Genomic DNA, 461,373 nt, shown 5'->3' on the forward strand with positions numbered 1-461,373 from the left:
TGTTGTTTTTCCGGAGCCATTCAGGCCAAGCAACGCCCAGTGTTCACCGTCATTCACTTGCCAGCTTACATCGTTCAGCAGGGTAAGTGGTCCCCTTTTCCAAGTGACATGCTGTACATCAATAATCATGCGTTATTCCTTCCTTCTGTTATCCTCAATTCTCCTAGGTGTATTGTAGTCACAAAATCAGTGAGGTTTCAACGGTTATCACGCTGTTCTTGGTTGGTCCTTGCGCAGAAATACAGCACACACACCAAGCAGTGGCAAAAACGAACATAACTTGATAACAAACGCAATGCTGGTCACGTCAATTAAGGAACCTAACACAACCGAGCCAAGTCCAGCCATTCCGAACGACAGGCCAAAAAACAATCCGGATACCGTTCCAATATGACGAGGAAGCAATTCCTGTGCATAAACAATGATGACGCTGAAGCCGGACATCAAGATTAGTCCAATCATTCCGCATAATACCATGGACAAGACCGGTCCTGCATAAGGTAGCAACAGGGAAAACGGTGCAGTGCCTGCAATGGAGAACCAGATCATCGGTTTGCGTCCGTAGCGGTCAGCGAGTGGACCGCCGAGCAAGGTTCCGACCATGCCTGCAAATTGCAAAATAAACAGACAGATCTGTGCCTGGGAGAGAGGCAAGTCATATGCATCGGCATAATAGAAGGCGTAGTAACCGGTCATGCCTGCAATATATACGAATTTGGAGAATAACAGCAGGATGAGAATTCCCATTGTAAAAGCGATGAATCCCCTGCTCACAGGCCGAGCTACTGGCTCTGCGCCACTTGATTTTAGAGGGCGTTGCTGACGAATGTGAGTCTCGGCAAGCTTGTCTCTGTACCAACGACTGACCAAAGACTGAATGAAGATGCCGATAAGGGCAAAGCCCATCAGCCATAGAAAACTACGCTGCCCATGTGGCAGCAGGATGAAGGCGACCAGTAATGGAGCAATGGCCTGTCCTGTGTTGCCTCCCACCTGGAAGATTGACTGCGCCATTCCTCGTCCACGGCCGGCTGCCATATGAGCCACGCGTGAGGATTCGGGGTGGAGGATGGATGAGCCTATGCCAATCAATGCTGCCGCAACAAGCAACATCCATAACTCGGAAGACAAGGCTAAGCCGAGAACACCGATCAGGGAGAATAACATGCCTCCGGGAAGCAGGATCGGCATGGGCTTACGGTCTGACATATAACCGACCAGTGGCTGAAGGACAGATGCGGTAATATTCAGGGTGAAGGCAATCCAGCCCATCTGGGCGAAGCTGAGCTGCATGGTCTGCTGGAATAACGGGAAAGCAGACGGAACGACTGTCTGCATCGCATCATTCAGCAGATGGGCGAAGCTGACTCCGGCAAGTGCCCAATTGGCGGAGGAGTTGATTTGCATTTTGCTTAAAGTGGCCTGAGCCATGGGAGATCACCTCGAATTATTTTTTTCTATGATAAAAGATGGGGGAAGATCATGTCTTTGTGAAAAGTGCTTGGAAAGTGAGCACGATTTGCTATAATGTCAGCAGGTGAGCAAACGATGGAATTAAACATGACGCTAAATGGGTTGGAATTATGGAAAGCTACCGGAGGGTTTGCGAATGAGCCGCATGTACATGACGACTGGTATCAGCTAACGCTGCCGGTCAGAGGCCAATGTCATCTGGTACAGGAACGGCATGCATACCCGCTAAAAGCAGGCATAGGGATTATTGCTCATCCCCAGACTGAGCATTATTTTGAGATAGGGTCGGATTCGGCTGTCATTGTGATCAAGTTCCGTAAACCGCCATTAGGCAGTTTCGAAGATGCGGGGTTAGGTGGGGCACGAGCTGAGTTTCGACCTACCCAGACATTTGATCCTGCGGAGATCAGCAGTCTGTTTCGAGGCTGGAATTCCATTTTGTTAGATGATGTGCCCGAAATGCTGCAAGTGCAGGAAACAGAACTGGCGGTTGAGAGGTATCTAAGGCGTATGTTGACGGGGCAGGAAAATGGAACAAGGACTGTAAATCCCGGTACATTCATGGACCCTCATCTCCAACGAGTGCTGGATTACATTCACAGTGCCTACACAGGTCCAATGGATATTGATTCGATGGCGATGGTCGCGCATCAGAGCCGGTATCATTTTATGCGTTCTTTCAAGGCTCTTACGGGAACAACACCGTATCAATATTTGCTGAATTTGCGCGTAGAAGAAGCGTCCAGGAGGCTTCGCCATACAACGGATTCAGTGACCACAATCAGTTATGAACTGGGATTTTCCAGCGTCAGTCAGTTTTACAGAGCCTTTCAGCGAGTGTATGTTATGACACCGATGGAATATCGGAATCACATTTAGATTTTAACGGGCAGTCTCGCGTATGCGAGACTGTATTTTAGTACGTTACAGCATGTCACTGATTTTTGTTGTTGCCAAACATTGAAGACTTTGCTAAGATGGGAAAAAGTTTATGTAAGCGTATACATTTAGATTAAAATTACAACGTTGTAATTATGGTTATGGCAAGTATTTAAAAGAAATAAATACGGTGTAAGGAGGACTATTTCAAATTAGTTATCTCGTTATTACGCAGAATGATATAGGTTGTTACAAAATGTGAATGAGATGAATAACAAATACGTCAGTGGAATGACAGTTCCTTTTTATTCAAAAATTCAAACGTTGTAATTATGTAGCGAAGGGGAGTGTTTCACGTTGAAAAAACGCATGTCCACGCTGTTCAGCCTGATCAGACGGGATAAGTATTTGCTACTGATGTTTTCGCCTATCTTTCTGTATTACCTCATCTTCATGTACCTTCCGATGCCTGGCGTGTTATTGGCATTTCGTAATTTCTTGCCGGGGCAGGGCATGCTCAGCGGGGAATGGGTGGGACTGCGCTGGTTCGAACAGTTTGTGAATTCCATTTACTTCTGGCGACTGCTGCGTAACACATTTTTGCTCGCCTTCCTGCCACTCCTGTTTGGTTTCTCCATTCCGATTTTATTCGCTGTTTGCATCGTGGAGATCAAGAACCGCACATTCAAGCGATTTGCCCAGACGGTTACGTACCTTCCTCACTTCATCTCCACTGTTGTTGTAGCTGGCATGATTATTAACTTCCTGTCACCAACAGACGGTATTGTGAACACCCTCATCGCGAGTCTTGGCATGGAAAAAGTGAACTTCATGATGGATGCGAGCTGGTTCCGTACCATCTTCACAAGTTCCGACATCTGGCAGAGCTTTGGCTTCAGCTCCATCATCTACATTGCAGCCATTATGGGGATCGACCCCGAGATGTATGATTCCGGCAAAATTGACGGCGTCAACAAATTCCAGGAGCTATGGCACCTCACCCTTCCCAGTATCAAACCAACCATTGTCATTCTTCTGCTTCTGTCGCTTGGCGGCATTATGAGTGTAGGTTTCGAGAAAGTATATCTGCTCTACAACGGAGCCACCTACGAAACGGCAGATGTCCTGTCCACCTATGTATACCGGATGGGGATTGAGGGCCAGAATTACGGCTTCGCCACAGCGGTTGGCCTGTTCAACTCCGTGATCACCTTTGTCCTAGTGTTTGCTGCCAATTCCATGACCCGCCGCCTGACCAAGATGTCACTCTGGTAAGACTATAACCCGGACCAAAGGAGACCTGTATGCAAAAATCGAGAAGTGATCGTTTGTTCTACGGATGTGTCTACCTGCTGACCATACTGGCGGTTGTTATCACGTTGTATCCCTTTCTGTACGTCATTAGCATTTCATTCAGCTCGGTGGATGCCATCGACAAACAAAAAGTTGTATTGTGGCCCGTTGGGTTTACCCTGTCAGGTTACCAAATGGTACTGCAATACAAGGAGTTATGGGTTTCGTTCTACAACACCCTCTGGTACACCGTGGTAGGCACACTATTGAACATTGTGGCAACATGTCTTGCCGCGTTTCCATTATCCAGACAGCAGTTTTTCTTACGTCGCAAGCTGAATTTCTTCATCGCCTTCACCATGTATTTCTCGGGTGGACTCATTCCGGTTTACATGCTGATCACCTCGCTTGGACTGTACAACACTCGCTGGGTTATGGTGCTGCCTGTGCTGGTGATTACGTTTAACGTCATGATCTGCCGCTCAGCTTTCGAAGGCATTCCAAATGAAATTTTCGAAAGTGCCAGTATAGACGGGGCCAACGAGATGACGATGCTGTATCGTCTGGCGGTTCCGATCATCAAGCCAACACTGGCTGTGCTCACGCTGTACTATGCGGTATTCCACTGGAACAACTTTTTCACGGCCCTATTATATCTGGGCAAACAGGATATGCAGCCCTTACAGATGTTCCTGCGAAGGGTGCTGATCATGGCTTCGCCGGAAGTGATGCAGAAGATGGGCGGTACGATGACATCTGGTGCGTTGGCGGTCTCCTCCCTTCAGGTTCGTTATGTATCCATTGTGGTCAGCATTCTACCTATTGTTACGATCTACCCGTTTATCCAACGGTACTTCGTTAAGGGGATCACCCTCGGAGCCGTGAAAGGATAGCTTTTATTGCTTAAGTGTCATGTCATTCAAGGGAGTTCAAAATGGTTCATACCAAGGAGGAATGATGGATGAGATTTAAAGGGGCAGGAAGAAAAAGTGTAATCGCAGCGATACTGGCAATCAGCCTGGCAGGATGTAGCGGCGGAACAGGGGCGGGAACTGATGCGGGGAGCACCCCGTCCAGTTCGGAGCCAGCCTTCAATTATACCGGAGCAGGGCCGGTGACGGATCAACAAGATGCCAAGCTGTCTATTCTCGGCACCAACGCTTGGACGACCAATGTGGACTTGTCCACCGCAGCTATCGTTAAGAAAATTGAGAGCAACGCCGGTGTAACGGTGGATTGGGATCTGATTCCGCCGCAGAACTATGCGGATGCCGTAAATCCGAGACTGGCTGCTGGTACCGGCTTGCCCGATATCGTGTACCTGCCGGATCAGGATCAGCTGATGAAGTACATTAACAGCGGTCTATTCATTCCGATTAATGAACTGGTAGAGAAGTACGGCGTGAATCTCAAAAAAATATATGAAAAGTCGCCTTCGGTCAAAGCCAGTTTAACAACGCCAGATGGTAAAATGTATTATATCCCGCAGCAGACGTTAACCCGAAACTACATGCCTGTATTTATGGTCAATGTGCGCTGGCTTGATAAGCTGGGATTAAGCGAGCCGACCACGCTGGATGAATTTACGGCGATGCTGCGCAAATTCAAGACAGATGACCCGAACGGCAACGGAAAAGCCGATGAGATTCCGCTGTCCATGGAAGCAAAATTTGTGTCAATGGCCTTTGGCCCCGCGTTTGGACTTGACCTGTCCAACCAGTTCTATGCAGACGATCAGGGCAAAGTACATTTCAGCTATTATGAGCCTACCTATAAGGAGTACTTGACCTATCTGAACGGACTGTACAAGGAAGGTCTGCTTGGGGTTGATTATGCGAGTACCACGAGTGATCAGGTCACGTCGCGCATCTCTCAGGATGTGACGGGAGCAACGTTTAATTTTAGCTGGTATATGTCGATGGTCTACAGTCCGTTGTTCAAGGATTACAATCCAGAAGAGCCAATCATCAAAGGCATTTTACCACTGAAAGGACCGCATGGGGATCAGTTCTATGTAGGACGTACACCAGTGAGTGGCATCTTTGGCATTACACGTGATAGTAAAAATCCGGAACTTGCTTTCCGCTTCCTGGATTATGCCGTAAGTGAGGAAGCACAGACGTATTATACGTGGGGCATCAAGGATGACACGTATACAGAAGAGAACGGCGTGAAGACATTTACGGACAAAGGCAAGGACAATGAATACATTCAGAAGCTCGGCATTGGTCCGGTGAATCTGCCGAACATTCAATCCACCGATTCTGCTGATTCCGTCGTAGCCCCTTGGCATGCAAAGATGGATAAAGAACTGGAGCCGTATGTGCGCGAACCGTTCCCGTTTGTCTATGCCCTGCCGGATGAAGCGAGCGTGGAAAGCATGGCGATGCCTGACATCACCACATATGTGGAAGAGATGAACTTTAAGTTTATTAGCGGGGACGCCAGTCTGGACCAGTTTGACAGTTATATTGAGACGTTGAAGAAGATGAATATAGAGCAGGTTATTGCGGGCAGACAGGCACAATATGATCGTTATAAATCTGCACAGAAATAAGAAATAGGGTTTTAGGCGTATGAGAGGTGTTGATTGATTTTGATAACTATTAAAGACATTGCCAAACTGGCGGGGGTGAGCTATAGCACGGTATCAAAGGCGCTGAATGATGATCCCCGAATCAAACCGGCAACAAAGCAGAAGGTGCTTGCGGTCGCGGAGAAACATCAATATCGGAAAAACATGCTGGCCCGGCAGCTCTCCACCGGCAGAAGCAACATCATCGGTTTTGTGCTGGATGAGCTGAGCAATCCGTTATTTTCGAACATCTCTGGCCGTCTGCATACCGAGCTGAAGAAGCGGGGATATCAGATGATCCTGGTTGTGGCGGATGATGGCGTGGATGTCTTCAGCCAGCTGCGTGTGGACGGATGTATTCTATGGGACTATGCACTGGACAATCGCGAGATGTTCTGGAAAAAGTTTGCAACACTCAACATGCCATGTTTTGTGCTGGGTACTGATGAAGCGCCGAACTCTCCTTACATCAAGATTGATCGCAAAGAAGGGCTGTTCAAAGCAGTGGAGCATCTGAAATCGCTGGGTCACAGCCGAATCGGATTCATCGGCAACTCCCAGCATATTAAACTGGAGGGATACCGGGAAGCGTTGCAGCGTACGGGTCTGGATTTTAACGAAGACCATGTGCTGCCAGCGCATTCCTCTTGGGAAGACGGGTATTTTGCCATACGTAATCATGCGTTTGGGGCGGATTCGCCGACAGCTTTTATTGGACTGAACAACCTGGTCACCCGAGGTGCACTACGGGCTTTACTTGAGGCAGGTTACAGTGTTCCACGCGATATCTCGTTAATCGGGTATGATGATCTGCCGGATATGCAATATGCGGAAGTGGCCTTGACTACAATTGGCCCGCCTCTGGATGAACTGGCCGTGCAGGCAGCAGAGCTGATTGTATCGTTAATCCGTGATGAACAGGTCGATGTTCCGGTAGTCATTCAGCCTAAGCTGAATCTTCGCAATTCAACGGCAGTTAATCATACATGTATTAGGTGAGTACAACATTCAAGGAGGAATTGCTTATGCAGGTACAGACACAGTTATCCTGGTCTGAGCGAATTGCAGCAACGATCATCCAGCAATGTGACGGGGACGGTTATCATGCGTTCCCTTCGGGACGATGGGCATACGTGGAAGGCATGACCTTGATGGCGATGGCACGAACCGGGCAGTATTATGGCAAACAAGAGTATGTTGATTTTATGAAAAAACATATGGACCTGTATATCCAGCCGGATGGCTCTATTGGCACCTATACTTTGGAAGAATATAATCTGGATCAGATTAATCAGGGAAAAAACCTGTTTGCATTACTGGATGGTGCTGAAGATCAGCGTTACGCAGAAGCGGCGCATCTCCTGGCAGCACAGCTCGCAGGGCAACCCCGAACATCAGAAGGCGGTTTCTGGCATAAAAAAATCTATCCATTCCAGATGTGGCTGGACGGCCTGTATATGTCATCTCCCTTTCTGTCCGAGTATGCGAAGACATTTCATCACCCCGAGTTATGGGATGAAGTTGCACATCAGATTCTGCTGATCGAACGCCAGACCCGTGATCCACGGACCGGGCTGCTCTATCATGGCTGGGATGAATCGAAGGAGCAGGTCTGGGCAGATTCATCGACAGGGTGCTCGCCACACTTCTGGAGCCGGGCGATGGGCTGGTATGCCATGGCGATTGTGGACAGCGTGGAGCATTTCCCCGTGAATCATCCAAAGCGCGGAACCATCATCGGTATCTTCGAACGGATGTGTCATGCTTTGGTACGCGTGCAGGAGCAGGAAAGCGGGTTATGGTTCCAAGTGCTGGATCAGGGCTTCCGCAAAGGCAACTATCTGGAAGCATCCGGGTCAAGCATGTTTGTATATGCACTTGCGAAGGGTGTGCGACTAAGGTATCTGGAGCCGCATTTCAGAGAGGCGGCGGAGAAAGGATGGCAGGGACTGTCCTCCAGATTGGTGGAGGAGACGGCTGACGGCGTTCGGTTAAACGGGATCTGTCATGGTGCAGGACTAAGCCTGGATCGGGATGGCACGTACAACTACTATGTAAGCGAAGCGGTTGTAAGCGATTCCTTTATGGGGGTGGCCCCACTTCTGCTGGCAGCGCTGGAAATGGAGCGATTGCCATGACGCAACAGAGATTGCCAAATACGGCATTGGAATCATCGGCTCCCTGTCTGACTGTTGATTCAGACGGGACAGGGGATTATGTGACGATCCAGGCTGCGGTTGATGCGCTGCCGGAGAATGGCATCGGAAACGTCCCGATTCGCGTGAAGGCCGGTGTGTATCATGAGAAGCTGCATATGGAGAAGCCGGGCATCCACCTGATTGGTGAGGGGGCGGAGCAGACTATCATTACGTATGATGATCATGCACTCAAGAAGTTCCCGGATGGGTCGCCATATCATACGTTTCATTCCTATACGGCTTTCATTGGTGCTGATGATTTCACGGCAGAGGGGATTTCCTTCGTAAATGCTGCTGGGCCGGGCAAGCAGGTTGGTCAGGCGCTGGCCGTTTATGTGGATGGAGACCGGGCGGTCTTTCGCCGCTGTCGTTTGATCGGTCACCAGGATACGATCTTCACCGGCCCGCTGCCTGAGCAGCCCATGGATCGCAGTTATTTTGGCGGGCCACGCGATGGTGCCGAGCGGCGTAAACTGCGGCAGTATTTCGAGGACTGTTACATCGAAGGTGATATCGATTTTATTTTTGGTTCGGCTACGGTGGTGTTTAAGGGCTGCGAGATCTTTACGAAGAATCGCCTGACTGAAGCGGAGGCTGCAGATGGACAAGTGAACGGCTGGATTACCGCAGCCTCTACGCCGGAGGATGTGCGTTACGGCTATGTGTTTCTGGACTGTGATCTGACCAGCAATGCTCCGCCGCAGTCGGTGTATCTGGGCAGACCGTGGCGTCATCATGCCAAAGTCTGTTTTCTGAACTGCTGGATCGGCGCTCATGTGAAGCGGGAGGGATGGCACAACTGGAACAAGACAGATGCAGAGCAGACCGTTCAGTATGCGGAATACAACAGCGCCGGGCCTGGTGCCGGATGTGCTGCTGATCGTGTGCCTTGGGCCAAAATACTGACCGAACAGGAAGCGGCCGAGTACGCTGTACCTCTGATTCTGTCCGGCGTGGATGGATGGCAGCCTTTTGAAAGGAGAGGGGAGTAGCGGCGGTAAGATACGCCCTCTTCTCTGCGCAATATCTAACACAGGTTTTCTTTCAAGTCTCCTAAGGAGTTGAAAGAAAACCTTTTTTGTGCGCTATATTACATTTTTCGCCCCCAATAGAACTATTTTATCCCTTATCTCTTTTGCATTTTACTGATTAAATACAGGGTGAGGATCTGTAAATTCCCTGTAAAATTTGGATGGTGCCTGCAAAAAAGAACACGAGAGGGAAGGTCCATTTTGGTAAGGGAAGGGAGTGAAGTGACACGCAACATCAGATGGCTGAATGGGGCTGGCTCTAATCGATCACAGATCAGATGCAGGTGGACAATTGAAGTTTTGTTTGCAAGGTGAACGTATCCTTAGTACAGGAGGGATTTTGCTTGAATCAAGCTGTTCGATTCCGCCCGGTCATTACATTTGCTTTGGTATTTCTTCTACTTATTACGTGGTTTGCACCGAGAGCCGATGCCGCCGCCCAGTGGCAGGCAGGCACCGCATACAAGAAAGGAGACCTCGTAACATATCAAAATAAAGATTATGAGTGTATTCAGGAACACACAGCTTTGACCGGATGGGAGCCCTCTGTTGTGCCCGCGTTGTGGAAATACGTCGGGGAAGGTTCGGGAGGGGAAACGCCAACGCCAGATACGGCACCACCTTCTGTTCCTGCGGGTCTGACTTCATCCTCCATCACGAACACCTCTGTGAGTCTTTCCTGGAATGCATCCACGGATAATGTGGGCGTAGCGGGGTATGAGATGTATCGGAACGGCGTTCTTGTGACAAGTACTTCAACTACAACAGCTGTAGTCACTGGACTGACAGCTAGCACGACTTATGCTTTTACGGTAAAAGCCAAAGATGCCGCAGGCAATATATCGGCTGCGAGCACCTCCCTCAGTGTGACAACTTCCAATGGATCTTCCAATCCTGGGCCAACCGGCGGCAAATGGCTGATCGGCTACTGGCACAACTTCGATAATGGTTCAACGAATATCAGACTTCGTAACGTATCAACAGCCTATGACGTCATTAATGTTTCCTTTGCCGAACCGATTTCACATGGTAGCGGAACGCTTGCTTTTACTCCATACAATGCAACGGTAGCCGAATTCAAATCCGATATTGCCTATCTGCAAAGCCAGGGGAAAAAAGTACTGCTTTCCATGGGGGGAGCCAACGGTACCATTGAGCTCACCGACGCGACCAAGAGACAGCAATTCGAAGATTCGTTAAAATCAATCATTTCCACGTATGGTTTCAATGGTCTAGATATCGATCTGGAAGGAAGCTCCTTGTCTCTGAATGCAGGGGATAGCGATTTCCGTAGTCCAACTACACCGAAAATTGTTAACCTCATCCAAGGCGTGAAAGCGGTTAAGTCACACTTCGGCGCCAATTTCATCCTGACGGCTGCGCCGGAGACGGCCTATGTACAGGGTGGATATCTGAGCTACGGCGGCCCTTGGGGAGCTTACCTGCCAGTCATCCATGCCTTGCGTAATGACCTGACCCTGCTTCATGTACAGCACTATAACACGGGCTCCATGGTAGGGCTGGATGGGCGCTCTTATGCCCAAGGAACAGCTGATTTCCATGTGGCCATGGCGGAGATGCTGCTTCAAGGCTTTCATGTAGGCGGTAGCACAGGCCCTTTCTTTAGTCCCTTGCGACCGGATCAGATTGCCATCGGTGTGCCGGCTTCCCAACAGGCTGCTGGAGGTGGTTATACAACGCCAGCCGATCTGCAAAAGGCACTGAATTATTTGATCAAAGGTGTGTCATACGGCGGTTCCTATACTTTGCTCCAGCCTGCGGGCTATGCGGGGATAAAAGGGATTATGACCTGGTCAATCAACTGGGACGCATATACAAATAACCAGTTTTCGAGCGCACATCGTCCGTTCCTGAACGGGCTGAGTACGCAAACGACAAAGGAGGTTGTGTATTAGATGATACATTTAAATAAACACACTGCTTTCAAGAAAACCGCAAGGTTTCTCTTGGGTCTATCCCTGCTCTTATCCGTCATTATTCCTTCTTTTGTGCTCCAACCCGCTACGGCAGCAGCTGCAGATTCTTATAAAATTGTTGGTTACTACCCGTCATGGGCTGCGTATGGGAGAAACTATAATGTAACGGATATCGACCCAACCAAAGTCACGCATATCAACTATGCGTTTGCCGATATTTGCTGGAATGGTATTCATGGAAATCCGGACCCTTCGGGCCCTAATCCGGTGACCTGGACGTGTCAGAATGAGAAGAGCCAGACAATCAATGTACCAAATGGCACGATCGTGCTTGGCGATCCATGGATTGATACCGGCAAGACATTTGCAGGGGATACGTGGGATCAGCCCATTGCAGGCAATATCAATCAGCTTAACAAGCTGAAACAGATCAATCCTAATCTGAAGACAATCATCTCCGTGGGAGGATGGACATGGTCCAACCGCTTCTCTGATGTAGCTGCGACTGCTGCAACGCGAGAGGTTTTTGCAAACTCTGCCGTCGACTTCCTGCGGAAATACAATTTTGACGGGGTAGATCTGGACTGGGAGTACCCGGTATCAGGCGGACTTGATGGTAACAGCAAACGTCCTGAGGATAAGCAGAATTACACACTGCTTCTGAGCAAAATCCGTGAGAAACTGGATGCTGCCGGAGCTGTGGACGGCAAGAAGTATCTGCTTACGATTGCAAGCGGTGCATCGACGACCTATGCTGCGAATACAGAGCTTGCCAATATAGCTGCCATCGTCGACTGGATTAATATTATGACATACGATTTTAACGGGGCCTGGCAAACAGTCAGTGCGCATAACGCGCCGTTGAACTATGACCCTGCGGCTTCGGCTGCTGGGGTGCCAGATGCCAATACATTTAATGTGGCTGCCGGAGCACAAGGGCATCTGAATGCTGGGGTACCGGCCGCCAAACTTGTGCTTGGTGTTCCATTCTACGGCCGCGGCTGGGATGGATGCGCACAGGCGGGCAATGGCCAGTATCAGACCTGCGCGGGAGGTTCTTCCGTTGGAACTTGGGAAGCAGGCTCCTTTGATTTTTATGATCTGGAGACCAACTACATTAACAAAAACGGGTATACGCGTTACTGGAATGACACGGCCAAGGTGCCATATCTCTATAATGCGACCAACAAGCGCTTTATTAGCTATGACGATGCGGAGTCTATTGGATATAAAACCGCTTATATCAAGAGCAAGGGACTCGGCGGAGCGATGTTCTGGGAGCTTAGCGGTGACCGGAACAAAACACTCCAAAATAAACTGAAAGCCGACCTGCCTACCGGAGGTACAGTGCCTCCAGCAGATACGACGGCGCCAAGCGTACCCGGTAATGCCCGCTCGACAGGTGTGACGGCCAACTCAGTGACGCTCGCGTGGAATGCTTCAACGGATAATGTAGGGGTTACCGGTTATAACGTCTATCATGGCAGTAATCTTGCAACATCCGTCACAGGAACGACAGCAATGATCAGTGGACTTACTGCAGGTACTTCTTATACTTTCACGATCAAAGCAAAAGATGCCGCAGGCAATCTGTCTGCAGCCAGTAATATTGTAACCGTGAGCACTACGACTCAGCCGGGAGGGGATACGCAAGCGCCAACTGCACCAACCAATCTGGCTTCAACGGCGCAAACAACATCCAGCATAACGCTGAGCTGGGCGGCATCCACGGATAACGTGGGTGTAACGGGTTATGATGTGTACAATGGAACGGCTCTGGCGACATCAGTGACCGGAACGACAGCAACGATCAGCGGGCTTGCAGCGGATACCTCGTATACATTTACGGTAAAAGCAAAGGATGCGGCGGGTAATGTTTCTGCTGCGAGCAATGCGGTGACCGTGAAAACAACAGCAGGAACGACAAATCCGGGCGTTTCCGCCTGGCAGGCGAATACAGCCTATACTGTAGGACAGCTGGTCACCTATAGCGGTAAGACGTATAAATGTTTGCAATCCCACACATCCTTGTCTGGGTGGGAACCATCCAATGTCCCTGCATTGTGGCAGGTTCAATAGTTAAAAAATGGATTACCACATTTTGAATTGAAACGTGCAGTGTTAGCGAGGCTTGGTTATAGGGAAGAGAACATAACGAAAAACCACCGGCCCTGGTCCGGTGGTTTTTCGTTATGCTATGTCAAACAAAGCAGGCTCCAAAAAGGCTATTCATTAGAAATCGAAGTTGTCCGGATCAGGACCAACGCGCACATCTTCGTTCAGAGCACTGATCTGATCCATCTCTTCATTTGAAAGTTCAAAGTCGAAGATGGAGGAATTCTCAATAATCCGCTGTTCCTTGGTGGACTTCGGAATGGTAATGACTCCATTTTGCAGATCCCAACGCAGGATGACTTGTGCAACCGATTTGCCTTTGTCTGAAGCAATCCCCGTGAGCACTGGGTTGTCCAACAGCTGACCTTGCATCAAAGGCGACCAAGCTTCAAGCTGGATACCATGCTTCTCACAGAAAGCCTTAAGCTCAACCTGAGTCAGGCGAGGGTGGTATTCCACCTGGTTGACCATCGGTTTCACTTTGGCATCCTGCATCAGGTCTTCGAGATGATGAATCTGGAAGTTGCTTACGCCAATAGCTTTAATGCGACCAGCCGCGTACAGTTCCTCGATTGCTTTCCAGGCTGCTTTGTATTTGCCGGCCTTAGGCCAGTGAATCAGATACAGGTCTAGGTATTCCAGTCCCAGTTTGTTCAACGTGGTATCAAAAGCGGCAAGTGTCTCTTCATATCCAAGGTCTGCATTCCATACTTTAGATGTAACAAACAGTTCTTCGCGTTTCAGGTTGTTTTCTTGCAAAGCTTCGGCAATCGCTTGACCAACACCAGCTTCATTGCCGTATATTGCAGCAGTATCAATGCTGCGGTATCCATGTTTAATCGCATTTTTCACGGCTTCAATCAGTTCAGATCCTTCTTCTACCTTAAATACACCAAGTCCGAACCAAGGCATAGAAACACCGTTATGCAGAGTTACTGTGGATTGTAAATGTTGTGCGGTTTGAGCTGTTGTCATGAGATTTCCTCCTTAAAGTGTGTAAAAATCAGTCATAGTAAGCTGAATTTTTGTTGTTTTATCATACAAAATTAAATCATAGTAGATCAAATTGGGTTCAACGTATTATAGTATAATAAAATACCATGTGAAACCGGTTCCCCTCGAAGGCTGGAACTGATATATATAAGAGTGAGACCCATGGTCGGAATGGAAATTAGAACGAAGCTTTCTCCATTTCGACTGATGCATGTTGATCCTTGCTTTCCAGCGTTTTAGCCCATGCGGTCAGGATTACAGCTACGAGAACCATCAAGGCTCCGACCCATGTCGTGTGAATCAAACCGATGGAATCATTGATGACTCCACCCAAATAGGCACCTATAGCAATTCCCGCATTAAATGCGGCGATGTTAAAGGCTGAGGCTACATCCTTGGCCTGTGGTGCATATCGTTCAGCCAAGGTTACAACGTACATCTGAAGACCAGGCACATTCATGAAGGCGAGCAGGCCCATACCCATAATGGTGAGCAGTGCTGCCAACTTAAACGGGACGGTGAAGTACATTACGCCGAGAATGATGGTCTGAATGATGAACATGTAGAAGAGCGCCTTGAGCGGGTTGCGATTGGCTGCTCTGCCGCCGATGATGTTGCCAACAGCGATGGCGATTCCGTACAACAATAGGATGAATGCTACCGTTTTCTCGGAATAACCGCTAATATCATGCAACAACGGGGACAGATACGTAAAGACAACAAATGTTCCTCCGTACCCAACAGCAGTGATGGCAAAAGCAAGCAGCAAGCGTCCACCTGTAACGAGCTTCAGCTGATCCCGAAATGCCGTCCGTGTTCCGCGTTTCAACGTGGATGGTACGAGTATCAGGTTCCCGATCATCGCAACGATGCCAACCACAACAATCAGGATAAAGGCAGCGCGCCAGCCCCAATGTTGGCCGATGAGTGTACCGAGAGGTACACCGGTTACTGTGGCAATGGTAAGACCAGAGAACATGATGGCAATAGCACTCGCCCTACGGTTGGCAGGCACCAGATCGGCTGCAATCGTGGAGCCGATGGACATGAACACCCCGTGTGCCAGTGCGGACACTACTCGTGCAATGAGTAACATGGTGATGCCCGTCGATAGTGCAGCCATCGTGTTACCCGCAATGAAGACAATCATGATGGCAAGCAGTAGCGTTTTGCGTGATATGGTAGACGTCAGTGAGGTCAGAACAGGAGCCCCAAAGGTAACGCCTAATGCATATAAAGTAACGGTCAGTCCCGCTGAAGTTACGGAAATGCCCAGGTCATCTGCAATGAGGGGCAGTAGCCCAACGCTGATAAATTCTGTGGTACCGATTGCGAATGCACTAATAGCCAGTGCTAGCAGTGCCCACGTGCTGCGTTTTGAATCTTGTAACATTTCTTGCCCCACTCCCCAGAATGTAGATTTACGTACCGGCAAATGCTATTATGAGTTATTCGGTATAGATTGAATAGTACGTACTTTTTAGTACCCTACGTACTTTTTGGTGCCTATACAGCATGCGACGGATGTAATTCAATTCATCAGGGAGGAAGCAAGTTATGGTTAGAAAAAAATATAACATCTCGGTTGAAGCTACCTTAGAGGTGATCGGTGGCAAGTGGAAATGCGTCATTCTCTGTCATCTGACACATGGGAAAAGACGAACCAGTGATCTCAAGCGTATTATGCCCGCAATTACACAAAAAATGTTAACACAGCAACTGAGAGAGCTTGAAAACGACGGGATCGTAAACCGAATCGTATATAATCAGGTCCCTCCCAAAGTAGAATACGAATTGAGTGATTACGGGAGAAGTCTTGAACCGATTCTCAATGCGCTCTGTAACTGGGGAGATCAACATATTGTGAAGGAATACGGAGACAAATCAGCAGTTCTGGAAGATAATGGACTCAATGATTTTAACTCTGACAATAGGGAGCTGGTGCAACCGTGAACTATGAGATTTTATATGATGGTGCTTTTGCGATGCTCAAGGTACATTTGCAGCGGGGAGAGCGGTTCAAGGCCGAGAGTGGTGCGATGGTATCCATGACTCCTACGGTTGAACTAAAGGGTTCAGCAGAAGGTGGGATGTTTGCCGGGTTCGGTCGGATGCTGAGCGGGGAGAAGTTTTTCTTTCAGGAACTGACGGCTGCGGGCGGGTCGGCAGAGATTCTGCTCTCACCTTCAAGCATGGGCGATGTAGAAGCTGTTGAATTGGACGGTTCCTATTCACTCTATGTGCAGAAAGACGGATTTCTGGCAGGAACCGAGGGCATTCAGGTGAATACCAAAATGCAAAACCTGAAAAAAGGTCTCTTTTCGGGAGAAGGTTTCTTCATTATTGAGATCAGCGGACGTGGGACTGTATTTCTGTCTTCCTATGGTGCCATCCATGCGATTAATCTGGCAGCAGGTGAGGAAATGATCGTGGATAACGCCCATTTGGTGGCATGGCCTCATTATGTAGATTACCGTATTGAGAAAGCTTCACAGGGCTGGTTATCCAGTGTAACAAGTGGAGAAGGACTGGTATGTCGGTTCCGGGGAGAAGGAACTATTCTTATACAGAGCCGCAATCCGCAAGGATTCGGACAATGGGTGAAGCAGTTTATCCCTGCGCGCTAATTATTTTTTTGAGAAAGAACACACAGAGTTGCAACGGATATGTTTCCATCATCGTTATATGAATAATGGATTTACTTCATTGACTGACGGGTATATATTCTGTTGCATAAGGTCGCACATCATGGAGGTATGAGATGACAAGCTCACGGTATAAAAACGCACAAGAAAGTCCGGGATATCTGTTATGGCAGGTTACAGCCATGTGGCAAAAGGAAGTACGCAGGGTGCTGGAGCCCCTCGAACTGACACAACCTCAATTTGTATTATTGCACGCCTGTTTATGGCTCAATGAACACGATGAGGAAGGCAAGGGAGTTACTCAGGTTCAAATTGCTCAGTTTGCCAAGGTGGATGTTAACGTGACTTCTCAGGTTCTACGTGCGCTTGAAAAAAGGGGATTAATTACCCGCGCTCGTCATCAGACAGATACGCGTGCCAATATTATCACAACAACGGAAGAAGGAACCCGATTGGCTGTGGAGGGAATCCATCTGGTCGAGGAATCGGACAAGGCATTTTTCGAAACTTTGGATGAACGTAAGGGAGAGTATTTGGAGATCATGCAGGAGTTTCTTCGCCAAAAAACAGAGAGTTGATCCGTAATGTATCTTTTTTTAATGTATTAAACTACAGAATGTAGTGGAACTGGAAAATTTTCTGATTATTAATAATTATAACACCTCTGTAAAATACAAATAGACCTCCTGACTTCATCTTGTCGGGAGGTCTATTTGGGTTGCTCAATCGATTCGATAGGACGCAAACGGCTCGCGGCGACGGAAAGAGTCACTGATCTGGTCCAGATCAGCCAACAGCTCATCGGGCAGTGACATGTCCAGACTAGCCAGATTATGTTCCAGCTGTTCGGTGCGTGTAGCCCCGACAATCACTGTGGATACAGCTGGACGAGTCAGCAGCCATGCAAGTGACAGCACACTCGGGGAGCAACCATATGAGGCAGCTTTAGCACTCACTTGTTCACTCAGTTGGATATTATGCTCCAGCAGGAAACGGTTGAAGGACGGATCGGTGTCTGCTCTGGAACCAGAAGGCACACGGGTCTGTCCGTTATATTTACCGGTCAGAATACCACCTGCCAACGGGAAATACGGGATAATGCCTACACCCTGATCGAGACACATCGGCACCAGTTCCAACTCAGGCGTACGGTCTGCCAGGGAGTAGCTGGTTTGGGTGGAGATGTAGCGCACATAACCTTTCTGTTCACTGATGCCTAAAGCTTTCATCAGCTCCCAAGCTGCGTAGTTGGAGGCTCCGATGTAACGGACTTTGCCGGAAGTGACCATATCATCCAATGTGCGCAGTGTCTCATCCAGCGGTGTATGCGGATCAAAAGTATGGATCTGGTACAGATCGACATAATCCGTTTGCAGGCGCCGCAGGCTATGTTCCAGCTCTTGTTGCAGATGGTAGCGGGAGGAACCCCGCCCATGAGGGCCATCATGCCGGGGTAATCCGGCCTTGGTAGCAAGCACCGCGTTTTCCCGTCGACCTGTGAGAGCCTGTCCAATAATGCGTTCCGATTCCGTGCCTGCGTAGATATTGGCGGTATCGATAAAGTTGATGCCCTGATCCATCGCTGCATGAATAATGCGGGTAGAAGCTGCTTCATCCGCGCGTTTGCCAAACGCATTTGTGCCAAGCCCCAGTGCCGACACACGTAAACCACTATTGCCCAAACGTCGATATTCCATCATTCATCGCTCCCTTTATGCTTGTTTATGTATAGCAGATTATAACGTAATCTATTGAAAACGTGTTATTAATATAGTTAAATGATTCTAAGAACCCGTTATTAAAGGAGATATGATGGAAAACAGTGCCGCACATTTAACAAGACGGAAGCCGAAGAAACCGAAGAAGAAATGGAAGAAGCCATTAATCATCACCCTAAGTGTGCTGCTTGTGTTGGGAGGACTCGGATTTATCTATCAAAAGCAACTCGTCGTGTTTGCCTTTAATTTGTTCGCTTCAGCTACGGTGAAGGAAGCCTTGGATGACTCCTTTGTACCAGCTGGTGATAAGGATGCCCCTGTTGTGGAACATACGGACCCGTTCTCGCTCTTGCTGCTAGGGATTGACCAACGCGATAACGAACCAAGCCGTTCGGATACCATCATCTATTCCGTCGTGCGTCCAGAAGACAATAAAGTGCTGCTGCTGTCCATTCCACGTGATTCCTATACCGAGATTGTCGGCCGGGATGTGAAGTCAAAGATCAACTCAGCATATGCCCACGGTGAAGCCAAGATGGCGATGGATACAGTGGAGAATCTGCTGGGGAACAAAGTGGATTTCTATGCCGCAATTAATTTTAACGGGCTCAAGGATATTGTTGATGCGGTGGGCGGCGTTGAACTGCCGATCAAAAAGAATATTGAGAACAAATCAAAAGCGCATGAGAAGCTGTTTGTTGAAGCGAATAAACCGATCTATAACGGCGAAGAAGCGCTTGGATATGTGCGTTACCGGGAAGATTCCGATTTCAATCGGACGATGCGTCACCGGATTTTCTTAAGTGCCTTCATGAATCGTGCGCTGGAAGTCAAAAATCTGACCAAGATCCCGGACGTAATCCAGATTGCCGGATCGAATTTTACAACCAACATGACCTCGGAATTTATCGTGAAATTCGCCGAGTCCTTATATATGAAAGATAGCATACCAACGATCAGCAATTACATGCTGAAGGGGGAGGGTGCAACGCGCAGTGGCACATGGTACTATGATCTGTCGGAGGACGATCTGCAATATGTGCGTGGTATGATCGCCAGTTGGCTGGACCCGGATGCAACCGAGATAATTGAGCCCGAGTCAGCGGACCAATCAGAGACGAGTGATGCGGCATAAGCATCCATTCTTGTGCAAAACTCATATGAATATAAGTCGGGAGAAGCGGTTGCTTCCCGGCTTTTTTGCGTTTGAGATCCTGCGGATGAAATATTGCACAGATATATCTAATGTTTAAACCTCTTTTTATGGCATACATATAGTAAAATATAGGGAAAAGATTAAACATCAACCAACGGAGGAAACTCATGAAGGAGTTTAAGGATCGGCTTCAACAGGTTCAGGAGCAACAAAAGCAACTGGCGAAGGAGTATCACGCCTTGCTCCAGGAATACCAGTCCGATGACCTGATCGTTCAGAATGAACAGTTACAGGAACAGTATGAAGCTCACACACTCAAGCTGCAACAGCTCGAACTTCGCTCGCGCAAGATGGAAGAAGAGAATGCACGTCTTCGCATGGCGTTATCGGAACAGATGCTGGATGAGAAGCTGAATCTGATCCGGGTATCGCGGGAGAAGATGGCGACCTATTTTCAAGGGAAAACAGCAGTACATAATGATCGAATTGCATTCCATGAACATCGAACCAAATCCAATCTAAACGCGCTGTACAACCAGGCCGCACAGGAGTTGCAAGAGAATTCCGATGAGGTGAAGGAGAGGATTGCTTACCTTGCGGCAGAGGTGAATGAGCGTATTGAATCGCACAGACGAGCCGTACGGGATAGAGAAGAGGCTCTGCGTGGACACATGGAACGTGGATATGAGCATATGGCGGAGGAAGGGTTGAGCGAAGAGACTATTCAACGTCGGATCAAGCAGAATCGCATGGAGATGAAGATTGGACTCAGCTGGATCAACAAAGTAGCCATCTTGCTCCTCATTCTGGGCGTTGGAGCAGCGTTCCAATATTCGTACTCGACCTGGTTCAATGACGAGATGAAGAGCGGGGCCTTTTTCCTGCTCGGTGCACTGATGCTCGCCGGAGGAGAGTGGCTGTTCCGCCGCAAAAGGCAGACGTTTGCGATGGGGTTGCTCGGCGGTGGGATATCCGTGTTGTTTGGCTCCGTCTTCTATAGTTACTTTTTACTGCATATTATCGGGTTATATACGGGACTTGCCCTGTCTGTATTAGTATCGGCAATCTCCGTATTGTTATCCTTGAGATACCAATCGAAGACCATCTGTTCACTAGGTTTGGTGGGCGGATATCTTCCGTTATTCTCCTACATGTTCTCGTTCGGGCTTGAGGGCCCTGCTGTCTATGTAGCCATGATCTATCTGCTGCTCTTAAACGGCATTATTGTGTTCATTTCGTTTGGCAAACGGTGGCCGGTGGTGCACTATATCAGTTTCCTGTTCAACACACCATCCATGCTCATCTTATTATGGCTATCGCCAAGTGAGAAGATTGGCATGTTGTATTCCATTGTGACGTTTGCATTATATCTGGGCATTACACTGGCATATCCGTTCAAACACCGAATGAAGTTAACCTGGTGGGATTTCGCTCTACTCGCCATGAATACGAGCATTAGTTGTCTGATGTTATATGTGTTATTCGATGTGGCGGGTTGGAATGATGCTCAGGGTTTGCTGGCGTTGATCTTCTGCGTGGTGTATCTGGGCCTCGCACGATTCGTCCAGCGCCATATGGCTCAGGAGAAACAGACGATATTACTCTTCTATGTCACTTCCCTGACCTTTGCCATTCTGATTATTCCGTTCCAATTCGGGGCCAAATGGTTATCGATGGGTTGGTTAATCGAAGGGGTTCTGTTGGTTACGCTAGGACATCTGAAACGGCTCAAGTCGGTGGAACGTGCCGGATGGGGCATCGTTCTTCTATGTCTAATCACTTTTGTGTACTACGATCTGCTGGCGCTATTCTTCATCGGGGAACGTTCTTACTTCATGTTAAAATACTCCAGTATCACGCTGGGAACTGTGCTTATTACACTTTATTATGCCTGGGCAGTTCACAGCAACTCATCTTCCAGAGAGAGATTCAAATACAGCCCGCTGGAGCTTGGCTTCCTGAACGGATTCAAGTATGTGACACTTGCCAATCTGTGGTTATACGTGCTGTATGAATCGAATGAATTGTATGTCAGAGCTGTCGATGGGACGTTCCTGTTATACATGTTTTACAAGTTACTCATGTTCGCAGCGCTTACGATTGCATTGGCGTATGGACTAGGCAAAGTGAAGCTGTTGCGCGACCGATTCGTGCAGGTGTACACCACCTTCCTGAATGCCGTTGGCTGCTGTATTGCACTGGCTGTAACCTTAACCATGCCAGCGCTTCAGCCGGAAGTTCAGCAGCATACGGTGGCGGAGATTGTAGGTTTGCTGGTGTTAATTATCTTTAACGTAGGGGTATTCTTTGCAGGAAGGGATCTGCTAATTGCAGGCATCCGCGGGCAGTTCAAGAGCATTGAATGGTACCCGGTTATCGCAGGGGTATATCTGCTGAGTGTCATCACCGTATTCCTGACGGTCCAGTTCCAGTGGGGTGATGTGGGGCTGATGTTCAGCCTGATCTATCTGCTGCTGGCGATTCTCTATATTGCCTATGGATTCCGTAGAAAATATGTCATGATTCGGCGTTTGGGCCTAGGACTAACGTTGTTTGCTACGGGTAAGATGGTGTTCTATGATGTGGGGATGCTCACCTCGGGCAGCAAAATATTTGCCTATTTTAGCTTTGGTGTGCTGCTGCTTGGCATCTCTTACCTGTATCAGAAGGTGTCGAGTCGTATGGAGGAAATACAGTCGAGAGAGACAGCGAAGCCTGACGACAAACCGAATGTGCCGGAGGAAGACCAAGATTGATTTGGGTTTTGAACGATCAAAGTAGCACTTGCGATTAATTATATGGGGAGGGATTCGAAGTGGGATTCGATCTGAATATCATGCTTTGGCAACTGTTATGGCTTGCTGGCCCTGTAGCTCTTATCGTGTATGCGTGGAGGAAATTCGGCGTTAGGAAGAAGCGGCGTTGAGGGGAATGATCGGAGCTGCTACTTCCTATCGCAGGCACAAGTCATGATCTGTCTGATAGACCATCTTGCGTAATAAAGTTTCTCTCCATCCAAACGAGGCTCTATGATTTTGCCTCCTTACCAATCGCTCGCTTCTTACGGACCGAAGGCAAATAATCCGTATCTTATCAAAGACAAGTAAGTATTCTAAAACAAGACCGACCTGCAAAACTGCGGGTCGGTCTTGTTTTAGAAATTATATATAGTCGATTATTCGAAACGAATCTCATCTATCCAGATTGTACTATTGCCTCCATGCCAGAACGACATCGACAGTTGTCCTGGGCTGCGGAGATCTACACCGTTTGCTGCCAAATCAATTTCAACATCTTTGAAATGGGTTGTTACCGTATCCCCGCTGAAAGCTGACAGTGTTCGGGTCAATCCACCGATCGAGAGCTGAATATGATCTTGTTCACCGCCATTTGCACCTTTCATGCGGATCACCATCTTAGAGTAATTCTCGATGTTCTGGTTGATATCAGAACCAAACCATCCGTTGTTGTTATACTGAAGCTTCAAAGCCCCTGATTCAATGCCGCCGGCATCGTTAACAAACTCGTTTGCACCTGACCATTTGCTGAGATCATTGGCTCCCGGCCATCTCTGCGAGTTATCAAAGTTATCCAGCAGTAAGACATTCTTCCCACCGCTGTAGCCTCCATCATAAGGAGTTTGGGCTAAACTATACGAAAGCGTATTGTCAGACTTCAAGCTATTGAAAGGCCCAATGTTCTGATTAGCGGGTTCCATCCCGATGCCCACTTTACCGATCGGTGTCCTGCCGCCTGTATAATAGTTAGAATTGGCAAATCTAGCGCTTGGCTTATAGCCATAAGGGTCAATAATGGTAAGCGCCAAGGTATAAGTTTCCGCCGGCAAGTTGGAAGGAATCGTAAATGCACCGGAAACTTGCTGTACCGCAGGCTTTTGAATATATTGATGCGTAGAGCTGTCCCAATTGTCACCCGGCATCCAATTCCGAATGTCCACGTTGTTGAATATGCCCTTCCAGGCAACCGTACGATCGCTTCTCAGCAAGCTGGCTTCTACTGGCCAGTTATAATAGAACGGAGCTGATCCGTTGTTCAAGACTTGAAAGGATACATTCATTTTTTCGCCAGGTTGCACGCTGCCGGAAAATGTCGCCTGATTGATGACGAATCGATATCCAAGTTCCTTCTGCATTAATGTAGCACCCTTCGAGACGGCGGAATCCAGGGCATCATACTGATCAATCCATCCCAGACTGGTTGTATGCGTCTTTTTAATCCAATCGATAACGTAATTCCGATGGATTGGATCGCTTAATGTATCATTTGGTGAGTCACCGGGCTGGATATGCTTCTGTCCCCAATCGTAGGCAACCTCTCCGCCGTTGACTTGCGTTCTCCAGGTATCTCTTTTAACAATGCCTTCCCCACTTTCTAGATCATCGATTAATGCGAACGAGTCCCGTAGAAATCCGAAGTCATAATTTTGGAACGTATCGGGATACCGCACCTGAACTTTCTTGTTTTGAAAAGCTTGCGTAGCAGCATCCCCTAGTGCTGTCTCGAAGCTGAGCGGAATCCGGTCGGTCCCGTCAGCTAATTGATCTGGATAAATATGATGCTCACCCCAATTGCCCCACAATCCGAGCTCGACATAAGCAACTCGGGGATCATCATCCCATGCTTGGCCAAGCTTTTGAATAAACGCGACAAGACGATCTTTCAGTATATCCGTTGTCCATCGCGCAGCCACGTCGTCACTAGGAACACCTTGGGGCCAAAACTCTCCTTCGTTTGGATACACAATGAAAACGCGAGGGATCACCTTTCTATTCTGGCTTTCGATGCCTGCCCAAGTTGTATTGCTCCAATCTTTGATTCTCTGAACGGAGTCCGAAGCAGCGTTCTCCAAGTTCGTGTATTTGATATATTGCTTAATTACAGTCCCGTATTCATGATCCGAAAACTTGGTGTCATTCATATACCGAGTAGGTCTAAATCCCTTAAGGGGATTTTTGAAAGCCTCTTGTGTTTCTGTCAGAGTAACTGTGATCGGGCCAGCAGTTGCTGACGCCATATCAGGAAACCGTACTACTGATGGATCTCCTGCTAATAGTCCGAAAAACAATAAAACGGTAATTGCTTTAAGAATTATCTTTGACATTTTTCCTTTCAACAATGATTCCTCCCATAAAAAATTGATATATTAATTTTTGCTAGTGGCAAACTAAGTTCTAAAAAACATCAGTCCTCCGAAATAGCTTGTACAGTATGTATCGGTCTTTTGTCTGAGGACAAGAACATTGTTCCTTAAAAGACAACAACATTGTTTCATTGCCTCCTAATGCTTCCTATACCTTTCTCTTGGTTTGAGATCGCTATCTCTATCGAAGCGCAGGTGTCCATATCATGTATTGCATGTAGAGTAGTCTCTAGAAATCTTATTTCGAAGCTCCCTTTAAGACGGTCGTATTTTTTTCATCATATAAGGTTTATCTTCTGTATTATATATTTTGAGAGCACCTAACATAAACCATTGTATTCGTATTTGAAATAATCTGTATCTCGGGCTCGATGTTGCTAAGTATAATTTGTTTATAATTAGATGAGTCGATAAAATCTTTCGGATCATTTCCTTTAATTTCTTTGCCCGCTGGTCGATCTTTGACCCCACTTTGTCGACCCTTGCCATAAACAAGCAATAAGTGAACCATATATAAGCCTATCTTTAAGAGGCGAAACTCAGCTATGCTGAAACAGCCATTCTCCGGTTGAATACCGGGAAACGGTCGTAGCTTAGTTTACAAATATCTACTCATTGGAATAGTGATCACGATAGAAATAAATGAAAACTTTAAACAGAGGAGTTAGTGGTGACACTGTCCTTTTCCAGCGCTCTACTTGAGCGCGATCTTCTTCAAGCTTTCGGTGACTGACCAAAACCAGACAGCTTGGCCGAATGTCGTTACCCGGTAGCGCGTTAGGGTATTTTCAACGTAATTGGCAGGACGACGATAGCCATAGCGTCCCTGATGTTCATCATACATGGAGTCTATACGGAGTTTCAGGTCTTCGGAGCCGAGGATATCAATCAGCTTAATCTCGTTCCCCTCATTGTCCGTCCAATCGGATCGTACAGAAACACATCATTGCGTTTTTTTCAATGTGCGTAAGTGCATCAGTCTTTGAATTGTGAGCAACACGGGCTTTTAATATTGCAGGATTTCTTAAGTATACCAAGGCCTAAATGCTCTCCATCAAATAATTCTCCAGACGAGATTTTGTTGCCGTATGCGGCATATAGATCATGATTTTCTTATCCGGGTCATTGGGAAATTGAAGGGTAATATGTTCAAACTCCATTGCACCAAGAGTAGGATGACAAAGCTTCTTATAACCGTCAAGAGTGCTGGACGCCTCATGATGCTGCCACATCCTTACGAAATCGGTACTTTCTCTCTTAAGATCGTCGATTAACCTCTTGAATGAAACATCCTGAAGATAGCGGGCTCTCGATGTGCGGAACTCGGCAACGATTCTCTGCGAGACGTATTCCCAATTCTCTAAGCCTTCTCTCCAAACAGGGTCAGTGAATTGTCGCCACATCAAATTGTAATCATGTGGCGGAGACGGCTCGGAAATGGTAAAAACAGCTTCCGCCGCTCTATTCCAAGCTAGAAAATCCAACTTTCTTCCGATCACATAGGCCGGATTAGGGTTGAGTTCGTCCAGCATCATCTGGACGGATGGGCTGATTATCTCTTCTTCACCATTCAATTGAGGCGGCAGCGACTCTCCTGAGAGCAGAAAGAGATGGCGTCGCTCATTGGGCGTTAACTTGAGCGCCGAAGCTAGACTCTCCAGCACACTCACTGAAGGGCTGCTATCACGTCCTTGCTCAAGCCGCGTATACCATGAAGGGCCTATGCTGGCGAGTTGAGCGACTTCTTCACGGCGTAAACCTCGTGTCCGGCGACGACTGCCGGTTGGCAGTCCGACATCACGCGGAGAGATAGACGATCTTAAATTTCGCAAAAAACTACCTAGGGCTAACCGGCGTTCACTATCATTCAACTGGAATCCTCCTTATCCTATCACTTCGAAACCTACCATAAAGCGGGTTCTCGTCCTGAGTTGATAGCCAAAGTATACTCAAGGTGATTAATGATATCAATATGCCTAAGGCAAAGGAGAATCAACATGGAAAATATTTCAGGACAATTGTTAATGGACAAAGTGGTAATGGTTACTGGCGCCGGACGGGGGATCGGAGCTGCAGCAGCAAAACTATTTGCCGAGGAAGGAGCTTCCGTGATGCTCGTCTCGCGAACGGAATCAGAGCTGCGTACAGTCAGAGATGAAATCACGGCAACTGGCGGAAATGCAGATTATTTTACAGCCGATTTGTCGGATGCAAGCAGTGTCGAAGAAGCTGTCAAGGCCACAGTGAGACGGTATGGCCGCCTTAATGCCGCTTTCAACAACGCAGGCATCGTAGTTACGGTGGCCTCGTTGGTCGATGAAAAAGAAGAAGATTTTGACCTGATACAATCTGTGAACTATAAAGGAGTCTGGTTGTCCATGAAAGCCCAGATTAAGGCTATGTTGGAGACCTCGGGATCAGGCGCTATTGTTAATAGCAGCAGTGTAGGCAGCTTAAAGGGAAACCCGGGCTTGGGGGCGTATGGAGCCGCCAAACGTGGGGTTAACAGCCTAACTCAAACGGCTGCCATTGAGTACGGACCGGCGGGCATTCGAGTCAATGCAATTGCCCCTGGCACGACGATGACGGATATGATTCAGCAATGGGTTGCCATTAACCCTAAAATTATTGAGCAAATCAGCGCCAAGACGCCCCTTCGGCGTCCTGCCGAACCGATTGAAGTCGCTAATGCTGCGGCCTGGCTGCTTAGCGATCAAGCTTCCTTTATTACAGGGGTAATCCTGCCAGTAGACGGCGGTCTGAGCGCATAAAAGTTGCCCGTCCCCTTTACAATGAGCCTATATCTTTCCTTCATCCGGCGTCCCGAATGGAGTTCATACAAAGAAGCTGCGGTGGTATCAGGTACCGCAGCCTTTTATGAGCTTGGCAGCTGCGTTCAAGAAACAGGATGAGGCCGAAAAAATTGATGATCTACTCTTTGAAGACGAATCCATGATTCGCTTCTATCCTATCTATTTCTGCGATATCCCCAATCTCCGTTGTACCATCCCAAAGGATCATTGAAGAAGCTTCATCGTTATGCATGAGTCAAGTATATAATTTTGCTCATTTACAATAACGGAACCTGCCTATTAATTGAACAAAGGCAGCCAATATGTGATGGGCTACCTCCATGATTTTATTGAGCTATCGTTTCCCGTTAGTTCAATATTCTGACCCATTAATTAAGTTATTCACCTTAAAAATCTTTCGGCTTTTCCCCAATTAAGCCCAACAAAAACATTGTGAAAAAGCGAACCCTTTATATGTTTTCGATAGACAAGAAGGAATTGTCAGATTAAGGTCCATGTAGGTGGTTAGTATTCGCTGTGTGAATTTTTTTTGATTCGTTAAGGAGAATTCCTGCAATTCTTTTGCAAACTCATTGCTTACGTTTTCTCTCCCGCCAAGCGCTTCTTGTAATTGGTACCCTGCCATATATAGCTCATCTGTTATTTCTTCATCAACTCGTTGATGTTCAGCTATATAGGTCGAAATCCAGTCACGCACTAGTGACGAGGTATCTTTATTATTATCCTTAGCAACCTGTTGGAAACTCTCTTTCATGTATTTTGATATTCGTATTTGTAAATTCGTTGTCAATACATTGTAATTACGATGATTAAAGCACTATTATCCTGCTTCATATGATTTGTTACTCCACTAATCTGCCCGTTAGCTTAATGAAACAGATAAAATATTCTAATCGACATCGATTCCATGTTCCCAATATTTTCAGCAATGGAACTGAGTTCTTGGATTCAGAAAGCGAATTGTGCTTTTATCTCGCCACATAATTTCTGTCATGATAGTATTTAGATAACATTCTAATCAGAAATGACACAATGTTCTTGTCCCGTGACATCTTTCCATAATTGTTCATTAGTTTCAAATTGAAGAATATACCAAAATAAACCAATCGTAAATTTACGAATGGCTTTAGCATGGACCTTATGGCTATCTCATCATAGAAACGCATATGGCTTCAGGAAAATGAATTCTCGCAATGGTGCTTCTCTCTCTTAATTGTCTTACCAATATATTTTACATTCGTTTTCATCTAATCCAAACTCCTTTCAACCAGCATTTAGAGAGCATATCAAAAAATATCTTATGATAATTCCCTCAATTCCGTGATAGATATAACTATCGCCGTCTGGCAACTCGCTACGCTAAATTAGTGTGTAAGTTCAAGGGTTTGTTGATTCTGGATCCATTATAGTGTGGCTTTCCTGAGTTTGAAGACACGCCCTAGCCTAATATGACATTCGTGAAACGTTTTGCGCAGAGATCACGTTATAATAGAGTAGACTTAGGGTTGGATCTTCATTTGTAACCATGAGGTTTCGGAAGCCGATGTGCCTTTCAGTGATTCTCCGCCATCATCGTTCATACGGGAGAGCACGGTTAATGTCATGGACAGGGCAAAGGCGAGCAGCACGTATATGAAAATGTTTTTTTTGTTCATTGGAAGGTACCTCTCTTGTTGAATGAGCTAAAGTAGACATCCGGCCGTCATGAGAAAAAAAGCACAACGTCTGGTATAGTAGAGTAAGTAGAACCGAACATAAATCGTCCCTGTATACCACTATATTGAACTATAGCGGTGCAAACAATGGAACAAATCTGATGAATTTATCATTATTGTTACAAAGTGTTTATAGAGATCGAGTGAGTGATCATTGAAGGTGGGAGAATAACATGCGGGAGACGGCAAAAATCGTCATTCGTACGCCAGGACAGGAAAGTGACGGCTCATTCGCTTATGTAAGTCAGGGTCGCTCCATTACGGTGGGACGTTACACAGGCGGTAGTGAATTGGACTTGTCTGTTTATAATCAGATGATATCGAAGCGGCATTGCCGCATTCATTATGATGTACAGCAACAGTTATGGATCGAAGATCTGGATAGCAAAAATGGAACCGAACTGAACGGGCAGCGCCTCGTTCCCTATGAGAAATATCCGTTTAGCGAGGGCGATAGCCTGACGTTGGTCAACGGACTGATCCAGCTTCGCACGGAAGGCGATCTTGGAGAGACGAGGGAATATCGGGTGTCGGATCTGTTTGGTGAGGGTGTACGGTTACAGGATCACCTGCAAACGGTGCAGATCGGTGAAGTGGAGATTCCGCTGTCCAAGAAGGAATACCAGCTGTTCAAGTTGCTGTATAGTCAACTGGACCACTTTGTGACAAGGGAACAAATTGTGGCTCAGGTGTGGCCGGAGCGTAGTATGCTGGAGAGTGAAGCGGTAGGGATCGACGAGATTAACTCGCTAATCTATCGGACGAATCGCAAGCTGGGTGTACATTTTACCATCAAGTCCGTTTATAAAAAGGGTGTATATATGAAGTCTCATGTGCCGGAATGAATGAGTGATAACAAAGGGATGAGTTCATGTTCATCATTTACCTGATTCCATGGCTTATTGCCGTGGTGACATTGATATGTGTCATATCCATCGTACTTGTCAGTTGGAAAAACGGGATTTCCCCGATGCCCACATCCAGCCGTGTCAGGCAGGTGGTCATTCAAGAGGTAAACCGTATTCCGGGGTACGGGGATGTGCTCGAAGCCGGCTCCGGATGGGGTACACTGGGGTTGGATGTTGTAAGGCACTGTCCTGGCAAAAGGCTAACGGGTATTGAGAATTCGATCATTCCCTTATGGTCTTCCCAACTGATTGCCTATTTCAGTGTTCGCTTACGTCGAGCCAAGGGAAACAAGCACTCTCTCAAGGGCAGGCTGCGCTTCATGCGCGGAGACATCTACACCAGTTCCTACGAACATGCGGATTGTGTGATCTGTTATCTGTTCCCGGGAGCCATGACTAAGCTTCTGGACAAGTTCAGTCGAGAGCTTCCGCCGGGTGCCAAGGTGATTAGCGTCTGTTTTGCGCTGCCGGGTAAGGAACCGCTAAGCACCATTACATGCCGTGATGCCTTGCGCACCAAGGTGTATGTGTATTCCTTTTAAAGAAAAGAACAGGAAAGTGATCACCAGGTTTGCTCAGCTGGAGTGTTGTAAACCTTCGACCATAACGTTAATGGATGAAAGAGTGTGCTCCATATCATAGTAATGCAGATACCACGTAAGAACGAGGATGCGAAAAAGGCCCCGAACTCACTATGAAGTGATTCGGAGCCTTTTTGTCTTGCCTTTGAGTTAGGGCAAGAAATTGCTTGATTATTGCTTACCGCACGTATTACTTTGCAGAATCGGTAGTGCCTGTGCTGTCGGATGTTGTGCCGGATTGCGATCTGTTTCTGCCACCTCCGAATCCGCCTTGTCCACCGCCACCAGGACCGCCCATACCTGTATTGGCTGTAGTTACACCAGATTCATTCACCCAAGTTACATTACTGGTCGATTGGAAGGCAACCACTTGAGTTCCACCACTATAGGTACCGTCTGTGTAGAGTCCATCCACGGCTTTACCTGTAGATGTACCACCGGAGTGGATCACGTAGGAACCATCTTTCGCAAGATCCGGTGAGCTGACAACCACGGTTTGATAATCTTTTGCTGGTGCAAACGTCAGAATGTTGTTGCCTTCGCTATCTTGTACATGTACAAGTGTTCCAGCTTTTTGCGTTGCAGGGAATGTCATCACAATGGTATTTTGCGTAGACGCATCGGATGTTCCTTGTGCCATGCCCGAGCTTCCGGCAGCCACCAGGTATCCACCACTGATTTCAAATGTGCCGTCATAATCCAATGCTCCGTTGCCGCTATTCGTCGGTCCGTTCACAATAACCGTCCCGCCAGTCATGTTAATGGAACCATTGGAATCCAGTCCGTCACCACCTGCGTTCACCGTGAGTGTACCGCCGTTAATGTGGAACTCGTTATTGCTTGCTGCTGCACCACCCATACCGCCCGGTCCACGTCCTTGCTGAGTAGTAGCCGTACCTTGGGATGCCTGATCGGTAGTTGATGTTGTACCTGTCGTTTCGGTTACAGAGATGTTGGATGTCGTGGCTGCATCGGTTGCTGTAGTCGCGCTATCTGTACTTGCCGCTGTATTCGTAGCTGTTTCCGTCTCGCCACCTGCAGCATTTACGCCATCATCGGATGCCGTTACATCCACATCCCCATCGTTCAGGGTTATGATTGCACCTTCAAGTCCTTCATAGCTCTTCGCAATCGTGATGGTTCCGCCGTTAATCGTCAGGGCCTGATCGGCATGGATGCCGTCATCACCGGATTCGATGTTGAATGTTCCATCGTTGACTGTCACGTTATTGTTGCTGTGCAGGGAATCGTCCATGGAATCAATGGTATACGTACCGCCATTAACCGTAAGATCTGTACCTGCTTTGATTGCTTTGGCACTTGTGGACTCCGTTGCTGTTGTTGCAGTATCCGCATCAGCATTGTTATCCGTTGTTGTTGTTGTTGCATTGGCAGAGCTGGATGTTGCTGCGCCGTTCGTATTAGCACCTGCATTTGTACCGCTGTTATTAGGCATCTCTGGCATATTCGCAGGAGGTTCGCCATCTGGTGGTGTGCCCATATCGGTCGGAGGTGTGCCGCCACCCCATCCACCGCCACCACCGCCAAACGGACCTTCTTCTACTTTGGCTGGTGCATTGGCGCTACCGCCGCCCGTTACAATGTTGTATGTGCCGCCATCCGTAACAAGTGCGGTTTCGGCTTGAATACCGTCGTTGCCACTTTGGATATCGAAGGTACCTCCAGCGATAGCAACGTAACCTTTGGTGGTATCTGTGTCATTGGTTGATTTAATGGCGTCACCTTCGGCTTCAATGGTAATCGTACCCGCTTGGATGGCGACCATATCTTTACCTTTGATGCCGTCATCGGCTGCTTTGACGCTGATGCTACCACTAATGATTTTCAGATCATCCTTGCTCGTAATACCTTCATTATAGTTACCTGTGACGGTCAATTGACCTGCACCGTTGAATGTAAGATCTGCTTTGCTGAAGATTGCAGCATCGGGTTCGTCTGTCGTAGCATCGGCGTACACATATGTTTTACCATCGGAAACGGTATTCTTAGTTCCTTTTTCGAGTGTAATCACCGCTTTACCGGCCTTCTGAATGTAGATCGCGGCACTGTCATTATCATGGATTGTGGCTCCGTTTAATACGAGATGCACGGTTCCCTTATCGGCAACGTTAACCACGATCTGGCCATCCGTTAGCTCACCGCTAAGTACATAAGTACCTGCTTCGGAGATGGTTACCGAACCATTCGCTGCTTTGGCACCCGAACCAGTTACCGTTGCTGTTGTTCCGTTCAGTTTAATCGTTGTGGAATCTGCCTCACTCCAACTAATGTTGGTATCGTCAGCATCCAGAGAGACCAGATCCGCGTATTTTACTGAAGTTTGCTCGCTGACGGAAACCGTTTTGGTTGTTCCTGTCGTTGACGTTGCGGCATTGGCCGTTGTGCTTGTGGTTGCTGGTGAACTGCATGCTGCGAGTAGGCTGGTAATCATGGCGATGGACCAAAGTTTGCTACCTGTTATCATGTTTTTCTTCATATTAGATCGTTCCCTTCGAATTAAAATTAATATTCCGTTGTTGGACTCATGGTTAATGAGATATCCAGGTTGCCGTTCCGTGTGCGGATCGCATCGAGGAATTCCTTTTGGCTAACACTTTCGTGAATGGTTACACTGTAGACCAGCTCATACAGACTGCCGAGTTCAGTGGTTCTGATTTTTTTCAGATCAAAAGGTACGTTGAATTTATGGAACACTTCATTAAGAGCTTCTTCATAACTCAAGTTCTCAGGGATGGTGACTTTCAGCGTTTTCAGCTGACTTTTCTTGCCGCCGAAGTTGAAGCGACTCAGAACAAACATCAGTACACACAGGATAATGGTGAACAATACCGCGTATCCAAAAGCGCCTACACCGCAGGCAAGACCGGAAGCCATCGTGAACAATACGTAAGCAATGTCTTTTGAATCACCAGGGGCACTTCGGAATCGGATGATCGAGAAGGCACCTGCCAAGCTGAAAGCTCGTGCGATGTTGCTGCCAATGAGCAGGATGATGATGGCGACAATGACGGGCAGGACGACCATCGTTAAGGTGAAGCTCTGGGAGTATGTGCTTTGGTTAGTCTTCATGTAGGTAAGGCTGATGACCAATCCCAGAATGATGGCAAGACCAATGGTGATGACTGCGTTGTTAAACGTTAGGTTGGTATCGGTTAGGGCTGAACTGAACAGTGAATCAAGCATATAGGACACGCTCTCTTTCTATAATCGTTTTATCTTGTTCTATGGATGGGTTGAAATCGGTACCTGGTACAAGAATGCGCTCTGTCTGGTAATTCAGGTTGGTTGTTCTCGCGAGATGTCTGAACTCGTTGCCGTATTTAGAGAATCCGGTACGGTACAGTCCATGTTCGGAGAGCAGTTGTGACAACCACATCGGAACGGTTTTCTCGGCTTTCACTTCCATCAGCCATCGACCGTCCTTCACCAGCGGTTCACCGTAATCTCCCTGTTCCAGCTTTAGATCGTATCTGCGGCTGCGGATGTTGGTGTCAAAGGTAATGCGGAGATCGCGGCTGTTCTTGTCGAAGAGTGCTTTGCGCTCATACGCCAGATACACTTTCGGTTCCAGATCGTATACCCGAAGGAAATATTTGATCTCCTCGACAACTTGTTTGTTCATGTAATCCGCAAGCTCCGGTGCCTCTCCCGAACGGACGAATTCGTAAGCTTCATCCAGCTTCAAGGCTGTTCTGCGCTTGTTCACCAGGCCAAATACTTTCTTTTTGATCTCCAGATACACTTTGGCATTCTCTTCAGGTATTCCATAAGCCCGCAGTCTCAGCTTCTCCTTGTATTTTGGTTTGGAGAGACTGGCGCGGATCAGCGAATCCTGCGGAGTGTCGAAGTACAGGTTGCTGATGGAGTAGTACTCATGTTTCTTGTTGTAGGCATCCAGCTCCATGTATTTCAGCAGGTCATTGTAGAAATGTGCGTACTGTTCATCCGTCAGAAGATACTTGCTCTCATATCGGTTGAATACTTCAATAGCCATGTGGGACTCAGTCCTTTCGTTTGTGGGTTGTATGTTTTGTTGCATCGTGTATTGCTTCCATGTCTGTATCTTAGAGCCCCAACCTTGAATGAATCTTAAATGGTTTTACATTGCGTTAACATTTTTTTACCTTCCTATAATAGTGCGCATACACAAAATGAATTAAGATTGATTCAAGGTTTAATTGATAGAATAAGAACATATAAAACAAGCCCATTGAGAGAAATAATTCAAGCAGAGGAATGAATAGATGATGAGAATATTAATTGCGGAAGATGAGGTTCATTTGGCAGAGGCTGTATCGCAGATTTTGAAAAAAAACAACTACTCCGTGGACATGGTCCACGACGGCAGATCAGGATTGGATTATGCGCAGAGCGGCATCTACGACCTGTTACTACTCGACATCATGATGCCGGAGATGGACGGGATCACCGTCCTGAAGAAACTTCGCAGTGAAGGCAATCATACGCCTGTCATTCTGCTTACTGCGAAAGGTGAACTATCGGACAAAGTTACAGGCCTTGATTATGGTGCTGATGATTATATTGCCAAGCCTTTCGCTACAGAGGAATTGCTGGCCCGGATTCGTGCAGCCTTACGACGGAAGGGTGAAGTGGTTCCCGAGGATGGACTGAAGTTTGGCGACATTGAGCTGAATACAACTCAGTTGAAGCTGAGCGTTCAGGGTAAGGAGATCAAGCTGAATCTGAAGGAGAATGAACTGCTGGAGCTGTTGATTGCCCGCAAACAGGCAATTACCTCCAAAGAGCAGATTATTGAAAAGTTATGGGGCTTTGATTCGGAAGTGGAATATAACAATGTGGAGGTCTACATCTCGTTTTTACGCAAAAAGTTAACCTTCCTGAACTCTGCTGTCCGCATTAACACGATTCGGGGTGTGGGGTATGTACTTGAGGTGACGTCCTGATGTTCAAGAAACTCCGAAATCGATTCCTGATCGTGAATCTGGTGTCCATCTCCATTATGATGCTGGTGGCATTTGCGACGATCTATACGATTACGTACCAGAATGTGCAACGTGAGACGAATATGGAGTTGTACAAAGTGTCGGATTTCTACCACAGTCCTTATAATTCATCCAAGATGCCGCGCGGGGAAGGGCAGGGTTCCGGTACAGCTGGTAGTACAGGCTCAGGTTCCGGTTCAGATTCCTTGCCCTCCGAAGCCATGGGTGGTGATAATGGAGGACCGGGAGGGGATCCCAACTCACCTCCGGCACGTTCGGTGTCGTTCATGATCAAGACGGATGACCAGTGGAAGATTACGAATACGCATTCCCGCTTTGATATGGAAGATACGTTCTACACCGAGGCACTGCAAAAGGTTGACCAAGATAAAGTTGGTGATTCGGGACGGCAGACTGGACAATTTGCGCTGGATGGAACGGACTGGGCCTATGTGGTTGATCCGAGCGGTGATGGGCATATGATTGTCTTCATTGATGTGACGGCACAACAAGGTATTCTTACGAATCTGATCTATACATTTGCAGTTGTCGGACTGGTTATGCTGATTGTGATCTACTTCTTGAGCCGTTATTTTGCGAATCGTTCCATTGCACCAGTCAGAGAAGCGTTTGAGAAGCAAAAACAATTCATCGGAGATGCTTCACATGAGCTAAAGACACCGCTGGCGATCATCAATACCAATGCCGACGTGTTGCTCACGAATCAAGAGGATACCATAGCGAACCAGGCGAAATGGCTTCACTATATCAAGTCGGAGACCGAGCGCATGACCGGACTTACGAATGATCTGCTCTATCTGACACAGATGGACGACTCGCGCTCCACGATGATTCATGCGAAGTTTAATATGAGCGATGCGGTAGAAAGTATTATTTTGCCGATGGAGGCCGTTATTTTTGAGAAAAACATCTCTCTCGATTACAACATTGAGCCGAATCTTACGGTTCATGGGAACAGTGAGCAGATCAAACAGGTCATTCTGATCCTGCTCGATAATGCGGTGAAGTATTCCGGTACAAAAGGCGCCGTAAACGTCACCCTCCAGAAACAGAATAATGATGTCGTGCTGGCCGTATCCAATACAGGTGAAGGCATTGCAGCGGAACATCTGGATCGGATCTTTGATCGATTCTATCGTACGGATTCTTCAAGAGCCCGCAAACATGGTGGGCATGGTCTGGGGCTGGCGATTGCTCGTTCCATTGTGGATCAGCACAAAGGAGAGGTGTATGCTCGAAGCGTGATTGGAGAGGGCGCTACATTTTACGTGCGGTTGTCGTAGGGGTGGAGTGATGAGCCAGCGTATGAAAAAATGCTACCTACGTTTCGGCTCAACACTAATCCTTCGCTCCCGCTCTATAATTGTTCTTCAGGCATAAGTTCTGCCTGTAATGGGTTAACCTATGCTACAATGGCAACAGTATGTATGAATCAAGGAGATGACTGAACGTGGCAGAAGCAAACGCAATTAATGAACAAGAAATGATGCAATATATTGCAGATAAAACGAAGGCAAGCCAGGCGAACATCGCTCTTGTGCTGAAGCATGAGCAAGCGTACATCAACAAGGCGCATGAGAATGCCAAAGGCAACGATGTGGATATTGATGGCGATGATCTGGCTGACTATATTCTTAGCCGTAAAGATGTGAAGTTGGATGAGTTGACCGTGGAAAGCATCCTGGATGCGGAGATGGACTACTTGATGGACAAGGGTCACGCGGGATACGTCGATTAAGTTAAATGTGGGCAAAATCTAACGAATCTCACACGCGCTATTCGGGTATTTCTCGCTCGGTCGAGAATTTAACGAATCTGAGAAGCGTTATTCTCTGGATTTTAGGACTTTTCGGTGCAATGGCAGCATTTCCGCGGAATTAGCGTGTCTGAGATTCGTTAGTTCGGGAAATAAGCTCTATTAGCCGATATAAGGTGCCCTAGGTTCGTTAGAGTGATCACAAGGTGCAACGAGGCGTTAAATGGCGTTTCAAAAGTAAAATCTCACAGATGCAGCCTAATGCATGGCAAGTGTTGTACTATAAAAAAGACCTCAACTCCACAATACTGTGGTGTTGAGGCCTTTTTAGATTGTAGCGACCAGGCATTCCTTCGGGAACACCTGTCGGTATAACTTTTCTAAGGATGGACTTGAAGTTCTATCGACCCAATCCCTATCAATCCCACCGTTTATAGCTTCTTATTGACCCACCATACCGCCATCTACAGTGTAGAGGGAAGCTGTTACATAGGATGCTTCTTCGGACAACAGGAAGTTCATCACCGCAGCGACTTCTTCTGGTTCACCGTAACGGCCCATTGGAATGCTGGACACGGTTGCTGATTGATAATCTTCCACGTTACCGGAATTCGCCTCGATCTGGCGCATCATACGTGTGTTGATTGTACCTGGCAATACAGCGTTAACCCGGATATTATAAGGTGCCAATTCATTCGCAGCGGTACGCGTGAGACCAACCACGGCATGTTTGGACATAATATATGGAGATACAGCAGGTGCACCCATCAGACCCGCGAGGGAAGAGGTATTGAGAATCGCACCGGATTTTTGTTTTTTCATCACTGGAATGACATTTTGCAGACCCAGGAATACTCCACGAATGTTGACGTTATATACGGTGTCGAGTGCTTCAACGCTCAGGTCTTCGATCAGCCCTGTTGGACCTTCAATTCCGGCATTGTTGGCAAAATAATCGATTCGGCCAAAAGCATCCAATGCTTTTTGCACATAGTTTTTCACGTCTGCTTCTTGGGATACGTTCGCTTTTACGGCGATGACGTGCTCTTTGTCGAGGTTCAGATCAATAATCGTCTGCTGGATGGCTTCTTCATTCAGGTCCACCAGAACCAAATTGATTTTGCGCTCAGCAAGGCGGCGTGCCAATTCTTTACCAATGCCTCCGGCTGCTCCTGTAATAACGGCTGTATGTGTATAAGATGTACTCATGATATATCCGCTCCTTATTCATTATTGGCAGGTATTTCTCAAAAAAAGTTTCAACCTGTCGTCTATCTTTCCTGTCTCAATGTTAAGATATACATAGCAATGTGACAATAATCATTGACATCGCATATGTCAGCTATCGGACAGAGGTGTAAGCGGTGTTCATTTATATTACAATAATGAACAAAGGAGGCGAAAATGTTGATCATTGAACATCCTCAGGACCGGAGAGCACGAAGAACGCAGGATGCGATCATCGCTGCGGCGGTTTCTTTGATATTAGAAAAGGGCGCAGACGCTTTAACCATTCGGGACATTACGGAGCGGGCGGATTACAACCGCGGAACCTTTTATTTACATTTTCCCGGCAAACCGGAGTTGTTGCAGTTCATTCTGGATGATTTCATGCAGGGAGTGGGGCGAGCTTATGCAGAACCATACGCACAGCTCAAAGAAGTGGACATGACTGTATTGCTGCCATCCACGATGCCTGTATTCGAATATATTGAAGCCCATCAGGATATCTTTCGTGCATTAATAACAATGCATTCAGATATGAGCTCCCGGCTGTGCAATATGTTTAGAACGTATCTAACCGAAGATTTTGTATTGGTGACCGAGGATAGTGAGTGGACGATTAATTACGACATCATGTTAAGTTATCTGGTATCTGCAACGGTAGGCGTAATCATGCATTGGGCAGAGATTGGATTCAAATATTCTGCGCATTATATGGGAGAGCAGCTTACGGCGCTGATTAACATCAAACCGACCCGTCTGCTGATTGAACCAGGGCAGAAGGGTCGGACTATTCACGAGCGTATGCTGTTGGATTAAAGTACCGGATTATCCGGTCATGGAGGCGTTCGCGGCCTGTTGCATCTGAAGCAGTTGTTCGCGGATCAGGACGGACTCGCCGATCATGATTAATGCCGGATTATTCACTTGATGCGACTTGGCGAGGGAGTGGAGTTCGGCAAGTGTGCCGGTAATAATCCGTTCCTCCGAAGTGGTTCCCCGCTCGATTAAAGCTGCGGGTGTGCTTCCACTTTTGCCATGGTGAAGCAATGCATGTTGAATCTGGGGCAGTTGGCTAATGCCCATGTAGATGACCAGTGTATCCACACTATGGGCGAGCAGGTCCCAGCGGACCGGAGATACACTTCCATCACTGCCGGTTCCCGTGACACATGCGAAGGATGAAGCAACCCCGCGATGGGTTAACGGAATAAGGGATGAAGCGGATGTACCTACAGCTGAAGTGATGCCAGGAATGATCTCAAATGCAATCCCTGCTTCAGCCAGCACAAGCGCTTCTTCACCACCACGGCCAAAGATAAACGGATCGCCACCCTTGAGTCGTACAACTTGTTTGCCTTCCGCTGCATGTGCAGCAAGCATCCGTCCAATCATCTCCTGACTCATGGAGTGAAGGCCTGGAGCCTTGCCGCAGTAGATGCGGAGTGCTCCTTCGCGAGCCTCAGCGAGCAATTGATCATTCACAAGCCGATCATACATAATGACATCTGCGGACTGAATACGTTTCAGGGCTTTTACCGTAATCAGATCCGGATCTCCAGGACCAGCGCCAACAATACTAACCAGGCCCCGGCTCATGACCGTGTCCCAAGTTTCGATGCGGCATCGGAACTTGCCACTCCTGAACGACCACCCTGAATGGTTGCCAGTTTGGACGAGAGCTTCACTGGATTTCCCCAGTGGTGGGCCGCATACAGACCGAAGCCGGTAAATACGGCTCCGCCAATGAGGTTACCCACCAATACCGGGATCTGATTCCACAGCCACCAGTCAGCGAAGCTCACCTGTGCACCGAGCATCATGCCTGCTGGGATGACAAACATATTTACCACAGCATGCTCAAATCCCTGAGCAAAAAATATGGTAATGGGCAGCCACATCGCTACGATTTTGCCCAGTGTAGAAGTGGACGTCATTGCCATCACCGCCCCGAGTGTGACCATCCAGTTACATAGAATGGCTTTGATGGTGACCAGTACAATGCCAGCCCCGCCCAAGTGCTGATATCCCAGTGTCTTGGCTTCACTGGTCTGGATCAGCGTTTGAATTAGAGGGTTGCTCATATCCGTACCTATCTTCGTAATGGTCAGGCCGTATAAGAGAGCATAGAATGCACATCCGATCAGATGACCGGTAATCACCCAGAAATAATTTCGGAGCATATCCGTCCATGTAATTCTGCGTTTCATCATTGCGAGTGGAAGCATCGCAAAGTTTCCTGTCACCAATTCGAGACCCAGCAGAATAATGATGACAAATCCAGCCGGGAATATCAGTGCACCTGTCAAACCAACGGAAGTTTGAGATACAGCGGTATATGCCAGTGTCGTTGCAAAGGCAAGGATAGCCCCCGCCAGAAAACCGCGGATCAGCATCTGTACCCGGTTCATTCTGGCTTTGCTCTCACCAGCTTCGACCATCGATTGCAGCACTTCTGCAGGTTTAACAAAATCCATAGCGCACGCCTCCTTGATGTCAGGGTATCTCTAGCCTTTAACCCGCAATTGTGATGAAGATTTCTCCGCTGTTGCCGTCCACTTCTGTTTTGTAGGTGTTCAAGCAGCCTTCGTCCGGCTCATGTACCTTACCGTTACGCAGATCAATCTTCCAATCATGCAAAGGACAATGAACCGCTGTCCCGCATACCATGCCCTCCGACAGCTTGCCGCCCTTGTGAGGGCAGCGATTCTCGATGGCGTGCAGACTTCCGTCGCTCAGCTTGAAGACTGCAATTTCGGTATCCTGTATCAGGAAGGTCCGTGCTCCCTTTTCATCAATATCTGCAAGGTGTCCAATCCGGAATTTGTTCATCGCTGTTCCTCCTCTTCTAGTGGGTTACCGGCTCGGCACCGGACAGTGGGGTGAAGTTTTTACGCAATTTCTCGTCTTGAATGATTTCTTTCCAAGGATCAACCGTGTGACCCAGTGTAACTTCCAGACGTTCGACCAGAGCGAGACGTACATCCCGATCAGCTAATGCTTCCTTCACATGATCCAGACCTACCCGTTCAATCCATGCCGCTGTTCTCTCATTCCATTTTGCATTCTCTCTATAATATTGCAGGTAAGAGTAAGTCCACTCTTCCACTTCCGCATCGGTCTTCACCGTACAGAGCAACTCGGCTGCACGGACCTTGACTCCGGCGTTACCACCAACATGAATCTCCCAAGCGCCATCAATGGCGACAACACCCAGATCCTTGATGGTCGCTTCAGCACAGTTCCGCGGACATCCGGAGACAGCGAGTTTCACTTTGGCCGGAGCCACCATTTTGTCGAGTTTTTTCTCCAGACGAATACCCATCTCAATGGAATCCTGTGTGCCGAATCGGCAGAACGTATTACCTACACAAGTCTTCACCGTACGAAGCGCCTTGCCATAACCAAAACCGGAAGGCATATCGAGTTCCTCCCAGATCTTCGGCAGGTTCTCCTTCTGTACACCGAGCAGATCGAGTCGTTGTCCACCCGTGAATTTCACCAACGGCACATCGTATTTCTCTGCGACAGTTGCAATCTTGATCAATTCCGCTGGAGAAGTAACACCACCATAGATCCGTGGAATAACGGAGTAGGTACCGTCCTTTTGGATGTTGGCATGATAGCGTTCATTGGTGAATTTGGATACACGCTCGTCTGTGTATTCAGCCGGCCAGATCATACCGAGATAATAATTGAGGGAAGGACGACACTTGGAGCAGCCTTCCGGTTCATTCCAACCGAGAACATTCATGACTTCCTTAACGCTTTTGAGTCCCATCTCCTTGATCTGTGCAACAATCTCATCCCGATCATAGGATGTGCAGGCACAGATGCCTTCTTTGGTCTGTTCGCCTACATTATCACCGGCATAATACGTGAGCAGGTTTTCGATAATCGGTTTACATCCACCGCAAGAAGCGGAGGCTTTGGTACAGGATTTGATTGCACCGAGTGTATTACAGCCTTTATTCAGAACGGCGTCCCCGATGGAAGATTTAGTAACACCGTTACACCCACAGACGATCTCTTCATCCGGCATACTCGCCATGCGTTCTGCGACAGATGGGCCCGAGCCTGAACCACCGGAAGGTATGCCGAGCAAAATTTCTTTCTCCCGACCACTGATGTTCTCACCACTCTTAATGAGGGAAAATAGAGAAGCGCCGTCTGTGGTATCCCCGAACAATACAGCTCCGATCAGCTGTCCGTCTTTGATTACCATCTTTTTGTACACGCCATCGACGTCATCCTGAATACGAATGCTGCGAGTGTCTGCAGCGTCTTTGAACTGTCCGGCAGAGAATACGTCAACACCGGATACTTTCAGCTTGGTAGAAGTGACTGAACCTTCGTATCCTTCGGTTGCCGCGCCAGCCAAGCGTTTTGCGAGCACCATACCTTGTTCATATAATGGAGCAACCAGTCCGTAGGCAATACCGCGGTGTTCTGCACATTCGCCAACGGCAGAGATGCCAGGAATGCTGGTATGCATATAATCATCTACAATGACTCCACGATTCACATCGAGGCCGGTATTGCGAGCCAGTTCAATCTGCGGACGAATCCCGACAGCCATGACAACCAAATCGGCTTCAAGCACCGTTTGATCAGTGAAACGTATGGCTTTTACTCGATGTTTGCCTGTGATTTCTTCGGTATGTTTGTTCAAAAGGAACTTCATGCCCTGATCTTCAAGCTCACGCTGGAGCATCAGGCCTGCCGGCAAATCCAGGTTCCGGTCCATCAGATGACCGTTAATATGGATGACCGTGACGTCCATGCCCAGATTAAGCAGTCCCCGCGCTGCTTCAAGTCCTAGCAATCCACCTCCAATGACGGCAGCTTTACGATACTTTTGTGATGCTGCCATCATGGTCTCGCAGTCTTTAATATCTCGGAATCCGATCACACCTTCTTTATTAGCGCCGGGAAGCGGGAGGATGAACGCCTGTGAACCGGTTGCCATAATCAGCTCATCGTAGGCTGCGCGTACACCATTTTGAGATACAACTTCCTTGCGCTTGGTATCGATCTGAACGACTGGGTCACCCGGGTACACCCGAATGCCGTTATCTTCGTACCAGCTCCACTCATTGATTACGATATCTTCGATGGATGTTCCGCCAGCCAGTACGGAAGATAACATGATTCGGTTGTAGTTGGGATGCGGCTCTGCGCCGAAGACTGTAATTTCATAAGCGTGCGGAGCAAGCTTAAGGATATGTTCGATTGTGCGGATTCCCGCCATGCCATTACCGACCAGCACCAGTTTTTTCGTTGTACTCATTATGATTAGCCCCCTTAGGTCCATTCTGCAAATTGCCTCAAAACCTTGTCTCTAAAATCGAAAAAGCCTGTTATGCCTCGGAGGAATGCGCATATACATACGCATCCCTTGCTCCGAGATTGCAAAACAGGCTTCATTGCCGTTTCAACCAGCTACGCCGTTGTAACTGTGATCGATTCAAATATGGAGTTGTTATGGCTTAACTATAAAAGATCGATCTACTCATGTCAAGATAGTTAACATAAAAAAGTATTTGAAATTTAAAGTTAATTATGTTTACATGAGTTTATTGGAATATCGAATGGACGACGAAGTTTTACGAGTATATCTTCTTAGTTTAAAGGCTTTTAGATAACGTTAGCACGCTGGATACGATAAATACTGTAGAAAAGGTGCCATGTATAGTGTTTCACCCTTTTTTATTGCAACATGATGAGGCATGAAAAGATCATTCTAATGTTAAAAATAAGACGCATAATCGTCACTACTTAATTTTTGTTAGGTAATGTAACATGTTTATCACTTTCGTGTATTAACGTCTTAAATGATGTGGACTCTGATTATACGCAATAGGGAGGGATTGATCCATCATGCGATCTTTATTGGTCATCCGTGTTCAACCAACGATAGCTGCCTCATCCGATGCAATCCCTCTGACACCGGAGAGGCTGCTGGGAGCAAATGGGTACCATGTACAGGTGGCGGGCAGTGAGGCGGAAGCGGTGAAGTTAGCTCGTGCGGCCGAAGCGTCCATTTTGCATCTGTCGCTGGCTGATGTGGAGTACTGGGTGAACTGCCTGGGAAAGGGGAAGTCGGATTCACCGCTGCTTTGGTGGTGCGCGCCAGATACAGCCTCTTCCTCCGCAGAATCCTGCGAGGTCGAAACTTCATTTGATGGAATACTTACACCGTCCATGACTGGGCCCGAGATTCACTGGACTCTTCACTTTGCAGCCCGGCGCTACATGGAACGCAAACAGTGGGAGCAGGAACGGAAGCAGTTACAATCCAGGCTGGAGGATCGGAAGTGGATTGATATGGCGAAGGCTATCCTTAGTGATCTGAAGCAGATCTCGGAGGCCGAAGCCTATGACCTGTTACGCAAGAAAGCGATGGATGAACGCAAACGGATGGTCGATGTAGCCACAGCGATTGTGAAGGCCCATCAACTGCTCCAGTCTTAATTGGAAGGAGGATTCTCCATGGATATGTCTCAGATACTCCGAGAGGTCGGACGTGGGAAACGAGGCTCGCGTGATCTGAATTATACAGAGGCACTGACGGTTGCAGAGAAAATCCTGAAACAGGAGGTTTCCCCTGCCCAGACGGCTGCGTTTCTAATGGCTGAACGTATGAAAATGGAAAACGTCGAGGAACTGGAAGCTTTTGTTCATGCTTGTCGTAACAGTGCGGAACGTTTCTCCATATTTCAGGATGGATTGGACTGCGCGGGTCCTTATGATGGACGGACAAAGTCGTTCATGGCCACGTTTCCGGTTGCATTTGTACTCGCGGCAGCCGGGTTGCCGGTGACTTTACATGGGAGTGACCCTTTACCACCCAAATGGGGAGTTACGCTGTCGGTTCTGTTAAAGGAAGCAGGAATTGATACACGTAAAATGGATCGGGAAGATGCCCGGAGCGCTGCATTGCGTTCGGGTGTCATGTACGTGTCCTCCGAGGATTGGTGCGCACCTCTTCGTAAGCTTCGTCCGTTACGGGAAGAGTTGGGTTTTCGAACGGTGTTTAACACAGCAGAGAAACTGATTGATTATAACCATTCACCGTATTTGGTGTTTGGTGTATTTCATAATACCTTTCTGGATCGGATTGCGAAGTTGCTCACCCGGTTTAACTATCGTCGTGCTTATGTTGTACAGGGGATGGAAGGTTCTGAGGATCTGTATATTGATCGGCCAACCCGCGTATACGCCGTGGAAGACGGCGATATGAAGCTGGAATTGGTTGATCCTGCAGCCTATGAACTGGATATGCCCGTGCCGGAACTGGTCTGGACGGCTGCGAAGCAGCTTGAAGTGGCGGAAAGTGTGTTAAGCGGTGATGGTCATATTGCTTTTGTGAATCAGGTCTTGTTAAATGGAGGTTTCCGCTTGTACGCGGCGGGGCGTGTCAATTCCATCGAAGAGGGCATATACACTTGTCAGGGATTACTGGAGAGTGGTGCAGCGTATCGCATCTATCAGCAGTGGTGTGTCTCCATGGGTGGTGAACTGCCGGATAGCAGAGCGGTGTCCATCTATCCGGCATCGTCCAGATAATGTAATGCTGGTGTTCAATCTTGTTATGGTTTAGCGTGTTTTTATTCCCAAGGATAAGTAACGGTCAGGAAGTCAGCGAATTTCTTGCTCTCTTCCCGCCGTTGTTTCCGCATGGCCGCCCGATCCGGAGCGGTCTCGTATAGTTTCTTCTCTTCTTCCGTCTCCGGAATTATGCGAGGTACGATCAGTTTGCGATTATTTTCGTCCAGGGCCACAAAGGTCAGAAATGCAGTCGCTGCAATTTTCTTCTCTCCGGTCTTCAGATCCTCTCGAATCACTTTCACAAAAATCTCCATGGAACTTCGTCCTGTCCAGGACGCGAACGATTCAAGCGTAACCGAATCCGTTGGATTAATCGGGTACAGGAAATCGACAGAGTCGGTTGAAGCCGTTACGGTATTGACCCGGCATAGCTTCGAAGCGGCGATGGATGCAATATCATCGATGTAGGACATCAGCTTGCCGCCGAATAGCGTATTATGATTGTTGACATCGGTTGGGAACACCCGTGCCGTCTTGAAACAACGTGTTTCGCGTACATATTTTTTCTCCACCTGATCCATCTCCGTTGGTTTCGGTATCTCTCTCATGTTTTTTCCTCCTGACAGTATGGCTGCTGTGACATGTCATTTCAGGTGTTGAAGGGTCTACTTCGGATCTATATAAGTTCAACTAAAGATTATTTACACTGGCCACTCCGATGATAGAATAACTCTCCGATCGCTGTTATCCCCAGATTTTTATGATTCCTTTTTATAAAGAAAAAATCCGGGGATAGCGTCTGCTTCCGATGTAGCTTTCTTTCAGAAAGCTTTGAGGCGACCACTCCGTTTCTTCAAGTTATTTCTATCCTCTACGTTCTGTGTAAATGTTTAGTTTGACTTATATAGCATCCCTTAGTATAAGTGTTGGTCGGATTCGTAGTTCATTGAAGTTGGACTGCAAAAAAACCGCCAGGCGCGGACCGGCGCGCTGGCGGTTTACTGCTGTATATTAAGCCTTGGGTTTGAAAATGCCGGACGGTTTGCCGATCGGCAAGAACGCATAACCGAAGTGAGCGTTCAGTACCGAAGCACCTGTACCATACAGGGACACAATTCCGATAGCCATTTCAGCGTATGCTGCAATGGTGTGGAAAATGTGAGGAGCTACGCCGAAAGCGTCAAAGGTCAAGCCAAGGAACAGGAAGTCAATCAGAATGAAGATGATAAGCAATACTTTATTCGCTTCAATAGCACCGATCGTCATGAACAGGGTGAATACGAGGTATCCGGCAAAAGCAAATCCGAGCTGCTTGCCATCGGCCTGTTCAGCGAGCGTGGAGCCAAATACGCCCATTTTGATCATCCAGTTGGCAGCCATGGCAAACCAGAAGAATGCGTACGCGCCAAAAGCTGTTGTGCCAAAGGTATTGTTGCGTTTGGAATCTTGAATACATGCGAATAGCTGGGCAAAAGCACCCAGGAAGATCGCCCAAGGAATAGCGTAGCTAAGTCCATCTGTAATGCCAAGCTTTTGGGAAGAAGCGACCAGGGTTACGATAGCCAACCCAAATAATCCCATTGCGCTGGGATCGGCGTTAACAATTTTGACTTTTGTCTGTGAATCGGTCTGCATGGTGATGATAAGCCTCCAATAATATCAAATCAGGATCAATGGCCGTCGTTGGCCGTCCTCTAAATTACATCATTTGTATCCGCCGGGTCCGGACACACACATCGCCCTATTGTACCTGAATGACCCCATTATGGAAAGGGATTTTATTACCTTTTGAACCAATGGACTTTTTGTTTTTTCAATATACACATTTACGACACAATCCGTTCTGGCGGTGAATGATGAGGCCAGACGCTAGAATAAAGCCCTCGACAATACCACTAAAATTGCGCCATATCAGCCATTTTCGGATAAGCTCTTGTGTGATAAAATAATCTTTATCAAAAAATGGAGAAGAATACAAAACATCCTTGTCTCCTATGCCATATGTTAATCCACCTATAGATTGACAGGAAAAACTAAAATGGTTCACAGAATAAGGAGGTATCAGGGGTCATGGTTATGAGTTTGGATTTGAAAAATAAAATAGAGAAGGCCAGACATAACCTTCATATGCTGGTAGAGCATAACAAGGGTGGTCTTGGGCATCCCGATGTGATTCGGCAGTCTATGGCATTGGACGAATTGATTAATGAGTATAACCGAATTAGCCGAAACCATTCACGGGCCTGAACCCAAAGCGATTTTACTTTTATACACGGAACAAATTACATAGATTGTAACGCTTGATCGTACAGACGGGCATGAATATAGCCGGTATGGACAGCCTCAGTGGAAGAGGCGGTATCCTACCGGCGTAATATTCATGCCCGTTTGTTTTTGCATCGTATCCATCATGCATCTGTTTAATGCAGCAGTCGTTTGGCTTCCAAATATAGGACCTGCACAAACTTTTTTGTATTAATGCGTGTCTGGGACAAAGAAGGCTCCACATTGTTTTGCAGCTCCAGCATTTTCTTGCGAATTTCGGTAAAATCGAAAAATTTGGATGCATAGTTCTCGAACTTGGGATGTGTATAATCTGTTAATCCCAGAGAAACCACATGGCTCAGAGTCTGGAAGATGGCCCTGCGAACACGTTGTTCCGATGCCTTGATCTCCTTGTTCACCTCTGCGAGAGAGGCGTCTTCTCCCAGTTTACGTATCGCTACATTCTGGAAGATGTCTTTGAGGGATGGGAACGTATAGGGGGACAGCTTATGTTCATCTGTCTCTACCTGCTCCAGATATTCCAGCATGTCCAGTAGATCCCTGCTGCCCGCTTCGCCGATCATGCCCATCTCGGACAGCAGGAAATGTCCTGCTGTCGTAATTGTTTTGTCCGGAACCGGAGCCGCAGCACGTTCGGTAGAATTCAAACCGGACAATCCCTGCAATGTCCGTTGGATATCTGCGATGGATTGTTGCATCCGAAGCCTTTCGCTCACCAGCCGCAGAACAGATAGAATCTCCAATCGGTTAATCGGCTTCGTAATATAATACTCAATGCCTAGTGAATAGGCTTCTCCGATCATATTTTTCGACTCGATCTGGGAGATCATGACGATCTTGCCCTCGAACCTTCCTTCAAGCGCTCGCACAGTCTGAATCCCGTCTCGTTGGGGCATCAGCAGATCAATCAGCAGTACATCCACCTTATGCAGTTCCAACAGTTCCGCGTGAATATGTGCTCCGTCCTCAGCTTCCCCGGCAATATCGCCCAGGCCTTCATCCTCAATAATATCCATCAACATGGAACGAACGCCAGGATCATCATCCACGATAAAATAACGCATGTCAGTCATTCCCTTTCTCTGCGAATGGTGTGATTGATAAATCTATGGTAAAGGCGGTTAACGCCGCGATGAACTCTCGTTCCAGTGTAATCGTTCCTTTCCTTCTTGCATAGAACCTGACATGTCAGGTTAAATGACAATGATAGGGCGATCAAAGCCCGTTTTTAAAATAAATGTAGGAATTGCATGTAGGTATTTGTCGATTTCCGTAGATGCCCTTGTAGTATAAGTAACATCCCGAAGTCTGGGGCTAGTGTTGTGCAGAATGGTACAAACTTTTCGCGTAACCATCTCTGTGCTTGAAATACACCATAAAAAGGGGCATACCGATGGAGCAAACAATACAAGATATTGTCGTCATTTTCAATGATTTTCTATGGTCCAAAGTGTTAATTATATTATTGGTAGTATGTGGTATATACTTCACCGCCAAGACCCGATTCATGCAATTCCGCATGATTGGAGATATGGTAAAGGTGCTTCGAGAGCCAAAAAGCAAGGAACCAGGCAAAATTTCACCTTTTCAGGCGTTCTGTATTAGTATGGCGGCCCGTGTAGGTACAGGGAATATTACTGGTATTGCACTGGCTATCGCACTGGGTGGACCTGGGGCTATATTCTGGATGTGGATCATTGCAATTATCGGTTCAGCCTCCAGTTTTGTGGAGAGTACGTTGGCTCAGATCTATAAAGTGAAGGATAAGGGCGGATTCCGCGGCGGTCCTGCATATTATATGGAACGTGGGTTGGGCAAACGCTGGATGGGGATTTTATTTGCCATTCTCATTACGCTTTCATTTGGTTTGGTCTTTAATGCGGTGCAGTCTAACACGATTACTGTTGCATTTGAGAACTCATTTGGCACGGATCGGTTAACGGTGGGTATCATTATGGCTGTGATATTTGCAGGAATTATCATGGGCGGTGTCAAACGGATTGCAAAAGCATCGGAATACATCGTTGTTGTACTGGCTGTATTGTACATTGGGGTAGCGGCTTTTGTGGTGCTGGCGAATATTACCCAGCTTCCGGCCATGATTGCGTTGATCGTCAAAAATGCCTTCGGCATCGAACAGGTTGCCGGCGGAACGTTGGGCGCTGCACTGATGAACGGTGTGAAACGCGGATTGTTCTCCAATGAGGCGGGAATGGGTAGCGCCCCGAATGCTGCTGCAACGGCGGATACAACACATCCGGTGAAACAGGGGCTTATTCAGGCGTTTGGCGTGCTGACAGATACGTTAGTGATATGTACAAGCACAGCCATGATTATTTTGTTATCCGGAGTATACAAAGGTTCCGATCTGGGTGGCATTGAATTAACTCAGGCTGCATTAAGTGTGCATATTGGTTCATGGGCATCGGGATTCCTGGCGGTTATGGTGTTCCTGTTTGCCTTCAGTACACTAATCGGAAATTATTACTATGGAGAAACCAACATTGAGTTTATCAAATCCAACAAAGTTTGGCTGTGGGTATACCGCATTTGCGTTATCGCGATGGTGGTGTTTGGTGCGGTAGCCAAAGTGCAGCTGGTATGGGATTTGGCAGACTTGTTCATGGGGCTCATGGTTGTTGTGAATTTGATTGCTATTCTGACGCTGTCCAAGGTGACTTTTGAAGCGTTGAAGGACTACAAGAAACAGAAAGCTGAAGGACGTGACCCGATCTTTACGCGGGACCGCATTCATATTCCGGGTGAAGTGGAATGCTGGCAGTCGGAAGAAGAAGTTATTGGAGATAAATCAATACATGTAGCCAATTAAGATTTTATCTGAACGTAGTTGGTTATATACAAATGGACACAACAAACAACAGGACTTGGATTATCCATCATGGGCAACCCGAGTCCTGTTTGTTGCATATAAAATGTATCTTTGTACTAGCCAAAGTTCATCAAAAGATATATTTTGATTACTTTTTAACCGAATAACTGATCAGTTGTTCGGATAGAGTTTTCATTCGTTCCCCTGTTTCATTAAGTTGCTCAATCACATCCGTAAAGGATGCTACAAGCGTTGCTTGTTCCTGTGAAGAGGCTGCAATCTGGGAGACTTCAACTTCCATCTGTTTGATGACCTGTTGCACATCTCTCAGACTGGTATCGATATCACTTGTAGCTTGTTTGGCATCCACAGAGAGTTTGCGTACTTCGGAAGCAACCACACCGAAGCCGGCACCGGCTTCACCAACGCGAGCGGCTTCAATAGCGGCATTCAGGCCAAGCAAGTTGGTTTGTTCAGAGATTTCACGAATGAACCCGGCTACTTTGTTGATTTGGGAAGAGTTCTGAACAGCAAGTCTTGTGTTCTGCAAGATCTGCTCACTGGTTGCTTGCAATTCTTCCGCATGAGCAGCGACATGCTGCACCATATCAACGAGGTTACCATTGATGGTTTGATTTTCTTGTATAATGTCTTCAAGTTGATTCTGGTTAGATTGGTCGTAAGATACACAGAAAACAGCAACAACTTTCTGGTGATCATCAAAGATCGGAATGTTCAGAATATCCAGTTCGATACCATAAACGTCCTTGGAGAGAGTAGCGAGGGTAGCTTCTCTTCCGTTTTTTAAGATGGCAAAGTTTTGATACGATTCCAAGAGAGGCATTCCTTTTTCAAAACCAAGGTCAAACTTGTCGGTGGTAATAACCTCCAATACCTTTTCGTGATCATATACAGTTAAACTAGCTGGTTCTCTAAGGATCAGGCTGATATAAGGCATTACTTTAAGCAGGGCATCTACAACGTTCATGGAAGAGGACCATCCTTTCAATATTTGAATGTATTATTTTTAACGATCTATGGAATCTCTATCTTTCATCGGATAGAAATGGATTTTCGTGAACGGCATTTTGCATGAAAGAATGAACATTTTATGATTAAATTTTAAAATATTTCCCAGTTGAAATGATTTACTGGATATAAGTGTTAGTTGTAACTATTTTTATATCAAGATATTTGTACGAATGTATATCAATTATGGGACATATGTCCTTTTACATACGTTATATACGACAACGGAGGGGAAGTCGGAATGAAAGAAATCATGGACTTTGGACTTGTGCGGCAACTTGCCCGTGAGAATGGGTTGGATCAGGTGCTGGACGAGCCTGCACTCGCTGAGTTGCGACTACTTGAGGCTGCGAAGGGCGAGATGATATGTGCCAAAGGTGAACGACCCGAGCGATTGTATTTTCTCGTGCAGGGCAAGCTCAAGATCTATACCACCCTGCCTAACGGCAAGTCTCTGTTGCTTCGTTTCAGTACACCACTTGCGCTTGTGGGAGATTTGGAACTGGTGAATGGCAAGGAGGCTATGAATACGGTAGAGTCTGTGAGCAAAAGCCTGTTGCTGGGTATCAGCTACCGCGCTCTCCAGAATACCTATGCAGAGAACCCTAAGTTTCTCCACTTTATGTTGAGTCAAGTTACGCACAAATTGTATACCTTTTCCAACCTGTCGAGTCTGAATATGTTATATCCGGTCGAGAGCCGATTTGCCAGCTATCTGTTGTCCACAATGGGCCAGGACGAGTCTTCTTCGGAAGAGATCCAGACCTCCAAGCTCACCGAACTGGCCGATATGCTGGGCACCAGCTATAGACATCTTAATAGAGTTGTTCAAGATCTGTGTAATCGAGATATTATTCGCAAAGTGCAGCGGAAGCTAGTGATCTGTGATCTGGAACAGTTGCGTGTCATCGCAGGAGGCAATATATATGAGTGATGGTATTTTAAAATAAAGACCAAGCCTGCATATCTATGCGACATGACGCGACACAATAAAATACAATACGGCACAACAAAGAGCACCCTCCCGAATATACCAAGGGGTACTCTTCTTGCACTGCACTTCAAGTGGATTAGATATCTCCGTGTTGTTCGAACAATTGAGCGATTTCTACAATAACACGGGTGGCCTTCACCATATTGTCTACCGATACATATTCGAATTTGCCGTGGTAGTTCTCACCACCAGTGAAGATATTTGGTGTTGGCATGCCCATATAGGATAGCTGAGAACCATCTGTTCCTCCACGGATGGGGCGAATAACAGGTTCGATGTCCAGTCGGGTCATGGCTTCATGGGCAATGTCGACGATCTGGCGTACGGGTTCAATTTTCTCGCGCATGTTATAGTACTGGTCATTCAATTCAACCTTGATGCTTTTCTCTCCATGCTTGGTCTTCAGTTCGTTTGCGATATGGAGCAGATTTGTTTTGCGCTCTTCAAACTTCTCCCGGTTGAAATCACGGATGATGTAGCTCATTTTCGTCAGCTCAACGTCACCCTCCAGAGACAACAGATGATAGAACCCATCATAACCGTCCGTGAATTCAGGAGCTTCCTCTACAGGCAGGCGTCGATTCAATTCCATCGCAATTTTCAGAGAGTTCACCATCTTATCCTTCGCTGTTCCGGGATGCACATTGGTGCCTCGTACGGTAATTTTGGCAGCTGCTGCGTTAAAGCTCTCGTATTCCAGCTCGCCAAGCGGTCCGCCATCGACCGTGTAAGCATATTTGGCTCCAAAAGCAGCTACATCGAACTTGTGTGGTCCACGGCCGATCTCTTCATCCGGGGTAAAAGCAACCCGAATCTTACCGTGTTTCACTTCCGGGTGTTCAATCAGATAGGCCATCGCGGTCATAATCTCGGCAATACCTGCCTTATTATCTGCACCAAGCAACGTTGTACCGTCGGTTGTGATCAGGGTGTGGCCTTTGTACTCGTGCAGTTCCGGGAAATCCTTGTTGGACAGTACTACATCCAGCTCCGAGTTCAGCACAATGTCAGCACCATCATAGTTATCGATAACCTGTGGTTTGACATTTTTGCCAGTAAAGTCGGTCGCTGTGTCAAGGTGAGCCAGGAAACCAATTACAGGAACATCCTTGTCGGTATTGGATGGCAGTGTAGCCATGACATAACCATTCTCATCCATCGTCACATCTTGCAGACCAATGGAGGTACATTCTTCAACGAGCAGTTTGCCCAAGGCCAGTTGGCCGGGTGTGGAAGGGCATGTCTCGCTATTTTCATCGGATTGGGTATCCATCTGAACATAAGTACTCAGTCTTTGAATTAATATATCTTTCATATATAACCTCTCCCTAGCTTGGATTTAATTCTTTTCGGGTATAGTATTTCCTATGGTTCTCTACGGTTATCATATCATGTTTTGCAGTCATTTCCAGAATGGGGCAGATCCGAAATATGTGAGGATGACTAGGTATCAAAAAGGGTACCAAGGCACAAAAATGTACGTACTTGTGTTTCTATACGTCAGGTTCATAATAAATGATGAAGAAAGGATGTGTTCAAGACATGCCATTTATCACGGTTAAGGTACTGGAAGGCAAGACGACTGAGCAGAAACGTCAGTTGATTGAACGTATGACTCAGGTGGCTTGTGAGACATTGGATGTTGATCCGAGCAAAGTCTTTATCTTCATTGAGGATTTGGAGAAGGACAATTACGGCAAGAACGGAAAACTGTTTTCGGACTTAGACAAATAAGTAAGGCTTCATATATATCATGATCATGGAACAGGAGATGTAACATCAATGACTGAACAATTATTTTCCCCTTATCAATTCAAGAGCCTGCAATTAAATAACCGTGTCGTCATGGCACCAATGTGCCAATATTCTGTCACTGCGAAGGACGGCATTCCGAACGATTGGCATCAGGTTCACTATGTGAGCCGTGCGGTTGGAGGAACAGGACTGATTGTAATCGAGATGACCGATGTAGATCCGGATGGACGTATTACGGATAATGACTTGGGTATATGGTCAGATGAGCATGTGCCTGCCTTCACCAAACTTGTAGATGGAATTCATGCCTACGGCTCCAAAGTAGCTATTCAGATCGCACATGCGGGACGAAAAGCAGAGGATGCTCCGCAGCCTGTTGCCCCATCGGTAGTTACATTCCCGGGAGAAAAGTACAAGGAGCCTCGTGCATTAAGCACGGAAGAGGTAGAAGCCATGGTGCAGAAATTCGCAGACGGTGTTCGCCGCGCAGTACAGGCTGGAGTAGATACCATTGAGCTGCATGGCGCACATGGATACCTGATCCACCAGTTCCATTCCCCGCTGATGAACCATCGTGAGGATGTATATGGGCAGGATCTGTCCCGTTTTGGCGTTGAAGTCATTCGTGCAGTGAAAAAAGAAATGCCAACAGATATGCCGCTGATTTTGCGGATTTCGGCCGTAGAATATGCAGATGGTGGATACGACATCGACCACACCATCAATATCGCTCGTGCCTACCAAGACGCAGGCGTGGACATGTTCCATATCAGTTCAGGTGGCGAAGGACCTTCGGGACAGCGGAAACCGGGTAACTATCCGGGGTATCAGGTACCATTTGCCCGTCGTTTCCGTGAAGAACTGAGCGTTCCTGTAATCGCAGTGGGTATGCTGGAGGATGCAGCATTGGCTCAGGCGGTTATTGGCAACGGCGATGCGGATCTGGTCGCGGTTGGTAGAGGCATGCTGCGTGACCCGTACTGGGCGAACCATGCGGCTCTGGAACTGGGTGTCAGCAAGGATCAAGCCGCCATTGCGGAGCAATATTCTCGTGGATATTAATTTGCTCTAAATTTATATAGTAAAAAAGGCCACAGCATGGGTTAAACAACCTCATGCTGTGGCCTGATTTTGGATGGCTACGCTCTTCGAGTCGCTTCATAGACGAATTTTTGATTCGACTGTGTAGGTGGCTGATCCGGGTTAAAGTCTGCATATACCTTGATGTGGGAGAACCCAATGTTTTCGAGAATTAGGCGTAACTCTTCTATGCCGTACCAGCGCAAGGTAAGCTGTTGCAGCTCCGTAGCAACAAGAGAACCCTGATGCCATTGTTCGTAGCGGATCAGACTCACTTTGTACTGTTGAAGAAGGTTCACTTCAATGGTTTTCACTTCTACTGTGATTGTATCACCATCGGGTAATGAAACAGTTGATGTTTCTACAGAAGAGGGTTGTGTCACATCGGGCAGAAACAGATCAAACACGAGCCTACCGCCAGGTTCTAAATGCTGAAATAGACTACGCAATGCGTTAATCGACGCCTGTCTGTCTTGGATGAGGAGCAGAGAACCTCCGGGAATGATAATTGCCTCGTATCGATATGGAAGGTCAAGCTTCTCCAGATCGGAAACGAACAGTTCAGGCATGGGTAATGCCCGCTCCGTACAACGAGAACGGCAAGAGTCAATCATATCCATTGAATAATCAATTCCATCCACCTTCAAGCCTGCTTCAAGCAAAGGAATGAGCACTCGGCCTGATCCCGACATGGCTTCAAGGATACGTCCTTTGCAGCGCTGAAGATAATGGCGATAGAATTCAATGTCTCCTCCCAAGGAGTGTCCCACAGGTTTCGTGAGATCATAAACGGCAGTGCATAATGGACCATAATAACTGAATGACATAGTATAGGTGTCCCCCACATGTAAATGTATTAAAATGAAAACGTGGAAGGGGAATGAGCAGGATTATCCCTTCCGGCAACGGTTGGAATTGGATTTTTCAGAGCAGACTATCATAGGAATCACGCACCTTTTATGGAATATATTCCAATTATAGGGTGGGGATAAAGCGGAGGTCAACTTCTATTCGGGTAGTCATACGAAATGAAATGTATAAGGAGGTGATTCGAATGGATTCATCATCAAGTTCATCAAGTGCACTGCCAGATATCCGGCAGGAACTGGTACTCCATGCACCTGTAGAGAAAGTGTGGGAGATGGTCTCGACCGAGCAGGGGCTGAAAACCTGGTTCATGCCAGGCAATCTGGAACCCGTGGAAGGTCACGAGTTTGTATTGGAAGCAGGACCTTTCGGTCAATCCCCATGTCAGGTAACGGAAGTTCTGCCGCTGCACAAGCTGTCATTCCGCTGGGGTAAAGACTGGACGTTGACGTTCCAACTGAATGAACAACCGGAAGGTACGGATTTCACACTGATTCACAGCGGCTGGGATGCAGACAAACTAACTGAGTTTGGACAGGCACACGCCATCGTACGCGAACGTATGGAGCAGGGATGGGCCGGAATCGTTCAGAAGCTTGCCCAAGTTGTTAAATAAATCTTCATTCAATCAACTCCAGGCCATTTCGCCCGTTCATTCCGGTGAAATTCGGCCTGGGGTTTCTTGGTGTACCAAGAGCTGGCGAAAACAGATAGAAATCCTTCAAATTATAACGAATTTGACCGATTATGATACGGAAACTATTTCCGTGAGCACCAGAAACGTGTAACATGAATTATAGTGATAAATCGACAAAATTAGACGTCTCTCGCCATTGTGGATGGAAGGAATACATAGATGAGAAAACACTGGATTATGCTGACCATAAGCTTCATATGTATTGTCATTGTTCCATTGGGTTGGATCGCCCAGACGTTAATTAGCGAGCGGATTAACCCTCAGGCTACAGATGGAAAAATTGACCTGACCCAATGGGACTTTGATCGCAAGGGTGCAGCGTCTCTAAAGGGTGTCTGGGATTTCTACCCTGGGCAGTTGCTGAGCCCGGCAGATATTGAAGCAAGTGTATCCGGTCGCAAGCCATTACCGGCTTCGTCTGGCACTCAGGTTCCTGCCCGATGGAACAAATCTTTGGGTCAGGCGCATGGGTATGGAACCTATCATTTGCAAGTCCAGCTTACCCCCCGGACGATGAAAAATGATTATGGTATACGCACACAGAATATACGCATGGCCCACCGGGTATTTATCGATGGTAAAGAGATTGGCGGCAAAGGCCTGCCAGGAAAGACCAAGGCAACAGATGTACAATTAAATCTGCCCTTTACAGGATTCACATCCATTGAGGGCAATACGGCTGACATTATCATTCAAGTATCAAATTATAGTTATTCTTCCGGGGGCATTGTAGCGCCCATTTTGTTTGGAGACGAGCATAGTATTCTGAAAAGTCAGCAACAAGATTGGCTCAAGGATCTGATGGCCTTATTCGGTTTTATCTTGCCAGCCGCCTTTTTTCTACTTCTGTTCAGATTACGACGTACGGAGAAGGAACTTCGTTTTCTCGGACTATTCAGCCTTTCTGGTGCGGTATACGCTCTTACACATGGGGAGAAGTTACTGGGTACGTTTGTACCATTCCTGACCAATAATGAGATACTTCGGATTCAGCTCCTTAGTTCAGCCTTTGCCTATTACTTTTTGCTTCGATATATGGATGCCCGTGTGCCAGGAGCAGTTCATCAGTGGTTTGTTCGTCTGGCTGTCGTGCTAATCATTACTCAGACCATTGTGGGTATTACGCTCCCTCCGACACTTTTCTCGTCTCTTGAGCTTCCCATGTTGCTGATCTCGCTTGTTGTCATGTTCTATACGCTGCGAGCCATGTTCTATTGGTTGAAAGGACGACCGAATGATAGCCACTTTGCACTCGTGAGTATGATGAGCATACTCATGGTTGTTGTGTTATATACGCTTGGTGCGTTCACTACCCTAGATACAGCGTTCTTTGCACTGATTGAACTTTTATTATTTGTATTTGCCCAGATGATTGTGACCGCAATCCGCTTTGCACAATCATTCCGAGACGTGGAAGCCCTGTCGGAGCGTTTGCTTGCCATCGACAGCCTGAAGGACGAGTTCATGGCGAATACGTCTCATGAGTTACGAACGCCCCTGCATGGCATCATTAATATTGCGCAATCCATGCTAGAAGGGGCGGCCGGAGCAGTCACGCCCAAGCAAGCCAAAAATCTGTCCATGATTACTTCAACCGGCAAGCGCCTTTCACTGCTGGTTAACGATATTTTGGATTTTGCCAAATTAAAAAATAGTGAGATCGAGTTAAAACGGGTAGCTGTTGATCTGGAATCCGTTGCTCGTACTGTGGTTGAAGTCTCGGGTTTCACGTTTGAGGACAAGCCGGTTATATTGATTCAACAATGGCCCCAGTCCTTGCCACTTGTTGAGGCAGACGAAGATCGCCTAAGACAAGTTCTATATAACTTGCTGGGTAACGCCTATAAGTATACGGAGCAGGGTGAGATTCGATTGTACGCCAGCGTTGAAGGGGATTGGGTGAAGGTATCGGTCGCTGATACAGGGGTAGGCATTGCCTTGGACAAACAGGAGGATATTTTCCAGGCGTATGAGCAGAGTAACGGCACGATTGAGCGATTGAATCATGGAACCGGACTGGGTCTGAGTATTACGCGAAAACTCGTTGAACTTGGCGGTGGTGAGATCTGGGTTGAATCGAAGCCGGGGCAAGGTTCGACCTTTCATTTCACCCTGCCTGTTATGAAGATGCCATTGCTGCAAACTCATTCGAAACCAGCTGCCGCCCGATATGTTGCTGCACAGGGGTCAGGGGCGAAGGAGCTTGTGACAAGAGAGTCAGATGAGCAGGATGATCTTACGGAAGCGGAGCATACGATTCTGATTGTAGACGATGACCCCGTGAATCGACAGGTATTGCTTAACCTATTGTCGACGGAGCGGTATCGTGTGATTGCAGCGGACAGCGGGTCCACTGCGTTGAAACTCCGTGAGGAGTTCCCGTCCATTGATCTTGTTATTACGGACTGGATGATGCCTAAGATGTCCGGGCTTGAGTTATGTCGCAAACTGCGCGAGCACAGTTCCTTGTCTGAGTTACCGATTCTGATGCTGACCGCCCGCGGGTTACCTGAGGATATCAAACACGGATTCCAGGCGGGAGCCAATGACTTCCTGAGCAAACCGGTGGATGCCGGTGAATTGCGTGCCCGGGTTCGGACGTTAATTGAGATGCGGAGTTCTGTGCAGGAGGCTATTCGGACCGAAATGGCCTTTTTGCAGGCCCAGATCAAGCCACACTTTCTATATAATGCACTCAATGTTATTATCGCAACCTGTGCAGTGAATCCGGACAAAGCAACCGATCTGCTGATTGAATTGAGTCATTACCTGCGCGGAAGTTTTGACTTTCAGAACAGGGAGCAGCTTGTTCCTTTGACCAAAGAGCTGGAATTGGTGGAGTCTTATGTGCATCTGGAACAGGCGAGATTTGAGGAAAGACTGGTTGTTGAGTATGAGGTGGAATCGGACGTGCATCTATATCTGCCACCTCTCAGTATTCAGCCACTTGTGGAGAATGCCATTCGCCACGGCGTGATGGAGCGGGCAGCCGGCGGGACAGTTCATCTTAGGATTTTCCAAGAGAGCGAGCATGTAGTCGTACAGGTTCAAGACGATGGTGTAGGTATCCCTCCTGAGCGTATGGCTCAGGTCAAGTCTGGGCGCACCGAAGGTCCGGGAGGTGTTGGGCTGCAAAATATAAACCGTCGCCTAATGTCTCTCTATGGTCAGGGACTGGAGATTCATAGCCATGTGGGCAAAGGCACGCAGATCCGATTCCGTATCCCTGTTCAAAAGGTAGATTATTCCAATTAGTGTGCCGAGTGAAGCAATTATGGTTAACAGACTAGGGGGTGTCTGAAAACTCCGAAACGCTCTAATAAGCGGATGCCGATAAAATCGGTATTCCTATTGAATCTCTCATGGCAGGAGGCTGAAAGAACGGTGAGAGCCATTGTGATCGATGATGAGAAGCCAGCGCAGCTTCATCTGGAGCGACTACTACGAACGGACGGACGAATTACACCCGTGCAATGTTTTTCAACAGCTCGTGATGGTCTTCATTTTCTGGCAAAGGAACGTGTAGATGTTGTATTTTTGGACATTGGAATGCCGGAGATGAATGGCCTGGAAGCGGCTGAATATATACAGCAATTGGATCAGAGTATTCGTATTATCTTTGTTACGGCTTATGCGGATCATGCAGTGGAAGCATTTGAGCTGCATGCACTGGATTATGTACTGAAACCGGTAAGCTCCGCCCGATTGGCCAAAACCATTGATCGAATTGCGGGCATAATGTCGCATAAATCCCAAGTTGCAGCCACCGCCGAGGTACAGGCATCGGAATCTGTATCTGTGGAGTTGGATATTGAAGTTCCGGGGCTGCTGACGTTCAAACATCTGGATATCTATAGAAGCCTTGACCAGGGTGCCGAGAAACATAAGTGGCGCACAACCAAAGCGCAGGAACTATTTGCTTTTTTGTTTCATCACAGGGAAGAATGGGTAAGCAAGGAGATTCTGCTGGATAAACTATGGGGTGATGTTTCCCAGGAAAAGGGATTAACCCATCTACATACTTCCGTGTACCAGATTCGAAAGCTGTTTAAGGAATGGAACATGACAGGCAAGCTGGAGTACAATATGAACCGTTATCGTCTGTTATCAGGCAATCTGGTAAGTGATGTGGATCAATTTGAAAAATCCATGGTTTACCACGTCATCACATCAGACAATGTCGATGACTTGAGGCATATGATACCGCTTTATCGTGGCGATTATCTGGAAGAGCATGATTATCGTTGGGCACAGGCCAAAGCAAGGGAACTCAGACGCAAGTATACAGGGCTGGTTATGGATATCGCGAGATGGGACATGGAGCATGGTCGTGGCAAGGAAGTGATTGAGCAATTAACGATATTGCAGGAACGGGAGCCTTATTCGGAAGAAATCTGCCGACTCATGATGGAAGTGTATGCATCCATGGATGATCAGCAAGGCATATTTCGTTTATATCATTCATTTAAATTGACATTGAATGAGGATCTGGGACATCAGCCGGAACCGGACACAAGCAGGTTATATCAGAACCTGACGGACCAATAAACGCATGTAACGTAAGTTCAGACAGGAGGGTGAGGCGTGAAGCTATTCATACACCGCAAAGACTTGCGTACGGATGATCTGGCCGCATTTGATTATTTGCGGGAACACCAAGAAGAGAGTGTGCATGTTCTCATCTATGATCCATTCCTCCTGCGGCAAGGCCGAGAGAAGGAACACAGCGGTGTGAATTTCAGGCAGCATGCAGCGGAATTAGGCAGACAGTATTTTGAAGCCAAACGAAAACTGCATGTTGCTTACGGCAAACCGGCTGAAGTGGTTGAATTCATCCTGAACGAATTCAAAGGTGAGATTAACGAGATTGTGGTTCATCGGGACATGACGCCATATGCAATCGAGCGGGATAGGGCCATACGCAAAGTTAGTGAGGCACGCGAGGTTACGTTCACACAACTGACGGATCATCTGCTGATGGATTTGAATGGATTTTCCAATTTTACAGGCAAGTCGGAGCCTTATAAAGTATTTGCGGCTTTTCATCGGCGTTGGGTGGAATTCATGAATGAACATCCCAACCCTCCTTCGGCAACAACGGTTGCAGAGTTGAAGGTGAGTGATCGTCAGATTGAATGGCCGGATGCAATGCAGGTACCTTTGGAGTTGCTGGAGGGCAGTGGTTCGAATGACGATGATCCGCATCTGCTGTTGGATCAATTTTTGTCGGATCGAATTGCTGAATATGGGGATCATCGGGATGAATATGAGGCCTATGAAACAAGCCATCTCAGTTCTTACGTAGCTGTGGGGGCTGTATCCATTCGCAAAATGTATGATGCGGCGAGTCGCACGGCTGAGGCTGGGGAATGGATCAGGCAATTGTGCTTCCGTGACTTCTATCTGTATCGAGCGGTCTATGAGAGTCACTATTTTACATATGAAAAGGTGTACGATCTCTCGGCTCTCCATGATGATCACTTTGAACAGTGGTGCAAGGCGGAGACTGGCATTCCGATTATTGATGCAGCGATGACGGAACTGAATGAAACCGGACATATGCCAAACCGGCTGCGGATTCTCACGGCGATGTTTCTCACCAAAAACCTGCAATGCCCATTCACCTTGGGCGAAGCTTATTTCAGGCGCAAGCTGCGTGACTATGATAACATTCAAAACCGTGGTAACTGGTTATGGTGTGCCTCGCTTGGTGAGAATGCGGCTCCGTATTTTCGTGTGAATAATCCGGTAACGCAATCCGAGAAATATGATCCGCAAGGTGATTATATTCGCAAGTGGTTGCCTGAATTGAAGGATCTGCATAGCAAGGACATCCATCAGCCGCGCAAGGATGCCATTGTGGATCTGAAGGCATCGAGACAGGCAGCGATTGACGTGTATAAACAGATTCTGGCGAGTCGTGGGAAGTAGACTCAGTCAGGGGCGTGATCATGTCCCAACCCAAATTTACCATTCTCATCCGGTTGATCCAATATTCATTTGGTTGAGAGCAGGATGTTCCACAGACCGCGTACTCGCGGTCTTTTTTACATATATAGACATGAAAATAGTGTGAAATGTGTTGAAAATTTAGGAATTGTTAAGAAAATGGACTATCCATCTTAAGCATTATGGCTTTTAATAGATAGAGAGCTTTATTGTATTAAGTCATATCTGACATATTGACGAACACATTAAGGAGAAACGTAAACATGAGTGAAACACTGAAAAGAGAGCGAATTCCAGAGCTGAATCTGGTGCGTGCCCTGGCAATTATCGGCGTACTCAGCGTGCATTCTACGTCCTACGCGACGGTGGACATGACGGGCTCAGGCTACTACTGGCTGTACAACTTTATTAATATCTTTATGAAATATGGTACGCCAACCTTTATTTTTATGAGCAGTTTCGTATTGTTCTATAACTATTATTCCCGTCCGTTGGATAAGAAACTCGTAAGTAACTTCTACAAGAAAAGATTTGTGTATATTTTGCTCCCGTATTTCCTGTTTTCATTAATGTATTTTGTGTTGCTGCATTTCACGCATTATCAGGGCCGACCTTTCGGCGAATCGGCAGTAAGTTTTATCACGAAATTGTTTACAGGTAAGGCCTATACACATCTGTACTTTGTTTTTATTAACATGCAATTTTATCTGTTATTCCCATTGGTGTTATGGTTGCTTAAGAAATATCCTTCTGTGGTGAAATGGTCTGTTCCGATTGGGCTATTGATTCAATGGGCATTCATCGTAAGTAATAAATATGGATTCCAGGTACCCAACAAGGGAAGCTGGGCGTTCTCATACTTTTCCTATTTCATGCTGGGTGCTTTTATCGGGGTATATTTCCCTAAAATCAAGCAATGGTTTGTCATCAGTCGGGCCAATGCAACCAAAGGACGCGTAGCTTCATGGATTCTGCTCTGGGCGGTATGGATCATTGCTGGGCTTGGCCATGTGTATATCTATTACCTGCTGCGTCTGAAGATCGCAACGTATAACACACTGTGGTATGAATTCTTCTGGAATGTGCATACCTTTGCTTGTGCGCTGGTGCTTATCCAGATTGCCTATCTGCTCTATCGCAAAGGGCCTTCACTCATCGTCAAGCCGCTGAATCGGCTTGGGGCATTGTCCTTTGGCATCTATCTGATTCATCCATTCTTCCTGTTGGTGTATCGGAATTATCCACCTCAAACAGGAGTATCGTGGTTAGTGCATCTATGGTATGCCGGAGGATTCGGTGTAGCTCTAATCGCTTCGTGGATCGTCGTTGGATTGACGGCAAGGTTTGTTCCATATGCATGGGTCATCTTTGGCAATCTGCCAAAACCCAAACCACGTCTGGTCCCACAACAGAACTCGGGCCAACTGGACGTTTGATAAGATGTATTTCCAACACAGGAATAATAAACCGTTTCTTGGTCGACCTTAGGGGAGAGCAGGAAGCGGTTTTTTGATGTATGCAGATATGTGTAATATGGGGAACGAGTGTTTCTTTTTCATGTAAGAGGGGTAATCATAAGGCGGAACGATAATACATTATGGATAACAGGATTAAGGTGAATATAATGACAACATGCGAAAAATGCGGGAGACCGATGCAGGATATATTGGAATATGTGGAACACATTCTTCACGAATGCAGTGAACAGACACAGGAGTACAACTCGAAAGATTATCAGGCCTATAGCCATGAGGGTGTTCACGAGCAGATGTGATACAATAGAAAGAAACCGGATTCATACGGAACCGAGGTGACAACATGGAGACGGGTCCAGCCCCTTTCCGGCAAGGAAAGACGGAACAAGAAGCGCGACTGAGCAAAACGTGTATGTATTGCGGACAACAGCGGCCGATGTCCGAATTCCGGCGCAGAACCGGAAAGCGGGCAGGCCCCGGAGCCAGGCGTGGAGCCTGTCGCAGCTGTCGCCAGCTTGGTGGACAGGCTGACCATGAGTCAGGTTCAAGCGTGAGCGGACGAACGAATGAACGGATCGAGCATCAACGGGATGGCTTGGAGACACGTGCTGTTACTGCCAGACCCTCTGCATCTGCGAGAAATGAGGCAGGTCGTACCTCCCATGGTATGGAGCAGGGATCTGCTACGGTGTCTGAGTCTGAAAGAAGTCAACCTTCAGTAGAATCGTCATCTTCGAATGACGATGAACATGCTGACTTGGTGACTTCCTCACCCTCTTCTTCGGGTATTCGCAAGAAGAGAAGAAGACGGAGGAAGAGCAAGCGTTCAGAGAGCATAACGGGCAATGAGCTGAGAGAGACGAGTCTGGAGCATGATGGTTTGGCGGGTGAGGTAGGAGATGAGCCACAGCCAGGTGAGCATTGGCGTGGGGAAGAAGGGCATTCGCAGGGCCATGCCGCTGCGAATGAAAAGGGCAGTGCACAGCGGGCTGGCGCGCGAGCAGCCGCTGCAGTGCAGGCCGCCGAGCAAGCTGCGGCGGCCCAACAAGCTCTGCTGCCGGCTGAGCCGCAAGGCCCAGCAGCAGAGCCAATGGCTGCGGATCAACCGACCGCAGCCAAACGCAAGCGCAAGCGGCGCCGCAAGCGTGCTGCCGCGCTCGCGCCCGGCGCAGGGCAGGCCCGCAGCGTAGCTGCTGAGGCCCATGCGCCGGCACTGAGCGACCGTGGCGATGCCACCACGGTCGCTGCACCTACGGCGGCGGAGGCACAGCCTGCCGCCGCCGGGCGCGAGCCCGGGCAAGCGCCGGGGGCTGCTGCGGAGGCAGGGCCTCCTGCGCCCGTGCGCCAGCCTGGCTCGCCAGGGTCCAAGCCGCGCCAGGCGCGGGAGCGTGCGCCCAAGGCGAGCGGCGAAGACGCTGCCCGCGGTGCATCCGGGCAGCGACCCGCGCATGCCAGCCGCAGCCACGGGGCTGGCACGGATGGCCGTCCCCGCCGCCAGACCCCGTCGGCCCCGGTAGCCATCGACCCGGAAGATCCGGCTTCGCTCCGGACCAACCGGCAAGGCATGGTACGGATGAGGGGCAAGACGGACAAGGGCAGACGTTGGCATCAGGAAGTGGACATGGAGCTTGCGGTCACGCTGGTGAAGGAAAAAGCCGCTGTGGTGGTCAATCGGTACACGATTCGCCGATTGTTCAGCAACAAGGATTTCAAGCGGTATATTTTAACCCGGGATCACTACACCTGTTACTTCTGTGGATCGTATGGAGATACGATTGACCATCTGCTGCCGCGTGCCAAAGGTGGACATACCACTCCGCTCAACTGTGTCTGCGCCTGTAATCTGTGCAACCAGTCCAAAGCAGCGATGGATGCAGAAGAGTTCATGCGTTCCGGTATTCCCGAATGGAATGCTGCCCATCAGGCAGAATTGATTGAACTGGCCATGCAGGAAGCGCAGCTGGAAGAAGGATAAATGCCCCCGAAGATGGAATCGGGGTTTCGATATGAAGAGCACACCAAGACCACAGAGGTCGAGGTGTGCTTTTTTGATTTAATTTTGATTTGGATGGGGAGTGAGATTGCAGTGCAATAATTTCTTCAAATTGACAACGGTGTTCATCGAAGATGTACGTTATACTGGGAGGGAGTTGCTTAAGAAGCTTCATCATCCATATGAATGATGAAATGTATAGTGAACATCAAACCTGAGAACTTAGACTGTATAGATTGGATGGATGCAGATGACCCCGGCAGCATTAGACATTATGTCATATATTACGGAAGAAAATATTCGTTTCTGGCTGGAGAAGTTTCGCTCCCTGGGCCCGTTACCGGGAATTTTGCTTACGTTTATGAAATCATTTGTACCGCCACTTCCAACGCTGTTGATTGTGGGCGTAAACGGTGCGGTATATGGTCTGTGGGCAGGATTTATATATTCATGGATCGGCATGGTGCTCGGTTGTACCGTTACATTCCTGATCGTACGGGAGATTGGGAAATCTGCTTTTGTAGAGCGATGGGCACGCAAACCTCGTGTGCAACGCAGCATGGTATGGATTCGAAGGAATGCATTCAGTTATGTTTTTCTGCTGAGTATCTTCCCGGTAGGTCCGTTTGTCATTATTAATGTGGCGGCAGGTATCGCACGAATGCGATTGTTATCCTTCCTGCTTGCGGTGGGCTGTGGTAAAGCGATCATGATCTTCTCAGTTACGTATATCGGTTCCAATGTGGAACAATTTCTGGAGCACCCAATACGCTGGGTAGGCGTATTGCTGTTTATTGCGGTATCCCTGTGGGCAAGCCGCAAACTGGAGCGACACTTTACCCGGTCATCGTCAGATGGAGAAGATCTGCATGATCTGAATCAACCAACTGGCAAATCGATTTCCTCATAAATGTAAGAACTATCAGTGCGCAGAATCGATTCTGACAATATTGACGTTGGCAGGAAGGAGGATCAGCATGATTGAGGATATATTTGGATTCAGCCGAATGTTAAATCGCATGAATGAACATGAACTTCGTACATTGCTGCGTGTGCTCTACATGAAATCAGAACTCGTGGTCAAACGGCAGGAAAAACAAAGCGAAAAAATGGATTTTGCGGGCACGATGCAATCCCTGTTTCGGGATCTGGATATATCTCTTGATCTGGGGCAGCTGGAGCAACAGGCTTTGGGTGAGGTCGACAAGCCAAATGAAATTCATATTACGTTTGGAGAATCACCTCTGAGTAGTCTGAAAATGGGAATGAGTACATTACCTGATCAGGAAAAACGGTACTTTTTCTCCATGGACGATAATTATGCGGTAGGGCCGTTAGGTGATCTGACCCGGCGTGTAGACTTGCAACGCAGGCATCTCTGGCTGACCGAACGATTGTGTCTCAATGACCGTCAGGCATACGCCCTGCATGAACTGGACTCGTTGTCTGAACTCAACACCAGACTACAGTCTATAGATGATAGGACTTCAATCATCATCTGGTATGCGAATAATTCACATGAGAATACAGGACTGCTCTATGCCATGCATTTATTGCGGAGCAGCGAGAGTCCTATATATCTTATTGAAACGAGTGGCTTATATCAGCAATTATTCAATAGACCTGACATTCAATACGATGTGCTCCATACAGGCGAGATTCTTCCGGAAAAGCTTCTGGCGATGTGGCACGTTTGCTCTGAGCAAGAGCCACTGTCCAAGCAAGAGCGCCGCCAACTGGAGCAGGATTGGCTGGAACTTTCGGTACAGCCTGGGCTATTACGTATGATGGAGAATGGCGTGATTCGGAGCTTAACTGAAGATGCTTTGGACGAGTACATTATGCAGAAGGTGAGGGAACTGACACCGAACTGGGAGCCAGGCAAGTATATCCGAGCAGCTCGTATTGTGGGTGAAGTGATTGGTACAAGTAGCCAGCATATAAGTGATGCGTTCGTGGAGTACCGTCTACGACAACTGGTGCTGCAAGGCCAACTTGAGATGGATGGAAAGCCACTTGCAATGAGGTATTACAGTATTCGGCTTGCCGAGCGCTGAAAGGGACTAAGGCTGAAACGCACAGATAGAAAAACAAGCGACGAGATCGCAAAGTTTGAAATAAGACGGAAGATTTGAGCAGTTCCTTGCACAGACAGGAATATGATCACGAAGTTTCTCTGTTACCAGCTATTCAGATTTAACACTTAAATAGACTGTTCCACCGGTGAGTAACTCCTACTTGTCGGGGGAACAGTCTATTTTTCATGCTTGATTACTGGAACGACTTCTCCTATGCATTGTCCAATAACATTCGTCTTTATGATCTTCATTTGTATTATGATTTCTTTCCATTCCAGATTTCTAGTAGCGGTCCGTGCTGCCCATAGACCGGATCGGTATCCGGGATCGGAACCTCTCGGATCTCCTGAAGAGCCTTGGCACGATCGTCTTCCTCACCTGTGCGTGTGTTGTAACTCATACCGCCCGGATAAGCACCGGCAATACGAAAATCCGTGCTGGACTCCAGACGTTTATGCCCTGTTCCAGCGGGAAGCACGACAACGTCGCCTGTTTGAAGGTAAACTTTCTGACCGTTTTCTCCCCCTAAAATCAGTTCCACGAATCCACTCACCACAGCAAGAGCCTCATGAGCATTACTATGATAATGATGATAATTGAACACACCATTCAGCCAGCTATTGCCCCATCCATTACGGTTCAGCAACGATTCTGCGTGAAGGGCCTCTTCAGCCCATACGTTCTTATACAAAAGCACAGGCAGGGTCGGATGATTGGGAATTACACCGTCATCCTGAAGGAATAACGTCTCTATGTCCTTTTTCCGTTCATTCATCTCACATCACCTCACTTTAAATTACCCTATAACCTCAAGGACGAACAAAAAATAAACATGTATCATCGCAAGATCGCACTCAGCTCATAAGTTCTACGAAAAGTGAAACGCGCAGTTTCATTATCGATATGGCAAGATACGCAGTTCCAGCAGTATAAAATGAACAAAAAAAGCCAGGGAAGGGTGTATTGAGTAACACCTTCCTTGGCTTTTTTGCGCCTCCGTCTCATTTTCAGTTTTCCTCCGAATACGGACGGTTAGGCTATTTTAAAACGATCTATTGCACGAAATCTTCGTGCTTTCTGAGTTTTACATCAAAAGGATCTAATGATGATCTTTTTTAATGTCGGCAATTTTATCCTGTACAGCACCTTTGGCTTTGTCTTTTTTACCCTCAGCCTGAAGGGATCTGTTGTTGGTTGCATTACCGATCTGATCCTTCACTTCGCCTTTGGCCTTGTTTACGCCTGCTTTGATTTTATCGCCAGTTGAATTACTCATATCGAACATCTCCTTCGTTTCTGGTGTAGTCCTTATTAACCGGGATGTCCGCATTCTAAACGCAATGGCTTTGTTCCAAGTTTTGCATTCGTGACGCAAGAGGTTCATACTTGAAATAGAAAAGATGTCTCAATGATGGAATAAGGCTGAGCCCAACGCTGCATAATAACGACAGTGACCAATTTCGTTGCATGAAAATTGTGATATTGGAAAACAATTCCTGAACATTTGGATAAACGAATCCTTCCTTGTGTACATATCGCACATCTGGTCATATGTGATCTTGTCTTAATACCACATGTGGTAGGAATACGGATCTTGGACAGGAGGATCGGCGGCGTTAGCTTGCCTGAATGGGTTGACAAAAAAATCGATTTTGTTACAATGTTCACAATATCTTCACAAGTGTAAAAAATTTCTTTTTCATGTTCATGTGTAAGAGGTGTAATATAAGGGTATAGAGTTCGGTTTCGGCCTGCTTGTCGTTTTGTGCGTCAACACATGTTGTCCGCAATAGATCCAAGATACAATGCATGATATGGGAGTGGCCCTGAGCTACGCTCATCCTATTGTGTGAAATTTGGTACATTTAGATGTATTCGATGTATTTTGTGGTTCGGCTCTGCTTGACAGGCATCATGAAAGTCGCGGACTTCTATCCCAAAGTAAAGGAGGACTTTCTCTTATGTCACAATCGCCTACTCAACAAGAGGTGCCAGTTACAGAAGGTGCCAACGTTTCCGAGCGCCAGTCCTTGGACGTTCTGGATCAACTGATGAAGCCTGAGGTACAGGAGTCTTTAACCGTTCTGGTGGAGAACCTGCCTAAATTGGCTGAAATGGTTACTGCTATGACAAAAGCTTATGACTTTGCACAAAGTGTAGCAACAGACAAAGTTCTGATCAGCGACACAATGAGCGCAATGGGCGAGTTCGCTAAGCCTGTTGTAGACAAAGCTAAAGGTGTAGCTTCTGCTGCCATCGAAGCCAATGACCGTGCGCAAACAGAGCAAACTTCAGTTGGCTTGTTCGCTATGCTGAAAATGCTCAAAGATCCAAACGTACAACAATCGCTTCGTTTTGCTCAATCTTTCTTGAGCATCCTGAACGAGCGTCAACAACCGAAACGTTAAGACTTAGAAGAACGGAGGATGGATATGTCGAAGCAAATTTTGATCTTGGGTGGAGGATACGGCGGTCTGTTGACTGCATTGACTGCGCGTCAATACTTGTCTCCGGAAGAAGCGACAATTACTGTCGTTAACCGTTACCCTACACACCAAATTATCACGGAACTGCACCGTCTTGCAGCAGGAAGCATTGCTGAACAAGCTGTTGCTCTTCCACTTGAAAAATTGCTGCGTGGCAAAAACGTGAACTTGAAAATCGATACGGTGGATACAATCAAGCCGGACGAGAAGAAAGTTCTGATGACCAGCGGCTCCACATACTCTTACGATGCGCTTGTCGTTGCCTTGGGCAGCGAAACGGCATTCTTCGGAATTCCGGGATTGCAAGAGTACAGCTTCACGCTCAAATCGGTTAGCGATGCAAACCGTATTCGTGCACACGTTGAAGCTCGTCTTGATGCTTACAAACAGTCCGGCAACAAAGCAGACGCTACGTTTGTTATTGGTGGCGGCGGCTTGACAGGTATTGAGCTTGTTGGCGAATTCGCTGACCTGCTTCCTGCAGTATGTCAAGAAAAAGGGATCGATTTCAAAGAAGTATCCCTGTACACGGTTGAAGCAGGTCCTTCCATCCTGGCAGGTTTCCCGCCAGAGCTGGTTGAGCGTGCTAAATCGAGTCTTGAGAAACGTGGCGTTAACTTCATCGTTGGCGTAGCGATTACCGAGATGAAAGAAAACGAAGTTCTGCTGAAAGACGGCAGCTCGATCCCTACGAATACACTCGTATGGACAGGTGGCGTACAAGGCAACGCTGTTGTTGCTAACAGCGGAATTGAAGTGGATCGTGGCCGTGCGAAAGTTACGGAAGTTCTGCAATCTACTTCTCACAAAGACGTGTTTGTTGCTGGTGACAGCGCAGTGGTCTTCCCTAGCGAAGGTGCTCGCCCATACCCTCCAACAGCACAATTGGCTTGGCAAATGGGTGAGACTATTGGTCACAACTTGGGCGTTATGTTCAAAGGTGGCGCAATGGAATCCTTCACACCAGTATTCTCCGGTACGCTGGGAAGTCTGGGTCGTAAAGATGCTGTCGGCATGATCGGTGGCAACCAGACTCGTCTGAAAGGTCTGCCTGCAACCATGATGAAAGAAGCAAGTAACATCCGTTACCTGGCTCATATTCACGGTTTGTTCGCACTGGCTTACTAATCTTAATGCCATTCAAGGGCGCCCTTTGGGCGTCCTTTTTGGTTGTCACCATTACAAAGGAAAACAGATATTCAGATGGGAAAAAGGTACGGCAAAAGTGGTCGATGTGAGGTCGCGTATAAAGTACCTAGGGGATATGGCATATTAATGGGACAACGGAAGAATTCACATTTCATAAATGTACTGAACGGGCATAGACATGAAGCCGGCGCTTAGAAGCGCCGGCTTTCGTTTAAATTATAGGATGAGCATCTTTAAATAAAAGGAACGGGGAGCCGCATCAAGCCATCCGTTCAACTGAGAGGAGAAATGACGTATGAACGTTTTAGTTATAGGAGCAAATGGACAAATCGGTAAGTTTGTGGTGGAGCAGCTGGCACAGGAAGGCAAACATAAAGTAACGGCTATGATCCGCAAACCGGAGCAGGCGGATGCACTGAAGGAACTCGGTGCAGATGTGGTGATCGGTGACCTGGAGGGTAGTGTAGAGGATTTGGCTGAGGCAATGAAGGATCATAATGCCATTGTGTTTACGGCGGGTTCTGGCGGATCTACCGGTCAGGACAAAACACTGCTTATTGATCTCGACGGTGCGGTGAAAACGATGGAAGCCGCAGAGCAGCAAGGAATCTCCAGATATATTTTGGTCAGTGCGTATGGCGCAGATCAACGGGAGAAATGGTCAGAGTCCATCAAGCCTTATTACGTGGCGAAACATTACGCGGATCGTGTGTTGTTTGCAAGTGATCTCAATTACACGATTATACGTCCAGGTGGTCTGAAGAATGAACCGGGCACAGGCAAGATTGCAGTTGGAACCGATCTGGAGCCAGGAAGCATCCCGCGTGAAGATGTGGCCCGTGTCATCGTGGCTTCTTTGCAGGAAGAGAAGACGTACCGGATGGCCTTTGATCTGATTGCCGGGGAGCATCCGGTTGAAGATGCTTTGGGCAAATTGTAGATGTTATTGTAAGATAACGGGAGAATGAAATGATGGGGATGAGGGGGAGCGCTGCATGAACGAAGCCGTGCTGGTCATAGAGGATGAGCCCAAAATAGCACGTCTGCTGGAACTGGAACTACAGTATGAGGGATATCAGGTAGGCAAGGCAGGCAGTGGAACAGAAGGATTGGAGAAGTATGCAGACGGACAATGGGATCTGATTCTGCTGGATGTGATGTTGCCTGGTCTGAGTGGAATTGAAGTGTTGCGGCGAGTTCGGGCCAAAGATGCTACGGTTCCGATCATTATGCTCACTGCCAAAGATTCTGTAGAAGACAAAGTATCCGGCCTGGATCTCGGAGCCAATGACTACATCACCAAACCGTTCCAGATTGAAGAGCTACTTGCGAGAGTTCGGGCTGCATTGCGGCTTAGTGCAGTGGCGTCTGTTGTTTCTTCCGCTTCTTCTACACCTGCTGATACAGGGACTGACTCTTCTGGGCATCAGGCTGAAGCTGAGGCAGGCTGGTTGACGGCTGCCGGGTTGAAACTAAATGAAGGAACGCGAGAGGTATCCCGAGATGGTGTGGCCATTGAGCTTACTCCACGTGAGTTCGACCTGCTCGTGTATCTGCTTCAGAATCAACGTCAGGTGCTCAGTCGTGACCAGATTGTGCAGGCCGTGTGGGGATACGATTATTATGGAGATACCAATGTGGTGGATGTGTACATCCGTTATGTGCGCAAAAAGGTGGATAACGTATTCACACCACCCTTAATACATACCGTACGGGGCGTAGGATACGTCCTGAAGGAACAGTTATGAGCCTGCGCAGTAAAATCTACGGATATTCGTCTGTATTATTTGCTGTGCTGTTAATCGCGGTGAACCTTTCGGTCTACATCGTGTTTGAACGAATGTCGATTGATAACGAGGTTAATCGGGTGGAAGCGGAAGCGGAGTCTATTGTCAAAGGAGTGCGTCAGTCTGCCGGCTCCATTCCGCCGGACGACTTGTTGCGGGCCTATGCGCCTGTGAACGGCATGCTTCGGATCGTTAATGAAGACGGCACCAGTTCCCCGGTGACAACAACAGCAGCTTCCGAGCAGCTGAGCAAGCTGCCTTATAAGTACGAAAGTGAGAAGAAATCGGAGTATACCCAAGTTGAGCAGATTGGTTATGTGTGGGTATCAGTCCCGGTCATCTGGCCTGATGGCGAGGTGGTGAATGTACAGGTCACTGAGAGTATTGCAGAGACGGAGAATCGTCTGTCTGTACTTCGGACTGTGCTTGTGGCGGTCACGATTATTGCTCTCATTCCAGCCATTATCTCCAGCCGGATTCTGGCGAACCGGATGACCAGACCGATTCAGCAGATGACACGCACGATGACTGACATACAGTCCAGCGGCCAATTCAAGCGTCTTCCACTGGAGGAAGGATCGAAGGATGAGCTGAAAACAATGGGACAGACGTTCAACCGGATGATGGACCTGCTCGAATCCAACTTTGAACGACAGGAGCGATTTGTATCCGATGCATCTCATGAGCTCAAAACACCGCTGACCATTATTGAGAGCTACGCCAGTCTGCTACAGCGGCGAGGAAAAGAACGGCCCGAGGTATTTGATGAAGCGGTGGAGGCGATTCTGTCCGAATCGGTTCGTATGCGGGAGATGACCGAACAGCTGCTACTGCTCGCGAAGCAGCCAGAGCAGTGGAATGTACAGTTGGAGCGTGTGGATATCACAAGACTGGCTACAGACTCCACACGTGCGTTTCGCGAAGCCTATCACCGCGAAGTCCGGTGTGAAGATCCAGGTTCAATCTGGGCGATCAGCGATGAGAGCAAGCTGAAGCAACTATTGTTTATTTTGCTGGATAATGCCCGGAAGTATAGTGAGGATGCAATTGAAGTCAGGCTGGAAGCAAAGGGGCAAGAGTGCCGTATTCGAATTGTGGATACCGGGATTGGCATGCGGGAGGACGAGCTGGAGAAGGTATTTGACCGATTCTACCGGGTTGATCCGGCCAGGACACGCAGCTTAGGTGCAAGCGGTTCAGGTCTGGGATTGTCACTTGCCAAAGAGCTTGCAGGGGCAGTTGGAGCACGGATCGAACTGACCAGCACCGAGGGTGAAGGCACCGAGGCTTCGATTATTTTGCCTTTATCGGTTCAGAACGGGCCGCTCTCATGAAATTCTCATTCTTCTCTTATATACTGATAAGCATCAGATCAACTGGGGATGATAAGAGAGTGCATAGGGGGAAACGTGATGACAGAACATGAGCGGCGACCACCGGAGATGAAACGGCATGAACAAGGGAACATTGGATGGGCGAAATCGCGAAGGTCACTCTGGTGGGGTGCAGGGCTTCTCGTTGTGCTGATTGTGGCAGCTGTTGTGTGGTGGAAGCCGTGGCAATCGACGGGTGCGGTACTTACGGCAGATGCGGCGGCCCAATCCGTACTGGATCAATATCCAGGAGAGATTGTGAATTCCACGTTGAAGGACGGGACGTATATCATGCAGCTCCGTTCGGAGACCGGCCTATATGATGTGCAAGTGGATGCCGTTACAGCTGCTGTGAATTCCATTAAACGGCTGGAGTCGAACCCGCAAGCGGAAGAGAAGACGTTATGGAGCCGCGAGCAGATCAAGACGGCGTTGTTAAAACAACAAACAGATAACCAATTGGTCTCGCTTGAACTTGTGGAGCAGCAAGGAAGTCCGGTATACACCGCGGTAGTGAAGGCAAAGGATAACAGCCGTGAAGAACTCACGATTGATCCATACACGGGAGAGACGATAGCTTCCAAAACAATAGCAGCCCCGACAACTGAACCAACCAAGGATGATCCCAAACCTCAGTTTCTGAGCGAGAAACAAGCCAAGCAGAAGGCACTTGCGGAGGTTCCGGGGGAAGTGGACGACATCGAACTGCGTGGAACTAACAGCGGGAATCCATATTATCTGGTTGAAATTGATTTGGAGGATGGCCGGGAGGCTATTGTGCAAGTGAATGCCATCTCAGGAGCAATTCGTTCGGTGACTTGGGATGAGGACGATGATTAACATTTGTACAGGAATCCATTGAATATAGAGTTACACCTTGTTGGATAGATGATTCCTAATGTTGGGGTCATCTTTTTCATTTCTTTTAGATTACATACATAATAAACACTCATTAAATGAGCATTTTCTTCATTTTCTCATCAAATTCTAATCTAACTCTCGCTGATCTCTCATTCCTACAGGTTATTCTATAAATGTAGACGAGAACGAAACAACAACAACAACGAGGAGATGGATGATGATGATGAACAAACATAAACTTTGGATTGGTAGCTTGTCAGCAGCAGTATTACTTGGTGGATCGGCCGTAGCGGCTAGCGGTAATGTGAACGGACAATCGGTGCAAACTACACCAACGTCAACAACACAATCTGCAACACAGAATCAGAACAGCACAGGTAAAATGCTGAATGCATCTCAAGCGAAAGCGTTGGCGTTAAAAGCAGCCGATGGTAAAGTGGATGACGTGGATCTGGAGCGTAGAAACGGCCAAACGTTCTATGAAGTTGAGATCGACAGAAAAGGAACCAATGATGTTGTCGTTCGTCTGGATGCTTATACAGGCAAAATCCTTGCGGTCGTGAATGATGAAGACTACGATGACGACGACGATTATAAAGGTACTGTATCAGGCAACACGTCTAATAACTCTGCTTCCAAGCAGGTCAAATTGACGGCATCCCAAGCTTCAAACATTGCGTTGAAACAAGTTACGGGTGGTAAAGTAACCAAAGTCGAGCTGGATCATGATGATGGTCGCTATGTGTATGAGATCGAGCTGAGAACCGCTCAAGGTGAAGCAGATGTAGATATCGATGCCAACACAGGTAAAGTGTTATCGTTTGACCAGGATTTTGACGACCAAGATTAAGCAATAAGGGCGAGTATACGCCGATAAAACATCATATAAAAACCTGCCTATGAACAGCCGCACACAGCTAGAGATCGTTACATCATGGAGGGGCAGGGCAGGCATAGCAGAGGACGCTTCGGGGGAAGCGTCTTTTTGTTGTTGATCGAGAGAGCGGAGTATAAAATTGTACATCTTCCGCCGGATTGTTCACTATTCGAGCAGGAACGTGGCGGATACAATCGGAATCAGGGAGGTGAACGCCAGCCAGTATTGCCAAGAATTCTAATGCTAAAATGCATCATCGATCGGAGGCAGATGAGACATATCGATTTTAATTTTATGTAAGCGCTTCATAAAAAACATGGAGGTGCATTACGATATGGCTATGAACGATGGATGGTTGAAAAAGAATACACATTCACGTCGCTTTACCCGTCGCTTGAGTTATCTGCTTGCTTTGGTTTTGGCGCTGCAATCAATAGGTATGCTGCTTGCACCCGGACCGAATGCTTCAGCTGCTCCACTTAGTGTAACGAACGGGATACAGTTCAAGGATACCAATGGCAATGTCGTTCATGCTCATGGGGGCGGGATGATTAAGGCAAATGGGTATTATTACTGGTTTGGGGAGAATCGTAATACGAATGGAACGTTCAAGGCGGTATCGGTGTATCGTTCATCGGATCTGAAGAACTGGGAGTATCGCAATGATGTGCTCACCAGCAGTTCGGCAGCCGAGTTAAATATCTCTAACATTGAACGCCCAAAGGTCATCTACAACAGTGCTACTGGCAAATATGTGCTGTGGATGCACAAGGAGAATGGTCTGGATTATGGCGAGGCCCGAGTGGCGGTAGCTACTTCGAATACGGTTGATGGCAACTACACGTATGTGGGCAGTTATCGTCCACTTGGGTATGATTCCAGAGACATGACGGTATACAACGATAACGGAACCGCTTATCTGATCTCTGCGACCCGAGTGAATGCAGATCTGAATATATATAAGCTGACCCCGGATTTTCTGGGTGTGGAATCCCTCGTCACAACACTGTGGCCCGGACAATATCGTGAAGCACCTGCCCTATTCAAAAAAGACGACGTCTACTTCCTGATCACCTCTGGTGCGACCGGCTGGAATCCAAATCAGGCCAAATATGCGACAGCCTCCAGCATTACAGGCTCATGGAGCGGCCTTAGCAATTTTGGAGACAGTACAACGTATGGTTCCCAATCTACCTATGTCGTTCCAGTAGAAGGTTCACAGACTACATCCTATCTCTACATGGGTGATCGCTGGGCTGGTGCATGGAGCGGACCTGTGCAGGATTCCAAGTATGTCTGGCTGCCACTTTCATTCCCGAGTGCAACCAGTCTGGCGATGAACTGGGCCAGCAGTATTACGATTGATACAGCAACAGGGACCGTGACCGGAGTGAGTACACCGGATGTCTGGGACCCGAATGCTTCATATCAGCTGATTAGCCGTAAAAGCAATAAATTACTAAATGTCATCGGGGGTTCTTCCGCCAACGGTGCGGATCTGGAGCAGCGAGCAGATGGGGAGATGACAAGTCAACAGTGGCAGATTACCGATGCGGGTGGCGGTTATGTCAAAATCATCAACCGTTCCAGTGGCAAGCTAATCGGTGTGGAGAATGGTTCCACAAACGACGGGGCTGTCATTGAACAGTGGAATGATGGTGGCTGGGCCAGCCAGCAATGGCAGCTCGTCCATGTAGGTGGTGGTTATTATAAACTGAAGAACCGCAGTACAGGCAAAGTATTGGATATCTCCAGTCAATCCCTGGCAGATGGGGCTGCGGCCATCCAGTGGACGGATAATGGCGGCACGAATCAGCATTTTCAGATTGTTAAGGTGCAGTAAGACGTTTTAAGTATTATAAAATAAGATTCAACATAAAGTGGAAGCCCTTGTCTCTTACCATAAGGTGGGACAGGGGCTTTGTGATGTGTTCACGCTTGTTACGTGATGCTTTTACTCAAAGGGGATATCCAGACGTTGGCTGATATCGTGACCTATTGCCGATCATTACCATCCCAAACTGTGGTAAACTAGTAGAATTATAGAAAAAGATAGAGACAGGAGCTGGATAACGAAGTGAGTGAACAACAAGTGCTATCCATTGAAAGCTTGCGTATGAGATACAACGGACGTTATGTGTTGAATGGCATCGATCTGGAAGTAAATCGCGGTGAGATGATTGGATATATTGGTCCAAACGGGGCTGGCAAAAGTACAACGGTTAAGATTTTACTCGGGCTGGTTGAAGGATATGTAGGCACGGTGCGAATCTTTGGTAAAGATATTGCGGATGGCGATGTAGAGTATAAACGCAGAATCGGCTATGTTCCGGAGGTGGCGGAATTGTACGAACAATTAACGCCTGCGGAGTATCTGACTTTTACGGGAGAGTTATACGGTATGTCCTATGAGGATGCGGATTACAAAGCCAAGCTATTGATGGATTGTTTTGGAATGGAAAAATCATATCATTCCCGCATTGCCTCCTTTTCCAAAGGTATGCGTCAGAAAGTGCTGTTAATCTCTGCGCTGCTGCATGACCCGGATCTGTTGTTCCTGGATGAACCGCTCAGCGGATTGGATGCCAATAGTGTGATGGTGGTCAAAGAGATTTTGTCACAATTGTCAGCCAAAGGCACAACGATCTTCTATTCGTCACACATCATGGATGTGGTGGAGAAGATCAGCAGTCGAATTGTACTGATCGCTGAAGGACGCGTAGTGGCAGACGGTACGTTCAAGCAGCTCCAACAGCAATCCATGGAAGGCTCGCTGGAGGAAGTATTCAATCAATTAACGGGCTTTAATGAACATAAAGCCATTGCTGAGCGTTTTGTATCCATTGTGCAGGAGGTGTACTGATATGGAGGAATCCTCCGACTTCCGCACGCTCAAGATTCTGGATCGCTTTCGGCCAATCATCGCCAGAACAGGGGCGGATTATGATGTACTGCGCCTGATCTTGCGAGTGAAGTTCCAGATGGATCAACGCAGAGTACCTACTATTTTATCCAACAATTCAGGAAAAAAGGAGCGCAAGGAAGGTAATCAGTTTCTTCGATCCTTATGGTTGTATGGATTAATGGGACTGATGATGGTTCCCTTCATCGTCTGGGATACGGGGCATTTCATGCTTCAGATGGGACTTGTGTTTGGCATATTAATGTTTATGATCATGACGTCCATGATCTCGGATTTTTCCTCTGTGCTGCTGGACATCCGGGATCGCAATATCATCATGACCAAGCCCGTTAATGGGCGAACGGTGGGGATGGCCCGAGCCATCCATGCAGGTGTTTATCTGCTGCTGCTGACGGGTTCGTTAACCGGCATACCGTTAATTGCCGCGTTGGTGACTCATGGGATCGGATTCTTTCTGATCTTCCTTGTGGAACTGATTCTGATCAATATGCTAATTCTGGTGACAACGTCTCTGATCTATCTGTTCATGATGAAGTTTCTGGATGGTGAGAAGCTGAAGGATATGATCAACATGGTACAGATTCTGCTTTCCGTGGGGATTGCGATCGGTTATCAGCTGGTCATCCGTTCGTTCAGCATTATTGACTTTGGTATGGTATTTACCCCGGCATGGTGGCAGTTGCTGTTACCTCCGTTATGGTATGCGGCAGCATATGAATGGTTATTTGCAGGGGGCGGGAATGTGTGGATCTATACGTTCACAACACTGGCAGTCTTGGTTCCTGTGGTGAGTATGATCGTATATGTGAAGCTTATGCCTTCCTTTGAATTGTATTTGGAAAAAATGGCACATTCGGGTCAGTCCTCCGGACGTAGACGTGGAAGATGGGATCGGTTGATCTCCAAGGTGGTCAGTCGTTCCAGAGAGGAACAGGCTTGCTTTCGTCTGTCAGCCAGTATGATGCGTAATGAACGGGAATTCAAGCTGAAGGTGTATCCATCGCTTGGTTTATCATTTGTTTTACCTTATGTATTCTGGTTTACCGAATTGCAGTCTTCTAGTTGGGCGGAGTTTAGACAAAGTTCGTTTGTATACACCTTTTACATCGTGCTGATGTTGGTTGTAACGGTGGTGGTCATGCTGAAGTTTTCGGGACAATATAAGGCATTCTGGACTTTTCGCGCTGCACCGATGGCAAATGATAGCGCGTTATATAAAGGCGCTCTGAAGGCGTTCTTGTGCAACATGTTCCTGCCTATATTTCTGGCAAATGCCGTTTTGTTCACCTGGACATTTGGATTACGGATACTGCCGGATATTGCCATTATTATGATGACGGCTACAGCGCTTGTCCCACTGGCAGGCAAATTGTTGCTGCGTAAGCCGCCGTTCTCCCAATCCTTCAGTATGGCGCAGCAAAGTGATGGCTGGTATGTATTCGCCGCCCTCCCTGTGCTTGCCATGTTATGGGGAGTCCATGTCTTTTTCCGTTCGGTGGCAGGGGGCGTATGGATCTATGGCGCGCTACTGATCGTAGCGAATGTGCTGCTGTGGACGCTGTTGTTTCGAGAGAAGAAAACAGCGAAGAAGGGGTCGGTTGCAGTTTAAGGATTGAGTAGTAGAGAGTAAGAGCGCTAAACGATAAGAGAGGGTAAAAGAGCTAACTTAGACGCTGATGTCGAGGTTAGCTCTTTTTGATAGGTGATACTACCCCATAGATACTATCCCAAAGAAACCTTCTCCGCAGCGCTAACGAACCTGAGACAACCTATTCAGGGTCAAAATCTGAAATATAAATTCTAACGAACCTCAGGAACGCTATCCTTCGGAAAAGTAGCTATTTAGCTTGAAAAAGAACCAATTCAGGCACAATAACGTGTCTGAGATTCGTTAGGTTTTAGATCCATGCTAAATGGGACAAATAGCGTGTATCAGGTTCGGTAGAATGAAGTAAAGCAGTGGAGGTTCCCCAGAAGGGAGAACCCTATTTTTTATGGCCTGATCGGAGGATGGATTCCGCTAGCCGATCGGCTGCATCGGCTGTGGAGATCGCAGATTGCGCAGCTTCTGCGTATACCTTGCTCAGCGTGCCTGCAATCCCCGCCACCTTTTGGCGGATCAGGTCAGGCCCGGCGCCTTCCAACTCGTAGGCGGTGGAGATGATTCCGCCTGCGTTGAGCACATAATCAGGCGCGTACAGGATACCGCGCGCCTGCATGCGGCCTGCAACCAGCTGTCGTTCACTCAGCTGGTTGTTGGCCGCCCCGGCAACGATGGAGCAGCGCAGCTCCTCCACCGTTGCCGGGGTCAGTACGCCCCCTAGGGCACAGGGGGCGAAGACCTTGCAGTCAGCGGCGTGGATATGGGCCGGATCGGCCGAGATGGCGCCGCTGAACTGCACAAGGGCACGTTGTACACGCTCCGGTACAACGTCTGCCACAATGAGCCGTGCCCCGGCTGCATGCAGGTAACGGCACAGGGCATACCCGACCTTGCCCAGTCCCTGGACGGCAACGGGAATGCCCTGCAAAGATGCAATGCCTTGCTGGCGCAGCGAGGTCACAATGCCGATGTGTACGCCATAGGCGGTCATCTCGGCAGTGAAGTCATCCTGCGCCCCAAGCGAACCCGTGGTGTCCGTCACATGTGCGGTCTCCAGTCGGATCTGGTCCATGTCTGTCGCCGTAGTACCCAGATCAAGACCTGTCACGTACCGTCCGTTCAGCCGCTCCAGACAACGTCCCAGTGCGCGAAAGCGCTGCGCCCGCTTGGATACGTCCGTATCCAGAATTTTATCTTGTGGATGCGTACCCTCATCAGCGGCGACTTTCCGTTCAGCTGCAGCGCCCTTTTGCTGCTCTACCCCTAGATCTCCAGCGACCTGCTCACCACTTTGAGATCCGCAACCATTCTCATCCGGTTTTGCATTCTTCACAAAAGGCACATTCCATATGACCACTTTCCCGCCACCATACGGCAGTCCGGAGATTGCATTTTTGTACGTCATGCCTTTGGCAAGTTTCATGGCGTCCCGAACAGCTTCTTCCTCGGACGCATACGTCCAGTAGCGGCATCCGCCGAGCGCAGGTCCAAGGACCGTATTATGAATGGCAATGACCGCCCTCAATCCACTATCTGCATCATGGCAAAAAATGAGTTCCTCCATGCCTTCCCGCTCCATCTCCTGCCATAGCTGCATGACGGCACCCCCTTTTGTTTTGACCCATCCATCCTGGTTTTGACCTGATATCCTGTGCCAGCGTGCTTGGCTTTATGATGATACAGCATATTCAAAGACCCCCGTTTTCGACCCTGGGACCTCCGCCGGGTTGATAATCGGTACAAACGGTTTTATAATGGCAGTTCCGGTATGCCAGAGAGCAGAAAATGCCTACGGATTTACATCCAAGCGTTTAGAACGAGGGTATAACGTCCAATGATGGAGATAGAGCGAACATACAGGAAGCATAGATGATACGAAATCGTCGAGGATATGCAGCAAAGGGCCAATTCCGTTGTGAGGGCCAGGAAAGAGGGATTGTGATTGTTTAAAATATTGGTATTTATCTTTTTGATCCAGATTGTGTACGTATCCGCTTATACACTCCGGATGATTCTGACACTCAAAGGCCAGAAATACATCGCCGCACTGATTAGCATGGGTGAGATTGTGATCTATGTGCTCGGTCTGAATCTGGTGCTCCAATACCTGACTCAGCCTTCGGCCCTGATCGTGTACGCCGTGGGTTATGGACTTGGAGTGTTGCTCGGTGCGTGGATTGAAGAGAAGATCGCGCTCGGTTACGTTACCGTTAAAGTCATCTGTAACCAGATGGGCAACAACGTCGCGAATGCCCTGCGAGATAAAGGATATGGTGTTACTGCATGGGTGGGTAGTGGACGTGACGGGGATCGGCTTGTGATGGAGATTCTGGCAAAACGTAAAAACCAGAAATTGCTCTACCAGACGATTCTCGATCTGGACCCCAAAGCATTTGTTATTACCGTGGAACCCAAACAGTTCCATGGCGGCTTCTGGACACGTTCCATTAAAAAGTAGAATTGAGCAGGTCTGCAGCAGATGCAGTCCTGCTTTTTTGGTTTCATTTTATCCGACGCCTTCATGTTGCCACGATATATCCCTGAAACCTTACTCCCCAAGTTAACTCTGTACGATTCAAGGTTGCTTACAGTACAATTCCTTGTTGTACCAGCCATTCCCGTCTACATGTGAGATAGGGATTATTGTTGTAATCGCTTTCAACATTTACATTGATAACATGTCCTTCGTAACACGGCATGGCAGCGATGGACGAATGTCATCATCATATATTGGGAGGAATGGAATCGATGAAAACTAAATTTCGAAGTTTATGCAGCACAGCCTTGGCTCTAACGTTGGGGTTAACTTTATTGTCCGGCCAGGCAAGTGTGCAGGCAGCGGGTAACGCAGACTACAATCTTACAGGCTTCTCCCAAGGGAACGCGGGCGGCGGCATCATTAGCGAATCAAACACAGCAACGTATAAGAAAGTGTATAATGCGACCGATCTGGCATTGGCGCTGAAAAAGAACTCCGGTGTCAAAGTTGTTGAGATCATGAACGATCTGAATCTGGGATGGAATGAAATTCCGAGCGCAGCGCAGACTTCTCCTTTTGCCAAGCATAATGATGCGTTGACGCATCCCGTATTAAAACAGACCGGTGTCAGCAAGCTCACGATTGACGGTTTCAATGGACTCACGATTTTCTCCGCCAATGGTTCCAAGATCAAACACGCTGCGATCAGCGTGAAACGAAGCTCAAATGTCATCATCCGCAACCTGGAATTTGATGAGTTATGGGAATGGGATGAATCCACCAAAGGTGATTACGACAAGAACGATTGGGACTACATCACCCTGGAGGAGAACAGCAACGTATGGATTGATCACTGCACATTCAATAAAGCTTATGACGGACTCGTCGATTCGAAAAAAGGAACCAGCGGCGTGACCATTTCCTGGTCCCTCTTCAAAGGGGATGACGGCAGCTCGAACAGCTGGGTTACCCAGCAGATTAACGAATTGGAAGCAAATAAGGCTTCCTATCCCATGTACAACTACCTGCGCAGCAGTGCTGTAGGTCTCAGCAAAGCCGATATTATCGCCATCTCGGGGCCACAAAAGAAAGGACATCTGGTCGGTTCGACCAGCCTGGAATCAGCTAACGCCAACCTGTCCATGACCCTGCACCATAATCTGTACAAAGATATTCAGGATCGGATGCCGCGCCTGCGTGGAGGCAACGCACATGCATACAACATCGTGATGGATTCGACAGGGGCACGTGCCGCTAAAGCCAAAATTACAACGGCGATGGCAACAGCGATTGCGTCCAAAGGTTATAAGTTCGATATCATTGGCAATGGGGCAATCTCCACAGAGAGCGGAGCCGTATTAGTTGAGAAATCAGTCATCAAGGACGTTCTGTATCCTGTTCGCAACAATCAGACCGATCCGGCAGACCCAACCTATACCGGCAAAATCAGAGTGACCGATACCATGTATTCTTTGGATGGCAGCTCATTCCGTGGCAGCAGTGATACGTCTGGCAGTCCACTGGCGCCAATCCCGGCCGTGGTGAAATCGTTCTCCTGGAACGGCTTCTCTACACTTCCTTACAGCTATACCACGGATGATCCATCTACGTTGAATGCACGCCTCACGGCTTCCAATGGCGCGGGTTCGGGTAAATTGACCTGGTCCAAGGACAATTGGTTGAAGACAAGTTACTGATATCAGAGTAACCTGTTGCTTTTACGTTCTTCAAATAAGGAAAAGAGTGCTCCTGCAGCTACGATAGCCGGGAGTGCTCTTTTTATATGAATCAGCTCCATAAACAGTTTGGCGGGCCGCTTGAAAAGTGACTCCTTGTTAGGGTGGATCATCTCCAGCTACAGCATGTGTTAGTCTCCCCGATGATCGTTGTATATCAATATTCATCTTCATTACCTTTGTGAGTAATTTATGACAAATTAACCATTTATACAAGTACGACTTGTAATTTTACTTACCGGTAAATATAATTTATTAGAATTGATCAATAAGGATGGTGAAGCAGCTTGGATGTATGGATATATTCCGCACTTACTCTTGTTTATTTGATACTTGTTATTCGGATGACCGTCGCTTTGACCCAGAGGAAGCAATGGCTGGCGTATTCTAGTTTTCAGTTATTCGTAGCGTTCAGCTTGGCGTATGATAATGGAATTATTGCTCTAGGTAATATAATAGGTGAAGGGGAACCGCTAATGGTTCTCAGTAGCCTTCGATTTTGGCTACATGCCTTTGCTACCCCTACCCTTGTTCTTGTTAGCTACCATATCTTGCATAGCTCAGGTGCCAAGTTTGCCAATAGAAGTATAACGAGTGTGGTGGCATGGCTGATAACTTTATGTTTGGTTATCTACCAGATTGTAGGTTTTACTTTATCCGAGGTTAAAAATCTCAAGGTTATAGAAGAGTATGGAGTACTGAGATATATGGCAGAAGGTCATGGAGGTCCGCCGATGATGGTGATCATCGTGGGGATTGTACTCTTATTTGTTAGCCTGGTCGTTCTTTTCAAACATAAATGGGTTTGGCTGTTTGTTGGAACTGCCTTGTTGTTTGTAGGGCAGTTAATCTCCCTGCCAGTGGAAACCGGTACTTTAACCAATGTGTATGAGCTGATCCTCATCCTCTCGATTTGGAGAACGACTACATTTTTGAAGGATTCAACAGATCATCGCCGTCGTTAAGCTCCAATGCATCAGAAAAGACTGGCCAGTAAGATAAAGGCCAGTCATCTGTGCTTGTTTATTTCATTTTTTAATTCAAATATCCATAGTATCTGATGAGGCAGACACAGCACTCACCGAGTCACGATAGATGATGTTGCCTTTCACATGTACACGGCCGAAGCTGCGGTTGGGGTTGTCGACCTTTTTGAGCATCGAATGGACCGCCGTCCGCGCCATCTGTTCCACATCCACTTCAACGGTTGTCAGCTTGGGATCGGAGAGCATGGCATAGATATCATTATCAAAGCCAACAACAGAGCATTGGCCAGGCACCTGAATATCCATGGAAGTCAGTTTTTGAACCAGTAGATGAGCGACCTGATCACAGTTGCATACAAAAGCGGTTGGCAGCTGTTCCGGCAGATCAATCTCAATAAATGTACCCCGTTCATCCCGATCATTTAGAACCAGATCTGGATTCATCGGCAAGCGATGTTCCAGCAAGGATTTGTAATACCCAAGGAATCGGTCCTGGATACTGCTCGTGGAATACAGGTTCCCTACATAAGCAATGTTACGGTGGCCCTGCTGAACCAGATAGTTCGTTAGCTCATAGGCAGCGTAGAAGTTATCGGTAACGACGGAATCGATGTCCGAATGTTCATCGTAGAAGTCGAGAAACATTTTGGGAACTTCCATCGATCGCACCAGTTCAATATACTCTTTGCTGATCTGTCCAAGCACGATGAAACCATCGACCTTGTTATCGCTGTATAGCTTGGGTAGCGTTAATTCTTCCTCATCCTCCACATTCAGAATGTGCAGAATACCGTAGTAACCCTGTTCCTCCAGATGTTTGGTGATGCGCTGGAACACGCGTACATAGAACGACTGCGTAGGCCCGGTAAAACGCTCCGGGATAATTACGCCAATATTATGGGTTAAGCCTTCCTTCATGGAACGGGCAGCGGCGTTATACCGATAGCCCATTTCAACAGCAAGCACTTTAATTTTTTCCTTTAATTCGCCACTCACGCCATCTTTATCATTCAATGCTTTCGAGACGGTCACACTGCTGACCCCGAGCCTGTCGGCGATATCCCGCATGGTGATATTGTTCTTCAGTATGGTCGCCTCCTTCAAGCCGGTATAGGCACAATGTGCTGTCATTATGATGAGTGTTTTCTCCGCACATAATAACAATCCATATCAGTATACATCGTTACCCACTTGGAATAAAGCAATTCTGGCTGTTGTTTCGCTATTTTCAGCATATTTCAGGCTTGCTTGAAAGGTTGTTATAGCGATGTTATGTCAATTGTTTCTGTAAAAGCTTCTCATTCTGTTCAATCAGCTGACCCCGCTGGCTGGCACAGTCCAGGGAACGATACGGATCATCCGGTGTATTGAACGTATAATCGACCAGTTTCTCCAGAGTCGTTGTTGCTACATGACAGCGGGTATCACTGGATGCGTAATAGATAAAGACTTCTTCTTTCTCATTGACCACAGCACCATTGCAGAAAATAACATTGGATACATCGCCTACACGCTCATCGTCATAAGGGGCAATGAAGTGGCCGCCCGGCTTGGCGATAATACGCGCCGGATCATTCAGATCCGTAGCGAAGGTGTATAACACATAACGCAGGCCTGCCGCGGTGTTCCGAACCCCGTGAGCAATGTGAATCCAGCCACGATCCGTCTTGAGCGGAGCAGGGCCCTGACCGTTTTTGACCTCATATACCGTATGATATTGCCGTTCGTCGATAATCGTCTCTTCATGAATGACCGGGTTCAAGATATCCTCACACAGACCGAAGGCGATTCCGCCGCCGCTGCCTGTTGAGATGAATCCGTCCTGTGGACGGGTGTAGAAGGCATATTTTCCATCCACGAACTCCGGGTGCAACACGACATTGCGCTGTTGAGGGGAATTCGTTGTGATGTTGGGCAACCGTTCCCAGCTTGTGAGATCTCGTGTCCGAACCAGTCCGGCCTGTGCCACTGCGCTGGACGTGTCAAATGCAGGAGCCTCCGGGTCTTTGCGTTCCGAGCAATAGATGCCATAGATCCAGCCATCCTCATGCTGAACAAGGCGCATATCATACTGATTGGTTTCATCCGCATCAATATCTTCCCAGACTAATGGTTTACCTGTAAAACGGAATCCGTCGATGCCATTGTCACTCTCGGCGAGCGCAAAGATCGATTTGCGATCCAATCCTTCGGTACGAATGACCATGACGTATTTGCCATTGAAATAGATGGCTCCCGGATTCAGCGTCGCATTAATGCCCAGACGCTCCATGAAATGCGGGTTGGTCGTCTCATTCAGATCGAATCTCCAATGCAGCGGTACATGATGGCGAGTGATTACCGGATATTGATACCGATCATATATGCCGTTGTAGAAGGAAGAATTGATCTCATTGGGACGAGTTAGCAACTGCTCCTGTTTCTCCAGTAACTCCTTATATTTCGGGTGTATCATTCTGATCCCATCCTCTCAATTAGTTCAATACAAAAACGGCTATTGTGATACGGGCATTTCCACGGTCCGGCAATTTCGCTCTGATCCGGTGTTCCGTTCCCATCAACCGACCAGTACCATTCCCCACCAGCGCGCTGATCAATGATGTTTTCTTTTGTATAGGTCCATAAGCGCTCGACTCTCTCCAGAAACAATGGATCACCTGTACGCTGATATGCATTATAGAAGCCCACCATGGCCTCGGCCTGAACCCACCAAATTCGCTTATCATCGATATGTTCACCTTCTTGTTCATTTAACAGGGAACCATCCGCATTCACGGCCACATTGGAGATGTTATAGGCGATATCCGTTACCATCGCTGCATACTGCGGATGTTGTTCTATCCCCAGAACTTTCAGTGCTTCGTCGATCAGCCAGCTGGCCTCAATGTCATGTCCGAACGAGCGCAGATCGATGATGGATTCCCACTGTTTGTTGAAAAAAACCCCGAGAAACTTGGTGTCTTGGTCATACACCTGTTCATATAGAATCCCAAGCAGGCGTTCCAGCGCTGCCTTCACTTGTTGATCCGGCCACACTCGATAGAGTGTGGTGTAGGCCTCCAGCACATGGATATGCGTATTCATTGTGTAATCCGCAATCACCCCATTTTCGCTCAGCATTTCATTGGGCTGTTCCTTCCATGTGCGATCAAATTGTTCTTTGTACGCAGGTAGTTCGGCATCCAGACCTTTGTCCTCGATTAGTGCAAAAAGCGTTTTCGCAAGTTCCAATGCAGAAGCATCCCCGGTAGCACGATAGTACTCACTGAGTGAATACACTCCGAATGATTGCGTATACACATGTTTGCTCGTGTCCAGCGCTTCCCCTGTGTAATCTACCATCCAGTACATACCGCCATATTCGATATCCATCACATGATCAGCGAGAAAACGATATGCGTGCGCCGCGTGATCGCGCCATCTTTCGTTTCCGGTAACCCGATAGGCTGCTGCAAAAGACCATAATTGCCGTGCCGTGGCAATCCCGCCTTTGGGTGCCTGCGGATTCACCTGAAGATCATTGCCAACCCAGCCGTAGAATCCACCGTGGGTTGTATCTTTAAGGTTGGACCAGAAGGGTAAAATCTGCTTCTCCCAATGCGTCTTAATCTCAGATTGAAGTTCGGTTGTTTTTGTATTCATAAGTGAGCGCTCCTTCAAAATAGTGCATCAATCTAATTAAATTAAGTTAACGGTAACTTTATTAGTCCATATTAGTGCTCTGAAAAACAGATGTCAACGAAATGCATCGCAATTTTTCTTGTTAAGTTATAATTAATTTAATTGACAGGTAAGCGTTACCATAATAGAATTCATTTTGTAACCTTAACGATAACTTAATTAAATTAAGAGAGGGGTCGAAACAATTGAGAAAAAACAAAGGTTGGATGATGTTGCTGACGATGCTGCTCATCACTTCGCTACTTGCTGCATGTTCATCCGGAGGTGGATCTTCGCAGGCAGGGGAGGAGATCAGTACAGATCCGGCAGATATCAAAGGTGAAATAACCGTTCTGACGCAACGTACAGATATTGTGGATACCGTGTTCAAAGACTACGCAGCAGAATTCAACAAGGAATATCCCGATGTGAAAGTAAATTTCCAGGCACTGGCCGACTACGAAGGACAAGTGAAAATCCGTATGAGCACCAAAGATTACGGTGACGTATTGATGATCCCGACCAGTGTTCCGATCGCAGATATCCCGGACTTTTTCGAGCCGCTTGGCACGTACGATGAATTGAAAGACAAATACACTGCCATTGAAGAACGTATGGTGGATGGTCAGGTATACGGTATCCCTACCGTGATCACATTCTCAGGAATCATTTATAACAAACAGGTCTTCAAAGACGCAGGCATTATGGAAGTTCCAAAAACACCGGAGCAATTCCAGGCTGCGCTTCAGTTGATCAAAGACAATACAGATGCGGTTCCGCTCTACACCAACTATGCATCTGGCTGGGCATTAACCCAATGGGAATCGGATCTGCCAACCGTTGCAGGCAGTGTGGATTACGTTAACGTGGACCAACCGAACACAGATGAGAACTTTGTGCCTGGTCAGCCACACTATGAACTATATAAAGTGCTCTATGATGCAGCCAAGAACAATCTAATCGAGAAAGATCCAACGACAACCGACTGGGAAAGTTCCAAGGCTGATCTTGCCAAAGGCAAAATTGCCACGATGGCACTTGGCTCTTGGGCCATCACACAGATTCAAGGTATGACGGATACACCGGACGACATCGGATTCCTTCCTTTCCCAACCAACGCAAGTGAGGTTGTGGTTCCGCTCTCCGCAGACTATAACATCGGCATGAACGTGAACAGTGAGAACAAACCTGCTGCCAAAGCCTGGATTGACTGGTTCTTGGCGAAGTCGAACTACGCAGTTGAACAAGGCGGCGGTATGGATGCAGACAAGAATGCTGAATTGCCACCCATTTTGGATCAATATAAAGACGTTCAATTCTCGACACTTACACCTGCCAAAGAAGGTCAGGAAGGTCTCGTTGACAAGATCGATAACGAAGGTGAAATCGGCCTCTGGCAGCCTGATTTCAAGAAACGCATTATCGAAGCAGGTATTGGGAACCGCAAGGAATCGTATGACGACATCATGAAGGACCTGAACGACAAGTGGGTCAAAGCACGGGCAGAACTCACGAAATAATTAGAATAGCGTGAGTGGATCAGGCGATGAATGGACTGCGGGGGTATAGGAATCCATTTATGAATGGAGCATGGAGCATGTGGTATTTGAAAGTATGATGCCAGATGCTCTTCCCCCGGCAGTTATTCCGCAGGAATTCCATTGGACGGGAGTCTTTCGATATATAGGCGGGTGAACCGCTTGGAGGTGTGGAGAGCATGAAGTACTTAAAGGTTTCGAATTGGGGTTACTCAGCGCAACGCATATTTATCATCTGTGCCTTCTCAATTATTCCGCTGGCGTTGCTGTTCACGTTTGCATACTTGCCTGTCATCAACATGTTCAAATACAGTTTCACCGATTGGAACGGATACAGTAAAAGGTTCGATTATGTTGGGTTTGAGAACTATACGCGCATATTCAGTGATCCCGAATACTTCAAAGTATTTATTGTCAGCTTGTATTACTTCGTGGCTACGTTCTTACAGATGGGCTTGGCGCTTTACTTTGCCACCATTCTGAGTTTCAAAGTTCGAGGCAAAAACTTCTTCAAAGGCATACTGTTTTTCCCTTATTTGCTGAATGGGGTAGCCATCGGTTTTATCTTCCTCTTTTTCTTCAAACCGGACGGCACACTCGATATGCTCATGCATGCTGTCGGGCTGGGACAATACACGCAGCTCTGGCTCGGTAATCCCAATATTATCAACGTGTCACTCGCAGGTGCCTCAGTATGGAGATACATGGGCTTCAACTTTATCATTTTCCTGGGTGCAATCTCCTCCATTCCGAAGAATGTGTATGAAGCATCCGATATTGATGGTGCCAATCGCTGGCAGCAATTCCGCCACATCATCCTGCCAAGCATTACACGCATCCTGCAGCTCAACCTGATCTTGGCGATTAGCGGCGCAATTAGTGCGTTCGATATTCCATATATCATGACTGATGGTTCCAACGGCAGTATGACATTTGTAATCCAGACGGTTCATTTGGCGTTTAAATACGGCAAGCTGGGACTGGCATCCGCCATGGCTGTGGTGCTGCTCTTGATCGTTATTCTCGTTACGCTTGTGCAGCGCGTCACCATGAAAGGGGAGGAATAAACGTGACACAACTCAAATACACCCTTGCGAGCGTGGTTAAATATGCTTCCCTGGTGCTTGCGGCGTTTATCGCGCTTTTGCCCATCGTGGTCATCCTGTTTGCATCTCTCAAAACGAATGCGGAATACGCTACCAGCAGTCCGCTTGCCCCGCCAGCTAACTGGCTGAACTTTGCGAATTATACGAAGGCTTTTGTGGATGGCAACATGCTGGTCGGTTTTAAAAATACAATTATTATCCTAATCATCTCCATTATAGGTGCAACGTTAACGGGTTCCATGATCGCGTATGTACTGGATCGGTTCAAATTCAAGGGCAAGAAAATCATGGTCGCGGCATTCCTGCTCGCTACGCTGATTCCAAGTGTTACGACACAGGTCGCCACATTCCAGATCATCAACGCGCTCGACCTGTTTAACACACGCTGGGCGGCCATCGTGATGTACCTGGGTACAGATATCATCGCGGTTTATATCTTCCTACAGTTCCTGGGCTCTATCTCAAGTGCACTGGATGAATCCGCCATGCTGGACGGCGCGTCGTACTTCACGATCTACTGGAAAATCATTCTGCCACTGCTGAAACCGGCCATTGTAACGGTCATTATTGTGAAGGGCGTGAACATCTATAACGACTTCTACACACCGTTCCTGTACATGCCAAAGACCGATCTACAGGTCATATCCACCGCCTTGTTCAAATTCAAGGGACCGTTTGGATCGCAGTGGGAAGTCATCAGCGCCGGCATCATGATCGCCATTATTCCAACCATGATCATCTTCCTGTTGTTACAGAAGTACATCTACAACGGCTTCGCGCAAGGCTCAGTTAAATAAAAAAAACGAAAGGCTATATGAAATGCATATGAGAATGTACAGGAACGAAGAGGACAAAAAAAAGCTGGAGAAACGGAGGGGGCGCTAAAAGCTTTCTGAAAGAAAGCTCGCTCCGTAAGCATACGCTATAACCGGATTTTTCCCTTTTATAAGGGGATCAAAAAAAATCTGGGGATAACGGCGATCGGAAGGTTGTTCTGTCATCAAAGTGGTCAAGTGCAATTTTAAGTATTCATTTCATAAAGCCTAACCGAAGGGAGAATGAAAAATGTCAGTTGCTGAAATGAAAAACGTACACATTGTTGGGGACGCTTTGCCGAATATGCCATGGGAAGCCAAACCGGAGGGAACGGAAGGCCCGGTATGGAGACATTCGGCGAACCCGGTGGTTCCGCGTAATCCGGTCAAAGGCATTGCCCGCATTTTCAACAGTGCCGTTGTACCGTATGAAGGCAAATTCATTGGGGTATTCCGCGCCGAAACTGTTAATGGCCGTCCTCACCTTCACATGGGGGCGAGTGAAGACGGTCTGGAGTGGACAATTGAAGAGGAACGCATTGCATTTGTAGATGAGAATGGCGATCCGTTTATGCCGAACTATGCGTACGATCCACGTTTGGTCAAAGTCGAGGACACGTATTACATCATCTGGTGTACAGACTTCTACGGCGCAGCACTGGGCCTGGCCAAAACAGATGACTTCAAAACATTTGTCCGCCTCGAAAATCCAATGCTGCCATTCAACCGTAATGGCGTATTGTTCCCGCGCAAAATCAAGGATAACTATGTGATGTTGTCCAGACCAAGTGACAGTGGACATACCCCATTCGGAGACATTTTCCTGAGTGAAAGCCCGGATCTTGTGTACTGGGGCAAACATCGTCATGTGATGAGCAAGGGCGGCCAAGGCTGGTGGCAATCGGTCAAAATTGGCGGCGGGCCCGCTCCGATCGAAACGTCCGAAGGCTGGCTGATGTTCTACCACGGCGTAACGGGAACCTGTAATGGTTTTGTCTATAGCATGGGTGCGGTCATTCTGGATCTCGATGAGCCGTCCAAAGTAAAATACCGTTCTTCTAACTTCGTACTGACACCGGAAAAATGGTATGAAGAACAAGGCTTCGTTGATAACGTCATCTTCCCGTGTGCAACTCTGCATGATGCTGATACCGGACGTATCGCTATCTATTACGGCGCTGCCGATACGTATGTGGGCGTGGCGTACACGACCATCGAAGAAATCGTGAACTATGTGATCGAGACGGATGAAGTCATCGCCGGAGACCATGAAGAGGGCAAGCTGTAATGCATATGGAGTATATCAAGGGATTTACTTTTGGCTGGATGAGTGGCAGGGGGGACTTCCGTAAGCCGGAAGCCAAAGAATCTTTGCGCCTGATGGCAGAACGTACAGGCAGTTCTCATGTTATTTTTGCACTGGCGGCACATCAGGATCATCCGCAGGCGGTAGAGGTCAAGTATCGGGGTACACATCTGGTAGAGGATGATGAACTGGTGGACATGATGCGTTATGCCCGTACACTCGGGCTGCGTGTCATTCTGAAACCAACCGTCAATTGTACCGATGGCACATGGCGTGCACATATTAACTTTTTTGATATCGATGTGCCGTGTGAGCCAAAGTGGAAGGATTGGTTCCGCAGCTATACGGCATTTCAGAAGCATTATGCAGCGATTGCAGAGCAGGAAAAGTGTGAGATGTTCATTGTAGGTTGTGAGATGGTGCAATCCGAGCGTCGGGATGAAGAGTGGCGCGAGGTGATCGCCAGTGTGCGTGAAGTGTACACAGGACTGGTGTCGTACAACACGGATAAATATCAGGAAGGTCATGTGAAATGGTGGGATGCCGTTGACGTGATCTCTTCCAGTGGGTATTATCCCATCGGAGATTGGGAGGCACAGCTGGATCGTATTGAACAGGTGATTGCTCCCTATGGCAAACCCTTTTTCTTTGCGGAAGCAGGTTGTCCCAGCCGCAGTGGATCGGCCCAGGTTCCAAACGATTGGGGACTGGAAGGCGAAGTGAATACGGAGGAACAAGAGCGGTTCTATGAAGCGATGTTCCGGCATGTCAGTCAGCGTGACTGGGTACGTGGATTCGGTCTGTGGGATTGGAGCGCACATCTACACGCGGAGAAGGAGGCGCTGACCGATGATGGATATGGAGTTTACGGAAAGCCAGCGGAGCAGGTGATTCGTCGGTTCTATGAGGGCATCGCTGTAGAAGTTTAAATGAGAAACAAGAAGGCGTATGAAGATGGATTTCAGTAATATATCTGCATATGTACTTTCGTGATTTCCATGCTGTGAGTGAGGAATAGCAGATTATTGTTGAACTTATTTTTGCAGTTGTGATTCACATTCAGGTCAAGAAGCCTTTCCTCCTACAGGAAGGGCTTTTTTGGCTATTTTAATAACAACACATATCATGTCGAATTTTGTTGACAAAAGGAGGGCTCCTGCCTATTCTTAATGGATGAATATGATAATCATTATCATAAAATAGAGAAAAGGGGTTCAACATTCATGTCTGTACAACATCGCAAATCTTCGGCCCTCACGTTGGCAACTATGCTCTTGTTGTTATTCGTTATTGTGGGTTGTAGCAATACAGGAAGTGGAGATGAATCCTCATCTGCTGCTTCGGATCAAACATCTACGAAGTCGATTACGATGTCATGGCCACGTGATATCGGTACAATGAATCCGCATACGTATAATCCTTCGCAATTATTTGCCCAATCCATGCTCTATGAGCCGCTGATCAGTTACCAGAAGGACGGAAAACTGGAACCTGCTCTGGCAGAATCATGGACCATCTCCGATGACGGCAAAGTATATACATTCAAGCTTCGCCAAGGTGTGAAATTCTCAGATGGTACACCATTTAATGCTGAGATTGTGAAAAAGAACTTTGATGCTGTAATGAAAAATAAAGATACACATAGCTGGCTGGGCATTGTAGGTGTGCTCGACAAGACGGAGGTTGTGGACGATCAGACTTTCCGGTTGACACTCACAGAGCCGTATTATCCTGTTCTTCAGGACTTGTCGGTGGTTCGTCCTTTCCGCTTCCTGGGTGAAGCCGGATTCCCGGATGACGGAGATACATCCCAAGGTATCAAAGAGCCGGTTGGAACAGGCCCGTGGATGCTGGCTGAATACAAGCAGGACGAATATGCCGTCTTCAAGCGCAATCCGAACTATTGGGGAACAGCACCGAAGGTAGATCAGATTACGGTCAAAATCATTCCTGACGGTGAAACCCGTGTACTCGCTTTTGAAAAAGGTGATCTCGACCTGATCTATGGTGAAGGTGTGATCAGTCTGGATGCGTTCCAACAGCTGCGTGACAACGATGAATATGTGACCCAATTGTCTGATCCGGTGGGTACTCGCAGCTTGCTGCTGAACTCTTCCAATCCAAAGCTGTCCGATGTCAGAGTGCGGATGGCGCTCCAGCAAGGGTTTAACAAACAGGCGATGGTGGAAGGTGTCACTTCCGGTTTGGAAGAACCAGCTGATACCGTATTGTCCAAAAACTATCCGTACACCAATGTAGACCTGGAACCGATCACGTATGACGTGGAGAAATCCAAAGCTTTACTGGATGAAGCAGGCTGGAAGCTGCCAGTAGGTGGTACAGTTCGTGAGAAAGACGGTCAGCAGCTTGATTTCGAGATGATTTTTGACAAGACGGACCCGATTCAGAAAGCGATGGCTGAGACCATTCAGGCGGAATGGAGCGAGCTTGGGGTTAAAGTAAATCTCACTGGGCTGGAACTTACGGTTCAGATCAAACGTTTGAAAGCCAATGATTTCGACTTGTATTTCTGGTACAACTATGGCGCTCCATATGATCCACATTCCTTCATTAACGTTGTGGCAAGCCCTGGATTCGGGATTTCCGAGACCTTGAGTGCGTTGCCGATGAAAAAGGAACTGGACGATCAGGTGCATGCAGCACTGTCATCCACAGACGAGACGAAACGCCAGGAGTTATATGGCTCTATCCTGAAAACACTTCAGGAGCAATCGGCGATCGTACCCATCTCTTATATTAAGAAAACGGCTGTATATCAGAAGAAAATCTCCAACTTTATTTTCCCGGCAAACCGTGATGAAAATCCGTTTGTAGGCATTGAATTGGGCAATCAATAGGTCGTAATTACTTTAATTTGGGAAGTGGTAAGGCCTTGGCAAGGTCATGTAGCTTAATAAAAGGAGGAACGTTTGGTGATCAGTTATATCGGTAAACGAATGATCGCGATCATTCCTATCGTTTTTATCGCTACACTTGTTACCTTTGCGCTTATTCATATCTCACCGGTTGATCCGGCCGAGGCTTATCTGACAGCGGCTCATATCTATCCAACACCAGAGCTGCTTGCGCAAAAGCGGCATGAATTCGGTCTGGATCAGCCTTTGTTAACCCAATATGCGCATACGATCCAGAAGATTGCCAAGCTCGACTTCGGTACTTCGTATCTCACCAACAAACCCGTATGGGATGAAGTGAAACTAAGGCTTCCCGCTACGGCTGAACTAGCCTTCTGGAGCATGTTGTTATCGGTTTTGGTGAGTATTCCATTGGGAATACTGGCGGCGGTGTACAAGAATAGCTGGATTGACATGGTCAGCCGTGCGATTTCCTATTTTGGCGCGTCGATCCCGCAATTCTGGCTCGGTTACCTGCTGATCTTCTTTTTCTCGGTGAAGCTGGACTGGCTGCCTGTGGAGGGCCGTGGCTCGTGGGAGAATCTGGTTCTGCCTACGATTACACTCTCCTTGATTCTTATTGCGGTCTACACCCGATTGTTACGTTCCAGTGTACTGGAGCAATTGCAGGAGACATATGTAAAGTATGCAAGAACACGCGGGATTCGCGAAAGAGTGATTATGCTCAAGCATGTCCTGAAAATCGCCATATCGCCCCTTATTACGGGGATGGGGATGAGTATGGGCAAGCTGCTCACAGGCACCATTATTGTAGAGCAGGTGTTTTCTTGGCCTGGGTTCGGGCGTTATTTTGTCGATGCGATATTTAACCGGGATATTCCCGTGATTCAATGTTATGTCTTCCTGGCGGCATGCCTGTTCATCGTATGCAATCTGCTCGTTGATCTGGTGCAGCTCGTTATGGACCCACGGATTTCAGCGAAAGGACGGGCAGAACATTGATAAACAAATGGCGTGCGGTATTTAAAGGACAGAGAGCCATCCAGATCTGCTCGGTGATTATATTGCTTTTCTTCGTGATCGCGTTATTAGCTCCATGGATTGCTCCTCATGACCCTGTGAAGGTGAATCTGTTGCAGAAGCTGGCGAGTCCATCGCTTGAGCATTGGCTGGGAACGGATCATCTGGGACGCGACAATCTCACTAGACTGATGTATGGAGCGCGGGTGTCGCTTGGATTTGCTACCCTGATCTTCCTGTCATCTTTGCTCATTGGTGTCATTGTAGGTTCAATCTCCGGTTACCTTGGTGGCTGGGTGGACAGTCTGCTGATGCGCTTGTGTGAAGGCATTATGGCGTTTCCGAATCTGGTGCTGGTGCTCGGTATTGTGGGGATCTTTGGTCCAGGTCTGATGCAGGTGCTTCTGGCCCTCATGATGGTACAGTGGGTGTATTATGCACGTATCTGTCGGAATATGGTCGTTAGTCTGAAAGAACGGAACTTCATCGCAGCGGCGCGGATTAGCGGCTCCTCTTCGTGGACGATTATCCGCAGACATATCATTCCTAACGTGCAGCGTCCCATTGTTGTGATGGGCACGCTGGAGATGGGCTGGGCGATTATGGATATATCTGCTCTATCCTTCCTGGGACTCGGTATTCAACCACCGAATGCAGAATGGGGCGCTATGATTCATGAAGGGACAGGTTATATTCGCAGTCATCCGGAGTTGATGATCTACCCGGGGGCATTGATTCTGCTCGTAGTCATTACGTTCAACATTTTGGGAGAAGCGTTATCCGAGCGTTATGGCATTGCAAAAAGGTAGTGGTTCGGAATCGAAGGCATATGAGGGGTGAACGTAACGATGGATGATGCAGCGAAGGTACTCGAAGTTCGTGGTCTGCAAGTGAATCTAAGAACAGCGGAGGGTTCAGTCCCGTTACTGGAGCCCATTGATTTTGAATTAAAAAAAGGTCGTGTCTTCGGTCTCGTCGGTGAGAGTGGCAGTGGTAAGACCGTTACATGTAACGCGTTGCTCCATCTGCTTGATCCGTGCAGGATGGAAGTGTCGGGCAGCATCCACCTGAATGGACGGGAGCTTGGCTCGTTGTCAGGTGAGGAGATGCGGCGCATCCGCGGCAAGGAAATCGGATTTATTATGCAGAATCCGATGAATGCTTTTACACCCGTATATACGATTGGGTCTCAATTCATTGAAACCTTGCGTACGCATACGGGAATGTCCAAAGTAGCGGCCCGAGAGCGGGCTATTGCTGCGTTGGCAGATATGAACCTGCCCGAACCAGCTAAACTGATGAAGCGATATCCCTTCCAACTGAGTGGCGGTATGTTGCAGCGTGTGATGATCGCCATATCGATGTGCCTGCGACCGGCTTTGGTTATTGCTGATGAACCAACGACGGCACTGGATGTCGTAAATCAGTTCAAGGTGCTTCAGGAATTGGATCGGCTACGTACCGAATACGGCACATCCATCTTGCTCATCTCCCACGATCTGGGTGTGATCTCGCAAATGGCAGATGAAGTGGCGGTTATGCAGAAGGGACGGATTGTGGAGCAGGCAGATGTGTACCAACTGTTCGATCACCCGCAGCATGAGTATACGCGGATGTTGTTAAATGCCAGACCCAGTATGTCTTTGGGACGATAGGACGATAGCGACTAATAAAGAGTGGAATCGTTAGTCAATGTATGTGTAGAGCGGTATGAACTATGTTTGAAGCGTGTAGGTGTAGGGGGGGAATGGACATGGTAATGTGTAATTTCGTCTTCTTCCGAGATTGCTTCTGCCAAGTACAAGAGAGGAGGATGACCTGATGCTTCAGGTACGTGGAGTAAGCCATAGCTACGGCAAACGTAATTGGCTGGATCGTTCGGGAGCGCGTCCTTCTGTGCTGGCAGACATCTCGCTTACGATTGAAAAGGGTGTGTGTCTGGGACTCCTGGGTACGAGCGGGGCAGGTAAAAGTACCTTGGGTAGAATCATTCTTGGGCTGGAGAAGCCTAGCCAGGGTCAGGTTTTGTTTCAGGGTCAGGATATCTACCGATCCAGCAAACCCGTGCTCAAGGGATTACGGCGTGAACTGCAAGTCGTGTTCCAGGACTGTTATTCGGCTGTGAATCCACTCATGACTGCCGCGCAGATCATCGGTGAGCCACTAGATAATTACGAGCGATTGTCGGGAAAAGAACAACTTCGTGTGATTGGACAACTGCTTGAGCAGGTTGGACTTACACCTGAGGATGGGAGCAAGCTTCCGCACCAGTTCAGCGGTGGGCAATTACAGCGAGTTAACATCGCAAGAGCTATCGCCCTCAAGCCAAAGTTAATCGTACTGGACGAATCAATCAGCAGCCTGGATATGGTGCACCAGACACAAATCCTATCCTTGCTGGCGGAGCTCAGAGCGTCGTACGGGTTGTCGTACCTCTTTATCACGCATGACATCCGTGCCGCCATGACGATCTGTGACCGCATTGCGGTAATGGATCAGGGCAGGATTGTCTATAGCGGTGATGCGGGGGATTCGGTGATGAAGTCGGATCATCCGGCTGTGCAGCAGCTGGTTACAGCTATTTTGCCTGAGCATCCATCAGGTCGTATTTCGTTTAGGTAATGTGCGTTGTTTGTATTGTTGTAGATGGCTGTTCATTGGGGCGCTAACCATGGTTGTTTCCATTGCATTACTGATGCGAAGTCGACTTTCCAGAGGCGGGCGATTGGCGTATCAAGCTGACCTGTCGTGCGGATTTGTCTCTCTAAGCAGGTCGCTAACGAACCGAGTGAGTGTTAAATAGCGATTTAGCGTGGAATGCAAAATGTAACGAACCTCAGTGAAGTTATTCCGGTGCAAACTAGTTTAAAACCGCCAAATGATACACAGATCGAGGAAATAACGCGTCTACGATTCGTTAAACCTCAGACTTATCGGAAATGGCGCTAATAACGTGTTTACGGTTCGTTAGATCATAATGAATACTAAAAGGGTTGTCCCCTACGTCTTGTTCAAGACGTAGGGGACAACCCTTTTTTTGTAACTGGGAATAGGCACATTTCTGCTTTCTGTTATAAGTTAAACTAAAATTACAATTGCGCCACTTGCGGATTACAGGACTACCTTCAAATTGCGCGTATCCACAGATTTTTGATTTAACTTAAAACGTGAAAATCTGGAGAGAAGTATATACTTCCCATGAGGGTTTCTTGCAGAAATCTTTACCCCATCTTCCGCCCAAGCTGCTCAATCTTATCAAGCCAATTCTTTCTCTGTTCATCTGACTTTTTACCAACTTGATCTACAGGTGTTATCCGCACAGGTTTGATGCCAGTCAGTGCAAATGTGGAGATTTTCATCATTTTATGTGCGGGCTCACCCTGGAACCATTTGAAATACCAGCTTGGGCCATCCATGGTAGTGATCATACGGGCGGTGCGGCCTTTGAGAAGTTGATCCGGGAATGGTTTTCCTTTTTGATACTTGAAGGCGTAACCTGGCATAAAGATTCGGTCAACGAAACCTTTCAGCAGGGCAGGTGGTCCTCCCCACCAGATTGGGAATACCCATACAAGATGCTCAGCCCACTTAATCGCTTCTTGAGCTTGTAGCAAATCCGGTTCGAGCGGAAGTTTATTACGATATCCTCCTTCTAGATTCATGTTGAATGTCAGCTCGTTCAGGGTAATCATGCGAACATCAGCACCCGCCTGAACCGCACCTTTACGGTAAGCCTCGGCGATTGCACCGTTGTAACTGGGAGAGACGGGATTGCCTTGAATAATTAATATTTTTTTCATGGAAGATGACACGTCCTGACTATTTTAGTTAATGAACACTAACCTCATGTGCAAAAAGAAAAGGTCACGTATGACCCGGTAATCCATTCGTATATCCTGATGGGATGTTAACGATTCTCTTTAGAAGTTATTCAACAAGTCCGCTTTTGTTTACGAATCATGCCTAGGCGGCATCATCCGCATCGGAATATGGGATTTAGCCGAAATAAGCCGATGTTTACGAAGGTTGTTTCCTTCGGAAACAATGTAGTTGCTCACGTCGTTTTCCCTACGCTCCGCTAATCCATTTCTAGCTTCATCCCATCTACATTGTTACTCCTGGGGTACCTGCCCTAACATCGATGCAAGTCTGTGAACCGTTTCCCCCGTATAAGGTACCAACAGCTCCGGTAGTTCACCTTGCATACTGGAGACCGCCATACGTGTAATTGCACCGATCACCAGAACGGCTGTGAGCCGTGAATCCTGCTGAGGCAGTTCACCCCGCATCATTCCCTGATCGATCAGATCCATTAACGCATCCAATGGTTGACGGTAATCCTCGCTACTTCCGGCTTCAATGAATATTTCGTGATTCTGTGAAATCAGCAGCAGCCCGTAGGGATCTTCATCATGCAGATGGAGAACCTCGGTAACCAGTTGCTTGAAGCGTTCCAACACGGGACCTTCCTGTCGAACATACCCGTCAATCAGTGCAGTATAGTCGACACAGTATTGGGTGAAGGCTTCCAGGGCAACGGCATCTTTGTTTTTAAAATGTTTGTAGATCGCCGCATCGGTTACTCCGGCGGCGTCACCGATCTCTTTGACGGATATGCCGTCAACGCCTTTGGTTGCGAACAAGCGCATCGCCGCTTGTAGGATATCTTTCTTTTTGCTATCCACATGAGATTTGTTCTTCATGATTGTATAGTAAGTGATTACTAACCAAAATGCAATAAGCAATTTTGAAACTCTGAATTGAGACACTGAATAAGCGCTTACGACCAAAGCTTGCAGGCTTGTGAGCGGCAACGTATGATGAATAGAAATCAACATCGGAGCAGTAGGAAGAACGAAATGGATGGTGGGAAGTGTGAATGAAGAGTTGGATGCATACAGCTGGGTGACGCCCGAAGGGATGCTGAATGATCAATATATAACAAGCCGCGAACAGTTGTATAAAGGAATGAACGGACGATATGTGGAGCGATTCACTGTTCCTAGCGGTGAAAGTTATATTTTCAAACCGTTGACGAATCCTGTACAGCATGGACGGGAACGATGGATGTACGAGCGTGTGATGTCTGGCTTACCACCAATCTATCCGCAACTCATTGCAGCGTCGGATCTTACCATTGCTCCAGCACAGAGCTGGATGATCTACGAGGATCTGGGGCAACTGGTGCATGATTCGCAAGAAGCGACGATGCTCGGCGCAGCGGCACGTATGGCAGCATGGCATGCATTGCCTGTTACGGATTGGAGTGAGCTGCCTCGCGTGGGCCAGAAACCGTCCATTCGCACAATGTTGGATGAGTTGCAAATGCATAGGCAATCTACCGATGAACTGTTATCCAGATTGAATATGCAGCTATCCGCATCCGATTGGGACAAGATCTCCAGGTTGATCCTCACGGCAGAGGAAGAACTTCCAACCGTTTTGTGTCACGGAGACCTGCATCCAGGTAACATGGCGGAGGTGGACGGCAGTCTGGTCATCTTGGACTGGGAGCATGCCCATCTGAATACGCCACTGTGGGATATATATCATCTAGTTGATCTCTCGCATCCGCTGTTTCCCAGAACAGTCACGCCTGTATTGCGAGAGCGGGTCATGGATGTTTACTTGGACAAGCTGGGGAGCCTGGGCGTGCAGATTGAACGGGTTTCTTTTGCAGAATGGTACGACGCCTATGCTATTGTATTCTCACTCTGGATGTTTCGTTTGATTGACGGTGACCTGAGAAGTGAGGAATGTGTGTGGCCGAAGGAACAGTTGCGTAACCAGTGGCATGAGACGGCAGTGACGCTGGAACAGTGCATGAAGCACTTGGGTGAGGAATAGAAATGAGGGGTGAGAAGCTTGCGTAAAGTCGGACTTGTTATGCGTAAAATTCAATTCACGGAAGCACAGGGGCCACGCGTATTTGCGGATCGGCTGAAGCAGATTGGTCTGGAGCTGGGCGTGGATATTGTGTTCATCTCGCCGGAGCGTCATGTCAGCGGATACGACTGGTTGCCGGGTTATGAGCATGAGAAAGGTGACCTGGTGAACTACGATATCGTGCTGGACCAGATTCATAGTCAAAATATAGAGCATGTTATCTACACCGTATCCGGGTTTACGTTTTTGAAGATGTTCTTACCAAAGAGTGTATTGTTTCCGCATAGTTTCCCCGATCCTGCGCTAACGGGATATGAGATGATGAAGCCATTTTATACGATGGTGGATAAAGCAATTGTACAGACGGAGTTTTTAAAAACAGAACTGGGTCGCAATTTCGGTGTACATGACGTGAACGTTATTCCGATTGGCTTTAGCGAAGAGCTGGCGAACCGGCACTATGATCCGAGTCAGGTTGTGCATAATCGGGTGCTCTGGATCGGTCGGGATGAGGCGAACCGTCGTCCAGATCTAGTTTTGGAATACGCTCGGCAGAACCCGGACAAGGAAGTATATATGGTGTTTGGCGGTGTACGCTATAAGGAAACCATGAAGAAGTACGACATTCCTTCCAACGTGAAGCTGAAGTTTGCGCTCACGCAGGATGAGATATTTACGTTGATGAATTCATCCAAGGTATATTGGAGCTGTTCGGCCTTTGATACGTTTGCGATGCCGCTGACGGAAGCGATGGCGATGGGCAAAATGGTCGTGAAGCCGGAGCATGCCTGCTACGGTCACATTCGATCCACGCATGCCTTTGCAGGCAATGAGGATAACTGGTTTGAACTGGTGAACATGGCTGCGGCTGCGCCGCGCAGTGTGTCAGAAGACAACCGGGAGTATGCATTTGGTGCTTTTTCACGCACGAAGATGAAAGAAGGGTACCGGAACTTTTTCTCAGATTGGTTGAAGTAACGTAAGGTCTGTAACAAAGGGCTTGATCCATCCAGCAACAGGAGGGGAACCTTATGGAAGTGCTGATCTTGTGGACATTGGGAATGTGGGCAGTGCAGCTGCTGATTGAATGGTTTATCTACCGGTTACAAGGACGCCGAATGACGTGGGTACAATATATATTGCCATGTGTGGCCTTGCTCGGCGGTGCCGTTGTAATCATGATCAGCATCGATATTGGCGGGTGGAACGGCATCGGATATGCCCTGCTTGGCGCATCACTGGGTACCTCGGGAATGTTAACACTTATTACGGTGGCGATCAGGGATGTGGTGCTTCGGCGACGGGGCAGGAAATAGATCGAGCAGTAAAGCTACTGTACAGTATGATTGAATTGGGCGAAGGGATGGTTGCGGAAACGCATTCGTCTGTGATATATTGACATTAATTATGACATGGGAGGTGAAGACAGGTGAATCACGAGATGCTTAACAACCGTATTAGCCAGCTGCCGATTGCTATGGCTGGCATTGTTCATACTTTTCTGACCAACGGGAGAAGTCTGTCCAATTTTGAATATACGGAAGTTAACATTTGCGAGAAGATGCCTGCCTTGACCTCATTCGGACGATAAGCGATATTGCTTGAATTCTGAAGGGCCGCGGAGCTAACCTCCTGCGGCTCTTTTTGTGTTGCGGTCAGGATCTTCCATACCATAGGAGGAACCTTATTATGATGATGATTAGCGCGCAACAACTGACTCAATACCACGGAGCACATCTGGTGCTGGACGGCATTACGTTTGAAATTATGGAAGGTGACAAGGTCGCCCTGATCGGCCGCAACGGGAGCGGCAAAACCACACTTATGCGCCTGATGGCAAGACTTAACAAGCCGGATGAAGGGCAATTGATGATAAAGAAAGATACACGAATGGGATATGTGGCTCAGGTTCCAGAAGGATTGGATGACCATACCGTACTGGATGTACTGAGTCTTGGATTCAAGGAGCTTATGATATGTCGCACGCAAATGAAGGAAATGGAGCAACAGATGTCCGATCCGGCATGTGCAGCAGACCCTAATCAATTGGAGCGCCTGCTGAAACGCTACGCTGCACTGCAAGACCAGTTCGAGCGTGAGGGTGGATACGAAATGGATGCCCGGATCGATCAGGTGGCGGACGGTTTGGATATCGTCAAGGCACACTATGGTTGGCGCTTTGGTTCCCTGTCTGGTGGGGAGCAGACTCGGGTGGTGCTGGCTTCACAGCTAATCGTAAGACCCGACCTGTTATTGCTGGATGAGCCGACAAACCATCTTGATCTGGAGCGGGTTGAGTGGCTGGAAGGATTTTTACGAGAATATCCCGGCACCATTGTCCTGATCTCGCATGATCGCTATTTTTTGGATCGGGTCGTGAATCGAACACTGGAGCTGGAGGATGGAGAAGCGGAAACATCTGCTGGCGGTTATACGGAATATATGAAAGTGAAGGAACAACGGCTGTTGCAGCAATTCGAGGAGTTCAAGGAGCAGCAGAAGGTTATCAAAAAAATGAAGGAAACGATCCGCCAGTTAGAGGAGTGGGGCCGGGTTGGTGGGAATGAAAAGTTCTTCAGACGGGCGGCTTCTATGCGTAAAGCCATCGAGCGGATGGAACAGGTGAAGCGTCCTGTACTGGAGCGCCGAAATGCCGAGTTCGATGTGCGTCCTACGGATCGAACGGGTAAACGGGTAGCAGTATTGGAACAGGTCGAGAAGAGCTATGGCGAGCGTGAAATCCTGCGCGGAATCTCGGGTCTGCTGGAATATGGAGATAAAATTGCACTCATTGGCCGCAATGGTTCCGGCAAGACGACCCTGTTCAAGTTGTTGCTTGGTGACGAGCAGCCCAATGCGGGCAAGCTGGAGTGGGGGGCGCGTGTGGATGTCGGGTATCTGGCTCAACAGGAGGAACCTACGAATCCAAAACTGAACGTACTTGAATACTTCCGTCTGGAAGCAGGCGTGGAAGAGGGAGAGGCTCGCGGAATTCTGGCACGATATTTGTTCTATGGAGCGGATGTATTCCGCTCTGTCGGGCAATTATCTGGCGGGGAATGGACGCGTCTGCGGCTAGCTCTTCTGGTGCAACGTAAACCCAATGTACTGTTGCTCGATGAGCCAACCAACCATCTGGATATCGCATCCAGAGAAGCGCTGGAAGAGTCCTTGGTTGATTTTGAAGGAACTGTACTTGCCATCTCGCATGATCGGTACTTCGTCAATCGCCTCGCTTCCCGTGTCTGGGAACTGGAGGACGGTCAGATGACCGCTTATCTGGGAGACTATGAGGCGTATCGTGAGAAGAAGCTTGATATGCAAGCTCGTGCGGCGGCGACAACTCAGGCTGCAGCAGGAGGGGGAGTTTCTTCTCGTGGGAACGCCAAGTCAGAGATGAAGTCAGGTTTAACGTCTGCGCCCGGCGGGACTGCCAGATCAGGGAAGAAATCAGGAGTAACCTCGACATTGAACGGTTCAACTGTTGTAGCTGCCGATGGAAGTCAAGATCATGCAGCTTCTACTGTATCAGGTAAGGCGTTGACTCCTTCGGCAGTAGCTGCATCGAATCATAGAAGTGGCAGTGGCAACCAACAATCTGCGGAGAAGCTGGAACAGACGTTGGCTCGTCTTGAGGCACAGATTCAGGTGCTGGATCAACAGCTGGAAACGGTGCAGAACAATCCGCTTGAACTGGAACAAATTTGGAATGATCGCGAGCAATTGTCCGCTGAATATAATGATGTATTGGCACAGTGGGCTGAGTTATAAGTCCGAATGGCATGAGCATAAGATGGAACAAACGAGGTCGGAGAATTTTCTCCGGCCTTTTTGAACTGGATTGCGTACCAAAAGTAGAAAACAGTATGTTATTTCCTGCTTCGTTAATCGGAGAACGAAGGTAGCCAACATGTACTTTATTACATGTCATGGTGAATAGAATCAATTTCATAAATCACTAAAAATGGAGTTTTGTAACTAGACATAGACAAATTAAACCATTTTGATCTATGTCTAGCCTTGATTTGAAGCAGCTAAAGGTACTATGAAATTGATTCATTAGTGTAACTTTTCACCTCCACATGCGTTAAATACGTTTGTATGAATTGAAACGGCTCACCTAAGAGCTCGCAAAAAGGGAGGTTATCGGTATCTATTATTCATTGACGTATCGGAGTTGGTCGGATGATCGACAGGCGGAGACGGGGGTGCTGGAACAGATTTCAGTCACACGAGATGAACTGTTCATGCGCAAACTGGTGGATGCCACCTTGGTGAAAAACAAACTCTGGGCGCATCTGTCCAATGAATGCCAGGATGGGCGGGAACATGCAGTATATGTAACGGCGTATGAGCAACAGATGCCGGATGTGTACGGTGCGGCGATTGCGGACGCTGCGCTGGCAATGTGCAAAATGTCTTCCATGTACAGCCCAGAGTATATGCTGTGGAATGGAAGTTCGTTTCAGGAGTTGGAGCTCACAGCGTCATCCACCTATACGATGGAGCTTGCCGAGCAACTGCTGGACCATTACATGGTTCGCGGTGGCAAGACGTATGAGTTCCTGTATTCCGTGCTAGATGCGGATCGCAAGAAAGTGTTGTTTTATATGAAAGAGGTGGATCTGTGATGAGTGACCAAGAGCGGGGGCAAGCATCGAAACCCGGGTCAAAAGCGAAACTGGTTGCTTTCTCCCTGATGCTGGCGGTTCCTGCCGTGTTATCCGGTTGTGGCAGCAACAATGATGAATGTGACCCGGAGTATGATACCGGATGTGAATATGATTCCAGCAGTGGGCACTATTACTACGGTGGGTCGTCGTATCGAAGCAACAAGGACAGTAACAGCTCCTATAGCAAATCCAAGTCCAAATCAAGCGGCTTCGGTAGCTTCTTCCGCAGTTCGGGAGGATAACCGGATGAGGCAAGTGGTTCAACTGCCGTTTAGTCACGAAGAGGTATTTCAGGGTGAAGCGGAACAACAGATTCCATATCATCGAATGTACGGAAAGCAATATTGTGTGCCTGCATTAACGGTCTATTCTCCCTCGGAGGTAGAGGAGCTGCGTATTGCAGCTGAGGCGGTAGACGGCATTTACTGTAAAGTGATGCGATTTATCCAGCAATATATGCCGGATTCCTTTTTGGAGCATCAGCTGGGTATCCATCCCGGGCTTATTCCGGCGGCGCGTATGGAGATGGTAACTGGAGGCATTACCCGTCAGGACTGGATTATCGGAGAAGCTGGCCCGAAGTGTATTGAAAATAATACGGACACGCCTACGGGTATACCGGAGGCTGCTGCATTGGAAAACATCCTGGTCGGTCTTGCTGAGGACGCTACGCTAACTGCACCATCTGCCGAGATGGATACACGTATTCGGGAGTGTTTCACGATGTGGCTCGAATTCTATGCAAACCAAGGATTGAAGGGTCCGGTGACATTCACTTCTTTTGGCGAACATGTCGAAGATCGTACAAATACGGAATACCTGATGAAACGCTGTCAGGAAGCTGGATACGAAGTTTTCTACGCTCCACTTGAGGAACTGGAGATTGTTCCTGGGGAGGCGCTTTACCATCAGGGTCGGGAGATCAACCTGTTATACCGTCTCTATCCACTGGAGTATCTGATCGATGATCGGGATGAGACGACAGGGGTGGATATTGGTGCTGCACTGCTTGAACTTGTACGTGAAGGACGACTGGGCCTGATGAATCCTGTTCAGCATGTACTGATGCAGAGCAAAGGTTTCATGGCGGCAATCTGGTCGCTCTACGAGCGGAACGAGCAAACCCCGGAATATTGCGGGTTTACCCTCTTTGATGAAGCAGAGATGGACGTGATTTCCCGATATCTGCTGCCAACCTATTTTTCGGCTGAGCCTTTTGAGCTAAACGCCATACCATATGTAGCCAAAAGCTATTGGGGGCGCGAAGGCAGAGGAACTCTTTTGCTGGATGGAGGAACGGACAATGCCTTTGGAAAGCAGGATATGGAGCATCCTCTTAACGAGGCGCTGGAATCCAATCTTGCATCTGGGGCAACGGACGAGGATGAAGAAATTACAGCGTATTACGAAAACCAACCCAAAATCTATCAACAGCTGGTTCCGATGTAACAGGCCTTGATCGAGACGGAAGATGGAGCATACAGCGGTTATCTGCTTACAGGGGTGTTTGTTATTGGTGGGCGTTTGGCTGGGATACTACCACGGGTCGGGGAGAAAGTAACCGGAGATATGGCCTATTATTGCGCGGCTACGGTTCGTGAACGGATGAATGATGAGGAGGAGAAGGAATGGAAAACTTGGGATTAAATCTCGTGAATGTGGCGGTGGGTGTAGGCATTCTGCTGGTGGTATTGGTGTGTGGATATTTCGCTTTTAGCAAATTGACCCGGTATAACGATAGTGAGGAAATCGCGAAAGATAACGAGGCGGCAGGCATGTACATGGGCAGCAAATTGCTGGGACTGTGTATTATTGTGGGGATGGTATCTTTCTCGACGCATTCGTGGTTGGATATGCTGCTGTGGTCGGCGTTTGGAATTATTGTGCTGTGCCTGGTCTATATTATATTTGATTTCCTGATTCCGAAGATGCGGGTATGTGACGAAATTGCACGAGGCAATATGGCGGTAGCGCAACTGCTGCGTTCGATTATCATCGGCGTTCCCATCGTCATTGGTACGTTTTTGATGTAAAATAAGACATAGTGTTTTATAGAGTTTACTATCAAATGGAAGAAGGAGCGCGGCATCATGAGAAGAGTCATCATCGATACAGATACAGCAGGAGACGATACGATTGCGATCCTGACGGCATTGCATCACTTTCAGGTGGAAGGCATCACGATTACGGGCGGTAACGTACAATTCGACCAAGAGGTTGAAAATGCCCTGTACACGGTACAGGTTGCTGGACATGGCGGCAAGGTGCCTGTGTATAAAGGATGCGAGCGTCCGTTAATGGCCTACGGTAAAGCTCAGCACCGTACAGTGGAAGACGTGCATGGCGATGATGGCATGGGCGGCGCGCATTTCCCGAAGGCGGATCAGCGTCCCGAGAGCGGGCATGCGGTTGATTTTATCATTGAGAAGGTGCATGCACATCCAGGTGAAATTGAACTTCTGGCGATTGCCCCGCTGACTAATATTGCAATGGCGATCCAGAAGGACCCAACGATTATTCCGGAGATTGCTCACCTGTACATCATGGGCGGAACGAATAATGCACTGGGCAATATCACACCGGCAGCGGAATATAACTTCTACGTGGACCCGGAAGCGGCGAAAATTGTACTGCATGCAGGCATTCCGATTACGATGGTTGGCTGGGAGATGTGTACGCAATATTCAGTGATGGACGATGACGATCATGCAGAGATTGCAGCTCTCGGTACATCTGGTGCTGATTTCTTCACCGCAATCAACAAAGTGGTTATGCAGTTCAACAAGTCGGTACATAAGCTGAATGGCACCACTCATCCTGATACGTTGCTGATGGCTGTTGCAGCAGATGAATCCATCATGACCAAGTCGGGTCAATATTATGTGGATGTGGAAGCGGCAGGAGAACTGACACGCGGATACAGTGTGGTTGATATTAACGGACGTTTTGGCAAAGAGCCGAATGTACGTGTCTGTGAAGCCATTGATCGGTCCAAATTCAAATCCATGCTGCTGGATGTTCTATCAGCGATCCAATAAACGCAGGAATTTAACTGCAGGAAAAAGAAGAAAATCCGTGCCTATCCCAGGTACGGATTTTTTACTGCCTATTTTAATCTAGCTTTACTGCAACAAAAACGAGCGGATACCTGTCGTGACCAGATTATGGTCTTCCTCATCAGGCAAACCCGATACTGTAATGGTGCCGACCTGTCCCTCATTTTTCAGAATCAGCGGGAAAGCGCCACCAGCCAGTACATATTCAGATGTAGGCAGATTGAAGTCTTGCTCAAGTGTCTGATTTTCGTTTCTCAGGCGCAGAGCCGTGTGCCAAGAGCTGGACGAGAAATGATTCACCACGTTGTTCTTGCGGCGAATCCAGTCTTCGTTGTCGGGATGAGTGCCTTCCATCGCATGCAAAAAGAGACGATGTCCCTTCAGGGTTATGTCGATGGTCACGGCTTGGGAACGACGCTTCGCTTCTTCAACCAGATGCAGGCCAAGGTTAAGTGCCATTTCAGAATTAAATGTGCCAAATACCAAGTCCTTTTCTTCCTGTTGCATTTCCTTTAATTTCTCTGTCATGGTCAGGTTCAAATTACAGACATCCCCTTTACGTATATGATTGATGTCTACATTCGACATGAATGGGTATAGTACCTTCCAAATGCGGACTGAACGATGTCAGTGGACGTTATTTGCGTGATTGAAGACGGCTCATTTGGAGACCGTACATCGGCTGTGTTAAAGTGAAAGGAACCTAATACACTAAAAACTCTTAAAGTTAAAATAAGTTATCGCTAAGTAGGCAGGAGGAGAAGCACGATGCTGTTTTATTTTGTAGCACTGCTGGTGACTTTGGTGGACCAGGGAACCAAGATTGCAGTGAGGATGTATATGGAAGTTGGCGACGTGATGAGACTGGGTAACTCAGGCATGCAGTTACAGCATTATGAGAACAGTGGAATGGCGGGCAGCATGTTTCAGGGGAATGCGCGTCTGTTCGGTGTGATTGCTGTTCTGTTCATAGCGGGCATGCTGTATTATCGGAGTAAGGGTGAGATTCGCGGTTTCTGGATGCAAGCTGGCGCGGGTTTTATGGTCGGCGGGGCGTTGGGAAATGCGATCGATCGATTTATCTATGCCCGGGTAACGGATTTCCTCGTGTTTCCGTCAGGACGCGGGATTTTGAATCTCGCTGATGTCGCAATTAACATCGGTGTGGTCATGATCATCATCGGCATGTTGATTCGTGCATATCAGAGTTATCGGGCCAAGCGTTTACGTAATGCTTTGCCGAAGGTTGAGCGTTCTTAATAGGTTGGATAAAAGCGTTACAGTGGCTGAATATAAGCTTATTAAATGAGGGACATTGGATATCATCCAGTGTCCTTTTTGTTATGCCTGATTCAGGTCATGGGAAGAACTGCCGTGATTCATTTTTACCGAAACCGTTTTAGAAATAATAAAGGCCTATATCATCCATTCAGATTGAAGTTAGTTTGGAAGTATTAACCAAATGGTTATTTCACCATCTGAATGGGTAAATTCTTACGTATAAAGCTGAGGGAGGTACAACATGAGAACAACGCTTACCAAGGCTCTCGGGACAATGTTGCTGTGTGGAATGATGGCTGTACTTTTATCTTCCTGTACCAGTGGAGATAGCGCGAATGGCAAAGTGCAGATTGAGTTTTTCCAGAACAAGCCTGAAGCCAAAACAACCTTTGATGAATTGATCAAAACGTTCAACGCGGAGCATGACGATATCCAGGTGACACAGGTGAATCCGCCTGATGCGGAGACGGTATTGAAGACGCGGGTCGTCAAAAATGATATCCCGGATATTATGGCCATGGGGGCAACGGATACGTATTCGATCCTGGCCCAGAGTGATATTTTTACCGATCTGAAGGGCAGCTCATTACTCCAGACGATTGATCCGAACTACATACAAATGCTGAAGGATCTCACAGGCATGGACGAAGTGACAGGTATTCCTTACGCGACTAATGCAAACGGCATCATGTACAACAAAACGCTGTTTAAGGAAATGGGATTGGACGTGCCCAAGACGTGGGATGAACTCATTGCGACCGCCCAGAAGATTAAGGATGCAGGCGAGACTCCATTTTACTTCACATACAAGGATGACTGGCAGACGAGCCTGCCCTTCAATGCACTGGCCTCCAATTTGGTCGGTATTGATTTCTACCAGGAGCGGCGCGATAACAAAGTGACGTTCAAGGAGAAATACCGCGAGGTAGCTGAGAAGCAACTGGAACTCATGAAATACGGTCACGGCGATAACTTTGGTAAAGCCTATTCGGACGGTAACCGCGCTTTTGCTAACGGTGAAGCCTTTATGTACATCCAGGGAACCTGGGCCATCTCGGAGATTCGCAAAGCGAACCCAAATGTTGACATTGGTTTCTTCCCATTCCCAACAGGCAACGATGCAAGCGAGATCAAGCTGGTGAACGGGATCGACTCCCTGTTTACCATTGCGGCGGACACGCCTAATCGCGAGCAGGCGGAGACGTTTATTGCGTTTCTATTAGAGCCTGAAAATATCGGAAGATACATTGACGAACAGACGCTGTTCTCTGCGGTAGAAGGCGTGAAGCAGGATGATCCTGCCGTACAGGAATTGATGCCATATATCGAGCAGGGCAAGGTTATTGACTTTCCCGATCACTATATTCCGGCTGCGGTGCAGCTGAATTCCATCGTACAGTCCTTTTTGCAGAACCAAAACATCGACAACTATCTAGATACACTCGACAAAGAATGGGACAAGGTTGCCAATCGGCGCTAGGCCTTGTCTGAAGGAGGATGGAATATGAACAAGCGTATCGCACCTTATTACTGGATGACGGTTCCGGCGGTTGTATTGTTCTTTGTATTTATGACACTGCCGGCCCTCCAGGGCATCTATTATTCATTTACGAATTATAACGGATTCGGGAAAGAGTATGATTTTGTTGGTTTCAAAAACTATTTCAACTTGTTCCAGGATGACAATGTAGGCAACGCCTACTGGTTTACGTTCAAGTTCGCGATCGTGGTGACGATCCTGACCAATATTCTGAGCTTACTCATTGCACTCGGGCTGAATGCCAAGATTAAGTTCCGTAACTTTTTCCGCGGCATCTACTTCCTGCCCAATATTCTGAGTGTACTGATCGTAGGTTACATATTTAACTACCTGTTCTCCAACGTATTCCCGATCTGGGGACAAAATCTGGGCATCAACGCGCTATCCACCAACATTCTCGGCAGCGAGAGTCTGGCTTGGATTGGTATCGTCATTGTTGCAGTATGGCAATCAGTGGCCCTGAATACGATTCTATATTTGGCTGGTCTGCAAACGATACCAACGACACTATACGAGGCATCCAACCTCGACGGTGCAGGCAAATGGCGTGAATTCTGGAGTATTACATTCCCGCTTATTGCACCCTTCTTCACCATTAATATGGTGCTGGCGATGAAAAATTCACTTATGGTCTTCGACCAAATCGTAGCCTTGACCAACGGTGGTCCCGGACGGGCGACGCAGTCCATCTCCCACTTGATCTACACCGGTGGATTTGAGGGCGGCGAATATGCATATCAATCTGCGAACTCGGTTATTTACTTCATCGTTATTGCGGTGATTTCAATTCTGCAAATCCGGTTCCTGCAAAGAAGGGAGATGGATCTGTAATGAGAAGCCGTACACGAATCAATTGGCCCGTTATGCTGCTCGTTGTGTTGGGTACCCTGTTTATCCTGTTCCCATTGTATATGACCGTTACGATAGCTTTGAAAAATCCGGAACAGATGGCCCAATCGGTCTTTGCCATTCCGACCACACTTCATTGGGAGAATTTTGCGAGGGCCATCGACATGACAAACTTCTTCCAATCGTTCCGTAACAGTGCAATCGTTACCGCATCCACCGTGCTTTTGACGTTGCTCAGCAACTCGATGGTGGCCTATGCGATTGCGCGTAATATGGAGAAACGCAAGTTTTTCAAAGGACTCTATTATTACTTCGTCAGCGCGATGTTCATTCCATTTCCAATCATCATGCTGCCGATTGTTAAGCTGACCGCATCGCTGGAGATGACAAATCTGGTAGGTCTGATTCTGTTGCACACGGTCTATGGTCTGGCATTCAACGTATTTGTGTACGTGGGATACATCCGTTCCATTCCGGTAGCGCTGGAGGAAGCGGCGTTTGTGGATGGGGCGACAACCTGGGGCACATTCTGGAAAATCATTTTCCCGCTCATGGCACCCATCAGTGCCACGGTTGGTATTCTGACTTGCCTGTCCACGTACAACGACTTCTTGCTGCCACTCATTATTATCAGTGATCCGGGACAGTACACGCTGCCGCTGGTACAGTATGTATTCCAGGGACAGTTTAATACCGAGTTTAACCTTGCGTTTGCATCCTACTTGCTCGCGTTGCTGCCGATGATTATCATCTACTTGTTTGCGCAGAAGTGGATTATCAACGGGGTTACCCAAGGGTCTGTGAAATAACTGAAGATGTGTAGGGAAGAAAAAGATAGATGTAAAAGGAATGGACGTATGTGAAGGGATATGAACAAAGAGAGGTGGACTTTAAAAGTCCCCTCTCTTTTTTTGATCCTTGTCATTTAACGTTTGGGAACTCTTCGGGAGGATTGATTAACCTGTAAAACTATGCTATTTTTTAGTCGTTAGTTTAATCGGTAAACAAAGACTAGAAGAGAAGAAGATTAAGTTTTAATTATGCAAGCGCTTTAACGAGAAAAACTGAATACGTAGATAAATCCGGCATCGTTTGTACCCAGTCTTCAAGAGCACGGGCGTAAGGTGGTGGGTTCTTTTACATGCCAAAAAGAGAGGAGAATGGGGAAGTTGCACGGAAAAAAAGGACATTTTAACTCACTTCGGAATCAGATCTTCATTGGTTTTGTTATGGTGATGCTTATTGTTCTGCTGCTCGCAGGCATATCGGCCTATGATCGGGTTGCTGCCCTGTTGAAAAGCAATGCGGAGAAACATATTCACCAAACCGCTGTCCAAGCCAGTGGCAGATTGGATGCACTCATTGCACAAGTGAATTCGCTGACCGCCCAGGTGGCGGATGAATCATACGTGCAGCGTCTGCTCAGCGATGAGAAGCAAGGCAACCCGGCCACCTTTAATCAGCGCCAAGCTCTCTTGCAGATTGCAGGCAGTTATCAGTCTTTCATCAACGGCGCGCAGAGTATGGAGATATACACTACGGGTTATAACCGCATCTTTCCGATGGATGACCGATCCCTCGATCTCAGAGTGGAGCGCAACTGGATCAACCTGGCGGATGAAGGAAAAGGCAGACTGGTATGGGCAGGCGCTGACCCTGAAGATCCGGGTGTGCTCCTGGCTATTCGGCGGATTAACCTGCTGGATCATTCTTTTGAACATGGAGGCTATGTGGTGGTGCGGATGCAGCGCAGTTTTTTTCAACTCAATGATTCGAATGGGACAGATGGTTCGCAGGACTCTATCATGCTCATGGATGGGGCAGGCGAAGTGGTGACTTCCGATCTGGAGATTAATCTCGATCCCAAAGCCATATTGGACAGCGGATCAGTCGTCCAGAACGGGGAGGAATCCTATATCGTCGTAAGGCAAAAATCGGAGTTAACGGGCTGGACACTTGCTGTCCTGACCCCGCTGCGGGAGACAACGGAAGGTGTATCCATCCTGAGGACAGCGCTGCTCGTCTCGGGAATAATTGGTGTTGTTCTGTTCCTTATCATGTCCTTCTTTCTGTCCACGATGATTACACGTCCACTCATACGGCTGATGCGGGCCATGCGCAGTGCACAGCCGGGAGCAATGAGACCTAATCTAATGGTCAGCTCTACGATGGAGATCAATGAACTTAACAACGTATATAACCAGATGGTCTACAGGCAGAATGAATTGACCCGTGTGGTTCATGAGAAGGAAGTCATGCAGTCCCGGGCTGAGCTGAAGGCGTTGCAATCTCAGATTAATCCCCATTTTCTATTCAACACGCTGGAAGCGTTCTATTGGTCCCTTGAGGAAAAGGGAGACGAGGAGATGGCACGTATGGTTGTGGCGATGTCCCGATTATTTCGCTACATCATCTCCAGTTCGCATCAGGATGAATGGGTTACGATTGCCGACGAGCTGGAACACGCCGAGCGTTATCTTCAAATTATGCAGATGCGGTTGGGAGAGAGAATGCAATGGGAGATTCAGCTGAGTGATACGGTGCGTAAGGTCGCAATACCGAAACTTCTTATACAGCCCTTAGTTGAAAATGCGATTCTTCATGGGGTTGAAAGTAAACTGGGCCCGGGAAAGATAAGCGTCCATGTGGATGCTTCGACCGAGAAAAATCTGGTTCGCATTGAGGTTTGGGATGATGGTCCCGGTATGGATGAATTACGGCTTCAATCTGTCATTCATGCTTTACATGGCGGGCCCGCTGTATCTAACAAGGGTACAGGCGTAGGTCTAATCAACGTACATCGGCGACTGATGCTTTACTTTGGCAGCCAACTTGGCGAACGTTGCAGGCTTTTCATAACAAGTAAGGTGGGGGAAGGGACCGTCATTTGCTTTGAGATTCCCATGGGGACGGAGGGTGCATATGATTCATGACAAAACAATTCTTATCGTGGATGATGAGCCACGTACAAGAGAGGGTATTCGCAAAACATTGGAAGGATGGTCAGCAGGACGAAATCACATTCAGACTGCAGAAAATGGCGTCGAGGCTGTGGAATGGCTCAAGAAAAAGCCAGCAGATCTGTTAATAACGGATGTTCGCATGCCGGAATTCTCTGGCTTGTCTCTGATTGAAGCCATTCAGCACTTTTCGAACAAGCCTGTTGTCCTGATTATGTCGGGACATGCCGATTTTCAGTATGCCCAGCAGGCCATTAAGTTGGGTGTTGTGGAGTATATGTTGAAACCGATTGATAAGGAACAATTGCTGCAGACCGTCGAAAAAGCCTTGAAGTTTAGCGAACAACAGCGACGTATTCAAACGATGCAGGAAATGGTTGACCCTAAGTTGCTGGATGTTAAAGAGCGCGGGGAGCAGAGGCTCAATAGCCAGATCAGTGAAGCTTTGACCTATGTGGATGCTCATCTGGGTGAACATGTGACCATGCGTGAAATCGCTGATCTACTCCATCTCAACTCCAGTTACTTCAGCGTATTGTTCAAGGAACAGATCGGCATCAATTTTAGTGAATACCTTACCCGCAAACGCATTCAGCGCGCGAAGGAGTTGCTTGTGCAGACAACGATGCCAATCTCGGAGATTGCTGAACAGGTGGGTTATCAGACGGATAAGTATTTCATCACGGTATTTAAAAGTCTTGAGGGGCTTAGTCCAAGCAAATATCGGCATTCCCTATCTGAACGAAATAACAAATAACCTCAAAAAAGTGGAGTTTTTCCAAATTGTTCTGGTCTTATAGAGGCAATAGGCCCGTGCTACAATTTGGTTAAAGCGGTTACATTAACCGAAAAAACCAAGGGGGTTGGAATAATGAGCAAAAAGACGATGGCCATTCTTCTGTCATGGACGCTGGTTCTCGCCGTAATTTTATCCGGATGTAACAGTTCAAGTGCGGATGAAGAGGGTGAAACAGGCAGCAACGGCACAGATGGGAAAGTAACCCTCAAATTCATGCACCTCTGGCCAGCAGGCAGCTCCGCACAGCAAAACAAACTGGTCAACGATATCATCAAGCAGTATCAGACGGATCATCCGAATGTAACCATTAAGCAGGAAGTGCTGGAGAATGAACAATACAAGAACAAATTGAAAATTCTGTCGGCATCCAATGAACTTCCCGATGTTGGTGTAACTTGGGCTGCTGGATTTCTGGAGCCTTATGTGAAGGGAAACCTGTTCGCGCCGGTCGATGATCTGCTGAGCGACTCGCTGGGCGAGAAATTCATAGCCGGAACAACAGAAGCTTATGCGATAGACGGCAAAACATATGCGCTACCAATCGAGTTGAATATCTCCCCCATTTATTATAACAAAGCCATTTTTGCGAAATATAACTTGCAGCCGCCAGCAACGTACGATGAATTCCTGAGTGTGCTAAAGACACTGACAGAGAACGGTGAGGTTCCGATCGCACTGGGCAATAAAGACCGCTGGACGGGCTCGCTCTGGTATATGTATCTGGCGAATCGGTTAGGTGGAGATGCATTGGAAAAGGCCATCAATGGCTCCGGCAAGTTTGACGATCCTGCGCTGACTCAAGCTGCTGCCGAGGTACAAAAGCTGGTGGATATGAATGCTTTCAACAAAGGCTTCAACGGGTTGTCTAACGATGAGGGAAAATCCGAATTCATGAACGAAAAAGCTGCCATGTATCTGATGGGCACCTGGGAACTGCCAAACTTCACGACTAACCCGGACATCCCGCAGGAATTTAAGGACAAGATCGGATTTTTCAAATTCCCAACAATGGAAGATGGCAAGAGCGATATTAACAGCTGGGTAGGTGGTCCAGGCGTAGGGTTGTTCGTGGCCCAGAACTCCAAAGTGAAGGAAGAAGCGCAGAAGTTTGTGCAATACTTTGTGGAAAAATGGGGTGAAAGTTCGGTAACTGAGGCAGGCGTCATCCCGGCAACCAAAGTAGATACAGCTGCAGTACAGCTGCCACAGCTCTATATTGACCTGCTCAACGAATTGAATCAGGCCAGCAGCCTTACACTCTTTGCAGATGTACAGATGAAACCGGCAGCCGCTCAGGCACATCTGGACATGATCCAGGCGTTGTTTGGCAAAGCGGTAACACCGGAGGACTTTGTGAAGAATCATCAGGCTGCAATTGATAAAGGCAATTGACGTACACACGTTTGAACGCTTGAAGGGAGGATAATGTGATGGACAAAGTCATGTCCAACCGTCTCGTTGCTGCGTTGTACGTGCTTCCTGCACTGCTTCTGCTGCTGGTCTTGGTCTACATCCCGATCGTGCTCACCGGGTATTATGGGTTGATGCAATGGGACGGGATCGGTGCAATGACCTTTATTGGATTGGATAATTACGCCAGACTGCTTCAAGACGGGACATTCTGGCAGAGTGCGAACCATACTTTTTTGCTTGCTTTGTTCTCTGCGCTGAGTCTGATCGGTTATCTGATGATTGCTTTGGTGCTGTCAGGCAAGATCAAGGGTGCCAATCTGTTCCGCAAAATATACCTGATCCCGATGCTGCTGTCTTCGGTCGCGATCGCCCAGTTATGGCTGAAGATCTATCATCCCAGCAATGGTGTACTGAACACCTTTCTGGAAGCGATCGGCTTCAGCAATACGCCAGCTTGGCTGGCGGAGCCATCCCTGGTGCTGTATGCACTGTTCGTACCGATTCTATGGCAGTATGCAGGCTTCTATATTTTGATCTATTATGCGGCCCTCAAAAATATTCCGGAATCTCTGGTGGAAGCAGCCCGGATTGATGGGGCAAGTCCTTGGCAGATCGCTTTTCGAATCAAGCTGCCCCTTATTACAGAAGTCATCAAGGTGACTGTGGTACTGGCAGTGGTGGGCTCGCTCAAGTATTTTGACCTCATCTACGTGATGACCGATGGCGGACCAAATGGCTCCAGCGAAGTGATGGCCTCCTATATGTATCGTCAGGCGTTCCGTAGCTTCGACTTTGGTTACGGCAGTGCTGTAGGGTTCTTCCTGCTCTTGATCTGTCTGCTTGTTACCTGGCTGCTTCGTAAAGCGACAGCATCCAAAGATACGATCCAGTATTCCTGACGTAAGTGAAATGAAAGGAGGTCCATCCCGGTGAAGACGGATACGGCCGTTAGATTGCCAACTTACCCGGGGACAAGCCGAGGTTCGGCATGGTTAAGGAGATTCGGATATGTTCTGCTGTATTTCCTCTTGTCCCTGGTAGCTTTGCTGCAAATTTTACCTTTGGTATGGCTGCTGTTATTCTCGCTTAAAAATAATCAGGAAGTATTCGACATGGCGCCTTTTTCCCTTCCTGCTACTCCGCGTTGGGAAAACTATGTCAAGGTATGGACAGAGGGAAATATCAGCTTGTACTTCTTCAACAGTGTATGGATTACGGTGGTCTCGGTGGTGGTCACCGTGCTGTTTGCCAGTCTGGTGACCTTTGCCATTACACGTATGCGCTGGAAGGGTCGTTCGCTGGTGCTGGGGCTATTCATGGTAGGTCTGATGATCCCTGTACACTCCACGTTGATCCCGCTGTTCAGCTTGTTCCTGAAGCTTCATCTCACAGATCATCCTTTGTCAGTCATCTTGTCTTATATTGCCTTTAATATGCCAATTACCATTATGATTCTACTCGGATTCTACTACGCGCTTCCCCGGGAAGTGGAAGAAGCCGCAGTTATGGATGGCTGCTCCGTGCATCGGATTTTCTTTCGGATTGTGCTGCCGATGACGTCTTCGGTCATTTCCACAACGGCGATCATCAACATGATCTATAACTGGAATGAATTCATCTTTGTTAATACGTTCATCAGTACAGATTCGTACAAAACCCTGACTGTTGGGGTACAGAACTTTATCGGTCAATATACAACGGATTGGGGAGCCATTGGTGCAACGCTAATGATTAGCATTATGCCAATCCTGATTGCTTTTCTCATCTTGAGTAATCGAATCGTGGAGGGAATTGCTGCGGGTTCTGTTAAAGGTTAAAAGGCTAAAGGTCTAAGGTCCTTCCATTACTTGCTTAAAAGCGAGTTGGGAAGGGCCTTTTTTGTCTTCTAAAACCTCTGGCAGGCGTACGGAAGTGGGGCTTTATGAAAGTAGTGAAAATACCTATTTATGGAATTACAAAAAACTTTCAACTATTTTCGCAAAACTACTGCATTTTCAAACCACCTGTGCTAACATACCCTAAGAATTAAAGCCCACATGGGAAAGGTGAGAAAATGACAGCAATATCCTCAACCAAAGAGTCCCTTCGTTCTGATGCCAAGGATCTGAATCTGATTCGACTTACATGGCCTATTTTCCTGGAACTCTTCTTATTTATGTTGATGGGGAGCGTGGATACGCTCATGCTCAGCTCGGTATCCGATAATGCGGTCTCCGGCGTTGGAGCAGCCAATCAGATTATTTCTATCGCTATCCTTGTATTGGAAGTCATTGGACATGGTGCTGCGATTGTAGTAGCACAATATATCGGATCGAAAAAGTTAAGTGAAGCAGCACAGGTTACGGGTAATGCGATTACACTGAATCTTATTGTAGGTCTGGTCCTGAGCGGAATCTTCCTTCTGTTCGGAGGACAAATGTTAACACTTCTGAATATTCAAGGCGAAATTTATGATTTTGCCCGTTCGTATATAAATATCGTTGGTGGCGGTATCTTCCTCCAGGCACTCATTAATGCGCTGGCTGCGACGATTCGTACACATGGATACACCAAAGAAACGATGTATGTTGCTGTATTCATGAACGTGATTCACGTTGTTGGTAACTATGCATTGATCTTTGGACACTTCGGCCTGCCGAAGCTTGGGGTGGAAGGGGCAGCGATCTCCACGGTGGGAAGCCGTTTTATCTGCCTGCTGATCTTCTTCTGGTTGTTGTATCGTGTGAGCGAGGTACGGGTGGATTTCGAATACTACATTAAGTTGTCCAAGAAATTCATTGGCAAAATTCTGCGGATTGGCATTCCGTCTGCGATGGAATCCATGGTATATCATTCCTGCCAGCTCGTGTTCACGCTGTATGTGACCTATCTGGGCGCAGAAGCTATGGCAACCAAGCAGTATGCGGGTAACATCTCCAGCTATATTTACTTGTTCAGCATGGCGATTGGTATGGGGACATCGATCATTGTAGGCCGGCTTGTGGGTGCGCGGCGCAAAGACGATGCGTACAAACGTGTTTTTGACAGTGTAAAATGGGCCCTTCTGGCCACGGTTATTATTGATGTAATCATTATTCTATTCCGTGTGCCGCTGATGAGCATATTTACGGATAATCCGGAAATTATCAAGCTGGGGGCTCAAGTGATTCTGCTCAGTCTTTTGCTCGAAACCGGGCGTACCTGCAATATTGTGATCATTGGTTCCCTGCGTGCGGCAGGGGATGCAAAGTTCCCGGTATACATGGGTCTGATCTCCATGGTCTGCATGAGTCTGCCACTGGGATATCTGCTCATATTCAAGCTTCATCTGGGGCTCGCTGGTGTGTGGCTTGCCATTGCGGCGGATGAGTGGACCCGCGCGGTCATTATGTACTTCCGCTGGAAGAGTAGAGCTTGGGAGAAACATGAACTGGTGGAGCATGATGACGAAGAGGTTGGTGCACAGCCGGTACCAGCTGTCTGACGAAGAATGTTGTGCAAAGATATAAATGAACCTGCTGTAGATCAATGAAGTGGCTCTACAGTAGCCACAGGGCAGCAGTTTCCCAGAAGAGTCAATTACGGAAAGGATTCAATCCGTGATTGACTCTTTTTGCATCTCCGGCAGAGGTAAGCAGAAATAAAGATAGCAAAAATGATCAAAACGGCGGTTACACCATTCACGTATAGTAAGGATATGGAAGGGGGCTTTACCCCAGTTGAGCCGTTACCGTGCAATGATTCAGCAAAGTTTGTTCTATATTGAGACTCATCTGCATGAGCAGATTGGACTGGAAGAAGTGGCGTCTGAGGCGTTGTTGTCGCCGTATCACTACCATCGAATTTTCCGTAATGAGGTGGGCATGACCGTGGTGGATTATATCCGAAACCGTCGGATGAGTCTGGCGTCTACGACACTGCGAACCACAGATGCGGGCATTCTGGACATTTCCCTAGCATGTGGTTTTGAGAGTCAGGAAGCCTTCACCCGCGCATTTCGCAAATTATATGGCATGCCACCAGGACGTTTTCGCAAATTATTCGATCTGAAATTATTCGAAGGAAGAACCAGAGGAGGAGAATTACAGATGAATCAGACGTCAACAATTACAGGTTGGATGTTAACCGGGAGTCATCCGCAGAATTATGAGATGGGCATTGATCCGGCCGAAGTGCATCAGGGAAAAGCATCAGGATATTTGAAGGCCGTTACGCCGATGGAGCCTAACGAGTTCGCAACAATGATGCAACAGTTCAGAGCGGACAAGTATGTGGGTAAGCGGATGAAGTTATCGGGATTCGTGAAGACCGAGCATGTGGATGCGTTCTGCGGATTATGGATGCGTGTGGATAATAACGTGCATGATGTACTTCAATTTGATAACATGCATGATCGGCCAATTACGGGTACGCAGCCATGGAATCAGTATAGTATTGTGCTTGATGTACCGGAGGGCAGTGCGGTCATTTCGTTTGGGGTTATTTTGAACGGTAAAGGAAAAGTGTGGGTCGACAGCTTCCGCTTCGAGGAGGTTGATCCGAACACACCGCTGACACATATGGAGACAGAGTACGAGATGTCGGACGAGCCGCTCAATCTGTCATTTGAGGAGTAGATGCAATTTAAGTGCAGATCCATTATCAAGCTGAGGCTATATGGGAATTATGATATAATGCTGGTGAGAATGGAGCTGATGCTGAGTGACGGAATTACTCGATCCACGAGTAGATTTTGTGTTCAAACGCATTTTTGGAAGTGAGCAAAACAAAGATGTTTTGTTAGCTTTTCTGAACAGCACGTTTATAGAGACCGGCGAATCTCCTCTTACGGAGATCACTGTGGTTAACACGTATACAGATAAGGATAGTCCAGAGGATAAACAATCCATTCTGGATATTAAAGCAAAGACGTTAGAAGGCAAACTAATTAACATTGAAATGCAGCTGTTTAACCCGTATAACATGGAGAAAAGGACGTTGTTTTATTGGAGTGAGATGTACTTTCATCAGATAAAAAAGGGTGAAAACTATAGTCTACTCAAAAAATGCGTGACTATTAATATACTCAACTACTCCTGTCTGGATAATGAGCGATATCACAATGTTTTTCATTTACGAGAAGATCATACAGGTATTGGTTTGACGGATGATATCGAAATACATGTGATGGAACTAACCAAATTGGATGAGTATTCTGTTCCGATGGAAAAAGGCGGACTCGTGAATTGGTTATTATTCCTTAAAGGAATAGATACATCAAACTGGGAGGTGCTGGCCATGAATGAACCGATGTTGAAAAAGGCGATGGATACGCTGGAATTTCTGAGTCAGGATGCGTCCACCAGAATGGCCTACGATGCTCGGATGAAAGCATTGAGTGACGAAAAATCAATGATTGAAGGCGCACGAGCTGAAGGTGCAGCCAAGGGTAAGTTGGAAGGTAAGAGAGAAATGGCCCGTGAATTACTTACACTTGGTGTAGATCTCTCTGCTATAGTTAAAGCATCAGGACTCTCCGAAGATGAAATTAAGAAGTTATTGCCTAAGCAGTAACATAAATTAGGAATCTATAGACCAAGGGCTAATCCAATCACGGGTTGGCTCTTTTTGTCGTCATTGGGGTATAAAGAAAGTAGAGCCAAGTCCAAGCTGAGAGGATGAAAGCTTTTCATACAAATTGCAAACTCATCCATAGCTAAATCGCACGGACCTTGCTAACATAAATAAAAAAGAACTGAATATTTACACGAAAACGAAGAGTGCAGAACCAGTCTGAAGAAACGAAGTTCAAAGCTTTCTGTCAGAAAGCTACTTCGGAAGCATATGCTACGCCCTTATCACCGGATTTCCCCTTTGGAAGAAGGGGATTATAGAAATCTGGGGTTAACAGCGATCAGAAGACGGTACTGCACTTGAAGTTATCTCGTGTAACGTAGAGGATGAATCCCATGAATAAAAAAGTGCTCGTGGTGGATGACGAATCAAGCATCGTCAGTGCCATTGCTTACGCGCTGCGGCGCGAAGGATATGAAGTAGATACTGCGAGTGACGGCGAAGAGGCCTTGGTCAAGGTCGCATCGTTTCATCCGCAGGTCATGATTTTGGACGTCATGATGCCAAGGCTTGATGGATACGGGGTATGCCGCAGGCTGGAGGACCGCGAGGATATCGGCATTATTTTGCTGACCGTCAAAAATGATATCGTGGACAAAATCGTTGGCCTGGAAATGGGCGCCGATGATTATATGACCAAACCATTCGAGATCCGTGAACTGCTCGCAAGGGTGAAAGCGCTCATGCGCCGTGTCGAGAAAAGCAGTCCACCACCTGACGATTCGAAGAATCAGGCCATCGTGAATGGCACACTGCGTATTCATGTTGCTCACCGCACGGTGACCGTGAATGAGGAGAAGCTGGATCTGACACCAAAAGAGTTCGACCTGCTGACCATTCTCATGTCCAATCCCGAGCGTGTGTACACACGAGACGATCTGCTGGATCGGGTGTGGGGCATGGAGTATGCGGGTGGTACACGAACCGTAGACATTCACATCCAGCGCTTGCGTAAAAAAATTGGAGATACGGATCAGCAAAAATTACAGACTGTATACGGGATTGGCTACAAAGCATCTGCACCTGAAACAGGCGGGGCCATATGAGAGTCAGCATCAAGCTGAAGTTCAGTGTTTTTCTGGCAGCCTTGCTTATCCTAACGGTGGTTGTGCTTAGTTCACTGGTTCTGCGCGGTATTGAACGCAATCAGCAGTCACAAATTGAAGGTATTTTATCACAGCAGACACGGCTGGTGAATCTGAATGTGCGACAGTCCTACTACACGGAGTCCGTTCATCTGGAACAGGACGTTTTTTTACAACAAAACGGCCGTAGGCTTGCACAGGAACTGGCCAACTCTACCGGATTGCCGATAGCGCTCTATGATATGAAAGGCCAGCAAGTCGGCTCATCGATCAGCTCTGGGGAGAGTGCGATTGTTCAGGATACACTCAACTATGCACTGCAAAATAAAATTGCCTATCATGAACAAGGGGATACCTTGCTCTATGCCGCACCACTGGACGGTCCGGACGGACAGATGGGTGCCGTATGGATGCAATATCAGGTCCAAAGCTACCATGAATTCTATACTCGCATCCTTCAATTGTTCATATGGGCAGGAATTACCGTTGTTGCGCTGAGCTTCATATTAGGTTATCTGTTCTACAATCGGTTTGCCGTTGCGATTACCCGGCTGAAAAAGTCCGCAGATTCCATTCGCGAAGGGAATTACATTACGGAGTCTCCTTTAAAGCGCAAGGATGAGTTGGGGGAGCTGGGGCAGGGCATTTATTATATGAGTACATCCATTCAGCAAAATATCACAGCCATGCATGCGGAGCAGCAGAAGCTGCAACTGGCGATTGAGAAACTTCAGGCGCTGGAACAGCAGCAGAAACAATATATCGGTAACATTAGCCATGAGTTCAAGACACCGCTGACATCGATCAAAGCTTATGTGGAGCTGCTCGACATGTATAAGGATGATCCGCAACTGCTTGATGATGCCACAAGTAACATTGGCAAAGAAACGGAGCGGCTGTACGAGATGGTCGAGAAAGTACTACATTTATCTGCTCTGGAGAAGTATGACTTCGAGAACCAGGCCGAAGATGTAGAGGTGAGCGCTCTGCTGGAGGATGCCTGTGGCCGGATGCGTGGGAAAGCGGAGAAGTTTGCGCTGAACATGGAACTGGATCTTGAACCGGCGGTGATCCGCAGCGATCGGGAGAGTCTTATGCATATTTTCATCAATATGCTGGATAATGCTATCAAATATAACGTCCCGGATGGTGTGATTCGGGTGAAGAACGAACTGCGGATGCAGGATCATCAAGCGGTCATTCGCATCTATAACTCGGGTACGCCGATTCCGGCAGAGGCGCGGGAGAAGATTTTTGAACCCTTTTACACCGTGAACAAAGACAGAGCCAGAAAAACCGGCGGAACCGGACTGGGTCTATCTCTCGTGAAGCAGTTTGTTGAAAAACAGGGCGGTACAATCACCCTGCTGTCGGGCGATCCAGAAGATGGGGAAGGTGTGACGTTCCAGCTCATGTTCCCTTTGGCTGATTCAAGTTTACAAGTTCGAAACAAGTCTGAATAACTTTGGAAGTATGCGATGTGTATGCTTGGTCTATAGCAAGAGAAACCAGGGGGGACCATCATGAATTGGAAACAAGCAGCTATGGGCACGTTCGGAGCCATTGCCCTGTTAACGACAGCGGCATGTGGGGGAATAACGGAGCCGGGGGGCAACGCACAAGGTGGGAAAACGGGCACCGACATTACAGTAAAAGATAATACCAACACGTCCGTGTACCAGAGCTTCAAGCTGGAGAAAATTGATAAATTGCCGAATATGCGCGGGATCGCATGGCTAAGTGACGACTGGATTGTATCCGACAAGGAGAACAAGTCCCTGAAACCCGTCACGATTGAAGGCCAGGAAAGATACCCGCATAACTTATATATGTATGATCTAACCAAAGGCACAGACACGCCGCTTAAGGAAAGTGAAGTCAGTCTGGGTGCACCGCTGGTGTCACAGGATGGTAAGTACCTGTTCTATCGGGAGCCGGAGGAAAATACGGGCAAAGGCTACTTCCTGAATCTGCATAACGGGGAGACAACCCCTGCGGGCAAGGAGGATGGATTTATCCAAGAGGGCGCGTGGCTGGATAATGAACATGTCGTTTTCCCTAATATGAAGGGTGATCTGATCTCGGCAAGTGTGGACGGTACAACAAAGGTACTGGTGGAAACAGGTAATTTCAATGTACGGAGTATCAAGGTGTCAGGCAGTATGCTCTATTATATTACGGGCGAGGACGGCCAACTGAATGCATACGATGTGAAGACGGGTGAAGTAAAACAGGTGCTGAAAAGTGTGGAGTGGGTCGTCCCTTCCAATGATGGAACCAGGCTTGCGATTGTGAAAAGAACAGCGGATACCAAACGGGCGCTGGTGCTCACCGATCTGGAAGGCAATGAAAAGGCCACGCTTGCCAGAGGCACACAGATCTTCGGCACAAGTTGGTCGGGTGATGATTCCAAGATTGCATACACCATCAACTCCGAGAATGACAATGAGAAAGGGCTGTTCGTCTCCAACACGGAGTCGGCAGAACAGTTCCAGATCTCGGCGGATATGGACAACGCTTCTGACCCACTCGCCTGGAGCCCGGAAGGCAATAAAATCCTGTTATCGCAGGCGGTATTGGAGAATGAATCGTATCACTTTGTAACCTCGGTCATTACGATCTCGGAATAGGGTGAATGGTGCAGAAAGATATGTTCCATATCTTTCATGCCTTTCTATACATTTATATTGACTAAGCTGTTCCGCTTCCGATAAACTAGAATGCAGGAATAAAAGTCGAATGTCAGGCAGCAGTTCGAGACGATGTTTCGGGCGGCTGTTTATTTTCTTTTTACAAGTAAGGGTGCAACGTAGTCGTCTTGCCGGATGACCGGCTAATAACAACATGGAATAGGAACAGGTGATATACATGTGTAACAGCGCGTACCGCGTGCTTTTATATTATAAGTTCGTGAAGATTGAAGACCCTGAGACGTTTACACAAGAGCATCTGCAATACTGCAAGGACCTGGGTGTGAAAGGCCGTATTCTGATCGCATCCGAAGGCATCAACGGTACCGTATCTGGTACGCCTGAACAGACGGAACAGTACATGAAAGATATGCTGGCTAATCCGCTATTCAGCGACATGGTGTTCAAGATTGATGATGTCGAGGAGCATGCGTTCAAAAAAATCTTTGTTCGTCACAAAGCAGAGCTGGTAACCTTCCGTGTGGAAGATGAACTTGACCCAAATGTGACTAGCGGCAAACGCCTTTCGCCGAAAGAGTTCCATGAACATCTACAACGTGATGACGTTATCGTTATTGATGGTCGAAATGATTATGAATACGAAATTGGTCACTTCCGCGGGGCTATTCGTCCAGATGTGGAGTCGTTCCGTGAGTTTCCGGAGTGGATCCGCGAGAACCTGGGTGACATGAAGGACAAAACGATTATTACCTACTGCACTGGCGGCATTCGCTGCGAGAAGCTGACCGGGTTCATGATCAATGAAGGATTCCAGGATGTGGCTCAATTGGACGGCGGTATTGTCACGTACGGTAAAGATCCGGAAGTACAAGGCCATCTGTTCGATGGCAAGTGTTACGTATTTGACGAGCGGATCTCTGTACCGATTAACCGGACAGAAGAGGATATTGTCATTGCCAGCTGTTATCACTGTGGAACGACACATGACCGATATATTAATTGTCCAACCTGCAACCTGCAGCATGTAAGCTGTGAGGATTGCGAAGAGACGCATAACCGCTTTTGCTCGGATGCCTGCCGGGAGGCAGCACCGGTACACGCATAAGCAGGAGAGCAGGTGCTGATCGTGAAGCGCGAAGAGGAACGAACAACGCGTGAACAGATTTTGTTCATGCTGAAGCAGCAAGGTACATTGACCGCGAGGGAAATGACAGCTGATCTGGGTCTGACCGGCATGGCCATTCGCCGTCATCTGACGGCACTGGAGCAGGACGGCTGGATCGAGGTTCGGGAGGCCCGGGCTACGGCCGGACGCCCGTCCTCGGTGTACCAATTGACGGTACGCGGGGACAGCTTTTTTCCAAAATCATATTCCTCCCTTACGCTGGAACTGCTTGAAGAATTGTCTGACTCTGCCGGTAGCGGCGTGGTGGATGCATTGTTCGAGAGTCGCCGGGACAAACTGCTTCGCAGCGGATTGCCACAGATGGAGGGCCAGGATCTGGCCGGACGGGTGGAGGAACTCGCGCGAATCCAGAATGCCAACGGATATATGGCGGATGCGTCCAGAGATGCAGATGGAACCTACGTCATTACGGAAATGAACTGCCCGATTGTGCAAGTCGCGAGTGTCTACAAGCAGGCTTGCCGCTGTGAACTGGAACTGTTTCGCTCGCTACTTCAAGCTGAGGTGGAGCGTACCGAATGTTACGCCGATGGCGGCAAAAGGTGCAAGTATGAGATTCGCGAAGCGTCGGGGAATTAGTTGAATAAGACAAGAGAGACTGTTTCGATTCGTCGAAATAGTCTCTTTTTTTGAATAAAAATGACGTAAAAACGTTATTTTTATGGTGAGATGCGTGATATAATTTGAAATAACATCCAGATGTTTTATACATAACTCAATATTAGATGGGAGGCGTTAATGATGCACGAACCCGAACCGGCTTTGAAAAAGGCCATGAATCTATTGAAGGAACTGAGCGAGGATGAAGAGTTCCGCCAACAATATGAAGCACGTCAAAAGTTTTTACGGGATCAAGTATCCATGATGGAAGGCGCACGAGAAGAGGGTCTCAAGAAAGGCATGGAGGAAGGAATTCAAAAAGGAATCGAAGAAGGTGAAGCTGAGAGTAAGCGGAAAATCGCAATGAATATGCTCAATTTAGGTCTTGATCAAGAGACCATTGTCAAAGCGACGGGACTAACCTCTGCTGAAGTGAAAGCAATCCAGCAAGAAAAATAAGCTATATATACTAGGCAACTCGCAAAACTTGCGGGTTGCTTTTTTTTGTTATGTAATGTTTTCTATCACAACCATACGATGAAAGTAAATTGGAAGCGGTTCAACCATTGACGGATATCGGGACGCCCCTTAATATTAGGGGAACAATAAAACACCAACACGGGTCATGACTTCAGTCGCATGAGAAAAGTCTATATTTGTCTGCTTTTGTCGATCAAAGCAACAATGCGTTGAAGCGTTCGTTTTGTCCCGCCCTATCGTGTCAATGGAATCTCGATAAGGGTAACTACATTTTATAAGATGGAGAGGGGTTCTCACACATGAAAAAGAAATTTTGGATGTCACTGATGATGGTTGCTTCAATGATCGTTGCAGCAGGTTGCGGAAATAACAGCGGTACAGGCTCGGAATCCGAAGGATCAGGGACTACAACAGGTGGAGGCAGCGAGGAAAAATCATATCAGATTGCCATCTCGCAGATTGTTGAACATCCATCTCTGGATGCTACACGTGAAGGATTCATCGCAGCCCTGAAGGAAGCAGGCATTGAAGAGAACAAGAACCTCAAAATCGATTACAATAATGCGCAAGGTGATTCGACGAACAACTTGTCCATTGCACAGAAAATCTCGGGTGATTCCAAAAATGATCTTGTACTCGGAATTGCAACACCATCTGCGCTGGCTCTGGCTCAACAAGTGAAGGACAAGCCATTGTTGTTCGCAGCAGTGACAGACCCACTGGGTGCCAAACTGGTGACCGATATGGATAAGCCGAGCGGCAATGTTACAGGTGCATCCGACACGAATCCGGAGGCTATCGTACAATTGGCTGACTTTATCGCTAAAAATCTGCCGGATGTGAAAACGGTAGGCTTGGTCATTAACGAAGGTGAACCAAATGCGGTGGTTATGGCAGATAACGCTGAAAAGGCGCTGGCAACACATAATATCAAGCTGGTGAAAGCACCAGTTACGAATACATCTGAAGTAAAACAGGCAACGGATTCTCTGGTTGGAAAAGTAGATGCCTTCTACATCACGCTTGATAACTCTGTCGTGAGTGCGGTTGATACGATCATCCAAACGGCCAACAGTAATAAAATTCCGTTCTTCTCCAGTGATCGGGATACCGTTGAAAAAGGAGCTTTCGCAACCGTTGGCTTCAAATATTATGACCATGGATATCAGGTGGGTGAGATGGCTGCGGACATTCTGAAAAATGGTACGAAACCGGGTGATATGAAAGTCACCGTTCCGGACAAACTGGATCTGATCCTGAACCTGAAAGCGGCTGAAGCCCAAGGTATCACGGTTACGGATGAGATGAAAGCGGAAGTAAAAGACCAGGAAAACAACATTATTCAATAGAATCAATTCATAAATTTAATGAGTTATGAGATTGATTCAATAATCTGACCGGAGTGTAATCCGGCAGTATGGATGCGAGGCGGACGTGCAACGGGTTCGCCTCATTCTTTTCGATAGACAGGGAGGAAGTAGTGTGAGTATAAGCTGGAATTCAATTGAAGGGGCGATCGAGCTGGGGCTTTTATATGCACTGATGGCACTTGGTGTATATATTACGTTCCGCATACTCGATTTTCCTGACCTTACCGTAGACGGAAGTTTTACAACAGGAGGCGCAATCGCGGCGGTTATGATCTCCAATGACTTCTCTCCTTGGCTCGCCTGTTTGGCGGCAATGGCTGGCGGCATGGTGGCTGGGGCTTGTACAGGTCTGCTTCATACCAAAGGCAAAATCAACGGATTATTATCCGGGATTTTGATGATGATCGCGCTCTACTCCATTAATATGCGTATTCTTGGCGCACCGAATAAATCCATTATGGGTATGGATAATCCATTCTCAGGTGAGCATGTCATGGTGTTAATTATCATCGTGGTGCTGGTGTTTAAAATCATGCTCGATCTGTTCATGAAAACAGATGTTGGACTGGCACTCCGCGCGACAGGTGATAACAAACGCATGATTCGCAGCTTTGGTGCAAATACGGATGTGACTACCATTGTAGGTGTCAGCTTATCCAATGGATTGGTTGCCCTGTCTGGTGCATTCATTGCACAGCAATCAGGTTTTGCAGACATCACGATGGGCATCGGTATGATCGTTATTGGACTGGCTTCCGTCATTATCGGTGAGGCCATTCTTGGAGCAAGAACGGTATTCTGGGCTACACTTGCAGCGATCGTTGGTTCAATCATTTACCGGATTGTGGTCGCGCTTGCCCTTCAAGTGGAATGGTTTGATACATCTGATCTGAAGTTGATCACCGCGGTGATCGTCATTATTGCTCTTGTATTCCCAACGATGCAGCGCTCCATGAAGCAGCGAAGTCTGGCTCGCAAACGAACGGAAGAGTTGATGCGATCCGGGGGTCATCAGGCGAAGGGAGGTATGTGATCATGCTGGAGATTACGCAAGTAACCAAGCTGTTCAACCCAGGTACAACGGATGAGAAGACCGCGCTGGTCGGTGTGAATCTGACAATGAATCCGGGAGACTTTGTGACGGTGATTGGCAGTAACGGAGCGGGTAAATCCACGCTGATGAACATCATTTCGGGTGTGATGAAGCCGGACATGGGTGATGTGCTGATCAATGACCGCTCCATTAAAAACCTGCCGGAGCATAAACGTAGCAGCTGGATTGGCCGGGTATTTCAGGACCCGATGGCAGGAACAGCACCACATATGTCCATTGAAGAAAACATGGCGATGGCATACAAACGTGGTAAAGGACGCGGACTGGGCTTCGGAGTTACCCGTGCCAGACGGGAGATTTTTAACACGCAACTGGAGAAGCTGGGAATTGGACTGGAAAAGCGGCCGAATGCAAAAGTGGGTCTCTTGTCTGGCGGGGAGCGCCAGGCACTTAGCCTGTTAATGGCTACGTTTACCCAGCCGCAAATTTTGCTATTGGATGAGCATACGGCAGCCCTTGACCCATCACGTGCCGAACTGATCACGGAACTAACGGAGACACTTGTGCGTGAGATGAGACTGACTACATTGATGGTGACGCACAATATGGAGCAGGCCATTCGTCTGGGTAACCGTCTGATCATGATGGACAAAGGCCGAATTATTCTGGATGTCAGCGAAGAGCGCAAGCGTACGTTGACTGTCCCTGAGTTGCTTGGTGAATTCGAACGGATTAGCGGCAAAAAAATGGCAGATGATCGTGTCGTGCTGGGTTAAGACAAGGGAACACTTGTTGGAAGAACAGATATACGTACCGTAACCCACAATCTAAGCCATCTATAAGATAGACGATAAAAACCTTTTGCGTTCTCGCAAAGGGTTTTTATGGTATGTTGAACACGTTGAAAAAATGGAATGAATCTATACGATTTCGGATCAGCGAATTATACATAGTAGGAGGAACCAGGCATGTCTTTGCAATTGGATGAAGGGACATATACGGTAACACGGCGAACGGAATCCATTCGTCTACTCGCCAAGGAATTTGCACTGCTGCATTTCCTGTATGAAAACAAGGAAAAAGCCTTCACCCGCAGCCAACTGTTGGACCGGGTATGGCCTTTGGAATATCCGGTTGAACGCACTGTGGACGATCATATCTATCGCCTGCGCAAGAAATTGAAACGCTGGGATGAGATCCGTCTGGATACAGTACGGGGCTACGGATATCGACTTGCTGTGCATGAGAACAAGTCCGCTCTACCCGCGAGTCCATCTACTCAAGACCCAGAAATGCAGGAAGCCATTCACGGATTACTTCGTAAATATCACTTGTTTGGGCAGGGAAACGCCATACAGACCTTAGTCCAACAGCAGGAAACACTCGGTATTCAGATTGTCCCGTATTATCAGTTGTATATCCGTTTTATACAGGGAGATCTGGAATGGCTGATTACAACAAAGGAAATTCCCTTTGAGGAGCGTCTATACTGGCTACTGATTTTCGTGCACCCCCTGATCGAGCCAGCGGATAGTATACAGCTGTATGAGAAAGCTTTGAATTCAGCTGCATTGTCTGCCGATCAGCTTCGCGAACTCCGCATTCTGAACATCGTTGAAGTCTATGTAGAGGTGGGCCAATATCAACGGGCGAAAGAGCAGCTGGAAGAAACATATCGTGTAATAGATACAGATGAGCTCAAGAATTTCAGACTGCCTGTAGCACTTGCAGCGTTGTATGTGGAACTGTGGGGTGGTAGCGGTGAAGCTGTTGAGGCCCAGATGGCAGTTCTGCGGTCAGGATTGAAGGATGCCCCGTATCTGCGGGAGATTGGACGTTTTCAGGTGATGGAAGGATTATGGTTACTTCGGCAGGGACGGATTCGTGAGGCAGAGTTAAGAATGGATGACGGTCTGGATGTATTGAAAATGTCGCTGAACGCACCGTTATATCTGAATGCTGCATATCAGATTCTCCTATTCCTGGGTCATCATCGAATCGAAGGTAGAATTCGCAGTAAGTATCGTCAAGTGTATGTAGAGATCGGCAAAAGTTACGGTGTACCCGCATATGGACAACAAATTGTAGATGAAATACGTAACTTTTTATCTCCTACCTCCCCATCCTCTGATCTTCCTCTGATATAACTCCTTTATGATTACAGCCAAGGAACATACAGGCCACAAGCGGCTGTAATCAAGGGAGGAAGTACATGTATGACCGTCATTTCAAATGAACCCACATCCAATGAATCCACCGAATCACCCGCCTCATCTGCGGAATCTTCCAAAAGCTTATTGACCAACCTCCGGTTTGTCCGCATGTTTATCGCATACTCGCTGGCTACGTTTGGAGATTGGTTCGATGCACTTGCCATCCAGGTGATGGTGGCCTACCGCTGGGGTGCTGATCCACTGATCATTGCACTTATTCCTGTATGTATGGCCGTCCCAGGCATACTGCTGGGCTCCTTTGCAGGTGCCCTGGCTGATCGACTGCACAAAGTAAAGATCATGATCCTGTGTGATGTAATCACCGTGGGATTAACCGTTGCTATTTTATTCGCACCAAGCCCGATATGGTTGCTTCCACTGCTTGCCCTGCGGGCCATGATGGGAGTTTTTCACGTTCCAGCTCAGCAGGCGTTAACCCGCCAGGTGGTGGCAGAGGAGCATCTGTTTCAGGCATCGTCCCTAAACGGTTTTGTGAGCCAGTGTTCGAAAGTGGCGGGACCACTTCTGGGTGCAGTCATTTTGGCCTTCTTTTCACCACAAATCTGTATTGTCATTAATGCCTGTACCCGCCTGTTGTCAGGTGCGGTATTATGGCCCTTGCGGCATTTGGTGGAGAAGTCGGAGTCCGTTGAATCAGACGGAAGTGCTGCTAGTGAACAGGATGGATCGGAGTCTTTGTTCTCCCAGTGGAAGCAAGGCTGGCGTTTTATAAAGAGCAGTCGCACCGTGCTGAGTACGATTCTGTTCGGCTGTTTTGGACTCATGGCCATTCTCATGATTGATTATCAGTTTACGACCCTGTTTCGGGAGATCAAGCCAGGTAATGAATCACTACTCGGCTGGTTGGGATCGTCGGCAGGAGCCGGGGCAGTCGTCACCATTTTGTTGTTAAATCGCTTGCCGAGAATTGGGTATGGGTGGGGACTGGGTGGAGGATATCTGTTCGTGGGTGCCGGAATCGCTGCGCTGGGGTGGATCGGCCCACAAACACCTGAAATTTGGGTCATTATCTGGGGCCTCTGTATCGGGCTGGGCAATGGACTCTTTATGGTAACACTGAATTATTTGTTACAAAAGGAAACCCCTCCTGCCTATGTAGGGCGCGTCTTTGGCATTCAAAATTCACTATCCAGTGTTGTACTGGTTGTAGCTCCACTTGCAGGTGGAGCGCTCATTCGAGTTGCGGGGCCGAGCCCTACCTTTCAATATATCGGTCTCGCTACGCTGGTAATTGGTCTTGCCGGCATACTGCTACAACGTATCTTATGGGAGAGGAAACAGCCTCTCATAACGGAAGCCAAAGAGAACATTCCGCAGGAATCGGCCTGATTGTTTTGACCGGACAATATTTTAATCATCATTACATCTACAATAAAACGAACAGCCGCTTTCAGTATTCATCCGAAGGCGGCTGTTTGCACATTGCATTGTTATGCATGTTTGAACGAATCACACTTCCCACCAAGCAAAATAAGCAGTGGAGGCCATCAGCCCACCAACCGAAAGTGATCCGCTGACAGAGAGGTTAATCGCTTGACCCGGAGGAACCACGTAACGGCCAAATTCATTGGACAGAAACGGCCCTGCTTGAAGGGGCATAGCCATCAATGGGGTCGCTCCTGAAGGCGCAGCAGCAGAGAATCGTACGATGGCTACGCTGGTATTGCTGCTGGAAAGATTGCTGTTCACCGATGTTAGTGTGCTGGGAGAGCTTAGCGTTCCATTCGCGGTCAGACTCATGGAACCGCTGAAGGAAGATAACAGATTGAGTGAGACCGTAATTCCACCAGAGAGCCGCGATACGTACAGGGTTTTCCCGCTCCCTGCGGGATTGGCCAATTGTACGGTGGCGATAACCGTTCCTCCCAGCAATCCCAGTGTGGTGGAGTTGGTGGAACCTGCGTTGTACAGATTGCCCGTACTGCCAGCATTATTCTCTGGAGGTGCAACAATGCCGGGAGAGGTATATGTGTTGGTATTTGACGTATAGACGGGCTGGCTTAACGGGTTGAATACATTATTGTTTGGCACTGTATACACCACCTTCTTCTACTATGATCCAACTCAGAATTCCCACCAGAACAGGTTAATGGCTCCCGTCTGACTCCCTGTGCCTACACTAATGGATAAAGTTTGTCCCGGTGGAACAATAATCGATCCGTTCAAATCCAGTGAATACATACCTGCGGTAAGCGGAATACTTGCGATGCTCGTGAAGGTTCCCCCAAGAGTACCGGTGTTTTGCCTCGTTGTGACTACACTGGCGTTGGTGTTTCCAAGTAGCGTATTGACGGGCACAGGTGTGCTCCCGGCAGTCACCGTTCCTCCCGAATAGATAACAAGTGTGGCTGCTGCTGTTGTGCCTCCCGTGAGGCTGGATATGCGTAATGTTCTGCCACTACCGGCTCCATTCAGGATCTGTAGAAGAAGGTTTTGGCTGGCAGGAATTGCGGTATTGTTGGTCGTTAAGGCAAAAAAACTGCCTGCAGCAGCTGCACCACTGTCTGGTGACGCTTCAATTCCAGGTGCAGAGAAGGTATTGGTCAGTTGAGTAAACAGAGGACCATTCGATTGGTTGAATATATTGTAGTTGGTGATCTCATCCACCTCCCATAGACCAGATTAACTTATGCACAACTCCGTTAGATCCGCATGTCATTGTACTTGCAGTGTATGTGAAAAGAAGAAAAATGGATTGGGGACTGAGCCGTATATCTGGAAATAACGGCAGATGCCGTGCCCGTATTTCGAATCCGGGCATACGATGCGTAAGCACATTTTTTAAGGGGAAATCGAGATGAGTCGAACAGCAAAGCGAAGCAAGAAGAGAACGAAGCAACCAACTAAATATGATAGCCGTCGTCGCTCCCGTCATTCCTGCCGCGCTAAATTGCTGAAACCCCCTTGTTCCCGGATCACTCGTCCCCGGTTCAAGCAGGGTGCTTCCTCACGTACGAAACTCCCTGGTGCTATTCATTGTTTTACAGAGCATACGTATGTCGGAGCCGAGACCAGTAGCAGCATACACTCACTCCCGGCACAAGACACCTCATCACTCAGCATGTATACCTATGGCGTTGTGAATCGGGGCAAACATCCGGCTCTTGTACAGATCCAGATCAGCCCCAATGCCGTAGACTATGCTGTGGACAGCCAGGAGGTGGTCGCGGGAGGCCAGACCAAAGCGCTGGTACCATTGCGGTTTTTGCATTATACCCGGCTTGCAATTCGATCCGTTGAACCGGATCAACCGACCCGGCTCGATGTTTACTTTCAGGCACAGCGTATGCCGTAAGGGAGTATGATCACACAGATTTGACCAGGGAGGAGGACGAGACACATGCCTAACTTTACAACGTTTAATACGAATCCGGATAATCTGAGGACGTTGATCTTCGGCCAAGATAGTACAGGCACAGCCCAGCCCGTCAGAACCGATACGAGCGGGAACGTGGTTGGCATCATTTTGGACGGAACCATCAGTAACATCTCCGGTTTGACTACCGTTACGATTAATGCCGGAACCATTACGAACATTCTAAACGGAACGATCACAAGTGTACTTGGAGCGACCATCACGGCAGGTACGATCAACAGTGTGCTTGGAGCCACAGTGACCGCAGGTACGTTGACGAACTTGCTGAATGGTACGATCACAAGTGTATTAGGAGCGACGATCACGGCCGGAACGATTACAAGTGTACTCGGGGCAACGGTAACAGCAGGAACACTCACGAACTTGCTGAATGGTACCATCACAAGTGTACTTGGGGCGACGATCACAGCCGGAACGATTACCAGTGTGCTCGGAGCTACGGTAACGGCGGGAACGCTGACCAACTTGCTGAATGGTACGATTACAAGTGTACTTGGAGCGACGATCACAGCCGGAACGATTACCAGTGTGCTCGGAGCCACGGTGACAGCAGGAACGCTGACGAACTTGCTGAATGGTACGATCACCAGTGTATTGGGAGCAACGATTACAGCCGGAACCATCACCAGCGTCCTTGGAGCGACCATCACAGCGGGTACCATCACAGGTATACTCGGAGCAACGATTACCGCAGGTACGATCACCAGTGTACTTGGAGCCACCATCACCGCAGGAACACTGACGAACCTGTTGAACGGAACCATTACCAGTGTACTCGGTGCAACGGTAACAGCGGGTACGTTGACGAACTTACTGAATGGTACGATCACAAGTGTATTGGGAGCAACGATTACCGCAGGAACACTGACAAACTTATTGAACGGAACCATTACAAGCGTACTTGGCGCAACGGTAACTGCGGGGACGTTGACAAACCTGCTAAATGGTACAATCACCAGCGTGCTAGGTGCTACAATTACCGCGGGAACACTTAGCAGTGTGACGTCGATTTCACAGAAGAGTTTCCAGGAGTCCCAACTCATAAGCACCCCGACCGCAAACACCTTCACAGCGCTCCCAGCGGTTACGACCAGTGTATTTGGCACGTATTCTTTCTTTGTATATAACCGGGGGCCGGGTGTAAATCGGGTAGATGCTCTTGTTGAGATCAGCGCCAACGGAACGAACTGGTACACAGATGTAACGACGGTAACGGGCATTTTGTCCGGGTCAGTCGATGTATTGGTTCCGCAACGTTTTCTCAAATATACACGTCTATCCTACCGCTCCAGCCTAGTTGGTGCACCAAGTACGATTGATGTGTTCTTCAATGGACAAGGCACATAACCCATTCATTTGTCATATAGGTACATGGAGTTCCTTTGGTGGACTGCATGTACTTTTTTTGTATTGGAGGTGGTTATGTTTGCAGAACCGTTTACTTGGAATTCATATGATTGTGCAAAATGAAGAACATCACCTGCCCCGCTGTCTCGACAGCTTGAAGCATATCAGCACGGAATGTTTTATCACCGATACTGGCTCATCTGACCGTACACCCGAGATCGCCAGAACGTATGGAGCAACGGTGTTGCACGCCTGTTGGGAAGATGACTTTGCCCATGCACGAAATATCAGCCTGCCTCTGGCGAGCACGGAATGGGTCCTGTGTTTGGATGCCGATGAGTACGTTATGCAGGGATTGGAAGAACTGCTGAATTATTTACCTAAAGTCCATAAAAGCATTTCGAGATTACGTATTATCATAGAGAATCGATATGGTGAAGGGATAGAAGAGAACGTTATCTCTCAGCCAGTGAGATTATTCCGTGCTCATCAGGGATATCGATACAAGGGGCGTATTCATGAGCAATTGGTTCGTAGTGGCCCAAGCGAGCTTGCCCAGGAAGAGGCCGGTGATATGAATAAGAGCGAGACCTATACAGATGAACAAAGCCAATTGATCGAGACTGAACTGCTTGCTCCATTATGTCTGATTCATGATGGATATCTGGCTTCAACGATTGCGCAAGAGCATAAGCCAAGACGTAATTTGAAACTGATTGAGCGGGAACTCGCAGATGAGCCTGCACAGCCTTTTCACCTGTACAATCTGGGAGTAACGTATTGCCAGCTTGGTCAGGTCGAACAGGCAATTGAAGCGTTCAGTGAATCATTGCGCCTGACAGAGTTGCTCGCACCATATCGACCTACACTGGTTAGAGATTATGCAAAGACCCTTGTGGGATCGGAACATTACGACGAGGCGCATGCAATTCTGGCTGTGGAAAGACAGCGTTATCCATCTTACGCTGATCTGCACCTGTTGTATGGGGAGACGTTGGAGCTGAAAGGTTTGGAGGAGCGTGCATATCAATCGTATGCCCGAGCAACGGACTGCCGGGAGGGAATGGACCGTGTTGGACACAGTGATGGCGGTAGCACGTTAGACGCGTCATATGTAACGGAAGCGGGTTCTAACAGTTACAGAGCCTATACCGCCATGGCAAGACTTGCACAGAAACGGGGATTCTTTAAAGAGTCTGCACATCTGTACGGGCTTGCACTGGACAGCATGTTCACATATGCTCCGGCATGGGCCGGGTTGGCAGACGTGCTGCAACAATCGGGAGAAACGGATGAGAACATAGCAGAAACATTACTTTCCAGATGTAGAGGGATCGAAAAGTTGGGTCACAATGATTCGATTTGTGGTGAAATTCCCCATTCATATGCTGTGACATATGAGGATCATCTGGTGAAGGTGATTTATGTTCTAACAGGCTGTGGAGCATATGAACAGGCATTGAAAATGCTGAATACAGATGCGTTTATTGCTCGTATCCATGTAGCGGATCGAATACATTGGATGTTGTGTGCGAATAGGGTTTCCGAAGCGCTGCAACTGGCAGAAGAACACTGGAGTGCAGGGTGTGTAAATGAAGTCAATCTGCTGGCTGAGCACAGAATGGATTGGGCACTGGCTTGTTGGACCAACGGATTACGATTATCCGAGGCGTTCCTGGAAACTACGCTTCCACAAGAAAAGAACGTTTGGAAGGTCATGGATCGACTGCTGAATCAGTTAACCAAAGAGCCGCTAAGCATGAAACCTGCTTCACAAGAACAAAAGCTTATGCAATGGGGTCCGCAGGCAGAAATGGTAGCAGAGAAGGTTGTGCAGCAAGCCGTAAAGACAGGACAGCTAACACTTGCTGAGCAACTGCATGAGCTGCGGGCAATAATGATGTGTGACCATTGGGGAACGGCTGTAACTTTACGACGGGAGTTTGCAAGTCTGCTGTATCGTCACGGGTATACCATGGTAGCCGCGAACATCCTGATTCAGTGCATGACCGAGAGTGAGCTGGATGCTGAAGGGTTATTCTGGCTGGGCGAAACATTGGTTGCCAAAGGTTACCATGATCAGGCATTGTCTCTGTTCGAGCAGGCTCTGGAGCGGGAGCCTGATATGCGGCAGGCCCGAGCTGGAGCCGCTGTATGTTACTTGCAATTGGCAATGGAGGCGATTCGGCAGGAATTGGTTCGTTCTCCGTCTTCAGGGGTACTCGCTGCACAACATAATGCACTGGAACAAAAGCTGCGAACGGCCGAAGGCATCCCATGGCGTACGCTTTTCCATGCAAAGGAAAGGAGGAATCAGCTTGCGAGCGGAACGAATTTCCCTATGCATGATCGTGAAGGATGAGGAAGAGTTGCTTCCTCATTGTCTTGCCAGTGTCCAGGGAGCGGTGGACGAAATTATTGTGGTGGACACCGGTTCATCGGACCGCAGCCCGGAGATTGCGCAGCAATATGGAGCGGTGGTTGTGCGATTTGAGTGGTGCGAAGATTTTGCCGCAGCACGGAATGCTGGCCTGGAGCGCGCTTCCGGCGACTGGATTCTCTTTCTTGATGCGGACGAGGCGCTCGATAGGGCTGCGCGGGAGCAGATCAGGAGCTGGACGTCGGTCAGCGGATGTGACGGATTGTTTTTAAACATTCATAACTATACAGGTACGGGTCAGCAGGGGGTTACCGTGAATCCGGTTTTGCGTCTCTTCCGTAATGCTCTGGAGCATCGGTTCGAAGGCCGAATTCATGAGCAGATTGCGGCGGCGATTTGCCGTAGGAATTCAGAGGCGGCTTTTCATGTGACGGACATGGTCATCCATCATTATGGGTATCAGACGGCGATTGTGGAGCGCAAAGATAAGGTGAACCGTAATGTTCGCCTGCTGCAACAGGCAGTGGAGGAAGAACCGGATCAGCCGTTCCATCACTATAATCTGGGTGTCGAGTATCTGCGTGTGGGGGAAGCGGAGCGGGCCTTGGAGACGTTTGGTGTGGCTCGGATGGGGATTGATCCTGCGGTGACCAGTTACGCGCATTTGCTGTTCAAATATGAAGTTCGTTGTCTCCAGCATCTGAATCGCTGGCAGGAGGCATTAGATCGCATTGATGCTGCGCTTGAACTCTTTCCAGAGTACACGGATCTGATGCACCATCGCGGGGTATGTGCAGACGCATTGGGTGATGCAGATCGGGCAGAATATTCGCTCCGTGAAGCTGTTCGCATGGGACCACCTCCACCCATATATCATACGGAAGAAGGCATCGGCACCTATCAGACGTGGTATACGTTAGGGCGATTGCTGGAAGGAAGGGCAGATCTGGAGGGTGCGGTAGATGCTTATGTGGAAGCGGTGCGTGCCAAATCGAGTCTGTTACCGCCGCTCTATCGGATATTCCGAATTATGCGAGTCTCCGGGCAGGAACATCAGATTCCAGCGCTGGTGAGGGAGCGCTTTGCACTCAGTTCGGAAGAGGCTACACACAAAGTATTGGGCATTCTGGAGCAATCTCGTTGTTATGAGGCGGCTTTGCAATTGTTATCGGTTATATCCTCACAACCTTCCGCAGAGATGAGGGAGCGTTTATCTGTGGCGGAGGCGATGCTCAAAATCCAACAGGGAAGATGGAACAAGGCGCGTCTGAAACTGGAACCTGTGCAGCGGAAAAAAGGGCTGCTCGCGATCTCGTCTGCTCGATGGCTCGAACGTTTGGAATGGATAGAAGGGAAGGAAGTCAACGGAGATGATCCATTGGCCTTGTGGTTGAAGCGTAGCTCGCAGCTAGGTGCAGTAACGAATGAGGAATCTGCTGTGCAGACAGGGAGAACGGTTGGTCTGAGAGCGACAAAGAAGAAGGATATGAACTCCAGCATGGACGTAACGGTTGCGGGAGCAGAGTATGATGGATGGCAGGCTCTTGGACTGATGATGGAAGGATGTGTACAGTCAGGGAGATGGAAAGAGCTCCATAGCCTGATTCAGATGTGTCGACAGCAATTGGCGGGAGAAGGGTTATCGGTGGGAGAGAGCGTTCGAGTGAAAGAGAAGGAGAAAGAGATGGAAGGGAAAAAGGAAAACGGGAAGGTGAGTGACATTGAGTCGTTCCCTGGGGCTTCGGATACCCTGACGGGAACAAGCTGGCTGGTGAAAGGATTGGTCAGTGCTGCGGATCATCATCTGGAGGTGTTCGCTCAGCATGCAGATGGACAGCGGCACCGTTGTTGGCCTGTCGTTCAGCATATTCGGCTGGAGTTGCCGGGAGCGGACGGATTTGAGAGCTGAGAGGGGATCAGGCAGGTCCGGGAGTTCAACTTAATTCAGCGGGCTAATGGGTGGGGCTGAACTCCGTTGGTGAGGGGTGGTGATGAATATGGGCATAGGGATTAGTTTGTGTATGATCGTGAAGGATGAAGCAGGGTCACTCCAGCGGTGCTTGAATGCAGTCAGGAATGTGGTGGATGAGATCATCGTTGTGGACACAGGCTCGGTAGACGATACAACTGAAATTGCGCGTCTCCATGGTGCCGTTGTAATTCGTACGGAATGGAACGGAGATTTCAGTGAAGCCCGTAATCTGTCGCTGGCCGCTGCTACGAAACCGTGGATTCTGGTGCTTGATGCGGATGAGGTATGGGTACAGACCCCTCAGATGAAGACAGAACTCATGCGGTTGTTAGCGGCAAGTAGGGATGACGTGTGGGGATACTGGATACAGGTCACAAGTCTGCTGGGTGTGTCCGGTGAAGAGCATGTGACGGATGCGGTGTGTCGTTTGTTCCGAAATGATCCCCGAATTGCTTTTCAGGGCAGAATTCATGAAGAGATTGCTTCTTCCATCATGGCACTGGCTCCGCAAGGTGTGCTTCATTCTGGACTTGAAGTCATTCATTACGGATATCTGGAGCAGGTGATTACCGCCAAAAATAAAGGTGCACGGAACATGCAGTTGATCCGTTTCGCGTTGAATCAGGAGGGAGATCAACCGGAGTTGTTATATGCTCTGGCGGCAGAATGGTTTCAGCAAGCGAAGTATGATGAAGCACTCCGGTTGTTGCAGCCATTATTGGCACAGCTTACGCCGGAGTGTGGATATCACTCGGATCTGGTGCTGAAAACGGCTTACGCCTGGCGAGAGATTGGCAGTCCAGAACGGGCGCTTGCTGTGGTGGAAGCATGGGCGCCCGTGTATGAGGATTTCCCGGATTTGTTGGAGCTTGGTGCTGTACTAGAACTGGATCAAGGGAGAGAGGATGTGGCCTTGAACTGGTTAAAACAGGCTAAATCAGCTGCTTCTACAGCCAGCAGGTATACATCAGTCTCTGGTGCTGGGACCTATCGCAGCCTGACGCTGGAAGGCATGGCGCATGAGAGGGCTGGCCGCTGGGCAGAGGCAGAAGCCGCATACACGGCGGCGCTGGGCATGCAACCCGGCAGCTTGCCTGCATGGCAGCGGCTGTTGTTGCTGGCCGCAGCCACAGGGCGGCAGCATGCCATCGCCAGCGTCACCGCTCGGGTAAGCTTGCCGCCTGCGGCATGGCAAGCGTTGATCCCGGCCGCGCTTGCCGCGCATCGGCCGGATTGGCTGCTTCGCCATGCGGCGGCGCTTGTTGGCCCGCTGCGGGCACAGCCGCTGGCCGCCGGGCTTGCGCTGGCCCAGCTGGGCGAGGACGCCGCGGCTCGGGCGGCTTTGCAGCCCTGGGCGGCGCATGCGCCGCACGGGCGAGAGGCGGCCCTGGCGCTGTGGGCGCTGGGCCACAAGCAGCCCGGCAGGCGCAACGCCCGAGCGGCGGCTCGCCATGCGGCAGCGCTGCCCGCCGCGGCCCACGCCGCCGAGGCGCTGCTGCAGCGCGGGGCCTTGGAAGGCAGCAGCACCTTGGCGTGCAGCAGCGGCCTGGCGGGCAACCCGCCCCGCGGCGCAACGCCCAGCGGCCCGGCCGCGCCTGCGCCGGGCGGCGTGCTCGCGGCTGCGCAAGCGCTTGCCGGCGTAGGCGCCTGGGCCGCATGGCTGCGCCTGCTGCAAGCCCTGCCGCCCAGCGGCGCGCTGGCGTTGCTTGCAGCGCTTCCGCCTGCGGCACGCTGCGGGCTGCTGCGCGCACCCGCGAGCGTCCGCGAAGGGCTGCTGGCGCTATGCGGCACGCCTGACGGCGCGCAGCAGCCCCACGCGGACGAAGTGCCCGCCTCGGAGCGCACCGCTCACGCAGTCCTCGCGGGCACGCTCGCGCTGCTCGCCGGGCGGCAGAACCTGGCGCGTGAATGGGCCGAATCGGCCCAAGTCACTGCGCGGCAATCTGCCGCCACAGGTCGCCCGGCGACGACAATCCCGCCGGGCCTGCAAACTCTGCTGCGCCTGACAGCACCCGGCGCAGCCTCTGCTGATGAATACACCAACCAGTGCAACATGTTACTGGTACACCTATAATTTCCTGTAATCTGTAATCTGTAATCTGTAATCACTAATCACTAATCTCTGATTTCTAGTCTCTAGTCCTCAACCCCTGTATATCCCCACATATTCCCGCAATAGCTCATCCAATTGAAATTGCAAAAGCAACGGAGCTACCGGTAATCGGAGCATTGCCCGAACCGTGTATTGTTCCGTTGCTAATGGGTCGAGCCCTTAAGCCCTCAACAATCCCCTCTGCATTTAACTCAACGTAACCCAATTCGTCTCAACCTTTGCATATCACCGCTCGAAAACAGCGGATCGGCGTGCCATACATGTCAGACCAGATGGCATCGTCCGGCTCCTCCACATTCAGCTTATCTTCAATGGTTAATCCGGTGACAGCCATGATTGTCTCCAGCAGATCAGGGCGCATCTCGGGTACATCGAAGGTGGCGATCAACTGTCCGTTTGGCTTCAGTACCCGGGCGAATTCCCGAAACGCCCGCAGCATTGTGCCTGTATCCAGATGCTCAAGTACAGAGATACAGAACACCCGATCAAACTTACCCGACTCGTACGGAAGCTGTGCCAGATTAGCCTGTGCACGGTGCAATCGGACGAGAGTTGATTCCGGCAGATCCTGAGCGGCTTGCTCGCTAAAATCAGAAACAATATCCAGCCTGATCGCCTCTTCAGACAAAATACGTTCATCCCAGTCACAGGCGTGAACCTCGCGGCAGTGTTCGGCGAGCCAGAATTTGAACGGATGGGAGATGCCGCAGGCTGCATCAAGGACGACATCATCTGGACGCGCAAACCGCCGGGCCCATTCATATTCGTAGGGACGGCTCCACCATGCCGGATGCAGGGGGAAGACCAATGTGTCCGTTTTAGGGTCACTTTGCCTAATGTATCTTGATTCCATGAATTCCGTTGCCTTGGGCGTATCCATCATCCCCGAATTCCCTCCTTTAATCCTGTCTCTGCCAAAAAAGATTCCAACACCGTGCTCCACCGGCTCCGCCACCTGGCCAGATCATAGGACAGTGCAGTCTCTCGCGCATAGATTCCCAGTCGTTCTCGCTCGGCCCGATCCTGTACAAGACGTACGAGTGCGGCGGTTAGTTCCTGCTCGCCAGGAGGTACCAGTAGCCCATTAAAACCATCCTGAATCAGATCATTCAATCCGCCAACATTGGAGGCAATTACCGGAAGTCCACAGCTCATCGCTTCCAGACACGCATAGGAGGTGCCTTCCGAGAACACAGTTGGGATCACAGCGATATCTGCCTGATGGTAGGCCTCCCGAATATCCCGGAAATCATACGTGCGCTGGTTAATTCGCTCCGCATGTGGATGAGTACGATGCCAGTAACGAAAGACTCTCCCGACCGTGCTGCCTTCGACCAGTTCCCCGGCAAATTCAATCTCCAGATCCGGAAAGGCTCCAAGTAGTTTATCTGCCGCCAGCATCATTGGAATAATACCCCGTTCCATGCTGATGCGGCGTGGATAGATAATGCGAATTGGGCGGGGAGAGGTTATACGGGCATCCACAGTTTTCTTTTCAACCTGTCCCTGAATCGGACCATTAACCTGATACTCAGCATCTGCTTCTACTAGAATCTCCGTAGCCCAATCCGTTGAATTCCGGTGATTATGAGCAAACCTATACGTTTCGCCATCTGCCTCGACTTCTTCCAGTTTCGATAACTGTAAATGGAAATCTACCGTTTCTTTCCCCTCTGGTTCTTGATCGCTATCTGTATCCCCACCTCCATCTCTGTTAGCCTTACCACTGTTCGCTCCAGCACCACTAGTTCCATCCTTGCCTTCTACAGCTTGCACCCCTGATATAACTGCACCAACATTTTCTTCATGACTCGCCAGATCATTCTTCCATGCGACAAGCCATTCGTCTTCCTGTTCTTGCTCGAAGGTCCGCGTTGGCGGGGCTGGTGTGAAATAGGACGTATCCACTGCATTGGGAATCAGGACAACCTGTCTTGGATCGGTATAGGTGCACGCAGCTCGGCAAAAGGTCTGGAAATGAGAATCCACGGATACAATGCGCACGAGTCCATCCAGAGCCAGTTGAATATGTTCCGCGACTTGTTGTTTGGTCTCCAGTGGCAGTCCGGGACGATCCCAGTTAATGCCGTGACAGATGCCAAGACTGCCGGGTTTGTAGGTGATGGGTTGCCACAGACAGCTGGCATAGATCACTGGGCCGCGCGCTGCGGCTGCCATCCGATCAAAGGCTTCCGGTACATTATCCATGTCGTACGAATAACCGAATACGTCAATCTGCTCCGTCCGAGTTTGGAATGCTTCAAAATAAGAGAGCTGATGAACCTCGGGAATATGCCCGAGTCCACGGATGACACTGCACAGATCCAGAATGTAGCGTTCCAGTCCACCCCCAAATACACGACCGAATTCCCGGTTGTACCCGTCGGTGAAACTATGCGTCAGAATACTCACCACGCCCATCTCACGGTCCCTCCTTCCAGGGAATCAGCCGAGGTTCCGGATCGAGAATAGACTCGTAATGTGCAAGATTGCCCCACTCACCGCCAGGATCAATGCGCTTGTAACGCAAATATTTACGAACCCGGTCCTCCAGACTGCCGGCCCAGCCGAGATGCTGAACCTTCAGTTCCGTACTGACCCCAGGCAATACAGTGCAGGACAAGGGAAGACGGGGAACGTGATGATTCTGTTGTGGATAAAAATAAGGATATCCAGGCATATACCGTACAAGTGAAGCGGTATGCCGTTTGTGCAGAGACCAGAGATCATCTTCCCGGTAGTGGGTCCGGCCACCCCACATATCGTAGAAACGGAATGCAAACCAGTCCGCATACTCCTGATTAATCAGAGTGCGTATGGCTTTCTTGGCCTCTGAGCTGTACAGCTCATCCGCATCAACCGAGAGCAACCAATCGGGACATGTTCCCGCAGCCGCTTGCCATAAGGTGTTGCGAAGGCGCCATTCCTCGGCGAACAGTGGTTTCTCCAATACCTCCAGACGGACCACCTTTGGATAGGCTTTGCATATGTCCGGTGTTCCGTCTGTGCTGGCATCGTCCACAATCACGATCTCATCCACGAACTCACTCAGATCATGCAATACCTCTTCAAGGTATCGGCCACGTTCATTGCGAACCTGGAGCATGGCGGTCAGCTTGTTGCCTTTGCTTTTGCGAACCCGACGAATGGATAAGGGCTCTTTGAATACACTTGTTTCCTCTTGTGTTATAGCAGCATTCTGTTCTGCCTGACCTTGTGAATCACCCCAGTGATGCACTTGGCTTCGGATGTCCTGTGTTGGTTGTGCATGATCCGGGGTGCGATCGCCATTTCCCAATGCGTCTGTATGTGTTCGATCGACTGTTTCGGTTGGTGTGTAAGTGGTTTCGGTTCGGATATCCCTGTGCACCATTGGCCCATTCAACTGTTGTCTACGCTTCTTCGGGTCCAGCATCATGGCACCTCCCCAAGCAATTGCTGTACAGCATGATCCAACAGCTCCAGCTCCACAATCCGGGCCAGCGCATCTTCATCCTCCAGTGCTGTCTCAAGGAAATGTCGGACTGCCCCGTGTCGTTCCCCTCGCAGTGCCAGCGCACTACCGGATAATTGCTGATAATCCCGGCGACTGGCATCATCCTGAATATCGACTGCATGCACCAGAGCCAGTGCTTCTTCCACACGTCCAGTCTCCTGGTAGATGCGGAATTTCCAATGTCTCGCCGTTTCTCCGCCAAGTTCGTCCAGGATACGCAGGGCGTTTCCGTAATCATCGTTCATACGGAGTAGTTCCGCTCGTACAAGTTGATCTTCTCCTGCCTCAAGCCAGCGACATAACTGTTCATAATGATGCCGTTCTTGTTCATCTGCTGCACTAATGCCGTACACCCGCAGGGCGTCCTCCAACTGTCCAGCCCGGGCATGAATGGCAGACAGGAATCGATAATGTGAGGTTACACAATCACTTCGACCGTTCATGACCGCATGGGTAAAGGCCTCTTGCAACGAATGGACGGCCCGCGGATCTTCAAGCAAGTACTCATAGGCTGCCAGCAAAAAGGATATCGTCTCATGTGCACCTGCTTTGGCACGGAGCTGACGGTAGAAGTCGGCACGTACACTGCATTGAAGCAGCGTGACGCTATCTGGAGTGCCTGACAGGATCTGCCGCAGCGCATGCAAGAAGAGCAGTTCGTAGTCCCGGAGAGCGACTTCGAGATCATCCTTTTGCATCGTACCCGCAGGTGCAGGGTCTTCACCGCCCAGCCAGATAGCGCGTGCACCTTGGAAAAGCAGCTTCATATAACGTGTTTCGGAGGATGTGCCGACCAGATCGGCGATGCCGACCAGTTTGGAAATACTACTCTCCCATAGGGGAGATTCTGCTTCGTTTCCAGCAGGCTCAGGGAGCAGGGCAATACATAGCTCAGGCTCCAGTGAAGCCGCAGCCATTAGCCAGTAGGGATGGGCGACTACGGCCACGGTGCGAGGTTCCAGCAATAGCTGCTCGGCTTCAGGGAGGGAGATGACGGTAATGACCGAAGGTACATCTTCTGTTTGTGTCAGGCTGCTGACATAGTAGACCTCTCCCTCGATCGACAGCAGTGCAGCAATATCGGGATAGGGAAAGGATGACCAGCCTCCTTTGCGAGGGAAGAGAACATACCGGACAGGGGGCTGTCTTGTACTGGCCTTATCCAGGCTGGCTTCGGTGTCTTCACCTGGTAGTGGCGCAGGTTTTTCCATGAATAGTTCACCTCACCTTGACTGTAATATGGAGCGTCATTCGCTCTGCATGTGCTTCATGCTTTCACTTCATATGTAAAGCCCTCACGGTACTTCGCATGATATGCCTGAGACTAACATATGGGCATTCCGTCCTAAACATGAGTATCTTCCATGAATAGATGCAGTTGGCAAGCTGTGATAGAGCTTCCCTACGCTCCAATACTCCATTTATAGCTTCATTCACCTTCTCGGTACTGAAAACCAGATTTTTTGAACACGCACTACAATAGGCTGAATTTTATCTTTTGTGTGACCGAGGTCACTTATTTTTGCTATAACACGTAGATTGTGATAATTCAAGCAGATTCGTCAGGTCGCCGCGCAAGTAGGTTTATCCGGCGGGGAAAGGCAACGGATCGCTCTGGCCCGGCTACTGCTTCGGGAGACGCCTGTTATTATATTGGATGAACCAACCGTAGGGCTTGATCCGATGACCGAACGCGAACTGATGCGGACCATCCTGGACAGCTTGCAAGGCAAGATGATGATCTGGGTCACCGATCACCTGATTGGTGCGGAACAGATGGACGAACTTATTTTTATGGAAAATGGAAAGATTGCCATGCAGGGTTCTCACGAACAATTGCTGGCTGGGGAAGAGCGATATTGCCGTCTCATTGAACTTGATCGGCCAGGATGGACAGGTCGGCAGCAACAAGAACAACCGTTGCCACCGGTAGCCTCGAGATAAGTGTGAGCCTTGAGCGCTGAATCATAACACATAACAAAGAGACGAGCCAAGAAATCTTGGACTCGTCTCTTTTTACATTCCGATATGACCGCTTATATTACGGATACTTACATCTCTACCAGCATCAATATAATGGAAGACAGACAGAGGCAGGTACTAACCAGATAGAGGACAGCAACAACCTGTTTGTGATTCAATCCAGCACGTAGCAACCGATAATGGGCTTGACTTGCATCGGCCTGATAGATCGCTTTACCTTGAATGAAACGTTTGATAACGACAAAGATGTTGTCGAAGATCGGTACACCCAGCGCCAGAATCGGAATGAAGATGGACAACATGGTTGCTTGTTTGAATGCACCATCCAGAGCGATAACCGCCAGAATGAAGCCAAGGAACGTAGCGCCTGCATCACCCATGAACACTTTGGCAGGAGCTTTGTTGTACTTCAGATAACCGATGGTTACACCGACCAGAATGATCGACATGAGTGCGGAATCAGTTTGACCTTTGGCAAGGGCCACGATGAACAGGGTAATTGCCGAGATGGCCGATAATCCGCCAGCCAGTCCGTCCATGCCGTCCGAGAAGTTGATGACTGTTGTCACCCCGAAGATCCACAGGATCGTGAGAATGAATTGCAGCCAGATTGGAAGCATGACATATTCCGCGTTGAAGGGATTCACGAATCCGGTAAACGCAATGCCAGAAGCAAATACGAGTACTGCCGCAGAGACCTGTACGAGCATTTTGGGCAGGGCAGGAAAATCTTTGCCTTTTGTTTTGTACCAGTCGTCGACGGTACCAATCGTTAGCAAAAGCATACCACCAGCGACCAGAGCCGCTGTTTCCCATGTGATTTCTTTCGTCAGAGCAATGTATGTCAGGAAAAATCCAGTAAATATCGCGTAACTCGCCGTGAGCGGGATAGGCTGCCTGTGTAGCTTACGCTCCACATCTTCCCGGGGCTTGTCCACAAAATCGAGCCGGTGAGCCAATCGACCAAGCGGCGGAATAAGCAGAACCACGACAGCAAAAGACACTATAAAAGCCAGTATGTATACCATAAACTCGCTTGTTTCACTCCCATCTACCAATTTCCCCTTATTATACGAGTTAAACAGGAAATCTGTCGATGTCATTATTGTAACCAGACGTACGCAAAGGTGAGCAAAAGTTCAGGTTTTATTGTATTTGAGGAAGATAGGAGCCGAAATAATGTTTTACGGCTTCTGCATGATAGCCATCATCACCTTGCCAGGTTGCTGCAAAGACAAAATCGCTGGAACCACCTTTGCGTTTTCTCGGTTTATCTCCAGGAGCCAGTATGCCGGCTGCCGCCCAGATTTCCAGCAGGGCATCGCGCTCCTGTTTGCTGGAAGGGAAGAGATCCTTCCACTTTTTCTCAAGTGAGCGAGCACTGTCTTTGGGGTCTTCCGTCTGAGCTGCTTCAAGCAGGTTGACCAGGATGGCTTGGTCTTCAGGAGTTACTTCATAGTTTGCATCCTTGTCCTGTAACAGTAATTCCAAATCCATCAGGCAATAGATAAGCCAGCCATGACGCACGCCGCCCCACTTGATCCGTTCAAAGTTCAGGACGTTTAAGTCGACGTTGGAATATTCCTTGTCTGACTGCAAACGCAGGAAGTTACAATCCCCACAGGCACTGGTGTTAGGGTGAAGGGAAGGGCGTTCCGCATAGGTGTGTAAAGGCATGTTCGATGTTAAAGCCCAGCTGGATAATGCGCTGCGTAGATAGACTTTTTTGGTGGACAGACTATGTAGAAATGCCGAAATCACCCGTTCTTTAAACGAGTCATCCTGATGCATGTCGTACAGACGCTGGACAATCTCGTCATGCGTGATCGTGAGTGGATCAAACATAACACCTTTGCTTTTGGCATATTCAAATTCCTCCCCGGAGAAGGGTAGAGAGGTTGTTTTCCAGCCACCACCGCCCCAGAAGGTGCTCAGCAGTATCTTTGCTGCCTTTTTGTCCATATGGTTAGCCTCCTTTATGGGAATTGCAATTATGATCATTGTGATGCTTCTATCTATAAGATTGAACTAAAGAGTAATTAGCCTTGCCACTTCGATGACAGAACAACCTTCCGATCGCTGTTATCCCCCGAATTTTCGATTCACTTTTAAAAGGTGAAATTCTGGTGATAAAGGCGAACGCTCCGCTTCTTCAGGTTATTTCTGCCCTCTACGTTCTTGTCTAAAGGGTTAGTTCAATTTATCTGGGGCCTGTGTTACGTATTCCGCGGTTGTATTCAGAATCATGTTGACGAGACCTGGAAAACGTACGTCTAATTCTTCCTTTCGTAGGGAGTAGAAGTGCTGTTTACCTTCAATGCGCGGCTGGATCACGCCAGCTTCACGTAAAATTTTGATGTGATGGGACAACGTGGATTTGGAAATATGGTCTACTTCGAAGGCGGAACAGTTTTTCTCGCCAGAACTGGCCAGACAATGTGCAATTTTCATGCGGATCGGATCACCCAATGCATTGCAGACCGTGGTCAGCTTCAGTTCCGAAGCCATAGGTATCGTTGGAGTTCTCATATCTATGACGTTAGCATATTCTGACACACCTTTCAATGTTTGAAAAATTTCGAACTATCTCTTGCGGGGAGTATAAGAAGTATGATACATTTCTTTTCAGTTAGTTCGAAAATATTCGAACTGTAAGATTGGAAAACGGCTTTTTATTCTAGGAGGAATATGAATGAGTACTGTAAATACCACTACACTGTTAAACAACTATTTCCGTTTATTTGATGCTTCACGCGCAGACGAGCGCGCCATGCAGGACTTATTGTCCCTGTTTACACCGGATGCAGAGATTGTGCTTAACGGCACCAGCAGATCAGGGTTTGATGGTTTTATGAAGGCTTTTTACGAATACAATAAGGATGTAAAACATATGTGGGACGCGTGGGTGCAACAGCCTGACGGCAGCTACCAAACTAACTGGGCGGTATGTGGACAAGCGGCAGACGGAACGGTATATGCCAAGGCAGGCATTGATATCGCGCGTGTAAATGATGCAGGGCAGATTGTGTACCTGGAGAACGTACAGGCCGACCAGAATGCGTTCAGCAAGTATAATCAGTAATTAAAATCTAGGATTTCGACATCCAATTGGCATTATGGAGACCTAGCGTGATGACCGAAGAAATGTTAAATTCAGTTGAGTTTCTGACCGAGTTTTCGCCAGAGAATCAGGAACTGGAAAAGAGATTCTTCTATTTTAGGACGGTTGCTGTGGCGGCCCCTGGATACTTTAATAGAACATAAAGGGAAGCTTCAAGTATGATGAGAGATAAATTCGATCCATTCTAAATAGAGTTTATATAGTCTGTGCATGAAAAAAAAGCCCATTCCCATATGGATATAACCATGGCGGGGTGGGCCTCTTTAACTTACGGCATCTCGTATTAATTCTAACGAACTGTACACACGCTATTGGAAGGTATTTAGAAAAAGTGATTTTCTAACGAACCACAGACACGTTAATAGGCTAAATTTTCAGTTCTTGTGTAGGTTTTTGCCCATGAAAGCCGATATAAGGTGTCTAAGGTTCGTTAGATTTTGAAAACATGCTATAAACCTCATATAAGACGTCTATGATTCGTTAGACCATTCCATGTTCAACGTTTTGACCCTCCAACGTGTAACATCCCACGCCTTCCCTACCCCTGCATCGTCTTATTCTGAAAAGCAGCGATATCCGCATACTCTTCTTCAAACTTACGGGAGATGCGGATGAAGATCGGCAGCAGTTCCCGGTAGACGCGGACACTGTCCGGGTCAGGCTGGTGCCGGTGCGTTGATCCGATCATGCCGGAGACAGCGCTCAGGGAATCGATGCGGCCAAGAGCATACAAGCCCAGTACAGCTGCGCCGAGGCAGGAGCTTTCAATACTTTCGGGGATGATGACATCCTGATCGAAAATATCGGCCATCATCTGGCGCCACAACTCAGAGCGGGCGAAGCCGCCTGTCGCCTGAATTTTTTTCGGACGGCCAATCTTTTCTTCGATTGCCAGCATGACCGTGTACAGGTTAAACAACACACCTTCGAGCGCGGCGCGAATCATATGTTCTTTCTTATGATGCAGCGTCAGGCCGAAAAACGAACCCCGTGCATTGGGATTCCAGAGCGGAGCCCGCTCACCTGTCATATACGGATGGAACAAGAGACCTTCCGAACCCGGAGGTACGTTTTCTGCGACACGAGTGAGCACTTCATATGGATCGATGCCAAGTCGTTTCGCAGTCTCCACCTCGGAAGCTGCAAACTCGTCCCGAATCCAGCGGAAAATAACACCGCCATTGTTCACCGGTCCGCCAATGACCCAGGCATCCTCCGTGAGCGCATAACAGAAGAAGCGTCCTTTGGGATCGGTCACCGGTTTATCTACGACTGTACGAATCGCTCCACTGGTACCAATGGTCACGGCCACGACGCCCGGATCAATGGCGTTCACGCCCAGATTGGAGAGCACACCATCACTTGCACCGATGACAAACGGTGTGGTTACCGCAATGCCCATCTCCTTGGCGTACTCCGGGTGCAATCCATGTTTCAGCACATGTGTGGTTGGGACCAATCGGGACAAGTGTTCCGGCGTGATGCCCGCCACATGCAGCGCTTCTGCATCCCAGTCGAGTTTCTCCAGATTCATGAGTCCGGTGGCGGAGGCCATGGAGTGATCAATGACGTATTCAGAAAATAATTTATAGAAGACATATTCTTTCATTGATATGAATTTGTGCGTCTGTCTGAACAATTCAGGCTGATCCCGGGTGAGCCACATGATCTTGGTGAGAGGGGACATCGGATGAATCGGCGTACCTGTTCTCAGATAGATTTCGTGACCATTCATCTCCGATTTGAGTACTTCCGTCCACTCGGCACTGCGATTATCTGCCCATGTCATGGCCCGCATTAGCGGTGTGCCGTGTTGATCGACAGGCAGAATGCTGTGCATGGCCGAACTGAAGGATACAAACAGGATATCCTCTGGCTTCACTCCCGCTTTGGACGTGGCCTGTTTAACGGATTCGATGACTGCTTTGAAAATATCTTCCGCATCCTGCTCCGCAATCGCAGGTGTGGGGGTGTGCAGCGGATAATCGGCACTGCCTTGAGCCACAATGGTTCCGTTCTGTTCGAACAAGACGGCCTTGGTGGAGGTCGTGCCGATATCTACACCGATCATATAGGGTGAAGAAGCCATTTTGTCATCCCTCTTTCTTGAATATATAAGTGAATGAATGCTGTTACACGTTAACACTTCGGGTACAGAAAGCCTTCTGATCGCGTAAATGCGAAGCATATGCTTTCGAAGTAGCTTTTCTCTGGAAAGCTTTTAACTCCATTTCTTCAGGCCCTTTCTGTCCCCTTCGTGCACGTGGTGCTATTCATCCAACTTATATGGCATCTGTTAATTCATCTATAGATAAGAATATCAGACTTGAGGGATGGATCAAAATGCCACAATCTTAGTCCTTCACTGCTCCTGCCGCAATATCCGAAATAAACTGACGGCTGATGAACAGGAACATAATGATAAGCGGAATAACGGCGAGCAATGTACCCGCGATAACCATGGCATAGTCTGTATTGTACAGTCCGTTTAATTGAGACAACGCAATCTGCAACGTGTATTTGCGTTCATCCGTCAGGACGATCAAAGGCCACAGATAATCATTCCATACGCCGATAAAGGTGAACGCGCCGAGGAAAGCAAAGGCAGGTCGCAAAATCGGCAACGCCACGTTCCAATAAAGTCGGAAGAAATTACAGCCGTCGATCCGGCCTGCATCCAGCAGATCGTTCGGAATCGACTCCGTGGCATACTGGCGAATCCAGAAGATACCGAAGGCGTTCACCATGCCCGGAATAATAAGGGCTTTGAAGGAACCGACCCAGCCGAACGTTGCCATCAGCACGAAGGAAGGCACCAGCGACAGCTGGGAAGGTACCATCATGGTTGCGAGCAGCAAGATGAAGAGCCACTTTTTTCCGGGAAACTCAAACTTCGCAAACGCAAACCCCGCCAGTGAGTCAAAAAACAGTACAAGAATGGTCACAAGGCCTGACACAAACAACGTATTCAGAAAGGCGCCCCAGAAGTCAATCTGCTGCAACACCCGCGTGATATTATTCCACAGTTCGCCCCCGAACCAGAGCTGGGGTGGAAACTTGTAGATATCGGACGTTGTCCGGGTAGACATTACAATCAGCCAATAGAACGGGAACATGGATATGAGCATGCCCCCGATAAGACCGGTATACAACACCAGCGATTTGAGGTGTTTGGTCGCCATGTGCGCTCCCCCTTATCACATCAGGATGATTTGCCTTGAACAAGCTTCCAGTTCACAATCGAGAACAGGGCGATAATGAGGAACATGCCCCAACCAACGGCAGCGCCATATCCGAAGTAATTGTTAATGAAGGATTCACGGTAGAGGTACAATACAATCGTCATGCCTGCTGCACCTGCGCCACCATCATTACCTACCAATACTTGAGGCTCAGTGAACAGCTGCATACCGCCAATCGTTGATGTAATGACCGTAAACAGGATCACAGGACGCAGCATCGGAATTGTAATTCGGAAAAAGGACTGTATCGCTGATGCGCCATCAATCTTGGCCGCTTCGTATAATGTCTGCGGAATACTTTGAAGTCCGGCCAGATAGATGACGGCGTTATATCCGGTCCAGCGCCAGACTACCATGGAGGAGATTGCGACTTTAATGCCCCATGGTGCATTAAGCCACTCCACAACCGGTAGCCCAACCGACTGCAACAGATAGTTGAGAAAGCCATAATTGTTGGCAAATAAAGCACCGAAGATAATGGCTACCGCCACGATGGACGTGACGTTTGGCAGGAAATAACCGACCCGAAACAGGGTGCGGAACTTCACAAATGGTGCATGTAGCAGAAAGGCAATAATCAGGGCGAAGAAGAGCATCGGAATCGTCGAATAGATCCAGATCATGAACGTGTTACCCACGGCTTGCCAGAACTCGGCATCGGTCAGCATGTATTTGAAATTGTTGAATCCGTTGTACGTCATGACACCGATGCCATCCCATTTATGAAAAGCCAGATAGAGTGAGAATCCGATCGGGAACAGGCCAAACACCGCAAACAGAATATAAAACGGCGATATCGCAACATAAAGTGCACGATGTTCCCACATTCTCGCCCATAGTGACTTCTGCCGATCCAGATCAGGTCTTGCATTTCCGGGATCGGGAGTAAGACGAGGTTCAGTTACAGCCATATGAATTCCTCCTTTGCGGATAACGAAACCACACGTTCTTCAGGTTAACGCTGCAATTCCCGCTCGACGCGGTGTACCGTATCTGTCCAGACCTGCTGTGGATCGGCATTTTGCTTCGCGACATCATTCAGCCGCCGGGTGATAATGTTGTGTACGGATGGGTATCGTTCGCCAAAGAAAGCATCCGGCACCTCCTGTGCCGATTCGGCAAATACAGGCCCTGTCGCCTGTCCACCGAAGAAAGGTTCTTCTTCTTTCATGGCAGGATCATCAAACACACCTGGTGCAGAAGGGAAAAGGTTCAATGTCTGGTATTGTTCCAGTTGATTTTCGGGACTTTGCAGCCAGCGAACCAGTTCAAAGGCTTCCTGAGGATGTTCACTCGACTTCAGGATAGACAGGAATGATCCTCCGTTGTTGCCATCTCCCTCTGGTGCCCGAGCGACCCGCCATTTCCCGGAGGTGTCCGGAGCGGCTTCCTGAAGCACTTGTTTCATCCAGACGGCACCTACAAAAGAGGCGATTTCGCCATTATTCATCGCGGCGTTCCAGCTTGGAGTCCAGCCATCTGCATTGGCTAGCAGTCCCTTCTCTTTGAAAGCAACGGCCGTATCCCAGCTCTTGCCCACAATAGGGGAATCCATGCCGATAAAGGACCCGTCCGGCCGGAAATAACGCTCCGCAGACTGCGATATGACTTGATTGTAAACGGTTGCAATATTGTCGGTTAGAAAAACCTTGCCTCCGAATTTTTCCTTGAGCTTTTCTCCGGCAGCAGCATATGCATCCCAGCTGTTGATCTGGCGTGTAACATCTTCGGGATCAGATGGCAATCCGGCTTCCTTGAACAGATCTTCTCGGTAGAAGAGGGCTGTTGGGCCCGTATCCATCGGGAAACCGATCATCTGTCCGCTTGGCGTAACACCTTGCTTCCATTTCCACGGCAGATATTGGTCTTCAATATCTCCTGCACCGAGATCATACAGATTATAGAAACGGTCCTCACTTGGGAATAGCTCCATGATCCAGTCGTTCAATGCTACAATGTCTGGTTCACCTGAGCGTGCAGCGAGTGTTGTTTTGAGTTTTGCTTTGAAATCACCGCCGATTTTCTGAGCTGTCAGTTCGATATTGGGGAACTTTTCCTTAGCCCTGGCAATCAACTTATCATCGATGGAACGATTCCAGTACCATAATGTAAGCGCTACCTTTTTGTTGTTCGCTGAATCGTCCTGTCCGGGCCAGATGGAGCATCCGCTTATGAGCAGGACGCAGACCATCAGTATGGCTGTCCAGCATGTTCTTTTCCGGCGGATCATGTGTATTACCCCCTCATCATTAAGTTCGAGGCATGAAGTGCTTTGGACTACAACATTAGTGTATGAGCAGTTTATAAACTCATACCCAATATTCCTGAAATGAAACACATATTTGTGTCGGTTGCGTAACATAAATTGGGTAGTTACTTTAAAAATAAAAGTTACTTGACACATTATAATTTTTATTCTAAACTAACTTACATAAAGTAACTAATGATGATGAGAATAATATAGATACGTACTATATAACGTCCAAGTGATCCATTTTCGCTTTGGATGCGAATCAATCAACATACAAGTTGGCCTAAACAGGAGGAACGACAATGATCAATTCACATATTATTCAACTGCTTGCCCCCAAAATTCAGACTTTTCCGAGTGGAAAAGAGTTCATATACCTGGTGGGACCAATCAAGCTACCGGTTAACCTCGATGGGGAGACCAAGACATTCCAGTGGTACAGCTGGATGAAATCGGACAAAGCGATGGAGAGCGGCAAGTTAATCGAATCCCTTGCTGAGGCTGAACTAGCAGAGCGTCAACAATCCAGTGTTCTGGTGTATGGTGACTTTGCTGAAGCACAAGAAGCGCTGATCCGGATGCATAGCATCTGTCATACAGGCGACATCTTTGGCAGCAAACGTTGTGATTGTGGCTTCCAATTGGAGCAATCCATGAAAATGATCGCCGCTCATGGAGCGGGTGCACTGTTCTATCTTGCGAACCATGAGGGACGTGGCATTGGTCTGTTCAGCAAAGCCATGGCATACATTTTGCAAGAAGAAGGTCTGGATACAGTAGATGCGAACTTGCAGCTCGGATTCACAGACGATGCCCGCAATTATGACGATGCGATTGCCGTATTGCGTGCGCTTCGCTCCGCACCGGTTACATTGATCACCAACAATCCACGGAAGCTGGCTGCCTTGCAGGAAGCGGGATTAAATGTGGGTGGACGTGTGCCACTATGGGGAGATCGCTCTGCTTTCAACGAGAAGTATCTGCAAACGAAAGTGAATCGTTCCGGTCACTTGGCAGAAAGTGATGGTTGGGCTGGGGCAGAGACGCTGCTTCCACATGCGCAGGCTTAATCATTATTTATAGACTTATACGATTAGCTGATTAAGCCGTTGTTGTACTCTCTGTTATGGAGAAGTACAGCAGCGGCTTTTTGGTATGGATGACAGGGTAGCGATCAGGTTTTTCTGATTCATGGAATGGCTTGCCGTTCCCACAGTGCGGATTATACAATATAGTCATCTGATGAATGCGGGAGGAACCAAGGTGCCATTTGAGGGACAACGTATATTGCCGGCTGCAAAGAGCATGAAGCAGTTTGAAGCGATGATTGAAGGCCCTTATACCTATGGGGTGATGCTGGAAACCCATATTGCACAGCTTCAGAGTGTAATGGACGAGGCGCGGCGATATGACAAAAAGATACTTTTGCATGCAGATTTGGTTCAGGGTTTAAAAAACGATGAGTATGCGGCAGAGTATCTGTGTCAGCACATTCGCCCGGCAGGACTGATCTCTACGCGAGCGAGTGTCATTCAGAAGGCAAAGCAGAAAGGCATTACAGCGATTCAACGTATTTTTCTGCTGGATACCCATGCACTGGAGAAAAGTTATCTGTTGCTGGCCAAAACCCAACCTGATTATATTGAAGTATTACCTGGCGTCATTCCGCATATTATTGCGGAAGTATCTGTGCGTACAGGGATACCCATTATTGCAGGGGGATTGATCCGTTCACCGGAAGAGGTTGAACTTGCGCTTGGCGTCGGGGCTACGGCAGTGACCACATCCAACGTAGATCTGATCCGACATTTCGAGAAATCGCTTACACCTTAAAAAGAACCCACAACAGGAGGTTGGCTGTATGGAAAAATATATATTGGCTCTGGATCAGGGAACAACAAGCTCCCGAGCTATTCTGTTTAACCGTGGCGGAGAGATCGTGCACATTGCACAGCAGGAATTCCCTCAGTATTTCCCCAAACCGGGGTGGGTAGAACAGAATGCCAACGAAATCTGGAGCTCCATTCTTGCCGTGATGGCTTCATGTCTGGCAGAGAGCGGAATTAAGCCTGTCCAGATTGCCGGAATTGGAATAACGAATCAACGTGAGACCGTTGTGGTATGGGACAAAGAAACAGGCAGACCCATCTATAATGCAGTGGTATGGCAATCCAGACAGACCGCAGATATCTGTGAAGAACTGAAGACACAGGGTCTCGGGGACCTTTTCCGCCGTAAAACAGGATTGCTGATCGATCCCTACTTCTCGGGAACAAAGGTGAAGTGGATTCTGGATCATGTCCCTGGTGCCCGGGAGCGGGCAGAGAAGGGTGAACTGCTGTTTGGCACGATTGATAGCTGGCTGATCTGGAAACTGAGCGGGGGTACACATGTCACGGATATATCCAATGCCTCACGTACCCTGATCTATAACATCTATGATCTGCAATGGGATGACGAATTGTTGGATATCCTCGACATTCCCAAGACTATGCTGCCAGAAGTACGAGGTTCATCCGAGGTGTATGCACACACAACAGACTATCATTTCTTCGGTCATCGGATTCCGATTGCGGGAGCAGCAGGAGATCAACAGGCAGCGATGTTTGGTCAGGGCTGTTACACCAAGGGCAGTATGAAAAATACATATGGTACCGGTTGTTTCATGCTTATGAATACGGGAGAGAACCCGGTACAATCCAATCATGGACTGATTACAACGATTGCCTGGGGGATGAATGGCAAGGTTGAATATGCGCTCGAAGGCAGCATTTTTGTTGCAGGTTCAGCGGTTCAGTGGCTGCGTGACGGATTAAGGATGCTTCGCTCTTCAAAAGATAGCGAGGATTACGCCTCACGTGTGCCTTCGACAGACGGCGTTTATATGGTACCTGCATTTGTGGGACTGGGCAGTCCGTATTGGGATAGTGAGGTTAAGGGTGCGGTGTTTGGCCTGACCCGAGGCACGACAAAGGAACACTTTATCCGTGCTACGCTTGAGGCGTTGGCGTATCAGACCAAAGATGTACTGGGGGCAATGGAATCCGACTCGGGTATTCCCGTGCATGCTCTGCGTGTGGATGGCGGGGCGGCGGCCAATGATTTTCTCATGCAGTTCCAGAGTGATATTCTGGGCATTCCTGTCGAACGCCCAACCGTGAATGAAACGACTGCATTGGGTGCGGCTTATCTGGCAGGATTGGCGGTTGGATATTGGACGAGTGCGGATGAATTGACGGATCATGAAAATACGGAGCGTGTCTTCCAGCCTGTTATGGCTGAGCAACAACGAACAGAACTATATACAGGCTGGAAGCGTGCAGTGAATGCAGCAATGGCTTTTAAATAAAAGAAATGAGATGAATATTTCTTGGTGTGGGTATTTGTACTTTTTAACTAAACATATGTTATAAATGATATTTACTGGTGGAAAATGATTCATGATTTACAGGGTTATTCTTCCTGGAGAAGGCAAAATATATACCCACTATAAGGAAAAAAATAAGGTTAGTGGATTCATTTGAAATTCCATCCTTTGGCAGAACAACTTTTTGAATTTTTTTTGAATAATGTGTCATTTCAGGACTTCACGCCGTCAAAAATCTGTGATAGGATAAAGGCACAAGTTAAAAAAATGATGTCTGGAGATCGGGAGGGACCACGTGCCGCTCAGCAATTGCTGAGCGAATGACGTGGTCCTTTTTTTGTTTTTTTACGGAAAAATTGAGAAAATCAATAGGAGGTTCAAGAATGACAGAAACGTTCTCGTCAGCACACCGGACCGAATATTTGCAAAGCATGGCGAATGCACATTTTGACGTATTAATTATTGGTGGTGGGATTACAGGCGCAGGGATTGCACTGGATGCGGCATCCCGTGGATTGAAGACAGCGCTTGTAGAAATGCAGGATTTTGCAGCAGGTACATCCAGTCGTTCGACCAAGCTTGTCCATGGTGGATTACGTTATTTGAAGCAATATGAAGTGAAGATGGTTGCTGAGGTAGGACGGGAGCGGGCTGTAGTTTATGAAAATGGGCCACATGTGACAACACCGGAACCGATGTTGTTACCGATCTATACGGCTGGCACGTTCGGCCGCTTCAGCACATCCATTGGACTGATGGTGTATGATCGGCTTGCCGGGGTGAAGCGCAGTGAACGGCGCCAAATGTTGAATGCTGGAGCGGTGTCAGATAGAGAACCTTTATTACGCAAACAGGGGTTGTTGGGTGGTGGACTCTATGTGGAGTATCGGACTGATGATGCCAGGCTCACCATAGAAGTTATGAAAGAAGCTGTCAAACGTGGGGCACAGGCAGTGAACTACGTCAAGGCGAAAGGTTTCCTGAAGGAGAATGGCAAGATTACAGGTATTGAAGCCGTGGATCAGATCGACGGTCAGGCATATATGCTGAAAGCAAGCAAGGTGATCAACGCTTCCGGTCCCTGGGTGGATGGGTTACGGGAATTGGATGGTTCACGCCAGGGGAAAACACTTCAGATGACCAAAGGCATTCATTTGGTCTTTGATGGTGAACGATTCCCATTAAGACAGGCCGTCTATTTTGATACACCAGATGGTCGAATGGTATTTGCTGTCCCACGTGATGGCAAAACCTATGTAGGAACAACCGACACTGTATATCAGGATGATCCTGCACACCCGCAAATTTCCGACTCGGATCGCGATTATGTGATTGATGCAGTTAATGGCATGTTTCCAGATGTACACATTGGTACCGGGGACGTGGAATCCGGATGGGCGGGTGTACGTCCACTAATTCATGAGGAAGGCAAGAATCCTTCCGAAATATCACGTAAAGATGAAGTCTGGGTATCCGAATCCAATCTGATTACGATTGCTGGGGGCAAGTTAACCGGATACCGTAAAATGGCCGAGATGGTTGTTGATCTGGTCGCACGCCAGATGGAGCAGGAGAGTGGGCATTCCATAGGCCCTTGCGTAACGATGAAGATGCCGATTTCCGGCGGTGATGTAGGGGGATCGGCTGGATTTATATCGTATGCGGAGCACAAGATCAAGGACGGTGTTGCCCTCGGGCTTGCCCGACCTGCTGCGGAGCGGCTGGTTCGCACGTATGGTTCTAATGTGGAGGCACTGTATGAGCGAATGCCCGATCCACGCACCAAGTCCGAGCTTCATGGCATGCCACAGGAGCTATTGCTGATGCTGCGTTACGCAATTGATGAAGAGATGGCTGTAACCCCGTCTGACTTTTTGGTACGAAGAACAGGTGATTTATTCTTCCGTATTGATGAAGTTCGTCGCTATAAGGCAGCAGTTATCTCGTATATGGCAGGTTGTTTGAACTGGTCTGAAGAGGAAGTGGTTAAACATACACAGGAACTGGATCAGCTGTTGCTGGAAGCATCCGGCAAAATCTAAGGCAGGATTTCAAGATCGAGAGTCGAATGGAACATGTAAGCGTGTAACATAGAGAGGGGATTACATCCATGACATTACAGATCGGAATCATTGGAACAGGCTGGTTCAGTAAGGTACACGCGGATATTCTCGCACGGATGGAAGGTGTTCGTGTTGCGAGTGTCTGTGGAACATCGCTCGAAAAGGCAGAGGCTATGGCCTCCGTTTATGATGCTGTTGGTTACGGGGAACTTGAACATATGCTGGAGGGTGAGAAGCTGGATGCGGTGTATATCTGTGTGCCTCCGATGTCTCACGGATCGATTGAGTCCGAATTAATCCGCCGCGGTATTCCATTCCTGGTGGAGAAACCGTTGAGTACTGGAATGGACGTTCCACGTCAGGTGTTGGATCAGTTGCAAAAGAGCGGATTGTTAACCTCTGTAGGATACCATTTCCGTTATCAGGAGGCCGCGCAGGTCCTGCAGCAATCAATGAAAGAACAGACGGTCGGCATGGCTCTTGGCCGCTGGATGGGCGGAATGCCAGGGGTCGCCTGGTGGCGGCGTCAGGACGGTTCAGGAGGGCAATTCGTAGAGCAGACTACACATATTGTAGACTTGCTTCGGTATTGTGCAGGAGAAGTTACGGAGGTATATGCTGTAGCAGCTCAGCGAAGCATGCATGAGAAGCATGAGCATGTGACCGTAGCCGATGTGGCGAATGTGACGCTTAAGCTGGAAAGTGGAGCGATTGCCAGTATCGCCAATACATGTCTGTTGCCAGACGGAGAGGGCGGCGCAGGACTCCAGTTCTACACGGATGCAGGTGTGTGGGATTGGACGCCGGAACGTTTGCTTCTGCCAAGTGCCGCAAAACATGCGATGGCAGGTCTGGAGATTCCGGCAGGACATAATCCATACGAGCGTGAGAATGAAGCGTTCATTCACGCCCTGCGTACGGGAGACCGTTCACGGATTCTGTCCGATTATGCGGATGCCTGTCGTACACAGGAGATTACTACGGCGGCCTTGGCATCGGCAGATTCCGGTCTGCCTGTACAGCTTCAGCCTTCAAAACATCTCTCTCATTAAAAGGTTGAAGGTAATATAAATACGCCTGAATCAGGGAATGATCCGCAGATCAGCCTGATTCAGGCGTATTTGTGTTGAGTAGAGATTATTAAGTAGCAATTCAACTACTCGGATTTCTGCTGTTTCAACCAGTCGGATGACCAACTGTAGATCTGATCAATGACAGGTTCAATGGCTCTGCCTTTCGGTGTCAATTCATACTCTACACGGGGAGGTATCTCGGGAAACATGTGTCGGGTTACGATACCTTCCGTCTCCATTTCCTTCAATCGCTCCGATAAAAGTCGTCCACTGATCGCCATCTCTGCTTCAAGCTCCGTAAACCGCTTGGGTCCGGACAACAGTTGGTACATGATTAACAGTACCCACTTCTTGCCTATGATGTCTATGGCTTGAGTGATCATACAGGGACTTGGTGATTTTACTTTTTTCAGCTTCAACGTGTTCACCTCGATTCATAATGATTTTCTTCAAAGTTGTATATGAAAGGACATGATTTCTGCCGCTTTAAGAATATAGGACATCCAAGTAAATGAGGGTTACTACAAAATATACTGTAACATACCTTTTGTATGTATTATACATCATACAGTGAAAAATTACTTGAAGAAATTATATTATTATTATATACTAACTTCACAAAAGTAAGTTAGTGATAAATAATACGTATAATATGAACGCGTACTATTCTGAAAATTAAACTGGGCTGAACGGTTGAAAACAGAGTGACCTTTGGGAACTTTTACATAGATTCTTTTTTTTACAATGTGCAGCAAAAATAATCATTACATAGTAGGAACATATAATTTGTTACAGGAGGATCTACATATGAACAAAATTTTGGGTTACGTTTTTCTGGTTGTGTTAGCAGGTGTGTTTGTCATGACGGGGTTTAACAAGATTAGTGGAGCAGACATGATGATTCAGACATTCGAAAGTTTCTCTTATCCGACATGGACCATGTATCTGCTGGGTGCCGCGGAGTTGCTTAGTGCAGTAGGTTTGCTGATTCCACGTACTCGCATCCTGGCTTCTGGCATACTGACATTCATTCTGATTGGGGCCGTGGGAAGTCATCTGATCTATGCACAATACGCTGCTGTTCCGTTCCCGGCTGTGTTGTTGGTAGCTAACATCATTGTTCTGGTGGTAGGCATGCGCAGATTGGAAGCGGAAGAAGAAGGCCAGATGGACGCGATTCAGGCGTAAGTTAAAGATAAGAGGGAACGTTATTGGGCTGTTCATCGTGGAAAAGGTATTCCTGTCAAAAGGAATGTAAGCGCGGATGCCTATGCAGAAGATGACCACTGCCAGTGAGCGGTGGTCATCTTTTTTTATGTAAGACTTCGCGTGGCACGTGTAACGATTCGCTGCGTATGTTGGGTATCCGACTGCTGAGTCCAAGTGGCACAGACCTGCCGCACCCACTCTGGATTCGTCTTGCTGGCGTCATTCAGCCAGTTACTTACCGAATCCTGCACATACTTATGGGCATCGGATTTCACCGCGTCAAGCAAGGGAAGGGCCATGGCCGGATTTTCTTTTAACTCCTGAATATGCTTGGCCCAGACGCCACGAGGTCTGATTGATTCTATAGCAAAGCGACGGATCAGTGGATCAGGGTCAACGCTCCATGGGATTAAATGTTGCAAGGCTGAGGATAATTCGGCAGAAATGGACTCCCGTACAGCCATCCAGGCGATTTCTCTCACACCAAAGTGATGATCTGCTGCAAAGGGCCGAATATGCTCCAACTTTTCAGTCAGGTTCAGACCGGAATCCAGCCCAATGATATAAGCCGCCCAGCAGCGAACACTGTCTGAACGATGCTCTGCAATGGAACGAAAGAGATTCGTTTGTTCATTCATTGTTAGACGATTCAACAGATTAAGCCATTGCAAGGCTATGGCCGGGATGATTTTCATTATCCGCTGCTCATCCATCTGTGTTAACTGCTCTGTAATTGCTCGGGTTTCGGCATCCAATCCCCATTCATGGGTAACCTTCTGAAAAAGAGAAACATGATCTACAGCCAGCCATTCGGTCAAATTGACCGATTCGATATGTCCTGCTTGTAGCCAATTGCGGATATGCTCAGGGATTTCCGTTGCTTTACGGGCACCTTTGCGAAGAAAAATGTCTTCAGGGATAAATAGATCTGGCTTAGCATTCAACAGTATATTCCTCCTTGGTTGTATAGCGTCATGCGTTATACAATACAACTGGCTGGAGAAAAGGGATGTAAGGCATCTTACAAGTGGGCAGTGATTTTCCGGAGGTTAGCGATTTCGTCACGATGAAGGGAGACTGATTTGAATCCGGTGCGAATACGGCCGGCTCGTGCTAACTCTTGCATGACAATCGTAACCGATTCCCGTGTGGCTCCCGCCATCCAGGCAATCTCCTGATGGGTAAGCCCGAGTTGAATCCGGCAGTACTCATCTTCTTCGATCCATCCCATCTGTTCAGCCAGCCGGAAGAGATTATGTATCACCTTTTCATGCAGGTTTCCGAGTGCGAGCGTCTGTGTCAACTCGCTCATTCGTTTGATCCGCTCGCTTAGTACGTTCATCAGCCTCATCATAAATTCCGGATGTTCAATCAGAAACTGTTCAAAACGTTGTTTGTTCATCAGGCAAATATCACACTCCTCCATCGTTTCGATACAAACGGCGCGTGTTCCGAGTGAGATTCCGTTCATTTCTCCAAACACGTTACCTTCCGTCAAAATATCGAGAGTGAACTGCTTGCCCTCCGGATTTAATGTATATAAACGAACCTTTCCCCGTTTTACAAAATAGAAACCTTCTGTAAACGTATCGGGTGTCTGGATCTGTCTGTTTTTGGGTATGGTCGTAATACAAGTCATCCCATCCATTTCAATCAGGTCTGCCTCGGATAAGGAGGACATGAGGTCGAATTGTGATAAATACAGAATTTTATCCATAGAACTCCTTTCCATTACAATATGAATATAAAAAAAAGAAGAACCCACGAAAAACAACGGGTTCTCTTGCAGCGGGACTTCCTGATCGGAAGGTCTTCTGACTATAAATGATCAAATGCCATTTTGATTATAGTAACTTTTTTAATTGAGAGACGCGTCCTTGGCTGATGCCAAGCTTTTCCGCAATTTGCTGTTGAGCCAAACCGGGATTCTGTTCAACAATTTCTTTCATCTGTTGCAGCATACGTGCCGTCTTTGGCCGCAGGTCCGGGTATTCTTGGTTGTCAGCTGTGGTCCCTTCTTCCCTAGCGGGAGATGAGACTGGGGCGGATTTGGAAGCAGGACGCTCCACGGGTGCAGGAGCCTGTTTGTTCTGAGGTACGAACCAGTTGGGAGAGTCATCCGGGTGTTTTAATTGAATTGCACAAGTCCGGCAGATGAATTGTTCTTTGAAATACATTTCCGTATCTACATCACCGCAAAAAATACATAATGTTGATTTGTACTTTCTTAAAATCAACTCTTTCCCTTCAATGAAAAACTCAAGCGGATCGCCGATATGGATTTCCATCGTATCCCGCATTTCTTTGGGAAGGACAATTCGTCCAAGACGGTCCAGAGATCTCTTCATTCCGGTTCTTTTCATCGCATCTCCCCCGCAATATTCACAATTAAAAACCTGTCCTTATTGTAAGGAAGAAAGGGCTTTAATACAACAATAATATTTCAAAAAAGTGGGATAATGCCATCTATTATGGAAAAATAAGTTTGGAAAGGACGGGTGCAACGGCTAAAGTGAACAATGCAGCGAGCACCATGGAGATGCTGGAGATGGTACCGGTCAGGGAACTCAGTTCAAACGCCTTGGATGTTCCTGTGCCATGGGCACCGGTTCCAAACAGTGTGCCTCGTGCAATCTCCCCATCGATGCGCAGCATTTTGACAATCGAAGGTCCCATAATCACCCCTAGCAAACCGGTCATAATAACAAAAACAGCTGTCACTGCGGGAATGCCACCGATGGTAGCCGAAACGTTCATGGCAATTGGGGTGGTAATCGATCTTGGGATCAGACTATGAATGAGACCGGAATCCAGGCGCAACCATTTGGCGAGCAGGGCAGAAGAAAGTACGGCAACGACCGAGCCGGTCATGACACTGAAGACAATCTCGGAAATATGTTTTTTGAGTACATGGAAAAAGGTATAGAGCGGTACGGCAAAAGCCACCGTGGCCGGTTGGAGAAGCAGACTCAGCCATTTGCCGCCACTGCTATACGTGGCATAATCCGTTCCGGTTGCGAGCAATATGCCAACAACAAGCAGCGGCGTAATGAGCAACGGAGACAGATATACTTTAGGCAGATTGCGATACATTCGTTTGGCGACCGCATAGATGCCGACGGTTAACAGCAGGCAGAGAAATCCAATCATCCGGTGTGACGCTCCTTTCGTTTCGCGATTCGTGTAGCAACCAGGCCTGTGCAGGACATGACCAGAAATGTACTAAGTAGTACGATGAATAAAATCTGCAGTCCGTCATGCTCCAGCATGGGCATATAGTTCATAATGCCAACGGCTGACGGGATAAAAAATAACAATAGTTCACCGAGCAACCAGGCAGCTCCAACTTCAATCCAACGCAGCTTCACGACACGAGTCTGAAGCAGAATGAATAACACAACCATACCGAGTATGGAACCCGGTACAGGAAGATGGAGAGTACGGGCCAACAGGTCCATGAGCAGTGAAAAAACCATTAAGAGCGCAACCTGTGCAATACCAAGGCCCCATTTTTTCACTTCAATCCCTCCTTATATAATCAACGTAATCCTTTGAGTTATTATGAAAATGAATGGAAACGTTACTTGATATCACAAATTTTACATGGCATTCTTTCATGAGTAAAATGCATATTAAGAATGTTTACTATTCCATTTATCTATGAGAGGTGGGAATCAACCGATGGATATCCGCCATTTGCAATATTTTCTGGAAGTTGCCCGGCAGCAGAGCTTCACTAAAGCCGCCGAAGTTCTGTATATCACCCAACCTACGATCAGCAAGACGGTCAAGAGTCTTGAAGAGGAATTGGGTATCACTTTACTGGACCGTTATGGGAAGAAAGTTGAACTAACCGACGCGGGCCATGTGTTTTTTCGTCAGGCACTAGAGATTGAAAAATCGTTCCGCAGTCTGTCATCCGAATTGGACGATCTGATGAACTTGAAGAAAGGCCATCTGCGGATTGGCTTGCCGCCGATGGTGGGGTCCAGCTTTTTTCCCATGATCATTGGTGAATTTCACAAAGCCTACCCGCAGGTGACCATTCAGTTGTTTGAGGATGGCGCCAAAAAAGTGGAGGCCGATGTGATCAGTGGTGCACTGGATATTGGCGTTGCCGTACTGCCAACCGTGGATGAGCTGTTGGATCATTTTGTGTTTGTGAAAGAAAAGCTGAATCTGCTCGTACACCCTTCACATCCACTTGCTGGAAAAGAATCGGTCGCGCTGCATGAACTGGAAAACGACGCCTTTGTGCTGTTTCGGGAGGATTTTGCGTTGCATGACCGGATTATTGTGGCCTGTCAGCATGCTGGGTTCCAGCCCCGTGTGGTATATGAGAGCTCCCAGTGGGATCTACTCAGCGCGATGGTTGCCGCCAATCTGGGAGTAGCCTTGCTACCGGAGACGATCTGTCGTGAGGTGGACCATATGCGTGTGCGTATCATACCTGTGGTGGAACCGGTTATTCCATGGCAGCTCGGCATGATCTGGCGGAAGGACCGCTATCTGTCTTTTGCCACGAGAGAGTGGATCGGATTCACACAGTCAATGCTGGGTGAGTAAGGAAGAGATCGGAAGGTTGTTCTGTCATTGTAATGCTCCGTGTAAATACTCTTTTGTTGACCCCGGATCGTTGTTACAATGGAAGCATAATCATGATGGAGGTGTACGAACATGAAACTGCGGGTATCCGCTGTACAATACCAATTGCACACAATCAGCTCGTTTGAGCAGTTCGCCGCTCAGGCTGAGCATTACATACGGACAGCGAGCGAATATGGAACCGAATTTGTGCTGTTCCCGGAATTTTTCACAACGCAGTTAATGTCCATTGGGGACAAACAAGGCAATGCACTGACAATTGAGGATTTGCCAAACTTTACGGAACAATATGAACAACTGTTCACTTCACTCGCTGCCAAGTACGGCATGCACGTCATCGGGGGAACCCACGTCATTCGCCGTGAAGGAAAGTTGTATAATACAGCCCATATGTTCTACCCGGATGGTCGCATCGCTCGCCAGGACAAGATTCACATTACACCAACCGAAGTCCAGGAATGGAACATGGCTCCCGGAGAGGGACTTGAGGTGTTCGACACGGACAAAGGCCGTATTGCGATGCTGACCTGTTACGATATTGAATTCCCGGAAATTGTACGGATGGCCAAAGCCAAAGGCGCAGACGTAATTTTCTGTCCTTCCTGCACGGACGATCGTCATGGATTCTACCGTGTGCGTTATACGAGTCATGCCCGCGCGGTGGAGAATCAGGTGTATGTTGTGCTTACCGGAACAGTGGGTAACCTGCCGACCGTTGACTTCATGCGTGCCAACTATGGACAGGCTGCCATTATTACGCCGAATGATATCCCATTCCCCCCACGTGGCATTCTGGCCGAGGGTGAGATTAACAACGATATGATTGTGACCGCCGATCTGGATCTGGACTTGCTGTATGAGGTGCGTGAAAGTGGATCGGTAACGACTTGGCGTGACCGCCGTACTGATCTGTATACCGATTGGGAGTAGCGAGTTGCTCTTAAAACCGAACGAAACAGAGCAGGAAATTCATTTTGTCAGTGGAAAGGGGTGACCCGGCAACATGTATACCAAAGAAATGCTGATCACCGACCCGGAGCGAAATGGTAAAAGGGTAAAGGCAGTCGTCCGCAATTATGTTACTGCCGACTTTGAGGAACTCATTCGCATTCAGGCGGAGAGTTTCCCTCCTCCTTATCCGGAAGAGCTGCTCTGGAGTCACGAGCAGCTCACCAGTCATGTGCAGCATTACCCGGAGGGTGCCATCTGTATTGAAGTCGATGGAGAATTGGCTGGCTCAATGACTTCGCTACGGATGCAGTGGGACCCTGCACATCCGGCAAGTCATACCTGGGCCGAAGTAACGGATGACGGCTATATTCGTAACCACCAGCCGGATGGCAACACGCTGTATATTGTTGATCTCTGTGTTCGTCCAAAGTACCGCAAATGGGGATTGGCTCAGCTTATGATGCAGGCAATGTACCACCTTGTCATCGCTCAAGGGATGGATCGGTTACTAGGTGCTGGTAGAATGCCGGGTTATCATCTGGTTGCAGACCAACTGTCTGCGCAGGAATATCTGGATCAGGTAGCAGCGGGAGAGAGGCGTGACCCGGTGATATCGTTCCTGCTTCGCTGTGGCCGCATGCCTGTTGGTGTGACCGCAGACTATCTGGACGATGAGGAATCCTGTAATTATGCTGCCCTGATGGAGTGGCAGAATCCGTTCAAATAAAGAAATATTAAATGAAATACATTATCAATCGAGGGGGTATTTATTCATGGAATTCACGCGCATTACATCCATTAAAGATCCATTGTTTGCCCAAATGCACAAGTTGATGCAGGAGATTTTCCCGCGGGAAGAAGTGCTGGACTTCCCCCTGTGGGAAGAACCGCTGGAAGATCCGGGTATTCGGGTGTTCGTGGCTGTACATGAGGGACAGGTTGTTGGAGCGACGGAGTACCGTTATTACGAGGACTGGAATGTAGCCATGACGGACTTTACGATTATTGGGCGCGAAGGACTGGGGATCGGCAGTTTCCTGGCGAATCACCGCAAGCGTGATCTGCAAAAGCTGGCTGCAGCAAACGGGAAAGAATTGTTCGGTATGTTTGCCGAAATCTATAACCCTTATCTGAGTCAGGATCACGAGTTTGGCGGCATCAAGCCGATGGACCCGTATGTGCGTCGCGAAGTATTGTCCCATCTGGGGTACCAGCGTCTGGACTTCCCATATGTTCATCCATCTTGGCAAGGTGACGGTGAAGCAGTTGGCGGATTGGATCTGTGCTTTATGCCAGGCGATGAGTCGCTTGGTGAACTGCCAGCCAGTCTGGTGGCTGATTTTCTGAATCGATATTATGCGGTGCTACCAAATAAACCACAAGAATGGCTTGCCATGGTAGAGCAATTGACTGCTCGCAAGTCGGTTGCGCTACTGCCGTTGTAAACGGAAGCGGGGGTGTCACAGAGAATGGCGTTGTAATGTCCTAAGCCACACAATAAAACCAGAAAAGGCCCGTTAATCAGACCGTGATCGGTTCTGTTTAATGGGCTTTTTCGGTTTCATTAAGGAGATTGGATGTAGATATAAAATGATTGCTAAGCTTGCGTTTGGAGCAAGGCACGAAGCGAGTCCTAACGAATCTGAGGCGCCTTATTCAGGGATTTGAAGCATCCGCCGAAATCTAAGGAACCTGAGACACGCTATCTCCGAATAAACAGCCGTTTGCAGCGTATTTTCAGGGAATTTTGGGAAATAACGTGTCTGATGTTCTTTACAATGTATAAAGAGGACCTAAAGGTCAAATAAGACGTCCTGAGTTCCTTAGAAAATCGTCTACCCATTCGCCAGGATCCGGCCGGCAAGCTGGGACCTCAAGAGGGGGCTTCGAAACTTTATTTTCTGTATGCTGATATCTATCATCATATAGCTTGCCTAATTTTGAAGACATACTTTAGATTATTATTCATTGTTAATGAAGCCTATTTAACCGTACATTTAACGATTGATTTTTATTTCGCGCCCTTTCGGTCCGGTAACTGGCTTAAATAACTGTTGGACAAGTGTGCAAGATCCAATGCCCGATCATACTGTTCCTTTGTTATAAACCGTGAAGAAGACAGCCCACTGTTATTGGGTGTGGCTATAGCTGGAGATTCCTCATCTCCCGAAATCTTCGTCGTCTCGTCTGAAGGAACATTCATCTGCTGTTGCTCAGCATCCTGTCTGCCCGCATCAGCTAGGGAATAATGCGTCCCATCCCCGTATCCTTTTGCCGGAATGAAGAGAGAAGCATCGTTTAGCACCGACCCGGAAGGGAGGTAATAACGTTCGGGTAGCAGATTTCCGCCTTCGTGCAGCAAATCCTGACCAAAGTGTAATTGATCCTCCAGTGATACCCCGGTGAGTCCGGCAATCGTTGGTAGAATGTCTACCTGGCCTCCGATTTGTTCCAGCTGTACACCCGGGGTAACGCCCGGGGCCGAGATAATGAGTGGGATATTAATCATATCTGCTGATGTGTATTCCCGACCATACAACTCTTTCATAAGGACTTTGTCATCCCGATCCAGTGAGTAGATAGGAAGCCCCAGGTGATCCCCGTACAAGACGAACAAGCTATTTTCCCATAATCCCCGTTCTTTCAATCCAGCAATCAACTGTCCAACTGCCTCATCCGCATAATGCTGTGATATCAAATAATCACCGGGCAACGTATCCTTGTAACGCTCTGGCAGCGTCAGCTTCACCTTGTTTTTAGGCAAAGTGTACGGGTGGTGCGCTGACATGGAGATGATATGGGCATAGAAGGGATTCCCCGAAGACTGCATGGATTCCAGCTTATCCAGTGTTTTGGAATACAGTACTTCATCCGAGGCCGAAAAGGCGATAGAGTCCTGCGTGCCGAAATAATCAATATCATAATACTGGTCGAATCCAAGTGCCATGTATAACTGATCCCTGTTCCAGAAACGAACATCATTTGTATGGAATGTGGCTGTCTGATATCCGTTTGCTGACATCAACTTGGGTAGACTCGGCAGAGCTTTATCCGCATATACAGTTGTTGCTGCCCCGTTCGGCGGGGTGTAGAACGATGTGTTCACAACAAATTCTGCATCCGATGTATTGCCCTGTCCCACTTGCTGATAAAAGTTCGGAAAATACAGGCTCTGTCTAGCCAATTGATTCAGATTAGGCGTAATCTCTTGTCCATCTACCTCTAATCCAATCAGGAAGTTCTGGAACGATTCCAACTGGAGCATAATCACATTGCGTCCGCTCGCAGCACCCTGCTCCACAATCGCAGGAAGTTCGGTCGTTTGTTTCAGTTGGTCGATGTCAGTCTGATCAATGTGAGCGATGGGCACAGGTTTATCAGGTCGATCCAGTATGGTATACGCCTCGTAACCGAGGATGCCCATCTGTTCTGCTTGTGTAAGCTCACTCATGCTGGCCCGATTGGGATAGATGTTGAGCATGCACAGGATCATGGAAAGGGTCAGTATGACCGAGGCAACCCGTCTTCTGGCACGGCGTTCAAGCGGAACGCGGTTCGGACGTTCTGTACTCCCGAGCTTGATCCGACGACGAATGAGTATCCCTCCAATAATCAGAACGTCTGCAAAAATAAACAAATAATAGGGATCAAGCAAAGAGAACATGCTGCTCTTGACCGAGGTCACCTGATTCACCTGTGCCAACGCATGATAGTTAACGATTACGCCATAGTATTTGTAGTACATGATGGCTGCAAAGAATATCCCCGAGAGCAGCAAATTCATGGCAAGGTATATCCACATTCGCCGCTTGGCAGCAAACCACTCAATTAGACAGAAGCCGATCCAGATGAGCGGCAATTCGGTCAGCAGTGGTTTCCAGACAGGGATGTCATCGAAGATAACAATCCAGGCCAGTGAACTTTTGATCATCATAATAATGGTAAAGAATATAAACGGTCCGCTTAGAAATCGGGTGAGTGAACTGCGTGACAAGGTACCGCCTTCCCTTCCGAAGTTTCATATAACAAGTATTATCCTATCTCAGCATGGCTGTGTCAAAAATGAGAGCCTTCTACAATTGACGGCAAAAAACCTCTTCCATGCAGGAAGAGGTTTGAAAAAACATGGGCTACTGCGATAAAAGCCAGATGCGACCAAATTTTGTTATTCTATAGTGTACGTTGTGACGTAAGAAGGTCTGGGGAACATGGTGGGCTTCTGTGCAGTCAGCCCTTCGCTTGTACTGCGGTTACGGTGAGCGTGACTATAAGCTTGGGATTCCTGCCAGCCTTTGAAATGTTCTTCCGACTGCCAGAGTGTAAGTACGACATATGTGTCATCCTTCAGAGGACGAAGCACACGAATACCGACAAAGCCAGGCTCGTCTTCTACCTTGCGGGCACGATTCTTAAACCGTTCTTCGAAGTCGTTACGACCATCCTCTGTGACAGGGATATTGTTGAGAACAGCGTAACCACCGCCAGTCCAGGAGCCTGCTGCATCGAAAGCTTCATATGCGGCTACTTTATCATCAGACTCAATATTCATCAGGCGTTCTGCGGATTCAATAGCCAGACGCACGTGCTCTTCGCTTCGCAAAGTCAGATGCGGGTATGCAGCAAGTGCATCCGGAATCGGTGAAGGAACCAAATAGATATACATAGAAGCTGCCTCCTCATTAAGTACATTCTATTTCAAGATAGCATATGGAAATCAGCGAGTCCAATCGGTTCACATGTATCGGAAAGGTGGACTAATTCCGAGCTGAGTAGTATAGGTTTGCCGCAATAGAAGATAAACAATGAATGACAAACACTGCAGTAATAATGAAAAAGGAAAGCGATATTCCGTCTAGCATAACTACGAGGATCCAGGCCAGAGCAAGACTGATAGTGGTCGCATTCCAGGAGAAGGCTTTTGCTCTCGTGATACAATAGAGGTACCGCTCATCCAATCCGTTGTGCTTTCTTGCAATCAACCTTGTGAAAAAAATAATGAGTATTGCAAATAACAAACCAGCTACAATTCCACCGATCCCGATCATCCGATTCAGTAATTCAGAACTCAATATTCTCATCTCCTTCAAAAATAAATAATTCCTCGATCTGACATCCAAATAATTGGGCAAGCTTGTGAGCAAGAACAAGAGAAGGTTTGTACTTTCCGGATTCCAACGATATGATGGTCTGCCTGGAGACCTTAAGCTGTTGAGACAGTTCTTCCTGTGTGATGTGCATATGTATTCGTTTGTCTCTGATTAGATTTTGCAAGTATATCCTCCCATAAGTAAAGTTCGCTTTACGTAAAGTTAACTTTACTTATGCGACGATGGAATGTCAATCTCTCTTTATGATATTTTCCACTTCTTAGAGGTGGTGCTGTGTCCAAAAGCATTTTTCATGATAAAGTATAGTCACTACAAACAGAACGGGTGATCGTATGACAACAACAATTCGGATATCGGTTAGACCTTTGGTGGAGTATGTGTACCGCAGTGGTAGCATACGTCCAGGGTTCCGGACCAATGCATCGATGCAGGAGGGAACTCGAATCCACCAGCGGGTACAGAAGGAGTACACGGAAGAGGATCTGAAAGAGATTGTGCTCGAAGCTGAGATTCAACATGGGGATCTGACCTATGTGGTGGAGGGACGATGTGATGGCCTGATCCGGTTGGAGGGTCAGTTGACGGTGGATGAGATCAAATCAACTGCGGGCAATCTGGATGATCTGGGAGAAGGTCTTCCCGTACACTGGGCGCAGGCCATGATGTATGCCTACATGTACGCTGTTCAGCATGATGAACCACGTATGCAAGTACAGCTGACGTATGTGCATTCGGTGACTCATGAAGAAAGACGGTTTCGCCGAATGGCAGAACGACAGGAACTGGAGCAGTTTGCGGCAGAAGTGATTGCCGGTTATGCGCCGTATGCAGAGATGATCGCTGCATATGAAGAAAAGCGAGATATCAGTGTGAAAGAGCTGCCGTTTCCTTTTCGCAAATACAGGGAGGGACAGCGGAAGCTGGCAGGAGCCGTATACAAGACAATCCGTGAGGGTCAGGGATTGATGGCCAAAGCACCAACAGGCATTGGTAAAACGATGTCGGTACTTTTCCCCACGGTCAAAGCGATTGGCGAAGGCGAAGCGAGCCGATTGTTCTATCTGACCGCGAGGACGACGACACGGGTGGCGGCAGAAGAAGCTTTTGCCCGGATGCAATCGGAAGGATTGAAGATGCATGTGATCAGTCTGACCGCGAAGGACAAGATTTGTTTTAAAGAAGAGGAAGCTTGTGATACGGGGCAGTGCGGCATGTGTGAAGGGTATTATGACCGTATTAACGGTGCTGTGCTGGACATGCTGGAACATGAGACGTTGATGACACGTCCGGTCATCGAGCAGTATGCGCGCAAACATCGGGTGTGTCCGTTTGAGTTTTCACTGGATGCGGCGTATGCAGCCGATGCGGTGATCTGCGATTATAACTATATTTTCGATCCACGGATCTCTCTGAAAAGAATGTTGGAGGAGCAGAAACGCAAGACGGTGTTACTGGTGGACGAGGCTCATAATCTGGTCGATCGTGGCCGAATGATGTTTTCCGCTGAGCTGGAGAAGGCAGTATTTCTGGATGTGAAAAGAGAGTTTCAATCGCTGGACAGCAGTGTGCCTGCTGCCAAAGCCATTGTTGACTACACCGGGGCCATTGATAAGTATCTGATTACCCTTCGGAAAAACGGTGGAGAAGAAGGAAAGATCATCCAGCAGGAAGCACCGGAGGAACTGATTGAACGGCTGGAGCCTTTTGTCATGGTCGCGGAGCAATGTCTTGTTGAAGGTGGTTCAGGGAATGCCGAGACGGATCAGTTGCTGTTGGATGCCTACTTCACGGCACAGAATTTCCTGCGCATTGCCAAGCTGTATGATGAACGTTTTATTACGTATGCAGAGTGTGTTCGAAGTGAAGTGAGAGTGAAGTTATTTTGTCTCGATCCTTCGGTACTGCTTCGTCAGACAGCCAAAGGATTCCGCTCCCTCATTCATTTTTCGGCCACATTGTCACCCCTTCGCTATTATAGGGATATGCTGGGTGCAGAGGAAGAGGATTATACATTGCAGATTCCATCGCCGTTTCAGCGTGAACAATTGGATGTGAGACTCCTGCCCTTATCCGTGCGTTATAAGGACAGGGAACAGTCCCGGCGACCCATTGCGGAGATGCTGCGACAGCTGGTAAGTGAATGGCCGCGCAGCAATCTAATGGTGTTCTTCCCTTCCTATCCTTATATGCGCGAGATATACGAAACCTATGCAGAGCTTCCAAGTGAAGCGGATACGGTTATACAGAAGCAAGGCATGAACGAGCTGGAACGGGAGCAGTTTCTGGATGGTTTCCAGCCCAATCCTGAACGAACACGATTGGTATTTGCCGTTATGGGTGGCGTATTCTCGGAGGGTGTCGATCTGCCGGGAGACCGCTTGAATGGCGTGGTTGTGGTAGGTGCGGGGCTGCCGCAGATTGGTCTGGAGAACAACGTATTACGTGATTACTATGATCGGACAGGACGCAACGGATTCAATTACGCCTATATTTTCCCGGGTATGAACAAGGTGCTGCAAGCGGGTGGACGGCTGATTCGGACGGAGGAAGACAGGGGTGTGTTGGTGCTGGTCGACGATCGTTTTATTCAGGAACCGTATCGTTCCCTACTGCCCGAGGAGTGGCGGGACTATAAACGAATCTGAATATGATGTATCCCCACAGCAATTTTAATGGGATCAGGTAAATGCTGAACCAAGAAGTTTAACATTTTTCTCAGATTTCTTTCCTTTATATGATTGAAGGGTAGGGTGAAAGGGTTATAACTTGGTTAGCAACGAACGAACAACGGCGATTACCCTATCCGTTCCGCGGTCCGCTTCGAAAGCAATCAAGGAGGTCGGTTATAATGAAGAGAAATCATACCATGATGCAGTTTTTTGAATGGCACCTGGCTGCAGACGGAGATCATTGGAAGCGACTGGCTGAAATGGCCCCGGAACTGAAAGCCAAAGGCATTGACTCGGTATGGGTGCCACCCGTAACCAAGGCAGTGTCAGCAGAAGATACAGGTTATGGTGTATATGATCTGTACGATCTGGGCGAATTTGATCAAAAGGGTACGGTACGGACCAAATATGGCACCAAGCAGGAACTGGTGGAGGCCATTGCCGAGTGTCAGAAGAACGGAATCACCGTCTATGTGGATATGGTTATGAATCACAAGGCCGGAGCAGATGAGACGGAAGTTTTTAAAGTGATTGAGGTTGATCCCAATGATCGAACGAAGGAAATTTCTGAGCCGTTTGAGATTGAGGGCTGGACCAAATTTACATTCCCGGGTCGCGGGGATCAATACTCCTCTTTTAAATGGAACTCTGAACACTTCAACGGTACGGACTTTGATGCCAAGGGAGAACGAACAGGTGTATTCCGCATCGCAGGAGAGAATAAAAAATGGAATGAGAATGTCGATGATGAGTTTGGCAACTATGACTATCTGATGTTCGCCAATATAGATTATAACCACCCGGATGTTCGGCGCGAGATGATCGATTGGGGGAAATGGCTGATCGATACCCTTCAGTGTGGTGGGTTCCGGCTGGATGCGATCAAGCATATCAACCATGAATTCATTAAGGAATTCGCAGCAGAGATGATCCGCAAACGCGGTCAGGATTTCTACATCGTAGGCGAGTTCTGGAATTCAAACCTGGATGCATGTCGTGAATTCCTCGATACGGTAGACTATCAGATCGACCTGTTTGACGTGTCTCTTCACTACAAGTTGCATGAGGCTTCGCTTGCAGGTAGAGACTTTGATCTCTCCAAAATTTTTGATGATACCTTGGTGCAGACCCATCCTACACATGCGGTAACTTTTGTAGATAACCATGACTCCCAACCTCATGAAGCGTTGGAATCATGGATTGGTGATTGGTTTAAGCCGAGCGCTTATGCGTTGACTTTATTACGTCGTGATGGGTATCCGGTTTTATTTTACGGAGATTATTATGGCATTGGTGGACCTGAACCTGTGGATGGCAAAAAAGAAATTCTGGACATTCTGCTGTCAGCCCGTTGCAACAAGGCTTATGGAGAGCAGGAAGATTACTTCGATCACGCAAATACCATCGGCTGGGTACGTCGTGGCGTAGAGGAAATCGAAGGTTCCGGTTGTGCAGTGGTCATCTCCAACGGGGATGACGGTGAGAAGAGAATGTTCATCGGAGAGCATCGTGCTGGTGAAGTCTGGGTGGATCTGACGAAGAGCTGTGAGGACCAGATTACCATTGAGGAAGACGGCTGGGCCACCTTCCATGTGTGTGGTGGAGGCGTCTCGGTATGGGCTCTTCCAGAACAGAATGAGGACTGCGCTGACGCTGAGTAATGGCATGTGCCAGGCAGGATAAGAAAAGGTACACCGACCGCATAAAAACAATATACCGACCGTATAAAAACAGTATATATAGATCGTTGAATCACCTGAACAGGAGAGCATGCATACCTGTGTTCAGGTGGTTTTTTTGCATTTTCCTAGGTGCAACTAAAACTCCATCCTAACGAACTGAGCATGCCTTATTTGCACTGAATTAGCGTTATTGGAATTCTAACGAATCTCAGTAACCTTATTTCTCTCAAAAACGATTGAAATAGCGCCAATTGGAGCAACATCACCAGATTAACGCGTTTGAGATTCCTTAGAATATTGAAACCTCGGGTTTTAACGCATTAAGGCTTCTCAGATTCGTTAGCTTGATTTGGATTAACGCTCACCATAGGCAAACCAATCACTGTTGCAAATATGAACGTGAAGTAAAACATGAAGTGAAAAAGAAACCGTTGGGTTGCATATCTTACTGTATGGTACAATAATCCAAATATGGAGTGTTAGAAAATCAAATGAGAAAATCAGATCAGACAATGTAACAATCAAGCGATATTCTTACAGAGGGTTTGAGAAGGAGGGATGACATGAGTCCTAAAAGAGAGTTGAACCGTTTCTTCCCGTTAGTCATGTATCTATTTGTAATAGCCGTGTGTCTGGGGGCTTGCAGTTTGGGACCAAACCAGGGGCCAGCGGGTGAACCGAAACGGACCGATGAGTATACGTTGAATTCGGAGCGAAGAGATTTAAATGAGCGGGTTACGAAGAGACCTGAGTCCTTCCAGAAGGATACGCTTGATGAATATACTTTGACAGCAATGGTGGATGTGAGTTATGAATCCGGAGTTGATCGGATTACATATGAGATTTTGGTGAATGAGGCTCGGGTGCCCATGGTTAATGTCATTCAGTCCTTCACCCTCGATCCCAACATGATAAATCGAATAGATGCCGGAGAGTTATTTCATTCCAATGTGAGCAATACACACGAGATTAGTTTAGGGCCGGACAAGGAACCGCTTGGATTGAGTCTGAGCAGAAGTTATGTCTTGAAGCCAAAGGCGGAGATCGACAGCAATATCCTCCAGCGTTATGCAGATATGTATATCAAAATTTCCTATGGCCCAAATGATCAGCGAACGGAAGATTATTTTCATGTTCAGGCCGAGCCGTCTCTGAGAACGATTGAGTATATGAAGTCATGGGAGAGAGATTAGATTAATAGAAAGGCAGCACCCACGAGTTCCGTATGAGGAATCTGAGTAGACGCTGCCGGTTCATCTATTTGAGATAGTAAGGTTATTACTTTTCAAAATACTGATTCATCGTATCCCACATTCGATTGAACTCACTTCGTTCCATTGAAAATGCTCCAGGCTTCTCAGGTTTATGATGAGAAGTTGGCTCAAAGTTTAAGTATTCATGGTGTGTAGTACACTCATAGTTTTTGCTGTTAATGAGGAATTCAACTCTATCCTTAAAGGGTCTTTCCAGTAATTTAACCACCATGATGTCTCCACTACTAGTGCTTCTTGCAGGAGAATATATCAGAAAGTAACCTTGTTCAATTCGATATTCCATAGCAATGACCTCCATTAGAGTATAGATCGAATACGATAATATCCGATGCCCTCTCTCCGTTTACCTACTCCAGTTCAAATGATTCCAACGTACCAATCATCCGCAGATCATGCTCGCGGTTGAACTGATCCCGTCTGTCGGCATCCGCGTACTCGTCATGATAATGCATCAGTACGGTTTTCTGTCTCACTTCCGCGGGTAACTGCTCCAGATCCTTTAATGAGGTATGGGATTTGATCACCAGATCATGCATATGACATTCATGGAAAATCAGCTGCACATCAGCGGCAACTTGCTCCACCCGTGCCTGGTCCAGTGTACTGTCTGCACTGTAATAGAAGTAAGGTTTGGCGAGTAGCCCATTGCTGACCATACCGGGAACATGTTGCGTCCGAAACGTCTCAAACGTCACGCCGCCCAGTTCAAATGTGCCTCCATCTGGCAGGGGAACGACATCGTAGTAATCGCTCATGGTACGTTCACCATCCGTTGTGTAGCGCATACCGGGGGATAGAATGTTCCAGAGCGGATCTACCAATTGTTCGTGGATGAACAGACGGGGTTTGCGGTCGCCTACGATCTGTGCGTAATAACCCAGCATCTGTACACCGTTAATATGATCCTCATGCAGGTGAGTAATGAACACATTGTGGATATCGGTCATGGCAAATCCATATTCCTTAAGCGCTTTGGCATTCGATTCCGGAAAATCAATGACCAGATGCGTGCCTCCAAATTCAGCCAGCATACTATTGTGGTGCTGCTCCACGCTGAACATATCTCCTGTGCCGAGAAAAGTAAGTTTCATTCAAATTCATCTCCTTATGTGATCTTTAGATCAGCATCCTTGCGTTAAATCCAGTATACCTTGTTCCCGAATATATGCCTAAATCAACCTTTTTTGATAACGCTATCATTTTATATTGAACTTTGATGATAAACAGTGTAGCGTAAAGATGGGAAGTGAACCCATATGAACGTAAACTCACCTAAAGGGAGCGTGCGAGGCGAATGAAATCTTTTCTGGATGAACAATTTTTGCTGCACAATGAAACGGCGATCAAGTTATATGAGGATTATGCGAAAGACATGCCGATTATTGATTATCATTGCCACCTCAGTCCTCAGGAGATCTACGAGAACAAAACCTTTGGCAATCTTACAGAGGCTTGGTTATACGGTGATCACTATAAGTGGCGGCTCATGCGCGCAAACGGAATTGAAGAGCAATATGTGACCGGCGGCGAAGGAGTGACTGATTACGATCGTTTCCTGGCTTATGCCAAAACGGTACCGATGATGATTGGTAATCCGCTATACGCCTGGTCTCACTTGGAATTACAGCGATATTTCGGCGTCTACGAAGTATTGAATGAGACAAGCGCACCAGCCATCTGGGACAAAGTAAATGCCAAACTGAACAGTGACGGATTCGGTGCACGTGATCTGATTACCAAATCCAATGTCACTGTTGTGTGCACAACCGATGATCCAACGGATTCTCTGGAGTATCATCTGAAAATTCAGGAAATCGAAGGCTTTGATACGGCCGTATTACCTTCTTTCCGCCCGGATAAAGGCTTGGAATTGAACCGGGATACCTTCGTGGAATGGGTGGGCAAGCTGTCGCAGGCATCTGGCACTGCCATTTCAGATTATGAATCCTTCCTTGCTGCGCTGGAGTCACGTGTGGAATTCTTCCATTCTGTCGGCGGCAGAGTCTCTGACCATGCACTCGATTATGTTCCTTACGGCGTGGCTACCCGAGAGGAAGCAGCTGCCATCTTTGCCAAGGCACTTGCGGGTCAGAAGGTAACTCGTGAGGAAGAGGACAAGTACAAGACAGTGACGCTGACATTCCTTGGCAAACTGTATGCAGAGCGAGGCTGGGTGATGCAGTTCCATATCAATGCAGCCCGTAACAACAATACGCGGATGTTTGCCAAGCTTGGGCCGGATACCGGTTACGATGCCGTGAATGATACGCCGCTTTCCGCAGCGATGATTGGATTGCTCGACGCGTTGGAGCAGCAACAAGCACTGCCCAAAACAATTCTGTATTCTCTGAATCCACGGGACAATGAAGTGCTCGCGGCGATCATCGGCAGCTTCCAGGGCGGGGGCATTCCGGGCAAAATCCAGCTTGGTGCAGCCTGGTGGTTCAATGATACAAAGGATGGCATGCTAGCCCAGATGAAAGCCCTGGCGAATGTTGGTCTGCTAAGCCGATTTGTCGGCATGCTAACCGATTCACGCAGCTTCCTGTCCTACACCCGGCATGAGTATTTCCGTCGACTGGTCTGCAACCTCATCGGTGAGTGGGCCGAACAAGGGGAGGCACCGCAGGATCTGGAGCTGCTTGGCCAGATCGTACAGGGCATCGCCTACAACAATGCAAAAGAATATTTCCCGTTTGCTTCAGTGCCTAAAACAGTCTCTGCTTCACAGTCTTAATGAGTAACAAACGCATCTAATCATGCAAGTTATGCAATAAGAAGATTCTTTTGTGTCTACTTTTCAATCGTAATAAAATGCTCCCCTTCCTTACCTCCGGGCCATCATCCACCGGAGTAATGAACGGGAGTTTCTTTATAAGTTGAATTCATGGAATTGTACATAATAACTATAGTGGGCTCCAATGGAGGCCATATGACAAAACCCATAATCAAGCGCGTGTATGCTCTTGGTTATGGGTTTATGTTGGTTATTTTTAGATGTTTGACAATGGCTTCTTGCGATAATATACTTAGTACACCTAATTAATTGTGCATCTATTTAATTGTAGTGCTATTTAATAGATGTCCTATGATGTTGGATGTCTATGGAATGATAAAGAAAGAAGGAGGAACCCATTATGACTGGTATAGATCCGGTCGCTCAGAAGCTTTTGTATTCCATTATGCAGTTTAATAAAGGCAAATGGAGGCAACATAAACCTCATGGGCGCAATCACAATGAAATTATGGTGCTGGGTTGTTTACTCCACGGGATGCATCCGGGAGAACAATTGAACTGGCAGGACAATCCGCCTGATTTCAATGACACGATCGAATCCAATCATCCCGGGATGAAAGTCTCGGAAATCAGCGCATTGCTACGAGTGAAGTCACCGACCATTACACCTGTTATTCGTGGCCTTGAAGATGAGGGGCTGGTCAAACGGACGATGGACCCGGAGGATCGCCGTGCGGTCCGCATCACGATTACTGAAGCAGGTCGTGAAATTATTCGGGCTGCTCACCAAGAACGCATGGAAATATTCAATAAGTTAGTTGAGCATTTGGGTGAGCAAGACAGTACTCAGCTGGCTGAGTTGTTGACAAAGGTATACACCTTTTTTGATACATTAACTTCCTTGCAAAAGGATGATTCGACAAGAGGAGATGATAAGCCATGATGAAACTGTTTCGCATGCTGAAGCCATACCAAATTCCGATTATTTTTATTCTGGTTTTGGTACTGTTTCAGTCGCTTGCTGAATTGTACCTGCCTACGTTAATGGCAGATATTGTGAATGACGGCATCATTAAAGGGGATATCCCGTATATCTGGCAGATTGGTGGATGGATGTTGGTCATCGCGATTGGCGGAACAGCGTGTTCGGTGATCGCCAGTTATCTCTCATCTCGAACAGCGGGTGGATTTGCCAAACAACTGCGTAGCAGAGTATTCCGCCATGTGGAGAACTTTTCTCTCCAAGAGTTCGATAAGATGGGTACTGCTTCGCTGATTACGCGTACGACCAATGACATCACACAGGTACAGAATGTACTTACGATGATGCTGCGAATGATGATTATGGCTCCGCTCATGTGTATCGGAGGTATCTTCATGGCGGTATCTCAGGACGCCAAATTATCTACGATTTTCCTGGTCGTGCTTCCGGTACTGGGTGGAGCTATTGCGCTAATTGGTGCCAAGGGTTTACCTTTGTTCAAAACCATTCAGAAAAAGCTGGACCGTCTCAACCTGGTGCTGCGTGAGCAGTTAACAGGGATTCGGGTTGTTCGTTCCTTTAACCGTGGGGAGCATGAGAAAGTGCGCTTTAACGGGGCCAATACAGAACTGAGAGATTCATCGATCAAAGTTAATGTGCTCATGGCGACCATCATGCCTGTGATGATGCTGGTTATGAACTTTTCGATGATTGCCATCCTTTATTTTGGTGGAATGCGGATCGACAGTGGCAATATGAACATCGGTGCACTGATTGCTTTCATTCAATATGCAATGCAAATCATGTTCTCACTGATTATGGTTTCGATGATCTTTGTCATGATTCCAAGAGCTTCAGCATCGGCAGAACGGATCAACGAAGTGCTTGATATGCAGCCGGATCTTAGCAATCCCGAGCAGCCTCGTGGTATGAAATCCATGCAGGGTATGATTGAGTTTGACAATGTAACTTTCCGTTATCCGGGCGCAGAGAATCCAGCTTTGTCCAATATCTCCTTCACAGCTCGCTCAGGTGAGACAACAGCCATTATCGGTGGTACGGGTTCTGGAAAATCGACATTGCTCAGCCTTATTCCGCGATTTTATGATGTGACCGAAGGCAGTGTTCGGGTAAATGGTACGGATGTGCGTGAAATTTGGCAGGAAGATCTGCGTGCCAAAATTGGCTTTGTACCACAAAAGGCAGTCCTCTTTACGGGTACGATTACGGAGAATATCCGTCACGGGAAAGACGATGCCACAATGGATGAAGTTGTTCATGCGGCCCGTACAGCTCAGGCGGAGAACTTCATTACCGAGATGAAAGAGGGATATGACAGCCTTATCGCACAAGGTGGTAACAACGTATCTGGTGGACAAAAGCAACGTCTGTCCATCGCTCGCGCACTTGTTCGTCGTCCGGAAGTTTATATCTTTGATGACAGTTTCTCTGCTCTCGATTTCAAAACGGATGCTAAACTTCGTGCTGCACTGAAGTCGGAAACGACAGAAGCGGCTGTGCTGATTGTTGCGCAACGCGTAAGTACAGTAATGGATGCCGATCGCATTTTGGTTATGGATGAGGGTCGAATTGTCGGTTCAGGAACACATAAAGAGCTGCTGGAGCACAATGAAGTGTATCGCGAGATTGTATCCTCCCAGCTGACAGAGGAGGAGATCGCATGAGTGAACGTACAGAACGCAAGTCGCATCGTCCCCCTGGTGGGCCGGGTCCAGGTCCCGGAATGGGCATGCGACCTCCCGCTGAGAAAGCAAAAGATTTCAAAGGTACACTGCGGCGCTTGATTCGTTATCTTCAGCCCCATAGTTCTCGTCTGTTAGGCGTGCTGGTTGCAGCCATTTTGAGTACCTTATTCAGCATCATCAGTCCAAAAGTTATGGCAGAAGGAACGGATATTCTCAGTAAAGGCGCCATTGCCATCCTTCAGGGTGTACAGGGAGCCGGGATTGATTTTCCTGCATTGATGAAAGTTTTATACCTGCTTGGCGGACTCTATCTGTTCAGTGCTGCATTTATGTATGTTCAGCAATACCTGATGGCCGGTGTGGCCCAGCGTGTTGTGTATGATATGCGTGAGCAGATCAGTGCAAAGGTTGGACGTCTTCCTTTGAAATATTTTGACTCCCGCACAACTGGGGAGACACTTAGCCGTGCCACGAATGACGTGGACAATATCAGTAATACACTTCAGCAAAGTTTGGCACAGTTCATTACGTCCATCGTCACGATTGTCGGCGTAATTATCATGATGCTGACGATTAGTCCATGGATGACGCTGATCACGATTTTGACGCTGCCACTCAGTGTGGTTGTTGTCATGCTGGTCGCTTCCCGTTCGCAAAAACATTTTGCCGGTCAACAGAAATCCCTTGGGGAACTGAATGGTCATGTCGAAGAGATGTACACGGGACACAAGGTCGTCAAAGCCTTTGGACGTGAAGAACAATCCGTACAGCAATTTGAGAAGGTCAATGAAGAACTGTATGAATCCGGCTGGAAAGCCCAGTTTATCTCGGGTATTATTATGCCGCTCATGAGTTTTGTGGGTAACCTGGGTTATGTGCTGATCTGTGTGGTTGGTGGGATTTTCGTTACACGCGGATCTATCTCTATCGGGGATATTCTGGCCTTCACACAGTATTCCCGTCAATTCACACAACCGATTAACCAGATTGCAAATATCTCCAATATCATTCAATCAACGATTGCTTCGGCAGAACGGGTATTCGAGTTGCTGGATGAGGAGGAAGAAGTTCCGGAGTCCAAACAACCCGTGCAATTACAGCAGCCTAAAGGTGCGGTTGCATTCCAAGGTGTTAATTTTGGATATAAAGAAAATGAGTTGCTCATTCATAACATGAACATTGATGTAAAACCGGGACAGACGGTAGCCATTGTTGGACCAACGGGAGCCGGAAAAACAACCCTGATCAACCTGTTAATGCGTTTCTACGAAATTCAGGATGGTCGGATTACGATTGACGGTGCCGACATTAAGGACATGGAGCGTGGCAAGCTGCGCAGTCTGTTCGGCATGGTGCTTCAGGATACCTGGTTGTTCAACGGAACGATTCGGGACAACATCGCCTATGGTCGAGAAGGTTCTACGGAAGAGGATGTAATCAAGGCAGCCGTTGCGGCACATGCGGATCACTTTATCCGTACACTGCCTGAAGGTTATGATACGGTGCTGAATGAAGAGGCGTCGAACATCTCTCAAGGGCAGAAACAGTTGCTGACCATTGCAAGAGCGATTCTGGCGAACCCGGCCATCCTCATTCTGGATGAAGCGACGAGTAGCGTGGATACACGGACCGAAGTATTTATCCAGAAAGCAATGAATGATCTGATGAAAGATCGCACAAGCTTTGTCATTGCACACCGTTTGTCTACCATTCGTGGCGCCGATCTGATCCTGGTTATGGATCATGGTAACGTGATTGAACAGGGCAATCATGATGAATTGATGGCAAGTCAGGGCTTCTATGCGGATCTGTACAATAGTCAGTTTGCGGAGCAGCAACCGCAGGCGATCTGATTACAGATGTAACTAACAAGAATAGCCGGGAGCACTCTTAGGGGGGCTCCCGGCTATTTATCGTGTATCCAGAGGAGTGGATTCCAATGTGGAGCTGATTGGATTCGTTTCGATATGATGGATCTATAAGATGAGATGGAACGTTGCATGTTAACTGGGTTGAGGTGCTCGTCAGCCTTTCAGTTGTTTGCGTGAGGTGGAGAGGAGACAGGGGAGTCTTCATCCTTCGTCCATGCTAACGAATCGTAGACACCTTATATGGAGGATTATCAAGCACTTCCAATTCTAATGAACTTGAGACATGTTATTTCTCGGATAAGCAGCACAAAGTGGTAAAATAAACTGCAGAATGAGAAAATAAAATGTCTACGATTCGTTAGAATGCCGGAATTGTGGAATTGGGTCTATTAGAGTGTGCTGAGTTCGTTAAACACTTTCAAATAAACCTTAGTCATAATTGTCTTATATGCCATGCTGCAAAAATAAAAACGGGACGAAGCGGTTTAACTACACTGCTTTGTCCCGTTTATTTATATTTTGAATTCATCGTACACCGATCTAGATACAAGCACCCGAGTATAAGCTCACCGATTGGGACATCCAGATTGGTTATGAAATACTTTTTAAGCTTCAGTTTGGGCAGGACATGGCCCGCATTTTATTGATCCTTAGACTCCTTCGCAGGATCATCAGCGCTGTTGTTAGAGATCGACTTCACTTCTACCTTCACGTCGTCGCTGTTAGCTTCCTCCAGTGCAGACGGAGCCGGCTCACCCGGAATCAACTCGCGCTGCTCAATCATGCGTTTGACGACCTCATAACAGTCATCCACATGTTTGTTACCCACATAGCGCATGGCTGTGAAGCTGAGTGCGGCAGCCAATCCCTGTCCTGCAAATGGGACAAATTTGGCGACGGATTTGGTGGCTACGCGTACGCCGACTCTTTTCAGAACCTGGACAACCAATTCCTTGGTGATCATACGACCGATGACTTTGCTTCCGATGGACATGACGAATCCATAGATCATGGATTTGGTCTCGGGGTCCATACCGTCCAGCTGTTTTTGTGATAATCCGAATTTATTGTTAATGGCAGGCAACAGCTGCATCAGCATCCCCACATCAGCCAGTACGTCTGTACCGGGCAGCGGAACGAGTGTTGTACCGGCAGATGCGGTAGCTCTTTTGCGAACCATGGTACGGCATTCCTTGCGAACTTGCTCCAATTGTTCCAACGTTGCCGGAATCATAGGGAATCCCTCCATTCGTATATGGTATAGATATAACCGTTTTGACTCGATTTGAATGGGTTCTCACCAGCAAAATTTGCAGCCTTATGACATTAAGGTGCGGAGAAACCCTTTTTCTCATGCATACATCTGGTTAAAAAAGGAAATGGTTTATGGATAAACGGGCCATCTAGCTATTACGAATGAATGACGATTAGGATGCATACCTGATTGGGAAACCTATTTGGAATCATGATGAGTGCTTAGCGAAGGGCTTGTTTACGGCTTCGACCTTTGTGGGTAAAGGGTAACAAGCATTGGAATGGAGGAAGAGGGATGGAATTTAACAAAGCGTTGTTAATTCATCATCATCATTCGGGCAAGGCCAATCGTGAGAATACAGTGGGCCTTGTGGCTGGTGTGCTGGCTCCCGCTGTCCATGAACTCGTCATTGTGCGTACGGATGAACCTGGTGAAGGAGAGAAGTTGTGTCGTGAGCGCGGGGAACAATTCGATGTGGTGTTTATCCTGGGTGGGGATGGCACGGTGCATGAATGCGTGAATGGACTGGCTGATCTGCAACATCCTCCGTTGATTGGTACATTGCCTGGAGGCACCTGTAATGACTTTGCGCGTTCGCTCGGCATTTCACCGGATGCAGAGACTGCGGCACAAGAAATGCTGGCAGGTCGAGTGGTATCCATTGATGTTGGACAAGCCAATGATCGGGTGTTCACAAACTTTTTCGGTATTGGCTTGATCAGTAATGCTTCGCAGAATATTAACGAGAATTTGAAAGGCGCGCTGGGTAAGCTCAGTTATTTTATCAGCACTTTACAGACAATTAGTCATACAGAGCCGTTTCGTTACCAACTGGAGGCGGATGGGAAAGAGATGGAAGGCGAAGCGGTGATGATCTATGCAGCCAATGGCCGTTTTCTGGGAACAAATGCATTGCCCTTTGCACCGGATGCGTTGCAGGATGGCGAACTGGACGTGCTCATTATTCATGAGACAGGCATTCCGCTGCTGCGAGAGATTCTGTCGCACAAGCCAGAGGGAGAATGGCAACCTCAGAGTGAGAGTATTTCATACTTCAAGGCATCTACGTTAAAAGTGAAGACGGATGCGCCGATGTCAGCTGACACGGACGGCGAATTGTATATGAAGACACCCGCCGAGCTGTCGGTGCTGACGGGTCATCTGAAGTTTCTAACCGGGGAGGGTTATTAAATCCCCCGGTTTTTTAGTTTGATTTTAGCTGATCGAAAACTCAAACATTCCCTGCCCGATCTTTCATATGATGTTGTCTGAACTCATCCTCCAGCATGCTCATCTGAACCGCATCATGGTATTGATGATTGTAGAACAAGACATCCCGCTTCACACCCTCGCGCTGGAATCCGAGTTTTTCATACGTGCGAATGGCTCGCTCGTTGAAGGCGTACACCTCAAGCTCGATTCGATGCAGGTTACAGATTCCGAAGCCGTAGTCCAGCATAAGCAGTAACGCCTCGCTACCGTAGCCTTTTCCTTGATGCGCCGCCTGATCGATGGCAACCCGGATATGTGCACTGCGATTCTTGGCATGCATGTCCATCAGGACGACATCTCCGATGATCTGGTCATTTTCCTGTAAAGCAATAAGTAGCATGAGTCTGGAGTCATCCTGTGCTGCATTCTCAACATAACGTTCAACCTGAGCGCGTGTGAAACTGTTCTGTGTTCCTGTCAGCCTGCGCATCTCGGCATCAAACAGTCCAGGGAAATAAGCATCCACATCTGTAATCTCGAAAGGACGCAGATATATGCGCGACGTTTCCAGCAGACGTGGGATACGTGGGGAAGGTTTTGGTGGTGACATAAGTTGTTCCTCCTAAAATGTGATGGAATAAAGGTCCAACATTCCGTATATCATCTTGTGCTGTTTATCGGCCAACGTATAGAAAGGTCTTTAGTTCCGCTTAACCGCTCCATCCAGAAATAGCGCCACCAGTTCCTGCGCGAGTTCCTCAATGCTGCCGCCATTCATGTTGCGTACATCTTCGCGGTTCGCGAGCATCAGCAGTGACGTAAATGCATGGGCAAGCAGCATAGGGTTCCCGACCCGCAAATAACCATTATCCATCTCCTTCTGAAAATGGGTGGCTAGTACTTCGAATATGCGAACCTCCGCTTCCCGAATCTGGGCGAGTTGCTCCGGGTCCAGATGTTTCTCGGCTTCTCGCATCATGGTCTCCGTTTCAATATGGGAATGCTGCATCTTGGCTTCGGCAACCTTAACCAGTCGTTCTTGCAACGTACCAGGTTCATCCAGACGGAGCGAAGTTTGCTGCATGCCCATCGCCATCATGCGGGTAATGGCAACGGTGAACAGATCTGCTTTGCTGGAGAAGTGATAATAGATTGATGCTTTGGTTACATTGCATAATGAAGCAATCTGCTGGAGAGAGACGGGTTCATACCCGTATTCCATAAATAGACGTGACGCGGTCATCAATATGTTGGATTGCACAGATGCTTGATCCACACCCGTTTTGGGTCTACCCGGTGAACGGGGAATGTTTGTTTTTTTGCTCATAAGTACATACCTCTTTACGTATTTAATTGCTTGTTAGAAGTGTTCACAAAATTAGGCATTGCAAAATTAACCTTCCGGTATATATAATTAACTCGATTATACTATGACCCGTGGTTCATTACTACACCATCACATAAATAGGGCTTCATAGAAACAGAATAGGGAGATGAAGAGACAATGCAGGAAGGTTCGGGTTACGGCCGTTGGGTTGCCGGCAAACGAAGCAAATGGATTACGCTATTGGTATGGATCATCATCGCCGTTGTGCTTGGCATGGTATGGCCTGCTGTAGGTGATCGTGAAACCAATAACGCACAGGATCTGAGTGAATCCAAACCATCGGTTCAGGCAGCTGCACTTGCCGAGAAGGAATTCCCTGGTGGTGAAGGATTGCCCGCGCTGATCGTATGGCGTCAAGCCGGCGGTCTGACGGATGAGCAAATTGAGAACATTCAGGCATTAACGGAGCGACTGGATCAAGATCCGGTAGAACAACAACAGTCCGTTGTGCCACTCTATCAATTACCACCACAGGCATTGAAAGGCCAGCTTTCGGAAGACGGAAGTACTTTGGTTATGCCACTTTTCTTCAATGAAGGTGCCGATTCGGAACAATTGAAGGAAGCTATTGAAGCACTTGAGCAAAAAACACAAGACATCTTCGGGGCAAACCCGTTCGATGTAGCTATAGATGATACCAATACACTGATTGCCCGTGTGACGGGGCCAGTAGGGATATCCATTGATGCGAGCGGGCTATTCTCCTCCGCCGATGTATCCTTGCTGATCGCTACGGTTGTACTGGTATTAGTACTGTTGCTGTTGATCTACCGCTCGCCTGTATTGGCGATTATCCCGATCATTGCCGTTGGATTCGCGTATATGGTGACAAGCCCCATTCTGGGATTCATGGCAGATCAGGGCTGGATTACGGTGGACGCACAGTCGATCTCAATCATGACTGTATTGTTATTTGGAGCAGGAACGGATTACTGTCTGTTCATGATCTCCAGATACCGCCAAATTCTCTATCATGAGCCGGACAAAAAGAAAGCCATTTTCCAGGCAATTACCGGATCATCTGGCGCCATTGCCATGAGTGGATTTACGGTCGTTGCAGCACTACTCGTGTTGTTGCTGGCTGAATATGGTGCATATCATCGCTTTGCCGTACCATTCAGTCTGTCCATCTTTATTATGTTTATTGCAAGTCTGACGCTGGTTCCGGCTCTCCTGGCAATCTTCGGTCGGGGTTCATTCTATCCATTTGTACCACGTACACATGAGATGGAAGTGGAACGTGCGAAGAAAAAAGGCAAACCGGCTCCGGCTCCGCGCAAAATCAAGGAAAGCTGGATTGGCCGTATTGTAGTAACAAAGCCATGGACCGTTCTTGCAATTACGTTGGTATTGCTGGGAGGACTGGCGGCATTCTCTACTCAGGTTAAATTCACGTATGATCTGTTGTCTTCCTTCCCGGAGGATGTGCCTTCCCGCGAAGGTTTCACCGTTATCGGCGAACAGTTCTCCCAAGGTGAGCTGGCTCCAGTGAAAGTGATCGTTGATGCCGAAGGCAAAGAAACTGATCTGAAGCAACGTCTCGAATCACTGGATTACATTAGCAAAGTAGGCGATGCTCAACAGGGTGCCGAGAATGCCAACATTACCGCCTTTGATGTGGAGTTCAATCTGAATCCATATTCCATGGAGGCAATGCAGCATATCCCGGATCTGCGAGCTACTGCGGAACAGGCGCTTCAAGATGCCGGAGTAACCAATGCGGACAGTAATGTCTGGCTCGATGGTCAGACGGCTGAACAGTATGACATTGAAGTCACCGGAGAACGGGATGCCAAGATCATTATTCCAGTGGTCATCGGCATGATTACATTGTTATTACTATTATATCTGCGTTCAGTTGTAGCTACGGCGTATCTGATTGCAACGGTTGTTCTGTCGTATTTCTCTGCACTGGGTCTGGGTTGGATCATCATTCACTACGGACTTGGCGCAGATGCCATCCAGGGAGCGATTCCGCTGTATTCCTTCGTATTCCTCGTGGCACTGGGTGAAGACTACAACATCTTCATGATCTCTAGCATCTGGCAGAAACGCAAAACGATGCCGCTTCGTCAAGCGATTAGAGAAGGTGTTGGCGAGACAAGCTCTGTTATTACATCTGCAGGTCTGATCTTGGCAGGAACATTTGCGGTACTTGCTACATTGCCAATTCAGGTGTTGGTGCAGTTTGGTATTATCACAGCCGTTGGTGTGATGTTGGATACCTTCCTGGTTCGTCCGTTCATGGTACCAGCTATAACTGCATTGCTGGGTAAATGGGCCTTCTGGCCAGGTAAGTATGTGCCGATTGCAGAGAAGAATGAGGAGAAACAGAACCAGTCCATGTAATGCATGGATTGGGGGAAATGGACGGCGGGGCTTCAAGCCTGCTGTCCATTTCTTTATTTTCCGAACGATAATGACCTCTACCAGTTGTCCTCCTGAGATGGAATGGTGGAACTGTAAAATATCCGCAGGATGAGGCATGATCCTTGTTTTCTTTGTATGGGGAAGGTTTACGTAGCCAAGTGTTTTGGGACATAATAGAGGAAGCGTCGGCTTAGGGCAGACGGAAGAATTAACAACAATGGGACAACCAGGGGAAGGATGAAAGCAAGCATGACGAACCAACTTAATGTGTATTTCAACCATGACGGCGGCGTAGATGACCTCGTATCGCTGTTCATGCTTCTGCAAATGGACAATGTACATGTAACCGGCGTATCGGTTATCCCGGCAGACGGATATCTGGAGCCAGCAACAGATGCCAGCCGTAAAATTATCGATCGTTTCGGTACATATTCCGTAGAGGTATCCAAATCCAACTCCAGAGGGAAAAATCCATTTCCTGCGGCGTGGAGACTGCATTCCTTCTATGTAGATGCACTTCCTGTACTGAACGAGTCCGGCAAAATGGAAGCACCACTATCTGCCGTTCCGGCACACCAGCATCTGATCGAGAAAGTGCGCAATACCGAAGGCAAAACGTTGCTCCTGTTCACAGGCCCACTGACTGACCTTGCGCGTGCACTGGACGAAGCACCAGACATTGAAGAGAAAATCGACAAGCTGGTATGGATGGGCGGTACATTTGAGCGTGGTAACGTAGAAGAACCTGAGCATGATGGCACAGCAGAGTGGAACGTATTCTGGGACCCGGAAGCGGCATACCGTGTATGGCAAAGTGGCATCCAGATCGATCTGGTTGCACTGGAAAGCACCAATAAAGTACCTCTGACTCCAGCCGTTCGTAACCGCTGGGCAGCAGAGCGTCGCTTCGAAGGTGTTGATTTCCTGGGTAACTGTTACGCAGGTTGTCCGCCACTGGTGTACAGTGAGACAAATTCCACATACTATCTGTGGGATGTTCTGACAACGGCTTCCGTTGGACGCGAGGACATCGTGAAGAAGAAAACCGTAAACTGTATTGTCATCCCGGATGGTCCTAGCCAGGGCCGCACGGTGGAGCAAGCAGACGGACGTCCAGTACAACTGGTGTATGATACCGATCCGGAAGCGTTCTTTACGTATATGACGGATTTGGGTAAAAAAGCTGCTCCGCAGCGCTACTAATTCAGGCAGCCTGAGGGCTTGCCAACATTAAAGGTACAACAAAAATAAAGCCGCAGGCAGTGGTCTGGGTATGGGGTTGAACCCCATGATCCCGTCCCTGCCGTGCGGCTTTTTGTTTTGGGCTGATCAATATAGCAATCTAAGCTGCCCGCTATATTTTAAATCGACTAATCAATCCGTTCAGCTCACTGGATAATACCCGCAGAGATTCGGCGGATGCACTCATCTCATCCATGGATTGCAGTTGGCTACCTGTAGCGTGCGATACCTTCTGTATGCTCGAAGAGGATTCGCGTGAGATATGTTCCATATCCTCCACAGAAGCGGACACTTCTTCTGCACTGGCAGACAGCTGCTCAGATGCTGCGGATACTTCGTGCAGACGTTTATTCATCGTCTCAATTCCGGTATGAATGGATGTGAATGAACGGCCTGCCTCCTGAACAACAGCGAGACCGGATTGGACTGCTGATGTGCTGGCAGACATATGTTCTGACAACAGGGCAGTCTGGCGTGTCATCTCGGCGATCAGTTCGGTTACATGCTGGGACGATTGCTCTGATTCCCCCGCAAGCTTGCGAACCTCTGAGGCAACCACCGCAAACCCGCTGCCATACTCTCCTGCACGAGCTGCTTCAATACTTGCATTAAGTGCGAGCAGATTGGTCTGTGAAGCGATGCCTTTCATCAGATGTGCCACCGACTCAATTTTACCTGAGTACTGCTCCAGCTGGGAGGTGGAGGCTACCATCTGCACATTCGCCTGATGAATTTTGTCCATACTGTCCATCGCCGTGTTGATGTTGGCTTGACCTTGCACCGCGTTATTGGTCGTTTCCTGTGATACATCCGCGACCATAGAAGAAGAATTCGCAATATGCTGCATGCTGCGTGTGATCTCTTCCATGGCTACCGTAACTTCGCCAGCACGAGCCACCTGTTCAGCAGCTCCACTGGCCGTATGATTGGTATGCTCGGCAATGCGCTGGCTGGCTTCAGCAGTCGCCTGTGAATGTTTCGATACTCCTTCTGCAGCTTGTAGCAGAGAATCGGAGCTTTGACGGATGCCCGTCATGACATCCCGGGTACCTGTAACCAGATGTTTGAACTCGGAAGCGAGCTGCCCTACCTCGTCCTTGCGACTAAGTTCAACGTTGACGGTCAGGTCGCCTTTTCCTACCTGGGTAATTAACTTCTTCAACTTCACCAATGGTCGGGTCAAGTAATGGGCGAATCCATACACCAGCAAGACACTCAGCAGAACAATAGCCAAGGCTGTCCAGATCATGGTCATACGGTTGCGGGACATCAGTTCATAGACTGCAGTAGAGTCCAGATCCGCACCGACCAATCCTAGTACTTTCCCGTCAGCCCCATGGATCGGCACATATGCTGTAATGGTAGCGCCATATTCATCCTGTGTGAGTTCGCCCCGAATAGGCTCATTCTGTTCAAAAGCTTGCAGCATGCCTTCATAATGGGTCTCTTCTGCGGAACCGTAAGGGGAGAAGTCATCCTCTGCCACATCGGCAGCAGCCCCATCCACAACGTAGAAATATGTATTTATTCCATTTTCTTCGCGTGTACCAAGGGTGTACAGATACTTGAGTCCATTGGCCTCGCGCAGCTGACTAAGCTGCTCACGCAATGTGCCGTAATACGCTGTCTCGTCCTGTCCGGTACTGAGTGTTGCATACAGAGAGGTGTCAATTAATGCAGCTGCCCGTGCAGCCACAGCCTGTGCCTGCATCCCCATGGATTGTTCGACCAGTTGAGCCGATGAACGGTACATGGTAATGCCAAGAACCGCACCCGCGGCTAGCATCAGACAGGAAAAAAATAAAAAGATCCTCATAAACAAACTGTTCATTGGTAAAAGTGTTCCCCCTTGATCTGTTAAATCAATCGTCTCTTTGTCTCTTTACTTGGTGTTTGTCGTTCTTCTTTTGGTTCGTATGTATTGTATATCAGATATACAGTTTTCTACTTGAAGTATCGGCATCCGGTCGATAAAGAATTAGCCCCCGAGTCAATTTGATCCGGGAGCTAGTTTCTTCTCAATCCTATATTGACGATGCTCATCATTGGAACACACCTCATTGTTACTACTTAGAGGGGCTTCATATGACTGAGTGATTACGTCATTACATTGTTCCGCCGCCCTGGCGAACAGAGGCAGGAATCTTTTCAGGTCCCTGATTAATATATTTATTGATAAAAGTACCTACTTTGGCATCGTCGAATTGGTCGAGCTTCATTGTTTTGGTCCATGCGGTCACCACGACTTCACTGCCTTCGGGAATATCCTTGTTGGGTACAGCCAGTATACCGGCTCCGGCTTCGCGGAATTTAGCGAGGTATTTCAGATGTTCCTTCAAATCCTCGCTTGCGTTCTCACGATAATAGATGATGATATCCCCGTGCTCCAGATTGTGTACCAGGTAATTGTAGCCCGGGAAGTCGGTGTAAAATCCAAACTTGATATCATGCGGATTATGCGGGCCCGATGTTGGAATTGTCATCTCATACTGAATGGGGTCCTCCGTATGGTCAGCCCCATAGTATTTATCGTCCGTTACGTCGATTGTCGCGTTGGACTCCAGATCGGCTACATTATATGTTTTACCTGCTCCTTGCATGAAGAACAGGCCAAACGTAATAATCGACACAGCTATCATTACATGTGCAGCCAGCCGAAGGGATCGACTTTGTTTCTGGATGTCTGCCCGCTCTTTCTTTTTCATGTGGTCCAGAATTTTGCCCTGTGTGCGTGATGCCCAGATATAGGCGGCGATGGAGAACAGCAACACGATTGCACCTACGATGATCCACAGGTAGGATGTACCTGCCTCGTGCTCCATTTGCATATGATTCATATGAGTCATGTCCATAGAGAGTTCCTCTGCTTTCTTTGTAAAATGAGTGATCAATACACTACACAATGTAGTGTTGGTGGCAACGGTGAATCCACTCATTACGTAACGTGAGTTGCTGGTTCCGTGTTTGTTACGTAAATAAGAACATACCTGTTGCACTACACATTATAGTGTATGATACATGCTCGGCGCAACGCTGCCTTATAAAACTAAAAAAGACCTTCCCCGCGTCAGCAGGGAAAGCCATGCTTCGCCTTTATCGCCAGATTTTCACTTTGCAAAAAGTGAATTAAAAAAATCTGGAGATAACAGCGATCGGAAGGTTGTTCTGTCATCGAAGTAACAAGTGTAAATAATCTTTAGTTCAACTTATATAATTCACAGACGACCAAACGGTGAAAGCATCATGCCAATCAGTCCAATGATAATCTCACCCAACAATCGATACAGAATAAAGAACACGACCACATTGGCGATCAGCACGCTGTACATGCTGTCGATGGCTGCTTTGGTACGATTCAGTGGATACTGGAACAGCACCGAGTTCAGCGCAACAAAGATAATGATATACGAGACAGCAAGCAATGAGATCGCGATGGAATACGAGATGATAATAAACAGATTCGCCAGAACAAGGGATACGACAGCAGGAACAAGCAGTGTACCAAACTGGGCAACCAGTGTTTTGGGACGGAAGGTTATTTTTTCAATCTTCAGAATAGCGTACATCAGTGCAATAGAGGCAATCAGGATAATGACGGTGAAAAATAGCGGTCTTAAAAATCCACCAATGAATAAGCCGTCCATGCCTATGCGACTAAAGGTAATTAAGAAGTATGTAGAAGATAGAACTGCGATTAGCGCCATTGTTAGCCATCCGTTTAGGGAATGCTGGTCGCCAACGGTTTTCATCGTCTGATAAGGACGGGCCAAGACACTGAGGAAATAGGATAGATACTGTTTGCTTACTTCTTTGGCTTGCTGAACTTTCTCATTCTGCACAATATTATTCCACTGATTGGAGCTATTGTCTCCTGCAGAAGCATGGTCATTGGTACCTGTTGATTCTCTCGCCTGTTCCTTGTGAATGGAGATGGATGGTGTGTTGGGTGGAACGGATGCCTGGGAAGAGGTAGCCTGCGTGCTGGACCAACGGGTATATTCGGGTTCGGAAGCAGCAGATTCCGAGTTCGTTACAGGAGTTGGTGATGAGGTTGTTTGCGTTAGATTAGAGCCGCACCTCTCGCAAAAATGGGCATCTCCATTTTCGTGATTACATACTGGACATTTCATGGTATAAGCCTCCAATTTCTAGAAAATAAAAACATGTCAACATTGTGTCTCATTTTAACGGTTAATGACGAAGTTTGTCTATGTTTCGCAGGAATTGGTACCCATTTAGGGAAAGTTGAAACAAAGCCTCGAATCCTGTGTATGAAAACGGAGTATAGAAGCAACAATAGTATAGGAATGACATGCAGGCATATTAATGTAAATTCACTGTGGTTTAAGACGAATTGTTTTTGGTTGTTAATGTCTCATCGTTCGCTTTTATGTGTTATTCTCATGTTAACTATATCTTTTGGGTTGCCTATGATCGTAGATTTATGTATAATCAATCGTGTTAACACGTCGAATGTACGGTAGTAAGAGATGTGGGTGAGTTCATGGAACTACTGGACAGCAATGAGAGCAAGAAGAAGATGTGCCAGTATTATAACGAAATCTCGAAGGAACTGTTCGGATTTGGCACCACTCTCCTGAGAGTGACCATTGACCAGAATATTGTGACCTTCTACGCGAAGCACCGACGTTCACCGCGCTCTGACGCCCTGGAAGGGGAGGCCCCCGGCTTAAAGCTGGAAGTGGACTTCCGCATGTCTGTCTTATATAAGAAGAAATTCCGGGAGAAGCTCGAGCAACACATGGGTTTGCCAATTGAAGCTATATTGCGGGATTATGATGCGTCCACTCAGTGGGCAATCACGAATGTGATTCTGGAACAGGCCTAAGGATGGATCGGCAGGATTAATTCTTGTTGATGTATACAAAGGTTATGGCCCGGATTCATGATCAGGTTCCGTACAATTTCATATGATGGCGTCTGTCTTCGGATTGATTCTGAAGCAGAAACCGATGATGTACCGGCAGCGGGTGTCGCTTTCCTTTGTTTACGAAGAAAAGTGTTCTTGTTTATACAAGAGCACTTTTCTTTTTGTTTTTTCATACACATCACATATATCAGGGGGAATCAGGATCATGATGAAAAAGTGGATTAGCGGTTTGGCAGCAGTGGCAATGACATCAGTATTACTTGCAGGTTGTGGCAGCAGCACGGATGATGCAACAGGCGGATCAGGCAGTGGGGGAACCGCAGCTAACAAATTGGTTATCTCCACTTGGGGCTTCTCCGAAGATTTCTTTAATGAAGAAGTATTTGGTCCATTCGAAAAAGAACATAATGTAGACATCGTGCTCGAAGTCGGCAATAACGCTGAACGTCTGAATAAAATTCGTCAAGGTACATCAAATGTCGATGTTATCTACCTGTCTGATTACTATGCACAACAAGGTATCGATGAAGGTCTGTTTGAGAAAATCGACCGCTCCAAAATTCCAAATGTAAATGACATTTATGATATTGCCAAAGCACCACTTGGTGAAGATTATGGCCCGGCCTACACGGTTGGACAGCTCGGTATCGCTTATAACCCGGATCTCGTATCCAAAGAAGTGACTTCATGGAGTGACCTGTGGGACCCGGCGTTCGAAGGTAACCTGACCATCCCGAATATTACGGCAACAGCAGGCCCAATGGTTGTGGATGCAGCTTCCCGTGTAGCTGGAAACGATACGTTTAATGAAGATGCGGCATTTGCTGAACTGAAAAAACTGAGTGGCAATGTGGTGAAATTCTACAGTCAAACATCCGAATTCGTGAATATGTTCTCCCAAGAAGAGATTGCGGGCGGACCGATCATGGAAATGTATTTCAAAGATCTGAAAGCAGCCGTGCCTAATGCGAAGTTTGTTACACCTAGCGAGGGTGCATATGCCGTGATGAACACAATCAATGTCGTGAAGGGCAGCAAAAACAAAGAGCTCGCTGAAGAGTTCATCAACTGGCAGCTCAGCCAGGATGTACAAGCAAAATCTGCTAAAGCCAAAGTCGATTCCCCGGTTAACACAAAGGTTGAACTGACTGCTGAAGAAGCAGAAGGCGTAACATATGGCGCTGACGTTGTTGAAAAGCTGAACAAGCTGGATATGGAATTCGTGAATCAGCAGGTTAAAGGCTGGACAGATCGCTGGAACCGTGAGATTGCACAATAAACAAGTAACCGACTGACTTAAAAGTTATCTTTGGTCAACATGTTGAACTTATATCATTTGCAGCAAGCAACCAATTACCGTATAGGAGTTGAGAACGGATGAGTGAAGCGCAAAATCGCATCATTCTGGACGTGGACACGGGGATTGACGATGCACTGGCGATTTTGCTGGCCGTCAAAAGCCGGAAGTTGGACATTCTCGGCATCACCACAGTCTGTGGGAACGTATCACTCCAGCAGGCAACAGAGAATACGTGCAAAATTCTTGAACTCGCGGGTGCACCTGAAATTCCGGTCATTGCCGGAGCAGCTGGACCGCTCACTCGCAAGTCGCATTATGAACACCGGGTACATGGACAGGACGGATTGGGTGGTGCGCTGCCTGATCCTGCCTTGTCTAAGAAAGCCGAGGAAGGTTTTGCGCCAGACTTTATCGTGGAGCAAGCCAAGTTGTATCCGGGCGAACTGACATTAATCATGACTGCACCCTTAACGAACTTGGCCCTCGCGCTAATGAAGTGCCCTGAATTGCCTTCTTTATTGAAGGAAGTCATCTTCATGGGTGGTGTTGTTCGCGGACACGGCAATATTACACCAACCGCCGAGTACAACACATACGCTGATCCAGAGGCGGCACGCATTGTACTGCACGCAGGCATCGAGAAGCTTACTCAAGTCGGACTGGATGTGACGCGTCAAACATTGCTGAATGAAGCAACGATTGAGCGTCTCACACATCCTGCACTGCGCGCGTACGTTGCTCAAAGCACAGAGATTTACATCAACCGATACGAACAAATGAACGGCGTCCGCGCTTGCGCGTTACATGATCCACTAGCCGTGGGCGTAGCCCTTGCCCCCGAACTGGTTGGACGTAAATCGTATTATGTCGATGTCGAAACCGCCAGCCGCCTGTGCGATGGCCAGATGGTATGTGACTTCCAAAACCGTTTGGGTGAGCAGCCCAACACCCTCGTCTGCGAAACCGTAGACGCGGAAGCATTCCTTGAACTGTTTATCAACGCGTTAAACGCGTAGTTGTGATCTTCACGGCATTGGGGTTCAGTCTAAAATCAACCCACCTATTTCGCTGGTAGTGTAGGGGACGAAATCGATTCTGTAGAAGCAAAGCGTTCGCCTTTATCCTTGGATTTTTCCTTCTATTAAGAAGGAGATCAAGAAAATCCAAGGATAACAGCGATCGTAAGAACGATTCGTAACCGGAACGGCTGGTGCGATAAACATGGACGTTTATTTTTGAAATGTGCGCCAGTGAAACGTGTGAATAAAACCATTTTACAAGTCAGGAGTATCGCGATGAAGAAATCAGTAATCTACTGGCTATTGCTGCCGGGATTCGTGTTTTTGGCGGCATTTATGATCATTCCGATTGTCCTGACGATCGGGTCGACGTTTTTCCAAGAAAACTCCTTCACGTTTGAAGGATACATGCATTTTTTCAGAGACCCATACTTTTTGAAAATATTGCTTACGACGCTGCAAGTCAGCGTGGTCACCACCATCGTCTGTGTGGTGCTCGGATTCCCGACAGCTTATTATATTTCGCAGAAAGCGCCGCGCCGCAAAGGCATTTTGCTGGCACTGGCGATTTTCCCGCTGCTGACGAGCCCGGTCGTGCGCTCGTTCAGCTGGATGATTATCCTTGGACGCAAAGGGTTGATCAATAACACCCTTGTTGGCCTGGGCATCGTGGACAAGCCGCTGGACATTCTGTACACGCCGGCAGCCATGATGATTGGTCTGACACACCTGTTCCTGCCACTGATGATTATCTCTCTGGTCGGTGTACTTGAGAACATTGACGGTGACCTGCTCAAAGCAGCACAAAGTCTGGGTGCATCACGCGTTACGGCATTCCGCCGGGTTGTGTTCCCACTGGCTGTGCCAGGACTTGTGATCGGAGCCGTGCTTGTTTTTGTCGGAAGCCTGACGGCGTATACCACACCCGCCCTCCTTGGAGGTAAGCAACGTGTAATTGCTACGTTCCTGTATCAAAACGCCATGACCCTCAACGACTGGTATCTGGCCTCGGTTGTTGCCGCGATTATGATTGTGATTACATTTGTCGTCGTCGGTGTCATGAACAAAATGGCCAAAACTTTAAATCCGAAGGGGTAGACATATGCGGGAGAAACATATCGGGCTGGGCCTGTTCAGTCTGCTGGTCTTTATCTTTCTGCTGGGCCCGCTTCTGATCATATCGGTCACTTCGTTTGAACCGGGAACGGTACTCAAATTTCCGCCGGAAGGGTTCTCCTTCCGCTGGTATGAGAATATTTTCAACACAGGCGGTTTCCTCCGCACATTCCAGACGTCCATCATCATTTCCCTGCTGGGGAACCTGTTGGCGCTGGTGCTCGGAGTACCGGCTGCGTATGCACTTAGTCGTTACGATTTCAAAGGCAAGTCCGTGCTGAACGCACTGTTCCTGTCCCCGGTACTGATTCCGGGAATCGTACTTGGTTTTACATTGATGAAATACCTGATCGTAATCTACCATCTGCCGATGTATCTTGGACTGTTGATCGGTCATACGATTATCATGCTTCCATTTATCATTCGAGTTATCGCGTCGAGTCTGTCGAGCTTTGACTTTGCAGTGGAAGAAGCTGCGCTGAGTCTTGGTGCGGGACGGGTAAGAACGTTCTTCACGATCGTGCTGCCTAACATCCGCTCAGGAATTATCGCTGCGGTGCTGATTGCCTTCTTGGAGTCCTTCAACAACGTGGACATCTCGGTGTTCATGACCGGACCAGGGGTAAGCACATTACCGATCCAGATGCTGACGTATGTGGAGAATTATTTTGACCCAACAATTGCAGCGATTTCCGTGCTGTTGATGGTACTGACCGGACTCTTAATGTTCGTGATCGAACGGATCATGGGCGGATTTTCATACTTTACTAAACGTTAATTGGAGGCGCAGAACGCTATGGCATTGCTGACATTAGACCACGTATCCGTGGCATACGATAAGCAGATAATCCTGAAGGATTTTCAGTTGGAGCTGGAAAAAGGTAAACTGCTCTCCCTGCTCGGACCGAGCGGTTGCGGCAAAACAACTACGCTGCGCCTCATCGCCGGATTTCTGGAAGCATCACAGGGCAAGTTTATGTTCGGCGGCAAGGATTATACGAAGGTTCCAGCGAACAAGCGGAACTTCGGATTTGTATTTCAGAGTTATGCGTTATTCCCGCATCTGTCTGTCTATGACAACGTGGCCTTTGGCCTGCGGATGCGTAAGGTAAAAGACAAGGATATTTCTTCCCGTGTGATGCGAATCTTGGAAGTCGTTAACCTGAATGGATTTGAGAAACGTTTTCCACAAGAACTGTCCGGTGGACAGCGTCAGCGTGTAGCCATTGCTCGTGCATTGGTCATTGAGCCTGACCTGCTCTTGTTCGACGAACCACTCAGTAACCTGGATGCCAACCTGCGCCTTAACATGCGGGTGGAGATTCGCCGTATTCAGCAAGAGTTGGGCATCACAACGCTGTATGTCTCTCATGACCAGGAAGAGTGTTTCTCGATCTCGGATCAGGTAGCGATTATGAACAAAGGCGTGGTTGAGCAGCTCGACCGCCCGGAAACCATTTTCAAATATCCGGCAACGGAGTTTGTAGCACGATTCATCGGGTTCCATAATTTCATTGAATTCGCGGAGCGCAGGGATGCAGGCGAATTAATCACACTGAGCGCAGGTGGACGCACATTTACAGCAACCGCACATCCTGGAACAGCACGTCCTGGTGCACGTAAAGGCGCGATTCGTCCGGATGATCTGATCGTTAGTGGAGATACCTCTGCGGATGTGGTGAACGCCTTGCCGGGCATTATCAAGGTCAGCACGTATCTGGGACGCAGTTATCAATATGTGATCGAGACGGAACTCGGTGACTTTACAGCAAATCAAGAGATGGAAACACCATACCTTAGCGGGCAACGTGTTAGCCTGATCTTCCCACAGGACAAGCTTGTACTGGTGGAGTAGTCGTGAATGTAAGGAACAGTATTAAGAAATAAGAGCAACAAAGAAGGCATTTCATGCGATGATTCCCGGACGATGGCAGCGGTGCGCAGTCATGTGCAGTACAGCAGATTAAAGTGCAGGTTCATTGTCCGGTTCGCATCGTGGTGAAATGCTTGTGAAGAAGGAGATTATGCCCCATGCGTGCAGATCAACTAATTGTAAATGTACATGTGTATAACAGTTATTATAAACGGTTTGAAATGAACAACGTCGCTGTGTTGGGCGGCAGATTCCTGTATGTTGGACCCGGTGGACCTGAGTTGATTCAGGCAGACGAAGTCATTGATGCGCGGGGAAGATACATGATTCCTGGCTTGATCGATATCCATCTACATATCGAAAGCACGATGGTGACACCGGAAACCTTTTCTCATGGTCTGATTGGCTGCGGGGTAACGTCCATTGTAGCGGAACCGCATGAGATGGCGAATGTATTCGGGCTGGAGGGTGTGCAGGAGATGATGGCTGTGAGTCGGGAGACGACAGTGGATATGTTCTATGCGATCCCGAGTTCCGTTCCGGCAACCCCGATGGAGACAACAGGCGGTTCGATTGAGATTGAAGATATGGACGTGTTGCTCGCGACTGGAGAGATCATCTGTCTGGGCGAGATCATGAACTATGTCGATGTCATTCGTGATCCGGAGTGCAAGACAAACCAGATTTTACAGCATATTCGCAAAAACTATCCCGATCTGGTGATCGAAGGTCACACACCGAAACTGCTTGGACTTGATCTGCATCGACTGATCTACGCAGGTGTCGATTCCGATCATACTCATCAGAGCATTGAGGGATTACAGGCGCGGATTGCGGCAGGTATGTTTATTGAAATTCAAGAGAAATCAATGACCCCGGAAGTCATGAAGTACCTGATTCAACATGATGTGGCGCAGCATTTCTGCTTTGTAACAGATGATGTAATGCCGGATTCACTGGTGGAGCGTGGTCATCTGGATCATATCGTACGCAAGGCAATTCAGATGGGGATGCGTCCGGAAGACGCGATCTATGCAGCAACATCCACTCCTGCTTCCCGGATGAAAATGACCGATCGTGGCAGCGTTGCCCCAGGCAAAGTGGCCGATTATGTGTTGTTATCCAACCTGGAGGAGCTCTCTATTGACCAGGTGTACAAAAACGGCCGCAAAGCTTATGACGATTACGAACCGTATAAGCAGGAACGGATAACCGGGCAGTTCCCACCTCACTTCTATAAGAGTGTACAATTGGAGAAGTTGGGTGTAACAGATTTTGCAATTCAGTTGTCAGACCCAAAAGTCAGTGGATTAGGCGTTGCTCTCGCTGGTGAAGGTGAGTACCAATGCCGTGTCATGATGGTGAAGGATGGTTCTACTTTTGTGGAAGAACATATTGCACCGGTTCAGTCTTCGGATGGCGAATTGTTATGGGAAGAAAGCGGATATGCACAAATCGCGACCTTTGAACGTTATGGTGTGAACGGCAATCGTGCACATGGTCTGATCGGTGGAGACACCATCAAGCGTGGTGCTATTGCAACGACATATTCACACGACAATCACAACCTGCTGGTTGTAGGACGTAATCGTGAAGATATGATATTGGCAGCTAACACGGTAATTTCGAGCCAAGGTGGTTTCTGCGTGGTGGAAGATGGCAAGGTGCTGTCCCATCTGGAACTTCCCGTAGGTGGCATTTTGACGGAAGAACCACTTGCAGTGGTGTCCCATCAAGTGAAGGAATTGAGAGCAGCGATGTTGTCTCTTGGATATGTGCATTACAATCCGATCATGTCGATCAGCACTCACTCTCTTGCGGTAAGTCCGGCATTGAAGATCACGGACCATGGCCTGATTGATGTGAATGCAGGTAAGGTTGTATCGTTAGTAATCTAATTAGAATACACACATTCTGTGATGTACCTCCAATTAGATTGTATGATAGTAGAGTAAATGTAGTATAAAAAGCCGTATACCCCGTTTCGCCACGGTAAGTGGTGTCACGGGGTATTGTTGTTCAAGCAAAGGATTCGAAATAATGTTTTTGTATGCTTAATCTTGCAAGTGAAACATGAATTAGATTTTAATCTTCCCTTGTAATGACCATTCCACGTATTTGGACACCGACGGGGCAACCCACTTTCGGCTATCATTCTCATGATTCCATACAAACACGTCTGCTCTACAGATTCCATCCCCCGTCACTGGAAACGCGAATAAATCGCCAATGCCACTTTCCCCGAAGAAAACCAGATTATCAAATGGCATATAATAATCTTGGAAGTGATCGTCACGATAGTGTTTGTTTTCATTATTGATTCGATCTACTGACCAGATTAGTCCTAAATCATAAATGGCTCTTACCCCATTGGTTTCCAGCAGTATTTCCTTTAGTTCATGAGGCAGAGTGACGTGGAACAAGCTCTCAACCTTTGCAATTTCATCTCCAGATGCAGGAGAACTGAACGTATACTCTTCTGAAATTCCCTTGAAATATTCTTTCCACATGAAGGAGTCCTCCCGCATTATGCAATGTAATCATATGATTTGTATGAAATATCGTCTTATTGTTCGATGAAAAGAAGGCAGCCCTTCATAGAATGGCCCTACCGTTGATACCAAATAACAATAGGAAGAGTTATGTAGGACTACCTTTTCTAACTCTTGCTTACCAGGTAAGCCAACCACTCGTACGTTTATAATTGTGCAGGAGATCATACTTCTCATGGTACATGAGACGTTTCATTTTGGTTCTATACAGACGATAATGCTGTTTACGAGCAGGTTTACATTCTTTGTTGTAATGCGTGCTCTTGATTCCTTTACGGTGATCTTTCAGCTTTGCTTTTCTTGGATCAATGAACTTCTTGTTGTGTTTCTGTACAAAAGCTGTTTCATTTTCCCAAGATTGAATCTCTTCGTGTGTAAACATCTTCATCCCCGTTGTGCCGGGTTAGATTTTGGCTTCGAGAGCCATGGCCTTAGCACAACTAATAGAAGAAGACTTTTGGATTAAACATAAGCATCACCTCTGATGTTGTTCATCCTAATTTTAACATAATTAGAACGTGTCTTCCCGATGTCTTAATCTGATTGGAACCATAATCCTCACTTTGAAGATACACAGCCAGAAATCCTCCTTTGGACGGGACAATTGAATACATATATAGTAAGAAGAGAATGTTTGGACTCAAAGCAGGAGGATAGACAACGATTATGAATGAGATAAATAATGCTAAAACCATATTTTTCGACGTGGATGATACTTTATATGATCACTTGCAGCCGCTTCGTGGTGCGTTGCAGGACGTTCTCGGCCTGCCGGATGATTTCCCTTATGCTGAGGCCTATCATCGTTTTCGTTATTATAGTGACTGGCTGTCTGCACAAGAAGATCTGTCCGCTGTACCAGAAGCGGATGCAGTAGAGCGAATGCGCCGTCGGAGGTTTGAGTTGACGATGGAGGAGTTTGGACTCCCCTTACAATTGGGACAGGCTGAAGAACTGCAAGCACAGTATCTGAGCAGACAGTTTGAGATTGTACCTTTTAAAGGAGCGTATGAGCTGATCAGAAGGCTTCAGGCAGAAGGCCATACCGTTGGTCTAATCACCAATGGAGAAGGAGAGCATCAGCGCCGCAAGCTTGAAGCACTGGATGTGCTCAGTCTCGTGGACGAGCATCTGGTCTTCATCTCCGGTACGACTGGTTATGCGAAGCCGGATCGCAGGTTGTTCAATTATGTGAGTAAGCAGACAGGGACTGATGCCCGTTCCAGCTATTAGATCGGAGACTCGTGGCGTAATGATGTGGTAGGTGCAGTGGATGCAGGCTGGACAGTCATCTGGTTCAACCATCGGGAGGCGCTGCCGGAATCTGATCATCAACCTCATTTTGTAGCATCAAGCTATGAAGAGATCAGTCGTATTCTGACTTTTGAGTTTGTTCAAGCTTAAGGAGATTTATGTTTAAAGGAGCAGTCTTGTTACCGTCTTAGGTGCAGGTCTGCTTTTTTATATTATACCTTCTATAAAGGCATCATTAATGAGGTGTCTAACTCTTCGCTTTCAATTACAATTGCCATAAGTCCAGCTTCTGTTTTGGTTTCGTGCCATTCATGTTTATCCTAGAGAACCGCTTCTCCACAACGAACTTCGATGTATTCATTTGTTTCCCCTCTAACCCAACCTTCCCCGCTTACTATTAAAAGGAGTTGAGGAACCACAGCTTGGTGATAACCTATGACCCCACCCTCAGCTAAATGCATACATCCGATATGAGCTGCTTTGTTGGTCTGCGTTATACGTGACATTACGAAATTCGAATCGAATTTCGTAATCTCCTTACCTGACTCTTGTTTAAATTGAAATATCCTCATGTTTACCTCCGCAATAGTGACTAAGTTAACTTCCTATAATGGTAACTATCTTTATGATGGGTATCATCCTAATTCACTAATTTATGGATAATCCAATCAGATGAGTCTATCATAGCTCCAATAGGTTGGGGAGAGTTTGCTTACATTCCTCAGTTTTTTAATTGTCTGTACCAACGTTTCTATGAAGCTGTACTTCATGGAATCTTCATTTACAAGACAGTGTAAAAGCCTTCCCAAACCGTATATGCGGTGTTATAATTAAAACAAGATTTAGATTAAGTCTAAATTAAAAAGAAGCGAATCAAAGCAATCCATTATAAATTTCAAATTCTATTTTTATATTCGAGAGGGGATAAATTCCATGAGCACAATCCAAACTAGAAACAACACTTTTGCTAACAACGCCACAGCACTTCAAGATGTCCTGAACCGTCAGATCGCAGGCTGGTCCGTACTGTACACGAAACTTCATAACTTCCACTGGTATGTCCAAGGACCACATTTCTTCACACTGCATGCCAAATTCGAAGAACTGTATAACTTGGCTACGGCAAATATGGACGAAGTTGCAGAACGTTTGCTTGCTATTGGTGGACGTCCGGTGGCTACAATGGCTCAACAGCTGCGTCTGTCTCCAATTGAAGAGGCACAAGGACAGTTGTCTGCTGAGCGTATGGTAGAATCGGTAGTTGCTGATCTGCGTACGATGGTGGAAGTGATTCGTCAAGGCATTCACGAAGCAGGAGAAGCGGAAGATAACGCAACGGAAGATATGCTGATTGGATTCACTGCTGCCCTGGATAAAGAGGTCTGGATGTTAAACGCATTTCTGGGCAAATAAGCAAAGTCACCCTACATCCTGACAACGATATGTAGAGTCCGTGAACAAAGTGTCCGTTCGCTTACAAATCCGGTGCGCTTGCCGTATAATGATGGCATTCAAGATGTACAGAATGGTGGAATGAACGATGCGGTCAGACCTGGAACAATTGCAGGAAGAAGCTGAATGGTTTATATATACATGTTATGAAGAGCTGGGCCATTCGCGTGAAGACGTGCAGGCCCGGCTTGTTGCCGTTATTGGAGAGATCGAAGTAACCGGTACTTATGTGCATACCACTGAGGAATTGGAGCAGGGTTGTAAAATGGCATGGCGGAACAGCAACCGCTGTATCGGGCGGCTGTTCTGGGATAAATTGCGGATCGTGGACGCCCGTCACGCTGATACGGCAGGAACGGCAGCGGAAGCTGTGCTGAATCATATCCATGTAGCATCCAACGGTGGCAAAGTAATCCCGATGATTACCATTCTTCCACCGGATGGGCCGAATGGAACTCCGGTACGACTATGGAATCATCAGCTCATTCGTTATGCGGGATATGAGACAGAGCAAGGTATTATTGGAGATCCTGCTTCGGTGGAACTGACCAAGGCGGCGATGTCACTTGGCTGGCAAGGGGCAGGTAGCCCCTATGATGTGTTACCGCTCATTATTCAGGCGCAAGGACAAGCTCCAGAGTGGTATGTTATACCCGAAGAAGAGATTGTGGAAGTGATGATTGAACACCCGGAGCGAGCGGAGATTGCGGAGCTTGGCATGCGCTGGTACGGTGTGCCGATGATCGCCGATATGCGACTGGAGATTGGCGGCATATCTTACCCGGCAGCGCCGTTCAATGGTTGGTATATGGGTACCGAGATCGGCGCCCGTAATCTGGCGGATACGTTCCGGTATAACAAGCTGCCTGCGGTGGCGGCAGCGTTTGGATTGAATACGTCGAGTGAAACGACGCTGTGGAAAGATCGAGCGTTAGTTGAGCTGAATGTGGCTGTGCTGCATTCGTTCAAAAAAGCAGGCGTGAGCATTGTGGATCACCACACGGCGGCAGCGCAATTTGCTATGTTTGAACAGCGGGAAGAGAAGGCTGGGCGTGAGCTGACCGGGGATTGGGTGTGGCTGATTCCGCCAGTCTCTCCGGCGACGACGCATATTTTCCACAGCTCCTATCGTAATGAGATCGTGAAGCCGAACTTTTTCCGTCAGGATCAGGCGTATACCCTGAAAGATGGCGTGGCATCTGCCGCAGAGCCGCGAAGCAGCGAGCAGCAGAATGCACAGGTAGAGAATAATCCCCAGCCACAGGCCGGAGATACACCAATGAAATGCCCGTTTGCACATTAAATTGTGCGGACGGGTTATTTTTTGTGATCCTTTTTTATCAAACGAAGAACTTAAAATAGGAAAAAAATGAAAAGATTCTTTCTCTATATGGAAATATATAACACACCTATAATGAAGCCATGACTTTGACTTCACATAGGGGAGGGAACAATCCATGGGTTATATTGAAACGTTGCGAGGAATGGTTGGCAATGCTCCTGTTATTTTGTTGAGACCGAGTATATTGATCTTGAACAAGACAGGTGAGATTCTATTAGTTCGACATCTGGATGATACGTGGGGAGTACCGGGTGGATTTATGGAGCTCGGCGAATCGGTGGAAGAGTCTGCAATGCGAGAGGTCAGAGAAGAGATTGGGATAGAGATTAAGAAACTCCATCTGTACGGCGTTTTCTCAGGAAAAGAGTTATATACGAAATTAAGAAATGGGCATGAATACTACAATGTGGTCATTGGTTATATTTGCACAGAGTATGAGGGAGAACTGAAGCCAGATGGGGTTGAAGTTCTTGAAGCAAAGTTTTACAAACCAACGGAATTGCCTGAAAGGACCGACCCTTACTTAAAAAGCAAAATCCAAGAAAATGCAGTACACATAGCAACATTATTGGGGGAAATATAATCGAGAGGTTGCCACCGAAATGGTTTATCTCGCGAGTTGTAAAGCTAACGAACTGAGTGCGTCTTATAGGACGAATTATTGTGGAATGATAAATCTAACGACCTTCAGAGGCGTTATTCCGGCATCAACCTGCCTGAAACCGATGCAGGAGCAACAGAATAAGGAAATAGCGCCTCTGTGATTCGTTACACTACAGCCCTGTGGAAATTGGATCGAATAATACTTGCATAGTTCGTTAGAAAATGATTATGCCAATAAAGGGATGTCCTCCGTCATATTCATGACTTGTGGGACATCTCCCTTTTGCGTTTACACCCGCCTTGTCTTGTACCGACTTCGCATTACAGCCTGAACTACAATGGCAGCAGCAATCAGCAGCAGGTTGAACACGAATACAGAGTACAGCGATCCAACTTCCATAAGTAACGCAGCAACCAGTGGAGACACGATGGAGCCGATCTCGGCCGCAGAGACAATTTTGCCTATGACAGAGCTTCGACTCTCGTCAGGGATATGATCACCAATATGAGCAAAGAACGAATCCATATAACATGCACCGCCAACCCCGCCAATCAGCATGCCAGCGTAGACCCACAGATGGGAGGATGTGCTTAGAAATACAACAACTTCGATTCCGATCAGGAACATGCCAAGCATGCAGAGCAACAGACGATCGCCCATCCGGTCAGAGAGATAACCGACAAAGGGAGCAGCGGCAAGCGTAGAAATCCCTGAGACGGTGAAGGCGAGACTGGTGGCAAACGGGTCCCAATGCATGATGTGAGCTGCATACAGTGCAAAATAGGTGAGAAACACCGCATAGGCGCTCATCTCCAGGAAATGTACTGTACCGTAGCCGATCAGTTGTTGCCGCTGTGTGAGCCTTGTAGTTGGGCCAGACATTGTTGAATTGGGAGCTTGGTTGAATAGGGCGGTATCCGCAGCTTGCGTATGCAGTGCATCAGATGTTGTTGAAGGTAAAGGAGGGGTGTCATCCATATGGAGTACTGAGTGTGCTGAGTTGTCCAGAGGTTTTTGCTTAACGACAGCCGAATGATCTTCTAATAGGTGATCACTTAACGTATTCCCAGACTCATGATTAGCTCTAGCTTGTGCCGTAGTCTTCATCCCCATCGCAGCGACCACGGCCATCAGACAACATACGGTAACGAGCAAAAAAGGAACCGATAATGGCCAGTGCAGCGCGAGCCAGCCACTTATGACCGGACCGAGCACCATGCCGCCGCCCTCACTGCTGCTGATGTATCCATTGTACAGTCCTCGGTTGTCTACATTGCCCCCATCCCCGATGATGGAACGTACGACCACGGTAAGGCCGGTGGAAGCGAGCCCTTGCAGCAGTCGTAGCAGGCCGAATAATACCGCAGCAGAAGACAATGCGAAGCCACCCATACAGACAGCCAGCAGGATCAGCATCAGGATGAGAGCCTTTTTACCACCTAGTTTCTTATAAATTGCCGCTGCTGGAACGCCACCAATTACTTTCCCCACATAAAAGAGTGCAAAAATAACCCCCATCATCCAGCCGGACAGGCCGAATTCCTCAATAAACAAAGGAAATAGGGGCAGGATCATGAATCCGCCCATCTGACTTAAGAAACAAATGGTCATCAGCAAAGGCAGGTTACGACGAATATCCAAGAGCCAAGACTCCTCTCACACATAAAATGGAATCCTAAAATCCTTCATTTACTCCATATGGGTACGTATTATCGACATTACCCGTAATGTATGCAGGATTTTTGAAAATAAGAAGAAATGACACGCGGCGTTTACATCAAAACCATTGCGGATATACCTGAATCATATATAATAGATGGGTTATCTATAAGGATGCATGAACGAAAAGTGTACAGACTTAAGAGGTACCTCAAGTATAAGGGGGCGATGTGAAGCATGTCAGAACAACAACCGATTATCCGCTTCGAAGCGGTGACTCAGCAATACGACCAGGATGAAGCCGTATTGAAGGCGGTCAGCTTTGAGATTGAGCGGGGTAAATTTTATACGCTTCTTGGCCCATCGGGCTGCGGGAAAACAACGATATTGCGGCTGATTGCCGGTTTTGCGGAGCCGACACAGGGCAGTATTTATTTTAACGGTGCGCTCATCAACCGGGTGCCTGCTCACCAACGGCAGGTGAATACCGTATTTCAGGATTACGCGTTATTTCCACATTTGAATGTATTTGAGAACGTGGCTTTTGGTTTGCGGATCAAAAAGATGAAAACGGCTGAAATTCGCAGCAAAGTGTTGGAAGCCCTCAAATTCGTCAATCTATCCGGGTATGAAAACCGGGAAATTGGCGAAATGTCCGGCGGACAACGACAACGTGTTGCTATTGCACGCGCCATTGTGAACGAGCCTGAAATTCTGCTGCTGGACGAGCCGCTCTCGGCACTCGATTTGAAATTACGGACCGAAATGCAGTACGAGCTACGGGAGCTGCAACAGCGACTGGGCATCACGTTTATCTTTGTTACGCATGATCAGGAAGAAGCCTTGGCGATGTCCGATGAGATCTTTGTCCTGAATGGCGGCGTGATTCAACAGAGCGGTACACCGAATGATATCTATGATGAGCCAATTAACCGTTTTGTAGCAGACTTTATCGGGGAATCGAACATTGTATCGGGCAAAATGAAGCAGGACTTTGTGGTGGAATTCGCTGGCGCACAGCACGAGTGTGTCGATCAGGGTCTCCAGCGGGACGAGCCAGTAGAGATTGTCATTCGCCCAGAGGATCTGGAGATTACAACCGAAGACCAAGGCAAACTCAAGGTCAATGTGGATTCCCAGTTATTCCGCGGGGTGCATTACGAGATATCCACGTACGATGATGCGGGCAATGAGTGGCTTGTTCATTCAACCAAAAAAGCCGTTGTAGGCGCACGGATTGGACTGTATTTTGATCCGGAAGCGGTACACGTCATGCGCTTTAACGAGACCGAAGAAGAGTTCGACAAACGACTCGAAGCCTACCAAGAGGCCGCTCATGCAGACTAAGGCCAGCACACGCAATGCGTATCTGATTCCATATGTATTATGGATGGTGTTGTTTGTTGTGGCGCCGGTTCTGCTGGTCATCTATTATTCATTCTTCGATGTGGAGGGTAACTTCACGTTTGGCAACTACGCCAGATTCTTCACACCGGTGTACTTGCAGATGACGCTCAGTTCGTTCTGGTATGCATTTCTGATTACGGCGTTCTCACTGCTGATCTCGTATCCAACGGCGTATATGCTGACCCGGACGAAGCACAAGCAGCTATGGTTGCTGCTGATCATTCTGCCAAGCTGGATCAATCTTTTGCTAAAAGCGTACGCCTTCATAGGCCTGTTCGGAACGTACGGTCTGACCAACTCCCTGCTTGAAGTGGTGGGTATTGGTACACAGCAGATCTTGTTCACCGACTTCAGCTTTATCTTTGTCTCGGTGTATATTTTCATTCCATTCATGATTTTGCCGATCTTCAATGCGCTGGAAGAAATGAATCCATCGTTGATCTACGCGGCGCGTGATCTGGGAGCCTCATCGTGGCTGACATTCCGCCGGGTTATCTTTCCGTTGACGATTAGCGGGGTGAAATCAGGCTGTCAGGCTGTATTTATTCCAGCGCTGTCTCTGTTCATGATTACCCGCCTCATTGCGGGAAACCGTGTAATTACGCTGGGAACAGCGATTGAACAGCATTTTCTCGTCACCCAGGACTGGGGGATGGGTTCAACGATTGCCGTCTTTTTGATTATTGCGATGGCGATTATTATGTTCCTGACTGGGTCAGGCAAGAAGGAGGTGCGTAATGGGAAGAAACGGAAAGCTGTCTAACGTTTACCTAGCCGTTGTATTCGCCATACTGTACGCACCGATTGCGTACCTGATCTTCTACTCCTTCAATAGTGGCGGCCACATGCGCAGCTTCGAAGGATTCACGCTTGAATGGTACAAAGAGGTGTTCGCTGATACTCGGCTACTCATCATTGTGCTGAATACATTTATCATTGCGCTCCTGTCATCAGCAATCTCAACGATTCTTGGTGTAGCAGGGGCACTGGCGATCTACCATGTGCGTCGCAAACGGACCAAGAACACGCTGCTGTCACTCAATAACGTGCTGATCGTGAGTCCGGATGTCATCATTGGTGCGTCATTCCTGATCCTGTTCACCATGATTGGCATCAAACTGGGCTTCACTTCGGTCCTGCTGTCTCATATCGCATTCAGCGTACCAATTGTCGTCATCATGGTGCTGCCAAAGCTGCAGGAAATGAGCCCAACCCTGATGGATGCGGCACGCGATTTGGGCGCAGGATCATGGCAGATTCTGACGCGTGTGGTGCTGCCATACGTGAAACCGGGTATTTTTGCCGGATTCTTCATGGCATTGACGTACTCGCTCGATGATTTTGCAGTAACATTCTTTGTCACGGGTAATGGGTACTCTACACTCTCTGTAGAGATATACTCCAGAGCAAGGCAGGGCGTTTCGTTGTCCATCAATGCTTTGTCTACCCTGCTATTCCTGCTCACGGTGCTGCTGGTAGTCGGATATTACTTCATTAACCGCCGTGCAACACGGATACCTCCCGGAGGAAAGGGGCTGCGACCATGAAGCAACTGGTACGGACATTTGCAATTGTATTCGTGGCCGCCTTTGCCCTGATGATCCTGGCTTCGTATCTGAACAAGAGTCAGGGGTATTCTGGCGGCAACACGCTGACCATCTATAACTGGGGCGATTATATCGACCCCGATCTGCTCAAGGAATTTGAGGACGAGACGGGCATTAAGGTCATCTATCAGACGTTTGATTCCAATGAAGCGATGCTGACCAAGATTGAGCAGGGGGGAACCACGTTTGATGTGGCAATTCCTTCTGAATATGCGATTAGCAAAATGAAAGAGGAAGACCTGCTCGTTCCAATTGATCACAGCAAATTGACTAACCTGAGCAACATCGATCCGCGGTTCTTGGACTTGTCCTTTGACGAAGGCAACAAGTACTCGATCCCTTATTTCTGGGGAACAGTGGGGGTTGTGTTCAATCCTGAGCTGGTGGATGGGTTGACGTTTGATAGCTGGAACGACCTGTGGGACCCGCGTTTGAAAAATCAAATCCTGCTCCTTGATGGCGCACGCGAAGTCATTGGGATGGGGTTGAACAGTCTCGGGTATTCCTTGAATGATACCAACGAAGACCATCTGCAAGAAGCGCTGAAGAAGCTGTCTACATTGACGCCAAACGTCAGAGCAATTGTCGGAGACGAGATCAAAATGTTACTCGCCAATGAGGAAGCTGCAGTTGGACTTGTGTGGTCTGGGGATGCATCCGAGATTATGGATGAGAACGACAAGCTGGATTACATGGTGCCAGAAGAAGGCTCGAACCTCTGGTTCGATAACATGGTTATCCCGAAGACGGCGAGTAATATTGAAGGGGCACACCAGTTTATCAACTTCATGCTGGACCCTGATCATGCCGCTCGCAATGCGGAGTATGTCGGGTATTCCACACCAAACGCCGAGGCACTTAAGCTGCTGCCAGAGGACATTTCGGAGGATGAGCGCTTCTATCCGGACGAGAAACTGACAGGCAAGCTGGAGGTCTACGATAATCTGGGCAAAAAAATGCTCTCGCATTATAACGACCTATTCCTGGAGTTTAAAATGCACAGCAAATAACCGCCAATAGGGTGTGCACAGTTCGTTAGATTTGAAAAAAAGACAAAAAGGGTTGCTGCTCGTCATTTCAATTGAATGACGAGCAGCACCCCTTTTTTATTACTTACTTCAGAGCAATAGCGCTTGAAGTGCCATATAAGATGAACATTTAAGATCACACGTTAACGGAGGGGACAGAACAAACGAAGGAAGCGAAGCGGTCGCCTTTATCAACGGATTTTCCCATTGCTAGATGGGATTCAAAAAAATCCGGGGATAACAGCGATCCGAAGTTGTGCTGTCACCGCAGTGACTCAGTTAATCGCACCCCATTCATCTTATATAATTGCCACTACATGCGTTTTTTGCGACCCACCATGATCCAAGCCCCACCCATAATCAGCACAATCGCCACGAACGGCTGGATAAAGCTCAAGCTGCTCAGCATCGTACCAATCGACATCACAGCGAAGAACAGCAGCGAGATAACCGTTAGAATGTTGATGGGGATCAGCAACCATTTGTTCCGACCACCGAACCAATACAATTCGAACAAACCAACAGCAACAGCTAGAATGAAGCCCGGCCACATTGTACTCCAGTTGTTAAATAGCATGGCGATCTGACACACGATACCGACAGTGAGCAGTAACCCACCAGGAACCAGAAGTCCAACACCTCTGCCAATCATGGAGAAGTACAGCCAGTGGAAGAACAGTCCGAGTGGAATCACGAATAACGTGGGCCAGAAAGTCGCAAAGATCGTACCCGGACCAAGTGAACCTCCCTGGTTCAGAATCAGGTACACGCCCAGCAAAATGAGAACAGGCGCAAGGATCGTACGTTTAGCCATAATATCTCTCCTTCTTAATACAAGATCAATTTTCCGAACGGTTGTATGTAGAGCAATTACTTTGTTATTCACAGCATACCATGAACTGGAAAAGTATATCCTCCGCCTTTGGAGTTAAAATGAACCTAGACCTAAGTCTAGGTTCGAAAGATGCTCAGCCGCTTTTTCATGCAAACAATCCGTGCCAAACGGTGGTGAACAAGTTACACAGAAAAATGTGATTTAGGCTTGCTGTTGCAAGAGAGAATTATCATTGCTTTCGTAGCAGATGCTCCCAGTTTGTAGGGAATCCCAAAAGGGATATATCAACTATAGTGTAAGCTTCGATTAATGAGGATAGCTCAGTCACCCAACTATCCCAGATTGTTCTATCCTTTATCAGGTACTTCGCATTGTAGATAGCTCCAAAAAGAAAGGCTTTGTCTAAGCCTAATAATTCATCATTTCGTGTGTATCTTATGGTAACAGGGATTCTATAATTAAAAAGTTTGCTGTAGTGAGCACATCTATTCCTAAAAACAGTTAAGACGTGGAACCAGTTCTCAAGTTCCCTATAACTTATGTTTCGAGAAGGGTAGTATTCTCGATCAATAGATTTTTTGTCAGACGTTTTTAAATTTTTATAGAGTGAGGACATCATAGAAATTGTACTGACTTCAAAGGCCGCCCAGATAGGATATCTATCTTGGTAATTCTCTCTATGATGAGCAATAAGCACTTCTTTGTGCTGTTTTTGAATGCATTTTTGCAAATCCTCCATAAAGCGTTGGTGAAATTGAATTTTAGAAAAATTAGCGGCATTCGCATATCCAAGAGAACCATACTTGTGGGCGAGCTTGTATGAAATTTGTGATCTTAAGGCAATCTCGATGTACTCGACAATCTTCATAAAGTGATTTCTAAGGGCTGCATCAAACAAATAATGCTTATACACTTTGTTGAAAGTCGTTCCTTCAATGTAGTTGTCCGAGGTATCCTGTTTAAAAGTTAAGGCATATGCAGTAAACCTGTAATAGTGAATGCGTTTCAGGATTGTAATTGCTTCTACATCATTTTCAATTGTCATTTTTCGGTTTTTAAACTTTTCGAGCTGTTCTTCATATGTAGTAGGCGCTTTCATTTCACGTAGCTGAACCTCATCTGGCAAGGAAAATACCCCCATAACGCAAAAATGTCTCGCCCTGTTCCACATGCATAAGCAGAGGTGCGGGCGAGATCTGTTATTAACAATATACGATTCGTTGACTGTTTAGTCAACAGTTAAACTTAAATTGAGTAACTACTGAAGGGTAAAGCTGAGTCACCCAAAACGAAGCTTGTTATTTCACCACATCCGAATGTTTCTTGCCCCAGCTGTTCACGCCGTCATCCTCAATGATGGAGATGGCAGCGTCGGCGATGTCGGGGTTCGTCATCAACTTTTCCTGAATACGGAACTTGATGTCATCTGCATCGGCAAGGCTGAGTCCTTTGGTCAGTTCAATCAGACCTTCCACATGATAATAACGGCCTTCCTGAATGATACGCATCATCTGAATGTCGGCAACGTGCGTGTCTGCCAGAATGGTTTGGGACACTTTGTCCTCAATATCCTGGGGAGCCGCTACCCCGATTAATCCAATCATATTATCGTAACCAACCCGGAAGGCTACAGCGATCATCAGACATCCAATAATCGTCGTCACAATACCATCGAGCAATGCAAAATTGGTCAAGGCAATGACCACGACAGAGATCAATGCAAGCAGAGCACCGAGTACAGCGACAACATCTTCATAGAATACGAGACGGGTCGGCGGTGCAGCACGGCCTACATTTTTGATGGCAGCAGGGACCAAGGCAAATCCAGCGGCTTTGGGTGCGCGTGCTTCTTTGAGGATTTCCTTCATGGCTTTGATCAGAATGGCACCGTCGATCAGAATGTTCAGAACAAGCACTCCGATGTTAATCCATAGACCGCCGGTATGACCAACAGGATGCTGGAGCAGGTGGATCCCCTCATGGATCGTTTCATACGCCATAATGGTAACAACAATCACGGCGATCATGCAGAAAATGTTAATGACCCGTCCGAATCCGGTCGGGAAGCGGCGTGTAGGTTTTTTCTCGGACAACACACTTCCGACAAAGACAAACCCTTGGTTAATGGCATCGGCCAATGAATGCATCGCCGAAGCGAACATGGCGCCACTGCCACTGAATAGGAAGGCTCCCCCTTTGCACACAGCAAGAACGGCATTACCAGCCATCGCTACGGCGGAGGATGTGTTTCCTTTTTTGACAAGAGACATAAAGCTCTCAGACTTCGGTTGTTCAGCCACTTCGGTTGTTCCTCCCAGATCAATGTATTAGGTGTAGAAAAGGCAGTTTATCTATACAGCATGTGCATTTCCACTAAATGTTATTATAACCGCTTTGACATATCCCATCATTATGCAAAAAAGGTCATATCATCATGTGCATCTCAGTACTCAATGGCCTCTAATTCACGTAAATTCCGGTTGGACTGTTCCAACAGTTCCGTAAACGTCCCAGCGACATAATATACAAAATCCGGGTCATGCACGTACATAATAATCTGTCCAACCGTTCCTTGCTCTGTCGGATCAAAGTCGAACATTAGATACAGTGAGCCACCTCCAAGCATGCCAAACGTGATCCATTTCTTTTGAAAAAGGTAGGGTTTGATTCGGGGATCAAGCTCACGGATCTCTTCTTCGGTAAAATAATCATCCATGCGGTTCTCCACCAGCGTGGACTGCTCCTTTTGAATTTTTTCCAGGGATAATAGGTAAAATGGCTCGGATTCCCGTCTTTCCTCAAGGCTTGGGTACAAGACGTGAAAGCCATAACCACTCCCATTTTTACGTTTATAAAACGCACGAAAATCAGCAGGTAATCGAATACCTTGTTCACGCTCGAATGCGTCAAGCTGCTCATCCGTCACGCCTTCAAACTCGCGATATGCCTCCAAGAGCTCCTGGTTTTCCTCATCCTGTACCTTCTCCTCCAGCAACATATCCAGTTCTTCCATCAATTCATATATACGCTGTTCTGGCATCCAATTCCCTCCGTATGAGCTATTCAGATAATATGGTGAGTGATGTCCTAGCAAACTTCGCCTGATTTCACATCATATTATAGTTATAATCCGGAAAAGCACACAAGAAACCGGAGTCCTTGCTTACATACTACAATGGTCTCATTATTCAAAGGTTGTTGTTGCATAATCAGCACACTTTGCTCTGTCCCAAATGACATCTCACCTTGATAAAAGTCGCTCCTAACAACAAATAAAGCGTAGGCAACAGGAATGATCCCTGTAACCCACGCTACATTTTTTATCTACTTTATAAATGAAACTAATCTTTTATATAGTCCTCTTATTCAAACTTCCAGCAGGACAAGCTCAGGTTACCATATTGGTAGGCTTTGAACAGGAGCGATGCCTGTTTGTTCTGATCTCCCGCACCCATGGCGAGTAACAGCGGTACAAAATGCTCCGGCGTAGGCACGGCGGCTTGAGCTGAAGGTGCCAGTTTATCATAGGAGAAGAGAGACTCCGTATCCCAGCTCACCAGCTTGTCATGCAGCCAGTTGTCGAACTCCGATGCCCACGGGTCAACGCCGTCACTTTCCCAGTTCAATCGACGTAGATTGTGGACGGTTCCTCCGCTGCCAATGACAAGAATGTCTTGCTCACGCAAGGAAGCTAGCGCTTGTCCGACCTGATATTGCTGCTCACCTGTCAGATAGCGATTCACGGACAAGGCAATTACGGGAATATCCGCATCTGGGTAGAGCAGGCGTAGAACAACCCAAGCGCCATGATCCAGGCCACGGACGTCATCTGTCTGTACCGGAATCCCTGCTTCTGCAAATAAACGCTCCACCTCGGCTGTAGTCTCTGCCTGTCCTTGAGCCGGATACTTGATCTGGTACAGCTCGGGCTGGAAACCGCCGAAATCATAGATGGTTTCGTAATTGGGTACCGAGGATACAAGCTGAGTGGTGGATTCCCAATGAGCAGAGAACAATACAATTGTTTTGGGTTTTGGCAGTTCCTGTCCTAGTTTTTGCAGAAATTCAGTGTACACATTCTCCTCCAGTGCAAGTGACGGGGCACCGTGAGCAATAAACAGAGATGGCATCATTATGAATTCAGTCCTTTCGGGTCTTCGGTAGTCAGATTTGCATCCGTCCGAAGCCAGTGTTGGAATTGTTGATATAGATCGGGGGTCATCTGGTGTCCACCGTTGTAAGGTACATATGTGACGTGATTCGTGTGTTGACGGAAGAAATTGGCGTTATCTTCCCCCAGTTGCAGCGGGAATAGATGATCCTGATCTCCATGTGAGATGAACACAGATAGCTCCGAATTGGGTTGCAGCTTGTACTCGTCTTTCACAAATTGCGGGATGTACCCACTCATCGCTACTATGCCTTTAATGGCATCTCCCATGATCAGCGATAGGGTCATTGCCATAATGGCGCCCTGGCTGAATCCGGCGATATAACGCCGCGTGGGATCAATAGCATATTTGGCGGACAGATCAACAACCAACTGTTGCAGTCCCAACACGGAGGCATCATATAATTCACGGATGGGGTTGCCAATGCTTTTAATCTGAAAATAAGCATAACCACTACCCTGAACGATAGGCCCACGGATGGCAACAATAATAAAATCAGACTGCATAGGCTCCATCAAACGAAGCATATCTTGCTCATCTGATCCCATGCCATGTAAGGCGAAAATTACGGGATAACGTTGATCTGGATTGTAATGAGACGGTAATCGGACTTCATGTATATAAGGAGAATTCATTGAAAACACCACCTGATGAGGATTGAGTTAGATATATAGCTCAGACAATAAAGTTCACTAATATGAAATAAATATTCTTATTTATGAACAAAATTTATCATGGTTTCATTGTAGGGTCAATATTTTTTTTGTATGATGAATATAAGTTGTTTATAAAAAATCTTGAATGGTTCTACAATAAATGCCGCTGCGCATGGTTCATATCTTATTCCCGAGGACGTGATCAGGATGTTAAAAAGTATCGTGCCTATTTTGAGATATTTGATGAAAATAAAGCTAGAGAGTTCTACCTTGGATACCTCGGTTTCCAATTGGATTGGGAACATCGATTTGAGCAAGATATGCCCTTATATATGCAGATTTCACTCGATTCCATCGTGATTCATCTGTCCGAACATCATGGAGATTGTACACCGGGAGCTGCCTTGCGCGTGGAAACAGATAACTTGGATACATTTCATGGTGCACTTCGTCAGAAAGAGTACAAAAATGCGAGACCCGGTATAGAGGAGACCCCTTGGCAATCAAGAGAAATGACCGTGACAGATCCGTTTGGTAATCGGATTATATTTGTTGAGGCAAGCGCCGAATAGACAACCTGAAGTAGCTAAACTTACGTCGGGTGTCTTATATAGATCAATAGAAGGGGAGGGACGCAATATGGATATTGGCTTGGCTATTCGTACGATCCGCAAACAGAAACAGATTACAATCATGCAGATGTGTGAGGGAACCGGTTTGTCCAAAGGTTTTATCAGCAACGTGGAAAATAACAAAACGTCACCTTCCATTGCTACGCTTGAAAGTATTGCGGATTATCTGGAAGTGCCACTTCCCTATTTGCTGCTGACACCAGAGCAACGGATGAACGTGGTACGCAAGAACGAGCGTAAGGAGACGACAGCAGGAAGCGGACAGATCAAAGTGCAGCAGCTTACAGCCAAAGGTGCGATGCGTATGTCCATTGTGGAGTTACCGCCAGGTGCTTCGACAGGGATTAGCAAACATGCTGGGGAGGAGAGCCATCTGGTGTTGCAGGGTAAGATTCGTGCGGAGCAATGCGAAGATGTGGAAGTTCTTGAAGTGGGTGATTCGTTTACCTGGAATGCGATCGTGCCCCATGAAGTGACCAATATCGGAGAGGAGCCTGCGGTGGTGCTCATTGCGGTGTCCAAAGAATTGGGTCTGGATCATTTGTAAAATACAAAAAGGACGCTCCCAAGTCATGAACATGTGAACCTGCATACATGTACAATGGGAAACGTCCTTTTATATTTCTAACGAACTGAGCGAACCCTATTAGATGATTCTAAGCAGATATCGAGATGTAACGAATCTCAGACGCTTTATTTCACTGCTGTGAGTGTAATTTGGCTACATTCCACAGACTTCTGGAGAAATAACCTCGCAGTGATTCATTACGTTTCTTTTTTCCTGCAAAAGAGTACAACAAGGTGCGAGAGATTCGTTAGAAAGATCAGAAGCACACTGTCTATTGTGGATTAGTCGTCCAGATGCCTGCTGCTTTGACAAAGACACGGTCGGACAGCTTAAGCGTTGCGAGTGCAAGTTCAGCTACATCTTCCGCTTGCATCATGCGATCTTCGTCGCCAATTTTCAGTCCGGCATTGGTCGCAAGCTCCGTATTAACGGTGCTTGGAGTCAGTGCCGTTACACGAATGTTGGACTTGCGCACTTCCTGCATCAGAGATTCGGTCATGCCGAGTAGTGCAAACTTGGACGCACAGTATGCCGAACCTGTAGCGAATCCGCGCTCACCTGCAGTGGAAGCAATATTGATAATGCTGCCGCTACTTTCCTTGATCATGCTCGGAAGGACAGCGCGTGTAACGTAATATGTACCCATAACGTTAACATGCAGGATGCGCTCCCACTCTTCCGGCTCCATCTCCATGAACGTCCCGAACTTTCCGATCCCCGCATTATTGATAAGGATATCCACCGCACCGAGTTCCATCTCGATGGCTGCTACAGCGGCTTCTGCCTGCGTGCGATCCGAGATATCTGCTACAGCACTGGTTACTTTCACACCGTATTCTTGACTCAGAGACTGTTGCAGAGCCTGAAGATCGGAAGCGGTACGTGCGATAAGCCCGAGGTGTACACCTTCTTTGGCAAGTGCTTCAGCGATGGCACGGCCGATACCTTTTCCGGCACCTGTGATGATCGCTGTTTTATTTTTAAGTTCCATGTGGGTAATTCCTCCTTAGAAATGGACTAGCATTCAATTATACTATTATTACCCACAGTTCGGAAATTGGCTTCATCACTATTTGGTAATCTCGATGCTGCCAGAAGAGGTACGAGCTTTGATTAATTCCCGGCTTACCATTGGGGATTCAGGTACATCTACACTTCCAGAAGTAGCTTTAGCGTCATAGATTCCGTCAAAATCAGGTGCCGCTTGAATGAATATATCTCCTGATGTTCCGGATGCATTAATCGGGGCAGAATGGGACTGCTCAATATGGATGCTTCCCGAAGTGAATTGAACATCGGCTGCGCCGTTTAATTCAGTGATCTCAATATCACCTGATTCGATCTCACTGTTTACATGACCTACAACCTGATCAGCAGTGAGACTTCCCGAAGTCTGTTTCACGGTCATGTCTCCATCAATCATGGAAGCGGTAATGTCACCCGATGTTAGAGCCAACTCAATATTAGGTACCTTGATGTTTTCCAGACGAATGGAACCTGAGGTGTTATTCAGCTCAAGCTGCTTGGCACTCAGACCTGTCAGATCCCAGTCACTTGAAGAAGAATCCAGCTTAACCTCATTTAATTGGTGTCCTTCGGGCAGAGCCACAGTTATTGTGGAATCTCGATCATTCCAGTACAGGGTGAATAACTGCAATCGTTCACGTTCTGTCTGAGATAGTTGGAATGTGCCGTTGGATAAGGTAGCTTGTTCGAAGCTTTTGACTATGGCAGGATCCCATTTGCCATCCACTTCGATGTAACCGTTCGAATCCGGGCTTACTACAAATTCAATATCCGCACTGAAATTAGCATTCATAATAATGTTCTGCAATTCATCCTCTTTGAAATCCCACCGTTTGGAGTAATTCTCCCGCTCATCTCCGAACTGAACCCCATAGATCGATGTTCCAAGCAAACCGATTCCAATACATATCACGGCGAGCGCAAGCCATTTCTTGGTACTCATGCGGAAACATCTCCTTTCATCATATTTTTATTCCATTGAATGTATTGAAGAGTAATGTTTTTGAAGGCTCTGAAAACATACTTCGATGCGATGGCAAAACAAATGCCGACACCGAATGCACCAATTGCAACGAAAATTTCCGGTTTATCGAGTTGGCCCAGGAATACAAAGTCCACAACTGCTGCCACAGGAGCCAATACCAGTAAGGACAGGCTGGCTAGCGTAAGCCATACTGACCATAGCGTGAGACCGATTGGAATGCCAAGCATCAGATTCAGGAATAACAGGCCGATGGCTGTGAAAAAGTTGCGAGTGGCTCTGGTGCTGTTTCTGGGGGATCGCATCTCGCGATACGTCGGTGCATAGAACGCGTCTGAACCCGGCGTATGAATGTCATAACGATCACCAAGTGCTTCCTTGGCGATCTCTTCCGGCTGTCCCAGCTCCCGAGCGATCTCTTCTTCCAGTTTGCCTTCTCTGAGCCCAAGCTCGAAATGTTGATCATAATCTGCGAGCAATTCAGCCCGTTCCTGCGGTTCCATCGGCCGTAGATGAATTTCCATGGCCTGCATAAATTGTTGTCTATTCATTATGAGTTCCTTCCTCAATCAGATTTGCGACATTACGCACAAAATCATTCCACTCTGTCGTCAGTGCCGTCATGTAGTCGCGACCTGTATCGGACAGTCGGTAATACTTGCGCGGCGGTCCTTCGCTTGATTCTTGAAGATAGGTGGTGCAGTAACCGTCATTCACAAGCCGGCGAAGCAAGGGATACAGTGCACCTTCAGCAACTTCGATATGTTTGGAGACCGCCTGAGCCAGTTCGTAGCCATACCGATCCTGGCGGTTAATTAATACCAGGACGCACAGCTCTAATACTCCTTTTTTGAACTGGATGTTCACATTCACACAGGTTCCTCCTTAGTAGCTTCATTTATCGCTAGTGTATATTGTTCAGTAGTGGTGAATTCATCATAGCATCCAGTACTGTTTAATGCAAGGTAGTGACTTTAAAATAGTTCCGTATCACGATTGATCGATAATAAGTTCGTTTAATACTGATGCTTAGCTGAAGCTGTCTGTTTAGCTATAATTCAGCATACGCAAAAACCGGATCGGTTACTTCCGTCTGGAGGCGGATTCCGATCCGGTCTGTGAGATGAACTTTTGTTTCTTTGGTTACAGGTTAATCGCTAAATGTCGGTTATTCTTGTGCATCCAGGAATTTAAGGTCTTCCACAGCAGGGCCCTCAATGACATGGCCTGCATAATCGAAGCGGGAACCATGGCATGGGCAATCCCACGAACGTTCCCCCTCGTTCCATTCGACTTCGCAACCCAGATGGGTGCAGGTGGTATCCACCAGAAACAGCTTGCCACTGGTGTCCTTGTAGGCGCCAGCACGTTTACCATTATGACGAACGACGGCTCCTTCGTCTTCACCAATATCGCTAACCTTTTTGTGCACAATGCCTACTTTACCGGAGATTAATTCCTTTGCTACATTCACATTTTCCACAATAAAGTGTTTCATACCAGGATCGGCCTTGAATCTTGCCGGATCGAATATGGCAGCATGAGGGTTGTCACGTCCAGTGATGCGATCTGCAAGAAGGTGTCCTGCCATCGTGCCAGTTGTCATTCCCCATTTGGCAAACCCGGTCGCCACATAGACTCGTTCATGTCTTCCGGTAATCGGTCCGATGTAAGGCACCTTGTCGATGGAGATCAGATCCTGGGCTGACCAGCGAAAAGGAATGTTGCGAATGCCAAATGTCTCCGCTGCGAACTGCTCTAGGCGTTCATAATGACCAAAGGTACAGATGCCTTGTCCAGTTTTGTGATTCTCACCGCCAAAGAGGATAAGTTCCTTACCATCATGTAAGACGGTACGCAAGGAGCGGTACGGTTTATCGTCCGAGATGTACATGCCACCCGCATAGGCTTTCTCCGGTTCGACTAATACAGCGTAGGATCGTTCGGCGTGTAATCGTGTGAAATAAAATCCGGGATCATAGACGGGAAAATGAGAAGCCACGACAATATGTTCCGCTGTTACGGATGGGCCATCTCCATAAGTTCTGACATGTAGTGAAGCATCCTCCTCCACATCAGTTACGGTGGTGTGCTCATAGATACGCACCCCTTGTTTCACAGCGGAATCGAGCAAGTAGTGCAGGTAGGCCAGCGGATCAAAACGTGCCTGACCCGGCATGCGAATGCCTGCCCTTGCGGGAACTGGAATAGGGAGTGGGTCTACCCACTCACCAGGGATATTGAGTTTGCCATAGGCGGTCAGCTCGATCTCCAGTTTTTTAATGTTTTCCTCTGATTGAATGTAGACGTAGGCATCTTCCTCTGCCCACTGGCAATCAATCTGTTTTTCCTTCACCAGATTGCGCATCCACTTCGCGGCATCGGCATTGCCTTCATAGTACATCCGAGCCTGTTCTTGTCCGAAGTGATGCATAATTTCATCAAATATGACACCGTGCTGTGCAGATACCTTGGCAGTGGTATGACCGGTTGTGCCATCCAACACTTTTCCAGCCTCCAGCACGACCACACGCATACCCGTCTGCGCCAGCAAATAGGCTGTAGTAATGCCGGCAATACCTGCACCGATAATGGCCACATCAGCGGTAATATCTTCTGTCAGTTTTGGATAGGCATCGAATTCATGCGTAGCACGCCACAGCGATTCGGGGACCGGGGGCAGACCCGTCTTGGGCTGCTGATTGTCGCTCATTTTTTTTCCTCCTTGATTATCTTCAATCTATCGAATGGGATGTTGTTCAGCGCACATCGTTGTACTCTTATTCATGATTGCCAGACTATGCCAGGAAAAAACGGTGTTGTTCAGATTTTGCAGAGGGGATGTTCACAATTTCCTGCGCAGAACCTCTGTTTTTTTTGTTAAACATGCTATATGATAGGATTACCGAAACCGTTTTAGGTTTTGGAAAGAAGGTCAAGTTTTACACCTGTAAACGTTGATTATAAAAGGATTAATTGATCCATCGGAAGTAAGATTTTATCCGAATTAACCCTCGTTTTTTCTTGAGATATGTATTCGCTATCATTTTAATTAACTACCGATAACCAAAGGAGATTCTATATGACGACCAACCAAACGAAATATCCGTTTCAAGATACAGCACTAGAGTTAGACACCCGTGTGAAGGACCTTGTATCCCGCCTGACGGAAGATGAAAAAATTGAATCCATGCTGCAATATCAGCCGGCAGTAGACCGCCTGGGTGTGCCTGCATACAAACATGGTACAGAAGCTGCCCACGGCTTGGCCTGGCTTGGAGAAGCAACATCTTTCCCGCAGCCGGTAGGGCTGGCATGTACATGGGATGCGGATCTGATGAAGGAGATCGGCTCCGTAATTGGAGACGAGGCACGTGTATTTTACAAACGAAATCCGGCAGTGAACGGCCTTACGCTGTGGGCACCTACAGTGGATATGGAACGTGACCCGCGCTGGGGACGGAATGAAGAGGCGTATGGTGAAGATCCGGAACTGACAGCCGAGCTGACAACAGCATTGGTCAAAGGAATTCAGGGCGACCATCCAAAGTATTACAAAGCGGTCGCTACCTTGAAGCATTTCCTTGCCAATAATAACGAAGTGGATCGCGGAAGTGGTTCGTCCAGTATTGATCCGCGCAATATGCGTGAATATTATCTGAAGGCGTTCGAGAAGCCATTTAAGGAAGGCGGCGCACAGTCCATGATGACGGCGTACAACTCCATTAATGGTACACCAGCTTTGTTGCATCCATTTGTGAACGAGATTATCAAAGGCGAATGGGCCATGGATGGCTTCATTGTCAGTGATGCAGGCGACGTAATGGGCATCAAGAACGATCATAAATACTATGATTCCCACACACCAGGTACCGTAGAATCTGTGAAGGCAGGAATTGATAGTATCACCGATGATGCTGAACTGTCCAAACAGGCACTGCGTGAAGGATTGGAAGAAGGTACACTCACGATGGATGACATCGATAAGGCGTTGTTCAATACATTCCGTGTGCGTTTCCGTCTAGGCGAGTTCGATCCGGAAGAAGGCAACCCGTACGCTGCTATTGGTGAAGAGTCCATGATGACCGAGAAAGCAAAAGAACTGTCGCTCAGAGCCGCAAGAGAACAAGTGGTATTGCTCAAAAACGACAAAGGCACGCTCCCGCTGGACAAAACAAAAGCTGGTAAAGTGGCTGTGATTGGTCAATTGGGCGGAACCGTCTATCGTGACTGGTATGCAGGCACCATGCCGTATAACGTATCCCCACTTGAGGCGATCCGTGGCAAAGTAGGCAGCGACAAAGTGGCGTTCAAGGATGGTAATGATCGTATTACGTTAACTTCCGTAGCCAATGGGAAGAAAATTGGACTGGCAGAAGGTGAGAAATCACCTGTTATTGCTTCGGGAGAAGCAGAGACGTTCATGGTTTCCGACTGGGGCTTCGGAAGTTATACCTTGCAGGCGGAAAGCAACGGCAAATATCTGACCACAGATGAAGAGACCGTAACGGCTTCTGCAGATGAGGTGTACGGCTGGTTCGTGAAAGAAGTATTCCACCTGTTGCCACAACAGGACGGGAGTGTAGGTCTGACCACATGGAATGGCAAAACGGTGACTGCACCTAATGGTGGAAACGATGCATTCGCGGTGTCCGAAGAACTGAAAACCTTCGGTGCCACAGAGACATTCAAGCAGGATGTAGTTGTGAATGGACTGGAGGAAGCGGTAGCAGCGGCTAAGGCTGCGGAAACGGCGATTGTTTTTGTTGGTAATAATCCGCTTGTAAACGGGAAAGAAGAGATTGACCGTCCAAGTCTGGATCTCGCCGAATCCCAGCAACGTCTGGTTGAGGCGGTCTATGCCGCAAACCCGAACACGGTAGTCGTTATCGTGGGTAGTTATCCGTTCACATCCAACTGGGTCCAGGAGAACATTCCGGCGGTATTGTATACTTCACACGCAGGACAGGAACTGGGTAACGCAGTAGCAGACGTACTCTATGGCGACTATGCGCCAGCAGGCCGTCTGAACATGACATGGGTACAATCAGCAGATCAACTGACCGACATCAAGGATTACGATATCATTCAATCCGGTCGGACATATCAATATTTTGAAGGTAATGTATTGTATCCGTTTGGACATGGTCTGACGTATGCAACGTTTAAATACAGCGATTTGGAACTTAGCCCAGCTCAAGTGGGTACAGAGGGCAACGTTACGGTAACTGTAGATGTAACCAATACCGGTTCAATTGCCAGCGACGAGGTTGTACAGTTGTACGTTCGTGCAGGCAAATCCCGGGTAAAACGTCCACTCAAAACGTTAAAAGGATTCCGTCGTCTTCATATCGAAGCGGGAGCTACAGCGAAAGTCAGCTTCACCTTGCCTGTTCAGGAACTGGCGATCTGGGATGTGACTCGTGATCGGTATGTCGTGGAAAGTGGAACTTACTCCATTATGGTTGCCAAGTCTTCCTCCGATGTTCAGCTGGTTGCAGACCTGACGGTAGAAGGAGAGACAATCCCTGCTCGTAATCTGGGCGTGGCTACTCGTGCCGAGAATTATGATGCTTACCTGGGTGTTGACCTGGATGAGAGCAAAGAGGGCGGAAGTGCTGTTCGTGTAATTGGAGAGCAAGGATGGATTGTCTTCAAAGATGCTGATCTGGGTAGTGGGGCAGCAGCAATTGAAGCGCGTGTATCCGCAGAACAAGCAGGCGCTGTGTTAGAAGTTCGACTCGGTTCACCAGACGGTACGCTCGCAGGACGTGTGGAACTGGCACAAGGTGAAGCCCAGCAGTGGTCTACCGTGAAGGCGGAACTCACAGGTGCATCAGGTGCGCAGGATGTATACATTGTGTTGTCTGCAGGTGTGCGCATCAGTCACTTCGAGATTCGTTAAGTCAAATAACTCATGAAAAAGCCTCCGAATGTATTCGGAGGCTTTTGTTTGTTGTTTGCTATGAGCCGTGCTTGTATTGTCCATTAAACGTATTTTTATTTTCCGTCAAACGTAATCATTTTTTGCACAAATTGCTTCAATTGTTTGTTGGTTTCATTCAGTTGCTCAATTGTGCTCATGAAATTGTTTACGAGTTCAGCCTGCTCTTGGGAGCTTGCAGTGATCTCACCAAGTTCATTCTCCATGCCCTGAATGGATTGCCGAACGGAGAGAAGAGAATCTTCAATACGGGCCGTCGCTTCTTTGGTATCCACAGACAGTTTGCGAATTTCTTTGGCAACAACGCCAAAACCTGCACCTGCTTCACCTACACGAGCAGCTTCAATGGCTGCATTCAAGCCGAGCAGATTGGTTTGTTCGGAGATTTCACGAATGAAGCTGGCGACTTGAGTTACATTTCCTGATTTCTGTACGGCTTGTTTGGAATTGTTCCGGATCTCTTCGGTTGTGGCACTGAGTTCCTCGGAGTGTGCAGCTACATGCTGTACACTGTCAATTAACTGGTTGGTCAGATTTTCGGTAGCATCCATGAGCTGTTGCAGCTGGTCCTGGTCATCCATACTGTAGAGCAGGTTAAACAGGGCGATGACTTCACCTTTCTCATTTTTAATGGGAATAAAAGCCACGTCAAAAGGAACACCGAATAAATCTTTAGGGTAGTGATCGAATCGTTTGACTGTACCGCCGTTGAGATCAGCAAAATTTCGATTTCCATCCAATAGAGGGTCGCCGGGTTGATAATTCAGTTGCTTTAACGATTCCCCTGCTGAGAAATATAGAAATTTCTCATGATCAATAACGGAGAGGGTTACATCCTGACGAATCGTATCTCGAAAGAAAGGCATACATGTAATTAATGCTTGAACAATATCCATATAAAAGATGATTCCTCCCTGGTTACCTTATGTAAACGGTTAAATTTTAGATGCTAACTTAATAACTACCTATATTATATATCGTCATGCAATAGAGAAGAAAATAGAGAGAATGGATAAAACCTATTTCTTAAAGCAGACAGCTATACGCCAACAAGACACGAGTCCGCTGGGGACCCGTGCCTTGTTAGTTGGTGAGGGGAATAAAACCAATGTTTACAGCATACTGAGCTGCATTGTAACGATAGTTCGAGTGGCTAGTGTTGCACTGACATCAATCAAACGCTGATTCCGGCTGCCGCGGAAGGGAAGGGAAACATCACGCTCCGCTTCAACGTATCGACCGTCAATAATCACATCGCACAACCGGGCAAGCTCCGCTCTCGCAGGGTCGGTAATCAGTTCTTCATATTCGAATCCCGTGTAGGCCCATACCGTCAGATCAGGACGTGCAGCGCGGAGCTGTCGGACCCAAGACGTACATTCTGCTGCCGAGAAAAAGGGATCACCACCACACAACGTAACCCCATCCAGCAACGGATGGGTCGTCACTTCATGCAGAATCTGCTGCTGCCGCTCCTCTGTAAAGGGCTCACCCGCTCGAAAGCTCCATGAATCTGGACTGAAGCAGCCCGGACAGGCGTGACGACATCCGCTGATGAACAACACAGCACGCAGGCCTGTCCCTTCATTCACCGATTCCGGGATGTAACCATATAGATTCACCGGTGTTTCACCCGATCCCGCACTTCGGCTTGCTTCGCAGCATTGAAGCGTACTTTGTAATCTCCGGTCAGATAGCCAGTTACGCGGCGTAACCGCTGGAAGTGTACATGGTTCTCGTGGGCTTCACAGTTTGGGCATACATCCCCGATGACGCCTTCATAACCACATGCAGGGCAGCGATCAATCGGATGATTAATGGAGAAATAACCAATATCCTGTGCCAATGCATACTGTACAATTCGCAGGAAAGCTGCGGTGTTGGCCCGAACGTTTCCGTCAAGCTCCACATAGGAGATCGCACCCGCGTTACATAAAGTGTGGAATGGGGCCTCCAGTTCAATCTTCCGATAAGCTGGAAGAGTGTGGTATACCGGGATATGGAATGAGTTCGTATAATACTCACGATCATTAACCCCGGCAATGAGGCCGTATCGTTCTCTGTCAATCTTCGTGAATTTGCCGGACAACCCTTCAGCAGGTGTGGCAAACAGGGTGATATTCAAGTTATGCTGCTCGCTCATCCGATCACAGAACTCTCTCATGGTCCGAATAATGTTGAGCGCTTCGCGGTGTACATGAGGGTCCTGCCCATGATGGCGCCCATAGAGAGCTGTCATACATTCCGCGAGACCGATAAAACCAAGAGATAATGTTCCATGCTTTAATAGATCGGCAACAGGCTCGTTCGGGCCAAGCTGTTCTCCACCTTCCCATACACCCTCTCGCATCATAAAGTCCGATGCCTTGGCAGGCTGTGCTGTCTGAATTCGGTAGCGGTGCAGCAGGCCGGAAGCGGCATTATGCATAACCGACTCCAAAGCAGTATAGAATCCGGCCCGGTCAGCGACAGCTCTGGCACCTTGGCAGATGCCAAACCGGATGCCGAGCTTCACGAGGTTAATGGTGTTGAAGGACAGATTACCTTTACCACTTTGACGATTGCGACCAAACCGGTCAGCCAGTGTGCGTGTGCGGCATCCCATAGTTGCGATGATCGTATCCGGATCTTCCGGATGATAGAAAGGCAGATTGAAAGAGGCATCCACATTGACAAAGTTAGGATACATCCGCCGGGATGAACAGGTGACTGCGAGCCGGAACAGATCATAATTCGGCTCTCCTTGAGCCTGATTGATCCCCTGTTTACATTGGAAAATATGTTGAGGGAACACGGGAGTCTCCCCGTTGCCCAGGCCACGAATGGTTGCTTCCAGCAACGAGCGTGATACCAACCGTCCTTCCGCAGAAGTACATAATCCATAGTTCAGTGAAGTAAATGGAATCTGACCACCTGCCCGGCTGCTCATCGTATTCAGGTTGTGAATCAGTGATTCAGCAGCTTGTCCTGTCTCCAGTTCAGTCTCTTCATAGGCGAAGGCATATGCGCGCGGGCACTGATTCTTCGCTTCGATGCTGTCCAGATGAAGTTGTTCATCCTCGAGCAGGGTATGCTCACCAAAAAGGCGTTGCCCTTTGCGATAATGTTTGCGGAACGATCGCTGTACGTAAGGGGCCAAATCCCAGTCAATCTTATTGGCCGATACACCGCCATATTGACTGTTCTGCTGGGATTGGAAGATGATCGCAACCAGGGCCATTGCAGACATGATCGTCTGAGGTGTGCGAACCGATCCGTTGCCTGTATTGAAACCCGCAGCAAGGAGACGGTCAAACGGGATAAAGATACAGTTGGTCGTTCCAAGAGCATACTGATCCAGATCGTGTACATACAGATCTCCGTTCTCCACAGCTTGGGCAAGCTCTTCCGGCAACACATGACGCAGAGCATGCCACTTGGCTGTCTCCGAACCGAGCCTGCTCATTTTACCACTGAAGGAATCCCCGTTCAGATTCGCATTTTCCCTCAGCGTATCGGCGTCTTCTGCGCCAATAATTCGTCTTCCCAGGTCGGATAATAGATCGGATGCCGGTGGGTTGGCATACTCAAGCATGTTCATGTAAGGTTCCTCCTAAAATGATTTTGTTTATCATTCAATTCACGTTAAATACTATATGTAGATTCGTCTTATCCATTTATAAACTATATGTGGTTTTTTGGGTGTGATAATGATCACACAGCTTACTGGACCGATTGGACTTTCCTTTAATTGCTCCGGATAAAGGTTCCCAAAGTCTGAGCGGAAGCGTATAATTTCTAGTTATTCTGCAAGTATAATATCCGAAGTCGGACAAGATGGACTTTAATCAAGCTGTAAAGGCGAGTTGCAATGAATTCGCGGTCGTTAAACCATCCGTTTAAGACCTGCTTTTGTCCGCAAATGGGCAATAGGCAGGGAGTATGATTCTCTTATACTTCTACGGTGTTAATCATATAAGTATAGATTGTGACAGCTATTCGGATTTTTGATGAACCCTTGTACGTGATTAAACATTCTGATATACAGATTAGAAAGTGCAGCTAAGACAAAAGGGGTGGATCATGGGGACGGCAGAAGGCATTACGAGAGGTTTCTATGAAGATATAAAGGAAGCTGCGGCCCATATCGTAGACGTATTAAGTGGTATATTGAAGGTCAATACCATCTTCGTTGCCACGAATGACGGGGTGACCAATGTCATTTTGGAGGCCTTTAATCGTACGGAAGAGTTAGTTGTTAAAGGCAGTGCACTTCCATTTACGGATTCATATTGCAGCCTGGTTTTAAGAGACAACGGTAGCGTTCTTACGATCGAGGATACATGTGAACATCCGATGACACGATCCATGGGCGTTACGAGCGGACTAGGCAATCGCTTTTTCGTGGGCGTGCCTATTATGAGAAGATCGGGCGAAACATTTGGTACCATCTGTCTGATGGATGATCCTGGTTATGTAATCAGCGAAACCGATATGAAGACACTGAAGGCGATGGCTGTATTCCTGGGTTATGTTGTTGATCTGGAAAGCACGTTGCATGTTCAGGAGCGGAAACTGAGTGATTCGGAACAAATGCAAGAACAGCTCCAGGCAGAGAAAGAACGTGCCGAATCTGAGGCTATGACCAAAACACAGATGTTGAAGCTAATGAGTCACGAGATTCGCAATCCTTTGAACGGTATTTTGGGACTGACAGATCTGATACGCACACCAGATATGCCCGAGGAGCAGTCCGAATATGTGAACATGATTGAGACAAGCGGCAATATTCTGCTTTCCTTGCTGAATAATATGATGAATTTCAACATTAATGAAGCAGGTAAAACGGTTATACATGATGATCCGTTTGATCTGGTAGGCACCATTGAGAATACCGTGTATCTCTATGCCGGGATTGCGACGGGCAAGAACATTGAGCTGGGATTAAATCTTGAACTGAATGTATCTCAAGTGTTTGTTGGTGATGAAGTCAAGATTGGACAGTTGCTTGCACACGTCATTCAGTATGCTCTCGATTCAACGCGTGAAGGTTCCGTTCTGATCACAGCAGTGGTGAACGGAGAAGAATTGGAGGAGACCGGTACACTTCAGCTCAAGGTGAAGTACACGGGTCAGATGTTATCGGACAAGAAGACACCAACCTTTAACAGCCAAGATGAAAATTTGAATATCCAAAAACTGATTGGAAGCAATCTGGGTTTAGCTGTAAGCCAGAATCTTGCCATTCTCATGCATGGCCGTATTCAGGTGAGCAGTGTGAAGGAAAATGAGACGGAATTCAACATCTCCCTTCCGTTGCGCAGATACTGGGAGTTACCTCAACTCGCAAGTGTTCAGCAGCGGTTAAAAGGGAAAAAGGTGTTACTTGCCAAGGACCCTGACATTTTGCAAGGCGTCTCTTCCCTGATGCGCAGGTGGGAGATGGATGTACACATGACCTCAGGTCTGACATTAGCGCATGATTGGATCAAGGAAGGATTCATGCCTGATGTAGCCGTGGTGGATATGGGATTACTGGAAGGCGGCGCCGTTGATTTTGTACATGAACTGAAACAGCGTCTGGAGGATCTGCCCGTTATTGTTCTGGTTCCCTATGGTATGCACATTGAATTGCATGAAGCAGAAGCCTTTGATGCTGTTCTGACCAAGCCGGTCAGACAGGCTGATCTGTTGAATGCATTGAGTATTACGCTACCTTAAACGAGCAGACAGATGAAGGAATATATGAATTGGTGCACCTGCTTTAGGTGCGCTTCTTTTCATTTTCCATTTTCTGAGCCAAAGCCCTTTTATTCCGAGCTGGTTACGTTACAATAGAAAGTGAACTTCATCTTTATAACCAACAGAGGAGGATATGCAATCAATGGATTATCGCAGATTAGGTGGAAGCGGACTGAAAGTAAGCGAGATCAGCCTAGGAAGCTGGCTGACGTACGGAGGGTATGTGGAACGTGAGAATGCGGTGAAATCAATTGAAACTGCATTTGATGAAGGCATTAACTTTTTTGATACTGCCAATGTATACGAACGGGGTGCAGCAGAAGAACTGCTTGGGCAGACGCTCAAAGCATATTCCCGTGACTCTTATGTACTTGCAACCAAAGTATTTGGCAAAATGGGTGATGGTCCGAATGACCAGGGGTTGTCTCGCAAACACATCAAGGAGCAATGTGAAGCCAGCTTGAAGCGCCTGGGCGTTGAATATGTGGATATCTATTACTGCCATCGTTATCATACCGAAACACCAATTGAAGAAACACTCCGCGCGCTCGATGATCTGGTACGCCAAGGCAAAGTGTTATATGTGGGCGTCAGCCAATGGACTGCGGCTCAGATGGAAGCTGCGTTGGGTACAGCAGACCGTTTGCTCCTGGATCGTATCGTGGTCAATCAGCCGGTGTACAACATGTTTGACCGTTATATTGAAAATGAGATTATCCCGCTCGGCGAGCGTAAAGGCATCGGACAAGTTGTATACTCCCCGCTTGCTCAAGGTCTATTGACCGGGAAATATACGTCCGTTTCCGATATCCCAGAGAATAGCCGTGCTGCCAAGCTAGGATGGGACGAAGGAAAGATCAATGCGGATCGTATCGGGAAAGTTCGTCAACTGATTGAAGTGGCGGACAAGCTGGATCTGAAGGTTGGGCAACTGGCCCTGGCCTGGATTCTGCGCCAAAACAATGTATCCAGTGCACTTGTAGGGGCGAGTCGTCCCGAGCAGGTAAAAGAGAACGCGGCTGCATCTGGCGTGAAGCTGGATGCTGCCATTGTTGAGGAGATTGAGAGCATACTTGCTTGATCTCCTGTCAGCACACAAGCTGAGATGATATGTAATGATCTATAAAGAAAGGGATGTCCTGTACGCCTGAATAGGCGAACGAGACATCCCTTTTTTGGAGAACGTTGAAAGGTTAGTTTATTGAAAGGTTAGATCTTATCTTAAAGTGTAAGAGGCAAGGAACGAAAAGTTAAGGCACACACACGGTTACGCCCTGTATTCTTGGCTTCATATAAAGCACGATCGGCCTGTTCGAAGAAGTCGTCATCGTCATGATCATCACAATGATCGGGATACACGGCTACACCAATGGAGATGGTTAGACGTGTCGTGTGCCCGTCGGGCAGAGCAAAATGGTATTTCTCTACAGCCTGCCGTATGGATTCGGCGGTAGCCACGGCCTGACGGTGTCCACAGTCGAGCAAGAGAATGGCGAATTCTTCCCCACCGTTTCGTGACACGATATCAGCAGAACGTGCATGCTCAACAAGCAGTTGTCCAAGTTGCTTCAGGACCGCATCGCCAGCGGAATGACCATAGGTGTCGTTTACCTTTTTGAATCGGTCAATATCAATGGCAAGCAAGGAAAGCTTCTGTTGATAATCCCGCGCACGCTGGAGTTCCAGTTGAAGTGATTTTTCGAACTGTCGTCGATTGCTCAGGTTGGTAAGATGATCGGTAGAAGCTCTTTTTTCCAATAGAAATAACATTTCATTGGATTTATTAATGAATTCTGCGATGAAATAGATAAATAATCCACCGGCAAAGGAAATGGTCATTTGTAACGGATATATCTTCATTAATGAATTCATGCTGTCCGTGTTCAACATAAGGATGATAAAGATTAATGTCATGCCAAGCAGATTCATTGTAATTATTTTGGTCAGTCTGGACCAGGGAGCATAGGCGAAGTATACACCGGACAGTCCGATCAGAGTCATGACAAATCCTGCATCTATGGCAGAGGATGATAAGCCGAACATCAGAATACGAAGGACCGAGATCATGAGTCCCGTAACGACCGAAGCCAATCCTCCCATATATACCGCTGCGGTAACGATGGCCAGATGCCGTAGATCTACAATCGTAGTTTCGTTCAGAGGGAAAGAATAGTTCATGAGTACTGTGCCATATACACCGAATAGTAAGCCGCCGATCAACTGAACACGTAACGAGGGAAAAGGCAATCGGATACTATAGAACTTTGCGATGATCCCGGACACATACATAAATGTAATCATGACACAGATATTAATGAAAAAAGTGCTAAACAACCGACATTCCCCCTTTTTACGCACATCTCTATATTTTATCTGAAAAGTGGTGCTGTAGCGAACCATATTATCCCAAATTTATGAGGGGATTGCTGGGAAAGATGTTTTATTTGCATATACAGGATGTTAGAGTGATATTGACTTCAATATACAATGAGATTTATACTTAATCTAAATCAAAATGTATTCCTTCTTTTTGGGAAGACCATCATAAGTAGAAGTATCAGTGTCTGATTTCATATAAAATGGATCAATAATAAAGGAGAAATGGTTGTGAGAACTTTAAATCTGACGATACAACGGCAAGCCGTATATGATGTGGTGCGCCATTCAGAGGATCACCCGACAGCTGCTGATGTCATGAACCGACTTGTGGAACAAGGATATAATTTGGCCTATGGTACGGTGTATAATTCTCTTCGTTATCTGACGGACAAAGAATTGATACGGGAACTTAAACTCGGAGAGACAGCAAGCCGGTACGATGCCCGTATGGATGATCATCAGCACATTATGTGTGAAGTGTGCGGCAAAGTGGACGAGGTGATGACAGAGGTTCCTCCACAATGGATGAAACAGGTAGCTGAAGAAACCGGATATGCAATCGATCATGCTCATGTGGTCTTTGGAGGTGTCTGCGGGGAATGCAGAAACAAACGGATCAAGTAAAAATAAAACTGCCTGGCCGCCGTTTACCCCTTAGGGTTAAACCAGCCTTGTCCGATGCAGCACCGCTTGTGGACAATTGTCCTGTTACACGGCGTGTTATTCTGATCAGCCCGATGCCGGGGCAGGTTCATGAACTGGTAAAGGCCTTAACGGATAGCTGCTTTGATGTACTGGTCTTCCATCGCTGGGAACCGGATCTGCATGAGCGTCTTGTCTTTGATCTGTTGATCTATGATCTGTCTGTGGCCGGAACTATCGATGCATTTGCCGGCATTAGCAGCCGATTGAATCGTGAGGCTGAGCATACAACCCCTTGTCTGTATCTGGTCGGTGAGAAGATGATCGGCAGTGCAAGTGGACCGATGCTTCAGGAGGAATTGCTGGTGTGGCCTGCACGCCCGCAGGAAGCACTTTACCGAGTGCAGCGCATGATTGGCAACAGCCCTGCTCTGCCCAACCGTGGTTTTTTGCCTGAGGAAGGGCACCGTATCGGATTCAAAGATCTGTGGCTCGATCGTGAACGGATGAGTGTACAGCGCGATAATAACCGGATTCATCTAACCAAGACCGAATATGATCTGTTACTCAAGCTGATTGATGCCAAAGGTGCAGTCATTTCCCGTGAGGAAATGCTCAGCGATATCTGGGAGACGGACTTTACAGGTGGAAGTAATGTGGTCGATGTTCATATCAAAAGCTTGCGCAAAAAATTGGGCGATAACGCGTCTTCGCCGCAATATATTGTAACAGTAAGAGGAGTGGGCTACCGCCTGGCGGATTAGTCCGCTTTTTTTTGCCCAAATATTTATCTTTCACTTCATGCTTTTTCGGGTACTACCTAATAGATAGGCAGATCAGAATCATTCCCTTAAAACATGTTCATAGTTCATTCATGAAGTGTTGAAGAACCTCATCTTAATCTCATGTGAACCTCATGCAAGAGCAGAGTGGGACATGTTAGAATCAATTTAACAGTTAGATCAAGTCTAAATGTATATTTAAACCGAAGCCGAATATGATTTTAATAGTAGATATATAACAGCCGTGAGACCCATTAGAGGAGGACGACATGATGACAGAACGTATGACTACAAATCAGGGCGCACCTGTAGGTGATAACCAGAATTCCCGCACAGCAGGCAGAAGAGGGCCGACACTGCTTGAAGACTACCATCTCATTGAGAAAATAGCCCACTTTGACCGTGAACGTATTCCAGAACGAGTGGTTCATGCAAGAGGAGCAGGTGCTCATGGCGTATTCACGCTGGAGCAGAGTATGAAGGCTTATACAACAGCTGACTTCCTGCAAGATCCAGGTACGGAGACGGATGTGCTGGTTCGTTTTTCAACCGTTATTCATGGTACGGGATCACCAGAGACTGCACGAGATCCACGTGGATTTTCCGTCAAATTTTACACACGGGAAGGCAACTATGATATTGTCGGTAATCATCTGCCCGTTTTCTTCATTCGTGATGCGATGAAGTTCCCTGATATGGTGCATTCCTTGAAGCCGGCTCCGGATACAAATATTCAGGAACCTGCCCGATATTGGGACTTTATGACCCTCTCACCGGAATCAACACATATGATGACCTGGTTGTTCTCTGATCTGGGCACACCAGCAAGTTATCGGGAGATGGATGGTTTCAGCGTACATGCTTTCAAATGGATTAATGCACAGGGACAGGTCCACTATGTGAAATATAAGTGGGAGTCTGCACAAGGGGTTCGCGGCTTTTCACGTCAAGAAGCTGCCGAGGTACAAGGACAGGACTTTAATCATGCTACCCGGGACCTGCATGAACATATCAAGAACGGGCAATACCCGCAGTGGAAGTTACAGGTACAGTTCTTGAAGCCGGAGCAAATGGATGATTTTGCTTTTGATCCTCTCGATCCAACCAAAACATGGCCTGAAGATGTATTGCCGTTCCATACGGTAGGGACCATGACACTGAATCGGAATCCGCAAAACTTCTTTGCTGAAGTGGAGCAGGCGGCTTTTTCTCCTAGTGCGCTTGTACCCGGAATTGAGCCTTCCGAAGACAAATTGTTGCAAGGACGCCTATTTTCCTATCCAGATACACAGCGTCACCGGCTTGGACCGAACTATTTGCAAATTCCGGTGAATTGCCCGTACGCACCCGTTCGTAATCATCAGCGTGATGGACTCATGAATGTGAATCAGGACCCATCTCCGGTGAACTATGAACCCAACAGTTCCGGAAACAGCCCGCAAGAAGATCCGGCATACCGGGACAGTCAGGTTCCGTTGCAAGGGCATGTTACAAGAGAGAAAATCGAGAAGACGGATGATTATACGCAGTCAGGTGAGCTTTTCCGTTCATTTACTCCTGTAGAGCAGCAGCATTTGCTTGATAATCTGATCAATGACCTTAAGGGTGTATCTGTTGATATTCAAATGCGTGCTCTGTGCCATTTCTTCCGAGCGGATGGACAGCTTGGCGGACGTTTAGCTCATGGACTCGGCGTGGATATTTCTGCACATATGCCGTCACAGGATGGAAAATAAAGCACATTTTGACCATGTTCTACAACATCATACGTACTAATATTCGTTGAAGACCGGGCAGAACCGCGAACGTGCGGAACTCCCGGTCTTTGGCCTTTTTTACTGAAATGGAAAACAAATTTACAAATCATTTACATAAAATAGCTGACATAGAGGTTGACTTCTCATTTGATGGCACTACAATGGGTAGTGTGAGGGGTGTCAGAAAATGAGAATACACAATTTCAAAGTGGGTGAGCGTGGGCTCAACCGATTTTTCGGTCCGCTGGAAGCCAAGATTATGGACATTTTATGGGCTCATCCTGGCAGTAGCATCCGTGAAGTGCAGACCGCACTTGAACAAGACAAAGACGTCAATTTTAATACAGTCATGACCGTGATGAACCGGCTCGTAGACAAGGGACTTCTCGGAAAGTCACAAAAGGGCAGAACATCTTTGTACCAACCGGTACAGAGCAAGGAGGAGTTTATGAACGACCAATCCAAGGAACTGTCACATGAGTTGGTGGATGAATTCGGAGCTTTGGCATTGAATCATATGCTGGATGCGCTGGACGAAGCAGATGCGGGTCTGATTGAACGCTTGGAACAGAAGATCAAACAATGGAAAAAGGATAGCGATTAAGATGTGGAAGACCCGCTCGAAACTTTTGTTTACCGTCGGGTTTGGCATTCCGTTACTCGTGTTCATGCAGATGTTCATGTACGCGATGTACAAAATTTTTGGCTGGGATATCCCTTTTAATCTGCTCTGGCTCTGCAATCATTGGATGAGTCGACTGGGCTGGTTATCCGTGGGACATTTCCTGCTGGCACTGGTATTGCTGACATTTGCGGGAACAGGCTGGTTGCTAACGGTTCGTATGATCAAAACCAGGGCAGCCGTACGTAAACTCCGCTCCATGGAGGTGCGTACATTGTCCCGCGAATTGGAGTCCAGGTATCACCATCTCGGACAGCCCGGATTCATCGTGGTGGACAAGCATTCTCCGGTTGCATTTACAATCGGTTTATGGAGACCTTGTATCGTACTCTCCACGGGGCTTCTGACGATGCTGGATGCAGAAGAGGAGACTGCAGTTGTGTATCACGAAGTCCATCATCTGTGGCACCGTGACCCACTGAAGACAACACTGTTATCGGTATTTGCAATCATGATGCCGTATATTCCCGTATTGAAGCATACTTCGAAACATTACAATATTGTTAGAGAAATTCTGGCAGACAATGAGGCCATCGAGCGTACAGGCAATGTGGCAGGCATTGGCAGTGCATTACTCAAGCTGCTCCGTGCTTGTCCTGAACCTTGGGGGGCCCATGAACTGACCGTTCAATCCTCATTTGCGGATACGTCGGTGAATGTCCGAATTTCACGTTTGCTGGACCCGGAACAGGACGTGACGCTGAGGTTGCCACGTTATGCTGTTCTGATGTCGGCTACTGTTTTTCTATTGCTGTCTATCTTGTTTGTTTGGTCCATCGGATAGATTAATTGGGCTAAATGTGAAGTCGAATATAATGAGGAAGGAAGATGAACATGAATAATAAAAGTGTAGAGATTGGATTACTTTTCTCAAGGATTATGATCGGTTTGATCTTTGTATTGCACGGCTGGAGTAAATTCGAAGGTGGAATCAGCGGTACGGTAGGTTTTTTCGAAAGTATTGGTATTCCCGGATTTCTTGCATCCGTTGTAGCCATCATTGAGTTGGTAGGTGGTGCAGCAATGATTCTGGGTCTGGGAACACGTGTGTTTGCTGCCCTGTTTGCCATCGTGATGGTTGGCGTTCTGTTCACAGCCAAAGTGGGTGAGCCGTTCCTGAGTGGTACCGAGTTAGATTACCTGCTGCTGGCGGGTTCCCTGACACTGCTCTTCACAGGAAGCCGCCTCCTGGCCGTGGATTATCTGTTCTCCAGACAGGGGAACGCTCGCCAGAATGTGAGTGCTTGATTTGACTAGCGATTGCTAAAAATAATGAAGTGGGATTAGTCCTGTAATGAGGTTCTTTATTGGCCAGGCCGGTTCGGGAATTGATTTGCGAACCGGGCTGATCAATAGAGAACTTTTTTCGAAATATAGGGAGTTATGTTATTTCACCATCCTTCTCTATATTTCTTCGGAATGAAACACGCTGAGCCTCTAGAGGACGGGGACAGCCGTTTCACCTTGTTTGGACGACATGCCTATGGTTTGTTACAATGAGAATAAGTATGCTACTAAGAAAAAATAAGGAGGATGCATTTTATGATTAACGTCATTCCATCCGATGCCCGCTCCAGCTTCGATCGAGGCTGGCTCCGTGGTAGTCACGGCTTTTCTTTCGGAGAATACCAAGACCCGGAGAATACGGCGTTTGGACCGATGCGGGTAGCGAACGACGATGTGATTGCGCCTGGTCGCGGTTTTGGAGCTCACCCGCATAGTGACATGGAGATTGTATCCATCGTACTGAACGGCAAGTTGCGACATGAAGATAACCTGGGCAATGTAGCCGTTACAGGCTTTGGTGGTATCCAGCGAATGTCAGCAGGCAGTGGCATGATTCATACCGAACATAATGCATCCGATACCGAAGAAGTACGTTTGCTTCAGCTCTGGTTCATGCCACAGACAAAAGGGTTGGAGCCCTCCTATGAGACCACATCATTTGATCCAGCGGCATTGGCAGGAGCACTCGTGCCGATTGTATCCCCAGATGGGGGACCAAGAGTTGCGGCCATTCATCAGGATATGACGATCTACCTTGGCCGATTAGCCAAAGACGAAACGTTAACCTTTAATCAGGATACAGGCCGCCGAATGTACATTTTCTCCATCGAAGGCAAGCTAGGATTGGATGGAGAGTACCTGTTGAACGAAGGCGACACGGCTCGTGTGGAACAGCAGGATTCAATCGAACTGCAAGGAAACGAAGATACGTTCTATATGATTATTGATTTGCCGTAGATGGCTGATGAAATGAACTCCAAGATGAAGGAGGATATACACGTATGGCGCAACAGGAATGGTTTATGGTTAAACATGCGGTGACCGGACGAGGATTAGCTAATAGCAAAACAGATTCCCTGTCCTATCGGTTCCAACAGGAGGGTACAGGTTTCATATTTACCGTTACGGGTCTGGACGAGCAGATTGTGGAACAGATTATGGAGCTTAGACAGGAACTGAACGTATTTCGATTCGTCCAACGCAAGGATCAGCCCCTTTTGAAACACTGGTACTACGTAGATGGTGAACGGGTAGTATACGACAGGGAGAGTCACACGCTAAGCATCTATGCGAAGTCGGAGATTCGTTATGTACCTGAAGATTATTTTGCAGATTAACTTATAAGTAACTATAGAACTAGGAACATCCCAGAGGTCTCTGTTAAATATAGAGGCCTTTTTGCTGTCTGAAAACTCAGAGAATTTAATCGTAATTTTGCAAAAAAGACCACATAATTCCCCGCTGTCTGGCACAAGCTACCTTGTATAAAAAACAAGAACGGAGGGGCGGCATATGGCGGATAAAACATCTGGGAAAGACAAGTCCCGGCAACCGGGACGAGCTTCTGAAGAGAAAAAACATATCCCTTTGGGACTGCCGTCCCCGCCTTTTCTGCGGCAGCCGATTAGTGCAGTACATGAAACTCAGATTCAAGCGGTAAAGGAGATCTTCTCCGATTGCTCGGATGTGGTTTTTCGTAACGTCATGATTACGCCGGAAGTGAAAGGACTTCTCGTCTATATTGAAGGTATTGTCAATTCGGCTGATATCCAGGAACACATGCTGCGTCCGATTATTCGTGGGCTGGTGCAGCAGCGTACAGATGAACCTGATGTTCCACTGGATGATACAACCGTTGAGCTAACACAGGTGAAGCGCGTTAACACCTGGGCTGCCGCGGCTGAAGGGGTGCTGGCCTCCTCCGCACTTCTGGTGATCGATGGAAGTGCCGAAGCCTGGATGTTCAATGTCAAAGGTGGGGTAAGACGTGGTGTGGAGGAACCTCAGACGGAATCTGTCATTCGGGGGCCACGGGAAGGGTTTACGGAAACATTACGAGTGAACACAGCATTATTACGCTTCAAATTGAAGACACCTGCCCTCAAGATGGTGAGCATGACGCTGGGTACCGAAACCAAAACCGATATTGTTCTGACTTACCTGGAAGGGATCGCGGATCCAAAGGTGGTTCAGGACGTTAAGGACCGCCTGGAAAAGATCAAAATTGACGGCATTCTGGAGACGGGTTATATCGAGGAACTGATTGAGGACCACCCGTATTCTCCATTCCCACAGATGCACTATTCCGAGCGCCCGGATACAGTAGCAGGTAACTTGTTGGAAGGACGATTTGCCATTTTGGTAGACGGAACTCCCTTTGCGTTAATTGCTCCAGTGACCATGTGGCAGATGCTTCAAGCCAGCGAGGATTATTATGAACGATTCTTTATCACTAATCTGTTGCGGTGGATTCGTTTTTTGTTCGTAGCCATTGCGTTATTCCTGCCAGCGCTATACATCGCTATTACGACATTTCATCAGGACATGTTGCCCACCACATTGATTTTAAGTATCGCAGGAGCACGGGAAGCTATCCCCTTTCCCGCACTGGTTGAAGCACTCATCATGGAGCTGTCTTTCGAGGCTCTCCGTGAAGCAGGAGTCAGGTTACCGAAAACGGTAGGGCAGGCCGTCAGTATCCTGGGTGCACTTGTCATTGGGCAGGCAGCCGTTCAGGCAGGGATTGTATCTGCACCGATGGTTATTATCGTATCCATGACAGGTATCGCTTCCTTTACAATTCCGCGGTTTAACTTTGCGATTACCGTTCGTCTATTGCGTTTTCCAATCATGTTACTGGCTGGTATGTTCGGACTGTATGGCATCGTGATCGGTCTGGTCCTGATTTCGGTGCATCTGACACAGATGACTTCATTTAGTGTGCCGTATCTGTCAGGTCTTAGCCCATACAGCAAAACAGATACTAAGGATATTCTCATGCGTGTACCATGGTGGAAAATGATCAATCGTCCATCTACGGTTCAACGGGATCAGAAGCGGATGGCAGAGAAGATCAATGGTTCGCCTGAAGCCGAGGAAGGATGGTGAACGGATGTTTTTTATACGCAAGTACCGTACTGTAGTGATGCTGTTGATCTGCACCTCTTTCATTTCAGGTTGCTGGGATCGTAAGGAGATTAATGATATTGCCTTTGTGATAGGTATTGCTATTGACAAGGAGAAGGACAATTACAGGTCCAGTCTGCAGATTGCCCTTCCTGGTCAATCCGGTGCTACGGGTAGTGAAGGAGGAGGCGGCGGAACAAGTGGTGATAAATCTTGGTTCATATTGTCCAATACAGCCAAAACCTTTCACGGAACATCTCTTGAAGGGCAAAAGGCGCTCTCACGCAGAATATATTACGCTCATCGTCGTACTCTGCTAATCGGTGAGGATTTGGCGAGGGAGGGCGTTGCCCCTATGCTGGATTTGATGACACGTTACCCGCTCAATCGTTTCTCAGCGTTGCCGGTTGTGACAAGAGGAGAAGCATATAAGGTCATGGATACTGATGCACCCATAGAAAAATTTCCATCTGAGATGGTGCGGGAATTGTGTTTTTTAAATATGCGAAATCCCCGCTCACTCAAGACGTTTATAGATTCCATTCTTAGTGAAGGCGTAGATCCTTTTCTGCCCATTGCTTCGGTTGCTGACACTGTGCCGAAGAACTGGAAGGACACCAAAACGAACATCAAGATGGATGGATTGGCCATTTTCAAGAAAGACAAGCTGGTAGGCATGATCGACAAGGCACCGGCAGATGCACTGATTCTGGCCATGGGTGAGGCCAATGCGCCAGAGGTTATGGTCGAGGCTCCACGGGGAGAAGGAGATATATTCATTAAACTGAATGAGAACAATTCTTCGCTGCATCCAAGTGTCAAGAATGACAAGGTTAAGGTGAACATTCAATTGTACGCCAAGGGAGTTATCGTGGATAACGAATCGAATTACGGTGACCGGCGGGAGGAAGAGATATTGAAGTTAAATGACGCCATCCACAAAAAAATAAAGTCAGACATTGAGGAAGGCATCCGATTGGTTCAGCAGAAGTATCATGCCGATATTCTTGGAATCGGTCGATCTATCCATCAACACCTGCCGGCGGAATGGGACAAGATGAAGGATCGATGGGATGTCATATATCCTGACGTTGAGGTAACCGTTATTCCCCGTGTCATTATTGAAAATGTAGGAGTGATCAATAAACCAATCGGTGTAATGGAGGAGGAAGTCATTCATGATTAAACCGCTTTTGTTTACCTATCTGGGCATGGCAATTGTGGTCATCTTGATGGATTTCAGACATATGAAGCAGGCAGCAGCCATTAATCGTTGGATATCCTATGGTCTGATTGCATTGGGGACGGGCATTTGGTTCTATGTCACTCACTTGAGTAAAACGCTTTATGTCACGATATGGATAAGCCATGTTATTCAGCGATTGTTACCCTTACCATAGATTGCAGATAAGGGAGTATGCAAATTGCAGATTGAATGACGGAAAGGAGGTATTGTATGAATCAGAGTGTGACTCATCGGCAGATCGTGCTGCTCGTGCTGCTGCTCAGTATTACAGGTACGCTGATTCAGCCCCACGCGCAGGCCATTTACTACGCGGAGCAGCATGCTTATCTCTCGTATGTGCCCGTTGTTCTTGTGATGATGGCGTCTCTATGGTTGATAAGTAGGGTCCAGCAGCGATTTCCCGATCAGGATCTGTTCGAATCCCTTGTTCAGCGATTCCCGTTTTTGGGGAGGGTAATGGGATTTCTGTACATTCTATTTTTTTTCTTTGTGTTTGCAAGAGATATCCGACTATCGGGTGATTATATAAGTATAACGCTACTGGAGAACACACCCATTTCCATCATTGCATTATCTCTTGTGGTCATGGGGGTCTTTATCGTTCGAGGTGGATTGGGTTCCTTAATCGGAATGGCGGAGTTGTATGTTACCCTGTTCCTGCTGATCTCGGTGATTATACCTTTCATGCTTATTCAGCAGGTGAATATGGATAATCTCATGCCTTATTTTCATGTTGATGTTGCAGGAGTAGGCAAGGGGAGTTGGTACATATTTTCTTTTTATGGAGAGATGATTGCATTGCCGTTTGTCATCAAGGGTAGTGATTTTCGTTTCAAGTCGGTTCTAGGGGGAATGATCATCTCTGCACTCCTAATGATGCTTATCCTTGTGGAGACGATAACTGCGATTGGAGTCCCTATTGCTTCCAGACTGGTATACCCATCCTATGAGCTGGCAAGGCAGCTGCAAATCAGTGATTTTCTAGACCGGTTTGACCTTGCGCTGGCAGCAGCAACCATGCCGACCATGATCACGAAGATTGCATTTGATCTATACTTTGTCTGCTGGGGGCTGAAGCGGATGATCCCGAAAGTGTCGGGAAAAGTGATGACCGGCCCGGTCGCCTTGGTCGGATTCGTAAGTGCTTTCTGGTTCTTCCGAAACGCGATTCAGCTCAATCGTTTTACCCGGGAATGGACATGGATTGCTATTGTTTTTGAAGTACTGTTTCCTCTCGTGCTGTTTGTTTTCCTTCGTCCGCGCAAAAAGGATAAACAAAAATCGAAAGATGCCAGGAAGGACGGAGAGAAAAGAAGGCAGGATTCTCATGGCGGAGAACTCCAGCCTTCCTGATGCATTCCATCAAAAATCCTTATAGATGAACGGGCAAAAAGAGGGAAAGCACAGTTTCCCTTCACAGAAGTACCCTGTATACTGTAGTCAGACTGATGAACATTCGGCTGAACTAACGGGGGGAACATGAATGGCTCAACATTTGGCAGGTGTGCGTGTAGCATTAACAGGACCACGAAAATCGAAAGAAATGTCCGTACTGGTTGAAAAAATGGGTGGAATCCCGCTTGTGCGACCGGCACAGGGGACCGTATTCCTGGATGATCGGAGTATCAGAGATGGGCTGGTATCCTGGATCTCAGACCCGCCAGACTGGGCGGTGTTAACTACGGGTATGGGATTGGATGCATTGTTTGAAATGGCTGAGGATATGGAAGTGGCAGGCCAATTGTTGGATGTATTATCGGAATCCTCAATTGCGGCAAGGGGATACAAGACGGTGAGTGCGCTCAAAAAGCGCAAGTTAACACCGCTGGTACGAGATGATGACGGTAGCACGGACGGGCTCATTCGAGAATTCGCCCCACATGATCTTGCAGGGAAAAAGGTTATGTTGCAGCTTCATGGGGAGACAGCTCCCAAACTTGTTGCATGGTTGGAAGAACAAGGTGCAATCGTCAGACAAGTGCTTCCTTATCGCCATGTACCGCCAGAAGAGGCAGAGCTGGAACAGTTATTGAATGAAATTCTAAAGTTCGAGGTAGATGCTGTTGCGTTCACAAGTGGACCGCAGGTCAGATTTCTGACGCAATATGCAGCCTCCCAGGACAAGCTTGAGCCGATGCTTGCAGCCTTCAGACAAGGTGTAATTCCTGCGTCTGTAGGTAAAGTTACCGCAAACTCCATGCGTGAAGAAGGCATTGAGGCACTGGTCATTCCGGAGGAAGAGAAGATGGGAGCACTCATCGTTGAGCTTGGACGTTACTTTGCAGCAGGGCGTGCGGCCAAGATTAAAGATTAGTGGCCTGCTTTTAGATCAGTTCGACAAAAAGCTTTTGGCGTCGCTTCATGAATAAAGAGTGTGCATTAATCTTAACCGCATCGCTATATGATGCGGTTTTGTTTAGATTATAGAATTTATACGTTACAACTAAAACACGAATGTACATCCTTGATAGTGTTTCGATCAGAAGCTTCATCTGGGCTCTTACACGGCGGCCGCTCGAAGATGGGTGGAGCATTGTTTAGCCTATCGGCAGGAGCGAGATATACAGGGATAATAACAGCTATTTATAGCTCAAATAGACAGCTGAATTCAATAAGCAGAATGGCTCTAATCTTTCTTTTACCTAATGAGTCTTTGGTCGTGAAGTTGGCGATCCGATTCTGAATTAAAGGTTTTCAGATGAAAATGTGGAATGAATAAAAAGACAGAATCATTATGCGAGGGAGGGACATCATGATGAGAACCGTATGTGTAACGGGAGCTGCTCGGGGATTGGGATTGGCTTTGACAGCACAGATGCTGAAGAGAGGGTATCTCGTGTATGCGGCCGGTCTGGACGTGGAGGATTCCGAGGGGATTCGTATGCTTGCAGAAGGATATCCGGACCATCTGCGCGCCATCGAATTGGATATCGCGGACGACCTGTCGGTAGCTCTGTTCACGGAGACATTGAAGCTGGATACGAATCATTTGGATATGCTGATCAATAATGCGGCTATACTAGGAAGTATTACGGATCATATCCGCGGGCCGTTGAATATGGCGGAGATGGCTGAAGTATTTAATGTGAACACCTTAGGTACACTGCGTGTGACTCATTCCCTGTTACCCCTCCTTCTTCAAGGACAGGTCAAGCTGATTGTTGATATCTCTTCCGAGGCTGGAAGTATAGAGCAATGCAGTCGGGATGGGTGGTATGCCTATTGTATGTCCAAAGCTGCTTTGAACATGCAGGCCCGTCTTGTGCACAATGGTCTGAAGGATGAAGGCGGACAAGTGATGCTTGTGCATCCCGGTTGGGTACAGAGTTATATGAGGGGCGAATTGGATGTTGCTGCGGATCTCACGCCCGAGCAATCTGCACAGCATATCGCAGTACTTATCGACCGCCATGAACAGTTTAAAGGAGATCAGCCCGCATATGTGGACTACAAGGGAGAGAAGCTCCCCTGGTAGTTGGTTTTATACAGTGAGGTGAACAAGAAAGGAGATTAATTGAATGGATCATCGTAAAAAAGCATTATTACTTGGCGATTATACACATCCGGATTGGCACCCGCTTCAGGGGGTGGATGCGGAGATTAGCCGAATTTTCCATGATACTATGACTGTGCAGTGCAGTGAGAATCGGAATATGTTGCTGCAAGAAAATATAACCGGGTTTGATGTATGTATCTCATACATGGACGATTGGAAGGGTAAAGTCTCTCCACAGCAGACAGCAGGTTTGTTGTCCTATGTAAGTAATGGGGGTGGACTGGTCATTATACATAACGGCATTTCGCTCCAAAATCGTTATGAGCTCAAACAGATGATCGGTGCCAAGTTCCTGCATCATCCGGCGTATGCACCGCTTGAATTCACTGTAACGGCGGAAAGCCATCCCGTGACGGAGGGCATTTCGAATTTCACAATGGAAGAAGAGCCTTATCAGTTCGAATTTGGTTCTTTTGCCGAAACGAAAATATTGCTTGAATATCAATCCGAAGAAGGACCAAAGCCTGCGGTTTGGGCTCATCGATATGGTGTTGGGCGTATTGTTTATCTGATGCCGGGGCACCATGTACCATCTTTTGCACACGAAACGTACCGCAAGTTACTGCTGCAAGCAGGCAAATGGGCTGCACGTTACGTCTGATCGGACTGACATTTTTGCATGCAGAGTATAAGGGGTATAATATAGAGATCAACGAAGAGGAGGATGACAAAAATGAGCGATTTGTTCAAAAAGGCGATCTCGTTAGGGCTTGGTCTTACTGTCGTAAGCAAAGAAAAAATTGAGAAAACCGTGGATGATTTGGTCAAGCGCGGGGAACTTGCGCCCGGTGAATCCAAAGCTTTGGTTGAACGCCTGCTGGAACGGGGCGATGAAGAGCAAGGCCAGTTCAAGAGAGTGATTCAGGAACAGGTCAAGCGTGTGCTTCAGGAAGCTGGTGTAGCATCCGAAAGTGATGTAACCAGTCTGGAACAGCGCGTTGCCGTTCTGGAGAAAAAACTTGCCGAACTGGGCCACTCACCACAGCTTCAACCTGATGAATCCCCAGCTCCACTTGAAGTTCCTCCTCCTCTCAAAGGAAACGAGATCGAGTAGATGGCAGTGCGAATCAAACATGTCGGCAGATACCGTGAAATTGCCATGGCGCTAGTGCGTCATGGCTTCGGTTATATGGTCGAGGAGCTGGGTTTGTTCCAGCTGCTGGCTCTGCCCAGACGGTGGATGTCGCGTGAAGCACACACCACCAAAACGCTGAGTGAACGCATCAGGCTTGTGCTGCAGGAGCTGGGGCCAGCTTTCGTCAAGCTGGGGCAACTCGCAAGTACAAGGGCAGATCTATTGCCTGAGTCTGTCATTCGTGAGCTGGTGAAGTTACAGGATCAGGTCCCGCCGTTCTCTTCCGAGACGGCACGGGGTATTTTGGAACAGGAATTGGATACACCGCTGGAGGAGATCTTTTCCCGGTTCGAGGATACCCCTGTAGCTGCGGCCAGCATTGGACAGGTGCATCTGGGCAAACTTCAAAGCGGTGAGTCGGTAGCCATCAAGATTCAGCGGCCGGGCATATCGCGTATTGTGCAGCGTGACCTGGATATTTTGCGTGAGCTGACAGCCATGGCTGAGAAGCGCTGGGACTGGGTGAAGCAATATCAGATTCCGCAAATGGTAGAAGAATACGCTCAGGCATTGATGGCCGAGCTGGATTATACGGTCGAAGGCCGGAATACGGAAAAGATTGCACAGCAATACCAACAGGACAAAAAGGTGAAAATCCCGACAATTTACTGGGATCAGACTTCGTCCCGTGTGCTCACTATGGAGTATATCGAAGGTATCAAGCTCAATGATCGTGAAGAACTGGTCAGACGCGGTCATGATCTGAACAATATTGCCGAGCGGCTGGTGGATTCATTATTAAATCAGATTTTTATTCAGGGTTTCTTTCACGCTGACCCACATCCGGGCAATCTAATGGTATTGAAGGATGGACGTCTTGCTTTTATAGACTTCGGTATGGTGGGCAGTCTGAGTGATGAGATGAAACAACAACTCGCTTCGCTTATTATTGGATTAATGCGCAAAGATACAGACAGTATGATCCGGGCGATTGAGAAGCTCGGCATGATGCCTGATGACATGGATTTGCGCGGGCTTCATGTGGATTTGGACAAGTTGCGTACCAAATATTATGATATTCCCTTTTCCAAGATTAGTGTGGGTCAGGCGTTAAATGATTTGTTCGGCGTAGCCCAGAGGCACCGGGTTGTCATGCCTGCTGATATTCTGCTGCTAGGTAAGTCGTTACTAACGATGGAAGGTGTAATCGAACATCTCGATCCTTCCCTGAGCATTGTAGATATGGCTGAACCCTTTGGCCGGAAGCTGATTAAGGAACGTTTTAGCGCCGGAAGAATCAAGAATCGGTTGTTCCGCAGTGCGGCCGATATGGCCGAGAGTGTCATTGGTCTGCCAGGGCAGTTAAGGCAATTATCATCCATTATTAGCAAAGGCAAGCTGAGGCTGGAGATTAGTGTCCCTGAACTGGATGCACTCATGCGCAGAATGGACCAGATCAGCAATCGGCTGTCTTTCAGTATTGTGTTACTTGCCTTCTGTATCATTATGGTGGGCCTGATTATCGGTTCGTCGATCAGTCATCAGTCCACGATGCTGTGGGATATTCCGGTCATTGAGATTGGTTTCCTAGTGGCGATTCTGATGGTGGCTTTCCTGCTCTATTCGATATTCAAATCGGGAAGGTTCTAGCAACAGCATTACACCACAAGAATACCCGTAAAGAGACTTTCTTCAAAGGATCTTTGCGGTTATTTTTTGTGAATAGAGAATTGGTGAGTAAATTATAGAAAGATTAAGATAATAGAAGAAAAGGTTCTGTTTTTTCGCCTTAACTGTATTAGTACATATCCGGTCCTGTGACTATAATAATAGGTCAGTACATTAACGGACCCGGTTTTTCTGAGAGGGGAAAACCTATGGGCGTCAGGATCAGCTCCTGATGTCGCACGAGTAAGACAACTGAGGCAGTAATGGAACACCAGCGGTACACACTGGAACGGAAAAGACATGAGTGCATATTAACCTGTCAAGGCCATATGGATGGTAAATAATGATGCAACTCAGGGATGAGCATAGGTGAATGACGCGGAGAGGAATCCGTTGTTTTGTGCTGTCTTGGGTAGTTGGTTAGTGTGAACGGCTTCCGTTACTCATCAGCAGGATTGTCCATTATAAGGAATACACGTAGGAGGAACGGCAAGAACATATGAATACTTTAAAACAACAATGGTTTGGCAACATTCGCGGAGACGTGCTGGCAGGCATTACGGTAGCGCTGGCGTTAATTCCGGAAGCCATTGCGTTCTCCATCATTGCAGGTGTTGATCCGATGGTCGGATTATACGCTTCGATTACGATTGCGATTGTGATCTCGATTGCTGGTGGAAGACCAGGCATGATCTCGGCGGCAACAGGTGCCATGGCGGTACTGATGGTTGGACTCGTCAAGGATTATGGCGTGGAATATCTTTTTGCAGCGACGATTTTGACGGGCATTATCCAGTTTCTACTGGGTATATTTAAGGTTGGACGGTTTATTACGTTTGTGCCTCATTCGGTACTGACCGGATTCGTTAACGCACTGGCTATACTCATCTTTATGGCGCAGTTAACCCACTTCACGGGAGCGAACTGGATTATGTATGCGATGGTAGCGGGCACGCTGGCGATCGTTTATATTTTGCCACGGTTTTTCAAAGGCATTCCAGCTCCACTGATTGCAATCGTCGTGATGACGATTCTTACCGTGGTGTTCCATCTGGACGTAAGAACGGTAGGCAATATGGGAAATATAACGAGCACTCTGCCGATGTTCCACTTGCCAAATATTGCGTGGACCTGGGACACGCTGATGATTCTGCTGCCCTATTCATTCACCATGGCACTGGTTGGTTTGCTGGAATCTCTGCTGACCGCAACCATCGTGGATGAGATGACCGAGACCAAGAGCAGCAAGAACCGTGAAGTGCGTGGTCAGGGTATCGCGAATTTCGTGAACGGTTTGTTTGGCGGCATGGGCGGCTGTGCGATGATTGGGCAGTCGGTCATTAATGTGAAGTCTGGCGGACGTGGAAGATTATCTACGTTTACTGCGGGTGCGTTTCTCGCGATCCTGTTGTTGCTGTTTAGCGGTGTGGTGAAACAGGTACCGATGGGGGCACTCGTTGGTGTGATGTTTATGGTGTGTATCGGAACATTCGACTGGAGTTCTATCAAAAATATAACTCGCGTGCCGCGCGCGGAAGCCTTTGTCATGATCGTGACGGTGGCAATTGTGGTCTATACCCACGATCTGTCGATCGGGGTTATGGTCGGCGTTGTGCTCAGTGTGCTGCATTTTGGCTGGAAACAGACCAAGATTCGCGTACAGGCGAGCCAGGAACAAGGGCAGAAAGTATATCGGGTTCACGGACCATTCTTCTTTGGCTCTTCGTCCCGCTTTGTAGATGAGTTCGATGCAGAGGCCGATCCGAAGGAAATCACGATTGATTTCGGAGGTTCACATATCTGGGATAACACTGCGGTTGTGGCTATCGGCAAATTGAAGTTCAAATACGCGAAGCTAGGCAAAACCGTGCACCTGCGCGGGTTGAACGAGGAGAGCACTCGCATTCTTGAACGGAGTGGGTTTGCTACAGCTGGAGGGCACGGTTCGTAACTTGGTTGCAACGAAGGTTGTTGTCCAAAGGTGCAATGTCTGACTATAGTTACGCGGACAAGGTGAAAAATGAACGGTTTAGTAAATCTGGAATTAAGGATCTAAACAAGTAATAAAGTTATGAAGGCAACTGTCCTAAAGTAGTGTTGAGCAGACATGCGACAGCCCTATGTAGTAGATAACATAAAAAGATACTTTCTATCAGCGGCGCACTCTTTCCCAATGTAAGTCGGGGAGAGGGCGTCGTTGTTTTTTTTATTAGAGTGTGTGGTGTGTACAGTGAAGAAGAGAACAGAAAAAGAACGAAGAAGAAGAAGTAGTAGTTCTAGTAGAAGTTGTAGTTGGAGTAGCAGTTGTAGTAGTAGTTCTAGTAGAAGTATAGGTAGTGCTTGTTGTTCCTAGTTCTAGTATTTGAAGTTGGTGTTCTGGTTCTAGTATATGTTGTTATTGCTGTAGCTGATGTTACTGTGTTGATGCTTGTGTCCTTCCCTATGTGTAAACTCTAACGAACCTGACACGTCTTATATGGAGTTATTTCATGTTTTCGTTATTCTAACGAATCTCAGACATCTTATTTTGCTGATTCCACCCATATTGAAGCCGTTTCGCGGGTATTTTCGAGTAATAAGGTGACTGGAGTTCGTTAGAAAATTCAAACGGCTCTAATTGGCGTAATAGGGTGTTCTGGATTCGTTAGAATTAGTGGTACGTGAGAGGTTCAGCGTAAGAGTTATTTTCGAACCGCGAGAAATCTTGAATCCTGATCTCAATGTACAGAGTTATGTAAGGTAACTTTCAATTCCTGAAACTTTTGCAAATGCAAAATAGCTTCCTTTTGATCTGTTTTTAGGATGACCTTCACAACAATTTATAGAATCATAGCAGCTATCTCAATCTCAACGATATCACTAAACTATCTTGGGTTATGAACATAACGATCCATTACATCCTTCTCAAGGAGTAACATTAGACAGTGTACCTACAATATCCTCCGCCTGATCACGTGCAGTCAAATTCTCAACCAATTCACATAGTCAGAGTCATACTTCGAGCTAGCGCTTTAGGTTGTTCCACTCATCATCATTTTCAGAGGGACTTCTGTAGTTACTCTCTCTCATAACCAACCTCAAACTCACTTGGTCGATACAAGTTACGCTGATCTTGGAATTTTGTGCTACAAGTTGGGGGTGTAACGCTGTATCCCCTTTTGTTTTGCTTGACTAACGTGTAAACTACAGGGTATGGAGAAGAAGAGCAACGAGTGGATTGCTTTTTAAAAAATTCATTTCATAATCATGATTGATATAAGGAAAACTAGTCTTGATGGCAGATACTGATACTAAGGTCATTATGAAATGGACTTATCTAAATGAATATACAGAGGTGTAACGATTGGCAAACTTTGAACAACTGGGCATTCGCCCGGAATGGTGCGAGATCCTGAAACATCAGGGCATCGCCGTGCCGACTCCGGTACAGGAGCGTTCGATTCCGGTACTGCTGGGTGGACGCGATATTATCGCCGAGGCACAGACAGGAACAGGGAAAACGCTGGCATTTTTGCTGCCGATTATTCAGAAAATTAACGTATCCGACCGTTCGCCACAAGCGCTGATTATTGCGCCTACGCGTGAGCTTGCGCTGCAAATTACGGAAGAGGCGAAGAAGCTCACGGCAAACGACGATAAACTGCACGTGCTTGCCGTATACGGCGGGCAGGATGTGGACAAGCAACTGCGTAAATTGCAGAACGGTACCCAGATCGTTATTGGTACACCGGGTCGTCTGCTGGATCACCTGCGCCGTGGCACGTTGAAGCTGGATAATGTGAAAAAACTGGTGCTGGATGAAGCCGACCAAATGTTGCACATGGGCTTCCTGGACGATGTGGAGACGATTCTTAGCGAGCTACCACATAAACGTCAGACAATGCTGTTCTCAGCAACGATGCCTAAGGGCATTCGCAACCTGGCGAAGACCTACATGAAAGATCCGGAAGATGTAAAAGTATCTTCCCAATCTGTTATCCCGATCAAACAAATTCGCCAGCAAGTGCTGGAATGTACGGATCGTGGTAAATTAGAAGCGCTTCGCGGCATGATTGATACGTATCGCCCATACTTGGCGATTATTTTCTGCCGGACCAAGCGTCGTGCATCCAAGCTGAACCAAGATCTGCGTGAAGCAGGTTATGCAAGTGATGAACTTCATGGAGATCTGTCCCAATCCAAGCGTGAGAACGTAATGAAAGCGTTCCGCGATGCCAAACTGCAAGTGCTGGTTGCTACAGATGTAGCTGCACGTGGACTTGATGTTGAAGGCGTTACGCATGTATTTAACTACGATATGCCGCATGATGCGGAAAGTTATATTCACCGGATTGGTCGTACGGGCCGTGCAGGCGGTACAGGTCTTGCTGTAACGTTTGCAACAGAGCATGACAGACCGGAACTTGCACGTATTGAACAAGGTATTGACCAGAAGCTGTCCCGTATCCAGTGGACAAGCGAAGGTCCAATTGCTTCAACTGGAGCAGCTAGACGTTCCATCAACAGTCAAGGGGATGACGAACGTTCAGGTGGACGCTCTTCCGGAACAGGCAGTGCCCGTCGCGGTGCAGGCCGTAACGATCGTAGAGATGGCGGACGTGGTTCCCGCGGCGGCGAAGGTGGACGCAGTGGTGGTCGTAGCGGTGGCCGCAGTGGTGACGAGCGCAGCGCAGGGCGTGGTTCCGCGCGCAGCAGCGACAGCAGTCGCGGTGCAGCTGGCCAAGGCGGCCGCGCAGCTAGCAGCGGCTGGGCTGGCCGTAGTGCCGACAAGCGCACCTCCGGGCGCAGTAGCGAAGGCTCTCGCCGTCCGGAATCCGCAGGACGCGGACCGGCGAAGGGCGACCGTCGCGATTCTCGTCGCGGACGGTAAAGCCTTGGCGCAAGCGGCGATACAGCCGCAATTGCGCAGGCACCATGCCATGCCACAGGGATTGGCATGGCACATATGAGAGGATTCGGGTACAGATGTACCGAACCCTCAGATCAAGGGTCGCGACGGAACCACGTCGCGGCCCTTTTTCAACAGGACAGATGATCATTTCCGCTTATTCTTTTTGTCATCTGCGAGTGCTTGTTGGCGCGCCTGCTTGATCCATGGAAGATGCCATTTAGGTATTCCCCATCTAGTTTTTCTTTTTTTTCGTGTACTGCGTATAGCACTTGGCAGACTGCCATAAAATTCAAAACACCTCATCCTAGACCTAAGGATGGGGTGTTTTTGGATTAATTCTTATATCATTAGAAGCATAACCTTCGATCTGTGGTGCTGACGCGCATGCAGGGGTGGATGAAATTACATTCGTCTATATACAGGGATTGAGTTTGCACTAAACTACGTTTTTCTTTCTCAATATATCAACCCTACAGCTGAACATCTGCGTATTGATCCCGATATTTCTCGTTATACACCCGACCTACCGACTCTGCCAATCCCCCTCGTGCCTTGCTCGGATAGCGTTCAATCGTGTGATAAAGTCTCATGAATCGATCCTTGGGCATAAAGCGGGCGTAGCGGGTAATAAGACTAGGGAATAACTCAATATATTTGCTCTTGCGCACAGCAGCAGCAGCTACGGCTGTAAGTATCTGAATTCCATTGTGGAGCTGTAAAATGTTCACTTCATAGGTAGCGATATAACGAATCGCATCTTCACGGATCAAATCCGGCTTAAGCCGAGCAATCTCACCGATATATTCAGCGAGCAGCCGTTCAAAGCTGCGTAACAGCAAGGGCTTGAGCTGCAGATCCATATCACTGCGCAGGACAAAGGATTGTAACAACGCAACCTGTTGCAGCCGAATCCGGTCATTGTAGACGAGTGAGCCGATCTCGCGGAGCATCTCATAGGCGAGGGCTTCATCCTGCTTTCGTGCTTCGGCGACCAGAGCCCAGTTGCGGTTAATACCCTGGCGGATGAGTTCCTCATCCTGTTGCAACGTGCGCTTCAACTCGCGCTGCTGCTCTACCTCGAATGAACGTTTCTGCATGAAGATCAGTAAGGCCAGAAGCAGCAGGGAAACGCTGGCTGCCGCCATGGTCTGATCTATGGTTTCACCGAAATAGGTAGCAGCTGCACCGAACAATATTGTAATGAACAGGTCGCGTGCAATCCGGCGTTTTACACGGGAAGTTGCCTTCGCTTGAACGGAATTGAGGGTACCCCGGCCACAAGCCGTGCACTCATCTTCCCACAGGCAGGTGTACTGTCCACAACGTGAGCAGACTTGCAACTTTTCATAGGCATAGGTCGTTCGTTGAAATGGTTTTATAGATACAACTAGTTTAGTACTCATGCTCAATCACGCTCACCATTCAGAATAGTGTAGAGGGTACGATCCGTGTCTTCGCGGGAAATTGGTTTCCGCCGATGAAGCTGGAGTGCAAAACCCTTTATGATGACAAAAAGAAACAATATGGCGAGGCATCCGTATGTAACCATAATCCGTTCCCTTCTATGGCTTGGTGAACAAGCGCTGTTATATTGCAGTTTGCTGGCAATAACTATATCATATTTCCATAGTTGGTACTTTTGTGCCAGTTCAAGGCATGAAATCGTCGATTTTTGTCAGTCATTACAAAACTGTAACTCAAGATAGGGGTGCTTTTCAGAATTTGTTAGTAGACTGTTAAGATTTCCTTAAGGCTTGACGCCTATAATAAACTATTCCCATTTTAATCTCAAACGTGAAGGAGTACACCCAATGCTGCGGACACGCAAAATACGCTGGCTTAGTGGAACGATGGTTCTACTGGCAATTCTAACGCTACTGTTACCTCAAGCGTTGCTGCCACAAGCTGCAGCGGCTCAGGCACAGACAAGCGGAATCGATGCGGTACTTGTAGCCGATGTAAGTAACTCAATGAATACAAGTGACCGTGACAAGATCAGTAATGAAGCCATGAAAATGTTTATTGATATGCTGCCCGTCCAGGGGGACAAGGTAGGAATTGTAGCTTATACCGATCAGGTGGAGCGGGAAAAGGCTATGCTGGAGATTCAGTCCGATGCGGACAAGAGCAGCCTGAAAGATTTTATTGATCAGCTCGGCCGGGGGCCATATACCGATGTCTCAGTTGGTGTCGCCGAAGCCGTGAACATACTGAATCATGGTGCAGACCCATCCCACTCGCCAATGATCGTGTTGCTGGCGGATGGCAACAATGACTTTAACAAAACCAAAGGTCGTACACAGGCACAATCTGATGCTGACTTGACGAAAGCCGTGAAGGAAGCACAAGATCAGGGTATTCCGGTGTATACGATTGGACTGAACGCGGATGGCAAGCTGAACAAGGATGCACTCGCAGACCTGGCTCAGCAGACTGGAGGTAAATCATTCATTACCGATACGCCGGATGATCTGCCACAGATTCTGAGTGAGATCTTCGCCGATCATGCCAAACTGAATGTGGTGAAGCTGCCCTCTGTAACGGGAAACGGCAGTTATCAGGAAGTTACCGTGAACGTGCCGAACGACAGTGTATTGGAAGCAAATATTTCGATCATGTCCTCGAAGCCGGTGGAAGTGCAATTGACGGACCCTTCCGGACAAGCCGTGGATCTGAACGCGGATGCAGCCAAGCTCTCGACGTCGAAGAGTTATTCACTCGTGAAGCTGTTGAAACCCCAAGAAGGTGACTGGAAACTTCGGGTAAAAGGGGCTCCGAAAGACAGCATCGATATCAACCTGTTGTTCAACTATGATCTTCAGCTCGTTGTGGACCCAATTAAGACCAAGTCCTATACCAAAGGGGACAAGGTTGATCTTGCAGCCAAACTGGAGAATGGCGGTCAGCCACTTCAGGATAATGATCTGTATACAGATATGAAGGCCACGCTGGTTGTGAAAGATGTGGATACAGGCAAAAGTGAGGAACACTCGCTGAAAAACACAGGTTCTGGTTTTGCCGGAACGTTTGAAGTACCGGACAATCATAACTATGAATTGGTCATTCGTGCAGAAGAAGATAGCTTCTACCGTGAAAGTGCGCCAATAACGATCAACGCGAGCGGAGCAGCAGGAAGCGGAACTCAACCAACAACTTCAGGGGGAGAACAGGACAAGCCGTTTCCTTGGTTACCTGTCATTTTGGGTGTTGTAGCCCTGATTGTGGTCGGTGTTGGTGCATGGTTCCTGTTGGGCTGGCTGAAACGCAAAAACCGGGGATTTGTAGGCCAGATGGTTGTGGAGGTTCGTGATGAGAACACGGGAGACAAGTCCTATCCACAATATAAAAAGCTGGTATCCTTCCGCGGCAGATTCCATCTGCATCAGTTGTTGCAACTGGACCCTGAGCTGAAGGAAACCGAAAAATATGTATTTACGCCCAGCAATGGGGATCGAATTATCATCCGTAACACCGCAGGCGGTACGTTGGAGAAATCCGGTCGTGCAGTCGATGCAAGCTCAGGCGTTGAACTGAAGAACGGTGACCGACTGAGCATCCCGCTGCAACAGGCGGACAAGACCATTTTAATTGAGTATCTGGTGTAAGTTGATTGTTTGGTTAAAAAGGAATGCAAATTTAAGTTGGATATAATTGTTTACACGAGAACGGAGAGGACAGAGAAAACCTGAAGAAGCGAAGCGTTCGCCTAAAAGCTTTCTGAAAGAAAGCTGCATCGGAAGCATACGCTATCCCCGGATGTTCACCTTTAAAAAATAAATCAAAAAATCAGGGGATAACAGCGATCGGAAGGTTACTCTGTCATCGGAGTGGCAAGTGTAATGAGTTTGTGCCCAACTGGTCTAACTAAAGGGAGGACAACGAATGAAACCGATTGTTAGAGAACATATTCAGCAACTGGATGTATCACTTGGCGGAGGTATTGTCAGTGAGAAGATCAGAGTTGATACGATTGATAACCCCATTCTGATTATTGGTCTGGGAGGAACGGGAATTGATGCGTTGCTGCGTCTCAAATATCAGATCAACCGTCGTTTCAAGCTGCCACAGGACCCGGTATCCAAGAAAAAAATGGACAAGCCGGACAATGTGGAGTTTCTGGCTTTTGAGACGAACGAACAGGATCGTGCCAAAAAGTATAAAGGGATCGGACTTGATCCGATCAATGAATTCGTGCTGCTGTCCAATGCCGAGATTGGCGGACTGCTGCAGAACCGCAGCGTGCTGGAGCCATATATTACAGACTGGCTGTCTCCGGAACTGAGCATCACGGACGGCATGAACGGCGCCGCAGGGGTGCGTCAGGCTGGACGTCTGCTCCTGTTCACCAAGATTAATCAGGTCGTGCAGGCCATCGACAAAAAGATCAAAACCTTATCCGTAGGCACCAACAAAAAACTGATGGTGTTCCTGCTGACAGGTCTGTCCGGCGGTACAGGCAGCGGCTGTTTCCTCGATATTTCCTATATCGTGCGCGGTATTATCGAACGGGATCACGGCTCTGCCGGGATTGACCGCGTCAATACGCTTGGATACCTGTTCACGCCAGACGTGAACCTGTCCAACAAAAGCTTGAGCGAACACACTCGCGAATACATTCGCAAGAATGGATATGCTGCGCTCAAAGAGCTGGATTATTGGATGAACGTGGATAGCCGCGGTGAGCGATTCACACAGAAGTACGGCAATATTTTAACCGTTAACTCACCACTGCCACCATTTAACCTGTGTCATCTGATCTCAGCGACGAATACCGAAGGAAAATTGCTTGAGAACGCCTACGATTACTGCATGAACGTCACGGCCGAGAACATTACCAACTTCATGGCAAGTGAGGAGAAGCAGTCGGGTGAGGAGTTTGCGATCCATGACTATATCAGCAACATTCGCACCAACATTGCACAGATGAACAAGGTGTACCCGGCGAACTATGATTACAACATCATCGGTGCATCTTCGGCTGTACTGCCGATTGAAGAGATGACCACGTATCTGGCGTATCGCATGTTCGACAAAATGAACACCATGTTCTCCAAAGCACCTAACCAGGAGGATACCGAGAAGTTTGCCCGCAAGCTGGGCATTGATCTCGAAAGTGTGGTCAAGTCCTTTGAAGCGCGCGTGCCAGAGCCGCTGCCTGGGTATCAGAACAGTGAGCGTTTATCCTATGGCAACGTGGTGAAATCACAGGTTGTGAATATGGACACCGAACTGGAGCAGAACTTCCTGGCTCGTGCCCGTGAAGAATATATCAAGGCGAAGAAACAACTGCCGGGTGAGATTGCTGGTCAGTTCACCGAACAGATCCGGCGTATGTTTTTGCATCCCGAACAAGGTCCGTTTTATGTCTCTCGTCTGATTTATACGGAAAAAGGTTTCTGTGTACTGAAGATGATTCAGTCGTACATCGAAACGCTGCGTGAGAATGCCTTCCGCATTCCGCGTGATATTGAAGCAGCTCAGGAGCAGTCCGAAGAGAAGCTGGGCGATGCGAAGAGTGCTTTTGTCTCCAAAGAGAAGAAAAAGAATGCTTATATTGAAGCGAAAATTCATGAGTACTGGCTGCACGCCGACGTGGAACGCAACGATCAGATGATTGAGTTCTATGAAGATCTGTATGAGTTGCTGAACCAGGAAAACAGCCGCATTTATAACGTATTTACCGAAACGCTGAATGCCCTTAGCTCAATATTCACGAAGAATGGTGACCTGCTGACACGTGGCGAAGAACAAGCCGATCACAAAGGCAACAAAACATATTACTGGAACGTTGTAAGTGTACCGGATATCGTCAGTGTGGTGGACGGGCTGTTGGATAAACGTGATACAGATGATCTGATCCGTGACTTCTCTCGTGAATTGCTGGAAAACTCCAGCCAGTGGGTGAAAGAAAACGAGATTGATATCGTCAGCTCCATCTCCGACTTCCTGAGTGAGAAATTCGGTGATCTGATTACCCGTTCCATGGAAGATTTCCTGGTGATCAAATATGGTCAGGATGAGTCAGTCGAGAAGTTCGTGGAACGTTTCATTGCTGGTAAGCTGGATGACGAGGCTGTTCCGGTGTTCAATCTGAGCAACAGTACAGGCAGTCTGCATTTCCCTTCATGGGGATTTGTATCGGTACCGGCACAGGCGCCAGGCATCTTGAAAGGGATTCGCAATTATCAGAACAATGCGGTGGGCAAATCTCATTTTACCGTTAAGGAAAGTGAAGTGCGTAACCGAATTTTCTGGCTGAATACCCGCAACGGGGTACCACTCTTTGTGTATACACCGCTCAAAGTATATGAGGAAAGTTATGAACGTACCATTTTGGACAAAGAAGGCATTGGTCGTCACTTGGTGCAAACGGAGAAAAACAACTGGACCTATCTGCCATCTCCGATTCCGGAGAAATCATGGGGAGATGTGTACGAGAACGCCCGTGTGAAGCAGTATAACGCCCGTGTGCGTAGCGAATTCGAGCAGGCGCTTGGATACAACATCGTGACAGCCAAATCCATTGATGAGAATACAAGTAACCGGTATGCGATTGTGACAACAGAAGCGTTTGATTTGTCCGCCAAACTGGGGGCCTACGACATGCGTCTGACGTCCACCACGCCGAACCTCGGCGAAGTGAAGCGGGCGGTGATTGAGCTGAAACGTCTGCAATCCGAAGGGTTGCCGCGTGTAGGAGTTAAGGATATTTTCGGCAGTATTAATGAAGATATGGCCAAAGAAAACCTGGTACGCTCTCCGCAGCTGATCGCACGTGTACGTGAGGAACTGGCGAAGATGAATGCCATCTCGGCCAAAGTCGCCGAACTCGAAGGCATTCTTGCCCAGTACCAAGACGAGGAGCAATGGTATGACCGCTTCATCGAAGCGTTATATACCGACACCATCGTCAAAAAAGGTGCGCTCTACGTTTATGACCGTGACCCGGAAGAAGATGCATGGGAGCCGTTCGCAAACCTGATGAAGAGCCGTAACTTTGCCGAGTATGAAGTGTTTGGGAACTTCCGCGGCCTGGCGGAGAAGGATCGCAGTACATTGCTGCGCAAAGCCTCCCGCCGCGATAACGATCTCACGGCTTCAGAGGATATCACCCCACTGCTGACAAAGCTGGATGATCTGGCTGCGCTGTTCATGGAATCACGTGATCGTCTCGAATACGAGCGGGTAGAACTGGCTAACGGTGAAGACATCTATCAGTTCTACAGAACGATGTCGTCCAAGCTGAACGACATTCGCAGAAGGCTGAAGTAAGATGGCGGCCGGGATGGAGTTCAATTCGAACAATACCCTGAAGCGTGATCTGGAGAAGTATGCAGCACAGTATGCAATAGAGCAGGAGCGTCAAGGCAGCCTGGGTGATGGACGCAGCAGTATCCATTACCCGGCGCTGTTCCTGTTTGTGGGTGATCTGGTTGCACCCGCAGTGTCTGCTGTGCAGGAGATCAATCGGCTGAAATGGGATAACGGAGACGGTGTGGTCTACGTTCAGATTGGTACAGAAGATCAGGAAGCGGGTTCGGGTGAAACGAGGACTGGTGGCTCGTCCGATGACGGTCAGGTGACTCTTCACCGCTTGCCTCTGTCCGCTGGGCAGACGGAGCGACCGTCCAAAACACGGCGTAAGGATGTACATCGCACTTTCCACGAATCGGATCAGGCGCTATTTGATCTGAATCGTACGCTTCGGCGGGTCAGTAACCGAATTGCCGAATATGGACGGTTGTACTCGTCATTTGATCGGATTTACGTTACGGTGGTAACCAGAGCGGATGATCCGTTGAATGTATTGTTGCCAGAGCTCACCAAGCTGACGGAGACCATTTTGTCCCAAGCCTTCAAGTCGGTGCAGACGGATCTGCATGTATTGGTCAGCGAGATGGAACAGGTGGATTCCTTCGGGTATGCCAGCGCAGCAGGCCTCGCTTTTCTGCGGGAACTGGATTATATGCAGTCCTTGGACTACACGTTCAGCGGTAATCTGCTGGTGACGGAGGATGGGATCTCCATTCCCGTTACACATCACGCGTCACCGTTGTTTGATCTGGTATATCTGTTGTCCGACAAAAATGAGCGTGGAACCGGCGTTCCCGGTGGCTGGATCGAAAATGCCGAGATCATCTGCCGCATTTGCCTGCTGAAGAACAGAAAGCAGGATGTGGATCACTCGGGTAGCGTTTCAAGCACGGGAGCGAACACGTACAACAATACATCCTTTAAAAACAATATTCGTACCACCTCTGATCAGCATGGTTATGCCAGCGCGGGTTTTGCCGAGATTAGGCGGCCAAACAAGCCGATTGCACTGGCGGTGTTATATCACATGTATCGGTATCTGCTCGCACGCATGCGGCAGGAGCCGGACTGGAGCATTAAGGACAAGCTCGCTTTCTTTGGACTGGACGCGGCATCGGTGGAACGCAAAGTCGAAGGCCTGCTGCCCGATGAAGATCTGGTTAGTGGCATGAGCGGCATCATGACGCATAACGTTAGTTTCTCTGATCTGAAGCCGCTCTCACTTCGTGAAGCGGAGAGAGCGTTATTTGGACAAGGAGCCGAAGCGTACTTCCGCGATAACGTTGTCCGTCTTGTCGAAGAGCGTGTGCGCGAGCGCAGCTCTGGTGGCTCTCTGCGCCGTCAGGCTGAACAATCCCGCGCAGAGCATCCAGAGGTTGGTTACTTCCAGTGGGTGGCTTGGAGTGACAGTGAGCCTGGCAGTGTACGTGAAGCGCTGCTCGGACTGATTCGGGATAAATCGATGCAGCTTGAATCCGCACGTGCTCTGCTGGAGCAACGTCAGCAAGAGCGAGTGGAGGATCAGTCGTTCAAACGAGCGTTGTTCCGTGATAAACAGAATGTACGCAATCTGATTGACTGTATGCTGGAGCGAGTTTATGTACCGAAGGTAGAATTACTGCGACTGGAAAATGAATTACATCTGCTGCGCATCTACGATACGGAGATGGAAGAGCTTCAACGTTTCAGTCGCCACGTCACAGCAGCACTTGAAGCGATGGAACGCACACTTCGAGAGACAGCTGTCCAAAGTATCGCTGCTGCGGATGAATACATCGGTCAGAACGTGATGGAGTATTACGGCAAAGTAACGGAAGAGCTAATCATCGACCTGGAAGCCAAGCGCGGACGGAATGTATGGTTTGAGGACCGTTACATGGGAGACATGAACCGACTCGCCACAGAAGGTGATGATCGTCTGCTGAAACGTCTGATGGAGGTATGTCACTCGTTGCTGCTTACAGCCGAGCCGTTGCGATTGCCATTTGAAGAAGAGCTGTTGCAGCGGGCCAATGTAACGATTGCCTACGGAGACAGTGACGTATTGACCCGGGATGATCTGTTCCGCAGGTTGTACCACACGCTGGAGGATCAGGCGGTTGTTCGGGTACGGGTATTCGATTATACGCAGGAACATCGGTATGAAGAGAAGTATTTCTTTGGTGATCATCATAGTGCTTTCATGGACTATGCGGCACATGCCGAAGAGACGTCACGTATCTACAAGCTGGGTGTGGTGTACGAAGAACGCAGTAGTGGCGTAGAGAAGCTGAATCTGATGGGCGGTTTCCATCTGGAGGATCTCATGGTGTATCGGAACGGCAAGGTATATTATGACTCGTACACGGAGAATGGCTATGAACTTCACCCCGCCGGTCTGGTGGAGAAGTTTTCACCCATTCGTTAAGACGTCTGGCGGTGTCCTATACTCAGCACCAATCTTGTATTAACTCAGCCTGTTTACGGCTGGTATGGAAAGGATGCATGTAGACATGCAGCGAAAAATTAATCTTCTCCTGGTCCTGTTTAGCCTGATTGGCGGGGCAGTGGGCTTTGCGGCAGGAGAAATCATGCTGCGTCAATGGCTTGGGGAGATGCCACGTCTGTTGCTGATGGGATTATACTTTGGTGTACTGGCGCTGAGCGTTGGATTGTTCTGTTTGATCGCAGAGATGATCTCACCCAAGCTGAATGGTGCTTCATGGAAGCTCCGGTATCTGGGACTGTCGTGGAAATTGCTTGTTCCGGCAACACTGGCTCTGTTGTTTGTTGTTGGGCTCGCCCTGCAATTGTTGTATCAGATCAATCCGGGCGGTGTGAAGCAAGTGAAAGACATCGTACTGATGATCGACAACTCGGGCAGCATGAGCGAGACAGATCCGAATAACGGACGCTTTGAAGCCGCCAAGACACTGATTAGCCAAATGGAGAGTGACAAACAGGTAGCTGTCATTACGTTTGATGACCAACCGCAGTTGTTGCAGCCTTTTATTGCGCTGGATAGTGAAGCGGCCAAGAATGAGGTTTATGGCAAAATCGATGGCATTGTTACAACTTCGGGCGGCACCAATTTTGATGCCGTGCTGCGGGAAGGCATGGAACAGATTCAGGGCAAACAGGACCCGAAACGCGGTACCGTCGTCATCTTGTTATCCGATGGCTTCAGTGAAGCGGACACGACCGATATTTTGTCCCAATATAACAACGAACAGATTTCCATTAATACAGTTGGCCTAAGTCTGGTGGACCCATCAGGTACGGATCTGCTGCGTAATATTGCCCAGCAAACGGGTGGCATGTACTATGATGTACCGGATTCCGGTGGTCTGAATCTGGCATTCCAGCAGATCTACGATACGATTGATGAACGGACGCTTGTGACGGAGCGTACAGGCATGATGGAGCATAGCGTTTATCTGGCGATTTTCCGTGTAGCAGCCGTGTTACTGATTGGAGTAGCATTGGGTGTGTCACTCGGACTTGTGTTTGATAACCGTCATCTCGCGCTCAGCTTTGGTATTGGTGGTGCGGTGTCGGGTCTACTGGCAGGGCTTCTGCTGGAGTGGGGACTCGACGGTTCGAACGTGGGTGATACATTCGTACGTCTTGGTGCGATGCTCATTTTGTCTGGCGTATTGACCCTCTTCTCCTGGATTGTTCCGATTAAGGAGAACACGCCGCGGAAGAGCAGGGGTCGTCGTGAAGCTGGCGGCGGAACTTCTTCTGCCGAAGGGTTTGGTCAGAGACCAAGAGATACACGCAGCAAAGGATTCTAACGTCGGGAGGTCAATGGAAATGCGGTTTACGGATGCAGACCCTTCGACACCCTTGATTCGAAAACTGACACTTGCGGTGGACGAAGGACGTTGTACACTTCGCTGGCTCTGGCCGGAACGGGTAGAAGCTGTGTATGTGGAACGGCTGGAGCTGGATATGATGAGCGATGATCGTACCGGGGAAGAGCCTGCACAGGGCAAGCTGAAGCTGTACACGAGAGAGGAATATAAGGCGAGCAATGGTTACACGGATCGGATCACAGGTTTTGGTGCCATCAAGTACACAGTGTATGTGTGTCAGATGGAGGAAGAGGGACCTGTACTGATCCGTCAACGAGACGAGGACAACATGGTGATTGCAAGCACAGGGAAGGCGGATATCCGCTTTTCCATTCGCTACAAGAGCGGTTTTTTTCAGAAACGAAAAAGTGTATTGATCACCGTCACAGCGGAAGTACCTGTTCCAAAGGAAGCCCTCTGTTATGTTCGCAAACAGGGCGGAGTTCCGCTGAATAAGGAAGATGGTACGGTGTATCCTTTTGTGAGTGATTTTGCTCCCGGAAGAAATGAGATGCCGCCCGTTGAAGTTGCCAAGGATGATTATGTGCGATTATTCTTCACGGACGGACCGAAATATGGAGCCGCCTATCGGCTTATATCAGACTAGATAGTTGGACTAGCGATTGGAAGGTTACTCTGTCATCGTAGTGCAAGTGTAAATCACCTTAGTCTGACTGATCAGGGGAGGGGAGTGGCTATGAGCTTTTTTAGTCGGTTTTTGAAGAGACAACAGCCGGAGGAACGTCCGCTGTTTTACGATATTGTATGCCCTTATTGTTTCAGCAAGTTTTCACCGGAAGAGGTGGTGTTCCGCGCTGCCCATCACCGCGATGATGATGAGGACTACGCACTCGGGGAAGATGCGAAGTTGAATCGGTATCGTGAAAGGTTCGGACTTGATACGGTATTTGATATGGAGGCCGTATTGGCTCCGCATGATGTACCGGAGGAACATCGGATTTATTCCGATAACATCGTGATGGGTCTTAACGATCGGTATGGTGTCGTTACACGCCGCCGGTTGTGCCCGCAGTGTCACAATGAGCTACCTGTTACAGCAGGTAAAGCACCTAGCAATATCATTTCTATTATCGGTGCATCCCAGGTGGGAAAATCCGTCTACATGACTTCACTAATTCATACATTGCAGCATTATACGGCCGATCATTTTGACGCGGCTTGCATGCCATTGAATGCGGAGATCAGCCGCCGGTTCCGTGCGGATTATGAAGAACCGTTGTTTGAACGAGGCGACCTGCTGGATTCCACACAGAAGGAAAAGTTGCAGGAGCCGTTTATCTTCCAATTTGTGTTCAAGGACGAAGATAAAGCGCCGCTGACACTGGTTTTCTTCGACGTTGCGGGTGAAGGTATGGTGGAGCAGGATTATCTCGGACTTCACGGGCAGCACATCAAGAACTCGGCAGGTATCCTGTTCATGGTGGACCCGCTTCAGATTCGTTCGATTCGGGACAAAATCCGCATTAATCTCGGCAACGAGCCGGGAGAGTGGACACCACGATACGATGAGCCACGTGACGTGGTACTGACGATGTTCGGAGATTTTATCGCGTATCAGGACAAAGCCAAAACGAATATTCCAACAGCTGTTGTGCTTACGAAAAGCGACATGCTGCATTCCCTCAAGGATGAAGAGGGGGATTATATCAAATCCAACAGTAATGTCTTCCGCAACATGGTGCACCGCGATTGGTTCGACTTAACCGAGTTTGAGAATATCGATGGGGAGATCCGGCGTTTTATCGAGAAAGTGGATCGTCCGTTCAAGGGCACGATGGATGTGTACTTCAAAGATACAGCCTATTTCGCAGTCTCTGCGCTGGGCAGCAATCCGGTGGATATGAAATTGCAGGGTGTGGTTAGTCCGATTCGCGTGGATGAACCCTTCTTATGGCTATTGTACAAGCTGAAGTACATTGAGGGGAGAGTGGGATGATGCGTTCTTCCGTAACCCCGCCCATTGAACAACAGCTGTATACCCGAGAGCGGCGCGGGGTGTTTCGCACAACAGAGGGGTTTGATACGGTTGCGGCATCGCCGGGACTGGACCCTTCTTTTATCAAAAAAGTGCTTCACCCCTACTGTGTCTATGACGCTCCAGCGGAGTTAACAGGCCGTAGCGAGAAGGACGAGACGAAGTTTCCAGCTTCCATTCACCTGCTTCATCTGGAGAGTGGAGAGACGATTCTTGGGCAAAATGTGTACCAATCTGCAGATTTCACCGGGCTGCGAAGTGCCTTTTTTGCACATAATTACGTCTTGTCTCCCGAACGCTCGGAAGAGCAGATGAAACAAGGCGGCTGGCTGGATGCCGTGTTCGCCACGTCATATGACATCGAACAAGGTACAGTTCTGCCAGCACTTGCTGAATTGCCTATATCACCTAGGAGCGGACAGGGTGGGGCGACCGATGCTGGCGTAGGATCACCAACCCAAGTGCTGAGCGCCTTGAAGATGAACGAAGTGCTGTTCAAGCGCCTGCTCTATGCGGTAATGCAGTCAGTAGCGACACGCAGAAAAGTATACATTTCGCTGGACCTTCCCGCAGAGGAAGTGACCGCAGGGGCCAAAGGATTGTTACGTTTGCTGTACACGGCTTTACCATACGCATTCCGGCGGCAGCTGGGATTCATGACGTTTGCCAAGGAGCCACAGGCCAAGAAGGGCATCCACGTCCAGTTTGTAGAGCGGGGGACATTACGTCCGAAAGACCGGAATACGGAGAAGGATTTCACCTTTGATCTGGTATCCGGCAGAGTGACACATGCGGATGCATCTGTGGCGAAGTTACCTTATGCGGAATTCGCCTGGGCCTTATTGCAGGAACCTGGTGCAGCGGATGCGTTCTATACGTTTGCGGATGAAATGTTGTCCGGCATGGAACCTGGGCGGGAACTTTCCATTGAAGCATATGGCGAACTTGCGGTGTTCTATGGTCTTGAACAAGGCATGGAAGACCTGTATTTGGATAACAAAAGTCATGTCCTGAGTGGCTTGCTGACCTATTTGAAGCCGGATGGTGGATCGCAGCAACGTTCCCGTCTGAACGAGCTGTTCCTGACCTTGCTCAGCAGGGAACTGGACAGTGTGAAGCGTGAGAACGTACCCGAAGAAGACGTCGCAGCTTGCATTGGCGAATATTTCAGTGTTGCCGCGCCCGTGGTGCAATCCCGGATTGTGGACTATTTCATTTACGGTGTAAATAATGCCCGCGCCCAGAAGCGTATGCGTGCTGTGCAGGAATTGTATGCTGTGCTGGATCGGGATCCGCAGCTGAATCGAGCTTTCTTTGATAAAGTGCTGGCCAATGAATCGCTTACCAAGTTGTTGTTCGAGCCTTATCTGGACAATCAGCTGAAACGCACGGAATCAGCAGCGAACGTTGTGGAAGTGATCCGAAGATGGGTTACGTCCCATCCATCTGCGATCCACTACAGCTTCTTGCAGGAGCGGACAGCCAATGAGCTGCGTGAACGGTTATGTTCTGCGCCTAATCCGGTACAATCTGCGAATGAAGCACTCCAGCGGGTTAGCATACTCGATAGGGTATCTGTGGAAGGTACGTATGATACAGGCATTACGGCACGAATTGGTCAATCTGAAGCTACAGCCCGCCCTAATCGCAAAGGGGGATCTCCTTCTGCCAGTCAAGATCCGGCATATCAGGAGGAGTTAACCCGCCTTGCAGACAAGCTTGCTTATGTTATTAACCTGTTTATGATTCAGGATCTCGATCTGGATCGGGTTAACCGTGAACAGCTATTAAGCATTGATATTTTGCAGCATGGCAATGAGGTTCGGGATTGGGCGGCACGTCAGGGCTCTGATGTATCGGCTCGAACGAACATGATGCTGGCTGCGAGAGTGTGGCTTAGTGGCGAGGGGAATGAAGAAGAGGCATTGGAGGCACTTTCCCTGGCAGAACGCAATGAACTTCAACGCTGGACGCGTCGCTGGCTTGCCGGAGAGCTGCAGGCTCATCCGGGGATCGCGGCATATGAAGCTTTGCCGATGGCTTTTTATCGGGGAGGAAGCGGCAGCAATCGGTTGGATTATCCTGGCCTAATTGAATTCATCCGCACCAATGCAAGTCGTGCTGAAGGGCTGTATCCATTCTTCGAATGGTCAGGTGATCATCGAATGTTTGTCCGGGGTTCCAATGCGCATAAAGGATATGCGGATGCCATCGTGGCGTATTTCAAAGCCCATGACCGTGAAGCTTTTAAGTCGAAGTCAGCTTTCAAACCGTATTACGTGAGAGCCAGCAAGACAATGAAGCCGGTCTATGACCGTGCGAAGACGGAATTGTCCTCTCCACTGGTGCGGATGCTAACGGGTAGAAGGAAAAATCTGTACGGATTAATCCTCTTGATTCTGGTTCTTGGTATTGCTGGCGGTACATATGCATGGATGAAAGATTCTGTAGAACCGCCAGCGGCATCCCCTTCATCTACCCAGGAGCCTGTCATACCGGCTGAACCCGAGGTACAACTCGCGGAGCAGATTGCTTATATGATTCCTGCGAGTGAACAGGAGGGTACGGAATCACCTGCTCAACTGGTGATCCGTTTCAGGAACGATACGGGAAGCACTGAGTTTGAGCAAGGCAAACTTCAATTGACGATGAAGGATGGCAGTACTCAGGAGTTGGATACTACAGGCAAGTGGGAGAGTTTTAATCGGAATGAGGAACCAGATACCCAAGATACCTCCGATGGTGGCTCAGCTAGTACTTCCGAAGGAAGCACGGATGGCTCATCAGGGGGAAACGCGGGGAACACAGAGCAGACGGAGGATGGCGATCAACAGGCTGATCCTTCAACATCGGGTGATTCCACTTCAGATCCTGCTACCGATACAACAACGGATACAGGGACGAATGTATCGTCTAATGCTGCGAGTGGAGACACGGATCAAGGGACGGATGCAGATCAAGCTACAGGTTCGACATCACCTGACACATCTGTATCCAATGAAGAGGATGCGACTACTTCTTCACAGATGTCTATTGGAGCGGTGGATCGCCTCTATCCGTATGGATTGCAGATCGATCTTCCAGCGAATATGGATGCCGAGAGCATTGTCAGTGTGAAGAGTACGCAGGGCAATATGACAGTGATCCAATTGATGCCGCAGCCTAATTAAGCTGTAAATCATATTATTTGAGCGTGTAGCATAGATTCATTAAGTGTCTTTTGATCCAATAATTAAAAATGCTGGCTTCATACCATAACAAATGAGAGTATGTTAGATGACCTTGAACTTTAGATTTCAAGGTCATCTTTTTTTATTTGATATGGCGGATACAGCCATTGCATGAAAAAAACTCACACATTCACAATTCAGACACAAAATTTGCGATTCAAGAGTTTGAAAAACAGTGAGAAGTGATAAAGTGCCCGGAATGAATGAGAAAAGATCTCATGTGTACTTGGGAAAAGAGCGGGATTTCTGCTACAGAAAGACCAAATAAAGCACGAAAAGAGAAGAAAATTTGGTTTTTTATGTTGACAAATGATAATGATTATCAGTATCTTTAGTGTAGAAGATATTTGCGTCGGAAATACACAGAATTACAATTTCGTTTTTGTTGTCATAGCCGGATTACATAACCGGGATAAATGAGAGAGGGATGATCGCATGTTTCGTCTGGAGACGACCAAGCTGGATATCGCTTATGAGGAAAGACTAATTGTAGAGGATCTGAATATTCAGATTCCCCAAGGAAAAATTACAGCACTTGTTGGAGCCAATGGTTCAGGGAAGTCAACCATCCTGAAAACGATGGCACGTATTATGGCTCCAAAAGCAGGTAATGTATTGCTCGACGGGAAGTCCATCCATAAACAGTCCACGCGTGAAGTTGCCAAGCAACTTGCGATTTTGCCACAGAATCCAACAGCCCCTGAAGGTCTTACCGTTACTGAACTGGTATCGTATGGTCGCTTTCCTTATCAAAAAGGATTTGGCTCCATGCGTGCGGAAGACAAACGTATGATTGAATGGGCTATCGAAGTGACAGCCATGACTGAATTCCATGATCGTCCGATTGATCAACTGTCCGGTGGACAGCGTCAACGTGCCTGGATTGCCATGGCACTTGCACAAGAAACAGATATCCTTTTCCTGGACGAGCCGACTACGTTCCTGGATATGGCTCACCAGCTCGAAGTATTGCAATTACTGGAGCAACTGAATGCCACAGCCAACCGTACCATTGTTATGGTTGTGCATGACTTGAATCATGCTTCCCGCTACGCACATCACATGATTGGTATCAAAAAAGGTAACGCCATTGCTCATGGTTCACCTGTGGAAGTTATGAATTCGGATGTGCTTCGTGAAGTATTCAACATTGAAGCAGATATCGTGATTGATCCGCGTTCCGGTGTACCGCTCTGCTTGCCTTACGCTCTTGCAGGCGAACGCCAGCAATCGAAGACGCCAGAGCAGCTGGTCATGAACAGTGCGATGGTTCATGCTGGAGGACGGACAGAACCACGTGTTCAAGCGACAGGAAGTTAATAAATTGGGCTATATGTGGTCCTTACATTATAGAATGAAGCCGCTGTGCGCTATTGCACGCGGCTCTTTGGCATTCATGGAGAATTTGCAACTCATGGGAGCAAAGGGGACGGGTAGACCCGGGATTTGGTAATCGCATCGGATCAGGTCTATAATAATAAGACAGGCTGTGGGTCCATTGGTTATGCCAACGTGCTCGCAACAGCCCAAACCAACATATGTCATGGGAGGAATCAGTCATGTCCGTATATTCATATCAGGCGGTAACCACCGCGAACCAAGAAGTCTCACTGGATCTGTATCAAGGTAAAGTATTGGTCATTGCTAATACAGCCAGCAAGTGTGGGCTGACCCCGCAATACGGTGAATTGCAAAAGCTCTATGATCGTTATCGCGATCAAGGCTTGGTTGTACTGGGTTTCCCTTGTAACCAGTTTGGAGGGCAGGAGCCAGGTACAAGTGAGGAAGCGGAATCATTTTGCCAGATTAACTATGGTGTGAATTTCCCGGTGTTTACCAAGGTAGATGTGAATGGTGAGGACACTCATCCCCTGTTCCAATACCTGAAGGAACAACAACCTGGCGTAGGTGAAACAAGCGACATCCAATGGAACTTCACCAAGTTCCTTGTTAACCGCGAAGGTGAAGTGGTAGGTCGTGTTGAACCGAAAGAATCTCCGGAGACAATGATTGCAGATATCGAGAAATTGCTCGGTTAATACATGAACGTTGAGAAGCCTGTCCTTGCATAAACAAGGATAGGCTTCTTTGATTATTTTATATACGCAGATTTATTCTGTTCACAGGTAGGAGTTGGATCCATGAGATCAACCCTGTAATGAAAATTGAAGCCATTTATTTTTTTGTGAAAGTCAACAAGAATGCAAGAGACGCCTCTAACTTTATACGTCCACACTGCGTTCATACAGGGGTTACGGAAGCCATTACATAGCATAAACCCACTCAAATCCGGGGACAATGAAATCAATACAATGAAGGGAAGAAAGGCTTAAAGACAGGGCAATGACCTCTTTCGACAATTTTTTTTTGCTTAACCTATTGCAATGTGAAAAATATCACATTATAATAAGTGTATAAAGTGAAATAAATCACATACACAGCTTCGAACAAGAAGTGAAATGTTTCACAACCATAACAACCTTATATTCAAACTCATTTATATATTTCGAGGAGGAACTTTTAATGAAAATCGCAGTTATCGGATGTACACACGCAGGGACCGCAGCCATCGTAAATACCGCCAAATTGTACCCGGATGCTACCATCACGGTGTATGAGCGCAATGACAATATCTCCTTCCTATCTTGTGGCATTGCGCTCTACGTAGGTGGGGTTGTGAAAGACCCTGAAGGCTTGTTCTACTCTTCGCCTAATCAACTGGCAGAGCTTGGTGTCGAGACCAAGATGCTTCATGAAGTTACAGCAGTAGATGCCAAGGGCCATACCCTTCAGGCTAAAAACCTGCAAACTGGGGAAGAATTTGAAGATACGTTTGACAAACTGATCGTGACAACGGGTTCATGGCCTGTTGTTCCAAAGCTTGAAGGCATCGAGATGGATAACATTTTACTTTGCAAAAACTACAATCATTCCAACACAATTATTGAAAAAGCCAAAGATGCCAAACGTGTTACCGTTGTAGGTGCAGGATATATTGGCGTAGAACTGGTGGAAGCTTTCCAGATGAACGGTAAGGAAGTTACCCTGATCGACAGTGTGGACCGTATTTTGAACAAATACCTGGACCCTGAATTCACGGATGCGATCGAAGATACGTTGACTGGGCGTGGCATCAAGCTGGCCCTCGGTCAAACGGTACAGAATTTTACTGGAGAGAATGGCAAAGTAACTAAGGTGATCACGTCCAAAGGAGAGTTTGAAACCGATCTGGTTATTCTGTGCATTGGTTTCCGTCCAAATACAGAGCTGCTCAAAGGCCAAGTGGATATGCTGCCAAACGGCGCAATCATCGTGGATAAATATATGCAAACCAGTCAAAAAGACGTCTTCGCTGCGGGTGACAGCTGTGCTATTCATTACAACCCGACAGGCAAAGCATCTTACATTCCACTGGCAACTAACGCCGTGCGGATGGGTACACTCGTAGCCCGTAACCTGGTTCGTCCTACGACACCGTATATGGGTACACAAGGAACATCGGGTATCAAAATTTATGAGCAAAATATCGCGGGTACAGGGATGACTGAGATGTCTGCTGCTGATGAAGGTCTGATTGTTGAATCTGTGGTACTGGAAGACAGCTACCGTCCGGAGTTCATGCCAACGGCTGAGAAACTGTTGCTCAAAGTAGTATATGAGCAGGCTACTCGTCGGATCGTTGGAGCACAGGTGATGTCTCAGGTTGATCTGACTCAATCGATTAATACGATCTCGGTTTGCATCCAAAATAACATGACCGTAGATGAGCTGGCCTTCATCGACTTCTTCTTCCAGCCACATTACAACAAACCGTGGAACTTCCTGAACACGGCGGGTCTGCAAGCACTGCCTCCAATTGAAGTAAAATCACCAGCAATGGTGTAAGGAAGCAGAATAGATGGTTGAACAGCGAGCATGATAAACGCCATACAAAGATAAATGCTTATCCGTAAATATGAGGTGTACAATAACTGCCAGGATTACGAAACAAGGCGGACGATTATAAAGGAAAAAGAAGACTGGCGAGTATATCGTCAGTCTTCTTTTGTGATTTTTTAGCTACAAAAGGCCTTACTACACTCTTGCTGTCATAACTATTCCAAGACACTCTTAGAGTATCTTTTTAAACAACATTGTGATAATTTGCACAAAGTTATGTTTAGGACCGAGATACAATTAGGATATGGTATTCAACGCATAAACAATGAAATTCAGGTCGTTTTTCCAAACGATGAACAATGAAGGAGAGGATGAATGATATGGCAGCAAAAACACCTCTTGAGGTTGCACAATATACGGCGCAAACAGGAATGAAGAAGGCTCAATATCCGGTGTCTTCTGTACTGGTGCTCAGTTTTCTGGCAGGTGCGTTTATTGCGTTGGGTTTTCTACTGGATATTCGGGTGATTGCATCTGCTCCGGCAGAGTGGGGAAGTCTGGTCAATCTGATTGGAGCAGCAGTGTTCCCGGTTGGATTAATCTTGGTACTCATCGGTGGTGGCGAGCTGCTGACAGGTAACATGATGGCAGTTCCACTTGCTACGATTGCAAGAAAATTATCTGTGGGTAGCATGTTGAAAAATCTAACCTTAGTGACGATTGGTAATTTTGTTGGAGCTTTGTTTGTCGCGTACGCGTTTGGACATGTGCTGGGTCTGACCGGAGAAGGTGTATATCTGGCGAAAGTGGTGGATATGGCTGGGCATAAGCTGCATGACGGCTTCTTGCAAGCTTTCATCTCTGGCATCGGCTGTAACTGGCTGGTCGCGCTGGCCGTGTGGTTATCTTATGCTTCGGATACGATGAGTGGCAAGGTACTGGGCATTTGGTTTCCAACGATGGCATTTGTGGCGATTGGATTCCAGCACGTTGTGGCCAATATGTTCCTCATCCCGGCGGCAATCTTTGAAGGACATTATTCGTGGGGTCAATATGTGATGAATTTCATTCCGGTATGGCTCGGGAATCTGACTGGAGGTGCTCTGTTTGTGGCTGCAGCCTATTGGGTGGTGTACCTGCGCCAAGCTGAGCCGAAAGTGAAACCGGAGGTAGCAACGTCGATCGAACCTATGGAGACGGAGGCTAGAGTGATGTTGAGTAAGCAGGCATAGAGGGCACAAAGCGGGGCATATATACACTTATTCTTATAGCAGAAGTGAAGACGATTCTGATCTTGCTCGGTTCATGGCGAATATGCTGTGATGGAGCAGGGCGGGATCGTTTTTTTGTATGGGGTTCTTGTTGGAATTCAACGCAAAATAAATTCGCCATGACAAGGTTCGGGGGAACGAAACCTGTTCATGGCGAATTTCGGGAGTGGTCCATGATATGGCATGAGGAGGAAGTGGGGAAACACTAGCCTAATGCCTTATTTTTAATTTACCCCTGAATTCTGAAGTTGAATCAAACGGCCAACATTTTTTGAAAATAAATAGCCACAGCTTAAGAAAGTATTACTTTCAAAATTTAAGTTACATAATTACCTACTTAGGAGAGATTGGATAGATGTGTAGTTATATTTGGTCCAAGAAGATTGTTTCTTAGATGGCATAAAGCAGTTCCTACGAATGGGAAATTAATGTATTATGATATTAGTGCTTATATCATAATAAGGGTTGACTGAAACAGAATAGTAATTAAGTGCTTCAACGTGAAAAGATTGGATTTGCTATAATTTAAGTCATCTTTTATTATCTATAACAATTAATTTCTCTCTACTTTGTGAATAGGAGGTTGCAAATATGTTGAAATCCGTAGTAAACATAATTTTAATTGCATCAATAATAGTATTTTTGTTTTTCTTATTCATTATTTTCTTTAATCCACCTACAGACATTTTAGAAGTTGGAAAGTTAAAGGTTAGAACATCAATATCAGCAGGTATTATGGCAGTCGCAGCTTTCACAAGAACTAGAATAAAACGTAATAAATTTTAAAACAAATGGCCTTTATCCGATATTAATTGGATAAAGGCCATTTAGATATTAATTTATTGTGACTTTCCCGAACTGATATTTATTTGGATTGAGTATGGCGTATGGATAGCTACCATATCTAGAGCTTCCGTCCCACAAATACCACCCATTACCTGTCCCGTTTGTGCTGTTTTTGTATATCAAACCTTTACCTGCTTTAGCCGCATTTGATAATCTGACGAGATCTTGGCCTTTTGTTATTGAATCAAACAGATAATATGCTGTATACGACCAAGAAACTATGTTGAGATAAGGGATGACTTTAGCAGCTACAGAACTACCAAATTTTTGAGTAACCGAATTTTTTGCAGCTTGAATACCTGAAGATACTGCTACGTCAACACCATGCTTGATTGCTGAGTTTGATAAGCTAACCCCTACGTCATTAGCCAAGTCGTTTGCCATAATTTGAACTGTAGAAGGTGATAAAAATTTCATTTCTTGGACAATTTCAATTGCTCTCCAGTCATTTCCAGACCAACCCATTTTATTTACATAATCGACATCTATCTTTCCTTCATATTTCCAAGTGCCACCCTTAGACATGTTGAACACCAAGTTATCTGCACCGGCATTTGCTTTAGATAGTGGTAATAGAACACCGATTAAAGACAACATTACTGATAACGCTATGAGCGTTAATTTACTTTTGCGAAATATTAACTGCATTAATTAATTCCCCCGATCAAATTTTTGGCAACATAACTAAAAAGTTTTCGTTGCATAAAAAACCATAACATCCCAAGTTAAGAAAAACAATCATAATGAGGAAAAATAGTAGTAAAATACCAATTTAAAAATCAAAAAAGTATATTAGATATTAATCACTAAGTCCAATTTACCTATAAAATTCTAATTAATGATTATATTGGACTAACGAATATATTATGATTCTACACAAATGCGTAGTGTCTTAAAACCAACCCTTCTGTATTCTTTACCTCCAAAATATAAAAATCACCTCTTCATTCCGACAAGACGGTTGAATGGTCAATCCAACTGGAGAGAGTGACAGATGCACAGAAATTTTTCTGGTATATAGCTTGATTTACCAGAATTGCGCGTAGTGAAAATGTGCCCTATACCCGTGTATATTTCGAATACTCATGCACAAACTTTAGTGTGGAGCTGCAGGAATATTCCTAAATGGGGGTGGATTGCCCCTGTTCTCTTTACGCGATAACCTCGAAGAAGATATGATATAGGGATAGCTTTTAAAGAGGGGAGCCTTACGATGATCGATCAGGAGAATGGTGTATTTGCGGCGGTGTGCCCGCTCGACTGTCCGGACACTTGTGGTCTGTTATTACATAAAGAGAACGGCAAAATTGTGAAGGTGGCAGGCAATCCGGATCATCCGATAACCAAGGGTGCCATCTGTAATAAAGTTAGAAATATGACTGAGCGGGTGTATCACCCCGAGCGTCTACAATATCCGATGAAACGTGTAGGAGCCAAAGGCGAAGGCCAGTTTGAACGAATTAGTTGGGATGAAGCGATTCATGAGATTACGACCAAATTCACTGCATTGTCCGAAACCTACGGCCCGGAGAGTATCCTGCCCTACAGCTTTTACGGTAACATGGGCATTCTCGGCGTAGACGGTATGGATCGGCGTTTCTTCAATGCGCTTGGTGCGAGTGTACTGGAGCAGACGATCTGTAACTCCGCTGGAAATACCGGCTGGAAATATACGATGGGCGCCAATCGGGGAACAGTGCCGGAAGATACGGAGCATGCGGATCTCATCCTGGTGTGGGGTGGCAATATCGTCAGTACCAATATGCATCAGGTCGTTTTGGCGGAGAAAGCACGCAAGAAAGGCGCCAAGATTGTCGTCATCGACGTTCATCGCAATCGTACGGCCCAATGGGGCGACTGGTTTATTCCTTTGTATCCGGGCACGGACAGTGCACTGGCGCTAGGATTGATGCATGTGCTGTTCGAACGGGGACTGACGGATGAAGCGTTTATGCAAAAGTATACGGTGGGTCATGAGGCACTACGTGATCATGTCCGCAGTTACACCCCTGAACGTGTTGCACGCATTACGGGCGTGCCGGAGGAGACGATTGTGGAGCTGGCCGAACTATACGGCAACGCACAGGCAGCCCATATTCACATCGGCAACGGCCTTCAGCACCATGATAATGGTGGGATGAATGTGCGTAGCGTTGCATGTCTGCCTGCCATCACAGGGCAATGGCTGAAGCAAGGCGGCGGTGCTGTTCGCACCAACAGCTACGCGAGCACAAATAGCGACGCGCTCGAACGTCCGGAGCTGCGGCAGAATCCGGAGCCGCGAGTGGTGAACATGAACCGGATTGGTGAAGCGTTGCTGGAAGCAGAGCAGCCGATCCGGGCGATGATGGTCTACTGCAGCAATCCACTGGTGGTGGCACCGGATACCGAGCGGGTGGAGCGAGGTTTTGCACGGGAAGATCTATTCACGGTTGTGCATGATCTGTTCATGACGGATACCGCGAAATATGCAGATATCGTATTACCAGCCACATCTTCATTTGAAGCGACGGACCTGTATACCTCCTATTGGCATCAGTACGTTCATCTGCAAGAGCCGGTAATTGCACCGATTGGGGAGAGCAAGAGCAATGTGGAACTGTTCTCAATGCTTGGGCAGGCTATGGGGTACGATCCTGCAATCTTTGGAGAAACGCCGGAACAGATGATTGAGGACGCACTTCAGGGCACAGGCAACCCCTACATGAATGGGGTCACGTTGGAGGGACTGAAGGAACATCGATTCGTGAAGCTGGATATGACGCCACATGCTGCATATCTGGATCAGCTGCCCACACCTTCAGGCAAAATCGAATTGTATTCCGAGACGATGGAACAGCGAGGGCTTCCGCCGCTCCCTACCTATAGTGCTCTGGTTGAAGGATACGATGGGGAGCATCCGGCTGGACCTGCCGATACGTATCCATTGATGTTCCTGTCGCCGCCAAACCATAATTTCCTGAACTCCACCTTTGGTAATTCAGCCAAACATCAGCGTTTGGAAAAGATGCCTCTATTGCAGATACACCCCGAGGACGCCATCCGTAGAAACCTAGAGGATGGAGATGCGGTAGTCGTATGGAATGATCGTGGGCGCATTGAACTTACCGCCAAAGTAAGTGAAGCCATGTTGCCGGGAACCGTCATCAGCCAAGGCTTATGGTGGGATGGTGACGGGAAGAAGCAGCGGGCGAATTCACTGACGTCCAATCGCTTGTCGGACATGGGGAACGGGGCTACCTTCTTCTCGGCCACTGTTGAAGTGAAGCGTCAATGAGTGTGCTTGCAGCGTGATTTTTTTGAGGTAAGATGAACAAAGGACAAAATGTAGCAGGATTAAAGAGCAATAGATGTAACACTTCATAAAACCTTCGCTCTGGCTGGTTATGGTTATGCCGTCAGGGCAAAGGTCTATTTTTTATGGCTATTTGTATGTGCAGAGGTACTAAGGAGAATGAATTAACGATGATGAGATGGCTGGATAACTATCCAAAAGAAGTGAGAATATTTTTATTAGCAAGTCTGGTTAACGCAACAGGCAGTGCACTGATGTGGCCGCTGACCACCATGTATGTGTTTGATGAACTTGGGCGGACGATGGCAAACGCGGGTTTTGTGATCCTCATTCAGTCCCTGGGCGGCATCTTTGGACAATTGCTTGGAGGTTCATTGTACCATCGGGTGGGTGTGAAGAAGCTGATCATTGGTTCACTGGCGCTTAATGCGTTAGGTTTGTTTGCGCTGCCCTGGATTAGCGCGTATTGGGTCGTATTTATATGTGCCATGGGCTGGATTGGTCTGTTCAGTTCATTGTCGTTGCCAGCGATTCAGGCCTTTATTGGCTTCCGGTTTGCGGAGCGACGCGGTGAATTATTCAATATTATCTATGTAGCGAACAATATCGGGGTGGCGATTGGTACGGCGCTAAGTGGTTTTCTGGCTGACTTTTCCTATCACCTCAGCTTTGTTCTGAACGGGGTGACCTCAGCCGGGTTCGCGATATTCTTCTGGTATTATCTGTCGCGGGTTGAACCGGATCAGGGGGAAGTGCATCTGACGAAACGAATAACCGTCCCCGATGGGCCGGGCGTCTGGGCATTGCTGGGCAATACCCGATTATATCTGTTTATGAGCTTTGGCGTGCTGTTCCTGTTATTCGGCAATTCCATCTGGAACACAGGCGTGTCCCCGTATATCATTTCTGAGGGTATGGAAAAAAGAATGTACGGCCTGCTCTGGACCCTGAACGGGGTGCTGATCTTTGTAGGCCAACCTTTCACCAGTTGGATAAAACGGACCATGGCCCGTACCTCCACGGCTCAGATGACGGCGAGTGCCGTATTCTACGGCATGGCCTATATCGTCATGATTACCATGTACAGCTATCCGGGCATGGTGCTCGCCATGGTACTTGCCACGTTTGGAGAGATGTTGATCTCCCCTGCAACGCCTGCGTTTATCTCGGAGCATGCGGGCAGGGCAGCCCCTTTTTACATCGGGATATCGGGTGGGATCGGTGCGGTTGGACGTGTTATCGGGCCATATGCGATGGGGGTCATGTATGACAAACAGGGACTTATTCCGGTAGCGTGGCTGGCAACAGGCACAGCGGCGATTGCGGTAATTGGTTTTGTGCTGCACGCAGTGTTGAACCGTAATCGTGAAGTGAAGGAGTATGGGATGGATACGTAACGCAGTATCGTAATTTCTTTTCCTGTACCGTAACCGTACCCTGATGATATTGTAAAATGAAGCGAGGCTAACCTTCACCCCAGTAGCGGAGTGAGGGTTGTTTTGTCTTTACAGAGACTAACTCCAATAGCTTGCCAGCGAATGATTTTTCCGATGAGATGAGCCATGAATGTTCAGAAATCAGACTTGTTAGAGTGCATTCCCATGTCAATCAACATCCTCCCCTCTATTTGTGCATAATGCCCATATAATAGAATGGGTCTGGTAAAGGCAGGAGGATGCATACGATGTACAAGGTTTTGTTGGTTGATGATGAATTTATGATCTCGGACGGGATCTCCAGTGTGGTGAACTGGTCCCGATTAGGAACAGAACTGATCGGCATTGCTCAAGATGGATTGGAAGCGCTTGCTTCAATCGAGCGGCAACGCCCGGATATCATCATCTCGGACATCCGCATGCCGGGAATGGATGGGTTACAGCTGGTTGAAGCTGTGGCAGAGAAGTATCAGCATATTTCGTTTATCATGCTCACGGGTTTTACGGAGTTCGAATATGCAAAAACGGCCATGCATTATGGGGTGAAGCACTACTTGCTCAAGCCCTGCAGTGAAGAGCATCTTGTACAGGCTATCAGTGAATTGGTCAGTGAGAAGCGAGAGTTAACCGATCAGGAGCGTTTTGTGCAGTCGATCCAATATAATCTGGAGCGTGTACTGCCGCATGCCAAGGAATATTTTCTGAAAGAGCTAGTCACGAACAGAACATACGGGGTCAAGGAATGGAAGTATTTCAAGGAATTATTCGATGTACAGTTTCAGGATCAGCGTGTGCGGTTGCTGCTGGTAGAGATTGAGGGGGATCATGAGTATCTGCACTTGTTCGCGGTGAAGAACATTGCCGAAGATATTTTTCACAATCCCATCTTAAGTGCCACGGTTGGAAGGCATGTGCTACTAATTATGGAGGACAAGTTGTCTGAAACGCAGTTGTTTCATAATATCGATGAGATTCGCGCCACATTTACCCGATATTATCATGATGATCTCACGATAGCGCTAAGCGAGCCAGGAGACCTCTCGCAGGCACGCCATTTGTACATGCAGACGCTGGTTTATCTCAATTACCGCTTTTACCTCGGTGAGGGCAGTCTCATTATGGAACGGGATATTTACTCTCCCGGAGAACGCATTCTTCCTGAATTCGAATACGATCCGGAGCGGATGGTTACTGCAATCAAGGCGGGACACTGGCAGGAAGTGGGATCAGAGCTGAACCGGATGTTTCAGCTGCTTGCCAGCTTGCGATACGATATATCTCAAACGAAGTCCTATCTTATTCAGATGTTTATGGAGATGATTCGACTCAGTGGCGCTTCCGAGATGAAAAGGTATATGGACCAGTTGCCAGGCATGATTGAATCCAGCACCCTGCATTCTTTTCAACAGTTTTTGCTTGCCGTCGGCAAGGAAATCACCCTGCGCCGCTATGAACAACATCGCTCCAGACAATCGCAGATGGTAGGTAGTGTGAAACAGCTGGTAGAGAAACGCTACAAGGACGAGACATTAACACTCCAGTCCATCGCTGGGGAAATATACATGAATCCAGACTACATCGGCAAAATGTTCAAAAAAGAAACTGGGGAGAAATTTACGAACTATGTGTTAAGCTACCGCATCCGTAAAGCGTTGGAGCTTCTGGAGCAGGACGGGAACTATACCGTATCCTCGCTCGCCGAACAGACAGGATTTGGTGCCAACTGGCCGTATTTCAGTAAAATGTTCAAGAAATACACGGGATTCTCCCCTTCCGAGTATAAAAAAGTACCCTAGGACAGCGTTGCTGTCGCTTTTACATAGCTAATCTTTATATCCGATCTACATCTAATCTGTGATCGGGCCCTGTACGCCATTCATCGGCAGCAGGGTCTTTTTTTGTCGGACGGAACTCGGTTTTGAACATCCATTTATCGGAAATGAGCATGGGAAGAAAAGGCGCTCGATTCTATCATTAGAAGTGTCATGTTAGTGAATGAACATCGAGAGTGGAGGTTGAATGGATGGAGCTGAATCGAAGCCGGGGGATTGAACCTGGGCGTTTGAAGCCAGCTGGCAAATGGGGTTTGGTGAAAAAGGAACTTGTCCGCAACAGATACGTCTATCTGATGCTTGTTCCTGTGGTAGCCTACTATCTGATTTTCAGCTATGGGCCAATGTACGGGCTACTGATGGCATTTCAGGAATCCTACAACCCGATCAAAGGAATCTTGGCAGGCGAATGGGTCGGATTTGACAACTTCACCATGTTTTTTGAAAGTTATTATTTCTGGCGACTGATTAAGAACACACTGATTTTGAGTTTTTACAGTATTGTGTTTGGTTTCCCGGCTCCGATTCTACTAGCACTGCTGCTGAATGAAGTCCGGAAGAAGTGGTTCAGAGGTGCAGTACAGACCATCAGTTATATGCCGCATTTCATCTCGGTTGTCGTCGTGGTTGGAATGTTGAAAACGTTCTCATCTCTGGATGGTGGGTTATTTAACGTCATTCGTGACTTTTTCGATCTGCAGCCAATTATGTTTTTGGCGGAAAAGGATATATTCCGTCCGATGTACATCCTGTCCAACATATGGCAGGGCGCAGGCTGGGCCTCGATTATCTTTTTGGCAGCACTAAGTGGTATTGATCCTCAGTTGTATGAAGCTTCCAAAATTGACGGCGCAGGCCGCTGGAGACAGCTGTTACATATTACACTGCCGGGCATTATGCCAACGATTGTGATCATGTTAATTCTGCGTATGGGGGCGGTCATGAACGCAGATTTTCAGAAAATATTGCTGATGCAAACGGCACCGACCTATGAGACATCGGATGTCATATCCACCTTTGTTTATCGATCCGGTATTTTGGAGGGGAACTATACGTATTCAACCGCCATCGGACTATTTAACGGCGTCATTAATTTCGCGCTGCTCATTATCGCAAACGCGATCAGCAGAAAGCTTAACTCAACCAGTCTATGGTAATCGGAAGGTGAAGCGATGAAACAGTCTATAGGGGAACGACTTTTTGATGTATTTAATACACTGCTGCTCTTGGTGATCATGGTTTTATGCTTGTACCCGATGCTGTACGTGTTCAATTCTTCAATCAGCGACCCGGACCAGATGTTGCGTTCCCGTTCACTGATGCTCATTCCTGAAGGTTTTCAGCTGGGAGCGTACAAGTCGGTATTTCAGGATACTCGCATCTATACGGGATATATGAACACCTTGTTCTATGTTGTGGTGGGTACAGCCATCAATCTGCTCATGACTTCACTGGCTGCATATGGGCTGTCACGTGGTGATCTGATGGGCAGAAAAACGCTGATGAAGTTAATTACGTTCACGATGTTTTTCGGCGGGGGCATGATTCCAACTTTTCTGCTGATTCAGAATCTGGGCATGGTGGATACCCGTTTTGCGCTTATTATTCCGGGTGCCATCAGTACGTTCTATTTCCTCATTATGAAAACAAACTTTGAAGGCATCCCGATCAGTCTGATCGAATCGGCGAAGCTTGATGGCGCCAATGACTTTCTGATTTTGTTCCGAATTGTACTGCCTTTGTCAAAGCCAATCCTGGCGGTCATGATGCTGTATTATGCGGTTGACCATTGGAATGATTATGTCGGACCGATGCTCTACCTGCGTAGTCAGGAGTTATATCCGATCCAGATTATTATGCGTGATATTCTGATCAGCAGCAGTACGGAGGCCATGGGCGCTGGCGCCGATACTGGCTTTGCGATTGGAGAGAACATCAAATATGCGACCATTATTATCTCCACGCTGCCGATTATGCTGGTATATCCGTTCATCCAACGTTATTTTGTTCAGGGCGCTCTAATCGGTGCTGTGAAACAATAAAAAATGTATCCTATGGAGGCGAATTATGTGAAAAAAAGAATGGGGTCCATCCTGTTGTCATCGCTACTTACCATGTCCTTACTGGCGGGCTGTACGGGTGATAATGAACCAGGTAACGCAGAGCCAGCAGAAGGAACAGAACCTGCGGTTCAGGCGTTGACCGAGATTCCGCTACCGATTACAAGTGAGCCATTTACCATTGACTACTGGCGCGCCAATGATGCCAAATTGACAGCTTCCTTGAACAATTTTGGCGATATGGCGGCTTATAAGGAAAAGGAGAAGCTGACAGGCATCAAAGTGAAATTCACACATCCTCCGCTTGGACAACAGCGTGACCAGTTCAATCTGTTGATCTCCACAAAGGAGCTGCCGGACGTCATTTATTATAACTGGGCGGATGCCGTTGGCGGACCGGAAAAAATGATCAAAGACGGTCGCATCATCCGGTTGAATGAACTGATCGACAGTTATGCACCAAACTTAAAGCGGATTATTGAATCCGATCCGGATGTGAAAAAGCAGATTGCACTCGATGATGGAACGATCTATATGTTCCCACTGCTGAAGCTGGATGCATTGAAGCTGAATGCCACTTCCGGTTTAATTATGCGCCAGGATTGGCTTGATGCATTGAACCTTAAGGTACCTACCAACATCGATGAGTGGTATACGGTGCTTAAGGCATTCAAGGAACAGGACCCCAACGGCAACGGCAAGCCTGATGAGCTACCATTCACCGGAAACTGGGGACCGGGTAATCTGACCAAGCTCCATGATTTTGCCGCGGCCTTTGGCGTAATTGGCGGCTTCCAGATGAACGGAGACAAGGTGGAATTCGGACCGATTCAGCCGGGCTACCGTGATTTCTTGGAGACCATGGCCAAGTGGTACAAAGAAGGGCTGATTGATCCCGAGATCATGACCAATGACGGTAAAGCGTTCGACTACAAGGTCACCAGCAATCTGGCAGGCGCATATCAGGGCGGTGTGTTCAGCGGCATGGGGAAATATTTCAATCTGATGAGAGATACGGATCCGAACTTTAACGTGACTGGTGTACCATGGCCTTTATCTCCGGATGGAACTTCGTATGCGACATTTAATCTGGACGCTAAAGTGTTGTCTTATGGTGAGGCTATTACGGCTTCCGCAGACGAAGACAAATTGAAATACATTGTACAGTGGATGGACTACAACTATAGCGAAGAGGGTAGTGATCTGTTCAACTTTGGTATCGAAAATGACAGCTATGTTCGTGACGGGGAAGGTGTCAAATTCACAGATACCATCATTAATAATCCGAACGGTCTGACGTATGATCAGGCACTGGCTTCCTATGCCTTATCCATTATGGACGGTCCGATCAATCAGGATAGCCGTTATCTGGATGCATTATTATTTGACGACGGACAGCGCGCGGCGAATGCGGAATGGATGAAAGCAAGCTCTGCTTTAACGCTTCCCCCAATTCGTTTGTCAACAGATGAGGTGACCACAAGTACATCCATCATGAGTCAGGTGAATACGTATTTGAATGAGACGATGACTGCCATTATTAGCGGACAGAAGCCGATCACTGAATTCGACAAGATGGCCGAAACAATTAAGAGCATGGACATTGACCGGGCGATTGAGGTTCATCAGGCTGCGTATGATCGATATCAGTCCAAATAATACGTGAGATATCGAGCGCTAAAACTTTGGGAAAACCTTCCTGTATGTGATATACCTAGTAGTATCACGTGGTTCAAAGGAGCGCTTTGGTCATGACAGCCTACCGCAAACTGAGCATCAAAATGAAAATGTTTCTGATGATTATGTTCATGATGGCGTTTATCATCATCCTGGCGTTTGGGTCCTTGTATTACACGTACTCCGTTTATGACAAACAGCTGTTTGATAAGTCATCTCGACTTCTGAACCTTTCTTCGTCTACAGTGGATGTTGAACTTCAGAAGTTGGAAGCGTTATCATTGAACATGATCTCCGATACTCAGATTCAAAGAGCCTTGAAGTCGTTGCTGGATGACGATAGCGCATATTCAAGCTTTATTGAACGAAAGAAGATCACGGATCGGCTATGGGAGCATATTAGTGGGGCTGCACGTTATGTGCAGTCCGTTCATCTGATTGATTCCAGGGGAAGAGTGAATAAATATGGCGAGACACTAACCGTATCTCAGGAAAAGTATGATCGGATGATTGCGGCTGCGGAGCAGGCCAATGGTGCAGTACGCTGGTTATACCCGGATGACGATGACCCGATGCTGGTTATGGTCCGTCAGGTGCGAGCCTACGAACCGATGACCCTGGAACCGGTAGGCATACTGTTTCTGCGTATTAATATCGAGCGACTCGTTGAGGAGTATGCGGGCATTGATAGTCAGGACAGTGACATTATTTTAAAAGCAGGCAGTGAGGTGGTCTATCCTTATCGCCAGCTTCCAGAAGCGGTGTCCACGGGGCTGAATCCACTCCCAGGCAGTGGGGGATATGAGATCAAAAATCTGGACGGGAGGGAGATATTCCTTTCCCAGAAGAAATCCGCCTACACCGACTGGGTGTATTATAATATGGCCTCTTATGATGAAATTTTTGAACGTATTATATGGTTGAAAAATGTACTGATCCTCGTTTATCTTATCGCCATTCTGGTTGTTCTCGCGCTTGGTATGGTGTTCGCACGAAGTCTGACAAGGCCGATCAGGCAGCTCATCAGTCAGATGAAGGAGGTTCAGTATGGGGATCTGGAGAATATAGACGCCAATCTGTCCATTCCAACGCACCAGCACATGGATGAACTGGGGTTACTACAGCGTACGTATCGACTGATGATTACACATATTAATACATTGATCAAAGAAAATTATGCAAGCCAGTTGGTCATTAAAGAAACGGAGTTCAAGGCGCTACAGGCGCAGATCAATCCCCACTTTCTGTATAATGCGCTGGATTCGATCCATTGGCTCGCCAAAAAGAACAGGCAGGAGCAAATCTCCAGTATGGTGTTATCACTAGGATATTTGCTGCGTTCCTCCATCAGCTTCAAGCAAAATATCATTACCATTGCTGAAGAACTGGAGATCGTCAATCATTACATCACCATTCAGACCTACCGTTTCCGGCAACGACTGGATTTCCGTATGGATGTGCCTGCTTCTTATCTGGGGTGTGCCATTCCCAAGTTGACCCTACAGCCCCTGTTGGAGAATGCCATCCAATACGGTTTGGAACCACAGGTTGGATCATGTCTGATTCGAGTGTATGCCGAGATATCAGGTGGCAAGCTGGCTCTTATCGTGGAGGATCACGGTCCCGGCATGGAACCCGAATATGTGGAACAGGTGCTGCGCGGTGAAGTGAAAACCAGAGGCACAGGTATTGGTCTACTGAATATCAGGGAGCGGGTACGTCTGGCTTTTGGCGAAGAATATGATGTTCTGCTGGAGAGCAAGCCGGGGCTTGGAACGAGAGTAACGGTGCTGCTGCCACCCCCATCACCAAGTAAGGAGGAGAAGTTATGGGAAGATGGATGCGAATGATAGGCATGCTCTGCCTTATGCTGACTCTTCCTGGCTGCGTGAACCAGTTGGATCAAAGGCCAGGCATGATTGTGGAAGAAGAGCCGATAACGCTGCGAATCGCTTGGTGGGGTGGGGAGTTCCGCAACAATGCAACGATAGCCGTTATCGACCTGTATGAGAAGTTGAATCCACATGTGAACATCGAATACGAATATAGCAGTTTCAACGAATACTGGAGAAAACTTGCCCCACATGCAGCAGGCAATGCGTTGCCCGACATTATCCAGATGGACATCTCCTATCTGTCCCAGTACAGTTCGCTGCAACTGTTGGAAGACATGACGCCGTACATGCAGAGCGGACTGATTGACACGACAGATATTGAGAAGGAACAGCTGGAGATTGGTAGCCTGAATGGAAAAACCTATGGTCTCAGTTTGGGGGTTAATGCCATGCTCAGCATCTATGATCCGGAAGTGTTAATGGCCCATGATATTGAATTGCCAACGGATACGTGGACATGGGCGGATTTTGACCGGATGGGCGAGCAATTGCTCGGGAAAGGCATCTATCTGGGAACCTATTTCACGCCGGAACAGTTTTTCGCGTATTACTTGAGACAGTATGGTTCCAAGCTGTACGCCGAGGATGGCAAGAGGTTGGGGTATGAGGATGATGGCTTGTTTATTGAGTACTTTGGCAGGATGCAGCAGCTCGCGGAGAAGAAACTTATTTTTGCACCGGATATCTGGACATCAGATATTGGCCAGCCTGATAACGACCCGTTTTATCTGGGAGAGGCTTTGTTTAGCTGGGGGTATTCCAACCAATTTATCAGCACCGCTCAGCGTTATGGCAAACCCTTAACCATCTCCCCAATGCCTGGGCCAAACAGCCAGGATGGATTGTTCTTGAAGCCAGGTATGTTTTTCTCCATGGCGGGTAATTCCAGACATAAGGAGGAAGCGGCCAAGTTCATCAGCTTTTTTGTGAATGATTTGGATGCCAATCTGCTGCTCAAAGGGGAGCGGGGTGTGCCCGTCTCATCCAGTGTCAAAGAGCGGATGAAGCTGGTGGTTGAACCAGAGCTGGCGCAGGTGTTTGATTATATTGATTGGGTTGCCGATAACAGTACTCAGATGGACCCGCCTGATCCCATAGGTGCACCCGAGGTCACTGCGGTGTTACGTGAGCTGTATGATCTGCTGCTGTTTGGCAAAATTACGCCTGAGCAGGCGGCGGTGGAATTTCGTGAGCGAGCGAATGCCATTCTGGGTGGGAAGTGATATAAATTGAACTAATAGTTATTTACACTTGCTACTCCGATGACAGGACAACCTTCTGATCGCTGTTATCCCCAGATTTTTTGGATTCCCTTTTTCAAAGGGTAAAATCCGGTGATAGCGTATGCTTCCGATGAGCTTTCTTGCAGAAAGCTTTTAGGCGAACGCTCCCGCTTCTTCAGGTTATTTCTGTTCTCTTCGTTTTGTGTAAATATGTCATTCAATTTATATAACGAATAGTAAATACAAGAACAACCTTCCCTATAGTACAGAGGGAAGGTTGTTTTGCTGTTGTAGTGACTTATTTGTACAACACCTATATTGAACTTATGGCGTTTAAGCCCTACCTTTAACCAAACTGGGCTTGATGCAGTCGACTGTACGAGCCTTTACGCGCGAGAAGTTCTTCATGACTTCCTTGTTCAGCGACGGTGCCGTTCTCCACGACTACGATGCGATCCGCGTGTCTTATGGTCGCCAGTCGATGGGCAATCACCAATGTTGTACGTCCCTGCGCCAGCTCGGACAAGGCCAGTTGAATGGCTGCTTCTGTTTCGGTATCGAGTGCGGAAGTAGCTTCATCCAGAATGAGAATTGGCGGGTTTTTCAGGATCATTCTTGCGATGGATAGACGTTGCTTCTGTCCACCCGACAATTTCACACCACGTTCACCGATCATGGTGTCCAGTCCATCTGGCTGGGATTGTACCAGCTCTTCCAATTGGGCCCGGCGAATGGCTTGCCAGATTTCCTCATCGGAAGCATTCAGTTTGCCGTATGCAATATTTTCTCGAATCGTTCCATCAAACAGGAAAATATCCTGCTGCACAATCCCGATATGGGAGCGCAGTGATTCCAGTGTCATGTCCTTCACGGGAATGCCATCAATGGAGATATGTCCTGCATCCACATCGTAGAAACGTGGGATCAGACTGCATAACGTCGTTTTACCTCCGCCCGAAGGTCCAACCAGAGCAACCGTCTGGCCTGCCTGGATATCCAGATTGACCTGAGACAGCGTAGGTTTGTGTTCTCCATAAGAAAAGGTAACGTTATGGAAAGCAATATCGCCCTTCACATCCGGAATCGGCTTCGCCTGTGGTGTATCTTCTACATCAGGTACAGCTTCAAGAAGCTCCAGGTAACGTCTGAATCCGGCGATGCCTTTAGGGTACGTCTCGATGACGGAGTTAATCTTCTCGATTGGTCCGAGGAATACATTGGACAGCATTACAAAAGCGATGAACTCTCCGTATGTCATACTTCCTTGAATGACAAACCATGTTCCACACACCAGCACAAACAGCGATACAAATTTCATCAGGATAAAACTGAGTGAAGAGTTCCAGGCCATAATACGGTAGGTGATTAGTTTCGTAAGCCGGAAACGTTCGTTGTTCTCAACGAAACGTCCTACTTCATGCTTTTCATTGGCAAAAGCTTGTACCACACGGATGCCGCTCACATTGTTCTCAACCCGTGCGTTATAATCGGCGATATCCGCAAACATGCGCTTGAACGCCTTGGACATTTTGCGACTGAAATACAGCGACAGGTAGATCATCAGCGGCACAATGATGAACGTCATCACAGCGAGCTGCCAGTTGATCCCCAGCATAATCCCGAAAGCTCCAGCGAGTGTCATGAGGGCAATGAATAGATCCTCGGGTCCATGATGCGCGATCTCACCAATATCCATCAGATCGTTGGTCATGCGGGAGACCAGATGCCCGGTCTTATTGTTATCGAAGAAGCGGAAGGACTGTTTCTGTACACGCTGGAACAGTTCACGCCGCATATCGGATTCGATGTTAATACCAAGCTTGTGGCCCCAATAGGTCACTGCATAATGGAAAAAGGAACTGAGCAGGTAGATGCCGAGCAACCCAACACACGCCGCTAAGATCATGGACCAATTGCCAGCCGGAAGCAGTTGATCGACCACCCGGTTAACGGCGAGTGGAAAGGCCAGCTCCAGCAGAGCGGCAGCGATGGCACAGGAGAAGTCCAAGATAAAGAGTCTTTTGTAAGGACGATAATAAGACATAAAACGGCGAAGCATATGTAAGTCCTCCTCGATATGACACAAATGCCCGAGCAGGCTCATCAGGGCGTGTCTCAAAACTCGCTGAAGTGCATCTTTTACCGCCTTTTCGCCCCCTGCTGCGTCACTTTCCCTTGACGTGCCCCGGCACGCCTGCGGAAAACTTTCTTGCTTGGAACGAAAATTCGGCAAAATCTGCTTCCTTCGGAGTTTTCAGACGCGCCCTAGCCTGTCCGGACACCTGTATTTATGCTTAAGTTATTTGCGGTTTTGCTCGGCACGTTCTACGATCATATCGGCAAATTCTTCAGCCTGACCTTGAATCGCAATCGGGTCGAAGTACCAGTAACGGTCTTCCAACAATTCGTACACCTGATTGTTTTTCACAGCCGGCAGGGATTGCCAGATGGAATCACCTTGGTAATTTTTAGTGTTCTCTCCAACGGTCAAGAAGATATGATCCCCTGCATAATCACCAACGACTTCACGCGAAATCTCTTTCCATTGGGTATCACCCATCAGTTCTTTTTTGGTGATTTCGAGTGGGGCAAGTTGTAAAGCACTGTAAACTGCTTGTCCTCCTCGACCAAAATTGTCTCCATATCCATAATAACTTTTGTCGGATACCTCAAGGATGGAGAAGGTTTCCTCCGGTTTGATGACTGTTTTCACCTTGGCACGAGCGGCTTCAATCCGTTCATCGTACGTTTTCAGCCATGCTTCGGCTTCTTCGGATTTGTTCATCAGCTCCCCGAATCCCCGGATTTCATCATATACATTGGTGAATGTACCATAAGGAATCACTACGGTAGGTGCGATTTTTTGATAACTCTCAATTTCGCTGGCCTGATCGGAGTAGGTAATGATCAGATCCGGGTTCATGGCAATGACTTTCTCCATGGATACCGCCGCCCGATCACCGATACTTTCGATGCCCTCCACCTGATCGGCATAGAACGGGTTTTCCAAATAATATTGAACAGCACCAACGGGTTTCACACCCAGTGCGAGCAGATCACTTACGTACATATCGGTAACGATTCGTTTCGGTTCAGCCGGAATCTCAACATCTCCGCTTAATGACTTGTAGATCCGTGTAGCATTTGAATTGTCTGAACCGGACGACGTGTCTGTGTTCGTCTCGGAAGAGGCTGTTGTCGTTTCGGTTCCCGCTGCCGATGTCTGTTCAGTGGCAGTCGAGCCTGTTCCGCTGCTACATGCAGCCAGAATCATAATAATGGCGAGCATAAGTAGCAAGCCGGAAAAGCGTTTTTTTGCAGCAAACATATTCTTGTTCCCCCTGTGTATAATCAATAATGATTATTATTCTCATTAATAACATAGAGGAAGATGTGATATTTGTACATGGACAACTATGATCACTACTGCATGGACAATTATGATGTGAGGTGACGCATGATATGCTGCAACTGCTCCATAACGGACAAGGGATCAAATCCATAGAACATGTCGGCATCAATCTCGTATACACGTCCTTCACGAACGGCGGATAGGGTGTCCCAGGATTCCTGATTCAGCAGGTTATCCAGCATTTCTCGTTCGGCAGGTTCCTCAGGGAAGGCGACAAACATGTGATCTGCGGCATACAAGTGAATCTCGGACAACGGAACATGAACGTACCCCGTAAGTAACTGCCCGTCCTGCTCCATACGTGAGGGTGGAGTGAAGCCCAGCGATTGATACAGTACATGAGAAGCTCTGCCCCAGCCATGACCATAGATATAAGCCCCGTCTTCTCCAATCATAAACATGCAAACGGCGGACCCTCGTGTTCCTTCCATCTGTTGGTCTAACGTATGATTGGCTTCTTGCTCCAGTTGATGATATTGATCTAACAACGCTTGTGCATTGGACTCAAGCCCGGTAATTCTGCCCAAAAGAAGAAGCTGCTCCTGCCAATCGATTTCCTCAAAGGGCATCAGAATGGTCGGTGCGATCAGACGTAGTTCATCCGAAGCGGGATGCGGTGCATACCCGATAATGACATCAGGCTGAGCGTTTGCAATCAGATCCGTATGTTTAACCAGCTCGTATTCGGAATGTTGCTCAAATTGCTCATGACCATCATGACCATGTTCCCCCAGTTTTTCTTCCATCCAGCTGGCGACGGCGCCCATGTGGGGAGTGTGGCCCAATGCCAGAAGTGAAGCCGTATAATTGTAAGTCAAAGATACAATCTTTTTGGGCATTTTCCGGTAGTGTGTTGGTGCTGATCCAACCATCTGTTTGAATTTGCGGCTTAGATAAAAGGTGTCCCTGTAGCCTGTCAGTTGTGCAATATCCTGTAGTGTAGGGTTCGCGAACAACAGATGTTCTTGAGCCATTCTGATTCTGAGACGAGTTACATATTCAACAAACGTAAGACCTGTATGTTTCTTGAACTCCCGTGAAAAATGCTCAGGGCTCACATTTGCATCCCTTGCCAATTGTTCGCGGGTTAAGGGATGAGTATACATCTGATGGATATGTCTGAGCACGGCATCAAGCCAGGAGTGATCTTCATGAGCAGAATGAGCCACATGATCCCGCAAAATATCCAGTAACTCATAGAAAAGCATATGTGGCCTGAAGGGGCTGGAATCACGGCCTGCCGTACTGGCTTGAACCAGCTCTACTGCCCTATCGGTGAGAGTACGACTCGCAATGGGAACTGGTATCCCGAACGGCCAGAACAGCTGTTCATTTTCAGTGGAATCAAAAGCAATAGCAATGCCCTGTACTGGCGACAGGGAGCCGCGCTTGTTCTCGTGCTGAAGCAGGGTTCCAGCTTGTCGAACGACTGCACAGCCTGCATTTAATGTCAGTTTACCCTCTGTACTGATCAACCTGGCTTGGCCAGCAGTAATGACGTATAGCACATGAAGATTGCTCCACATCTCATCTATGCGAGAGAATGCCTCGCGGTCGTGAAGCTGCACCAGATGGCATAGCTTGAAGAGGGCAACAGGTACGGACTGAATCTTCTGCAAGGAAATGGGACGGGACAGCGATTTTTTATGGTAAATAGGCTTGGAAATATTCATTAGATAACTGTCTCCTTACATAAGTCAGCAGGGGCATTTTTCGTCTCATGTCCCTGGTGTACTGGCGTAATTCTCGGATCTCGACTATTATGCAGTATATACTATAAACGGAGAGACGTGGATGGACAGATTGGACAATTCAACTTTTTCTGTGAAAAATAGATAAAGTGGTTGAAATCGCTATCAACACCGACTATAATGAAAATGTCGAAACGTTTCAATCTGGCTTCTACTGCCAGTTTCATTGTATTAGGCACGAACTGTTTATAGAGCACCAGATTGAAAGACGTGTCATGACCATCACTAATGGTATGGATTGGAACGGGACGCATTCAACCGTGGCCCCATAAGGATGGAAACGAGGATTTTTTTTGAGAACACCTCGAAACGTTTCGATTGACATCCATCGCTATGATATGTATAAAGATTAATAAATGATAATGAAGGATTTAGTGGTTGTTCTAACCATGTATCGTATAGAATGTAGATAACCTTGAATTTGTTTTAGTTTAGAAGGAGCGAACGTGGAATGGCAACGATTAAGGATGTGGCAAAGCTGGCAGGTGTAGCACTCTCGACTGCTTCCTATGCGCTGAGCGGGGATAGCAAGGTTAGTGCCAAGACCAAGGCTAAAGTGCTTGAGGCAGCACGAGAACTGAATTACCGCAAGAACGGCTTTGCCATGGACCTGAAACGGAGCCGGACAAACACGATCGCTTTGATCCTGACCGATCTGTCGGGCCCGTATTACTCGGAGTTGATCCGTAGTGTACAGGATGTAGCCCTCGCGAACGGGTATGACCTGATTGCGTGCAGCTCCATGGGTGGACGGGACTCAACGGCAGTGCGATTTTTGCGTGAAAAAAGAGTAGATGGAGCCATCATTCTGGCGCATAACATCCATGATGATATTCTGGTGGAATCTGCCGGTCATCGTTTTCCGATCATTGTGATGGATCGTCAGCTGTCGAGTGACCATCTGGTCAACGTGCTGGTGGATGGAGAGCAGGGGGGTTACCTTGCTACCCGCCACCTGATCCAGGCTGGACATCAGAAGATTGCTTATATCAGCGGCCCATCCAACTCATATGACAACGCGCTCCGTTACCAAGGGTATCTGCGAGCGATGCGGGAAGCGGGACTTGAAGAAAAGTCCAAATGGCGTCTGAACGGTAATTTTGTACGTGAGGGCGGATACAGTGCAACCAAGATGATGATCATGCAGGGCGATCTTCCCTCAGCGGTATTTTACGGTAACGATGAGATGGCGATTGGCGGCCTGAAGGCATTGGAAGAGCGTGGTGTATCGGTGCCGGATGATATTTCCGTGATCGGTTTTGACGATATTCAGTTGTCCGAATATGTGCATCCACCACTGACAACGATACGCCAGCCGAAGCATGAAGCCGGGTCCCTCGCCGGACATCTGTTATTCCAGATGCTCAATGGCGAAGAGGTTGACCCTTCATATACGCTAACGATTAGTATGATCGAGCGCAGCTCTGTACGTTCGGTTTAGACTGAGTCTGAACAACAAAGAACTGCCTGCATGCTGAAGTGAAAGTTTAATGATGGGGTTATCGTCCGGACGGGCTGTAAAAGGCCGGTTTGAAGAGGCCCCTATTCTTTTTCAAACTTATCGAAACGTTTCGATTTTAACTAATTCAAGGAGTGAACCTTATGACAACGATGATTAATGAACCGATCCGGTTAAGTGCCGGAGAGTTATCCTTTACCTTTTTGAACAGTGGCGACCTATACCAGGCTACATCCGGTACAACGATGTTGAACCAGTTGCTCAGCAACCAGATTGATGGATCATTGAACAACCTGTACCTGCGTGTACATGAGGGAGAGAATATCAGCTCGTTCCCGTTGCTCGGTGTACATTCGAACAGCAAGGTGATTACAAGCAAGGCACAATCCAGCAACCAGTTGATCTGGGAGGGCACAGTCCAGCTGGAAGGTAGCGAAAAAGGCATTGGCTATCAGGTCGTATTTACGGCTACACCTCAAGGTGTATGGTTCTGGGATGTGAAGCTCACAGGACAACAACATAACGTAGACGTGGTATACGGACAGGATGTTGGGCTTGCAGATCCAGGTGCGGTACGCAGTAATGAAGCTTATCTGTCACAATACATTGACCATACGGTGTTTGAAGATGAAGCGAAAGGTTATGTCGTTTGTTCCCGTCAAAACCAGCCTCAGGGCGGCGCATTTCCATATATGCAACAAGGTTCCCTGACCAAAGCAGTTGGTTACTCCACAGATGGATTCCAATTCTTCGGTCTGTCGTACAAGGAAACGAATCAACCAGAGAGCTTGAATCGCCCAACGCTGGCAAATGAGACGTATCAGTATGAATTTGCTTACACGGCGCTGCAATCTGAACTGCTGAATCTGAACGGAGAAGCTCAGGTGGTCTTCTATGGACTGGCGAAGCCTAATCATGCCGAAGGAATCTCTGCACTGGAGTTCGGAGATGAAGTTACCGCAGCATGGAATGAAGTACAGGCTCTGACTGTGGAAAATGGTGATACGTTGGAACAGGTGAAACTGTCCTCCTTCCTTGGTGAACCACTGGTAACACTCGATCTGACGCAAGATGAGATCCATGATCTGTTCCCTGATCGTCAGCAGGAAGAGCACAGTGGTGAGGAACTGTTGTCCTTCTTCACAGGCAGCTATGAGCATATCGTTCTGAAAGCAAAAGAATTGCTCGTAGAGCGTCCGCACGGTCACATTCTGATGAGTGGTGGCAACGTGCAACTTGGAGCACAGGTTATTACGACAACATCGTATATGTACGGTATTTTCAACTCACAACTCGTTATTGGTAACACCAATTTTAATAAAATGATCAGTAATGCCCGCAATGCATTAAACGTGCCGAAAACGGCGGGACAACGCATCTATGTGGAAATGGACGGACAATATCGTCTGCTGACGATGCCTTCCCTGTTCGAAATTGGCTTCAACTATGTACGTTGGATCTACAAAACGGCATCCGATACGATCATCGTGACGAACTACACAGGGGCACACACCACGGAAGTGAGCATGAACGTACGCTCCACAAGTGGCACGGCATACCGTTACCTGGTAACAAACCAGATTACGATGAATGTGAATGAGTACGAATATCCGCTGCATATGACGCAGGATGGCGATACTTTGATCTTCAAGGCTGATCCACAAGCGATTAGTGCAGGAACGTATCCAGATCTGCAATACCGTATGTCGGTCGATGGCGCAGCTGTGAATGTAGGGGACGAAACGTTGCTGGCAAGTGGTATCCGCAGTGGTTCCGCATCGCTGGTTACGCTTAGTCTGGAAGCAAGTGCTGAATGGACGCTGAAGGTACAAGGGGTATTGGAAGGCCAAGCGGACAGCGATATGGTAGCAGGCTCAAGCCTGGCGTTTGAAGAGGAAGTGCAGGCATACCGCGAGTTCTTCGCAGGTGTGATGAACGGATTCCGTTTGTCCCGTGGCGAAGGTCAGAGTGCAGAGGATCTGTTTAAAGTAAATGCGCTGGCTTGGTGGTACACCCACAATATGCTGGTTCACTACTCCGTGCCTCACGGTTTGGAGCAGTATGGCGGCGCGGCTTGGGGTACACGGGATGTGTGCCAAGGTCCGGTGGAGTACTTTATGGCAACGCAAAAATATGAGCAAGTTCGCGATATCATCAAAATGGTTTATACCCACCAATATGAAGATGATGGCAACTGGCCGCAATGGTTCATGTTTGATAAATACTTTGCGATCCAACAGGAAGAGAGCCATGGCGATATCATCGTATGGCCGTTGAAAGTATTGGCGGACTACCTGACAGCGACTCGCGACTATGCAATCCTGGATGAGAAAGTACCTTATACCGTTAAACATAGCTTCGGGTTCACGGAAGAGACGGCAACGGTACTGGATCACGCCAAAAAAGAGATTGAATATATCCGTTCGCACTTCCTGCACGATACGTTCCTGTCTTCCTACGGAGATGGCGACTGGGATGATACGCTCCAACCAGCCAATGCACAGCTGAAGCAATACATGGTGAGCAGTTGGACGGTGGCATTGACGTATCAGTCCGTGAATGTGCTCTCGCAAGCGCTGAAATTCAAGGATGCGGACTTTGCACAGGAGCTTGACGTGTTGGCTCAAGGCATCCGTGAGGACTTTAACCGTTACATGCTGGGCACAGATGTGATTCCAGGTTTTGTATACATGGAAGAAGCCGACCAAGCGAAGCTGATGCTTCATCCAACGGACACAGAGACAGGCATTCAATATCGCCTGTTGCCAATGACGCGCAGCATGATCGGTGAGTTGCTGAATGCGGAGCAAGCAGAGTCTCACTACGCATTGATCCGTGAACAGTTCCTGTGCCCGGATGGCGTGCGTCTGATGAATCGTCCGGCTCAATATGCTGGCGGAGTAAGCACACACTTCAAACGTGCAGAGCAAGCATCCAACTTCGGACGTGAGATTGGTTTGCAATATGTACACGCCCATATCCGTTACGTGGAAGCGATGGCGAAGCTCGGCAAGACAGATCAGGTGTGGAATGGTCTCGCGATGATCAACCCGGTTGGTATCGGCGAGGTTGTACCTAACGCGGAGATTCGCCAAGCGAACTCATACTTCAGTAGTTCGGACGGCAAGTTTAATACGCGTTACGAGGCTCAGGAGCATTTTGACCAGCTTCGTAAAGGGACTGTACAGGTGAAAGGCGGATGGAGAATCTATTCCAGCGGCCCTGGAATCTACATGAACCAGCTGATCTCCAACGCGCTTGGCATTCGTCAAGAGGGCGGCGATCTGGTCATTGACCCGGTATTGCCAGCTGAGCTGAACGGCATGCAATTCGAATTCGAGTATGCGGGTGAGCCAGTGACGTTCATCTATCACTTGAATGAAGGTGCTGTGAGCCGTGTAGCAGTGAACGGTAAGGACATTCGTACCGAGCGTACAGCGAACCGTTACCGTCAGGGCGGAGTAAGCATCTCGCTTGATGAGTTCAGACAAGCACGCAGTGCAACTGAGCGTACGGTTGTTGATATCTATATGTAATTTCATAGCATGATGTACACCAAGGTCATCCTCCTTTATTCAAGGCGGGATGGCCTTTTTGGCATATGCTCATGATTGCTCACCGCAACGGAACCGCCAGTAACGTATGCAACAGCTCATTATGCCGCACATTCTTCGTAACGTATCCCTGTTGCTCCAGCCAGCTGCATAGCTCACTCAGCAGAGGGAAGTGACGCTCGCGTAAGGCGCGCAGCTGTTCCTCGTGTCCTGTGGTTTCTGCCTGCCGAATATAGGAATCACGGTGAGTCGCATCAACAAACATCAGATCCGTTAGACCGATACGTCCACGCGAGGTTAATACCCGCTGCATCTCCTGTAAAGCCAATAGTTGCTGATCTGGACTTAGATGATGGAAAGCAAAACTGGACACAACAAAATCGAAGGAATGATCGGTAAAAGGCAACGCCAGAAAATTACCAAGTTTCACATGCATCTCAGGATATTTGGTACGACATCTGCGTAGCATCTCCCGGGATTGGTCGATTGCAGTCATGTCTGCGCCGTGCTGTAGCAGTTTCCCAGCCAGATTACCTGTGCCTGTACCAATATCAAGTCCTTTCTCACCAAGGGCGGGAGAGATCCAATGAGCTGTCTGTTCGAGCGCTTCGTCATAGTTGTGATACAGATAAAAGGAAGACTGTACCGTATCATTGGAATCGCCCGGCGTGGAATGACCTACATTATGGTTTGGATGTGAAACTTCATTCTCATCGCTTATAGGCGAGGGGGTGGCCGAATGATGCCTGTCCTCTGAATTGGGGTGTTCAGTACTGACTCTGCCTTCTGCCTGCACTCGCTGATCGTGGATGGCTGCCTGCGTGTCATAATTCCACCGATCATGCCAGTTCTGCCGTGCTTCACGCAGGCGACGGGCACTGTCTGCGAGATCGTGCAGATGGCTGACATCCAACGGGCCGTCCTGACGATTCAGGTCAATCATGCGCTGGGTTGTATCCATCATACGTTTGAGCTCAATCCACTGGGCATATATGACGGCCTGTTGCAGTTCCAGATATTCTTCCAGCCGCTGCTGGTTTCCTTGATCAATCTCTCCGAGCGCTTGTGTAATATCCTGTAGCGACATGCCAATCTCACGCAGCGCAGCAATGGTCTGAAGCCGCCAGATATCATTCTCGGTGTATGTGCGATAACCGTTACTGGACTGTTTGGCGGGGAGAATTAATCCTTTTTCCTCATAAAAACGAATGGCTCTCGCCGATATACCAAGCCTGCTTGCTGCCTCTTTGATATTCATCATGCATCCCCTCCTTATCGAATCAGTATAAACTATGACGTAACGGCAAGGTTAAGTGTTTATTTTATTTTGCGAAAAGGTTCAATACCGAGTGGAATTTTAGTCAAAGCTGAGGCTATGCTACAATATATAGAACGAATATATGTAAACAGTGAAGCAAACGAACAACGTATTTCTAAAGTTTCTTAACTTTCTTAACTCTCTTAACTTTCTTAAATCACCCGATGTTGTAACGTACAGCGTTGTCGACTATAGCACGAAAGGTTGAATCATTATGCTTACCAGCCATACATTTACGATTCGTCCATCCGAGATTAAAGATGCAGCCCAGCTAATGGAGTTGGATGCCCTGGTATGGGACAAATACACCTCTCCTGCGCCGATGCATTGGCGCTCCAGACAACAATATCTGCAGCATTGTCCGCCAGGCAGTCAATTGATTGCGGTGGAGGGAGAGCGGGTATGTGGTTATGTGGGCTTTCAGCCAGCCACAGGTATGCCGGTCAACCGTCATGTCTACGAGATTCATATTGCAGTTCACCCTCATGATCGGCGTTGTGGCATTGCTACAGCTTTGATGGATGCTATCAAGCAGCATGCGGCCCAACAAGGCGTTCGCAAGCTCAGGCTGCGCGTACTTTCCAGCAATCCGGGAGCGATTACGTTCTATACACAGTGTGGATTTGTGACGGAAGGCAGGTTGGTGTCCGAGTTTTATATCGGAGGCAAGTATGTGGATGATATTCTTATGGGTTATTTTATCCAGATCAAATAGAAAGTAGCTGAGGAGGAGGAACAACGATGGACATGGGACTTCAAGGTAAAAAAGCACTGGTGCTGGCTTCCAGTCGAGGACTGGGCAAAGCGGTAGCCGCTCAATTGGCAGCAGAAGGTGCTGACGTCATGCTTGCCAGCCGGAGCGAAGAAAAGCTCGCAGCAGTGAAGCAGGAGCTTCTGGCGCTTGGTGGTGGTGGACGTGTGGAATATTGTGCAACCGATGTGACACGCAAGGAAGATATTGAGGCTCTGATTCACAAGACAGCAGAAATGTTCGGACAGATTGATATTCTGGTGAACAATTCGGGTGGCCCGCCATCGGGTTCATTTGAGTCACTGACCGATGAAGATTGGGAACGTGCATTTGAATTAAATGTACTCAGTTATGTAAGGCTGATTCGCGGTGCCCTTCCTTATATGAAAGAAAGCGGAGGACACATTGTGAATATCGCTTCAACTTCGGTGAAACAGCCGATTCCGGGTCTGGTGCTGTCCAACACGTTGCGTACCGGCGTGTTTGGGTTGGCGAAGACGTTATCCCAGGAGCTTGCTCCATACGGTATTTTGATCAACACGGTGGCGCCAGGACGTATTGCAACAGACCGTATACGTGAGCTGGATGCAGCACGGGCTGAGCAGAATGGAATCAGTGAGGACGAGGTCTCTGAACAGTTCCGCAAGGAGATCCCACTCGGCCGTTATGGTCAACCAGAGGAGTTTGCCAAAGCGGTGGTGTTCCTGTTATCCGGGGCCAATACGTACATTACCGGAACCTCATTGATCGTGGATGGTGGCATGGTCCGAGCCCTATAAAAGTCATTGAATACAATAAAATACCCTCTGTCACCACATTTCGTGGAGATCGAGGGTATTCGTGTTGATCCATTATGTTGGGAGAGATCACTCCGATTTATTATGTAGGCGAATTAGCGCAAGAGTTCCCATTCATGCTGAAGCATGCCGTACACCGCATGGTTCACGTAACCTTTAGGCAGTTTCTCTGCCTGACGAATGACACCTTCGAGAACAAATCCGAGTCTTTCAGGGATAGCGCGACTCCGTTTGTTATTCGTTGCCGAGCGAATCTCGACGCGATTCAGATCCAGGGTCACCAGAGCATAATCAACCAGAACGCGACAAGCGCTTGTCATCAAGCCCTGACCCTCAAAACCTTTGCCAAGCCAATATCCGATGCTTACCGAGCGGTTGGTCCAGTTAATCTCGTGGAATCCAATGACGCCGGCTAGATCCCCTTTTGACCATACTCCGGCGGTGAAGCCGCCATTCTCGGCACCTTGTTTTAACGCGTTGGTAATAAAGTTTGAGGTGTGTTCCACTTCTGTCACATGATCCACCCACGGCAACCAATGTCTCAATTGATCCCGCGAACGATCCGTCAGTTCAAACAGCGGTTTGGTATGTTCCATGGCCAGCGGCCGGAGCTCGGTATATTCATCCAATGAATAGGTAAACATGAATGCAACCTTCTTTCTTTTTAAATTAGTGGATTAACGGGAAGTCTTGGGCAACTTTTGCTCCAGTGCAAACAGGTCTTCTTCCATTGAGGCCATGCGTTGATTAACCGTTGTGCGTGCGTCACGGAGTGCCTGATTATATATGTAGGGAGCGAGCTGTGTCATGAACAGGTCGAGGACACCCCAAGCGGCCAGATCGCCGAGTTCTTCGCCACGTTCCTCTTCGAAATACGACTGGATGGTGCGAATGGCTTCATCCTGCTGTTCTTTGGTCAGTTTAAGCGAGTTCGATGGAATGGGAAACCCTCCCTTTAATTTGTTTTTACTATCATGCTACATGATTCGAGCGAACCCGTCAAAATGGTTTAGGGCCTATTTATGCACGGCTTATCCTGACTTTGGTGCCGTTCTTTATTGAACTCCTCCCCCGTTAAAGGTATATTTAAATGAAACGCGTACGAAACTTTCCAAGAAAATAGTTTTTTTCAGGAAATGACTTCGTTATTAAGGAATTATAGCCGGAATTGCTGCAATTCCCTAAGGCTCCAATCCATTCATGAAAGGTTTGATACCTGTGGACAATCGTACAACCCCACCTAACTTTATCAAAAATATTATTACCGAAGATCTCCGGTCTGGGAAAGTCCAAGAAGTTATTACCCGTTTTCCTCCGGAACCGAACGGTTATCTGCATATCGGCCATGCCAAGGCGATCTGGATTAACTTTACGCTGGGCGGCGAATTTGGCGGCAAAACGAATCTGCGCTTTGATGACACGAACCCGGTCAAGGAAGATGTAGAGTACGTTCAATCGATCCAGGAAGACGTGAAATGGCTCGGATACGAGTGGAACGAGAAACGTTTTGCCTCGGATTATTTTGACGAGATGTACAATCGTGCTGTCTTGTTGATTAAAAAAGGTAAAGCCTACATCGACGACCAAAGCGCCGACGAAATCCGTGAAATGCGCGGAACGCTGACGGAGCCGGGTAAGAACAGCCCGTACCGTGATCGTTCGGTGGAAGAGAATCTCGACCTGTTCACACGTATGCGTGCAGGTGAATTCAAGAACGGAGAGAAAGTGCTGCGTGCCAAGATCGATATGTCTGCACCAAATATCAATCTGCGCGATCCGGTTATTTACCGGATTTCACATGCACACCATCATAACACGGGCGACAAATGGTGTATCTATCCAATGTACGCCTTTGCTCACCCGCTCGAAGATGCAATTGAAGGTGTAACGCATTCCCTCTGCTCCTTGGAGTTCGAGGATCAGCGCCCGTTCTATGACTGGGTTATTGCCGAGTGTGAGATGGAGAACCAACCACGTCAATACGAATTTGGTCGCCTGAATCTGTCCCAGATGGTAACAAGCAAGCGGAAGCTGAAACTGCTCGTAGATGAAGGACATGTAGATGGATGGGATGATCCACGTATGCCAACGATTTCGGGTCTGCGCCGCCGGGGTTATACACCGGAAGCTATTCGTGATTTTGTATATGAGACAGGCATTTCCAAAAACTATGGAGTTATCGACCTGCAAACGCTGGAGCACTTTGTCCGTGAAGACCTGAAACTGAAAGCTCCACGAACGATGGCTGTCCTGCACCCGCTCAAAGTGGTTATTACCAACTACCCTGAAGGGCAAGTGGAATGGCTTGAAGCAGAGAACAATGTGGAGAACCCGGAGATGGGTAATCGCCAAATTCCGTTCTCCCGTGAGATTTATATTGAACAAGACGATTTCATGGAGAATCCGCCGAACAAATATTTCCGTTTGTTCCCTGGCAACGAAGTTCGTCTGAAACATGCATACTTCATCAAATGTAATGATGTGATTAAGGACGCAGAAGGTAATGTGACTGAGATTCATTGTACCTATGATGTGGAGACAAAGAGCGGCAGTGGCTTCACTGGCCGTAAAGTCAAAGGAACAATCCACTGGGTAGAAGCGACTCAAGCGGTACCTGCTGAATTCCGTCTGTACGAGCCGTTGATCCTGGATGAAGCACCGGAAGCAGAGGTCGAAGTGGCAGTAGCTGGGGCTGAAACTGAGGTTGTGGAAGAGCAACCAGAGAAAACGTTCCTAGATCAATTGAACCCGAACTCCCTTGAGATTGTTAATGGGTATGTGGAACAAGAGATGAAAGAAGCGAATGCTCAGGATAAATTCCAATTCTTCCGTCACGGTTACTTTAGTGTAGATCCGAAACATTCCGAACCAGGACGTCCGGTATTTAACCGGGTCGTATCCCTGAAAAGCTCGTTCCAACTGCCGAAGGCGTAAGGCCGCTGGAAGAAATTTATGGCCTGTTCATCAGAGTGCTGGTAAGCAGCCAAGTTATAAGTTAAAGGGAGGGCATCCTTCGTCATAATCATGGCGAAGGATGCCCTTTATTTTTTTCTGGATTTAGCCAGGTCCAGTTTAAGACTTAGTAATACAATCTCGGATGAACATGAACATGACTATGAGCTGAGGCCATAGATGTGCGTATGCGACAAGAATCTAACGAACCGAAGACACGCTATTTAAGTGTATTTGGGCATTCCAGCAACGTAATGAATCGTAGACACCTTATTTCCTCATTTGGCTTGTCTTTTTTGGGTTTTCAGCGTCTTTTATGCCAAATAAGGTGGCTGAGATTCTTTAGCTTTAGAATTTCGTGAAATTGCTGCAAATAAGACGTCTAAGGTTCGTTAGGAGCAACAAACCTTAGACGCCTTCCTCTTTACTGCACCTATTCTTAATCTTTTGTTTCGGTTTTTTGTACGCTGATGTTACACCATAACGTAGAGGACAGAAATAACCTGAAGAAGCGGAGCGTTCGCCTTTATCTCCGGATTTTACCCTTTGAAAAGGGAATCAAAAAATCCGGGGATAACAGCGATCGGAAGGGTATTCTGTCATCGTAATGCTCTTGTGTAAAACGATCTCTCAACTCTTTCTAACAAAAGATTATCTGTCCTCATCCATATTACCCATCTCTGTCAATACAACTGGCTGATAGCCGTTACGTCGATTCGATAACCACATGATGCTAAATCCAACAGCGCCGATGAGCGAGAAGAATACGCCAATGCTATACATGATTTCTGCACCGAAGCTCTGGAACAACCAGCCGCCGAACAGACCGGCAATGACGCCGGAGAGACCGCCCCAGGCCATCGTATACACCGCTTGACCGGAGGAACGATAAGGTCTTGGAATGAACAGCATGGTCAGTTGCGTACCCACATAGAAGTACCCACCAAACGTAATGGAGTGCATTAACTGAATGAATACAATCTCCAGCGGGTTGTTAGCCAGTGCCATGAGCTGCCAGCGCAGTGCAAACAGCACACTGATCAGAATGAGAGATGCCAGGAGCATGCTCATTTTGCGTTTGAGCAAGCGGTCGAGCAGCAGGAAGACACCGACTTCAAGTATGGATGAGGTGAAGATGGCCCAGCCGACCATCTGTTTGTCACCACCCATTTCTACAATATATAGTGACATAAAAGTACTGTTCATCGCATTAGGCACCGATACGAGTACACCCAGGCCGATAAATGCCATAAAATACGGATTGAACATGACTTTGCCAAACCGCCGAAAAGTAACCACGGGTGTATCCGAAGCGATTGGCTGTCTGGGCAGAAATACGGATAATACAAAGGCGGTGGCAATCATGCACGCAAATATAATAGATACACTGCCGATGCCAAAACGGTCAATGAGCGGTCCGGCAGCGACAGCAGTCAGCGCCCAACCGAGTGAACCCCAGAGCCGGAATGACCCAAATTTTTGGGTTGTCCCATCGATATATCCGAGAATCAGACTGTTCGTTTGGGCGAATAATGGACTTTGAAAAAAATAAAAGAAAATCATGGCTACATAGATCCATGTATAAGTGGGCGCATAGAATACACCCTGGGCGAGCACAAATGTGCCTCCCATCATAATCATCAGAATGATGCGAATGTTGCGAGATTTATCGCTCCAGAAACCCCAGAACGGGTTGGCAAACAAGGACACAAAGGGTCCAATCGCCATGAGACTGCCAATCTCCAGTTTGGTCATACCAATCTCTTGCAGGTAAAGCTGCAGGAATCCGGCGAAGATGGAGATGGCTCCATATATGAAAAAGTTATATAGTTTCAGAGAAACCAATGAGGGATTGCCTCTTGAAGGTGCAGGTCTGTCCAATTAAGCCATTCCTTTCAAATGCATATTGTTCAATGTATCATTTGTTGAAAGGGGATTCAATGCATAGCGAACGTTTTGAAATTGATGCAGTCAAACACATATCGTTACCAGGAGGGAGGATAACAACATGAACACGCGTGAATGGACAGGCATCATATTGGCAGGAGGATTATCCAGTCGCATGGGGACCAACAAGGCCATGCTGGAACTGAATGGTTCCGTTGTACTGCAACATGTCACAACGGCCATGAGACCCGCCGTATCCCGTATCATCGTGGCTGCCGGACCCAATGTGACAACCTACGGTGCAATGGGCTACGACTGCATTCAGGATCACTATCCGGGGAAGGGGCCACTCGCCGGTCTTCACGCGGCGCTGGAAGCTTCCGATACAGACTGGAATCTGGTATGCGCCTGCGATATGCCGCTCCTGCAAACGTCTTTCTTTGATGGAATAAAAAAACTGGTCGAATCGCATAACTCTTATTCTGCTATCGTTCCACGCGTGGATGGACAAGTTCACCCTCTTGCAGGGGCTTACCACAAACGAGTTCTCCCTGATCTCGAGCAGCGCCTGATGCAGGATCATCTTCGAGTCATGCGATGGCTTGAAGAGATCGGTTGCTGTTATGTCGAAGCGGAAGAGCTTGAAAGAGCGGGCGTTCATCAAGTAGCGATGCAAATGAGTAATATGAACACGCCGGAAGAGTACGAACGTATCCGTAATCAAGATTCTGGACTCGATTCCGATCTGTAGGATACAGGATCACTTGATGCATCTGCATGATGATTGCGATATTGCAGCGGGCTTTGGCCTGTCCAACGTTTGAATTGTCTGCTGAAATGGGACAGATGGGTGTAACCGAGCTTCCACGCAATTTCCCCGAGCGACAGCTCTGGCTGTTCGATCAGTACTTTGGCCTCCTGCAGCTTCAAGCTGGACAGGTAAGCCCTGGGTGATCGGCCGTACACCTTGCGAAAGACCTGTAGACCATATCCCGGGCTGATGCCAAACGAGGATATAATTTGCTCTACTTTGACCGTGGATACACTGCTTTCCTTGGTTCGAAGCTGGGCATGGAATGCCTGCTTGATCGCCTCCGCTATAGCTCCCGCATAATGCATGGCTGTTGGAGCTGGTGCATGTGAAACAGCAACGGAAGTGGTGGATTCCGGTTCATTGTCAGCGGCTTGGGACAACAGGGCGAACAGTTCAAACATGCGGGCCTGCATGATCATTTTGTCAGTGGACGTGTAGGCCTCAGATACGTTAATCATCCCCATCCAACTCTCCAGCACAACGCGCATCTTCCTATTATCAGCCGTACCTGCTGCGTAGATTCGGCTGTGCTGTGACATCAGCTTCAGGGTGAAGACGGGATCATCCACATTAAAGTGAGCGCTAAAATAAGTCATGCCTTCCGTGGATACACATTGATTTGTATGTTTGAACCCGGGAGGAATGAGAAGAATGGAACCTTCCTCCACGGTATAGGTATAACCATGAATCACACTCTCCTGCGTACCTTCGATGATCAACATAATCTCAAAGCCCGGATGTGATTCCTCCGGCATCGCCCATCCATAGGGGACTTGTTGACTGTGCGCACCATAGAATTTGATGTTACTGTCGATAATAGGCAGCCAGTGGGCCAGCGTATGGTGAGGCATTTCTCGGAGCTGTGATCGCATATCCATCATATTCACCTCGGAAAAGGGTAAAAACAACTTGCCTTATACAATCGGCACCCGTAGTATACTTCATTATAATCAGTTTAACGCAAGCATGGATAATCCATGGAACACATCAGCTTTTCAAGTGGCTGCTGAACAATCCAAGTTCTTCAACCGACATTAATGTAAACGCTACCATTATGGATTGGAATATGTCAACTCTTGCACACGTCAAGATCATTATATTTTCCACCTAAAAAGGAGATTAAATCATGGACAAATTATTATATGGCGTAGCTTACTATGATGAATATATGCCTTACGAAAGATTGGACAAAGACATTCAGATGATGAAGGATGCAGGGATTAACGTGGTCCGCATTGCAGAATCAACCTGGAGTACCCATGAACCGCAGAATGGTGTATTTGACTTCTCTTCCGTAGACCGTGTGCTCAATGCCATGCATGAGGCAGGGATTCAGGTTATCGTTGGCACACCAACGTATGCTGTTCCAACGTGGATGGTCAAGGAACATCCGGACGTTCTGGCTACAACCTCACAGGGACCTGGCAAATATGGCGCAAGACAGATCATGGACATTACACATCCAACCTATCTATTCTATGCCGAGCGGATCATCCGCAAGCTGATCTCTCGGGTAAGCACACATCCAGCGGTCATCGGTTATCAGACAGATAACGAGACGAAGCATTACAATACGGCTGGAGATAATGTACAACTGCAATTCGTGAAATACATGCGTAACAAGTTCAGCTCCCTGGATGAACTCAACAAGGAATTTGGCCTCGATTACTGGAGCAATCGGATCAATAGCTGGGAGGACTTCCCGTCTGTTGTAGGAACGATCAACGGCAGTCTGGGTGCTGAATTTGCCAAGTTCCAGCGACAGTTGGTAACCAACTTTTTGGCTTGGCAAGTGGGGATCGTGAATGAATACAAACAGGAAGGACAGTTTGTTACCCAGAACTTTGACTTCGATTGGCGTGGATATTCCTACGGCATTCAAGGGGATGTGGACCATTTTGCCGCATCGAAACCTTTTGACATCACCAGTGTGGACATCTACCATCCTTCCCAAGATGATCTGACCGGCATTGAGATTTCATTCGGCGGGGATGTGGCGCGTTCCACCAAACAATCGAACTATCTGGTACTGGAGACCGAAGCGCAGGCGTTCTGGCATTGGGTTCCGTATCCGGGACAATTGCGTTTGCAGGCATTCAGTCATCTGGCATCGGGTGCTAACATGGTCGCTTACTGGCACTGGCATTCGTTGCACAATTCGTTTGAGACGTACTGGAAAGGATTGCTCAGTCATGACTTTGAACCGAATCCGGTGTACATCGAAGCAAAGACCATTGGCAGGGATTTTGCAAGACTGAGTCCTAAGCTTGTGAATCTGAAGAAAAAGAATCGGGTGGCCGTGCTGTTCAGCAATGAGGCCCTGACTTCCATCAAGTGGTTTGGTTTTAACTTCACCAGTGACAAGAACTACAATGACGTGGTGCGCTGGATGTACGATGAATTGTATAAAATGAACATTGGCTGTGACCTCATCGACCCATCGGTTGAGAGTTATACGGAGTATGATGTGCTCGTTGTACCTGCTCTGTATGCTGCTTCGGATGCATTGCTGGAAAAATTAAATCAATTCGTAGAGGATGGCGGACATATCGTCTACTCGTTCAAAAGCGGATTTGCAAATGAGCATATCAAGGTACGCTCTACCCGCCAGCCCGGCCTGATCAGTGAGGCATGCGGGATCAGCTATAACCTTTTTGTAGAGCCAAAACATGTTTCGCTGCGCGATGATCCATTTGTAGTTGGTGAAGAGCAGAACCAGATTCACACCTGGATGGAACTGATTACACCAACAACGGCTGAAGTACTCGCTTGGTATGATCATCCACATTGGGGTGAATATGCGGCAATTACCCAGAATGCCTATGGAAAAGGCAAAGCAACCTATGTCGGCTGTTACACCAGTTCTGCGGTGATCCGTAAGGTGTTGGAACATGTCATGAAGGAAGCGGGCGTATGGGGAGCTGATCAGGAGCTGGCTTTTCCTATCATTGTGAAGACAGGTGTGAACGATCAAGGGAACACGATTCGCTATTATTTCAATTATGCAGATGAGGCAACATCCTTCGTGAATGCTTATGGAGAAGGGACTGAACTTCTGGCAGGAACCCCGATTGCTGCGGCAGAGAAGATCGAACTGGAGCCATGGGGCATACGGATTATCGAACAATAATAGTAAATAATAAATATAGGTATATAAGTTGAATTCAACATGTACACGTTAACGGAGAGGGCAGAAATAACCTGAGGAAGCGGAGCGTTCGCCTTTATCAACGGATTTTCCCCTTAGAAAAGGAAATCAAAAAAATCCGGTGATAACAGCGATCAGAGGGTTGTTCTGACCACGTAGTGATCTCGTGTAACCATTCATTCTATTGTATAACGTGATATTTTAACATTTCCAAACGAATATAAAGACCAAAGCGCCCTCAGCTTCCATGCTGGGGCGTTTGTCTATTTTAGCTCAGGAGTGGATGCGCTGTGTTTACCGAATGTTATCGGAAGCTGATAGATCCTTTCAAACGCAGCATTCGCAATAAATTGATTCTTACCATGACGCTGCTGGCCGTTCTGCCCGTCATTGCCATGACCGCTATGGCTGCTGAGAATACCCGCTCTTCCATGGAAGAGGAGATTATGGAGACCAACCGAGCCAATATGAACTGGGCCTCCATCTATCTGGGTGAACAGTTCGCGCGCATGAACAATATTATTTATTCCATTCAGATCAGTGACGAATTGCATCAATATCTGGCGTTGAACGAGGAAGCGCCGGTAGCCAGTCGGTTCGATGAACAGAAGGCCATGTTCAATATGCTGAACAGTGTATACTATTCTGCTGGCAATTATGTATTTGGCGTTGAACTGTACCTGAAGGAATTGGACACCTTGTTCACCTTCAACTCGATGGATTCTCGCATCAAAGCGGTATCGGAAATACCGGAAGGATATCATGAGCTTTTTGCACAACATAAAGATTTTACGATTATCAATGATCCGGACGATCCGCAAAAGTTTCACATGACCCGCAGCATGAACCGCTTCGAGGATCAGGCACAGATCGGCGCCATCAGTCTGGAGGTCAAGTGGGCTGAGTTCAACCAGACCCTGGAGCTGCTGGATAGCCGGGGTGACTATGCGGTATACATTGCTGACAGCACGGGCAGTCCGGTCTATCAGCCAAACCAAGAGATTCAGCCTTCAGCGGAAGCACTGGAGAAATTGGCAGGCACAAAAGAAAGTTCGGGTTTCATCCGGACAGCCAAAGAATATGTATTCTTTCATTCCATTGAGCCTTCAGGATTGCGTGTGATCAAGATTGTACCTGCCCATGTCGTTAACGAAAGTGCCTTGGAAACGATGAAATATGGATTGGTTGTGGGTGGCCTGGCAACCGTCATTTCTGTAGGACTAGCTGCGCTCGTAGCCTGGCGTACATCAAAGCCCATTGTCAGACTGGCAAATTCCATGAAGGGTATTCAACTGATCAAGGACAGGGAAGTGGTGCGAAGCGGTCGGGTAGATGAGATTGGTCTGCTGGAGAAAAATCTGCACGGCATGGCTAGTCGTATTCGGGAACATATTCGCGACAACTACCTGATGAATCTGGAGAAGCAGACGGCCGAGCTCAAAGCACTGCAATCCCAGATCCATCCGCATTTCCTGCAAAACACACTGCAGATGATTGGCGGCATGGTCTACTCGCAAAAACCGGCAGACAGTTACAAGGTCATTCGAGCCTTAAGCGAGATGTTTCGTTATATTGTGCGAGCGCCGGATGGACTTGTACCCCTACAGTCTGAACTGGACCAGCTGGAGCATTATATGCTGATTCAGAAGCAGCGTTTTGCCGGCAGGCTTGAATATACACTGGAGATTACGGGAGAACTTCGGGCGTGTTATATCCCCAAGTTGTCTTTGCAACCCATTGTGGAGAATGCATTTTTGCATGGTCTGGAGAAGAAACAGGGCGAATGGAAGCTGGGCATTGAGGTCGTCTATGAATCTACAGATGTAACCATTCGAATTTGTGATAACGGTGTGGGTATGGATGCTGAGAAACTAACGGAGATGAAATCCAGACTGGAGCGGCTTACCCGGCAGGCTGATCGTGTGTGGAGTTCAGGTACAAGTATTGGACTGGTCAATGCGGCCTCACGAATGGTAATGCATTTTGGACCTGAATATGGGATGAGCATGGAAAGTGAATACGGACAGGGGACAAGCGTTACGGTACGAATCCCCTGCAATACAGGAGGCGAAGCCTTGTGAACAAGGAACTGTACAGAGTGCTGTTGGTGGACGATGAACCGTGGAACCGGGATATTTTGCGCAATCTCGGAGACTGGAATGAACTCGGCATGACCGTTGCAGGTGAGGCAGAGGATGGTGAGCAGGCCATACAACTGGTCAAGCAGCATCAGCCTCACATTATCATTACGGACATGCGCATGCCCGGTACAGACGGTGTGGAACTGTTACAGACGCTGAGCGGACAATACCCACAGATCAAGGTGATCGTGGTGAGCGGATATGATGACTTCAATTATGCAAAACATGCGATCCGGCATCGGGCTGCAGATTATCTGCTCAAACCGGTGAATCCGGATGAACTGAATGGTGTACTTGCGAAATGTGCAAAAGAATTGGAAAAGGTTGAATCAGCACCTGAATCATGGGAATCGTACCCATCTTCGTTCGCAGGTGAGTTCTCCCTGTTTCAGCAGCAGGCCCGCCTGCGGTTTAATGACCTGAACGTTCAGAGTCTGCGTGAGTGGTTCCAACAATTACAGCAGAAGCTGGAACGATGCGAGATTAATAGACCTCGGCAGCTTGGAAGGGTGGCTCATGAATTACAGGCTTTGCTGGATGAATTGTGCGTCTCCAATGGCTTGTACGAGCGGCCCGAAGCAACGGCGCTACCTCCTTCAACAGCGCTGGCTTCCATCGAATCCACGATCGCATGGATTTCGACTCCGTACTATCTGGCTTTGGAGCAGCTGATTGCGCAGCGTAAGTTCAAGAACAAGCTGAACCTGAATGAGGTGAAGCAATACATGGAGCAGCACTGTATGGAGATGATTACGCTGGAGCAGCTCGCCCAGATCTTTTTTGTCAGCAAGGAATATCTCAGCAAGGTATTCAAGAAAGAGTATGAGGTTAATGTGACCGACTATGTTATCCAGTTGCGTATGACGCGAGCGAAAGAATGGGTGATGGATGAACAGATTCCGTTCAAGCATGTTGCCGAGATGGCTGGTTATGAGGATGTGTCCTACTTCTATCGGGTATTCAAGAAGCATTTCGGAGTTTCACCTGGGGAGATGCGGAAGGGACAGGCTCGAATATCCGGCAATTCAGGCAGTAGCACGGAATGAGCCGTTCGAGAGAGCATTTGCGGCAGGATTAAGGTTTAAAATAATCCAATACACAAGTCTAATTTTGTCCAATGAAGCGCTTTCATTTTCTGATATATAATGATCCTATGAAAGACAAACCAGTTACACACCGGGAGGTCATAAGAGATGAAAGTATGGAAAAGCGTAGCAAGTGCGGTACTGGTCAGTGTTCTGCTCGCAGGTTGCGGTTCCAATGCAGGAACGGACAATGGGCAGGAGGAATCGGCATCAGGCAGCACGGTATCACTCAAAGTATTCGTTGCACAACCTCGGCTGAAAGAACATTACGATAAATATATAGAACAGTTCAAAGCCAAGGAGAAAGCAGAGAAAAACATTGAAGTGAACGTGCAACTGGAGATGCCGCCTGCGGACAATGCACCTCAGATTCTGAAGACTCGCCTCGCCTCCAATGATGCACCGGATGTGTTCGCCCTGCATGCAGTCAATGAGATTCCACCATTCAGCAAAGCTGGTTATCTGGAAGACCTGTCGGGCCAACCTTTTGTCGATAAGCTGCTGGATTCGGTTAAACCTTCCATAACGGATGCGGAGGGTAAAATCGTAGCTATTCCATTGGAAACAGTATCATGGGGCTATCTGTACAATAAAGATATTTTTGAAGAGCAAGGGCTGGAAGTGCCAACGACGTTAACGGAAATGAAAGCGGTCGTGGAGAAACTCAAAGCAGCCAACATTACACCGTTTGAACTGTCCTACAAAGAAGCCTGGATTCCGCAATTATTCCTGCCACTTACCGTGGGTGCATTAACTCAGTCTGAGCACAAAGACTTCGTGGAGAAGATGAATCAGGATCAGGGCTCCTTCTCCGATATGAAAGCATTGTTCGATATCTTCGATCTCGTCAATGCCAATGGAACGGACAAAGCGCTGGAAGTGGGCGGAGATGATGGTTCAGCAGCCTTCGCATCTGGAAGCGCCGCGATGTGGATTCAGGGACCATGGTTTGCCGAAACCATTCTGAAGTCCAACCCGGACTTGAACTTTGGTGTAGCACCAATGCCGATCAATGACAATCCGGATGATACCAAAATCAATCTGAGCACCTCCACTTCACTGGCAGTATCGTCATCTAGCAAAAACAAAGAAGTGGCACTCGATTTCGTGAACTACATTCTCGATGACAAGGATTCAAGTGCATTCTTCGAAGCGCTCAAATTCAATCCGATTGCCAAGATCCATGACTTCAAGAGCTTCCCGTGGGTAGACGATGCCCAGAAATATGTGAGTGAAGGTAAAGCTTATGAGGACCCATCCCTCCCTCAAGCAGTGAAAGACGAGTCAGGCAAAGCGTTGCAAGGCTACTACTCTGGGCAATTAAATCAACAGCAGGTTATCGATGCGCTCGACAAGGCGTGGAAATCTTACAACAAAGTCAACAAGTAAGGAGCTGTGAGGAATGGAGTACCCGCTTTTGTTGGCAAATCTCAACGGTCTGAGAGTTTTGTCAACAAATGAGCGGTACTTTGTTTCGTCAGAGTCTCCAAGCAGATGATACGGCAGGCAGAACGTTCTTCGTTCCCTCGTTTACAATCATCCGCTTCGAGTGAAAAGGGGGAGAACCAATGGCTACGAATGTGTTCAAGAAGTATCTGTCACTGCTCGCGTTCACTGCGCCTGCCTTTGTCATCTATGCGATTTTCCTGCTGTATCCCACGTTTAGTGGCATGTTCTATAGTCTGACGGATTGGAACGGACTCAATCGGGATTACAGCTTTATCGGTCTGGGTAACTTTGTGGAATTGTTCAAAGAAGATCCAGACTTTCTGAACTCTCTGTGGTTCACGATGAAATATGTAATATTTATGCTGATTCTGCAAAATGGAATTGCCTTGCTGCTCGCTGTGTTGATTGAGTCACGAACGCGCAGCAAAGGGCTTTTCCGGACGCTGTTCTTCATGCCTAACATGATCAGTACAATCATCAGTGCTTTCATGTGGACCTTCATCTTCTCTCAGGTGCTGCCACAGCTCGCAGAGAAACTGGCTTTTTCGTTCCTCGACCAGCAATGGTTGGGTGATCCGAAGTTTTCATTTTACTCCATTCTGATCGTATCGCTCTGGAACGGTGTAGGGTATATGATGATCATCTATCTGGCTGCTCTCCAGGGTGTGCCGAAAAGTCTCAAAGAAGCGGCTGTTATTGATGGGGCCAACGCATTCCAGGTACTGCGCAATGTGGTGTTGCCAATGATTACTCATGCCGTGACCATCTGTTTCTTCCTGACGCTGAACGGAGCATTCAAAGTGTTCGAAGTGGTGTATGGACTGACTGGTGGTGGACCGGGCCGGGCCACGCAGGTGATCACGATGAATATCTATGAAGAAGCGTTCTCCAACAACTTCAGATATGGCTATGCGAGTGCCAAATCGGTTGTGCTGTTCATCATCGTACTCATCTTTACACTCATCCAGATCACCGTCATGAAGAAGAAAGAGGTGGAAGCATGAGGATGCAACGAATGAACAGTTATCTGATTCGACTGCTGCTGATTCTGGGCTCTCTCGTCGCCATGCTGCCGATCTACATGGCGGTTGTGAACTCTTTCAAAACACAGGGTGAAATGTTCCAATCTTTTATCGCGTTGCCAACAACGTTGCACTGGGAGAATTATTCGGACGCGTTTAACAAAATCAATCTGTTGGGCAGTTCCATGAACTCGGCAATTGTATCCTTTCTGGGGATCGGTGGTATCGTCTTCTGTGCCTCACTTGCGGGATACAAGCTGTCACGTACCTCCGGCCGTTTGAGTAACCTGATCTTCTTCCTGTTTGTTGCATCCATGCTGGTGCCGTTCCACTCGATCATGATTCCGCTGACACGGGTAGCCAAAGGTATGGGTGTACAGGGAAGCACGTACGGATTGGCTCTGATCTATATCGGGCTTGGTGTGAACATGGCAATCTTTCTCTATCACGGGTTTGTGAAGTCCATTCCGCGTGAATTGGAGGAATCAGCTCAGATGGACGGATGTAATGAGTTCCAGACGTTCTTCCAGATTATCTTCCCGCTGCTGCTTCCGATCACAGTCACCATCGCGATTCTGGACTTCCTGTGGATCTGGAATGACTTCTTGTTGCCACTGCTCATGTTGACCGATGTGAATCGTTATACGCTGATTCTGTCCACGAACATGCTGTTTGGGGAATACAACAAGGAGTGGCCGTTGATTCTGTCATCCTTAGTATTGACTGCGATTCCGGTTATTCTGATCTATGCGTTCTTCCAGAAGTTCATTATGGAAGGTATTGCGGAGGGTGCGGTAAAGGGGTAAAACATTCAAAGGTATCCCGCAGCGCAGCTGGTATTTGTCCGCTCTGGTATTTGGCCAAACTTTCGAAACTTACGCGAATAGCCTTGATCTGAAGGACATGGTCCTTCCAGGTCAAGGCTGTTTTTTGTTGTGAAATCAGGAAACAGCATTCGTCGAAGTCAGGAGCCAGAATCCATAAGTCTGTGGACAGCTTCTGCAAGGCATTGTAATCCACGCTCCATCTCATCGGGGGAAGCATAAGCGTAAGACAGCCGAATATGACTCGCATCTAACCGGTCATACAGATAGCCCGGGTGGATAAGTACATTTTGCTCCAGACAGGTATGGAACAATTGGCGGATGGAGAGAGGGGATACAGTGAATTGAAGCCAGATATAAAACCCGCCAGCAGGTATCTTCCACTTCGCAATCCCACGGAAGTGACGTTGAAGCAGCTCCAGCATGAAGTCTCTGCGTTTGCGAAGTTCAGGGCGAAGGCGTTCTATATGTCCTACATGATGTCCTTCGGCGAACCATAGGGCAGCAGCTTCTTGAGCGAGTGAACTGGTGCCGTAATCGGTCTGCATCTTGATATCGGCGAGACGACGAATGACCGGCTCTGGGCCGACTAGCCATCCGAGGCGCAAACCAGGACTGACTGCCTTTGACAGAGTGCCCATATGCAGCACCCGTCCTTCTTGGTCACGCACCTTCAGCGATGACGGAGGAGGTGTATCCAGCCACAGATCACTATAGGCGGCATCCTCCAGTATGGAGATGCCTAGTGTTCGAGCGGTGGTCATGAGTTCTTCCCGGCGGTGATCACTCATGACAGAGCCAGTGGGATTGTGAAAGCTCGGGATCGTATAGAGAAGCGAGATGTGATCCTGATCTTTTACATGCTGCACCGCGTCCTCCAGACGTGCAATATGCAATCCTTCGTCATCCATCGGGATGCCACTCATTTTCAACCCTGCCGACTGAAAGGCGTGAATCGAATAGAGATACGACGGTTTTTCCAGCAGAACTGCTGATCCGCGAGGGAGAAGTCCGACCGAAATCAAATGCAGTGCCTGAAGAGAGCCCGATACGATCAGTATGGAATCTGGAGAGGCCTGAATGCCAGTCGTCTGCAAATGGACGGATAAAGCCTCACGAAGCTCCAGGCTTCCTTGAGGTTCCATGTAGTTGAGCGTACGAGAACGATGGGACAGGGCATACAGAATGTCGTTAAAAGCATCCTGAGGCATCAGCTCCGGGGCAAGCTCCCCTGTACCAAGACGTATGATGCCGGGCCGAAATTCAGCCTGATTAATCTGCTGGATCTCGGGCAGGTTGGGATAATACCAGCCCTCCTCAATGGCTTCGTTCCAATTGGGCATCGCTCCGTGAGCCATACCATGCCAACCGGAGCCGGAAATATAAGTTCCCCCGCCATGTCTGCCTTCAATCAGACCAGCGGCAGCCAGATTATCAAGGGCAGTGACCAATGTACTGCGGTTTACCTCCATGGACTCAGCCCATATTCGCTGTGAGGGGAGACGATATCCTGCTGACCATTCGCCCGTTGTGATTTTCTGCCGGACATAGGCTTCAATCTGGCGATATAAGGGCAAGTCGAGAGAGGGGTTCGGTTTCCACCCCATGTTAAGCCGAGAATCAGAACGTTCCATAACAGGCAGAGTCCCCTCCGTGTTTCTTTGTAACCAACACTATATCATTTGGTTGGGTCTGATGCCATCCAAGTGGTTGGTTACGTCGGCCATCATCTGCCCTACTATGGAATACAGAGATAAGGGGGAAGAACGATGGAGGTTGTTATTCACGCAGTGATTCTGGCGTTTGGCCTGATCTTGCCACTGGGTGTGCAGAATGTATTTATTTTTAACCAGGGCATGAGCCAGAGGCGTTATATACATGCACTGCCTGCTGTAATAACGGCAGGGATCAGTGATACGTTGTTGATCGGGGCAGCCGTTGGAGGGGTGTCGCTCATTTTGCTGCAATGGCCAGTTCTGGCGAATGTGTTGTATGCAGTAGGAAGCCTGTTTCTGCTATATATGGCATGGAGTATTTGGAGGTCGTCCGAATCTGTGGAAGGTTCCCAGACGGTATTGTCAGCAGGGCGACAGATTGCGTTCGCCGCGTCAGTATCTTTACTCAATCCCCATGCTCTGCTGGACACGGTTGCCGTGATTGGCACCAGTTCACTTCAGTATGAAGGGGTGGAGCGCATCTATTTTGCCCTGACAGCCGCGGCTGTATCGTGGATATGGTTCTTGGGACTTGCAGGCGCAGGCAGGGTGATTGGCAGAACGGATCGAACTGGACGCATCAGTCTGGTGTTTAATCGGTTGTCCGCTGTAGTCATGGTTGGGCTGGCGGTTATGATGCTGTGGAAGCTCATCTATTCATAAATGGACCGTGATGTGACTCATCCTGTTAAAATAAAAAACTCCCCGTGACGTTAATCGCACGGAGAGTTCAATGTGGATGCTGAATTTGGTGATCAGCATAGCCTGTTGAATTAGTTATTGAGTAGGAATATGTAGTGCTCAATAACGCTTTGGTGTTGTGTCTCTTATATATGGTTGGTCATTTGAGTTATGGAAATCATAATCGGATCTATTCTGCCTTCAGCAGCATGGATTCAATAAACACTTTCAGATCACGGCTTACACTGTTCAACTGATCAATGACCTCGCTGAACTCGGTTACCAGCACCGCTTGTTGGTTGCTAGACTGCGAGATGGATGTGATCTCCTGCTCCATCTGCTGAATGGAATGCTGAACATCCTTCAAGGAACGTTCGATATTCACCGTAGCTTCTTTGGTACGGGCATAACGTATATTAATTAAATTTTCAACAAATGAAATAGGGGAATTGAAGTTTTTCAGAAATTTATGAAAATATAACGAAAAAGCAGACAAGAACATCATGTTCTTGTCTGCTTTGGCTATCCACCTATGCCTTATGACACGCTCCACTTCACGTTATGAAAGCTGATTTACCTAAGGGTTCACCGCGCCAGCGTTACCTCATCCGTTGTGTGAAGAGGTCATCCTGACGGTACAGATATATATCCATACGCAGGAATGCGCGGTCGTGTTATATGCGTGCTGTTGTTATCCGCCAATCTGGGACATGCGGCGTACCGTCGGCGTGTGCGATTGCATTTTTTGTTCCAAAGCCAGAGCCATCTCATGATTCTTTGGTTTCGTACCCAGCGCTTTGAGGAAAAGTGCCGCCATAGCGTCCGGATCATCCACGAAGCGGCGAACATTATACTCATCGGACCAGTAGAGGCAGGCTTTGATATGTCCGTCAGCGGTCAGCCGAAGTCGGTTGCAATTGTCACAGAAGTGATCGCTTACGGGATGAATCAATCCAAATGTGCCTTCGGAGCCCACAATTTTCATATTTCGTGATGGGCCATTGCCCGCAGGGCCTTTTGTATTTTCTACCGTCCAGCCTGCTTCAGCACATACATCAGTCACGGCTTCCAGCGGCAAATAGGATTTGCGCCATGAATCCGAAGCCTGTCCAATCGGCATATATTCAATAAAACGCACATGAAGAGGTTGATCAATCGTCATTGCAATAAAATCCTTGATCTCATCATCGTTGATACCCTTCATCAGCACAACATTCAGCTTGATCGGAGCAAGGCCAGCGGCTGTTGCAGCTTCAATGCCTTTCAGTACCTTGTTCACATCTCCGCCGCGGGTAATCATGGAGAAGCGATCAGCGCGCAGGGAATCCAGACTGATGTTAATCCGGTTCAACCCAGCATCTTTCAACGCGTGAGCTTGTTTGTCCAGCAGAAGAGCGTTGGTAGTCAGGGCAATATCGTCAATCCCGTCAATTGCCGAGATCATGCTGACGAGCTTGTGCAGATCCTTCCGCACCAGCGGTTCGCCCCCCGTGAGCCGAACTTTACGCATGCCCATCGGAGCAAGCACTTTCAGCACCTGTGCAATCTCTTCGTAGCTCATAATCTCATCATGTGGAGCAAACTCCATACCCTCTGCAGGCATGCAGTACACACAGCGTAAATTACAGCGGTCCGTAACAGAAATACGGATGTAGTCATGTATCCGGCCAAATGAATCCTGAAGCAGTTCCATGCAGACCACCCTTTCATCGGTTCAGATTGGAAATCTTCTATTATAAATGATACGACAATTTCAAAAGGAACAGTTGCATCAAATTTTAGCTATTTCTCCAATCCGCGTCAACGATGACGTCAGATGACAGCATTTTTGGCGGGGTGATTCAGATGGAATTGTCCCACGAGTTGTTGCAGAAAGACCGTAATGGCTTCCACATTATGCGAAGAATGCTGAACCTGCAACATATCACGGATCAGCTCCATCATCTCTGCTTCTACCTCGGCAGAAGTCGCCCGATTCTGATGGCTGATTGCAGCAATATTCTCCATCAGCATGACCACTTGATCCACGACTTGCGTGCGTTCAGGTTCTTCAGCGGTAGCATTTTGCAGAAGTTGCGAAGCGGCCTGAACCAGTGTCGTTCCTTCAGCCAGCACCTGATCACCCTCTGTGATTAATTGTGATGCCGCTCCTGCTGCCGTTGAGATTCGGTCCAGAATCTGATGAATATTTTCAGTAGAGGAGCGGGATAGGTCGGCCAGCTTGCGGATTTCCCCTGCCACGACCGAGAACCCTTGGCCATGTTCGCCCACGCGTGCAGCTTCAATGGTGGCATTCAGAGCCAGCAGGTTGGTCTGAGCTGAAATTTCATCAATGACAGCCAGTGCACGGTAAATGTCTTTCATGGTATCCATGAAGGACAGGATGGTACGGTTAGTATCGGATACCGCTCCTGAGATTTGGGTCATTTTGTCGCCGATTCGTTCCACTTCCTGCTGGGCCACGCTGATCTGTTCGGTAGCAGAGGTCTCCAGTTGTTGCAGCGTTATGCGCATGTGATCTGCAGCGATCTTAGCCTGGTCGAGATCTTCCAGTTGGGTGCGAATGGCCTGAATCATCGAACCAAGCTTGTAGTTCACACGTTCAGTCGTGCCTTGGGTTGTCTCTGTTGAAGTTCGCATCTGATACTGATTATCCATAACGTCTACCGTGGCAAGTTGTACCTTCAGCATAATGCCTTCCAGAGAATCAATCATGTTGTTGATCCACTTCGCCAGTTCACCCGATTCATCTTGGGCAAAAGCAGACGTGTTCAGGCGCTGGGTCAGATCACCCCTGCCTTCGGCGTTAATTCGAATAAATCGGCTGATGCGACGCAAGTCTTCATGAACCCGTCGATATTGGCTGCGATGCAGCTGTAATGCAGTTAAGAATCCAAACAGCACATTAAAAGCGGCCATTGCTGCCGCACTCCATCCACTGCCAGTCAGGGCATAGACAAGGGCCGCACTTGCAACACCTGACAAGAGCGTGAAGAGACAGTGCTGCTTGAACTGGCGCCAGCCGATGCTTCGTATCCGATACACTTCCTCCAGATCCCCTTCACACATCATGCCCCAGCGATCAGGACAGTGTGGCAGCTGGAAGGTGATGCCTTTGCCGATCACAGAAATATGGCGGTAATCCGAGTAGCCGGGAAAGGCTACGAACAGATTGGAACCATTCTGAATGGTGTTTGCTACTCCGGGGTGTAGTTCTCCGGTCGATGGATCGGTGAACATGAGTTCCAGTTCGGTATGCTCCTTAACGGAAACGATACCCCATTCGGTGGTGACGCCATCTTTGAGATTTTCCCCATGCGTAAAGGTACGGTCTTCGAAGCGGCTTCGGGATAAGGCGGTGCCGGGTTGCAGATGGGGCCGTAATATCGACTCAGCCATAAAGAGGTAATTGTCACCGGAATCGGGATAGATATGACCTGATTCTCGTTGGATCAGGTCACCCAGTACATCCCCGGGAACACGGCTGCATAATGAACCGACATATCGACCATCCTGCAGGATTGGGGAGATAAACAGCAAGGTGACATCATCGTGAAATGCGGATGAGCGCGGACCAATATCCAACGTCAGTGGATCGGAATATGGGCCATACAAGCATTTTTTGCTATGACGATCTGCTCTGGAGTACTTCAATCCTGGTCCAATCAAAGCTTCGTAATCTTCATAGATCTGTCCAATATGTTTCTTATATGTAGAGAATACCACCTGATTCTGTTCGTTCAGCATGAATAGCTCCGTACTGTCTACGGCTCGAATATAACTGGATTGAAACCATGCATCTAGTTTGCTTCGTTGCTGTGAACCTTGTAATACATCCTGTAATTGGACCGACTGTATCTGTTGAAGCAAACGATCCAGGTGATTCCATTGTTCATCTGCCCAGTCCATCATAAGCTGCCGTCTCGTTTCGGCAATCCCCTCAAAAATCTGTTCCACATCTTCCTTCATATGTGCGTTCAACCGATACGATCGCCAGAGCGGCAATCCTTTTCTCCATCCCAGCCAATCAAACATCATGACCACCCCGATTTCTGGATTTGAAAGCTTCGTTACTACTGATCCTTAGATAGACCTATATATGTGATTTTCAAAGTGATATGTGACAGAGGAATCCAACCTGCGTGTGATTGATCCGGAATAGTGATACCGCCTTCATCATTCAGGAGCTTTGACTCACGTTGAGGTGGAAGTCCTTGTACGTCTATTCAATCTTTATACAAGAAAATGAGTAAGAATACGAGGGCATATGTCATATTTTCCGAATATTTAATCAATAAATACAAATGATCGTGCGCTTGTTGTTAGGTGAAATGTATGTTAGCTATCTACGAAGTAAACTCACATGTATGTATCTGAGAATCCGTCTCATTTTACATTGTGTAACATGAACAGGCCCATACTCAAAACACACTGTATAATGTAATCCCCGCCCAAAGCGATATAGTATTATCTAACAAGCAAAACCTGTTACGTTTGTGTATATAAACCTCCCATTCAGCCTTGGTGTGCAATGAAAACAACTTCCCACAAAGGAGAATGCCCATGTCCTCCATATCCTCAGCCACAGTCCCCGAAGCCTGCCATATTGATGTAGATCATGTGTCCGTTGTTTTTGGTACAGGTACACAACAAGTCACTGCCTTGTCGGATGTTACATTCCAGATCCAGTCCAATGAGTTTGTCTCTCTGCTGGGCCCTTCCGGCTGTGGCAAGTCGACCTTGCTCCGGCTGGTGGGTGATCTGCTTCAGCCCACCTCAGGCACTGTTCGCATTGCAGGTCAGGAGCCTGAGCGGGCTCGGCTACAGCGGCAGTTCGGCATTGTCTTCCAGACACCCGCCTTGTTCGATTGGCGCACCGTTCGTCACAATGTGGAATTGCCCTTGGAGCTGCTCGGTACCCGCCGGAAGGAGTGCCGCCGCATTAGCGGTGAACTGCTTGAAATGGTGGGGTTAACCCGCTTCGCAGACCATTATCCATGGCAGCTCAGTGGCGGGATGCAGCAACGTGTATCCATTGCACGTGCACTTGCGCTTGATCCACCATTGCTGCTCATGGATGAACCCTTTTCGGCCCTGGACGAATTCACCAAAGAAAAACTTCAATTGGAGCTGCTTGAGATCAAGCGCTCAACAGACAAGACCTTCCTCTTTGTCACACACAGCATCCCCGAAGCCGTATTTCTGTCCGACCGGATCATCGTGCTCTCGGCACATCCGGGGCAAGTACATTCCATTCATTCCGTCAATCTGCCTTCCGAACGTCATAGTGAACTGAGAGAAACGGAAGCCTTCTACCACATGATCACGACCATTCGCAACTGCTTCTACGAGGAGCGTGATTAATCTCATGTCCCTGCGGTTCTTTAAACCGGGATATCGATCCTGGGTCGTCATCTGGATTATGGCCGTATTGGTGCTGTGGGAAGGAATCGCCTGGATACTCCAACTGTTCTTGTCACCTCAGCAGGCGGCGTCTCGCCTTCCTTATCTTCACGAAGTCCTTGTAGCCTTGTTTCGGTACTCGGGTACGCTCGCAGAACAGGGGGCTGTCACGTTTGGCAATGCCGCCATTGGTTTTGCAGGGGGAACGCTGCTGGGTCTGGGTTTGGCGTTGCTCATGAGCGCGGCTGTCTGGCTGGAGCGCACGTTATCGCCATATGTTGTCTCCTCACAGATGGTTCCGGTTATTGGTCTCGCACCAATTGTGTACGGCATCATCCACAACGCGGAGTGGGCCCGAATTGTTATGGCGGCGTATGTCACTTTCTTTCCGATCATCATCCATACGTTAAAAGGATTGAAAAGTGCAGCACCAGAGCATCTGGAGCTTATGCGTTCCTGTGGAGCTTCACTGACTGCACGATATATCAAATGCCTGCTGCCCTCAGCACTGCCGGGACTATTTTCTGGTATGAAAATAGCCGCTCCGCTGGCGGTGACCTCCTCCATCGTTGTGGAATTGATGGGCGCTCCCGACGGACTCGGCGTCCTGATGGTCAGTTCGTTATATTACGGCCATGCCCAAGTTGGCATGTTCTGGGCCACCATCATGCTCAGCATTGGCATTGGCCTGATCTCGTATCTGGCCATCAGTCTGGCTGAACGTTGGCTAACCCCCTGGCAACCTGAATTCAGGGCCAAAGGAGGTCAGGCCACATGAGTGAAGGTAGAGTTTTGCAACGGAAGCGTGATGAAGGTGTGGCGATTGCTGCTGTAACTGGCGCAGCTACGCCCCTCACTGATTTACAGATAACATCTGCTCCTGGATCGGAAATTCATGGACAACAGGGACAAGCCGAAAAGGCCAGATTGGGCACCAGCGTCCGCGGACGCTCCATTGCACTGAACATGCTTCCTTGGGGTGCGGGTGTGTTGTTTCTCTCCCTCTGGCAGCTCAGGTTGTTTCATTGGATATTCTCGCTGGAAAGCTACCAACTGCCTGTGCCTTCCGCGATTGCGGCATCCATTCAGGAAAATGCCAATATGCTCTTTCGATATGCGATGTACAGCGGAACCGAAATGCTGGGAGGTTTTTTGCTCGGTTCATTGTTGGGTGCTCTGGCAGCGGCAGGTGCATCATTCTTTCCAACAAGCGGCAGGGCTGCGGTTACGGTTTTGTCTGCACTGAACGCAGTTCCGATCGTGGCTCTTGCCCCGATTATGAACAATTGGTTCGGTGACGGGATCTGGTCGCGTATTGCTGTCGTTACGGTGATTACAATGGCAGCGATGGCTGTCAGCCTGTTCAAAGGACTGACTTCCATTCAGCCGCAGTACAGTGATCTGCTGAGTGGTCTAGCCGCGAGCAGGATGCAGTTTTTTTGGAAGCTGAGACTGCCTCACGCGCTGCCTTCCCTCTTTGCTGGTCTGAAGATCAATATGTCGACCAGTATTATTGGGGCCATTGTGGGTGAATTTTTCATCGCCTCCCAGGGGCTGGGGTATTTGCTCTCGGATCAGATTCGACTGGCGAACATGCCCTTGGCCTGGTCCTGCATTGTCATCGCCGCCGTGCTCGGCATTGTGTTGTATGAAGCGGTTGTCCTGGCAGAAAAGCGACTCATTCCGTGGAATCGTGCACGCACAGATTACTAACGTACATCAGAGTACCCACCATAGATCGTAATACCTGCTTGAAAAATCGTATATAAACAGGGGGTTGTTCTGTACATGTACAAAACGTTGAAGCCGGGTTTGCTGGTGTTGGTCTTGTTGGTTGTTACGATGCTGAGCGCATGTTCTACGAAGTCCGAGCCGACGGCTGAACCTGCCGCTGCGAGTTCAGGAGGGGCGGGAGAAGCAGATCAACCCTTAACCAAAGTGAAAATTCAGCTGAAATGGGTGCCGCAGGCGCAATTTGCCGGGATTTATGCAGCGAAGGAAAAAGGTTTTTTTGCAGATGAAGGCATTGATGCCGAGATTATTCCGGGTGGTCCGGATATCGTGATTGAGCAGCAGGTGGTCAATGGTGCGGCCGATGTGGGAATCACGGGTGTAGACAGTTTGCTGGTCAGCCGGGATAACGGTCTGCCGCTCGTCTCGCTCGCCCAGATCTCGCAGAAGAGTAGTTATCGCTTGATTGCCAAGAAGTCCCTAGGTATTACTGATCCGGCTCAGATGAAAGGCAAGAAGGTCAGTACCTGGTTTGGCAGTCAGCAGTTTCAGGTGCTCGCGTTCATGGAGAAGAATGGCCTGGATCCGAAGAAGGATATTGAACTGGTGAAGCAGGGGTTCACGATGGATCAGTTTTTCAACGATCAGGTAGATGTGGCGACGGCAACGATCTATAACGAATTTCACGTGGTGCTGGAAAGTGGGATGAAAGAATCCGATCTGGATGTATTCAACATTGAAGATGCCGGTGTTGGGATGTTGGAGGATACGCTGATTGCCAAGAAGGATTGGGTAGACAGCAACCGTGAGCTTGCGGTCAAAGTGACCCGTGCCATTTTGAAAGGCTGGAACTACGCCATCGACAATCAGGATGAAACGGTGGATATCGTGATGAGCAATGTGACGGATGGCAGTACCACTCGTGAGCATCAGGTCACGATGCTGGAAGAGATTGCAAAGCTGATCCGCCCGGAAGGATTTACGGAGCAGCAAGTCGGTAGCTTTGTAGATGAGTCGTTTACCCGAACTGCAGATATTGCACTGAACTATGGCCTGATCAAAAAAGCCGCCAATCTGGATGAAGCGCTGGAGAAAAGTATCTATGAAGAAGCGGTGAAATAAGCGTGTGGAGGAGGATGACGAATGAGTTCTGTGGATCAGCAACCTCAGCCGCTAGGCGGTACGAAGGAAGAATGGATGGAGAAGGATCGCAAATACGTGTGGCATCATATCTCGCCTCATAACGATCATCCGATGATTGCAGTAAGTGGGGAGGGCAGTTGGATCACTGATCAGGATGGTACACGTTATCTGGATGCGATGTCGGGACTGTGGTGTGTGAATGTGGGGCATGGGCGTGAGGAGATTGCGCGGAGTGCCTACGAACAGATGAAAGCACTCGCTTATGTACCGATGACGCAGAGTCACGAACCGGCAATTTTGCTGGCGGAGAAGCTGAATGATTGGCTGGAGGGGGAATATCGAATATTCTTCTCCAACTCAGGTTCAGATGCGAATGAGGTGGCTTTCAAAATAGCCCGTCAGTACCACCATCAGAATGGTGAGCCTACTCGGCACAAATTCATCTCCCGTCACCGTGCCTATCACGGTAATTCCATGGGCGCGCTGGGCGCCACCGGGCAAGCCGCTCGCAAGATTAAATACGAGCCGCTTGGCGTAGGTTTCTCTCATGTTCCACCACCGTATTGTTACCGCTGTCCGTTTGGACGAAACAAGGATGGATGCGGTCTCGAATGTGCAACCATCTATGAAGAGGTGATTCGTTGGGAAGGTCCTGAGACGGTTGCCGCAGTCATTATGGAGCCGGTGATCACAGGGGGCGGCATGATTGTCCCACCACCGGATTATATGCGTACCGTGCAAGAAATCTGTCAGCGCTATGGCGTGCTGCTCATTGTAGATGAGGTAATCTGCGGTTTTGGCCGATCTGGGCAGAAATTTGGTCATCAGAACTATGGCGTACAGCCAGATATTGTGACGATGGCAAAAGGCATGACCAGTGCCTATTCGCCGCTATCGGCAACGGCCGTGCGAGCGGATCTGTATGACACGTTCCGGGAACCTGGACCGGATGCCCATTTTCGCCATGTGAATACCTTTGGCGGGAATCCGGTTTCCTGCCGGGTGGCACTTGCGAATCTGGAGATTCTGGAACGAGAGAATTTGGTCAGCCGGGCGGAAGAACTGGGATATCTGCTTCGTGAGAAGCTGGAACCTTTGCTGGAGCTTTCCATAGTAGGGGATATTCGTTCATTCGGATTCGCTTGTGGCATTGAATTGATTGAAGCAGACGGGTCTCCTGCGGAAGCGGATAAAGTAATGAAGGTGCTCACCAGTTGTAAAAGGGACGGTATCCTGATTGGCAAGAACGGCGATACCGTACCGGGGTTTGCAAACATTTTGACGATCTCCCCACCGTTTGTCACCACCGAGGATGAGTTGGATCTGATCGCTGGAAGTTTGCTCGTTGCGCTACGTAGCCTGGACGTAGGTTAGTTGCCATACACAGGTACGACATACGTTTACGGTTTAGCAAGCGAGATGGAGATTTTCATATCATTACGCGATAAATAAGCGCAAGGAGGCGAGGGAAGATGCAGACCACAACAGGCAAAGTCATTAATCAGCTCCGGCTGAATGAGCGCATTGAGCAGTTGTCGCAGATTGGCCGAATCGCGGAGACGGGTGTCTGCCGACTTGCCCTGACCCCGGAAGATATGGATGGCATCATTCAGGTTCGTCTCTGGATGGAAAAGGCCGGTCTGACGACACGACTTGATCCGTTTGGCAATCTGATTGGTCGTCTGGAGGGTGCGGATCAATTGCTGCCGATCCTCATGATTGGTTCCCACATCGACTCTCAGCCTTACGGCGGTCGATATGATGGAGCGATTGGTGTGCTCGGTGCACTCGAAGCAGTGCAATGCTTGATCGAAAATGGCATTCAGCCCCGTATGCCAATTGAGATAATTGCCTTTTGCGATGAAGAAGGTTCCCGTTTTAACAAAGGCCTGTTCGGCTCGCGTGGTATAACTGGTCAGTTGGAAGAAGGCGAACTGGAGCGTCAGGATAAAAACGGAGTGACCCGCCGGGAGGCGCTGGAAGCCTTCGGCTGTTCTCCCTCGGATTTTGAAGAAGCGATCTATCCGCCAGGTTCCATAGGCAGTTATCTGGAGCTGCACATTGAGCAGGGGCCAGTGCTGGAAGCGCTGAATGCACCAGTAGGTCTGGTGACGGGCATCTCGGGCCCGTTGTGGCTTACGGTGACGATGAAAGGCATGGCCGGTCATGCTGGTTCAGTTCCGATGGGGATGCGGCATGATGCTTTGGTAGGCAGCGCCAAAGTCATTGCGGCTTTTGACGACATGGTGAGAGAAGACCCGGAAGCGCCAACCGTAGGTACGGTGGGTAGTCTGAGGGTGTTTCCAGACTCACGTAACATCATCCCGGAGGAAGTCAGCTTCACGGTTGATTTGCGAGACATGGAGATGGAGCGCAGGAACCGACTTGAAGCCCGATTGATGAACATTTTGGATGACGTGAGTTTCCGATATGGTCTAACCTACTCGCTGACAGAGGATACGAATAGTGAGCCGCGGTATTGTGCAGAGCCAATCAAGTCGGTGATTCGTTCATCCGCGGAAGAGATCGGGGTTACTTTGCCAGAACTTATGAGTGGCCCGTTCCATGATGCGTTGGCCCTTTCGCTTGTGTGTGATTATGGCATGATCTTTGTCCGTAGCAAAGACGGCATCAGTCATCATCCCAGCGAATATTCTTCCCCGGAGGATATTGGACTCGGCACGGAAGTGTTATATCGCACCATTCGGAGGATGTGCAGTGGAATGAACCAACCAATCATTTTACCCGAGGAGGCGTTGTGACGTTATGAGCAAAATCAGCATCGGATTAATCCAGGCTTCTCATGAGATTGAAGGTTCGGCTCCCGTTGAGGTGCACAAAGAAGCTGCGGTTCAGAAACACATAACGCTGGTCCGTGAAGCTGCTGCAAGAGGCGCCAAGATCATCGGGTTGCAGGAAGTATTCTATGGGCCGTACTTTTGCACAGAGCAGAATCCAAAATGGTATGCATCCGCTGAACCTGTGCCGGAAGGGCCGACGACCAGACGTTTTCAGGAGCTGGCGAAGGAGCTTGCGGTGGTGATTATTTTACCTGTGTATGAGGTGGAGGGCATTGCTTCGTATTACAATACGGCAGCCGTTATAGATGCAGATGGTACGTATCTGGGCAAATACCGCAAACATCATATCCCGCATGTGGAAGCAGGTGAGGGTACGAATGGGTTCTGGGAAAAGTATTATTTCAAACCAGGTAACCTAGGGTTTCCGGTTTTTGATACGGCCTACGCCAGAGTCGGCGTGTACATCTGTTATGATCGTCATTTTCCGGAAGGTGCACGATTGCTTGGACTGGCGGGGGCTGAAATAGTGTTCAATCCGTCCGCTACGGTTGCGGGTACATCGGAATATCTGTGGAAACTGGAACAACCAGCTCACGCGGTAGCTAACGGCTATTATGTTGCAGCTATCAACCGGGTCGGTGTGGAAGCGCCATGGAATATGGGTGAATTTTATGGACAGTCGTACCTGGTGGATCCGCGAGGCAGAATGGTAGCGATCGGCAGCCGGGATCAGGATGAGGTCGTTATTGGCGAGATGGATACGGAGATGATTCGTGAGGTGCGTAATGTGTGGCAGTTCTACCGCGATCGCAGGCCGGAAACGTACGAACATCTGGTTAGTCTGTGAACGTAGCTGGAAGCTAGCCCGGATCAAACTTCAGGAGGTGCATGACATTGATGAACAGCTCAGGAACAACGTTATCCGATTATGGGTGGGAGAGTCGCTTTGCCGAGATGAAACCCGCCATGACAGGCAAGGAAGCGATGGAGGAGTCAAACCGCTGTCTGTACTGTTACGATGCACCTTGTATCAAGGCTTGTCCAACCGACATTAATATCCCTTCTTTTATTAGCAAAATATCAACAGGGCACCTGAAAGGTTCGGCGCGCACCATCATGGATGCGAATCCGGTTGGAGCCAGCTGCGCACGCGTGTGTCCCACAGAGGAACTGTGTGAAGGCGCATGTGTCCTAAACGAATCGTCGAAGCCGATTCGGATTGGTGACTTGCAGCGTTACGCCACCGACTGGGCGTGGGCGAAGAATGAGTCGTTATTCCAGGCAGCGCCTGCCAATGGGAGAACCGTCGCTGTTGTGGGAGCCGGGCCTGCGGGATTGTCGGCGGCACGTGAACTGGGGCGCGCAGGGTATGAGGTGACGATCTATGAAGCCAAGCCCAAAGGGGGCGGTCTGAATACGTATGGCATCGTAGCTTTCCGTTTGCCCGAATCGGTTGCGCTATGGGAAGTGGAGCAGGTGGAGGCGCTTGGTGTACAGATCCGTTATGGGGTGCGCATCGGTGTGGATATTCCTGCTACGCAGTTGCTGGAGCAACATGAAGCGATCATTCTGGCCTGTGGCATGGGTTCAGTACCTATGCTCGGCATTGAAGGGGAGAGACTGGAAGGTGTCTATGATGCGATTGAACTGGTGGAGTCCACTAAGCAGGGTGTTCCACCTGCGTTAAATGGTCTGAAGGTCGCCGTTATTGGCGCGGGCAATACGGCGGTAGATGCAGCAACCTGTTCGGTACGTCTTGGTGCCGAGCGGGTGCAGATGTTATATCGGCGCGGGGAAAGCCAGATGACGGCGTATGCGTTTGAATATACGTTTGCCAAGCAAGAGGGTGTGGAGTTCCGCTGGTTTACCCTGCCGCAGCGTATCATTGGAGACGAGAACGGTCGGGTTCAGGCTGTGGAATGCGTGAAAATGGAGCTAATTACCCCGCCTGGTGGTGGGCGTGCGTTGCCCGTGCCTGTGGAGGGATCGGAGTTCATGATTGAATGTGATACGGTCATCCGGGCGATTGGGCAGCATCGTTTATTACCATTAATCGAAGCGTTTGGGCTGCGTCACCAATGGGGCGTCGTTGAGATCGAGCCGCATACGTATCGTACCTCGCATCCTCAGATCTATGCGGCAGGAGATGTCATTTTTGGTCAGGGTCAGGGTGAGGCAATGGTTGTTTCGGCTGCACAGCAAGGTAAGCTGGCTGCCGCCGCTGTCATGAAGGCGTTACCTGGACAGGTGGAAGAGACGGCGTGAGCAGTACATCAATTCCTCGTGTCCCTGACGCGCTAACGAACCCTACACACCTTATAGTGGCAATTATGGAGGATTGGAAAATCTAACGAATCTCTCACGTCTTATGTTGACGAACACCTGTTGAAATGAATCCGGAATGAGCGAATACAGCAAAATAAGCTTTCTACGATTCGTTAGGTTTTGAAATTGCCCCATAGGTCCCGAATAAGAGCTGTACGGTTCGTTAGAATTTAGGCGCGTGCTATCCAGAAACACCATTACTACGCAGAGATCCTGAGCATGACCAAATATTCCAGTGTAACTATATAAGTTGAACTAATCATTTACACGATAACGGAGAGGACAGAAAAAACCTGAAAAAGCAAAGCGTTCGCCTTTATCCCCGGATTTTCCCTTTCGGAAAAGGGAATCAAAAAAATCTGGGGATAACAGCGATTGGAAGGTTATTCTGTCATCGTAGTGTCAGTGTAAATAATCTTTAGTTCAACTTATATAGTAAGTTCAAACAACACCAAGGAGGGATCGTTATGGCTGACTTATCCATTAATCTGGCAGGTATTCGATCACCCAATCCATTCTGGCTGGCTTCTGCACCACCGACTAATACGGGGTACCAGGTTCAGCGTGCGTTCGAGGCGGGCTGGGGTGGTGCGGTGTGGAAGACACTGGGTGAACCGATTATCAATACATCCTCCCGTTTCGCGGCGGTCCATTTCGGTGGGCAGCGGGTGGCGGGGTTTAACAATATTGAGTTGATATCGGACCGTCCGCTGGAAGTGAATCTGCGGGAGATCGCCGAGACCAAGAAACGATTCCCGGATCGTGCGGTTGTTGCTTCACTCATGGTGGAACCTACGCGAGAGAAGTGGCATGAGATTGTGAAAAAGGTGGAGGCTGTCGGCGTCGATGGCTTGGAGCTGAACTTTGGCTGCCCACATGGCATGGCTGAACGTGGTATGGGAGCCGCCTCGGGCCAGCAACCTGACCTGGTCGAACTCCAGACGATGTGGGTGAAGGAAGTGGCGACCACACCGGTGATTGTGAAGCTCACGCCGAATATCACGGATATTACGGCGACCGCCCGGGCAGCTGTACGAGGCGGCGCGGATGCGATCTCCCTAATCAATACGATTAACTCCCTGGCAGGTGTGGATCTGGATTCATGGAATACCGTGCCCCATGTGGGTGGCAAAGGAGCACACGGCGGATACTGTGGCCCAGCGGTGAAGCCAATTGCACTGAACATGGTTGCGGAGTGTGCACGTAATCCAGAGGTAGGTGTGCCGATCTCGGGCATAGGCGGCATATCTGATTGGCGGGATACCGCAGAGTTTCTGCTCATGGGCGCTACAGGGGTTCAGGTATGTACTGCAGCGATGCATCATGGATTCCGTATTGTGGAGGACATGATTGATGGGCTGAACGATTATTTGGATGAAAAGGGTCTGAGCAGTGTAGCAGAATTGGTAGGTCAGACGGTTCCGCGTTATTCGGATTGGGGCAATCTCGATCTAAACTACAAAGTCGTTGCCCGCATCAACCGCGATGTCTGCATCAATTGCAACAAATGCCATATTGCTTGTGAGGACACCTCACACCAGTGTATTGATATGTTGACCGACCCGTCCGGTTCCTATCTGGAAGTGGTGGAGGAGGATTGTGTTGGCTGTAATCTGTGTTCGATCGTTTGCCCGGTGGATGGGGCGATTGAGATGGTTGAGCTTGTGCCTGAGCAGGAACCTGTAACCTGGAATGAACGTCAGTCTGCGATTGCGATGCTGCAATCGGTTAGAGATCAATCAACCAAGGAGGCGATATCATGAGTACCCGCAAATTGATTCGTAACGGTGTTTTGGTGACAGCGTCAGATACCTTTGAAGCAGATATTTTGATCGAAAAGGGTAAAATCACGCAGATTGGCATTGGGCTCATCCCTGACGAACGAATGGAAATCGTGGATGCAGCCGGCTGTTACGTCATTCCGGGCGGGATCGATCCGCATACGCATCTGGATATGCCCTTCGGTGGAACGGTCACGGCGGATGATTTTGCGACGGGAACGACAGCCGCAGCCTTTGGCGGTACAACGACGATCATTGATTTTTGTCTGACACAAAAAGGCCGTCCATTAATCGAATCTCTCCAGGAGTGGCATGCCAAAGCCGAGGGTAAAGCCGCCATCGACTACGGTTTTCATCTCATGATCGGCGAGATGAATGATCAGGTGCTGGAAGAGCTGCCGCAGATCATTGAAGAAGAGGGTGTGTCATCCTTTAAGGTGTTCATGGCATATAAAAACCAGTTTCAGGCTGATGACGGGATTCTCTTCCAGACGTTGCAAAAGGCCAAAGAGTACGGCGCACTCGTCATGGTTCATGCCGAGAACGGGGATGTTATTGACCTGCTGGTTCGACAGGCGCTGGCCGAAGGGCGCACGGAGCCAATTCATCATGCGCTGACTCGCCCATCCATGCTGGAGGGAGAAGCAACAGGCCGGGCGGCCCGTCTGGCTGCACTTGCGGATTCACAGTTGTATGTGGTGCATGTGACCTGTGCGGAGGCTGTGGAGCAGATCGCGCGTATGCGTGAAATGGGTTACCGAATCTGGGGGGAGACCTGTCCTCAGTATTTGACGTTGGATCAGTCGATTATGGATCAGCCGGACTTCGAGGGTGCAAAGTATGTCTGGTCCCCACCGCTGCGGGAAGCAGCGCATCAGGACGTGTTGTGGAATGCATTAAAAAGCGGTCAACTACAGACGATTGGCTCCGATCATTGCTCTTTTAATTTCAAGGGGCAGAAGGACTTGGGCAAGGATGATTTTAGCAAAATTCCGAACGGGGGGCCTGTCATCGAAGATCGCCTCAGCATTCTGTATTCGGAAGGTGTAGTCAAGGGGCGGATTACGCTCAATCAGTGGGTCGATCTGTGTTCGACAAGAGCGAGCAAGTTATTTGGATTATTTCCGCAGAAAGGAACTCTGGCTGTAGGGACAGATGCGGATATCGTTATTTTTGACCCATCTGTAAAAAGGGTGATCTCGGCAGATACGCATCATATGAACGTGGATTACAGTGCATTTGAAGGTATGCAGGTACAGGGATGTCCGGTGACGGTATTGTGCCGCGGGGAGTATGTCATTCGAGATCGGCAGTATGCGGGAACAGCAGGGGCAGGCCAATATGTGAAGCGCAACAAGTATGATGCAGGCGCGCCCATACCGGTGAAACAGCCTGTGACGGCAGTGAATGGAGGGAGAAGCTGATGTCGGATCATGATGTGTTTGAGGCCGAGAGGATCGCCATAGAGCGAATGATTGCACAGGGATATCGGATCTATGCAGTACGGGAACATCTGGAGGGTGCTCACGTCATATGGGGGCACCCGGATCTTCCCGAAGAGAAACAAGAGCAATACGTGGGCACGGCGTCTGGGCGGAAGTGGTTCAGTCATATTCTGATTCGTCAGCTTCAGGAGCAACGGGGAGCTTAGACAATGCCCAGCTCTTCACGCGATTGGACCATGAATATACTCATAGGCGTAGATGGCAAGTTCAATCGCAACCCTTTTCTCGGGGAGGATATAGTCTTCTCCCAAAAGGGCTTCGATTTTGTCCAAACGGTGATACAGCGTCTGTCTAACGATATATAGAGCGGTGGCCGTCTCTTGCTTGGAGCAGCACAGGACCAAATATTGCTTGAGTGTGCGCAGCAGCTGCCCTCCTTTCTCCACATCGTACCGAATGAGCGGCCCCAGGTATTCTTCGATAAAATCATCCAGATTACCACTCTGCTTCATGCTGGCAATGATGCGATAACAATGAAGGTTACTGTAAAAAGGCTGCTGCATCACGCCGATGTCCTTCTGAATCCGAAGTGTCTCCTTCGCGGAATCCAGGCTATCCTTGAGACGGGCGAGGTCCGCGCAGCTGTGACCGACACCGAACAGGCCTGAGAAGAGGCGGTGGGTCTGTTCCTGCTCGTGCTGCTGCAGCTGTTCGATGCAGCGCCATAGACTGCTTTTGCGCTGAGATCCGGGTAGTGGGTCGAGAATGATAAGAATGATCTGGTGATTCAGAACTGTACTGTAGAGGGTGAAGTTGTCCCGTGCAAATACCGACCGGGCGACAATGTTACGTTGGATTAATAATTTCTGAAGTCTGAGGCTGTCTGTGTATGCGGGATTGCTGTCGAATAAAATAATAGTGGCTTTGCTCGTTGCGAGAAGGGGATTAACGGCAGATACATATTCATGGATTTCCTTCGTGGAGTGGTGTCCGTTAAGCCAGTCAATGACCCACATATCTTCTTTGTACCGACGTTTCTCTTCCATGTACTTGGTTCGCATCCAGTCCTGGGCAATCGCGGCTGCGCAACGTTCCAGTGCCTGAATGATGAATTCATCTGAGAGTTTGATCGATATGCTTGAATCGTGATCCGGCAGCTTTTGATGCATCAGCACAAGATCGGCAAAGGTGTAGTCCAACGCCTGAACAGGTATGCTGATCACATCCAATGCGCTCTCCGTGTATGCTTTTAACGCTGTGATATGCTCCCCCTCCAACTGTCCCCGCTGCGAAAACCAATCCTGCCGACGAGTCTCTAGCTCCTCTGGAGGGCAATAGGGAACGGCACTTGCTTCCCCTTCAAGTGGATATAACGCCACGGCACATCCGGTTGTTCGTGACAATAATCGAAGCAGAGGTTGTACGCCATCTCCATTCAGAAGAAGTTGGTTAAATGAGGTGGTGAGACTATCGAGTTCGGCAATCATCCGCTGATGACTGCGAATCAGGGTGAAATGCAAGTCTTGCGTAATATCGATATAACGGACCTGTTCGCGGAACCAGATCAGCGGGAAATCCGCGGCGACTGCAATTTCTTTCATAGCTCCGAGCTGTGATTTGGTGTGATCCCCCAGTTCCATACAGAGGCCGGCAGCTCCACGTGCAATTAACTGACGCAAAAAAGACAGGCCATGCTGCTCACCTTCCTGCCAGCCAATGCCTGTCGTAAGTACCAATTCCCCGCCATTGAGCAAGTCCCCTACCTCAGGAACCTCCATGATATGAACCCAGCGAACATACCGCTCCAGCGCGCGATCACTGGCCAGAACTTCCGCCTTGCGAAATACGGGACGTTTTAGCATGTCTCTGATCTGAATATGAAGCATTGTCTCCCCCACACAACCACCATCCTTCCCCAATCACATGTGATCTATCTGGAGTCTGGAATCCGTCAACTTACATAATTAATCCATATTATAAGTCCATTTACAGCCGATGGGCTGAAATCTAACGTTCATTTGTTTCAAATGACAATTGGGTCTTTGTTTTTTTGTGATTTTGACTAAAATAGAGCATTCCTATGTCAGTCTATGTCTCGTGTGAATTTACATGAAAAAAGCCCCTTAGCATCACATCGGAATTCAATCATTCCAATATGCGCTAAGGGGCGAGAAGTTAGATAGTATAGTCTACATTTAAGTTAGACTCGAACCGTTACATGAGCACGATCAACGACTTCTTAATCTTCGATTCTTTTCTTTTTAAATTTCATTAGGAACTCATACACAATCGGTACGATAACCAGTGTGAGAAGCGTGGAGCTGATCAGACCACCGATTACGGTAATTCCGAGTCCTTTGGAGATGATACCCGCACTCTCTTCGAGACCCGTTACCAGTGGCAACAGGGCACCGATAGTTGCGAGAGCAGTCATCAGAATTGGACGCAGACGAGTTGCACCGGCTTCCAGCAAGGCTTCACGGGTAGGCATACCCTCTTTTTCCTTGTGAATAACACGGTCGATCAACACGATGGCGTTGGTGACCACGATCCCGATGAGCATCAGTCCACCCATCATGGCGGAGACGTCAAGCGTACCACCAGCGATGAACAGACCTACCATAATACCGATAACCGTAAATGGCAGGGAGAACAGGATTGCAAATGGTGCCAATCCGCCGCCGAATGTAACAACGAGCACGAAGTATACAATGGCGATGGCCGCCAGCATGGCGAGACCAAGTTGAGTGAAGGTATCATTAATCTGTTCGGTTGTACCGCCGAACTTCACTTCAACGCCATCGGGCAGATCCAGCTTGTCGATCTCAGCCTGTAGGTTACTCGAAGCTTTCGTTACATCTGAAGCCAGGATGTTGGCTGTAACTTGTACAACAACCTTACCATCAATTTGCATGATGGAGTTCGGGGACGTACCTTCTTCCACTTTGGCAACATCTTTAATTGGTACTTCGATGCCAAGCGGTGAAGTGACGGTCTCATCCTCAATCTCTTTAATACTGTTGAATGTTTTGTCGTCTGTCTCTACATATACTTTATACGTTTTGTTATCAATATCGACTTCCGTGAGCACAGGACGTTCCCGTGCCGGGCTCAGTGCCATGGCCAGTTGGCCTGCAGTCAGGCCCAAGGAACTTAGTTTCTCTTGATCTGCCACGAGCGTATACTGCCCGTAGGTGTCAGCGAGTGTGGTGTCTGCTTTTTCAAAATTATCCTTATCCGCTTCAACCAGTTTCAGAATTTCGTCCGATACAGGTTTGAGTTGCTCTACATTATCGCCATAGATGGAGAGGCTGAGGCCGCTGCCACCCAGACCGCCGGACATGTCGAGTTCATTCCAGGTTCCTACGGTAACTTCCTTCTTCAGACCTTCGACAAGCTGTTCTTTCACTTGAGTAAAGTCTTTTGTATCTTCGTTATATTCGATATAGAAGAGTGCAGAGTTTCCGCCACCGCCACCCATACTGCTCAGTGGATTCGTGCCGCCGATGGAATATTGCATTTTCTCCAGACCTGGTTGTTCCAACAACCACTTCTCGGCAACGAGTGCTTCTTTTTCGACATCTTCACGCAAAGCTCCGGTTTGCGGGCTGTACGTAATAGTCACGTATTTATCCTGTTGTTCTGGCAAGAAGCTTGCACCGATGAACGGGTACAGGAACAAACTGCCGACCAGCAGAATTACTGCAATACTGACCGTGATGAGTTTGTGTGACAGTGTCCAGTTCAGCAGGCGTTTGTAGCCTTCCGCCATCTTGCCTGGTTTTTCTTCGTGATTCTGCTTGTTCTTCAACCCTTTACGGAACAGGGTATGCGCAAGCATTGGCACGATAGTAATGGCAACGATCAGGGATGCCAGCAAGGCGAATACCATGGTCAGTGCAAATGGCAGGAACAGCTCGCCCACCATACCGCTTACCAAGGCCAATGGCAGGAATACCGCAATCGTTACGATGGTGGAAGAAAGGATAGGCACAAACATCTCGCGGGTTGCTTCGCGGACCAGTTCACGGCCTTTCAATCTCTCACCTTTGAGTGTTAATCTGCGGTAGATGTTCTCTATGACAACGATGGAGTCATCGACAACCCGTCCGATGGCAACCGTCATGGCACCCAGCGTCATCATGTTCAGAGTAATATCCATCATATTGAGCGCAGTCAATGCCATCAGCAAGGAGAGCGGGATCGAGATAATGGAGATAATGGTTGAACGAATATTACGCAGGAACAGCAGGATGATCAGGATGGCAAACAAGGCGCCAAAAACGGCTTTGCCCAGCATCGTGTTCACCGAGTCCTGAATCGGCTTACCTTGGTCAAGCAATACAGTCAAATCTGCGTTTTTGAACTGCGTTTGCAATTCTTCCGCTTTGTCTTTGACTGCGTTAACGACATCAACCGTGTTGGCATCGTTGGATTTTACAACGGAAATACCGATCGATTCCTTGCCGTCTGTCCGGGAAATGGATTCCGCTTGACCGATGACTTCGATCTTGGCAATTTCACTTAGTTTTACAGTTGGAATGCCAGGCGCGTTGGCAGCGCCTGAAGGACTACCTACACTGGCATTACCTCCGGCAGCTTGACCTTCAGCCTGGTCTGTTCCTTGTGCAGAGCCAGGAGTGGTACCTTGACCAGCTTCACTAGTTGGTGCTCCAGAGCCTTGTGGGGCTGCGCTTGCACCATTACCTGCGGAAGCTCCGGCACCGCCAGGTACGACTGGAATGGCAAGGTTTTTCAGATCATCGATGTCGATGATGTTGCCATCTACGACAACGGCTTTCTGGGATTTATCCAGTTCAAACAGTCCAAGGGGCACACGAATGGATGAACCTTGAACGATGCCGTTTACCGTATCTTCGGTCAGGCCCAGCTCAGCCATTTTGGCTTGGTCAAACTTCAATTGAACTTCTTTCACATATTGACCGGACACCTGAACCTGAGCTACACCGTCAATATCTTCGAGTGCAGGCTGAATATCCGATTCAACCAGTCGTGTCAATTGTTCCAGGTCACCGCCGTCCTTGTCGGACAGGCTCAGAGATACAACCGGGAAAGAGTTAATGCTGAACTTGGAAATGGTCGGCTTCTGCACACTGTCAGGCAGTTGAACTTCATTCAGTGCCTCACGAACGGTTGCAGTTGCGTTGGTCAGATCTGTTCCATAATCAAATTCGAGTGTGATCGATGCTGCGTTCTCCATGGAAGTGGAGGTCACTGTCTTCACGCCATCTACATTGCGTAGTTTTACTTCCAGCGGCTTCGTGACATCTTCAACAATTCCCTCGGGTGCAGCCCCCGGATCAATGGCAGTGACATTCAGAAACGGTACGTTGATGTTCGGGATTGTTTCTTGTTTCATCGTCAATCCGCTGTACAAACCTGCGAAAGAGATGATAATCGTCAGAATCCAAATCGCAAACTTGTTGTTCAGTGAAAAATTAATAATACCTTTCATACGATGGTTTCTTCTCCTCTCTGTTTCTCCTGTTTATGTGTGTGACGAGTCAGCCTGGATGAACCGGCTATACATGGCATCCAGAATATGCTGAAGCTCGGAGTGCAAGGGTTGAATGGCAGTTACGTTCTCCAGGTTGTGCATCATGCCCAGAATAATGGCACGTCGCGGCGTGAATTCCATCATCTCCTGCCTGAGAATGGAAATAGTCTCAAGTGCATCATTCTTTGGTTGTCCAGCAGGCAATTCTGAGGCAGCGATATCCTGCATTTGCTTGATAATATGAATAGGATGCCGCATCACCGTGGAATCCGGATGGAGTTCGGTAATCCAGGCAGGCCAGTCCTCCAAAGGAATCAAAGGCAAAGGTCGCTGCTTAAGAAACCCGTGCGCTGCATAGTCCATCATTTGCAGTAAATTTGTTGCCATTTTGGTAACAGTAAGGGACGGCATCTCTGTAAACCAGATCTTGACGTAGGAGAGGAATAGCCCCTGAGTCAGCAAAATAAGGTCAATCGTATAAGGTTCAATCTCCGATCCGTACTGCTCCTCCAGCTTATCCTTAAACCAATGTAAGGTACGGACCTCCAGATCTCTTTGCAGCGGATGGCATTGTTCCTTGCGTTGCTGTTCATCATCCATCATCATGCTGCGCATCTGTACTCGCAAAAACTCCTTGAGCTCGGCAACATGGATCAACAGTGTCTCGATCTGCTTGTGCAGACGTTCACGCGAGGTAAGGCTGGTTTCATGCTCAATCTGTGTCATCTCGTCCATGAGCGTGTACATGCAGTACTCCAGAGTACTGGCTTCTAATTCCTCTTTGGATTTGAACATAATGTAGAGGCTGCCTTTGGACATCCCGCATAATTCTGCAATCTCTTGCATGGATGTTGCAGCACTGCCTTTGGATGAGAATAACTTGAGTGCTGTAGTAATGATGAGCTTTTTCTTCTCATTCATCTCATGTATAGGGTTCATTAACGATACATTCACCTCATCAGGGAACTTGTGAGTTCTTGAATTGACTTTAAGGTCAGAATAAGTATAAACGATATGGTTAAAGGAATTCAAATGGGAGAAAATTGGAAAATGTATATGGGGAAAAGAGAATGATCAAAGGGAAGGAGAGACGGCAAGTAACAAGGTACAGCTTGTATGTACGATATGGATAAGGTATCAAGAACGTTTAAGTTAGTTTCCTCCAGTGAAGGCGTACAAGGCGAGTATAATAATGGCGACTAGAGCGATGAGATAGAAGATGGCCATGCCGATCAGAAGGGTATACCCTGTATAAGAGCCCATGCGTGCCAATAATTTTTTCATGATTACGACATCCTTTCTTACGTGGCAAAGTATAGAGAGGTTTCCTATTTATATCATATCCCAAAAAAGACGACTTCCTGATCGAAGTCGTCTTTTTTATATTACAGAATTTAATAGATATCTTAATGGAAGCTAAGAATTACACGATAACGGAGATTGCAGAACCGACTTGAAGAAACGAAGTGTTCGCCTTAAAGCTTTCTGTAAGAAAGCTTCTTCGGAAGCATATGCTGTCACCGGATTTATCCCTCTTCAAAGGGGATCAAAGAAATCTGGGGATAACAGCGATCAGAAAGTGGTACTGCAATCGGAGATATAGAGTGTAATTCAGTTGTTCCGTTATGTGATCAGTTTCAGACCAACGGCTGCCACCAAAATCATCGTAATAAACAGAATACGCTTCGCTTCTTTCCGTTCACCGAATAGGAACATGCCTGTTAACGTACTGCCGACCGTCCCGATCCCCGTCCACACAGCATACGCTGTGCCCATCGGAATGGACGTCATGGCGTAGGACAACAGCGAGAAGCTGAACACAAACGACACCAGCATAAGTACGATGTATGGCCATCCTTTCTTGGTGGAAGCACCATTAATACCGATTACACCGAAAATTTCACATATCCCTGCACCTACAATTGCCATCCAAGCCATTATACTGCACCTCCTTTGGCTTCTTGCTGATCCGTAACCAGCTTCAGTCCAATTACGCCGCAGAGCAGCAGCCCGATGAGCAATACTTTGGCCAAGCGGAACGGCTCACCGAACAGTACCATTTCTGTAAGGACGGTACCCGCCGTACCAATTCCTGTAAAGACGGCATACACCGTACCCACAGGCAGCCTTTTGGAAGCAGCAATGATTAGCCCAAAGCTGATCACGATGGCAATCCCCGTCAAAGTCCACTCCCAGGCATTCGAGGCATGTTTCAGCCCGCTTACCCAGACAATCTCAATAATTCCACCGATAAATACATATAACCAGTTGCGGTTCATGTTGTTAAATCTCCTTCCGGCACAACGCTTTGTGCCTCTTCGTTCAAATGATGAATGCCATGCCAGAAGACAGGCCAGGATGCTTCCAACCGTCTCTTGTACCGACGTGAGCTTCCATAGATAATCTCCACGGTAATGCCGTCGAGGAACGTCATGAATGCAATGGCAGCCTGTTCTGCGGGAATGGCCGGTATATCTTCATTACGCATTGCCCTTTGCAGCAGACGAGTCAGTGCGCGTTCCATACCATCGATAAACGGATACACTTGATCCATCACTTCGCCATACAGAGAAAGGGGTGGGTAAAAACAATTGCGCAACATCAATCGAGCCGAAGCATGGGCATTGTATTCTTGTTCGAACCAGATCAACAAGCCTTTCAGCCTCTGCTCCAATGGCAGATCCGCATGATCACGAAAATATTCCAGTGTGTGCCTTTTTACCTCGTGAAAAGCAAATGCCAGTGTGTGTAAAAATAAGTCATCCTTGCAGCTGAAATGTGCATATATGGACGGTTTTTTAATCCCGACTTCATCAGCAATAGCTCTCAGAGAAGCCCCCTCATAGCCATCTCTCGCAAAATGGAACAGGGCAGCATCCCGAATGGATTGTGCAGTCATTCAATCACCTTCCTAACGGTCGTTAGGTAATTATATTTTCACACTTTACATCGCCTGTCAAGATGAAAATATCCGCCTGCACAGTAGAGTACAGGCGGATATAACAGGTATGGATGTGGTTTCTGATCAGAAGGTTGTAAGACCCAGAATCAGCTGCAGCTTGTATAGGATACCTTTCAAAAACGTAGTCTTCTCCTGGAACTCATCCAGGTCTAACGTGAACTCGGCATCATTATTATTCCAAATGCGCTCAAAATAATTCGCGATATCAAGTGTGAACTTATTGTCTGGAGGAGCGGCAACCCATAGATCATTCTCCAGATTGTAGTCATTCATGTTTCGTGGTGTGAAGTTGGTTGAACCCCCCAGGACAATATGATCTCCGGTTGCTTTGGCAAGATAGATCATCTTGGTATGGTATTGCTCCTTGGTGGTGTTATACCAGCGGATCTGAATTTTACCGTCGGATTTATCATGCAATTCAGCAGCGACAGGACGGTTTGGAATGCCGATCTTTTCCTGTCCAAAGGCATTTTCATTTGGATCAAGCACTAGCCGGATCTCAGTTCCTCGTTTTGCGGCTTCCAGCAGGGCTTCCAACACTTTCGGTGAGGCCACATAGAACATGCCCATCCACAAGGTGTCACCTTTGCCAGCTTGATTGATCTCATGGAGTACAGCGTCATTCACTTTGCCTTCAGTTAAATAGCGTATTCGCAAATCTCCCGTGTTTGAATCCGAGGAAGGCGCTGTGTAGGCAGGAACCTTACCTCCACCTGAGATGTCGAGTACAGCTTGCTCTGACTGAAGAATATCGCCAATGATTGGACCTGTTACTTCAAATGCAATATTCGAGTGGTAGGCACTCGCATCATGAATATTGCCAGAAGAGACAATGGCAGTCTTCTCACTAACCACAACTTTGCGATGATTTGCTTTCACGTTGAGCAGCTTGAGATAGGAACGGACCGTTACATCCGGACCATCCGTGGCCATCAGGTTTTTGATCCAGCCATCTCCGGATTGACCAAACCATTGGAAGAAGGTCCGCCAGACCGCAGAGTATACTGGAGTTGAATCACGCAAAGGGTCCACATCCGTGATGACCACATGAATGCCTGCTTGTTCCATTTGTTCCAGCAACGGATTGGGTGCTGAGTTATAGTTGGTATTTACTTCATCTGTAATGAACCAGATATCCATATCAGGATGTTGATTTTTTTTGGAGACCAGCGCTTGGGTGAATTCAGTACTCACGGGAGGGAAGTTCTGTCCCTTGTGCTGATAATTATTGAATAGGAACATATCCACCAGGACAAGCTGCTCTGCTTCCTCCACAATTTGCATCATGCGCTGGAAAATCTGCTGCTCGTGCTCCATCTGTCCGTCGGAGGAAGGATAAGTGAGGTCATGCAGAAACTCGACTTGATCCACACGATACTCCGGACTTTCGTAGGAAATGCCCGTTGGTAATGGTTTGTAGGTCTGATAGAGCATGACGGCGATGAGCCATAGGACCAATAGGACGAGTCCTGTTCGTATGTATGGAAATTTGCCGCGTGAAGACTTGCGGTCTGATGTATGGCGGCGTAATGAGACCAACGGTGGACTCCCCCTTCTGTACTTGCTGACTTCTATTACCACACGGATGATAACGTTGACGCACGAGAGACCCGCTAGCATAACGAATGTAGCGGTAAAATGCATATGGCAAAATTGGCATTATGCAATCGACAGGTGTCTGAGCGTTGTGTATAATGAGTGTATTATTTTTGTAGAATGTTAGGGTTTTCATATGCCTGACAAGGACGGGGAACCAATGATATAACCTTTGAAATCTGGACATTTAGGAAAGAAAGTGGGTAATAAGGTGTATTCCATCAAACAAGTCGCTGCCATGCTCGGTATCCCGACGGTGACGCTCCGGGCTTGGGAGAATCGGTATAGTGCGGTCACCCCTGAGCGGACGGAATCGGGTTATCGAATGTATACCGAAGAGAATGTTGCGGATCTGCGCTGGTTGAAAGAACAGGTTGAGCTACATCAGACCAATATTTCGGAAGCGGTACGGATGTTGAAAGTAAGCAAATTAAATCCGCCCGAGGCTTTACCCACGCCGATCATGGCTCCGGTGCCTACGATGGAAGAAGCCTACGCACGCATGGCAGATCAGATCTATGACTCGCTCTACAACTTTCAGGGTGAACGTGCCAATGGTTTGATTGATTTTGGTTTCACCATGTATGGGTATGACTCGATGTTCTATCATGTGTTGGTGCCCATTCTGGTTCGGGTTGGAGATGCATGGGAGCAAGGCAGGGCTTCGGTAGCGCAGGAACACTTTATGACACAGCTGATTTCGCAGCGGTTTTATCAGTTTTTCCATCTGTTCCCGATCTATCCGCATCTGCCCAAAGTTCTGGCGTTGTGTCCGGAAGGGGAGCACCATCAGGTTGGATTGCTGCTGTTCTCTCTCTTTATGCGTAAAAATGGAGCGGAAGTACTATATCTCGGTGCGAACACGCCAGAGGAAGGTGTCTTCCCGATTATTCGGGAGCAAAAGATCAAGTTGGTCTGCCTTTCAATCACAAGCCCAGGGCTTCTTGAACAGTGTGATCAGCTTATAGAGCGGATTAAAAACGAGTTTCCACATATTCGCTTCGTACTTGGTGGAAAGGGCTATGAGCGTGCAGAACATGCTCGTTACCCGCAATGGATTATGCCAGAGGATTCAGCGGATTGGCAATCATGGATAGAACGTGAGTATCTCGCAAATCGACCACCTGGTGCGAGGTTTGGACAGGCAAACAACTAAACATAATCTCAAATGATATGAATAGGTTAGTGAATACAGGACATCCTTTGACGAAAGTGATCAAAGGGTGTTTTTTGTGTTTATAAATGGAGTATCCACGTATTTTGACCAGTGGGTCATTTTTTGGTTTACAAGGTCGTATAATATTTGTATTATATTTGTATAATGTTTTTGCTAGTTACCGCTTAAAGTGTTCTTGGGCGGTTTAATAATAGGTTAGGGGCTAGAGAACTATAGGAATTCCCTACATAGAAAGGTGAGTGGCATGATACCGAATCAACAACGCAAACGTGCAGCTGTCATTGGCGCAGGTCCGGGTGGACTTGCAGCAGCGATGTTATTGTCCGGTCAGGGGTACGAGGTAGATGTGTATGAGAAACAGCCAGTCATCGGAGGGCGTTCTGCCAGATTGGAACTGGGTGAATATCGATTCGACCGGGGTGCTACATTTTTGATGATGCCTCAGCTGATTGAAGAGATGTTCGACGTGGTGGGACGTAAGTTATCCGATTATGTGCATATGAAAGAGCTAACCCCACTGTACGCACTGAACTTTGGTGACAAGGTGTTCACGCCTTCTCGTAATCGGGAAGATACAGCTGCACAGATTAAGGAATTGTTTCCGGGCAATGAAGACAATTACCTTCGGTTCATGCAAGAAGAAGAAGTGAAATTTGGCAAAGTCATGCCTCTGCTCCGTCGTCCTTTTGGCAAGCTGACTGACTATCTACGCAAGGATGCGGTAACAGCTCTACCTAAGCTTGATGTCCACAATACAGTCTATGGAATCTTGTCCCGCTATTTTACAGATGAGCGTCTACGCTGGGCATTTACATTCCAATCCAAATACCTTGGCATGTCTGCCTGGGATTGTCCGGGTACCTTTACCATATTATCGTTTATTGAGCATCACTACGGATTGTTCCACCCCATTGGCGGCGTGAATCGGATCTTCCAAGCCATGGCCGATGTCGTGGAAGAATACGGAGGACGCATACATACTTCCACCCCGGTGAAACAGGTCATCGTTCGCAATGGTCGTGCAGAAGGTGTGTTGCTTGAGAACGGTGAACGCATCGAAGCGGACCATGTGGTGGTGAACGCCGACTTCGCGCATGCGGTGAATCATCTGTTCAAACCGGGCGTGCTTAAGAAATACACCCCTGAGAAAATGAAACGCAAAAAGTACTCCTGCTCTACAGCAATGCTGTATCTGGGCGTGGACGGTGAAGTGGACCTGCCGCATCACTCAATCTATTTTCCCGAGGACTACCGGTTGAACGTTGATGAGATTACAAAGCACAAAATGTTATCAGCCGATCCATCTCTATATATTCATAACCCTTCCAGACTTGATTCGACGCTGGCACCGGAAGGGAAATCTGCTTTATATGTTCTTATGCCTACGCCTAACCTCACCGCAGACATTGATTGGGAGGCAGAACGGGAGAATGTGCAGGAGGCCATGATGAAACGCATGGAAGGCATTCCTGAGCTGGCAGACATACGCAGCCGTATTGAAGAATGTATGCTGTTCACTCCACTCGATTGGGAGACTGAACTGGATGTGTACCGCGGAGCAACGTTTAATATGGCACATAATCTGGGTCAGATGATGTACCTGCGTCCCCATAACGAGTTTGAAGAGTTGAAAAGTGTATGGCTGGTAGGCGGCGGAACACATCCGGGCAGCGGGTTGCCCACGATCTTCGAATCGGCACGGATCAGTGTCAGATTGATTCAGGAAGAGGACGCACGCACACGTTCCAAGCCATCCTCTTATGTGAAGACGGCAGAAGCCAGAGGACATTCATGAAGCGGGCCGCTATTGTAGGGGCAGGGATTGGTGGACTTACTTCTGCACTGTTATTGAACCGTCAGGGATGGGATGTCACCGTGTATGAACGGGGTTCTCGCGTTGGTGGACGCATTGGATATGAGCAGGAAGGGGAATACCGGATCGATCAGGGGCCAACCATCGTACTGCTGCCGGAGATGTTACTTGGCATACTGGAGGAAGCAGGCGTAGATCGTTCGAAGATTGAGTTACTTCGCTGTGATCCGTTATACAGAGTGCATTACCACAGTGGTCGTGTCATGACCAAGATGACCTCACGTGAAGAGCAGACGGCGGAGATTGAGCGTTTGTTCCCGGGAGAGAGCCGGGGATTCACACGATTCATGAAAGATATGGACACGTTGTTCCCGGCAGGCAGGGCAGCGTTTCTGGAAAGGGCTTTTCCGCGCAAAAGGGATTTCTTCACCCCTTCGCTCATGTCACTCATGGGCAGATTGCGTGCACACAAAAGTGTCCGGAAAGCGGTAGGCGATTATTTTGAGCACGAGGAATTGCTTGATGCATACTCACTGCAAAGTTTATACATTGGTGGATCACCGTTTGGGACGCCAGGTATCTATTCCCTTTTACCTTACGCAGAGCATGAATATGGCATCTGGATGGTCAAAGGTGGATATGCAGCATTGCCGGCCATTCTGGAACAGGAACTGATATCACGTGGTGGACGTGTCGTGCTGAATTCGGAAGTGACCGGACTCAAGATTAAAAATGGTGTGTGTGAAGGTATAGAAACGGCAGCAGGCGCTGAAAATGTGGATGCAATTATCTACAATGGTGATTTCCCCCATCTATCAGGTTTGCTTGGACAATCACCAGCGGTAGCACGTAAAAGAAAACCGTATCGTCCCTCTTCCGGATGTGTATTGCTCTATGTGGGCGTGGACAAAACCTGGGAAGATGCAACGACGCACCAGTTCTTCCTGCCACCGAGTCTTGAAGGCAGTTTGCAGGAAGTCTTCAATCAGCGACGCATTCCGGCAAAGTCCTCATTTTACGTATTTAATCCGGTCGCATTGGATGAAACTGCAGCGCCTCAAGGACAGAGTGTATTGTATTTCCTCATTCCCGTACCAGATGCCGAAGGTGTCGACTGGGATCAGGAGAGTGAAGCATTGGCAGAACGTGTACTGGAAGAAGCGGAGCAACGAGGGTTCCCGGGACTTCGTGCAGCAATCAAGTGGAAAAAGGTACGTACACCCGCTGACGCAGAGCGAGACGGGCTCTATGGGGGCGGTAGCTTTGGTATAGCACCTGTACTGTTCCAGTCCGGTGTATACCGACCGCAACCCAAACCATTCCCTAATATAAAGGGATTATATGCCGCAGGAGCATCTGTACATCCAGGTGGCGGAGTGCCGATTGTAATGCAGAGTGCACGTATGGCCGTCAATCAACTCATGAAGGAGATGGGAACATGAATGAAGCGATTTTGAGCAGGTGTGAAGAGTTGATGCAAAAGGGTTCTTCCTCTTTTTATCAGGCCTTTAGAGGGCTGCCTAGTCCACGTCGGGAAGCGGTATATGTCATTTATGCCTTCTGCCGCATGATTGATGACAGTGTAGACGAGCCGGAACATTCGCCATATACGATTCACGAGATCCATGATTTGTTTGATCGACTAGACGAAGCGGAAGGGCACTTTATCTGGCCAGCACTGAGATGGTTGTTCAGCAGTTTCCCTCATCTGGATAAGGGCCCATTTTTCCGTCAGATGGAAGGGCAGCTCACAGATCTTAAAGTAACGCATTATACAACGCTGCAGGAACTGGAGCATTATTGTTATCTGGTAGCCGGAACCGTAGGTGAGATGTTGTTGCCTGTACTTCGGGATGATAACGGAGCGGAAGTAGCCATGAACGGGATTGCTTTGGGTAAAGGGATGCAGATCGTTAATATTATTCGGGATGTTGGTGAAGATCGGGCCAGAGTGCGCCGGTATGTTCCGCTGGAGATCATGGAGAAGCATGGTTACACCGAGCAGGACTTTGAAGACGGAGTCGTGGACGAACGTTTTATTGCCATTGTTCATGAATTAAAAGCTGCAGCATTGAACTGGTTCCGTATAGGCATGGATCGTCTGGATACGTACCCAACGGAAAGTGCGTTTTCCATCGAGCTGGCAGCAGCCTTTTACTCCACCATTCTACACGCGGTTGAACGCAACGATTATGACGTATATACCAAGCGGGCATATGTTAGCGATGAATTGAAACTGGAGATGCTGGGTGCAATTGTGAAACGTTACCCGATGCTGGCCTATCAAGCCTCCCGAACGGCGGTATCCTGATGATCCAGTGGCTTTACTGGGCTTGGTATGTCATTGGAGCAACCTTGATGCTAACGATCGGTGTGCCTGACGTATTATCTTTTTCGAATGGGTTATTTCTAATCTTTTACGCATTGTATGTGCTGGATCTGATCTATCAAGGGCGTAATCGGACAGGCCTGTCCGACCAGTCAGTCATCTGGCTGAAACCCGGACTCTGGATATCCTCTGTGATTATCTGGCTTGGAGGTATGGGCGTAGAGTGGGTAGGCGTTCATACGCATTGGCCTTTTGGCGAGTATGCCTACTCGGACTTCTTCGGGATTCATCTGTTCAGTGTGCCAGTTACGCTGGGTTTCGCCTGGATCGCAGTGGTGGGTAACTCGGCGCTGTTAAGTGGCGGTGGTTCAACCTGGACTGGCAAATTGCTTCGAGCAGTGAAGACCGGGTTCTGGGCAATTGTTCTTGATCTGGTACTCGACCCTGTTGCACATGCGAGAGGATTCTGGGAATGGCAGGCTCCAGGTGGTTTCTACGGTGTCCCATGGACCAATTACATAAGCTGGTTTATCATGGGTGCATTCCTGTCCCTCTTCCTTCCGGCCATGCCTAATGACCGTAGCTCATTGCTGCGTGCGAAATGGTTGTATCAGCTGTTTATTCTTCTGTTCGGCCTACTTGCCCTAAAGGAAGGAATTACGGGCAGCTTTATCATCGCCATTGCTGGTGTGCTTCTTGCCGAAGGGAGCTGGCTCTATGATTCGCGCCGTAAAATCAAAAACGTTTAATCGTATTTTTGCCTTATACAATCACTATTATCTGCTACGTCGGCGCTTCCGCTCCTTCACGCTCACAGGGTCACTGGACCCGCAGGTGGACATCAGGGACAACTCCCCGATTGAACCGACTCGTCCGGTGATCTATTTCATGAACCACAGCTCCTGGTGGGATGGTCTGCTGCTCTATCATGCGGCCAGGCAGACATCGCGGGGTGATCATTATGTGATGATGGAGGAGCAACAGCTTCAGCAATATGCTTTTTTTCATAAATTGGGTGCGTATTCGATCAATAAGGCGAGTGCGTCCGGTATTCGGACCTCTCTACAGTACACCAGTGAATTATTGGATTCAGGTAAAAGGGTCTGGATTTTTCCCCAAGGAGAAATATTGCATCAGGAGGCCAGACCAATTCAGTTCCGTCCAGGCATCGGATTGTTGCTTCGTCGTTCTCCGAATGCCATCGCCGTACCGGTAACCTTGTGTCATGGGATGGTCCAGCATGATTTACCGGAAATATCGATGCAGGCGGGCCCAGCTGTGATGGAAGACTGGAAGGCGTTGAAGAGTGAAGAGATTGCCGCCAGACTCGGCCATGTGCTGGAACAGCAGTTAGACGATCATAGATCAGAGCTTATACGGATGGGGCAGGGAAGTTTGCCAGATGCGATTCCACTGATTCGTCATGTACGTTCGACAAGTGAAAAATACGATGCCACGCGAAAGCGGGTGAACCGTTAGCATGAATGCATCTGAAATCTTCTGGATTGTGCTTACCTGCATATTGGGCATACAGTTGTTGTTCGCTCTATGGAACGTTTCCTGTCTGCCCAAAGTGCGTTCATTCCGAGCAGACCGAATACAACCACCAGACCTGCTGGTCTCGGTACTGATTCCAGCCAGAAATGAAAGACTACATATTGAAGGATGTCTGGAAAGTGTGCTCGCGAGCGATACGTCGGGATTCCGGATGGAAGTATTGGTGCTGGATGATCGCTCCGAAGATGAGACAGCGGCCATGGTACAAGCGATTGCGGATCGGGATGCACGTGTGCGTTTGCTGCATGGCGTTGATCTTCCCGAAGGCTGGATGGGGAAATCCCATGCGTGTCACAGGCTGGTTCAGGAGGCCAAGGGAGAATGGTATATGTTCGTGGATGCGGATGTGCGTCTGGAGCCAAGTGCCATTCGGCAGACTCTTGCGGCAGGGTGTGAGCAGAGCGGGGGTCTGGTGACCGGTTTTCCTTATCAGGTAACGAAGACGTGGATGGAAAAGCTTGTTGTACCGATGATGGTCTTCACCATCATCAGTCATCTGCCCATTTTCATGATACGCAGATCATCCAGTCCGATGTTTGTGGCCGCTACGGGGGCTTTTTTGCTGATTCATCGCTCCAGTTACGAAGCATCCGGCGGTCATGCTGCCATTCAGGCGCATCTGGTGGATGACATGAGTCTCGCCAAAGCAGTCAAGCGCGCAGGTCATCCGGTGATGCTGACAGACGTGCATGACGTAACAAATACCCGGATGTATCAGAACGGGGCAGAAGTATGGAATGGATACAAGAAAAATATGTACGAAGGTATGGGGCGCAAAGACGTGCTACTTCTTGGTACGATGCTGATGTATACGCTAATGTATATTGTGCCCCCGCTAGGCTTGATAATTGGACTCCTTATGGGCAGTTCGATGTTCGTTCTGTATGGACTGTTGGGAACATTATTAGGTATGGCTGTGAAAAGAGTAGCGGATCATGCTGGCGGACAACCCTGGTGGCTTGCCCTTCTGCAACCGGTCAGCATGGCCTGTGTCATTGCCATCGGAATTGCTTCCTGGCAGGCAGGCCGCTCCGGCAAGGGGTATGTATGGAAAGGTAGGCGGTACAGTTGAGAGGTAACGTCATTATAATCGGTGCAGGTTTTGGAGGTCTGTCGTGTGCGATACAACTGGCTTCACAAGGTGTGCAGGTGACCATTCTGGAACGGCAGAAGCACGTAGGTGGCAAGCTGCAGCAGATTGAGCGGGACGGGTATCATTTTGACCGTGGACCGAGCACGATCACGATGCCATCGACCTTTCGTTCAGTCTTCGACCATGCGGGAGTAGCGATGGAAGATTACGTACAATTATATGAGTTAGAGCCGCGCACACGTAATATTTTCGCAGATGGCACAGTGGTAGATTTGTCAGGTAATCGTGGGTGGATGAAGGAGCAGATCGCGGCGTACAGTCCGGAGGATGCGGCTCGTTATGATGCGTTTATGGATGAGTCTGCTGCACTGTATGCGGAAGCCAATCGTCATTTTCTGGGTAAGTTGCTGCTGTCTCCTTCTGACAAATACAATCTTCAGATGCTGCGCAGCCTGCTCCGCGTACGCCCAACGGTGAAGCTGGATAAGCTGCTACGTTCATATTTCCAACATCCGCATACGCTGGCTATGTTCGGACGGTACGCGACCTATGTGGGATCATCACCGTATCAATCGCCTTCGATCTTTGCCATGATGGGTCATGTGGAAGCAGAAGTCGGCATCTACGGGGTAAAAGGCGGGACCTGTCAACTGATCGAAGGAATGACCCGGCTGGCACGGGAAAAAGGCGTACAAATTATTACCGGCATAGAGGTCCGGCAGATTGTTGTTCGGAATGGCAAAGTGGCAGGCGTGGATACAGATCAAGGTTTCCGGGAAGCCGATCAGGTCGTTGCCAATGGAGATGTGCTTAGCGTGAATCGACTGCTGCTCGCACCGGAACATCGGAAAGAGATGAGCGATGCCCGCATACAGAAATATGAACCATCCATCTCGGGATTTGTGACGCTGGCAGGTGTGCGAAGGCAATATGATGCACTGCTGCATCATACGGTTTTTTTCCCGGAACGGTATGAACTGGAGTTCGACCATATTTTCCGTGACCGTAAAATGCCCGAAGATCCGACGATCTATATCTGTTATTCCGGTTATTCGGAAGCGGGCATGGCTCCGGCGGGAGCCAGTAATCTGTTCATTCTGGTCAATGCCCCCTATTTGTCGGATTCATGGAATTGGGAGCAGCAGACGGAACGTTACGGAGCGTTTGTGCTGGAACAATTGGCAGCGCGGGGAATTAGCGGGTTGAATGAATCCGATGTGCTGATCCGGTACACACCGCGAGATATCGAACGGGATACCTTGGCGCATCAAGGGTCGATCTACGGCATCTCGTCCAACTCCGTGAAGCAGACCTTCATGCGACCGGGCAACCGAAGCAAAGATGTACAAGGTCTCTGGTACGTGGGCGGAACCACGCATCCAGGCGGTGGAACCCCGATTGTAACGTTGTCCGGACAGCTTGTTGGTGAGCAGTTGGCATCTGAAATCTTGAGATAGTTCGTTGTGCAGGATGATGGAGTGAAAATGTGTTTTGTTGATCCATGTGCGTGTGTATCGTCTCTGCTAACCAGCTTCGAAGATGCGACAGATGATCCGTGTTTTTGAGTAGACATAAGATAGTGGTGCTCCGAGATTTAAGTGAGACATTTGGTGTCGGGGCATCCTTTCAATAGATGGTTTGGAACGTTATACTGGATAGAGTTAAACTGCTGAGCTGCAATGCTTATAGGATTAATGTTTTTGTCTTTTGCAAAAGACGTATATACATAGAAGCTAGGAACAGGCAGGTTATCCTGTCGATCCGCACGATTCTCACATAGGAGGTCTCATCATGAATGAACAAGAGCGAGCCGGCGAACGGCTGCTTCCCGAAGTGGCTACGGGAGAACGGAAGCTAGAGCACGTGCGCCTCTGTCTTGAGGAGAATGTGGCAGGAGAAGGGGTAACCAGCGGTATGGAGCGGTTTGCGTTTCGCCATCACCCACTGCCGGAACTGGATTTTGAAGAGGTGCATCTGGAGACTTCGTTTATTGGCAAAAAAGTACGCACACCCTTGCTCATCAGTTCGATGACGGGTGGAAGCAAAACAACGGGCGCCATCAATGAGCGCCTCGCCCGAGTAGCAAACGCCAGAGGCTGGGCGCTCGGCGTAGGTTCGATCCGGGCTGCCGTAGAACAGCCGGAACTGGCGAGTACCTTCGATGTGCGGCGCTGGGCACCGGACATCCCGGTCATTGCCAACCTGGGCGCGGTGCAGCTGAACTATGGCTTCACCACGGCTGATTTCCAACGTGCCGTAGATATTGCGGGTGCGGACATGCTCGTGCTTCACTTGAACACGTTGCAGGAAGTTTTCCAGCCGGAAGGTAATACTAACTTCAGCGGGTTATTTCAACGGATTGAGAACTTGTGTCGTGAGCTAGACGTGCCTGTTGGCGTAAAAGAAGTAGGTTTTGGCATCGATGGCGTGACGGCTCAACGCCTATATGAAGCGGGTGTCTCGTTTATCGATGTAGCCGGTGCAGGTGGTACAAGCTGGGTACAGGTAGAGAAGTACCGCAACAATAACCCGGTACGCCGGGCAGCAGCTGAAGCTTTTGCCGACTGGGGCATTCCCACGGCGGAGTGTATTCAGGAAGTACGAGCGCTGAACCCAGCGGGGGCCCTGATTGGCAGCGGTGGACTGCACACTGGTGTGGATGCGGCCAAAGCCCTCGCGCTCGGCGCGGATCTCGCTGGTTTCGGTCGATCTCTGCTCGAATCCGCAGTCGCTTCGGATGATGCGCTGAATGAGCGGTTGGAACAGGTTGAATTTGAACTGCGTACGGTGATGTTTGGCATTGGTGCAGGGCAGATTGAAGATCTGAAGCAGACGTCACGTCTGGTGGAACGGCGTTAACATAAAGATTTGAATTATGAAAAGGTGTAATGTTTCGTCTTATATAAGGAACACTTAATTCCCCGTTGTGCACATGCGTGAATGAATTAATGGCTATTATCATAATCAGGTTGCAGATCATTACACACTCCTTATGGAGTGTGTTTTTTAATTTTTAACCCATTTTTTTAAAAATTGATGAAGTAACTTTTTTCGTGCTCGCGCCAACTTCTGACTTATAGCTTGCTCCGAATGACCAAGCAGTTTTGCGATCTCTTTGTAAGACATTTCTTCAATATAAAAAAGGGTGATAATGGTTTGATAGTCCTGTTTTAACTCTGTAATGGCATTTCGTAGTGCTTCGTCTCGCAACTTTTCTTCGACTTCAAGAGCAACACTGATTTGCTGAACTGCAACCGTCTTATTATCTTCAATTAAGCTGGCTATGTCTGTTGACTGACGATCTAATTTTGTTTTTCTTAAGTAATCCAGAGCGCAGTTACGAGTAACTTGCCTTAACCAAGCTTTGGAGTTATCAATTTTATACTTATTGACATTGGAAATGACTCTCAGGAAGCTTTCTTGAATGACATCCTCCGTTAAAAAATGGTCTCGGCCTAACAAATATGTAATATCTTGATGCACCAAATTATAAAATGAACGATAGACTGATTTTTGTAACGGAGGGGGAAGGTCGTAATAACTTTGGTGGAAAAGATAATTAAAATCCAAGCTATCTCAATCCTTTTTTGCATATTTTGGTGAATAAAAAACAAATGACATTCTTAATGTTATAGCATATATCAGGATAATGTAAGTGAATTGATTCAGAAAATACATATTTATGGATTTTTTTGCTAAAAAACGTTAGATGAGGAGATAAGCTGGAGTCTCTATATTTAGTAACACGTTGAGATTAGCCTTTATTGAAAGGAGGACGAACATTCATTACACGAATTAACTGTTTTTTTAATGTTAGAGATTTTTTTGAAATATCAATAATGGAGGAGTGATTTTAACATGAATAAGAAGAAGTTACTGTTAATTGGATCTTCTGCTTGTCTCGCACTATTCTTATCCGTAGGTGTTGCTGGTGCGAATTTAGGAAATGTCTTACAGAAGCATCTAGTGGAGGATGAGGCGGTTCTGCAAAAAAATATCAACAATATGAGTAATGAACAATTAATTGATGAAATTGATAACTTGGCTGCTACAGTGGGTCAACCTTCAACACTGGCTAAGAACGATAGTGTTGGTCAAAATGAGATTAATACCCTCATTCCTTTCGTATCGGCACTTTTCGAAAGAAAAGATCAGTTGAAAGATGAAGATATTCTTAAGATCGTTGCCGATAATACAAAGACAGTCATTACACGTGAAGCGCTAGTGGATTTGTATGTGCTTAAACATGAACAAAATAAAGATGGTGGGGAATTAAAACAAATTCTTCTTCAAGATGGTATTGATTCACAAGTGAAATCGAGAATTGTTGCTACAGCAGATTTCACTTTAGATGATGTGGGGTTATTAAAAGAAATTATTCATGAAGACGATGATATTCTTGCATTTAATGGTTTGAAACGTTTAAGTAATATCAATGTAAGCGAGGCATATGGAATTTCAGAGAGCATTTTGTCTAATATTGAAGAGCAATCTCCAAATAAAATTTCTGCTGCGTTAAGAGCTACAGCAAAGTATCTTAAAAATGAAAGTCAGTCTACCCTTCAAAAAAATACAGTGGATCTAGAAGCTGATTTCATTGACACCAGTTTTAAAATTATAAAATCAAGTAATGATGAAGTTCTTAAAGATTCTGCAATTTTCGCCATTTCCGAGATCGGAAGTCAAAAGGCTATTACACAAATTATCGAAAGTGATTTGGTCGAACAGGAACTTAAAGCTTTTGCGGTCGATCAAAACTTTATCACTCTAAAAGAGATACTTACAGGGAATCCGACAGAAGACGAAATTAGATTCGTAGTTTCTGCGTTAGAAATACTACCGATTGTGGACTTGGTTGAACCTCTTAGTGAAGTAACTTCAAGTATTAGTGATCCAGATTTGAAAAAGCGGAGCGAAGAAGTCATCATTGTGGCTCAAAAGGAAGGCATCAGCGGAAATTATAAATGGGCTGAATGAAAATATATGAAAGAGAGGCTGATTATAAAATGAAAAAAATTAGCAGAAAGCTATCTCTAATTCTATTTGCTATAGTTCTCTTAGGCACTTCATATACTGGAGGTGGAACAGCTGATGCAGCTACTGGAAATCAAGGGTATGCTGCCTATAGAGACGGAGTGTTTTTTGGATTTGACTGGCATGCAGGATTATGGGATGAACCTGCATCAAACTATGGTCTTCCTATTCTGCATGCTCCAGGAACCGGAAAAAGTGTACAATGGGACACTTGGTCTAACTTCATTGATGGTAATAATTTCAAAGGGACATATAGACCAAATACTGCCCCCTCTTCAGCTCAGAGAGATTTGTTTGTTGCTATGGGCAGAAATCTGCGTACACAAAATATTTCTTATAACTTAGGTTACCAGGTATATTATAGTACTGGTAGCGCAAGTACGTATGTTAAGTATGATGAAGTGAGTTCTATGCGGTGTGATGGTGTTATTGAATATATTTATGAATGGTACAGTTTTAGAGTATATGGAAACGATACTCAATGGGATGTCACTAAAAATGATTTTTGGATCAGGGAACAGCACAGTGGAACTCTGATCACTCCTAAAAAACAAGTGAACTACCTGACAGCGATATAATGGGAAAATATAAACATTTACTTCTAATGCTTCTGATCGTTGTTCCTTTCACAATTATTAATTTTAGTTCATATTTGAAAGGGCATACTCCGAGTATCTTTCAAGCGGCAGCATCGATACTCTTTATCCTTGTATGGTTTGTTTATGGCATAATGCAAAGTGACAAATACAAAGAATATGCGTTGCTCTCCACTTTGTATTGGTTAGCAGGTGTAATTTTACTTACTATAGGATATTTTGCGAATTCGGCAATTATATTTATTCCTGCGACTATTATTTGGGCAGGCCCGGTTTACGGAATAAGGTATTTCTTAGAGCTACCAGCTAATCTTGTTTTTGCCTTAGTGAGTATTGTGATAGTTTATGTGAGTAGTATTGTGGGTGTTTTATTGGGGAGAATTTTTAAAAAAAGGTCCGTAACCTTTGGGGAGAAATGATATCTTAATACATCTAGAACACCAAAAGTAGCTTCTGAATTATGAAGCTACTTTTGGTGTGTAAACCTATTTATTGGTATGAGGTACATTGTAGCTGATTAATCGCCTCTCTTTGGATGTATGCAGATTACTTAAATACTATAGAACCAAGGAACGAACTTGACTGGAAAGGCCCCCTTTGATCTACATACATTCCTCTTTCACATTGACATTCTCATTGGTTACAGTAACGTATGAATTGCCGGACAAGTATTCCGTATAACCGCAAACCATTTTGTTATAGGTTTTACCGCGGCTGTCCGTAAACTCCAAGGAGACGGTTCCCTCTCCGGAAAGTTTCAGCTGTGGGGCGAATTTCACTTTTACTCCGCTGGGAATATCTTTTTTGAATACGTAGGTGGAGCCACTCTCGTTGGTGCTATACGAGTCGCCTTGGGCCAGGCTAGCCTGAATATTGGTGAGATCATAGTCGGACTGATTGTGAATTGTGATTCTCAAGTGGCGAAAGGGATCGACTGCATTCAGCAAGCTCTTAAAGGCGAGGATACCTATGACGAGTACGATGGCGGACAAGATAATGATTTTCTTTTTGGAGAATCGGCGATGTGTGCTCAATATAAAGCACTCCTTTCCTATGAGGTATAAACGATGGGAAGAGATCAAAAGTTATAGAAAAAAATGGTTAAACACGAAAATTAAAGTTTGATTTGTCAGAATAACCTCATGCGCCAAGACGGAGAACAGGATACAATAGGGTACTAGCAGTGCATATAGGACTGAACAGAGATCCTACATAATGAAGACCACTCAACATAAGGAGGGGAATAAGTTGAAACTTTTTCCAATGAATCAGGAAGATTATGCGAGTTTCCGCATTCGATCGATTAAGGATTTTGCACAGGAAAAAGTAGAAGCGGGCACCTGGGCTGAGGAAGAGGCACAGCAACTGGCGGAGGAATCTTATGAACGTTATCTTCCAGAAGGCTTGAACACACCCGGAGCGTATCTCTACAATCTGGTGCACCCTGTGGACGGAAATGTGGGATATATCTGGTTTAACATCACGGATAATCGTCGTGGAAAAGATGCCTTTTTGCTGGATATTGTGGTTGAAGAAGCGCATCGTGGTAAGGGATACGGCACGGAGACGATGAAGGCGCTGGAACAGGCGGCTTTGAGTCTTGGCGTGGATCGCATTGGTTTGCATGTGTTTGGACATAATGTGCGGGCAAGCAGCTTGTATCGCAAGATGGGATATGAGGTAACGGATCTGACGATGTACAAGGAAATCAAAGGGTAAACCAATAGCGGAAGGGACTCTGGTCGAATTGGCGAAGTTCCTTGATGCCTTGAGGTTTGTCATATATAATGTATAGGATTATCCATACCGAACAAGTAATCAATGAGGAGTTGTCATATACATGGCTTTGAAAGCAGGAATTGTAGGGCTTCCGAACGTCGGAAAATCTACGTTGTTTAACGCAATTACACAAGCAGGTGCCGAATCGGCAAACTATCCGTTCTGTACAATTGACCCTAACGTGGGGATCGTTGAAGTACCCGATGAGCGTTTGGACAAACTGACAGAACTCGTTGTACCTAAGAAAACAGTACCAACAGCGTTTGAGTTTGTAGATATCGCTGGTCTTGTTCGCGGTGCGAGCAAAGGTGAAGGTCTCGGTAACAAGTTCCTTGCCCACATTCGTGAGGTAGATGCGATTGTACACGTGGTACGTTGCTTTGTAGATGAGAACATTACACACGTCGATGGCAAAATTGACCCGGTAAGCGACATCCAGACAATCAATCTGGAGCTGATCCTGGCCGATATCGAGAGTGTTGAGAAGAAAATCGATCGCTCCAAGAAAAACATGAAGGGCGGCAACAAGACTGCCTCTCAAGAAGTAGAAGTATTGGAGAGAGTGAAGGCTGTTCTGTACGATGACAAGCCGGCACGCAGCATGGAACTTACGGATGATGAGCTTCTGATCGTGCGCGATCTGCACTTGCTTACCCTGAAGCCTGTTCTGTACGCAGCCAATGTAGCTGAGGACGAAATCGGCGACGTGGCGAACAATGCTTACGTTCAAAAAGTAAGAGAATTCGCAGCTGCTGAGAACGCAGAAGTGGTGCCAATCAGTGCAAAGGTTGAAGAAGAGATCTCTGAGCTGGAAGGCGAAGATAAACAAATGTTCCTGGAAGAACTCGGTATCGAGGATTCCGGTCTGAACCTGTTGATCAAAGCGGCTTACAAATTGCTCGGTCTGTACACATACTTCACAGCAGGTGTACAGGAAGTTCGTGCGTGGACAATCCGTAAAGGTACCAAAGCGCCTGGCGCAGCGGGTGTCATTCACACTGACTTCGAACGTGGATTCATCCGTGCAGAAGTTGTTTCCTACGACGATCTGGTTGCAGCGGGTTCCATGAACGGTGCCAAAGAGCGCGGACAACTTCGTCTTGAAGGTAAAGAGTACGTTGTAAATGACGGCGACGTTATGCACTTCCGTTTCAACGTATAGGTTGTTACACGTTTATATGTAGATTCAATAACATGACCCTGCGACCTTCTCGTGAAGTTCGTGGGGTCTTTGACTTAGAGTTTTGCAGATGAGGAACAAGAAAAACCACCGGGATTAGGTTGGTCGGCTTGCAATCCGGTGGTTTTTCATTCGTTTGATTGAAATTCGCCGTGGTCGCCCACCGGCCTTTGTTAGAGAAGTCACGATGTTAGCGCATCGTGGCTTTTGTTTATTTTACATTTCGGAACAACATCGAACAACAATTTCATTTTGTATTTCGCAGCACCAAAAATTAGTTCATCCGCCTGCGGAACAGTTACTATTCAGAACCATAAGAATATGCTATAATTAAGAGTCGTATACCACGTTAAAATTCGCGCTTGAACAGATGAGCTTAAGCGAGTTTCATACAGGGTACGCGATTTCTTGATTTCACTTTAAAAGTAAAGGATTTGATGACGTTGTAGCGATGTTATACGTCGATCATACAGGAATGTGAATACATGCTGCGGTCAGGGGATTCGGTGAGAATCCTGTGCGTTGTGGAATATAGATTATAAATGTTATGAATAATGAAACCGAAATAATTATTAAAAACGATATTTGCATGGACAAAATAATGTGTGAGGTGACTATACATGTTGGATAAATTACAGGCGTTAGCCGACCGTTATGACAAGTTGAGTGAGCTTTTGTGTGACCCGGATGTGGCAAGTGACAACAAAAAGTTGCGGGAATACTCCAAAGAACAATCCGATCTGCAACCGACTTATGAAGCGTACAATGAATACAAACAGGTAAGTCAGGATCTCGAAGCTGCGAAGGAAATGCAGGGTGAGAAACTGGATGATGAGATGCGTGAAATGGTCAAAATGGAAATTGACGAACTGAGCACTCGCCAGAAGGAACTGGACGAATTGATTCGTGTACTCATGCTGCCAAAAGATCCGAATGACGACAAAAACGTTATTGTTGAGATACGCGGAGCAGCTGGTGGAGATGAAGCAGCGTTGTTTGCAGCAGATCTGTATCGGATGTACACACGTTATGCAGATGCACAAGGCTGGCGTGTAGAGCTGATGGACGTTAATACAAATGATCTCGGTGGATTCAAAGAGGTTGTTTTCCTGATCAACGGCCGTGGCGCTTACAGCAAAATGAAATACGAAAGCGGCGCACACCGTGTACAGCGTATTCCAACAACCGAATCCGGCGGACGTATTCATACGTCAACTTCAACGGTTGCGGTTATGCCTGAAGCCGAAGATTTTGATATCGAAATTCACGATAAAGACATCCGTGTTGATACGTTCTGTTCCAGTGGTGCCGGTGGACAATCGGTTAATACCACGAAATCCGCAGTACGGGTAACGCACGTTCCAACGGGAATCGTGGCGACATGTCAGGATGGAAAATCACAGAACTCCAACAAGGAAAAAGCGTTGCAGGTTCTGCGTACACGTATCTTCGATATGAAACGTATGGAAGAGGAAGCGAAGATCTCTGTTGAGCGGAAAAGTAAAGTGGGAACGGGCGACCGCAGTGAGCGGATTCGTACGTACAACTTCCCACAAAGCCGTGTGACGGATCACCGTATCGGTCTGACGATGCACAAGCTGGATCAGATCATGAACGGGGAGATTGAAGATATCTTGTCTGCACTGACGATTGCTCAGCAGACCGAGTTGATGGATAGAGGAGAGTAATCTGTGACCCGCGCGCAGTTTGTCATGACGCCGGAACAGAGCTGTCGGGAAGCCTTCGTGGAGGCTTCCTCTTTTTTGGAGAAGTGCGGCGTGTACGAGCCGCAAAACAATGCCCGGCTGCTGTTGGAACATGTACTCGGCGTCTATGGTGCCGCGTATTACATGATGCAGCCGGAGCCTTTTCCCAGCGAGCATCGCAGCCGCTGGGAGGACGCCGTCACGCGCAAGGCTGCGGGTGAGCCGGCGCAATACATTATCGGCAGCCAGGAATTCTATGGGCTGCCGTTCGAGGTCACGCCGGCCGTGCTGATTCCGCGGCCGGAGACCGAGCTGTTGGTCGAGGCTGTGCTGCGCGAAGCCGACCGCGTGTTTCCTGACGGCGCTCCGCTCGCCGTCGATATCGGCACGGGCAGTGGTGCCATCGCGGTGACGATGGCTTCACTGCGCCCGCGCTGGCAGGTCGGCGCCGGGGATCTCTCGGCGGCTGCCCTGCAAGTGGCCGCACGGAACGCGGCCGCGAACGGGGTACAGATCGACTTCCGTGAAGGCGATCTGCTGGCCCCGTTCGCCGGGGCACGGGTGGACATCCTGGTGTCCAACCCGCCATACATCCCGGCGGCGGATATCGCCGGGTTACAGCAAGAGGTGCGCGATCATGAGCCGCGCATGGCACTGGACGGCGGTCCGGACGGGCTTGCACCGTACCGTATCATGCTGGAGCAGTTGGCGCTGCTGCCTGCGCCGCCGCAGATCATTGGTTTTGAGCTGGGCCAGGGGCAGGCTCGCGACATCGCAGCTTTGCTTGAATCGGCGGGACATTGGCCGGAAATAATCATTGTACCGGACCTTGCCGGAATCGAGCGGCATGTCCTGGGTGTTCGTACTTCGGAACAGGTGACGAAAATGTAAGGTTCCGCGGGTTTTCTTTTTGCCGTGAAATCCTCTACAATGAGATATACCGAAGATTTCTGAATGCTTGGGGGAACATAATTACATGCTGCACAAATTTAAAAAGATAGACTATTCTATTGTCTTTATACTCGTTATTCTGATGGGTATCAGTATTTTGTCGATTTACAGTACAACGTTTGGTCGTCCAAAGCTGGAGGGACTCCCGAAAAGTGCAGTGATCTTTTATATTTTGGGATTCGTAGTCTTTTTTGGGATGTCAATGATCAACTATAAATTCATAATCAAAAATTATTTATATATCTATGGCGTGGGGATGCTCCTGCTCATATTCGTTATGTTCTTTGGTAAGGAGTATTATGGTGCAAAAGGTTGGCTGTCCATCTTCGGGGTCAGTTTGCAGCCTGCTGAATTGTTCAAGTTATGCCTAATTGTGTTTTTATCGGCCTTTTTGGCCCGAAAGAAGAACCGTCCGCTCTATTTTGGACGTGACGTTATTCCGATTTCGCTCTGTGTTCTGCCGCCGTTACTACTCGTATTGCTTCAAAATGACTTGGGAAATGCATTAAGCTATGTAGTCATTCTTGTGGGCCTACTATGGATTGGTAACATTAAATTTACGCATGCTCTCATTGGCTTTATGATCGCAGTGGCTGCTTTTATCGGTGGTACACAGGCGTATATTCATTACCATGATGAGATTGTTAAATTTCTGAATGAAATTGGACGTTCGCACTGGGCGGATCGTTTTGACCCTTGGCTTGTACCAGAGCTGACCTCAAGAGATGTACTCTGGCAGACGTATAATGCAAAGCTTGCGATTGGTTCTGGTGGGATTACAGGCAAAGGCTATATGGAAGGCACGACGATTCAGTCAAATCGGGTGCCGCTGGCCTATGCTGACTCCATCTTTGTGCAGATTGGGGAAGAATTTGGTTTCATCGGTGCCTCGGTACTGCTTCTCCTGTACTTTATCCTTATTCACAGGCTGGTGCTGATTGCACTGGAGTGTAAGGATCGCGCGGGGCCTTATCTCATTGTTGGGATCATAGCGATGCTCCTCTACCAGATCTTTGTCAATATTGGTCCATTCATTGGTCTGATGCCGTTGACAGGGATTACGCTGCCGTTTATCAGTTCGGGTGGTACCTCTATTATGATCAACATGATCAGCATGGGTCTTGTGATGAGTATTAAGGTCCACACGGAAGAGAACGAGGATATTCTTGGCTCTGCGGAACAACCAAGTATTACCGATTTGGTGATGAAATTGCTAAGACGCAAGCCGTCGCAGCAGGAGCAATAACGCTCTCGAATCAAACCGTGAAATAACACGTTAGATTTATGTATATAAGCTAGATGATTATAGAGCCCTGGAACAGACCAACCCAAGTTACATTGGGGGGATGTTTTGGGGTTTTTATTGTTTTTAGAGTGTGATTCAGGCGATTGAATGGTTTAATAGTCATCCTGAAGCATCCAGATTTCCATTTTATTATCCAATTATATACAATGGTAATATTGAGTCAATTGGAAATCATAGAATGTTAGATTTCAGGGGGATGGACGGCGTCATGTTGAGAATGTTGAAAAAGATGGACGGTGTGATTCTTTTTGTAATGCTGTTGCTCATGATTATTAGTGTATTTGCGATTTATAGCGGAACGCAGACAGATGCCAACCTGGCGAATCACCATGTCAAAACGTTGTATTTCTATGTGGCCGGGTTCATTGCGGTGCTTGTGATCGGGCTTGGGAATTACAAGTTATACGTGAAATATGCGTTTTATTTGTATGGCTTGGGGATCATACTATTGATCCTTGCGAATGTCCTGGGCAGTTCGATCAATAATGCCAACGGCTGGCTGAAGCTGGGCGAGAGCTTTTCTTTTCAACCGGCAGAGCTGTTCAAGATGATTCTGATTTTGTTCCTCGCCCATTTGATCGTGAAGAGACAACGAGGCACGCTGAAATTTTGGAGAGATATTGTGCCGATTGGCTGTTGGGCGTTTATTCCGTTTGCCCTTGTTATGGCTCAGAATGATTTGGGGAATGCGCTGGGGTATGTAGTAATTTTGGCTGCGGTATTCTGGATCGGAAATATGAGGCTGAAGCACGCATTGATTGCACTGGCGATTGTGGGAGTGGCGTTCTTTGGTTTTGTTAAAGCCTATACCTTCTACCATGATGAAGTTTTCACTTTTCTTGAAAAGATAAAACGTGAGCATTGGGCGGAGCGAATTGATCCCTGGCTTGTACCGGAAAAAGCTACCTCCAAAGCTTCCTGGCATACGAAAAATGCAGGTTTAGCCATCGGTTCTGGGGGCATCATCGGCAAAGGTTATTTGCAAGGAACATCCGTTCAGAGTGGACGAGTCCCCTATACGTATTCTGATTCCATTTTTGTTGTGATCGCAGAGGAGTTTGGCTTTGTTGGTGCATCCGTACTGATTCTGTTGTACTTTATCCTGATCCACCGCATGGTGCTGATTGCTCTGGCATGCAGAGATCGCGCGGGACCCGTCATCATTGTTGGTATTATCGGAATGTTATTGTATCAGGTGTTTGAGAACGTGGGGGCGTTCCTCGGACTGATGCCACTCACAGGTATTACGTTACCGTTCATTAGTTACGGCGGTACCTCTTTGCTTATAAATATGGCTTGCATCGGTGTAGTCATGAGCATTAAGTTGTACGGGCAAGAAGAGGAGGATGAACTTCTGATGGGAGAGCAGCAACCCCGGTTGTCGGAACGTTTATGGAATATGCTCAAGAAAGAAAAAAGTGCTGTGTAACTGTTGAGTCGGTGTAGTGAAAAGTAAAGTGGTGAGATGTATAACGTGATCGTTCCTAGGAATAAAGAGGTTGATTTGCCCTGTAACCAGGTGCAGATCAACCTTTTTAATATGATGGGTGAGAAAGTGTGAATGAGAGATGAGAGAAGCAATGCATAGGTGTCTTCGAGCCTGCTGTAAGCTGAGGCGTACCTGTAAGAGTCGGGACCAGCGTGTCGAGCATGATGTGAAGATTCAAGTGCCAGCTGTTAAGGGGTTAGGAGTTAAGAGTTAGGAGCTAACGAACCACACACGTCTTATTCGGGGATTTGAAGTGTCCGGAGAAAGCTAATGAATCTGAGACACGTTATATCAGCATAAACAGCCTTTTGTAGTGTGTTGATTAGATGATTTTGGGAAATAACGTGCCTCATGTTCCTTACAATTTCAAAAGAAGACCTGAAGGGCAAATAAGACGTCCTCGGTTCTTTAGAACATCGACTGGTCATTCGCGAGAGTCATTCGTCTAGGGTAGCCAGTATAGTCTTCAAGGCTTCTTGGACGCTGACATTTGTCATCGTATAACTTGCCTGGGTTTAAACACACATTCTAGTAGCACGTGTTCAAAAAGTTGGGTTTTCAGTACCGAGAAGATGGGATGAAGCTAGAAATGGAGTAGTGGAGCGTAGGATAAACTACGTGAGCAACCAGAATGGTTCCTTGGGAAACAACCTTCGTAAGCCTCCCACTTATTTCGGCTGAATTTCATATTCGACGTTGATGATGCAGCTGGGTATCCTTCGTAATCAAAAGCAGACTTTTGAACAACTTCTAGTAGATTTATTGCAAATGCTAGGTTTACTTCCGTCTCTACCGGGCATACTGATAGACATGAGAGAGTTGCAGGCAACGTGATCAGAGAGCCGAGGGGGAGAACGGAATGAGCAGACGAATTGTAAAGCAAATTGGACTTATTATTGTATGTCTTATGATGATTATCATGATGTGGGAAGGTCAGAAAACGGATGCAGCTGTGGCGGCCACAGCGATTCCTGAACAATCGATTCGCTTGCGTATTCTAGCAAACTCGGATGCACCGGGCGATCAATTGGTGAAACGCGAGATTCGGGATGCTGTCGTTGCGCAGATGGGCGAGTGGGTAGCCGAACTGGAGAATCCGCAAAGTCTGGATGAAGCGCGCAAGGTTATTCGTGAGCATTTGTCCGAGATTGAGAATAGAGTAGGAGAAGAGTTGGCCAGTCGCGGTTTAAATTATGAGTATCAGGTGGAGCTGGGTTCCGTTCCGTTCCCGACCAAACTATATGGTGGCACTGTGTATCCTGCCGGAGATTATGAAGCGGTTCGGATTACGCTGGGCGAAGGAAAAGGTCAGAACTGGTGGTGTGTGTTGTTCCCGCCGTTGTGCTTCATTGATGCAGGGACCGGGGATGCACTGGCGAAACCTTCAACCGTATCAGCCGCAGCGGCTGAACCAGGAGATGCAGAAGCATCTGTGCAGGGAGATACACCGGAAGCAAGATTCTTTCTGTGGGATATGGCTGTGAAACTGTGGAGTTGGGTAACTGAATTGTTCGCATAACAACGTACTTATACTATGGTAAAGGGCAACTTCGATTCAGGGAGCTGCTCTTTTGGTATGAATCGGTGGTGAGGTTATAGTGAGACTCATGTGTGGAGTGAAGTGTGAAGGGCATCCGAGGCGGTACAGGTATGTTATAATTACTTATATTGAATATGGATATGAACTAACCTACTTGAAGTTTAGGAATGATGATATATGAGCAGAGAAAACGAACCAGTGCAACACACCTCTGAGATGAGGGATGGTAGAGAAGAATGTGATATGAAAGCTCCGGTAGAACTAGTCACCGAGATGTGGGATGTACGCGTCTTGGTGAGCGCTGAGAACGATCACAGAATGGGTAATATTGAATTGTTGGATGTGAAAAAGGGGAGCGCCGATCAACAGGCGCTCGCCGACTTGCAGGCTGCCGCAGCCTGCATTCGTCAAGGTCAGACGGTGGCCTTTCCGACCGAGACGGTCTATGGCTTGGGTGCCGATGCGCGTAGCACAGCAGCCGTGGAGGCTGTATTTGTCGCCAAAGGCCGACCTTCCGACAATCCACTGATTGTGCATATCGCGCACCGTGACCAATTGGATGCGCTGGTCACGGAAGTGAACGAAACGGCGGAAGCACTGATGGCGGCCTTCTGGCCGGGACCATTGACGCTGGTGCTGCCGGTTAGGCTGGGGGCGGTGTCCCCGCGTGTCACCGCCGGACTGGACACGGTGGCCGTGCGCATGCCGGACCACCCGGTGGCCTTGCAGTTAATCGCGGCGGCGGCATGCCCTGTGGCTGCGCCAAGCGCCAACCGCTCCGGGCGGCCAAGCCCGACACTCGCGTCTCATGTACGCGAGGATCTGGATGGCCGCATCGGCGGCATTGTGGACGGCGGCCCCACCGGGGTGGGCGTCGAGTCCACGGTTGTGCAGGTCGGTGACGACGGTACCGTCACCATCCTGCGCCCTGGCGGCATTACGGCGGAACAGCTGTCCGCCGTTGCCGCCCGTGTCGCCACGGACCCCGCGCTACTCGCGGAGGGGGCCGATGGCGTGGACAGCCCGGCGCCGCGCTCGCCGGGCATGAAGTACACGCACTACGCACCCGCAGGGGCGCTGTGCGTGGTGGAGGGGCCGCCCGCAGCGGTGGCGGCCTGGATCAGCGCCGCCCTCGCAGAGGCGGCGCAGCGCGGAGAGCGCACAGCGGTGCTGGCGTTCGCCGAGCACGCGGAGCAGTACCGCGCCGATGCCGTGTTCTCGCTGGGTGACGCCAGCGAGCTGGAAGAAGCAGCGCGTCGGCTATACGCCGCGCTGCGCAGCTGCGATGAGCAAGGCGCCACATATATTGTGGCTGAAGCCTGCTCACGCGAAGGGCTGGGAGCAGCCGTCATGAATCGGCTGCTCAAGGCTGCGGGGAACCAACTCATACAAGTTGGCAACCAGCGCCCCTTATAACCTCTCCTGATCATACAGTCAGGAGAGTAATCACTCTTTTTCCAAAACAAAATCAAGATTCTATAAAGCCAGCATCTGACCAGAGATCCGTCGCCGTTTGCCTTTCATCGGTCATGTTTAGGTCCTTGTCCGCATATCGTGTACAAGAACCTTTACGTGACTTGGGGGTATGGGGATGTGGGATGTGTCTGCCCATGTAGGGCAGTTGGTAACCATTTTGATCATGGCTGTTGCGCTTGGCCTCGATGCGTTCTCACTCGGAATCGGAATTGGCATGAAGGGCATTCGGCTGCGGGATGTATTGCGAATCAGTATTGTAACGGCGCTATTTCATATCATCATGCCGCTCATCGGCATGTATATGGGCAAATACGTCAGCTCCCTGCTCGGTGACATTACGACGTATGCGGCAGGTGGATTGCTTGTTCTGCTGGGTGGTCATATGATTCTGAATGCATTCCGTGAAGGCGATACCAAGCTGGTGGACCATCGTTCCCTGCTCGGCGTTGTTTTGTTCTCCCTCAGTGTAAGTGTGGATTCGTTTTCCGTTGGCGTTTCACTGGGAATGTTTAGTAGTAATCTGATATTGACCGTACTTGCTTTCGGTGTGTGTGGCGGGGTAATGTCGGTTATGGGTCTGCTATTAGGCCGCCGGGTGAGTCAGAATCTCGGTGATTACGGCGAAGCGATTGGTGGCGCAATCTTGCTTGCGTTTGGACTTTTGTTTATATTTTAGAATAAAACTTGAGATATCTTATCATTCGCATCATATGTAAACTGGGGAGGCCAACACAATGAAACATATTTTATTCGTATGTACAGGAAATACGTGCCGCAGCCCCATGGCAGAGGGGCTTTTGCGAAAACTGGCATTGGAGCGTGGCATTCAGGTAGAGGTTCGCTCCGCAGGTGTGGCAGCAACGTCGGGTATGCCGATCTCCCGACATGCTGAAGCGGTTTTGAGAGATCATAACGTTGAAGGTCCACCTCAATCCACACAACTTAGCTCCAATCTAGTAGGTTGGGCTGATCTAGTTCTTACATTAACACGGAGTCATAAGCAGCATGTCATGCAGGTTTTTCCCGACTCCGTCCACAAAACTTATACATTGAAAGAATATGTGGAGGATGATGAACAGGTATTAAGTGATGTTCAGGAGTTGGACAGCCTGTTTGCAACGCTTGAGATGAAACGTGCCCTTGGGCAAGAGATCCTGGCATCGGAGCGAGAGCGAGCCATTGAGATTAGACAACGAATTCCAAGTTTCGACATCTCTGATCCGTTTGGGGGAAGTCGTGATGATTACAATATAGCTGCAGCTGAGATTCGGACGGCATTGGACCGGCTTTTGGATAAGCTGGGATAATTCTGATCCTGCGGGGCAGGTTATAGAAATAGGACACGTGATGTAAAATAACCGTTGATTTTAGCCGCGGGTTGTTTTATGATGAAGGGGAAAACAGGGATCCGGTGTAACTGGCGACGAAGTGGGCATAACCACGATGGAGCACCGGAACAAACGGCCGGTCGCCTGGGCAAAAGAGCAATTCTGCGTTACCCGCAGACTGCTCTTTTTTTCGTCTTTCATCTGATTATTCGCTATAATAGTACCTGAGATGCCGTGCAAGAATACGAAGGACAGCCAAGAGACAGCGGGCATGATTTTATCGGGAGGCGATAATAGGATGACTATAGAGTTAGATTCGGAACAACCCGGATTGCAGGAACAGACCACGTCTATTCTGCATGAACTAGCGCTTGCTGGACAGCTTGGGCCTGGACAGATCGTTGTGATCGGTACAAGCACAAGTGAAGTCGCAGGCGCTCGGATTGGTACGAGTGGTGCCATTGAAGTGGCGCAGCAGCTTCTTGCGGGTATACGCGAGGTGCAGGAGGAATTCGGTTTTGACACGGTATTCCAATGTTGTGAGCATCTGAACCGTGCGCTGGTAATGGAACGTTCTGTGCTTACTCGACTTGGATTGACCGAGGTTGGTGCAGTACCCGTGCCCAAGGCCGGAGGTTCAATGGCATCCGCAGCATATCGTTCGCTGACCGATCCATGCCTGGCTGAACATGTGCAGGCCCATGCGGGACTGGACATTGGGGAGACGATGATTGGGATGCATCTCCGGCATGTAGCCGTACCCTATCGTACAGCGCTCCGCTATGTTGGAGATGCTCGTGTAACCACAGCGTTGACCCGTCCGAAGTTGATTGGCGGCGAACGCGCGGTGTATCGTATGGAAGAACAACCAGATTCGACATTTTGTGACTAACATATAAAGCGAGACTAATTGGGTTACACTCCTGACTTTGATTGCATCACCATCTTCCGATCGCTGTTATCCCCAGATTTTTTTATTCCCTATTTAAAGGGGAAATCCGGTGATAGCCTATGCTTCCGGAGTAGCTTTCTAAAGAAAGCTTTTAGGCGACCACTGCGTTTCTTCAGATTGGTGTTGCACTCGCCGTTTTCGTGTAAACATTAGTTTCACTTTATAACTTCACTTATAAACTGGGAGGAATTTAATCATGGAACAATTGCGCAAGAATGACCCGGCAGTACTGGAAGCGATGAATCTTGAACTGAAACGTCAACAGAACAACATCGAACTGATCGCATCCGAGAACATCGTAAGTGAAGCAGTAATCGAAGCAATGGGATCTGTTCTGACCAACAAGTACGCTGAAGGATATCCAGGTAAACGTTACTATGGCGGTTGTGAGCATGTGGACATCGTTGAAGACATCGCGCGTGATCGTGCAAAAGAATTGTTCGGAGCAGAACACGTGAATGTTCAACCTCACTCCGGTGCACAAGCGAACATGGCAGTATATCTTGCAGCGTTGAAACCTGGCGATACTGTACTTGGTATGAACCTTGCCCATGGTGGACACCTCACACACGGTAGCCCAGTTAACGCATCCGGTTTGCTGTACAACTTTGTAGCATACGGCGTACAGGAAGATACATTCCTGATTGATTATGATGAAGTACGCAAAGCGGCTTTCAAACACCGCCCTCGTCTGATCGTTGCAGGTGCAAGTGCATATCCGCGTACCATTGATTTTGAAAAGCTGGCTTCCATCGCCAATGATGTAGGCGCTTTGTTCATGGTGGACATGGCTCACATCGCAGGACTGGTTGCTGCTGGTTTGCATCCAAACCCGGTTCCACATGCGCATTTCGTTACAACAACAACACACAAAACGCTGCGTGGACCTCGTGGTGGTATGATCCTGTGCCGCAAAGCGTGGGCAGCAGCGATTGATAAAGCCGTATTCCCTGGTTCCCAAGGTGGACCTCTGATGCACGTGATCGCTTCCAAAGCGGTAGCATTCGGTGAAGCTTTGCAACCATCGTTCAAAACATATGCTGAGAATGTCGTGAAAAACGCACAGGTTCTGGCTGAAACACTGATCGCTGAAGGATTGAACATCGTATCCGGTGGTACAGATAACCACTTGATGCTGATTGACACACGCAGCGTGAACATCACAGGTAAGGAAGCTGAGCATGTGCTTGATTCCATCGGTATTACCGTGAACAAAAATGCAATTCCATTTGACCCTACAAGCCCGTTTGTAACGAGCGGTATTCGAATTGGTACACCTGCTGCTACTTCCCGTGGCATGAACGAAGAAGCTATGGTAGCGATCGGTAAGATCATTGCTAAAACGCTGAAAAATCCAAAAGATACGGCGAAGCTGGATGAAGCTCGTGCAGAAGTGACTGCACTGACAGACCAATTCCCGCTCTATACCGATCTTAAATACTAAAAAAATTTTGCTCATGCTGCTTTCTTTTGAGGTTTTATAAATTGGAATACAAAAGACGAAGCTGGCAGAATGCAACCGGAGAAGCGAAGCGCTCGCCTTTATCCCATGATTTTCTCCTTTTATAGGAGAATCAAAAAAATCAGGGGATAACAGCGATCGTAGGTGCAATCTGTTTGCGGAGCATCACTTGTATTCATATTTTTCCCACTCAATGACATAACAGCATGAGCAAAATAGGACCGGATGGATCATTTTCCGGTCCTGTTTTTTATAGGATTCGGTAATCTGTAATGATTGGGTGCCCTTTGATGGTGTAATTCGTTGTTGGTGATGATATAATATACAGGATTTATCGAGCCCATGAATGGTGGCTAGGTATATTTGGAAATGCTTAACATGAAGAACTTACCGGAGGGACAAATTAGATGGGAAAATTAGTAATATGTGATCACCCTTTGATTCAACACAAACTGACGTTTATACGCGACATGCGTACGAATACGAAAGATTTTCGTGAATTGGTGGATGAAGTAGCAACGTTGATGGCTTATGAGATTACAAGAGATGTTGAACTGGAAACGATTGATGTACAGACACCTGTAGCTGCAACACAAGGTAAAGTCATCTCTGGACGTATGCTCGGACTGGTGCCGATTCTGCGCGCAGGACTCGGAATGCTGGATGGTGTTGTGAAATTGTTGCCAGCGGCAAAAGTTGGACATGTGGGTCTGTTCCGTGACCCGGAAACACTGCAACCGGTAGAATACTACACCAAACTGCCTACAGACGTAACAGAGCGCCAATTGATTGTAATTGATCCGATGCTGGCAACGGGTGGTTCGGCAATTGCAGCTATTGACGTGCTCAAAAAACGTGGCTGTACCCAAATCAAAATGATGAACCTGGTTGCAGCACCGGAAGGCGTAAAAGCTGTGCAAGATGCACATCCCGATGTGGACATCTATGTAGCAGCATTGGACGACCGTCTGGATGATCATGGTTATATCGTTCCAGGACTTGGAGATGCAGGAGACCGTCTATACGGCACTAAATAAGCATATCGCATGCTTTGTAAGAGGTTCGGAACATATAGAAAAGGGGCTTTGCTCGAATGTCCAACAAAATTAAAGTCATGACGATCTTCGGGGTGCGTCCGGAAGCCATCAAGATGGCTCCGCTTATTTTGGAATTGCAGAAACACCCTGAGTCTATTGAATCTATTGTTTGCGTAACTGCGCAGCATCGCCAGATGTTGGATCAGGTACTTGAAGTTTTCGACATTCATCCCGATTACGATCTGGATGTGATGAAAGACCGTCAGACATTGAATGAAATTACAATTCGTGTGCTTGGTGGTCTGGAGCCAGTGTTATCCGAAGCTAAGCCGGATATTGTACTGGTTCACGGGGATACATTGACTACCTTTGTAGCGAGCTATGCAGCATTCTTGCAACAGATTCAGGTAGGACATGTGGAAGCGGGGCTGCGGACGTGGAACAAGTTGTCTCCATATCCGGAAGAGATGAACCGCCAGCTGACGGGAGTACTGGCTGATCTACACTTTGCGCCTACGGATTGGTCTTCTTCCAATCTTGCCAAAGAAAATAAATCGGAGTCTAGTACGTACGTCACAGGCAACACGGTAACAGATGTGTTTCAATATACTGTACGGGAGGACTACACACACCCGGTACTTGATTGGGCCCAAGGCAAACGCCTTGTGCTGATGACAGCTCATCGCCGTGAATCTCAGGGCGAGCCTCACCGCAACATTTTCCAGGCCGTCAAACGGATTGCCGACGAATTCGAAGATATTGCCATCGTGTACCCGGTGCATCCAAGTCCTGCTGTGAAGGAGCCGGCTCACGCGATTTTGGGGAATCATCCCCGTATTCAATTAATTGATCCACTAGACGTGGTGGATTTGCATAACTTTTATCCGCACACTCACTTGATTTTGACCGATTCAGGCGGTTTGCAGGAAGAAGCGCCTTCGTTTGGTGTGCCTGTGCTCGTATTGCGCGATACAACAGAACGCCCGGAAGGTATTGAAGCCGGAACGCTGGAATTGGTAGGTACCGAAGAGGAACTTGTGTATGAACGGACCAAAGCTCTGCTTACAGACAAAACCCTGTATGAAAGCATGAGTCAGGCTGCCAATCCATACGGTGATGGACATGCTTCGGAAAGAATTGTCAATGCGATTTTGCACCATTTCGGTGTAAATAGTGAGCGTCCGGAATCATTTCACAGAAAATTCAAAAAATAATACATTTTTTCTGACGGATTTATAAAGGGCAAGCATACAGTTAAACTGTACGGTTTACGCGGGTTTATGGGCTTTGAGGGTCTGTATTCCCGTCGTTTTCCCCTTTAAAACGCTAAAATCATTCAATTGACAAAGGCTCTCATCATTCAGTAAAATTAACTGGGATTGCAAGGGTGGCGTGGAAAATGGCCGATTCGAACAAACCAAATTCATCCCGTAACCATGACGATAATGTATGGAAAGCGATGGGACTCGTGACAGCTTTTGGGATCGAGATTGCCGTTCTCGCTGTTGCCGGATATTACGCTGGCTCCTGGTTGGACAAGACCATCGGAGGTAACGGAATATGGATCGCCGTAAGCGTTCTCTTTTTTCTTGCGGCAGGCGGTGTAAGCATCTACTTTATCGCGAAAAAAATCATGGGGGAAAGTGATGAGTGAACTAACCAGATACCGCAGATCGATGACTGTTTTCGTCATGTACTTTCTTATGATTTGTTTTCTCGCAGCGGCCTTTATGCCACGTGTGGAGACAATTGCTTTGGGACTGGCCCTGGGTACAGGAGTTAGCTGGATCAATGCATTTTACCTGGGCTACAAAGTAAGGAAAATGTCTGATGATGCGGCAGAAGGTAACTTGAAGCGTGTCAACTTGGGATTTTTGACAAGAGCGGCATTCGCTGTGCTCGGTATATTCATATCGATGCGCTTTCCGCAGTACTTCAATACATATGCGGTTGCAGGCGGTCTCGTCATTGCACAATATTCCTTATTGATTATAGGGATTGTCTATTCCCGCAGAGCAGAATGATGTTAAGGGCTGCAGCTTTCAAGTCGAGAAAGGGGTGAGAAAAATATGCATGAAGCTCCAATTATTATGCTTGGCGGATTTCGACTGGATCTATCGGTTCTGTTGATGCTGGTAGTTACAGGTGCAATTGTTTTTATTTTTGCTGTACTGGCAACACGGAGATTATCCGTTGAAAATCCCGGCAAGCTGCAAAATTTTATGGAGTGGGCAGTAGAATTCGTCCGCAATCTGATTTCCAGTACAATGGATATGAAGAAAGGTAAACATTTTATCTCTCTCGCTCTTTCCATGATTATGTTCATTTTTGTAGGGAACATGCTCGGCCTTCCGCTCGTGGCTGTATCTGAGGTAACAGATGTTAATCAGGCACAGGTATTCGGTAAGCCGATTGTTACAGCGGTGGAGGCGTTTGAAAAAGCGCATGCCAAGGACCCTGAAGCACACCCACACGTTGAACTGGCCTGGTGGAAATCACCAACAGCCGACTTGTCTGTAACGATGGGACTAGCTCTTGTAGCGTTCCTTGTATCTCATGGACTTGGATTGTTCCGTAACACCAAAGGGTATCTCCAGCATTACTTCAAGCCATTCGCCTTGTTCTTGCCAATCAACTTGATTGAGACGGCATCCAAGCTGTTGACACATGGTATGCGTTTATTCGCGAATATCTTTGCAGGTGAGGTACTGATCGCAACGATCCTGAAACTGACCACATTCAAAGTGTTTGGTGCTATTGCAGCGATTCCGCTACTTATGGTGTGGCAAGGCTTTAGTATCTTTATCGGCGCGATCCAGGCATTTGTGTTTGTTATCTTGATGATGGTGTACATTTCACAGAGCATCGAGACGCATGACGAGCATTAAGTTTCAAGCCCTACGAAGATTTCTTCACCAGGCTGAACAATAAAAAATTCGATTTATCATTTTAAGGAGGATATACAAATGGGAGCAATGGCATTAATCGCAGCAGCAATTGTTGCAGGACTGGGCGCGTTTGGCGCAGGTATTGGTAACGGTATGGTAATCAGCAAAACGGTGGAAGGTATTGCCCGTCAACCGGAAGCAAAATCCACTCTTCAAACAACAATGTTTATCGGTGTAGGTTTGATCGAGGTATTGCCGATCATCGGTGTGGTACTCGCGTTCATGTTCTACGGTATGGCTTAATTAAATTTTAAAGGTTTGGCGGGGAAGGCCATAGCCATCCGCGCCTTCTTTTTAGGTAATGTCCGTTCTAACGGATGACGTTTCAAGGATACCTCCAGGAAGGAGTGAACAGATTGAGTTTCATATGGGAAAATACGCTTCTTGCGATTGTTGCATTTGCAATTTTATATTGGCTGCTTAGCCGTTATGCTTTCGGGCCTTTGTTCTCCATTATGGAAAAACGTCGTGAACTCGTGATGACGCAGATGAATGAGGCTGCACAGACTCGGGAACAGGCCATTGCCTATGTGGAGGAACAAAAACAAGCTCTTGAGCAAGCACGTCAAGATGCTTACGACATCATTGAACAGTCCAAACAAACAGGTGGCAAACAAGCTGAATCGATTTTGGCTGATGCAAAAGCTGAAGCTAATCGTCTGAAAGACGATGCAGTACGCGAAATCGAGAGCGAGAAGAACAAAGCAGTCGCAGCACTTCGCAGCGAACTGGGTACAGCTTCCGTTCAGATTGCATCCAAGTTGATCAAAAAAGAAGTTGAGAACGGTCCTGCACAAGAAGAGCTTGTGAACCAATACCTCAATGAGGTAGGAGGCCGACAATGAGCCGCGATACGATTGTTGCCAAACGTTATGCGAAAGCATTGTTCGAAGTTGCTCTTCAGCAACAGCAGGTGCTTGAGGTTGAACAGGAACTGGTTGCGGTAGTCAGTGCATTGACCGGAGATGCAGATATCGAGAAATTTATCGTATCTCCTAATATCTCTGATGAAGTCAAGCAGAGCGTGCTTCACTCAAGTCTTGATGGTAAGGTATCCGAACCTGTCCTTCGTACAGTCTTGTTGTTAATTGAACGCGGACGCGTTGAATTACTGGGAGACTTGTTGAGTGATTATCGGAAGATCCAAGGTGAGTCGCTGGGCATCGCTGATGCACGTGTCTACTCCACTTATGCGTTGAATGATGAAGAAAAAGAAGCGGTAGCCCGTGAATTCGGTGGCCGTGTGAATAAAAAGATTCGTATCGAGAACATTGTTGATCCGACTCTGCTGGGCGGATTGAAAGTCGCCATTGGCGATACGATCTATGACGGCAGCTTGGCTGGCAAGCTCGAACGTCTTGAGCAGTCTTTTAACAGACGAGTACAGTAGATTGGGGTGAGGACACTTGAGTATCAAACCAGAAGAAATCAGTACATTAATTAAGAGCCAAATCGAACAATACAAGACCGATATCGATGTAGTCGAAGTCGGAACGGTAATCGAGGTTGGTGATGGTATCGCTCGTGTTTACGGACTTGAGAACGTCATGTCCAACGAGTTGGTTGAATTCCCAAGCGGTGTTATGGGACTCGCCATGAACGTCGAAGAAAGCAATGTCGGTGTCGTTATCCTGGGACCTTACTACGATATTCGTGAAGGTGACCAAGTGAAACGTACTGGTCAAATCATGCAAGTGCCTGTAGGCGAAGCATTGATTGGACGCGTCGTGAACCCGCTCGGTATTCCTGTAGATGGCAAAGGGCCAATCGCTACAACGGAATTCCGTCCGGTTGAAGGTAAAGCACCAGGCGTAATGGATCGTAAATCGGTTCATGAGCCGATGCAAACAGGGATCAAAGCCATTGATGCAATGGTTCCAATCGGTCGCGGACAACGTGAGTTGATCATCGGTGACCGTCAAACAGGTAAAACATCCATCGCGATTGATGCGATCTTGAACCAAAAAGGTAGCGGCATGAAGTGTATCTATGTGGCTATTGGTCAGAAACAGTCTACGGTTGCTCAAGTTGTGGAAACTCTTCGTCGTAAAGGCGCAATGGAGTACACAATCGTTGTGACTGCAGCAGCTTCCGATCCATCACCACTCTTGTACATCGCACCGTATTCCGGTTGTTCGATGGGTGAGTACTTCATGTACAAAGGCGAGCACGTTCTGGTTATCTATGATGACTTGACCAAACAAGCCTCTGCATACCGTGAGCTTTCCTTGTTGCTTCGTCGTCCACCGGGCCGTGAGGCTTATCCGGGTGACGTCTTCTACCTGCATTCCCGTTTGCTGGAGCGTGCTGCGAAGCTGAATGATGAACTTGGTGGTGGTTCTTTAACCGCACTGCCGTTTATTGAAACACAAGCTTCCGACGTATCTGCATACATCCCAACGAACGTAATCTCCATCACGGACGGACAAATCTTCCTGGAAGCTGACTTGTTCAATGCTGGACAACGCCCGGCGATCAACGTAGGTATTTCCGTATCCCGTGTCGGTGGTTCTGCTCAGATCAAAGCGATGAAAAAAGTTGCAGGTTCCCTGCGTCTCGACCTCGCTCAATATCGTGAGCTTCAAGCGTTCTCCCAGTTCGGTTCCGATCTGGACAAAGCGACTCAGGCTCGCCTGAATCGTGGTGCACGTATGATGGAAATCCTCAAGCAAGGTGTGAACCAGCCTCTGGCCGTAGAACAACAGGTGGTCAGCTTGTACACAGCCGTTAAAGGATTCCTGGATGAAATTCCTACAGGTGATGTGACTCGTTTCGAAGGTGAGTTCCTCGCCTTTATGGAGAGCAGTCATCCGGAAATTCTTGCATCCATCCGTGATACAAAAGAACTGACTGCAGACAACGAAAACGCACTGAAAGGTGCAATTGAGAAGTTCAGAAAGAGCTTTGCTGTCTCTGTCTAAATAAATGACTGCAGGTGCGGAGTTGTCTAACCGATTCCGCATGTCTGCATGTAATACTTTGACTCTGTCAAAAAAAGATGATGCTTACGATGTAGTTTTGACTTTGTCAAAACTTTAAGGTGGTGAAATCATGGCAAAAGGCATGCGCGAAATTAAGCGGCAAATTAAAAGCGTACAAAGCACCAAGCAGATCACCAAAGCAATGGAGATGGTAGCTGCTGCAAAACTGCGTAAAGCGCAGGAAAAAGCGGAAGCAGCCCGTCCTTATTCGGAGAAACTGAAAGAAGTTGTAGCTAGTATTGCATCAAGCACGCAAGGTATACAGCATCCGATGCTGGAGAGCCGTCCGGTCAAAAAGACAGCTTACCTGATCATTACATCGGACCGTGGTCTTGCAGGTGGATACAATGCGAACGTTTTGCGTCAGGTTAATCAGACGCTCAAAGAGCGCCACAACTCTCAGGATGACTACGAATTGTTCGTCATTGGACGTAAAGGGCGCGATTACTTCAGACGTCGTGAAATGGCGATGGCATCCACAACAACGGATCTGTCGGATTCGCCTTCATTTGCAGACATCAAATCCATCGCACACGAAGCTGTTCATGGGTTTGAACTGGCTGAATTTGATGAATTGTACATTTGTTATAACCGCTTTGTGAATGCGTTGACCCAGATTCCTACGGTAGAAAAACTTCTTCCGATGGAAACACCTGAGGTTACTGCTGCGGAAGGACCAACGGCAAGCTACGAATACGAGCCGTCTGCTGAGGCCGTACTGGAGGTTTTGCTTCCGCGTTACGCGGAGACGCTGATCTATGGTGCGCTTTTGAACGGTAAGGCGAGTGAGCTAGGCGCGAAAATGACGGCGATGGGTAATGCAACTAAAAATGCATCCAAAATGATTAACGAATTGTCATTGACCTATAACCGTGCCCGTCAAGCGGCGATTACGCAGGAGATTACGGAAATTGTGGCAGGTGCCAACGCAGCACAAGGCTAACTGTTTTTATTAATGAAGGCTTGCAGAGCAAAGATAAACGAACGGTACATTATTTTTGCAAAAGTAGCAGGCTTGTAGGAGGGGAACGTTAAGATGAACAAAGGACGCGTTGTGAGCATCATGGGTCCGGTTGTTGACGTCGAGTTTGATCGCGGCGGTCTGCCGGAAATCCTCAATGCCATTACGATCACTACAGTAAGTGAGAGCGGCGTAAGTGTGAACCTTACACTCGAAGCTTCGAGACATCTGGGTGACAACCGTGTACGTTGTATTGCGATGTCCTCCACGGATGGACTTGTACGTGGTATGGAAGCATTAGATACAGGAGCTCCAATCTCTGTACCTGTCGGAGAAGCGACACTGGGTCGGGTATTTAACGTACTCGGCGAAGCAATTGATACTGGCGGTGCTGTAGCTACTGAACAGAAGAACCCGATTCACCGTTCAGCACCTGCATTTGATGAACTGACTACCCAAGCAGAGATGCTGGAGACAGGAATCAAAGTTATTGACTTGCTCGCTCCTTATGCCAAAGGTGGTAAAATCGGTCTCTTCGGCGGTGCCGGTGTAGGTAAAACGGTAACGATTCAGGAATTGATCAACAACATCGCACAAGAGCACGGCGGTATCTCCGTATTCGCGGGTGTTGGTGAGCGTACACGTGAAGGTAATGACTTGTATCACGAGATGAGTGATTCCGGCGTTATCAACAAAACAGCAATGGTCTTCGGACAAATGAACGAGCCTCCAGGCGCACGTCTTCGTGTAGCCCTCACAGGTCTGACGATGGCGGAATACTTCCGTGATGAAGAAGGCCGTGACGTGTTGCTCTTTATCGATAATATCTTCCGTTTCACCCAAGCGGGTTCAGAAGTATCTGCCTTGCTTGGACGTATGCCTTCCGCGGTAGGTTACCAACCTACGCTGGCAACAGAAATGGGTCAACTGCAAGAGCGTATCACTTCAACGAAAAAAGGATCTGTAACATCCATCCAGGCCATCTACGTGCCTGCGGATGACTATACAGATCCGGCTCCTGCAACGACGTTTGCCCACTTGGATGCAACGACGAATCTGGAGCGTAAAATTTCCGAGATGGGTATCTATCCTGCGGTAGATCCGCTGGCATCCAGCTCCCGGATCTTGTCCCCTGAAGTTGTAGGTGAAGAACACTACAACGTAGCTCAAGGCGTTAAACGTATCTTGGCGCGTTACAATGAACTGCAAGATATCATTGCGATCCTGGGTATGGACGAGTTGAGTGAGGAAGACAGAGCGCTTGTATACCGTGCTCGTAAAATCCAACGTTTCTTGTCCCAGCCATTCCACGTTGCTGAAGCATTTAACGGTATTCCAGGTAAATACGTTCCGGTTAAAGAAACGGTGCGCAGCTTTAAAGAGATTCTCGAAGGTAAGTATGATGATCTTCCGGAAGCAGCTTTCCTCTTTGTTGGTACAATTGAAGAGGCAGTGGAGAAAGCCAAAACACTGGTTTAGTCTGAATCCAGGATTGTCCTTATGAAGCGGGCTATCCTTCGGATATTTCAGGAGGGATGGAATTGAGCACCTTTTTGTTGGAAATCGTAACACCCGAGCGTTTGGTCTATTCAGAACAGGTGAATAGCATTACGGCTCGTGGTATTGAAGGGGAACTGGGCATTCTGCCAGGTCATATTCCTATGGTTACACCTTTGCAGATTGCACCGATCTATATCCATAACGGAAAAGAAAATAAACGAGTTGCTATCGGTGGCGGGTTTATCGAAGTTCGTAAAGATAAGGTTGTTGTACTCGCAGAGAGTGCTGAATTCCCGGAAAGCATTGATGTGGATCGTGCGCGTGCGGCGAAAGAGCGGGCAGAACGTCGGCTTGCAAGCCAAAGCAATCAGGACCACTTTGATCACCGTCGTGCAGAGATTGCGCTGCAAAAAGCGGTTAACCGGATTAATGTGTTCGGCAAATAAACGATTCTTGGAAGCCTGGCGGCTTAGTCTGCCGGGCTTTTTTGAGTTTGTTTGATAGAATTGTTTTATCGAATATATCAAAAGGGCTGACCACAAATCCATCCTATCCCTTCAGTAAACAGAAGTATTTTAAGCAAAATATTCACCGATTATGAGGATTTGAATAGAATGTAGGACTAAAGTAGTGGGCGCATTTACCACTAAGAGAACCATTTTTTTCATGAGTAAATTTAAATTATTTCCGAGGAAATGACAGAATCGATATCGAAATAGCGCTCTTTTATGTCGTTTTAGTCACAAAATCCCGACATTTTAAAATTAAAATATTTTAGAAGTGGAAATCAATGTAATTGACAATGTATGATGAAAGAGCCTATATTCCATAGAGTCAGCAGATGCAGGAAGCTGCGTAGTAGATTCCATAGTCATGCACAGCCGCATTGTTGCTGCTCGGTGATTGGGCATCAGGAGATTCCTGCCTGGCAGGAGTAAATCTGACAGTACGCTCAGTATGTTGTGCTTAAGACATTCCAGTATACTAACAAGTTATGGGTGCCGGGCATATGATATGCTGATCGCTGCAACAAATGTGGAGGTAAAGAATATATGGATACTGATCTGACGAATCAGGTGAACCAAGCGTTAAGCACCAATGGCTTGGTCTCAATCATCGTCTCCCTGTTATGTATAGCGTTGTCTTGGTGGGCTTTGACAAATCTCAAACTGGATTTAATCATCAGGCAACCAAGAGGTGCTCAGGGAAGACTGTTGCATTTGTTGCTCGCCATCATTTTGGGGCATGCCGTTGCTGGCTTTGTCATTGACTACTTGTCTTGGACTCAAATGTTGCGTAATTTGTTTTAATGTTGAGATGGTTGGTTAATCATCTGTTAGGTTCTTCAAGCTGCTCATTGTCGAATAACATCGATTAATTGTGTTAACAATTAGAGTATGAGTTGTCGGTAAAGAAATTAAGAAAAAAATGTGACGTAAAATTGGATGAATTTGAGATGTTTTATGTAAAAATGCTTGTATCGTACAATTCAACAATGTTATGATGGAAGTTAGGGAATTCACAATTGTTCACTTATTTTGTAGTTATAAACGGGATATCCGGTTCATGCCGGCTAATAACCATCCCACTCTGTCTGTTCTGATGCTCTGCTGGCTTGTAAGACACTGATTTTACATGCTGAATAGCAAGATGCACGGCACATGGTATCATTGATATGGATTATAAAAACCAATTCTTTTCTGAACAGACATCTGTGGCAATATGCCAGAATATGTCGAAATTCCACACACAGCAACAGTCCTTTCTAGCATAGTGGGGCTTACGTATTCCGGAATGAAGAAAAGGGAATAAAAGCGCGGAGGGAACCATGATGAGCAAATTTATCGTCCGCGGTGGCAAAAGGTTGACCGGAAGTGTCAAAGTTAGCGGCGCTAAAAATTCTGTTCTTCCGATCATCGCTGCCTCTCTCTTAGGGGAAGAAGGACAAAGCGTTATTATTGACGCGCCTCCTCTAGACGATGTGATGACGATTAACAAGGTGTTGGAATCGCTGGGAGCGGGAGTTACATACCGGGACGAAGTGATTACCGTAAATGCGGAGAAACTTACTTCCTGTGAAGCCCCGTATGAATGGGTAAGTAAAATGCGGGCGTCTTTCCTGGTCATGGGGCCTTTGTTGACTCGAATGGGTCATACAAGAATCTCACTTCCTGGTGGATGTGCCATCGGTACACGGCCTATTGATCAGCATTTGAAAGGTTTTGAAGCCATGGGCGCAGAGATCAGCTTGGGCCAAGGTTATATCGAGGCTCGTAGCCAAGGACGGTTGCGTGGCGCGAAAATTTATCTGGATGTGGCTTCCGTAGGTGCCACTCAAAATATTATGATGGCTGCAACATTGGCCGAAGGTGTAACTGTTCTGGAGAACGCGGCGAAAGAACCTGAGATTGTGGATCTTGCCAATTTCCTGAATGGAATGGGTGCCATCGTACGTGGTGCTGGTACTGGAGTGATCCGCATTGAAGGTGTGGAGAAACTGACAGGTGTTACACACACCGTTATACCGGATCGGGTAGAAGCTGGTACGTATATGGCTGCTGCTGCAATTTCTGGTGGTGACGTGTACATTGAAGGTGCAATCTCTGATCATTTAGGCTCCGTTATCGCTAAGCTTGAAGAGATGGGTGTAACAATCCAACCGGATGAGAATGGCGTGCGTGTAATCGCAGATCGTCCTCTTAAAGCTGTGGATGTGAAAACATTACCATACCCAGGATTCCCGACCGATATGCAATCCCAGATGATGGCACTCTTGCTTGCATCTGAAGGAACAAGTGTCGTGACAGAGACTGTTTTTGAAAACCGATTCATGCATGTGGATGAGTTCCAATTGATGAATGCGGAGATCAAAGTTGAAGGACGTTCGTCCATCATCACAGGTAATGCCAAACTGAAGGGTGCCAAAGTAACGGCTACCGATTTGCGTGCGGGTGCCGCACTTATTATTGCAGGTCTTGTTGCTGAAGGTACAACGGAAGTGGGCGGTGTTCATCACATCGACCGTGGCTATGTACATCTCGCTGAGAAGCTTAACGGACTTGGCGCTGACATCTATCGGATCTCGGTTGATGAGCCTAAGCTGGAAGCAACCAAAGCACCTAGTGAAAAAGTGGAGAAAGAAGTACCGATGTTTAAGGTACAACCAACTTTGGCTTAACACTGGATTGAATAAAAAAATATGGTCCCCCTATTATGAGTCACACGGTTGTTGTGTGGATTATGAATGCGATGGAACGTATATTGTAAAAAATGATAAAGCTAAGCCATCTGGCTTGGCTTTTTTTGTGTTTTACTTTTAAGAAGACAACGAGATATTTGATACCTGATTCTATTAATAGCTGGTCCTAACTTGTATAGCATAACATCGTATTCTGTATCAATTCTGAACCAAATGAAAGAGCGTACTTTATATAGGGTGTCGGTTCCAATTAAACACCGGTATTCAGCGACAGATCAACGTTTCTAAGATGTACATAGCAAAAGAAAACAAGAAATTGAACAGAACGAAAAGGGCCTCGTTTCTCTCAAATCAGGTTCTATCAGATCAAGCCAGCTCATAACCTAAACTATGGATTTGAACAACACGACCGGCACATGACCGGCCATAGATAACGGAGGGTTATATTCGAATGAAAGAAGCTCGTGTACAGGTAAAGGTACCCCTTGTCCCTCGTCCAGGTATGCAAGAGCCGGAGGGAAATACCGTTTCTGGAGTGGAAAAAGACAAGGCTGCCCCATTGAACCTAAGGACTGTTCCATCACAGCCTGCAAGATTAATCAATCCAGGACGGGTGTCGACAGATGAGCTGAACCGACAGACAACCGAGCACATTCATATACCTGTTATTGAGCTGGACCAGTTCCGCCGAGTGAAGCGTCGCCGAATGCGGACATTTGGACGAAAACCCCGATGGGGACGTAATACGACGCGATGGCAACCTGCTGCCGCTGTATCTGCCTTATTGGCAATGGCGTTACTGATTCCGGTAATTCTGGTATGGCCGCGGACAAGCGAATCACCAAAGCCGATCCCTGCTCCAACAGATTCAAGCAGTACAAGAACCCCAGCTCCTGCGCCAGCCGTTCCTGTTACGTACCCTGAACCTAAAGTACGCGTATACTTGTCTGCAACGGGCACAACGATGAATCTGCCATTGGAAGACTATGTTACCGGGGTTGTGGCAGCTGAGATGCCAGCGGAATTCAGACTGGAGGCGTTAAAGGCGCAGGCAATAGCTGCTCGTACATTTATCGTGCGTAGGTTAGCTGCGAGTGATACAAGCGGTGTTCCATCAGGTGCGGCGGATGTGACGGATACGGTCAACCATCAGGTGTTTATTCCGCCAGATCAGGTGAAAGCGGATTGGACGCGTCTAGGGAAGGCGAAGGAATGGGAGAAGCTGCAACAGGCTGTACGCGAAAGTCGAGATACGGTGATGACATATCAAGGCAAGGCAATCACCGCCTCTTTTTTTTCCACAAGTAATGGATATACCGAGAATGCTGAGGATGTATGGGGGAACGCCGTGCCGTATCTGCAAAGTGTAGACAGTCCGTGGGACAAAAACCTGGCACCAGGATTCAAACAGACCGTCACCATGAAGCGTAATGAGATTCTACAGAAGTTAAACCTGGATGCCATTCCGGTTACCGCCGAGAAGGGTGGATCGTGGATGGAAGTATTGTCTACAACCAAAGGGCATCGGATTAAGGAAATGCAGATCGCAGGTGAGACATTCAGCGGACCCGAGGTGCGTAAGCTGCTTGGATTAAGATCCAGCCAGTTCAGTTGGAAGACCACAGGTGACGAAATCCAGATTACAACGTACGGTTACGGTCATGGGGTTGGCATGAGCCAATGGGGAGCAAACGGCATGGCGCAGGAGGGACACACGGCCACCCAAATTCTCAAACACTACTATACCGGCATTTCATTCGGACAGGCATCCAAGATGCTTGCATCGAAGTAGGAGAGATGAACACGGATGGATAAAGCGAAATAATTCGAATGGGTAGGGCTATGTGCGAATGTATGCAAACGTATGGCGATGAGCTGTTTAGGATTGGAACTCATCAGACTTCCCACATACCAGTCGCGCTATCGAATCTGAGAGGACTTACTGGGCGTTATCACAATGAATGGAATTTCTAACGAATCTCAGACACGTTATATCACGACATACTTCAGTATTGATCCGATAATAGCGCCCAAAAGAGTAACTAGCGTGTCTACGGTTCGTTAGAATTCCTAAACTACGATTTCCCCGCCAATAAGGCCGTCTGAGTTCGTTAGAAATATATTATTATCTAATCATTAGCAAAATTGAGGGTGCTGTCATTCACCACATGTTCATTCGCAATAAGCAGCCAAACCAAAAATAAAATCAGAACGTTGAAATCAAGTTCCCAAGCCCTAAGCTTACAAATTTGATTTATGTTCCCAATCTACCAAGCAACTTCTAACTATACTGTAACCATTCATGAGCCAGCTTCTTTTAAATCTAGATGTTGTATTGAACAGTTATTGTTGATGTGGCATCACCAATCTCTAATCTCACTTTAAAGAACCTAGGCGTCTTAAATCTGTATTATCCAGTCACAACCTATATCATTTCGCTCTCACCGATAAATGCACCTCATAGAAGGATTGGCCTCTACAGCCAATCCGGACCAGTCTACCAACACCCATTCCGGAGCTTTCGAGATTTGGCTATATATGCGGAGAGTGCTAGCCGTATGGGGAGCGCAGGGGACAGAAAAGACCTGTAGAAACAAAGTGTCCGCCTTTACTACCGGATTTCACCTTTGAAAAAGGTGATAGAAGAAATCTGGTAGTAACCAGCGGTCGAAAGGTTTTCTGGCCCCGAAGCGGCGCACCAACTAGCTGCACACACACTCCATATATAGCACTCTCTGAAACCTCCGTGAAAATAATTAGAGTCGCGCGTGTATAAAAGAGTTGCACCCGGTAACACTTGTTACTGAGGTGATTAACATGAATGAACAAAACAAAAAAACAAACCAAGAAGAAACTCCTAAAACAACTCAAGGAGTACCGGCTAGCCAGCCCTCTTCATGGAAAAGAGCAATGTCCAAACGCTGGGTCTTCCCGGCAGCCTACATCGCAGCAGCAGGCATTATACTAACCTTAGTGTGGGTCTATCAGGGCACAGGCGACAAAACGCTAAACTCGGACCCTGCTAGCGGGGTAGTAGAAACAGGCGCATCGGCGGGTACAGAAGGAACAGCAGTAGGTGGAGAAGAAGAAAGTGTGGAAGTTGTTGCAAAGTCGGAGAATTTTGTATGGCCGGTAGCGGTACCGTCCGAAATTTCGGTAGTAAAACCTTTCTATGATAGCGAAGCTTCAACCGAGGAACATGAAGCGGCAATGGTGCAGTACAATGATACATTCATCCCGAACACGGGTGTGGATCTGGCACGTGGGGATAACAAAACGTTTGAAGTCAAAGCAGCACTCGCCGGTAAAGTTACCCGGGTTGAGCAAAATCCGCTCACAGGTCAAGTTGTGGAAATCACACATAGCGATAACCTGAAGACGGTGTACCAAAGCTTGGCAGACGTCAAAGTGAAACAGGACGACGAAGTGAAACAGGGAGATGCGATTGCATCCGCTGGCGTCAATGAATTGGGTAAAACGCTTGGCAACCATCTTCACTTTGAAGTGTACGAAGATGGACAGCCGGTTAACCCGCAAGGATATCTTCCGGAAAAATAAATGAATTTTACCGCAGCAACATGACGGGCAGGGGGTTAAACCTCTGCTCTTTTTGTGCTTTTCAGAAAATAATGGGACCTTCGAAGCTTGTCACACCTCTAAACCGCGAATATATAGGCATGCTCCTCATATAATGTACCAAACTATCCACACAGTAGGGAGGCGGGAGCGTGCACGATTACATCAAGGAACGGACCATCAAAATTGGTCGCTGCATTGTTGAGACGAGGAATACGGTCCGTACCATAGCCAAAGAATTCGGCGTGTCAAAGAGTACTGTGCATAAGGATCTGACGGAGCGTCTGCCGGAAATCAACCCTGATCTTGCTGACCAGGTGAAACACATTTTGGAGTATCACAAGTCGATCCGCCATTTGCGGGGCGGTGAAGCGACCAAAATTAAATACAAAAAAACGAGTGGCAAGAAACGTGAGGTGTTGGCTTCCGCCAAATCGTAAGCATCTTCACAAAGACGTAGGCCAAAAAGCTCACACATGCATTGAATCCCTCCCCTGAAGTATGATATGTTAAATGCTGGTACAGGATCGAATTATGACATCTTATCAGCCCGATTTTTACATATATATGTTGCACTTTGTCGAACGAGCGGTGACGTGATAAGGGACTCTTTTTCACAGGATACGCTGACCAAATAATATCACTTTGGGGGCTCTTTTATGTTTAGCAAGGATATCGGTATTGATCTTGGCACGGCCAACGTGCTTATTCACGTGAAAGGAAGTGGGGTTGTCCTCGATGAACCTTCCGTCGTGACCATTGAAAGAGATACGAAGCGTGTCCTTGCTGTTGGGGAAGAAGCGCGTCGTATGGTGGGGCGTACTCCAGGTAACATTGTTGCCATTAGACCGCTGCGTGACGGCGTTATTGCGGACTTCGAGATTACAGAAGCGATGCTCAGGCATTTCATTAATCGTGTGGGTGCAAGAAGCTGGTACAGCCACCCTCGGATTTTGATCTGTGCACCAACGAACATTACTTCCGTGGAGCAGAAGGCCATCCGTGAGGCGGCAGAACGCAGTGGTGCCAAAGAAGTGTTTCTGGAAGAAGAGCCGAAAGCGGCAGCGATCGGTGCGGGAATGGATATTTTTCAGCCGAGCGGCAATATGGTCGTGGATATCGGCGGCGGTACGACTGACGTTGCAGTCCTTTCTATGGGCGACGTGGTCACCGCCTCTTCTATTAAAGTCGCAGGGGACAAGTTCGACGAAGCCATTATCAAGTTTATCAAAGCCAAGTACAAGCTCATGATCGGAGAACGGACCGCTGAAGATCTCAAAATTGCGATTGGTTCCGTGCATCCGGATGGAGGCCAAACGGAGATGGATATTCGCGGACGCGATATGGTATCCGGTCTGCCAGTTACCGTAACGGTATCGGGAAAAGAAGTACAGGAAGCACTGTGGGATTCCGTGCAATCCATCATCGTGGCAGCGAAGTCAGTATTGGAACGTACACCGCCTGAATTGTCAGCGGACATTATCGACCGTGGTGTTGTATTGACTGGCGGAGGTGCATTGCTGAACGGACTGGACGAGCTTTTGTCCAATGAATTGCATGTACCGGTATGGGTTGCGGAAGATCCAATGCACTGTGTCGTGAAGGGGACAGGCATAATGCTTAATAATTTGGATCAGGTAGTTAAGAAAAAGTTCTAATCTGCCGATATAAATAGCAAAGGTTCGCCATGCTCGGCAAGCAGAACGGGACAAGCAGCCAACCTGTGATGCAGGTCAAGCGCTTGAGGAGAGGGGTTAATTCATGTTAAGAGGTCTGTACACCGCTACTGCGGGAATGATTACGCAACAACGCCGCCATGACACAGCAACACAGAATATCGTAAATATGAACACCACGGGATACAAACAGGTGAACAGCGTAAGCCGTTCCTTCCCGGAAATGCTCATTACCTTGGTAGGCGGAGATGCAAATCTCCCGACAAAGCGGCTGGGCAAGCTGAACACGGGTGTGTTCGCGGAAGAAAGTTTGTCCATGAATTTGCAGGGGACCATTATGGAGACTGGGCAGAAAAATGATTTTTCCATTTCATCCAATATGACTGTCAATGATCCGCAGACTGGACAACCTGTCCCGTTTGACGCATCAGGCAAATTTGTACGGGCCGACGGCACGGTGACTTTCCAGCCTCAGGCGTATTTTACAGTTCAGGATGCAGAAGGTAACACCGGGTATACCCGCGATGGTCACTTCGAGATTACAGGAACGGGACAATTGCTGAGTTCAACAGGTTCACAAGTGTTGGATAATAATGGACAACCTGTAGTGTTGACAGGTTCTGTAGAGCAATTTAAAGTGGATGAGCAAGGCCGTTTGGTGGATGCAGCAACGGGTGCACCGACAGGAGTTACTCTCGGCATTAGTGTCATTGACCAGCCGAATCAACTGGTTCGTCAAGGTAATGGCAATTTCAGTCTTAGTGATGCAAACGGGGCAACGTCCCGGATGATGGCTGCCGGTGATAATGTGCAGATCCGTCAGGGTTACCTGGAAGGTTCCAATGTTGATGCCTCACAGGCAACGGTTGATATGAACGCCGCATTCCGTGCGTATGAAGCAAACCAGAAGATCGTACAATTCTACGACCGCAGTCTGGATAAAGCCGTCAATGAAGTCGGGCGTGTATAACGCCGACGTTTAAATATAACCGCGCAGCGGAGAGCCAAACGCCCTTTGCGCAGCAAAGCAAGGAGAGACCCCGCGGAGCGCAAGAGCCTAAACGCAGCCGAGTTTATGCGAGGAATGCGTGGCAGTACCTGAGCGAAGCGATGGTCTCGACAGTCCTTTGCGGAGCAAAGCAGGGAAGAGACCCCGCGGAGCTACAAGCCGCATAAAGAGCGTGCCGTGCTATGATTCAGCCATGTGAAACGATGGCGGGAATCATAGCACGGCAGTCGCGGCGCACACACACCACCGTCACTTAGCAAGATCGTACCCCACTTACCTAATCCGCCTGTTTCGGGAGTCCAGAGGGCAGCGCCATCTGGGGCCCTCCCTACTAGGGAGGGTTTGGGAGGGTGGACAGGACACAAGGGAGGGTATACCACCAATGAATAATTCCATGATTAGTGCTAAGGTGTCCATGACTGCCATACAGCAGCGTCTGGATGTCATTTCCGATAATATTGCCAACGTGAATACGGCAGGCTATAAGAGCAAGCAGGCGGCATTCGAGGATGTGCTGACCCGGGTTCAACAACAACCGGACAAGTACAAACTGGATGGGCGTTCCACACCGATGGGATATAACCTCGGTTTTGGTGCTCGTTTGGCAGATGTAACGAAGGATATGTCTCAAGGCCCCTTGAACGAGACTGGTCTTCCGACCGATCTGGCCATTGAGGGAAATGCGATGTTTGCAGTGGAAGCGAATGGGGAGAAAATGTGGACACGTCAGGGTGCATTTCATTTTGTACCTGATACAAGACCTAAGCCTACTCCGAATTCACCTGATATGATGGTGATGGTCAATGGCGAAGGCCACTTTGCCCTGGATCGTCAAGGCAATCGTATTACGGCACCGAATAATAGCAAAGTTGCTTTTGATGAAAATGGCAACCTGTTAATCCGACGCGGTAATGCGGCAAACGCAACCATTGGAGCACAGCTGCAAGTGGTAGACATTGAACGTCCTGAGGGGCTGGTGCAGTTTGCGGATAACCTGTTTGGTCTGGATGCGGGATTAACCGAAGATGATGTATTTGGCGCTAATGCAGCTACACGTCAAGCAGCGGCCTTGATCCGACCGGGATTTCTGGAGCAATCTAATGTTGATCTGACACAGGAGATGTCTTTGCTTATGCAAGGACAGCGGACATATCAGCTGGCGGCAAAGGCGCTAACTTCAAGTGATTCCATGTTGGGTCTTGCCAACAATATGAGAGCGTAAAAGGTGAATGTGATGACAGAAACACAGCAGCAGAACAGTAAGCCGGAGAAAAAGGAAGTCAAGAAGAAGAAGAGTGGATGGCGCATCGCAAGATGGTTCCTGGTTCCGATCCTGCTTGTTCTTGCCCTCGCTGGCGGAATGGTAGCTGGATATGTGGTACTGGGCAAACAGGATATCGGTTCCGTATGGCAATGGAGTACATGGGAACATGTATATAATCTGGTGTTCGCTCCATAATGTAACGAGTAAAGCGAAAACTCCTGCGCAGGCAGGAGTTTTCTTTTTGACGTTGAAAACAGTATAATGATGGATGACGTTTGACGTCACAAAAGAGGCTTCCCCTGCGAAAGACATTCGTCATCGCGAAGAGAGACCCCTTATCTTAACCTTCACTACTGCAGTCATGAAGGATATAACTAGTGTTAACCGAAAATATGCTTTCCATACAAAATTTAAAAATTAAAAACCCATTTATATGAGCTTTTGTTTTTGTCATGTTGTAGTTGACCTTGCAGCATCGAAGTAAGTGGAGGGAACGGAATCGTTCAGAAGAAGCGAAGCGCTCGCCTTTGTCACCGAATTTTGACCTCTCTGAGGTTGATCAAAAAAATTCGGAGACAACAGCGATCAGAGGGACGATCCGTAACCGTAACGACCACCGTAGCGCTAAGAGTCAATCCATGATGAAGAACGCTCATATAAACATTCCGAGAGGAGATTACACTGTGCTCGATATCAAACAGATTCAAGAAATCATCCCGCACCGCCCCCCGTTTCTGCTGGTGGACAAGATTCTAGAGATTGAGGATGGCAAACGTGCCGTTGGTTTGAAAAACGTAACCATTAACGAACCTTTCTTCATTGGTCATTTCCCAGAGTATCCGGTAATGCCGGGTGTACTGATTACAGAAGCGCTGGCGCAAGTTGGTGCAGTAGCCATTCTGAATTTGGAAGGCAACAAAGGAAAAATCGGCTTTTTGGCGGGACTGGACAACTTCCGATTCCGTGGACAAGTTGTGCCCGGAGATACGTTGATTCTGGAAGTGGAGATTACACGTCTGAAGGGTTCTATTGGTAAAGGTAAAGCAACTGCCCGAGTGAACGACAAAGTGGTCGCTGAAGGCGAGATCATGTTTGCACTGTCTGACCCAAGCTGATTACATACGTGAGCATTGACATCATGCAGGAACGTAGACGGACCGAATGATGCAAGATGCTGAAGTAACTCAGCATACCTGAATTTATATAGACGGAAGGGGTTTATCGGAATGGAACAGTTAAGCACAGCAGCAGCAGAGACGTTGCAGCAATGGTTGGAGGATGCTTCGATTGATGAAGCAACGAAACAGGAGCTTCGTGACTTGCAGGATCAGCCGAAAGAGCTGGAGGAACGATTTTACAGAAACCTGGAGTTTGGTACAGGAGGATTGCGCGGAGTCATCGGTGCGGGAAGCAACCGGATGAACCGTTACACCGTAGGTCGGGCAACCCAAGGATTTGCGCGTTATTTGCTTGAGCAGCATGGTGACCAAGAAGGCAAACCTTCTGTTGTCATTGCTCATGATTCCCGTCATTTCTCACCTGAATTCACACTGGATGCTGCGCTTGTACTGGCTGGAAACGGCATTGTAGCCAAGCTGTTCCCATCCCTGCGTTCAACTCCTGAGTTGTCATTCGCGGTGCGTCATCAGAAGGCAACTGGCGGAATCGTTGTAACAGCGAGTCATAACCCACCGGAATATAACGGCTACAAAGTTTACAATCATGAGGGCGGTCAATTGGTACCGGCTGAAGCGGAAAAAGTCATTCAGTACATTCAGGAAGTACCTTCCCTTGCTGACGTGAAGAAACTGACGCAAGAAGAAGCAGAAGCTCAGGGGCTCCTGATCTGGTTGGGCGAAGACCAAGATCAAGCATTTGTGGATACCGTAGCAAGCCGTAGTCTGAGCCGCGAACTGATCCAATCCGGCATAGGCAGTGATTTCAAAATCGTTTACACACCGCTGCACGGAACAGGTAACATCCCTGTACGTCGCGTGTTGGAGCAGATCGGATTCGAGCAAGTGCATATTGTATCTGAACAGGAACAGCCGGATGCTGAGTTCTCCACGGTGAAATCCCCTAACCCGGAAGAACGCGAAGCGTTTACGCTTGCAATGAAGCTGGGAGAATCCGTGGGCGCTGATATTCTGATCGGAACAGATCCGGATGCAGACCGTATGGGTGCTGTCGTGAAAGACAATGATGGCAAATATTTCGTCTTGTCCGGTAACCAGTCTGGTGCCATTATGGTACATTACCTGCTCAGTCGCCTGCAAGAGACTGGAACATTGCCAAGCAATGGTGCAGTTGTCAAAACGATCGTAACAAGTGAGATGGGTGCTGTTATTGCCGAACATTACGGTGCAGAAGTGATGAACACACTGACAGGCTTCAAATATATCGGTGAAAAAATGAACCAGTTCGAAGCAACAGGCAGTCATACATTCTTGTTCGGATATGAAGAGAGTTATGGCTACCTTTCAGGCAACTATGCCCGTGACAAGGATGCTGTCCTTGCCTCGATGCTGATTGCTGAAGCAGCTGCGTATTATAAGAGCCAAGGCAAGACGCTGTATGATGTCTTGCAAGAGCTGTACAACCAATTCGGATACTTCTTGGAGAAGCTGGAGTCCCGTACGCTGAAAGGCAAAGACGGCGTAGCTCAGATTCAAGCCAAAATGACGGACTGGCGTTCCAATCCGCCACAAGAAGTAGCGGGAATTGCGGTACAAGATGTACTGGACTACTCCCTTGGTCTGGACGGTCTTCCGAAGGAGAACGTACTGAAGTTCATTTTGGCAGACGGTTCATGGTTCTGCTTGCGTCCTTCAGGAACAGAACCGAAGATCAAAGTATACTTCGCCGTGCGTGGAGAGAATTTGGAAGATGCGGAAAGCCGGATCGAGCGTCTGGTGACTACAGTGATGTCGCGTGTAGACGCACAATAATACGAATGTAACAATGAGCAAGAACATGAGAAGGCCTCTCCGCACCGTAAGGTTGGTTGGCGGAGGGGTTTTTCTTTGAAATAAAAGTGTAGAGGGTTCTAGCATATAAGAGGGCTTGTTGACACAAGCTGTTTGTAACCTATTGTATGAATGTTAAATGAACGAATTACTTGAGCTGAACGTGCATTTGGTTCCAACACTTGAGGAGGTACATGTAGTGCGTCAAAAATGGCTTTATTGGAATAACGCTTCACGGAAGTGGTTGTGGCTCGTCGTTATTATCGGTCTGGTTGCGTCCATCCCTGTCATCAGTGATCGGGTGCAGACAGAATCTTCTGCCAAAAAGGTGGAACTTGTTTTCAACTATCGAGGACTGCTGGATATCTCAGCGTATCAGGCACATCCGCAAGATTTCATGAATGAACAATTGACTCGTCTGAAAGACGCAGGCGTAACAACGATGGCTGTGTTCGAAAGTACATTGGACGAGCTGAGAAAGACACGCCGACTAATGGTATATAACGGCCAGGATCTCGCGAACCTGACCAAAGATGTGATCCCTTCTAATGCAAATTACACGTATGTATTATTTACATCGGAGGAAAACGCACAGACGTATACCCCTATTATTGAACAAACGTTCGCTGATCGGCAGATTCCGGTAGTACCATGGGAATATGAAGGTCGTAGCGGCTTAATATTGCAGACTCCTCCGGAGAATGCCAACATGCAGCCTTTGCAGCCCGATCCGGTTGCCGTGAAGATGCTGCGTGATAAAGGTTTCTACATTTTGCCGCGGATATCGGACAGTGTGCCATACAGCCAGGAATCGATGGAGCGCTTGCTTACCTTCTTCGAAGAGAATGGCGTAAAGCGCATCTTGTTTGATGGTGATGCTGTGAAAGGGTACAATGATAATGCAGAGATGAAGAGTCTCGACCAATTCGCACAGTTGCTGAACAAGCACAATATTGGTCTTGCAGCTATCGAGAACTTGAAGAAACCGCAGTCTGGGTTCGAGACCCTTGCTTATAAAACGGATTACAACGTTACGCGTCTGTACTCGCTTAGTGATGGAGATGCCAATCTGGACGTAGATACGATTGCTGACCGTTTTGTTCTCGCAACCAAGGATCGCAACATTCGTATGCTCTATATGAATGCATCACCAAGCCGGAATACAGCAAAGGCCATGATTACAGATCCAATTGAGAATCTGATCAACAGCCTGGGTGAGCCGGGTCATGCCGTAGAACGCATGGCGAAGCATGGATTCGAGCTAGGACAAGCTGAAGCATTTACAGTTAAGGATTCTTCGATTCAGCGTTATGCCAAGCTGGTTGCTCTTGTTGGTGCAATTGCCATGATTGCACTTATGGTTTCTTATTTTATCCCACTACTGACCTTGATCGCATTTGTGGTTGCTTTGGTGGGCAGTGCAGGATTGTTCCTCTTGAAACCAACGCTGCTGGAGCAAGGAATCGCCTTGCTTGTGGCAATCTCCGCGCCGACTATAGCAATGGTGCTGGCCGTTCGTACAGTGAACTATCAGCAACAGCGTCAACCAGATGCATCTGCGGGTCGTCGTTTGAAACAAACATTAGTTTTATATGTAAGAACGTCAATTCTGTCATTCCTGGCGGTACCTTTTGTCATCGCGTTGCTTAACAGTATTACGTACAGTCTGGTAATTAACCAGTTCCGCGGCGTAAGTCTGTTGCACTTTGCACCTATGGCACTGGTAGCGATCTACATTGTGTTTTATCGTGGTTCGGGATCGTTCTCTATTAAGAAAATTAAAGAAATGCTTCGTATGCCAATTAATGTTTTGATGGTTGTTTTGGCACTTGTTGCTGCCGTTGTTGGATACTATTACTTGAGCCGTACAGGCAACTCGGGTTCAGTAACACCATTCGAGATGTTCCTTCGTACCACGTTGGAAGATACGTTCGGTGTACGTCCGAGATTCAAAGAATTTATGCTGGGACACCCGCTGTTTATCGTTGGCGTGTTCGCCGCTTTAAAATATCGTAAAGTCATCTTTGTGCTCATTATTGCAGCGATTGGGCAATTGTCCATGGTGGATACGTTCGCGCATATCCATACGCCGGCTGTATTGTCACTCATTCGTGGAGTGATGGGATTGGGACTTGGCTTAATCTTCGGTATCATTGCTGTGGGTGTGTGGCAAGTAGCGGAAGGATGTTGGAAAAAATGGTCACCACTTCTCAAAAGTTAGTCATCTCGGGGTATTACGGATTCCGCAATAGCGGAGACGAAGCGGTGCTAAAGTCGATTTTGACAGCGCTGGAAGAGGAAAGCCAAAGGTCGAACATAACCATTGAACCTATTGTTCTCTCGGGTGATCCCGAGTCAACAACCGCAATGTACGGTGTACGCTCCGTGCATCGCATGAAATTGAAGGAAGTCCGTGAAGCGCTCAAGGAGAGCGACGGGTTAATCAGTGGCGGAGGAAGTCTATTGCAGGATGCAACTGGACTGAAATCCATTCCTTATTATCTGGGTGTAATCAAGCTGGCCCAGTGGCTGAAAAAACCAACGTTTATCTATGCACAGGGGATCGGCCCTGTGAATCGTAAAATTTTTAATCCAATGATCAAATCAGTCTTCAAGGCCTGCACCTATGTATCCGTTCGGGATGAACAATCTGCAGACTACCTGCGTGGGCTCGGGTTACAGTGGAATCAGATCCATGTTGTACCCGACCCCGTAATGGGCTTGCCATTACCTGAAACAAAAGTTGAGAGGGGCGCAGGTGCTGTCTCAGCAGATGCTGCTACTCAAGCTAATCGAGTGGAACCTTCAACTGGAGGACATACCAAGCTTCCTGTGATCGGCGTATCGGTACGTTTTTGGGAGTCAGACCGGAAGGAACTTACGGCTATTGCCGCCGGATTGAAAAAGCTGTGCTCCAAAAGAGCGGTGCACTTGCGTTTTCTACCATTTCATCTGCCAGTGGATGAACAGGCATCACGATTCCTTATGGAAATGCTCGGTGATGTGACCAGCAAGGGCAGCGAGATTAGCATCACAGAAGATCTGACCGACCCTCAGCTTATGCTGGAGGAAGTCAGCAAGTGTGATCTTGTCATCGGTATGCGTCTGCACAGTCTGATCTATGCAGCTTCGCAATATGTGCCTCCGGTGGGTATCTCGTATGATCCGAAAATTGATCAATTCCTGCTCCGTCTGGACAGTGAACCAGCAGGAAATACGGATACACTCGATGGCGACAAACTCGCCAAGACTGTTGTTGGACTGCTGGATCAACGTTCACAATGGTTGAAGGAACATGAAGAAGGCATCACCCAACTGAAGCAGGAAGCCAGAGTGCCTGCACAGCAGATTATCAACTATTTAGGCCGCAAAGGATGAGATAAAGATGAGTCAGACCGGATCAATACCTACCGTTTCGATCTACGGCATTCCTTTTTCCAAACTGACGATGAAAGAAACGGTAAAGGTTCTCCAGGAAGCTGTGCTATCCAAGCAGACACCACATCAGGTCATTACAGCCAATCCAATTATGGTTATGGCCGCATTGGAAAATCCCGCAATCATGGAAGTCATGCAAGCTGCGGAATTGATTGTTCCTGATGGAACAGGTGTCGTATGGGCTGCAAACTATTGTGGAAATCCTGTAGCTGAGCGAGTGCCGGGTTTTGAGCTTTTACATGAATTGCTGCGTGTTGGAGAAAACTATCGATGGGGCGTATATCTGCTTGGTTCCACCCCTGAGGTGATTCAAGAAACGGCAGTTCGGTTACAACAGCAATATCCGGCGATTCGAATTGTGGGTTATCGCGACGGTTATTTTGGTCCGGCTGAGGATGAACAGGTCATCGCTTCTATTCGGGAAGCGGCACCTGATCTGTTGTTTGTAGCACGTGGGGCGGACACCCAAGAACCGTGGATTCACAAGCACAAAGATGCACTACGGGTTCCTGTAACCATGGGCGTTGGCGGCAGCTTTGATGTGATTTCGGGCAAAACCAAACGTGCGCCTATGCTGTTCCAAAAGTTAAGACTGGAGTGGTTCTATCGCTTATTGCGTGAACCAAGCCGGGCTGGACGGATGCTTGCGCTTCCGAAATTCGCTGTTAAGGTGATGCGTGACAAAGAAAACGTGACGAAAGTCCGTTAAAAACAGGTAATTGCGAGATAAATGCGTGTTTTTGCTAGAAATTGAGGATGGCTTTTCGGGTGTGATGAGCGTATAATTCATTCCGGATTACATGTGTGCCGCTCCATGAAAAACGGAAGTTGTTGCATACGGCCACTTCGATGTCAGAATAACCTTTTGATCGCTGTTATCTCTGGATTTCTTTTATCCACCTTTACAAGGTTGAAATCCCGCGATAGCATATGCTTACGATGTAGCTTTCTTTCAGAAAGCTTGTAGGCGAACGCTTCGCTTCTACAGGTTATTTCTGCCCTCTCCGTTCTGGTGCAAATTGCATTTTTCATCAAAAGTGACTAACAAATAATTTTATATATAAAAAGAGATCAGGGGATTTATAATTTCGTACAGGTATTATAATTGGGGGTCGAATGTTCAAATGGTAGCGATCTTTATCATTGGATTTATCGTGTCAATGGGACTGGCTCTTGCCCTGACACCACTTGTCAAAAAGTTCGCAGTCCGCATTGGCGCGATGGATACGCCGAATGCACGTAAAGTACACACACGGATCATGCCACGTCTTGGTGGTCTGGGGATATTCTTGGCCTTTATTATTACAGTTGCTGCATTGCTTCCGTTTGTATCGGCATGGTTCACGACTCGGGATATGAGTTTTGTCAGTGCGTTTCTGATTGGTGGAACTATTATCGTGCTGATCGGAGCACTCGATGATCGGTTTGAACTATCGGCCAAAGTGAAGTTGCTTGGTCAGATCGTTGCTGCTTCTGTTGTTGTATTCGGATTTAATATCCGGGTAGATTTCGTTAACATTCCGTTTCAGGATTCCTACTCTTCACTCGAAGCTTGGGTATCCATACCGCTGACGATCTTCTGGATCGTTGGTGTAACCAATGCGATTAACCTGATTGATGGTCTGGATGGTCTGGCAGCCGGTGTATCTGGTATTGCAATTGGTACCATTGCCGTAATGTCATTCCTCATGGGTAACATGATGATTGCCTTGATGTGCCTTGTGTTGTTGGGTAGTATTATCGGATTCCTGTTCTTTAACTTCCACCCGGCCAAGATCTTCATGGGGGATACCGGATCACTATTCCTTGGTTTCTCTCTGGCGATGCTGTCCATGCTGGGATTCAAACAAATTGCTATCGTGTCCTTTATTACACCGCTGATTATTATCGGTGTGCCGCTCTCGGATACCTTCTTCGCGATTATCCGTCGTGCGGTACAACGGAAACCGATTTTCGCACCGGACAAAGGTCACCTGCATCACTGCTTGCGTGAACTTGGTTTCAGTCACCGTCAGACGGTGCTGATCATATACGGAATTGCCGCGTTCTTCGGAGTTCTGGCGATTATCCAATCTTCCGCTGCCATGTTTGAAGCGAACTGGGTAACGTTTGTGGTCATCTGTATCATGATGTTCTTCCTCCAGGTGGGAGCAGAAGTCATCGGGCTTGTTAGCAAAACGAGAAGACCGGTTATTAACTTCCTGATGCGCATGCGCGTCAAGCTAAATCCGGAGACTCGTTCGAAATCATAAATAGATAAATGTAATGGTTACAGCTATTCTTGAATATTATTCCAGACCCAACCTTATCCCTAGTGGATAGGGTTTTTTGTTTATTTTGAGATTTTTACTAAATAATTGGAACCTTTTGCCGATATATAAAGGTAACTGACTTAAAAAGAGGAGAGATGATACGTAATGCAACAAAAGAAACGGCCGTTGGTCTGGATCATGTTGGTCACCATGGTGTTCTCATTGTTCCCACAAGGTCTATTCGGTGGGGCTGTTGCTTCGGCTGCAGAAGGTGATCCGGTTGGATCTAATGCTTATACCACATATTTTACGCCAGATCTTAGAACATTGCGGGAGACCGCTGCTCTATCTATAGTTCCAGATGCAACCAAGGCTTTCTTGACACGTTCAAATGCATACACAACCTCAACTTCATCAATTACAATTTCAGGTTCTTATGCATTTGTATCCAATACGAGCTTGAAGGTTAAAGTTGAACAACTGAACTTGGTTACATCCGGTTCAGATAGCAAATGGGTTCCGGACTCCACTAAATCAATTACAACCGCTGTTACTGCTGATCCAAGTGGTAATAACAAATTCACAGCCAATAACCTGAATCTGTTCCCGGGATTCAACCGGGTTACTTTCTCTGGTAACCAGGGATCTGTGGAACGGTCAGATACATTCTATGTATTGTACGATCAGGCTCCATTTATTGAGAGCTTCCAAGTATTTACGGACAGTTCCGCTACTGGCGGTAACAAGTCTTATAACCTGAATGAGGGTTCCAACACAGTTGTAGATACACAACGTGTATCCATTCAAGGTAAAGTACAGAACTCTACACTTGTAAGTGTTAAAGTGAATGGCGGGGATGAAATCAATGCCTCCATGTTACAAGATGGATCGTTCTTCTTGCCACAGCTAGCATTAAAAGCAGGACTGAATAATTTGAAGTTCAAAATTTCAAGTGCATCCAATGCCATCGAAACTGAACGTTCGATTTACTATTTTGATAAAGATCAACCTTTTACGGATTTGAAAGTGCAAATGGGTGGTCAGAACAAATCTATTTTGAGTAGCAACCCAACCTTTACAGGTACTAGTCAAACTACAGCAACCTTGACCGGACAGGTGCTGCTTCCTTATTCAGCAAGCCCTAATCCATTTAGTCCGACGAATGGTGAGATCACGTTGTCTAATGGCAACTTGACGCAACCAACTAATTTTGTATTTAAGTCGGACCCGGATGAAGAAGTACTAATCACGGGTTCCGATGGTGTAACCATTGAGTACCGATTGGTGAAATTCGAGGTTACAACACCGTATAAATTGGAACTTGCCGCAGATGGCACGTCTCCGAAGAAGGATCAAACGCTTCGTCTCCGTCTCGCATACGGTAATTTCAGTGCAGGATATAACGCAAGTTATACCTTCTCCCCAGGGGCACAGGATATTACAGAGATCTACTATTTGCCTGATTATAAAGCAGGCGAAGCCATTGATTCCCAAACAAAGCTTGATGGCACTAAGCTGCAAACCGATGAATTTTTCATCTTGGTAGAATCAAGTGAACCTATCTCAGGAACGCTAGTAGGTGAATATTTACCAACAGGTACTACAAAGCTTACAATTGACCCTGTCGATACTGTTGATGCGATGAAACTGAAAGATAACCAAAAAATCTATAAAGTTTCCGGTTTCCTTGGCGGAGATCAACAAGTACGCTTTTACTATGGTAGTCCGACGAATTTGCCTAAGATTGTAAAAATTTCTTATGTAACAGCGAGCTCTATTTATGTGGAGAGCCTTCAAAACGGACAAACCTACACTTTTAACTCTAAGAGTAGTTCGCAAAAGCTTACTTTAAAAGGACGTTTTATTGGTTTCAAAACCATAGGCGGTACTAACTTTGTCGCTGAAATACTGGTGAATGGTAAAAAACATACAACGGCAACAACGTTCCCGAATGCAGATGGAACGTTCAGTGTAGATCTTCCGGTCTTGAAATCAGGGCCGATTGTCTATGGTGAGAACACAATTCTAATCCGTGCTACAGATGAGGATGCGAATAAACTTCCAATCACGATCTCGACTACGTTGAAGATCAATGTCATTGACCAGAATCAATCAACAGTGACATCGTTCATGCCTACGCTGATTCCTAAAGATTCACGTCAGCAATTTATCAACAAACCAATTACGCAATATGAAGATGACGAGATGAAACGCATTTTCTCGGTCACACCTGAATTTGCATTCAAAGAAGACAAGTATGTAACAAGTGAAGAAAATTATGACCTCGTCATTAATGGCGGTGGCGCTGATATTGTGAATGTCTACTTCGGTTCTGATAAAATTTTCACTAAAGAACTGACAAGTACAACGATTTTTGAAGTGAATCAACCAGCTACAGCTGGCTTGCCTAGCTATGATATTACAGGTAATAGCGATCTTTTCCTGGCACGGATTCAGAATCTTAAGTTTGATGTACCAGGAACACATGTGTACACACTCGAACTCATCAACAGCACAGGTGCGAGAACGACACAACGTCTTGAGATTGTACGCGAACCTTCGTCTTACCGCATTTTGTCTCCACAACCTACGGTAGGTAACAACATCGTTGTGAACAAAAACTTTGTTCGTTTCGATATTGAAGCTGAGGGAGCATCCCAAGTATTAATTGGCAAAGAGCCTGCAGTTAAACGTACCGATATGAATAATCGTTTTGTATTGGATTATGTAGGACTCAAAGCAGATAAGAATAATGCAATCAAGATTCAGATTATACGCGAGGGCGGCACGATCAACGATACAGTCAATGTGTATTATACAGGTGCGATCGCGATTGATTCACAGTTCATGGCTCCTAAGGTAGCCAACAAGTACACCGTGTTTAACAAAAATGTAGTGCTTTCATTCCCGAAAGGAACGGTACTGCAATCGACAACAACAAGTGGCATGGTGAAGTTTTATCCGGACAACAAACTGTTGTTTGGTATCGCTGATCCAAAAGACGGTGTTGTAGAACGGAAGAATGACTACGGTAATGTTATCGGAGTTAATGCAGATGACAGAAGTACCAATGGTGCCAGCGTAATCCGTATTCCTACCGAGTTGTCGAGCTTCTTCGCCTCGGTGATCAATACAGCCAATTTTACTCAAGTATCTGATATTTACTGGATCAACGGTGGTCTGGGTGAACTGGGTGATCGTGGTACGAACGGATACAAAGCAGGAACAAACGGAATCACGCCGTATTCCATTGATGGAGAGTTTACTAGATATGCTCAAGAGCGTATTCTGACCCCATCCCAGCGCGGAACGTTAACGCTGAGCTATGATCCATCCATTGTTGACGACGTAGGGTCTACGATTACGGTATATCGTTATTCGGATGATTCTAATGTAGGTAAATGGGTTTCCATAGGTGGTGCAGTAGACACGAAGAGTCACACCATTACTGTTCCGTTTGATGAATTTGGTTATTACAAAGTGATGAAGCAAAGTCAAAGCTACCCGGATATCACGAATCATCCATGGGCACGGAACTTGTTAAATGCAATGTATTCCAAAGGAATTATGAATCCGCTCAGAACCAATGCATTTGGTGCGGATGATCAGACAACACGTGGCGAATTTGCTACTTTGCTTGTCAAAGGTATGGACATTCAATTGGTAAAACCGAGTAAAACAACCTTCACCGACGTTTCGGAGAACACGAAATCGGATCGTTGGACATATGAAGCAATTGAAACAGCAGCACGCGCAGGTATTGTTCAAGGGCTCAGTGATGGCTTCTTTGGACCGGATCAGCCGGTTACACGGGAGCAGGCAGCTGTTATGATCGCACGGGCAATGAATGCCAAGCTTGCAGCCAATGACAGTAAATTGACGGCTACTTTGGCCAAATCGTTCCTGGATTCAACTTCTATCGATTTCTATGCACGACCAGCCATTGTGGCGGTTACCAAAGCAAAAATCATGGAAGGAAGCCCTGTAAATATTCCAGGTGCAACCAAAACGCAGTTCCAATTCAATCCAAAAGGTAATATGACTCGTGCAGAAGCAGCCAAGATTGCTGTAGAACTGCTTAAGAAGAGCACGAAGTTATTCCCTAAAACATTGAGCTAATCTAGCATAGTTGAAATAATTTTAGGAAGGACCTGTCCCTTTTACTAAAGGGATGGGTTCTTTTTATGACTGTAGAAGAGCTTATATAGAATTCATTTATAATAGAAGAAAACTGTTTTTTACCAATAACTATTTTTGTAATTTGCTAGAGATTAAGATACAATAACGGTAAATACACAATGATCTAGAGGGTGAAGTTAGCTAATGAAACCGATTTATTCGAGAGCACAGCTGGGCTACATGAAGGCAAAGACACAGTTCGAGAAGCAGGCAGTCATTCTGGAGAAAAAGTTGGAAGATACACGTAAGACAGAGGAGATCTCTCAGGAAGTCATGGAAGGACTTGTACAGTCCACTGGCTTCCATGATGCGTATAACAGTCTGGTTCTGGCCGAGAATGAATTGATTGAATGGTCTCACACCACGATGAAGCATGAGAAGACATACCGGGAGAACAGACAACCAATTGACGATATGTATCTGAGATTGAACAGTGATCCGAATATGCGTGCTCAGATTATTGAGCTAGCGATGAAGATCCGCTAAGTCATAGTCACTGATCCAAGAAGAGGGCCTTGAGGGCCCTCTTTTTTTATTTTTCAATTTTGTAGAATTTGTCGCTTCATCGTGGAAAATTGCGGGTATAAATAAACGTCCACATCAATCCTTACGCAGATTGGATTCGGAGAATACGTCATGAATTCAACTTTACTAAAGGTTTTGAATCCGTTATAGACCCGCACTGCATCAATACATAAATAAATTCAAAACTTTTTTTGAGGAATCCGCAACTTTTTGAAATCTGCTGCGTTTAAGATGTAGAGTCGAAAACATTGGGCAACTTACCAAGAATGACCTCGTGAAGAATCTTGTCTATTTATTAGAAAAAATTGCTTTACGGCACGAGAGACCCATTGTATAATACGTAAGGTAGGATTAGGAAACTACTCTATTTACGTATGATTCTATCTTTTATTCTTGTTTACAAGTTTCTGTGATATGCTCACAGACATCATTTATATTAACTTGCTCATAACTCTGGAAAGGGGGTGCGACAATAGAATGAGGAATACGAGCGACCCTATTAAAGAAAATTCCAATGTTATGAACGCCCAAGGAGGAGACAAAAAGGTTATGAAGAAAATTTTATCCGTAGCACTGTCTACAGCAATGGCATTCTCAATGTTTGCATCTGTAGCATTCGGTGACACAGCAGTAACACCACAACAACAGTTTGATGCATTGAAAGCAAAAGGTATCTTCAATGGTTACCCAGATGGTACAGCTGGTCTGGACAAAGAGATGACTCGCGCTGAGTTCGCAAAAGTTATCACTAAATTGCTTGGTCTGAAAGAGATCACTGGAACTCTTTCTTACACTGACAAAAACTACACAGCTAAAAACTGGGCTGTACCTTACATCGAAGCAGTAACTGCTGCGGGTATCATGGAAGGTAAAAACGTAGAGAAAAAAATCTTCGACTTCAATGGTAAAGTGACAGTAGCTGAAATGGCTACAATCCTGACTCGTGCACTTGATCTTGAAATCCCAACTGAAACTAACAACAACGCAGCAGCATGGGCTAAAGGTTATGTTCAAGCAGCGATCAACGCAGGTCTGATCGACGCTAACGCTAACTTCTCTGGTAATGCTTCCCGCGAATTGTTGGTAGGTGCAGCTTACTCTATCGATCAAGCTCAAAGCATCAAAGTTGAATCTTACACAGTAACTGAAGGTGGAAAAGTTGTTGAATTCAAAATCAGCGACGGCGAAACTGTAAAAGTAACTTTGGATAAAGCTCTTGAAGCTAACAAAGAAACTGAAGTGAAATTCACTTACAAAGATAAAGAGTTCACTGAGAAAGTTACTTATGTAGTAACTGCAGCAACTAAAGTTCAAAGCGTAACTGCTGACAACTTGAAACAAGTTACTGTAACTTTTGATGGTGATGTTGACGCTGCTACAGCAGAAGATGTTAACAACTATCAATTGAGCAAAGATATCAAATCTGCAGTTTTGTCTGCTGACAAGAAAACTGTAGTGTTAACTTTGGATAACGAGTACTACACAGGTGGTAACAAACTCGATAACCAAAAAGCAATCAAATTGACTGTTAGTGGCATCAAAAACTCTGACGGTTCCAAAACAATTGCACAAGAAGTTACTTTCACACCAGTTGATGTAACTACACCATCTGTAAAAGAAGTTAAAGGTTTGGGTACAGGAGCATTCCAAGTAGTGTTCTCCGAGCCAGTTGATCGCGCTTCTGCAATCACAACTTCCAACTACAAAGTTGATGGTAAAGTAATCTCTGGTACAGTGGAATATGCATTCCCTGATAGTGTTATTATCACTACTGCATTGACAACTGGAGATCACAAATTGACAGTTAGCAACGTTCAAGATTTCTCCGGACTGAAAGTAGTTCCAGTAGAATCTGATTTCGCTGTTGCAGCAGATACTGAAGCTCCAACTGTAACTTCTGCAAAATCTTATGATTTGCAAAAAGTTGAGATTGAGTTCAATGAGCCAATCAGATCTTTCACACGCGTGTACAATGGTACAACTGCTAAAACTGGTGAAGTAACACGCTCCGGTAACAAATTGACTGTGACATTCACTAGAGCTAATGCTCTGAGCGTAGGTGAAAACACAATCGTAGTTGAAGGTGCTACTGACTACAGTGGTAACACTGCTACTCGTGAAGTGAAAGTTACTCCAACTCTGGATACTGTGAAACCAGCAGTAAACAATGTTGCAGTTTCTACTGAGAGCGGAAACCATGTACTGAAAGTGAAATATAGCAAATCTGTTTCATCTACCACTAACTCTACTGGTACAGCTAAAGCTAACTACACTATCAAAGATAAAGATGGTAAAGTAGTTGTAGGTAATGGTTTGGATGGAAATGGACACCCAGTTAAAACAATCACTTTCGATTCTAACACGAATGAAGCCATTATCACTTTGTCTGGATACCTTCCACAAGGTAACTACACTGTAGAAGTTTCTGGAGTTCAAGATAATGCTTATGTTCCAAACACAATTGTTCCTGTATCTTCTGCAATTACTATCGGTAACACTTCCGACTTCAAAGTTACAAGATTCTGGAGTGGTACTGAGAACAATAATGGTTCCAAACGTGATGTAAACTTCTTTGTTACATTCAGCAAAGCAGTTGCAACTGAAGGTACTGGTAATGCATTGGAAAAATCCAAGTATGCATTGAAATGGACTACTACAGGATCCTTGGAAGCTCTGCCAAGCAATGCTTCTGTAGAGTTAGTAACTCCTGAAACTGTTAAAATTACAGTTCCTTATACTGACAAAGCTTTGGATGCAGCTGATGCTAAATTGCGTGTATCTCTAGTTGCTGACCAAGCGGGTGGATTTGCTTATACTGATAACAGCTATGTAAGTGGCGAGATTGGTGTAGCAGGTCAAGCGGTTCAGTTGGTGAATGATTCCGTTAAAGCTACTGCTACTAACAAAGTTACAGTTAAATTCGATGGTATTTTGAATACAGTTGATGCTAATGACTTTGCAGTACGTGTAGGTACTACTAACTATAATGTTGTTCTTGATGGTCAACCTACTTACTCGAATGGTCAAACTATCGCTAACTTCACAATTGCTGGAGATAACAAATTGAATGCAGCTCCAGTTGCTAAATTCGGTTTGAGAGTAACTACTCCGAATACTCAAGATAACTTGGGAGTTCGTGTCGATGTTCCTGCTGTAGCTGCTGGTATTGACGTTATTGACAACATCAAACCAGAAACTAAAGACTTCGATACAAACAAAGAAATTGGTCTCGTTGATAATGGTACTAACAGCTATACTGCTAAAGTGAAATTCACTGAAGCTATCGCAGCAGTTCCTGGTACAAATGTTATCAAATTGAGCGTAACTGGTACTACAGTATCTAATGTGGTTTACGCAGTAGATACTACTGATGCCGATGTTCTGAATGTTACATTCACATCTGCAGATGCTCTTACAGCTGAATCTGTCGTTACAGTTGAATTGGATAGCAGCAATGCTAACTCTAAAGTTGTAACTGACCAATCAGATGCTAAGAATGCAGCAGCAGCATTCTCCCTTAGCGGAGTAGTTTCTGCAATCTTGATTCCTTAATAAGAAATTAAGAAATAATGTTAAAGGAATTCTGCATACTTCGGTATGTAGAATTCTTTTTTTATTAGAATGACTATCTATGAAATTCTAAATACAACATCGTAACTTTCTCGCCTTTCCAAACGTTTATACTATAATAGCAACAAGCAACTTATGGGAGGTTTGGAAGTGAATCAAAAGAAAATGTTTGTGAGCTTGCTCGCAAGTGCAATGTTGATCAGTTCAACCGCTGGTATGGCTATGGCAGCGAGCACAACCAATAAAACGTCTACCACCAGTTCAAATAGCAGTACATCGAAGAAAACAACAACGCAGAAGGTTGTACATACACTCGGTAACCTGTCAGCTGTTAAAGTGACAGCGCGAAGTTCCGTAAGATTAACAGATGTCAATATCTTGGCACAGGATGATGGCAATGTGGTTACGTATACATTGTCTTATAAAAACAATGACAGCACCCCAATGATGATGCTCGATTACTGGAGCAAAGTGAAAACCAAGGGTGGGACATCCTTCTCGCCTAAACTGATCGCAAAAGATCAGGAAAAGAAAACAGTCGCGCCTGGATCAACAGTTGACCTGACCTATGTCATGAAAGTGGGTCGCGAGGTAAAACTCAGTGATCTGAACTTTCTCATCGTGAAATGGGATTTCAGTCAAGCTAACTATGAACGTACGTTGGGTAAGTTTAACGTGCCCGCATCCTATAGCATTACCACACCTGTAGGCAAACCAAAGACGGTTCGTCTAAGCGACTCTGCGGTGAAGGTGAAAGTATCTGGCATTAAAGTGTTTCCAGGTGAAGATAAGAATCAGTATGTGAAAATTGGCGTGAATTTAAACAATATCAGTTATAAATTGCTTGAAAATCCGAATATCAAATGGATTTTACGTACACCAAGTGGTACGAACTATCCGTTAACTCCGGATAAAGACAGCACGAGTGTCAGTATTCAGGCTCAAGCTAATAAGGCTCTTAGCCTGATGGCATCTCTCCCAACGTCAGTGAAGCTACAAAAGTCTGAGCTGTTGCTAGTAGAGGAACAAGGTGAAGAGAAAAGTGTTCTGCCTGTTGCTGCATTGCAATTGCCAGAGGCTAGCAAAACGAATGTAGAAGTCGCTGCCAATCAACCGAATATTATTTCAGTTGAAGGACAACGACTGTCCACATTGCTTGAATCTGCCAAAGTTAGAATCGATGATGGTGAATATAGTCTTAACCTTCAAATGAAGCTCAGGAATGAAGGTAAGAAAGCAATTAAGGTGCCGACATATACCTTCGAGGTACGGAATACAGACGGAACGGTCTATCCGATCGAAACCAAAGCTCTGGATACATTGAAGTTGAACCCAGGTGATATCAAGACAATTAAGCTCAGCACAACCCTTCAGGGTGATGGTAATACAAGCAAAATCAAGCTGTATGTCATGAGTCCGGTAGACAAAAATGAAAGCACAGAATCTACAACGTCTTCTCCAACGAATGGATTTGTATTCTCCTATCCTGTAGGTGTCTATGCGATTCCTGAATCGGTATCCAGTGGAGATGGATTGACGACCGAAACTGTCGTTAAGAATAACAAAGGTACATTTGGTGTGTCTTTTGGATCGTTACAGCGGTTGCCGTGGCTTGATAGTGATATTATTGCTGCTAAAGTGACCATTCGTAATGCAGGTAACAAAACAGTTCAACTTCCTGAATTTGAAGCGATGTTTATGATTGATTCTGCTGAGATTGAAGGAGACAAGAAGTTAATCTACACACAAAGTGGCAAGTTACTTGGAGCCGGCATGACAACGGAGGCTTATCTGTTGACTAAGATTCCTTCTGAATTACGTATTTCGCGTCTTGAACTTAGTCTGAACGAGAAAGTTAGTGAAGAAGAAACGAATGAATGGATTACGTTGAATACGTCCGGATTAATTCCACCGGTATCTTATGTTGGAAGCGGTAAGACATACACATTGGGCACTGCTGATAAAGAGACCGAAATGGGTGTGCGGAGAACGATTCGTTATCCGGGAACGTCATCAGACATCGTATACACTGAATTCGAAATGACGAACAAATCACTGCGTCAGAGTGGGCATGGCAAACTGGTAGGTTACTTCAAAACATCGGATGGCCAATATTACAGGGCAACAGCGAAACAAGCAGAGCGTTTGCCTGGACCGGGTCAAAAGTCGATTGTTACGTTCTGGGCTAAAATTCCGAAATCCATTACCTTCTCTGACCTGCGTCTAATTGTGGGTGAAGGTATTGCAGACAGCAAGTTTGTAACGGGTGAAGGGGAAGCGACTGCTTATGTGAATGCTCTGGCATTTGAAGTGCCGCCAACTTCCATTAGTGTTCAAGGCACGTTGACCAATATTGATCTCTATCCTTACTCTTGGACTGCCAACAGTGTGAGAGCATATCTGGCAGGCAGCTCGTCTGTACAGATCGAGATGAATTACAGCTTATCCCGTAATGAAGAGATTGAGATGGGTGAGAACGAGCACAAGTTAATCCTTACATTGACGGACCAAGCAGGTAAATCATATGAGAAAGAGCTGACTTTGGGAACCGATCTGAAAGTGGGAACCAACCAGACACTGAGCTGGAGCATAGAAGACAGCTTCTTCGAGAAGTTGCGTGGTGGTTCGTATCGCTTAAGCGTAGATGATCAGTTCCAGGGACAACGTATTCGTCTTGCAGAGCAAAGCTACGGATATGACCTGACCAAGCTTCCGAAGGAAGAACCTGTTGATTTGAGATAAATGCACATATTCGAATAATCATTAGATTTGTACACAAAACCTCGTTTCCACCTTAACGGAAACGAGGTTTTGCTTGTCGCATCCCTATTTTTTCTCTATAGTTAAAGTTAATAGATTACCAGAGGAGGAAAATGATTCACATGAAACCTTATATGAAAGTATCCCTTGCAGCGCTCGCGATTGGTGTTGGCGTGTGGGTTGGGTCGGTATACAGTAATACAGCGATCGGTGCAGGGACAAGCCAGCCAGGAACAGCAGACGATCCAGTTGTAACGAAGAGTTATGTTGACCAGCAGATTCAAAAAGCATTGGGTGGTGGCGTTAGCACGGGTTCTGGCAATTCATCCGGTAATAATTCCGGATCTACGGGAACCGGGAACTCAGGTAGCACAGGTGGAGACACTTCGCTTCCTCCACTGGTCTCAGGAGCTTCTGATGCCGTTGAGATCGTAACGGTGAAGCCGGGTCAACAGCTGATCGGGAAGTCTGGCGCGGAGTTCATTGTACGTAGCGGCAAAGCTGTGATCGTCAGTGAAGGTACGAATGGTGTAGCGGATCTGACGGACGGGATTGACCTGACGAATGGACAGGCAGCGCCGACCAATCATCTGCTCTCTTTTCCAAGGGATGGACGGGGGATCACGGTATTGGAAGGCAACAAATATAGCTTAACCGTAATGGTTCGCGGTGGATATACTTTGAAATAGGTTTTGCTTCTGTTAAAGGAATTATTCATTCGTCATACATTTCATTTGCTCAGATTAACCAGTTCTAACAAACATTAATACGGCTAGCCAGCCTTGTTCCTGCTCACTCTATAACTGTTGACAATCAATTAATGGAGGTGCAGGAACCATGGCTAGAAGCAATCGTAAAGTGGTACCCGAAAGTCGTCAAATGCTGGATCAGATGAAGTATGAGATTGCTGCAGAGTTTGGTCTCAATGTGGGTTATGGTGGCAGAGGTTTGGCTGGTGCGGATACCGAATTTGGATCTGAACTGGGTGAAGTGAGTGATCATTCTTATGGGCAATACAAAGGGTGGGGACATCTGACTTCCCGCGAGAATGGATCGGTTGGTGGAGAGATCACCAAAAGGCTAATTCGTCAGGCAGAGCAGCACTTATAGGGCTTTTTCCTTACCCCATTTCGTTTGACACGTCTTGACAAATACGTTAAGATGGCACTTGAGGTATGCAACCTTTTCCACTAGGGAAAGGTTGATTTTCGTTTGAGGCAATTACCTGAAAAATCCTTATCTTCGGTACTGCGGACTCCGCGTCCTTATTCCTTTTTGGAAAGCTTCGAGGGTACAGTGAACGAATCGCTGTCATGTTTTGTTCGGGCAATCGCCATACTACTAGTTATGGGAGGTTGAAACTTCATGTCTGTTAAAGGCCGGCATCTATTTACATCGGAGTCTGTAACCGAAGGACATCCGGATAAAATCTGCGATCAGATCTCAGACGCCGTGTTGGACGCGTTCCTGGCGAACGATCCTAATGCTCGCGTAGCTTGCGAAGTTTCCGTAGCCACAGGCTTAGTGCTTGTCATCGGTGAAATCAGTTCAGCTTCTGAATACGTGGACATTCCGTCCATCGTTCGTAATACAATTAAGGATATTGGCTACACACGTGCCAAGTTCGGTTTTGATTATAACACTTGTGCAGTTCTGACTTCTCTGAATGAGCAGTCCGCTGATATTGCCCAAGGCGTGAACGCAGCGCTTGAGAATCGTGACCCGGAACAAGTCGCTCGTGAAACAGAAAACATTGGTGCAGGTGACCAAGGTCTGATGTTCGGTTTTGCAACGAACGAGACACCAGAACTCATGCCTTTGCCAATCGCTCTGTCCCACCGTATCGCACGCCGTCTGGCGGAAGTGCGTAAGAACGGTACATTGGAATATCTTCGTCCGGATGGTAAAACGCAAGTAACGATTGAATACGACGGTGACAAGCCGGTACGTGTAGATACAATCGTTGTGTCTACTCAGCACGCTGAAGAGACTACACTTGCGCAGATCCAAAAAGACATCAAAGAACATGTAATCTTGCCTGTCGTTCCAGCTGAATTGCTGGATGAACAGACTAAATATTTCATCAACCCAACAGGACGTTTCGTTATTGGCGGACCTCAGGGAGATGCAGGCCTCACTGGACGTAAAATCATCGTAGATACCTACGGCGGTTATGCACGTCACGGCGGTGGTGCGTTCTCTGGTAAAGATCCAACAAAAGTAGACCGCTCCGCAGCATATGCGGCTCGTTACGTAGCGAAAAACCTTGTAGCTGCAGGACTTGCAGACAAAGTGGAAATCCAGCTCGCTTACGCGATTGGTGTAGCCAACCCGGTATCGATCAACGTGGATACATACGGAACTGGCAAAGTCAGCGACGAGAAATTGGTTGAGCTTGTACGCAACAACTTCGATCTTCGTCCGGCTGGCATCATTCGTATGCTGGATCTGCGTCGCCCAATCTACAAACAAACCGCTGCTTACGGTCATTTCGGCCGTACAGACCTGGATGTACCTTGGGAGCAAGTGGACAAAGTAGACCTTTTGAAAACTCAAGCAGGTCTGTAAGTTAGCTAACGATATATGGTCATCCAATGAAGCCCTTGATTCCGATGTGGAATCAGGGGCTTTTTGCATCTTTTTACAAAATAAAGAACCATACATTTCCATTTTATTAATTGAAAATCTCCCTTTGACCGACATAAATATAGAGGTCTGTATATCAGACAATTAGGAAAATGAGACAAGGGGGAAGGTCGGGTGTTTATGAAAAAAATGGCCCGCAAGGGATTAGTTAGTCTTATGGTTTTGATGTTAGTCACTCAAGGAATACTCGCCGGATGGGTAGGAGTAGAGTCCGCGTATGCCGCCGATGAGTTGAAGGGGAAAGGGATTAGTACAACGTCACCTGCTGTGAACGAACAACAGGCAAGTGGATCAGCACCACTGACGATTGATTTTATTAAGCCAGTGAAGAAAATCGACGCTTCTACAGAGGAAATCTTTATACAACGAGTCCAGGATGACTCCATTGTAACAAGAGTTCCCGTAACGGATGCAGCTGTGACTGTCGTTGCAGATGATGCTGCTATTGATGCAGCTTTGGGGAAACGTGTGCAAATCCAACTTCCTGCAGTTCTGCCTGGAGGTTCATTCTATGTTAGGATCGGTAGCCAGTCTTTCGTATATGGGGACGGTCAACCGGTTGAGGGTTTGAACAAAGAGTGGACATTCCGTACAGCAGGAGTTAGTACAGCTCGATTAACAGGGCAGTCACCTCTTAATGCGGCATCCAATGTATCTCCTTCAGCCAATATCCAGCTTACGTATGATCGGGCAATGAAGGTCGGTGCAGGCAAGCTTCAGATCTATAGTGGTAGTACATTGTTGGAAGAAATCGATGCCAATTCAACCCGAATTAGTTTCAATACGGCGAGAACAACGGTGACGATTGATCCAGTGAACAATTGGGCGAATAACAGCACGATTTACATAGCAGTACCGGAAGGGTTTTTGCGTGATGACCTGAACAATGATACGGGAGCCATTCAGCGAACGACATGGGGATTCAGTGTGATATCCGATCCCACCGCATTAACCGTATCCACCCTGTCTCCTGCAAACGGAGCAACAGGCGTTTCGCTCACCAATGAATTCACTCTAACATTCAACAAAGAGCTGGACCGGAACTTTACAAGCTCAGCTACAGTTAAGAATGCAAATGGCGGAATTGTGGCTTCAACCACGTTAATTAATACGTCTAACTCTAGACAGTTGCGTATTATCCCGCAAACCACGCTGACAAGTAACACAACGTATACGATTGATATTCCTGCGAATGTGTTCCGGGATCAGACGGGAAATCTGTTTACTGGCCTGAATGGAGCCACATCGTGGACCTTTAGAACGCTGACCGTAGACACAACACCACCTGTACTCAAAACAGCCAAAATGTACAGCAATACAATCATTCGATTAACGTATGATGAGCTGCTCTCCAGTCTTGATCCGTTTGCTTCCAGCTTCACAGTGACGGTTAACGGAGAGAACCGGAATGTAAGTTCTTCCTATGTGTCAGGAGACAGTGTGTATGTTGTTCTGGATACAGGTGTAGCCGTAGGGCAGGTTGTCCGCATTGCCTACGCACCGGGAACAGGAACACGTAAAATTCAGGATTTGTCTCTTAACGCGGCTCCAGCATTCGGAGCGAGGGATGTAGAGAACAGTCTCGATTCCATTATGTCGAAACCACGCGAAGGTACAGCTTATTACAATACAATCAGTCTGTACTATCCAGAGACCGTCTATATCAACTCCAGTGATGCGGTGAGACAATTCAGTGTTACAGCAGACGGGTCAGCGGTGGGCATCAGCAGTATATCCACCAATAATAGTTCGTTGGTAACGCTTAGTCTCAGTCGTTCCATCCAGAATGGTGAAGTGGTACAAGTATCCTATGCGCCAGGAACATGGCCAGTGAAAGACAGTCGTGGTCAAGCTCTTGCTGGATTCAACGGGTTCTATGTACGTAACAGTATTGATACGAAACCACCCGAGTTCAAGAGTGCAGAAGTGAGTGGTACGACGATGTGGATCAGATATAATGAGCCACTGAGCCGGACGAACAAACCACTCAAGAGCCAATATTCCGTATTGGTAGATGGTAAAGCCGTATTTGTCAATGATTCCGAGATTGAGGATGATCTGATTACATTGACGCTAGCCAACACAGTTGCCAGTACTCAAAACGTAACCTTTTCTTATGTGCCAGGTACCCTGCGGTTAACCGATCTAAACAACAATCCTGCAGGCTACGTTAATCTGGCTCCAGTAAAATATACCTTTGGTAACGGGAAAATATTGTCGGCAACTCTTCAAGGGGACAAAGTATATATTAACTTTAGAGATGCACTTCAGGCTCAAACGGCTCTAACGGCTTCACAGTTTAGTGTGCAGCTTGGAGGGACAACAACGAATGTCCTGAATGCTTCCATATCGGGTTCGATCGTGACTCTTAATCTCTCAAACTCGGCAACAGCAGGACAGACAGGTACGGTCAGCTATACTCCGGGAGCAGTGCCGCTGCGAGATGCGTTGAACAACACCATTACTGCGTTTGGACCGCTTCCCCTGCAACAAAATGGCAGCAGCTCGACAGGCAACCAGACGAACAGTCGTCCTTCTTGGCTTACAGAACAAGACTCGTCAAGTTATGGACAAGCTCTGCTTGTGATGAGCACGGATACAGCAGCTACAACTTCGATGATGTCACGCAACAATCGCTCTACTCGTCAGTTCAATGTAGACGGTGCGAAGCTTTTGCAAGCCTTCCAGTACGCAACAACGACTGGCAAAACAACACAACCTGTTGTATTTGAAGTCCCTGCCAGTGAATCTTCCGCTTATGTAGGATTCCCGTTGAACACATTGGCTCAGGTTGCATTAAGTAACCGTACAGGTTCAATTGGTGTCAAATATGGTGATCGTCTGTGGATGGTCCCACTATCCAATCTGGATGTATCCGCAATGAGTCAAGCTGTAGGGGGAAACACAACCAACACGGATGCCTCCTACTTCTATGTACAGGTGGAGACGGTTCCTGTCTCCAGTTCAGGTACGATAGATGGAATGCTGGCCGTTGCAGGAGCACAGAAACTCGGTAATGTTACAGACATTTACCTCTCTGCGTTTAGTGGAAATACGAATCAACGGGTAGAACAAAATATCAAAAGCCAGCTCGCAATGCAGTTGCCTGTAAACACACCTACAGCGACTTCCGGGTTTACGTATATTGATCCAACTACACTGATCCTGGCGAATGTGCCACATACATTTGCGAATGCAACAGGAGGTGTGGTCGTTAAAGGACAACTGAACGGTAACCAGACTATAGTACCTGTCACTCATTCTGTGAGCTATCAGGATACCTCCAGCCATTGGGCAGGTGCAGTCATCAAAGAGTTGTCGTCCAAATGGATCATTGGGGCCACAAATGGCTCTTATTACGGTCCCAATCAGAAAATAACGCGTGCCGAGTTTGCCGAATTGGTAGCCAAAGGCCTTGGTTTGAAAGGAGATCAGACTGCTGCACGTCGTTTCCATGATATTCGTGGTGGTGATCTGACCAGTGCCTACATTGGTGCCGCGGCAGAAGCCGGGATTATTACAGGCAACACGGACGGTACATTCAAACCGGAAAGTGAAATCACTCGGGAACAAATGGCTATTATGATGGTTCGGGCGATGAATTACGGTGGTAAAGCAGTCTCACTTCAATCCTCCGTTACTTCGACGTTGTCCAAGTTCAAGGATAGCAATAAGATTCAGTCCAAGGATTCTGTTGCCAAAGCGGTGCAGGAGGGAATTATTCAAGGCATGACAGCGAGAACATTCGAACCCCAAGGGAACGCGACTCGCGCTCAGGCAGCAGTGATGTTGAAACGTGTCCTGGATAAGTTGGAATATCTGTAATAGTAATTAGCTCTTTTATCTTAGTGAAGCGAAATCGATCAGGGGAATAAGTTCAACTGATTGGTTTCGCTTTTTTATATCATAAGTCATGAATTTCATGAATAGAGGGTGTAGATTTGCTCAAAAAAATACTAGTATTCTTCTTTGCTGTAGGTTTAATATCCATACCATCATTGGTTTATGCTCAAAATAATAAAGAACCCATACAACTGTACGTGAATGAAAAGCCTACAGACATTAAACTGATAACAAAATCAGGGACGGTGTATGTTCCATTTCGAGAGTTTATTCAACTAATGGGGTACCGAGCGGACTACTCAATAGAAAGTCGTGAAATTTTTGCTAGAACGGATCATTCGGAGACATATTTTATACCAGATGTAGGATACTCTGATGATAAGGAAGGATATATTGAGTTGGAAAAACCAGGTATACTCATTGATGGGAAATTCTATCTTCCTATTCGATTTGCTGCTTGGTATACAAAACATTCGGTGGCTTATGATCGAAAAGCAAACACTGCGCGAATGGTAGCGTACGGCTATGGTCAAGAACAAGGGATTCTCGATCTGGTGAGTGCGTATGATAGAGCTTTTACTGTAAAACTACTAGCTTCAAACCATATGCAGAGATCCTATCTGACGGATAGTAAGATTGCACCCCAAGTGAGCGAAATCCCTGATCGAATTTACAGTATAGATATAACAAGCATTACATACGAATCTGCGAACCAGGCATTATTGTATGTTACATATATCCATAATAATCAGGTAATAAATGACCAACATGAGGTCGTGTTTCGAATTATAAAGGAGAACAATCGGTGGAAAATACTTCTGGATCGATATCTTTCCATTAATACTACGCTTCCAGAAGATATCGATAAATCTGTACATACGATAAAAGAGAATTTTAATGAGAAGCAACAAAATGTCCTATCTGACCTCAGGCAATATTATAGAGCGTTTAATCAGAAAGACTTTGATTTAACGTATAAATATACTTCGCCATTTGATATTGAACGAATGAACGCAAATGCAGTTGATGAATGGAGAACATGGGAGCACATTACAAGAGCTTCCTTTGAGTATGGAGACACTACGTATCATATGTCTAATGAACGAGTCGTGTTTCTTGGGGAGAACCAAGCTGTTGTTCACGCAACCTTGGAATGGAGCTACATTTCAGAGAACATAGAGCAGAACTATTCTATATATGAGGCGCTGATCTACCTCGATTACGCCAATGGGCACTGGAATTATAGTTATGATCATGACATTAGTGAGAACGAAGAGGACCCCAATCGAATGTTACCCGAAATTCATTTCCCAGAGTTAAATTGAAAATATAACGAATATCAGTATACAGATAAATTCCCATGTATGAGTAGCTAATTGCATACATGGGTTTCTTTTTGTCAAGAATCCCCTCAAAGTTAGCTGGGGGCGTAACTTTTTCCACAAAAAGAAGTCTATTAATAGAAGAGTATACTAGAGATCTCGCTATCGGCTGCCTACTTGGCAGTGTTCGTGATGTCTAAGATTGATATACAAGATGGGAGAGACGTTTCAGACATGCTGGGGAAACATGGGAAACAGCTGGAAGACGTTAAGGGCAGTAAGGTGAAGAAATGGGCGATTGTGACGCTGGCGGGTGTGATCTGGATTGCACCGGTAATGAGTGCAGGTGGGCAGATGTGGTCAGGCACTTCGTGGCAATCGGTGGCCGCAGCGGCATCTACGAATACAAGCAAGTTGAGTGAAGAAATTCTGACTTCGGGTGCGAAGCTCATGAAATACAGATATACAACAACACGTTCCGGTTCCAAGGTCAACGTACTGGCAGATGTCATCCAGGTGGATCTGCAGAACCCGTATGTGAAGCTGGATGTGATGACAGGCAAGGGCGGTAATCTGAACAGTAAACAGAGCACAGGTGCCATGGCTAAGGAAAATGGTGCAGTAGCTGCTGTAAATGGCGATTACTTCAATGTATCCGGGGAGCTCGCGCCGATTGGTGGACAGGTCTCCGATGGTGTACTGGTCTCCACACCATCCGAACTGTCGGGCATGTATGCCCTCACGGTGACCAAGGATGGCAAACCGATGATCGACGAGTATTCTTTTGACGGAACTGTGAAGGCACAGGATGGTTCAACCTTTGCTTTGCGTGGGATAAATAAAGAGGATTATACAGTAGAGTCGGGTGCGGTGAAATATAGTCATGCCAACTCGATGTATATTTATACACCAGCATGGACCTCCACCAAACGTCCGAATGACCCTTCCACAACGCCGACAGAGGTTCTCGTGCAGAACGGAGTAATTACCCAAATCTCCGATAAAAAAGCGTTAAACATGACGGTGCCGAAGGATGGGTACATTTTGCGTGCGCATGGAACAGCGGCGACATGGATCATGAGCCATCTATCCGTTGGTCAAACCTTGGATGCGGATTACAAACTGAAAGCTAAAACAACCGGGCAATCAGTCGATCCGAGTAATCTGGAGATGATGATTGGCGGTCATACGATTCTTGTGAACGGTGGAAAGGCAGCATCCTTCTCCCGTGATATCGCATCTTCAGGCATTGGTGGCATTCGTGCAAGAACGGCAGTAGGATATTCCCAGGATGGTCGGTATGTCTACATCATCGCCGCGGAGAAAAATAGTAACAGCAGCGGTATGTCGCTGACGGAACTGCAATCCTTCATGACCAGTGTGGGTGTCTGGAAAGGCATGAACCTGGACGGAGGCGGCTCCACAACTATGGTGACACGTCCGTTAGGTGAGCAAACCGCCGGTCTGACGTTCAACACAGAGTATGGTACCGAGCAACGTCAGGTTGTAAACACGCTAGGTGTGTTCTCTACGGCTCCTGTAGGTAAACTGAAGGGCTTTGCCGTGAGTGGCAGCCAAACGTTGCTGGTGGGGCAAGAGGGCAAGTACACAGCCAAAGGATATGACACCTACTACAACCCGATTGCAACAGGCGATATCAGCATGTCCTGGAAGTCCAGCAACAACGGCATCGTGAGTGTCAGCAATGGCACGATCAAAGGCGTGAAGCCAGGCACAGCAACGCTGACGGCAACGAGCAATGGAGCTTCATCTTCTATTAAAGTATCGGTATTGGGTGGAAGTGAACTGGCTTCCCTGACAGCAGGATCAGGTCTGGGTTCGCTCAAAGCGGGCACAACGATGTCCATTCCTGTAACGGCAACAACGAAGAGTGGACAAAGTGTTACGGTTCCGGCAGACTCGCTGACATGGGAATTTATCGGATTCAAAGGTAAAGTCACTGCTGACCAATTAACCGTATCTTCCGTCAATTCTGGTGCACAAGTAGGATATGCGATTGGTCGTTATGATGGTTACAGTACAGTCGTAGTCCTCTCGGCTTCTGCAAGTGAAACGATCTGGGAGAACTTCGAAAATGTGAATTATCCGATTAACTTCACAACGAACGCAGTGGGTGTAACTGGTTCGGCAACCGTCACAGCAGGAACTGGTGAAAAAGCCGGCTCCAATGTACTGCAACTCGGTTATGATATGACTGCTGGAACAGGCAAAATGTACGCTTATGCACAACTGAATGGTTCTACCGGTAGAGAGGTATCTGCAGCAGCTACATCGATGTCGATGGATGTTATGGGAGATAAAAGCCTGAACTGGCTGCGTGCCGAATTCACGGATGCCAATGGCAAAACGGTATATGCCGATCTCGCCAAGGCGATTGACTGGAACGGGTGGAAGAAGCTGAGCGTGGACCTGAACGGACTGAACATTGCCTATCCGGCGAAGCTGAAGCGGGTTTATGTAGTGAACGTGGAAGAAGGTCAGGATGAGCGTGCGAAATCAGGTACGGTTGCTTTTGACAATATCGCATTCACGATGCCTTCCAAGTCCAGTGAAGTAGGATTGCCTACGGGTACAGCTTCACTTGTGCTTGGACAGAAATCGATGACGGTGAACGGAACGAAAAAAGCGATTGATGCAGCACCGGTCCTTAAAAATGGTACAACGTATGTGCCCATCAAACATGTTTTGGACGCTTTTGGTGGTCAGGCAAGCTGGGATAGCAAAAATCAGCGAATCACGGTATTACGTGGTGGCAAGCTGATTGATCTGGTTGTAGGGCAGAAAGAATTCATTCTGAATGGTAAAAGACAGAGCGCAACTGTTGCACCATACGTAACGGGTGGTAGGACTTTAGTCCCGCTCAGACTCGTTTCCGAGCAACTTGGTCTGACTGTAAAATGGGAACAGAAAACGAAGACCGTTACCATCTCATCGTGATATGGTATGATATATACCGGAAACGATAGAAATGGAGTCGAACAAACGTGGATTTACAAGCCGATGCCATAGACCGCGTCATTAAAAACGCCATACAAGTCATGGAAAACAGCAAATATCAAATGTTCGAAATCATGGACTCGACTCGCGATGAGCTGAAAACGCTCAACGAGGAGTTGAAGTCGGTGTTGAAGGAGACGGCGGAAACGATCGAGAAAGTAGATCAGTTGGAGCTGAACTACCGCCGTTCCCGGATCCGGCTGACTGAGGTTAGCCGCGACTTTGTCCGTTATTCCGAGCATGATATCAAGCAGGCATATGAGAAAGCAACACAGCTGCAGCTGGATCTGATGATTTATCGTGAGAAGGAAATGTATCTGAAGGCCCGTCGGGATGACCTACAGAAGCGTGCCAAAAATGTGGAAGCTTCTGTGGAGCGTGCCGAGACCATCGGTTCGCAGATGGGTGTTGTACTCGAATACCTGTCAGGTGAACTAGGTCAAGTGACCCGGATCATTGAAAATGCCAAAAATCGACAAATGATTGGTTTGAAAATAATTTTGGCCCAGGAAGAAGAGCGGAAACGTATTGCTCGTGAAATTCATGACGGGCCTGCCCAGATGCTCGCCAATCTAGTGCTTAGGACGGAAATTGTAGAAAGAATGCTCATTAAGCAGGATTTTAAGATGGTCCAGGCCGAAATAGTAGATTTGAAAGGCCAGGTTCGTTCCAGTCTTGAAGAGATGAGAAAAGTTATTTTCAATCTGCGTCCTATGGCACTGGATGATCTGGGACTGATTCCAACGCTTCGGAAGTACGTGCAGGATTTTGAGGTAAAAACGAAAATCCGGTCGCTTTTTGAAACAAGAGGTAAGGAACATCGTTTATCTTCAGCCATGGAGGCTGCAATCTACCGCCTTGTGCAGGAAGGTCTGTCGAATGCTGCAAAGCATGCTTATCCCACTTATGTTGTAGTGGAAATTACATACCAGGCTCAGCTCGTCAAAATTGTCGTTCAGGACAATGGGCTTGGGTTCAAACCGGAGCTTCTTGCGAAGAAAAGCAAGGATCATACCCACTTCGGTCTGATTGGGATGAGAGAACGGGTTGAACTGTTAGAAGGAAGAATAGAGATTGAATCCGGAGAAAATCAAGGAACCAAAATAGTGATTCATATCCCGACAAACGTGGATAAGGGAAAGGAGTAGCAGGATGATGGAAAACCGTGATACTGGTAAAGCATCGATTAAAGTTCTTTTGGCTGATGATCATCAGCTGTTCCGTGAGGGACTGAAACGCATTTTAAATATGGAGGACGACATTGAGGTCATCGGTGAATGCGGCGATGGTATTCAAGTGCTCGAATTCTGCAATCAGGATAAACCTGATATCGTATTGATGGATATCAACATGCCAATCGAAAATGGGGTTGAAGCAACGGAGAAATTGCGTGAGCTGTTCCCTGATGTCAAAGTAATTATCTTGTCCATTCATGATGATGAAAGTTATGTATTTGAGACGCTTCGTAAAGGGGCTAACGGATACTTGCTGAAGGATATGGAGGCCGAGTCTCTGATCAATGCGATTCGTTCCGTGCATGAAGGACATGCGTTCATACATCCGAAAGTAACAGGCAAACTGATCATGCAGCTGCGTCGTATGACGTATCTTAATGAAACAGGGGCAATGAGTGAAGGAGCTTCGAAGGAAGCTGGTGTTAAATTTGTCGCTGGCGACAATAACCCACTCACACGTCGTGAGGCTGAAGTGCTTCGCTTGATGGCAGAAGGTAAGAGCAACAAAATGATTGGTGAATTCCTGTTCATCAGTGAAAAAACAGTAAAAAACCATGTCAGCAGCATTCTGCAGAAGATGGAAGTGGACGACCGTACTCAAGCTGTTATCAATTCGATCAAATATGGTTGGGTTACGCTCTAATACCTTATGTTTTTCGTAAAGCAGTATTCTTATGGTAATTCAGTCCATTGGTTGATTCAACCTAGACGAAGTATAGATTGGTGTTCACTCGCGCCCTTTCCAGAATGTTGGATTGGTCTGCGGGTTAATGGACTTTATCACTGCAAATGAGCAAAGTGTAAGGTTGTGCGGAACATATGTTCAAGCTTAGGCGTGAATGAATGACCTGGCCTGTCTTTCTTCGTCCGGTGTCGATCAGCGTGGAATATGAGTGATAGGAAATGCAAGTGTAACCCTTCAGGAAGTACAGCATATACTTGTTGTATACAGGGATGTTCGCCATGGGTGAGCATGACCTTCCGAGGAGGTGCAGTTGCCATGGTTGCTCATCTGACTATGATTCTGCTCATATACTTCCTGGCGGCAATGGCCGTTCATGCCATGCACCAGCGCCATCTTTCCCGTCCGGAATCTGAAGGTTTCGAGCAGATCCTGCTCATCCCTTCCAATCAGGCAGGGCGGATCGAAGGCATTGTAAGAGAACTTTGCCGGGAATTATTATACCGTGGTAAGAGCTTCAGATTAACCGTTGTTGCTGATCGTACAGAAGCGGAAACGATTACGATTATTGAAAAGCTTATGCAAAGGCAAGGCATGGAGACATCTTATCTGCCTGCTGTCCCTGCTGATATTGAACGGGTAGCACAGACCGATCACCCGTTTCGACTGATTGATTTGCGTGAGTCAGAGCAATAAATCATCATGTGAACGGAAATGGGATTGGCATTTCGCAGATCTACAGTGAAAAGATTACAGCAGAAGCTGTAGTCTTTTTTTGTAATTGTAGCCAAGTCTGCTTTTAAATTAAAAATGGGTTTTTATGCAATCTATGGTTATTGTCTGGGTTTTGATGAGTTCATGAGTATTAAAATAAACTTTTCGAAGTCAGAACTCTTAATTTAAAAGTATAGACGATTCAGATTGGAAAAAGTTTCGCAATTTTATAGAAAGATTCTGGTTATTAGCAGAATTGGTGTGATGGATCATGTTGTGTGACTAACCTTGTGATGTAAAGATTCAATTGGTATAGTGATAAGTAGATTGATCATAAGAAGATGGAATATGGACATGAAGCACATGCTCCCGGCGAACAGCCGGGTTGGCATGTGCTTTTTTTGCGTTCAGGAGAAAGTACGATGGGGGAGGAGAGTAAATGAAGGTTGCTTTGTATGTGTGCCGTGTAGGGGAAGGGTGGAGCATGTTGTTATCACTCGATATTCGAGTGGATGTGGCTTGGTGGCTGGAGGGAGGAAGTGGGCGACATGTGCTGCGCTGGTTGCTGTTAGACAAGGCGTTACCGTTAAGTCAGGCATCCTGGTTGGTTGAACATTATGAGATGGAGCGAGGTATGGATCAGTGGGGCCAGCGCGAATGGCAGAACTATCTTGCACGGAAGCTGGATGTATATGAACTCGCCTCGGGGGAAGTTGAGGCGAGAAAAGTTATAGCGGGCAAAGCGGGGAGTGCTGCTGTGCGTGGCATTCAGGTAGGCGGGATGCCCGAGCCGTATCCCGCCGGGCAGTGGGCTCAGCTGGAGCGGGACGCGGCCCTGCTGGCTGAGCGGATCAGCGGCCGCCAATTACTGGCGGCCGAGGCGGAGGCGTTGCTGGCGGATACCGCCCAGCCGCCAAGGGAGTGGCGCGCGGCTGCGCAGCTCGCGCGCTTGCATGGGCGGCTGAGTATCACAGCCGCCCTCGAAGGGCCTGCCACGCGCCGTCGGCACGCGTGGCTTGGACGCGCGCGGAGCGCGCCCCGCTGCCACCGCTGTGGCAGCGAAGCCAGGCAGCGCGTGCCCTGCGCTGCCTGCGGCCTGGCGGCGTGCGCCTACTGCGAGGCTTGCCTCGCGCTCGGGCGCAGCCGTGCCTGTGCGCTGCTGCTACGCAGTGCAGCGCAAGGGGCCGTGCCACGACGCGGCGAAGCACCGCGTGGCACGGCCTTGGCCCCCACCGGCGGCGGGCTCGCCCGGTGGGGGCTTAGCGCAGCGCAGAGCGCGGCAGCAGCGGCGGCGCTTGCATTTTTGGCCCGGCCACCCGCAGGGGATGGGCCGGGGCGGTTCTTGCTGTGGGCCGTGACCGGGGCCGGCAAGACCGAGATGATATTCCCACTGCTCCAACATACATTGGATCGTGGCGGACGAGCTCTGGTCGCTACACCGCGCAGGGATGTGGTGCTGGAACTGGCTCCGCGTCTAGCTAAAGCTTTTCCGGACACTTCGCTCGCTACCCTATACGGAGGCAGTGACGAACGCTGGAAAGACGCTCAGCTCACGCTTGCGACCACACACCAACTGATGCGTTTTTACCAGGGATTCGATCTCGTCATTATCGACGAACTTGATGCATTCCCTTATCACAATGATCCCATGCTCGCTCACGCGGCGGCATCCTCCTGTAAACCGGACGGGAATTTCGTCTATCTGTCTGCTACACCGCCAGCTCGGCTACAGAGGGAAGCAGAGCAGAGAAAACTCACTCATTCCAAAGTTCCAGTACGTTTCCACCGTCATCCTTTGCCCGTGCCAAGATTGATCAAAATGGTTACCGTTGCTGAATGTATTAAGAAACGAAATCTTCCTTCTGCCTTGAGGACTAACATCCAAATTTCATTGAAGCGTGACGCTCAGGTATTTGTCTTTGTAACACGCATTGCCCAGATTGAGGCGTTTGTGAATCTAATGCGTCGTACCTTTCCCGGAATCCATATCGAAGGAACTTCATCTCAGGACCCTGATCGCGCTAGCAAAGTTATAGCCTTTCGTGAACGCAACATTCGTTTGCTCGTAACGACAACAATTCTGGAGCGTGGCGTGACCATTCCGCGCAGTGATGTTTTTATATTGGATGCAGACAATAGTCTCTTTGATGAAGCTTCACTGGTTCAGATGGCAGGCAGAGCAGGGCGTTCGATGGATGACCCGGCGGGCAGAGTGGTTTTTGCTTCGTCTCGTCGGACACGTTCTCAGGTGAAGGCCGTTGCCCAGATTAGGAAAATGAACACCATCGCTCGTCGCAAAGGCTACCTGCATCCACCATCCAAGACATAATTGTCATCTGCCCAGTTCGTATCCGCATTTCACAATACATTCCCGAGACTGGAGGTATGCCCCCTATGTTCAACTGGCTCAGCAACATAACCGATCATGCACAGCACCTGACCCAGCGTCTTCATCACCTGCTCGCCCCGCCGGGAGCGACTTGTCTGACATGTGGGACTCGAGCGATTCTGTCTTCTACCTATCCAGGCATATGCCAACGTTGTGTGAAGCAGATTCCATGGATTCGTTCCATCCGTTGCCTGCGTTGTGGTCGGGGTGTCGGTTGCCCGGACTGTGCTCGTCCACACATGCAAAACCGTTCTTTTATCTCCAACCGCAGCGCCATACAATACAACCCTCTTATGAAAGAATGGATAGGCATGTACAAATTTCGAGGCCACGAACGATACGCGCCGCTCCTAACCGCGCTATTGATTCAAGCCTTTCAAGCGATGAGCGAGGAGCAGAATTCTGCTTTGGCAAAAGAACCCCCAGCCCCCGTGGCTCATTCCGCCACACATGCTCAACAAACGAAGCCGCAATGGCGGCCTGACGCGGTCACCTATGTCCCGGTGAGCAGCGAGCGTCTGGCCGAGCGTGGCTTCAATCAGGCGGAGCGGCTGGCTGCTGGGCTCGCCACCGCCTGCCGCCTACCCATCGTTGATCTGTTGCAGCGCCAGATCAACACAACCAAACAAAGCTTTAAATCACGCGGTGAGCGTATTGAAACGATGAAGAACGCTTTTTCCATCAACCCGGATGGCATGAAGTTAATTGAAGAGCTATACAGGGGATCTCATCTGCCAACACAAAAGGGCATGTCACATGCCAAACCCATACAGTTACTGCTGATCGATGATATATACACAACAGGTAGCACCTTGGACGCTTGTGGGCGGGTTATTCTAAATGCTGGCTTCTACATGGAGATTCCGGTCGAGATTTACACGCTGACACTGGCAAGGTCCTAGAAAGTAAATCCAAGTAATAAATGACAGTCCAGCATTCTTCAGCCACTTTAGGTGGGTGATCTATACTCTATGATTAATAGTAGACAGGAAAATATATTCTTTTATTAATGATTGGTATATTTGTGCGTATCTGCTTTCCGTTTATAGCATTTGAAATATGGTTGTTTAAAGAAATCATGAATGAAAGTGTCATAGGGATTTTTTACATGTAAAAAAGAGGAATTGATTTTCTCGCGCAGAATAGATAGTTTTGCCGTTCACCACAGGTGACAGCATAGGGAGTGGCACAACATATCTGTTGAAGGGGAGAACAAAAGTGGTCGCAGGAAAAAGAAAAAATGGATTTTACTTATGGACCGTCCGTCTACTAGTATTCATGCTGGTATTCGGACAGTTTGGTGTGTACGGGGGAAAACGGGCACATGCAGCAGTAGGAAGCGGGATAGTCTCATCAAGTAATGATTACCAATATGTAATGACTGATAATAACGGTAAGTTACAGCTGAACCAGAAAGATATTAATTTAAGCTGGGCGAGATCCTACAATATTTCATCATCAGGTTATTCGTTCACCAGAATGCAGTCTATCCTGGGTTTCACAAGTGATATTACCAATATAAGTTTTGGATCGTATACTTCAGTATATTCTGGACAGATCGACAATGCTTTTCTTATCGATCTGAGCAAAGTTCGTGAGATTGCTACCGAGATGACGTACAGACAGCCGTTTAACCAAGTTGGTCAATGGACGATCACACACTATAATGTGCTAGGCCAACTAACGCCAATTGATGTACACGATTATGATGTTAGACAGCTAAGTCTGGTTGTGAACGCAGATACGGGAGAGGTTGTAGATTTTTACTCTGAACTAAATCCGTATTATACACGTAAAGCTGAACCCGCTTCTTTTACCAAACAGGAGGTAAATCCGTTACCGATTAATAATGTACCCTCTGTGCCTTCGAATATAACGGGTAACTCAAGTGAAAACACGACTCATATTCGCTGGGATCATGCACAGGAAGCTGTACAGTATGAAATTGAGCGTGATGGTATTTTAATGGGGCCTTATTATGGTACCAGCTTCGATGATGCTGTACTTATTCCTAACAAAATTTACTCTTACAAAATACGTGCTATAAATTCGATAGGAAAAAGTGAATGGAGTAGTGTCTTTAATATCAAAACACTGCTTAACGAACCTGTGATCTCCACGAGCTCTGAGCAAGGGAAAAATATAATAGAGTGGGCTGCAATTAATTATGCCGATGGTTATCAACTTCAGATTGATGGTGAAGCCCCGATTGATCTAGGTAATGTAACGAATTACGAACACGTTGGTTTGGAGGCCAATTCCAGTCATACCTATGCATTAAAAGCAGTATCTTCAGATAATGAGAGCAACTGGAGTAGAATGGCTACGCAACTTGTTGTGCCAGACTCAGCCAGTGGTTTGAAGATTACAGAAAATACATTCAATAAAATCTCTTTAAGTTGGACTGCAATTAAAGGTTCTAGTGGATATGATCTGGAGGTTGATGGGATCATCGTTCCGGTCTCTGGTACAACGTACAGCAAGACGGCTCTTACGCCCAATACCGAGCACACATTTCGATTGAGATCTAAAAATGCAGGCGGCGTAGGTAAGTGGACTGATATGCTAACTGTTTCGACACTTTTAAGTACGCCTGTTCTTAAAGCAATTTCATCGCAAGAAGAGATGATTTTGGTATGGCCTGCAATTGAGGGGGCTACCTCTTATGAGGTGGAAGCTGATGGAGTTAATATAGGAATTGTTATAGATCCAGCTTATACACACTCTGATCTATCACCAGGGACACTTCATAAATATCGTGTACGAGCTTTGAATGATACCAATACAAGTGCATGGACTGCAATTTTGTCCCAAAGTACACTCCCTGGTCCTGTTTCGAATCTCACTATAAATTCGGTCACTAATGCAGCTGTTGGTCTGAAATGGACAGCAGTGACAGGGGCGACAGGGTATGATTTGGAGATTGACGGTGCAATTGTACCTGTCACTGGCGTAGCCTACACAAAGAGTAACCTTGCAGCAAATACAGAACACACCTTCCGTATTCGTTCGAAAAATGCTGCAGGTGTGGGTGAATGGAGTGATCCGCTCAGTACAACGACACTGTTGAATACACCTGTATTAAAGGCTACTTCAGCAGAAACAAGTATCAATCTGACTTGGGCAGATGTACCAGATGCGACTACATACGAGATTGAGGCGGACGGAGTAGTAGTGGCAATAGTAGAAGAGACTAACTATAGCCATGCAGCACTGCTGTCAGGAACTGCCCATAAGTATCGCATTCGTGCGTTGACGGATACCAATACAAGTGCATGGACAGCAATTCTGACGCAGAGTACTATACCTGCATCAGTTACAGGCTTAACGGTTAGCTCGGCTACGAACGTAGCCATTGCACTGAAATGGACAGCAGTTACAGGTGCAACGGGATATGATCTAGAGATCGATGGAACGGTTGTCCCAGTGACGGGAGTAGCTTATACAAAGAGTGGTCTTGTAGCCAATACAGATCATACCTTCCGAATCCGTTCCAAGAACGCCGCCGGCGTAGGGGCATGGAGTGAGTTGATCAGTGGAACAACACTTCTAAATACACCGGTATTAAAAGCAACATCAGAAGAAACTGCAATCAATTTGACATGGGCAGCCATTGCTGATGCAACGAAGTATGAGATTGAAGCCGATGGAGCAGTAGTAGCAACAGTAGGGGAACCTAGCTTTACCCATACAACACTGCTTCCAGGAACAGCCCATAAATATCGCATTCGTGCGTTAGCCGAGACCAATACAAGTGCATGGACAGCAACTCTGACGCAAAGCACGATTCCTGCTTCAGTGACAGGATTGACCATTAGTTCAATAACGAACGTGGCTATTGCATTGAAGTGGACAGCAGTTACAGGTGCAACAGGATATGATCTGGAGATCGACGGTACTGTTGTCCCAGTAACGGGAGTAGCGTATACGAAGAGCGGTCTTGCAACAAACACAGATCACACCTTCCGTATTCGCTCGAAAAATGCCGCCGGTGTAGGTACATGGAGTGATCTGATCAGTGGAACAACGCAGTTGAACACACCCGTTTTGAAAGTGACATCGGAAGAGACTGCAATCAACCTCACATGGGCTGAGGTAGCAGATGCAACCACTTATGAAATTGAAGCAGATGGTGCAGTTATTGCCACAGTTAGTGACCCGGCATACTCACATAATGGATTGTTACCAGGAACTGCACACAAGTATCGTATACGTGCTCTAACGAATACCAATACGAGTGCCTGGACTGCTGTGCTGTCTCAAAGTACGATACCTGCTTCAGTTGCAGGACTTAATATTGGTTCTGTTACGAATGTGGGCATCACTCTAAAATGGACAGCAGTGGCCGGGGCAACGGGGTATGACCTAGAAATTGATGGCACCATTGTCCCAGTAACGGGAGTAGCGTATACGAAGAGCGGGCTTGCAGCCAATACAGACCATACCTTCCGTATTCGCTCGAAAAATGCCGCTGGTGTAGGGGCGTGGAGTGACTTGATCAGTGGAACGACGCTTTTGAACACACCGGTACTAAAAGCAGCATCGGAAGAAACTGCAATTAACCTGACATGGGCTGATGTAGTAGATGCAACGAAATATGAAATTGAGGCGGATGGAGCAGTAGTGGCAACAGTAGAAGAGCCTAGCTTCACCCATACATCATTGTTACCAGGAACGGCTCATAAATATCGCATTCGTGCGATGACGGATACCAACACAAGTGCATGGACAGCAGTGATGACGCAAAGCACCATCCCTGCTACAGTTAATGGTTTCATGTTAAATACAGCTACACCTGTTGCTATTTCATTGAAATGGAGCCCTGTTACAGGCGCTACTGCTTACGATTTGGAAATTGACGGTGTTCTAATTTCGGTGAGTGGAGCTGCTTATACGAAAAGCGGTCTTCTGGCCAATACAGATCATACCTTCCGCATTCGTGCCAAAAATGCTGCCGGCATTGGTAGCTGGAGTGAGATCGTAACCGCTTCGACTCAATTAAATGTACCAACGACGTTGAAAGCTGTACCTGAAGAAACCTCAGTTACGCTGACATGGAATGAAGTTGCTGGTGCAACAAAATATGAGATTGAGACAGATGGCATAGTGGTTGCTACGGTAAGTGATCTCTTGTATGTCCATAATGGAGTGCTTGGTGGCACCATTCATAAATATCGTATTCGTGCCCTGACCGACACCAATGTGAGTGCATGGACAGCGAGCTTGTCGCAAACTACGTTACCTGCGAGTGTCTCAGGTTTGAGTATTAACTCAGCAACCACAGCGGCTATCTCGCTGAGATGGGGTGCTGTTACAGGAGCTACCGGGTATGATCTGGAGATTGATGGTACGGTGGTTGCTGTGAGTGGAGTTGCTTATACGAAGAGCGGGCTTGCACCAAATACAGAGCATACCTTCCGAATTCGTGCCAAAAATACTTCTGGTGCGGGAGCTTGGAGTGAGCTCATAACGGGAATGACTCAATTAACTACACCTGTGCTGAAGGGAACTTCGGACAGAACAAACGTTATTCTGACGTGGGACCCGGTTGTGGGAGCTTCGACTTACGGAATTGAAGCCGATGGACAAATTGTGGCGACTGTCAGTGATGCAACGTTTATTCATTCTGACCTGTTACCGTCCAGTTTGCATAAATATCGCATACGGGCATTCAATGAACAGAACTCAAGTGTATGGTCTTCTGTTCTAAGTACTAGAACTTTGAATTAGAGAGGTATAATGGGGGACGGGCTTGCGTATATATGCATCCTGTCCCCCTCTTTTCTTCTGTAAATAGACTATGGCTTCATCAGAGAAAATAAGGTAATGTATAGTTATTATCTATTCGGAAATGGAAGTTTGAGAGGGGCGTTTTAGCGATGAATCTGGGTAATTGTCCTCGCTGTGGTAAATTATATGCGTTGAATTTTCGAGATGTATGCTCGAATTGTATTAAAGAAATGGAACAGGAATATCAGATCTGTGTAGATTATTTGCGCGAAAACAAAGGCACCAATATTCAGGAACTATCTGATGCAACAGATGTTTCGATCAAAACCATTACCAAGTTCATCCGTGAGGGACGGATTTCCATCGAAAATGCCCCGAATATGATGTATCCTTGTGAAGTATGCGGAACATTGATTCGTGAAGGTCATATGTGTGACTCTTGTCGTCATCGCTTGACGAAAGACTTAGCTAGTGCAGCTCGTGATGTAGGTCAGAAGGATAACGGCAATATAGGCGGACGAACCTACAATGCTGTCGACAAACTACGCGATTCATAGGAACGAGGTCTTAAATACAGATCTTGCTATAACAAATGTTTTGAAACGTACCGATAAACTTATTAAAGATTATCGGTTTTTTTTATTATCCTAATCATTTCGATAACATAAAGATAAAGTAAGAAAAACGCATATCAATGTAAAATTCTAACGTGGAAGGAAGTGTAGTTCATATGAAAATCAATGAACCGAGTAGAATTGGCGCCATCAATTCATATCAAAGGAACGTTGAATCCAATCAGCAGGCTGATGCCAAGAAGAGCCGCCGTAAGGACGAGGTATCCATTTCTCCGGAGGCGATGAAGATGCTTGAGGAACAAGGGCGTACACAAGATGCAGGACGCATTCAGCGGATACAGGAACTGAAAGAACAGGTCAGTTCGGGAACGTATCAGGTAGATAGCAGCAAGCTTGCTGACAAGCTGCTGCCGTATTTTAAGTCTTTTGATAAGGAATAGGTGGTCACGTAATGGCAGCACTGGACAGATTAATTGCAGTTTTGCAGCAAATGGAACAAAGTCACCGCGATATGCTGGCACTCAGCGAGGTCAAGAGACAGGTCATTGTCAAAAACGATGTGGATGAACTCATTGCCGTTCTGAACAAAGAATCCCGTTTCATGAAACAACAAGAGCCATTGGAGATTGAACGGCAGAGCGCAGTTCATGAATTGCTTCAGGAGCGTGGAATCAAGTCCATGCTGAACCTGAACATTACAGAGATCTCGAAGCTGATTTTTGATCCGGCTGACAAACAGCGATTGCTTGAAGTCCAGAAGAAGCTGGCGGGAACACTGCAGGAGTTAAAGGAAATCAATCAACTGAATCAAAAGCTGATCGAGCAATCGTTGATGTTTATTGATCTTTCAATGGATATCTTTGCTTCTCGGCCAGAACAGGATGCCACATATCAGCATCCTGCTGATAAGAACGGCAATCCAGGGCGAATCGGTCTGTTTGACACGCGTGCCTGATTAATTAGGGGGAAACCAGGTGACATCTACATTTCATTCAATCGAAACGGCTAAACGCAGTTTGTTCACACAGACGACAGCTCTTAGCACAACAGGCCATAACGTAGCCAATGCCAACACAGAAGGGTACTCACGCCAAAAGGTAAACATGCAGGCATCCATTCCAATGGAGCCATTTGCATTTCTGCATAGCACAACACCAGGACAGCTCGGTACAGGGGTGGAGTTCGACTCCATTACCCGTGTGCGCGAGAAATTCTTGGACGACCAATATCGTAATGAAAATACCAACTTCGGGAGTTGGTCCATTCAACGAGACACACTTGAGAAACTCGAAGCTATTGTAAATGAACCATCGGACACCGGATTCCGAACCGTTATGGATAATTTCTACAAATCATGGTCAGATCTGAGTAAGAATCCTGAGGACGTTACGGCACGCCGGATTGTCAAAGAAACAACTCTAGCTCTTACGGATGCGATGAATCAGATTAGCCGCCAATTGGACGCGCTTAGTCAGGATTTGGATAGTAACATCGCTGTGAAAAGTAATGAGATTCAAGGTTACCTGGGTAACATTGCAAACCTCAATAGTGCGATCGTGAAAATTGAGTCTCTTGGCGACAATGCCAACGATTTGCGTGACCAACGTGATCTGATGACGGACAAGCTTTCCAAAATCATGAACGTTACAGTTACGGATTCTCCGCAAGGATACCAGGTTCAGATGAATGGACAGGCACTCGTCACTGGCGGTGCGGTACAAGTAGCGGTAGATCCTGCTTTTCTGAATGATGCATATACTGCGGGCACACTCACCAATGGTGAAGTTCATGGCATGATCAAGTCCAGAGATACATTGGTAAGTGATTACCGTAAACAAATGGATGACTTAGCTAATACGCTCGCCAACGGTGATATTGAGATCACCCTCCCGGCAGGTTCGGTCTTGCCAGATAATACTGTACTGGATGGAGTTACATACACAGGTGCAGCACGTACGCTGGCAACTGACCTGAAGGTTACGGTCAAAGGTCTCAATGGGTTGCACCAACTCGGATATAGTATGGATGGAACTAATTCTGGAGGAGTCCCATTCTTTACAGCAGCGGGTGGTGGAACAGCCATTACAGCCGGAAATATTTCATTGAATGCCGAAATTTTGGCTGATCCGAATAAAATTGCTACTTCACTCCGTACATCGGATGCTTCTGGTACAGAGACGGTAATCAAAGGTAACAATACACTTGCCATTCTGCTTGCGAATCTGAAAGATACACCGATGAAATCAGCGGACGGTTTACGTAATGCAACGATCGGTGCACAATTCAGTGCCATTGTGGGACAACTGGGGGTACAATCTCAGGAAGCTGCACGTCAGACATCCAACTCGGAGTTCCTGGTGGAGCAAGTGGACACCCGTCGTCAATCTGTAAGTGGTGTATCTTTGGATGAAGAAATGTCCAATATGATCAAGTTCCAGCATGCATATAACGCATCTGCGCGATTTATGACCACATATGATGAATTACTCGATAAGTTGATTAACTCTACTGGGACAGTAGGCAGATAATAGAAGGGAGTGACATAACAGACCATGAGAATAACGAATAACATGCTCAGTTCACAGCTACTTTTGAATTTGAACCGGAACGCGCAGCAGATGAACAACACCCAGACACAACTGGCGACAGGTCGCAAGATCAACAAACCTTCGGATGATCCGGTAGGGATTACTTACTCCCTTCGTTATCGTGCAGAACTTTCATCTAACGATCAATATCAGAAAAACGTAGACAGTGCTATATCCTGGCTTGAGTTTAATGATACGGTTATGAATCAGGCGGGTAATGCCGTACAGCGCCTGCGCGAGTTGACGGTACAAGCTTCGACAGGAACGAATCCTCAGTCCGCGCTGGACAGTATTAACGAAGAGGTCAAACAGTTGAAAGAGCAGCTGGTTGATATCTCAAACAGTAAGCTTAACGGAAAGTATATTTTTAATGGCGAGACATATGATGTTAAACCTTATGATTTTCCGGCTAATCCAGACGGTACTTTAGATACAACAAATGCTACTTCTGTTGTGACGGATAAAGGGAAGATTAACTTCATCGTAGGTGAAAGTGTTCAATTGCCTATCAATGTAAGTGGTAATGAAGTGTTTGGCACAGAGACGGAAGAAGATAACTTGTTCAACATCGTGAACAACATCATGAAAGCTCTCACAGAGGGCAATCAAAAAGAGTTATCCAATCAGTTGGACCATATCGATAGCCGCACGGACAAGATGCTTGCGATCCGTTCTGAGATTGGTGCCAAAACGAACCGGGTTGATCTGATGATGGGACGTTTGGATGATCTCGGCATTAACCTGACAGATCTACAATCCAAAGTCGAGGATGCGGATTATGCGGAACTGGCGATGCAATCCAAGATTCAGGAAAACATCTATAACGCTTCCTTGTCTGCGGGTGCCAAAATTATCTCGCCATCTTTGGTGGACTTCTTAAGATAAAAAGGAGGAGTTAACTTTTGAGTACTCTTCCCGTTCTTCAGATTAGGACAACGCCTACTCTATTAAGTATTGATGCTGATCCAGGACAGTTCTCCATTCGTCAACCCAAAGCTGAGGTTCAGTTGAATACCAGACCTGCCAAGCTAACGGTGGAGAGTCATCCGATGAGACTGAGTGTAGATCAGAGCAAAGCATTCTCTGCTTACACGGGCGGCAACATGATTGATATGAATGCACGGATTTATTCAGGCATTCAACAGATATTTCTGCAAAATATGGCTGAACGAGTTCAGCAGGGTAATGAATTGGCTGCAATTCATAAGCCAGGAAATACTATTGCGAATATTATTGGCTCAGACTGGCAGGCGAGGCCGTTTCCGGAAACGCGGACACCCGCTTCTTCTGGGAATGTTGAGACTCGTGTCTATGCACAGGCGCCGGATATTAACTTTACTCCAGCCGTCTCGGAAATGAATGTTATTGTGAATAGACCGGAGATTGAGTATAATCGGGGCAAGCTTGATATCTATGTGAAGCAGTATGCATCGATTCAGTACACGCCACCTGCCATAGATATCGGATTCTAGTTATTATAAAGTTGAGCTATAGACGGTCTTGATCTTAGACATCTATGGCTCTTTTTGCATAAAACTTTCGCCAGGGAGGCGTTTATTATTCATATTCAGACAAGCATGTGGGGATCATTAGAGATTAAAACAGAAGATGTATATCAATTTCCTAAAGGTTTACCCGGATTTGAAGAAGAAACCGAGTTTGTGTTGGTTCCTTGGGAAGACACACCTTTCAGTTATTTACAATCAACAAGGGAGCCGGGACTGGCATTCCTATTGGTAAGTCCGTTTACTTTTGTACCGGATTATAGTTTTGAATTGGGAGAGGTAGATAAAGAAGAATTGGAGATTGCAGAGCAAGTGTCAGTATATTCTATGGTCACCATTCATTCACAGGCGAATAAATCAACAATGAACTTGCTTGCACCCGTAGTTCTTAATCCCGAGCGGCATTTAGGCAAACAAGTCGTGCTCCATCAGTCTTCTTACGATACACGTCATCTAATCTGGGCAGAAGACGATGCCAAATCAGTGAAAGGTGGAGTGTAAATGCTGGTATTATCACGTAAAAAAGGCGAGTCTATTATCATTCAGGATCAGATTGAGGTGACTGTACTCGCTGTAGAGGGAGATACAGTACGTATTGGAATCTCCGCACCCAAGCATATTGATATATTCCGTCAGGAAATATATGCATCCATTCAAGAGGCTAATCGGGAGTCTGCTACGCCTCTTGCAGCCAATATTGAAGCCTTTATGGAACGTCTGCGAAATACAGATATCAAAAAAGATTAAAAATATTCCAATTTGCTATAAACAGTTGCTCACCTTCCGTCGATATATAATTTAGACGCTGCTTCGGCAGGGCGGCCGACCTTAATGTCGCGGCGTTTACCACAAGGATGTGGAACTAATTTATCTTCAGGGAGGAAATATCAAATGATTATCAACCATAATATTACGGCGTTGAACACTCACCGCCAACTGTCCAGCAACTCTGCTGCAACTAGCAAAAATATCGAGAAATTGTCTTCCGGTCTTCGTATCAACCGTGCTGGTGACGATGCTGCAGGCTTGGCAATCTCCGAAAAAATGCGCGGTCAAATCCGCGGTTTGGATATGGCTTCCAAAAATGCTCAAGATGGTATCTCTTTGATCCAAACAGCTGAGGGCGCATTGAGCGAAACTCACAGCATCCTGCAACGTGTACGTGAACTTTCCGTTCAATCCGCTAACGGTACGAACACTGAAGAAGATCGTAAAGCACTGCAAAGCGAAGTTTCTCAATTGAAATCCGAAATCGACCGTATCGGTGATACTACTGAGTTCAATACGAAGAAATTGTTGAACGGCGCTTTGAAAACTTCTGGTGCTTCTGTAGGTTTGGATTCTACTACAGGTACTTCTGTTGCTAAGTTGTCTGCGGGTAAAATCGCTGGTACAGCAGCAATTGATGTAGCTGCTAACAAACCAATTACTGGTGACTTTGTAAAAGAAACGTTGAACATCGATGGAACTGAAATTGATGTAAACTGGCAGAACCTTAGTGCAGATGAAAAGAGTGTCTTGACGGGTGTAACTACTGACCCTGCTTCTAGACAAAAAGCAGTTGACTTGATTGTAAGCAAAATCAATGAAGCAATTGATGCTTCTGGTAAAAATGTAGCACATGTAAAAGGATATCAAGCTGCTGGTTTGGTTACAATCGAAAGTGGTTCTACAGGAACTGCTTCAACTGTTGAAAACGTTGCTGGTGCCGGGGTGTTCGACAGAGTAACGGCTGGTGGTACAGCAGCAGCAGGAACTAGCAACTATAACGGTACAGCTATTGCGGCAACTGATAAATTTAACTTCACTATTGGTGATACTAAACTTCAGGGAACAATGGGCGCTATAAATAACGGAGATACTATGGATGCCGTTGCAACTGCATTGCAAACATCTATCAATGCTGGAATTGCCGCTGCTAATACAGCATCTGGAGCAGCAGCTGCTGGTGACTTTGGCTTTATTAGCAACGTTAAAGTTAATGCTTTGGCAGATGGACGTCTTGAAATCGTTAGCGAAAGTGGCCCTATCAACCTTGAAGATCTTGCTGGTAAAACTACGGTTAAAGATCTTGGTTTGACTCAAGCACAAACAGATGCTTCTGGTAATGGTGGCGTTACTTTCCAAATCGGTGCAAACAAAGGTCAAAGCATCACTTTTGGTGTAAATGACATGCGTTCCACTGCTCTGGGTGTATCTGGTGTAGATATCTCTACTACAGCTGGTGCTTCTAATGCAATCACTTCTTTGGATAAAGCAATCAGCTCTGTTTCCAGCGAACGTGCTAAATTGGGTGCGGTTCAAAACCGTCTGGAACACACAATCAACAACTTGAACACATCTTCCGAGAACCTGACTGCAGCTGAGTCCCGTGTACGTGACGTTGACATGGCTAAAGAAATGATGGAACAAACGAAGAACAACATCCTTGCACAAGCTGCACAAGCTATGTTGGCTCAAGCAAACCAACAACCACAAGGCGTTCTGCAATTGCTTCGTTAAGATTTTCTCTAATACCAAAAGCTCCGGAGTATTCCGGGGCTTTTTTTTGTTTTGCTAGGAATTCCCTAAAATAACGAAGACCAATGACCGATATATATAATAAATCAAGCGTTCTTGGAGGATAGAGCACATGAATGTACAGTTTTCCTTCTCGGCATCCGGCGTAGCTAACGGACAGCCCCGATCAGAAGTAGCTCCTGTTCAAAGTGCAAGTGAGTCAATATCTTCAGCGTCAGCTATTAAAAATTATAAAGACCTAAGCACCAAAGAAATTCAAGGTGCCAAAATTTCGATTGCAGACGAACACTTGATTAAAACAATTGAACGTGCGGTGCAATCATTGCAGGGCCCCGAGACCACATTGGAAATCAGTGTACATGAGAAGACCCATGATATTATGGTGAAAGTGATGAACAAAGATACGGGGGAACTTATTCGTGAGATTCCACCAGAGAAAACGCTAGACTTAGTTGCCAAAATGATGGAAATTGCAGGTATATTGGTAGACGAGAAAATATAATTATAGGAGGGGTTTCATGGTAACTCGTATTAACGGCTTTTCCGGTATGGACGTCGATAGCATGGTTAAAAGTATGATGGTTGCAAAACGAATTCCGCTGGATAAACTAAATCAGGATAAGCAAGTTCTTGAATGGAAACGGGATAGCTATAGAGAAATTAATAGTAAGCTCGTAGACTTTCGTACAAATAAATTAATTGACAAGTATGGTAAGAGTGCAGCATTAAATACACAAAAAGCTGTAGTCAGTGGGAATGCCGATGCTCTTAAAGCAGAAGCATCAGCTACTGCTAACGGAATCGATATGAAAGTCAGTATTACGCAATTAGCAACCAAGAAGACAGTTGAAACCTTCGGTCTTGATGTACCTGTAGCCAGCACCAAGACGCTAGCTGATTTGCAGATTATGAAAGA

The 461,373-nt window shown here is 47.6% G+C and carries 386 protein-coding genes, 3 pseudogenes and 1 riboswitch (2 of these 390 running past the window's edge); of the genes and pseudogenes, 281 read left to right on the forward strand and 108 right to left on the reverse strand.

Annotated elements, in window-relative coordinates:
• Together ACDJ59_RS27070 and ACDJ59_RS27075 are read right to left on the reverse strand one after the other, a co-directional pair.
• Window positions 1–129: the beginning of an ABC transporter ATP-binding protein gene (locus ACDJ59_RS27070; RefSeq protein ID WP_413406801.1), read on the reverse strand. It extends 654 nt beyond the left edge of the window; only the first 129 of its 783 coding nucleotides appear in the window; it begins with the start codon at window positions 127–129; the stop codon falls past the left edge of the window.
• A gap of 78 nt (window positions 130–207) precedes the next feature.
• On the reverse strand, window positions 208–1,431 hold the full coding sequence (locus ACDJ59_RS27075; RefSeq protein WP_413406802.1) for an MFS transporter: 1,224 nt from the start codon (window positions 1,429–1,431) through the stop codon (window positions 208–210).
• 117 nt (window positions 1,432–1,548) lie between these two features.
• On the opposite strand from ACDJ59_RS27075, the gene ACDJ59_RS27080 reads away from it, so the two are divergent.
• The 9 genes from ACDJ59_RS27080 to ACDJ59_RS27120 all read left to right on the forward strand — a co-directional run bounded on the left by ACDJ59_RS27080 (window position 1,549) and on the right by ACDJ59_RS27120 (window position 13,465).
• Window positions 1,549–2,352: a helix-turn-helix domain-containing protein gene (locus ACDJ59_RS27080; RefSeq protein WP_413406803.1), complete on the forward strand. Its 804-nt coding sequence runs from the start codon at window positions 1,549–1,551 to the stop codon at window positions 2,350–2,352.
• A gap of 357 nt (window positions 2,353–2,709) precedes the next feature.
• Entirely contained in the window at window positions 2,710–3,627 is a 918-nt protein-coding gene (locus ACDJ59_RS27085) for an ABC transporter permease (protein ID WP_240768206.1), read from the forward strand.
• 29 nt (window positions 3,628–3,656) lie between these two features.
• Window positions 3,657–4,538, forward strand: coding sequence for a carbohydrate ABC transporter permease (locus tag ACDJ59_RS27090; protein ID WP_413406804.1), 882 nt, complete (start codon window positions 3,657–3,659; stop codon window positions 4,536–4,538).
• Between the two features lie 68 nt (window positions 4,539–4,606).
• Window positions 4,607–6,202 carry an extracellular solute-binding protein gene (locus tag ACDJ59_RS27095; RefSeq protein ID WP_413406805.1) on the forward strand — a complete coding sequence of 532 codons (1,596 nt, stop codon included), beginning with the start codon at window positions 4,607–4,609 and terminating at the stop codon, window positions 6,200–6,202.
• A gap of 39 nt (window positions 6,203–6,241) precedes the next feature.
• The gene (locus ACDJ59_RS27100; RefSeq protein WP_413406806.1) at window positions 6,242–7,219 is read left to right on the forward strand and encodes a LacI family DNA-binding transcriptional regulator; all 978 of its coding nucleotides are present in this window, start codon (window positions 6,242–6,244) and stop codon (window positions 7,217–7,219) included.
• Between the two features lie 26 nt (window positions 7,220–7,245).
• Complete coding sequence (locus tag ACDJ59_RS27105; RefSeq protein ID WP_413406807.1) at window positions 7,246–8,358, forward strand: glycoside hydrolase family 88/105 protein; 1,113 nt, start codon at window positions 7,246–7,248, stop codon at window positions 8,356–8,358.
• On the forward strand, window positions 8,355–9,410 hold the full coding sequence (locus ACDJ59_RS27110; protein WP_413406808.1) for a pectinesterase family protein: 1,056 nt from the start codon (window positions 8,355–8,357) through the stop codon (window positions 9,408–9,410). Before ACDJ59_RS27105 ends, ACDJ59_RS27110 begins: the two co-directional genes overlap by 4 nt.
• 383 nt (window positions 9,411–9,793) lie before the next feature.
• Entirely contained in the window at window positions 9,794–11,365 is a 1,572-nt protein-coding gene (locus tag ACDJ59_RS27115; RefSeq protein ID WP_413406809.1) for a chitinase, read from the forward strand.
• On the forward strand, window positions 11,366–13,465 hold the full coding sequence (locus tag ACDJ59_RS27120; RefSeq protein WP_413406810.1) for a glycosyl hydrolase family 18 protein: 2,100 nt from the start codon (window positions 11,366–11,368) through the stop codon (window positions 13,463–13,465).
• Window positions 13,466–13,618: 153 nt separating this feature from the next.
• On the opposite strand, the gene ACDJ59_RS27125 is transcribed toward ACDJ59_RS27120, so the two are convergent.
• Entirely contained in the window at window positions 13,619–14,476 is an 858-nt protein-coding gene (locus tag ACDJ59_RS27125) for an aldo/keto reductase (protein WP_413406811.1), read from the reverse strand.
• A gap of 196 nt (window positions 14,477–14,672) precedes the next feature.
• Window positions 14,673–15,887, reverse strand: a complete 1,215-nt coding sequence (locus ACDJ59_RS27130) for an MFS transporter (RefSeq protein ID WP_413406812.1) — start codon at window positions 15,885–15,887, stop codon at window positions 14,673–14,675.
• 164 nt (window positions 15,888–16,051) lie between these two features.
• On the opposite strand from ACDJ59_RS27130, the gene ACDJ59_RS27135 reads away from it, so the two are divergent.
• The 3 genes from ACDJ59_RS27135 to ACDJ59_RS27145 all read left to right on the forward strand — a co-directional run bounded on the left by ACDJ59_RS27135 (window position 16,052) and on the right by ACDJ59_RS27145 (window position 17,717).
• A complete protein-coding gene (locus tag ACDJ59_RS27135; protein WP_017691613.1) occupies window positions 16,052–16,447 on the forward strand; it encodes a winged helix-turn-helix transcriptional regulator in 396 nt (131 codons plus the stop codon).
• The gene (locus ACDJ59_RS27140) at window positions 16,444–17,121 is read left to right on the forward strand and encodes a TIGR00266 family protein (RefSeq protein ID WP_017691614.1); all 678 of its coding nucleotides are present in this window, start codon (window positions 16,444–16,446) and stop codon (window positions 17,119–17,121) included. The genes ACDJ59_RS27135 and ACDJ59_RS27140 overlap by 4 nt, the downstream gene beginning before the upstream one ends.
• 134 nt (window positions 17,122–17,255) lie before the next feature.
• A complete protein-coding gene (locus ACDJ59_RS27145) occupies window positions 17,256–17,717 on the forward strand; it encodes a MarR family winged helix-turn-helix transcriptional regulator (RefSeq protein WP_036612197.1) in 462 nt (153 codons plus the stop codon).
• A gap of 144 nt (window positions 17,718–17,861) precedes the next feature.
• Here ACDJ59_RS27145 and ACDJ59_RS27150 read toward each other — a convergent pair whose 3' ends face one another.
• The gene (locus ACDJ59_RS27150) at window positions 17,862–18,836 is read right to left on the reverse strand and encodes an aldo/keto reductase (RefSeq protein WP_340938056.1); all 975 of its coding nucleotides are present in this window, start codon (window positions 18,834–18,836) and stop codon (window positions 17,862–17,864) included.
• Window positions 18,837–18,948: 112 nt separating this feature from the next.
• On the opposite strand from ACDJ59_RS27150, the gene ACDJ59_RS27155 reads away from it, so the two are divergent.
• Window positions 18,949–19,992: an LCP family protein gene (locus tag ACDJ59_RS27155; protein WP_413406813.1), complete on the forward strand. Its 1,044-nt coding sequence runs from the start codon at window positions 18,949–18,951 to the stop codon at window positions 19,990–19,992.
• A 188-nt stretch (window positions 19,993–20,180) separates the two neighbouring features.
• Complete coding sequence (locus tag ACDJ59_RS27160; RefSeq protein WP_413406814.1) at window positions 20,181–22,769, forward strand: DUF2339 domain-containing protein; 2,589 nt, start codon at window positions 20,181–20,183, stop codon at window positions 22,767–22,769.
• A 419-nt stretch (window positions 22,770–23,188) separates the two neighbouring features.
• Here ACDJ59_RS27160 and ACDJ59_RS27165 read toward each other — a convergent pair whose 3' ends face one another.
• Both ACDJ59_RS27165 and ACDJ59_RS27170 read right to left on the reverse strand, forming a co-directional pair.
• Window positions 23,189–25,048: a DUF4832 domain-containing protein gene (locus ACDJ59_RS27165; RefSeq protein WP_413406815.1), complete on the reverse strand. Its 1,860-nt coding sequence runs from the start codon at window positions 25,046–25,048 to the stop codon at window positions 23,189–23,191.
• Between the two features lie 1,166 nt (window positions 25,049–26,214).
• Window positions 26,215–27,045, reverse strand: coding sequence for a helix-turn-helix transcriptional regulator (locus ACDJ59_RS27170; protein WP_413406816.1), 831 nt, complete (start codon window positions 27,043–27,045; stop codon window positions 26,215–26,217).
• A gap of 126 nt (window positions 27,046–27,171) precedes the next feature.
• Between ACDJ59_RS27170 and ACDJ59_RS27175 the strand changes: the two genes are divergently transcribed.
• Window positions 27,172–27,945, forward strand: coding sequence for an SDR family NAD(P)-dependent oxidoreductase (locus ACDJ59_RS27175; RefSeq protein WP_413406817.1), 774 nt, complete (start codon window positions 27,172–27,174; stop codon window positions 27,943–27,945).
• Window positions 27,946–28,399: 454 nt separating this feature from the next.
• Here ACDJ59_RS27175 and ACDJ59_RS27180 read toward each other — a convergent pair whose 3' ends face one another.
• Both ACDJ59_RS27180 and ACDJ59_RS27185 read right to left on the reverse strand, forming a co-directional pair.
• A complete protein-coding gene (locus tag ACDJ59_RS27180; protein WP_413406818.1) occupies window positions 28,400–28,741 on the reverse strand; it encodes a hypothetical protein in 342 nt (113 codons plus the stop codon).
• Window positions 28,742–29,486: 745 nt separating this feature from the next.
• Window positions 29,487–29,642: a hypothetical protein gene (locus tag ACDJ59_RS27185; RefSeq protein WP_165980318.1), complete on the reverse strand. Its 156-nt coding sequence runs from the start codon at window positions 29,640–29,642 to the stop codon at window positions 29,487–29,489.
• A 233-nt stretch (window positions 29,643–29,875) separates the two neighbouring features.
• Here ACDJ59_RS27185 and ACDJ59_RS27190 point away from each other — a divergent pair, with 233 nt between their 5' ends.
• Entirely contained in the window at window positions 29,876–30,547 is a 672-nt protein-coding gene (locus ACDJ59_RS27190; protein ID WP_413406819.1) for an FHA domain-containing protein, read from the forward strand.
• Between the two features lie 26 nt (window positions 30,548–30,573).
• Complete coding sequence (locus ACDJ59_RS27195; RefSeq protein WP_413406820.1) at window positions 30,574–31,152, forward strand: class I SAM-dependent methyltransferase; 579 nt, start codon at window positions 30,574–30,576, stop codon at window positions 31,150–31,152.
• A 229-nt stretch (window positions 31,153–31,381) separates the two neighbouring features.
• Here the strand turns inward: ACDJ59_RS27195 and ACDJ59_RS27200 are convergent, their stop codons facing one another.
• Genes ACDJ59_RS27200 through ACDJ59_RS27210 form a run of 3 tightly spaced genes read right to left on the reverse strand, consistent with a single transcriptional unit; the run spans window position 31,382 to window position 35,206 of the window.
• Entirely contained in the window at window positions 31,382–33,688 is a 2,307-nt protein-coding gene (locus ACDJ59_RS27200; protein WP_413406821.1) for a carbohydrate-binding domain-containing protein, read from the reverse strand.
• A 26-nt stretch (window positions 33,689–33,714) separates the two neighbouring features.
• Entirely contained in the window at window positions 33,715–34,395 is a 681-nt protein-coding gene (locus ACDJ59_RS27205; RefSeq protein WP_413406822.1) for a DUF4956 domain-containing protein, read from the reverse strand.
• Window positions 34,388–35,206, reverse strand: a complete 819-nt coding sequence (locus tag ACDJ59_RS27210) for a polyphosphate polymerase domain-containing protein (RefSeq protein WP_341009526.1) — start codon at window positions 35,204–35,206, stop codon at window positions 34,388–34,390. The genes ACDJ59_RS27205 and ACDJ59_RS27210 overlap by 8 nt, the downstream gene beginning before the upstream one ends.
• A 253-nt stretch (window positions 35,207–35,459) precedes the next feature.
• Here ACDJ59_RS27210 and ACDJ59_RS27215 point away from each other — a divergent pair, with 253 nt between their 5' ends.
• The 3 genes from ACDJ59_RS27215 to ACDJ59_RS27225 all read left to right on the forward strand — a co-directional run bounded on the left by ACDJ59_RS27215 (window position 35,460) and on the right by ACDJ59_RS27225 (window position 37,935).
• Window positions 35,460–36,137 carry a response regulator transcription factor gene (locus ACDJ59_RS27215; RefSeq protein WP_036612327.1) on the forward strand — a complete coding sequence of 226 codons (678 nt, stop codon included), beginning with the start codon at window positions 35,460–35,462 and terminating at the stop codon, window positions 36,135–36,137.
• Window positions 36,137–37,480 carry a sensor histidine kinase gene (locus ACDJ59_RS27220; protein ID WP_413406823.1) on the forward strand — a complete coding sequence of 448 codons (1,344 nt, stop codon included), beginning with the start codon at window positions 36,137–36,139 and terminating at the stop codon, window positions 37,478–37,480. Before ACDJ59_RS27215 ends, ACDJ59_RS27220 begins: the two co-directional genes overlap by 1 nt.
• Window positions 37,481–37,680: 200 nt before the next feature.
• On the forward strand, window positions 37,681–37,935 hold the full coding sequence (locus ACDJ59_RS27225) for a hypothetical protein (RefSeq protein ID WP_124116914.1): 255 nt from the start codon (window positions 37,681–37,683) through the stop codon (window positions 37,933–37,935).
• Between the two features lie 459 nt (window positions 37,936–38,394).
• On the opposite strand, the gene ACDJ59_RS27230 is transcribed toward ACDJ59_RS27225, so the two are convergent.
• Complete coding sequence (locus ACDJ59_RS27230; RefSeq protein WP_413406824.1) at window positions 38,395–39,162, reverse strand: SDR family NAD(P)-dependent oxidoreductase; 768 nt, start codon at window positions 39,160–39,162, stop codon at window positions 38,395–38,397.
• Window positions 39,163–39,357: 195 nt separating this feature from the next.
• Here ACDJ59_RS27230 and ACDJ59_RS27235 point away from each other — a divergent pair, with 195 nt between their 5' ends.
• Window positions 39,358–39,996, forward strand: coding sequence for a TetR/AcrR family transcriptional regulator (locus tag ACDJ59_RS27235; RefSeq protein WP_036671653.1), 639 nt, complete (start codon window positions 39,358–39,360; stop codon window positions 39,994–39,996).
• Window positions 39,997–40,005: 9 nt separating this feature from the next.
• Here the strand turns inward: ACDJ59_RS27235 and cobA are convergent, their stop codons facing one another.
• From cobA to nirB, 4 genes are read right to left on the reverse strand one after another with little or no spacing between them, the layout of a single operon-like run.
• Window positions 40,006–40,776 carry a uroporphyrinogen-III C-methyltransferase gene (gene cobA / locus ACDJ59_RS27240; protein WP_413406825.1) on the reverse strand — a complete coding sequence of 257 codons (771 nt, stop codon included), beginning with the start codon at window positions 40,774–40,776 and terminating at the stop codon, window positions 40,006–40,008.
• Window positions 40,773–41,654 carry a formate/nitrite transporter family protein gene (locus ACDJ59_RS27245; RefSeq protein ID WP_413406826.1) on the reverse strand — a complete coding sequence of 294 codons (882 nt, stop codon included), beginning with the start codon at window positions 41,652–41,654 and terminating at the stop codon, window positions 40,773–40,775. Before ACDJ59_RS27245 ends, cobA begins: the two co-directional genes overlap by 4 nt.
• A 37-nt stretch (window positions 41,655–41,691) precedes the next feature.
• Window positions 41,692–42,009, reverse strand: a complete 318-nt coding sequence (gene nirD, locus ACDJ59_RS27250) for a nitrite reductase small subunit NirD (protein WP_339787915.1) — start codon at window positions 42,007–42,009, stop codon at window positions 41,692–41,694.
• A gap of 16 nt (window positions 42,010–42,025) precedes the next feature.
• Window positions 42,026–44,467: a nitrite reductase large subunit NirB gene (gene nirB, locus ACDJ59_RS27255; protein ID WP_413406827.1), complete on the reverse strand. Its 2,442-nt coding sequence runs from the start codon at window positions 44,465–44,467 to the stop codon at window positions 42,026–42,028.
• A gap of 590 nt (window positions 44,468–45,057) precedes the next feature.
• Between nirB and ACDJ59_RS27260 the strand changes: the two genes are divergently transcribed.
• Together ACDJ59_RS27260 and ACDJ59_RS27265 are read left to right on the forward strand one after the other, a co-directional pair.
• The gene (locus ACDJ59_RS27260; RefSeq protein ID WP_076251918.1) at window positions 45,058–45,651 is read left to right on the forward strand and encodes an ANTAR domain-containing response regulator; all 594 of its coding nucleotides are present in this window, start codon (window positions 45,058–45,060) and stop codon (window positions 45,649–45,651) included.
• Window positions 45,652–45,669: 18 nt separating this feature from the next.
• A complete protein-coding gene (locus tag ACDJ59_RS27265) occupies window positions 45,670–46,746 on the forward strand; it encodes an anthranilate phosphoribosyltransferase (RefSeq protein ID WP_413406828.1) in 1,077 nt (358 codons plus the stop codon).
• Window positions 46,747–46,787: 41 nt separating this feature from the next.
• On the opposite strand, the gene ACDJ59_RS27270 is transcribed toward ACDJ59_RS27265, so the two are convergent.
• Together ACDJ59_RS27270 and ACDJ59_RS27275 are read right to left on the reverse strand one after the other, a co-directional pair.
• Complete coding sequence (locus tag ACDJ59_RS27270) at window positions 46,788–47,300, reverse strand: acyl-CoA thioesterase (protein WP_026081401.1); 513 nt, start codon at window positions 47,298–47,300, stop codon at window positions 46,788–46,790.
• A 439-nt stretch (window positions 47,301–47,739) separates the two neighbouring features.
• Window positions 47,740–48,363, reverse strand: coding sequence for an acetate uptake transporter (locus ACDJ59_RS27275; RefSeq protein ID WP_091012490.1), 624 nt, complete (start codon window positions 48,361–48,363; stop codon window positions 47,740–47,742).
• 435 nt (window positions 48,364–48,798) lie between these two features.
• On the opposite strand from ACDJ59_RS27275, the gene ACDJ59_RS27280 reads away from it, so the two are divergent.
• Window positions 48,799–48,975, forward strand: a complete 177-nt coding sequence (locus ACDJ59_RS27280; protein ID WP_017691636.1) for an aspartyl-phosphate phosphatase Spo0E family protein — start codon at window positions 48,799–48,801, stop codon at window positions 48,973–48,975.
• 173 nt (window positions 48,976–49,148) lie between these two features.
• On the opposite strand, the gene ACDJ59_RS27285 is transcribed toward ACDJ59_RS27280, so the two are convergent.
• Window positions 49,149–50,078: a response regulator gene (locus tag ACDJ59_RS27285; RefSeq protein WP_100528198.1), complete on the reverse strand. Its 930-nt coding sequence runs from the start codon at window positions 50,076–50,078 to the stop codon at window positions 49,149–49,151.
• A gap of 329 nt (window positions 50,079–50,407) precedes the next feature.
• Between ACDJ59_RS27285 and ACDJ59_RS27290 the strand changes: the two genes are divergently transcribed.
• A complete protein-coding gene (locus ACDJ59_RS27290) occupies window positions 50,408–51,844 on the forward strand; it encodes an alanine/glycine:cation symporter family protein (RefSeq protein WP_413406829.1) in 1,437 nt (478 codons plus the stop codon).
• A 148-nt stretch (window positions 51,845–51,992) separates the two neighbouring features.
• On the opposite strand, the gene ACDJ59_RS27295 is transcribed toward ACDJ59_RS27290, so the two are convergent.
• Window positions 51,993–52,832: a methyl-accepting chemotaxis protein gene (locus ACDJ59_RS27295; RefSeq protein WP_413406830.1), complete on the reverse strand. Its 840-nt coding sequence runs from the start codon at window positions 52,830–52,832 to the stop codon at window positions 51,993–51,995.
• Between the two features lie 282 nt (window positions 52,833–53,114).
• Between ACDJ59_RS27295 and ACDJ59_RS27300 the strand changes: the two genes are divergently transcribed.
• Window positions 53,115–53,807, forward strand: a complete 693-nt coding sequence (locus ACDJ59_RS27300; protein ID WP_076213954.1) for a Crp/Fnr family transcriptional regulator — start codon at window positions 53,115–53,117, stop codon at window positions 53,805–53,807.
• A 136-nt stretch (window positions 53,808–53,943) separates the two neighbouring features.
• Here the strand turns inward: ACDJ59_RS27300 and pepT are convergent, their stop codons facing one another.
• Window positions 53,944–55,182: a peptidase T gene (gene pepT, locus ACDJ59_RS27305; RefSeq protein WP_413406831.1), complete on the reverse strand. Its 1,239-nt coding sequence runs from the start codon at window positions 55,180–55,182 to the stop codon at window positions 53,944–53,946.
• Between the two features lie 227 nt (window positions 55,183–55,409).
• Between pepT and ACDJ59_RS27310 the strand changes: the two genes are divergently transcribed.
• Window positions 55,410–55,601 (forward strand): tautomerase family protein, encoded by a 192-nt coding sequence (locus ACDJ59_RS27310; RefSeq protein ID WP_413406832.1) that lies wholly within the window; start codon window positions 55,410–55,412, stop codon window positions 55,599–55,601.
• Window positions 55,602–55,649: 48 nt separating this feature from the next.
• On the forward strand, window positions 55,650–56,684 hold the full coding sequence (locus tag ACDJ59_RS27315; protein ID WP_341009513.1) for an NADH:flavin oxidoreductase/NADH oxidase: 1,035 nt from the start codon (window positions 55,650–55,652) through the stop codon (window positions 56,682–56,684).
• A 77-nt stretch (window positions 56,685–56,761) separates the two neighbouring features.
• On the opposite strand, the gene ACDJ59_RS27320 is transcribed toward ACDJ59_RS27315, so the two are convergent.
• Entirely contained in the window at window positions 56,762–57,529 is a 768-nt protein-coding gene (locus ACDJ59_RS27320) for a class I SAM-dependent methyltransferase (RefSeq protein ID WP_413406833.1), read from the reverse strand.
• 227 nt (window positions 57,530–57,756) lie between these two features.
• Here ACDJ59_RS27320 and ACDJ59_RS27325 point away from each other — a divergent pair, with 227 nt between their 5' ends.
• From ACDJ59_RS27325 to ACDJ59_RS27360, 8 genes are all read left to right on the forward strand, one after another.
• Window positions 57,757–58,185 (forward strand): SRPBCC family protein, encoded by a 429-nt coding sequence (locus tag ACDJ59_RS27325; RefSeq protein WP_413406834.1) that lies wholly within the window; start codon window positions 57,757–57,759, stop codon window positions 58,183–58,185.
• A gap of 240 nt (window positions 58,186–58,425) precedes the next feature.
• Window positions 58,426–61,521, forward strand: coding sequence for an ATP-binding protein (locus ACDJ59_RS27330; protein WP_413406835.1), 3,096 nt, complete (start codon window positions 58,426–58,428; stop codon window positions 61,519–61,521).
• 129 nt (window positions 61,522–61,650) lie between these two features.
• Entirely contained in the window at window positions 61,651–62,814 is a 1,164-nt protein-coding gene (locus tag ACDJ59_RS27335) for a response regulator (RefSeq protein ID WP_413406836.1), read from the forward strand.
• 36 nt (window positions 62,815–62,850) lie between these two features.
• A complete protein-coding gene (locus ACDJ59_RS27340) occupies window positions 62,851–64,197 on the forward strand; it encodes a cryptochrome/photolyase family protein (RefSeq protein WP_413406837.1) in 1,347 nt (448 codons plus the stop codon).
• Between the two features lie 281 nt (window positions 64,198–64,478).
• Window positions 64,479–65,651 carry an acyltransferase gene (locus ACDJ59_RS27345; RefSeq protein WP_076320117.1) on the forward strand — a complete coding sequence of 391 codons (1,173 nt, stop codon included), beginning with the start codon at window positions 64,479–64,481 and terminating at the stop codon, window positions 65,649–65,651.
• 382 nt (window positions 65,652–66,033) lie between these two features.
• A complete protein-coding gene (locus ACDJ59_RS27350; RefSeq protein WP_413406838.1) occupies window positions 66,034–67,665 on the forward strand; it encodes an HNH endonuclease in 1,632 nt (543 codons plus the stop codon).
• A 292-nt stretch (window positions 67,666–67,957) separates the two neighbouring features.
• A complete protein-coding gene (locus ACDJ59_RS27355) occupies window positions 67,958–68,593 on the forward strand; it encodes a TVP38/TMEM64 family protein (RefSeq protein WP_253504142.1) in 636 nt (211 codons plus the stop codon).
• 67 nt (window positions 68,594–68,660) lie between these two features.
• Entirely contained in the window at window positions 68,661–69,740 is a 1,080-nt protein-coding gene (locus tag ACDJ59_RS27360) for a DUF1835 domain-containing protein (RefSeq protein ID WP_413406839.1), read from the forward strand.
• Between the two features lie 277 nt (window positions 69,741–70,017).
• On the opposite strand, the gene ACDJ59_RS27365 is transcribed toward ACDJ59_RS27360, so the two are convergent.
• Both ACDJ59_RS27365 and ACDJ59_RS27370 read right to left on the reverse strand, forming a co-directional pair.
• On the reverse strand, window positions 70,018–70,536 hold the full coding sequence (locus ACDJ59_RS27365; RefSeq protein ID WP_413406840.1) for a cupin domain-containing protein: 519 nt from the start codon (window positions 70,534–70,536) through the stop codon (window positions 70,018–70,020).
• A gap of 324 nt (window positions 70,537–70,860) precedes the next feature.
• Window positions 70,861–71,037, reverse strand: coding sequence for a CsbD family protein (locus ACDJ59_RS27370; RefSeq protein WP_074092719.1), 177 nt, complete (start codon window positions 71,035–71,037; stop codon window positions 70,861–70,863).
• Between the two features lie 685 nt (window positions 71,038–71,722).
• Between ACDJ59_RS27370 and ACDJ59_RS27375 the strand changes: the two genes are divergently transcribed.
• From ACDJ59_RS27375 to ACDJ59_RS27420, 10 genes are all read left to right on the forward strand, one after another.
• Entirely contained in the window at window positions 71,723–72,169 is a 447-nt protein-coding gene (locus tag ACDJ59_RS27375; protein ID WP_017691658.1) for a DUF1641 domain-containing protein, read from the forward strand.
• Between the two features lie 24 nt (window positions 72,170–72,193).
• On the forward strand, window positions 72,194–73,375 hold the full coding sequence (locus tag ACDJ59_RS27380; protein ID WP_036606574.1) for an NAD(P)/FAD-dependent oxidoreductase: 1,182 nt from the start codon (window positions 72,194–72,196) through the stop codon (window positions 73,373–73,375).
• A gap of 316 nt (window positions 73,376–73,691) precedes the next feature.
• Window positions 73,692–74,336, forward strand: coding sequence for an SDR family oxidoreductase (locus tag ACDJ59_RS27385; RefSeq protein ID WP_127550365.1), 645 nt, complete (start codon window positions 73,692–73,694; stop codon window positions 74,334–74,336).
• A 55-nt stretch (window positions 74,337–74,391) separates the two neighbouring features.
• On the forward strand, window positions 74,392–75,144 hold the full coding sequence (locus tag ACDJ59_RS27390) for a response regulator transcription factor (protein ID WP_413406841.1): 753 nt from the start codon (window positions 74,392–74,394) through the stop codon (window positions 75,142–75,144).
• Entirely contained in the window at window positions 75,141–76,517 is a 1,377-nt protein-coding gene (locus ACDJ59_RS27395) for an ATP-binding protein (RefSeq protein WP_413406842.1), read from the forward strand. Before ACDJ59_RS27390 ends, ACDJ59_RS27395 begins: the two co-directional genes overlap by 4 nt.
• Window positions 76,518–76,595: 78 nt before the next feature.
• Window positions 76,596–77,396, forward strand: coding sequence for a PepSY domain-containing protein (locus ACDJ59_RS27400; protein WP_413406843.1), 801 nt, complete (start codon window positions 76,596–76,598; stop codon window positions 77,394–77,396).
• Between the two features lie 274 nt (window positions 77,397–77,670).
• Window positions 77,671–78,267 (forward strand): PepSY domain-containing protein, encoded by a 597-nt coding sequence (locus tag ACDJ59_RS27405; RefSeq protein WP_413406844.1) that lies wholly within the window; start codon window positions 77,671–77,673, stop codon window positions 78,265–78,267.
• A gap of 361 nt (window positions 78,268–78,628) precedes the next feature.
• A complete protein-coding gene (locus ACDJ59_RS27410; RefSeq protein WP_413406845.1) occupies window positions 78,629–80,137 on the forward strand; it encodes an RICIN domain-containing protein in 1,509 nt (502 codons plus the stop codon).
• Window positions 80,138–80,371: 234 nt separating this feature from the next.
• Window positions 80,372–81,157, forward strand: a complete 786-nt coding sequence (locus ACDJ59_RS27415) for an ABC transporter ATP-binding protein (protein WP_339298513.1) — start codon at window positions 80,372–80,374, stop codon at window positions 81,155–81,157.
• A 1-nt stretch (window position 81,158) separates the two neighbouring features.
• Entirely contained in the window at window positions 81,159–82,826 is a 1,668-nt protein-coding gene (locus tag ACDJ59_RS27420) for a hypothetical protein (RefSeq protein ID WP_413406846.1), read from the forward strand.
• Window positions 82,827–83,202: 376 nt separating this feature from the next.
• Here ACDJ59_RS27420 and ACDJ59_RS27425 read toward each other — a convergent pair whose 3' ends face one another.
• Window positions 83,203–84,417 (reverse strand): Leu/Phe/Val dehydrogenase, encoded by a 1,215-nt coding sequence (locus ACDJ59_RS27425; RefSeq protein WP_413406847.1) that lies wholly within the window; start codon window positions 84,415–84,417, stop codon window positions 83,203–83,205.
• A gap of 345 nt (window positions 84,418–84,762) precedes the next feature.
• On the opposite strand from ACDJ59_RS27425, the gene ACDJ59_RS27430 reads away from it, so the two are divergent.
• From ACDJ59_RS27430 to ACDJ59_RS27440, 3 genes are all read left to right on the forward strand, one after another.
• A complete protein-coding gene (locus tag ACDJ59_RS27430) occupies window positions 84,763–85,278 on the forward strand; it encodes a DUF2179 domain-containing protein (RefSeq protein WP_036606590.1) in 516 nt (171 codons plus the stop codon).
• 290 nt (window positions 85,279–85,568) lie between these two features.
• Window positions 85,569–86,996: a hypothetical protein gene (locus ACDJ59_RS27435; RefSeq protein ID WP_413406848.1), complete on the forward strand. Its 1,428-nt coding sequence runs from the start codon at window positions 85,569–85,571 to the stop codon at window positions 86,994–86,996.
• 326 nt (window positions 86,997–87,322) lie between these two features.
• A complete protein-coding gene (locus ACDJ59_RS27440; RefSeq protein ID WP_413406849.1) occupies window positions 87,323–88,000 on the forward strand; it encodes a hypothetical protein in 678 nt (225 codons plus the stop codon).
• 75 nt (window positions 88,001–88,075) lie between these two features.
• Here the strand turns inward: ACDJ59_RS27440 and ACDJ59_RS27445 are convergent, their stop codons facing one another.
• The 3 genes from ACDJ59_RS27445 to ACDJ59_RS27455 form a co-directional block, all read right to left on the reverse strand.
• Window positions 88,076–89,152, reverse strand: coding sequence for a substrate-binding domain-containing protein (locus ACDJ59_RS27445; RefSeq protein WP_413406850.1), 1,077 nt, complete (start codon window positions 89,150–89,152; stop codon window positions 88,076–88,078).
• A gap of 139 nt (window positions 89,153–89,291) precedes the next feature.
• On the reverse strand, window positions 89,292–90,476 hold the full coding sequence (locus ACDJ59_RS27450) for a glycosidase (protein WP_413406851.1): 1,185 nt from the start codon (window positions 90,474–90,476) through the stop codon (window positions 89,292–89,294).
• Window positions 90,473–91,663, reverse strand: a complete 1,191-nt coding sequence (locus tag ACDJ59_RS27455) for an AGE family epimerase/isomerase (RefSeq protein ID WP_413406852.1) — start codon at window positions 91,661–91,663, stop codon at window positions 90,473–90,475. Before ACDJ59_RS27455 ends, ACDJ59_RS27450 begins: the two co-directional genes overlap by 4 nt.
• A 224-nt stretch (window positions 91,664–91,887) precedes the next feature.
• On the opposite strand from ACDJ59_RS27455, the gene ACDJ59_RS27460 reads away from it, so the two are divergent.
• The 10 genes from ACDJ59_RS27460 (at window position 91,888) to nikE (ending at window position 102,964) form a co-directional block, all read left to right on the forward strand.
• On the forward strand, window positions 91,888–93,201 hold the full coding sequence (locus ACDJ59_RS27460; protein WP_413406853.1) for an ABC transporter substrate-binding protein: 1,314 nt from the start codon (window positions 91,888–91,890) through the stop codon (window positions 93,199–93,201).
• A gap of 197 nt (window positions 93,202–93,398) precedes the next feature.
• Entirely contained in the window at window positions 93,399–94,286 is an 888-nt protein-coding gene (locus ACDJ59_RS27465) for a carbohydrate ABC transporter permease (RefSeq protein WP_413406854.1), read from the forward strand.
• A gap of 2 nt (window positions 94,287–94,288) precedes the next feature.
• On the forward strand, window positions 94,289–95,122 hold the full coding sequence (locus ACDJ59_RS27470; RefSeq protein ID WP_047840860.1) for a carbohydrate ABC transporter permease: 834 nt from the start codon (window positions 94,289–94,291) through the stop codon (window positions 95,120–95,122).
• A 268-nt stretch (window positions 95,123–95,390) separates the two neighbouring features.
• On the forward strand, window positions 95,391–96,428 hold the full coding sequence (locus tag ACDJ59_RS27475) for a glycosylase (protein ID WP_413406855.1): 1,038 nt from the start codon (window positions 95,391–95,393) through the stop codon (window positions 96,426–96,428).
• Between the two features lie 5 nt (window positions 96,429–96,433).
• Window positions 96,434–97,375, forward strand: coding sequence for a glycoside hydrolase family 113 (locus ACDJ59_RS27480; RefSeq protein ID WP_413406856.1), 942 nt, complete (start codon window positions 96,434–96,436; stop codon window positions 97,373–97,375).
• Window positions 97,376–97,669: 294 nt separating this feature from the next.
• Window positions 97,670–99,304 (forward strand): nickel ABC transporter substrate-binding protein, encoded by a 1,635-nt coding sequence (nikA, locus tag ACDJ59_RS27485; protein ID WP_413406857.1) that lies wholly within the window; start codon window positions 97,670–97,672, stop codon window positions 99,302–99,304.
• A gap of 75 nt (window positions 99,305–99,379) precedes the next feature.
• A complete protein-coding gene (gene nikB, locus ACDJ59_RS27490) occupies window positions 99,380–100,324 on the forward strand; it encodes a nickel ABC transporter permease subunit NikB (protein WP_413406858.1) in 945 nt (314 codons plus the stop codon).
• Window positions 100,321–101,151 carry a nickel ABC transporter permease subunit NikC gene (gene nikC, locus ACDJ59_RS27495; RefSeq protein WP_036671611.1) on the forward strand — a complete coding sequence of 277 codons (831 nt, stop codon included), beginning with the start codon at window positions 100,321–100,323 and terminating at the stop codon, window positions 101,149–101,151. Before nikB ends, nikC begins: the two co-directional genes overlap by 4 nt.
• Window positions 101,152–101,190: 39 nt before the next feature.
• Entirely contained in the window at window positions 101,191–101,997 is an 807-nt protein-coding gene (locus ACDJ59_RS27500) for an ABC transporter ATP-binding protein (RefSeq protein WP_413409925.1), read from the forward strand.
• Between the two features lie 166 nt (window positions 101,998–102,163).
• Entirely contained in the window at window positions 102,164–102,964 is an 801-nt protein-coding gene (gene nikE, locus ACDJ59_RS27505; RefSeq protein WP_413406859.1) for a nickel import ATP-binding protein NikE, read from the forward strand.
• A 599-nt stretch (window positions 102,965–103,563) separates the two neighbouring features.
• On the opposite strand, the gene ACDJ59_RS27510 is transcribed toward nikE, so the two are convergent.
• Entirely contained in the window at window positions 103,564–104,142 is a 579-nt protein-coding gene (locus ACDJ59_RS27510) for an NAD(P)H-dependent oxidoreductase (protein WP_413406860.1), read from the reverse strand.
• Between the two features lie 312 nt (window positions 104,143–104,454).
• Window positions 104,455–105,045 carry a TetR/AcrR family transcriptional regulator gene (locus tag ACDJ59_RS27515; protein WP_036671691.1) on the reverse strand — a complete coding sequence of 197 codons (591 nt, stop codon included), beginning with the start codon at window positions 105,043–105,045 and terminating at the stop codon, window positions 104,455–104,457.
• A gap of 160 nt (window positions 105,046–105,205) precedes the next feature.
• Between ACDJ59_RS27515 and ACDJ59_RS27520 the strand changes: the two genes are divergently transcribed.
• The 10 genes and pseudogenes from ACDJ59_RS27520 to ACDJ59_RS27565 all read left to right on the forward strand — a co-directional run bounded on the left by ACDJ59_RS27520 (window position 105,206) and on the right by ACDJ59_RS27565 (window position 113,939).
• Window positions 105,206–106,189, forward strand: coding sequence for a phosphotransferase (locus ACDJ59_RS27520; protein ID WP_413406861.1), 984 nt, complete (start codon window positions 105,206–105,208; stop codon window positions 106,187–106,189).
• A gap of 18 nt (window positions 106,190–106,207) precedes the next feature.
• Window positions 106,208–107,206 carry a glycosyltransferase gene (locus ACDJ59_RS27525; RefSeq protein ID WP_340399807.1) on the forward strand — a complete coding sequence of 333 codons (999 nt, stop codon included), beginning with the start codon at window positions 106,208–106,210 and terminating at the stop codon, window positions 107,204–107,206.
• Window positions 107,207–107,259: 53 nt separating this feature from the next.
• A complete protein-coding gene (locus tag ACDJ59_RS27530; protein WP_413406862.1) occupies window positions 107,260–107,544 on the forward strand; it encodes a hypothetical protein in 285 nt (94 codons plus the stop codon).
• Window positions 107,545–107,669: 125 nt separating this feature from the next.
• Complete coding sequence (locus ACDJ59_RS27535) at window positions 107,670–107,819, forward strand: hypothetical protein (protein ID WP_413409952.1); 150 nt, start codon at window positions 107,670–107,672, stop codon at window positions 107,817–107,819.
• A 98-nt stretch (window positions 107,820–107,917) separates the two neighbouring features.
• On the forward strand, window positions 107,918–109,999 hold the full coding sequence (gene abc-f / locus ACDJ59_RS27540; RefSeq protein ID WP_413406863.1) for a ribosomal protection-like ABC-F family protein: 2,082 nt from the start codon (window positions 107,918–107,920) through the stop codon (window positions 109,997–109,999).
• A gap of 392 nt (window positions 110,000–110,391) precedes the next feature.
• Window positions 110,392–110,859, forward strand: a complete 468-nt coding sequence (locus tag ACDJ59_RS27545; RefSeq protein WP_413406864.1) for a hypothetical protein — start codon at window positions 110,392–110,394, stop codon at window positions 110,857–110,859.
• Window positions 110,859–111,143, forward strand: coding sequence for a hypothetical protein (locus tag ACDJ59_RS27550; RefSeq protein WP_036671603.1), 285 nt, complete (start codon window positions 110,859–110,861; stop codon window positions 111,141–111,143). Before ACDJ59_RS27545 ends, ACDJ59_RS27550 begins: the two co-directional genes overlap by 1 nt.
• Before the next feature lie 4 nt (window positions 111,144–111,147).
• Window positions 111,148–112,548, forward strand: a pseudogene (locus ACDJ59_RS27555) (glutathionylspermidine synthase family protein).
• Window positions 112,530–112,934 carry a DUF350 domain-containing protein gene (locus tag ACDJ59_RS27560; RefSeq protein WP_413406866.1) on the forward strand — a complete coding sequence of 135 codons (405 nt, stop codon included), beginning with the start codon at window positions 112,530–112,532 and terminating at the stop codon, window positions 112,932–112,934. Before ACDJ59_RS27555 ends, ACDJ59_RS27560 begins: the two are co-directional and overlap by 19 nt.
• 57 nt (window positions 112,935–112,991) lie before the next feature.
• On the forward strand, window positions 112,992–113,939 hold the full coding sequence (locus ACDJ59_RS27565) for a nucleoside hydrolase (protein ID WP_413406867.1): 948 nt from the start codon (window positions 112,992–112,994) through the stop codon (window positions 113,937–113,939).
• Between the two features lie 84 nt (window positions 113,940–114,023).
• On the opposite strand, the gene ACDJ59_RS27570 is transcribed toward ACDJ59_RS27565, so the two are convergent.
• Entirely contained in the window at window positions 114,024–114,545 is a 522-nt protein-coding gene (locus tag ACDJ59_RS27570; protein ID WP_413406868.1) for a heme-degrading domain-containing protein, read from the reverse strand.
• A 180-nt stretch (window positions 114,546–114,725) separates the two neighbouring features.
• Between ACDJ59_RS27570 and lspA the strand changes: the two genes are divergently transcribed.
• The 23 genes from lspA (at window position 114,726) to ACDJ59_RS27685 (ending at window position 140,380) form a co-directional block, all read left to right on the forward strand.
• A complete protein-coding gene (gene lspA, locus ACDJ59_RS27575; RefSeq protein WP_307541401.1) occupies window positions 114,726–115,217 on the forward strand; it encodes a signal peptidase II in 492 nt (163 codons plus the stop codon).
• A gap of 310 nt (window positions 115,218–115,527) precedes the next feature.
• Window positions 115,528–116,718, forward strand: a complete 1,191-nt coding sequence (locus tag ACDJ59_RS27580; RefSeq protein WP_413409926.1) for an ABC transporter substrate-binding protein — start codon at window positions 115,528–115,530, stop codon at window positions 116,716–116,718.
• Window positions 116,719–116,742: 24 nt separating this feature from the next.
• Complete coding sequence (locus ACDJ59_RS27585; protein WP_036606633.1) at window positions 116,743–117,609, forward strand: carbohydrate ABC transporter permease; 867 nt, start codon at window positions 116,743–116,745, stop codon at window positions 117,607–117,609.
• Complete coding sequence (locus ACDJ59_RS27590; protein ID WP_076251848.1) at window positions 117,609–118,436, forward strand: carbohydrate ABC transporter permease; 828 nt, start codon at window positions 117,609–117,611, stop codon at window positions 118,434–118,436. Before ACDJ59_RS27585 ends, ACDJ59_RS27590 begins: the two co-directional genes overlap by 1 nt.
• A gap of 351 nt (window positions 118,437–118,787) precedes the next feature.
• Window positions 118,788–120,560: a cache domain-containing sensor histidine kinase gene (locus ACDJ59_RS27595; protein ID WP_413406869.1), complete on the forward strand. Its 1,773-nt coding sequence runs from the start codon at window positions 118,788–118,790 to the stop codon at window positions 120,558–120,560.
• The gene (locus ACDJ59_RS27600; RefSeq protein ID WP_413406870.1) at window positions 120,550–121,344 is read left to right on the forward strand and encodes a response regulator; all 795 of its coding nucleotides are present in this window, start codon (window positions 120,550–120,552) and stop codon (window positions 121,342–121,344) included. The genes ACDJ59_RS27595 and ACDJ59_RS27600 overlap by 11 nt, the downstream gene beginning before the upstream one ends.
• A gap of 114 nt (window positions 121,345–121,458) precedes the next feature.
• Window positions 121,459–122,778: an extracellular solute-binding protein gene (locus ACDJ59_RS27605; protein ID WP_413406871.1), complete on the forward strand. Its 1,320-nt coding sequence runs from the start codon at window positions 121,459–121,461 to the stop codon at window positions 122,776–122,778.
• A 38-nt stretch (window positions 122,779–122,816) separates the two neighbouring features.
• Window positions 122,817–123,698, forward strand: a complete 882-nt coding sequence (locus tag ACDJ59_RS27610) for a carbohydrate ABC transporter permease (RefSeq protein ID WP_413406872.1) — start codon at window positions 122,817–122,819, stop codon at window positions 123,696–123,698.
• A gap of 54 nt (window positions 123,699–123,752) precedes the next feature.
• Window positions 123,753–124,616 carry a carbohydrate ABC transporter permease gene (locus tag ACDJ59_RS27615; protein WP_211084711.1) on the forward strand — a complete coding sequence of 288 codons (864 nt, stop codon included), beginning with the start codon at window positions 123,753–123,755 and terminating at the stop codon, window positions 124,614–124,616.
• 236 nt (window positions 124,617–124,852) lie between these two features.
• Window positions 124,853–126,262 (forward strand): MATE family efflux transporter, encoded by a 1,410-nt coding sequence (locus ACDJ59_RS27620; RefSeq protein ID WP_413406873.1) that lies wholly within the window; start codon window positions 124,853–124,855, stop codon window positions 126,260–126,262.
• A gap of 235 nt (window positions 126,263–126,497) precedes the next feature.
• The gene (locus ACDJ59_RS27625; protein WP_413406874.1) at window positions 126,498–127,394 is read left to right on the forward strand and encodes a helix-turn-helix transcriptional regulator; all 897 of its coding nucleotides are present in this window, start codon (window positions 126,498–126,500) and stop codon (window positions 127,392–127,394) included.
• 85 nt (window positions 127,395–127,479) lie between these two features.
• The gene (locus ACDJ59_RS27630) at window positions 127,480–128,331 is read left to right on the forward strand and encodes an Rpn family recombination-promoting nuclease/putative transposase (RefSeq protein WP_047840846.1); all 852 of its coding nucleotides are present in this window, start codon (window positions 127,480–127,482) and stop codon (window positions 128,329–128,331) included.
• A gap of 395 nt (window positions 128,332–128,726) precedes the next feature.
• Window positions 128,727–129,437, forward strand: coding sequence for a response regulator transcription factor (locus ACDJ59_RS27635; protein ID WP_036671592.1), 711 nt, complete (start codon window positions 128,727–128,729; stop codon window positions 129,435–129,437).
• Window positions 129,434–130,939, forward strand: coding sequence for an ATP-binding protein (locus tag ACDJ59_RS27640; protein ID WP_413406875.1), 1,506 nt, complete (start codon window positions 129,434–129,436; stop codon window positions 130,937–130,939). Before ACDJ59_RS27635 ends, ACDJ59_RS27640 begins: the two co-directional genes overlap by 4 nt.
• 60 nt (window positions 130,940–130,999) lie before the next feature.
• Entirely contained in the window at window positions 131,000–132,106 is a 1,107-nt protein-coding gene (locus ACDJ59_RS27645) for a TolB family protein (RefSeq protein WP_413406876.1), read from the forward strand.
• Between the two features lie 238 nt (window positions 132,107–132,344).
• Complete coding sequence (locus ACDJ59_RS27650; RefSeq protein WP_036606654.1) at window positions 132,345–133,232, forward strand: rhodanese-related sulfurtransferase; 888 nt, start codon at window positions 132,345–132,347, stop codon at window positions 133,230–133,232.
• Between the two features lie 12 nt (window positions 133,233–133,244).
• On the forward strand, window positions 133,245–133,892 hold the full coding sequence (locus tag ACDJ59_RS27655) for a helix-turn-helix transcriptional regulator (RefSeq protein ID WP_413406877.1): 648 nt from the start codon (window positions 133,245–133,247) through the stop codon (window positions 133,890–133,892).
• A 159-nt stretch (window positions 133,893–134,051) separates the two neighbouring features.
• The gene (locus tag ACDJ59_RS27660) at window positions 134,052–134,372 is read left to right on the forward strand and encodes an Rpn family recombination-promoting nuclease/putative transposase (protein ID WP_413406878.1); all 321 of its coding nucleotides are present in this window, start codon (window positions 134,052–134,054) and stop codon (window positions 134,370–134,372) included.
• A 320-nt stretch (window positions 134,373–134,692) separates the two neighbouring features.
• Window positions 134,693–135,742, forward strand: coding sequence for an ABC transporter substrate-binding protein (locus ACDJ59_RS27665; protein WP_413406879.1), 1,050 nt, complete (start codon window positions 134,693–134,695; stop codon window positions 135,740–135,742).
• A 193-nt stretch (window positions 135,743–135,935) separates the two neighbouring features.
• Window positions 135,936–136,796, forward strand: a complete 861-nt coding sequence (locus tag ACDJ59_RS27670) for an ABC transporter permease (RefSeq protein WP_051154091.1) — start codon at window positions 135,936–135,938, stop codon at window positions 136,794–136,796.
• Between the two features lie 2 nt (window positions 136,797–136,798).
• Window positions 136,799–137,593, forward strand: a complete 795-nt coding sequence (locus tag ACDJ59_RS27675) for an ABC transporter ATP-binding protein (RefSeq protein WP_036606660.1) — start codon at window positions 136,799–136,801, stop codon at window positions 137,591–137,593.
• A gap of 192 nt (window positions 137,594–137,785) precedes the next feature.
• Window positions 137,786–138,964, forward strand: coding sequence for a winged helix-turn-helix domain-containing protein (locus ACDJ59_RS27680; protein WP_413406880.1), 1,179 nt, complete (start codon window positions 137,786–137,788; stop codon window positions 138,962–138,964).
• Window positions 138,965–139,033: 69 nt separating this feature from the next.
• The gene (locus ACDJ59_RS27685) at window positions 139,034–140,380 is read left to right on the forward strand and encodes an MFS transporter (protein ID WP_413406881.1); all 1,347 of its coding nucleotides are present in this window, start codon (window positions 139,034–139,036) and stop codon (window positions 140,378–140,380) included.
• A gap of 120 nt (window positions 140,381–140,500) precedes the next feature.
• On the opposite strand, the gene ACDJ59_RS27690 is transcribed toward ACDJ59_RS27685, so the two are convergent.
• Window positions 140,501–141,082 carry a hypothetical protein gene (locus tag ACDJ59_RS27690; RefSeq protein WP_413406882.1) on the reverse strand — a complete coding sequence of 194 codons (582 nt, stop codon included), beginning with the start codon at window positions 141,080–141,082 and terminating at the stop codon, window positions 140,501–140,503.
• A gap of 33 nt (window positions 141,083–141,115) precedes the next feature.
• Window positions 141,116–141,658, reverse strand: coding sequence for a hypothetical protein (locus ACDJ59_RS27695; protein WP_342357549.1), 543 nt, complete (start codon window positions 141,656–141,658; stop codon window positions 141,116–141,118).
• Window positions 141,659–141,848: 190 nt separating this feature from the next.
• On the opposite strand from ACDJ59_RS27695, the gene ACDJ59_RS27700 reads away from it, so the two are divergent.
• From ACDJ59_RS27700 to ACDJ59_RS27720, 5 genes are all read left to right on the forward strand, one after another.
• On the forward strand, window positions 141,849–142,346 hold the full coding sequence (locus ACDJ59_RS27700) for a DUF6385 domain-containing protein (protein WP_413406883.1): 498 nt from the start codon (window positions 141,849–141,851) through the stop codon (window positions 142,344–142,346).
• A 45-nt stretch (window positions 142,347–142,391) separates the two neighbouring features.
• Window positions 142,392–143,774, forward strand: a complete 1,383-nt coding sequence (locus ACDJ59_RS27705; RefSeq protein ID WP_413406884.1) for a DUF6385 domain-containing protein — start codon at window positions 142,392–142,394, stop codon at window positions 143,772–143,774.
• 79 nt (window positions 143,775–143,853) lie between these two features.
• Window positions 143,854–146,136 (forward strand): glycosyltransferase, encoded by a 2,283-nt coding sequence (locus ACDJ59_RS27710; protein ID WP_413406885.1) that lies wholly within the window; start codon window positions 143,854–143,856, stop codon window positions 146,134–146,136.
• Window positions 146,093–148,063, forward strand: coding sequence for a glycosyltransferase (locus tag ACDJ59_RS27715; RefSeq protein ID WP_413406886.1), 1,971 nt, complete (start codon window positions 146,093–146,095; stop codon window positions 148,061–148,063). The genes ACDJ59_RS27710 and ACDJ59_RS27715 overlap by 44 nt, the downstream gene beginning before the upstream one ends.
• 88 nt (window positions 148,064–148,151) lie before the next feature.
• Window positions 148,152–150,200, forward strand: coding sequence for a glycosyltransferase (locus ACDJ59_RS27720; protein ID WP_413406887.1), 2,049 nt, complete (start codon window positions 148,152–148,154; stop codon window positions 150,198–150,200).
• 250 nt (window positions 150,201–150,450) lie between these two features.
• Here the strand turns inward: ACDJ59_RS27720 and ACDJ59_RS27725 are convergent, their stop codons facing one another.
• From ACDJ59_RS27725 to ACDJ59_RS27740, 4 genes are read right to left on the reverse strand one after another with little or no spacing between them, the layout of a single operon-like run.
• Window positions 150,451–151,122, reverse strand: a complete 672-nt coding sequence (locus ACDJ59_RS27725) for a class I SAM-dependent methyltransferase (protein WP_413406888.1) — start codon at window positions 151,120–151,122, stop codon at window positions 150,451–150,453.
• Window positions 151,119–152,660 (reverse strand): glycosyltransferase, encoded by a 1,542-nt coding sequence (locus ACDJ59_RS27730; protein ID WP_413406889.1) that lies wholly within the window; start codon window positions 152,658–152,660, stop codon window positions 151,119–151,121. The genes ACDJ59_RS27725 and ACDJ59_RS27730 overlap by 4 nt, the downstream gene beginning before the upstream one ends.
• Before the next feature lies 1 nt (window position 152,661).
• Window positions 152,662–153,657, reverse strand: a complete 996-nt coding sequence (locus ACDJ59_RS27735) for a glycosyltransferase (RefSeq protein WP_413406890.1) — start codon at window positions 153,655–153,657, stop codon at window positions 152,662–152,664.
• Complete coding sequence (locus ACDJ59_RS27740) at window positions 153,654–154,946, reverse strand: tetratricopeptide repeat protein (protein ID WP_413406891.1); 1,293 nt, start codon at window positions 154,944–154,946, stop codon at window positions 153,654–153,656. Before ACDJ59_RS27740 ends, ACDJ59_RS27735 begins: the two co-directional genes overlap by 4 nt.
• Before the next feature lie 376 nt (window positions 154,947–155,322).
• On the opposite strand from ACDJ59_RS27740, the pseudogene ACDJ59_RS27745 reads away from it, so the two are divergent.
• A pseudogene (locus tag ACDJ59_RS27745) lies at window positions 155,323–155,679 on the forward strand (ATP-binding cassette domain-containing protein); the annotation flags it as partial.
• Between the two features lie 107 nt (window positions 155,680–155,786).
• Here ACDJ59_RS27745 and ACDJ59_RS27750 read toward each other — a convergent pair.
• The 3 genes from ACDJ59_RS27750 to ACDJ59_RS27760 all read right to left on the reverse strand — a co-directional run bounded on the left by ACDJ59_RS27750 (window position 155,787) and on the right by ACDJ59_RS27760 (window position 158,247).
• Window positions 155,787–156,746, reverse strand: coding sequence for an MraY family glycosyltransferase (locus ACDJ59_RS27750; RefSeq protein ID WP_062836785.1), 960 nt, complete (start codon window positions 156,744–156,746; stop codon window positions 155,787–155,789).
• 118 nt (window positions 156,747–156,864) lie between these two features.
• A complete protein-coding gene (locus ACDJ59_RS27755) occupies window positions 156,865–157,680 on the reverse strand; it encodes a hypothetical protein (protein WP_413406892.1) in 816 nt (271 codons plus the stop codon).
• A gap of 228 nt (window positions 157,681–157,908) precedes the next feature.
• A complete protein-coding gene (locus ACDJ59_RS27760; protein ID WP_413406893.1) occupies window positions 157,909–158,247 on the reverse strand; it encodes an ArsR/SmtB family transcription factor in 339 nt (112 codons plus the stop codon).
• Between the two features lie 163 nt (window positions 158,248–158,410).
• Between ACDJ59_RS27760 and ACDJ59_RS27765 the strand changes: the two genes are divergently transcribed.
• Window positions 158,411–158,800: a nuclear transport factor 2 family protein gene (locus ACDJ59_RS27765; RefSeq protein WP_413406894.1), complete on the forward strand. Its 390-nt coding sequence runs from the start codon at window positions 158,411–158,413 to the stop codon at window positions 158,798–158,800.
• Window positions 158,801–159,377: 577 nt separating this feature from the next.
• Here ACDJ59_RS27765 and gntK read toward each other — a convergent pair.
• From gntK to ACDJ59_RS27785, 4 genes are all read right to left on the reverse strand, one after another.
• Window positions 159,378–160,928 carry a gluconokinase gene (gntK, locus tag ACDJ59_RS27770; RefSeq protein ID WP_413406895.1) on the reverse strand — a complete coding sequence of 517 codons (1,551 nt, stop codon included), beginning with the start codon at window positions 160,926–160,928 and terminating at the stop codon, window positions 159,378–159,380.
• A 265-nt stretch (window positions 160,929–161,193) separates the two neighbouring features.
• Complete coding sequence (locus ACDJ59_RS27775) at window positions 161,194–162,021, reverse strand: carbohydrate ABC transporter permease (protein WP_145324733.1); 828 nt, start codon at window positions 162,019–162,021, stop codon at window positions 161,194–161,196.
• A 20-nt stretch (window positions 162,022–162,041) separates the two neighbouring features.
• Window positions 162,042–162,908 (reverse strand): carbohydrate ABC transporter permease, encoded by an 867-nt coding sequence (locus tag ACDJ59_RS27780; protein WP_091013252.1) that lies wholly within the window; start codon window positions 162,906–162,908, stop codon window positions 162,042–162,044.
• Between the two features lie 128 nt (window positions 162,909–163,036).
• A complete protein-coding gene (locus ACDJ59_RS27785; RefSeq protein ID WP_413406896.1) occupies window positions 163,037–164,311 on the reverse strand; it encodes an ABC transporter substrate-binding protein in 1,275 nt (424 codons plus the stop codon).
• A gap of 323 nt (window positions 164,312–164,634) precedes the next feature.
• On the opposite strand from ACDJ59_RS27785, the gene ACDJ59_RS27790 reads away from it, so the two are divergent.
• The 5 genes from ACDJ59_RS27790 (at window position 164,635) to ACDJ59_RS27810 (ending at window position 170,814) form a co-directional block, all read left to right on the forward strand.
• Window positions 164,635–165,402: a GTP cyclohydrolase II gene (locus ACDJ59_RS27790; protein WP_413406897.1), complete on the forward strand. Its 768-nt coding sequence runs from the start codon at window positions 164,635–164,637 to the stop codon at window positions 165,400–165,402.
• Between the two features lie 193 nt (window positions 165,403–165,595).
• Entirely contained in the window at window positions 165,596–166,165 is a 570-nt protein-coding gene (locus ACDJ59_RS27795; protein WP_413409928.1) for a glycerol-3-phosphate responsive antiterminator, read from the forward strand.
• A gap of 28 nt (window positions 166,166–166,193) precedes the next feature.
• A complete protein-coding gene (gene glpK / locus ACDJ59_RS27800) occupies window positions 166,194–167,681 on the forward strand; it encodes a glycerol kinase GlpK (RefSeq protein WP_413406898.1) in 1,488 nt (495 codons plus the stop codon).
• 401 nt (window positions 167,682–168,082) lie between these two features.
• The gene (locus ACDJ59_RS27805; protein ID WP_413406899.1) at window positions 168,083–169,741 is read left to right on the forward strand and encodes a glycerol-3-phosphate dehydrogenase/oxidase; all 1,659 of its coding nucleotides are present in this window, start codon (window positions 168,083–168,085) and stop codon (window positions 169,739–169,741) included.
• A 68-nt stretch (window positions 169,742–169,809) separates the two neighbouring features.
• Window positions 169,810–170,814: a Gfo/Idh/MocA family protein gene (locus tag ACDJ59_RS27810; protein ID WP_413406900.1), complete on the forward strand. Its 1,005-nt coding sequence runs from the start codon at window positions 169,810–169,812 to the stop codon at window positions 170,812–170,814.
• 104 nt (window positions 170,815–170,918) lie between these two features.
• Here the strand turns inward: ACDJ59_RS27810 and ACDJ59_RS27815 are convergent, their stop codons facing one another.
• Entirely contained in the window at window positions 170,919–171,218 is a 300-nt protein-coding gene (locus tag ACDJ59_RS27815) for a winged helix-turn-helix transcriptional regulator (RefSeq protein ID WP_026081419.1), read from the reverse strand.
• A 424-nt stretch (window positions 171,219–171,642) separates the two neighbouring features.
• On the opposite strand from ACDJ59_RS27815, the gene ACDJ59_RS27820 reads away from it, so the two are divergent.
• Complete coding sequence (locus tag ACDJ59_RS27820; protein ID WP_051447288.1) at window positions 171,643–172,023, forward strand: DoxX family protein; 381 nt, start codon at window positions 171,643–171,645, stop codon at window positions 172,021–172,023.
• A 125-nt stretch (window positions 172,024–172,148) separates the two neighbouring features.
• Here the strand turns inward: ACDJ59_RS27820 and ACDJ59_RS27825 are convergent, their stop codons facing one another.
• The 5 genes from ACDJ59_RS27825 to ACDJ59_RS27845 form a co-directional block, all read right to left on the reverse strand.
• On the reverse strand, window positions 172,149–172,988 hold the full coding sequence (locus ACDJ59_RS27825; protein ID WP_413406901.1) for a DNA alkylation repair protein: 840 nt from the start codon (window positions 172,986–172,988) through the stop codon (window positions 172,149–172,151).
• Between the two features lie 77 nt (window positions 172,989–173,065).
• A complete protein-coding gene (locus ACDJ59_RS27830; protein ID WP_413406902.1) occupies window positions 173,066–173,761 on the reverse strand; it encodes a Crp/Fnr family transcriptional regulator in 696 nt (231 codons plus the stop codon).
• Between the two features lie 127 nt (window positions 173,762–173,888).
• A complete protein-coding gene (locus ACDJ59_RS27835; RefSeq protein WP_036612972.1) occupies window positions 173,889–174,407 on the reverse strand; it encodes an AbrB/MazE/SpoVT family DNA-binding domain-containing protein in 519 nt (172 codons plus the stop codon).
• Between the two features lie 106 nt (window positions 174,408–174,513).
• On the reverse strand, window positions 174,514–175,194 hold the full coding sequence (locus tag ACDJ59_RS27840) for an LrgB family protein (RefSeq protein ID WP_339298444.1): 681 nt from the start codon (window positions 175,192–175,194) through the stop codon (window positions 174,514–174,516).
• Entirely contained in the window at window positions 175,191–175,562 is a 372-nt protein-coding gene (locus ACDJ59_RS27845; RefSeq protein ID WP_017691758.1) for a CidA/LrgA family protein, read from the reverse strand. The genes ACDJ59_RS27840 and ACDJ59_RS27845 overlap by 4 nt, the downstream gene beginning before the upstream one ends.
• A 163-nt stretch (window positions 175,563–175,725) precedes the next feature.
• On the opposite strand from ACDJ59_RS27845, the gene cidR reads away from it, so the two are divergent.
• The 4 genes from cidR (at window position 175,726) to ACDJ59_RS27865 (ending at window position 179,045) form a co-directional block, all read left to right on the forward strand.
• Entirely contained in the window at window positions 175,726–176,610 is an 885-nt protein-coding gene (cidR, locus tag ACDJ59_RS27850; protein ID WP_047840818.1) for a cidABC operon transcriptional activator CidR, read from the forward strand.
• A 111-nt stretch (window positions 176,611–176,721) separates the two neighbouring features.
• Window positions 176,722–177,579, forward strand: coding sequence for a carbon-nitrogen hydrolase family protein (locus ACDJ59_RS27855; RefSeq protein ID WP_413406903.1), 858 nt, complete (start codon window positions 176,722–176,724; stop codon window positions 177,577–177,579).
• 73 nt (window positions 177,580–177,652) lie between these two features.
• Complete coding sequence (locus ACDJ59_RS27860; RefSeq protein ID WP_413406904.1) at window positions 177,653–178,327, forward strand: GNAT family N-acetyltransferase; 675 nt, start codon at window positions 177,653–177,655, stop codon at window positions 178,325–178,327.
• A 46-nt stretch (window positions 178,328–178,373) separates the two neighbouring features.
• A complete protein-coding gene (locus ACDJ59_RS27865) occupies window positions 178,374–179,045 on the forward strand; it encodes a hypothetical protein (protein ID WP_047840815.1) in 672 nt (223 codons plus the stop codon).
• 566 nt (window positions 179,046–179,611) lie between these two features.
• Here the strand turns inward: ACDJ59_RS27865 and ACDJ59_RS27870 are convergent.
• The 4 genes from ACDJ59_RS27870 to ACDJ59_RS27885 all read right to left on the reverse strand — a co-directional run bounded on the left by ACDJ59_RS27870 (window position 179,612) and on the right by ACDJ59_RS27885 (window position 182,871).
• A complete protein-coding gene (locus ACDJ59_RS27870) occupies window positions 179,612–181,534 on the reverse strand; it encodes an LTA synthase family protein (protein ID WP_413409929.1) in 1,923 nt (640 codons plus the stop codon).
• Window positions 181,535–181,765: 231 nt separating this feature from the next.
• Window positions 181,766–182,263 carry an antibiotic biosynthesis monooxygenase family protein gene (locus ACDJ59_RS27875; RefSeq protein ID WP_036612926.1) on the reverse strand — a complete coding sequence of 166 codons (498 nt, stop codon included), beginning with the start codon at window positions 182,261–182,263 and terminating at the stop codon, window positions 181,766–181,768.
• Between the two features lie 91 nt (window positions 182,264–182,354).
• Complete coding sequence (locus tag ACDJ59_RS27880) at window positions 182,355–182,669, reverse strand: hypothetical protein (RefSeq protein WP_339180267.1); 315 nt, start codon at window positions 182,667–182,669, stop codon at window positions 182,355–182,357.
• Window positions 182,659–182,871 carry a helix-turn-helix transcriptional regulator gene (locus tag ACDJ59_RS27885; RefSeq protein WP_413406905.1) on the reverse strand — a complete coding sequence of 71 codons (213 nt, stop codon included), beginning with the start codon at window positions 182,869–182,871 and terminating at the stop codon, window positions 182,659–182,661. Before ACDJ59_RS27885 ends, ACDJ59_RS27880 begins: the two co-directional genes overlap by 11 nt.
• A 169-nt stretch (window positions 182,872–183,040) precedes the next feature.
• Here ACDJ59_RS27885 and ACDJ59_RS27890 point away from each other — a divergent pair, with 169 nt between their 5' ends.
• From ACDJ59_RS27890 to ACDJ59_RS27900, 3 genes are all read left to right on the forward strand, one after another.
• Entirely contained in the window at window positions 183,041–185,353 is a 2,313-nt protein-coding gene (locus tag ACDJ59_RS27890; protein WP_413406906.1) for an ATP-dependent DNA helicase, read from the forward strand.
• Window positions 185,354–185,556: 203 nt separating this feature from the next.
• Entirely contained in the window at window positions 185,557–187,038 is a 1,482-nt protein-coding gene (locus tag ACDJ59_RS27895; RefSeq protein ID WP_413406907.1) for an alpha-amylase, read from the forward strand.
• 584 nt (window positions 187,039–187,622) lie between these two features.
• The gene (locus tag ACDJ59_RS27900; protein WP_413406908.1) at window positions 187,623–188,252 is read left to right on the forward strand and encodes a hypothetical protein; all 630 of its coding nucleotides are present in this window, start codon (window positions 187,623–187,625) and stop codon (window positions 188,250–188,252) included.
• 85 nt (window positions 188,253–188,337) lie between these two features.
• On the opposite strand, the gene ACDJ59_RS27905 is transcribed toward ACDJ59_RS27900, so the two are convergent.
• Both ACDJ59_RS27905 and ACDJ59_RS27910 read right to left on the reverse strand, forming a co-directional pair.
• Window positions 188,338–188,616 (reverse strand): hypothetical protein, encoded by a 279-nt coding sequence (locus tag ACDJ59_RS27905; protein WP_127548836.1) that lies wholly within the window; start codon window positions 188,614–188,616, stop codon window positions 188,338–188,340.
• Window positions 188,617–188,680: 64 nt separating this feature from the next.
• On the reverse strand, window positions 188,681–189,424 hold the full coding sequence (locus tag ACDJ59_RS27910; RefSeq protein ID WP_413406909.1) for an MBL fold metallo-hydrolase: 744 nt from the start codon (window positions 189,422–189,424) through the stop codon (window positions 188,681–188,683).
• Window positions 189,425–189,627: 203 nt separating this feature from the next.
• On the opposite strand from ACDJ59_RS27910, the gene uxaC reads away from it, so the two are divergent.
• The 4 genes from uxaC (at window position 189,628) to ACDJ59_RS27930 (ending at window position 195,611) form a co-directional block, all read left to right on the forward strand.
• A complete protein-coding gene (uxaC, locus tag ACDJ59_RS27915; RefSeq protein WP_413406910.1) occupies window positions 189,628–191,070 on the forward strand; it encodes a glucuronate isomerase in 1,443 nt (480 codons plus the stop codon).
• A 400-nt stretch (window positions 191,071–191,470) separates the two neighbouring features.
• Window positions 191,471–192,013 (forward strand): MarR family winged helix-turn-helix transcriptional regulator, encoded by a 543-nt coding sequence (locus tag ACDJ59_RS27920; protein WP_036612904.1) that lies wholly within the window; start codon window positions 191,471–191,473, stop codon window positions 192,011–192,013.
• Window positions 192,010–193,737 carry an ABC transporter ATP-binding protein gene (locus ACDJ59_RS27925; protein WP_413406911.1) on the forward strand — a complete coding sequence of 576 codons (1,728 nt, stop codon included), beginning with the start codon at window positions 192,010–192,012 and terminating at the stop codon, window positions 193,735–193,737. The genes ACDJ59_RS27920 and ACDJ59_RS27925 overlap by 4 nt, the downstream gene beginning before the upstream one ends.
• Window positions 193,734–195,611 (forward strand): ABC transporter ATP-binding protein, encoded by a 1,878-nt coding sequence (locus ACDJ59_RS27930; protein ID WP_413406912.1) that lies wholly within the window; start codon window positions 193,734–193,736, stop codon window positions 195,609–195,611. Before ACDJ59_RS27925 ends, ACDJ59_RS27930 begins: the two co-directional genes overlap by 4 nt.
• 658 nt (window positions 195,612–196,269) lie before the next feature.
• On the opposite strand, the gene ACDJ59_RS27935 is transcribed toward ACDJ59_RS27930, so the two are convergent.
• Window positions 196,270–196,863 (reverse strand): hypothetical protein, encoded by a 594-nt coding sequence (locus ACDJ59_RS27935; protein ID WP_413406913.1) that lies wholly within the window; start codon window positions 196,861–196,863, stop codon window positions 196,270–196,272.
• A 315-nt stretch (window positions 196,864–197,178) separates the two neighbouring features.
• Between ACDJ59_RS27935 and ACDJ59_RS27940 the strand changes: the two genes are divergently transcribed.
• Window positions 197,179–198,075, forward strand: coding sequence for a diacylglycerol/lipid kinase family protein (locus ACDJ59_RS27940; protein WP_413406914.1), 897 nt, complete (start codon window positions 197,179–197,181; stop codon window positions 198,073–198,075).
• Between the two features lie 40 nt (window positions 198,076–198,115).
• On the opposite strand, the gene ACDJ59_RS27945 is transcribed toward ACDJ59_RS27940, so the two are convergent.
• On the reverse strand, window positions 198,116–198,706 hold the full coding sequence (locus tag ACDJ59_RS27945; RefSeq protein ID WP_413406915.1) for a GNAT family N-acetyltransferase: 591 nt from the start codon (window positions 198,704–198,706) through the stop codon (window positions 198,116–198,118).
• Window positions 198,707–198,796: 90 nt separating this feature from the next.
• Window positions 198,797–199,423 (reverse strand): TetR/AcrR family transcriptional regulator, encoded by a 627-nt coding sequence (locus ACDJ59_RS27950; protein WP_413406916.1) that lies wholly within the window; start codon window positions 199,421–199,423, stop codon window positions 198,797–198,799.
• Between the two features lie 177 nt (window positions 199,424–199,600).
• Here ACDJ59_RS27950 and ACDJ59_RS27955 point away from each other — a divergent pair, with 177 nt between their 5' ends.
• On the forward strand, window positions 199,601–201,832 hold the full coding sequence (locus ACDJ59_RS27955) for an MMPL family transporter (protein WP_413406917.1): 2,232 nt from the start codon (window positions 199,601–199,603) through the stop codon (window positions 201,830–201,832).
• 270 nt (window positions 201,833–202,102) lie between these two features.
• Window positions 202,103–203,056, forward strand: coding sequence for a nucleoside hydrolase (locus ACDJ59_RS27960; protein ID WP_017691781.1), 954 nt, complete (start codon window positions 202,103–202,105; stop codon window positions 203,054–203,056).
• A gap of 151 nt (window positions 203,057–203,207) precedes the next feature.
• On the opposite strand, the gene ACDJ59_RS27965 is transcribed toward ACDJ59_RS27960, so the two are convergent.
• From ACDJ59_RS27965 to ACDJ59_RS27975, 3 genes are all read right to left on the reverse strand, one after another.
• Complete coding sequence (locus ACDJ59_RS27965) at window positions 203,208–204,926, reverse strand: methyl-accepting chemotaxis protein (protein WP_413406918.1); 1,719 nt, start codon at window positions 204,924–204,926, stop codon at window positions 203,208–203,210.
• Between the two features lie 274 nt (window positions 204,927–205,200).
• The gene (locus ACDJ59_RS27970) at window positions 205,201–205,932 is read right to left on the reverse strand and encodes a DUF3105 domain-containing protein (protein WP_413406919.1); all 732 of its coding nucleotides are present in this window, start codon (window positions 205,930–205,932) and stop codon (window positions 205,201–205,203) included.
• 378 nt (window positions 205,933–206,310) lie between these two features.
• Complete coding sequence (locus tag ACDJ59_RS27975) at window positions 206,311–207,225, reverse strand: hypothetical protein (protein WP_413406920.1); 915 nt, start codon at window positions 207,223–207,225, stop codon at window positions 206,311–206,313.
• Between the two features lie 374 nt (window positions 207,226–207,599).
• Here ACDJ59_RS27975 and ACDJ59_RS27980 point away from each other — a divergent pair, with 374 nt between their 5' ends.
• The 7 genes from ACDJ59_RS27980 (at window position 207,600) to ACDJ59_RS28010 (ending at window position 215,192) form a co-directional block, all read left to right on the forward strand.
• On the forward strand, window positions 207,600–207,944 hold the full coding sequence (locus ACDJ59_RS27980) for a Na-translocating system protein MpsC family protein (RefSeq protein ID WP_017691786.1): 345 nt from the start codon (window positions 207,600–207,602) through the stop codon (window positions 207,942–207,944).
• A 250-nt stretch (window positions 207,945–208,194) separates the two neighbouring features.
• Window positions 208,195–209,265 (forward strand): ABC transporter substrate-binding protein, encoded by a 1,071-nt coding sequence (locus ACDJ59_RS27985; RefSeq protein WP_105600657.1) that lies wholly within the window; start codon window positions 208,195–208,197, stop codon window positions 209,263–209,265.
• A gap of 98 nt (window positions 209,266–209,363) precedes the next feature.
• Window positions 209,364–210,302 carry a nucleoside hydrolase gene (locus ACDJ59_RS27990; RefSeq protein ID WP_413406921.1) on the forward strand — a complete coding sequence of 313 codons (939 nt, stop codon included), beginning with the start codon at window positions 209,364–209,366 and terminating at the stop codon, window positions 210,300–210,302.
• A 279-nt stretch (window positions 210,303–210,581) separates the two neighbouring features.
• Window positions 210,582–211,403 (forward strand): ABC transporter permease, encoded by an 822-nt coding sequence (locus ACDJ59_RS27995; RefSeq protein WP_413406922.1) that lies wholly within the window; start codon window positions 210,582–210,584, stop codon window positions 211,401–211,403.
• Window positions 211,404–211,407: 4 nt separating this feature from the next.
• The gene (locus ACDJ59_RS28000) at window positions 211,408–212,199 is read left to right on the forward strand and encodes an ABC transporter permease (RefSeq protein ID WP_017691790.1); all 792 of its coding nucleotides are present in this window, start codon (window positions 211,408–211,410) and stop codon (window positions 212,197–212,199) included.
• Window positions 212,200–212,217: 18 nt separating this feature from the next.
• A complete protein-coding gene (locus ACDJ59_RS28005; RefSeq protein WP_413406923.1) occupies window positions 212,218–213,276 on the forward strand; it encodes an ABC transporter ATP-binding protein in 1,059 nt (352 codons plus the stop codon).
• A gap of 176 nt (window positions 213,277–213,452) precedes the next feature.
• Window positions 213,453–215,192: an adenine deaminase C-terminal domain-containing protein gene (locus tag ACDJ59_RS28010; RefSeq protein ID WP_413406924.1), complete on the forward strand. Its 1,740-nt coding sequence runs from the start codon at window positions 213,453–213,455 to the stop codon at window positions 215,190–215,192.
• A 180-nt stretch (window positions 215,193–215,372) separates the two neighbouring features.
• Here ACDJ59_RS28010 and ACDJ59_RS28015 read toward each other — a convergent pair whose 3' ends face one another.
• The gene (locus ACDJ59_RS28015; protein ID WP_413406925.1) at window positions 215,373–215,804 is read right to left on the reverse strand and encodes an SMI1/KNR4 family protein; all 432 of its coding nucleotides are present in this window, start codon (window positions 215,802–215,804) and stop codon (window positions 215,373–215,375) included.
• Between the two features lie 160 nt (window positions 215,805–215,964).
• Window positions 215,965–216,228: a hypothetical protein gene (locus tag ACDJ59_RS28020; protein WP_413406926.1), complete on the reverse strand. Its 264-nt coding sequence runs from the start codon at window positions 216,226–216,228 to the stop codon at window positions 215,965–215,967.
• A 284-nt stretch (window positions 216,229–216,512) separates the two neighbouring features.
• Between ACDJ59_RS28020 and ACDJ59_RS28025 the strand changes: the two genes are divergently transcribed.
• Both ACDJ59_RS28025 and ACDJ59_RS28030 read left to right on the forward strand, forming a co-directional pair.
• Window positions 216,513–217,079, forward strand: a complete 567-nt coding sequence (locus tag ACDJ59_RS28025; RefSeq protein ID WP_413406927.1) for an HAD family hydrolase — start codon at window positions 216,513–216,515, stop codon at window positions 217,077–217,079.
• Complete coding sequence (locus ACDJ59_RS28030) at window positions 217,080–217,250, forward strand: hypothetical protein (protein ID WP_413409930.1); 171 nt, start codon at window positions 217,080–217,082, stop codon at window positions 217,248–217,250.
• Window positions 217,251–217,321: 71 nt separating this feature from the next.
• Here ACDJ59_RS28030 and ACDJ59_RS28035 read toward each other — a convergent pair.
• A pseudogene (locus ACDJ59_RS28035) lies at window positions 217,322–217,672 on the reverse strand (cupin).
• Window positions 217,673–218,033: 361 nt separating this feature from the next.
• Between ACDJ59_RS28035 and ACDJ59_RS28040 the strand changes: the two are divergent.
• The 3 genes from ACDJ59_RS28040 to ACDJ59_RS28050 all read left to right on the forward strand — a co-directional run bounded on the left by ACDJ59_RS28040 (window position 218,034) and on the right by ACDJ59_RS28050 (window position 220,477).
• Window positions 218,034–218,513 (forward strand): Dps family protein, encoded by a 480-nt coding sequence (locus tag ACDJ59_RS28040; RefSeq protein WP_413406928.1) that lies wholly within the window; start codon window positions 218,034–218,036, stop codon window positions 218,511–218,513.
• A gap of 127 nt (window positions 218,514–218,640) precedes the next feature.
• Complete coding sequence (locus tag ACDJ59_RS28045; RefSeq protein WP_413406929.1) at window positions 218,641–219,855, forward strand: nitric oxide synthase oxygenase; 1,215 nt, start codon at window positions 218,641–218,643, stop codon at window positions 219,853–219,855.
• A gap of 154 nt (window positions 219,856–220,009) precedes the next feature.
• Window positions 220,010–220,477, forward strand: a complete 468-nt coding sequence (locus ACDJ59_RS28050) for an NUDIX hydrolase (RefSeq protein ID WP_413406930.1) — start codon at window positions 220,010–220,012, stop codon at window positions 220,475–220,477.
• A gap of 309 nt (window positions 220,478–220,786) precedes the next feature.
• On the opposite strand, the gene ACDJ59_RS28055 is transcribed toward ACDJ59_RS28050, so the two are convergent.
• Entirely contained in the window at window positions 220,787–222,139 is a 1,353-nt protein-coding gene (locus ACDJ59_RS28055) for an MFS transporter (protein WP_413406931.1), read from the reverse strand.
• 255 nt (window positions 222,140–222,394) lie between these two features.
• Between ACDJ59_RS28055 and ACDJ59_RS28060 the strand changes: the two genes are divergently transcribed.
• Genes ACDJ59_RS28060 through ACDJ59_RS28075 form a run of 4 tightly spaced genes read left to right on the forward strand, consistent with a single transcriptional unit; the run spans window position 222,395 to window position 226,181 of the window.
• On the forward strand, window positions 222,395–223,504 hold the full coding sequence (locus tag ACDJ59_RS28060) for an ABC transporter ATP-binding protein (protein WP_036612848.1): 1,110 nt from the start codon (window positions 222,395–222,397) through the stop codon (window positions 223,502–223,504).
• Window positions 223,494–224,327, forward strand: a complete 834-nt coding sequence (locus tag ACDJ59_RS28065) for an ABC transporter permease (RefSeq protein WP_017691799.1) — start codon at window positions 223,494–223,496, stop codon at window positions 224,325–224,327. Before ACDJ59_RS28060 ends, ACDJ59_RS28065 begins: the two co-directional genes overlap by 11 nt.
• Window positions 224,302–225,111: an ABC transporter permease gene (locus ACDJ59_RS28070; RefSeq protein WP_036612847.1), complete on the forward strand. Its 810-nt coding sequence runs from the start codon at window positions 224,302–224,304 to the stop codon at window positions 225,109–225,111. Before ACDJ59_RS28065 ends, ACDJ59_RS28070 begins: the two co-directional genes overlap by 26 nt.
• Window positions 225,108–226,181: an ABC transporter substrate-binding protein gene (locus ACDJ59_RS28075; protein ID WP_413406932.1), complete on the forward strand. Its 1,074-nt coding sequence runs from the start codon at window positions 225,108–225,110 to the stop codon at window positions 226,179–226,181. The genes ACDJ59_RS28070 and ACDJ59_RS28075 overlap by 4 nt, the downstream gene beginning before the upstream one ends.
• Before the next feature lie 331 nt (window positions 226,182–226,512).
• Here the strand turns inward: ACDJ59_RS28075 and ACDJ59_RS28080 are convergent, their stop codons facing one another.
• The 6 genes from ACDJ59_RS28080 to ACDJ59_RS28105 form a co-directional block, all read right to left on the reverse strand.
• Window positions 226,513–227,013: a hypothetical protein gene (locus ACDJ59_RS28080; protein WP_036667859.1), complete on the reverse strand. Its 501-nt coding sequence runs from the start codon at window positions 227,011–227,013 to the stop codon at window positions 226,513–226,515.
• 250 nt (window positions 227,014–227,263) lie between these two features.
• On the reverse strand, window positions 227,264–228,160 hold the full coding sequence (locus ACDJ59_RS28085; protein WP_413406933.1) for an Abi family protein: 897 nt from the start codon (window positions 228,158–228,160) through the stop codon (window positions 227,264–227,266).
• A 172-nt stretch (window positions 228,161–228,332) separates the two neighbouring features.
• Complete coding sequence (locus ACDJ59_RS28090; RefSeq protein ID WP_143781454.1) at window positions 228,333–229,334, reverse strand: cation diffusion facilitator family transporter; 1,002 nt, start codon at window positions 229,332–229,334, stop codon at window positions 228,333–228,335.
• 143 nt (window positions 229,335–229,477) lie between these two features.
• Complete coding sequence (locus tag ACDJ59_RS28095; RefSeq protein WP_413406934.1) at window positions 229,478–230,074, reverse strand: SMI1/KNR4 family protein; 597 nt, start codon at window positions 230,072–230,074, stop codon at window positions 229,478–229,480.
• Window positions 230,075–230,396: 322 nt separating this feature from the next.
• Window positions 230,397–231,167, reverse strand: coding sequence for a DODA-type extradiol aromatic ring-opening family dioxygenase (locus tag ACDJ59_RS28100; protein ID WP_413406935.1), 771 nt, complete (start codon window positions 231,165–231,167; stop codon window positions 230,397–230,399).
• Window positions 231,167–231,841 carry an alpha/beta hydrolase gene (locus tag ACDJ59_RS28105; RefSeq protein ID WP_413406936.1) on the reverse strand — a complete coding sequence of 225 codons (675 nt, stop codon included), beginning with the start codon at window positions 231,839–231,841 and terminating at the stop codon, window positions 231,167–231,169. The genes ACDJ59_RS28100 and ACDJ59_RS28105 overlap by 1 nt, the downstream gene beginning before the upstream one ends.
• An 83-nt stretch (window positions 231,842–231,924) precedes the next feature.
• On the opposite strand from ACDJ59_RS28105, the gene ACDJ59_RS28110 reads away from it, so the two are divergent.
• Both ACDJ59_RS28110 and ACDJ59_RS28115 read left to right on the forward strand, forming a co-directional pair.
• Complete coding sequence (locus ACDJ59_RS28110; protein ID WP_413406937.1) at window positions 231,925–232,434, forward strand: glyoxalase superfamily protein; 510 nt, start codon at window positions 231,925–231,927, stop codon at window positions 232,432–232,434.
• 67 nt (window positions 232,435–232,501) lie between these two features.
• Window positions 232,502–233,041: a helix-turn-helix domain-containing protein gene (locus tag ACDJ59_RS28115; RefSeq protein WP_036667855.1), complete on the forward strand. Its 540-nt coding sequence runs from the start codon at window positions 232,502–232,504 to the stop codon at window positions 233,039–233,041.
• A 292-nt stretch (window positions 233,042–233,333) separates the two neighbouring features.
• On the opposite strand, the gene ACDJ59_RS28120 is transcribed toward ACDJ59_RS28115, so the two are convergent.
• The 5 genes from ACDJ59_RS28120 to ACDJ59_RS28140 all read right to left on the reverse strand — a co-directional run bounded on the left by ACDJ59_RS28120 (window position 233,334) and on the right by ACDJ59_RS28140 (window position 237,783).
• Window positions 233,334–234,053 carry a 3-ketoacyl-ACP reductase gene (locus tag ACDJ59_RS28120; protein WP_017691809.1) on the reverse strand — a complete coding sequence of 240 codons (720 nt, stop codon included), beginning with the start codon at window positions 234,051–234,053 and terminating at the stop codon, window positions 233,334–233,336.
• A gap of 78 nt (window positions 234,054–234,131) precedes the next feature.
• Entirely contained in the window at window positions 234,132–235,031 is a 900-nt protein-coding gene (locus ACDJ59_RS28125; RefSeq protein ID WP_413406938.1) for a DUF4097 family beta strand repeat-containing protein, read from the reverse strand.
• Window positions 235,028–235,621, reverse strand: coding sequence for an HAAS signaling domain-containing protein (locus tag ACDJ59_RS28130; protein ID WP_413406939.1), 594 nt, complete (start codon window positions 235,619–235,621; stop codon window positions 235,028–235,030). Before ACDJ59_RS28130 ends, ACDJ59_RS28125 begins: the two co-directional genes overlap by 4 nt.
• The gene (locus tag ACDJ59_RS28135; RefSeq protein ID WP_315937462.1) at window positions 235,614–235,943 is read right to left on the reverse strand and encodes a PadR family transcriptional regulator; all 330 of its coding nucleotides are present in this window, start codon (window positions 235,941–235,943) and stop codon (window positions 235,614–235,616) included. The genes ACDJ59_RS28130 and ACDJ59_RS28135 overlap by 8 nt, the downstream gene beginning before the upstream one ends.
• 295 nt (window positions 235,944–236,238) lie before the next feature.
• Complete coding sequence (locus ACDJ59_RS28140; RefSeq protein ID WP_413406940.1) at window positions 236,239–237,783, reverse strand: FAD-dependent oxidoreductase; 1,545 nt, start codon at window positions 237,781–237,783, stop codon at window positions 236,239–236,241.
• Window positions 237,784–238,152: 369 nt separating this feature from the next.
• Here ACDJ59_RS28140 and ACDJ59_RS28145 point away from each other — a divergent pair, with 369 nt between their 5' ends.
• A complete protein-coding gene (locus ACDJ59_RS28145; RefSeq protein ID WP_413406941.1) occupies window positions 238,153–240,975 on the forward strand; it encodes a glycoside hydrolase family 3 C-terminal domain-containing protein in 2,823 nt (940 codons plus the stop codon).
• A gap of 95 nt (window positions 240,976–241,070) precedes the next feature.
• Here ACDJ59_RS28145 and ACDJ59_RS28150 read toward each other — a convergent pair whose 3' ends face one another.
• The 3 genes from ACDJ59_RS28150 to ACDJ59_RS28160 all read right to left on the reverse strand — a co-directional run bounded on the left by ACDJ59_RS28150 (window position 241,071) and on the right by ACDJ59_RS28160 (window position 244,594).
• Window positions 241,071–241,910, reverse strand: a complete 840-nt coding sequence (locus ACDJ59_RS28150) for a methyl-accepting chemotaxis protein (protein ID WP_036612816.1) — start codon at window positions 241,908–241,910, stop codon at window positions 241,071–241,073.
• Window positions 241,911–242,126: 216 nt separating this feature from the next.
• A complete protein-coding gene (nrdG, locus tag ACDJ59_RS28155) occupies window positions 242,127–242,636 on the reverse strand; it encodes an anaerobic ribonucleoside-triphosphate reductase activating protein (RefSeq protein ID WP_413406942.1) in 510 nt (169 codons plus the stop codon).
• The gene (locus ACDJ59_RS28160) at window positions 242,633–244,594 is read right to left on the reverse strand and encodes an anaerobic ribonucleoside triphosphate reductase (RefSeq protein ID WP_413406943.1); all 1,962 of its coding nucleotides are present in this window, start codon (window positions 244,592–244,594) and stop codon (window positions 242,633–242,635) included. The genes nrdG and ACDJ59_RS28160 overlap by 4 nt, the downstream gene beginning before the upstream one ends.
• A gap of 482 nt (window positions 244,595–245,076) precedes the next feature.
• Here ACDJ59_RS28160 and ACDJ59_RS28165 point away from each other — a divergent pair, with 482 nt between their 5' ends.
• Together ACDJ59_RS28165 and ACDJ59_RS28170 are read left to right on the forward strand one after the other, a co-directional pair.
• Window positions 245,077–246,714, forward strand: a complete 1,638-nt coding sequence (locus tag ACDJ59_RS28165) for a hybrid sensor histidine kinase/response regulator (protein WP_413406944.1) — start codon at window positions 245,077–245,079, stop codon at window positions 246,712–246,714.
• Window positions 246,715–246,877: 163 nt separating this feature from the next.
• On the forward strand, window positions 246,878–247,816 hold the full coding sequence (locus ACDJ59_RS28170) for an aldo/keto reductase family protein (protein ID WP_047840782.1): 939 nt from the start codon (window positions 246,878–246,880) through the stop codon (window positions 247,814–247,816).
• Window positions 247,817–247,956: 140 nt separating this feature from the next.
• On the opposite strand, the gene ACDJ59_RS28175 is transcribed toward ACDJ59_RS28170, so the two are convergent.
• Complete coding sequence (locus tag ACDJ59_RS28175) at window positions 247,957–249,069, reverse strand: GGDEF domain-containing protein (RefSeq protein ID WP_413406945.1); 1,113 nt, start codon at window positions 249,067–249,069, stop codon at window positions 247,957–247,959.
• Between the two features lie 273 nt (window positions 249,070–249,342).
• On the opposite strand from ACDJ59_RS28175, the gene ACDJ59_RS28180 reads away from it, so the two are divergent.
• From ACDJ59_RS28180 to ACDJ59_RS28270, 19 genes are all read left to right on the forward strand, one after another.
• Window positions 249,343–249,738 carry a Fur family transcriptional regulator gene (locus tag ACDJ59_RS28180; protein WP_036612807.1) on the forward strand — a complete coding sequence of 132 codons (396 nt, stop codon included), beginning with the start codon at window positions 249,343–249,345 and terminating at the stop codon, window positions 249,736–249,738.
• On the forward strand, window positions 249,714–250,520 hold the full coding sequence (locus ACDJ59_RS28185) for a winged-helix domain-containing protein (RefSeq protein ID WP_091012746.1): 807 nt from the start codon (window positions 249,714–249,716) through the stop codon (window positions 250,518–250,520). The genes ACDJ59_RS28180 and ACDJ59_RS28185 overlap by 25 nt, the downstream gene beginning before the upstream one ends.
• A gap of 290 nt (window positions 250,521–250,810) precedes the next feature.
• Entirely contained in the window at window positions 250,811–252,274 is a 1,464-nt protein-coding gene (locus tag ACDJ59_RS28190; protein WP_413409932.1) for a catalase, read from the forward strand.
• A 208-nt stretch (window positions 252,275–252,482) separates the two neighbouring features.
• Window positions 252,483–252,899 carry a BlaI/MecI/CopY family transcriptional regulator gene (locus ACDJ59_RS28195; RefSeq protein ID WP_036612800.1) on the forward strand — a complete coding sequence of 139 codons (417 nt, stop codon included), beginning with the start codon at window positions 252,483–252,485 and terminating at the stop codon, window positions 252,897–252,899.
• Between the two features lie 25 nt (window positions 252,900–252,924).
• Window positions 252,925–253,761, forward strand: a complete 837-nt coding sequence (locus tag ACDJ59_RS28200; protein ID WP_413406946.1) for a M56 family metallopeptidase — start codon at window positions 252,925–252,927, stop codon at window positions 253,759–253,761.
• 50 nt (window positions 253,762–253,811) lie between these two features.
• Complete coding sequence (locus tag ACDJ59_RS28205; RefSeq protein WP_100528505.1) at window positions 253,812–254,225, forward strand: DoxX family protein; 414 nt, start codon at window positions 253,812–253,814, stop codon at window positions 254,223–254,225.
• A gap of 294 nt (window positions 254,226–254,519) precedes the next feature.
• On the forward strand, window positions 254,520–255,221 hold the full coding sequence (locus ACDJ59_RS28210; protein WP_413406947.1) for a pirin family protein: 702 nt from the start codon (window positions 254,520–254,522) through the stop codon (window positions 255,219–255,221).
• Window positions 255,222–255,265: 44 nt separating this feature from the next.
• The gene (locus tag ACDJ59_RS28215; protein ID WP_036667838.1) at window positions 255,266–255,601 is read left to right on the forward strand and encodes a hypothetical protein; all 336 of its coding nucleotides are present in this window, start codon (window positions 255,266–255,268) and stop codon (window positions 255,599–255,601) included.
• 175 nt (window positions 255,602–255,776) lie between these two features.
• On the forward strand, window positions 255,777–257,372 hold the full coding sequence (locus tag ACDJ59_RS28220; protein WP_413406948.1) for a spore germination protein: 1,596 nt from the start codon (window positions 255,777–255,779) through the stop codon (window positions 257,370–257,372).
• Between the two features lie 4 nt (window positions 257,373–257,376).
• Window positions 257,377–258,576 (forward strand): Ger(x)C family spore germination protein, encoded by a 1,200-nt coding sequence (locus ACDJ59_RS28225; RefSeq protein ID WP_413406949.1) that lies wholly within the window; start codon window positions 257,377–257,379, stop codon window positions 258,574–258,576.
• Window positions 258,569–258,790, forward strand: a complete 222-nt coding sequence (locus tag ACDJ59_RS28230; RefSeq protein WP_413406950.1) for a hypothetical protein — start codon at window positions 258,569–258,571, stop codon at window positions 258,788–258,790. The genes ACDJ59_RS28225 and ACDJ59_RS28230 overlap by 8 nt, the downstream gene beginning before the upstream one ends.
• A gap of 56 nt (window positions 258,791–258,846) precedes the next feature.
• The gene (locus tag ACDJ59_RS28235) at window positions 258,847–259,989 is read left to right on the forward strand and encodes a GerAB/ArcD/ProY family transporter (protein WP_413406951.1); all 1,143 of its coding nucleotides are present in this window, start codon (window positions 258,847–258,849) and stop codon (window positions 259,987–259,989) included.
• Window positions 259,990–260,119: 130 nt separating this feature from the next.
• Window positions 260,120–260,950: a uroporphyrinogen-III synthase gene (locus tag ACDJ59_RS28240; protein ID WP_413406952.1), complete on the forward strand. Its 831-nt coding sequence runs from the start codon at window positions 260,120–260,122 to the stop codon at window positions 260,948–260,950.
• A gap of 438 nt (window positions 260,951–261,388) precedes the next feature.
• On the forward strand, window positions 261,389–262,111 hold the full coding sequence (locus tag ACDJ59_RS28245) for an SDR family oxidoreductase (protein ID WP_235193706.1): 723 nt from the start codon (window positions 261,389–261,391) through the stop codon (window positions 262,109–262,111).
• 43 nt (window positions 262,112–262,154) lie between these two features.
• Window positions 262,155–262,793 carry a ThuA domain-containing protein gene (locus ACDJ59_RS28250; protein ID WP_036667831.1) on the forward strand — a complete coding sequence of 213 codons (639 nt, stop codon included), beginning with the start codon at window positions 262,155–262,157 and terminating at the stop codon, window positions 262,791–262,793.
• Window positions 262,794–262,865: 72 nt separating this feature from the next.
• Window positions 262,866–263,246, forward strand: coding sequence for a phasin family protein (locus ACDJ59_RS28255; RefSeq protein WP_036612779.1), 381 nt, complete (start codon window positions 262,866–262,868; stop codon window positions 263,244–263,246).
• Window positions 263,247–264,917, forward strand: a complete 1,671-nt coding sequence (locus tag ACDJ59_RS28260; protein ID WP_413406953.1) for an ABC1 kinase family protein — start codon at window positions 263,247–263,249, stop codon at window positions 264,915–264,917.
• 517 nt (window positions 264,918–265,434) lie between these two features.
• Window positions 265,435–266,886, forward strand: a complete 1,452-nt coding sequence (locus ACDJ59_RS28265; RefSeq protein WP_413406954.1) for a SulP family inorganic anion transporter — start codon at window positions 265,435–265,437, stop codon at window positions 266,884–266,886.
• A 1,392-nt stretch (window positions 266,887–268,278) separates the two neighbouring features.
• The gene (locus ACDJ59_RS28270) at window positions 268,279–269,805 is read left to right on the forward strand and encodes a DEAD/DEAH box helicase (protein ID WP_413406955.1); all 1,527 of its coding nucleotides are present in this window, start codon (window positions 268,279–268,281) and stop codon (window positions 269,803–269,805) included.
• Between the two features lie 491 nt (window positions 269,806–270,296).
• Here the strand turns inward: ACDJ59_RS28270 and ACDJ59_RS28275 are convergent, their stop codons facing one another.
• Window positions 270,297–271,229 (reverse strand): hypothetical protein, encoded by a 933-nt coding sequence (locus tag ACDJ59_RS28275; RefSeq protein ID WP_413406956.1) that lies wholly within the window; start codon window positions 271,227–271,229, stop codon window positions 270,297–270,299.
• 408 nt (window positions 271,230–271,637) lie between these two features.
• Here ACDJ59_RS28275 and ACDJ59_RS28280 point away from each other — a divergent pair, with 408 nt between their 5' ends.
• The 12 genes from ACDJ59_RS28280 (at window position 271,638) to ACDJ59_RS28335 (ending at window position 292,138) form a co-directional block, all read left to right on the forward strand.
• Complete coding sequence (locus tag ACDJ59_RS28280; RefSeq protein WP_413406957.1) at window positions 271,638–273,431, forward strand: vWA domain-containing protein; 1,794 nt, start codon at window positions 271,638–271,640, stop codon at window positions 273,429–273,431.
• Between the two features lie 277 nt (window positions 273,432–273,708).
• Window positions 273,709–277,098 carry a tubulin-like doman-containing protein gene (locus tag ACDJ59_RS28285; protein ID WP_076319276.1) on the forward strand — a complete coding sequence of 1,130 codons (3,390 nt, stop codon included), beginning with the start codon at window positions 273,709–273,711 and terminating at the stop codon, window positions 277,096–277,098.
• Window position 277,099: 1 nt separating this feature from the next.
• Window positions 277,100–279,547, forward strand: coding sequence for a transcription initiation factor TFIID (locus ACDJ59_RS28290; RefSeq protein ID WP_413406958.1), 2,448 nt, complete (start codon window positions 277,100–277,102; stop codon window positions 279,545–279,547).
• Between the two features lie 85 nt (window positions 279,548–279,632).
• Window positions 279,633–280,916: a vWA domain-containing protein gene (locus ACDJ59_RS28295; protein ID WP_413406959.1), complete on the forward strand. Its 1,284-nt coding sequence runs from the start codon at window positions 279,633–279,635 to the stop codon at window positions 280,914–280,916.
• Between the two features lie 19 nt (window positions 280,917–280,935).
• Window positions 280,936–281,583, forward strand: coding sequence for a beta-mannanase (locus ACDJ59_RS28300; RefSeq protein WP_413406960.1), 648 nt, complete (start codon window positions 280,936–280,938; stop codon window positions 281,581–281,583).
• A gap of 90 nt (window positions 281,584–281,673) precedes the next feature.
• Complete coding sequence (locus ACDJ59_RS28305; RefSeq protein ID WP_024632789.1) at window positions 281,674–282,933, forward strand: TRAFAC clade GTPase domain-containing protein; 1,260 nt, start codon at window positions 281,674–281,676, stop codon at window positions 282,931–282,933.
• Window positions 282,930–286,142 (forward strand): hypothetical protein, encoded by a 3,213-nt coding sequence (locus tag ACDJ59_RS28310; protein WP_413406961.1) that lies wholly within the window; start codon window positions 282,930–282,932, stop codon window positions 286,140–286,142. The genes ACDJ59_RS28305 and ACDJ59_RS28310 overlap by 4 nt, the downstream gene beginning before the upstream one ends.
• Before the next feature lie 495 nt (window positions 286,143–286,637).
• On the forward strand, window positions 286,638–287,522 hold the full coding sequence (locus ACDJ59_RS28315; protein WP_017691849.1) for an ABC transporter ATP-binding protein: 885 nt from the start codon (window positions 286,638–286,640) through the stop codon (window positions 287,520–287,522).
• Window positions 287,523–287,761: 239 nt separating this feature from the next.
• On the forward strand, window positions 287,762–288,241 hold the full coding sequence (locus ACDJ59_RS28320; protein ID WP_413406962.1) for a glutathione peroxidase: 480 nt from the start codon (window positions 287,762–287,764) through the stop codon (window positions 288,239–288,241).
• A 484-nt stretch (window positions 288,242–288,725) separates the two neighbouring features.
• Entirely contained in the window at window positions 288,726–290,087 is a 1,362-nt protein-coding gene (locus ACDJ59_RS28325; RefSeq protein ID WP_413406963.1) for an FAD-dependent oxidoreductase, read from the forward strand.
• 374 nt (window positions 290,088–290,461) lie between these two features.
• Complete coding sequence (locus ACDJ59_RS28330) at window positions 290,462–291,313, forward strand: formate/nitrite transporter family protein (RefSeq protein WP_307415813.1); 852 nt, start codon at window positions 290,462–290,464, stop codon at window positions 291,311–291,313.
• Between the two features lie 630 nt (window positions 291,314–291,943).
• Window positions 291,944–292,138 (forward strand): hypothetical protein, encoded by a 195-nt coding sequence (locus ACDJ59_RS28335; protein WP_413406964.1) that lies wholly within the window; start codon window positions 291,944–291,946, stop codon window positions 292,136–292,138.
• A gap of 48 nt (window positions 292,139–292,186) precedes the next feature.
• Here ACDJ59_RS28335 and ACDJ59_RS28340 read toward each other — a convergent pair whose 3' ends face one another.
• Window positions 292,187–292,846 carry a hypothetical protein gene (locus tag ACDJ59_RS28340; protein WP_413406965.1) on the reverse strand — a complete coding sequence of 220 codons (660 nt, stop codon included), beginning with the start codon at window positions 292,844–292,846 and terminating at the stop codon, window positions 292,187–292,189.
• A 565-nt stretch (window positions 292,847–293,411) separates the two neighbouring features.
• Between ACDJ59_RS28340 and ACDJ59_RS28345 the strand changes: the two genes are divergently transcribed.
• From ACDJ59_RS28345 to ACDJ59_RS28380, 8 genes are all read left to right on the forward strand, one after another.
• Window positions 293,412–295,475 carry a molybdopterin-dependent oxidoreductase gene (locus ACDJ59_RS28345; RefSeq protein ID WP_413406966.1) on the forward strand — a complete coding sequence of 688 codons (2,064 nt, stop codon included), beginning with the start codon at window positions 293,412–293,414 and terminating at the stop codon, window positions 295,473–295,475.
• A 191-nt stretch (window positions 295,476–295,666) separates the two neighbouring features.
• A complete protein-coding gene (locus ACDJ59_RS28350; protein ID WP_413409933.1) occupies window positions 295,667–296,890 on the forward strand; it encodes an MFS transporter in 1,224 nt (407 codons plus the stop codon).
• A 287-nt stretch (window positions 296,891–297,177) separates the two neighbouring features.
• Window positions 297,178–298,725 carry a response regulator transcription factor gene (locus ACDJ59_RS28355; protein ID WP_413406967.1) on the forward strand — a complete coding sequence of 516 codons (1,548 nt, stop codon included), beginning with the start codon at window positions 297,178–297,180 and terminating at the stop codon, window positions 298,723–298,725.
• 227 nt (window positions 298,726–298,952) lie between these two features.
• The gene (locus ACDJ59_RS28360) at window positions 298,953–299,918 is read left to right on the forward strand and encodes an ABC transporter permease (protein WP_413406968.1); all 966 of its coding nucleotides are present in this window, start codon (window positions 298,953–298,955) and stop codon (window positions 299,916–299,918) included.
• A 15-nt stretch (window positions 299,919–299,933) separates the two neighbouring features.
• Window positions 299,934–300,803 carry a carbohydrate ABC transporter permease gene (locus ACDJ59_RS28365; RefSeq protein WP_036667808.1) on the forward strand — a complete coding sequence of 290 codons (870 nt, stop codon included), beginning with the start codon at window positions 299,934–299,936 and terminating at the stop codon, window positions 300,801–300,803.
• A 27-nt stretch (window positions 300,804–300,830) separates the two neighbouring features.
• Window positions 300,831–302,480: an ABC transporter substrate-binding protein gene (locus ACDJ59_RS28370; RefSeq protein WP_413406969.1), complete on the forward strand. Its 1,650-nt coding sequence runs from the start codon at window positions 300,831–300,833 to the stop codon at window positions 302,478–302,480.
• Between the two features lie 92 nt (window positions 302,481–302,572).
• Window positions 302,573–304,348 (forward strand): sensor histidine kinase, encoded by a 1,776-nt coding sequence (locus ACDJ59_RS28375; protein WP_413406970.1) that lies wholly within the window; start codon window positions 302,573–302,575, stop codon window positions 304,346–304,348.
• Complete coding sequence (locus ACDJ59_RS28380; RefSeq protein WP_413406971.1) at window positions 304,327–305,616, forward strand: ABC transporter substrate-binding protein; 1,290 nt, start codon at window positions 304,327–304,329, stop codon at window positions 305,614–305,616. Before ACDJ59_RS28375 ends, ACDJ59_RS28380 begins: the two co-directional genes overlap by 22 nt.
• A gap of 346 nt (window positions 305,617–305,962) precedes the next feature.
• On the opposite strand, the gene ACDJ59_RS28385 is transcribed toward ACDJ59_RS28380, so the two are convergent.
• The 4 genes from ACDJ59_RS28385 to ACDJ59_RS28400 form a co-directional block, all read right to left on the reverse strand.
• Window positions 305,963–307,675, reverse strand: a complete 1,713-nt coding sequence (locus ACDJ59_RS28385; RefSeq protein ID WP_169479829.1) for an ABC transporter ATP-binding protein — start codon at window positions 307,673–307,675, stop codon at window positions 305,963–305,965.
• Window positions 307,676–307,915: 240 nt separating this feature from the next.
• Window positions 307,916–308,944, reverse strand: coding sequence for an iron-hydroxamate ABC transporter substrate-binding protein (locus ACDJ59_RS28390; protein WP_413406972.1), 1,029 nt, complete (start codon window positions 308,942–308,944; stop codon window positions 307,916–307,918).
• 110 nt (window positions 308,945–309,054) lie between these two features.
• Window positions 309,055–310,701 (reverse strand): ABC transporter substrate-binding protein, encoded by a 1,647-nt coding sequence (locus ACDJ59_RS28395; protein ID WP_413406973.1) that lies wholly within the window; start codon window positions 310,699–310,701, stop codon window positions 309,055–309,057.
• A 101-nt stretch (window positions 310,702–310,802) separates the two neighbouring features.
• Window positions 310,803–311,033, reverse strand: coding sequence for a hypothetical protein (locus ACDJ59_RS28400; RefSeq protein ID WP_413406974.1), 231 nt, complete (start codon window positions 311,031–311,033; stop codon window positions 310,803–310,805).
• A 197-nt stretch (window positions 311,034–311,230) separates the two neighbouring features.
• Between ACDJ59_RS28400 and ACDJ59_RS28405 the strand changes: the two genes are divergently transcribed.
• Both ACDJ59_RS28405 and ACDJ59_RS28410 read left to right on the forward strand, forming a co-directional pair.
• Window positions 311,231–312,220, forward strand: coding sequence for a LacI family DNA-binding transcriptional regulator (locus ACDJ59_RS28405; RefSeq protein WP_413406975.1), 990 nt, complete (start codon window positions 311,231–311,233; stop codon window positions 312,218–312,220).
• 161 nt (window positions 312,221–312,381) lie between these two features.
• On the forward strand, window positions 312,382–315,774 hold the full coding sequence (locus tag ACDJ59_RS28410; protein ID WP_413406976.1) for a GH36-type glycosyl hydrolase domain-containing protein: 3,393 nt from the start codon (window positions 312,382–312,384) through the stop codon (window positions 315,772–315,774).
• A gap of 79 nt (window positions 315,775–315,853) precedes the next feature.
• Here the strand turns inward: ACDJ59_RS28410 and ACDJ59_RS28415 are convergent, their stop codons facing one another.
• The gene (locus tag ACDJ59_RS28415; RefSeq protein WP_413406977.1) at window positions 315,854–317,053 is read right to left on the reverse strand and encodes a methyltransferase domain-containing protein; all 1,200 of its coding nucleotides are present in this window, start codon (window positions 317,051–317,053) and stop codon (window positions 315,854–315,856) included.
• A gap of 271 nt (window positions 317,054–317,324) precedes the next feature.
• On the opposite strand from ACDJ59_RS28415, the gene ACDJ59_RS28420 reads away from it, so the two are divergent.
• A complete protein-coding gene (locus ACDJ59_RS28420; RefSeq protein WP_413406978.1) occupies window positions 317,325–317,825 on the forward strand; it encodes an N-acetyltransferase family protein in 501 nt (166 codons plus the stop codon).
• A gap of 26 nt (window positions 317,826–317,851) precedes the next feature.
• Window positions 317,852–318,640, forward strand: a complete 789-nt coding sequence (locus ACDJ59_RS28425; protein WP_413406979.1) for an SDR family oxidoreductase — start codon at window positions 317,852–317,854, stop codon at window positions 318,638–318,640.
• Window positions 318,641–318,753: 113 nt separating this feature from the next.
• Here the strand turns inward: ACDJ59_RS28425 and ACDJ59_RS28430 are convergent, their stop codons facing one another.
• Together ACDJ59_RS28430 and ACDJ59_RS28435 are read right to left on the reverse strand one after the other, a co-directional pair.
• Window positions 318,754–319,302, reverse strand: a complete 549-nt coding sequence (locus tag ACDJ59_RS28430; protein ID WP_036612698.1) for a GNAT family N-acetyltransferase — start codon at window positions 319,300–319,302, stop codon at window positions 318,754–318,756.
• Between the two features lie 33 nt (window positions 319,303–319,335).
• Window positions 319,336–319,599, reverse strand: coding sequence for a DUF2164 domain-containing protein (locus ACDJ59_RS28435; protein ID WP_076253656.1), 264 nt, complete (start codon window positions 319,597–319,599; stop codon window positions 319,336–319,338).
• Window positions 319,600–319,858: 259 nt separating this feature from the next.
• Between ACDJ59_RS28435 and ACDJ59_RS28440 the strand changes: the two genes are divergently transcribed.
• Window positions 319,859–321,592 carry a glutamine--tRNA ligase/YqeY domain fusion protein gene (locus ACDJ59_RS28440; protein ID WP_413406980.1) on the forward strand — a complete coding sequence of 578 codons (1,734 nt, stop codon included), beginning with the start codon at window positions 319,859–319,861 and terminating at the stop codon, window positions 321,590–321,592.
• A 669-nt stretch (window positions 321,593–322,261) separates the two neighbouring features.
• Here ACDJ59_RS28440 and ACDJ59_RS28445 read toward each other — a convergent pair.
• Window positions 322,262–323,455 (reverse strand): MFS transporter, encoded by a 1,194-nt coding sequence (locus tag ACDJ59_RS28445; protein ID WP_036667790.1) that lies wholly within the window; start codon window positions 323,453–323,455, stop codon window positions 322,262–322,264.
• Window positions 323,456–323,618: 163 nt separating this feature from the next.
• Here ACDJ59_RS28445 and ACDJ59_RS28450 point away from each other — a divergent pair, with 163 nt between their 5' ends.
• Complete coding sequence (locus tag ACDJ59_RS28450) at window positions 323,619–324,248, forward strand: molybdenum cofactor guanylyltransferase (protein ID WP_413406981.1); 630 nt, start codon at window positions 323,619–323,621, stop codon at window positions 324,246–324,248.
• Here ACDJ59_RS28450 and ACDJ59_RS28455 read toward each other — a convergent pair.
• Window positions 324,218–325,162 carry an AraC family transcriptional regulator gene (locus tag ACDJ59_RS28455; protein ID WP_413406982.1) on the reverse strand — a complete coding sequence of 315 codons (945 nt, stop codon included), beginning with the start codon at window positions 325,160–325,162 and terminating at the stop codon, window positions 324,218–324,220. The genes ACDJ59_RS28450 and ACDJ59_RS28455 overlap by 31 nt on opposite strands.
• Before the next feature lie 275 nt (window positions 325,163–325,437).
• On the opposite strand from ACDJ59_RS28455, the gene ACDJ59_RS28460 reads away from it, so the two are divergent.
• From ACDJ59_RS28460 to ACDJ59_RS28485, 6 genes are all read left to right on the forward strand, one after another.
• Window positions 325,438–327,441: a beta-galactosidase gene (locus tag ACDJ59_RS28460; RefSeq protein ID WP_413406983.1), complete on the forward strand. Its 2,004-nt coding sequence runs from the start codon at window positions 325,438–325,440 to the stop codon at window positions 327,439–327,441.
• A gap of 308 nt (window positions 327,442–327,749) precedes the next feature.
• Window positions 327,750–329,540, forward strand: coding sequence for a sensor histidine kinase (locus ACDJ59_RS28465; protein WP_413406984.1), 1,791 nt, complete (start codon window positions 327,750–327,752; stop codon window positions 329,538–329,540).
• Window positions 329,537–330,646, forward strand: a complete 1,110-nt coding sequence (locus ACDJ59_RS28470) for a response regulator transcription factor (RefSeq protein WP_413406985.1) — start codon at window positions 329,537–329,539, stop codon at window positions 330,644–330,646. The genes ACDJ59_RS28465 and ACDJ59_RS28470 overlap by 4 nt, the downstream gene beginning before the upstream one ends.
• Window positions 330,647–330,793: 147 nt before the next feature.
• Window positions 330,794–332,074, forward strand: a complete 1,281-nt coding sequence (locus tag ACDJ59_RS28475) for an ABC transporter substrate-binding protein (RefSeq protein ID WP_047840742.1) — start codon at window positions 330,794–330,796, stop codon at window positions 332,072–332,074.
• A 179-nt stretch (window positions 332,075–332,253) separates the two neighbouring features.
• Window positions 332,254–333,138, forward strand: coding sequence for a carbohydrate ABC transporter permease (locus ACDJ59_RS28480; RefSeq protein ID WP_017691891.1), 885 nt, complete (start codon window positions 332,254–332,256; stop codon window positions 333,136–333,138).
• The gene (locus tag ACDJ59_RS28485; RefSeq protein WP_413406986.1) at window positions 333,135–333,962 is read left to right on the forward strand and encodes a carbohydrate ABC transporter permease; all 828 of its coding nucleotides are present in this window, start codon (window positions 333,135–333,137) and stop codon (window positions 333,960–333,962) included. The genes ACDJ59_RS28480 and ACDJ59_RS28485 overlap by 4 nt, the downstream gene beginning before the upstream one ends.
• A gap of 158 nt (window positions 333,963–334,120) precedes the next feature.
• On the opposite strand, the gene ACDJ59_RS28490 is transcribed toward ACDJ59_RS28485, so the two are convergent.
• Complete coding sequence (locus ACDJ59_RS28490; RefSeq protein WP_413406987.1) at window positions 334,121–335,614, reverse strand: PLP-dependent aminotransferase family protein; 1,494 nt, start codon at window positions 335,612–335,614, stop codon at window positions 334,121–334,123.
• Between the two features lie 135 nt (window positions 335,615–335,749).
• Between ACDJ59_RS28490 and ACDJ59_RS28495 the strand changes: the two genes are divergently transcribed.
• Complete coding sequence (locus ACDJ59_RS28495) at window positions 335,750–336,358, forward strand: LysE/ArgO family amino acid transporter (RefSeq protein ID WP_413406988.1); 609 nt, start codon at window positions 335,750–335,752, stop codon at window positions 336,356–336,358.
• Window positions 336,359–336,566: 208 nt separating this feature from the next.
• On the opposite strand, the gene ACDJ59_RS28500 is transcribed toward ACDJ59_RS28495, so the two are convergent.
• The 3 genes from ACDJ59_RS28500 to ACDJ59_RS28510 form a co-directional block, all read right to left on the reverse strand.
• Entirely contained in the window at window positions 336,567–336,761 is a 195-nt protein-coding gene (locus ACDJ59_RS28500; protein ID WP_413406989.1) for a hypothetical protein, read from the reverse strand.
• A gap of 306 nt (window positions 336,762–337,067) precedes the next feature.
• Window positions 337,068–338,069 (reverse strand): GTP 3',8-cyclase MoaA, encoded by a 1,002-nt coding sequence (moaA, locus tag ACDJ59_RS28505; protein ID WP_413406990.1) that lies wholly within the window; start codon window positions 338,067–338,069, stop codon window positions 337,068–337,070.
• Between the two features lie 119 nt (window positions 338,070–338,188).
• Window positions 338,189–340,414: a methyl-accepting chemotaxis protein gene (locus ACDJ59_RS28510; RefSeq protein WP_413409935.1), complete on the reverse strand. Its 2,226-nt coding sequence runs from the start codon at window positions 340,412–340,414 to the stop codon at window positions 338,189–338,191.
• Between the two features lie 525 nt (window positions 340,415–340,939).
• Here ACDJ59_RS28510 and ACDJ59_RS28515 point away from each other — a divergent pair.
• From ACDJ59_RS28515 to ACDJ59_RS28565, 11 genes are all read left to right on the forward strand, one after another.
• The gene (locus ACDJ59_RS28515; RefSeq protein WP_413406991.1) at window positions 340,940–341,740 is read left to right on the forward strand and encodes an ABC transporter ATP-binding protein; all 801 of its coding nucleotides are present in this window, start codon (window positions 340,940–340,942) and stop codon (window positions 341,738–341,740) included.
• Window positions 341,741–341,744: 4 nt separating this feature from the next.
• Window positions 341,745–342,557: an ABC transporter permease gene (locus ACDJ59_RS28520; protein WP_413406992.1), complete on the forward strand. Its 813-nt coding sequence runs from the start codon at window positions 341,745–341,747 to the stop codon at window positions 342,555–342,557.
• Window positions 342,554–343,492 (forward strand): ABC transporter permease, encoded by a 939-nt coding sequence (locus ACDJ59_RS28525; RefSeq protein WP_413406993.1) that lies wholly within the window; start codon window positions 342,554–342,556, stop codon window positions 343,490–343,492. The genes ACDJ59_RS28520 and ACDJ59_RS28525 overlap by 4 nt, the downstream gene beginning before the upstream one ends.
• Window positions 343,493–343,567: 75 nt before the next feature.
• Complete coding sequence (locus ACDJ59_RS28530; RefSeq protein ID WP_413406994.1) at window positions 343,568–344,632, forward strand: ABC transporter substrate-binding protein; 1,065 nt, start codon at window positions 343,568–343,570, stop codon at window positions 344,630–344,632.
• A gap of 21 nt (window positions 344,633–344,653) precedes the next feature.
• Window positions 344,654–346,027 (forward strand): aspartate aminotransferase family protein, encoded by a 1,374-nt coding sequence (locus ACDJ59_RS28535; protein ID WP_413406995.1) that lies wholly within the window; start codon window positions 344,654–344,656, stop codon window positions 346,025–346,027.
• Window positions 346,028–346,125: 98 nt separating this feature from the next.
• The gene (locus ACDJ59_RS28540) at window positions 346,126–347,415 is read left to right on the forward strand and encodes a M20 family metallo-hydrolase (protein WP_413406996.1); all 1,290 of its coding nucleotides are present in this window, start codon (window positions 346,126–346,128) and stop codon (window positions 347,413–347,415) included.
• A 4-nt stretch (window positions 347,416–347,419) separates the two neighbouring features.
• Window positions 347,420–348,301, forward strand: a complete 882-nt coding sequence (locus tag ACDJ59_RS28545) for a nitrilase-related carbon-nitrogen hydrolase (RefSeq protein ID WP_221825454.1) — start codon at window positions 347,420–347,422, stop codon at window positions 348,299–348,301.
• Between the two features lie 50 nt (window positions 348,302–348,351).
• On the forward strand, window positions 348,352–349,719 hold the full coding sequence (locus ACDJ59_RS28550; protein WP_413409936.1) for an NAD(P)-dependent oxidoreductase: 1,368 nt from the start codon (window positions 348,352–348,354) through the stop codon (window positions 349,717–349,719).
• 527 nt (window positions 349,720–350,246) lie between these two features.
• Complete coding sequence (gene preA, locus ACDJ59_RS28555) at window positions 350,247–351,542, forward strand: NAD-dependent dihydropyrimidine dehydrogenase subunit PreA (protein WP_062836927.1); 1,296 nt, start codon at window positions 350,247–350,249, stop codon at window positions 351,540–351,542.
• Window positions 351,539–352,984: a dihydropyrimidinase gene (gene hydA / locus ACDJ59_RS28560; RefSeq protein WP_413406997.1), complete on the forward strand. Its 1,446-nt coding sequence runs from the start codon at window positions 351,539–351,541 to the stop codon at window positions 352,982–352,984. The genes preA and hydA overlap by 4 nt, the downstream gene beginning before the upstream one ends.
• Entirely contained in the window at window positions 352,984–353,211 is a 228-nt protein-coding gene (locus ACDJ59_RS28565) for a hypothetical protein (protein WP_413406998.1), read from the forward strand. Before hydA ends, ACDJ59_RS28565 begins: the two co-directional genes overlap by 1 nt.
• Window positions 353,212–353,226: 15 nt before the next feature.
• Here the strand turns inward: ACDJ59_RS28565 and ACDJ59_RS28570 are convergent, their stop codons facing one another.
• The 8 genes from ACDJ59_RS28570 to ACDJ59_RS28605 form a co-directional block, all read right to left on the reverse strand.
• Entirely contained in the window at window positions 353,227–354,903 is a 1,677-nt protein-coding gene (locus tag ACDJ59_RS28570) for a PucR family transcriptional regulator (RefSeq protein WP_413406999.1), read from the reverse strand.
• A gap of 341 nt (window positions 354,904–355,244) precedes the next feature.
• Window positions 355,245–358,481, reverse strand: coding sequence for an efflux RND transporter permease subunit (locus ACDJ59_RS28575; protein WP_413407000.1), 3,237 nt, complete (start codon window positions 358,479–358,481; stop codon window positions 355,245–355,247).
• Between the two features lie 33 nt (window positions 358,482–358,514).
• Entirely contained in the window at window positions 358,515–359,462 is a 948-nt protein-coding gene (locus ACDJ59_RS28580; protein WP_413407001.1) for a TetR/AcrR family transcriptional regulator, read from the reverse strand.
• A gap of 213 nt (window positions 359,463–359,675) precedes the next feature.
• Window positions 359,676–359,807, reverse strand: coding sequence for a hypothetical protein (locus ACDJ59_RS28585; protein ID WP_280523080.1), 132 nt, complete (start codon window positions 359,805–359,807; stop codon window positions 359,676–359,678).
• Between the two features lie 339 nt (window positions 359,808–360,146).
• Entirely contained in the window at window positions 360,147–360,461 is a 315-nt protein-coding gene (locus ACDJ59_RS28590; RefSeq protein ID WP_413407002.1) for a DMT family transporter, read from the reverse strand.
• The gene (locus ACDJ59_RS28595) at window positions 360,461–360,802 is read right to left on the reverse strand and encodes a DMT family transporter (RefSeq protein ID WP_017691902.1); all 342 of its coding nucleotides are present in this window, start codon (window positions 360,800–360,802) and stop codon (window positions 360,461–360,463) included. Before ACDJ59_RS28595 ends, ACDJ59_RS28590 begins: the two co-directional genes overlap by 1 nt.
• Entirely contained in the window at window positions 360,799–361,422 is a 624-nt protein-coding gene (locus ACDJ59_RS28600) for a TetR/AcrR family transcriptional regulator (RefSeq protein WP_413407003.1), read from the reverse strand. Before ACDJ59_RS28600 ends, ACDJ59_RS28595 begins: the two co-directional genes overlap by 4 nt.
• Window positions 361,423–361,548: 126 nt before the next feature.
• Window positions 361,549–363,024 (reverse strand): phospholipase D family protein, encoded by a 1,476-nt coding sequence (locus ACDJ59_RS28605; RefSeq protein WP_413407004.1) that lies wholly within the window; start codon window positions 363,022–363,024, stop codon window positions 361,549–361,551.
• Window positions 363,025–363,292: 268 nt separating this feature from the next.
• Between ACDJ59_RS28605 and ACDJ59_RS28610 the strand changes: the two genes are divergently transcribed.
• The 9 genes from ACDJ59_RS28610 to fni all read left to right on the forward strand — a co-directional run bounded on the left by ACDJ59_RS28610 (window position 363,293) and on the right by fni (window position 373,909).
• Window positions 363,293–364,237 carry a MerR family transcriptional regulator gene (locus ACDJ59_RS28610; RefSeq protein WP_413407005.1) on the forward strand — a complete coding sequence of 315 codons (945 nt, stop codon included), beginning with the start codon at window positions 363,293–363,295 and terminating at the stop codon, window positions 364,235–364,237.
• A gap of 265 nt (window positions 364,238–364,502) precedes the next feature.
• Entirely contained in the window at window positions 364,503–366,053 is a 1,551-nt protein-coding gene (locus tag ACDJ59_RS28615; protein WP_413407006.1) for a phytoene desaturase family protein, read from the forward strand.
• On the forward strand, window positions 366,050–367,513 hold the full coding sequence (locus ACDJ59_RS28620) for a phytoene desaturase family protein (RefSeq protein WP_413407007.1): 1,464 nt from the start codon (window positions 366,050–366,052) through the stop codon (window positions 367,511–367,513). Before ACDJ59_RS28615 ends, ACDJ59_RS28620 begins: the two co-directional genes overlap by 4 nt.
• Window positions 367,510–368,382 carry a phytoene/squalene synthase family protein gene (locus ACDJ59_RS28625; RefSeq protein ID WP_413407008.1) on the forward strand — a complete coding sequence of 291 codons (873 nt, stop codon included), beginning with the start codon at window positions 367,510–367,512 and terminating at the stop codon, window positions 368,380–368,382. The genes ACDJ59_RS28620 and ACDJ59_RS28625 overlap by 4 nt, the downstream gene beginning before the upstream one ends.
• Window positions 368,382–369,149, forward strand: a complete 768-nt coding sequence (locus tag ACDJ59_RS28630; RefSeq protein ID WP_413407009.1) for a carotenoid biosynthesis protein — start codon at window positions 368,382–368,384, stop codon at window positions 369,147–369,149. Before ACDJ59_RS28625 ends, ACDJ59_RS28630 begins: the two co-directional genes overlap by 1 nt.
• Window positions 369,118–369,879 carry a lysophospholipid acyltransferase family protein gene (locus ACDJ59_RS28635; protein ID WP_413407010.1) on the forward strand — a complete coding sequence of 254 codons (762 nt, stop codon included), beginning with the start codon at window positions 369,118–369,120 and terminating at the stop codon, window positions 369,877–369,879. The genes ACDJ59_RS28630 and ACDJ59_RS28635 overlap by 32 nt, the downstream gene beginning before the upstream one ends.
• 1 nt (window position 369,880) lies before the next feature.
• Complete coding sequence (locus tag ACDJ59_RS28640) at window positions 369,881–371,029, forward strand: glycosyltransferase (protein ID WP_413407011.1); 1,149 nt, start codon at window positions 369,881–369,883, stop codon at window positions 371,027–371,029.
• Window positions 371,026–372,507: a phytoene desaturase family protein gene (locus ACDJ59_RS28645; RefSeq protein ID WP_413407012.1), complete on the forward strand. Its 1,482-nt coding sequence runs from the start codon at window positions 371,026–371,028 to the stop codon at window positions 372,505–372,507. Before ACDJ59_RS28640 ends, ACDJ59_RS28645 begins: the two co-directional genes overlap by 4 nt.
• A 334-nt stretch (window positions 372,508–372,841) precedes the next feature.
• Window positions 372,842–373,909 (forward strand): type 2 isopentenyl-diphosphate Delta-isomerase, encoded by a 1,068-nt coding sequence (fni, locus tag ACDJ59_RS28650; RefSeq protein ID WP_413407013.1) that lies wholly within the window; start codon window positions 372,842–372,844, stop codon window positions 373,907–373,909.
• A 147-nt stretch (window positions 373,910–374,056) separates the two neighbouring features.
• On the opposite strand, the gene ACDJ59_RS28655 is transcribed toward fni, so the two are convergent.
• Window positions 374,057–374,620: an RNA polymerase sigma factor gene (locus ACDJ59_RS28655; RefSeq protein WP_413407014.1), complete on the reverse strand. Its 564-nt coding sequence runs from the start codon at window positions 374,618–374,620 to the stop codon at window positions 374,057–374,059.
• 288 nt (window positions 374,621–374,908) lie between these two features.
• On the opposite strand from ACDJ59_RS28655, the gene ACDJ59_RS28660 reads away from it, so the two are divergent.
• From ACDJ59_RS28660 to ACDJ59_RS28670, 3 genes are read left to right on the forward strand one after another with little or no spacing between them, the layout of a single operon-like run.
• Complete coding sequence (locus ACDJ59_RS28660; RefSeq protein ID WP_413407015.1) at window positions 374,909–376,027, forward strand: hypothetical protein; 1,119 nt, start codon at window positions 374,909–374,911, stop codon at window positions 376,025–376,027.
• Window positions 376,024–376,662 (forward strand): hypothetical protein, encoded by a 639-nt coding sequence (locus ACDJ59_RS28665; RefSeq protein ID WP_413407016.1) that lies wholly within the window; start codon window positions 376,024–376,026, stop codon window positions 376,660–376,662. Before ACDJ59_RS28660 ends, ACDJ59_RS28665 begins: the two co-directional genes overlap by 4 nt.
• A gap of 26 nt (window positions 376,663–376,688) precedes the next feature.
• Window positions 376,689–377,099, forward strand: coding sequence for a hypothetical protein (locus tag ACDJ59_RS28670; protein WP_413407017.1), 411 nt, complete (start codon window positions 376,689–376,691; stop codon window positions 377,097–377,099).
• A gap of 183 nt (window positions 377,100–377,282) precedes the next feature.
• Here ACDJ59_RS28670 and ACDJ59_RS28675 read toward each other — a convergent pair whose 3' ends face one another.
• Window positions 377,283–377,714, reverse strand: a complete 432-nt coding sequence (locus ACDJ59_RS28675) for a hypothetical protein (RefSeq protein WP_413407018.1) — start codon at window positions 377,712–377,714, stop codon at window positions 377,283–377,285.
• A gap of 214 nt (window positions 377,715–377,928) precedes the next feature.
• On the opposite strand from ACDJ59_RS28675, the gene ACDJ59_RS28680 reads away from it, so the two are divergent.
• From ACDJ59_RS28680 to ACDJ59_RS28940, 53 genes are all read left to right on the forward strand, one after another.
• Window positions 377,929–378,399: a GNAT family N-acetyltransferase gene (locus ACDJ59_RS28680; protein ID WP_413407019.1), complete on the forward strand. Its 471-nt coding sequence runs from the start codon at window positions 377,929–377,931 to the stop codon at window positions 378,397–378,399.
• Window positions 378,400–378,520: 121 nt separating this feature from the next.
• On the forward strand, window positions 378,521–379,621 hold the full coding sequence (ychF, locus tag ACDJ59_RS28685; RefSeq protein WP_017691917.1) for a redox-regulated ATPase YchF: 1,101 nt from the start codon (window positions 378,521–378,523) through the stop codon (window positions 379,619–379,621).
• A 638-nt stretch (window positions 379,622–380,259) separates the two neighbouring features.
• Entirely contained in the window at window positions 380,260–381,327 is a 1,068-nt protein-coding gene (prfA, locus tag ACDJ59_RS28690) for a peptide chain release factor 1 (protein ID WP_017691918.1), read from the forward strand.
• A gap of 24 nt (window positions 381,328–381,351) precedes the next feature.
• Window positions 381,352–382,236, forward strand: a complete 885-nt coding sequence (gene prmC, locus ACDJ59_RS28695) for a peptide chain release factor N(5)-glutamine methyltransferase (protein ID WP_082218880.1) — start codon at window positions 381,352–381,354, stop codon at window positions 382,234–382,236.
• A gap of 85 nt (window positions 382,237–382,321) precedes the next feature.
• The gene (locus ACDJ59_RS28700) at window positions 382,322–383,542 is read left to right on the forward strand and encodes an FtsW/RodA/SpoVE family cell cycle protein (RefSeq protein ID WP_413407020.1); all 1,221 of its coding nucleotides are present in this window, start codon (window positions 382,322–382,324) and stop codon (window positions 383,540–383,542) included.
• Between the two features lie 268 nt (window positions 383,543–383,810).
• A complete protein-coding gene (locus ACDJ59_RS28705; protein WP_413407021.1) occupies window positions 383,811–385,031 on the forward strand; it encodes an FtsW/RodA/SpoVE family cell cycle protein in 1,221 nt (406 codons plus the stop codon).
• 919 nt (window positions 385,032–385,950) lie between these two features.
• Entirely contained in the window at window positions 385,951–386,610 is a 660-nt protein-coding gene (spoIIR, locus tag ACDJ59_RS28710; RefSeq protein WP_413407022.1) for a stage II sporulation protein R, read from the forward strand.
• 264 nt (window positions 386,611–386,874) lie between these two features.
• Window positions 386,875–388,047 carry an L-threonylcarbamoyladenylate synthase gene (locus ACDJ59_RS28715; RefSeq protein ID WP_413407023.1) on the forward strand — a complete coding sequence of 391 codons (1,173 nt, stop codon included), beginning with the start codon at window positions 386,875–386,877 and terminating at the stop codon, window positions 388,045–388,047.
• A 175-nt stretch (window positions 388,048–388,222) separates the two neighbouring features.
• Window positions 388,223–388,783 carry a manganese efflux pump MntP family protein gene (locus ACDJ59_RS28720; protein WP_413407024.1) on the forward strand — a complete coding sequence of 187 codons (561 nt, stop codon included), beginning with the start codon at window positions 388,223–388,225 and terminating at the stop codon, window positions 388,781–388,783.
• A gap of 58 nt (window positions 388,784–388,841) precedes the next feature.
• Window positions 388,842–389,414, forward strand: a complete 573-nt coding sequence (locus tag ACDJ59_RS28725; protein WP_413407025.1) for a low molecular weight protein arginine phosphatase — start codon at window positions 388,842–388,844, stop codon at window positions 389,412–389,414.
• Window positions 389,415–389,510: 96 nt separating this feature from the next.
• Window positions 389,511–389,592: riboswitch (ZMP/ZTP riboswitch) on the forward strand.
• A gap of 141 nt (window positions 389,593–389,733) precedes the next feature.
• Window positions 389,734–390,327, forward strand: a complete 594-nt coding sequence (locus ACDJ59_RS28730) for a TIGR01440 family protein (protein WP_413407027.1) — start codon at window positions 389,734–389,736, stop codon at window positions 390,325–390,327.
• A gap of 256 nt (window positions 390,328–390,583) precedes the next feature.
• Complete coding sequence (gene glyA, locus ACDJ59_RS28735) at window positions 390,584–391,831, forward strand: serine hydroxymethyltransferase (RefSeq protein ID WP_164783303.1); 1,248 nt, start codon at window positions 390,584–390,586, stop codon at window positions 391,829–391,831.
• A 425-nt stretch (window positions 391,832–392,256) separates the two neighbouring features.
• The gene (gene upp, locus ACDJ59_RS28740; RefSeq protein ID WP_017691929.1) at window positions 392,257–392,886 is read left to right on the forward strand and encodes a uracil phosphoribosyltransferase; all 630 of its coding nucleotides are present in this window, start codon (window positions 392,257–392,259) and stop codon (window positions 392,884–392,886) included.
• A gap of 56 nt (window positions 392,887–392,942) precedes the next feature.
• Window positions 392,943–394,100: a non-hydrolyzing UDP-N-acetylglucosamine 2-epimerase gene (gene wecB, locus ACDJ59_RS28745; protein ID WP_413407028.1), complete on the forward strand. Its 1,158-nt coding sequence runs from the start codon at window positions 392,943–392,945 to the stop codon at window positions 394,098–394,100.
• A gap of 185 nt (window positions 394,101–394,285) precedes the next feature.
• Window positions 394,286–394,540, forward strand: coding sequence for an AtpZ/AtpI family protein (locus ACDJ59_RS28750; RefSeq protein WP_413407029.1), 255 nt, complete (start codon window positions 394,286–394,288; stop codon window positions 394,538–394,540).
• Entirely contained in the window at window positions 394,533–394,910 is a 378-nt protein-coding gene (locus tag ACDJ59_RS28755) for an ATP synthase subunit I (protein WP_017691932.1), read from the forward strand. The genes ACDJ59_RS28750 and ACDJ59_RS28755 overlap by 8 nt, the downstream gene beginning before the upstream one ends.
• A gap of 45 nt (window positions 394,911–394,955) precedes the next feature.
• Entirely contained in the window at window positions 394,956–395,774 is an 819-nt protein-coding gene (gene atpB / locus ACDJ59_RS28760; RefSeq protein ID WP_017691933.1) for a F0F1 ATP synthase subunit A, read from the forward strand.
• A gap of 78 nt (window positions 395,775–395,852) precedes the next feature.
• Window positions 395,853–396,077, forward strand: a complete 225-nt coding sequence (gene atpE / locus ACDJ59_RS28765) for a F0F1 ATP synthase subunit C (protein ID WP_017691934.1) — start codon at window positions 395,853–395,855, stop codon at window positions 396,075–396,077.
• Window positions 396,078–396,190: 113 nt separating this feature from the next.
• Window positions 396,191–396,679, forward strand: a complete 489-nt coding sequence (gene atpF / locus ACDJ59_RS28770) for a F0F1 ATP synthase subunit B (RefSeq protein WP_036612568.1) — start codon at window positions 396,191–396,193, stop codon at window positions 396,677–396,679.
• Window positions 396,676–397,224, forward strand: a complete 549-nt coding sequence (locus tag ACDJ59_RS28775) for a F0F1 ATP synthase subunit delta (protein ID WP_413407030.1) — start codon at window positions 396,676–396,678, stop codon at window positions 397,222–397,224. The genes atpF and ACDJ59_RS28775 overlap by 4 nt, the downstream gene beginning before the upstream one ends.
• A gap of 16 nt (window positions 397,225–397,240) precedes the next feature.
• Window positions 397,241–398,755: a F0F1 ATP synthase subunit alpha gene (atpA, locus tag ACDJ59_RS28780; RefSeq protein WP_036612563.1), complete on the forward strand. Its 1,515-nt coding sequence runs from the start codon at window positions 397,241–397,243 to the stop codon at window positions 398,753–398,755.
• A gap of 130 nt (window positions 398,756–398,885) precedes the next feature.
• Complete coding sequence (atpG, locus tag ACDJ59_RS28785; RefSeq protein ID WP_076319219.1) at window positions 398,886–399,758, forward strand: ATP synthase F1 subunit gamma; 873 nt, start codon at window positions 398,886–398,888, stop codon at window positions 399,756–399,758.
• Window positions 399,759–399,851: 93 nt separating this feature from the next.
• On the forward strand, window positions 399,852–401,255 hold the full coding sequence (atpD, locus tag ACDJ59_RS28790; protein ID WP_105406848.1) for a F0F1 ATP synthase subunit beta: 1,404 nt from the start codon (window positions 399,852–399,854) through the stop codon (window positions 401,253–401,255).
• A gap of 62 nt (window positions 401,256–401,317) precedes the next feature.
• Complete coding sequence (locus ACDJ59_RS28795) at window positions 401,318–401,722, forward strand: F0F1 ATP synthase subunit epsilon (protein WP_036612555.1); 405 nt, start codon at window positions 401,318–401,320, stop codon at window positions 401,720–401,722.
• A 606-nt stretch (window positions 401,723–402,328) separates the two neighbouring features.
• Window positions 402,329–402,586, forward strand: coding sequence for a DUF1146 family protein (locus ACDJ59_RS28800; RefSeq protein WP_017691941.1), 258 nt, complete (start codon window positions 402,329–402,331; stop codon window positions 402,584–402,586).
• A 521-nt stretch (window positions 402,587–403,107) separates the two neighbouring features.
• A complete protein-coding gene (gene murA / locus ACDJ59_RS28805) occupies window positions 403,108–404,454 on the forward strand; it encodes a UDP-N-acetylglucosamine 1-carboxyvinyltransferase (RefSeq protein WP_082762960.1) in 1,347 nt (448 codons plus the stop codon).
• A 472-nt stretch (window positions 404,455–404,926) separates the two neighbouring features.
• Entirely contained in the window at window positions 404,927–406,267 is a 1,341-nt protein-coding gene (gene spoIID, locus ACDJ59_RS28810) for a stage II sporulation protein D (protein ID WP_413407031.1), read from the forward strand.
• A gap of 1,025 nt (window positions 406,268–407,292) precedes the next feature.
• Window positions 407,293–408,033: a M23 family metallopeptidase gene (locus ACDJ59_RS28815; RefSeq protein WP_036667765.1), complete on the forward strand. Its 741-nt coding sequence runs from the start codon at window positions 407,293–407,295 to the stop codon at window positions 408,031–408,033.
• Window positions 408,034–408,203: 170 nt separating this feature from the next.
• Complete coding sequence (gene spoIIID / locus ACDJ59_RS28820; protein WP_024632710.1) at window positions 408,204–408,491, forward strand: sporulation transcriptional regulator SpoIIID; 288 nt, start codon at window positions 408,204–408,206, stop codon at window positions 408,489–408,491.
• A 219-nt stretch (window positions 408,492–408,710) separates the two neighbouring features.
• Entirely contained in the window at window positions 408,711–409,709 is a 999-nt protein-coding gene (locus tag ACDJ59_RS28825) for a rod shape-determining protein (RefSeq protein ID WP_076209800.1), read from the forward strand.
• A gap of 103 nt (window positions 409,710–409,812) precedes the next feature.
• Entirely contained in the window at window positions 409,813–410,697 is an 885-nt protein-coding gene (locus ACDJ59_RS28830) for a flagellar hook-basal body protein (protein WP_413407032.1), read from the forward strand.
• A gap of 421 nt (window positions 410,698–411,118) precedes the next feature.
• Window positions 411,119–411,958: a flagellar hook-basal body protein gene (locus tag ACDJ59_RS28835; protein WP_076319216.1), complete on the forward strand. Its 840-nt coding sequence runs from the start codon at window positions 411,119–411,121 to the stop codon at window positions 411,956–411,958.
• Between the two features lie 12 nt (window positions 411,959–411,970).
• Window positions 411,971–412,195 (forward strand): DNA-directed RNA polymerase subunit beta, encoded by a 225-nt coding sequence (locus tag ACDJ59_RS28840; RefSeq protein ID WP_413407033.1) that lies wholly within the window; start codon window positions 411,971–411,973, stop codon window positions 412,193–412,195.
• Between the two features lie 488 nt (window positions 412,196–412,683).
• Window positions 412,684–413,115 (forward strand): 3-hydroxyacyl-ACP dehydratase FabZ, encoded by a 432-nt coding sequence (gene fabZ, locus ACDJ59_RS28845; protein WP_036613058.1) that lies wholly within the window; start codon window positions 412,684–412,686, stop codon window positions 413,113–413,115.
• Window positions 413,116–413,226: 111 nt separating this feature from the next.
• A complete protein-coding gene (locus ACDJ59_RS28850; protein WP_413407034.1) occupies window positions 413,227–414,948 on the forward strand; it encodes a phospho-sugar mutase in 1,722 nt (573 codons plus the stop codon).
• A 217-nt stretch (window positions 414,949–415,165) separates the two neighbouring features.
• The gene (locus ACDJ59_RS28855) at window positions 415,166–417,187 is read left to right on the forward strand and encodes a DUF5693 family protein (protein WP_413407035.1); all 2,022 of its coding nucleotides are present in this window, start codon (window positions 415,166–415,168) and stop codon (window positions 417,185–417,187) included.
• The gene (csaB, locus tag ACDJ59_RS28860; protein ID WP_413407036.1) at window positions 417,163–418,344 is read left to right on the forward strand and encodes a polysaccharide pyruvyl transferase CsaB; all 1,182 of its coding nucleotides are present in this window, start codon (window positions 417,163–417,165) and stop codon (window positions 418,342–418,344) included. The genes ACDJ59_RS28855 and csaB overlap by 25 nt, the downstream gene beginning before the upstream one ends.
• 7 nt (window positions 418,345–418,351) lie before the next feature.
• Entirely contained in the window at window positions 418,352–419,113 is a 762-nt protein-coding gene (locus tag ACDJ59_RS28865) for a WecB/TagA/CpsF family glycosyltransferase (protein WP_413407037.1), read from the forward strand.
• A gap of 415 nt (window positions 419,114–419,528) precedes the next feature.
• Window positions 419,529–420,656, forward strand: a complete 1,128-nt coding sequence (locus ACDJ59_RS28870) for a glycosyltransferase family 4 protein (protein WP_036667762.1) — start codon at window positions 419,529–419,531, stop codon at window positions 420,654–420,656.
• A gap of 165 nt (window positions 420,657–420,821) precedes the next feature.
• Window positions 420,822–424,775 carry an S-layer homology domain-containing protein gene (locus tag ACDJ59_RS28875; RefSeq protein ID WP_413407038.1) on the forward strand — a complete coding sequence of 1,318 codons (3,954 nt, stop codon included), beginning with the start codon at window positions 420,822–420,824 and terminating at the stop codon, window positions 424,773–424,775.
• Window positions 424,776–424,979: 204 nt separating this feature from the next.
• Complete coding sequence (locus tag ACDJ59_RS28880) at window positions 424,980–425,321, forward strand: hypothetical protein (protein ID WP_076332560.1); 342 nt, start codon at window positions 424,980–424,982, stop codon at window positions 425,319–425,321.
• A 588-nt stretch (window positions 425,322–425,909) separates the two neighbouring features.
• A complete protein-coding gene (locus tag ACDJ59_RS28885) occupies window positions 425,910–428,912 on the forward strand; it encodes an S-layer homology domain-containing protein (protein WP_413407039.1) in 3,003 nt (1,000 codons plus the stop codon).
• Window positions 428,913–429,080: 168 nt separating this feature from the next.
• The gene (locus ACDJ59_RS28890; protein ID WP_413407040.1) at window positions 429,081–431,672 is read left to right on the forward strand and encodes a hypothetical protein; all 2,592 of its coding nucleotides are present in this window, start codon (window positions 429,081–429,083) and stop codon (window positions 431,670–431,672) included.
• Window positions 431,673–431,812: 140 nt separating this feature from the next.
• A complete protein-coding gene (locus tag ACDJ59_RS28895) occupies window positions 431,813–432,379 on the forward strand; it encodes a hypothetical protein (RefSeq protein ID WP_091036335.1) in 567 nt (188 codons plus the stop codon).
• Between the two features lie 148 nt (window positions 432,380–432,527).
• Window positions 432,528–432,800, forward strand: a complete 273-nt coding sequence (locus ACDJ59_RS28900) for an alpha/beta-type small acid-soluble spore protein (protein ID WP_017691962.1) — start codon at window positions 432,528–432,530, stop codon at window positions 432,798–432,800.
• Window positions 432,801–433,055: 255 nt separating this feature from the next.
• Window positions 433,056–434,258 carry a methionine adenosyltransferase gene (gene metK / locus ACDJ59_RS28905; protein ID WP_091036339.1) on the forward strand — a complete coding sequence of 401 codons (1,203 nt, stop codon included), beginning with the start codon at window positions 433,056–433,058 and terminating at the stop codon, window positions 434,256–434,258.
• Between the two features lie 198 nt (window positions 434,259–434,456).
• Entirely contained in the window at window positions 434,457–438,161 is a 3,705-nt protein-coding gene (locus ACDJ59_RS28910) for a SwmB domain-containing protein (protein WP_413409937.1), read from the forward strand.
• A 116-nt stretch (window positions 438,162–438,277) separates the two neighbouring features.
• Entirely contained in the window at window positions 438,278–439,504 is a 1,227-nt protein-coding gene (locus ACDJ59_RS28915; protein WP_413407041.1) for a stalk domain-containing protein, read from the forward strand.
• 231 nt (window positions 439,505–439,735) lie between these two features.
• Window positions 439,736–442,459 (forward strand): stalk domain-containing protein, encoded by a 2,724-nt coding sequence (locus ACDJ59_RS28920; protein ID WP_413407042.1) that lies wholly within the window; start codon window positions 439,736–439,738, stop codon window positions 442,457–442,459.
• Between the two features lie 47 nt (window positions 442,460–442,506).
• Complete coding sequence (locus ACDJ59_RS28925) at window positions 442,507–443,667, forward strand: sensor histidine kinase (protein ID WP_036612500.1); 1,161 nt, start codon at window positions 442,507–442,509, stop codon at window positions 443,665–443,667.
• Window positions 443,668–443,674: 7 nt separating this feature from the next.
• Complete coding sequence (locus ACDJ59_RS28930; protein ID WP_026081439.1) at window positions 443,675–444,397, forward strand: response regulator transcription factor; 723 nt, start codon at window positions 443,675–443,677, stop codon at window positions 444,395–444,397.
• A gap of 357 nt (window positions 444,398–444,754) precedes the next feature.
• Complete coding sequence (locus tag ACDJ59_RS28935) at window positions 444,755–445,132, forward strand: hypothetical protein (protein WP_413407043.1); 378 nt, start codon at window positions 444,755–444,757, stop codon at window positions 445,130–445,132.
• Window positions 445,133–445,589: 457 nt separating this feature from the next.
• The gene (locus ACDJ59_RS28940) at window positions 445,590–447,479 is read left to right on the forward strand and encodes a helicase-related protein (protein WP_413407044.1); all 1,890 of its coding nucleotides are present in this window, start codon (window positions 445,590–445,592) and stop codon (window positions 447,477–447,479) included.
• A 29-nt stretch (window positions 447,480–447,508) separates the two neighbouring features.
• Here ACDJ59_RS28940 and ACDJ59_RS28945 read toward each other — a convergent pair whose 3' ends face one another.
• A complete protein-coding gene (locus tag ACDJ59_RS28945) occupies window positions 447,509–447,871 on the reverse strand; it encodes a hypothetical protein (protein WP_413407045.1) in 363 nt (120 codons plus the stop codon).
• Window positions 447,872–447,970: 99 nt separating this feature from the next.
• Between ACDJ59_RS28945 and ACDJ59_RS28950 the strand changes: the two genes are divergently transcribed.
• The 13 genes from ACDJ59_RS28950 to fliD all read left to right on the forward strand — a co-directional run.
• Entirely contained in the window at window positions 447,971–448,441 is a 471-nt protein-coding gene (locus tag ACDJ59_RS28950; RefSeq protein ID WP_413407046.1) for a ComF family protein, read from the forward strand.
• Window positions 448,442–448,691: 250 nt separating this feature from the next.
• A complete protein-coding gene (locus ACDJ59_RS28955) occupies window positions 448,692–453,269 on the forward strand; it encodes a fibronectin type III domain-containing protein (protein ID WP_413407047.1) in 4,578 nt (1,525 codons plus the stop codon).
• A gap of 149 nt (window positions 453,270–453,418) precedes the next feature.
• Window positions 453,419–453,826, forward strand: a complete 408-nt coding sequence (locus ACDJ59_RS28960) for a TIGR03826 family flagellar region protein (protein ID WP_076209820.1) — start codon at window positions 453,419–453,421, stop codon at window positions 453,824–453,826.
• A 173-nt stretch (window positions 453,827–453,999) separates the two neighbouring features.
• A complete protein-coding gene (gene flgM / locus ACDJ59_RS28965; RefSeq protein ID WP_053779526.1) occupies window positions 454,000–454,284 on the forward strand; it encodes a flagellar biosynthesis anti-sigma factor FlgM in 285 nt (94 codons plus the stop codon).
• An 11-nt stretch (window positions 454,285–454,295) separates the two neighbouring features.
• On the forward strand, window positions 454,296–454,799 hold the full coding sequence (locus ACDJ59_RS28970; RefSeq protein ID WP_076333996.1) for a flagellar protein FlgN: 504 nt from the start codon (window positions 454,296–454,298) through the stop codon (window positions 454,797–454,799).
• Window positions 454,800–454,818: 19 nt separating this feature from the next.
• A complete protein-coding gene (gene flgK / locus ACDJ59_RS28975) occupies window positions 454,819–456,372 on the forward strand; it encodes a flagellar hook-associated protein FlgK (RefSeq protein ID WP_413407048.1) in 1,554 nt (517 codons plus the stop codon).
• Between the two features lie 24 nt (window positions 456,373–456,396).
• Window positions 456,397–457,317, forward strand: coding sequence for a flagellar hook-associated protein FlgL (flgL, locus tag ACDJ59_RS28980; protein WP_413407049.1), 921 nt, complete (start codon window positions 456,397–456,399; stop codon window positions 457,315–457,317).
• Between the two features lie 17 nt (window positions 457,318–457,334).
• Window positions 457,335–457,904: a DUF6470 family protein gene (locus tag ACDJ59_RS28985; RefSeq protein ID WP_076328748.1), complete on the forward strand. Its 570-nt coding sequence runs from the start codon at window positions 457,335–457,337 to the stop codon at window positions 457,902–457,904.
• 105 nt (window positions 457,905–458,009) lie between these two features.
• Window positions 458,010–458,438, forward strand: a complete 429-nt coding sequence (gene fliW / locus ACDJ59_RS28990; protein WP_413407050.1) for a flagellar assembly protein FliW — start codon at window positions 458,010–458,012, stop codon at window positions 458,436–458,438.
• A complete protein-coding gene (csrA, locus tag ACDJ59_RS28995; protein ID WP_036612471.1) occupies window positions 458,439–458,684 on the forward strand; it encodes a carbon storage regulator CsrA in 246 nt (81 codons plus the stop codon).
• Window positions 458,685–458,828: 144 nt separating this feature from the next.
• Window positions 458,829–460,439, forward strand: coding sequence for a flagellin (locus ACDJ59_RS29000; RefSeq protein ID WP_413407051.1), 1,611 nt, complete (start codon window positions 458,829–458,831; stop codon window positions 460,437–460,439).
• A gap of 130 nt (window positions 460,440–460,569) precedes the next feature.
• Window positions 460,570–460,959, forward strand: a complete 390-nt coding sequence (locus ACDJ59_RS29005; protein ID WP_413407052.1) for a flagellar protein FlaG — start codon at window positions 460,570–460,572, stop codon at window positions 460,957–460,959.
• A gap of 16 nt (window positions 460,960–460,975) precedes the next feature.
• Window positions 460,976–461,373: the 5' end (the start) of a flagellar filament capping protein FliD gene (fliD, locus tag ACDJ59_RS29010; protein ID WP_413407053.1), read on the forward strand. Its footprint extends 1,177 nt past the window's final position; only the first 398 of its 1,575 coding nucleotides appear in the window; its start codon is at window positions 460,976–460,978; its stop codon lies beyond the right edge, outside the window.

The sequence above is a fragment of the Paenibacillus amylolyticus genome, from assembly GCF_047302515.1.
GTDB lineage: Bacteria > Bacillota > Bacilli > Paenibacillales > Paenibacillaceae > Paenibacillus > Paenibacillus amylolyticus_G.

Excerpts from the sequence above, each read along its gene's own strand:
- ACDJ59_RS27345 (WP_076320117.1), top strand. The coding sequence starts at position 64,479 with ATGAGTGAAACACTGAAAAGAGAGCGAATTCCAGAGCTGAATCTGGTG.
- atpD (WP_105406848.1), top strand. The coding sequence starts at position 399,852 with ATGAACAAAGGACGCGTTGTGAGCATCATGGGTCCGGTTGTTGACGTC.
- ACDJ59_RS28665 (WP_413407016.1), top strand. The coding sequence starts at position 376,024 with ATGAAAATATATGAAAGAGAGGCTGATTATAAAATGAAAAAAATTAGC.
- ACDJ59_RS27370 (WP_074092719.1), bottom strand. The coding sequence starts at position 71,037 with ATGAGTAATTCAACTGGCGATAAAATCAAAGCAGGCGTAAACAAGGCC.
- ACDJ59_RS28070 (WP_036612847.1), top strand. The coding sequence starts at position 224,302 with ATGGGAAGAAACGGAAAGCTGTCTAACGTTTACCTAGCCGTTGTATTC.
- ACDJ59_RS28440 (WP_413406980.1), top strand. The coding sequence starts at position 319,859 with ATGAAAGGTTTGATACCTGTGGACAATCGTACAACCCCACCTAACTTT.
- ACDJ59_RS27380 (WP_036606574.1), top strand. The coding sequence starts at position 72,194 with ATGTCGAAGCAAATTTTGATCTTGGGTGGAGGATACGGCGGTCTGTTG.
- ACDJ59_RS27945 (WP_413406915.1), bottom strand. The coding sequence starts at position 198,706 with ATGTCACCACCAAAACCTTCCCCACGTATCCCACGTCTGCTGGAAACG.
- ACDJ59_RS27960 (WP_017691781.1), top strand. The coding sequence starts at position 202,103 with ATGACGAACCAACTTAATGTGTATTTCAACCATGACGGCGGCGTAGAT.
- hydA (WP_413406997.1), top strand. The coding sequence starts at position 351,539 with ATGAGTACCCGCAAATTGATTCGTAACGGTGTTTTGGTGACAGCGTCA.
- ACDJ59_RS27875 (WP_036612926.1), bottom strand. The coding sequence starts at position 182,263 with ATGTATATCTATTTGGTTCCTTCACCGATTCCGGATGCACTTGCTGCA.
- ACDJ59_RS27205 (WP_413406822.1), bottom strand. The coding sequence starts at position 34,395 with ATGCTTGATTCACTGTTCAGTTCAGCCCTAACCGATACCAACCTAACG.
- ACDJ59_RS27455 (WP_413406852.1), bottom strand. The coding sequence starts at position 91,663 with ATGAATACAAAAACAACCGAACTTCAATCTGAGATTAAGACGCATTGG.
- ACDJ59_RS28715 (WP_413407023.1), top strand. The coding sequence starts at position 386,875 with ATGAAAGCTCCGGTAGAACTAGTCACCGAGATGTGGGATGTACGCGTC.
- ACDJ59_RS27475 (WP_413406855.1), top strand. The coding sequence starts at position 95,391 with ATGTCAGTTGCTGAAATGAAAAACGTACACATTGTTGGGGACGCTTTG.
- ACDJ59_RS27605 (WP_413406871.1), top strand. The coding sequence starts at position 121,459 with ATGAGCAAAAAGACGATGGCCATTCTTCTGTCATGGACGCTGGTTCTC.
- ACDJ59_RS28045 (WP_413406929.1), top strand. The coding sequence starts at position 218,641 with ATGCGGTCAGACCTGGAACAATTGCAGGAAGAAGCTGAATGGTTTATA.
- ACDJ59_RS27750 (WP_062836785.1), bottom strand. The coding sequence starts at position 156,746 with ATGGTATACATACTGGCTTTTATAGTGTCTTTTGCTGTCGTGGTTCTG.
- ACDJ59_RS27385 (WP_127550365.1), top strand. The coding sequence starts at position 73,692 with ATGAACGTTTTAGTTATAGGAGCAAATGGACAAATCGGTAAGTTTGTG.
- ACDJ59_RS27890 (WP_413406906.1), top strand. The coding sequence starts at position 183,041 with ATGACAACAACAATTCGGATATCGGTTAGACCTTTGGTGGAGTATGTG.
- ACDJ59_RS28885 (WP_413407039.1), top strand. The coding sequence starts at position 425,910 with ATGAAGAAAATTTTATCCGTAGCACTGTCTACAGCAATGGCATTCTCA.
- nirB (WP_413406827.1), bottom strand. The coding sequence starts at position 44,467 with ATGAGTACAACGAAAAAACTGGTGCTGGTCGGTAATGGCATGGCGGGA.
- ACDJ59_RS27975 (WP_413406920.1), bottom strand. The coding sequence starts at position 207,225 with ATGAAATGTCCAGTATGTAATCACGAAAATGGAGATGCCCATTTTTGC.
- ACDJ59_RS28960 (WP_076209820.1), top strand. The coding sequence starts at position 453,419 with ATGAATCTGGGTAATTGTCCTCGCTGTGGTAAATTATATGCGTTGAAT.
- ACDJ59_RS28420 (WP_413406978.1), top strand. The coding sequence starts at position 317,325 with ATGCTTACCAGCCATACATTTACGATTCGTCCATCCGAGATTAAAGAT.
- ACDJ59_RS27245 (WP_413406826.1), bottom strand. The coding sequence starts at position 41,654 with ATGGATTTTGTTAAACCTGCAGAAGTGCTGCAATCGATGGTCGAAGCT.
- ACDJ59_RS28385 (WP_169479829.1), bottom strand. The coding sequence starts at position 307,675 with ATGCTTCGCCGTTTTATGTCTTATTATCGTCCTTACAAAAGACTCTTT.
- ACDJ59_RS27645 (WP_413406876.1), top strand. The coding sequence starts at position 131,000 with ATGAATTGGAAACAAGCAGCTATGGGCACGTTCGGAGCCATTGCCCTG.
- ACDJ59_RS27650 (WP_036606654.1), top strand. The coding sequence starts at position 132,345 with ATGTGTAACAGCGCGTACCGCGTGCTTTTATATTATAAGTTCGTGAAG.
- ACDJ59_RS28130 (WP_413406939.1), bottom strand. The coding sequence starts at position 235,621 with ATGAATAGACAACAATTTATGCAGGCCATGGAAATTCATCTACGGCCG.
- ACDJ59_RS29000 (WP_413407051.1), top strand. The coding sequence starts at position 458,829 with ATGATTATCAACCATAATATTACGGCGTTGAACACTCACCGCCAACTG.
- ACDJ59_RS28460 (WP_413406983.1), top strand. The coding sequence starts at position 325,438 with ATGGACAAATTATTATATGGCGTAGCTTACTATGATGAATATATGCCT.
- ACDJ59_RS27090 (WP_413406804.1), top strand. The coding sequence starts at position 3,657 with ATGCAAAAATCGAGAAGTGATCGTTTGTTCTACGGATGTGTCTACCTG.
- ACDJ59_RS27550 (WP_036671603.1), top strand. The coding sequence starts at position 110,859 with ATGAGTGACCAAGAGCGGGGGCAAGCATCGAAACCCGGGTCAAAAGCG.
- upp (WP_017691929.1), top strand. The coding sequence starts at position 392,257 with ATGGGAAAATTAGTAATATGTGATCACCCTTTGATTCAACACAAACTG.
- ACDJ59_RS28800 (WP_017691941.1), top strand. The coding sequence starts at position 402,329 with ATGGATACTGATCTGACGAATCAGGTGAACCAAGCGTTAAGCACCAAT.
- ACDJ59_RS28590 (WP_413407002.1), bottom strand. The coding sequence starts at position 360,461 with ATGGCTTGGATGGCAATTGTAGGTGCAGGGATATGTGAAATTTTCGGT.
- ACDJ59_RS28670 (WP_413407017.1), top strand. The coding sequence starts at position 376,689 with ATGCTTCTGATCGTTGTTCCTTTCACAATTATTAATTTTAGTTCATAT.
- ACDJ59_RS27925 (WP_413406911.1), top strand. The coding sequence starts at position 192,010 with ATGATGAAACTGTTTCGCATGCTGAAGCCATACCAAATTCCGATTATT.
- ACDJ59_RS27950 (WP_413406916.1), bottom strand. The coding sequence starts at position 199,423 with ATGAGCAAAAAAACAAACATTCCCCGTTCACCGGGTAGACCCAAAACG.
- ACDJ59_RS27830 (WP_413406902.1), bottom strand. The coding sequence starts at position 173,761 with ATGGATAAAATTCTGTATTTATCACAATTCGACCTCATGTCCTCCTTA.
- ACDJ59_RS29005 (WP_413407052.1), top strand. The coding sequence starts at position 460,570 with ATGAATGTACAGTTTTCCTTCTCGGCATCCGGCGTAGCTAACGGACAG.
- ACDJ59_RS27680 (WP_413406880.1), top strand. The coding sequence starts at position 137,786 with ATGTCTTTGCAATTGGATGAAGGGACATATACGGTAACACGGCGAACG.
- ACDJ59_RS27155 (WP_413406813.1), top strand. The coding sequence starts at position 18,949 with ATGATGGAAAACAGTGCCGCACATTTAACAAGACGGAAGCCGAAGAAA.
- ACDJ59_RS28185 (WP_091012746.1), top strand. The coding sequence starts at position 249,714 with ATGCAGAAACAAACGGATCAAGTAAAAATAAAACTGCCTGGCCGCCGT.
- ACDJ59_RS27325 (WP_413406834.1), top strand. The coding sequence starts at position 57,757 with ATGGATTCATCATCAAGTTCATCAAGTGCACTGCCAGATATCCGGCAG.
- ACDJ59_RS27635 (WP_036671592.1), top strand. The coding sequence starts at position 128,727 with ATGAATAAAAAAGTGCTCGTGGTGGATGACGAATCAAGCATCGTCAGT.
- ACDJ59_RS27590 (WP_076251848.1), top strand. The coding sequence starts at position 117,609 with ATGAGAAGCCGTACACGAATCAATTGGCCCGTTATGCTGCTCGTTGTG.
- ACDJ59_RS28850 (WP_413407034.1), top strand. The coding sequence starts at position 413,227 with ATGGAACAGTTAAGCACAGCAGCAGCAGAGACGTTGCAGCAATGGTTG.
- ACDJ59_RS27595 (WP_413406869.1), top strand. The coding sequence starts at position 118,788 with ATGGGGAAGTTGCACGGAAAAAAAGGACATTTTAACTCACTTCGGAAT.
- spoIID (WP_413407031.1), top strand. The coding sequence starts at position 404,927 with ATGAAAGAAGCTCGTGTACAGGTAAAGGTACCCCTTGTCCCTCGTCCA.
- ACDJ59_RS28410 (WP_413406976.1), top strand. The coding sequence starts at position 312,382 with ATGACAACGATGATTAATGAACCGATCCGGTTAAGTGCCGGAGAGTTA.
- nirD (WP_339787915.1), bottom strand. The coding sequence starts at position 42,009 with ATGAACAAATTCCGGATTGGACACCTTGCAGATATTGATGAAAAGGGA.
- ACDJ59_RS28210 (WP_413406947.1), top strand. The coding sequence starts at position 254,520 with ATGATTAACGTCATTCCATCCGATGCCCGCTCCAGCTTCGATCGAGGC.
- ACDJ59_RS27620 (WP_413406873.1), top strand. The coding sequence starts at position 124,853 with ATGACAGCAATATCCTCAACCAAAGAGTCCCTTCGTTCTGATGCCAAG.
- ACDJ59_RS28355 (WP_413406967.1), top strand. The coding sequence starts at position 297,178 with ATGTACAAGGTTTTGTTGGTTGATGATGAATTTATGATCTCGGACGGG.
- ACDJ59_RS27225 (WP_124116914.1), top strand. The coding sequence starts at position 37,681 with ATGATGCAATATATTGCAGATAAAACGAAGGCAAGCCAGGCGAACATC.
- atpB (WP_017691933.1), top strand. The coding sequence starts at position 394,956 with ATGCATGAAGCTCCAATTATTATGCTTGGCGGATTTCGACTGGATCTA.
- ACDJ59_RS28620 (WP_413407007.1), top strand. The coding sequence starts at position 366,050 with ATGAAGCGGGCCGCTATTGTAGGGGCAGGGATTGGTGGACTTACTTCT.
- ACDJ59_RS27195 (WP_413406820.1), top strand. The coding sequence starts at position 30,574 with ATGTTCATCATTTACCTGATTCCATGGCTTATTGCCGTGGTGACATTG.
- ACDJ59_RS27765 (WP_413406894.1), top strand. The coding sequence starts at position 158,411 with ATGAGTACTGTAAATACCACTACACTGTTAAACAACTATTTCCGTTTA.
- ACDJ59_RS27685 (WP_413406881.1), top strand. The coding sequence starts at position 139,034 with ATGACCGTCATTTCAAATGAACCCACATCCAATGAATCCACCGAATCA.
- ACDJ59_RS28365 (WP_036667808.1), top strand. The coding sequence starts at position 299,934 with ATGAAACAGTCTATAGGGGAACGACTTTTTGATGTATTTAATACACTG.
- ACDJ59_RS28825 (WP_076209800.1), top strand. The coding sequence starts at position 408,711 with ATGTTTAGCAAGGATATCGGTATTGATCTTGGCACGGCCAACGTGCTT.
- ACDJ59_RS27190 (WP_413406819.1), top strand. The coding sequence starts at position 29,876 with ATGCGGGAGACGGCAAAAATCGTCATTCGTACGCCAGGACAGGAAAGT.
- ACDJ59_RS28575 (WP_413407000.1), bottom strand. The coding sequence starts at position 358,481 with ATGAAAGGTATTATTAATTTTTCACTGAACAACAAGTTTGCGATTTGG.
- ACDJ59_RS28405 (WP_413406975.1), top strand. The coding sequence starts at position 311,231 with ATGGCAACGATTAAGGATGTGGCAAAGCTGGCAGGTGTAGCACTCTCG.
- ACDJ59_RS27175 (WP_413406817.1), top strand. The coding sequence starts at position 27,172 with ATGGAAAATATTTCAGGACAATTGTTAATGGACAAAGTGGTAATGGTT.
- ACDJ59_RS28430 (WP_036612698.1), bottom strand. The coding sequence starts at position 319,302 with ATGTTTACCTATTCATTGGATGAATATACCGAGCTCCGGCCGCTGGCC.
- ACDJ59_RS27230 (WP_413406824.1), bottom strand. The coding sequence starts at position 39,162 with ATGAGTACATCTTATACACATACAGCCGTTATTACAGGAGCAGCCGGA.
- flgL (WP_413407049.1), top strand. The coding sequence starts at position 456,397 with ATGAGAATAACGAATAACATGCTCAGTTCACAGCTACTTTTGAATTTG.
- ACDJ59_RS28475 (WP_047840742.1), top strand. The coding sequence starts at position 330,794 with ATGAAAGTATGGAAAAGCGTAGCAAGTGCGGTACTGGTCAGTGTTCTG.
- ACDJ59_RS27130 (WP_413406812.1), bottom strand. The coding sequence starts at position 15,887 with ATGTTACAAGATTCAAAACGCAGCACGTGGGCACTGCTAGCACTGGCT.
- ACDJ59_RS28205 (WP_100528505.1), top strand. The coding sequence starts at position 253,812 with ATGAATAATAAAAGTGTAGAGATTGGATTACTTTTCTCAAGGATTATG.
- ACDJ59_RS27855 (WP_413406903.1), top strand. The coding sequence starts at position 176,722 with ATGAAACTGCGGGTATCCGCTGTACAATACCAATTGCACACAATCAGC.
- ACDJ59_RS27735 (WP_413406890.1), bottom strand. The coding sequence starts at position 153,657 with ATGATGCTGGACCCGAAGAAGCGTAGACAACAGTTGAATGGGCCAATG.
- ACDJ59_RS28255 (WP_036612779.1), top strand. The coding sequence starts at position 262,866 with ATGAGCGATTTGTTCAAAAAGGCGATCTCGTTAGGGCTTGGTCTTACT.
- ACDJ59_RS28015 (WP_413406925.1), bottom strand. The coding sequence starts at position 215,804 with ATGTGGAAAGAATATTTCAAGGGAATTTCAGAAGAGTATACGTTCAGT.
- ACDJ59_RS27740 (WP_413406891.1), bottom strand. The coding sequence starts at position 154,946 with ATGGAAAAACCTGCGCCACTACCAGGTGAAGACACCGAAGCCAGCCTG.
- ACDJ59_RS27610 (WP_413406872.1), top strand. The coding sequence starts at position 122,817 with ATGGACAAAGTCATGTCCAACCGTCTCGTTGCTGCGTTGTACGTGCTT.
- ACDJ59_RS28250 (WP_036667831.1), top strand. The coding sequence starts at position 262,155 with ATGGATCATCGTAAAAAAGCATTATTACTTGGCGATTATACACATCCG.
- ACDJ59_RS27670 (WP_051154091.1), top strand. The coding sequence starts at position 135,936 with ATGGCACTTGGTGTATATATTACGTTCCGCATACTCGATTTTCCTGAC.
- ACDJ59_RS28935 (WP_413407043.1), top strand. The coding sequence starts at position 444,755 with ATGGTTGCTCATCTGACTATGATTCTGCTCATATACTTCCTGGCGGCA.
- ACDJ59_RS27985 (WP_105600657.1), top strand. The coding sequence starts at position 208,195 with ATGAAAAAGTGGATTAGCGGTTTGGCAGCAGTGGCAATGACATCAGTA.
- ACDJ59_RS27955 (WP_413406917.1), top strand. The coding sequence starts at position 199,601 with ATGCAGGAAGGTTCGGGTTACGGCCGTTGGGTTGCCGGCAAACGAAGC.
- pepT (WP_413406831.1), bottom strand. The coding sequence starts at position 55,182 with ATGAAAGATATATTAATTCAAAGACTGAGTACTTATGTTCAGATGGAT.
- ACDJ59_RS27160 (WP_413406814.1), top strand. The coding sequence starts at position 20,181 with ATGAAGGAGTTTAAGGATCGGCTTCAACAGGTTCAGGAGCAACAAAAG.
- ACDJ59_RS28875 (WP_413407038.1), top strand. The coding sequence starts at position 420,822 with ATGCAACAAAAGAAACGGCCGTTGGTCTGGATCATGTTGGTCACCATG.
- ACDJ59_RS28730 (WP_413407027.1), top strand. The coding sequence starts at position 389,734 with ATGACTATAGAGTTAGATTCGGAACAACCCGGATTGCAGGAACAGACC.
- ACDJ59_RS28040 (WP_413406928.1), top strand. The coding sequence starts at position 218,034 with ATGAGCACAATCCAAACTAGAAACAACACTTTTGCTAACAACGCCACA.
- ACDJ59_RS28165 (WP_413406944.1), top strand. The coding sequence starts at position 245,077 with ATGGGGACGGCAGAAGGCATTACGAGAGGTTTCTATGAAGATATAAAG.
- ACDJ59_RS27930 (WP_413406912.1), top strand. The coding sequence starts at position 193,734 with ATGAGTGAACGTACAGAACGCAAGTCGCATCGTCCCCCTGGTGGGCCG.
- ACDJ59_RS27995 (WP_413406922.1), top strand. The coding sequence starts at position 210,582 with ATGAAGAAATCAGTAATCTACTGGCTATTGCTGCCGGGATTCGTGTTT.
- ACDJ59_RS27465 (WP_413406854.1), top strand. The coding sequence starts at position 93,399 with ATGAAGTACTTAAAGGTTTCGAATTGGGGTTACTCAGCGCAACGCATA.
- ACDJ59_RS28830 (WP_413407032.1), top strand. The coding sequence starts at position 409,813 with ATGTTAAGAGGTCTGTACACCGCTACTGCGGGAATGATTACGCAACAA.
- ACDJ59_RS27095 (WP_413406805.1), top strand. The coding sequence starts at position 4,607 with ATGAGATTTAAAGGGGCAGGAAGAAAAAGTGTAATCGCAGCGATACTG.
- ACDJ59_RS27840 (WP_339298444.1), bottom strand. The coding sequence starts at position 175,194 with ATGATTGGATTTCTCTGCCTGCTGTTAACCGTCGGCATCTATGCGGTC.
- ACDJ59_RS28005 (WP_413406923.1), top strand. The coding sequence starts at position 212,218 with ATGGCATTGCTGACATTAGACCACGTATCCGTGGCATACGATAAGCAG.
- ACDJ59_RS28520 (WP_413406992.1), top strand. The coding sequence starts at position 341,745 with ATGTCCCTGCGGTTCTTTAAACCGGGATATCGATCCTGGGTCGTCATC.
- glyA (WP_164783303.1), top strand. The coding sequence starts at position 390,584 with ATGGAACAATTGCGCAAGAATGACCCGGCAGTACTGGAAGCGATGAAT.
- ACDJ59_RS28595 (WP_017691902.1), bottom strand. The coding sequence starts at position 360,802 with ATGAACCGCAACTGGTTATATGTATTTATCGGTGGAATTATTGAGATT.
- ACDJ59_RS27935 (WP_413406913.1), bottom strand. The coding sequence starts at position 196,863 with ATGATTCCGGCAACGTTGGAACAATTGGAGCAAGTTCGCAAGGAATGC.
- gntK (WP_413406895.1), bottom strand. The coding sequence starts at position 160,928 with ATGGCTTCTTCACCCTATATGATCGGTGTAGATATCGGCACGACCTCC.
- ACDJ59_RS28660 (WP_413407015.1), top strand. The coding sequence starts at position 374,909 with ATGAATAAGAAGAAGTTACTGTTAATTGGATCTTCTGCTTGTCTCGCA.
- nikE (WP_413406859.1), top strand. The coding sequence starts at position 102,164 with ATGCTTCAGGTACGTGGAGTAAGCCATAGCTACGGCAAACGTAATTGG.
- ACDJ59_RS28350 (WP_413409933.1), top strand. The coding sequence starts at position 295,667 with ATGAGATGGCTGGATAACTATCCAAAAGAAGTGAGAATATTTTTATTA.
- ACDJ59_RS27720 (WP_413406887.1), top strand. The coding sequence starts at position 148,152 with ATGGGCATAGGGATTAGTTTGTGTATGATCGTGAAGGATGAAGCAGGG.
- ACDJ59_RS27375 (WP_017691658.1), top strand. The coding sequence starts at position 71,723 with ATGTCACAATCGCCTACTCAACAAGAGGTGCCAGTTACAGAAGGTGCC.
- ACDJ59_RS28170 (WP_047840782.1), top strand. The coding sequence starts at position 246,878 with ATGGATTATCGCAGATTAGGTGGAAGCGGACTGAAAGTAAGCGAGATC.
- ACDJ59_RS28245 (WP_235193706.1), top strand. The coding sequence starts at position 261,389 with ATGATGAGAACCGTATGTGTAACGGGAGCTGCTCGGGGATTGGGATTG.
- ACDJ59_RS27310 (WP_413406832.1), top strand. The coding sequence starts at position 55,410 with ATGCCATTTATCACGGTTAAGGTACTGGAAGGCAAGACGACTGAGCAG.
- ACDJ59_RS28580 (WP_413407001.1), bottom strand. The coding sequence starts at position 359,462 with ATGAACCCTATACATGAGATGAATGAGAAGAAAAAGCTCATCATTACT.
- ACDJ59_RS28640 (WP_413407011.1), top strand. The coding sequence starts at position 369,881 with ATGAATGCATCTGAAATCTTCTGGATTGTGCTTACCTGCATATTGGGC.
- ACDJ59_RS27560 (WP_413406866.1), top strand. The coding sequence starts at position 112,530 with ATGGAAAACTTGGGATTAAATCTCGTGAATGTGGCGGTGGGTGTAGGC.
- ACDJ59_RS28295 (WP_413406959.1), top strand. The coding sequence starts at position 279,633 with ATGCAGCGAAAAATTAATCTTCTCCTGGTCCTGTTTAGCCTGATTGGC.
- ACDJ59_RS27860 (WP_413406904.1), top strand. The coding sequence starts at position 177,653 with ATGTATACCAAAGAAATGCTGATCACCGACCCGGAGCGAAATGGTAAA.
- nikA (WP_413406857.1), top strand. The coding sequence starts at position 97,670 with ATGTCTGTACAACATCGCAAATCTTCGGCCCTCACGTTGGCAACTATG.
- ACDJ59_RS28095 (WP_413406934.1), bottom strand. The coding sequence starts at position 230,074 with ATGCCAGAACAGCGTATATATGAATTGATGGAAGAACTGGATATGTTG.
- cobA (WP_413406825.1), bottom strand. The coding sequence starts at position 40,776 with ATGAGCCGGGGCCTGGTTAGTATTGTTGGCGCTGGTCCTGGAGATCCG.
- ACDJ59_RS28330 (WP_307415813.1), top strand. The coding sequence starts at position 290,462 with ATGGCAGCAAAAACACCTCTTGAGGTTGCACAATATACGGCGCAAACA.
- ACDJ59_RS27390 (WP_413406841.1), top strand. The coding sequence starts at position 74,392 with ATGAACGAAGCCGTGCTGGTCATAGAGGATGAGCCCAAAATAGCACGT.
- ACDJ59_RS28625 (WP_413407008.1), top strand. The coding sequence starts at position 367,510 with ATGAATGAAGCGATTTTGAGCAGGTGTGAAGAGTTGATGCAAAAGGGT.
- ACDJ59_RS27775 (WP_145324733.1), bottom strand. The coding sequence starts at position 162,021 with ATGGCGACCAAACACCTCAAATCGCTGGTGTTGTATACCGGTCTTATC.
- ACDJ59_RS27730 (WP_413406889.1), bottom strand. The coding sequence starts at position 152,660 with ATGGGCGTGGTGAGTATTCTGACGCATAGTTTCACCGACGGGTACAAC.
- spoIIR (WP_413407022.1), top strand. The coding sequence starts at position 385,951 with ATGAGCAGACGAATTGTAAAGCAAATTGGACTTATTATTGTATGTCTT.
- ACDJ59_RS28910 (WP_413409937.1), top strand. The coding sequence starts at position 434,457 with ATGAAAAAAATGGCCCGCAAGGGATTAGTTAGTCTTATGGTTTTGATG.
- ACDJ59_RS27585 (WP_036606633.1), top strand. The coding sequence starts at position 116,743 with ATGAACAAGCGTATCGCACCTTATTACTGGATGACGGTTCCGGCGGTT.
- ACDJ59_RS28060 (WP_036612848.1), top strand. The coding sequence starts at position 222,395 with ATGTCAGAACAACAACCGATTATCCGCTTCGAAGCGGTGACTCAGCAA.
- ACDJ59_RS28600 (WP_413407003.1), bottom strand. The coding sequence starts at position 361,422 with ATGACTGCACAATCCATTCGGGATGCTGCCCTGTTCCATTTTGCGAGA.
- ACDJ59_RS27360 (WP_413406839.1), top strand. The coding sequence starts at position 68,661 with ATGATTGAGGATATATTTGGATTCAGCCGAATGTTAAATCGCATGAAT.
- ACDJ59_RS28490 (WP_413406987.1), bottom strand. The coding sequence starts at position 335,614 with ATGGAACGTTCTGATTCTCGGCTTAACATGGGGTGGAAACCGAACCCC.
- ACDJ59_RS27530 (WP_413406862.1), top strand. The coding sequence starts at position 107,260 with ATGGAAGTGCTGATCTTGTGGACATTGGGAATGTGGGCAGTGCAGCTG.
- ACDJ59_RS27870 (WP_413409929.1), bottom strand. The coding sequence starts at position 181,534 with ATGATGATCAAAAGTTCACTGGCCTGGATTGTTATCTTCGATGACATC.
- csaB (WP_413407036.1), top strand. The coding sequence starts at position 417,163 with ATGGTCACCACTTCTCAAAAGTTAGTCATCTCGGGGTATTACGGATTC.
- ACDJ59_RS27425 (WP_413406847.1), bottom strand. The coding sequence starts at position 84,417 with ATGCAGCTATGGCAGGAGATGGAGCGGGAAGGCATGGAGGAACTCATT.
- ACDJ59_RS27260 (WP_076251918.1), top strand. The coding sequence starts at position 45,058 with ATGCGATCTTTATTGGTCATCCGTGTTCAACCAACGATAGCTGCCTCA.
- ACDJ59_RS28105 (WP_413406936.1), bottom strand. The coding sequence starts at position 231,841 with ATGAATTCTCCTTATATACATGAAGTCCGATTACCGTCTCATTACAAT.
- ACDJ59_RS28480 (WP_017691891.1), top strand. The coding sequence starts at position 332,254 with ATGGCTACGAATGTGTTCAAGAAGTATCTGTCACTGCTCGCGTTCACT.
- ACDJ59_RS27835 (WP_036612972.1), bottom strand. The coding sequence starts at position 174,407 with ATGAAAAGAACCGGAATGAAGAGATCTCTGGACCGTCTTGGACGAATT.
- ACDJ59_RS27910 (WP_413406909.1), bottom strand. The coding sequence starts at position 189,424 with ATGAAACTTACTTTTCTCGGCACAGGAGATATGTTCAGCGTGGAGCAG.
- ACDJ59_RS28010 (WP_413406924.1), top strand. The coding sequence starts at position 213,453 with ATGCGTGCAGATCAACTAATTGTAAATGTACATGTGTATAACAGTTAT.
- ACDJ59_RS28630 (WP_413407009.1), top strand. The coding sequence starts at position 368,382 with ATGATCCAGTGGCTTTACTGGGCTTGGTATGTCATTGGAGCAACCTTG.
- ACDJ59_RS28195 (WP_036612800.1), top strand. The coding sequence starts at position 252,483 with ATGAGAATACACAATTTCAAAGTGGGTGAGCGTGGGCTCAACCGATTT.
- ACDJ59_RS28510 (WP_413409935.1), bottom strand. The coding sequence starts at position 340,414 with ATGATGTTTGATTGGCTGGGATGGAGAAAAGGATTGCCGCTCTGGCGA.
- ACDJ59_RS28120 (WP_017691809.1), bottom strand. The coding sequence starts at position 234,053 with ATGGAACTTAAAAATAAAACAGCGATCATCACAGGTGCCGGAAAAGGT.
- ACDJ59_RS28345 (WP_413406966.1), top strand. The coding sequence starts at position 293,412 with ATGATCGATCAGGAGAATGGTGTATTTGCGGCGGTGTGCCCGCTCGAC.
- uxaC (WP_413406910.1), top strand. The coding sequence starts at position 189,628 with ATGAAATCTTTTCTGGATGAACAATTTTTGCTGCACAATGAAACGGCG.
- cidR (WP_047840818.1), top strand. The coding sequence starts at position 175,726 with ATGGATATCCGCCATTTGCAATATTTTCTGGAAGTTGCCCGGCAGCAG.
- ACDJ59_RS28550 (WP_413409936.1), top strand. The coding sequence starts at position 348,352 with ATGAACAGCTCAGGAACAACGTTATCCGATTATGGGTGGGAGAGTCGC.
- ACDJ59_RS27810 (WP_413406900.1), top strand. The coding sequence starts at position 169,810 with ATGACATTACAGATCGGAATCATTGGAACAGGCTGGTTCAGTAAGGTA.
- ACDJ59_RS28215 (WP_036667838.1), top strand. The coding sequence starts at position 255,266 with ATGGCGCAACAGGAATGGTTTATGGTTAAACATGCGGTGACCGGACGA.
- ACDJ59_RS28395 (WP_413406973.1), bottom strand. The coding sequence starts at position 310,701 with ATGAATATTTCCAAGCCTATTTACCATAAAAAATCGCTGTCCCGTCCC.
- ACDJ59_RS28540 (WP_413406996.1), top strand. The coding sequence starts at position 346,126 with ATGCAGACCACAACAGGCAAAGTCATTAATCAGCTCCGGCTGAATGAG.
- ACDJ59_RS27990 (WP_413406921.1), top strand. The coding sequence starts at position 209,364 with ATGAGTGAAGCGCAAAATCGCATCATTCTGGACGTGGACACGGGGATT.
- ACDJ59_RS28335 (WP_413406964.1), top strand. The coding sequence starts at position 291,944 with ATGTTGAAATCCGTAGTAAACATAATTTTAATTGCATCAATAATAGTA.
- atpG (WP_076319219.1), top strand. The coding sequence starts at position 398,886 with ATGGCAAAAGGCATGCGCGAAATTAAGCGGCAAATTAAAAGCGTACAA.
- ACDJ59_RS28495 (WP_413406988.1), top strand. The coding sequence starts at position 335,750 with ATGGAGGTTGTTATTCACGCAGTGATTCTGGCGTTTGGCCTGATCTTG.
- ACDJ59_RS27075 (WP_413406802.1), bottom strand. The coding sequence starts at position 1,431 with ATGGCTCAGGCCACTTTAAGCAAAATGCAAATCAACTCCTCCGCCAAT.
- ACDJ59_RS27755 (WP_413406892.1), bottom strand. The coding sequence starts at position 157,680 with ATGGACAAAAAGGCAGCAAAGATACTGCTGAGCACCTTCTGGGGCGGT.
- ACDJ59_RS28190 (WP_413409932.1), top strand. The coding sequence starts at position 250,811 with ATGACAGAACGTATGACTACAAATCAGGGCGCACCTGTAGGTGATAAC.
- ACDJ59_RS27355 (WP_253504142.1), top strand. The coding sequence starts at position 67,958 with ATGTCATATATTACGGAAGAAAATATTCGTTTCTGGCTGGAGAAGTTT.
- ACDJ59_RS28775 (WP_413407030.1), top strand. The coding sequence starts at position 396,676 with ATGAGCCGCGATACGATTGTTGCCAAACGTTATGCGAAAGCATTGTTC.
- ACDJ59_RS28375 (WP_413406970.1), top strand. The coding sequence starts at position 302,573 with ATGACAGCCTACCGCAAACTGAGCATCAAAATGAAAATGTTTCTGATG.
- ACDJ59_RS28020 (WP_413406926.1), bottom strand. The coding sequence starts at position 216,228 with ATGTTTACACACGAAGAGATTCAATCTTGGGAAAATGAAACAGCTTTT.
- ACDJ59_RS28285 (WP_076319276.1), top strand. The coding sequence starts at position 273,709 with ATGAAACCGATTGTTAGAGAACATATTCAGCAACTGGATGTATCACTT.
- ACDJ59_RS28225 (WP_413406949.1), top strand. The coding sequence starts at position 257,377 with ATGTTTTTTATACGCAAGTACCGTACTGTAGTGATGCTGTTGATCTGC.
- ACDJ59_RS27105 (WP_413406807.1), top strand. The coding sequence starts at position 7,246 with ATGCAGGTACAGACACAGTTATCCTGGTCTGAGCGAATTGCAGCAACG.
- ACDJ59_RS27920 (WP_036612904.1), top strand. The coding sequence starts at position 191,471 with ATGACTGGTATAGATCCGGTCGCTCAGAAGCTTTTGTATTCCATTATG.
- ACDJ59_RS27435 (WP_413406848.1), top strand. The coding sequence starts at position 85,569 with ATGAAAACTAAATTTCGAAGTTTATGCAGCACAGCCTTGGCTCTAACG.
- ACDJ59_RS27510 (WP_413406860.1), bottom strand. The coding sequence starts at position 104,142 with ATGAAAAAAATATTAATTATTCAAGGCAATCCCGTCTCTCCCAGTTAC.
- ACDJ59_RS27210 (WP_341009526.1), bottom strand. The coding sequence starts at position 35,206 with ATGGCTATTGAAGTATTCAACCGATATGAGAGCAAGTATCTTCTGACG.
- ACDJ59_RS28725 (WP_413407025.1), top strand. The coding sequence starts at position 388,842 with ATGAAACATATTTTATTCGTATGTACAGGAAATACGTGCCGCAGCCCC.
- ACDJ59_RS27535 (WP_413409952.1), top strand. The coding sequence starts at position 107,670 with ATGCTTAACAACCGTATTAGCCAGCTGCCGATTGCTATGGCTGGCATT.
- ACDJ59_RS27180 (WP_413406818.1), bottom strand. The coding sequence starts at position 28,741 with ATGAAAGAGAGTTTCCAACAGGTTGCTAAGGATAATAATAAAGATACC.
- ACDJ59_RS28880 (WP_076332560.1), top strand. The coding sequence starts at position 424,980 with ATGAAACCGATTTATTCGAGAGCACAGCTGGGCTACATGAAGGCAAAG.
- ACDJ59_RS28360 (WP_413406968.1), top strand. The coding sequence starts at position 298,953 with ATGGAGCTGAATCGAAGCCGGGGGATTGAACCTGGGCGTTTGAAGCCA.
- ACDJ59_RS27285 (WP_100528198.1), bottom strand. The coding sequence starts at position 50,078 with ATGCGTTATTTTATCGTGGATGATGATCCTGGCGTTCGTTCCATGTTG.
- murA (WP_082762960.1), top strand. The coding sequence starts at position 403,108 with ATGAGCAAATTTATCGTCCGCGGTGGCAAAAGGTTGACCGGAAGTGTC.
- ACDJ59_RS27905 (WP_127548836.1), bottom strand. The coding sequence starts at position 188,616 with ATGGAATATCGAATTGAACAAGGTTACTTTCTGATATATTCTCCTGCA.
- ACDJ59_RS28240 (WP_413406952.1), top strand. The coding sequence starts at position 260,120 with ATGGCTCAACATTTGGCAGGTGTGCGTGTAGCATTAACAGGACCACGA.
- ACDJ59_RS28340 (WP_413406965.1), bottom strand. The coding sequence starts at position 292,846 with ATGCAGTTAATATTTCGCAAAAGTAAATTAACGCTCATAGCGTTATCA.
- ACDJ59_RS27895 (WP_413406907.1), top strand. The coding sequence starts at position 185,557 with ATGAAGAGAAATCATACCATGATGCAGTTTTTTGAATGGCACCTGGCT.
- ACDJ59_RS28275 (WP_413406956.1), bottom strand. The coding sequence starts at position 271,229 with ATGAGTACTAAACTAGTTGTATCTATAAAACCATTTCAACGAACGACC.
- ACDJ59_RS28235 (WP_413406951.1), top strand. The coding sequence starts at position 258,847 with ATGAATCAGAGTGTGACTCATCGGCAGATCGTGCTGCTCGTGCTGCTG.
- fliW (WP_413407050.1), top strand. The coding sequence starts at position 458,010 with ATGTGGGGATCATTAGAGATTAAAACAGAAGATGTATATCAATTTCCT.
- ACDJ59_RS28930 (WP_026081439.1), top strand. The coding sequence starts at position 443,675 with ATGGAAAACCGTGATACTGGTAAAGCATCGATTAAAGTTCTTTTGGCT.
- ACDJ59_RS28260 (WP_413406953.1), top strand. The coding sequence starts at position 263,247 with ATGGCAGTGCGAATCAAACATGTCGGCAGATACCGTGAAATTGCCATG.
- ACDJ59_RS27640 (WP_413406875.1), top strand. The coding sequence starts at position 129,434 with ATGAGAGTCAGCATCAAGCTGAAGTTCAGTGTTTTTCTGGCAGCCTTG.
- ACDJ59_RS27400 (WP_413406843.1), top strand. The coding sequence starts at position 76,596 with ATGACAGAACATGAGCGGCGACCACCGGAGATGAAACGGCATGAACAA.
- ACDJ59_RS28835 (WP_076319216.1), top strand. The coding sequence starts at position 411,119 with ATGAATAATTCCATGATTAGTGCTAAGGTGTCCATGACTGCCATACAG.
- ACDJ59_RS28900 (WP_017691962.1), top strand. The coding sequence starts at position 432,528 with ATGGCTAGAAGCAATCGTAAAGTGGTACCCGAAAGTCGTCAAATGCTG.
- atpE (WP_017691934.1), top strand. The coding sequence starts at position 395,853 with ATGGGAGCAATGGCATTAATCGCAGCAGCAATTGTTGCAGGACTGGGC.
- ACDJ59_RS27815 (WP_026081419.1), bottom strand. The coding sequence starts at position 171,218 with ATGATCACTCAAGCCATAGACATCATAGGCAAGAAGTGGGTACTGTTA.
- ACDJ59_RS28065 (WP_017691799.1), top strand. The coding sequence starts at position 223,494 with ATGCAGACTAAGGCCAGCACACGCAATGCGTATCTGATTCCATATGTA.
- ACDJ59_RS28705 (WP_413407021.1), top strand. The coding sequence starts at position 383,811 with ATGTTGAGAATGTTGAAAAAGATGGACGGTGTGATTCTTTTTGTAATG.
- ACDJ59_RS28080 (WP_036667859.1), bottom strand. The coding sequence starts at position 227,013 with ATGGCTAAACGTACGATCCTTGCGCCTGTTCTCATTTTGCTGGGCGTG.
- ACDJ59_RS28700 (WP_413407020.1), top strand. The coding sequence starts at position 382,322 with ATGCTGCACAAATTTAAAAAGATAGACTATTCTATTGTCTTTATACTC.
- ACDJ59_RS28000 (WP_017691790.1), top strand. The coding sequence starts at position 211,408 with ATGCGGGAGAAACATATCGGGCTGGGCCTGTTCAGTCTGCTGGTCTTT.
- ACDJ59_RS27265 (WP_413406828.1), top strand. The coding sequence starts at position 45,670 with ATGGATATGTCTCAGATACTCCGAGAGGTCGGACGTGGGAAACGAGGC.
- ACDJ59_RS28305 (WP_024632789.1), top strand. The coding sequence starts at position 281,674 with ATGAGCTTTTTTAGTCGGTTTTTGAAGAGACAACAGCCGGAGGAACGT.
- ACDJ59_RS27790 (WP_413406897.1), top strand. The coding sequence starts at position 164,635 with ATGATCAATTCACATATTATTCAACTGCTTGCCCCCAAAATTCAGACT.
- ACDJ59_RS28940 (WP_413407044.1), top strand. The coding sequence starts at position 445,590 with ATGAAGGTTGCTTTGTATGTGTGCCGTGTAGGGGAAGGGTGGAGCATG.
- ACDJ59_RS28450 (WP_413406981.1), top strand. The coding sequence starts at position 323,619 with ATGAACACGCGTGAATGGACAGGCATCATATTGGCAGGAGGATTATCC.
- ACDJ59_RS27290 (WP_413406829.1), top strand. The coding sequence starts at position 50,408 with ATGGAGCAAACAATACAAGATATTGTCGTCATTTTCAATGATTTTCTA.
- ACDJ59_RS28025 (WP_413406927.1), top strand. The coding sequence starts at position 216,513 with ATGAATGAGATAAATAATGCTAAAACCATATTTTTCGACGTGGATGAT.
- ACDJ59_RS27865 (WP_047840815.1), top strand. The coding sequence starts at position 178,374 with ATGGAATTCACGCGCATTACATCCATTAAAGATCCATTGTTTGCCCAA.
- ACDJ59_RS28970 (WP_076333996.1), top strand. The coding sequence starts at position 454,296 with ATGGCAGCACTGGACAGATTAATTGCAGTTTTGCAGCAAATGGAACAA.
- ACDJ59_RS28125 (WP_413406938.1), bottom strand. The coding sequence starts at position 235,031 with ATGAGTACCAAGAAATGGCTTGCGCTCGCCGTGATATGTATTGGAATC.
- glpK (WP_413406898.1), top strand. The coding sequence starts at position 166,194 with ATGGAAAAATATATATTGGCTCTGGATCAGGGAACAACAAGCTCCCGA.
- ACDJ59_RS28400 (WP_413406974.1), bottom strand. The coding sequence starts at position 311,033 with ATGCGTCCCGTTCCAATCCATACCATTAGTGATGGTCATGACACGTCT.
- ACDJ59_RS28545 (WP_221825454.1), top strand. The coding sequence starts at position 347,420 with ATGAGCAAAATCAGCATCGGATTAATCCAGGCTTCTCATGAGATTGAA.
- ACDJ59_RS27280 (WP_017691636.1), top strand. The coding sequence starts at position 48,799 with ATGGTTATGAGTTTGGATTTGAAAAATAAAATAGAGAAGGCCAGACAT.
- ACDJ59_RS28115 (WP_036667855.1), top strand. The coding sequence starts at position 232,502 with ATGGATATTGGCTTGGCTATTCGTACGATCCGCAAACAGAAACAGATT.
- ACDJ59_RS28865 (WP_413407037.1), top strand. The coding sequence starts at position 418,352 with ATGAGTCAGACCGGATCAATACCTACCGTTTCGATCTACGGCATTCCT.
- ACDJ59_RS27135 (WP_017691613.1), top strand. The coding sequence starts at position 16,052 with ATGGTTAGAAAAAAATATAACATCTCGGTTGAAGCTACCTTAGAGGTG.
- ACDJ59_RS27600 (WP_413406870.1), top strand. The coding sequence starts at position 120,550 with ATGATTCATGACAAAACAATTCTTATCGTGGATGATGAGCCACGTACA.
- ACDJ59_RS28315 (WP_017691849.1), top strand. The coding sequence starts at position 286,638 with ATGTTTCGTCTGGAGACGACCAAGCTGGATATCGCTTATGAGGAAAGA.
- ACDJ59_RS28265 (WP_413406954.1), top strand. The coding sequence starts at position 265,435 with ATGAATACTTTAAAACAACAATGGTTTGGCAACATTCGCGGAGACGTG.
- abc-f (WP_413406863.1), top strand. The coding sequence starts at position 107,918 with ATGATGATGATTAGCGCGCAACAACTGACTCAATACCACGGAGCACAT.
- ACDJ59_RS28750 (WP_413407029.1), top strand. The coding sequence starts at position 394,286 with ATGGCCGATTCGAACAAACCAAATTCATCCCGTAACCATGACGATAAT.
- ACDJ59_RS28140 (WP_413406940.1), bottom strand. The coding sequence starts at position 237,783 with ATGAGCGACAATCAGCAGCCCAAGACGGGTCTGCCCCCGGTCCCCGAA.
- ACDJ59_RS28565 (WP_413406998.1), top strand. The coding sequence starts at position 352,984 with ATGTCGGATCATGATGTGTTTGAGGCCGAGAGGATCGCCATAGAGCGA.
- ACDJ59_RS28755 (WP_017691932.1), top strand. The coding sequence starts at position 394,533 with ATGAGTGAACTAACCAGATACCGCAGATCGATGACTGTTTTCGTCATG.
- ACDJ59_RS27665 (WP_413406879.1), top strand. The coding sequence starts at position 134,693 with ATGAAAAAGAAATTTTGGATGTCACTGATGATGGTTGCTTCAATGATC.
- ACDJ59_RS27980 (WP_017691786.1), top strand. The coding sequence starts at position 207,600 with ATGGAACTACTGGACAGCAATGAGAGCAAGAAGAAGATGTGCCAGTAT.
- fni (WP_413407013.1), top strand. The coding sequence starts at position 372,842 with ATGAATGAACAAGAGCGAGCCGGCGAACGGCTGCTTCCCGAAGTGGCT.
- ACDJ59_RS28075 (WP_413406932.1), top strand. The coding sequence starts at position 225,108 with ATGAAGCAACTGGTACGGACATTTGCAATTGTATTCGTGGCCGCCTTT.
- flgM (WP_053779526.1), top strand. The coding sequence starts at position 454,000 with ATGAAAATCAATGAACCGAGTAGAATTGGCGCCATCAATTCATATCAA.
- ACDJ59_RS27165 (WP_413406815.1), bottom strand. The coding sequence starts at position 25,048 with ATGGCGTCAGCAACTGCTGGCCCGATCACAGTTACTCTGACAGAAACA.
- ACDJ59_RS28320 (WP_413406962.1), top strand. The coding sequence starts at position 287,762 with ATGTCCGTATATTCATATCAGGCGGTAACCACCGCGAACCAAGAAGTC.
- ACDJ59_RS28720 (WP_413407024.1), top strand. The coding sequence starts at position 388,223 with ATGTGGGATGTGTCTGCCCATGTAGGGCAGTTGGTAACCATTTTGATC.
- ACDJ59_RS28230 (WP_413406950.1), top strand. The coding sequence starts at position 258,569 with ATGATTAAACCGCTTTTGTTTACCTATCTGGGCATGGCAATTGTGGTC.
- ACDJ59_RS28310 (WP_413406961.1), top strand. The coding sequence starts at position 282,930 with ATGATGCGTTCTTCCGTAACCCCGCCCATTGAACAACAGCTGTATACC.
- ACDJ59_RS27420 (WP_413406846.1), top strand. The coding sequence starts at position 81,159 with ATGGAGGAATCCTCCGACTTCCGCACGCTCAAGATTCTGGATCGCTTT.
- ACDJ59_RS27080 (WP_413406803.1), top strand. The coding sequence starts at position 1,549 with ATGGAATTAAACATGACGCTAAATGGGTTGGAATTATGGAAAGCTACC.
- ACDJ59_RS27350 (WP_413406838.1), top strand. The coding sequence starts at position 66,034 with ATGGAGACGGGTCCAGCCCCTTTCCGGCAAGGAAAGACGGAACAAGAA.
- ACDJ59_RS27820 (WP_051447288.1), top strand. The coding sequence starts at position 171,643 with ATGAACAAAATTTTGGGTTACGTTTTTCTGGTTGTGTTAGCAGGTGTG.
- ACDJ59_RS27705 (WP_413406884.1), top strand. The coding sequence starts at position 142,392 with ATGCCTAACTTTACAACGTTTAATACGAATCCGGATAATCTGAGGACG.
- ACDJ59_RS27365 (WP_413406840.1), bottom strand. The coding sequence starts at position 70,536 with ATGAATGAACGGAAAAAGGACATAGAGACGTTATTCCTTCAGGATGAC.
- ACDJ59_RS28390 (WP_413406972.1), bottom strand. The coding sequence starts at position 308,944 with ATGTTTGCTGCAAAAAAACGCTTTTCCGGCTTGCTACTTATGCTCGCC.
- ACDJ59_RS27700 (WP_413406883.1), top strand. The coding sequence starts at position 141,849 with ATGAGTCGAACAGCAAAGCGAAGCAAGAAGAGAACGAAGCAACCAACT.
- ychF (WP_017691917.1), top strand. The coding sequence starts at position 378,521 with ATGGCTTTGAAAGCAGGAATTGTAGGGCTTCCGAACGTCGGAAAATCT.
- ACDJ59_RS28380 (WP_413406971.1), top strand. The coding sequence starts at position 304,327 with ATGGGAAGATGGATGCGAATGATAGGCATGCTCTGCCTTATGCTGACT.
- ACDJ59_RS27215 (WP_036612327.1), top strand. The coding sequence starts at position 35,460 with ATGAGAATATTAATTGCGGAAGATGAGGTTCATTTGGCAGAGGCTGTA.
- ACDJ59_RS27515 (WP_036671691.1), bottom strand. The coding sequence starts at position 105,045 with ATGAAGAACAAATCTCATGTGGATAGCAAAAAGAAAGATATCCTACAA.
- ACDJ59_RS27320 (WP_413406833.1), bottom strand. The coding sequence starts at position 57,529 with ATGTCATTCAGTTATTATGGTCCATTATGCACTGCCGTTTATGATCTC.
- ACDJ59_RS28280 (WP_413406957.1), top strand. The coding sequence starts at position 271,638 with ATGCTGCGGACACGCAAAATACGCTGGCTTAGTGGAACGATGGTTCTA.
- preA (WP_062836927.1), top strand. The coding sequence starts at position 350,247 with ATGGCTGACTTATCCATTAATCTGGCAGGTATTCGATCACCCAATCCA.
- ACDJ59_RS27410 (WP_413406845.1), top strand. The coding sequence starts at position 78,629 with ATGGCTATGAACGATGGATGGTTGAAAAAGAATACACATTCACGTCGC.
- ACDJ59_RS28150 (WP_036612816.1), bottom strand. The coding sequence starts at position 241,910 with ATGGATATTGTTCAAGCATTAATTACATGTATGCCTTTCTTTCGAGAT.
- ACDJ59_RS27760 (WP_413406893.1), bottom strand. The coding sequence starts at position 158,247 with ATGAGAACTCCAACGATACCTATGGCTTCGGAACTGAAGCTGACCACG.
- ACDJ59_RS27110 (WP_413406808.1), top strand. The coding sequence starts at position 8,355 with ATGACGCAACAGAGATTGCCAAATACGGCATTGGAATCATCGGCTCCC.
- lspA (WP_307541401.1), top strand. The coding sequence starts at position 114,726 with ATGCTGTTTTATTTTGTAGCACTGCTGGTGACTTTGGTGGACCAGGGA.
- ACDJ59_RS27780 (WP_091013252.1), bottom strand. The coding sequence starts at position 162,908 with ATGTGGGAACATCGTGCACTTTATGTTGCGATATCGCCGTTTTATATT.
- ACDJ59_RS27330 (WP_413406835.1), top strand. The coding sequence starts at position 58,426 with ATGAGAAAACACTGGATTATGCTGACCATAAGCTTCATATGTATTGTC.
- ACDJ59_RS27520 (WP_413406861.1), top strand. The coding sequence starts at position 105,206 with ATGGTGGGAAGTGTGAATGAAGAGTTGGATGCATACAGCTGGGTGACG.
- ACDJ59_RS28920 (WP_413407042.1), top strand. The coding sequence starts at position 439,736 with ATGCTGGGGAAACATGGGAAACAGCTGGAAGACGTTAAGGGCAGTAAG.
- ACDJ59_RS27565 (WP_413406867.1), top strand. The coding sequence starts at position 112,992 with ATGAGAAGAGTCATCATCGATACAGATACAGCAGGAGACGATACGATT.
- ACDJ59_RS28530 (WP_413406994.1), top strand. The coding sequence starts at position 343,568 with ATGTACAAAACGTTGAAGCCGGGTTTGCTGGTGTTGGTCTTGTTGGTT.
- ACDJ59_RS28220 (WP_413406948.1), top strand. The coding sequence starts at position 255,777 with ATGGCGGATAAAACATCTGGGAAAGACAAGTCCCGGCAACCGGGACGA.
- ACDJ59_RS28485 (WP_413406986.1), top strand. The coding sequence starts at position 333,135 with ATGAGGATGCAACGAATGAACAGTTATCTGATTCGACTGCTGCTGATT.
- ACDJ59_RS28050 (WP_413406930.1), top strand. The coding sequence starts at position 220,010 with ATGGGTTATATTGAAACGTTGCGAGGAATGGTTGGCAATGCTCCTGTT.
- ACDJ59_RS28815 (WP_036667765.1), top strand. The coding sequence starts at position 407,293 with ATGAATGAACAAAACAAAAAAACAAACCAAGAAGAAACTCCTAAAACA.
- csrA (WP_036612471.1), top strand. The coding sequence starts at position 458,439 with ATGCTGGTATTATCACGTAAAAAAGGCGAGTCTATTATCATTCAGGAT.
- ACDJ59_RS27580 (WP_413409926.1), top strand. The coding sequence starts at position 115,528 with ATGATGGCTGTACTTTTATCTTCCTGTACCAGTGGAGATAGCGCGAAT.
- ACDJ59_RS28870 (WP_036667762.1), top strand. The coding sequence starts at position 419,529 with ATGGTAGCGATCTTTATCATTGGATTTATCGTGTCAATGGGACTGGCT.
- ACDJ59_RS27660 (WP_413406878.1), top strand. The coding sequence starts at position 134,052 with ATGATGCACGAACCCGAACCGGCTTTGAAAAAGGCCATGAATCTATTG.
- ACDJ59_RS27445 (WP_413406850.1), bottom strand. The coding sequence starts at position 89,152 with ATGACAGCACATTGTGCCTATACCGGCTTGAAGGAGGCGACCATACTG.
- ACDJ59_RS27185 (WP_165980318.1), bottom strand. The coding sequence starts at position 29,642 with ATGAACAAAAAAAACATTTTCATATACGTGCTGCTCGCCTTTGCCCTG.
- ACDJ59_RS28635 (WP_413407010.1), top strand. The coding sequence starts at position 369,118 with ATGATTCGCGCCGTAAAATCAAAAACGTTTAATCGTATTTTTGCCTTA.
- prfA (WP_017691918.1), top strand. The coding sequence starts at position 380,260 with ATGTTGGATAAATTACAGGCGTTAGCCGACCGTTATGACAAGTTGAGT.
- ACDJ59_RS28840 (WP_413407033.1), top strand. The coding sequence starts at position 411,971 with ATGACAGAAACACAGCAGCAGAACAGTAAGCCGGAGAAAAAGGAAGTC.
- ACDJ59_RS27965 (WP_413406918.1), bottom strand. The coding sequence starts at position 204,926 with ATGAACAGTTTGTTTATGAGGATCTTTTTATTTTTTTCCTGTCTGATG.
- ACDJ59_RS27275 (WP_091012490.1), bottom strand. The coding sequence starts at position 48,363 with ATGCAGACCGATTCACAGACAAAAGTCAAAATTGTTAACGCCGATCCC.
- ACDJ59_RS28100 (WP_413406935.1), bottom strand. The coding sequence starts at position 231,167 with ATGATGCCATCTCTGTTTATTGCTCACGGTGCCCCGTCACTTGCACTG.
- ACDJ59_RS28300 (WP_413406960.1), top strand. The coding sequence starts at position 280,936 with ATGCGGTTTACGGATGCAGACCCTTCGACACCCTTGATTCGAAAACTG.
- ACDJ59_RS28615 (WP_413407006.1), top strand. The coding sequence starts at position 364,503 with ATGATACCGAATCAACAACGCAAACGTGCAGCTGTCATTGGCGCAGGT.
- ACDJ59_RS28455 (WP_413406982.1), bottom strand. The coding sequence starts at position 325,162 with ATGCCTCACCATACGCTGGCCCACTGGCTGCCTATTATCGACAGTAAC.
- ACDJ59_RS27235 (WP_036671653.1), top strand. The coding sequence starts at position 39,358 with ATGTTGATCATTGAACATCCTCAGGACCGGAGAGCACGAAGAACGCAG.
- ACDJ59_RS27500 (WP_413409925.1), top strand. The coding sequence starts at position 101,191 with ATGGATGATGCAGCGAAGGTACTCGAAGTTCGTGGTCTGCAAGTGAAT.
- ACDJ59_RS27805 (WP_413406899.1), top strand. The coding sequence starts at position 168,083 with ATGACAGAAACGTTCTCGTCAGCACACCGGACCGAATATTTGCAAAGC.
- ACDJ59_RS27200 (WP_413406821.1), bottom strand. The coding sequence starts at position 33,688 with ATGAAGAAAAACATGATAACAGGTAGCAAACTTTGGTCCATCGCCATG.
- ACDJ59_RS28415 (WP_413406977.1), bottom strand. The coding sequence starts at position 317,053 with ATGATGAATATCAAAGAGGCAGCAAGCAGGCTTGGTATATCGGCGAGA.
- ACDJ59_RS27315 (WP_341009513.1), top strand. The coding sequence starts at position 55,650 with ATGACTGAACAATTATTTTCCCCTTATCAATTCAAGAGCCTGCAATTA.
- ACDJ59_RS27570 (WP_413406868.1), bottom strand. The coding sequence starts at position 114,545 with ATGTCGAATGTAGACATCAATCATATACGTAAAGGGGATGTCTGTAAT.
- ACDJ59_RS27785 (WP_413406896.1), bottom strand. The coding sequence starts at position 164,311 with ATGATCCGCCGGAAAAGAACATGCTGGACAGCCATACTGATGGTCTGC.
- moaA (WP_413406990.1), bottom strand. The coding sequence starts at position 338,069 with ATGGAACTGCTTCAGGATTCATTTGGCCGGATACATGACTACATCCGT.
- ACDJ59_RS28585 (WP_280523080.1), bottom strand. The coding sequence starts at position 359,807 with ATGAAAAAATTATTGGCACGCATGGGCTCTTATACAGGGTATACCCTT.
- ACDJ59_RS28895 (WP_091036335.1), top strand. The coding sequence starts at position 431,813 with ATGAAACCTTATATGAAAGTATCCCTTGCAGCGCTCGCGATTGGTGTT.
- ACDJ59_RS27300 (WP_076213954.1), top strand. The coding sequence starts at position 53,115 with ATGAAAGAAATCATGGACTTTGGACTTGTGCGGCAACTTGCCCGTGAG.
- ACDJ59_RS27395 (WP_413406842.1), top strand. The coding sequence starts at position 75,141 with ATGAGCCTGCGCAGTAAAATCTACGGATATTCGTCTGTATTATTTGCT.
- ACDJ59_RS27450 (WP_413406851.1), bottom strand. The coding sequence starts at position 90,476 with ATGATACACCCGAAATATAAGGAGTTACTGGAGAAACAGGAGCAGTTG.
- ACDJ59_RS27120 (WP_413406810.1), top strand. The coding sequence starts at position 11,366 with ATGATACATTTAAATAAACACACTGCTTTCAAGAAAACCGCAAGGTTT.
- ACDJ59_RS27125 (WP_413406811.1), bottom strand. The coding sequence starts at position 14,476 with ATGACAACAGCTCAAACCGCACAACATTTACAATCCACAGTAACTCTG.
- ACDJ59_RS27970 (WP_413406919.1), bottom strand. The coding sequence starts at position 205,932 with ATGAATCATATGCAAATGGAGCACGAGGCAGGTACATCCTACCTGTGG.
- ACDJ59_RS27480 (WP_413406856.1), top strand. The coding sequence starts at position 96,434 with ATGGAGTATATCAAGGGATTTACTTTTGGCTGGATGAGTGGCAGGGGG.
- ACDJ59_RS27900 (WP_413406908.1), top strand. The coding sequence starts at position 187,623 with ATGAGTCCTAAAAGAGAGTTGAACCGTTTCTTCCCGTTAGTCATGTAT.
- ACDJ59_RS27940 (WP_413406914.1), top strand. The coding sequence starts at position 197,179 with ATGGAATTTAACAAAGCGTTGTTAATTCATCATCATCATTCGGGCAAG.
- ACDJ59_RS28110 (WP_413406937.1), top strand. The coding sequence starts at position 231,925 with ATGAACAAAATTTATCATGGTTTCATTGTAGGGTCAATATTTTTTTTG.
- ACDJ59_RS27725 (WP_413406888.1), bottom strand. The coding sequence starts at position 151,122 with ATGATGGATACGCCCAAGGCAACGGAATTCATGGAATCAAGATACATT.
- ACDJ59_RS28525 (WP_413406993.1), top strand. The coding sequence starts at position 342,554 with ATGAGTGAAGGTAGAGTTTTGCAACGGAAGCGTGATGAAGGTGTGGCG.
- wecB (WP_413407028.1), top strand. The coding sequence starts at position 392,943 with ATGTCCAACAAAATTAAAGTCATGACGATCTTCGGGGTGCGTCCGGAA.
- ACDJ59_RS28535 (WP_413406995.1), top strand. The coding sequence starts at position 344,654 with ATGAGTTCTGTGGATCAGCAACCTCAGCCGCTAGGCGGTACGAAGGAA.
- prmC (WP_082218880.1), top strand. The coding sequence starts at position 381,352 with ATGACGCCGGAACAGAGCTGTCGGGAAGCCTTCGTGGAGGCTTCCTCT.
- ACDJ59_RS28290 (WP_413406958.1), top strand. The coding sequence starts at position 277,100 with ATGGCGGCCGGGATGGAGTTCAATTCGAACAATACCCTGAAGCGTGAT.
- ACDJ59_RS28515 (WP_413406991.1), top strand. The coding sequence starts at position 340,940 with ATGTCCTCCATATCCTCAGCCACAGTCCCCGAAGCCTGCCATATTGAT.
- ACDJ59_RS27150 (WP_340938056.1), bottom strand. The coding sequence starts at position 18,836 with ATGGAATATCGACGTTTGGGCAATAGTGGTTTACGTGTGTCGGCACTG.
- ACDJ59_RS28160 (WP_413406943.1), bottom strand. The coding sequence starts at position 244,594 with ATGAACATGCTTGAGTATGCCAACCCACCGGCATCCGATCTATTATCC.
- ACDJ59_RS28325 (WP_413406963.1), top strand. The coding sequence starts at position 288,726 with ATGAAAATCGCAGTTATCGGATGTACACACGCAGGGACCGCAGCCATC.
- ACDJ59_RS27675 (WP_036606660.1), top strand. The coding sequence starts at position 136,799 with ATGCTGGAGATTACGCAAGTAACCAAGCTGTTCAACCCAGGTACAACG.
- ACDJ59_RS28145 (WP_413406941.1), top strand. The coding sequence starts at position 238,153 with ATGACGACCAACCAAACGAAATATCCGTTTCAAGATACAGCACTAGAG.
- ACDJ59_RS27220 (WP_413406823.1), top strand. The coding sequence starts at position 36,137 with ATGTTCAAGAAACTCCGAAATCGATTCCTGATCGTGAATCTGGTGTCC.
- ACDJ59_RS27145 (WP_036612197.1), top strand. The coding sequence starts at position 17,256 with ATGACAAGCTCACGGTATAAAAACGCACAAGAAAGTCCGGGATATCTG.
- metK (WP_091036339.1), top strand. The coding sequence starts at position 433,056 with ATGTCTGTTAAAGGCCGGCATCTATTTACATCGGAGTCTGTAACCGAA.
- ACDJ59_RS27295 (WP_413406830.1), bottom strand. The coding sequence starts at position 52,832 with ATGAACGTTGTAGATGCCCTGCTTAAAGTAATGCCTTATATCAGCCTG.
- ACDJ59_RS28425 (WP_413406979.1), top strand. The coding sequence starts at position 317,852 with ATGGACATGGGACTTCAAGGTAAAAAAGCACTGGTGCTGGCTTCCAGT.